Source organism: Calothrix sp. PCC 6303, from assembly GCF_000317435.1.
Taxonomy (GTDB): Bacteria; Cyanobacteriota; Cyanobacteriia; order Cyanobacteriales; family Nostocaceae; genus PCC-6303.
This window is the reverse complement of the sequence record NC_019751.1, coordinates 3,402,618-3,863,990: the sequence shown is the minus strand read 5'-3', so window position 1 is coordinate 3,863,990 and position 461,373 is coordinate 3,402,618. Positions and strand designations below refer to the sequence as shown.

Genomic DNA, 461,373 nt, shown 5'->3' with positions numbered 1-461,373 from the left:
TCCACCGTCAGCAAATAGCACTGCTTGGATAATTAAAACTGTTGATATGCATAGGGTTGCTGACCAGGGACTACCGAGAATTATCGCTGCTAATGTCCCGCCCAAGAGGTGTCCACTAGTACCACCTGTCACCGGGAAATTAATCATCTGAGCAGCGAAAATAAAAGCCGTAGTTAAGCCCAAAATCGGAGCTAGACGAATTCCATACGCCATTTTAGACTTGTTGAGGGATAATGCGATCGCACCTGCACTCAATGCACCAGTTGTCCCAGCTACCAACGGAGAAATAAAACCATCAGGAATATGCATAATTTCAATTGGAAGTAAGCTCTGATTTCTAAAGTATCAGATTTTGCCCGTTAGCAAGTTGTGTTGGGAAAATCGCACTAACTAATGTAGCGACTATCTTAGTTGTCAAGTGCGATCGCTTGAAAGCCAAAATAGTCGCTACGAAACTCAAATTACTACATACCCATAATTTCGTAACCTGCATCTACATATATAACTTGCCCGGTGATTCCACTTGATAAATCGCTACATAAAAAAGCAGCTGTGTTGCCAACTTCGGTTTGAGTTACGGTACGACGCAGAGGAGCAGTGGCTTCCACATGGTGAATCATGTCTAGAATACCACCAACAGCACTAGAAGCTAGGGTGCGAATTGGTCCAGCAGAAATGGCATTCACACGGATGTTATCAGGACCAAGTTCGGCAGCAAGGTAGCGAACACTGGCTTCTAAACCAGCTTTGGCAACACCCATGACATTATAGTTAGGAATGGCACGAACACCACCAAGATAAGTTAGGGTAATAATGCTACCACCTTCACTCATCAAAGGTTTGGCAGCACCTGCTAGTTGTGCCAAAGAATAGGTACTGATTTCTAAAGCGGTATTAAATCCAGCACGGGAGGTTTGGCTAAATCCACCTGTCAAATCATCTTTGTTAGCAAAAGCTAAACAATGGATCAAAATATCTAATTTGTCCCACTTTTGACTAATTGCCTCAAAAGTGGATGCAATTTGCTCATCGTTTTGCACATTACAGGGTAAAAATAGGCTGGGATTGAGGGGTTCCACTAGTTCGGCAACCTTTTTTTCCATTTTCCCTTTTTCATCGGGTAAATATGTAATCCCCAAATTTGCGCCAGCTTTGTGAAGTTGTTGAGCAATACCCCAAGCAATGGAGCGGTTATTAGCGATACCCGTAACTAGGGCGTTTTTTCCAGTTAGATCCAGCATATATATACTTCAGGCAATAAAGCTACAGTTAGCGCTCTGCAAACGACTTACGTCGTACAAGCTACGCATCATTAGGAGCATACTAGAATCTGAGGTGCAATTAGCCTCTCTTTTTAACAAGAGGCAGGGGGCAGGGCAGGGAGTGGGGGGAGGAAGCCCTGCCCTGGAGCGGAACATGGGTATGAAGCCCCGTCCAATCCTCCCCTCTGCTAGAAAGCTCCCCTGCCCCTTTTCCTCTTCGAGAGAATCCCCATCTGCAATTCTGAGCTTTGCTCAATACTATCCCCCTTGCTCCCAGCAAGAACTGCCCCTTTTCCTCTTTTTCAATCCGATTTTGGGTATTGGCTTAATCGTTATGACTTTTTACTGTGAAAAAATCCTACTTCTTTTTGAAGATATTCATAAGAGAAAACTACTCAGTCTGATTTGTGAACTGTCAGTATCTTGGTAACTTTTGGTTTGTGTGAAGTATTAAAAGGATATGAAGTTACAGCTAAAAGGTAAAAGCTCTGATGCTACTGTCTGGGATTTAACCATGTGCAATAAGTTATTCTACCAGGAAGATGAAAATATCAGATAATTCAAGGTTGCGGCTCTAGTCAAGACTTTCGTGAAAAATTTCCGATGTTTCGATCGAGACTTTTTACAACTTCAAGATTTGTATCACTGTTTTTGTAAACAGTTATCAAAAAAAAGTAGCTGGAAGTATGAAAAATTATGTATCATGATGTAGAAATAGCGTTATGTAGACAAGGATAATCCAGGGTTGAGTATAGGAAAGTACAAAAACGTTGACAATGTATTATTGATTTTTCAGGTGTATTCTTAGGTAATCCGTTTTAGTTTTCCGGCATTGGGTAGGGGAAGGGAGATGATCGTGACACAAGATAAAGCCCTCGCAAATGTTTTTCGCCAGATGGCAACCGGAGCGTTTCCACCTGTTGTGGAAAGCTTTGAACGCAATAAGACCATCTTTTTTCCTGGCGATCCTGCCGAGCGAGTTTATTTTCTCCTCAAAGGCGCTGTAAAGCTGTCTAGGGTATATGAAGCTGGGGAAGAAATCACAGTGGCATTGCTACGGGAAAATAGTGTTTTTGGAGTTCTGTCCCTGCTAACGGGAAATAAATCCGACAGGTTCTACCACGCGGTGGCATTTACCTCTGTGGAATTGCTTTCTGCACCAATTGAGCAGGTAGAACAAGCACTGAAGGAAAATCCAGAGTTGTCGATGTTGATGCTGCGGGGTCTTTCCTCGCGGATCCTTCAAACAGAGATGATGATTGAAACCCTCGCGCATCGTGATATGGGTTCCCGGTTGGTAAGCTTTTTGTTAATTTTGTGTCGTGATTTTGGTGTTCCTTGTGCTGATGGCATTACAGTTGATTTGAAGTTATCTCATCAAGCGATCGCTGAAGCCATCGGATCCACTCGCGTCACTGTCACCAGATTACTGGGAGATTTGCGAGAGAAAAAGATGATTTCAATCCACAAGAAGAAAATTACCGTTCACAAACCCGTAACTTTGAGCCGCCAGTTTACCTAACTTCAAGGATGTGGGAGATAAAAGACATGGGAGTAAAATCTCAAATCTAACTTTCTTAGCTGTTGTTAAGGACTTCCATTTAAAAAATACCCAAAAATTTCTTCTGTGCATCTTGCCCGCAAATTATCAAGGACGGGCAGGATGCTCATCTCACAAAATTGGGTAATTTATTTATTGGTGATCCCTTTAGATGTTGAATTTCTCCCTATTCCGCTAGTAGTTTCAGCAAGTCAGAGATGGTTCCTCGTCGTTGCGTTTCGCAGGATGTGTCTCTGACGGCTGCTAGCGTAACCTTGGAAAAAAATATATGTTATGTGGGATAAATTGGAAAAGGTTGTCCCATATGCCAATGTTTGGAGGCAAATCTGGGAAATTGAGTAAATTGTGGCATGATGAATTAGATGATGCAAAGAGAAAGGAACGCACCAACGTGGAGTTCCACAAAGTGAATAAGATTAAAGATGATGGGTTTATCGGAGAATTTCTAAATCTCCCGCACAAAATATCTGAGAGTAGTAGGCTGTATCTGGAAGGATTTCATCGGTAAGCGCACATGACCGGGTATATCCTAATTGCAGCAGTCTTAATTTTAGGAGGCGTAATTGCCACCGTAGGCGATCGCATTGGAACACGAGTGGGCAAAAAACGGCTCTCTCTGTTTAACATGCGTCCCAAAAAAACCGCAGTCTTAGTCACTATTTTGACAGGGCTGGGTATTTCCGCATCAACTTTAGGGATTTTATTCCTGGCTGATAAAGGCTTACGGGACGGTATACTACGACTAGATGATATTCAGAGAGAACTACGACGTAAACGCAGGGAATTAGCTCGTCAAAGCCAAGATTTGGAAGCTACCCGCAACGAAAAAAAACAAGTACAAGAACAACGAGACGAAGCTAGAAGCGAGAAGCTGCAAGCACAGGGAGAACTACAAAAGATTGATAAATCTTTACAAATTGTCAATACTAAGCAAAAAGAGACCCAAGCACAACTCAAGCGAACTTTAGATCAAGAAGCCAAAACCAAGAACCAACTTCAAACAACCCAACGGCAATTGGGTAATGTGGGAGTTCAATATCAGCAGGCAATTAGTCGTCTGCAAAGCGTCAACAACGAACGGAAAGAACTACAAATAGAAATCGCTCAACAAAAGGCAGAAAGCCAGCGATTGTATGAAGCAGCTAAAAAATCTATAGATGAAGCCAAAAAAGCAATTCAAAAACGCGATCAGGAAATTGCCAAAAGTCAAAGCGTCATTGAATCACGCGATCGCCAAATCACCCAACTTGACCAAACGATTCAAAAGCGCAATGTCGAAATTGCCTCTCGTGAACAGATTCTAGCCAAACGTGAGTCTCGCTTGAAGGAACTAGAAGCACAGCAGGATTATCTGGAACAGGAGGTAGCACGTCTGGATCAATACTACCAATCATTCCGCGACCTTCGCCTAGGTAAATTAGCTCTTTTACGTAGTCAAGTTCTAGCATCTGCTGTTATTAGTGTTACTAAAGCAGATGCTGCTAAAGAAGGAATAATTAGGCTTTTAGAGGAAGCAAACAGAAATGCAGTCAGTGTATTAACTGAACCAGGAAGTAATAATGAGAACGTTCAATTATTCCAGGTGACTCAAAAACAAATTCAGGATTTGAGCAAGCAAATCAACGATGGCAGAGAATACGTAGTTCGAGTATTTAGTGCTGGAAACTATGTGCGGGGGGAAAAACGCATCGAATTTTTTACAGATGTGGCTTTAAATCAAATTGTATTCGTACAAAATGAAGTTTTGGCAACAACTACCGCTGACCCCAAGAAGATGACATCCTATGAATTACGTCAAAGATTGGATTTATTAATTTCGGCTTCCCAATTTCGCGCCCGCAATTCAGGTATTTTAAACGATATCCAAGTTGAAAGTACATTTTTACGTTTTATTACTCAACTGCGACAATACGATCAAGCAGTGGAAATCAAAGCTATTGCTGCTGAAGATACCTATACAGCAGGACCATTAAAAGTAAAATTGGTAGGTGTTCAAAATGGGCAAATTATTTTTAGTACTTAAAGTTAATTTCCAATTTTCGTATGATTCCTGACCAGAAATTTTCACCAACTCAACCAATGATTTTAGGTTTTGATCCAGGAAAAGATAAATGTGGTGTTGCTGTGATGGGTGTAGATAGGCAATTACACTATCATGAAGTCATTCTTTCAGAAAACGCGATCGCTTCCATCGAGGAACTGCGTCAGCGCTTCCCCATCTCCCTATTAGTCATGGGGGATCAAACCACCTCAAAACGCTGGAAACAAAAGCTACAGGAGGAATTATCGGAAGCTATCAATATTATTTTAATCGACGAACGTTATTCAACATTACAAGCACGCGATCGCTATTGGGAAATGTACCCACCTAAAGGGTTAACCAAACTTTTACCCCAAGGTATGCGTCAACCACCTCGCCCCATAGATGACATTGTTGCTATTCTGTTAATTGAAAGATATTTAAGTCGTTTGACAGCAGTGTAAACAGATGTAAGGACTTGTTGTAGGGTGCGTATAGCTTCCGTAATTCCAGAAAAGACAGACTATATGTCATTTTTAACTACAATCTAAATGGGTTGTAACGCACCATATTTATTAGACTTAGGAAGTTCATAATTATTACTTACTCCATTGCAAAATAATTTCTAAATTTGCAGTACTAGTTCCCTTCGCTAGTACCGCTGTCAGCTTACCCGCATCTACTCCAATCTCAACACCAAATTTAACACTAGCTTGGTCTGGTTTTAACTTCTGCAAAGTTTCGGCTATGTCCCTAGTTAGGGATTCAATTACAGTTGTAGCTTCATAAAATGGTCTAGTTTGCAGACCCATTTTGCGATCGCCTATTTGTGTCGCCTCTACTTTTACAAGGGTACCATCCGACAGCTCCACCGAAATTATTTTGTTTTGGAGTTCCATTTTGGGTTGAATTATAGATGACTCTAGTCTTTATAGCATCCTAGTCAAGTATGTGCTAAAAATAACTTAAGAATTTTCTATATTCATTGCACTTAAAACTGCTTTTTGACTCACATCCTGATAAACATGACTCAAATATTTCATCACCACATCCCCAGCAGCTAAAACCGGAATATCTTCATCATCTCGACTCAGAGGGATTGTTCCCAAAACATCAAGAATAGTCTCACCACTAGATGGAGTAATTACCACTAAGGAAGATTCTAATGGTTCGTTATACTGCCAAAAAGAATCTATTTTTAGTGGGGTTTGCTTTTGGGAATCAATTTCTGAAACAACCTCCAAATCATGATTGTGGGGTTCAGATGTTTGATTGCGTAATTGCCGTAAATCATGAATAATTTGCTCTTTAGTACGTCCCCGTAACTGAAACAAAACAAAAGGATCTTCACTAAAGCGATCGCCTAGCTGATAATATATAGCACCAATGTGTTTACAAGGGTTAGCTTTATCAGGACAGGTGCAGTTACTATGAACATCTGCTAGGGTAAAGGGAAACAAAGACAAACCACTAGCAGTAAAAACATATTCTATATCTTGCGGCATTTCTCCCGCCAACAATTTAGCAGCAAATACTGCTTTTTGTGACATGGTTTCAATCACGTAATTCCATTCTTCATCCGTAAAAGGATTTAGTGAAAGCGAAACTTTATAGGGTTCTGGTTCACTACCTTGCACTTTAGCTATAACTTTTGCACCTTTAAATTCGATGGAAAGCACATTCCCTTGACGTGCATAATTACGTGCGCGTTCTAAACGTTTTTTAAAGCGGTAAGAATCAAGTAATTCTAACCACTTTTGTGACCACCATTCCCGGCTAGCTTGTAAAGTATAATCAGTCGTCATAGTTTTAGAATTTAGATTTATAACTTAGATCTTCACTAGTTAATACAACTCTGTAGAGACGAGACATGTCGCGTTTCTCTTTGTATTTTTGTAGAGTTAATTTTTGTAGACTTAAGTATATAGAGGTTACTTGGAGTAGAACTCAACCCAACATAATTATCTCGTTCATGTTGGCTTTTTCTATAGCTGCATCCAATCTACAAAATTTTGTTCACTGTTCACTGATTTTAATCTTCATCTTCAATTATGGCACCTCGATCCAACAATAATAGATCTCGTAACTGATTACTATCAAGTTCAGTCAACCATTCCTCTCCCCCACCAACAACTTGTTCAGCCAATTGTTTCTTACTTTCAATCATGTCATGAATTTTCTCTTCCAGAGTTCCAGTACAGACAAATTTATGAACTTGCACATTTCGAGTTTGTCCAATCCGAAAAACACGATCTGTTGCTTGGTTTTCTACTGCTGGATTCCACCATCTATCAAAGTGAAATACATGATTAGCACGAGTCAGATTTAGACCGACTCCACCTGCTTTCAGTGATAAAATCATAATTGGTGGTCCTTGAGGATCTTGTTGGAAACGATCGATCATTTCCTCTCGTTGCTTTTTAGTGGTACTGCCATATAAAAAGAAAATTTCTCGTCCAAATTTCTTTTCTAAATAGGGTTTTAATAATTTACCCCATTCAGCAAACTGAGTAAAAATTAATGCCCTATCCCCCGCTTCCAAAACCACATCTAACATTTCCTTCAAGCGAATCAACTTACCTGAATCCTGTTCCTTTAAAGAATCCTGTTTGAGATATTGAGATGGATGATTACAAACTTGTTTAAGTTTAACTAATAATCCTAAAATCATCCCTCGACGTTGTAAACCTTCAGCGGTTTCAATTTCTGCCAAAGAATCCTCAACTACCTTTTGATACAACTTAGCTTGTTCCACAGATAAGCCACAAAATACAGCCATTTCTTGTTTATCTGGTAAATCTTGAATAATTGTGCGATCGCTCTTCAAACGTCGTAGAATAAATGGCTGTACTAAAGAACGTAATTGGGTTAATGATGCTGTATCACCATACTTTTCAATTGGCATGGCAAAGCGTCTTTGAAAAAACTGTTTATTGCCCAAATACCCAGGGTTAAGAAAGTCTAAAATTGACCATAATTCCTGTAATCTATTCTCTACTGGTGTCCCAGTTAAAGCTACCCTAAAGTTTGATTCTAGTTGACGTACAGCTTGTGATTGTTTAGCATCGACATTTTTGACATTTTGCGCTTCATCTAAAGCTACAATTTGCCAATTAATGGTTTTGAGTAATTGTAAATCTCGGTGAATTAATGAGTAGCTAGTAATTAACAAATCGTGTTTTTTTACGGCTGCCTCAAATGCCTTTCCTTTAGGACGTTTATCACCGTGATATTGCAGAACTTTCAAAGTTGGAGCAAATTTTCTAACTTCTCGTTCCCAATTTCCTAAAACTGAAGTTGGACAAACTAAAAGCGTAGGTTTATCTAAAAGTTTTTGCTCTTTTAAATGTAGTAAAAAAGTAATAAATTGGACTGATTTTCCTAATCCCATATCATCAGCCAAACATGCACCCAAACCCCAACGTTCGAGAAAGGCAAACCAAGAAACACCACGTTCTTGATAAGGACGTAATTGTCCTTGAAAAGTGCTAGGAATTGCTAATGTTTCAATTGCTTGATGATTTGTTAAAGCTGTAACCAACTCCTGCAATACTCCAGTTGCTTCAAAACTCACAACAGGTAATTTTTCAATGGTTTGAGTATCCCCACTACTCAACCTCAATGCATCTTCTAGAGATAATGAAACTTGATCCTTTCTAGATTCAAAAAAAGCTTGGGCAGTTTTAATATCTTGAGGACGTAACTCTACCCATTCTCCATTAATTTCTACCAAAGGACTATTTAGGGCAACTAATTTATCAAATTCAGCTTTAGAAATAGTTTGTCCACCAATTGCCAATTCCCATTGAAAATTGAGTAGGCTTTGTAAACCTAATTTTACTTGTTTTTGAGGAGAAGTTTGAGCCGTAATTTTCAAACCCAAACGGTTAGCAACTTCACCTCTATTTGCCAGACTTGCCGGGAGAATTATACCCAAACCACTATTTTCAAATCGCCAAGCTACAGATTTAATAAATTCATAAGCTTGAGTCGGATTCAATTGGCAATATTCGGGAGACGGATTTTCTAGACTTTCACCAATTACCGGATAAAGTCGTGAAGCTAATCCTAAACCTCGAAGAAAGTTTTCTAGAGGTTGTTCAACAATTCGATTTTCAAAAGTTAGCTTTTCAACCGGATGATTCCAAATTGTGGCTGCATCAATCCGAAATTCTGGATCATTAGATGCTTGGAGAGAATAGGCTAAAGTCCAGTTTGTTTGATTAGGTGCAGGTGAACGTAATTCAAAGCAAGTCCTAAATAAGGTTTTGCCTGCTAGTTGATATTCTAATGGTAGAGTCCAAGCCTTAAGGGTTGCATTTAACCTTTCAACTAAAAATGATTCTGTATTAATAGCATTAGATGCCGTTGTTAATCCTTGAAACCATTGACGAATAGCCACTGGCAAAGTTGTAATTAATCGCGTTTCGGCTGGAGAAAGGGAACCTATTTTACCTCTAATTTGAGCATCAATTAGATGATTAAGGAAGTCTAAAATTAAACTTTGAGGTTCTTGGGGAAAGTCCAGACAAATTATCGAATTATCATGTTTGTGATCAATTTGATACATCCGAGATGACAACGGCATCAAATGAGAAAACTTATCAAGTCGGCTATTATCAATAGAACTATCTAAAACTGCTTGCCAACTTGCAATATAGTCTCCCTGAGTATTTTGATTAATTCCCGGCAAAAACTTACATCGAGAAACTAAATCTAAACTCCAACGGGCAATTTGCGACCAGAAACGTAAATCTCCCCCCAAAAATTCATTTTGCTCATCAGTAATATTTTGAGGTAGAGAAACCAAAAATTTCAGAGCTTCATTGGGATTGAGACATAAACCTTCAACCTGCCAAGGTTGGAGATATATAACTGGAGGTGGCTCTAAATTAAACTTGGCAGAATGTATGGGTAAAAATGTCAATTTGTCAACCGAATTATTATCTTCAATTTGAGTTGGAAGCGCAATAATCACGGAATTATTTGATGGTTGAGGAGTACTTTCGACAGACCTGGATGTTTTGCCCTTAGAACTTGCTTGAGAATTAGAATTATTAGCAGATAATACAGAATTAGGAATTTTAAGTTGGGATTTTGCCGTTGTGTTGATACCAGAAGAGCGTAACCATTCAACAAGTTCCAAAGTGGTCATTGCCAGGGGGTAGGGCAAAACTGGTGCAGATGGATCTTGAAATAGCTGATTTGCGGGGGTTTTCCAAGTTTCTCCCCAAAGAAAAAAGCAACTATTTTGATTTTTAATTAACCAACTACCGTGTAGAATTGCCATTTTTTAATAAAAATTAGTAGAGATGATTTAGAAGACAGGAAGTACAAATTGAGGAGATTTGCGGACAAAAATTAGTCATAAAAAGCTCTTGGGAGTGTTTTTCATTAGCCCAAGCTTCCCAAAGGGATGCAATGATATTTGCAATACTGGATTTATTGTACAACGGCTGTAGCGAGGTGAACGCCACAGGTAATGTGGGAAATGATTTCGATCTTTATGTTTCACCCCAGCCAGCCATAGTACATAAATGTTAGGATTGCCACAGAGCAAGAATAGCGAGTATAGAAGGAAAAGAAACTGAATGGGAGAATTTGAGAAGTCAATATCCTTTGACGGACGGGATATTCGGCTGAAAGTCGGCTTGTTGGCTCCCCAGGCTGGTGGGTCTGTTTTGATACAATCTGGAGATACAGCGGTATTAGTTACAGCTACGCGATCGCAAGCCAGAGACGGCATTGATTTTTTGCCTTTGACAGTTGATTATGAAGAGCGGTTGTATGCTGCTGGAAGAATTCCTGGGGGGATAATGCGACGTGAAGGTCGTCCCCCAGAAAGAGTAATTCTCACCAGCCGTTTGATCGATCGTCCTTTACGTCCTTTGTTCCCTTCTTGGTTGCGAGATGACTTACAGGTGGTCGCTGTCACCATGTCGATGGATGAATTGGTACCTCCTGATGTATTAGCTGTTACAGGTGCCTCCATTGCCACCCTACTGGCAGGAATCCCCTTTAATGGTCCCATGGCAGCCGTGCGTGTCGGCTTGGTGGGGGATGATTTTGTCATTAATCCCACCTACGCAGAAATCGAAGCTGGTGATTTAGACTTGGTAGTAGCAGGTTCACCTGATGGGGTGATCATGGTGGAAGCTGGGGCAAACCAGTTACCAGAACGGGACATCATCGAAGCGATCGAGTTTGGTTATGAAGCTGTGCAAGATTTGATCCAAGCGCAGCGAGATTTGATGGCAGAATTGGACTTGAAAATTGTTCAGGAACAACCCCCTGAAGCTGATGCAAGTTTAGAGAATTTTATCGGCGATCGCGCGACGGCTGACATCAAGAAAATTCTGGCACAATTTGAATTTACCAAAACTCAAAGGGACGCAGCTTTAGACGAAGTTAAGGCTGGAATCCAAGAAGCGATCGCGCAACTACCAGAAGATGATTCCATTAAACTTGCCGCAACTGCCAATAGCAAAACCCTAGGCAACACCTTCAAGGACATCACCAAAAAGTTGATGCGCCGCCAAATCGTCGAGGATAATGTCCGTGTCGATGGTCGCAAACTTGACCAGGTTCGTCCTGTATCCTGCCAAGTGGGAATTATCCCCAAACGGGTTCACGGTACCGGACTCTTTAACCGAGGACTAACTCAAGTCCTGTCTGCTTGTACCCTGGGAACACCAGGAGATGCCCAAAACCTCAACGACGACTTACAGTCAGATCAACAAAAACGCTACATCCACCACTACAATTTCCCCCCCTACTCCGTAGGAGAAACCAGACCCCTCCGCACCCCAGGACGTAGGGAAATTGGACATGGTGCCTTAGCGGAAAGAGCATTGATCCCTGTGTTACCACCAAAACACGAATTCCCCTACGTAATCCGTGTTGTATCAGAAGTTCTTTCCTCCAACGGTTCCACATCCATGGGTTCAGTCTGCGGTTCCACCTTGGCATTAATGGATGCAGGTGTACCCATTTCTAAACCCGTCAGCGGTGCTGCCATGGGTTTAATCAAAGAAGGAGACGAAGTTCGCATCCTCACTGACATTCAAGGAATTGAGGACTTTTTGGGAGACATGGATTTCAAGGTCGCTGGTACCGACTCCGGAATCACCGCTTTACAAATGGACATGAAAATCTCTGGTTTATCCTTAGATATCATCGCCCAAGCTGTAAACGAGGCAAAATCCGCACGCTTACATATTTTGGAGAAAATGCTCCAAGCTATCGATAAACCCCGTGCTGAAATGTCTGCCTACGCACCACGTCTTCTCACCATCAAAATTGACCCAGATATGATCGGCTTGGTGATTGGACCCGGTGGTAAAACCATCAAGGGTATTACCGAAGAAACTGGTGCCAAAATAGACATCGAAGATGATGGAACCGTGACAATCTCCGCTGTAGATGAAAGTAAAGCCAAAAAAGCTCGTCTCATCATCCAAGGAATGACACGCAAACTCAACGAAGGAGATGTTTATTTAGGTAAGGTTACACGAATTATCCCAATTGGTGCTTTTGTCGAATTTTTACCTGGTAAAGAGGGGATGATTCACATTTCCCAACTTGCCGATTATCGTGTTGGTAAAGTTGAGGATGAAGTCGCAGTTGGCGATGAAGTCATCATCAAAGTGCGAGAAATTGATGGCAAAGGTAGAGTTAACTTAACTCGCTTAAACATCCATCCAGATCAAGCAACCGCAGCGCGTGAAGCGGCAACCAAGTAAACCGATTTTAATTCAATTACTTTTGGTTTAACTTTTTCTCAGGCGCACTTTGTGCGTCTATAAAATAAAGATTCAGAATTGCGACACGAAAACCAACTAACGGTTCGCAAATCTGAAATCTGCGATGCCTGTTGCGTAGGCATCGCCGTATCATCAACTACTTTTTGTAACTAAATTCAGCTTTTTGCATTTCATCAACTATTTGTTGACTGCGATTGAGATAAGTTACAAATAACAGAATTGAAAATGCAAGAATTGCAAAACCAATTAAGCCATTGGAAAAAGTATTATAACAACCATGTAATATGGCAGAAACTGATAAGCCAATCAAAATAATTGAACCTCGTCGAGATGGGTTAATTGCCGCTAATCCCATAAAATAACCGACAATTCCTGCCCAAATGGCATGATATAAAGGCAACGATACAAACCTAATAGTATTAAGCAAAACATACAGCCCTAAATCAGTATCTCCTGCGGCTAAACTATTGGCATATTTGTAAGAGTAGCTTACACCTTCGGCAATGGCGAATCCTAAACCAGAAATTGCACCATAAAATGCTGATGTTAAGGGATCTTTTAATTTACCTGGACGTAGTAAAAATAAGTAAACTGGTAAAGCCTTACATGATTCTTCTAAAACCCCAACTCCCAGAATAAAACCAATCATTTTCAGGAGAATTCCCTCTTGCCTAATTGCCGCGTAAAGATAGGTAAATGGGGGTATACCTTGAGCAAGTAGTAAGATGGGGATACCAATAAAAGCTGTAAATAAAGCACACTTAATTGTATTACTCCAAGAAAATGCTGCTGGTTTTAGTAAATTATATAAAACTACTGCCCAAATTGAAGAATAGTAGATGCCTAAAATAAAGACAATTGCCCCCAAATTTGATGTGTAAGCTAGCAAACTCACAGCTAAGGGAAATAATCCGAAAAATAATAGTAATTTAACTTTATTACTACTATAAAGTTCGCGGCTCAGGGCATCTTTATAAGGAACAACAGAGGCAAATTTAAATGTCCGTAAAACTGACAAGAATTCAGGATTTGCATTTTGTTTATTAGATGCGTTAACTGCTACGAGTTTCTGTTCACCTATTTCAAACTCTTGAAACCAAGCAGGTAAGTCTTCACCAATTTCTCTACCATAGACCTTAATCAGCGGTAAGGATTGAAGCTCTAAAGGTGATAATTCTTTACGAATAATCGCCGTTACTAAAGATTGCTTAGGAACCGAGACTGATTCTATGAGTATTTGTAAACAATTATTTTTTAAATTGATATTTAGATGAAAGTTATGCTGGTGAAAGGCAGTATTTAATCTAGTTTTAATTAATTGGATATCATTAGCAACTTTATCTTGCTCGAAATTATTATTTTTTGGTTGTGATGTATTTAATTGAGAATTTTTAACGTCTAATTCGCCAAAGTCCACTTTTTCTAAATCTAATTCCTGTATCCAAGCTATTGAGTTTTGATTAACCAATTGAGCCGAGATGATAATTTTTTGGATTGATTTTACCCTCAAATTATTCATCCCTTTGTGGATAAATTTGACTAAGGCTTCCTGATCAGGAACTTTCTCAGAATTGACTTCAAATAGTAAACAGTGTTCTTCCAGAACCGCTTCTACACTGATACCTTGGGGTTTTAGCGAACGATTCATCAGTAAGGCAATCGCCTGCGGATCGCCTTGTCTGGCATGTTCAAGAACGTTCGACTGCATCATAGTAAATCATTTAGACAGGAGATCGGAATTCAAATTAATACTCCCAAAATGGCTTTGAAATTGATTTATCTACAACCGCAGAAATACGCATCATATTGTGTTTGTTTAAAGAGTTATTACTTAGTGGAATACGCAATCAAATGATCAGAAAACACACAATGACATATTTGACTCGCTCAAGAAACTCCGGGTTTCATCATGGAGGAGATTTACATCTGTATTGGTGAATTTTTATCAAGGTAGGGGGATTAAACCCCCTACTGCCCACTGTCTACTGCCTACTGCCTTCTTCAACATTTGGACTGCCTGCTGCCCATCTCAACGATAGGTAACGATCAATGTTTATGCCCGCCTACTTATATTGTCATCAATGTTTGATTTATTTTTTATATTGGTAAAGCTATAATGACGCAACAGTTGTCTCCCCTTGACCAAAAGCATTGTGAGTGCTAAACGTCTACCTGAAACCACAGCGCACGTCAGGATTATCCGCCAATCCTGGCAAGAAGGCTTACTCGAAGGCGAAGTGCGAGCGGGCGATTTTGAATGGCAATTTAAATGGCATTTCCACCAGGGAGAATTGGCAGTTAGACCATCCCAGGGTAGAGCCTTAATTAAAGAGCCTCTAGGTCGTTTTTTAGAGCAGAAAGATTATCAATTGGAGCCAGGAGGCGATTATGCTTTTACAATTCGGGCAGAGCTATAAAGTAGGAGTTGGTAGATAAAGTCACAATTCGCGTTAAATATGCAATAAATCCACGTACAATTAGTATTGCCTTCGCTTTAATCTTGGGAAAATTCAAGCCATGCCTCAGGCTGTCGGAGTAATCGAAACTTTAGGATTTCCTGCTGTACTCGCAGCAGCAGATGCAATGGTGAAAGCTGCTGGAGTCACCATTGTCTACTATGGGATCGCCGAAAGTGGTCGGCTCATAGTTGCCGTGCGAGGTCATGTAGCCGAAGTCAAACGAGCCGTTGACGCGGGTATAGAAGCTGGCGAAGCAACTTTTGGTGGAGAGGTTATTACCTATTATGTGGTACCCAATCCGCCAGAAAATATCGAAACGGTGTTACCGATTCACTTTACCAGTGCATCTGAACCTTTCCGTCTGTTTTAGGCTAGTGTGATCAACCGAATCGTTGGCTAACACGTTGTGTTGGCTTCGCATTAGTCATAGGGTGAAGTTTAATCGGGTTCAAATCAAAGACGGCAATAGCTTTAAAAGATGTCAGAACTGCCAGACAACCAGCCCCACGCCACACCAATACATTTATATTAGAAATACAGGAGATTACTAATGTCACTACAGGCAGTTGGAGCACTCGAAACCAAGGGATTTCCTGCTGTATTAGCAGCAGCAGACGCAATGGTGAAAGCAGGACGCGTCACCCTGGTTGGTTATATTAGAGTTGGTAGTGCTCGTTTTACCATTAACATTCGTGGGGATGTTTCGGAAGTTAAAACTGCCATGGCTGCGGGGATCGAAGCAGCAGAAAGCTGCCACGGTGGTACTCTGGAATCTTGGGTAATTATCCCTCGTCCTCATGAAAACGTTGAAGCTGTTTTGCCCATCGCTTATACAGATGAAGTGCAACAATATCGAGATTCAGTTAATAATCCCATAGTTCGCAGATAATCAACTCATACGAAATAATATCCAAGTTTGACAGTCTCCTTCCCAGAAGGACTGTTAACGTTTAAATTTGCTCAGGTTATTAAAAGTACCCATAGGGGTACTTTTAAGTTATTGGTGTTTTTTTCATAATAACTACATATACTTACCAGTTAACGGCAAATTTATTTAATTTTTCATTAACGCTTGCTAGCTAAAATCTCATTTGCTGACACAATAGCACTAGTTAGGATAAAAAATACCAAAATAAATGATTTGAGGTGAAACCTTTAACCGGAAAATAGCATCTTAGAATTGTGTAAGTCCTATGTCTACCACAATGAATATCGTGCATCAGGTAAATAAAATTCTAGCTTTACTAACATCCCACAAGATGTCAGATATATCTACGTTACAAAAATTAAAGCTTTTTGACCAAGAATTATTAAGGTTTTCTGAGAAGAATTCATAAACATTGCACCAAACCTGCATAAACCTAGTAAGTCAAAACGTAATAGTAAAGTAGAGAGGCTGGAACGTGATGATGGAATCGTCAAAATTGGGTGCAGCTACCGGATCAAAACAGAAGTGGGAAAGGGTTTGTGATGCAGACTTTAAAACAGGGTTTCGAGGAGCGCAATCTCACTATGACAACGATTGCGGAACAACTGGCACAAAATTGGCAATCGCGCTTGATGGCTGAGTGTCCAGAGCAAAGTGAAAGTATTCGTAGAAGTATTGTTTCCTGGCTTTTGGGAAGCGATTTAGAACGATTTGAGGAACTAAGCAAAAGTCCCAGAGATTTACATATCGCTAAACAAGCGATGGAATACCGCTGGCGAATTCTTCAGCAACGATATCTTGGTAAAGGTCGGGATATTGCTTATCGTAACTTAATTAATCGTTTGGGGAGTTTAGTCACGCTGCGAAACAAAATTCAGACTTGGGTAGCTCTAAGTCGAGATCGTCAACGCAGTGTGTTGGATGTTCTCCAAGAAGTAATTCAAGAACTGCTGCAAAGTGATAACTATATGCAGCAACAAATGGCTAGTATTACTACATTTAGCAGTGATCCTAGATTACAAAATGCTCTACTTTTTGCCAGTGTAGAAGAGTATTGTTTAAGACCAGTACGGAACCAACCATTGTTGGTGTATCGCTTTGTTAACTATTTACGTCGTACACAACGGGGTGGTTTAACTCAAGTACCGACTAGTGACTTAGTTAAGCTGGTATCAGAGGAGGTTCTAACCGATGATAGCGACAATCGGATTAACCTAGTTGATAATCAAGCGATCGCTGATTATATAGAAGAGCAGGAATTACAAGAACAGCAAGGTTTACGTAGCGAAGTCAAAGAAGAATTTGAAACTTACCTCAAGGATAATGTGGGAGATGAAGCAGTAATCTGGCTGCAACTCTACTTGGAGGGTAAATCCCAAGACGCGATCGCTAAAAAGATGGAAAAACCAATCAAAGATATCTACCGTCTCAGGGAAAAAGTGAGTTACCATGCTGTCCGGGTTTTCGCTATGAAAAACAAACCAGAACTGGTAAATGCTTGGTTAGGTACTTCTTTGGAAGAGCATAATTTGGGACTAACAATTGAAGAATGGCAGAAATTGTTAGAAAAATTAACACCGCTGCAAAGACAGATTATTGACTTGAAAAAGGCTGATTTTGACAACGAAGCGATCGCATTAAAACTCAAATTTAAAGCCCATCAAGTTGTGGGAGAATGGACAAAAATTTACCTTACAGCCCAAGAACTGAGAAGCAAAGAATAAAATATCAAAATACTTGAAGTTTTGATTTGAACTTTCCCGCAAGCTCCACACCTGTGTTCGACTATTTGCCAGTAGAACAGCGGTGCTGGAGCTACAATTTTTTGAGTAGCTCCAGCCTATATTCTTAAAGTCCTTCCAAAGGAACACTCAAAAATCTCGCCAACTCAGCACCTTGAATCTCCAAATCTTGAATCGAGATGGGTTGTCCAACTCTTGTTAGAGGAATATCACGGCGACCTTTAGCCCGCAAATATAAAGCTCGCTTAGGACTAATACCCTCTTTTAGCTCTAGACGTACTGACTGGACATCGCGGATTGAGCAAATAACTTCAATCTTCCTATCTTTACCTGGAAAACCCCAGCGAAAAATTTTCACTTTTCCAGTTTCCCGATTGAAGTCATTGTATCCTCCACCCACATCCCAAATGATTACCAGCCATAGATACAGGGATAAAAGTATTCCCGCAGTACCATATAGCCCCATTACTAATCCTTGAGGGACAAATACCAGTTTAGTAGCATCACTAACAAAGAGTAAATTAACCTTCAAGTAACTAGATATCCCGGCTAGAAAGAAGCCTGTTGCTCCCATAGAAACGATCATTGCCCAGCAGTAGTTGCTGAACCGACGGGAACCGAGAACCTTTTGATGTAAAACCTGATTGCCTTTGTCTATGGTTGTTGATACCGTCATTTTAGCTATCGCACTGCACTTCAAAATACTCCCTTTAAGAGTCTGCCATTGTCTGATGATTTAATGCAAGCCTTGGCAATATCTTGATAACTTTTCAAGAATTTAGTTAGCGATCTTTTCGTAAATGACCGCAAAGCATTCAAGAACACAGACCTCTTGCCCGAATAATGGCGAAACTTTCCTTAAGTTGATCAAATGCCACTTCAAAAATTAATAAAAATTTAATATTTGCCCTAATGCATTCCGGCATTTTATATTTTTGATTAGGGTCGGATGAAATTTTTCTTAACCTGACTTCACAAGCAGTTAAGTGTTGAACTCAAAGTCAATCAAAACCGCTGAGTAATCAGAAAATGTAATAACCGTCAACTGATCACTGATTCAGTAGTTTGCAGATGTTTCTGAGAAAATCTGTGTCAGATTGTAAAATTTCTGATACTGATAGTAGCAAGTTGGGCGGTAGTAAAGAGTGTTTTATACCCAATTTACCTGTATGGAGTGGGCGCAAAACAGCATTAATGTGATAAGTTAAGAACAATTAAGAAACTACGCACTAGTTAACTAGTTCGCAGCAGTGGTTTCGGCAGCCCCATGAGAGGAGGTACCTTCAGGTATTTGAACCTCTCATAAACTTGGAAACCCTGAGTGGTAACTGAGACTGTCGCAAAAAAACGTTAACTTTTTACAGAAAACGTTGCAATTTTTAGTAAAACCATTGGAGAAAACAGATGACCATCGCAGTAGGACGCGCCCCCAGTAGAGGGTGGTTTGACGTACTGGACGACTGGTTAAAACGCGATCGCTTCGTGTTTGTAGGCTGGTCAGGAATCCTCTTATTCCCCTGTGCTTTTATGGCATTAGGTGGATGGATGACCGGTACAACCTTCGTCAGTTCCTGGTACACTCACGGATTAGCATCGTCATACCTTGAAGGATGCAACTTCCTAACAGTAGCAGTATCAACACCAGCAGACAGCATGGGACATTCCTTGTTGTTGCTGTGGGGACCAGAAGCTCAAGGAGACTTGACCCGTTGGTTCCAACTAGGAGGACTATGGGCATTTGTCGCCCTACATGGAGCCTTTGGATTAATCGGCTTTATGTTGCGTCAATTTGAAATTGCACGATTAGTTGGGATTCGTCCTTACAACGCGATCGCATTTTCAGCACCGATAGCAGTATTCGTCAGCGTCTTCTTGATGTACCCCTTGGGACAATCAAGCTGGTTCTTCGCACCTAGCTTTGGAGTAGCAGCAATTTTCCGTTTCCTATTATTCTTGCAAGGGTTCCACAACTGGACACTCAACCCCTTCCACATGATGGGAGTAGCAGGAGTATTGGGTGGAGCATTGTTATGTGCAATCCACGGTGCAACAGTAGAAAACACCCTGTTTGAAGACGGTGAAGCATCCAACACCTTCCGCGCTTTCAACCCTACCCAAGCAGAAGAAACCTACTCGATGGTGACAGCAAACCGTTTCTGGTCACAGATATTCGGTATCGCTTTCTCCAACAAACGTTGGTTACACTTCTTCATGCTCTTCGTACCCGTAACCGGGTTGTGGATGAGTGCAGTTGGTATTGTTGGTTTAGCATTAAACCTGCGGGCTTATGACTTCGTATCGCAAGAATTGCGTGCAGCAGAAGACCCAGAATTTGAAACTTTCTATACCAAGAACATTTTGTTAAACGAGGGTATCCGCGCTTGGATGGCTCCTCAAGATCAGCCTCACGAAAAATTTGTATTCCCTGAAGAGGTACTACCACGTGGTAACGCTCTCTAATAGCTCCATTTCTATGGGCGGTCGTGACCAAGAATCCACAGGCTTTGCTTGGTGGTCGGGTAACGCTCGTCTGATCAACCTTTCTGGAAAATTGCTGGGCGCGCACGTTGCCCACGCTGGTCTAATAGTATTCTGGGCTGGTGCCATGACCTTGTTTGAGGTCGCCCACTTCGTACCTGAAAAGCCAATGTACGAGCAAGGTATTATCTTGCTATCCCACTTGGCAGCTTTAGGTTGGGGTGTTGGTTCCGGCGGTGAAGTAATTGATACTTTCCCCTACTTTGTAGTTGGTGTACTTCACTTAATTTCTTCTGCTGTCTTAGGATTTGGTGGTATTTACCATGCAGTCCGTGGTCCAGAAACCTTAGAAGAATACTCTTCATTCTTCGGTTATGACTGGAAAGATAAGAACAAGATGACCAACATCATCGGGTTCCACCTCATTATTTTAGGATGTGGTGCACTCTTGTTAGTCCTCAAAGCAATGTTCTTTGGCGGTCTGTACGATACTTGGGCACCAGGTGGTGGTGATGTTCGCGTCATTACTAACCCAACCCTAAATCCAGCAATTATCTTCGGATACTTGATCAAATCTCCCTTCGGTGGAGACGGTTGGATCGTCAGCGTTAGCAACTTAGAAGATGTTGTTGGCGGTCACATCTGGATTGCATTAATTTGTATTTCTGGCGGTATTTGGCATATTCTCACCAAGCCTTTTGGTTGGGCACGTCGCGCTTTCATCTGGTCTGGTGAAGCTTACCTTTCATACAGCTTAGGCGCATTGTCCATGATGGGCTTCATCGCTTCCTGTATGGTTTGGTACAACAATACTGTTTACCCCAGCGAATTCTTTGGTCCTACTGGTCCTGAAGCATCACAAGCTCAAGCTTTGACTTTCTTGATCCGTGACCAACGCTTAGGTGCTAACGTCGGTTCTGCTCAAGGTCCAACTGGTCTTGGTAAATACTTGATGCGTTCTCCATCCGGTGAAATTATCTTCGGTGGTGAAACCATGCGCTTCTGGGATTTCCGTGGTCCTTGGTTAGAGCCTCTTCGTGGACCTAACGGTCTTGACTTGGATAAAGTTAAGAACGATATTCAACCATGGCAAGCTCGCCGTGCGGCTGAATACATGACCCACGCTCCCCTGGGTTCTTTGAACTCTGTTGGTGGTGTGGCAACTGAAATCAACTCTTTCAACTACGTTTCTCCTCGTGCGTGGTTGGCATGTTTCCACTTCGTGATGGGTTTCTTCTTCCTTATTGGTCACTTATGGCACGCGGGACGCGCTCGTGCTGCTGCTGGTGGCTTTGAGAGAGGTATCGATCGTGAAAACGAACCAGTAATGTCAATGAATGAACTGGATTAGTTTATAGACTTTCCTTTCCTTTGATTATTGACAATCGTTTTGCCCCTGTGTGATATCAGGGGCTTTTTTAATGTTTTAATATTTACTTTGTTGGATAGGTAGGATCTAAACTATATTTTTTTATGATTTAGTTTTATTTAGCAAATTAAGAGCAATTTCTAAACTGCGTTTCATCCGATTAAAAGCTTCTGCTAAATCACCAATTTCATCTTGATAATTATTTTCAAAGTTAGCATCCATTGCCCCAGTACTGACTTTCTTTGCGGCTGACGATATTTTTTTAATCCGTTGTAATATAATTTTTTTCAAAAAAACATTCATCAGAATCAAAATTGTCGTAAATAGGATAATTAAAAGCCACATCATTCTTGATAAAGACTGAAACGCAGCATCGAAGATATTTTGAGCCGGAAAATAAATAATTTGTGTTCCAATGACAACATTCAGCTTCCAATTAAAGCCATTTTTGGCACCATAAGTAGCTATTTGACTTTTGGGTGCTTGTTCTGGTGTACCATGGCAGCGTAGACATTTTGCTTCTTTGATGATAAGAGGATTTGCACTATAGAACAATTTATTCCCGTCAATTGTAGTGAATCCAGTTTTGGATGTTAAGCTGCGATTTTTATTGAAATTATCAATTAATCCCAACTCGAATGCATCAGCTTGGTCTTTTGAACTAGTGGGATTAGTAACTGCGTCTTTATATCTAAAATTATTATATTCGGGATTTTTGCGTAAATTCTCAAATACTAAGCGAATTGAATATGATGGTATCGCTTCGGGGATAAATTGATCTTGGGTTTCTAAGCTCGGTGCTAATAAAGTATTAATATTATTATTTGTATATTCCCTGACTGAATTAGCCATTTTTAGCAAAAGTAAAGCCTTGGAGTTGACTTCATTTTCTGCTTTTTGCTGAAGCGCATTGGATAAGGTCACACCACTAGTCAACATGCCGAATGTGAAAACTATGGCTAAAAGTATATTAACTTTGGTTTCAATTTTCATAAAAATTACAAGCTCAGTCCCTTTAGGGCTGAGTTATTGACAATTTATCAACATAGTTTCTACATTTTAACTTTATAGTAGCTGCCGTGCGATCGCATTCACCTCCTGAGTCCATGGATGATTTGGATAACGCAGACAAAATATATCACTACTGGCTAATTGAAACATCTCTTCACAAACAGGTAGAATTCCTGCAACCTTGGTGTTATAGGCAGTTTGTACCTGTTGTCTAAGGGAATCAAAATTCAAACTTGGTAAGGCTTTATTTACCACTAGCATCATTTTTGGTACTTCTAATTTGCGGGCAACATCCACCGCTACCGCTGTACCATGGTAATCTTGACTATCGGGACGTAAAATAACAATTAAAACGTTAGAAATAATAATTGATAGTAAAGTCTCTTCGTTGATTCCAGGGTGAGTATCAATTAGCAGATAATCTAGCTTCAAGCGACGTACTAAATTTTGCAAACCATCATTTAATTTACGTGCGTCATAACCTTCTCGCAAAATGCGTGAAATTTCGCTAGTTTTAATACTAGAGGGAATTAATAATATGCTACCTTTAATAACTGTTGATGGCTGTTTTGCTTTAATAAGTGTTCCTACGTCATAGGCAGCTTTTTCAATTGGGCAACGCCCCCATAGATAATCATTTAAAGTATATTTAATTTTCCCCTCATCTAATCCAAAAAGAACGTGAATTCCTGGTGATTGAATATCGGTATCAACAATTGCAACTCTTTTACCAGAACGAGCGAGAATAGTTGCGATATTTGCCGTAACATTTGATTTTCCAGTACCACCACGGAAAGAGTGAATTGAAATAACTTGAGCCATGATTGTTCCTTAGTTATTTGAGTAAATATAGAGTTATAAATATAGCGCTTATTAGTTGTATTCAATACGTTGATCTAACCCTCACTCCCTTCCAGAAGGAAAAAGCAGTAGGATTAGCGTATTTTACAAAGATTAGAAATCGCTATGCACATGTTGATAATCAAGATGGTTCACGCTTTTTCTGGCTAAAATTAAGCTTAATTATGGCGATAGATATAATATACTATTTTTTGCCACTAGTGCTAGCTTGAGTTTAAGCATCATCTACTTATCCCACTTTTTGCGAATATCTTTCGCTTCCTGTTTTAGCTGCTTAAAATATTCTGAGCCTTCAATTTCTGAAACTTGACGAGCGCGTTTCTTGCTATCAATTTCAATCTTTAATTCCTGAACCTGTTGTTTCAATTTTTGTTCACGTATGTGAATTTCGCGGATCATTCTCTGAAAAACTTTACCTAATTGTCCTAATTCGTCAGTCCGATTTGTAATAATATCGATTTGTTTAATTTCTGTTTCTACTCCGAGATCCGAAGTAATAGAATCTGTGGTGATTTTCTTAGCCAGTTCAGCTAAAGGTTTGATGGGCTGAATAACGTTTTGTTGGAGCAGTAAATTAATAAATAAAATGACGATTGTAAATATAATTAGGAAAATAGTTAGCACTAGGGAAAAAGTTTTATGAGCATTGTCGAAAACCTTATTTGCTGGAACATAAATAATTTGAGTACCAATTACCTCATTTAGCTTCCAACCAAAACCGTTTTTTGTACCATAAGTCATAATTAAACTTTTTGGTGCTACTTCTGGGGTGCTGTGACACCGTAGACAGCTTTCTTTTGTGATGGCAAAGGGACGAGCGCTATAAAATAGCCTATCACCATATAGAGTTCGGAAACCTGATAAGTTATCTTTTCCTGGTTCTTTTTGAAAACGCTCAATAATTCTAGTTTCAAATTCGTCTGCTTTATCCCGAAGACTTGTTGGGTTAAGAGTCGCATCTTTATAAATAAAGTTTTTATACTCTGGATGCTGGCTTAAATAATCAAAAACTTTCCTCACAGAAAATGTTGGTACTGTTTCTGAGATGAATTGATTTTGTGACTCTAATTTTGATTCTAGTAAAGGACTGACGTTATTTTCGGTATAATCTCTAACCGAATCAACCATCTGTAGAACTATTTTTCCTCGATCGTTAATTTCTTGTTCTGCGCGATGTTCTAGGGCATTGGATAGGGTGATGCCACTAACGATAGTAGTGATGATAAAGACTAGTGATAAAAGTAGAGTAAATCTAGTAGCTAATTTAAGATTACGTAACATAATGTTACCATTATTAATTAATTTAAGTTTTGATGACTAGTACCTCAAGGCAGTAGTGAGTAGGCAGTAGAGGAAAGCCTATTATTAGTTAGCTTTTCAGGATTAAATAATGGTCTATTTATTTACACCGCGCTGTACTAGTCGTTATTAATATTTATATTTTTATATGTTACTCCTTGTGTTCGATAATTTTTGATTACTATTTAGATCATCGTTGTTAACTTAATTGTATGGAGTAGAAATTTACACAATTTATTAATATATAGAGTTGAAAGTAATTAAAGAAATAACCTTCACCATAATTGTGAAGGTTACTTCGAGTTTCCAACAACCTCAACTTAAGGCGGTTTGATACCGCTTATTGTGAATATAGGGATAGGTTTTGGGGTTTATGCAGGATGTGAATTATGCAGCTAAAAAATCCATAGAGATCTGATGTATCCTATTTTTAGGGCATTCCAGCCTTTAGTTACCCTGACTGATCTAAAATAGACTCTAGATTTTTAGCATTTTCCATTCAATTTAGGATTAAGCTGCATAAAAAAAGATCTTCACCCCTATACAAAGGAATCAGCGGTTTTTAGTGTCGCGGTTTTAATTTTGCGAAATATACTCAAAACTTTACATTTAAGGGGAATATTATGCTATTTGGAATGATGATCGCTAGTGCAGCAATTGAATTATCTAACGAGGATTTGGATTCAATTGCTGGTGGTAACATAGCAGATGTTGAAGTGGCTGCATATAGTTCAGAAAGAAATCAGTTAAGTTCACTTTTTGCAACAGGTTTGGCGGGAATTATTTCCGGAACACAAGCATCTGAACAGCAAGTGAATGGATTTTCTTTTAAAGATGTGAATGCGGGTAATTAGTATTGCAAGGCAGAAGCAAGAAGGCACAAAAACGATTATATAAGCTTTTTAGCAGCATTGAATGGTAGGTTTATTTCCGCCGTGTTGTACTAGTTAATTGTTTCTATATTTAAATTTGTAGTGCAAGGATGTGACTTGCACTACCTTATACAACCGTGAATTTTGATTCTGACTCGAATTCAGAGGTGAATTGTGTTTATAAATACTAATTATTATCTTTGCACGATTACTGGTGTACCCAGTGATGCCCAATTATATAAACGTTTAGCTTGATTTGGTCGGAGATTTACACAACCGTGACTAGCTGGTGTTCCGAATTTATTGTGCCAGTAAGCACCATGAATTCCGTAACCGCCGGAGTAATACATGACATGGGGGACATTAGGAACATTATAATCTTTACCCTGCATCCTGGTGCGACGGAGTTTTGTTTGAACATTAAATATGCCTATTCGAGTGGGAGTTTTACTTTTACCTGTAGAAACTCGCATTGCGTAAACAGGATTTTTGCCTTCCCAAGCAACTAATTTTTGTTGGGAAATATCAACTTGAATCCAACGTCGTGGTGATTTTTTGAGCCTTTTGACTGCTTGGCTGATGCGTTGGCTTTTCTGCTGGGCAGTTACCTCATGGGAACCTGTATTAAAAGCACCTAAAATTAGAAATATAGTTAGGAGAATAACATTAAATGAGCGCATCCAGGGAGAGTAAATTATGCTTTTCATCTGAGTTGATGCCTAGTTGCTAAATTTGATTGATTTGCTGATTTAAATTTTTGGCTAGTTGGGAAATTGCGTCCCATTTTCCGGCTTTGATTAAATCTTGGGGAAATAGTTCACTACTCAAACCAACGGCAATGGCACCAGCTTCGATAAACTGGTAAGCATTAGCTAAGGTAATGCCGCCAGTGGGAATCATGGGAATATTACTGAGAGGTGCCTGTAAACTTTTTATGTAGTTTACTCCACCAAGAGATTGAACCGGGAAAACCTTAACACAGTCTGCCCCAGAATTCCAAGCATTGACGATTTCTGTGGGGGTCAAAGCACCAGGTATGACTGGTATATTTTGTAAATTTGCAGTGTGAATTATTTCAGGGTTGACGTGGGGTGTAAATAAGAATTCTACTCCTGATGCGATCGCACTCTCCAAATCATCCATATTTAGCAAGGTTCCTGTCCCAATTGTACAATCGGGCAGTTCTGTACGCAGTTGCTTAATTAAATCACCAGCGCGATCGCTATTCCAAGTAATTTCAATTAGCTTCATTCCCCCAGCAGCTACAGCTTGAGCCATACTATAGGCTATTTCCATCTGATTCGAGCGAATTACTGCGATTGCACGATGTTGTCGCAATTTTAATAACCAAGATTTGTCCGACATGATTGTTCCACCATTGGGCAGATTTATTTTCAATCATTCATCGAAAAAAGGGAACAGGGAATAGGGAACAGTTTTTCCTATTTTCTGACTGGAAAGATCCCTCTTTGGAGTTTCAATCCCCACTTTTTCGCACGCTGTTTCCTGTTGCCTCTTTAAAGTGAGGTGAACAGGTAGGTTGCATAATGTTACAAATAATCTTATTTTTTGTGTATGAGTGTAAACACATTGATACACAAATCAGCGGATATTAATCAAACATGCATCACCAACAAGTACTAATCAAAACAGCAAGCATTGCTTTAACCTTGACATATATACTGACTGGAATAGGCAATATTAGTCCAACTCAGGCAGAAACCAAAGTAGATTCTAACCAAAATTACAGCCTTCGCGCTCATATTTGGGATGTCGCAGCAATAGCTTTTTCTGAAGATGGTAAAACTTTAGTTAGTGGTGGTTTTGACGAAACTATCCAAGTTTGGAACCTAAAAAACCGCAAATTGATTTACACATTACCGGGACATAAGGATGGTGTAAATGCTGTTGCCATCACTGCCAACGGCAAAATCTTAATTAGTGCGGGAGGTGCAAATCAAAGTAACACCGATAAAACTATTCGGGTTTGGAACTTAGAAAATGGCAAACTGAAAAAATCCCAACCTAAACTTCTATTCAGTTTCAAAGGACATACCTCTGGAATTACCGCATTAACAATTAGTCCAGATGGGGAAACCCTAGCAAGTTCAAGTTATGACAAAACAGTCAAACTATGGAACCTGAAAACAGGTACATTACTAAAAACCCTCACAGGTCATCATAGTTGGGTAAGAGCGATCGCATTCAGTCCAGATGGGGAAACTCTCGTTAGTGGTGGAGGTGCTTTAGATATGAAAACAGATACAAATATCCATCTGTGGAATCTGAAAACCGGGAAATCTAACCGTGTCATCTCTGGAAACCCCAACCCCATCACCTTCGTTGTCTTTACTCCAGATGGGAAAAATCTCCTAGCAGCTTCCGAAACCAACATCAAAATCATTAATCCCGAAAGTGGAAAATTAGTCCGCTCTCAAAATAGTAACTCCATCGCAGGCATTAAAGCGATCGCATTGAGTCCACAAGGTACGAGTTTCGTTACTGCTTCCCTCGACGCTTCCGTCAAATTATGGCAACTTAGTGACGGAAAACTTCTCAAAACCTTAGTTCCCGCAGCAAAAGACTCAAATTTAGATCGTTCCTACCCCAGCACCATCAGTTTTAGTCCCGATGGTAAAAATTTGGCTATCGGTCATGGTGGTGGAGCATACCTATCTAATTTTCCCATTCAAATGCGCGCTATTACAAAATAGCAGAAGATATCCCAGATTTTCGTAAAACCTGAAAATTAATCTAGAGACGAGACATGTCCCGTCTCTCTTCACTATTCTATATAGTAATATTTCTAACTGATTCACCTAACGCCTCTTCCACAGCCTTTAAACTTCTAATATCCGACAACATCCATGGGTGCAGTATTGAGGGGATAATTACCTGATTTCCAAAAGGCATTTGAGAACTACTTGGTGGAAGAATAATCAAATCATAAGGTGTCCAAATTGAAGTAAAGTTAATATCCTTCAACATGCAAGCATCAGAATTCAAATCCTTGATAAATAAACTATCAGGACGCATCTGCACGCACCCAGGACGCTTAGAAGCATAAGCCGCAATAGTACCGTGGTGGGGAGAAGAAATTGTGATAAACCTCTGCACACGCTTAATTCCTCCCAGTCTCTGGACATAGTAACGGCTGACTATTCCCCCCATGCTAAAACCCACAATATCTAGCATCTGGTCTTGGGGAAAGTTTCCCTTAATATAATTAGCAATCTGTTGCGCTAGTTCATCTAAACCAACATCTCCATTATTTGGTACTAAGTTTATGGCATATACATCCCAACCAGATTTTTTAAGGTGCATTGCCATTTTTGAGAACACTAGTCCAGTATCTTCAATGCCATGTACCAATAAGATCGGATTGCGCGACTGCTTTATACTGTCCACTGAGGAAATCACTCCCATCTAAATTTTGATAAAAATTAACAGAACTATGGCTTTGCCTGCAAATTGAATGTGACACTAATTTATAATTGCTCTAAAAAAATAAAAAGGTTAAATAGTAAGCCTATCATCCAAGATCAACTTCCGAGGATTCTCTCTAACTGTCACATCTATAGTGAAAACGTCACAACTCTGTCCTAGCTTCTAAAACAGAACTTATGAAAGTGTCACAATCAACAGCAAAGGTAGTTAGAAGCTTGCTATGGGAAGATTTCTTTCTCCGTCAAGTTAGTCAGACTCAGGAAGCCTGTAACAGGTTTACTCACTTATAATCATTACTTGGTGGGTGACACCAAAAGCTTGACTGCTAGGTTCGCAATCCTCTAAGCATCACACACCCTGCAAGAAAATGCGCCAGTTGCTTAAGTTATAAGCTGATTAAGTTATGTAAAAAAAAGTGACGAAAGTTTAACTTTTGTTCAACTAAAATCATAGATAATTTCATCAGGTTTAACATATATTTAGGGAACAAATTTCTGGTATATTTCTTGTATTAACACATGTTTATGCGGGTAACTGTACAACTAGGGGTTAATGCTGCAACAAATAATATCGTTGAGATAAACCTCGTCTATCTTGAGAACTGTAGTTTTCCATCAAGACTTTGAGTAGGCTACGCCAGCCCCATGGGCTTATGCTAACCTGCGACAAGCCGCTACCCTGACGGGTAGACACGGAGTGGCTTATGTCAGTACGCTAAGAAGCTTATGGGTCTACCTTACGTCGCTGTTTGAGGCATTTGAATCCCTCAAAAAACTCCGGGTTTCATCGTGGACGAGGTTTAACATTTAATAATTTAGGATTGAAGCTTATTTCCCTAATCAGTTAAGTGAGAAATAACTAACGATATTGTTAAATTTTTAATAATACAAATTTGTGTTTATTATAGCCAAATTCATTCTATAGTCTTTGGTTATAAATATCTGCAAAAGTACAACTATTTGAGAGCAAATAGTTAAGTTATAGCGGTAAAACGGCAACTGTTTTCCGTAGTGGTTGTAGTGATGATGTTACATTATTAGAGAGGGAAATCAATGCTGGGATTTATCAAAAATTTAGCGAAAAAAGCTGACAATGGTTTTTACTTAGAACTTAAAGACGGTGAAGAAGTAAAAGCAACTGAACCAAAAAAAACAGAATCAGCAGCTGCACCGAAGACAACAGAATTAGCACCTACTGTAGCTGAAGATGCTGCTAAATCTGTACTCAACGCATCAAAAAAAGAAGCCGCATCAATTGCCAAATCCGCTAAAATTGAAGCTGCAAAATCAGCTAAAGCTCAAAAAGAAGCAGATGCGGCAGAAAAAGCTGCTATTGCCGCCAGAAAGAAAGAATTGCCTGTGGAAAAGAACTTTGCTACTAAATATTTGTTGAGTTCAGGTAATAGCGAACGTCGTCGTCCAGGTGCAAATATGAATGCATTTTTGGAAATGGCGAAAACAGCCAAAACACCTACTCAGAAATAAAAGCCGCAGTAGTTTATTACTAAGTTTATTATTATTAAGTAGAGAACTGGATTTTGATCGAACCAGTTCTTTATTTAATTTTCCATAATGCTTGATCTGCACTGGGGGGAACCAGTACCCACAAACCACCAGGAATTACCTGAAAGTTCATTGGTGTTACACCTAAATAATCCCCATCTACTTGTACTGCCATAACTTTTTTACCCTTTATTTGGATTCTCTTGGCACGGTAATATTCCACTTTGGGATCGAGGTTATAACGGCGTGTAAAAATAGATAGTAGTCTCAAGGGCGCTATTAACATACTGCGTCCTTTAATAACGCAGACATCCAGTAAGCCATCATTAATAATGGCATGTGCTGTTAACTTAACTACACCCCCATAAAGCTGACTATTACCAATTACTAACATTAATATACGTCCCCGTATCCGTTTACCATCAACGCGAATATGGGAAGTAATCCCCGGAAAGTTCCATGCTAGTTGTATGGCTTGTTTGACATAGGCTAGTACCCCCAGTTGTTTTTTTTCTTGGGGATTAATGATTGCTGTGACAGCAGCATCAAAACCGATTCCTGCCATTAATAAAAAATACCGATTTCCAGCTTTACCAACATCAATTTTTTCTAGGTGTGCATCCAGCAAACTTGTGGCTGCACGTTTAGGTTCCATGGATAAGCCTAATTCCCTTGCCCAAATGTTCACTGTTCCGATGGGTAACACAGCTAAGGCAGTATTTGTACCCACTAAGCCATTCATCACTTCATTAACTGTTCCATCGCCACCAGCGGCTACAACCACATCATAGCCTTTCATTGCTGCTTCTCGCGCTTGAATTGTGGCATCACCAGCAGCCTTGGTGGGACGAAGTTCTACTTCCCAACCACGACTACGCCAAACCTCAGCGGCACCTTCTAGCGATCGCTTCAGATTATAAGCCTGCCCTGCAAAAGGATTGAAAAGAATTAGTACCTGTGGCTTGAATGGAAGCATGTTAACCATGAACAACGAACTTCCTAGGGGTTAAGAATATGGTTTTAGAAAAATCTGTATTTAGTAGATGTGGTTTAGTGTTTTTGTTGCTCTATGATATTTGGCATCTCACTATTAATTGCTAATTTGGGATAAATAATCAGGAAAAATATCATCCAAGTGAGGATGGGGATAGCAACAATAATGGTTAGCCAAATAATCTGAAATACTAACCAGCTACCACCAATCAACGTGATACCTGTGAGAAGAATAGACCAAGGTTGACACCACCAAGGTTTATACTGCCAAACGCTGGGAGATTGAGATTCTGACATTATTTTGCTTTAATTTTTACTTATTCTAGATTATTGCTCGCCCAATAGGGCGAAAAATAAAAAGGGAGACACAATATAAAAATACAAGCTCTACAACGAACTATTAATGCACCATTGACGCTCTGGTTTTGGCTGTCTGAATGCTTTTAAGAGCATGTCTAAAATTTGTATTTCTATTTTTAAGTTTCTTTAACCCATAACGGGGGACTTCGCATCCCCCGTTAACTGCTCTACATTTTAAATTCACAAATCCTAGGATTTAATTGCAAGTTGGGCGATTCCTTCTCCCTTAACCCGGCAAATTCTCCAGTCATCCAAAATAGCTGCACCCATCAACCGATAAAAATTTTGGGCAGGTTCATTCCAATCGAGGACACTCCACTCTATCCTTCCACAATCACGTTCTAGGGCTACCTGAGCTACCCTACTTAATAAAGCTTTGCCAACACCTTGGCGACGATATTCTGGTAATACAAAGATATCTTCGAGATAAATTCCCGGTTTTGTCAGAAAAGTTGAATAATTGTGGAAAAATAGAGCAAAACCCACAACTTGATGATTTAATTCTGCAATGATCGCTTCAGCATACTTGGGTGAACCAAAAAGATGTTCTTTCAGAAGTTGAGAACTACCACTTACTGCATCAGATAAATTTTCGTATTCTGCCAAGGCTTGAATTAAATAAAAAAGTGCATCACAGTCATCAGGTTGAGCAAGACGCAAGGTGACATCACCATCGGAAGCCATGGGTTAATCCTCCACGATTATTAGTGTATAGACATTAGTCCACATTCAAGGGATATTCGTCAAGGTAAGACTTCGGAGAGTGACTTAAAAAACAAGTAATGAGTAATAAGTAATGAGTAATGAGTATGTTTTGTAACGGGGATTTGACCCTGATGGTTACTAAGGGTAGTCGAAGTAACACGCTGGTTGATAGTTGCAGGGGAATTAAACCCCCAAACGTAGTTAAAAATGATGGTTACGCGTCATTAAGATGTTTCGGACATAATATACTCTGGATTGTATTTCCAGAGTGATATCAATGCCGCAGCTAAAAATTTATGGTTTGAGGGAATTCCTTGATCCGATTAAGCAAGAACTTTCGGATATCATTAATTCCTGCATGACTGATGCTCTACAATATCCCCCAGAAAAACGTAACCAAAGGTTTTTTCCCCTTGAGCGTTCCGACTTTTTTTACCCGCCAGACCGCACGGAACGGTATACAATCATTGAATTGAGTATGTTTGAAGGACGTAGTGTTGCAGCGAAAAAACAGCTAATTCGGTTGTTGTTTGAGCGGGTTCAGCCATTGGGTATTTCTGCACAGGATTTGGAAATTACAATTTTTGAAACTCCTAAGCACAATTGGGGTTTCCGGGGTTTACCTGGAGATGAACACCAATTGAGTTACAAGGTAGATGTCTGATTTGATAAGGCAGTAGGCAGTTGGGGTAAGCGCAAAGATTTGGCGTGGCTGTGTTTACTGTTAGGGTTTGTAAGAAGGCTTTGAGTCAAATTTACAGTTCGTTACATAGTTTGTTTTATTTATTACATTCCAAATTCTGATGAATGGTGCGTTACGCGATCGCGTAACGCACCCTACCAGACAAATTAAAATTAAAGTTAAATAAACTTGAATTTATGACTGATCCCTACTTGGGGACATTGGGTGGCAATTTCATAAATGTCAAGTAACCCTGCTTTTACGGTTATCGAATCAAGAGAGCGCATAAATGGAATATCATCCGGATCTGGTTCATTATACTGAGGCTTTGCAGTAACATTTGTCCTTGCAGGTGCTGCTGGTGGTGCTTCATAGCTGGGAGTTGCAGCAGGTGTGCGGTTTGGTGGGGGAGTTTTCCGCGTATTCGTCGCAGCTGCCGCAGGTGGTTGTTCCATCACGGGTGCCGGACTGCTAGTATATGTAGGCTGTACATCTGATGGGATGCCTATATTTCCCAAAGAGTGAATACGTTGCACAGTTAATTCTGCCCGCTTTTCCTTAAAGCCTTCCGGACGATCTATGGTATTCATATTTAAGCGCCCTTCTAAGAGTACGCGATCGCCTTGATGATAATTAGCATGAATTTCCTTTGCCATATTACCCCAACCAATTGCCCGCATCATTGCTGGTGGGTCATCTGGACGTGTTCCGGAAAACTGGATCATCATCTCTGCTAACTCCAATCCGTCAGGGGTGTGACGTAATTGGGGTTGATTAGTGATTTCCGCCATTAAAACACAACTGTTCATTAATCCTCAAAGTTTTCTTAGTTGATTAGTATGTATAGCAGTAGCAGCAGAACTACACATTTTACAAATGGTAGACTCCTCCCCAACCTTCCCCTTGTTAGGGGATGCGGGGTACTACAGGTGGGGTATTTTTGCACCTCACCAAGTTAAAATCTGCTGTATTTCTCAGCAAAAACTAATTGACAATTGCCTAAAAATCAATTTTCCGGCAAATTTTTCTCGCTAAAAATAATTATGAAACTACAGTAGTACAATTGTATAACATTTAGATGATAAATTATCTAGAACAGTAGCCATACAAGCATATTTTTAGCTTGACCCAAATATATCAAATATGGGGGATTGGGTGCTGAAAGTTAAACTAAGCTGTATATTATGGCTGATTTGTATATCAAGTATCCCCGAATCTAAACTCTAGCTTTAAATATCGGATCAGTTTGATAAGTGGATTTGATTAGTTTTGATTTCTGCAAGCCGCACACTCGTGACTTCAAGTCATGAGTTAGGCTCTCCATATTTCTATATTTAAATGATTGCATATTCTGATAAAATTATTGTAAGGAATCATTTAAAATCAAAATGCAGAAAGCGTTTAAAATTGCACTTATTCCTAGCCACAACCAAGAAGTCTTAATTAACAAGACGATAGGTTGTGCTAGATTTGTGTACAACCGTTTTCTGGCATTAAGGAAAGAGTTATATGCGACTGAGCAGAAAACCTTAAACTACAATACTTGTAGCCAAGAGTTAACTCTTCTCAAGAAAGAGATTGAATGGTTAAAGGAAGTAGATAAATTTGCTCTGCAAAACTCGCTCAAAAATTTAGAGGCAGCGTACAAAAACTTTTTCACTGACTTGAAGAAGTCTAAAAAGAAGAAAGGTGTAGGCTTCCCCAAATTCAAAAAGAAGTACGGTTGCAAGCAATCTTACAAGACGAATCTTACCAATGGAAACATTCAAATTATAGAGAATCGTTTAAAACTCCCCAAATTAGGATGGATAAAGTTTTATAAATCACAAGATATTACTGGAAAGCTTGTCAACGTTACCGTTACTCGGACTTCTTCTGGTAAATATATTGCTAGTATCCTCTGTGAAACTGAGATAGAAAAATATCCTCATGTCACCCAAAATATTGGTTTAGACTTGGGGATTAAATCTTATCTGGTTACTAGCGAAGGTGAAGTTATAGAAAATCCTAAATATTATCGACTTCAATTAAAGAAGTTACGCAAAGCAAATAAAAAGTTATCCCGTAGTACAAAAGGTAGTAGCAATAGAGTCAAAGCGAAAATCAAGCTGGCTCGAATCTACGAACGGATTACCAATTTGAGAGATGACTTTCTGCACAAGTTGTCAACTCGTCTAATCAAGGAAAACAGTATTATCTGTATTGAAGATTTACGAGTCGTTAACATGGTAAAGAATCACAAACTAGCATTGAGTATTTCAGATGCTAGTTGGTCTAAATTTGTTACCATGTTGGAATATAAAGCTTTGTGGCATGACAGGATTGTGCAAAAAGTTGGTACATTTTACCCCTCATCTCAGACTTGTAACTGCTGCGGCTTGATCAACCCATTAGTTAAAGATTTAAAGTTACGTGAATGGTCTTGTCCTAGTTGCAATAGTTACAACTTAAGGGATAAAAACGCAGCACTTAATATATTAAGTGAGGGTTTGAGATTATTAACCGCCGTCGGTACGCCGGAGGTTATAAAAAACGCCTGTGGAGAACTTGTAAGTCCTGAAGTAATTCCGGCGCAGTTCGATGAAGCAGGAATCGCGTGACTTTTAGTCATGCGAGGTTCAATAGTAAAAATACTATAGATAGCTTAGGTACTCGTGGCGAAAGTTGTTTTAGAAAATATTTACAAAAGTTTTCCCCATCGTTCAGGGGAAGGTGTGGCAAAATCGACAAATCAGGGAGATGCTACGCAAGCAGAAGGTGTAAGCATTTTGAGACGAATTAACCTGACAGTAGCAGATGGTGAGTTTATGGTGTTGGTGGGACCATCAGGTTGTGGAAAAAGTACCCTGTTGAGATTAATTGCTGGGTTGGAGACGATTACAGGCGGTAATATTTGGATAGGCGATCGCTTAATTAATGAACTGCCTCCAAAACAACGGGATATTGCCATGGTGTTTCAAAATTACGCCCTCTATCCCCACATGACGGTGTATGATAACATCGCTTTTGGTTTGCGAAGAAGAGATTTACAAGAGCCAAAACCAGAAAATTCTCCCCTAAATCGTTTCACCCAAAATACACTGACAGGATTAACTAAAAAGTTACCGAAAGGACTACGTTATATATCCGCAGACGAGCGGAATATTCGTGAGAGGGTAAAGAATGTAGCCCAATTGTTGCAAATGGAAGCACTGTTAAATCGGCTACCAAAGCAATTATCAGGTGGTCAACGTCAAAGGGTTGCGTTAGGAAGAGCGATCGCGCGCAATCCCCAAGTATTCTTAATGGATGAACCTTTATCTAACTTGGATGCGAAGTTACGCACCGAAACCCGCGCTCAAATCGTCAAATTGCAACGTCAGTTAGGAACCACAACTATCTACGTTACCCACGACCAAACTGAAGCGATGACAATGGGCGATCGCATTGCCATTTTAAACCAAGGACAACTCCAACAAGTTGCACCACCCCTCGAACTTTATAACCATCCCACAAACTTGTTTGTTGCCCAATTTATCGGTTCCCCAGCCATGAATTTAATTCCTGTGGAGTTTCATGCACCCCACATCATCACCAGCGGCGATTTTCGCATGACTATACCAGAAATTTGGGGTAACACATTGCAAAAATATGATGGACGTACCCTAATTTTGGGCATTCGTCCCGAACATTTTACAGTCAGTTTGCCAGCAACTAAAAATTTCCCCGTCAAAATCGAACTTGTTGAAAACTTGGGGAATGATACTTATTTATCTGTCAGTTTGATTTTACCTGGTCGTCAAACACATCCTTTAGGTAGCGACACCATCCAAATTCGGGTACCACCTGAACGTCATTATCGAATGGGTGAAGAAATTTGGCTATCACTAACACCCGACAAACTTTATTTTTTTGATGCGGAAACAGAGTTAGCAATATACCCAAAGATTCCCATAATGCTACCATTTGAAAAATAGGTACAGTTTCCACACAGATTCAGATATAAAATATTAAGCTAATTCTATGTGTTTTTATTGCTTTTAATATTAATTTTAAGTAGTTATACCAATTTGAAAAAACAATGCGACAGATAGATATTTGTAGAGACGTAGCACTGCTACGTCTCTACTGTTTGATGTGTTGCAATCATTATTTGAATTGGTATTAGGCAAAATTAAATATATATTGTCATTGCGACGCAAGGTAGACACGAAGTGGCTTCACTCCTGCGGAGAAGCAAGCTACGAAGAGTAGCAATCCCAAAGTTTTGGCTTTTTCGCAATGTATAAATATTTTTTTACTACTACTTACATTCCTTTGAATCCAGTTTTACTTTCTATTTGCCCTAATTTTTGAGTTGAATCAACACTTGAATTTAGAGCTTTCAAAGACATTTTTCGCCAAATTCCCACTTGACTTACGAAAATTCCTCCTAAAATTACCCCACCACCAATATATTGTCCAAAAGTTGGGCTTTCTCCCAAAACAAAATAGGCAGCTATAATTCCCACTACAGGAGTAAAAGAACCAATTAATAGAGCTTGAGATACGGTTGTTGCCCTTAAACCAGTAATCCAAAATGATTGTCCAGCCACTACAATTACTGAACCGTAAATTAACATCCACTTCCACAAAAAAGGTGAAAATACATCCATAAAATGGTCATGACCATAGATAATTAAAGCAACAAGGAAAAAGACCACTGTCCCCAATGCAGTACGGAAAATACTATAAATACCCAAAGATATATGTGATAATTTTCTTTTATTAATAATAGTAGAAATAGCTAAAACTACAGCCGCAACTGCTGCTAAAATTTCTCCAGTTCCAAAAGCAAAATAATTATTAACTTCACCCATACTTTGATAATTAGACGGCAAAATAATGGTAAGAACAACACCAATAAATGAAATAATTCCTCCAATAATTTCCCAAATATGAACTCGCTCATGCAATATCCAGATGGATAAAGCTAAAGTTAAGGGAGGCTCTAAACGACCAATCAGAATAACATTATTAACAGTAGTTAAACCCAGAGATTGAAAAATTAAACCTGGACCAATAGCACCAGCCATAATTGCCACCAAACTCAAATTTAGCCATTGCTGATGAGAAATTTCTCGGAATTTATCGACCCTACACTCCTTGCGATAAACAACTAGCAACACCATCAAGGCACAAAGATTGCCCACAAATAAAACATTGCATAGTGAAACTGGATTATGACCATTTGTAAAATTTTGATTCCCAATCTCTGTTAGTTTACGCGTCACCGCATTGGCAGCACCAAATATAATAACTGCAAACCACAGATAAAATTGTCCCGGTATTTTGCGTAAAAATTGAAAATTTAGTGGAAACATTGATGATAGATTGTTGATATTAATAACTTATGTAAATTATCCAATAATTAGTGCAACGATCCTATTAAAAATATAGATTATGGAGTAACTAGCCTGATATTTTCAGTTTACCTTCTTTTTGAAAGCTTATTATGGCAGCATATATTCTTCTAGTAGAAGATGAAGTTAAATTGGCTCGATTTATCGAACTAGAATTAACTAGCGAAGGTTATGAGGTCAGAGTCGCTAATGATGGAATTACGGGTATGACTTTAGCACGAGAGTCCCCACCAGATTTAGCAATTTTAGACTGGATGCTTCCTGGGTTAACAGGAGTAGAATTATGTCGTCGTCTACGGGCAACCGGAAGCAAAATTCCCATAATTCTTCTAACAGCAAAAGACGAAGTTAGTGATAGAGTTGCAGGTTTGGATGCTGGTGCGGATGATTATGTTGTTAAACCTTTTAGTATTGAAGAACTTTTAGCTCGAATTCGTGCCCATTTACGTCGCGTTCAAGAGGATAATTCTGATATATTACAGTTTGAAGATTTAAAATTAAATCGTCGTACTCGTGAAGTGTTTCGCGGTGAACGTGCAATCGATTTGACAGCGAAAGAGTTTGATTTACTTGATTATTTGATGAGTTATCCTCGTCAGGTATTTAGCCGAGAACAGATTTTAGAAAAAGTCTGGGGTTATGATTTTGTGGGTGATTCAAATATTATAGAAGTTTATATCCGCTATGTACGTCTAAAATTAGAAGAAAATGGTGAAAAACGCTTAATTCAAACAGTCAGGGGTGTTGGCTATGCTTTACGTGAAAATTAAGTTGACTAAGCTTAGGTTAATTATAGACCCAAATTAGTGACTAATTCTGAATTAGCATCCATCGCAATTGCTTAATTTATTTCTAGTACATGTCGGTGGAAATAAATAGACTACTATTTAATCCTGAAAAGCTAATAATAGGATTTTTCCCACTGCCTACTGCCTACTCATTACTGCCTTGATTTACTATGACTTTCATCGAGTCCTCAAAATATCAAATAATATTAAGCATTGATAGAAGTAGTTGACAAATCAGAAACTACTGTTAATTCTATAGAAAGTTACTACCTCACTTTAGGATATTTTATGATTATTAATGACTTCTATTGGCAGCAAAAAATGCGGACATTAGAAGTTTTGTCGTCACTGAGTCATAGAACTGGTGAATTAAGCGGATATTTACAAGAAATAACCTTTGGTGTTAATGAATTAATTGGGATTGACTGGTCTATTGTCACTATTTGTCAGCAAGGATTTGCCAAAGTATTAGCCAGTAGTATCAATTTAGATCAAGAAATAGAAAGTTATTCTGTACATGGTGAATTATCAGGAACTGTAATCGAAACTGGTTGCAGTTTAATAGTTGAAAACACCAAAATCTGTCAACAATATGGTCAAGCTCCAGAAGGATATCAAGCATATTTAGGAGTACCTTTGCGTACTTCTCAAAATAAAGTAATCGGAACGATTTGTTCATTTCATAAAGAACCACGTAATTTTTGTCAGCAGGAAGTTGAAATTGTTGAATTATTTGCAGAACGTGCTGCAACTGCAATCGATAACTATTATCTTTATCAACAGCAACGCCAATTTAATGAAATATTAGAAGCTGAAGTTATACGAAGAACAGAAGAATTAAAAGTAGTTCAAACAAAACTGATTGAGCAAGAACGTCTTGCGGCAATTGGTGAGTTTGCCACTGGTATTGTTCATGAAATTCGTAATCCCCTAACAACGATGAAAATGGGATTGAACTATTTTAATAAACAAGATTTGACAGAAACGGCAAAAATACGACTATCTCTAGCATTAGATGAGGGTGCTAGGTTAGAAAGATTACTACAGGAAATATTACTTTATGCAAAACCACAAAACTTACAATTATCACCGATTAATCTTCATGAATTTATTGCTGATAATATGAAATCTCTGGAAAATATGCCGGAAGCAGAAGGAAGATTGATTAAGCTTATATCTACTCAAAATGCTATGGGTATATTGGCAGATGGGGATAAAATTAAACAAATACTAATTAATGTTGTTCGTAATGCTTGTGAGGCGGTAAATATTGGAGATATAGTTAGTTTATCTTTAAAAAATATCTTAGATACTAATCAAGTTGAAATTAGTGTGCATAACTTTGGTGAACCAATTTCTAGAGATATTTTATCTTCCCTTACTCAACCGTTTTTCTCAACAAAACCTTCCGGTACTGGATTGGGATTAGCTATAGTGAAACGTATTGTTGAGGCGCATCACGGAGAATTGACAATCAAGTCTAATATGAATGAAGGAACAATTGTGACTATAAAATTACCAAAATTGGGAGGTTGAAAAATTCAATTTATTTTTGTAAATAACTAATTATCACTTGTATTATCTGGCAGACGGGGTAAACTGACTGTGAAAACACTTCCTTCACCGACTTGAGAGCTTACTGTCACATTACCACCCATCCCTTCTACAAGGGTCTTCACAATCGATAAACCTAAACCAGTACTACCCGCAGAACGGGTACGTGCTTCATCGATACGGTAAAATCTGTCAAAAATTCGAGATTGGTGTTGTAGGGTTATTCCATGACCGCGATCGCATACTTGAATTATGCCTTTATTTTCCGATCTTTTTAATTTTATGGTGATTTTTGTATCAGGATCTGAGTACTTTACCCCATTGTCAATTAAGTTCAGCAAAACCTGTATAAAATACTGATGATCTACTTTCACCATAATTGGATCAGATTCCACCTCTATTTCAATTTGTCTAGAACTATTTTTGACTGCCATTTCTACTGCTTCATTAACTAGATCATTTATTCTATAGGTTCCTAGATTAAATCGTAAGTAACCGCTATCTGCACGAGCTAAATCTAATAATTCTTCTAATATATGGATAGTATTTTCTGTCTCAGATGCAGCCGTTTCTAGAACTTCTAATTGAATTTCTGTCAGATTTTGCTTTCTTCTCAACATACTTTGTAAATATCCATAAATAATAGTTAATGGAGTACGTAATTCATGGGAAATATTACTGGTAAATTGTCTTTCTTTCTCCCAAGCTTGGGATAACCGGGATAGCATCATATTAACAGTTTTAGCTAGATCTTTGACTTCGCTAGGTGCATTACTTAAGTCTACTTTCGTTTCAGCTAAGTTTTCTGGTTTAATTGCTGCCGTCATTTGACTGATGTGTCGTAAAGGTTGCAGAGAACGCTGGATATAAATTGCTATTATGAGCGAAATTATAATAATTACCAAAATGCTGGCAACAGTTAAACTTTTTACCATTGCGATAAACATAGTTTGATCGTTGGTAATATCTTTGACGATAGAGAGTTTTCCTAAATATCTTCCTTTTAGCTTTAATTCTTCACCATACAAAATAAAGTAACGACCGTTAATCAAGTTAACTTCTGCCGTAATAGGCATTTTACTCAAAGAAGTTAATTCAGTAACATGGGAAGGAGATACCAGATTAAAGTTAGTAGATTTAGCTATAATTTTAGCATCTACACTTTTTACCCATAATAATATATTGCTATCACTTCTATTATCAATTGCTTTTTGTAATGCAATTTCTACCGGTAGCATATCATTATAGATTTCTATGTCTCGCGGCAAACGTAAGGCAATCTGTTTGATATTTTCTTTGTGACTATCGATTAAAATTTCTTGCATTTTCCAACTAGTCCAACTAGCCAGACTTGCTAATCCTAAAGCAGAAAATGTGGCAACACCGATTGTTAAGCGTGTCTGTAAAGAAAAAGGGTCAACTTTAGGAAAAATTCTGCTTAATCGATTCACTTTAATAAATTTGGTTGAGGTGTAAAACAAGTTTTATTTACAAAGTCGCATTTATAAACATAAGGCTCTTGCCAACTCAAGGGGATTTCTAATAAATCTCGTGTTCCTGTCATTCCTTGCCCTATAAATAATAATAAAGCAATACAGTTCAAAATGGTGTGAATAATGCGCCAACGACTTGTCTTATCTTTATAAATATCAGGAACAATGGCTAAAGAAAAAATCATTAACATTGCTGCTGTCATCCCAATGTAGTAATGTGACCAATACCACTGGTTATCACGACGGAAAACTCCATCTTGGAAACCAAGAATTACTAAACCAGCACCTGTTAAACTGGCAAATAAACCTCGCCATATTTTATTATTGGTAGTATTTGCTCGATAAAGTAATCCTAAAGATATGATAGTAGCGATAAATATTAAGCAGATAAAAATGACTTGAAAAGGTGCTTCATTTATTACTTTGTTTTTGATAATATTTTTACCAATTGGATAAGCTAATCCCAATAATGTTAATCCCACAACTGCACTTGTGAGGCAATTTCCTAATTTTCTGTGTTCTGTACCAACAGATGGACTAATTTTACTTTTAACTCCAGCTTTATTTTGTAAACGACGCTGACGGGTAGACAATGCAAAGTTGACTACCATCCCAATTAATGGGAAGACAAACAAGACTGCGATCGCAGGATGAATCAAAGCAATAAAATCCGTAAGTTCCATAAGAAAATCTTGTAGGTTATTTAACTTCAATCAAAATAATATATGGATTTTCTGGGATTAAAATTATTTATAACTAAGAATTTATTGAAATATTTTGATATATTTTCTTAGCCTTTTCTCATCTGATTCTCATTTTACTTAGAGCGTGTTTATCAAACAAATACTAAGTAGTATGTACTACTGCCATATAATAATTTGAGGGTTTGAGCAACTGATAATTTACTGTAGGGTAGCAATTAATTGTTGCCTCACAACCTATTTGGATTTTCGCTCAAAATGAGTAAAATTATGTGTCTTACACACCCGACAAAGAATCATGAATTGCTCTATTAATAGACAGTCTTTTAGGTAAGCGGCTACGCAGCTAAATCCTATAAATTAAAAAACTATAACCTTGTGGTGCGGGCAGCGTTCGATGGTTCCTGAGCCTGTCGGAACGAAGTGTACCGGAGGTAAGGACTGAGCGCTCACGCCGAAGTCTTGCCCGCTTTATATATACAAATTAGGTGCTTCACAGCTTATCTATCTCTAGAGTATTGTTCATGTGAGTTGCGTAAATTCTTGTTTATATGTTAAATTCAGACCGATGAGTCTGAAAAATCCGACATGAAGCAGAAAAAGGTAAAAAACTAAAACTTATCTATTTTGATTTCGTCCAGAATATAGGAATCTTATTTGATTTCTGAAAAAACTTAGTACCCTTTTCTTCCTTCTTAGTTGTTCCTTTTCTAAGCAAACGATTTCAGAAATTTAAGGGGACTTACATACCATACATATTTAAGAAGGAAGAAGAAAGATGGGGTCTGTAGCTTACTTTCCGCAGGGTATACCCATCTCAAAACTGATGACACATAGGTATCGGGGTATTAAACCCCCTACTCTTGATAAAAGTTAAAAATACTTACAATTATGATTAATCAAACTGAGCCTTTCCGTCTAATTACTATCCCTGTTAGTCATTATTGTGAGAAAGCAAGATGGGCTTTAACAAGGCTTAAACTATCCTACGTTGAAGAAGGTCATATACCTCTATTTCATGCCTTTGCAACTAAGCGTGCAGGAGGTCAATCAACACCAGTTTTAGTGACAGAAAAGGCTGCATTTTTAGATTCAACAGATATTTTAAAATATTTGGATTCCATCGCCTCTAAAAATGAGAAAATAATTCCTGAAGAGCCAAACTTGAGAAAACAAGCTGAAGAATTAGAAGAATTATTTGACCAAAAACTGGGAACAGCAGCACGTCGTTGGGCTTATTCTCACATTATCGGTGATAACAAGTTAATTAGAGATGCTTGGTGTAATAGTATTCCTAAATGGGAAGCATTATTTTTTCCTGTATTATTGCCAATTTTGCGCCCAGCACTAATCAAAAACTTTGATATTAATGCCGATTCTGCACAGGAAAGCTATATACAAATACAGGAAATTTTTGAGAAAGTAGCTCAAATTTTATCAGATGGTCGTCAGTATTTAGTGGGGGATAAATTTTCGATTGCGGATTTGACGTTTGCTTCACTTTCTGCACCAATGATTCAAGCAGCAGAATATCCAAAATCTATTCATGAAAAACAAAATCTACCGGCAAAAATGTTGTTGGAGATCAAGCAAATGCAGGAAACAACAGCAGGTAAGTTTGCTTTACGTCTTTACAAAAATGAGAGATTTGTCGGCGGTAAATAGGAAATTCATTAAATCAATCAATTAATTAATTAATTAATTAATAAAAAATAGAGACATTCCACTGGAATGTCTCTACGGCTATCAATGGTTATCAATTTATGATTCAACCCAAACTGAAACTGAACCACCATTACAATAAAACTCTGCCCAACCAACTTCATTGGTGTAAATTGGCTCTTGAATATGTTCAGTAATATCTATAAATTTGGCTTTGATTTTGCCAACTTCCATCCATTTACTACCTGCTGCACCATCACTCATAATTACAGCCATTGCTTTTGGATGTTCTTCATCACCTAAGCATGTCCAACCAATGGTATTAAAGTGGTCAAAATAATCATATTGATGACCATAAACATATTCCTGCCGAACAGATAAAAACTTGTCTATCAACCAACTATGTGATGGTAGGTAAATATGATAACCTTTATCATGATATTCAGCGCCATAGTAATCAGCATAAAACACGCAAGGATAGCCTTGTTGACGCAACAAAATAATTGCATATGCTAAAGGTTTAAACCAAGGCTCAACCACCGATTCTAAAGCTTGTAATGGTTGGGAGTCATGGTTTTCAACAAATGTAACTGCATGACTAGGTTTTTGCTGCATTAATGTACCATCTAAAATCTGTCGCATATCGTAGTTTCCACCCAACTTACTTGCGCGACTAAAGTTGTAGTGTAATGGCACATCAAAGACTGACATTTTCCCGGCAATTGCATCTATATACCAATGCAATGTATTAATATCAGGAGTCCAATATTCACCAACAATAAATAGTTCTTTACCAGCATATTTTTCTAATTCATCTATCCATTTGGGAAAGAACCAGGAAGAAATATGCTTAATTGCATCTAAGCGGAATCCATCGACACCTGTTGTATCGAGATACCATTTACCCCAATTAGTAATTTCAGTTTGAACCCATTGATCTTGAAAGTCTAAATCACATCCCATCAAATAGGCAAAATTGCCTTTTTCCATATCTACAAAGTCATCAAACTTTTTCCCTTCGATTAAATAAACAGTACTATTGTCACCTTCTTTATATTTGTTGTAATCTACACCATCAAAGTGCCAATAATGCCATTCAAATTGAGAATATTTTCCCTGTCTTCCAGGAAAGTTAAAGTAGGTATAGCTTTTAATCTCTTGTAAACCACCTTTAGGATTAACTCTATCATTTTGGGAAAAGGGAGTTGCTTTCATTATTTCTGGGGAATCTCCACCCATCCTGTGGTTTAATACAGCATCTGCATAGGTTTGGATTCCAACTTGGCGAAGGGTTTTAATGGCATCTAGGTATTCTTGATGAGTTCCGTACTTAGTGCGAATCGAGCCTTTTTGGTCGAATTCACCCAGATCATATAAATCGTAAACACCGTAACCGACATCATTGCCACCTGCTGCACCTTTATAAGCTGGAGGTAGCCACATGGCGGTAAATCCTTTTCCTGCTAAGTCTCTAGTTCTATATTTAAGTTCATTCCATAGGTTCCCATCATTAGGTATGTACCAATGGAAGTATTGCATGATTGTACCATTGACTTTAGGCATAATTTATGATTCACCTTCACTAGAGTTACAAATCTTACTTCAGCTTGTCGTGTCAAGATTATCACTCAAGAGAAACGAAGTTAAGCCAGTTTCGGTAAATTATGTCTTATGTTCAAAAATCCCAGCCAATTTAGGGCTGGGAGTATTTACCAAATAAAATAAAATCAGGTGATTTTAAGGAACAACTAAAACTGGACAAGGAGAAAGGTTAATCACTCGCGTGGTGACACTATCAGTTGCTCCCTCCTCTGTTAAACCCAATCCTCGGCAACCCATGACAATTAAATCTGCTCCCATTTCATCGGCAACATCACAAATTGTAAAAGCGGGTTTACCTTCACGCTCAACGGTTTCGGATTTGATACCCTGCTGCTCAAATAGACTTTGAGCATTTGCCAACAACTTGGCTACTGCTTCGACAGATTGCATGGGACTAGTTGCTTCCCCTGCTTCTTCCACTACAGAAAGTAGGATGAGACGGCTTTTGTGGGTTTCCACAACCCGAATCACCATTTCGGCAGCTTCTCTGGTTTCACGACTTTGATCTATGGGAAATAAAACTGTTTTAAACATCTAATTCACCTGTGTACCCTTGACTAGGTACAATCTGGATGGAACTAATTACAAAACATAACAAAAAAGTAATCGGGAGGTTCGTGCTGTGTCTAAAAAAACTTTAGCAAGTTTATCTGCATCTGAGTTAACTGGGAAAAGAGCATTTGTGCGGGTAGATTTCAATGTACCCGTCGAAAAAGGTGCAATTACAGATGATACTCGGATTCGAGCAGCGCTACCTACCATCCAAGATTTAACCAGTAAGGGTGCGAAGGTGATTTTAGCTAGTCACTTTGGTCGTCCCAAGGGTGTGAGTGATGATTTACGTTTGACACCTGTTGCCAAGCGACTCTCTGAGTTGTTGGGACAGGATGTAATCAAATGTGATGATTGTATTGGTGATGAGGTTGCTGCAAAAGTCGCAGCAATGGAAAATGGGCAGGTGTTGTTGTTAGAAAATGTCCGCTTCTACAAAGAAGAGGAGAAAAACGATCCTGAGTTTGCCCAAAAATTAGCGGCAAATGCTGATTTGTATGTCAATGATGCCTTTGGGACTGCACACCGCGCTCATGCTTCTACAGAAGGCGTTACCAAGTATCTTAGCCCTTCGGTGGCAGGATACTTGATCGAGAAAGAATTGCAATATTTGGAAAATGCGATCGCTAATCCACAGCGACCCTTGGTAGCTATCATTGGGGGTTCCAAAGTATCTAGCAAAATCGGTGTGATCGAAACTTTGTTAGAAAAATGTGACAAACTCATCATCGGTGGAGGGATGATTTTCACCTTCTACAAAGCCCGTGGATTGAGTGTTGGTAGCTCCTTGGTGGAAGATGACAAGATTGAGTTGGCACGCTCGTTAGAAGCGAAAGCGAAGGAAAAAGGCGTAACTTTCTTGTTACCTACTGATGTGGTTGTTGCTGATAAATTTGCCCCTGATGCTAATTCCCAAACTGTAAGTATCGAGAATATTCCCGATGGTTGGATGGGGTTGGATATTGGTCCTGATTCCATCAAGGTTTTCCAAGAAGCACTAGCTGATTGTAAGTCGGTGATTTGGAATGGTCCGATGGGTGTATTTGAATTCGATAAATTCGCTGCTGGTACCGAAGCTGTAGCTCATACCCTAGCTGATATTGGCAAAAATGGTGCAATCACAATTATTGGTGGTGGTGACTCTGTTGCTGCCGTTGAGAAAGTGGGTTTAGCTGACCAAATGAGCCATATTTCTACTGGTGGTGGTGCTAGCTTGGAATTACTCGAAGGTAAAGTGCTTCCAGGTATTGCAGCTTTGAATGAAGCGTAATTAACTAAATTTTGAGAGACGCGATATATCGCGTCTCTCAAGAAAGTGAAGTACCCCATCTTGCCTTCGGCTGAAAATGGGGCTTCCAATTTCAACTAGCACAAGGACGGTCTTATTCGTCTACGGAGTTTCCCGTCTCATTCGCAATTGCCTCCACTAGCCATCTAGCTTTTGGTCTTACACCGCGTCCACAGGCAGAACCTCGCCTTCCGCAAGGTTATAACTTTTTAGTCCTACTCGCCTTGGATTTACGGCAATAGCCAACCAGCTAGGTTTTCAGATTCCCTGAACTCTGCCGAGTACATACTTTATACCCAAAGGGTGGCCTCTTAGTCAGTCAGGTGGGTCATCGACCGATACAATTATACCAGATTGTGCGCTGGATAGAGCGCACGTTGCTATCCATCCCCAGCTTGTAGAAGCATGGGGAATTCCGCAAATTTCGTTAAATTTCTAACCTATCTTAGAGGTTCCACCACAACCTCTCTACGTAGGCTTTATCCTCCGCTAACAGGAGGAATTAACACCACCTCATCCCCATCATTCAGGGGTGTGTTAGGTTCGACAAACGCTAAATTCACACCATAGCGGGTGACATCACGCCATTTCGATAATTCAGGGTGTTCGGCAATCAAGCGATCGCATACTCCTTGAACTGGCGTATTTTCGGGAAATTGCAGTTTGATTTCTGGAACCCCATAAGCCTCTTGATAAGCCGCAAACAGTTTGATAGAGATAGTAATATCAGCTTTGAACATAACTTTTGAAAAATATTGTCGCAAAAGTCAGCTTCCTCTGACTTGATAGATATAACTCGATAAATCTAAATTTGGAGAGGGGTAGCATTGCTAACCCTCCAAATTCTCTGGGGACAATTATTCCCCGGTACCCACTTCCTTGTGACGGGATTCCCACCAAAATGTCGCACCCACAACTGCTACAACAATTAATAACGCCACGATTGCAAACTGACTAACCCAAGCTACCAATTGCTCTAGGGAAATAACTCTACCAGCAAAGAATGCTAATGTCACCATGGCACTACCCCAAGCAATTGCTCCCAGTAAGTTGTATAAAAAAAACTTCGGAAACGACATTCCCGAAATTCCCGCCAGTGGTGATGCTAGAATTCGCAATAAAGCAAAAAATCGCCCGAAAAATACGGTTTTACCCGCATTATCACTAAACTTTTCTTTAATCGCTAAAATTCTCACTTCTGATATTCGCAACAAACTGCCAAGCTTAAGTAATAAAGCCCAACCGCCAATTCTACCAATCCAGTAACCGCAAATTCCCCCTATTACCGCTCCTGCGATCGCATCACTCAAAACTAACCAGTAATTTAGTTCCCTACTACCTGCCAAAAAACCACCCACAAGGGTGACAGTTTCACCAGGAATTGGGATACCTAGGTTTTCTAACAAAATCCCGACAAAAATTGCCCAGTATCCATACTGATGAGCAACTTCTTGGATGTTTTCCAGTGAAACAAACTCCCAAGACATCCAACACCGCCACCTTTACATTTTTTTACGTTTACTATATCTTGACTGTTTTTCAGATAAGGTGTCAATCTGAGAATTTGGTATTTTTGAATACTAGTTAAGTGATGGCTCCAAATTTAGCCTTTACTCTTAAGTGGTATTACTGGTTTAAGTGTATATAATTATATATGTTTTAACCTAGATGAAATCTGATTTTGCTGCTCAAATGAAAAGGCGACTCCGATACAAAGAATTCTTAAATAAATAGTGTTCATCTATACTTAATTATTAATTAAATACATAAGTATCTAAAATCACTTGTATTATATTATCTGAATAAGCTTTAAACTTGTGAATATCCAGAGATAAAGATCAGTATTTTTTTTGATGCACAATATATATTACATGTGCAACTCTCTAAAGTTATAGATACAATATTTACTAAAAATTTATCAAAACTTTATAAATATATAGGAAAACCATAAAATTTTAGTAAAAGACACAGATGCTACTGAATTTTGTTTGTCCTTGTGTCTAATATTGGGTAGTTAAGATAATTTATACGACGTAAATACTGACGTATTTAGAGATACATATACCACTAGGCACACTTATATATTAAGCAGACTCAAATGGTATTGAAGCTACTAAATTAAGTATTTATATCGTTTTTTGTTTTTTCGATAACTACTCAATTTCTTAGTGAAAACTATGACTCTCACCCTCGAACATCAGGTTATTTTATTTCAACCCCAAGGACGCATAGACTTGGAAGGTGGTATTGCATTGAGCGAACAAATGGCTCAGGTGACACCACAAAACCATCAACTTTGGATTATTGATCTAACTCAGGTTGATTTTATGGATAGCTCAGGATTAGTTTCGTTGGTGACAGGACTCAAGTCAGCCAGACAAAGCGGTTGTCGTTTGGTTTTATGCGGAGTCCAACCACCAGTCAGATTAGTTTTAGAGCTAACTCACTTGGATTCGGTGTTTGAAATTTTCAGTTGTTATGAAGATATTTTGTAATTACTGTTGAAACAGACTTGGTTGCCGCAAGCTAGTTTGACACTAAATATTTAGAGGAAACACTTAACTAGGCTTGTAAGTCGAGTATATTCAGTTTTTAACGACTATTAATTACTACTCTTGAATTCAAGCACTCAAATTTGAGGCTCAAATTTTGAATGAATTCATGAAATAACCTGCTGTTTTCAAATATAGAAACCGAAAAAAGCCTAACACCTGTATTTTCAGCGCTTCAATCCGTAACATGGGCTACTAATTCTTGGCTAATAATTCTTGGCTAATAATACCTGGACTGTGATGGCACCCTATTCAAAGTTTTGTATTTTTGTGCTTTCCAAAAAATAACCTTATTGCTGCTAAACTTAGCAGCTATTCTTATGGGGATAGCTGTTGGAATGCTTTGACTTCAACCACTTACCCATTGGGTACTGGTGAGACATTTCCAGAAGGATTAACTAGACGCGGAAAATTGGGTAAATCAATACCGCTATGGCTAGTTGTGCGAGTTTTGAGTGCGAGACGATAGCTAACACTTTGTAACTCTGCTTGCAGTTGACGGTTATCCCGCTGGAGTGTTGTTAATTTTTCCCGAATAGGAGCCATTCGTTCCTCAAATTTTTGTCGATATATTTGGGGCAACTCTTGCACTACCTGTTCTAGCATCCGACTGCGATCGCTTAATTCCTGAACTGTTTGTCGCAGTTGATAAATCTCACCGTCACGCGCTGTAATTTGCTCCTGGTAAAAAGTTACCTGTTGTTCAACTGCTTGCAGCTGTTCGTGCAAAGCTTGCAGGTGTTTATGATGACGATCCGATGTTTCGGGTTGCGGGATAAAGTTTGTATTTCCTTTTACCAGACGAAACAATTCCTGAGATAACTGCTGGACAAGCTGGTCACGCAATTGCAATTCTTGACGCAGCTTTGTTAACTCTGTTGAAAGAGTCTGAATTGTCGAGTGATCGGTTTGGCTCACAGCTATTTCATGCCCCATTTAAAATCTTTTTCACTCTAAAATATAAATATTTTAATACTTCTGAGCATTTCCACAACAAATAATGCTGAGTTTTCAGAATATTCAGTATAACTACTTATTTATTCGTTGGCAGATAGTTAGATTGGGTAAAAATTTGTTTTCAACTACCTTTTTACATACATTGGACAGTATTTGGCAAGTTATTGATAATTTAGCATGGGTCACTGACATATAACTTGTGGGTATTAATATCCCCAACTCCTTGAAGGAGTCGGGGATCTCAGGTCACTGTAGAATTCAAATGGCTTTAAGCTTACGCTGTTACAGCTTCTTCCGATTCAGATTTTTCTTCTTTAATCTCTTGCTTAATAGTCATGTAGCGAATCACATCTTCGGTAAGACGCATGGCTCGTTCCATGGGGGCAATAACCGCACCGGGTCCTTGATAGTTCATTTGAATGTAAATACCATCACGGTGTTTACCAATTTCATAAGCTAGGCGACGTTTGCCACGATTTTGAATTTCAATATCAAAAGCACCACCCTCACGGATTTGGGTTTCGTACTTGCTGACTATTTGCTCAACCTGCTCGTCTCCCAAATCGGGGCGCAGGATATACATAGTTTCGTAAACTGTTTGCATTGTCTGTTGTGTCTCCTTACGGACAAAATGGCTGCCAAGAATTTATTGTTAGAGGCGCTGAGATATTTACGCGAAGTTGGGCTGATTTGGAATCCTCGAAAGGCTTTTGTCAGTTCGCTAACTCTTAACCCACACAAGTGGCAACAAGGAATTATAATCTTACAACAATTCCCGTACAAAGCCCACATATACTAGTAACGCTTCCAACTTACACATAGAAACTAGCCAAATATGACGATTTTTACAAAATCATTACTAAAATTGCTTCACAATCACATAGGAAAATTAATTTAGTGATTGGGTAACTCCTCACTCTCTCAACTGGAGTGATCATCAAAATTAATGCTTATAGTTATAAAAAATGTTATAGGCTATGTTGACAAACAAATACTTGTGAAATCTCTCTGAGGTCATAGGACTCCAGAAACCTTTCAGGTAAACTCAGTCATAAATTTTCATTGTTTTGTGTACTTGTAAATTATCTTAAACTTTAAATATATAGGCTATTTACACTTTTCAGCTTTGTGATTGCAGATTAAGGATACTAATTACAGCTATGGCACAGCGCTTCGTGCGAGTTCAAAACCAAGAGGGAAAAATTTACTACGGCTTGCTTCAGCTATCGTTGAATGTCCAAGCGCTGGATGCACCACCTTGGTTACAAGGACAGCCTACCGAGATATATTTGGAGCCAGATAGCTACCAATTACTTGCTCCCTGTTCTCCCTCGAAAATTGTGGCAGTAGGTAAGAATTATGCTGATCATGCTGCCGAGATGGGAACTGATGTCCCTCAGGAACCACTGATTTTCCTTAAGCCTGCTACTTCTGTAATTCCTTCGGATGGTGAAATTATTTACCCAACCCAATCACAGCGAGTAGATTATGAAGGAGAATTGGCACTGATTATTGGAGAGCGTACAACTTGCTGTACTCCGTCTGAAGCTCATGGGAAAATTTGGGGTTACACTATTGCCAATGATGTAACTGCAAGGGATTTACAGCGCCGTGATGGTCAGTGGACGCGGGCTAAAGGATTTGATAGTTTTTGTCCTTTGGGTCCTTGGATCGTCCGAGAATTAAATCCTGGGGCAAGATTACAGACGTTTTTGAACGATGATCCAACTCCCGTGCAATCGGCATGTATCGATCAAATGGTGTTTGCACCAGATTATTTGGTGTCTTATATTAGCCAGGTGATGACACTCTTACCAGGAGATGTGGTTTTAACAGGGACACCTATGGGAGTAGGAGCTTTAAGTTTAGGCGATCGCGTCCGCGTAGAAATCGAGGGAATTGGTCGTTTGGAAAATACTGTAATTGCCAGGTAACTTTTTGATTAAGTTTGTTTAACAGGATTTGGGAGGTTTACGGTGTCGGATGACCCCGCAAACCTTCCTTGTTAAATTCCCGTTAGAAAACAGACTCATTACTCATCACTTATCACTTATATGGAGATATGCAGAGTTAGGCTGGAAATAGTCTTTATCTAACTTGCATATACACAGCTTCGGAAATTGCCGGAATTTCGGCATATTTTCCCCGCGCACATTGAAAAACTGAATAACCAACCGCTGCAACAATTCCCAAGAAGATAGTGCTGGATAATGTTTCTAGGGCGAAAGCTCCGTTGGGTATAGCACCTAACAACCTTAATATCAGACCGAAAACTAGCTGTACAAGGAAAATGACTATATCCAAAAGCAGGGCTTGCATTGTATTGAAGCGAATAAAATGATTGATGCGCTCATTACGGATCACAAATGCAAATAGAACGATGAAAAGCACTAAACTACCCAATCCTAAGGGAAGTATACTGCGATAAATGTTTGCCAGGATAATTAAAGGCGTGAGAACTTCACGTAAAATAGGAAAGCTTTTAACTAGGGGCACGGCAAAATCTAAAACTTCCATTAAGGGAAGTAAATAAGGCAAAGAAGCATAAATTCTGTCAGGAATTGTTGTTGTACCACGCCAAGTCATAGAATATTCTCCAAAAATTTAAAATTAAGGTTGTATTTCTTTTAGAATAACGCAGTTACCAATCCATGGGATTGACCCAACTGCTTATATCATGTTTTAGTGCGTGTTGTATGAAAACACTAGATTTTTTAATCTATTTTGGCAATACAAAATCCCATAGCGCATTTATATAATTCTGGTTGCTGATTGCTAACTTTAGTGAACTGACAAAAGCCATTCTGGCATCCAAGAAACAGCGCTGGCGCTATCGCATGACCACAACAAAGCTTACCAGAACGCCAACGTGGTTCTCCGCTGCTGTCAGCAAGTACGCAGGATTGACAGACTTGTTTGGGAGTTAGGATGTAATTATCGGTTAAAATCACTAACATATAATTCCCCCCTCTATAAATATTTGTTTTAATTAGTTGCAGTAATTGGTAATTTCAGTTCTCAATAAAACCCGAAACGCACAATACTTGTTTTTTGACAAGGTAAGCTTGCATCCCAATAATTCAAATTATATTGTCTTTACTCAAAAAATATCAGTCTAGAAGTAAAAAATAATACATTTATTGTGATCTTAAACTAGATGAATTTAGTCATAGTTATGGGTGAAATGCAGGAAAAGAACGTTATCATAATTAACGCACTCGGTTTTGGTTGCATTTAAGCCAGATGAAACCTCAACATCGTAGTTGCCACAAAATTGCTAAATTCCATAGGGCATAGTTCTTGTGACTAAGACTAATTCAGATTTTCTAGCAACTTCCGATTATGCGATCGCACAATTAATCAATCAAGAACTTGGTCGTCAGCAGGATCATTTAGAATTGATTGCTAGCGAAAACTTTACATCAGCCGCAGTTCTTGCTGCTCAAGGTTCGGTACTCACCAATAAGTATGCTGAGGGTTTACCCGGCAAACGTTATTATGGTGGTTGCGAATTTGTCGATAAAATCGAACAATTGGCAATAGATCGGGCTAAAGAACTATTTGGTGCTGCTCACGCTAACGTTCAACCTCACTCAGGTGCTCAGGCAAACTTTGCTGTATTTCTAACCCTCCTAGAACCAGGTGACAAAATCATGGGGATGGATTTGTCCCATGGTGGACACCTCACCCATGGTTCCCCTGTAAATGTTTCCGGTAAATGGTTCCAAGTTTGTCACTACGGAGTCAGCCAGGAAACCGAACAGCTAGACTACGAGCAAATCCGAGAGCAGGCGCTTAGGGAGCGTCCTAAGCTCATAATTTGCGGTTATTCAGCTTATCCTCGAATTATTGATTTTGCCAAGTTCCGTAGTATTGCGGATGAAGTGGGTGCTTATTTGTTAGCAGACATTGCCCACATTGCAGGTTTAGTTGCCACAGGTTTACACCCTAACCCAATTCCCCATTGTCATGTAGTGACAACAACCACCCACAAGACCCTCCGGGGACCCCGTGGTGGTTTGATTTTGACAGCCGATGCCGAATTAGGTAAAAAATTAGATAAATCGGTTTTCCCAGGTACCCAAGGCGGTCCATTAGAGCATGTAATCGCCGCCAAAGCAGTAGCCTTTGGCGAAGCCCTCAAACCAGAGTTTAAAATCTATTCAGCCCAAGTAATTGAAAATGCCCGTGCATTAGCCGCTCAACTGAAAAATCGCGGATTAAAAACAGTATCAGATGGAACCGATAATCATTTAATGCTCGTAGATTTGCGGAGTATTGGCATGACAGGTAAAATCGCTGATCAATTGGTCAGCACTGTAAATATCACGGCAAACAAAAACACAGTTCCCTTCGACCCAGAATCGCCATTTGTTACTAGTGGACTACGGTTAGGTTCACCAGCAATGACAACACGAGGTATGGGAGTCACAGAATTTGGGGAAATCGGCAATATTATCGCCGATCGTTTGCTCAGTCCAGATTCTGAGGCAGTAACAGCCGACTGTAAACGTAGGGTTGCGACATTATGCGATCGCTTCCCGTTATATCCCCATCTAGCAGTTGCCGCTCACGCGATCGCTTAAGCGTTTAAAAGCTAGTTGTTACGCACCCAGATCCTTGACTTCCACAAGAAGTCGGGGATCTAAACCTCACTCCCTCTCTTCTAACTCCTTCCCAACTTATGAGTGCAGAAATTATTTGCGTCGGTACAGAATTATTATTAGGTGATATTCTCAATAGCAACGCTCAATATCTCGCCCAGGAGTTAGCCAAACTAGGCATTCCCCACTATCATCAAACTGTAGTTGGTGATAATGTCCAACGCATCAAGCAAGTTATTGACATTGCTATCAATAGAGGTGCAAAAATCCTCATCTTTACAGGAGGACTTGGACCAACACCCGACGATCTCACCTGCGAAACCATCGCCGATTACTTCAGTTCTCCCCTCATTGAACGTGCCGATATCATCGAAGATATCATGCAAAAACACGCAAATCGCCGACTGGTCATGACATCCAGCAACCGTAAACAAGCACTAATTCCCCAAGGTGCCGAAATTCTCCCCAACCCCACAGGTACCGCACCCGGAATTATTTGGCAACCAAACTCCGATATTACCCTTTTTACCTTTCCTGGTGTACCCAGCGAAATGCGCCGCATGTGGCAAGAAACAGCCGTTCCTTACCTAAAAAATCAAGGTTGGGGCAAAAACATCATCCACAGCCGAATGTTAAAGTTTCGCGGCATTACTGAATCAGCTTTAGCGGAAAAAGTCGCCTCATACCTGAATCTACCTAACCCAACCGTGGCACCCTATGCCAGTAAGGGAGAAGTAAAATTACGTGTTGCCGCTCAAGCCAATTCTGAAGTAGCAGCCGAAGCATTAATCGATCCTGTTGCCAAACAACTCCAAGAAATTGCTGGACTAGACTACTATGGTGCTGATAATGACACGTTAGCCTCCGTAGTAGGGGAACTATTACGCCAAGCAGGTCAAACCCTTTCTGTTGCCGAATCCTGTACAGGTGGTGGATTAGGGGAAATGCTCACCGAAATACCTGGCAGTTCCGATTATTTTTGGGGTGGTATAATATCCTACGACAACTCAGTCAAAGAAAGACTTTTGGGAGTTAACCCCGATGACTTAGCAAAACACGGTGCAGTTAGCGCTATCGTTGCCGAACAAATGGCATTGGGTGTAAAAACTAAAATTGGAACTAGTTGGAGTTTGAGCATCACAGGTATTGCTGGACCAACTGGAGGAACAGAAACTAAAGCAGTGGGGTTAGTTTACATCGGTTTAGCAGCACCCGACGGTACTGTGGAAAGTTTTGAATATAACTTTGGGGCAATTAGAGGACGTTATTTAGTTCGTTATTCCAGTGCTTCTACTGCTTTGGATTGTCTCCGACGTAAACTACAGCTATTTTCACGTAACTAGTACGTCAAGGCAGTAGTGAGTAGGCAGTAGGCAGTGGGGGAAAGCCGTTTATTACTCAGCCTTTCATGGTCAAATAATACCGTATGATCCTGGTGCGTTACGGCTATCATTGGTTCACATACCCAAATCCTCACATAGCCGTAACTTTAGAACTTAACCCTCCGTGAAACAGTTCCAGAACTTTGTACCAAGAATCGATGGCAGCTTCCCGGTTCAAATTTGGATGTTTTGTTAAAAATGGATATTTATCAAGAAAGAATCCAGTAAAAAAACCGTGTCCTGCGTCGTATCTAAATACACGATGATTGATTTTATGTTTTTCTAGTTCCGCTGCAATTTTTTGATTTTCTTCCTGTGAAACCAATGTATCTTTAGTTCCAAAAAAGCAATAGATAGTGCCTTTAATATTCTGGGTTCGATTCAACGTAGGAATCTCTTCTCCATAACTAGAAGTTGTAATTCCACCACCATAAAACGAAGCTGCAACTTTAATATCAGGTAAAGTTGCAGCCATATAAGCAACATGACCACCGAAACAAAAGCCAATGCAGCCAATGGAATTAATTTTTAGATTTGGTAAGTTTTTGAGGTAGGAAATTGTTGCTGCAATATCGCTTAATATTTCCCCATATTTGACCTGTTGATAATATTTTAATCCCAATTCATAGGCTTGTTGGCTGTAACCAATATCCGCTTCACTCAAGCCAAATTCAAAACCGGGAGCATTACGTTGGTACATCGCTGGGGCAATAGCAATATATCCTTGTTTGGCAATTAATTCGGTGATATCTCGAATATTTCCATTCACGCCAAAGATTTCATGAAACACGATAACTGCACCAGAATTTATACTTTGAATTGGTTGAGCGAGATAGGCATCGATTTCTAATTTGTGATTGGGTATTTTAACTGTTGCTGTTTGAATTTCGATATTTTTCATCAAGCTGCATAGCCTAAACTAAGAAATCTGCTTATAACTATTTACAGGTAAATTCGTGCGATATTTAACATCAATTAACGATTTATATTCGCCTTTGCGCTGTCTTTCCCTAACGATTTTTTCGGCGATTACAGCATCTAAACCACAATCAATTAATTCCTGAACTGTATATGTATTTAGTCTTCTCCAAGAAGAGTCAGCTTCTTTTCTGTAGTTATAACTAAAAACTAGCATTGACGAAACTTTAGCTACAGTTTTTTCTGGAATTCCAGCAATTTCACTCAATTCTTCTATGTGGGTAAATATATATCCTTCGTTTTGTAATGACTCGACGTTATTTGCATAAACGATGGGAATACCTAACATTACTAAATCATTTTTAGTGCATTCGTTAATATCAATTTTATCACGATTGTTAGCTATTATTTTGGCTAATTCTGGCTCGTGGGGAATTGGTAAAGTTTTGGGATATGTTTTTGCTAAAAATCTTTTTTTCAAATAGACAGATAGTCCTATTTGACCCATCCAGATAAAAGATGTTAAACCACTACTAGATAATAACAAGGAAGCACCTGTGATTCCTATCCCTACAGCTATCCATCCTTTAGTTTTTGATTTATAACCAGCATAACTTATTGCCAAACCACCAAATACTGGAATTGCAGAAAGCCATACCCAACGGGGTGTTTGCTGAAACCAAGATGATTGCGACACGATAAAACCAACTTTATTTTTACAAAGATTTCAAAAGTTTCTGCCGCTTTTCTTCATATTCTTCTGCTGTAATTACGCCAGATTCAAACAATTTTTTTAAATCACCTAAAGCCCTTGTGGCATCTTGGGCAGATATTGCACCACCACTATAACCACTACCACTTATCCCGTTATTGTACTGTCTGTTGAAATCTTCGTCAGACATTAATAGAAGAATAAAAAACTCAACAAATGCGATGATTGAAGGTACAAAAGTCCAACTCAATAATAGATATACAATTCCAGCACCAGTTTGTCCAAGATAGAATTTATGAACGCCTAAACCACCCAGAAAAAAACATATAATTGTAGCTGTTCCCTTACTCTTCATTGCCTACTCCTGTTTACTTATTTAATAATGTATGGTCGTTACTGAAGATGAAATGATATAATTAATTATTATTTAATGATGATCTGTAGGCTCAGACTTGGTTTTTAGTTTACCAGTTATGAATAAAATTGCCAGTATTGCGGTTTGGCACTCTAGCAATGTAAAATATCCCCTAAGTAGATAATTCGTATTTGCTAATGAGTTAAAGTAAAAAATTGCTATTCCGATAGCTGCGTATGGCATCAAACCGAAATAAGACTTTAACTTTGCACTTTTCTGTTTTGAAATTCTCATATTTACTACTAACTGAATAGAGTCACAATGCCTTCACCATAACTTGTGATTTGGGCTACCACTATTACGATTTTTGAGAAAATCATTAAAATTAATGTATGAGTTAATGTTTAATATTACAAACTAAGCTTGATAACAGGACGCTGCTGGCAATTCAAATTTTTGATCAAACTTGGCACTAACCCTATTATTCAGAATATAGTATTCAAGCTTTCGATTTTGGAGATAATACCCCAGATGCGGTGTCGGACTTGCATATTTAGTTATTCAACCTAAATTAAGGAAAATTAATATATACATATTAATTGCGATTACAAGTTACCTACACGATCATACAATATTTTTGCGTGTTGTGTCAAAGTAAACTATCAACAGATCAGCTTTGAAATCTATCTTTGATGATAATATCGATTATTGGGAAATTCCAGTATTAACAACTGAATTTCATAAAAGTATAATTAAAATATATTTTAAGCTGTGAGTGGGTAGAGCGGGTTGTCCATTAAGCGCTAGGCTAGTGAACGACCATTGCCTGAATATACAATAGATGAATTAATTATTAGTCTGTGAATCAAACAACATTATCCACATCAGTACCAGTTCAGAATTCGGCGCGATCGCAATATTACCCCATCAGTGTCGCACCAATGATGGATCGTACTGATCGTCATTTTCGCTACTTTATGCGGCAGATTACTCAGCATACTTTGTTGTATACCGAAATGGTGACAACTGCGGCGATTATTCATGGTGACAGAGAACATCTTTTAGGCTTTTCCCCGGAAGAGAAACCGCTAGTTTTACAGGTTGGTGGTGATAATCCCCAAGAATTGGCGAAGTGTGCGCGAATTGCCGAAGATATGGGTTATGACGAAATTAATTTGAATGTTGGATGTCCCAGTAGTCGGGTACAGGATGGCAACTTTGGTGCTTGTTTGATGATGCAACCGGAAAAAGTGGCTGATTGCGTAGCTGCAATGGTTGCTGCTGTGAATATACCAATTAGTGTGAAGCACCGGATTGGAGTGGATGATGTTGATAGCTACGAAAATATGGCTGCGTTTGTGAATGCGATCGCGCTCTCAGGGTGTAAGGTATTTAATGTCCATGCTCGTAAGGCTTGGTTAAAGGGATTGAGTCCCAAGGAAAACCGGGATATTCCCCCTTTGCGTTACGCTGATGTCCATCGTCTCAAAGCTGATTTTCCTGACTTATTTATCGAAATTAACGGCGGCTTGACAAATTTAGCACAGGTACAGGAACAGCTAGAGTCAGTTGATGCTGTGATGATTGGACGTGCGGCATACAATAATCCGTATCTTTTCTCACAGGTAGATTCGCAATTTTACGGTGATGAAAATATCCCTAGAACACGTCATCAGGTTGTAGAAGCAATGCTTCCCTACGTTGATAAATGGACTGCTAAAGGTTTGAAGCTACATAAAATTACTCGTCATATGTTGCAGCTATTCGCAGGGAAACCAGGAAGTCGTGCATGGAAGCAATACATAACGGAACATTCTTGTCGTGGTGCGGGAGATTCTCAAGTTTTGGTTCAAGCTTTAGCTTTGGTTCCTAGCACCACATAAAATCTATGTAGACTGTGTTTAGACGCGATATATCACGTCTGTGGATTTTCAAGTTTTTCCCAATCTAATAGAATTTTCTGCGATTCACGACAAAGTATGTCGTGAAATTCACCACTACTTGCTAGTAAACCACCCCATTGACTGACATCACCTGTGTTGTACTGTAGTGGTGTCAAATCCAAATGCGTGTATTTTCCCCCCGCTTCTGTGAGGATTAATTCCGGTGCGGCAATATCCCAATCTTTGGGTGCTGATTTTCCAGAAATAGAGATGTAAACGTCGGCTTGATGTTCAATCATATTCACTATCTTACAACCGATACTACCGACTGATTTATGATTTTGACAAGGCAGGTTTTTAAGTAAATATTCTAGTTTTTCAGTCCGATGAAAACGACTAACAAGAACTATTAAGTTTTCGATTTTTTGGGATGTTGATATTTCAATTTTTTGAATTTTGCCGTCGCTGGTTTCAACGAATGTACCGCCGTTAAGTGTGGCATAATAGATTTTGTCTGTTTCGGGAATTGCAATTAATGCTAATACTGGACGATGGTTCTTGACGAGGGCTATATGAATTGCATATTCGCCTGTTTTGTCGATGAAGTCGCGGGTTCCATCTAAGGGATCAATGATCCAAACGTATTCTTGGGTTAGTTGTTGTTGTTGATAGTTTTCTTCGCTGACGTAACCAAAGTCTTGGTTTTTGAGTTGGGATTGTAGTTGTTGTATTAGGTAGTTGCTAACTGCTATGTCGGCTGCTGTAACTGGATCTTCGCCTTTGTATTCTATGTCTAGTTGGGTTTTTTGATAGTATGATTTGAGGATTTTGGCGGCTTCCCAAGTTATGGGACGTGCTATTTGAAGGATTTGTTGGAGGTTTTGCATTTGGGAGGGGGAATATAATATTTTTAACGCAGTGGGGCGCGGAGGTAAGCGCGGAGGGGCGCAGAGTAATATGGAAAGAAGAAGGAGAGAAGAAGGAGAGAATATAAAGAGGGGTTTTAGTTTTTCATCCAGTTGCGTGTGCCGAAGTGTTGACAGGATTTTGTGGCTATTTTGGCGGCTGATTGTAGGGCTAGGGGAAAGTTTTGTTGGAGGATATAATGACAGAATGCACCATGGAATATGTCTCCTGCACCTAGGGTATCAATGATGGAAGTTTTGGGTATTTCCAGTTGATGGGTTTGATTGCTGGGGGTTGATTTGTATTCTATGGGTTTGTCTCCGTTGGTGATGGCAATGTTGGGAATTTTAAGTTGTTGAAGATAGCTAAAAACCTGTTGGGTGTTTTGACAGGTTGGGGGATGAAAGTTGGCTGAACAAATTATGTGATCTACTAATGGTAGTATTTTTTCAAATCCCGTTTTCCAACTTCCACCATCAACTACTATGGGGATTTTTCGGGTTTTGGCAATTTTGGCTATTTGATAACTGGTTTGCATTTGATGCCCGTCAATTAATACTATATCTATGTCTTGGAGTATGTTGTTTGGGATGTTTTGGTTTTCTATTTGCGTTTTAGTTGCGTTGATGGAAATGATTGCGCGATCGCCTGTCGCTTCAGATACTATTATTGACGATACTGGTGGTGGCTCTTTTTTGCTAGGCTGAAGGTCGCTAATGGTTACTTGGTGCTTGTTTAAGTCGCTTTTAATTAGTTGTGTCATCGGATGGGAACCTAGTAATCCTAAGACTTTCCCTTGATTTCCTAAGTAACTAAAGGTGACGGCGGCGTTGGTGGCTGGTCCCCCTGCTGCTACAGTGTAATCTGTGGCAACTAGTTTTTGATTGTTTTGGGGAGGAGCATCCGCAAGGTAAATTAAATCTAGGGTAATTAAACCAATAAATAGACCGCGTTTTTGCATAATGAGTGAACCCAAACCCAGAACACTTTACATTGTCGCTACTCCAATTGGTAATCTGGAGGATATGACGTTTCGAGCGGTGCGGGTGTTACAAAATGTTGATATGATTGCGGCTGAGGATACTCGCCACACAGGAAAATTATTACACCATTTTCAAGTCAAAACACCGCAAGTTAGCTATCACGAACACAATAGCACTAGCCGAATTCCTGAATTACTCCAAAAATTAGAGGATGGGAAAACAATCGCGTTAGTTAGTGATGCCGGAATGCCGGGTATTTCTGATCCTGGGTATGAGTTGGTGAAGGCTTGTGTGGATGCGGGTTTTGATGTTGTCCCCATTCCCGGCGCAAATGCCGCAATTACCGCTTTGAGTGCTGCGGCTCTTCCAACTGATAAATTTGTGTTTGAGGGGTTTCTACCGCCAAAATTACAGCAACGCCGTGAATATTTGGAGTTGCTGAAGACGGAATCTAGAACTTTGATTTTTTATGAGTCACCACACCGTCTACGGGCAACTTTACAGGATTTGGCTGAGGTATTTGGTGGTGCTGAACGCAAAATAGCTATAGCAAGGGAATTAACTAAGTTGTATGAAGAGTTTTGGCGGGGTACCCTTGATGCAGCTTGCGAATATTACCAAACAAAGGAACCCCAAGGCGAATATACCCTAGTTGTGGAGGGGAATACAACTTCTGATCAAGAGCTTTCTGTTGCTCAAATTAAAGTAGAACTGGCAAGAATGATAGCTCAGGGCATCACGCGATCGCAAGCCACAAAAGAACTAGCAAAATTAACCTCTATCCCCAAAAGGCAACTATATCAACTTGCTTTAGAAATAGATATATAAAATACCAGCCCTTACTTACTTGTAGCTTGCTTTTGCGAAGCAATAGGGCTGGTTTGTACATGCATCAATTGAAATGGGTGTATTCTCACGTTTGAAGTAGTAGTTTTTGTCGTTAGGTTTTTAGCCGGGACAGCAGAAGCCCCACGTCTGACTCACTGCGTGGCGTGGGATGAATGCGTAGCTTGCGTGCTGTACCCTTCGGAAAGGCGCTTCGGGGAGAGCTAGATTGCGCCTACACCTTTACCACGCTCATCGCTGTCTGCTGTGAGTTCTCCTTGATTATCTTCTTTGATTTCTTTAAGTTCTTCCATTCTTCTTGCTTTTTCCGCTTCTTCTGCTTCACGAGCGTCACCGGGAACTTCATAATACATTTCCGGTTCTACAGCATAATTATTGATTAAACCTTCATTATCTACGGTGTAACCGTCTGTGGCACTTTCAGTATGTGCAGTCTTATATTCATCTCCTTCTCTTTCTTTACGTGCGGCGGTTTCGGCTGGGATGATACCACGATCATACGTGTCTCTTTCCGCACGCTCAGATGAATCGGTTGCTTTACCAGTAGGTTCGTTGCTCATAATTTATGCCCCTATTAAACTTTTGCTTGTGATTTACCTTTGATACAAGTAATGTTATGAGTTTAATAATTGCAATTACACTATCTAGAGATAGGAATAAAGTTAATCTAATTTAAGCTTTGGTCTTTCTAAAGTAGTATATCGTCAACAAAAGTTTGTCTAGAGGATAATTGAGCGGCATCTGTCACAACTTGACGCTGTTTAGAGATGGTAAAGGAATAAAGCGTGGAAGATCTTCAAGATTACCAATAATTATTTGTCCTTGATGCTCAATCCATGCGTGAGCCTCGATACTACCTACTGTATTTTTTGAAACGCCGATACGTAATTCACCAAGATGATTATAGCGATGCATTAACACTTGAGTTGTTAAAGCACGAGCTAGACATTTTGCCCCACCAGGCATATAGCGGGTGGATAAATTCACATAGGCAATAATGTGTGCCAAGCTGACTTGTGTCGAATTAGGCACTTTCTGAAGCAAATGCATCGTTTTCGTATGTAACTTGATTAACACACGAAACGGAAGCAACCATAATCCTAATCTAATTGTTCCCATTAAAATAAAAGTCATTAGTAGCAGGATGCGATCGCGCGATCGCATCCGCAAAAAATACCGCAATTTTCTCATTCGTGATCTTAACAAACTCAGTATGAAACTAATTTTCCGTTTAAATAAACACTCAGTTAACTAAAATTATCCAAACAATTAATTGTGAACTTTGGTGCAAGGAATGATACTGGCTTCCAAATTACCTAACTCTTACTCAGGAAATAAAGCGCATAACTGAAAATATCTAGGGTAAGTAGCTCGCTACTTCATCGAATACAAAGATAAGTTATACCTAGGCTGTTTTAGATCGGCATGGCACCAATCTGTAGCCATAATAAAATATGCTTATTTTTCGCAGATTTACAGGGTGATTTCTATACTTTATATTCCCGGAATCTGCTGTATCGACGATTGGAAGATGATAACTAAAAACCTCTTCATTTAAGGAATTCGGCAAGTTGTCTTTAAGCTATACATCAACTAAGTATTTTGGCAGGTTGAAGCATTAGCCTTGCAGAAATGCAGAATTATTAATCTAAATGTATGGCTAGATTTTAGGTATTTAAACGCGAGGTTTTTTCCTAAAAATCATCGACCTCCTATTAATTTTGAGACCGTGAGTGAGATAATTCCACAAGTGTATTCCCTGATGATAGCTGCTTTAAAGCTAGCCAAATAAAGGCTGGAATAGTTTTTGCATACCTACTCCAAAGACGACGCGGTTCTTGAATAAAACGATATAGCCATTCTAGTCCTAAATCCCGCACTATCCGGGGTGCTCGTTTTTGCAGACCTGCATAAACTGGAAATGCTCCACCCAAGCCAATCATCACCGACTGAATTTTATCCTTATGATGTGAAATCCAATTTTCTTGTTTTGGACATCCTAAAGAAACAAATACTAAACCCGCTCCACTGGAGTTGATTTTCTCAATTAATGCTTCATCTTCAGTTTCAGTTAAAGGACGGAAAGGTAAAGGTTCCATTGCAGCTATTTTCAGCCGAGGAAACTCTTTTTCTAAACGTCTCCGCATTCCCGATAAAATGCTAGATTGAGAACCCACGAAGAAAACACTCACATTCATAGCTTGAGCTAATTCACATGAAGACTGCAATATATCTAATCCAGCAACACGATCTTGATATCTTGCACCCATACGTCGCATCATCCAAACTAGAGGCATTCCATCAGGGGTGACTAAATCTGCACTTTTTAAGATGCTCGCAAATTCAGGATTCCAGTAGGCTTCCATAAGCATATGTACGTTGGCTACGCATACTGTTTTACTTTCACGCGCAATTGCCCACCTTAAAATAGTTTGTACTTGATCATCAAACTTTAAGGCTGTGATTGGAAAGTCAAGGACTCTCGCAGTAGGCATAAGCAATCTTCCTACCATGTTCGTTTAACTCCTTGTGTCAAAAACAATGACCGACTACTCAGAAAGTTCAGAATCCTGAAAAGTAAGTATAACTCCCGACTTTTTTAAGTTTGGAGCCAACTACAAGTCAACACAACGGAGATGCAATATTTATATGACCGTATTTACTCGGTTTCCCTGGCAATATTTTTATCAATTTTCATTGTATATTACTTTACTTAAAAAAAAATACTATGAGTACATTTTTTTATAACTTTATGTTTATTTCATATTGGCTTCATGTTTTCTTTATATTTAGTTAAAGTTCAGACTAATTATTAGTAAATTTTGTTCGGTTCCCAGTCTAATTTGAAACTAGTATTAAGTAATTAATATTGATTTGATAAAAATTTGAGTAACTTTTGTCAAAGTAAAAATTATATATTTTGTGCTGATATAAACTTCATTTAAAATGTATTAGTCATAAAAAAGGGAAAGATTAAATTATCTTTCCCCTGTGAATTATTTTGATTTTTATCGGGTTTAGTACCTTCTTTAAGCCGCTTCCTTAGCATTTGCTGCTGTTTTTTAAGCTGCCTTTTTCTGGCTGAACCGCCTTTGCCTTTGTCATTTCTGCCTTCTTTGCGGGGAGACTCCCATCTTTTTAGTCGCATAGATTTTACTGGGTAAAGATAACGCTGTAAATTTAATTACCTGAGTTTTGAACTTAGTTAAATTTGATACATGTATGGGGTAATGGTTGATTTTTTATTCTTAGTTGAATACTACAATTATACTTTTTAGTTTTGATTTCGGCAAGTTGCGATCGCATAAATAATTTAGCTCTAATTTAGTTATCGATGGATCTAGAGATATAGCCTAGTTTTAGTAGTTGTATGGCTCGAATATAAGACTAAATTTTTGATACTCAGGTCAATAAGTGAGTTTTTGATGCTTAAGGTTAGGTCAAAGAGAGTTTTGCTTTCTCGTATATTTACATTATCCCTACACACCTATACAAAAGTTAGCATCTCTATCCGGAAAGATATTCAAGAAGATGTTAATGTTTCTTCGGATGGGGACGAGGAACAAGAAAATTTAACCAAGTGGGTATTAAGGGACTTCCAGAAAATAAAATATTCTGTGGTTTCGGCAGCGTTCGATGGTTCCTGAGCCTGTCGGAACGAAGTGTACCGGAGGTAAGGACTGACTTGTACTGAGCCTAGTGGGAACGAAGTGTACCGGAGGTAAAGTAGCGCTCACGCCGAAGTCTTGCCCGAAAAGATTGGAATGCCTGTTCCACAATAGGAAGTTGGATAATTATTTAACCAGTTATCAGTTACCAGGTGTATTACTGTTTACTGATATGTTGGGATGATTTTGGGAATCAGCAACAAAAAACACTGTTGTGATGTTCCAGTGAATCATCCCAATAGTGTTTTAAGTTTGTTTTATGTAATTTGCGATAGGTTATGGATCTATCTCTACTATGGGCGAAGAGAGAATCGAACTCTCACACCTTTCGGTGGCAGATTTTGAGTCTGCTGCGTCTACCAGTTTCGCCACCCGCCCTTGGTTTTACCTTCGCTATTGTAACCTATATCTGAAGAATTTTGCAATAGTTTTTGATATTCTTTGCTGGAAGCCCAACGATCGATTTCTCTCGCGCGAAGTACAGGGACTGGGTGGGTGAGTTGAGCGGTGCGGGTGGCTTTGATTGATTCGCCAAGCTCGGTTTTGCTGATATCATCGTAAGCGCGTGCTTGAGCGATAAAAGCATCCAGATTTAGTTGAGGGGCTAAAGTTGGGGAACCACCAGCCAGTTTCATCAGGACAGACATGACAACTTGGGGATTTTGGGTAGCTAGGAGTGCAGCGCGATCGCATGTGAACTCAGCGCAGCGTACCCACTCTAAAAGTTGAGATTGCAAACCTTGAGCTAGAAGCATCCCCACATTGGGTACAGCCGCAGCAGCTAGGATCAACAGGTTAACTGGGGTCAAATAAACACTATGATCACACTTGAGGTGTCCCAATTCGTGGGCAATAACTGCCTGAATTTCTTCAGGTGTGAGCATATCAATCAACGAGGTGTGTAAGACAACAAAGGGTTGTTTTCCTCGCATCGCAAAGGTGTAAGCATTGGGAGCGGGATGTTGACGAATATATAGTTGTGGTGGCTCAATATCAAGAATTTTGGAAGCTTCTAAAAGAAGTTTGTGTAAATTTGGTAGTTGCTTTTCACCTACCAGGACGCTAGAAGCAATATTTTCCGCATAAAAAACCTGCTCGGCAATTGGTCCGAGAAGATTTCGCACCATCATATCAACACCTGGTATCTGCTTGAGAGTTTTGGTTGCCTCTAAATCGAGGTGGTGACGAAACGAATCTGCTTTTAAACCAACTAACTGAGTTTTTAAGGGAGACATGATCAAATTATCTCAAAAATGTTTGTGATGTAGAGTCAACAATTTGGTTTACCCGATTCACAAATTATAACGAATCTGTATAAATACGGCATAACAATACTTCTGAATTGTGAAAATATGAATAAGGTTAAGTCACCAACGATTCCACGGCGATGACTGGATTTCTGGTATTCGAGTTCCCGACTGTGAAAAACACTCCATCATATTTTCCAAGTCCAAGATGGGTGAAACGATACCAACATCAGGATGCTACAATCGTTTCAAGCGCAGCGAATTACTGTTGTTAGTAAACGAACTACTAGAAACGATATGACATTGCATAAATAGTTAATTGAATTATGCGATCGCGTCGTAGTTAAGATCCATAGCTCAAGACATAAGGAATGTTAAGAGCAACCTTCCACATAAGACGCTTCAGGTAGTTTACCTGTCCTCATCAATGTTACGCGTTTGCCATCGGTTTCAAACACTAATCTATAGTTTTTATCTGCCTCATCCTGAGGAGTGAATACTAAATAATGACCCCCTGGGACATATTTATCGGGTTCAACTTTGATTTTTCCAGGATATAGGGATTTAATTTTGGCTTCGGTATCTCCGATTTTTGCCCCTTTAATAGTAGTAATGGGGCTGCCTTTATACACATCAATTCTGGCAATTCTTCCGGATGTCACCATAAAAGATACACTAGCAGCTTTATTTTTAGGAGTTACATAATAGCAAGCATCTTCGTATCCATTGCCTCTAACTAAAGTCGTTCCCGCAGATGCTGATGCTTGCTTCAGAGTCATCCCCACTTTCACTGCACCAATTCCGTTTAGCGACAGTTTTGATTGATTTGTAAGTTGAATCTGAGCTAATGCTGTTCCCGTTGTGATGGTGACGAATGCACCTACACCGATAGTAGAAGTTAAAATTAATTTGTTGATATTCATGCTAATTTTGATTTGCTAGAAATAGCAATGTAGATATTCTCCATAAATCCTCGTTTGAGCCACCCACTGACATCCAACCTACAAAAACTCCTATTTTTGACCGTTAGCAGCATATCAACGCTGATACGCTAGTGTAGAAACTGACGCTTTACTTCCTAAATTCCTGTGCTGTACCGTAAACAACCAATTATTCTTTTTAGTTTGACTATTGTACTAGCTTCCCTCACTGCCTGTGCAAACAGCCCATCTGCAAAAGACTTAGAAAAATCACTAGCAGCGGATCAGCGTTTACTCAATAGTCCCGTTGCCAGTGCGACTCCAACCACTAACCCGACTCCACAGCTACCAGAGGATTTCCCCACAGATATCCCTGTGTATCCCAATGCTCAATTGCAAGCGACAACTCCAGGCACAGAAAACCAAACATCAGCTACTTGGTTAAGTTCTGATCCTAGCAATTTTATCACTAGCTTTTACCGCAGCGAATTTCAAAAAAATAACTGGCAAATTCTCCAACAACCTACCGATGATATTGGTACCTTTGAGGTGAAAAATAATAATTCAACGGTTAAGGTTTCAATTCAACCAAAATCCATCACCAACCCAACAGCTAATCAACCCCAAATATCAACCGAGTTAGTAATCGAATATGGTGCTGGGGTGACTGCAACTACTTCCACACCAGAAACAACTCCCTCCCCCACTTCTTCTGAAACTCCATCTCCTAATCCTACGGAAGTTCCCAAAACTGGGGATGTAAACCAAAATCCACCAGTGAATACTCCCACTTTACAACCGCAACAATATACCGATATTAATCAAGCACCAAAGGAACTACAGCGATATATCCAAGAATTAGCAACATTGGGTGTGATCCCTGCATATTCAATTCAAACTAACAAATTAGAACCCAACAAAATCATTACTCGTGGTGAATATGCGCGTTGGTTGGTAACTGTAAATAATACTTTTTATGCAAGTAACCCTAGTAAACAAATCCGTTTAGGTAATGAAAGTTCGCAACCAGCTTATAGTGATGTTGCTAAAAATAATCCAAATTTCCCATATATTCAGGGTTTAGCTGAAGCAGGTTTGATTCCTAGTCAACTATCTGGGGACTCTACGGAGGTTCTGTTTCGGGCAGGTTCCCCATTAACAAGGGAACAAATGCTGTTGTGGAAATTACCCCTCGATAGTCGTCAAGGCTTGCCTACAGCCAATTTAGAGGCAGTGAAGCAGACGTGGGGTTTTCAAGATGCTGCCAAAATTGAACCTAAAGCTTTAAAAGCGGTGCTTGCAGATCATCAAAGTGGAGAACAATCAAATATTCGGCGAGTATTTGGTTATACAACTTTATTCCAACCCAAGAAGCCAGTTACAAGAAGTGAAGCTGCTGCTGTGTTGTGGTATTTCGGCACCCAAGGTGAGGGAGTTTCGGCTAGCGATATTTTGAAGGGTAAGGGTAGAGGATAACATTTTGATGTTTTTGCTAATGTTAAAGTCTTGTTAAAGTTGGAATAGAAAAACACCGGAATCCAACAAATATGTAGCTCATGAAACAACAGCTTGTGGCAGCGGGATTTGTATTTCTTTCTATACTTGTACCGTTGAAAGCTTTGGCTACAAATTTCACCAAGTTTTTTATTTTTGGCGATAGTCTTTCTGATACAGGTAATGTTTTCCAGGTTACGGGGGGTTTATTTATGCCCCAAAATGGTATACCTAAAAATCCACCTTATGCTTCTGGTCGTTTTTCCAACGATAAAATTTGGGTTGAATATGTAGGGAATAATTTGGGTTTGACTCCGACTTTATTTACATCTTTGAAAAATACAAATGCCCAACAGGGTATTAATTTTGCGTTTGGTGGAGCAAATTCTGGGAGTGGAAATACTGTTGTCAAAACACCTTTGCCTGGGGTGGGGGAACAGGTTGAATTATATGCTCGCAGTTTGCAAATGCTCCAAGAAAAAGCAGATCCTAATGCTTTGTATGTTGTTTGGGGTGGAGCAAATGATTATATTTTTAGTGGTGAAATAAATCCGAGCAAACCAGTTGAGAATATATCCCGTGCGGTGAATATTCTGATTCAATCTGGAGCTAAGAATATTATGGTGCTGAATCTGCCTGATTTGGGTAAGTTGCCGTTATCTTCAGCTAAAGGTAATTCGGAACAGTTAACTGCTTTGACGATGCAGCATAATGCTTTGCTTAGTTATGCTTTGAATAATTTTTATAATACTAATATTATTAAAGTTGATATTTATGCAGCATTTAATCAGGTACTCAAATATCCAGAACAATTTGGTTTAAAAGATGTAATTACTCCTTGTATAGTTGGTAGTGTGGCAAATGTGGAGAGTGTTTGTAGTAGTCCGAATGATTTATTGTTTTTTGATTCTATTCATCCATCCACAAAGGGTCATTATGCGATCGCACTTGCTGCACAAGCCGCATTAAATGGTAAAACTGTTACCCAATCTCAGTCTACCTCGATTCAGGAAGCATCGGTAATTTTTGCTTTCTTCGCTACGCTGGGAACATTAGCTGTGGGTATCGGCAGTCAAAGACGCAAGACACAAGTCTAATTTTCCTGATTCCGTAAATTTTGTGCTGCTAAATAAACTTTAGCCCATTCAGCAATTACTTGATGTATTTCTAATTTTAACTCTTTGGCAATTGATTCCATTGATTTATTATTTTTTCGCAGTTGCAAAATTTTATTTTGGAGTGGGGTAATGTTTTCAACTAGTTGTTCTAATTGTTTTTGGGTGAGTCCAAAGTTGTGTTCCGAAAGTGATATTTCTAACCAATTATCAATCAGTTCTGGTTCTCCTTTGAGTGCAAATATCCGCACTGCATAGTAACTAACTTGTTCTCGCAGTCTACATATTTCAGTAATTGGTTTATTTAATATCTTCGCTATTTCTGCTGGTGATTTGCCTTTGAGGTACAACCGCAGCCATTCTACTGCTTCTTCACCGATTTGTTCCACGAGATATTTTTCCAATTCTAGCCGCACAATGTCACTAAGCGATCGCGCTTCGTCTAAAGCTTGCTTGTTTCGGTACTGTGCGATCGCGTTATGATCAAAGAGGGGGATTTTATTGGGGTTATCTGTCACTACGGTGTCTTCGGAAATCAACTTAATTAAGTCGTTACGAGGAACTTGGGTAAGTCCACCGCTTTGATTTCGCTGTAAATAGTCCACGAAGCGGTAATATATTAATGGGAGATTGCGAATTGGACGGAAACAGTAATCTTCTAGGGTTGCAAATAGTAAAGCATTTTTAATCCGAGGATCTTTGGTACATTTGTCAATAATGACCATTTGTTCCTGGATGTATTTATCAATTTGCAAAGTTTCCTGAATTACCTCTTGCAAAACATCCATAACTGTGCGTTGCCGATCTCGACTTGATGCAACCCAAGTTTTGATTTTTTCTCGCAACATGACTAAACTAGATAACCGAATTAGCAGGTTTCTATAAGCCTGTTCTCGTGATACAAATAGGTAACGTTGTTGGAGGATTTTGTAGCGACATTCTATGCTTTGTTTGGCAATTTCCAACTCATCTGCTGAGAGTTTTTCAAAGCGTTGTAAATCGATTCCTAACAACCAATCAATAATTGCTTCCCTCAGCTTGTTGCTTTTTTCCCGGTAATCAAAGTATAACCGAGAGCGCCAGTATTGAGCTATTTTGGCAGCAACAGAAGGGATGATATTGTATTCTTCATAACCTACGAAACCAGATAACAAACTTGCTAGTTGGTAACGAAAGTAGGAATTTTGAATAAATTTATTTAGTGCTATGCTATATTCTCTATCGTTTTCTGCTGGTTGAATTTTCTCTGTTAAATTTGGCTCAACTTTATTAATTGCTTCCAACTCATCAGCTTTTTGATGATTTGCTGTTGATTCAACTTGACGGTCTAATTCATGTAGAATTATCCCACGGACTCGCCAACTGTTGGAGTCATTGGGTTGAATTGCGATCGCTTGATCTAAACTATCGAGTGCTTCTTGGAGTCGATTTGCTTTACACAGAGCGACACCACGATTATACCAGGCTTGGTGGTAATCAGGTTGAATTTTCAAGGCTTCATCGTAGGACGCGATCGCATCATCATATCGTTGTAAGCGATCGCATAACACAGCACCCCGATTATTCCATGCAGCTACCAGTTCGGGTTTGATTTTTAATGCTTGATCAAATGCTGTTAAAGCTGGTTCAAATTCATTAGTTGCAGCTAGTAAGTTGCCCAATTTAAATAGTAAATTAGGACGATTAAGATCGGTTAATTCTTGATGGTATTTATCTGCTAATAATTCTTGGAATTCGAGAATTTTCTCAATTTTTTGTTCGTGGGTTAATTGACGATATTCCTCATAGTCTCCTTCCAAGAGTAACCGAGAAGATTCTTGTTCAACAACCTCGTGGGTTGTAGCTAATTCAAATATACCTGAACGCCAATCAAAAAAATCAGGAGCGCGATTAATTAGATAACTAATTGAGAAAGAACGTAATAGAAAAACAAAAGTAAAATTAAAATGATCGCGGAAACGTTCCCGCTGTTGATTCAGGTGATTTAAAATTGGGGGAACACTACTTAAATTACTAAATTCCCCTTCACTAATTTGTCCAAAGTTGCGTTTTTCGTACTTATATAGAGAATATTCCAAACCTGTAATTAAAAGGATATCAACCTGCTTCCCCTTAACGAACTCTCCAACTCTCCCATACAAACTATCAATCGCTTCCACCAAGCGGAGAACCTCAATTTTACGTTGGGGTACATCTTTGGGAATTTGTGCGATCGCGCTTTCGGCTGCCTTTGGTGTACACTGAACAAAAAATAGACCAAAACCCTGATTCCGTCTGAGAACACGAATTAAGTCTTGATAAGCTTCCTCCGGTTCTGGTGGTAAATCCTCATCCCAATCGCTACAATCTAACACCATTTGAACATTTGAGTTGTGAAACAGCTTCCTTAAATTCTGGAATCCCCACAATTAAAGGATGGATATCGTACCAACGCTGCATCTCTTCATCGTCATCTAAGAAACGATATTCTAAAAGACAGCGGTTGTACATCAAACTCCGATATTGATCATCATTAATAATTCGCTTAGAAATAGCAACTTCAGCCAACAGACTCCACTGATTATTTTCCACCGTGCGACGATAGGTATCTCTAGCTTGGGTAATTGCTCGACGCACAGATTTTTCTGTAATTGGTAACTCTTCGGTGCGTCCAATTGCATCTTGAGTTAATAATAACAAATTCCGGACATGACCTCCACTCATCAAGCACAACTTATCCAAAGTCTCCCGACTATCAAAGATACCAGTTTCCAAAGATAAAGCTGGGGCAAATTGACGTACCCGTTTACGAATTACTTCCTTTAACTTATTTAATCCCGGTTCATAAATTGTTCCGCTGGGATTTTTCACCATAATCATTGGTAAAATCAAGCTATCACCATAGACATCCCGTAAATCGGTAGCTCGTTTGGAATAAACCATGGAAATCGGTACAGTGTAAATCAAATGGCAATCCAAAGCCTTGAGTTGCTCACTCCGATCTAAAAACACCTCTTCATAGTTAGTGCGATCGCCATCTTTCACCAACACCATCCGGTCAAGGTTATCAACAATCACTGCCAATTGTCTATCCCCATTAGGGAGACTTTTTTTCGCATCTGCCAAAAACTCATTTAAAACCTTAATTAAAGTCACCGTATGGGGGTTGACTTTTTCTCTAATTTGCTGCCTCAATTGGGGAACAGCCCGCATATTTGCTGTTAACTTAGCAAACTGAGAAAGTTGCATCTCAACTTCCATCTCTTCAAAATTCATCTCAGTTTGGGCTAAATCCTTCAACTCTACCCAACGTCCCTGCAACCATCCTAACAGCGGACGAGGGCTAGCAATTCCCCTTAAATCCTTCAGCAATCTTCTTGTACAAGCTAAGAGAATATCAGTATATTGAGCATCTTCCGAATCAATATCCTCTTCATCAGCCGCAAAATATACCACGTAGAAGCGACGATTTTCTAAGTATTGTTTTAACCGCAACAACTCTGTAGACTTTCCAGCACCTCGGTGTCCAGAATATAATTGATAAGTATTTTGGTCTGCCAAGCAAATACGATTACCTAACTCCTCCAGGATATCCGCATCACCACGTACATCCTGACAATCTACATAATTTGGATCGCCTGCTGGTAAAGGCTCAAAAGGGTTAAAGGCATTATATAAATTTTTGAGTAAATTGTTATTATCTGGCATAGGTAAATCGCATTCCACTGTTAACTGCACTAGCGAAGCCTGTAGATAATATTACGCGTATCAAGGCAGCATTTCCGCGAAAAATATAAAATTAAGTATTAAAACTAAAAATAGTGCGTTTGGAAACTGTATCAATTTCCAAACGCACCATCTAGACTATATTCTCAAGCTGATCAAATCAAATCACGACTAGTTACAGTTGAGGTGCAAATTGCAGCTTTTCTGGAACTGTGGTGTATTCAGCCATAATTTGCCGGAATTCTTCACCATCAATGGTTTCTTTTTCAATTAACAAATCAACTAAGCGATCGCACGCTTCCCGATTCTCCCGCATCATCCTGGTAGCATTGGTGTAACACTCTTCCACAATCAGACGAACTTGGGAATCGATCCGTGATGCAATGGAGTCGGAGTAATCGGAACGTGTTGTCCAGTCACGTCCTAAGAAAACCTCTCCCTGTTGACTTTCTAAAGACATGGGACCTAAATCTGACATCCCGAAACGAGTCACCATCTGACGAGCCATACCTGTGACTTGTTGTAAGTCATTTCCGGCACCAGTAGTAACCTCTGCTCTCCCGAAGATGACATCTTCTGCGGCTCTACCACCCAAAGCACCTGTAATTCTTGCCCGTAGCTGAGAACGAGTCACCAAACTCATTTCTTCACTAGGTGTAAACCAAGTCAAACCTTGAGCTTGTCCACGGGGAATTAGTGTAACTTTTTGTACTGGGTCGTGGTCTTTGAGGAGGGTACCAATTAAAGCATGTCCAATTTCATGGTAAGCAATTAACCGCTTGCTCTTACCATCAACTAGGGGAGTACCTTCCATCCCAGCTACAACCCGATCAACCGCATCATCAATTTCCAAGAGGGTGATGGCATCTTTGCGACGACGTGCAGTCAAAATTGCCGCTTCGTTGAGTAAGTTTGCTAAGTCAGCACCTGTGAAGCCAGGAGTACGACGGGCAATAGTTTCCAAAGAAACACTGTCATCTAGCTTTTTGTTGCGGGAGTGAACTTGAAGAACTTCCAAACGACCTTTAATGTCGGGTGCATCAACTGTTACTTGACGATCGAAACGACCAGGACGTAACAACGCCGCATCTAGGACATCAGGACGGTTGGTGGCAGCAATAATAATGATGCCTGTGTTACCTTCAAAACCATCCATCTCAGTAAGTAACTGATTCAGGGTTTGTTCCCGTTCATCATTACCACCACCGATACCTGCACCACGTTGTCTACCTACAGCGTCGATTTCATCGATAAAGATGATACAGGGAGCATTTTCCTTGGCTTTTTTGAACAAATCGCGGACACGGGAAGCACCCACACCAACGAACATTTCCACAAATTCTGAACCAGAGATACTAAAGAATGGTACTCCAGCTTCACCAGCGATCGCTTTCGCCAACAAAGTCTTACCAGTTCCAGGAGGTCCCACTAAAAGCACACCTTTAGGAATCCGCGCACCAACTGCGGTAAATTTCTCTGGTTGCTTCAAAAAGGTGACAACCTCTTGTAATTCTTCTTTTGCCTCTTCAATGCCAGCAACATCATCAAATTTGACCCCAGTTTTGGCTTCCATTTGGAAACGCGCTTTGGATTTACCAAAGTTCATCGCTTGTCCAGGACCACCGGGTAAGTTGCTAGAACGACGGAACAAAAAGAATAATCCTGTAATCAATAGTATTGGGAAAATCAAATTGCCCAACAGTCCCCAGATTGCCCCATCATTACGTATTGGATGAGCATCAAAGTTAACATTTTTATCCTTAAGTCGGGAAATTAATTCCGGTGCGCTATTTGGTAAATCAACCCGAACTCTTTGCACACGATTATCAAGGGCAGGATCAACAGCCTCAACAATCGCGGTTCTGCCACCTTCATAAAAATCAACTTGTGTCACCCGTCCAGCATCCAGATATTCTAGGAAACGACCATAGGTCATTCTGGTACTAGCTGTATTCTTGGTTGCATCAGCGGGAACAGTTGCAAAAGCCCCTTGCCAAAAGAAGAAACCAATCACTAAAGCTGGCAGTGTCCAAAGTAATGCGACTTTCCAAGAAAATTTCATCTTAATTTTTGCCTCTACATATCGATTGAACTCATCAGCCACTTTGACTCAGTAGCTGGGATACTTATAAATCCATTTTGTTTAATTTGACCCCTGACATGGTTCACTTATAGAGCCTGAACACTACGATAAATCCATGACATCAGCAAGAATCTTAATTAAAGTTAACTTAATTTTAATACAATTCATTCAAAAAGAAAGCCAGAAATTCGGGAATCGAGAAAATTCCCTCATTCGTAGAGCCTATAAAGATTGTCAGTTAGCATCAAACTATATACCGAAACAACTGTGACCCCAGTCGCAGTAAGCTTTATTACCTTTATCACTAGTAAGTAGGGTTTGCTGAATAACTATAAAGGATTTACTTTTGAACCTCGCATGACTAAAAGTCACGCGATTCCTGCTTCATCGAACTGCGCCTGAATTACTTCAGGACTTACAAGTTCTCCACAGGCGTTTTTTACAACCTCCGGCATACCGACGGCGGTTAATAATCTCAAACCCTGACTTAATATATTAAGTGCTGCGTTTTTATCTCTCAAATTATGAGTATTGCAACTAGGACAATTCCATTCACGCAACTTTAAATCCTTAACTAGTGGGTTTACAAAACCACAACAGTTGCAAGTCTGAGATGAGGGGTAAAATGTACCAACTTTTTGCACAATCCTGTCATGCCAAATAGCTTTATATTCAAGCATGACAACAAATTTAGACCAGCTAGCATCTGAAATACTCATTGCCAACTTGTGGTTTTTAACCATGTTAGCAACTCGTAAATCTTCAATACAGATAATACTGTTTTCTTTGATTAGGCGAGTTGATAACTTGTGCAGAAAGTCATCTCTTAAATTGGTAATACGTTGGTATGTACGAGCCAGCTTGATTTTCGCTTTGGCTCGATTACTACTACCTTTTACGGTACGAGATAATTGTTTATGGTATGAGCGTAATTTACGAGTTTGAGTTCGATAATATTTGGGATTATCTACAACTTCACCCGTGCTAGTAACCAGATAACTTTTTATTCCCAAATCCAATCCAATATTTTTAGTAAGTTGTGGATGTTTTTTTATCTCTGTTTCGCACAAGATACTAGCAATATATTTACCAGAACTCGTCCGAGTAATAGTAACGTTTACAAGTTTTCCGGTAATGTTTTGGGACTTGTGAAACTTTACCCATCCTAACTTTGGAAGCTTACACTTATTTTCTATTACCTGGATGTTATTGTTAGTAAAATTAGTTTTATAAGACTGTTTGCACCCATACTTATTTTTGAAAATAGGGAAGCCTACGTTTTTCTTGCTTTTAACTTTCTTGAGGTCAGTAAAAAAGTTTTTGTATGCTGTCTCTAAATTCTTAAGTGAGTTCTGTAAAGCAAATTTATCTACTTCTTTTAACCACTCAATCTCCTTTTTTAGTAAAGTTAACTGCTGACTACAAGCGTTATAGTTTAACGTTTTCTGCCCAGTCGTGTATAACTCTTGCCTCAATGCTAGAAAACGGTTGTACACAAACCTAGCACAACCAATTGTCTTGTTAATTAAGACTTGTTGATTATGGTTAGGAATAAGTGTAACTTTAAACGCTTTCTGCATTTTGGTTCTCAATATACTTTTTGACTTGTGCTTCTGTATTTTCGCTAACTGTTGAAACAAAATAGCTTGGATTCCAAAGATGTCCTCCCCATAATTTTTCTTTAATTTGTGGAAACTTGAGAAAAAGTTTTCTAGCTGATATCCCTTTTATCTGTGACAAAATATTTGCTCTTCTGGCTTTTTCGTGGAGATATCGCAATAAGCCAAAAAAATCGCCGTAAATATCGGGATATGCAAATAATCTATCGACTTCATCTAAACCGAGGGTTAATGGTTGACCACAACACAAACCACAATGGATGTCTTTGTCCCTTTTTGGTGCGAAAATCTTTAACTTTTTTGAGTTCTTCACTTCCCGCCTGCTGTCATAGATACCACAATTAGTCGAAAGTTTTATTGGCGCAAGGGGATAGGATTTATCCATGTGTTGCATTATTTTTTGAAATTGGTATTAGTTTTTGGGGCAAACAACCGTTTGCCCCTACATTATCCTCAAAACCAAACTATATTTAACTCGAATGAAAATCTCTAATCATTAGTTGCTGGTAATAACTGAATGTTGGAGAAAATAAACTCTTGAACTGAAGGTTTGCCATTAACATCAGTGGTGATTTGACGACGGTTGAGGATGAAATATTTGCCTACTTTTTCGTATTCGTCCACAAAGTCACTTTTACCACCTTTTTGTTCACCAGTTTTTGGATCGTGGTAAACAGAATCATAAGTATGGGAAAGATAACCTTCGCCTGTTTCATGACTGCTGAAAGTATTAATAGTCACAACAACACCGTGGATATTGCGGTGTACTAAGCAAACTTCATTATTGCGGAGTTTGTATTTGTCTCCTTCTGCTTTACCACCCATGACAATTTCTATAGCACCAGTTTCATCTGTAGCACCATAGTTAAATATATTTTCGCCGTGGGTTTGTTCAAAGGTGCGACGTACACGGTGAACAGCAATTTCCCAAGCTTGTCCATGAATTGCTTTTTGAGCTTCTTCACTTTCAACCCCTGTAACTTCGGCTTTATAGTTAGAATTAATTTGAACTTTGCCTGTAGTCACCTTACCATCATAATTGTAGGTAATATCAGAGGTGTATCCAGGGAAATCAGCATCCCAAGTGTAGCGATTTTCGTAAGCAGCGCGAAAAAGTTCAGTAGCGGAAACTTTAGTAGCTGTCATGTAATTCTCCTATATACCGTTAAAAGTCTGAGCTTTTATTTGTTGCTGGTACTAGCATAGAAGTAATTGAGTCAACCCGCATAGTCCTCAACTGGGTACAGTTATGGCAAATTTTCTGCAAGCAGTCGAACCTAGCATTCCCCAACGGAATCTGTCGGGATTAATTCAAGCGATCGCGTCTTCCAAAAACGAGCTAGAATTACATGCTGCCATCATGGAGATGGTGGGCGAATATTTTGATGTTCAACGCTGGGGAATTTATCTATTGGATGAAACATCCCACGTTAAAGTTGATGATCGAGGGATTCCTGATGTCTGTCTCAAGGATAACCCAGTCGGGCGTTATGTTGTTGAACGTCACGCCCCAGCACATGAAGAAATTATCCTCCCCGCAGGTAATTGGCAGCAATTTTGTTCACGGGAAGATCACGCCCATGTCATGAGTGGACCTATAGTTCATAGTGGGCGCTTAATTGGTACACTAAATCTTGCCCGCGCTCAAGGTAAATCAGCATTTAATGCTAATGATTTGGCTGATTTAAGCGCTCTATGTCTACATTTATCCGCGAAATTCGCCACTCTCCAAACAAATCAAAAAACCACAACAAATACTGAATTTTCCAGCCGTCTCACACCACGGGAATTAGAAATTGCTCAACTTGTTGCCCAAGGTTTAACTAATGCTGAAATTGGTGAAAAACTTTGGATTACCCAAAATTCAGTCAAACAAGCCCTAAAACGCATGTTTAAAAAGTTGGGAGTTTCTGCCCGTGCAGAAATGGTGGCAAAGTTACAGCCTTAAGTAGATGAATGGTGAGTAGCGAATAGTGAGTAGTGTTAAAGTTCTGTTTATTTGTAACCATCTACTTACTGATAAGCTATTAAGCGCTAATTTGTATATCTAAAGCGGGCAAGATGCCCGCACCACAAAGGTTATAATTTTTTAATTTATAGGATTTAGCTGCTACGCAGCTTAAAAGTTTGTAGATTATCTACAATAATATTAAGGAAAGTAAATTTAATTCTCACAAATCTACAGTAAAACCCATGGTGCTATTTGGATTCGGCAAAAAACCCACCCTTCCCAACCGGGAAGAAGCTTTACCAGGAAGAGCGCAAGCTATGCCTGTACCTGAGAAGCATTTTGTTAACGGTAATCCCCTCAAACCTCCATATCCCGATGGTATGGAAGTGGCAATGTTTGGGATGGGTTGTTTTTGGGGTGCTGAACGCAAGTTTTGGCAACTAAATGGAGTTTTCAGCACATCGGTAGGTTACGCTGCTGGTTACACACCCAACCCAAATTATAAAGAAGTATGCAGCGGCATGACGGGTCACAATGAAGTTGTGCGAGTCGTGTTTAACCCCAAGATAATAAGTTACGCTGAGATTCTCAAGACATTTTGGGAAAATCACAACCCAACTCAAGGGATGCGTCAAGGAAATGATACTGGGACACAGTACCGTTCTGGTATTTATACGTATTCTGCGGAGCAAAAAAAATTAGCGGACGCATCTCGTGAAGCATACCAAGAAGCCTTGAAGCAGTCTGGTTATGGTGACATCACTACTGAAATTATCGATGCACCAGAGTATTATTTTGCTGAGGACTATCATCAGCAATATTTAGCTAAAAACCCCGGTGGATACTGTGGTTTGGGTGGAACTAATGTTAGTTGTCCAGTGGGATTGCTAAATTAAGTGACTTCCAATTTAAAAAATCCTCAAGTTTAATAATAATCATGTGGTGCGGGCTTCTAGCCTGCACAGAACAGGCTTCTAGGCTGTTGCACCAATACATAGGGCTTGCTGAATAACTAGAAAACATTTATTTATCAATACTTTCGGAATTTTTTCCGGGAAAGGTGCAAAGAAATAAGGGTTTGAGGTTTAAAAAACTTGCATTCAGATTTATTGGAGTACGAAAAAACAGAAAAAATAAGGCTAAAACTGTTCCCCGTTCCCCGTTCCCCGTTCCCTACTCCCCTGCTCCCCTACTCCCCTACTCCCCTACTCCCCTACTCCCCTGCCCCCCTGCCTCTTCTTTGGCTACTTACAATTAGTTAGTGCCGTAATTACTTCCTCGGCAGTTTGATAGCGATCGCGTGGCAGTGGTTCTGTTAATTTATCGATGACTTCTCGTAATTGGGGGGTAATGGTGGGGACGCTGGTAATATCAAATCTAAAATTGCGTCCTCTCTGACGATAATATTTAAAGGGGCTTTCTCCAGTTAATAGGAAAATTAGTGTGGGACCAATTGCGTATAAATCTGACTGGGTAAGTGGTTGTCCCATTTCCTGTTCTGGGGCGCAATAACCTTCAGCCCCAATTCGTGTTCCTGGAATACTACTACTTTCTTTGACTGCACCAAAATCTAAAATGACGATGCTACGATCGGAACTCCGCATCATTAAGTTCGCTGGTTTAATGTCGCGGTGAATTAGTGCTGGTTCTTGATTGTGGAGATAATTGAGAACATCACAGGTTTGAATCATCCATGCGATCGCTTGATTGGCTGTGACGGGTCCTTTGAGATAAACTAGTTTTTCTAAATCCTGTCCATGAATTAATTCCATCGCCAAGTATTTTTTCCCAGCATCCACAAAAAAATCATAATATTTGGGAATGCCCGCATGACTGAGGGATTTGAGGGTATTCGCTTCCCTCTCAAATAGTTCTTGAGCCTTGGCTATTTTCGCCATATCGGCGTTCATTTGCTTCAAAACCAATAAAAGAGGGTGTTTAGCAATAACGCCGTTAGAATCCCAAGCTAAGTAAGTTGTCCCCATTCCACCTTGCCCTAAGGTTCGCAGCACCTGGTAGTGACGGATGGTATCAATTACGGTTAGGGGTTGACCACAATGGACACAAAATAGATTATTTGGGCTATTTCCTTCGTGTGTACAGGTATTTACTGGGGTGGCAGGATTAGCGGCAACGACAACCAGCTGATTTTGAAATCTGAGTATCGGACCACCCTTAGCTAACTGTAACTGGCAATCATTAGGCAGTGATGCTTGCGATATTAGTACACCATCGATGAATGTACCATTGATGCCATTACTTTTCACCTGCCAGTTAGCAGCAGGTGAAGTTAGCTTTAACTCCAAATGATGCCGAGAAACTAGATCATCTGATAACACAATGTGATTATCTGCTGAACGACCAATGCGAATAACTAATTCGTCTTCAAAATGCCACTGCTTGAGCGGTGTTTTATATTGGGGTTCAAGTAGAGTTAGGATAACCACACTAGACAATTTGTTAGTAAAGGATTGGAAAGTGAGAGGCAGTGACCATTTGATATTACCCAGAGGTAAGTAGGTCGGCGTTGAAAATTGTAATTAGGGCAAGGCAGTAGGGGTTTAAAGCTAATTTACATTGTGTAACATAGTTATGTTTATTTCTGCCGACTTACTTAGTCAAAGGATTTTAGCCTTCGACTTTAGACTTTTATGACGGGTATAGCAAAAACGGCTAGAAACTGGACTGATGAAATCGCTATAGCACCTTTAGATTAGACTTAAAGGCTCACAACTAAAGGCTAATAGCTAACCGCTTGCAGTATAACTGGTCTTTAGCTGGCTCTTCGCTTCATCTCTGGTTGATCGCCGTTAGCGCGAACTTTTGCCCGAATCAGTACAGCGGTAATATTATCATGACCATTGTACTTGTTTGCTAAGTCAATTAGTTCACTTACGCCTTTTTCTAGGTTAGCATTTGAACTCAGTAATGGTTCGAGATGCGATCGCCAATGTGTTTCTAGCAGGTTATTATCTGATAAACCGTCGGAAGCGAGGATAAATAGGGTATCTTCGTTAATTTTGAGAAATTGGACATCAGGATCCACCATATTATTCTCACGAGGTCCCAAAGCTTGGGTCAGTTGATAGGCATCGGGACGGCAATAGGCAATACTGGCATCAACACCACGGGCAATCTCCCGCTGACCAACTTCATGATCTACGGTCATTTGTTCCAATCCCCGTTTCCGGGTCAGACGATAAAGACGACTATCACCAACATGTGCTATGGCGATGTTGGTATCCTGCGCTAGTAACATAACTAGTGTTGTCCCCATCCGTCCGACACCGGAACGTGCATCCTCTTGATTAACATTAAAAATTGCCTGGTTTGCCTGTTTTACTCCTTCACGAATAATTTCTTCGTTGGGTAAAGAGTTTTGAGTCCAACTGGTTTGAAAGTACTTGCGGAGTGTACTTACAGCTAGTTCGCTGGCAACTTCACCCCCAGCATGTCCACCCATCCCATCGCAAAGTACGTATGTACCACGGGCAGCGATGGCTTTATCTCTGGGTAATTCAACTTGATTAATTCTGGTTTCGATACCGAAGTAGTCTTCATTATGGTCGCGTTGCCGTCCAACATCGGTAAGTCCGGCATTTTCCAAACTAGCTAATTGCATCGGCAGAACTACTGTAGGGAAGTCATCGCTTTTGCTATCATTTTCCTCCAATTCGCCAAATTGGAGAACAGTAGGAGCCACAGGAATTTGGGTATTCACTAGTGTAACCGTTACATCTCCATCGTTGGTGATTGAATTATAGCTATCGTTGGGTTGTAATTCAGATGCGATCGCTTGTAAGCGCAATTGTAATTTTTCTAGTGTCTCAATTTCCCCCATATCCAAATCCCCCATTAATTGCAGCAAGGGACCAAATTGGGTGCGTTGTGATTGTTTAAACAGTGTGTGCCAAATTTGGGCTAAAGTTTGCACAGTATAGCCTTGTTGCTCAGATGCCTCTAAAGTATTAGTTTCCGGATACAATCGTTGCAACACCAATACTTGATCTTCATCCAGACGCAAATTTGATAGTTCCAGCAAGCTTTGCCTGCATTGTAGCGGTTCTAGCATCACCCACAATTGGGTCATTTTTAATAAACAATGGACAATTTGCAACGAAGAAGTAGCTTCTTCATGCCAAAGTTCCATTAAGTATTGCAAATTAGAATAGTCTTCTAAAATTAGCACTTCCGCATCCCCTTCTCGCCACGCATCGTGAAGCAAAGGTATTCCCTGATGCTGTTGGGACAATAACACAAGATATGGTTTTGCCAAATTTGGAATTTCTTCTAAATCTGCCAATGATATTGTCAAACCTTGATGTTTGTTTTCGTAAATTGCCATCAACGGGGTAACTTGATAGGGTTGACAATCTAAAACCCTCAAATAGGTATCGTTGTGGTGAGCAAACTCCTCGCTGTTGGGGATGATTTCGAGAATTTTATAACGTTGCTGTGAATCTAAATATGAGCCGATTTTTATAGTTGTTTCTGGGTTGGTTTCAGATGTTGCCGCTGTAAATTCCTGGCTTTGAGGATTGTGAAAGAGTGTTTCTGTTGCTTCTGTGTAGTCACTATCTCCCTGTTCAACAGCAGATTTCATAGGTAACACTTGGGCTGATACTTCTAAATCTTCTATATTGACAGGAATGGAATTGGTATCTTTGGCAATAATTACCCACCAAACCGTTCCACAAAATGCGCCACAGTTATGGCATGTTTCCATATTTACAGGAACATCAGTACCACAACTGAGACAAGTTTTTTCGGTCAGTGATGTACCACAGCTTTCACAAAATTTGTTAATATCTGGGTTTTCAAATTTACACTGGGGGCAAATCAGCATTATGGAAATTCCTTAACTTCGGCTCCGAGGTGCTTTTAGCCACTAAAACCTATAGTGCCACAAATCTTAACCTCTACACTAGGGATGTGCAGGAGGAGATTGTGATTTTGAACTATGATTTTTTGTGACAGTTTAATCGTGTTACGCATACTATCCATATATTTTAGATACCTGCAAGGAAAGTAGTGAAAAAGTTCTAAATTTAGGCTGAGAAGTTAGCAATTCTTTTTATTTTATTTGGCGATAACGGCAATTTTCAACATCCACCTACTTAATCATTACTCGTTTCGCAATGGTAGTTCCAAGATAAAACGAGTCAAGTTTCCACCACTTTCTACATCTATGCTTCCTCCCAAATAATTAGTCAATTTTTGGACTAGCGCTAAACCGAGTCCTGTACCTCCTTGCTTCCAGGGGTCAGTGCTGGGAATGCGGTAGAACTTATCAAAAATCATTTTTAACTGTTTTGCGTTGATTTCGACACCAGTATTTGTGACTTGGAATTGGATAGTACGGCATTTTAGGGTTGCACTGATGATGACTTGGGAATCAGGAGGACTAAATCGATAAGCATTTGTGAGGAGTTCTACTAATATTCGTTCTAAGCTAAAAGGGTCACAAATTAGTGGTGTCACCAGGTCGGGAATGTTTAGATGTAGGGGAGAATGTAAATTAGGGTTGCGTGCTTGGAATAATTCTACAACTCTGTTTAGCCATGGCTTGACTCGAATCGTTTCCAATACTACGGGTTTAGCGTCGGTGTCTAGCTTTTGTAAATCGAGAAAATTATTGATTAAATTGATTTCGCGATCGCATTCGTTGTTCAATATCTGAAAATAGCGCGATGCTTTCACCTTTTCAGGGGTTTTGCCTGCGGTGTCTGTAGATGCATCAGCTTGTAGTTTTAAGGTAATATTCAGCATCTGAATTGCCATTTTCATATTCGTCAATGGCGTTCTCAATTCGTGGGAAACTGTACTAAGAAATTCTTCCTTCAAACGATGCAGACTGTGGATTTCATCATTGGGGGCAAATATGTGACTTTCTTTTAAAGCCGCCTCAGCAGATTTACGTACTGTAATATCTTCCCAGACCATTAAAAGTATCGGGTGAGGGTTGTTAGCAGGAGCAGGCAAAGCTACACTCAACAGGTGTGGACGGCTCTCTTCGCGCAAACTACGCAAAACAATTTTGACCCACCCAATTTTACTTTTAGGACAATTGATACTAAATTCCCAATCTACTCCTTCAGTAACTGGTAGTTGCGGTGAACAATCTTTTAGTAATTTTGCTAACCGTTTTTGCTCAAAATCAGCAAACAATTGAAATATAGATTGTTGAATTAAGTCTTCGGCAGAATAACCAAGGGATTCTGCACCAAACTGATTTACTGATATAATCACCCCGGTGGTATCTAAAGCAAAACAGATACAGGGAAGATGATCATAAAGTTGTCGATATGATAGAAGTTCTGCTTGTGTGTTGAGCAAAGCTTCGGATGAGTTTTGTTCTTGGCTTTTTGAGACTCTCTCAGGAACCATAGCAATATACTCTCTTTCCTGAGATTGCTGTAACTGCCAGCTTGATATCTGATTGGGACTCATAGGTAAAATTTTGATATGAATGCTGATGCTAAAAAGATTGGGATTAAAAAAAAGTGATTATACAGTTTCTCACTTATTTTTTATAAAAATTTACAATTCGGATTTTTGATGGGTGAGTGATGCAATCTCATTCATGTCCAATTCTCGAAAAGTCCCAAGTTTTAAACTATCAAGCGTTAATTTGCCGATTTTTAACCGTACTAATCTTAAAGTCGGAAAACCTACTGCTGCTGTCATCCGTCGTACCTGACGGTTTTTTCCCTCTGTTAAAACCAATTCTAACCAAGCTGTCGGCACATTTTTGCGAAATCTGATTGGTGGGTTACGCTCTGGTAAATTGGGTTCTTCTGGGAGTAAACTCACTTTGGCTGGTTTTGTTCGGTAATTTTGAATGTCTACACCTTTAGTGAGTTTTTCGATTGCTGCTGCGTCTGGAACACGTTCGACTTGTACCCAATAGGTTCGTTGATGTCCAAATTTAGGATCTGATAAACGATGCTGTAGTTTTCCATTATCTGTTAATAGTACTAAACCTTCGCTGTCCCAGTCTAATCTTCCTACAGGATATATGTTGGGAATATCAATGTAGTCTTTTAATGTCTGACGTTCGGGTGTGTCTTGGGTGAATTGGCAAAGTACACCATAGGGTTTGTAGAAAAGTACATATTTAAACATCAGTTACCAGTAATCAATTAGCAATTATCATTTAGCAGTTATGAATTAGCAGTTATCATTTAGCAGTTATCAGTTATCAGCTTGAATTCAGTAAATTCTAGATTGTGTTAGTTATTGGGTATATTGATTTCACTGTTTACTGTTTACTATTCCCTGTTTACTGATTTTATCTCCGCTAAAATATCCTCTGGTAAAGCTTCATCCATCTGATCAAATAAAGCTTCTAAACCTCCTGTTTCTACTTCTGTTGATAAAGGTGTAATTTTTTCAATACTAGTAATAAACATGTGCTTTTCTTGCTCAAACTCTTTTTTAGAGACACTATCAGGGGGTTGCCAGCGATGGACGAAGCTATATTTCCACAGATGATCGTCAAAGAATTTGATTAGGTGTGTTTTTACATTAGTTGTTACATCTATTGCTTGTGCATGGATATTTTGACTAATAAGATTGTGCTGGAGTAAAAAATCATAAACATAGGGAATACCCCAAACTATCAAAGTACATTCCGATTGTTGATCAGCGAATAAGCTGCTAATCATTGAACCTATATATTTATCTAGTTTGTCTGAGGATATCAGGAAATAATTATCTAAATCTTGGAGTCTAAAGTCTGTTACTTTTTCTGATTCTAGGAGTTTGATGATATTTTTCCAGATTTCTTGACTGCTAATAAAACTCATATTTTTTTGAGTTAACATTGCCGCTGAAAATCCGATTGATAAAGTACAAAGGTCAGTTTCTCGTTGTTTTTTGAAGTATTTTGGTAAATTTTTGAGAAATGTTTCAGTAGGTGTTAATTCTGGAGTTAGTTGTTTAGAGATTTCTGTTACTTTAAAGTTTAGTTGTTCTATTTTCAAATTGGCAATTGTATTATTAAGTAATTCCCAATCAGCGGCTTCAATTTGTTGATTTTTCTTAAATGCTTCTTGAATTGAATCAATAACGAGCATTTCCCCAAAATTATCAACAATTCCATAGGTGTTTTCACCACTTTCTTGAAGTTGATGATAAATACTTTGGGAAAAATTATTTAAAATTTCCCTTTCTCCATAATATTTGAGGCTATTTGTAAACCATTTTAGCTGTTCAAGATCATGGAGGGGATTTTCGATAAAATTAGTTAGTAAAGATGGGATAATATCTGGTTGATTGCGGAATAGATAATATCGCAATCTCAAAGCTTCTAAATACTGAAATTCCTGTTGATAGATTGCATCATGTTCCTTAGCCTTTTCAATGAATGTGAAAGCATCATCAATTAGGTTATTATCATCTAATTCATCACAGAATTCTACCACCAGAGATCCTATGCCTGATTCCTCAATCAATTCTGGAGATAGGGATTGAGATAACGCTGACATCAGTAATGTACTTTTTTCAACTGGGGAAGCGGTATCAAAGTTTTCAAGCCACTGTTCAGAGTTACTGATAGTCAAGGACATAGGACATTTTTAATAATTGTTCGATACTCCGCAGTAGCGGTATTATGACTACTGCGTGAGCGTAATTATATCCTAAAATTAGCAATTAGGAATTTATCTGTGATGCTTCACTTTGTAATACATATCTTCGAGAATTAATGATGCATCATTTAGAACGCTTGTAGATAAGTGGCAATACTACGTTTCCATCTCTTTTGCGGAGATGTCTAGTATCGCTAACAATTCAGCTTCGCTGAGGATTGCGACTCCTAAAGATTCGGCTTTTGTTAACTTAGAACCTGCATCTTCTCCCACTACTAAGTAGTCGGTTTTTTTGCTGACAGAATCAGTCACTTTTCCCCCTGCTTTCTGAATCAATGCTTTCGCTTCATCCCGCTTTAAGCTGGGCAATGTCCCGGTAATTACAAAGATTTTCCCTGTTAATGCTGATGAGGTAGTTTGTTGGGAGGTTGCTGCTAATTCTGCTAAATCTACAGTTAACTGTAATTCCGCATCTGCTAATTTTTGAATTAATTCTTGGTTGGAAGGAATGCGAAACCATTGATAGATGCTATCGGCAATTTCCGCACCAATTCCATAGATTCCCTCAATATTTGCCCGTGATGCATCGCTAATTTGGGTGACAGAGGTGAATTTTGAAGCTAAAAGTTGAGCGTTTACACTACCCACATGACGAATTCCCAAACCATATAGTACACGAGACCAAGGTTGTTTTTGAGATTGCGCGATCGCATTCACAATTTTGTCGGCTGATTTCTGTCCCATGCGTTCCAACCCACACAATTGCGCTGCTGTCAAGCTATATAAATCGGCAACGGAAGCAACCACACCCCTATCAACCAATTGATGAACTAATTTTTCACCCATCCCGCGAATATCCATCGCATCACGACTTACCCAATGTTCGATAGCACCTTTGAGGATAGCAGGACAGGAGGAGTTAACGCACCTGGTAACAGCTTGTTCTTTTTCCCTGACTACAGGTTGTCCGCAAACAGGACAATGGGTAGGCATAATAAAGGGTTGGGTACCATCAGGACGTAATTCTTTGAGAACCCGTACCACCTCCGGGATGATTTCCCCAGCTTTGCGGACAATTACCGTGTCCCCAATTCTGATATCTAATTGAATTATGCGATCGCTATTATGTAAAGTAGCGCGAGAAACCGTTGTTCCTGCTAGTTGTACCGGGTGCATTTCTGCCAAAGGTGTTAAAGCACCTGTTCTGCCGACATTTACCGAAATATTTTCCACACGGGTAGGTGCTTCTTCTGCTGCATACTTTAACGCAATTGCCCAACGGGGAAATTTCTGGGTAAATCCTAGCTGTTCTTGCAATTTGAAGGAATTTAACTTTACCACCACCCCATCAGTCATATAGGGTAAATTCAGACGTTCTGTATCCCAATATTGGTAGTATTCTCCTACTTCGTTAATTGAACTACACAAGCGCTGATTCGGATTAACTTTAAATCCCATTTTTTGCAGTAAATCTAACGCTTCCTGTTGACTACTAGCAATACTCGCATCATCTCTTCCCGGAATATGTAATGTGTAGCAAAAAAAATCTAACCGTCGTTTGTCAACTATACGAGAATCTAACTGTCGTAAAGTTCCCGCAGTTGCATTTCGGGGATTAGCAAATAAAGTTTCACCATTTTTTTGTCTTTCTTCGTTAATTTGGGTAAACACATCCAAAGGTAAAAATGTTTCTCCCCTAACTTCTATTCTTTCCGGTATTCCCTCACTGAAAGCATCAATATTTAATCTTAGGGGGATAGAGCGAATTGTCCGCACATTTTGAGTAATATCTTCACCTGTAACCCCATCTCCGCGAGTCACTCCTCTAATTAAAACTCCATTTTGATATGTTAAAGCTAAGGCATTGCCATCAATTTTTAATTCACAAACATAATCTATTTTTTCATCTTGGTTCAAACTGGTTAATTGTCTTTTCCATCTATTATCCCAGCTATTTAATTCTTCAACATTAAAAGCATTTTCTAAACTATATAAAGGAACATTATGACGTACCGAATTAAACTGTGTTGCGGGTTTTTCTCCAACTCTTTGGGTTGGACTATCCGGTGTCACTAATGTTGGATGCTGAGTTTCTAAATCCTGTAGTTCTCGATACAACTTGTCGTAAATAGTATCTTCCATAGTTGGTTGATCGAGAACATAATAAGCATAACTCGCCTTTTGTAATAGTTTGCGTAATTCATCAATTCGCTGTTTAATCTGTGGCTGAGTTAATTCCTTCACATCCATCCTCCATCAATCAAATATAAACCTTGCCTATTTTGAGAACCGTAGTTTGTCACTCCAGATTGTGAGTAGGAGCAGATGGTGTACTACAAGCTACTCAGTGTCTACCCAATGATAAAACTCCACTTTTCATGATGCATCAGGTTCAGTAATTTATTCGGGCTTACAATTATAAGCTATTATCCTCAAAAATAAATAAAATATCTATTTATATATAAGCAGGAATAATTTAGAATTAGAGTACAACTTATCATGAGATAATAATGAATTATTTTGTTATTTATGATGGCTATTGTAACTTGTGCGTAACTCTGGTCAAACTGTTGGAAAATCTTGATCAGGGTAAAAAATTTAGTTATGCTCCCATGCAAGATGAAGAAAAACTTTCGCAATTAGCCATCACTTCTAAAGATTGCGAATTGGGAATGATTTTAGTTAATTTGCAACAGCCAGAACAGCGTTGGCAAGGTAGTGATGCAGCCGAAGAAATTGGACGCTTGTTGCCCATGGGAGAAATTTTTGTGAAAGCTTACCAGGGCTTACCTGGTTTAAAATCTATTGGTGATCAATTCTATGGGCAGATTCGTGATCATCGTTATCAACTGTTTGGTAGACGCGATACTACATATCTTTCACGATACTGTTCTGGCGATTGTCAAGTTATCAACAACAAATAAAACGTCTAATTTACTAATTTGCAGACCTATTAAATATTTCAATTATTTGAAAACACAATTGCTTGAGTTTTTCGCATATTTCTGCTTTTGGTCGAGTTTCACCAAAAACAGTCCAATTTTCTACGGTTGATAATTTCCAAGCTTCACCACGATGATCAAATCCTGAAACTTCTACACCAATTGCTCGGAGTGAGTTATTGATTTCATCATGGTGAAAGCGAATTTGAAATAATAAACTACGACTACGCCAAGAACGACTGATTCCCGGAAAATGAAAGCCAATATCAATGGAATCTGGGTCAATTAATTCTCTCGTGTCTGGGTCATTATTCCATGGTTTTAAATCTGATTTAGCATCAGGAAATTCTCGTTTGAATAGGTTAATTGCTGTGGCAATTTTGCTGGCAAATTCTAGGTTAGTTGCCATCTCGGCTGCATTCACTAATATTACTCCTTGAATATGAAAAGAATGGACGATATGGAAAGCAAAAGAGAATATGAAACGTTTTGTTAAATGTTTTATTAAATGTTTTTAAATTAATTCGCTAACCGTGTCAAGTAGTGGTAATGGCTGATTTTAAGCTGAACATAATTTTTAGATGTAGTAAATGAGCAATTATACTTAATCTATTTATGATATTTGAAATCAACCAGACAAATTAAAATTTTTACTCAGATCTGTGGCAAATAAATGGAGTGAAGCTACGCGCTCCGATCTAAAATGACACTATTGATTGGCAAATAATTAATCTCTGTTTATGGCGCGTCAACGGTCTCTATTCTCATTAGTTCTGGTGCTTTTGGCTACATTCTTGATTAGTTGTGGTGGACCTAGCGTTGCGACTCCACCTCCAACTTACACACAAGCACAACTGCAAAAAATTCAAGAATATTCTACTGACGTGATCGCAGTCCGCGATCGCGCAAAGGAATTGGAGCAGTTAATTGATAAAGGTGATTGGATCATGGTTGGTAATTTTATACATGGACCAATGGCAGAAGCTCGTTATGATATGAACTATATTGTTTCAAATCTGTTACCCAAAGAGCAAGCAACAGCTCGGAAAGTAGCACGCACTATGTTTGAACATTTGGTGAAAATTGACCAAGCTGCTACTTCTGGCAATGCTAATAATGCTTATAGCAATTATCGGGCTGCTTATGCAGATCTGGATCAGTTTATCAAGTTGATTCCCGAAACAAAAGCTTCAGGGGAAGCAAGTTAGAAGCAGGAAATAGAAGTTAGGATGCAAAAGTCCTGATTTTGAGTGGGGGAAAGTTGAGAGTTTTAGTTTTGCTAATGCTCTCAAATATCTAACCCCCACATCTATATTTTCCAAATTTCGATATGAAGATAGTTATTATTGGTTGCGGTATTGTCGGCAGTGCGATCGCATACGAACTAAGTCAGGTAAAAGGGTTAGATATTACGGTAATTGATCAGCAACCGCCAGCGCAAGCTTCCACAGGAGCGGCTTTAGGGGTTTTGATGGGTGTGATTAGCCACAAAACTAAGGGTAAACCCTGGCGAATGCGACAACAAAGCTTGGAACTGTACGAGCGTTGGATTCCCGAATTAGAAGCGGTTTCCGGTCGAAAAATTCCCTTCAATCGTCAAGGTATTTTGAGTTTATGTACCGCTGAAGAAGATTTAAAAGGTTGGGAATATTTAGCAAAAAAGCGTAAATCCCAAGGTTTTCAGCTAGAAATTTGGGACAGCGTAAAATTTCAGCAAATTTGTCCCCACGTTAATCAAAATAAGGTAATTGCTGCGGTATATTCTCCTCAAGACCGCCAATTAGACCCAACTACATTAACTTTAGCCTTAGTTGATGGTGCTTTAAAAAATGGTGTGAATTTTAAATTTGGTGTCAAGGTTTTAGAAATCCCTGTTTCTTCAGAAGCAGGGGAAAATACTCTTTCCCCCTTGCCTCTTTCAGAGGGTGTTTGTCGGGAAATTTCCACCAGTGAGGGAAAAATTACCGCAGATTGGTTTATCATCGCTGCTGGACTAGGTACATCCTCTCTGACAACAGGATTACAGCAAAAGATTGACCAGAAGAAGCAGGGGGAAACCGAACAAGCAGGGGAACTGAGCGAGGTAGAATCCAATCTCCGTCCCGATGTTCTCCCCTGCCCCCGTTCGGACTTCGGCGTGAGCGCTCAGTCGAACGCTGACGCTCACGGCGGAAGCCTGCCCCCTGCCCCTTTTCCTCTTATTGATATTCGTCCAGTCTTGGGACAAGCTTTACATTTTCATGTGGGACATGCTTTAGGAAATCCCGATTTTCAACCCGCGCTAACCGGGAATGACGTGCATATTGTTCCTTGTGCGGCGGGAATTTTGCCCACAACAGATTACTGGGTTGGGGCAACTGTGGAATTCCCAGATGAACAGGGGAAAACACTTCCAGCAGATTCAGAATTATTGTCATCTGTCAAGCAACAAGCAATCGAATTTTGTCCCCAACTAGCCAACGCCACCATTACCCGTACCTGGTCAGGATTACGTCCGCGTCCCGAAGGTCGTGCAGCACCCGTAATTGACCATTTACCAGGATTTAGTAATATTTTACTAGCTACGGGACACTATCGTAACGGTGTTCTGCTTGCGCCCGCCAGTGCGATCGCTATTCGTGAGATGATTACTTAGTTGAAGCATTTAACTTTTTAGCAAGCTTTTTTAGAACATCGTGAGTATAACTGAAAAAAATCTCAAAATCGGCTCTTTAGACTGGTTTTATCGGGAAGCAGAACCAATCGGGAGAAGTGACTTATTACCCGTGATTTTGCTTCACGGATTAGTATCCCAAAGTTACAGTTGGCGCAACATACTACCAGCTTTAGCACAACAGGGGACGAGAGCGATCGCACCCGATTGGATTGGCTACGGTTTTTCGTCAAAACCAGAAAAACGAGATTTTGCTTATACTCCAGATGCTTTTATTTCGGCTTTAGCAGAATTTATCAAAGCTTTGGAAATTGAGCGCTTTTCTTTAGTTGTGCAAGGCTTTCTCGGTTCAGTTGGCTTACAATATGCCCTACGTCACCCAGAACAAATTGCCAATATTGCCATCTTAAATACACCCATTTCTTCAGCTACCAAAATACCTTGGAAAATCCAACAAATGGGTTTACCAATCGCGGGAGAAATGTTAACTCAAGATCCCTTACTAGTTGATAGAACCTTAGAAGGTGGTTCTAAGTACGTAATTCCTGACAAAGATTTAGATATTTATCGTAAACCATTTTTAAAGACTTCAGCATCAGGAAGAGCTTTATTGGCAACAATTCGGAATTTTCAACTTTCGGAAGCAATGAAGGAAATTGAATCTGGATTTAAAGACTGGAAACAACCAGTATTAATTCAGTGGGGAACGATAGATCCCTGGTTATCAGTTGAGATGGCGGAAGGTTTTAGTAAAATCGTTGCAGATAGCGAGTTGATTAAATTAAATAATGTTGGACATTATCCCCAAGAACACTATCATGAGTCAATTTTGGAGGATTTATTACCCTTTGTCCGTAGGGTATGTGATGCTAAAAAAGATACTTCACTGAAAGACTAGGATCGAATTCGCGTCACCCGCCAGAAGTTGACTGTATATTATCAAACATATTCTGCATTCAGGCACCGATTTTGTAGAGACGTAGCAATGCTACGTCTCTACAGTCGTTTTGTATATCAAATTACGCCCGGTGTAAATATAATAAAGTTTATTTTTCTTTCTGGACAAGGGTTTCAGGGATTTTGCTAAAAAAGTTTTTACTTTTACCCCCAAAAACTGCATGAAACTAAAAAGTCCACCCTAGGTATAATCATGGCGGTCGAAACCGCAACACACAACAAAACAAACTAAGGTAACTAATTATGATTAACGAAATCAAAAACGAAGCAATCGAACTTTCCGCAGACGAACTAGATGTAGTAAATGGTGGTGCAGCAAGCTTGTTTGAATTTGGTAGTTTCTCAGCTAGTCAAAACAGCATCAGTTCCGCACTACTAGTTGGTCCCGGTGGAAGCGCTTCTGCAACCCAAGTAACTGACTTGAATATCGATTCTTTCGGTGAAAAGTTTATTCAATCCTTCTAAATACATTAACTTCTTATCCATCGCGGTGGACAACCACCGCACCCAAATCAACTAACTTTACACAACTAATTAACGGAGTCAAAAATCATGTCACACGAAATCAAAAACGAAGCAATCGAACTTTCCACAGACGAACTAGATGTAGTAAATGGTGGTGCAGCAAGCTTGTTTGAATTTGGTAGTTTCTCAACTAGTCAAAACACCATCAGTTCCGCACTACTAGTTGGTCCCGGTGGAAGCGCTTCTGCAACCCAAGTAACTGACTTGAATATCGATTCTTTCGGACAAAAGTTTATTCAATCGTTCTAAATAAATTTACTTCTTATCTATCGCGGTGGACAACCACCGCACCCAAATCAACTAACTTTACACAACTAATTAACGGAGTCAAAAATCATGTCACACGAAATCAAAAACGAAGCAATCGAACTTTCCACAGACGAACTAGATGTAGTAAATGGTGGTGCAGCAAGCTTATTTGAATTTGGTAGTTTCTCAATTAGCCAAAACAGCATCAATTCCGCACTAATCGTTGGTCCCGGTGGAGTTGTTTCTGGAACCCAAGTAACTGACTTGAATATCGATTCTTTCGGTGAAAAGTTTGTTCAATCGTTCTAAATAGATAAGCTTACCCAAATCAATTAATTTAAGTTAAGAACCCCCGACTTTTTGAAAAGTTGGGGGTTCTTATGCCAATTTGAAGAAAGAATGCGACAGATGGGTTGGTAGGGGTTTAGCACTGCTAAACCCCTACAGGTTATCTATGTGTTGCAATGATTTTTTGAATTTGTATTAGCTTTTTGGAACCAGCAAATTTACTTTGAAAGGAACTTTATTTTTCTTTTCTCCCCAAGCTAAGTCACCGGAAATTTCATAGTTTCCTGGTGAAAGTTTAGTTTGTGGTGATTTCGCGGGAGTTAGGGAAAGATAACGTTCACCTTCAGCAATTACTGTGGTATCGCCAATTTTGCCACTTTGTAGGGTTTGATTTCCCCGCTTTAGTTTCCATTCTCCGCTGGTGATTGCACTTGCTTTACCTTTATTTGCTACCAATAATTGTAAGTTGCTGGCTTTAGCATTGAACCGAGCGCTACTAGCTGCTAGTTTAGGGGCAATATTTCCTTTACGCACATATACAGCAACACCAATGCGGGGAACAATGGAGGTGTTGACTGTGACACCCTTTTTGTTGTCGGTTTCGGTGACTGTTGTTGGTTGGAGGTTCTCAGTAAAAATCATGGTGCGATATTCACCATCGGGTAAGCTGGGGGGAAACCGGGTGATGAAGCGAATGGTGCGTTGGGTTGAACCATCAACTTGTAACTCTCTGGGGGAGAATTGTAGGTAAGGTGCTAAATCATTAGGACTAGAAGTTAAAGCTTGAAAGCCTTTTTCTTTATCGTAGGTGAAAGGGGAAGTATAGACACGAGCGCGGAATGCTTTTTCATCAAGGTTGGAAACTGTAAAGGTACCTTTTGCTTGTCCCCGCTTGGCTTGGGTTTCCAAAATCATGGGGGAAATAGCAATATCTGCTTTTGCTGCACTTCCGGATTGTAGGAAGCTAGATAGAAGTAAAGTAGTTAAAGGTAAGGACAATTTTAGGAAAGAAGTAATATTCATTTACCGTAGTGTGGTTAAGCAACACATAAAAATTTGCTTACCAGTCGCCATCAGTATAACACTCGATAAATTTAATCTGTAGGTAATTATAACTTGTGAGTAAATATCTAAGCATTACGCTTTATGGCTATTTTGCAATTTCGGTATTCTTACGATAGCTGTTGTTTGTTTTAATGACTTAAATTGGTTGCAAGATCTAAAGAAAAAGACAACTAAAAAGCAACTGGGCTAGGTTAGTCACTTTGGCACTAATTATAAGCTTATTAGCACTCATGTCGTAGCTTGATTCTGCACTCGTTATCTTGCTCATTTCAGGATTTTACCAAAAATATGATTTTTGAATCTGAGATGTGAACAAGGTAGTAAGTAGAATTACTGCTAAGGGATAACAGATTTCAAATTCAGACTGTATTCAATACACCTGGCTAATTAAATTGCCGGGATTGGAAAAGTCAATTTCTATTTTGATGTCATTTTGGTAATGACATTGAGAGATTCGTTTGTGTTTTTTTACTTACAAACCGTTAATTTTACATATTGAGGATTGAATTATGTTACGTCGTTCTTTATTAGTTTCTGCTGTATTATTGGCTAGCAGTTTTGGTTTTGCAGGTAGTGCAAAAGCCGGTACTGAAACTGTTAACTTTACAGGAAGTGCAGGCACATTTTGTAATTTAGGTACTAGTACTGCTGGTACTTTAGGTCTCAATGCTACTAATGATAGTTTTGGTACTCTTCCTGTGGGCTTTACTGCATCAGGTACACCATTAGCGGCTACAGTTCCAATTAATTGTTCTAAGGATGCTACTCTTAGCCTCCAAGTTAATGAAGGAACAAACCCTACAACAGGTGCTACGATGGCAGCAACAATGAATACTTCTGATGTTGATCCTACTGTGTCAGGTGCTACAGGTACTACAGGTGCTGCTGAAACACTGCTTAATAACATCAATGATGTAGTTGTACCAGCTACCGTAGATCTAGTAGTCACTTTACCAGCTGGTCAACAATTTAGTCCAGGAGCATACAGTTACACAGTCGTTGTTACTAGCGCTCCCTAGTTATAAGATTAAATTTAGTGAAACTTAGCATATGATCACAAACATTTGATTTCACTGTGTCACGAAAATCTTATCTTGAAAATGTAATTACTTGACTCCCCTGGGCTTTAATGTCTAGGGGAGTTTTTTGTCAAGTGATAGCAAAGTAGGTAATATCTAGAATAGATAATAAGTAAAATCAAGCAAATACTGTAGATTATACGGATATCATTCTTTAAAAATACTGTTAAAAAAGAATTGATATTAGGTAATAACTGGCAAATCGTAATTGTGAATTACTAGATATTACTTAATATTTAGCAATTTTCTCACACAATCTAATCATTTACACAGAGAATTATGCTGAACAATTCGTTAAGTAGTGAAAAATATTTTCTCTGTTGAATTAAATCTTGAGAGTTTAGTTATTTAAATATTGGAATTTAGTATGTTATTTTTTGTCAAAAAGATGAGTCATTTATCAGTACATATGCGATCTGCTTTAAATTTTACCTCTCTGCTTTTATCAACAGTTTTAATTTCTGGTGGAGTTAGTCAAGCACAAGTCAAGCTTTCGCCCCTAAGAGTTGAAATCCAAAGTGTTCGCGGACAAGCTAAAGGAGTAATTAATATCACGAATACTAGTGATGAAACATTTCGCGCTCGTGTTTATGCAGAATCTTTCACATATGACAAAGAAAAAGGTTTTCAAACAATACCATCCAATCCCAACGATTTGAGACCATATTTACAATTTTCGCCAAGAGAAATGGTTGTACCACCAGGAACCACTCGCAAGGTACGCATGAATGCGGTTTTGGCTCCTAATCTGCCTGATGGGGAATACCGAGCGATGATTTTCACTGAACCTTTGAAGCAAACTACGGTAACTGATGGTAAAGGGATTACAACTAAAATTATTACTCGTGTGGGAAGTGCTTTTTTTGTGAAAAAAGGAGATGTACGTCCAAGTTTAGCAGCACAGAGTGCTAGCTGGAATACTACTACTAAACAGCTAAAACTATTAGTACGAAATAGTGGTAAAGCTTCTACTTATCCATCGATTAAGTGGAGATTGAAGCAAGGTGGAACGGTTATAAAAGCTGGGGAAAGCGCATCTACAGGAATTCTGTTAGAGAGCGATCGCAATATCACATTAAACACTTCTAGGCAAGATAAGGATGCACTTGCTTTGAGTCCTGGGATATATGAACTTAGTGGAGAAATGATCTGGGGTGAAGATAAAAAGAAACAGCCATTTAAGTTAAATTTAACTGTTCCACCGAAGAATGTTATTCGTTCGCTTCAGAGAAATAGAAGATAGGTCATTTTGTAGATTGAATGCTTAAGGCATCAATCTACAAAATAGGTGTAATTTATTAGCCGAAAGTAAAAAAATATTATTATTATTATTATTAATTATTAAATTCCATGCGTAGATTATATTTACTATTTTTAATGCTTCTTCCGGCTTCGATGATGTCGATGACTGCGAAAGCGGTAGCAGAATCAACGAGTAGATTATCGTCTGATTTGGATTCTCAAACAAGTTTTAGGAATTCACAGGTTGTTCCTGATGTTAATAGAGAAAATCAGATTTCCCAATTACCCAATAATCAAGTTTGGCGAAAAAATTTAATTCAAAAAATTAAGGAAGCTAGACAAGAAGTTAAAGCTGTCTCGAATCAGGAGAATAAAGCCTCTCCAGATTTCTCTCCACTGCGTAAGGCTTTGATTTCTTCTCTTTCCCGAATGGAGAAGGGGGTTCAGGGATTTGGTTTGGTTGCGGACAACCCCTCTCCAAACCTCTCCCCCGCTGGGAGAGAGGCTTTGATTTCTTCTCTTTCCCGAATGGAGAAGGGGGTTCAGGGATTCGGTTTGGTTGCGGATAACCCCTCTCCAAACCTCTCCCCCGCTGGGAGAGAGGCTTTGATTTCTAATAGTACTACTCAGGAAAATAGTACTACTCAGGAAAATTTGATTCCTTCTCCTATGGGAGAAGCTGTAAATATTGCCGCAGCGAAGAATTTTACAACTATTCCTGTGGGTTTGATGGTGGGGAAACGGATTATTAATTCTAGTGTGTTGGTGCGGGGTAAGGAAAATGGTGCGGAAGCGGTGGATTTTGAGAACTGGTTGGTTCCTTATGATGCGGTAATTGAGGCTTTAAAGTTTAGTGTTACTAGTTTACCTGATGGTCAATTAGAATTACGCAATAGTGGGATTGTGACACGTCTTGATCCCAGAAAGCTAACTACTGATGCCGAGATTGGTTTGGCTTTTTCGATTCAAGATATTAAAAAGTTGTTTGGGGTAGGGGCAAAATTTGATTTGACGGAGTATGCGATCGCATTCGATGTTCCATGGTTAAATCAAGGTAGGCAAAGGGGGAGAAGGAAGCAAGAACCTATTAGCTTGGATGGTTTACCACGTTTACAATCCACTGGTTTAAGTCTTTCTGCGGTGGAACAAAGATTGAATTTTAGTGGTGGTGAAAATAATTCCACTAATTCCCAAGGTGATTTTCAAGCTGTGGGTTCGGCTTTTGGTGGTTCTTGGTATGTTCGCACGCAACAACCGGAGTTTCAAGATGCTTCCAGTTGGAGGTTGTCGGAAGCACAATTTCTCAGGCAAACTGATAAACAAGATTATTTTGTCGGTTCACACCCCACATTTTGGCGCAATCAAGCTACAAATGGGGATTTTTGGGGTTTTAGTTATATCCAAAGACAGGGATTTACTCCTCCGGAAAACTTCCTGAATGCAGGCTCCACAGACCCCCGACAAAGGTTACAATCGGGTCAAATTGGACGCACAATATCGGGAAGAACTGAACCAGGAACTTTGGTGAGGTTGGTGGAGAAGTTTGGAGATGCTTTAGTTGCTGAGGTTTTGGTTGATTCTTCGGGAATTTACCGCTTTGATAATATCCAAAATGAAGATGGATATCTCAGCAGTAGTTACAGAATATTCCTGTATCCAGAAGGAAGATTAACCGCACAACCGGAAATTCGGGATGCTAGCTACACCGCAACTCCAGGACAAATTCCCGCTGGTGCATCAGCTTTTGTGGTTTCTGGTGGTTTTGGCAGAGAATTTAATAGTAATCGCAGTTTATTTGGCAATTTTACTAATTTTCGTGGTGGTGTTGCCCAACGTTGGGGTGTATCCCAAGATTTAACTTTGGGTGTTGGGGGAGTTTATGATGATAATTTCAAAGGTTTAACTGAATTATTTTATCGCCCGTCAAATATCCCTTTGCAAGTTTCCATTTCCAGCTTGGTTGGCAATAAACTAGATACAGTTGCTGATATCCGCTTCGATCCTTCGCAAAACCTTAACTTCTCCTTTTTTAGCGATCGCTTTTCCAGTAGACTGAATGCAAACTGGAATTTATTCCGAGGTGTCTCCCTATTTGCCAATACCGACAGCCGCTATGGTACCGGGGGAGGGTTACAATTTAATTTTAGTGGCAGAAATTCCTATACTTTTGCCCGTTTGGGTATCGATACTGAAAATAACTTCCGCTGGAACCTACTCCAACGTCTCGGTAAACTGGAACTCCGTCAACTAGGGAATGAAGTTGGTACCCTTTCAGAACTTACCTTCGGTTTATCTTCCAAATCCTTTAATGACTTAGGACATTCGTTACTCCTCAACTACGAAACCCGCAGTCAAAACCTAAGTAGCAATCTCCTCACGATGGGTTGGCGGTATCGTTCCGAACAACGGGCTGTAGATGGTAACTATAAATGGGAAACCCAACTGGGTTATGGTATAGGTTCCCAAGGTTCAGGGGCGATCGCCTCAGTAACAACCACAGTATTGCCTGGTATATTATTAAGAGCTAGATACCAAGGTATATCAGTAACTTCCGATCAATCCACCTTTAACATCGATTTAATTTCTAGCCTTGGTTTACAGGGGAGAATTAGCGCTGGAGATAGACGCACCAGCTACTACCGCACTCAGGGAGGAATGTTAATTCAGCCCTTCTTAGATGCCAATAATAACGGCAAACGTGACGCTGGAGAGCAAATTTATACAGAAGATGCCAATGCATTAATTACCGTCAACAACCGAGCATTGAAATCACTACGGGCGGATATGCAACGCGATCGCGTTCTGGTACGATTGAACCCAGGTAGTTATCGTGTCGATTTAGATCCTGCTGGTTTCCCCCTCGATTGGCAAGCGGCAACCGACGCATACGCAGTTGATATCAGCGCTGGTTCCTATACCCCTGTATTGTTACCATTAACCCGTGCCTATACTGTTTCTGGGGTGATTACCGATGCAAAAGGAGAACCCATCAACGGTGCAACCATCCAAGCTATTACCAGCGATGGGAAGAAGCGGTTATTTTCCGTCACCAACGGTGCCGGGGTATATTATTTGGAGCGTTTACAACAGGGTACATATCAACTGTTGATTAACGGGAAACCTGTGAATGGGACGAACTTGGAATTGGATAGTTCATCAGAACCATTAAAAGAGTTGAATTTGCAGCAAGCAGAAAACGAAGAGTTTCGCGCATCAAAATAGTATATCAGTTGATTGTGCGATCACTAAATGACCCAGAATAAGTATCGTACATTTTGTCAAAAATTACGTATCATGTTTTTAGAGCCAGAAACTAAAAAATCAAAACGACTCATTAAAATATGAAGTTGAAGGGAGAAATCAATGCGTAAACAAATTATCGAATATACATCTCCACTAGATGCGTTGATTGCCCTTACCAAACAGCTAAATACCTATGAAATAAAGTATAAAATGAATTCAGAAGACTTTTTTGCTAAATATAGTCAAGGGGAAACTTCTGACGATGAAATGTTCGTCGAATGGGCAGGAAACTACCAACATTATCTAGCTTTACACCAAGAAATAAAAAGCAAACTCAGAGATGTCGCCTAAAGTTATCCAAGCCTACTTAGACGAAATTGAGCAACTTTTACTCAACTGCTCCAATATATACATCGAAGAATATAGTGTAGTTATTTTAACAACAGAGAGAGCTAATCTCCGTATTAGGATACGTTTCGCTCTTAGATATTTATTAGCTGTCAGTGAAGCTTTCATGATTGTGGATAATCAAATTATATATTTAGATTACCGCTATCACTTTCAAGATGAGCAAAATAGTCTGATTTTTCGTTATGACAGTACACCACACTTTCCCAGCTTGCCTAGTTTTCCGCACCATAAACATCTTTTTGATGGTGTAATTGCTTGCGAAAAGCCACACATAACCGATGTTTTACAAGAAGTGATGGAATTTTTAGTCGAAGAGAACAAACCATAGCATTTCTCGTTTGGTGTAGTACATGTATATGGCAAACAACTGAACTACGAAACGAAAAAGTTAAGTCGAATAAAAACCGCTATAGTGCCTCTAAGTAGAACATACTTGATAGCTAGGAATATAACTGATAACTTATTTTCTCCAACACCTTTAAACTCCGCAACGAACCCCGAATTAACCTTACACTAGCCAAAGGTTGACGAATCATTGCCCAAGCTAATGGTAAACTTTGCAGATTACCTGCTGCATCTATGGCTGAATTTAAATCAGGTATGTCATGCTTGCAATCATCGCTAACCACCCGTAACATCCCGACGGCGATTCCCAAAGGTTGCAATATGTTTAAAATTGCAAAACCTTCCATATCCACCACATCCGCATTAGATGCAATGTGAAGTTGACGTTTTTCCGTGGCAGAATTGATCATGCGTTGTTTACCACCGTAGGTACCGCATATCAATCCTCTAACTAGATTTAGGTTCAATTTGCCAGATATTTGTGAGGTGAGATTCTCGTCACATTTATAGACTTGGTTTTCGTAAATACATTCTTTGTAAACCACCACATCCCCAACTCCATAACTAGGGTTGAGACTTCCACATAAACCCATTACCAATATATTGGAGTTTGGTTGCTGAAATAATCTTGTATATAATCCACTGGTTTTGAGGTATTCTCTGACTGGTTTATCACCGATGGGTATGGGAAATATCTCTATTTTGGAATTAGGTAATTGTTGTAAACCCTTGCTAACAGCCTGATACTCGCTACCTTGGGGAACTAGAATAATTAGATTTTGTAATAAATCTGACATAGATTCTTGAATATGGGGATACTCCTACTAGTCTGTCAAGATAAAAATGACTGTTGTAGAGACGTAGCACTGCTACGTCTCTACGGGATTGTGGATGTGTATATAACCGTCAAAATAAAATTGACAGACTACTACGGCATAGTATTTGATCATTGCACTAAATTAAAGCACAAGAACTGATTCCCCCCACCCTTTACAAGCTAAGGGTATACGCAGGTTTTTGAGAATTGCCTCACAGACTTTTGATCCCCCAACCCCCTAGCTCTTTCAGAGCAGCTTCGCCAAGAAAAAGGGGGCAAAAGATCTTCCAGTTCCGCCTAAAAAAAGGCATCAGATTTTCAAGTCCCCCTTTTCAAGGGGGATTTTAAGAAGTTTTACACCGTTTCACCTTTAACAAGGGGTATCGAAAAGATAGTAAAAAACTGCCCATAAAACATCGCCTTAGCCCTTTTTTAGGCAACATGTATCCAAAAACTATTAACTACAAGCAGAATCCGTTTTAAAATTCAGTTAGTGGTTACAGGGAAAATCAAAGTTGATGATAGTACAGCCAAGCGGTAAAAATTCAACACGCGATCGCTTTAATATATCAAGGCTAGCAATTCGTTACTCTTGGCTAACTCTAGGTTTCTGGCTAGCTGTGATAGTGGCAGGGATTTTTGCCTTTTCTTCCCTAAAATATGCTTTATTTCCAGATGTGACTTTTCCGGTTGTTGTAGTCAATACTACTGCACCCCTAACTACAGCATCTGAGACTGAACTTAAACTAACTGTCCCCATCGAGAAAAGCCTCAATTCTTTACCAGGATTGGAAGACATTCGTTCATCTACTTATCCTGGACAATCAGTGGTTAGTTTATCATTTGCTGTTGGTACTAACTTAGAATCATCCCAAAGCAAAGTAAGTCAGGAACTGAAAAACATTAAACTGATTGAAGGTAGCGATTTCCAAGTTATTCCCATCAACTTAAATGAATCAGCGGCAATTACCTATGCAATTGAAAGTCCATCGCGAAATTTAACTGATTTAACCCAGCTTACCAAAGACAAAATCCAAAATACCCTTGTCAAAGTTCCAGGAGTCCTTAAAGTTAATCTACTAGGTGTATACCCAGAAACTTTAACTAGATTTAACTCCCAAGAGGCTTTAGCTATCCAAATCATCAAAAAGGGTAGCGCAAACACCTTGGAAGTTGTCAACCTAGTGGAAAGTGAAGTCCAAAAACTGCGTCAAACCCTTCCCGACACTAAAATTAGTCTTGCCTCTACCCAAGCTGAATATATCCGCAAAGCTACCCGTGCCACTGTAGACTCTTTAATCGAAGCCATAATTCTCTCAATAGTTGTCATTTATCCCTTCCTCCGCAACTGGCAAGCTACCATCATTTCTGCCTTGGCAATTCCCACATCTTTGTTAGGGACTGCTATTGTCATGGCTATTTTTGGCTTTAACTTAGAGACAATCACCTTACTAGCATTAGCACTAGTCATCGGTAGTATCATTGATGACGCAATTGTGGATGTGGAAAATATCATGCGCCACATTGATGAAGGTGAAACACCCCGCCAAGCAGCGATTTCCGCCACTAATGAAATTGGTTTAACTGTCACTGCTGCCACCTTCACCGCTGTAGCAGTTTTTCTCCCGATTGGTTTGATGGGGGGAGTAATTGGACAATTTTTTAAACCCTTTGGCATTACCGTTGCAGCAGCAATGTTAATCTCTATGTTGCTAGCGCGGACATTATCCCCAGTTTTAGCAGTTTACTGGATTAAACCTAAAACCAAGATCAAATCCCAATATCAAACCCAATCTTGGGGATATTTCGCCCAAATTTACCAAAATATCCTCCAATGGTCATTACAGCATCGGTTGATTGTGATGGTATTGGCAATGTTAAGTTTTATTTTAGCGATCGCACTCATTCCCGCCATCCCTAAAGGCTTCATTCCCAAACTTGATCGCGGCGAGTTTAATATAGCCTACACCACACCATTACCCGATATCAAAGCCCAACAAGCTGCACAACAAGAAGCATTTGCCAGCTTATTAGGGGATTCTGGGGATAATTCAGGAAATCTCACCCCAACTATTCGTGATCCGATTGATGACTCCTTAGAAGTAGCCAAGAAACTGGAAGTCGAAGTTCGCAAATTTCCAGATGTGGAAACCATCTTTACCACAGTTGGTTCTCGTGAAGGGGAACCAAACAAAGGGAAGATATATGTGAAGCTGAAAGAAAAACATCAAATTAAAACAGCTGACATCCAAACACAGCTACGCACCTCCCTTCCAAAATTACCAGGAGTCAGCACCAGTGTCGAAGACATTCAATTTGTTGATACTGGTGGACAAAAACCCCTACAAATAGCCTTACTGGGAAATAATACCCAAACCCTGAATCAAACAGCCCAAAAAATCAAACAAAGTTTGCAAAAACTACCTGGCTTTGCAGACATTACTGCTACAGGGGATGGAGAAGAAAATAAAACTATCCAAAATATTGAACGCTTTAGAAGTCAACGCGTAGCATACGTTGCTGCCAACTTAGGTCAAAATTTGTCTCTAGGTGATGCCACAGATAAAGTAGTCGCCGAAGCTAAAAAAATTATACCCAAAGATATTAAACTAGATTTAGGGGGAGATTCTGCCCGCTTAGGTGAAGTGCTTGGCAGTTTTGTTGGTACTTTAGGGCTTTCAGCCCTCTGCATTATCGCTGTTTTGATCTGGCTATTCAAAGGCTGGGTAGATCCGATTGTGATTGGTATTTCCCTTCCCCTAGCAATAGTTGGGGCAATGGTAGCATTACTAGTCACCAAAAGCGAATTTGGCATGATTTCTCTAATTGGTTTTGTTTTTCTGCTGGGATTAAGCAACAAAAATGCCATATTACTGGTGGATTATATCAATCAACTGCGAGCATCAGGCATGAATCGTAGTCAAGCCATCCTCAAAGCTGCACCCATCAGATTTCGTCCCATCATGATGACAACCATTAGTACCATATTAGGGATGGTACCAATAGCTGTAGGATTAGGAACAGGATCGGAATTACGTTCTCCCATGGCAATAGCGATCGCTGGTGGCTTAATTAGCTCAACAATCCTCAGTTTAATAGTTGTCCCTATCCTCTACAGCATCCTCGATGATTGGTTTCCTCGGAAGAGATTTAAACCAACTTTACAGAAGGAACTTCAATAAGAGGCAGGGAGCAGGGAGCAGGGGGAAAAGGAACAAACTCCACTTTTCATAAAGACCTCGCGGGATGGGGGAAACTCAGTGTCTTTAGACCTGAGAGGGAAGCGACACGTTCGCAAAGCGTCTCCGAAGGAGAAACGACTTTAGTCGCCTTGATAATTAGTCCAGTTGAACGTGTCACTAACTGAACCTTCTTAGCTGTACATTGCCCCAGTCTTTTCCAGTCGGCATCGCTTACTGAGACTTTAGTTTCAGTGTCTCCACTCACCCAACCAAAAAATGTTTTCTTCCCTTGGGTTGCCTTTACATAATCGCCTTTTCTAAATCCATGTCTAGTTGTAGTTCCACCATATTTTCGTCTATTTCCACCTTTTGTTGGAACCATCAAATGTAATTGTCTACGGCTGATTGGAGGACGGCGAACAATTGTGAACTGAGATTCTGTAATTGAAACATTTCCTACCCATGAAGCACCGCGTGTATTTTTACCTTCAAACGATTTATATTTAACAAATTCTGAACTCGCTAAAGTAATCGCATCGACTGCGTGTGTTTCTGGGATTTGCAAAGACTTGTCTGTTTTTTCTTTATGCATTCCAAGATGTTTACGAAGGTTTGATGTTTCCCAACCTTTTTTAAGCTTTATGCTTGCGATTTCTGAGAGCCTATTTATTTGAAATCTTTGACCTACCATAACAGGACTAAAGCTCTTACTTCCTTTTGCTTCAACTTCTTCAATAACAATTGTTGAAACTGGGTAGAGTTCGCAAAGTAAATTTATTACCCGGAATTCTAAGTCCTTGTTTGCTCGAATACTTGGAGGTAATTTTTTGTTTTTTCTGTTGTCAAATCTTGCTTGACGATGACTGCGTTTTTTGAAAGAAAGCTTGCGGTTTATTCTTCTCCCGCGTCTTCCTCTTCGCATTATTGAGCGTTGCTCCATCCTATTTTTTACGGTTTTAAAAGGTAAAACCAAGTGAAGCATTTGCAGGGTATATTTTTTTGATTGAACAGCTACACCAGAAAACATTTTACCAGGGTCAAGTCCAATTACAACTTCTTGTATTTTTTCGTCTGAGGCTTCAGTTAACAACTTCACATAAAATATTCCCAATTTATTAAATTTACCGATTGCTTTTCCTTCTTTTATCCAACGCCTAGCACGACTAGGTTTAGTTAGCATTAAAGGGAGATTGTCTTTTGAAATTACAGGTACTCGCATAAAGAGATAATCCTTGGAGTAAAGTTTAAGTCCCCTCGCCCAACTAATCTAAAATGTCTTGGCTTGACCCAACGACTGAACAAACAGTCTTGCAGATAATCCAAACTGGGGAAGTATTTGGAAGTGCGTATCAAGATTAGTTTTGGAACTAGAAAAATATTCTAGTGAGCTAGTCAAACACGTAATCTTTGTTGATTACAAGCTCAGTGTCTTTAGACCTGAGTTATTGACCCTAATACAATCCTCGATCCCCCAAAGCTTCGGCAACTCTCCCCACACCCAAAGTATAAGCCGCCAAACGAAAACTAATCTGTCGCTGCTGCGCTTTCTCTACAACATGACGATAAGCTTGCACCATCAACTTTTCCATCTCCCGATTCACCCGTTCCTCATCCCAAAACAGGTAAGATAAACCCTGAACCCATTCCAAATAACTGACAACAACACCACCTGCATTTGCCAAAATATCTGGTAAAACCGTGACACCTCTGCTTTCAAGTGACAAACTTGCCTGTATTGTAACTGGACTATTTGCAGCTTCTACAACTATGGCAGCCTTCACCGCATTTACATTATCTTCGGTAATTTGATTTTCCAAGGCTGCGGGAACTAAAACATCACACGGTAACTGCAACAATTCTTCATTACTAATTGGTTTTGCTTGAGGATAACCAAGTAAACTTTTACCATTCTCCAACATATAAGCTTTTAAATTGGGAATATCCAAACCTGTTTCTGCATATAACCCACCCGCACCAGTGGATACAGCAATTACCTTTGCACCCGCTTCTTGAAACAAATGTGCTGCTGCACTACCGACATTCCCAAAACCTTGAATTGCAACCCGCACACCTTTGAGTGATTTTCCTAAATCTGACAAGGCTTCACGAGTAATAATCATCACACCTCTTCCAGTTGCCATTTCCCTACCCAAGGAACCACCAATTGATAGAGGCTTACCTGTAACTACTCCTGGAACTGCATGACCAACGTTTTTAGAATATGTATCCATAATCCAAGCCATTTCTCGTGCCGAAGTCCCCATATCAGGCGCTGGTATATCTACTGAAGGTCCGATATCTTTAATTAACTCATTTGTAAAGCGACGAGTAAGTCGTTCCAGTTCCCCGACACTATATTTTTTTGGATCTATAGCAATACCTCCCTTGGCACCACCAAAGGGGATTCCCAGTAATGCACATTTCCAAGTCATTAACATGGCTAATGCAGATACTTCCCGTAGTGTCACTGCTGGATGGTAGCGAATACCTCCTTTGTAAGGACCAAGAACATCCGAATGTTGGACTCGATGTCCAGCTAAAACCCGAACATCTCCATTATCCAACTTCAGGGGAATGGAAACTGTGATTGCTTTACGAGGTCTGCTAAGTATTTCTAATATACCTAAATCAAGTCTTAATTCTTTTGCAGCAGCTTCTAAGTAACTGCAAGCTTGATCAAAAGGACAAATATAAGCTGGAGAGGGTGTTTCTAGGGAAAAAAGAGAGGTTGAATTCATATAGGTTTCTCTCACTACTTGTCGTTAATTATACTTTGAGTGGCTAGAGACTAGCTAAAATCTGACTAATCAAGACTAATAGCACTTTTAAAAGCCCAATTTCTAAGTATTTTCAGATAGCTATAGCCCGATTATCCTACTTTTTTGAGAAGAATGTGAGAATTTTGTAAAATTAGTTACAGTTTTTTTGTGAATTTTGTTTATCTGACTCGAAAAATATTAAGATGGGGAAATCAGAGATACATTTTGGTTTATGAGCACAGGTAAAAACGTAACGTGTTTATCTGTGTTCTTCTTAAGCACCACAGTTCAGATAGAAGCAAGAACCTCGTATGTCTAGTCACGGGTAGCGGTAATAGTAGATAGCGATCGCTCATCTGAAATTTGCTTGGAAATATGTAGCTGATTGAAATATGTAACGCCAACGACTTACGACTTGGGTCTGACAAGCTACGTTCCCATTCTCCCACAAACCCTTATAAACGCGAACGACTCTCGTCGCGCAAATACCCACTCAAGACATCATTCCACGGGCTGTAAAACTATGATAAGTTGAAAAATTATCAGAACTCTGCGTTGAAATAATCACCTTTGTGAAAACAGACAGCATCTTTTACCGTCTCTTTCAAGAATTTCCCAGCATCTTCTTTGAACTAATTGGTAATTCCCCTGAAATCGCCAGTAAATATCAATTTTCATCAGTTGAAATCAAGCAAACAGCATTTCGTATAGATGGTGTATTTATTCCCCAAAGTCAAGAACAGCCAATTTACTTTGTCGAGGTTCAGTTTCAAGAGGATTTGGGAATATATTCACGCCTATTTACAGAAATTAATTTATACTTGCGGCAAAATAAACCCGAAAATGATTGGTTCGCTTTCGTGATTTATCCAAGTCGAAATATTGACACCGCATCAATCATCCATTACCGCGAATCCTTTGCTTCTGGAAGAATTACCATCATTTACCTAGATGAACTAGAGGAAGTTGCATCCCTACCCGTTGGTATTGCTACGATTAAGTTAATCATCGAAAATCAAAACAGGGCAATCGAGTCAGCCAGGGAGTTGATTACCAGAACCAATCAGGAAGTTGAGGCAGGACAACAACAGCAACAATTGTTACAAATAATCGAAACGATATTGGTTTATAAGTTTCCTACTATGAAGATTGAGGAGATACAGGAAATGTTTGGATTAAGCGAGTTAAAGCAAACAAGATTTTATCAACAAGCTTTCGAGGAAGGAGAGCAGAAAGGAAAGTTACTTGCTGTACCAGCAATGTTAGCTGCTGGATTGACGATCACGCAGATAGCGGAGGCTTTGGAGTTAAGTGTGGATGATGTAAGAAAAGTTGCACAACAGGCTGAATAAGCAAGGGGGTATGCGATCGCTTCCTTAAACCTGCGATCGCACTCCAACTCAAACAACCAAAACGCGAACGACTCTCGTTGCGCAAGCTAGAACTAGCTCCTGCGGAGCGGCTGGAAGCCTTTCTTTAATGCCCAAAGGGCTATACGTTCAGCTTCGCTGTTTTCATGCCCAAAGGGCTGTACGCACTAATCCCAAAACAACCAAAACTGTCTATAGGGTGGGGTTGTTGATTCTAATGCGGGTCAGATAATCTGTCGCAAACATTTTTTGAATCCTGTATAAAATTGGTATTACCCAAATAAACATGTCACATACGTGATTCAGATTGACAAATTGGAATTTCAACTACAAATTTAGTACCCTCTCCTGGGGTGGAATAGCACTCAATCTGACCATGGTGTTTTTGGGTAATAATTTGGTAACTAATAGATAATCCCAAGCCCGTACCTTTACCGATGGGTTTGGTGGTGAAGAAAGGATCAAAAATGCGCGATCGCACTTCTTCAGGAATGCCTATACCATTGTCTGCGATCGCAATTTGTACCCTATTATTACTGGTAACTTGGGTGGAAATCGAAATTTTACCAGGCTGTGTTTTTTCAGCAGATTCTTCCAAGGCATCAATGGCATTTGCGAGTAAATTCATAAACACCTGATTAATGTGTCCTGGATAACACTCAACTAAAGGCAATTGGGCATAATCCTTAACTATTTCAATTAGCGGTGATCCTGGTGTTGCTTTGAGTCGGTGCTGCAAAATCATCAACGTGCTATCGATACCCTCATGAACATCAGCAGATTTGAATTCTGCTTCATCCAAGCGAGAAAAATTACGCAACGACATGACAATATCCCGAATGCGGTCACAACCCACTTTCATAGATTTAAGAATTTTCGTCAAATCCTCAATCACGAAGTCTAAATCCACATTATCCAAGTCTTTCTGTAGCGATTGGGGAGGTTGGGGATAATGCTGTTGATAAGACTTAATTAATCGCAGTAAATCTTCTGTATATTGCTCAACATAAATCAGGTTGCCAAAAATAAAGTTGACTGGGTTATTGATTTCATGGGCAACCCCTGCCACCATTTGCCCCAATGCCGACATTTTTTCGCTTTGTACCATTTGACTTTGAGTCTGGTGCAACTCTTCAATTGTGCTTTTGAGTCGCTGCATTTGTTGATTCAATAACTGATCGCGGATAATTAGCTGCTCTGCCATCATATTAAACCCCTGCGCTAACACCCCCACCTCATCTTGATTATCCACTGGGATACGCAGATTTAGATTTCCGTCAGCTAATTGTTGAGTTGCCTGAGTCATACCTTGAATGCGACGACTGAGAGTTTGAGTTGCATGTAACCCTACAACCATTACCCCAAGAATTAAGACACCCCCCAATAGTCCAAAACTACCCACAACAATCCACAACTTTTGCTCTGCTTTTTCTGTACCTTTGAGAGATTTCAGAACGGCAATTTTGAGACTCGCTCCATCAAAACCCCCTAATTCAACTGTTTTAACTAAGTAAGCTTCCTCACCTATTTTCATCCTGGTGGGTGGTATGCTTGACTTAGGAATTTCCCAGCTTTGTTTACTCTCAGCTGCTAAGGTAGAAGTGCTCACCTGATTGTCCTTAAAGGCAACCAGATGCATGGATGTGTTACCTCGGATGCTTTGGAGTAGCTTGTCGTCAACAGCAATACCGATAATTAAGGTGGCTAAAATTTTTGTTGAGGACTTAATGGAGATGAAGCTAACTAGGGAGGATGGAGCCATATTTTCTGCTATCAAAATACCAGATAACTCCAGTCCAGTTTTAGCCGCAGATTTGATAGTCGAATCCTGCAATTTTGCTTGATTTAATGCACCCTGCTTTGAAAAGGTCAAGCGTTGACCTTTGGTGTCAACAATTTTGAGTAAATCTAGCTCTAAAGCTGCTTGGATAGGTAATAGGGTGCGAAGCAATAAAGGGTCATTCTCGCCAGAATTACCTATATTAACGGCAGTAGAAAGCGCCTCAATTACATTTTTTTCCTCACTGATCCATCTAGCTTTTAAACTGAGTAATTTTTGCTTTTGTTGCAAATCTTGCTGTAGTAAAATAGCTAGATCTTCCGTCTCTTTACTTGCAGTCTGTTCTAGGTTTTTTTTGGCAAAATACCCAAATCCAATAGTTCCAGCAGTCCATAAACTGAGGAAGATGATCAACGGTGGAAATAGAAGTTTAACTGAAACAGGAAGTTTTTTGTATCTAGCACGAATGATCATTTCACTTGGGAAACTGCTGCTGGGGTAATTGAAACGAAACTGGACTGCTCTAAAATCTCCGTTCCTGATGGACTAAGGATATAATTAATGAAGGATTTAGTCGCCTCCGAAGCCTTTTTACTCCAAACAACTGTGATAGTGCGCGTCATTTGGTACTTACCTGTTTTCAGGTTTTCCAATGTGGGTTCAATATTATTTAGGCTGAGACGGTTTACAGGCAATTTATGAGACACTGCATGAGCCAAGGAGAAAGCACCAATGCTATGGGGGGTGCTTTGAATCGTCTGAATCAGTTCTCCTTCTTTGCGTAAGACAACAGCATTCGCTGCATTTTTTAAATCTTTACCTAAATAGTATTTACGTAGGAGACGCTTGGCAGATTCATCTTCGGGACGATCAAGCACTACAATTTGGGCATTTTGTCCCCCTAATTGCTGCCAGTTAGTAACGCTACCGCTGTAAATGGCTTTGAGGTTTTCAGTAGTGAGATTTTTTACACCGGTCACACTAGAATTAGTAGCAACTACCAGGGCATCTTTAGCTACTTCACGAAATTCTAATGTACCATCATTTTCTTCCGGTTTCAAGGTTTTGGAAATGGCTCCCACATCCACCAGTCCCTGTTTAATTCCCGCAATAATATTTTCCGATTGTCCTGGCTCTAAAAGGGTAATTTGTTTATTTTTGGAAGTAGATTCGTAAGCGACTTCTAAGGCTCGGAGAAAATCTAGCGCACTACTGGAACCCCCAGCTTTGATTGAGGCTTGGGTGTCGCTTGGTGTGGTTGTGGTAGTGACATCTGAGGAGGTGGAAGTGTTACCAGTACAACCGGGTAAACTGAGAAGTGCGATCGCGCCCAATACAAAGATGACTAAATTTTGCTTCATACCTGAAACCTTAGCAAATCAGAACTGGAGCCTATTATTCCCCAATTATTTGGGAAAATCTCCGTTTATGCTTTAAAAGTTGAGTTCTGCGTTTTTCTGGTATATCACAGCTTTGGAAACATGAGCATTCGTAAATCTACTGAGGGGATATAGACTTTTCAACTATAGGCAAAATACAGGAGAACTTTATGGTTGCATTATTAGCAAAGCTGATGAACTCAATAGTCTTATTCGTGCTATTAACGGCATTGAAAATCATATTCATTTAGTAGATTCCATTCCCCCAAAAATATCCATTTCTGACTTTGTTCAAAAAATTAAAGGCAGCAGCACCCATTATATTAATCATTTAGATCCTGTGGAAGACGTGTTTAGTTGGCAAAGAGGATATGGGGTTTTCTCATTGGGTAAAAAAGAACTGGAACAAGCTGTTATTGATGTGAAAAATCAGAAAGAACATCATTTAAATGGAATGATAATCGCATCTTTAGAAGAATATAATCAAGATGACGATGCTCCTAAACAATTTTATCTTGAGTCATCTCTAGATGACTGGAATAACAGGAAAATTCTTTAGTCTTGCCTATTTTCAGCGAGTAGAGTGGCATAGAAAATCCTCCTCACTGAATTAAGAGCCGTAAAAAATTGTACTCATAAACAAAAATAGTGCTACTATTCCAGGATTATAGCTGGAATTAAGGCATCAAAGTATACTTGAGCCAGCAAAATCAGGGTTAGACAGATCAGCACTCAAGTGGAATTCAATCGTGGCAGCTTGTAGAAAGAAGAAAATTAACGGAGAGAAGAGTTGGGGGTTAGAAATTAGGAATCCAATTATTTCTCTCCTATCTCACATTCTCTAAATTCCTATCTTCTAGCCCAAATTCCCATCTCGATTTCAGAAGGAGAAGTTTTTCAATGACTCAAAAGCGAAAAAAAGCATTTGGTTTTAGCTGTCAGGAACATTCACATGCGCGCTGTCCAATTTGCTGCATCTTACCACCTCACATGTTGGAAAATGTAGTAGTTCACGGTGACACAAGACAACGGGATTGGGCTTTACAAACCTTAACCCTATCTTCAGAATTACGTGGCAGACGTAAAGCTATCGGTGGAATCTCATTTACGGCACAACCAGGGGAAAAACGCCGGACAATATATGATGCTAAAAATGCTCAGGAACTTCCTGGTACATTAGCTAGAAGTGAGGGTGATCCTCCTTGCAGTGATGAAGCTGTGAATGAGGCTTATGATTCTGCGGGTGCTACCTATGATTTTTATCAGGAGATTTTTGAACGTAATTCTATAGATGATAAGGGTTTACGACTTGATTCCACTGTCCACTATGGTGAAAAGTACGACAACGCTTTTTGGAACGGTAGCCAAATGGTTTATGGTGACGGTGATGGGGAGTTATTTCAACGTTTCACCAAATGTGTTGATGTTATTGCCCACGAATTAACCCATGGTGTGACTCAACATGAAGCAAATTTGAGTTACTTTGGTGAATCTGGGGCATTAAATGAGTCGATGTCTGATGTTTTTGGGGCTTTGGTGAAGCAGTGGGTGAAGAAGCAAACCGCAGCAGAGGCTGATTGGATTATTGGTGAAGGTTTATTTACTGAGAAAGTGAAAGGTGTTGGCATTCGTTCCATGAAGGAACCGGGAACCGCATACGATGATAGTGTGTTGGGGAAAGATATCCAACCAGCACACTATAAAGATATTTATACTGGCACGAAAGATAATGGTGGTGTGCATATCAACTCTGGAATCGGAAATCGAGCATTTTACCTGGCAGCTTTAGAAATTGGTGGTTATGCCTGGGAAAAAGCCGGAAAAATATGGTACGTTGCATTACGCGATCGCTTACGCTCAGGAAACAACTATAATCGTGCTGCCAAGATCATTGTCAAGGTTGCTGGTGAACTTTATGGTGAAGATAGCGCTGAACAAAAAGCCGTAAAAAATGCCTGGACAACTGTGGGTGTTCTGTCTCCAGAGTGATATTTGGAATTATTGATATTTTTTAATCATTATCACCTTAAACTGGAAGATAACAACTATGTACTTCCAGTTTTTGCTTGGAAAACTTACTTAAAAAATCCATTCCAGGGATATAATGCAAATTTCTCTTGAACGTACAGGTGGTTTTGCTGGTTTGAGTCGCACAACAACTGTAGACACGGCAAATATTCCCGCAGATAAAGCAAATCAATTATCACAAATTTTAGAAACTGCTAATTTTTTCAAATTACCTACATACATACCTGGAAATATATCTCAACCAGATCGTTTTCAGTATACTTTTACTGTGGAAAATAATGGTCAAAACCACACAGTTACTGTTAGCGAAGCAGCTATTACTGGAAGTTTAAAGTCTTTACTTGAGTGGATTCAAAGTGTCGCTTAATTCACCACCGAAACACAAGCATTTACCAACGGTAATAGAGGTCCTAGTTGTTCTTGTCCATTAACAGCCAAATCACTATGACATAGATACAACCGTTGAGAAACCCTTGCTAACAAGTCAGTTAAAATTCTTTGTACCCGTTGATATTCCAGGGCAGTTTCATCCTCTGCCGTCCACGGTTCTCCAATGCGATCGCGTAAAAAGTACGGCGCACCAAATAGTGTAGCAGCTCCTCCTTTTGCCCACAATGGGGAACCCACATCTAACCAAAAGTGCCATGGGTGCGATTTGCGACTGGAACGGTACTGAAAAATTGTTGTCAGGGTGACGGAATTGACAATGCTACCAACGGGACGTACTGGGTAAGGATTAGCGGTAATTGTTCCCCTACGCAAGAGTTGGATAAATTCACCAATGGTTGTAATACTTCCCATCGTCTCTTTATTTCTTTGATCTTGATTTTTTAATCTGGTATCAATTTCCCAATAATGTTGTGCCGTTTCCAGTAATTCCCGCAAAACTGCCAACTTTTCGTAGGGTAAGTTAGGACTGTTGAGGAAAAATCTTTCCACTGCTGCATATAGTAAGGATACGGGACTGGGAATAAACTTCTGTTCTATTTGTTGGCGTTCCTTTTCCAGCCACTGTAAAATCTCGTTGTAGCTTGTTGTGGCAGCATAACCAAGTCTATCCCAACGATCAAAACTAGTTGGTGGTAATAAATTCGGGGATTCAGGATGGGGTACAAAGCAGTAATCGGCAATTAAACCAGCACGTACAGGATCTATTGTGAGTTTTTGAGATGCTGTTTCTGGATTTTCCCAATATCCGCGACTCAATACTACCAACATTTCTGCTACGGCATCCCGTTCCACTAGTCTCCCTAAACCAGGATAAACCAGAGAAAGCATGGTTAATAGGGCGCGAATTAGGGGAGAAGCAATGAGGGGACGTTGTTCGTTGAGGGATGTGACATGAATACCCTGTTTATCGAGAATTTCTACTAAAGTGTAACGGGCGATCGCATCCAAACCAGGAGCTATGATTACTATATCTTTAGCCTCTACTTTACCGGATGCGATCGCATTCCCAATTGTTTGTGCTGTTTGTCGTAATAATTCTGAACGAGAGGTAGTTTGAATTGATTTAATGCTATCTGGAAGTGTTAATAATGTTAACGGATCTGTCACTAATTCCACAATTGGTGATACTAGTTCATCCCCAAGACCACTATTCCCTTTATAGGAAAGATTCTCAACACGACATCTTGCAGCAATTCCGGCTAAATAATTGGGATCTGCACCCAAACCCAAACGCACCACATTTTCTTGGTTATAGCTAAAGGCACCTAACAAACCATGATCTAAAAATACCTCGAAAAGCTGTCGTGCGATCGCCGGATAATCTCCCACATCATCTGCTATGACTACCTGAAACCTCTCTAAAAGTCGCTCTTTGTAGATAGGATTTGGTAACAGGTGCTGACTGTAGAGTTCACAAATAATTCCATAAGTTAAAAACCCCCTTGCCAAACACCAGTTACGCCACTCCAACAGCAGCATACCAAAAAACTCAGGTTCTAAATTGGTTCCATCTTCCCCCCCTAACCCACTGCTGAGAATAGCAGTAATTTTGTCAGTTGGAGTTCCACTAACTGCCGCTAACTGTAACAAATCCAAAATTCTTCGCACCAAGCGATACTCGTTCATTCCTGCTTGGCGTAAAATATCCTCATCAAGATGCTGTTGCCAGAGTTTGGTTGCTAATTCCTGTTCAGTTTCCGGACGCAACCTGACGGGAAACTGTGCTTTTAAACCCAGTAATTCAATCAACAGCGGAAAAAATAACGTCACTTCATCCTGAAAAAAACCTAGGGGAGTCTTCCCCCGAATCGGGTATTTTCCTTGAGTTGATGTCACAATCTTATCTACCAACTCACGACGATTGTCATCATTTGCTGCCAATATGAGAAATCCCACCTTCTTGATATGCGTAATTCCAGAAGATTGAGCTAAGATAGCAGAATTTTGATGTGATTGATTATTAGCATAAAACGGTTGTTGACTAACATTTAGATTTTTTGCCCAAAAGCAAAACTGTTCTATCAAACGGGTAGTCTTGCCACTGCGACTAGAACCAGTTATCCAAAGCGATTGGGAAATCACAAACCTTCTCCTTGTGAATTTGCTACCATAACCATTACATTAAATTTAGGTTAACAATTTATCAGAACAATGCTGGATATTCCCTGCGATGAATAACCTTAGTTTGAGTCAAAAGCTTTACTTTTATTTAGTATCACTCTACAAGTGGTATTTGCGAACCCCGCAACGTTCTTTAGATGAAGCTTATCAAGCGGCATTACAGATTAAAGGCATTGAAGATGAACATTTTCACGGTAATCAAATCAATCTCGATTTTACGATAAATAGTAGTGTCAGTGGTTATTTTGCGGCAGATTTGAGGAAAAACTTAAAAATTGTCAGAATGCGGCTTACAGAATTTAATTCTAGCCGTTTTTTCTTGAATGAATCAAATCAGCAGACCATGGAAAAATATGCTGTTAACTTACCAAATGCACAGGAAGTTTTAGAAAAACTACAATTTATTGATGTAATCACATCAAAATACACTAATTTAGACAATTTTCATAGTTCTGTTCAGGTTAATCCTCCAGTTAATAGCCAGTTATCAACAACACCTAACAAACTAAATATTACCAAAACTTCAGCACTAAACCCCGAAGCGAAAAACTCCAATATCCTTCCTGGGAATAAAGCTAGTAAAACTGGTATTTTACCTCGTTCAATTCTGACAACCATTAGTAGACTTCAGATAGAATTAGATCCAAAATCTGAGGAAGATGTTGTTCAGAAATTTCGGATGACTCAACGTCGGACGATTATTTCCATTCGATTTGTTCTCCTGTTGATCATAGTACCAATTTTAACCCATCAGCTATCCAAAGCTATATTTGTTGGACCTTTAGTTGACCATTTTCATCAATCTGCAACCGCAGAAATTTTCATTAATCAGGAAATGGAGGAAGAAGCACTACAGGATTTACAAAGATTTGAAGAAAGACTCAGATTTCAAAACCTATTAGGCATCACTGCACCTTTATCTGCTGAGGAAATCGAAACTAGTATTAGCGAAAAAGCTAACGAAATTGCCAAAGAATATCGCATCGAAGGTGCGGGTGCTATTAAAAACGTTTTTTCAGATATTTGCTCAGTGCTAGCAGTGGTGATATTTTTAGTGTTGAGCAAAAGAGAAATTGCTATTTTTAAAGATTTTATTGATAGTATTGTTTACGGGTTAAGCGACAGTGCAAAAGCTTTTATTATTATCCTATTTACAGATATTTTCGTTGGGTTTCACTCACCCCACGGTTGGGAAGTTCTCTTAGAAGGAGTATCAAGACATTGGGGATTACCCGCAAGTCACAATGTAATTTTTCTTTTTATTGCCACATTTCCAGTGATTTTAGATACTATTTTTAAATACTGGATTTTCCGTTATTTAAATCGAATTTCACCATCAGCGGTGGCAACTTATCATAATATGAATGAATAGATACTTTGGATAAAACCGTATTCACTGAATCTTAAATATACAAACAAAATAGGCGAATAGACGAACAAATATAGCTGACTACCCCTTATTTTGCGGATCCAGAATTGCCACTATCTAAAAATCATGATTAACTACTACAATTCGGGATAAACAGCGTCAACTTGGTGATGTCAGTTTGCATCCTGGTAAACTTTGTAAGAAAGTCAACAATTTTAGGAATTATGCATTGTACAAATCAATCATGTTATGCCGCGAAAATACTTTGGTTGAGGCTTTACGGAATAATTCATTTGATAGCTAATGACTTGTAGTGTAGGGGTAAAGCACATTGCTAAATCCCTACCAAATATACGTTTTTCTTAGACTCAATATTTTCTTTTTCCTGTCAATACGTAAGTTCTAATTTCATTTTTACTTTCTTATTTATCCTCCTAATCACTTGTCAATGATACCTCCTATTATTATCGCCCATCGTGGTGCTAGCGGTTATCGTCCAGAACATACCTTAGCTGCTTATGAATTAGCAATTAATCAAGGTGCTGATTACATCGAACCAGATTTAGTTATGACTCAAGATGGAGTTTTGATTGCACGTCATGAAAACGAAATTTCGGAAACTACTAATATTCAAGATTATCCAGAATTTGCCCAGCGTAAAATCAGTAAACTTATTGACGGAGAATTAAAAGTTGGTTGGTTTACTGAGGATTTTACATTATCAGAAATAAAGCAGTTACGGGCAAAGGAAAGAATCCCCGAACTACGTCCTCAAAATCAGATTTATCAGAATCAACTGCAAATTCCTACTTTTCGAGAAATCCTGGATTTAGTCAAACAAAAAAATGCAGAAACAGGGAGAAATATCGGTATTTATCCAGAAACTAAACACCCGACATATTTTCGGAATATTGGCTTATCATTAGAAGAAAAATTAATAGAAATTTTAGATGAATATGGCTACAAAAATCATCAGGCAAAAATTTTTATTCAATCATTTGAAGTCAGCAATCTGAAATATCTAGCTGAAATCACCGATTTACAACTAGTGCAATTAATCAACGACAAAGGAACCCCCTATGATTTCCAACTGAATAGTGATGGACGTAGCTACAAAGATTTAATATCTTTAACTGGTTTAAAAGAAATGAGTAACTATGCAGCAGCAATTGGAGTCAATAAAAATTTAATCGTTCCCAGGAATCATCTAAATCAATTACTATCTCCAACTACAATTATTCAAGATGCCCATCAAGCTAATTTATCAGTTCATGCTTGGACTTTTAGGGATGAAAATTACTTTTTACCTTTAGACTATCAAAATAATCCCCAAAATGAATATCAATTATTTTTTAACTTAGGTATCGACGGAGTTTTTAGCGATAATTCTGACACAGCGATTCAAACTAAAAATTATCAAGTATAAATTGGGGACTTCCAATTAAAATAAGTCCCAAGTCACCCATTAAGGTTTTGTGACGGGGATTTTATCCCAACAAAAACAACGCAAACTAAGCGGGGGTTTTGCCTCCACTTAACTTTGTAACAAAGCTGTCTGTAGAGACAGGGGAATCAAACACCCAGGCTTTTGCGGAACAGGGATTTCTGCCTGTCTTTTCCGGCAAGATACCCAAACCACAGTGACCTGTTGGCAAAGGATTTTTTAACTTCTTGACAAAAATGAAACAAAAAGTTACATTAGTTAACATAATCAAAATAATTAAAAATAATTAATTTGGTTCCGGTTTTTGGTATCTCCTATCGAATGTATGGATTTTATATAGAGTCTCGGTTTGGTCACCGGGGCTTTTTATTTATCTTGATTTCCCTTATCATCAAGGGTATCGATCTTCTCGGCTAAGGGTTTGACAACCTTAGCGATCGCTTCTTGGATAAAAGCCTTAACAAACTCATCCCGACGATTTAACTGAAACTGCCGCTGTACAACCTCCGTCATTCCCCCATCACCCCAATCCTGATCATTACGGAAATACTCAATAAAGCTTTTCCCAGCAATCCGCGTCAAATAAGCAGCTGTCACACCTTGAATTGCTCGCCCAATAATAAACGTGCCAATATTTAACTGTAAAGCGGTGGAAAGTAACTCAATTGCCCCTTTGACAATTCCCAACCCCGCAATAGTTTTTGCCAAAGACAGCGCTAATTCCCGTCCCCGTTCCATGTTTAATTCGCAACCATACACCCGCCCGATTTCCACCACCATCTGAGCATTCACCGCCGCCGTTGCCAGTAAATCCACCATAGGTAAAGGTGTCACCGATACTACCCCCGCCCCAATCCACTGATACCTATCAACAATTTTTTCACCCTGCCGACGGCGTTGAGCATCAATCAGCTTTCTTGCCTCTTCACCCAAACGTAGCGATTGCAACAAGATATTATCAGCAACCAAATCCTCACCTTCAGCCCGTAAAATTGCTGCCATTCTTCGCAACAAAGGTAATATTTCTGCCTCGGGGTGGACAATTTCCCCACCTTCCAACTCCACAACTTGGGGATTAGCAGCAATGGAAACCACATCATTAGTAGGAATAAATCCCCGCACCCGTTCTCGCAACCGGGCTAAAATTACCTCTTTATCCTCTTCTGTATACAAATCGGTTTTATTCAAAACCAATAGAGATCTTTTGCCAATTTGTGCAAGACTTTGTAAAGGTTCATATTCCGAACGTCGCAAATCATTATCCACCACAAACAGCAACAAATTCGCTTCCGTTGCCAACTCCCGCGCTAACTGTTCCCTCTCAGTCCCCGCAACACCAGCTTCCAAAATCCCCGGTGTATCGGTAATTAAAATCTTCCTCTCCAACCCCTTCAACCGCAAACAATAGGTTTCCCCCACAGTGGTTGTCCCCATAGGTGCATCCACCCTCCCCACCATCCGTCCCATTACCGCATTCACCAAAGAGGTTTTTCCCGCACTTCCAGTTCCAAAAACCACAACTTGAATCTCTCCCCGCGTCAAATTCGCTTCAATTTCCCGCGATTTACCCAACAAAGCTTGACGGGTAACTTCATCCTGAATTTGGGAAACCTGCTGACGCACCGCTTGCAAAGTTGTAGAAGCAGCTTCCGATTTCACAACGGGAACCTTTGCCGGAATCACACGGGAACCTTGACGACGACGTTTGTCTCCTTCCTTGAACACCAAAAAATAGTAGACAAATGCGGCAATTAGTGCAGCAATCAGAATTACTAAAAGAAAAACTAGTAAATTGCCAAGTAAGGGAGAATAGGAAAGTTGCCAATAAAGCCGCGACAGCGAGTCAATCAACCACAGACTCAGCCCTAGAATGACGATTAGACCGATAATCAGAGTAACTAAGCGCGACAGAGGCATGGGGAAAATATAGGATTATTTAGGGTTTTCGCTTTGGGAAAAACGAGATTTCATACTCTTGATATTTTACCTGGATATTTTGCCCCATGGTCAAAGACCACTCCATAGGAGTATCACGTTTTTGCTAGGCTTCCCAATCTCTAAACTATCACTGCGTCCAACCTTGTCAAAATCATTTTTTGTTATCAGATGAGAAAAAGGACTACTCTGTAAAGGTATTGGATCGTTTACGCGATCGCGTAGTCAAAGAAAAGGGCTAAAAATCAGTCCTCGTTATTTTGAGCGATACCACAAAGTGGTTGCCAAAGGCACGCTTAACTTAATCTATATCATCCTACTTACTGGCTTCCTGGACTTGGTTAATATCTAAACCCAGCACTTCCGCTATTTTTTCGACAGTCAAACCCAATGCTAGCAGCTTGGGAATCGTTTCTAACTTGGCTTCCAAGCGTCCAACTTGAGTTCCTTCCTCTTTTCCTTCTTGATATACCCGTGTTTGTTTCAAATCGCTTAACCCAAACATTGTTTCTATCTCCTTTCTTGTCATTTTGGGAAATTTATATACCAAGATTGTTTCAATTATTTCTAATAGTCGCTTTTGCTGCAATCGTAAGTTACCAGTTTGCTTGGTGCGTTCTATTAGTTCTTTAGCTGTGGCAATGGCTGTATCTTCATTTTCTATGATTAATTTAATGGTAGCAATACCAATGGGCAGTGATGCAGTTTCACCCAATTCGTTTAAATAAATTCGGGTAATGCGTTGACTGGTAAAGAATTCGTGACAATCTTTGGTTTCTCCCGTGTCAGTATTGCGATTAGGATGGATGACTACTCCTCGCCAAGTATTTTTACATGGATTTTGTCGCAAGTATAAAAATACTTCGGAAACTATGCGGGAATAGATGTCAGAATCGGGTTGAAATTGAACCTCAACAAAGTAAATTGGGTTTTCTTCATTTTGAACCGGAAGAAATACACCGTCGATTCTAAAGGCTGTTTGTTTGACTTCGATGGAGGAAAATTGGTAGAGATTAGCCGTTTCTGGTGGGCGATCGATGAGTGAAAAAGGGTAAGGGAATCCTTACGGAGAGAATACTAAACGAAAACCGACGTTGTTTTTACGATATTCGCGCGTAATGATATAGCGATAGGCACTGTGAGAGACCTTTGGGTAGTTGTACCAAGAACCACCACGTAGAAGCTTATTTTGATTATTATCAATCCAGGCATTACCATCGGTTGGTGCGCCATTATAATTGCTATGCCCTGAATCTTGGCACCATTCCCAAACATTTCCATGCATATCGTACAAACCAAAGGCGTTAGGTGGAAATTTACCTACTTCTGTTGTTTCTTTTCTATAAACCCCTTTCGGTGCATAAGCGTAGGTGTGATTTCCATCAAAATTAGCTAAATCAGTAGTGATTGTCTCACCAAAATAAAAAGGTGTAGTTGTACCCGCGCGACATGCATATTCCCATTCGGCTTCGCTGGGTAATCTATAGGTTTTTCCTGTTTTTTGGCTGATTTTCTGACAAAATCCAACTGCATCATCCCAAGATACTGTTTCTACAGGTCGATTTGCACCTTTAAAATCAGAAGGGTCAGGATCGGAATTACTAGAATTACCCCCAAATATTTGACCTATCATTCCTTTTTTCATAATCGCTTGATACTGTGCTTGGGTAACAACATATTTCCCCATAAAGAATCTGGGAACAGTAACTCGATGCTGCGGACTTTCATTGTCCCTTGTTCCTGCTTCCGTTTCTGGGGAACCCATCATAAATGTTCCTCCTGGTATCTCTACCATCTCCAAGCTGACACCATTTCCCAATTTTTCGACAAAAAATCTTGCTTGCTTTTCCCCCCGCTTTGTCACCTTCCCTCTTTTATCAACGGTGACAGTTTGAAATTGAAATACTTGCAGGGGTAAACCTGGTGAGATAATAACCGTTGGGGCAATGGGTTGATTTTGTGGTGGGTTTGGTGACTTATTAACAGGTTGACTCAATAATTTCATAGCTTCCAAAGCTTCTGCTGCACTTTGATAACGCTGACTAGCGCGACTATTTACCATTTTTCCCAAAAGATCGACAAAGCGACTACTCACACTCACTTTATCCTGCCAAATTACTTCCCCATCTTCATCATCATCCAATAAATGGGGTGGGATTCCCGTCAATGCTTGGACACCCACCATCCCCACAGCATAGATATCGCTGGCTAATTTGGGTTTCCCCATAATTTGCTCTACTGGCATAAAACCGGGTGTCCCAATTCCCACAGTTAAACTGGTTTGCCCAGTGTTTTTCACCATGATTTGTTTGACTGCACCAAAGTCAATTAAGATAATTTTTCCATCAGCCTTACGCCGCATGATATTTTGTGGCTTAATATCACGGTGAATAATGTTTTCTTGATGGACAACTGCCAATACTTCTAAAATTTCTGTCAAAAGTTGAATTACAGCAACTTCGGGAATTTTCTTCCCTGGTGTCATGATATTCGTGAGTTCAACACCATCAATAAAATCTTGAACTAAGTAAAATTCGTTCCCAACTTGAAAATATTCCGATAAACCAGGAATTTGTGGATGCAGTCTGCCCAAATTGTATAAAGTGGCTGCTTCCTTTGCAAAGGCATTTTTTAACCACTCCAAGTCCTCAGCTTTGAGATTTGCGGTTTTCAGCCGTTTAACAACACATCTTGGCTTAGGATCAATAGGAATATTTAAATCCTCAGCCAGAAAGGTTTCGCCAAAACCCCCTTCCTCCAGTAGTTTGATGATTTTATAGCGGTTCCGGAGAGTTGTTCCTGGCTGCATCGCTTTTTACTCAATGTTTGCCTTATTTTGGCAAATTTGTGGAAGTTAGGCAATATGAGGGTTTTGGTTAGGTAGACATTTATTCATTCCCACAGGTTGTAATGGTGAGGTACAAAAGAACCCCACCCTAACCCTCCCCGCTAGCGAGGCTACAGTTTACACACAAGTCTTTTCGATCCCCCAACCCCCTAGCTCTTTCAGAGCGGCTGAGGCTTCGCCACGCCAAAGGCGAACGCCAAGAAAAAGGGGGCAGAATACCTCTCAAAGTCCCCCTTGAAAAGGGGGATTTAGGGGGATCTACGACGATTTCGATTTTAAACAGAGATGTGTGTACACCGTAGGCTAGCGAGGAGGGAAGATGATTTTATTCGCCTCCCCGCTAGCGGGGTAGGGGCAGGGGGTGGGGTTGTATTTAGCTTGATTGGGAAACGTTATAGTATCAATTCTCACGACTCAATTGATCATGCAAAACATTAGAAACACCTTGCTGTAAAAGTATATTGCTTAATGATTTGTTCCCTGGCGATTCCAATTGAGTTCCCAGCAAACCTTGTGCAACTGTTTCTTCCTCATCCTGTAAAGCCGAAACAAATTCCTGATATAATTCCGGATTTGTGGCAAAGTGAAATGCTAATTCTTTCCCAACTTGTTTCAACTTCTCTGGTAAATGGTTTTCATCAGTTTGTAATAGTTGAGCCAAAGATGAGTTAAGCTTTGACATTTTAGATATCGAGTTAGATGTCGGAATTTGCGACTCAAATAAATGCTCAAATGTCTCTATCTCCCCACTATCAACGGGGCTATGCTGTTGTAATGCCAGTGCGGAGGAAATAAACGAGTTATTTACATTATCAGGTAGCGGTGTAGCAAGTAATTTCTCAGCATTAACAATTCCAGCCCCAAATTTATTTGGTTTCCAAGTGGGGAATTTTTCACAACTATCTCGCAATAACTGATTAAAAATAGAGGGAATATTTTCGGCTCCGTAACGTTCAATTAATTGATCTCGACCGTGATAAGATAACCATAATGCAGCGACTCCGGCGACTAATGGGGCTGAGAAAGATGTCCCTGAATCCTGCTCAATGTTATATGTCAATTCACCGTTTTCTTTACGGGTTTTGGCGTGCCAAAGTGCTTGTCCAGGTGCAGTAACATCAACCTTTTTACCTCGTGATGCACCTCCCCATATTTCTCGACGAATATTAGAACCCGTCACCGCAATCACCTCATCATATGCCGCAGGGTAAACAACATAGGGAATCATTGTCCCGGATGCGGCAACAATTATTACACCTCGCTTTTGGGCATAAAGGATGGCACTACGCAAACGTCGGTTTGGTAAACCGGTACCCAAGCTAATTGTAATTACATGACAGCCGTTATCTGTGGCATACTCAATTGCTTCAGCTAAACTGCGGGTACTCAAAAGCACAACTGAATAGGTAACTCGTAAAGGAAGCACTTTTGCCCCTGGAGCCACACCTGTGACATATTTACCATTAGCATAATTACCTTGCGCCCCTGGAGGACTAATTATTAAACTAGCAGTGGATGTTCCATGACCAGGATTATTAATAATTTCTCCCCCTGATGTTTCCAGGGTATCCAAAGGATCTTTGGTGCGTTTAATATAATTAAAGCCCTTGTCTAATAACAAATTATTGATAACTTCGGGGTGTTGGGTGTAGCCAGTATCCGGATGACCAATAACAATGCCATGACCTGGTAGTTTATTAGGATCAGGAAAATATTTTTGCCAAACATCTAAAACCCGCATTTGCTGAAGTCCCCAGGTGACATCACCGCTTTCTTTGGCAATTTCATCGCTGAAAAGTTCTCTAGAAAGATCTAAGTCGGGTTTAATATCAGCAACTGGAACTGCAAATAATGGTTCAGCATCGATGACACCAGGTTGCGATCGCATGTTGTAACTTTTATCCCATGCATCTTTGCTAGATAAAGCATCATCCCTAAGACTGATTTCAAATTCGGTGGAATTATCACCAATTGATTTAACTTGCCAATCTGCACCGAGAACTTTTTCAACTATTTCTCGACATTCATTTTCTAAACCTGGTGTCACCATTTGCAGAAAAAAACCTTCAAATCTAGAGGTTTCCGGATTGGGGCTGATTTGTGATTGGTTCGCTTCCATAGATTTTTATTTTTAATGAATGTGAATAAATTTGGATACAATCAGGTCAAGAGGATTCCTTAAAAAACAAGTAATGAGTAATAAGTAACAAGTAATGAGAAAATTGCTTACATGGTTACTGTTTACCAATAATATGTGACAATTTGGTGGCAATGAGAACCAATGGAGAACCCAAAGTATGGGACTTTTCGATCAAATCCTCGGTGCAGTGGCTAACCCCAATCAACAGGCTAATTTAGCTCAACTGGGTGGGATTATGAACGCTGTACAACAGTTAGGTGGTAACTCTGGTGCTGATTCTTCAGCAATGCAAGGTTTAATGTCTGTTGTTGGTGGACAAGTGCGTTCAGCTTTACAGGATAAACAAGCAAATGAGGGACAAGGTGCAGTTCAAGAATTAGTTGGACAGTTTGCGGGAAATTCTAGTAATCCTAATGCTGTCAGTTCCTTGTTTTCACCTGAGATGCAGCAGCAAGTGGCTGAAATTGCATCTCAGCGTACAGGATTAGATGCAGGAATGATTCAGGGTATGTTACCCATGTTGGTACCTGTGATTTTAAATGTACTCAATTCTGGTGCAGATAAGCAAGGTGGTGGAAATCCCATCCTCAATTCATTCTTAGATGCTGATGGAGATGGTGATGTCGATATCGCTGATGCAATGCAAATGGCAAGTAAATATATGGGGGGCTAGGATTTTCGCTAAAATGAGACTAGATTCCTTAGCAATCTGTTGGTGGTTGAGCGAAGTTGAAACTACTGACTAACACTAGTTAATATTGGCAATTGTGTAAATTATGCGATGTTCCAGAAAAACATCGCATAATTGAACTTACTCTGTTTCTAGCCCTTTTATGTAACTCTGCGCGTAAATCCTAAACACCCTCAATTAATTTAGGATTGACAAACACATGAGAGAATATCCCAACTACTCATCAGATGATATTTTTTCTGGCGATAATGTTAAAAAAAACTCCAGGGATTCCCGTGACACTGATGAAAGAATCCTGGATGCTTATTCACAAGCTGTTGTTGGTGTTGTTCAAAAAGTAAGTCATGCTGTTGTAAATATTGAGGTGCAGCGACAAGTCAACTCCCGTAGTCGTTACTACCAAAATTACACTCAGGAAGTGCGTGGTAACGGTTCGGGAGTCATTTTTACACCCGATGGTTACATCCTCACCAATAGTCATGTAGTGGATAAAGCCACAAATATTGAGGTGATGTTGGCAGATGGTCGCAATTATAATGCCGAAATTATCGGAGATGACCCCGATAGTGATTTAGCCGTAATTAGAATTCATGCTCCTAACCTAGTTGTGGCAAAATTAGGTGACTCCAATTTAGTACGTGTTGGGCAGTTAGCGATCGCTATCGGCAATCCTTACGGTTTTCAAACCACAGTCACCAGTGGTGTCATTAGTGCCATCGGACGCAGCTTTAGAAGTCGTTCTGGTCGCTTAATTGATAATGTAATCCAAACTGATGCAGCCCTCAACCCCGGAAACTCTGGTGGACCTTTAATGACTTCCTACGGTGAAGTTATCGGTATCAACACAGCGATAATTGCCTCCGCTCAAGGACTATGCTTTGCTGTACCAATTAATACTGCTAAGACCGTAATTCCTGCATTGATGGGTGGTGGAAAATTCCGCCGTGCATACATCGGTATTGCTGGGCAAAATGTGCAAATGTCCCGCCGGATAGTTTTATATCACGAATTAGCAGATAACGGCGGAGTCTTGGTAATTTCTACAGAAAGCGGCAGTCCAGCCCGAAAAGCTGGTTTACTCAAAGGTGATGTAATTGTGGGCTTTAATAACAAACCCGTGAGAAGTATCGATGAATTACAAAAACACCTCAGTGACCAAACGAATCAAAGTTTATCTTATTTAACCGTTCTCCGCCAAAATCAAAAAATTAAAATTGGTATCACTCCCACAGAATTGACTCATTGACATACTGGGCTGAAGCAAGGGGGATTATAAACTCAGGCAGCAATTGCAAGCAAAACCTGCCTAAGCTGTTAAGCGCCTAATTTGTATATGGAAAGCGGGCAAGATGCCCGCACACACCACAAAGGTTATAATTTTTCAAAGCTAGACAGGGTTACAATGCGGATGCACCCATGAGGTTGTAGTGCAGCATCAAGACTCCATTATGAAATAACCTGGTGTTAGTCAGTTTTAAAGCAGTTTGCGGAATCACTCCAGAGAAAAGTGAAATACCTGACCCCATTAAAAATGGGTTTACCTTCAAGATTAGCTGATCAATTAATTTGTTAGTAAAAAGCGTTGTGGCTAAATCTGCACCACCACAAAGCCAAATACCCTTACCTGGTTGAGCCTTGAGACATTTGACTAACTCAATAGCATTATCTGAAACAAGTTCAACATTCTCATCTGGGCTTTTTTTCATACTGCGTGAAAAAAGATACTGTTTCATGTGTGAGTAGGGATTTGTAATCCCTTCCTTCAGTCCTATCTCGTAAGTTTTTCGACCCATGAAAACAATATCAAACCACTGATTTTCAGCATGTATACCCATCGCATCACGAAGGTGAGATGGAACAGTTTCCGGAAAAGCAGCAAATAAATCTGCCAAATATTTACGATCTTGGGAAAAGCCGTCGTGTGATCCGTCAATGTGAGCAATATATCCATCAACGCTGCAAGCTACGTAATAAGTTATTTCTCGCATGTTGCCTCCTCTGGATGAATTTAGGGATAAATATTCTGCCAACTTTTGAGCAATATCAATTTATGGAATTAAGTTATATTGCCACCGATTATCTGTCTTCAGTTAAAATTCTCTACCCTACAACTACTACCTTTGGTTGATTGTTAGATCGAAAAATGAATGTTTAATGAAGTTAAGTTGATGAACAAATATTAAGGAAAGGTACTAAATGCGTAAGCTAAATATTGGTCTCACATCAGAGCAACGTCAAGGGGTAATTGAGCTTTTAAATAAAGACTTGGCTGATAGTTACTTGTTATTGGTAAAAACCAAGAAATACCACTGGGACGTTGTTGGTCCTCAATTTAGAACTCTACACCAATTGTGGGAAGAACACTATCAAACTTTAACACTAACTATTGATTCCGTTGCGGAACGAGTGAGAGCGTTAGGTGGCTATCCAATAGGAACAATGGAAGGATTCTTGAAACTAACCTCTCTCAAAGAACACGCTGGTGATATTCCGACAGCAACAGGAATGGTTGAGCGTTTGGTGGATGACCATGAACAAGTGATCCGCAACCTGCGCGACCATGTGAATAAGTGCAGCGAAGAATTCCATGATGAGGGAACCGCTGACTTCTTGACAGGTTTGATGGAAGGACATGAAGAAATGGCTTGGATGTTGCGTTCCTTTATCGAAGGAGAAGCAATAGCTGCCGATGGTGCGAAGCCACATTCTAAACAAAAAGCTGCTGCTGGTGTGTAAGTAATAGAAAATCTTTATCTGCGTTAAATACTTAATTACGAAAATATAACTAAGGGGAATCAACATGTCAGAATATAATGTAGATAGGACAATATCAGCAGTCTTTAAGAAGCAAGAAGAGGTGGATGGTGCAGTCCGTCGTTTAATAGACCGGGGAGTTCCACGCGATCGCATTTCGGTTATGGGCAATAATTTTCAATCGGAAACCCGTATTGCCGGCTTTATTACTAAGCGAGATGTAATTTTGGGTGGACTCCGGCAGGGTGCTATCTTCGGTTCTTTGTTTGGTTCTCTGTTGGGGCTACTTTCTGGGGTAGGTGTATTATTTATTCCTTTCGTCGGTCCTGTAGTTGCCGCTGGACCCATTGGTGCGGCGCTATTAGGAGCCGCAAGTGGTGCATTAGCTGGTAGTGCTGGTGCTGGTTTAGCATCAGTGTTGATGACTCTAGGGATGTCGGAAGAAAAAGCCGCTATTTATCAAACCCGTCTTCAAGCTGGTGAATTTATCGTTATGGCAGAAATTTCGGCAGATAAAAGCGGTGAATTCCAACTGTTAATGGAAAGCGCAGGTGGTGAGGAGATTCACACCAGCGACATGACTTTACACCGTCCTTGTGCTGGTCGTTGTAACGATGTAGCTGATTTATCTCCAGAAGTTCGCGCTCATTTGTCAGAGGAAGCTCAAAAAACTTTTGTTGAGAGTTACAACAAAGCTTTTGATGATAGTAACGATGAAGCAAAAGCTGAAACATCAGCCTGGGATGCAATTCACAAACAGTACGACGAAGACGCAAATGGAGTTTGGTCAAAAGTCAAAGTCACATCTGCGTAGTCAGATTATGTTTTGGTTGAGACGTGCTAGGTCTCAACCAGATTTTTTACTGTTTTCAAAATTACGAGATTGACCGAGGGATATTTTCTACATTAGATCCGTCCGGAAATTAAATTTGCGAAAAGATAGGATATAAAGTCTGATTTTTACCAACCCTAATATTTGCTGTATATAGCTTTTGGGGATTCCGCAGCATAATAAATCATGTGTAAGCTCAAAATTAGAAAATCCTATTTTTTGTCTCTAAACTATCAGCAACTATCTCAAACCCTTATTGCTACCTTGAGCGAAGACATATAAGCAATCTTTAAAACCCTTGTACAGACTGGGTTTAAATTTACGGACGTGTCTATTAGTTCCATAGCTCTACAACCCAAATGCTTGGGTTAGATATAAATAGGAATGTATGTAATCTAATTATTAATTGTTGCATTCCGGAACAAAACATGCGTGTGGTGAGTTAAGAATAGTATTCATAAGATATTGAGAATATGAAACTTAAATTCATCACCTCTGGGATAAACCTAGGGTTTGCTTGCGCGAAAGACTTACGTCGCGCAGGCTTTGCCACTACGATTGTAAGCTTGCTTCTGGTGCAATCTACCTATGCCCAGACTCCTAAGTCCTCAACTTCACCACTCTTACAACAAGCTACCCAACTCCGTACCCAAGGAAGCAAGGGTTTAGAAACATTTCTAACTACCCATGCAAAGGAATTAAATAATCCTTCTCCCCAAATGCGTGAAGCTTTGGATACGCTGTGTCAACAAAAAGACTGTTATGCTTCCCGACTTTTTTGGTACACTGACCTAGAACAAGCAAAAGCCGCAGCTAAAACAACTGGTAAACCTATTCTTTCATTGCGATTGCTGGGAAACTTAAACCAAGATTTAAGCTGTGCAAATAGCCGCTTTTTCCGAGTTTCTCTGTATCCTAATGCTGAAATTTCCCAATATTTACGGCAAAATTACATTCTACATTGGCAACCTGTCCGCTCTGTCCCTAAACTAACTGTAGACTTTGGTGATGGCAGAAAATTAGAACGGACAATCACAGGTAACAGTATTCACTATATTTTAAATAGTTCAGGTCGCCCCATTGATGCTATACCGGGATTATATGGTTCTAAAGCGTTTCTGCGTCAGTTAGTGGATGGTGTAAAAGTAGTTAAAGAATATGATAAAGTCGCGGTAAATCAGCAAGAATCATTCCTGCGGAATTATCACCGTCAAAAACTAGTGGCAATTCAAAGTAAGTGGCAGGGAGATTTAAAAAAATTAGGTATTAAAAATATTCCCAGATTAGTAGAAATACCTGCGGTTGGTAATAGTACTCCTAGCGCTCCTGTTGCTGGAACTATTGCAGTATCTAAAATGCAAGTAGAAGCACCTCTACTCAGAAATATTGTCCCTAGTAGCAGTAATCCCAATCCTCTAAGGGAAATTACTGATCAAGCAACCTGGACAAGGATTGCCCAACTTCATCAAGCAGATGCGAAGCTAGACAGAAATAGCATTGCCCTAATTGCAGCTAAACGATTTGAGAAAGGAAATTCCCAGAACCTACGGCAAATAGTGGGTAACTTTGAGAGTGCGATCGCATTAGACAGTATTAGAAATGAATACGCACTCCACAGCCAAATTCATGAATGGTTTACACAAGGTAACGCCACAAGTAATGTGAATCTGCTCAACCAGAAGGTTTACGCTGAATTATTTTTAACTCCCAATTCCGATGCTTGGCTAGGATTGATGAGTAATGAAGGTTACAGCGCTATCGATAATGATGGAATTCGGAATTAGATAATAATACTCTTGCCGATTTATCGGGGAAAATGCGGTGTTATAAAGCTACTTTAGCTACACCGCATTATTCATGTTCCGCGTTTCTGATGTTTTCGCTAAAAGTTAAAAATTTGAAATTTTCAATTCTAAGCGTTCAGTTTTTTCTCAACTAACTCGTTTGTTAATTTGGGATCTGCCAACTTGTTGGTTTTCTTGAGAACTTGCCCAATGAAGAAACCCTTCATATTGGCATTGCCACCTTTGAATTTTTCGTACTCTTTGGGATTAGCAGCGATAATTTCGTCAATCATGGGTTCGAGAATAGCGGGATCAGAAATTAGCTCTTTACCTGCAAAGACTTTTTCGGGGGTGACACCAGCTAATAAATCGGGTAATTTCTCTTTAGCGATCGCATTACTAATTTTACCGCTATCAATTCGTTTAATTACCTCTGCCAAGTTTTCGGGTGTTAAGCCAATTTCGCTGATGGAAGCAATCTTTTGTTTGTTGAGGTAGGCAGTAATATCTTGGGTAATCCAGTTAGCGGCAGATTTGGGATTTGCACCAGCAGCAAGGACACTTTCAAAATATTCTGATTTTACACGTTCCTCTGTGATTACACGGGCATCGTAGGCTGATAATCCCAAGTCGTTTTCATAACGGTGACGTTTTTGTGCTGGAAGTTCAGGTAATTCACTCAACCAAACTGCTAATTGTTGTTCAGAAACCTCAATGGGACCTAAATCTGGTTCTGGGAAGTAGCGGTAATCGCTGGAACCTTCTTTTTTCCGCATACTGACGGTACGTTGTGCGCCTTCTTCCCACAACCGCGTCTCTTGGTAAATTGGTTCGCCTGCTTCCACCGCTGCAATTTGCCGCTCAATTTCGTATTCTATCGCCCGTTGAATGGCGTTGAAGGAGTTCATATTCTTAATTTCGACTTTGGTACCGAATTCTTCCCTTCCCACCGGACGCACCGAAATATTCACGTCACAACGTAGTGAACCTTCTTGCATATTCCCATCACTGACACCCAAGTAACGCATGATGCGGCGTATTTCTTGAGCATATTCTGCCGCTTCTTGTCCAGAACGTAAATCAGGTTCGGAAACAATTTCCACCAAAGGCACACCAGCCCGGTTATAGTCTACCAAAGAGTAGCTTGAACCCGCCAAGCGATCGCTTCCCGCGTGAACCAGTTTCCCTGCATCCTCTTCCATATGCAGACGAGTTACACCAATCCTTTTTCTTGTAGGATTTCCATCTTTATCAACTAATTCAATCTCAATCCAGCCATGTTCGGCAATTGGCAAATCGTATTGAGAAATTTGGTAATTCTTGGGTAAATCAGGATAAAAGTATTGTTTCCGATCAAACTTACTATACTTTGCAATTTGGCAGTTCAAAGCCAGCCCAGCTTTGACAGCATATTCCAACACCTTTTCATTTAAAACAGGCAAAACACCGGGCATCCCCATACACACCGGATCAATGTTAGTATTGGGCTCCGCTCCAAAAGCCGTAGAACTATCGGAGAAAATTTTTGTATTGGTACTGAGTTGACAGTGGGTTTCTAACCCGATAATTGCTTCATACTCAGTTTTTACAGCAGTGGCAGAAGTCATAATAATTATGGTATTGCGATCTATATTTTATATTCAGCCTTCTATTGTAGACTGCTTGGTGTCAAGGCGGATGGTGGATTTAGCGCAAAATTGGGCTAGAAAACCGAATAGGCGATATTTTTGCGATTAATTCATCTGATACATCATTTCTGAAGTCATTATGTAAGTCCTGAAGATTATGAATTTTCTCCAGATTCTTGAATAGCAAAATCAATAACAGTTTTACTTAAGCGAATATTATGATTGAGCATTTTTTTAATAGCTGTTTTAATTGACAGAGGATAACCTTCACGTTTAGCGCGTAATAAAATTCCAATTGAACCAGTCACCGCAAGACCATTTAATCTGGCTATTCTTCGCCCCACAGCTTCATCAATACAAACTGTTGAAATATTTTTATTTAATGCCAGTTGAATAACTGATGCTTCTCCTAAATCTAAGGAGTTAAATAAAAAGGGAGAAATATCTAAAGGAGAACTTTGTTTTTGTAGCCAGGGTGCGGATTCAAACTCAGTTACACCAAATCCTGTGGTACCACCAATTAGTATTTCTTGGTAAACTTCAAAGGGAACAAAAACATCTGCATAAAGATAATCTAAAATTTTTAATTCACCCATAGCGGCGACAAGGGCAATTAAGGGAGAGGTATTGATAACAATTTGATTGGTACTAGGCATTTTCTAAATCTGATAATAATTCCTCTTCACTAAGATCGATTAAAGGAACTTCATAATCATTGAGTTTGAGAATAAAAGTAACTCGATCTACTCCTATTAATGAGGCAGCCATACCTGAAGAAAGGCGTTTCATTTCATACAATTTAACTGCCATTGCCCATTTTGATTCTTGTTCAAATTGTTCTCTAGTTTTGCCAATAGCATCAGGTAAGCTTTTGGGGTAATTGATCGTTAGTTGTAAAGACATATTTTTTCCTATTTTAATACGAGTTCACCAGCAGCTAAAAATTTTATCTCTTTAAAAAGTTTAAGCAGCTTTGTTTATCCTAAAGCTTTGGGATGAACAACCCATCATTTCCAGAGATTTTTCTTCACTTATTAGAATCTCCAGTTAGATGAATTAATCGATTTAAATCATTTCCATCGATTTCATAAGCAGCACCAAAACCAACAACAAACCTACCACCATAGGGTGTCAACTTAAAAACCCGAAAATCTGGTAAATCTCGCATCATCTGGATAATATTTCCAAACCGCGATTCAAAATTACTAATTACTTGAATCCACGATTGAGTATCTCGTGGCAACAAACTCGCGCTACATTCATAATTTAAACGACGACGAGCAAAGATTTGTTGTGTCTTTGATTCATCCTCAATAAATAAAACACTAGCTTTGGGAACTGCCTGTAAATTATTCGTATGGACGGAAAGTCCACTCACGTATATATAGATGTTTCTATCACCATCCATCACAAAAGGTGCATAGCTAGCATTAGGAATTCTATCCTCACTAACCGTTGAAATTATCAAACTTTCAAATTGTTGAGTAAATACCTGATAAGCAGATTCAATCGCTTCAAATTGCGACATAAGACAATAATTATTAACTAAATGAATATAGAATTTTGCAGCAAGACCCGATTAATCTAACTCCCGACGACCTTCTAAAGCCCTCGCCAATGTCACTTCATCAGCATATTCTAAATCACCACCAACAGGTAAACCAAAAGCAATTCTTGTCACCTTAGTAAAGGGTTTTAATAATTGACCAATATATAAGGTTGTTGTTTCCCCTTCCACACTGGGACTAATTGCTAAAATTACTTCCTTGGGTTGTTCTTTACTAACCCTTCTTACTAAAGCAGAAATAGTCAATTGTTCCGGTCCAATTCCATCAATCGGGGAAATTACACCACACAAAACGTGATATTTTCCCTTAAATTCGCGGGTTTTTTCCAGTGCAATTACATCACGGGAATCTGCAACCACACAAATAATTCCATTGTTGCGAGTCGTGTTGCGACAGATATCGCAAACAGGTTCAGATGATAAGTGAAAACACTCCTTGCATAAACCTACCTCTTTTTTAGCTGCCACCAAAGCTTCAGCTAAAGCTTCAATTTCCGATTCAGGACGCTTGAGAATGTGCAAAGCTAATCTTTGGGCAGTCTTGGGACCAACCCCTGGCAAACGTTGCAACTGTTCTATTAATCTTGCTAAAGGACGTGCGTAAACCGTAATTTTATCTCCAGTATGTGCGTACCAATAATTATAGAAGAACTGTGCATATTATTCGCTAAAATCAAAGCAAACTAGAAAAAATCTGGCTATGGTAGCTATTTCCCAACAACCATCAAAAATGACCATTGAGGAATACCTCAAATGGGAACCCCTGCAAGAACTTCGCTACGAGTATGTTAATGGCGAAATTTTGGCGATGACAGATGGTACAATTCCCCACAATGACATTGCACTGAATTTTTACACAGCCTTGCGTCCACATTTACGCGCTAGAGGTTGCCGGGTGAATGTGTCGGATGTAAAAGTGCAATTTGATACCGGAAATATTTATTATTATCCTGATGTGATTGTCAGTTGTGACCCTCAAGATCTAAATGCTCGTAAATTTATCCAAAATCCGAAAATAATTGCTGAAGTTCTCTCCCCTGGTACAAGCAGCAAAGATCGAGGGGAAAAATTCACTAATTATTTGACAATTCCCTCTTTACAAGAATATTTATTAATCGATTCAGAAAAAATCTCAGTTGAACGTTATTGTCGGGGAGAGGGAAGAATGTGGCTCTATTATCCCTATACTGAGGGAGATATTATTACCCTTTCCGGTATCGAATTTGAATTAAATATCGCACTTTTATACGAAGGTGTGATGTTTGGTGCAGAATCAGGGCTAAATTGAGATTGCGATCGCAAAGGGAACCGGATTCTTGTTTCCCCTCCTCGCTAGCGGGGTAGAAGATTAAGGGGTGGGGTTCTTTAATATGCATCTTCAGATTAAATTGGTATTAGATTAATTATATTTGTCGCCCTCTTTCTTATGGCTGAAGATTTACTCAGATTGTTTCAAGAAACCTACCGTAATTTGGAACTTTTACCGTTGATTGAACAAAAAGATTTACAACAGTTCCGTGTGGAGTACGGTGAAGATATTATTGATGAATTGATTCAGTTAGTTGAAGATAGCCCCAATTCTGATGGTAAGGTTGTTTTCACGGGACATCGGGGATGTGGAAAGTCTACTTTGCTAGCAGAATTTAGTCGGAGAATCGGAAGTAAATATTTTGTGGTTTTATTTTCGATTGCTGACAATATAGAAACGTCGGATATAAATCATATTAATGTCCTGTTTTCGATTGCTGTGAATTTGATGTTGGAAGCCGAAGCACGTCAAATTCCTATTCCTGATTCTACTAAAAATGCGATTAATAAATGGTTTGCTACCCGCATCCGCACGGAAGAAACTAATATTGGTGGGGAAGTTGGCAAAGATTTTAATATATTCAAATTATTTAGTGTCAAATTAAAAGTTGATTCAAAAGTTCGTTACGAACTTAAGCAGGAATTTGAACGCAAAGTTTCCGAGTTAGTTGCACAATTAAATATTATTGCTGCCGCAATTCAAGGAGTTACAAAACAAGAAGTATTAGTAATTATTGATGATTTAGACAAGCTTGATTTGGTAGTAGTTAATCATTTATTTAAAGATAACGTTAAAGCTCTTTGTTTACCTGGTTTTCGGATTATTTATACTATCCCTATTGCTGCTTTGCGGGAAACAGCACTGAAACCAACAATTGAAAGTGAAACTAACGATCAAGTTGTGGTTATGCCTGTTTTAAAGCTATTTAAAAAGGGTGAAAGTCATCTAGCCAATGCTACGCCATATCAAGAAAATTTGCAGATTCTATGTGAAATCTTAACTAAACGCATATCAAATAATTTGTTAGAATCATCAACGGCTGAAAAAATAGTTTTAAATAGTGGTGGAGTTTTACGAGAATTAATTCGCATTTCTAATGAATGTTGCCGAATTTGTCTGCGATTAATTCGCCGCAAACCAGATGATCAGGTTATTATTGATGATGTAATTCTAGACCAAGCAATTAACAATATTCGTAATGATTTTGCTCTGCCTTTAGGTCGGACAGATTATCAAATATTACACACTGTATATCAAAATTTTAAGCCAGAAGATCCAAAGCAACAGGAATTTCTCGATTTATTACATGGGCTTTATACCCTTGAATATCGTAATCGCAAAAATTGGTATGATGTTCATCCGATTGTTGTGGAACTGTTGCGTGATGAGGGTTTAGTTGATGACTAAAAATAATCACAATCCTAACCCAGAGATCCAAAATCAAGATGCTTATGATGATTTAATTGTCTCTATTGAAGCAGGAGTAGGTAAATTAAATATACTCATTGCTGTTTGTGATTATGCTGATTTAAGAAATGAAATAATTGACCGCTATGAGCAAGAATTGCAACCTCATTTTTGTACTTATCGTGCTGTATTAGATAAAAAAGAGCCTGATTTAAAAGCCGCTATTCAAAGACTAGTAGATGAGAAACTAGTAAAAGAATCAACATCTCTGCACCAAAATCAAGCATCAGTAATTACTATCACGGGTACAGAAAACCTATTTTTTCTGAGATTAGGAGAAGAACAATCACCACAGGAAAAGTTTTTTGGTTATTTGCAATGGACGAGGGAAGGTTTGCGAGAATTCCACTTTGCAATTATTCTCTGGATAAGTCACCAATTGATGAGCAATTTAATCAAAAAAGCTCCAGATTTTTGGAGTTGGCGAAATGGAGTATTCCGGTTTGCTTCCCATGCCAAAAATGTCGTTTCTGCAAGTGAAATTGAGGGGATACGATTTGCTTTAAAAGGTACAGAATTAGAAAATGTTAATAGTGATTACGAACATTTTCTACCCATTGAAGATTTACAAAGATTAATTCAGCAAATAGAACAACAAAACGGAATTAAGGACGGGAAACTAGCAAGTTTGTATATTGAATTGGCAAATATTTACAAGCGTAGATTGGACAGAGGTGAAGCTGAGAAATATCAAGAAGAATTAGGTTTAGCCGTTAAATATAGGTGTAAAGCCCTGGAATTGCAAAAAGAATTAGGTTTAAAGGAAGATTATGCAACCAGTTTGAACAATTTAGCTGGACTCTACGAATCCCAGGGAAGGTACGAAGCAGCAGAACCTCTTTACATCCAAGCTTTGGAGTTATATAAACAGCTACTGGGAGAAAATCATCCCAACGTTGCAACCAGTTTGAACAATTTAGCTGGACTCTACGTTTCCCAGGGAAGGTACGAAGCAGCAGAACCTCTTTACATCCAAGCTTTGGAGTTATATAAACAGCTACTGGGAGAAAATCATCCCGACGTTGCAACCAGTTTGAACAATTTAGCTGGACTCTACAAATCCCAGGGAAGGTACGAAGCAGCAGAACCTCTTTACATCCAAGCTTTGGAGTTAACAAAACAGCTACTGGGAGAAAATCATCCCTCCGTTGCAACCAGTTTGAACAATTTAGCCGCACTCTACGAATCCCAGGGAAGGTACGAAGCAGCAGAACCTCTTTACATCCAAGCTTTGGAGTTATATAAACAGCTACTGGGAGAAAATCATCCCAACGTTGCAACCAGTTTGAACAATTTAGCTTATCTCTACGTTTCCCAGGGAAGGTACGAAGCAGCGGAACCTCTTTACATCCAAGCTTTGGAGATTGCAGAGCGGGTTTTGGGTGCAAATCATCCCGACGTTGCAACCAGTTTGAGCCATTTAGCTGGACTCTACAAATCCCAGGGAAGGTACGAAGCAGCAGAACCACTTTACATCCAAGCTTTGGAGTTATATAAACAGCTACTGGGAGAAAATCATCCCCACATTGCAACCAGTTTGAACAATTTAGCTTTACTCTACTATTCCCAGGGAAGGTACGAAGCAGCAGAACCACTTTACATCCAAGCTTTGGAGTTATATAAACAGCTACTGGGAGAAAATCATCCCCACATTGCAACCAGTTTGAACAATTTAGCTTTACTCTACTATTCCCAGGGAAGGTACGAAGCAGCGGAACCACTTTACATCCAAGCTTTGGAGTTAAGAAAACAGCTACTGGGAGAAAATCATCCCGACGTTGCAACCAGTTTGAACAATTTAGCAGGACTCTACCGTTCCCAGGGAAGGTACGAAGCAGCGGAACCACTTTACATCCAAGCTTTGGAGTTAAGAAAACAGCTACTGGGAGAAAATCATCCCGACGTTGCAACCAGTTTGAACAATTTAGCTTATCTCTACGTTTCCCAGGGAAGGTACGAAGCAGCAGAACCTCTTTACATCCAAGCTTTGGAGTTAAGAAAACAGCTATTGGGAGAAAATCATCCCCACGTTGCAACCAATTTGAATAACTTAGCACTACTCTATTATTCCCAGGGAAGGTACGAAGCAGCAGAACCTATGTACCTCCAAGCTTTGGAGTTATATAAACAGCTACTGGGAGAAAATCATCCCGACGTTGCAACCAGTTTGAACAATTTAGCTGTACTTTACAAATCCCAGGGAAGGTACGAAGCAGCAGAACCTATGTACCTCCAAGCATTGGAGTTATGTAAACAGCTACTGGGAGAAAATCATCCCGACGTTGCAAGCAGTTTGAACAATTTAGCAGCACTCTACGAATCCCAGGGAAGGTACGAAGCAGCAGAACCACTTTACATCCAAGCATTGGAGTTATGTAAACAGCTACTGGGAGAAAATCATCCCGACGTTGCAACCAGTTTGAACAATTTAGCTACACTCTACTCTTCCCAGGGAAGGTACGAAGCAGCAGAACCTCTTTACATCCAAGCTTTGGAGTTAAGAAAACAGCTACTGGGAGAAAATCATCCCGATGTTGCAACCAGTTTGAACAATTTAGCTGGACTCTACTATTCCCAGGGAAGGTACGAAGCAGCAGAACCTCTTTACATCCAAGCTTTGGAGTTAAGAAAACAGCTACTGGGAGAAAATCATCCCTCCGTTGCAACCAGTTTGAACAATTTAGCAGCATTCTACCGTTCCCAGAAAAGGTACGAAGCAGCAGAACCACTTTACATCCAAGCTTTGGAGATTGCAGAGCGGGTTTTGGGTGCAAATCATCCGAATACTGTAACTATTCGGGGGAACCTGGAATATTTACGCACAAAACAGCAAGAAAGAAAATAAGGATAATTCTTGGTTGAGGAAGTTAAAAAGGTGGTTTTCTTCAGATCCCCGACTTCTTCAAGAAGTCGGGGATCTATGAGGAGCTTTCTTGTCAATTATCATTCATCTTGCGTGCAAACCGAGGACGGCAAGGACTACCCATGCAAACTTGTCCGGCTGGCATGTTTCCAAATACACTACTTCTTGCGCCAATTACCGCATTTACACCAATTGTGACTCCCGCAGCTACAAAACAATCGGCTGCAACCCAAGCCCCATCTTCAATTGTGATACTGGCAGTTTTTAGGGCAAATGCAGAATCTTTAATGTTGTGGCTACCAGTACATAGATAACTTTTCTGAGAAATAACACAGTGATTACCAATGTTAACTTGGTCGATGCTATAGACTACAACGTCATCACCAATCCAACTATAATCACCAATTGTCACTTTCCAAGGATAGGTAAAACGAGCGGTGGGACGAATGAGGACATTTTTCCCAATTTTAGCGCCAAAGAGCCGCAGGATGGCACAACGAATGTTGCTTAAAGGATGGGGAGTTAGGGGAAATGTTACAGCTTGGACAAACCACCACAGAAGAATAAACCAACCTGGACGACCCCGATCAAACCATGATTGATCGTATTTACTCAGATCTACAAATGGTTGAGAATTTTGTTCTAATATCTGTTCATCTATTTGAAAATTTTGTTGGGATTGGCTAATCATATAATTAAGAATATTGTAGATATTTGCGGTAATTAATTATGTGCCGATTGAAGGTATTGTAGGGTGTGTATAGCCTTGCGACATAGCCTACGGTAAGCAGACTATAAGAAAAGCGAAGCGTAACGCAGCAACTTCTGATGAATGTACGTTACGCTTAGGTTTTCTTAGATGGCGAAGGCTATACATAGCCTACGAAATAAAGATGCGATTCGCATAATTACTAACACTAGAAAATTAACAATTCTAAGTAGCTGTCTGACTGGCTTCTGTTGTAAATTTTTGAGTTGTATTTGTGGGTTTACTAGTAGTATTTAGTTGACCACCGCAACTACTTAATTCATACAATTTAACGCCGATTTGATATTCATATTGACTCAACAAACGTCCGTAGGTATATCCAGCTTTGCCATCAAGAAAGCCACGGTAAATGATATAAAATAAGATGAAACGTAAGAATGGTCTAAATGGTAATCTTACCCAAATTTTCTTGAGAAAACGCTTACGTTGTACTGCATCACCAAATAGACTAGCGCCAATTGTACCGTTGTCATCTTTGCCATTGAGAATATTGTAGTAAACGCGTGCTTCCCAGTTGGAGTAACGGTTGTGGCGTTCTAGCCAGTGATACATGTCGCGGAAATCTTCGTGCAACATGTCACTTTTGAGGTATCCAACTTTGCCGGGAATTACTACATGTTCATGGACTTCGTTATCACCTGTGTTACGAATATCTTCTGTACCTAGATTTTCGTAGCGACCAGCTTTATGCTTGAACAAACGTAGGTTCCAATCTGGATATTTTCCACCATGACGAATCCATTTTCCGAGGAAAAATACACGACGATTCAAATAATAACCATCATGCTCTGTATTTTCAATTGCTAGAGCAATTTCGTCCCAAAGTTCAGGTGTAATACGCTCATCACAGTCAACAATGAGAATCCATTCATTACGAAAGGGTAGGTTATCTAGTGACCAATTTTTCTTTTTGGGCCAACGTCCATTAAATTCAAATTGAACAACTTTAGCTCCAAAACTTTCTGATATTTCGACACTTTTATCAGTACTATTGGAATCGACAACAAAGATTTCATCGGCACGTTGTAAGCTAGTTAAACATGCAGGTAGGTTGGCTTCTTCGTTTCTCGCTGGGATAATTACAGAAACTGGGATTTTGGCAGACATAATTAATATTTTTTGTTGTTTATGAGGAAAAGTAGCTCTTTAGTCGGAATTTTTGACTTTTAATTAGTCTGAAAAATAACTATTGAACTTTTTTTGATGAGAATAGAAGACCCTGAATAACTGCGTTTAAATAACCTATTTGACCGTAAGCATAAACGAGTTTGTCAAAACGTTCTGCGGGGTCAGATATATGTTGCAATGCTTTATATAAACCACGGATAAATCTTTCGCTACCGCGCTGTAACTGACCAAAACCAGCTTTTCCTGCTAATTGTTCGCGGTAACATTCGCTGATTCCTTGCCACCAACCGCGACTGATGAACCAGGAACGTTTTAGTCTTTCGGGTGAGACGTTGTGTGCTGCGATCGCATTCGGCAAATAAGCCACTTGCCAACCCCTTTCGATGGCAGTTTCGGTCATTAATAGTTCTTCGTTGGAAAGAAGATTTTTACCGACTCTGCCCAATTTCGGGTCAAAACCACCAATTTCTTCGAGAAAACTGCGACGAATTGAATAATTTAGACCTCTGGGTGTCAAACCTGGGTTTTCAATGTAGATTAAGCGATCGCCTAAATCGTAGGCACCTAGGTTTCCCGCTAATCCATGGGATAACCATGATGGTGCTTGGGTTCCTTGCGACCACAAAAGGGTAACTTTACCTCCGGCAATAGCTAGTTGAGAATTTGCTTGATAGGCAGAGTACAAAGCTTGTAACCAACCGTCTCCGGCAACGGCATCATCATCGAGGTAAGCTAGTATTTCCCCATTCGCAGCTTTTGCACCAGTGTTACGGGCAACAGATAGCCCCACAGATGATTCAAAAATATACTTGAGACGGGGATTTTCTTGTCTTTGCTCGACAACTTCACGGGTGCGATCGCTAGAATTGTTATCAACAACTATCACCTCAAAGCCGGGACTAAAATCCTGCGACAGGAGGCTATCTATAGCTGCACCCAAATACATATCTCGATTGTGGGTACAGATAATAGCAGAGATTATAATGTCTGGCATGGGTTGCTCTTGGATATTTGACTGGGAATTTTATTGATATTTATATAGATAATATTTAGTCTGGTTTAATTAAGCGATATTGCCTAATTAATTTTTTTGACGCTATAAAGCTAAAATTCGTCAGTGCGAACTGTCGCTAATATTTATCGCCACCAAATGACCATCAATTATTAACTAAATAACAACTACTAAAATTCCACGGCAGTCGCTTCTGGAGCTAATCTATACCAAAATGAACAGTTATACCAACCGCGTTTATTCGGAAATTGTAAATTACAAATGTAGGAATCTTAATTTATTCTGCTTGAATATGACTATGTAGCAGAATCAAAGTCTCAGCTAATTGGCTCAAACGTGTCTCTAAATACTGCTTCCTACTTAAGAATTGACGCAGTTTCTGGTAACGTGCGATCGCTATACTCACACTTGCCACTTGTTCTGGAGGACAAGGACGTGTCCAAACTTTACCCGCAGCATCCAAACCACACAAGTTATACCCGGTGACTACCGTCTTGTTTGCAGTCGCTGATTTTGGTGTTTTGGCTTTATTTGCACAAATTTCCTCTACATAATTCATCAACTCATCCACTTCACAATGACGTAATGTTGCCGTAAGTGTGGTTTCTTCAGAAACTGTCGTGTTAGTGGTTTTCTCCGAAGGTGAAGGGTGTGATTCCAACCAACCATTTACAATTGGTCCTTCTAAGTAAATATCCTGGATTTGCTTGAGAACTTGCTTTAATTCTATCTGCCAACCCGCTACAATATCGTAAATTTCTTTTAACAGATTTGTCGCTAGTGCTGGATTAGCGCTATTGCGATGACTGCTAAAGTTGGGGAGTTTAAATTTTGGCAAATTAGGAATATTGCACTCTTCATTTTCTCCAGAAAAACCCTGCCCTGGCAACTGATGAACAAAGTTATTTTCTTGTGATTCTGACTGTGATGCATCCACATCAACATCTGCTGGTTTATCGGTAGATAGAGTTTCTTCACTTGGAGGTGCGCTAATCTCAAACGACGGTGACTGTTTGCTGCTGGGATTCATTTCACCAGAAGAAACATTGCGGCTACCTAAATTATGTAAAGTCGCTTCAATCCGCTTTAAACCTGCTTTCATAAAAATATCCAGTAATTTATCTGACTTATGGGATGTTCAATAATGTAACAATTTACTTAAGCACTAGGGAAAAAATAGGGAATATTAGATATTAGTAGTACTCTTGAACTGCTATTTTCATATTTTTACAAAGCTAGAGGCTCTTAAATATAAAATCACTTAGCCCCAATTTTTGCTCAGTGGAAATAATTAGCTCACATTGACGATGTTGTAATGGTTCACGAAGTCATGATGCCGTTATCTGAAAAATTTTAGCGTCGTTAGACTTTGTTAAAGGCAGTTCCTTTAACTTCGTGAAGATACTGATTGAATTTTATCCGCTAAAAGTAATTTGGCAACTAAAAGTTGACGCGTATATCAAAAATATGTGCCATTTTCTAGGCATATTACCAATCAGTGGTCATTTTCTACTAGTTTCAATACTTCTGTCAATTAATATACCTCTAAATATTAATGAATAAAGTTACATTAATTACTGGTCCGTCGAGATCTGGAAAAAGTGAATGGGCTGAGACCTTAGCAAAAGGATCTCAGAAAACAGTTATATACATAGCCACTGCAAACCAAGATCCTACAGACCAAGAGTGGCAAAAGCGGATTCAGCAACATCAGCAACGCCGCCCTGATAACTGGATTCTGATGGAGGTACCACGGGAGTTATCTACTAGTTTGTGCAGTGTTGATTCTGATACTTGCGTCTTAGTTGAATCCTTGGGTACATGGGTAGCAAATTTTTTAGAAGAAGATGAAATTACCTGGGTAAATACGGTAGATAAATTATTAGAAACTGTACAATTAGCGGCTGCTGAGTTAATTTTTGTTGCAGAAGAAACAGGCTGGGGATTAGTACCTGCTTATCCCATTGGCAGGACATTCCGCGATCGCTTGGGTCATTTAGTCCGCCAATTAGCCACCATCTCGCAAACAGTTTATTTAGTTACAGGTGGGCATGTCCTCAATTTGAGTGTTCTGGGTACTCCCTTAGATCCATAAGCAGCGGGGAGAAAATACTAATTTGCACATCAGGTTTGAATGTTGAACTATTTTCCATTAACTATTTTTAAAAATCTGTAAATATTCTTAACCCTTTATTTAGGATTCGTTACCCATATTTACAGGTGACGAAACTAAAATTAGGGGATGGCATCACAAGAAAACATCAGAAAATATCTAGCTTACTGGTTTCAGCTGGGCAAAAAGATTGTAGTAAATAACGAAACAGCGATTCTACACCCCCAACCAGTCCTAGCGGGCGATCGCTACAGTCGAGAATTTGAAAAATGTTGGCAACAAATAACTACAGAATTGGCTGGGAATTGCTATTTAGAAGGAACCGAGCAAACAATTAGCGAACTTTTAACTCCGGAATGGGAAGTGTCACAGTGCGCTCGCTGCACCATGCCAGTGCCAATCCGGGAAGTAGGTCTGCCTACATTATCATGTCCTTGCAGTGACCTTATAGGGTGGCCCAACACAGAGCTTCCACTGCCACATTCTCCCATCGATACGAAAGAGCAGTTAAAGGCAATACGCGATCGCATGAGCCTTCCTTAGGATTATCTCAAATTGATCAACTTTGGATCTCAAAAAATAATTTCCAGGTAAATTCAACTAAATGCAAAACCAACTCGGAGGATAGACTATATAGACTATCCTTTGTTTTTGAGCAAATAGACATATATTTCTCACAACTCAGATGAATTACACAGTTCGCGCTTTGAACCCCAAAGATGAACCAATTGTGTGGAAGATGTTGCAGTATGCATCACACGAACCGTCCCTAGAATCAGTTAAAAACCAACCCTGTCTAACTCGCTATGCAGCAGGTTGGGGCAGAGTTGGTGATATGGGTTGGGTTGCGGTTATGGATGAATCAGCAATCGGTGCAGCTTGGCTACGTTTATGGTTAGATGACAAAGGATTTGGCTACGTAGATGATGCAATTCCAGAATTAGCAATGGCAGTTTTACCTAATTATCGAAATCAAGGGATTGGAACTCACTTACTTACACAGCTTCTAGAAACTGCAAAAAAAGACTTTCCTGCATTAAGTCTCAATGTAAGAGCAAACAACCCTGTGGTGAAATTGTATGAGGGATTAGGATTTGTGAAAGTTCCACAGAGCGAGGTCGTAAATCGCACAGGGGGAATATCGTTTAATATGATATGCGAATTCAAGTATTTGGGGAGCGCTCCAGTTTTTAAAATGCCCAAAGGCTAAAGCCTATTTTAGCCTGCGGAGGCAGGCTTAGTTTGTATAGCGATACCCTTCTAGGGTATTGATTCCAAAAAGTGGAATGTTCCAAATATATGGTCATCAACGGGAATGATTTACTCACACCTTTTTTATACAAATGTTATATTTTGGTTGGCTAGAACAGTTTAGGAAAAAAAGAGTTACATCGTGAAAAACTTTGAACTCAAAGGTGCGGAAAAATGGATTGGACCGATAATTGCCCTAATTGGATTTGTTTGCCTAATCCAGTGGCTTCTATACGGAAGTTTGCGTCCCAGTTTGGAACCCATTTACAATCGCAAGGAACCACCTTTGGTGATGAAAAATGGCGATCCCTACATTCGTGCTTTAATGCGAACTATCTCTGCAAGTGAAGCGAACGATAGTCGTCCCTATTCAATTTTATATGGCGGAGAACATGCCACTGACCTCAGTAAGCATCCTCAGATTTGTGTCACTATTGTCAATGGACCAAACAAAGGCAACTGTTCCACTGCCGCAGGTAGATACCAAATTATCAATACAACTTGGTTTCAAATTGCCCCTAGATATCATCCCAATCCTTCACGGTTAATGTTTTGGGTATCCTATAGTTTTGAAGCACAGTATCAAGATGCTGTTGTTCACGCTTGGTTGAGTGATCCTCAAGTTTGGGGAGTTAATATTTCTCAACAACTACGTCAGGGAAAAGTAAATGATGTTTTGCGGAGACTTTCTCCCACATGGACAAGTTTGGGATACGGAATTGAAACTAATTCCAGGAGTCGTTATTTGCCAACAATTTATCAAAAGGTATTGCAAGAAGAGTTAAAAAACAAGGGTCAAACAAATATAACTTCGATGAAAGCTGGATATTATATTATTCGATAGTTTATTAGGCTGGGTGCAACGACAGCGTACAGGGATGCATAAGTCATAAAATTAATTAACTCCGAAAAAGTTTTTAACTTCTTGAACAAAATCTAATGGCTTTACAAAATGGATATTATGTGCTGCGTGGGGAATTAGTTTTAGACGGCAAAAATCAGATTTTGCTACCATCATTTGGTTGATTTCGACGAACTTTTGATCATTTTTTCCTACTAATAGTAAAATAGGATTGATATTGTTTTCTAGCTGATTCCATAATGAAGGTTGGTAGCCAGTACCCATTATTTGCAGAGATTTTGCTAAGTTAGGAGGACTATTACTCAACCTAGTTGTAATTAAGTTATCAAACTGCGGGTGCTGTTGAATATTACCAAATATAGGTTGTTGGTACCAATTTATTAAAAAAGTTAGGAAGTCTTCTGGTTTGGTTAATCTAATTAATTTCCTAGCTATTTGATGATCTGAAATTTGACGATTTAATCGTTGTTTTTCATCTGCTAAACCTGGAGATGCTGATTCTAGAACAATTTGAGGAAAGCGGTGAGGAAATTTTAAAGCGAGATATAAACCTAGTCTTCCACCCATGGAATAACCAACTAAAAAACATTTATTAATCTGTAAATTATCTAAAAGATTAATTATTGTCTGGGCTGTATTCTCCATGCTATAGTATTTATCATTTCCTAAAACTTGAGTTTTCCCATGTCCCGGTAAATCTACAACTAAGCAGGAAAAAGAGTCTTTTAATAATGATATTAATAGGTCAAACTCATAAATATTACCCATGAAACCATGTAAAAACATAATTATGGGTTTATTAATATCGCCAATTACAGAGTAATGAATTTGATAGTTTTCGCAATGATAAAAATCCTGGTTAGTTGAGTACATGCGAACTAAGCTAAAAACCAAATAATCGCTGTATAAATTGGAATGCCAAGCTTGCACGACGTAAGTTGTTCGCTATTCTTTCCTCTATCCATAATATAATTCGATCGAGCCAGTCTAAGATAAGTTCTATCGGGTGTTTTTCGTAGCTGATGGTACTAGCGTTAATTTCGATGTAGTCGGGTTTATCTCCTACTTCCTGGTTACTGAATGTGTAGATTTCTGCTTTTTCTGGTTTCGGAAGGGTTATTCTTCGAGATTTTGCCTTTTGATGATTTTGACTTACTATATCGGAGTTTTTTCTGTTGCTACCTTTAACTAAGTTTCCACCACTTTGATATTCTTTGAGTAATTTTGAGTTGGGTTTTTTGAAAGTTAATCGAGGTTGTTTAGTTTCTTGGGTTTCTGCGGATTCAATTTCGACTTCTTCTCCAAATAAATCACCAAAGGTTAACCATAAGTCTTCAGTTTCTGTTTCTAGGTATTCTGATTGTGGTAAAGCTGCTTTGACGAAGTTGGGAAACAGTTTTTTTCTGGTTTTGGGATTTAAATTTTGGTTGTCACCAATTTTAGGAGTAGATTCAGAACCAAAAAAATAATCTACTGCTTGTCTAATTAAATCTAAAACTTTTGGTGTCTGTGATTCTAAGTCAGTTGGATTGCTTGTGGTTATTTCTGGATGATGGATAAATTTACTTAATTGCTGTCTAAGTTTCTGCCCAACTACTACTAATTGCGGTTTGGAATTAGTTTGGTAACTCAGAGGATTTTTTTCAGAATATAAAAGCTGATTTATTTGCTGTCTCAAGCTTTTTCCTGATACAGGTACAATTGCTTGAGAATCAGTTTTGTTGCTAAGGGTAATTTTTTGACTCTTGCCAAAAACAAACTTATCTAACTGCTGTTTTAATCTCTGTCCAATTCCTGCAAAGGTTTGGGATATAGGTAAAAAAGTGCTAGATTCTAATTGCGCGATCGCACTATCTAACTTAGTCAAGTATGGCTTAACTTCTGCTTCCTCTGAGGAATTGAGTAATTGCTGTTTTCCTGGTGTCGCTGTCAGTTTATTTAATAGTTGATTTATCTCTGGCAATACATTTATTTGATTATCTGCTTTTTTTGCCTTTAATAATCGCCATGTATGACAATATTCAGCAATTTCACTAATAATTTTATCTTGTAATCTTTGCTGCTGCTTTAAAGTGAGAATATCCAGAATTTTATTATCATTAGTGACAAGCACTAGGTGACGATTTTTTAAATGGGTGGCAACTCCCTGTATTTGGGGTAAATAGTTTTTAACTGTTTCGTTTACTTCTGTGGTTTGATGATAATCAACATAATTGATTCTTGTTTCTGTAGCAGCTAAACTTGAATCACTTTCTCGTGATGGCAGATTTTTTACCATCTCTAACAAGTTGATAATTGGTGCATCAGCTATTAACAAATTTTCAGAGGAAGAATTACTATCATCCTCATGACTATTTAACTGATTTTGATTTGTTTCTACCTGAGGATTAAGTTGTTGTCCAGCAGAATCAACAGCTTTCTGAATCAGTACAAATACTGGATATAGAAGTGCTTCCAGTGACCAATTTGTGGCAACTTTGACTTTTCTCCAAGTTTGTCCAACACTTGAACTTAGACGTTGCGAGTGCTGGTGAAAAAAGTTAAAAAGCCTACTTTGATAACGTCCAGAAGAAGCGGAAGGCATAATTTGAGATTGGGGATTATGGGAATATGGGATACGAAAGCTAAAAGCCAGGATACAGTAGACAGAATCTAAAAAAGTTTAAGAATATTTACGTTGTCTAATACCTATGGCTGAATCAATACATGATTACAGCTGAGGAAAAATCTAAAAAGCTTCACTTGTGACTTTTATCGTCCAATTTACTGAAATATGACTATTTCTGGATTTACACCCGATATTCAACCAATTGTCGTGGCAATTGAGAAACTGCGATCGCTTTCTCAATCAAACGTACAATCTTCGTGGCGCTATTCCCATGACGATCTTAGCGTGGATCAGGTAATTGCTGCTGATATTTCCAATTGGAACCAAATTGAGTGTAACGCAAAAGGTCATATTGCTTGGAACAAAGGACGTAATACTTTATGGTTGTTACAGAAAATTATCGTTCCTCCCAGCCTAAAATTAGGTTATCCGTTAGCGGGTATGTCGTTACGTTTGGCTTTGGTGTGGTGGGCGGATGCAGTCCAAGTGTATGTAGATGGTAAACTGGCTGTAGAAGGGGATTTATTTGACTTTTCTCCCAGGGTATTACTTGGAAATGCTGTGACACCAGGTGATGAGTATACCGTTGCCATCAAACTTGTGAGTCCTGGACATGATAATGGTGCATTAATGCGATCGCATTTGGTGTTTGAGTCCTATAATTCTGTTGATCCGGGTTTTGTTGCTGATGAAGTTGCTGTGATTCAGCAGTATTTACAGAGTTTTGCACCGCATCAATTAACTGATTTAGCTGAGATTCTGGAAGAAAAGGTAAATCAGTTAGATAATCTCACAGAAAAGTCAGATTTCAATCAGCTTTTGGCAGATTTACGCCAGAATTTAACCAATTTTCCCCTAAATAAAGCCAAAATCTTCCTCCTTGGACACGCACACCTAGATATGGCATGGTTATGGAGAGTCGAAGAAACTTGGAAAGTCGCTCAAAACACCTTTGAATCAGTTTTAAAATTACAAGCAGATTTTCCCAACTTGATTTTTTGTCACTCCACCCCTGCTTTATATGAATGGGTAGAAAAAAACCGTCCCGATTTATTTACAGCAATTCAAAACCAAGTCAAAGCAGGTAAATGGGAAGTTTTAGGAGGATTTTGGGTTGAACCAGAATTAAACTTGATTTCTGGTGAATCAATTGTACGCCAACTTCTCTACGGACAGCTTTATACCCAGGAAAAATTCGGCAAGATTTCCCCCATCGTTTGGGTACCTGATACCTTTGGCTTTTGTTGGACTTTACCGCAATTTATGCAACAAGCGGGAATCGAGTTTTTCGTCACCCAAAAACTCCGCTGGAATGACACAACAAAGTTTCCCCATGATATCTTTTGGTGGACTGCTCCCGATGGCAGTAAGATATTAAGTTATATGTCAGCACTGATTGGTGAAGGTATCGACCCGGTGAAAATGGCTGCATATAGTTGTGAATGGCAAACTAAAACCAGTAAAATCAGTATTACACCTGATGCACTTTGGCTTCCTGGAGTTGGCGATCATGGTGGTGGACCAACCCGTGATATGTTGGAAATTGCTCAACGTTGGCAGAATTCGCCTTTTTTCCCAGATTTAGAGTTTTGTAGCGCTGAAGATTATCTGGGAAAAATCAGGAGTCAGGAGTCAGAAGTCAGAAGTCAGAAGTCAGGAATTAGGAATCAGGAATCAGAAGATGGAAATCCGGAATTAGAAATAAACAATGGGAAAGAAAATCCTAATAATTCCTTTCCAAGTTGGAATGACGAACTTTATTTAGAATTCCACCGTGGTTGTTACACTACCCACGCAGAACAAAAAAGATTTAATCGTCGATGCGAAACCTTACTATATCAGGCAGAGTTGTTTAGTGCGATCGCGTTAGCGAACCGTAGGTTTATCGCATTCCACACCAAAAGTACCATTTACCCCAAAGCTAAATTAGAACAAGCTTGGAAACAAGTTCTATTCAACCAATTCCACGACATACTTCCAGGTTCATCCATTACCGAAGTTTACACCGATGCGCTACCCCAATGGCAACAAGCAGAAACCACCGCAACCGAAATCTTAGAAACTTCCCTAAACACAATTATCTCCCAAGCAAATATTCCCCAACCACCACATCCTGAAGCTTTACCTATTTTCGTCTTCAACCCCCTCAACTGGAAACGCAACGAAGTTGTAAAAATGAACTTACCTGCAAACTTCCCCCAGGATTCTTGTATTCTCACCTGTGAAACACCCGGAGAATATAAACCTGTACCTTCCCAACTTAGTCATACTTCCCAACTACTTTTCTACGCGGAAAATATCCCTTCAGTTGGATATCGAATTTTCTGGATTTGTCCACAAAAGCTCAACACTAATCAGTCATTGCAACAGAAACAAAGCGAAAAACAGCAATTTCACCAACTTCAAGCTAACACGACAGAATACAACTTGGTATCAATAATAAACCTACGCCAAAATCAAATTATTTCCAACAAAGCATCTGTAAACCCCACCGCAGAATTCATCCTCGAAAATGAACATTTATTAGTAACCATTGACAAAATAACCGGAAATATATCCAGTATCTTCGACAAACTCAACCATCGAGAAATCCTCAACGGAGAAGGAAATCAACTCCAAGCATTCCAAGACAGCGGACAATATTGGGATGCATGGAATATCGATCCGAATTACAGCCAACATCCCCTTCCCCCAGCACAGCTAAAATCAATTCAATACCTAGAACAAGGAATAATTAGAAACATAATCCGCGTCATTTGTCAAATAGGAAAATCAGAATTCCACCAAGACTACATCCTAGAAATAGATTCACCCATCCTCAAAATCTCCACCACAGTTAACTGGCAAGAAAAACACACCCTCCTCAAAGCAGTATTTCCCCTCAAGCTCGAAGCCGAATTTGCCACCTACGAAATCCCCTGCGGTGCAATTCAACGCACCACCAAACCCCAAACAGACGCAGAAAAAGCTAAATGGGAAGTCCCCGCAATGCGATGGGCAAATATTGGGCAAGGGAGCAGGGAACAGGGGAAGAAGAAGCAGGGGGCAGGGAGCAGGGAGCAGGGAGCAGGGGGGGAAACTTACGGAGTCAGCTTGCTGAATGATTGTAAATATGGTTACGATGCGAAACAAAATCAAATTAGCCTAACATTACTGCGAAGCCCTGAATTTCCGGATTCAGAAGCCGATCAAGGTATCAATGAATTTACTTACGCCATCTATCCACACGCAGATACATGGGAAACATCAAAAACAGTCAGACTCGGTTACGAATTGAATACACCATTAATAACCGTCATTACCACAAATATCAAAAATTATCAAAATTCAGAACTTAACAATCAACACAGTATTAGCTTCCTAGATTTATCAAGTCCAAACCTAATATTAATGGCATTGAAACAAGCCGAAAATAGCCCCAAAGAAAAACCCGAATGGATTCTTCGTTGTTATGAATGTCATGGGAAAGTATCAGAATTACAACTTAAAGGTGATTTAGGATTAAGTCTAGTGGAACCTGTCAACTTACTAGAAAAACCATTAAACGATCCATTAGTCAAGTTTGAAAAACACAAATTTACAGTTTCACCGTGGAAGATTGTGAGCTTTAAAGTAAAGAGCCAAAATCTAGGTTCATGAGATGATTTCAGGACTTCCCATATCCTTTGGGTGGCGTTTATCATGAAAGAAAATATAGCGTCGAATCCAGCCAGCATAACTTTATATCGCCGCTCAAATTGTTGGTTTTTTTTGAAGATTTCCAAGAAGCCTTATTTTTAGGGGGTTAATTGGACATGTTTTTTTGTTGCAAAAGTTAGTACAATTGTTCGCATTGAAAGGGCTGCCTCTAAACCCTTTGATTAAGCCAAGGTCCATTGATTAAGTCAAGTTCATTCCCACCAATCAGGCAGGATTGCTATATGAGTTATGCCTCTTCCAAGAATTGCATTCGTAGGATAGCAGCAATTACTTGTCTATTGTTGTTGCTGGGCTTGATTGCTGTAAGTTCGATCCATGTTTTGACTCCGTACCTTCTGAAATTTTGGGAAAATAACTATCAGATAGTAACTGCGGCTATCAGGTACAGGGTAATTTCCTTGATTATTGGGACAATATCTTCAGTGATACTTTACAGAGTCACTTGCACTATATTAGATCATGGATCGAAAGTCAAAAAACGAGCCTTTATAACTATAGTAAGTATCATGTTGTTTGTCTGGTGTTTGGCTATCCTCTCGACAGGGCAACGTTCCACACTTAACTGTGAACGTAGCAAAAATATTTGTGAGCTTGAAAGAGCAGGTTTATGGTGGTCAAAAACTCAACAGTTTTCACTCAAAACATTGCGAGGAGCATACATTCAAGTTGACGGAACAGGAGATAATACAGCGGAACGAGTAGCACTTTTAACACTTCAAGGAGAGATACCTATAACCTATATGTCCTACTCACCTGGTTTGCAACGAGAAACATCCAGCAAAATCAATTTCTTTGTCAAGAATCTTGAGCAGGAATCACTTCGAGTTTATGAGGATGATCGCTGGATATCTGTATTATTATTTATTGTTACAGGGATTCTATTTAGTATTATGGTCTTTCTCTTCGGTGCTCGTATAGCTAATATTTGGATGGGATAGTGCAGCTAGGCTAACACACCCATGCACGCCGTTGTGATGCAAAGGTTATTTGCGGTGGGGTGATGGGCAACGTTATCAATTTTAAACCAGATGCTTTTCGTTCTTGGAATTAAACCACGAATTTATCGGCTTTGGTGTTGAGATGCGAACGACTTACGTCGGATAAGCTACGTCGTGCAAGCTTCGCTCTTGGAATTAAATCACGAATTCATAGGCTTTGGTGTTGGAATGCAAACGACTTACGTCGCGCGAGCTTCGCCTTACATCGCGCGTTTTGATCAAACCACCAATTTATAGGCTTTGGTGTTGGAATGCGATCGCTATCTAAATCAAACAACGAATTGATAGGCTTTTGTGTGGAGATGCGAACGACTTACGTCGCGCAAGCTTCGCATTCATGGGCTTTGTGTTGGAGCGCGATCTAAACAGTTAATCCAAAATGCTATCTTAATAATTAAAACACACTCTTACTCGGTAAGTAGCTAGTCAAAATTAATTACATAATTTTGACCAAATTCTCTCAGGATTTTTTCTAGAGATGTAACAAAAGTTTGCCAGCTAGAATAAGCATCTATTTCAATCCATTGATACTTAATAAATCGCCGCTTATTTACAGTAGAAAAGAATGTATCAATACAAGCAACAACTACATCAGAATTAATGGTTTGAGATGAAACATAAGTTTCTAGATGATTCTTTCTACTCATAATTCCTAAAACATTTAGACGAGGACTGCGGCGGCTTTTAATTTTTAAATATTCACCGATATTTTGCCAACCATAAGGAACCGTAGGTATTAAACAAAATCCGGCTTCATCTAAGTAGTATAAGTTGATTTTTCCTTCATCTTCTAAACGTTTTAATTCTGACAGCTTTTCTTTTTTATCCTTGTATTCCAAGGGATCTGGCTTTCCAAACACATCTCTTCTCATCCGATGCCAGCTCATAGATAATCTTTTAAGTATCCTTTTTATTGTTTCAGCACTAACTACAACATCCCATTCCTCTTTTACTTTTTGCAATACTCTTTTTATTTGTCTTGGTTCAAGTCTAGCCCATTCTCTAATTTCCTCTTCTTGTGAGCGTTCAAATATTTTTTTGCTACCTCTACCTGGCTTGTTGTATAGTCCTACCATCCCTTCAGATTCCCAACGATTTTGCCAGTTATAGATTGTCTTATAACTCACACTAAATATTCTCATGAGTTCATCGACTTTCACCCCTTGCGAAGCTAATATTAGAAAGTGCGCTCTTTGTCGTACTTGATGATGTCGGCTCTGGCGATATATCCTTTCTAGCAGTTTCAAAGAAAGGGAATTTATTTCTTTGATAAAGAACATAATAAGACCTTATCCATAACACAAGCTGAATCCATTTAATGGTATCATTTATTTGTGTAATTAATTCTGCTTAACTACTTAAGAGCAGGTATCGGCTGGCGTGCTGTAGGAGTAATGAAAGACTCGGAAACAATCGTTTGGTTTTGAATTGGTTCCCATAGCAACTATGACAAACTGCTCAAAAACTTGTGAAGATAGCCAATAGTGCGTATGCGATCGCCTTACATCGCTATTTGCATCAAGCTTCGCATTCATCGGCTTTTGTGTGAAAGAGCGATCGCCCTACGTCGCGCAAGCTTCGCCTGGCATCGCTTTCTGAATCAAATCACCAATTTATCCACTGCTATCTGAGGTAGATGACTGTTTCCTGAAGTTCTTTTCATTTCAGATTTTGATACAATTGCATTAAGACTCAGCTTTCTGCGAGGGATTGGTATTATGCGATCGATTGAGCAACTGACTCAAGAAATATTGTCTCTGCCTAGTGAGTCAAGAGCGCTCCTGGCAGACAAGTTAGTGGAAAGCTTGGAGTTTGATACCGACTCAGCAATTCAGGCAGTTTGGTTAACTGAAGCCAAGCGCCGACGAGATGAGGTGCGAAGTGGTCTTATCCAACCAATTTCAGGCGAAGATGCCTTAGCGCAAGTCAGACGGCTAATTGAGCCATGAGGTATGTATTTCATCCTGAAGCCCTGAATGATTACGCTGAAGCAGTTCAATACTACACAGAGCAGAAAGTAGAGGTTGCTCAAACGTTCATAAACGTGGTTGAGGATACAGTTTATCGGATCAGGGAGTCTCCAACTCGTTACGCTAAAATTGATGAGGATGTTCGGCGATGTATGGCGCGTAAGTTTCCTTATGGTGTTCTCTATACAATTGAACAAGACTACATTTTGATTTTGGCAGTCATGCATTGTAGTCGTGAGCCTGGTTACTGGAAAAGCCGCAAGTAATTGAAGCTGCCAGCCACCTAACAACTGTGTTGCAGCGGAACCACCAGGCTTTCTGATAGTGATAGAGAGGCTAATAGCGTCCGCTGAACATGACCATTAAAACCCGTCCGAAAATTAAATTCCCGAAAAGATGGAATATAAAGCTTAATTTTTACCAACCCTAATATTTGCCATATATAGCTTGTGGGGATTCCATCGCATAATAAATCATGTGTAAGCCCAAAATTAGAAAATCCTATTTTTTGTCTCTAAACTATCATCAACTATCTCAAACCCTTATTGCTACGTTGAGCTAAGACATATAAGCAATCTTTAAAACCCTTGTACAGACTGGGTTATAAATTTACTGACGTGTCTAATTTAAAACCATACGCGAACGACTTACGTCGCGCAAGCTTCGCATTAATAGGCTTTTGTGTGAATATGCGATCGCCTATTCTAATCGCACAAGATATTTCAAGATCAATTTATCAGCTTTATTCAGTCAAATTGCTTGCAATAATTTATACATTAAGTTTTTTGATCTGAAATAATCGAATTCTTGATTATTTATTTAACTGCCAAAATTGAACAAATATTTGAACAGAATCAGTTATTATTGGTCTACCATTAGCTCTGGGCTGATTCCAACTGGCTTTTTTGTACCTGTTAATGGTCATTTCTATGGGTAAAAATCACCAATCAACCATGATGAATGACTAATTACCGCCCTTGAAGGGTACAATAAATGCCGATTGTCTTCAACATTTGAAAGCTTCATGATTTCCAGTAACGACTTTCGCCCTGGTGTTTCGATTGTATTAGATGGCTCTGTATGGCGGGTAATAGAATTCCTCCATGTCAAGCCAGGTAAAGGTGCAGCATTTGTGCGGACAAAGCTGAAAAACGCCCAAACTGGTGGTGTGATGGAAAAAACCTTCCGTGCAGGTGAAACTGTACCCCAGGCAAACCTTGAGAAAAGCACGATGCAACATACCTATAAAGAAGGTGATGAATACGTCTTTATGGATATGGAGAGCTACGAAGAGGGTAGATTAACCGCTGCCCAAATAGGCGATCGCGTTAAATATCTAAAGGAAGGGATGGAAGTTAACGTTATTCGCTGGAACGAACAGGTGATGGATGTAGAATTACCTAACTCAGTTGTTCTAGAAATAACCCAAACTGATCCTGGCGTTAAAGGTGATACCGCTACAGGTGGTAGCAAACCAGCAACCTTGGAAACAGGGGCGATGGTAATGGTACCGTTATTTATTACTCAAGGGGAGCGAATCCGTATCGATACCCGTGATGATAAATATATGGGCAGGGAATAAGTAAGAGCGAAAATTCGGCATCAATTTCGATTTCCATGCCCAGCAGGAAAACATCTTGCCCGCTTAATATTCTTTTTTACCGAAAGGTTTATCTAAATCCTGTAGATACGGTAGATACTGCCTAAAGGGTCAATTCGGTGGTTTCCGTAAGTATGCCTACTTACAGAAATCACTACGTACCTACCGTTAAGTACGGTTACTGAACAAAACTAAGTAAATCCTTGGTGCCTTAGATCACAATTTTTGGCACCAAATCTGCCTGTGGAAATCTCTCACCGATCGCATGAGGTAATGTCAACTGTGCCATTGGACTTTAATGAAATTCGTCAATTACTAGTAACTATTGCCCAAACAGATATTGCAGAAGTAACGCTCAAAAGCGATGACTTGGAAATCTCTGTTCGTAAAACTAGCAGTGTTACTCACCCAGCTATCGCTGTAGTGCAAGGGGGCAAAGATAGTTCGGGATTAATTTTAAACAACACACCCACTACACCCCAGGTTGAGCAGACGACGCTAATTGGGGCTACACCCCATCCTGTTGTCAGTTTAGTATCAACACCTGGAGGACAGGGATTAAACCCTGGTAATGCATTTGCAGGGGGGCAATCAGGAAACCCTCCATCTGCAATGGATTCAAAATTGGTAGAGGTTACTTCCCCAATGGTGGGAACATTTTACCGTGCCCCTGCACCTGGAGAAGCACCATTTATTGAAATTGGTGGACGTATCCGTAAAGGTGATGCAGTCTGTATTATCGAAGCCATGAAATTAATGAACGAAATTGAGGCTGAAGTATCAGGTCAAGTCATGGAAATTTTGGTGCAGAATGGGGAACCTGTAGAATATGGTCAACCTTTGATGCGAGTTAATCCTGGCTAGTTAATCCTGGCTCAAATATGCTGAAATTCGCTTTCGGTTGCATACTGTGTATTCTTGCGTAATTACTTAGACGGCATACAGGGAGCGAATTTAGTACCATAAATTTTTATAATCATCCTTAACAAATATTTAAAAATAAGGATGATTTATGCTGTCAAGCTGAAATTTGCGCTGTCAAGTAGGATCCCAACCATGAATCATATATAACCAAAAAGTGGTAATATTCTAGACGCTGTTGCTTGAGTGCAACATCAACATAAATAATTACTCATAGTGTTTCCCAAAAGTGCCAAATGTGAGGGATTTGAGTTGGTTTGCTAATCCAACACAGGTTTCCACAAACTAAATCAATAGTACAAATATCTATTTTTTTTAGAAACTATTGATTTTTTTAACTGAACATTGAATTTTTAGATTTTACGATTTTACATTTAAGTCTCGCGGGTCAAAGTAGTGATGAAACAAATGTTGTCTGTACCACCAGAGGTTGTACAACAAGTAGCGGAATACTTCAGCTTACTGAGTGAACCAATGCGTTTGCGACTTTTACATCTCCTCCGAGATGATGAAAAGTGCGTGCAAGAATTAGTGGAGGCAACACAAACGTCTCAGGCAAATGTTTCCAAACACCTGAAAGTAATGTGGCAAGCTGGAATTCTTAGCCGTCGTAGTGAAGGGACTTGTGCATACTACCGAGTGGAAGATGCAATGATTTTTGAGCTTTGTAATCAGGTATGCGATCGCATTGCCACTAGACTAGAACAACAAGCACGCAATTTCCGTGTTTTAAACCCCAAGTAGTCCCAATTTACACATCTAAAGATGGACTTAAAGTTGATAGTTCTTTGCAAAGCTAGCGCGAGTCAGCGGTTGTTCTAACTCTAAACCTTCTCCACCCAACACATCCACCTGCTTACCATTAATTGCAATATAAACTTTAGATTCAGGATTTAAAGTACTTGCAGTATATACAACTTGTCCTACACGTCCAGCCATTGAAGCACTACCACCTCCACTGGCAAACTGTTCTGATAAATTCACCCTAACAGTATCTTTTTCAACTTTTACTCCCAAAACCTTCGTCCCTGAAGGAATCACACTACTGGTATCACCATCGTTTTTAGCCGTTAGCAGGCTATTAAAGATAGCTGCCAGAAATTCGTCGGGTTTCTCACTAGATGCTGCAACCTTGACTGGCAAAGGAACTAATACAAAGTTTTTACCATTATCCCTGAGCAAATAAATATTTGCTACTTGCTCATTTGCCGGATTTTGCTTGTTTTGGTTCCCACTGCCAGGTGATCGTGTGATATTGGGTGTTGATGGGGTTTGTACATTATTGCTAGTATATAGAGCAACGCCTCCACCTACAGCCACAACCGCAGCAGATAGCGCTGCAATCACACCTGAAGAGATCCGATTATTTTTTTCCTGTTCTCTCATTTTAATTACCTTTGTGGGGTTGATATCTTAGATCTTCTACAAAATCGAATCGCTATCGAGTCTATAATCTGATAGCTTCTAAAATTTTAGATGATGGCTCAATCCTGAAAAAGCTAGCCACTTCCAATGTGTTTTCTTTTATATTTAATTGCAGTATTCGCACTATTAAACCATTTGTTTCCAGGTTTGCTAAGTCGAAGCGTCGATTTAGGTTACTTACTATAGCATCTATAAGTTGAATTGGAACTGCCTCCTGATTCACTTTTATTAATGGATTTACAAGCTGAAATTGTCTACCACCAATCACATTGATTCCTGTTTCCACCACCAGATGCAATCCTTGCTTTTTACCTACCTCCCGTATTTCTACTTGTATGTTTAATCGCTGATTTGTTAAAAATTTTACTTGTAAGTTATGAAGCTGGTATATGGGGCGAGAACCCATATTATCGGCATTGATGGAAACTATGTTTAACTTACTTAGCAACCCCAGAAATTCCGGAGATTGTAAAATTTTATTAATATCGGTTTCGTTCAAAACTAAGCGTAAACCTGCTTGTAAAGGTTGCTTAAGCTTTGCGCGTTTTTTTCCACGGCTATGAATATCAAGTTCAATTGCATCTGTTTCTAACTCTAAAGCGGCGATGCGAATATCTCTACGCTTTAATTGTAACGAACGTCCAGCAATTCTGACTCGATTGATTTTCCCCTGTATTAGCTGATACGTTGGGGCATTATCTATACGTACTTGCAATTCCTCAGCCTTAGCAAACTGGGAGCGGATTCTATTGGTGACAGTTTGATCAATTACTATCCCTACGGGAATAATCAAACCTAGTAGGCTTGACAAAAATATAGTGAAAAATTCCATTATTTACAACTAGTCACGCAAAATATAAATTTATTGCTGGAGCAAGCAGAAACAAATATTAAACTAAAATCTTTTTTTGCTACCAGTAGTAAATTTAGCTTTACAAATTACAATTCCACTATTTGGGGATATATAGGTTATTTTGGGAATACAACCCCTATATCTGAGAAAAAGATAATTATTAATTATATTAATAGCTACATCCAATGAATAATATTTACTTAAATTTCTCAAATTTTGTTTATTTTTATCCTGTAATTTGCTCTAAATAAGTGTAAATACTCGAATAAAGTAGTATAACTTTTATCCTTTAGATCGGCTAAATATGTTCAGCAATAATTTAGGAGGTAATAATGATGATGATCACAGTGCCAAAGATTTTTATCAAAAAGCCGTAGTTATATACGAGCAAGAAGGCAAATTAGATCAAGTAGCTAATGCCTATAGTCAGCTAGGGATAATAGCACAGAAGCAAAAACAGTATGAAAAAGCGAAGTTTTATTATCAAAAATCTTTGACAATCTTGGTAGATTCTGGAAATATGCAGCAAGCTGCAACAGTTTATTACCAATTAGGTCAATTATCCGAACAGCAAAATAGATTTGATGAAGCAATAAGTTTTTACCACAAATCTGAAACTATTTTTACAGACTCAGGAAATGCAAATGCAGTTGCTGACAGCTATTGGGGAATAGCTAATATTTACTTAATTCAGTACAAGTTTCAAGATGCAAGTAACTATTATCAAAAAGCACTGGGAATATTTATTAATAATCAAGATATTTATAAGTCAGCTTTTATTTATCATCAACTTGGCTTAGTTGCCCAACAAGCAAATTGGTTTGAAGAGGCAAAAGAATATTATCATAAAGCTTTAGAAATCCGTCAAAATATTAATGATTCTGTAAATGCAGCGAGTGATTGTGGTCAGTTGGGTTTAGTTTATAGACAATTGCGACGATTTAATGAATCTATTAATTATTTTAAAACAGCACTGCAAATTTATGAGGCTGCTCAAGATTTACCGAATCAGGCAAAGATTTACCACAATCTGGGTATAATAGCTCACGATCAAAGACATTTGCATGAAGCCCAAGAATTTTATCATCACGCTTTAAAAATCAAAGAAAAAATAGGTGATTCCCATGGAACTGCTTGTCAATGCCACAATTTAGGAATTGTTTTCCAAGAATTAGGCGAATATAAACAAGCAAGATCGTTTTTTCAAAAAGCTTTAGAAATTAAAGAAAGCTTATTTGATTTTCAAGGTTGCGCTCGTGAATATCATCATTTAGGGACAATTGCCCAGTTAGAAAAAAAGCCAGATTTAGCATCTAGTTATTATTATAAAGCTTTGAGTATTTACCAACATGCTGGAAATATTTCTTCTATAGGAGATGAATATCATCATCTGGGTATTTTGGCGTATGAATGTCAAGATTGGCAGCGGTCAAAAGATTTTTTTCAGGAAGCTTTAAATATTTATGAGAGTACTGGAGATATAAATAATGCTGCTGATGGATATTATCAACTTGGTTTATTAGCTTTACAACAAAGAGAATTTGAAGAGGCAATGAATCAGTTGTTAAAAGCATTAACTATATTTTTAGAAAGAGAAGATGCACATAAACTTCAATTTTGTATCAAGCAGTTAGGTAGACTTTTATCTGAGGTGGGAGAGAAAAAGTTTGATCGTCTGTGGTATGGAATTAATTCTTGTGAGTATCCTCCTGCTTTGTGGGAATTAATTAGAGAATCTGCAAGTTTACAATATCAATGTCAACCTTTGAATTATTGGCAAAGAATTCGTAATCAAATATCACGTTTTTTTGGCTGGTGATCTAAATAATACTGCATACAGCGTTTATCGCTTTAGTGAGTTACAAAATAACACCTCAGCACTATCTGCTTTACCATGGAGTCTACTTGACATCACTTCCAGCAGCTATGAGTTTATTGATTTGGAGCTTTTTTAGGAAATTCACAGATAGGTTTACTCGCATCTGGGGAAGGGGGATCTGCAAAGATTGCCAATGTACTGTATTCCGGACTTCCTTGATTATAAATGACCCGAAAAGCGTATAGTTTTGTTTTTCCTTGAGCTTCGGTGACAACTGTTAGAAGTGTGTTTTTAGTATTAGGTAATCCTGGAATATTTAGTTTGGGAATACGTCTTAGTTGGATAACGCGGGCGGCTGAATTTTGGCAATCTCCTTGGTTAATGTTACGATCTTGACCAAATTGCATACACATTGGACCGTCAAAATCAATGGTTACTTGGGAAGGATCATTTAACCAAACTTTTTTGATTGTTTCTCCAGCTTGAATGAAACTCAAATTTGTCCCCTGTTGGTACCAAATATCAATAGTTGGTGTTACCCCTCCTAAGCCTTGGGCTTGGCAAGAAAATATCGATCGGAGGACGGCATTATTGGCAACTGCTTTACCAATAAATAAGGTAATTAGAGTTGCTATGATGAGGGAAGGTAGAAAAAATAGATGATTTCTAGATGATTTTTTGGGAAAATTTCCAGATGTTTTGAGTTTATTTAGCAGTAGTATCATGTTAATTTAAATACTTTTGTATCTGATACATAAACAAGTTAGAACTGCATGGATTGATTAATATAGATTTCAACTTCTTTACCAGCAGGTAAAAACCAAATATTACTTTTTTGTGATAGTTGGGAAATAGCTTGTTGATTGCGTTGGGCAATTTGGGGAACTACGGTATTCATTCCCCCTTCTAAAACCCCAGCTAGGACATTTCGCTTGGGATTTGAGTTAGTAATGATGGTACCACCAATAACATTTGGGGCTGGGCTGATTTGAGAATCTGCGCGATTGTATAATTCTGCGGCTTTACCTAAACCTCCTAGGACGAATAATCCGGCATCCATCCAAGCAATTGATCCTCCTCGATTGGGATATTGGTTGGCAATTAGGGGTCTACCTTTGGAAGCGCGAAGAATCATAGAATTTGGCGGTAAGCTTTTTTCGATGGGGTTATTGTCGTTTTGCAGGATAATTTTGGTGACATTTAATTGCACCAAACCTTGTTCGGAGATGGAACGAACTTCTGCTAATAACTCAGTTTTGGCTGGTAATGCGATCGCGTTGTCGATAGACTTAAGTGGTTGCTTCAAACGCACAACAAATACTGTACTATCAGCATCGTCTTTGTCTTTATTACCTGAACGAGTGGTTTCCCCAAATATTGCGGTTGCTAATACTCCTTTGACGCTAGTACCTACTGCTACGTATTTTGACCCCTGGGATTGGTTTTGACTAACTGCCGAAGTTGGTGTTTCGGGTGGTGGTGTTTGGTTGGGTGGGTTATTGGTGGGTTGTGTGGCTGTTTCAGGATTATTTACAGGTGTGGAATTTGTCGGATTAACACTTCGATTATCGCTCACAGCAACCTGACCATAACTACCTAATTTTGATAGTTTCATCCATTCCTGAAGAGGATCTGGAGTCGCTTGGGGGGTGATTTGGGCTATTGGTGCGGTAGCGGGAATGCTTGTTTGGGAAGACGAGAGTGGGGGGGAAAGTCTAGATTCTACAGTTGTCTGAGGTTTGGGTGTATCAGATACCGATTGCTGAGGAAGGTCACGGATTATATTGACAGAATTCGGAATATATGCTGTTTGAATGGGTTGTCTTTGGTTAGGTACTCTGACCCGATTAATATTGTTTCTTGGAGAAGCTTGAGAATCTGCAACTAATGTGCTTTGAGTTGGATTTACCTGGGGATTTCGTAATTTTTGTTGTGCTGCTTTGAGGGTTTCTGCTTGTTCTGTTAAAGCTAATTTAGTTTTTAGAGTCTCTATTTCTGATGCTAAATTTTGGGGACGGGTAGAAGGTGTTGCTTGGGGTTGAGATGGAGATAAAGCATTGTTGTTATTTGTTTTTTTGTTTCCTAAACCCATTAATTGTGACAAAAATACTCCGGCAACTAGCATCATTGTCAAAGTTGCTGCACTTACTAAAGCAAGTTTTGCAAAGGGATTTTCTGAGAGGGATTGTTTTGTTTGTAGTTGTTGTGGTTGGGAAAAAGAGTCGGAGGAGGTTGATTCTTCTAGCTGTTCTTCTGGAATTATTACTGAATTATTTGTTGGTTGATTTTCTTCTAAACCAACCAACTTTGCCATCCTAGATTCCCAATCTGGTGCGTCCAGTTCACTGGATTTGATGAAATTTAGGGGATTTCTGGGAGAAATTGAAGATTCGTACATAAATTTTTCTGGTGTTAATAGGTAATTTATTTTAGATAATGGAAGTTTCTGTTTTGATTGGGAGTTATTTGGATTTTATGAACAGTTTTGATCTTTGATTTCACAAATATTAGATATTTTTAATCTTGCTTCTCCCACACGATAAGCTGCTAAATTTAGAGGTATTGGTAGATTTGGTAATGAAGTTGTGGGTTGATCAACTGCTGTAACTAAAATTTGTTTATTAAAGGGAGTTGATCTGCCTAATTTATCAGAATTTGTAAAAATAATTTGATTTGCGGTCATTTCTACTTTCCATTTTCCTTCGGCAATTCTTGTTGGTTCAGAAATCTGCTGAATGATTAATACGTTTTCGGTTCCTTTGCTTAAATCTTCCGTTGGACTAATTTGTGATTGTAATTTTGTTTGCAATTCGTTTGCAACTAAATCGGAGGTAATTTCCCAAACTATTTTTGGTTGCTGTTGTTGTGACCAATTTAACATTAGGGTCATCGTCTCTCCAACGAAGCGTCTAATTGTTTCTGGATGTCGTTCTAAATCGGCTTTGGGGTCTACTGTGATTGCACGTCCGTCGATGAGTTGCACTAAGCTTTGAGGTGTTAATCTTTGCTTGAATTGCTCTAACATTGACCAGTGAAATGTCAATACCAAAAGGGCAAATAGGTGTAAACCAAATGTTGCCACTGCAAATAAGGGTAAGATGCTACTTTTTTTATTTTCAGATTTCAGTATTTGCATTGATTACCATTGACTTTGTGATCAATTTACTTAATAAAGCTATCAGTTCTTTTGCCACCGCAGACTTTGAATTTATCCTGGTTGAGATTATTATATTCATCAATTAAGCATAAATTCCGAATTTCATAAATTTCTAATTTATCGGCACGGACGCTATAAATGGCTTTTTGGATATCGGTACTAATATTGGATTGGGGATAGGGGAAATAATCTACTGATCTAATAAGTAAATCTTTATTAAAGGGGGTAACAATAGTTTGATTATTTGATAGTTTCTTCTGTACTATATCAGCTACCATTCCCACTCGCCATTGACCTGAGTTAGTTTTTTCGGGGGGGTAAATTCGTTTAATTACTAATTGTCCGTTAATTGCTTGGCTGGGATTATTGTAAAATACGTCTTGTGGTGTGATTTCGGCGATTTTGCTAAGGAAACCTTTGCGAAAGTCTTCTGCTAAAGCAAAACTAGCAATCCAGCTTGTGGTGGTAATTTTTTGACTACCACCTTGGGAGGTAGGAATCAAAATTCCGGGGTCTGGTTTGGGTTTAGAAATATCTTCGATGGATTGGGGTGGTAATTTTCCAGACCAGTTAAACATCGATGTCATGGTTTTGCTGACAAATTGACGAATGACTTCTGGTTCTCTTGACAAATTGTCGGTAATACCTACGTTTTTGCCGTCAATAAGTTGGACGAAATTAGGAGGTTTCTGAAGACTTAGTTGACGGATGGTCAGACCTTGAAATATCAGTAAAACTAGAGTTAGTAGGTGTAAACCAAAAGTAGCGATCGCAAAAAGGGTTAAGATACTTTTGGTGCGTTGTTTTTTCTCCAGTAGCCTCGTCATTGTCCTACCTCTGTAGTTTATTCTACCGTGCGTTTACGCCGGTGATGATGTAAGTCACACCCGTTCCTTTACCCATGAAGCTGTATTACTAATAGCATTGAACACTGCAAACCCCCCTAAAGCAGCTACAAGTAGAGATATACTTGGTGCTAAGATTCCTAAAAAAATCATAAACCACATCAAATCTGGATCTGTACTTGCATCCTGTCCTGGTCCGTTGACGATTACTGCTGATGTTAACATGGCAACTATATTAAAGGAAATTTTTGAGATTCCTATAGCTACAAATCCAGTTAACCAAGCAAAAATTGGCTTACCAGCAACAGGTAATAAAGAACCCCCCACAGCAAGGGGACCCAGGGTTGCTATCAGTAACATAGTGACTTCAATGAGGTTTTGAAAGGCATATTGCAGTGATACTAAAAAACTTTTAATAATTGTTTGTACGGTTGTTCCTAATAACGAGTTAAAAGAGCTTTCTGAGACGTTACCAGTATTATAGGCAATTTGATTAACTTTGTTTTCTAGCCGATCAATCCAAGCTTGACTACCATACAAATTTCGATATTCCTGCCAGAGAAGGGTAATTTTTTCACTCCCTCTGACAAAGCATTGACTTTGTTGTTCTCCAGTGAGTGATTGACAGGGGCGCAACACAGACCCGGCGATATCCTCGGCTATACTCATATTTAAAGCCTGCTGATAGACTTTATCAGCATCAGTTGTTGTGATTATTTCTTGATTGACTGTATTTAAAAAATTCCTGACTCCTAATGTTAGACTAGATAACATACTTCCACTGCCAGAATTTGCTAATAAGGCTACCACAATTAGGGGCCAAATTAAATCGGAAATTGGACGGGAATACTCACTATTAATTACATCTTTTAGCCATTGCAACATAAAAAACAGTAAAGTTCCAACAGCAAAGAATATTCCTAGGTTTGTTAATGCTCCATACAAATTATTGGTAATATTATTTTGTAATAGATCTAACCATTGTTTATCCCATCCTTCGCTAATACTTCTAGCTGTTGTTGCTCCATTACCGAGAACATCATCAATGCCAACTTGAGATATTAAGATGGGAATAATTAGTTTCATTATTAATTATGATATTTCAGATAGTTTTAGTAAAATAAAATTATTTTTTATGACTAATTATCATCGCTTCTCCCAAACAAATCTATTTGGGAAGTAGTTCTTAATAACCTTGCCGCTTCTGCTGAGTTATCAACTCTTCTTGCTCGGTTTGTTTCCTCCATTTGCTGTGATAAACTTGATAAATTCAAGTTCGCATATTGTAAAAACTGGTTTCCTTGGATAGTTTGGGCAAGATTTTCACCGATAATTTTCGATTGATTTTGCTGGATTTTAATTTGTTTTAATTGGAATATTGATTGATTTAGTAAGCTGGATAAAATTCCTGCCCCCGCAATATCTCCCTTACCTATAAGTTCTTGAACTTTTGATGTAACGTCACTTTCAAAGTTGCTGTAATTATCCTCTGATTCTTTAGTAAAAGCATCTATATTTCTAAGTTCTCTTTCAGTGTTTTGAAGTTTGACCTTTGCCCTAATTTGACCATTCCTACCTAAATAACTGGCAATTGAACCACGAATAATATAGCGGTTCATATCATTGCCAACTGAGTAAGAATTTAGTAAAGGATTACCTTCAAAATTACCAGATATCGAATTGATAAATATATCACTACTAATTATTTCGTTAGCAAAAATCGGATTTGGAATATTTAATTCACCTGTCGCTGATGTGACTGCACCTTGAGTCTGAATTTCCAAGGGTCTAAAATCACTAAGATTATTGCGTAGGTAGTTTTGTAAATCCACCGAGTAGGATTGAAAATCAGACCAAACTTTACCTAATTGGGCTGTAGCTGGTAAAATTATCGCACTAGACAAAGCAACAGCCAAAAAAATAGTTTTACGCATAATTCCTCAAATTAGATAATTAGATAATTAAATACTTAAAACTTAAATACTTCATCAACTTCCTCGCAAAGAAGCAACTAACTGACGGGCAAACGTGGAAACTGCCTCATATTTATCTTGATATTCTTGCATAATTTTACTCCTTGCAGTTTGCTCATTAGGATTATTTGCCACTACAGCTAATTGTTCGTAACCTGGATAATAGCGGCAAAATGTATAAGTCCCATTATTATCTAATAACCATTGACTATAAATTCCCTCCTTGCGGGGAAAAAAGTTTTCTGAAGCATTGCGAGAGATAATTTCACGGGGATATTTCAAAATATCGATAAAACTATCAATAGCTACTGGTTGAATTCTTCCTACCAAACGTGTACTTAAGTTTTGTAAAATTTTCGATGCTGATCTCGATTTAGCGATGGTATCGGGGTCTTGTGCTGATAAAATTACCCTAATTCCCGCTTTGGCTCCGTTGGCACAAATTCGACCAACTAAATCAGCAATTTGGTCAAATTCAAAGAGAATAGGAGCCTCATCGATAAAAAATATGGAAGCGGGACTACTGAGTGCGCGACGTAATGCGGCAGAATAGGCACTCAGGGAGAGGACTGCGGCATCTTCGCTATCTGAAAGGTTTCGGAGAGCAAAAACCAAAAGTTGGGCATCGCTGGGAAAGCTAGAAGGTGCTGAAATAGCTTGTCCAACCCGACTAGATAGCCAAAACCGCAGACGCAGTTGAATTTGGCTTAAGGCATCTTCCACCCTACCGCTAATGGATTCAATTTGCAGGTGTTCTGGGGAACAAAAGGAGAGGAAATCCTTGAGAGTTGGGGTTTTTTCCCAATCGTCACTACCAAAACCCCCAGCGATGGAAACGCGATATCTTTCTTGAATTCCAGCATCAGCAAAGAAGGCAGTTAGCGCCAAGTTTAACAGCGATCGCACTGTCTGTGAAAGTAGCTGATTTTCGTTGGAGGAACCCAAAACCATGGTGATGAGGGCTGACTCTAAAAAGGCTGTATAATCGAGAGTGCGATCGCGTTGTTGTTCGGGATCTAATGAACGTAAGTCGGGTTGCTCAAATAGATTATTGGATTGTTTGGAAATATCGAAGTATGCGCCGTTCTTTTCCATAAACTGCGTATAGTCGGTGAACGTAGATGTGCCATCAGGTTTCGGGAAATCTAAGGCAACTACAGGGATACCATGCGCTAAAGCTTGGGTTAAAATTCCCGATACTAATACCGATTTTCCGGCGCGGGTAGTAGCAAATAATGCCAGATTTTTATGTTCGTGGAATAAATCTATATGTACAGGTGTTCCCCCTTCTTCAGCTATTAATTCAAACCCATGACGATCACCACCTTTTGTTAATACTAAAGGCATTAATCCCGGAACTTCACTAGTTAAATACAATTGCCGCCGATTAAAGGGTTTTGCTAATAGTCCCTCCCAAACAATTGGTAATGATTGTAGCCAAATTTTCCAAGCATATTCAGTTTCCCTAATTACCTGTGCAGGACGTTGAAAACAGTTTTCAATATATCTTGTGGCTTCATCCAGTTTATCTAAGGTGGGACGGTGAACAAATATGGCAATTCCCGCATATATAGGAACTGCCCCTTCATACAATTGTTCCTGTGCAGCTACAGATTTTCTTAACTTCAATTGGGCATTAACATCAATAGTACGGCTTTTTTCTTGAGCCATCATTGCCGTCATATTCGACTGTTTTAAAACCCGTTGTAAAGTAGTTCTAACTATAGCTGGATTTGCCGCAGTTAGTTGACAAAATACTTCTGTATCTACAACTGTTTCCCTTGCCAAAAGTTCCCACAAATACCGTAGTTGAGTAGATTTATTCTGCCAACCTCCCGGCTTTTCTAAAAACGTCATGGCACCAATATACTTATTATTCACATGTACCCAACGCCGATCTGCACAGGGAACATCAGACTCCATTAATAAAGTCGTACTATGAATATTATCAACAAGCAATTTGGTACTAGCTAAATCTGAATTAACTTCCTCATGTAATCCATCTTCATCTAAAGTCAACAACTGCGGAATATCAATGGGAGAACTTTGATTTAACCTGCGCCAAACTTCTCCCCAAAGATCCTCCGCACTCAAAGGGTTTATATCCAATGCCATTTGATTTGAAAGGATTTGTTCCCACCGACAAAAGCCTTGCTGATAGGCGTTAGAAATCATTGCTTCCAGGCGTTGATTTTCCATTTCTGCCATCTCGCCTTTAAATCTCAACCACCACAATTCAGCTTTTCCTAATAGCTTCTCAACCCAATCATTACTATTATTAGAACTAGTTTCTACGGTATATGTGACATAAATTCTTAAAAACTTAGGTTTGCGAATTCCCAAATTTGTTAATTCTTTAGTTCTTGCCCTTTCTGCCATCAACAGATACTTAATATCATTCGATGAGGCAGTTTTAATTAATGAAGTGAGTTCCTGCTGCCTTAGCGTATCCGAACTAAAGGAACCCAAATGAAAAGTAATTTTCTCATCCCCAGGAATATCCTTCAAACCAGCTTCAATATTACTGAGAATTTGGTCAATTTGGTCAGTTCTTAAAGTGGTGTGAATTCCCCGACATTCAAAACCAAAAACAAAGCAAAATTTATCTTTCTGATTCCCCTTAGTCAATAGATAAGCACCAATATCCCGCCCATTTAAAGCCACACGTAGCATTGTTGCCAAGTGCAAAGCATCTTCAAAAGGTGTTAATCTAGTTTTACTATCTGCGATATTGACGCTTTGTTTTCCGATTTTTTGCTTCATGGTTAACTTCCAAGATGCTTTGATAACGTGCAAAGCCCCTTGTCCAAGTGGGAACACCAATAAATTTACTCAAAAAGCGCCAGCTTCTGCCACCCGTTAATATCCACCAAGTTGCCATTCCCCAAGCAGTAATCAAGATCATCCATAACCACTTTTGGAAGTCATCAGAGAAAAATCCGCCAAAGACTCCATTTATAATAAAATAGGAAGCTAAAGCAATAACTGTCCAAGGAAGAATCTGATCGGCAGGGATTGGTCCTAGTGAAGGTTGACTTCCTAAAATTTGGTTAACGGGACGAAAATCTTTATCCTGATCTTGAGTCATAATAAACGACTTTGAGATTTTGGCTTTAGTTTCCTGATTTATTTATAGCTTAACTACAGTAGCTAAATTTAATCTAAATCGATTATTCTCTACTTGCCGCCATTGCCAATAATAAACCCGGTGAGAACATCAGCGATAGTGACAGCTATAATGACAAGCAAAGGAATTCTGGCTACACTTTGCCAATCATCATCTTGGCGAACTGCATTAATTATTCCTACAAGAGAAATAGCAATATAAAGTAAATAAATTGCCCGTAATACATTAAATATTAAACTAATCGCACCTTGGGGACTATTGTTACTATTAGCACCCTGAGTTAAGGTTTTATTAAAAAAGTCTTCTGCCCCCTTAAAAAACTGTGCTTGTGCAGGGGATGCAAAATAATCTAACCAGAAGCAACTTAGAAGAAGTGCCGCTGCTAGTACTTGAAACAGAATACGCGAACGACTTACGTCGCGCAAGCTTCGCGTTGACAATTGAACCTGTTGTCCTACTTGCTGAATGACTATTGTCACTAAACTACCAACAATCAAACAGAATAAGAGAACAGGACTTTTGAGGCTAATGACACTCAGCAAGACTGCACAAGCTATCAAAAACGGTACAGATTCAATTAGGCGTAAATGTAAGTGTTTTATCACTGAGATCACTTTTGTGGATATTGGGAACGCGCTAATCATTAAAGTATTAAAAATAACTCCTCACAGAGATTTTATCTCAGGATATATTCTACTACAAAACGTATTATATGAGTAGATAATAACTGAGTTGTATCAAAATTTATAGGCTGTTATCTGATTTTGCTAATCTTGTAGTACCGTTCCTTCGTTAGTGCGATCGCAGTTGAAAGCATCACCCTCTATAGTGGAACTAGCAACACCAATTCTGCGAAATAACTTGACTAAAGTATTATGTTGTGCTTCATCTAAAGCTGGAAACTTCACAGCAGATATTTGAGATGCTTGATTAGGGTTAGTAGGAGTAGTTAACTTCATCGGGAACCATCGTCCCGTGGCATCTGCACGGAAACAGGCAACATATAAAGCACCCTTTCGATTAGGCATAGCTATCTTTCTTTCCCTATAGAATTTACATTCTCAAATTAATTAAGCTGTGGAAACTCTTAACTTTTTTAAGCAAACTGTAGGCAATTTAAACTGGCACCATTACTTGTTCATCCTGAATACTGCAAAACAAAGATGATCTCAGTAGTTGAATTGGTATCAAAATAACTCTGAGACAGAATCAATTTATTTTGCCAACATTAAGCTTAATTAATCTAATTGTTAACGCAGTATTATTTACCCCCTTAGTTGTATAAATATCTGATGTTTTGCAGGTATCTAAGCGGTTAATATCATAGTTTTACTATCCTAAGTCGTATTAATTCACAGTTTGCGTCGCTTCATCGCTTGTGCTGGATTACCCGCGTAAATCATCATTGGTTCCAAAGAATGCACAGCAACTGATCCCAAACTCAAAACAGCACCTTCACCAATCGTCACTCCCGGACCAATTACTGATTTTGCCGCAATCCAACTGCTTTTCTGGATGTAAATGGGAGCCACTTTTAAGTTAAAATCTGGATGACTCCAATCATGATTACCAGTACACAAATAAACACCTTGAGATAAACAAACATTGCTTTCGATGGTGACATGTGCCAGATTATCAATCCAAGCATCTTCCCCAATCCAAACACAATCACCCACACTTAAACGCCAAGGAAATTTGATCCTTACTCCTGGCTTGATTCTGACTTTTTCACCAATTGTTGCGCCAAAACACCGAAGTACTGCAACTTTAACGTCAGATACGGGTATCCAGTAACTCACTACGAGGGGAGAACCAACAAAATACCAGAGAACTTGCTTCCAGTATGCTGCACCTGGGGTATAGGTACCGGGAGTATATTGATCTAAGCGCATGGTAAAAATAATTTCAAAAATTAATGACAATATGCTCAAATTTTCTATGAAGCTTTTTAATAACATCCTGACAGTAATTTCTTTTCCTACTGTTTTTTTGTGTGCTACTTTCTTGATTACTCTCCCAGGCAACGGATTGCAAATAGCCTCTTTTGCTATCACACTCAAAGACACTAACAGTCCCTCTATTCAGGGTAATGGTCTCAAGAAATTTATTGCCAATGTAAAATCAGCACAGGCAACAATAACTCCAATTATCAATGAGCAATCCACTCCATTGGATCATCTCAAGGCTGCACCTCGCCCCGTCTTTAAGAAAAGCCACACACTGCTACCTTTAACTCAAGGACACTGTGGATTATCCAGAGAAACTTATATTGAGTTGTCTGATCATTGGGGATATGCACTTCCAATTGATAAAAATAATTTGTCAGATGTTGCCAAAGCTAAACCTGGACATTACCGTACTACAGTGGGAATGGGAGTACAAAAATTTTTTGATAATTATGATGAAAGCAACACAGACTTTCCTAAGCTTCCATCAAGCACGTGGCTGCGTGACAAAAATGGAAAAATCATCCTAGTTAACGGGCGAGCAATTGTCAGCCCCAGCGCGCCAGATGAGACTTTCCAAATTATCGGTGATTTTTTTGGTCAACAGTTTGCTCAATTGGAGACGGCTGTTGGACAGTCAATAGACATAATTACAAACCAAGGTGAATCAGGGTTGTGGATTCTTGGTGATGATGGTCCTCGCTATATGGAACAAGATCCTACAGTACTAGCTAAGTACAATGAGTCTAATACAGGCTCATGGAATGGTTTCGTATCTTATAATAAGGCTCGACAGGAAAGAGTTTTGAAGGAGTCATTATTCAAGAGCCTCCGATCTCGCCCAATATATTCGTGGTATCAGGAGTCCTACGGTCCTGAACGCGGTCGATGGGGTAATTGGTGGTCATGGATGCTCCTCTACGATTATTTTCTGGAAAAATATGGCTATGGGAAACCTTTAGTTTCTGATTATCCCGCACCGGAAATGTATTACAAGCTTCATAACTCTGGTTGGACTGGAGTCAACTACAATTCTATGGTGCCAGATGACGCTTTAACAAAAGCACTGAACGATGTATCTGGAACAATTTCTATGGGACAGAAATTTACTTACCCTTGGGTAAATATGGGTTGGGAGGATAATGGATCAATCTCCGAGCCGGATCGCTTCATGGGCATGATGAAGACTTATTATACAGCTGGGGCTATCGGTGTTTCAGGGCAATATTTCCAATGCAGCGGACCAATTTGGGATGCACTTATTAAGAATAAACCTGTTGCTACAAAAACTCCTACACTAATTCAGCAATTATCAATACTAGGTCATGTACATGGTTTATTCTCACATCTAGAAGGGTACTTACGTAATGGAGACCTTTTAGCAGGTTCAAATCAGCATACCTATTCTGGTAAAAACGGAGTTAAGGTACTGCCTGCCATGGAATTCATTGCTGAAGGTGAGACAAAAAAAGAACCAGGTCTATACGGACTTATTACAATACCTACGGCTCGCGTCCTTGCACGCAAAATGATTGGTGAAGATCGCTGGTTAGTTACTACTTGGGCAAATGTGGGTGAAGACCGAGATATTCGGGTAAAAATTGATAACAGATTGGGTTCCCTGACTTTACGTGCAAGAAAGGCAGGTTCAGTATATGTCGTAAAACTGATCAATGGACTGACCCAAATCACCCTTGTGGATACAGATCCTATGAACCCGACAAAAAACTTACCTGCTAACAGCAGTTTATAACTCACACTGTGCGCTTCAATCTGAACTTTTTTGATTACGGCAATTTTAATCTATTTGAAGCATGCATAAATATCAAAACCTTTTCTAGAGGTTCCAGCGGAACATCTCTACGCGTCGTCTATTTACCTGAAAATTCCCGTAATAGTTCAGCTTCGATCAAACGAATTGCAAGAATAATTTCTGCCAGTACACGTTGGAAGGCATAGTACCAACCGTGCCAACCGTCGAGAATGCCACCTTTAAGAATTAGGCAGTAGAAAAGCACCACAAAAGGGGCAATAATTTTTTGTTTGCGAATGCGATCGCTTAAACTTAGTTTACTTATTGAAGTTTCTAATAACATTTTTGTTTCAATAACTAAGTAGCGATCTTGCGCCCACAACCAGCGAGTTAAAGATTTGCGATCATCATGGAAAATATAGCTCGAAAGCATTGTAGATTTCCCTTTAACTTCTAGAAGCTGGGTATGTCCATCATCAATATAAATCGATTTGTCTTTTCTAAATAGAACCTGACGCGGGGGTAATATAGTACCTCGAAGAGGTCTACCAAAAACGCAATATTTGAATCTGGCAAAATAACCATCTACATTTGTATCTTGAGGCAATATTTTTAATTCAGCTATCAACTCATCTGAAATAGTGTAATCCGCGTCTAGAGAAAGCACCCACTCAGAAGTGGCTTGTTCTATCCCGTAATTCCACTGTGTTGCATGAGTATCAAATTTGCGTTTAAATACTTTCACCTGGGGGTAGGATGCCAGGATATCTAGGGTTTCATCGGTACTATAGCTATCAATCACAACAATTTGCTTTGCCCAAGCGAGTTTTTGAAGGGTACGTCCAATATTGGGTGCTTCATTATAGGTGAGGATGATAGGGGTAATTTTCTCTAACATTGATCAGAAATTCGGGATGATTTGGCTGAATTTATCATGAAAATTTAAGTGCTTTAATGCTCGAATTCTAAAATTTGCAATTCCGAAATAGTAAGGAAATAAATAGCTTTTTTAGGTGTTATTATACCATTTCACAAAATGCCTAATAAAATGACTAATCATTGCGTTGCAGGGAAACAACACATCTAATTATATGAGACGTGATATAGCCTCTTGCTCCCTTCGGGAGAGCTACGCTAACAGAGGAGCTTCGCTTTTCTTATATGCTCGCAGAGCTATACACGTCTCTACAAAATTTATCTGTCGCATTTCAAATTGGTATTACTCAAACTCTCAAATCTTTGTGTAGCACAACATACCCTACTTTAAAAATTATTTTATAAACATCCTTTTAGATAGCAATAAACTTTTATCGAGTATGCTTGTGTAAACCTCTTGTAATTGGGAAGCAATTCGTTTCCAAGTGTATTTTTCCAAAACAAATTTGTGAGCAATTTCACCCATTTGTTTTGCTTGCTGAGGGTTTCTAAAATAACTCTCCAGAGCATCAGCGATCGCACTAACATTCAAATCAGGAATATAGCCAACTTGATTTGCTTGCACAACAGCAGCTAACGCGACACCAGGAGTCACCAAAACAGGAACACCTACAGCAAGTGCTTCTAAAACTGAGACAGCAAAGTTTTCTGAATGAGAAGTCAGGGTAAACAAGTCAGCAGCTTGCATTAATAGGTCTTTGTCTTCACCAGCAACAAATCCTGTCAAGATAGTGCGATCGCGTAATCCATTAGAAACAAGCAGAGACTCTATTTCCGCTTCGTAATCTGAAGTACCGCTACCTGCTAATATAAAAGTAAATTTATGGTGACTAACTTTACTCAAGGCAGGAATCAGATAATCTAACCCTTTTTTATGATGCAACCGAGATAAAAATAAAATCACAGGTTCAGATGCTGAAATATGATAAAGTTGCCGCAGACGTGAATAGGCATCGGGAATGGGATCAGGTATGGAAAGACCTAAAGGGATTACAAAACCCGGCACATTCAGCCCCAATTTAGAAACTTCTTGCTGTTCCTTTTGGGAAGTAAAATGGATCCCTTGACTATGATTGAGATTGGATTTCTCTATTATTTTTGAGTAAATTTGCTTTTTACGTGTACTTTGCCCTAAAGACCACTCGCATAGTAAACCATGAGGGGTGACGATATAAGGAACGTTTTTCAAACGAGCGATCGCCATAGCGATCGTTGATGGATAAGAAAACAGAGCATGGACATGTACAAGATCATATCGAGAAATATTTTCCCACAGCCATTGTGTCAACTCGCTGGTAAATGCGTATTCTCTGATAGGTTTGATATTGGGTGAAAAGCGCTCGAAAAACCAAACAGGGACATGATTATACTGAATGCGCTTGCCAAGTGGAACATCAAGCAAGTTATCTCCATCATCGTTAGTGGTGGCAATTTCAGCATCGACATTAATCATCTGTAATGCTCTTACCATATCCAAAACAGCTTGACTTGTGCCACCGCGCAGTTTTGTGACGGAGGGAATAACATGGAGAACTTTCATTCAAAACAAACCTACAAAAAATATCTCTAACTAAAAATAAAATCTGATTTCTCAGATATTAGAGCCTATTTATAAAGTAAATATTAAGTAGGGTGTGTTACGGCTGTGTAAGCATTTGGGTATGTGAGCCAATGATATATAGCCGTAACGCACCACTATCATCCGGTGCGTTACGCATTGCTTTAACGCACCCTACAAATTTCAGGTTTACTTTATAAATGATCTCTTAGCAGTGTCTTCTCTCTAATAAAAAATACTCATTTTGTATTCGATTTAAATCTAGTAAGTATTTCCCCATGGATAAATACATCAGTAGAGAAAACACAGGGAAAGATAGATTTCCAAGCAGAATAGCTTCCGAAAAACTTCCTGCCAAAAGACCAGATAAACCAGCTATGACAATACTAGTATGTAAGAAATATTTAGGTTTTATGCTACTCAATTTATGAAGTTCAAACATCATTTTTAAGCATCCTAGACCCATCATTACTATAGGTATAAATCCAAGTAATCCCGTGGTATCTCCAGCAGCTAACCAGGAATTTTCTCCAAAAACTAAACGTCCTCCTTCTAATGGAGAACCAAAAAATGGATTATTCACAAATCCATTCCACATGCTAGCCCAAGCCCCTTCGCGTGTATTCCCGCCTGAAATTAACCTATTGTTTGCTGGTGTACTTTGGGTAACTACATCTGGGCTGATGAAACAAAAGATGAAACCTAATAAAATAGCAGCAAACAAGCCCAAACGAAATAAATAGCCAGATCTATTCCGATAGAAAAATAAAATAGAGCTAATTCCCATAATTACACCAGTACGAGAACCCGTAATCAATAAAAAGTATGTAACAACAAGTAGAATTCCTATCCAAAAAGCTTTATTCCATCCCCATTTTTTATTACTTTCAATGAGAAACATAAAGCAGGGAACAGTTCCTGCCAGTAAGGCTGCTGCATGTTGTGAACTACCAGTAGTTCCTAGGAACCTTCCTTGTACAAATGTCATTGCTTGCATATCAAATCTTCCTTGATATGTACAGGCAAGTGCAAAAATTACACCAGCCATTGCCAATGACCAAACGCCTAAGTGGAAATTATATTCGTCCTGCAACCACCGGGAAGGTCCCAACTTAAACATCAGGATAATTGACGCAAATGTAGTTATTGCGAGTAAAGCAAAAACTACATCACCATAAACTAGGATTTTCACAAAAACTGCTACCTGAAATGCGATCAGGTAATACACTGGTTGTGGGATAGTTATTCGTCGCCATCCGTCCCGTGTTTGCATTCCCAGTATGATTAGCGAAATAATTAGAATTATCGTTAGAGGGCGACCCATATCGCGTAACTGTTGTAAGGGAAAAACCAAGGGAGGTGGTTCAGCTATCCATTGATCTTGGAATTTGCCTAAAGAAGTTGCATAGCAGCAAAACCCAAATAATAGCCAAGCTAAACGTCGAGATTGTTTAGCTCGTTCCAATATTAAAATACCGATGATAATGGCTAGTATTCCGTAAGGACTAAAAAGCAGGTCGAAAATTTTGCTAGCAGGGTCTGAAGTCATACTTGAAAATTCAAGTTAGATATTGAATAGCAGATTGTGAGTATTTTGCTTGACTTTTTTAATCTGATGTGAATTTTGTAATAGTTGTTGCCAACGATCTGCCCAAATCTTGGCAGAGTAAGGAGCCGCTAATTCCTGCGATCGCTTCCCCCAATTAGATAAGTCACAATGGTGCTGGTGCAAAATCAGCATTGCATCAGCTAGAGCCTTTGGCTGATTTTTGGGTACCGTCAAACCATTATACCAAGGTCTAATTACTTCCACCGCAGAACCACAAGCATCAGTACAAATAATAGGCAGTCCAGCCGCAGCAGCTTCTACTAACGCCAGGGGCCAAGGATCAAATCGACTGGGTAAAATAAAAGCCCCCGATGATCGCCACACAGCTTGCATTTCTGAAGGTTGTAAAAATCCGTAATTCTCAATTCCTGGTTTCCCCTCCAGATATGATTTCTCGTCTCCTTGTCCACAACAGACTAAATTCCAAGGATTAGAGACTTGAGAACGGTAAATTTGGTAAGCTTCTACCAAAATATCGATTGCCTTAACCGCAACATAGCGACCAACAAATAAAAATGAACGGGGCCATTGAGATTGCGAGCGTTGTTCCCACAATGGCGACCAAACATCATAATCAATACCGTAAACTCCCTGTACTATATTTGCCGGATTGATTCCTAAACGTAAAGCGTATTGCCAACTACGCTCTCCAGCAACAACGACCATATTCATTGATTGTAAGTACGAGCGGAGCAATAAAGGAGCTAAATGTTGTTTCCATGTACCCCACCAAGGGGTATCCATGGTCATAACCAAAGCTGTTTTCTTCAATTCAGGAGCAAACGCCAACTGACAATAAGGTTTATGTAACCAACCGCAAACAACCAGCACATCTGGAGATTCTGCCACTACCAAACGTTTGATTAAATTTGCATCCTGTCTTTCTGTCATCCCCAAGAGTTTGCAAGGAATACCCTGCATTAATTGGTCAGAAAATGCCGTTTCGGTACGGGCTTGAAAACCCACAACAAACACATCAATCTCCGGTGTCTGATGCAAAGTTCGCCAGCAAGCTGCCATATAACCAGAGATATCAGACCAACAAAAAACAACTTTTAGAGCCATGTTTACTTACGACATTGAATCCCAAGTTCATTCTCCCACCGCTCCATATCTTCTAACTTGCTAAAAGCATAAATACCAGAATCTCCCATGTAAGCTCGACGGATATCCTTAAAGCCTACCTTTTCGAGTTCAACCGAGAGTGATTTGTAGTCCCACATCCAAAGGTGCTGACTTCCACTAATCCATTCTTGGAAAAAAGAAAGTAAGCTACGTTGCCGATGTTCTTTTCCTAACCAGGTCACACGCATGAATTCTAACGCAGCTTCAGGAGATGTTGATTTGACATACTGTTGAGCCATAAATTCTAAATCCGGCAGAACCAAACGAAATATCCCATCAGGTTTAAGATATCGGTAACAGTTTTCTAGAGACTTAGGCAGGTCTTCTAAAGTTAGATGTTCCAAAACATGTGAACAGTACAATAGTTCAACACTATTGTCAGGTATGGGTAGCCCTTTCACTATGTCACCATACTTCACATTTTGTGGAAATCTTCCAAAAGGACCAGAAGGGACTAGCTTCCCCACTAAAGGTAGCTTTTGTAAGCGCAGTGCAAGACTAGAATCAAAGTTCAACCATTGGCTAGGGGCGCATAGCCCACTACCAAATTGGACATATTCTGCCTTCTGTGTTAGGGGCATAGTGGTTTTGTTATTTGTTAATAGCATTAGGCAAATTGTTTGAATGCGGTGATTAAAGTGTCTACACAGCGCGACCAAGTATATTGCGCCGCATGTTTTTGTCCTAATTGAATATATTTTTTCCGAAGATGTAAATTACGATCGAGTTCTATTAAGACATCTACAATGTCATCTGTTGCCTCTGGGTTAACTACAATACCCCCATCTCCAACCACCTCTGGCAAAGAGGCTTTATTAGCTACAATAGCTGGAGTCCCAGCAGCCATTGCTTCTAGTGCAGGTATGCCAAATCCTTCATAAGGAGAAAGGAAGAGGAAAGAAGATGCTCCCCGCATCAAACCTGGTAAGTCTTCATCTGGAACTTTACCAAGTAAGGTCACATGTGAGTGAGCTTTAACTGCTTCAATATAAGTAGTTTCTGAGGCACCGGCGACAACAATATGCAGATTACTCTTGCGTTGACGCAGAGTATCAGCAACAGCTAAGACATCATCACCTCCTTTTTTCTGCCGCAGACCTCCGACTATAATAATGTACGGTGCTTCTATGGGACTTTTCCAGTCAGCAGGATTAGCTGAAGCAATGTCAAAGAAAGATTGCTCAACACCATTTCCCACCACCACAATCTTTTGTGGATCTGCACCCAAAAGTTCTACCATTCTTTGTCGGGAAAATTCCGAGACAGTAAACACTACCCGACATTCAGATAAAGCACGCCGAACCCAAAGCTCCCACTTGTAGCGAAAAAATTGGTGATGCCAAGTATTTGACCAGGGTAAATTAGTTTCAAATGCTTGTATGTCGTGAATCGTAACAGCGACGGGGCATTTTGAGACCGGAATATAAGTTTCCATCGGAGCGTAGAGCCAGTCAGCCCGATCTGGCAAATATTTATCCGCACGCGGGTAGTTAAGTAGTTTCCATGTACGCTCAGTGGAATTTTCTACTGTAGGGAAAGTACGCTTAGGCAATTCACGTAATGGGCTGAGTGGATCGAGCTTCCCATCGCTTCCTAACCATTGTTTGAAGAAAAGCAACTCTAACTCAATCCCGCTTCGTTCTGCAAGCCCAAGCAGCATCTGGTTCATATGCCGCCCTATTCCTGTGCAGGGTAGATAAGTGCGAATGGGATGAATATAAGCAGTTAATTTCACAAAACGCCTTTTATTATTGTTTATTTGTATACTTCATTATTTAACATAAATTTTATAATATTTTTCTAATTTATGATACAAAGTGTTGAGTAATTTTTGCTTTTTTATACTATTAATCGGAGTACTTATTAAGTAATTTAATCCCATATTTCCGTAAAATTGCAATCGCTTGAACATGGATTTTTCTCTTAATAAATATTGATATAATAAATAATTATTAGGCATTAAAGCATTCAATCTGTAACCTGCCCAATGTAGAAGAAATATTTGTTTTTTATGATCCAAACCCCCGTAATCCCACAAATAATATTTTCCATCTTTCGAGTAAATTTTACCCGATAGTCTTGCCCACCCGTTTTGAGATATACCTCCAATCACTTCTGCAAAATGCCCATAGCGCACAGGCTTCATATCACAGCAATAGTTAATGAATGCTTGATCTGTATTGCGAGGGTTGAGTTGATCTCGTATTTTTAATGCATCTGATGCAAATGACTCAAAGTCTTCAATTGAAAATAGCCCCTTACGAGAAGCCCAACGACCAGAATTAAAACCGCGTCCCCGCCCCTGTCTTAATAATTCTTGACGAAATGTTCCTTGTTCGTACACTTGGTCGATCGCACAGTCATAATGTAGAAAGTCAAACCCCAGAGTTTCTATTACTTCAATGAAGGGTTTAAGATTTGCTAGCACAATTTGCCGAGCATCTAAGTACATAAAATAATCTAGTGGTCCCCAAAAAGCTGCATAGCGTCTAAACCAATAGGGACCGGTAGGGGTATAGCCTAGCTCAAATGCTTCACCAATTCGTTCCAAGCGTGAGAAAGACACATCGGTATATACTTCAAATTGATAAATGCTACTTAGTTTGAGAATGCGATCGCACTCATCATTAAAGGGAATTAGAATCAGGCGTAAATCTGGGTTAAAGGTTCTAAAGCTATTGAGAAAAGCAATTACCCAATCGTAAACAAAATCATTAGCAGAAAAGTAAGCTCCAATATTGTCAGAGTTAATCATACAATTAATTCATAAAAATTATAGTCAAATCAAACTAATATATGCGTCGATACTTACGCCAAGTAAGAACCCATCCGCTAGGCAGCAAGTCACGTATTTTACTAATAATGTTTTTGTGCAACCAAAATCCTTTGTATTCATTAATAAAATACCAATCTTTCGCAAATGACCTACTAAAATGCTTTCTATAAATAGACCATCTTTCTCGCGTAAAGCTCAATAAATCCCTTGAGGCTCCCCCTGATGTATCAAATTTAGCAACAACTACAGGAATTTCCAAAAACTTATAACCAGATACATACAATCGAGTTATAAAATCATGATCTGCACACCAACTTAAATCAGTATCAAAAGGAAATTTAAGCTGTAATTCTCTTTTCACGAAAATACTTTGATGACAAGTCGGAATCTCCCGCCAAATAATAGATAAATCATATGGATGACGTTGATCAGTATGATAGCCAAATCTATCATTCGTAACAGATTCAACTCCTCCGTAAACAACATCTACAGTATCGTTTAGATAGCTGATAACTTGATTTAGTGTATCTTCTGTCAAAAACTTATCCCCAGAATTCATAAATATCAGCCAATCTCCAGTACTGGCTAAAGCTCCCTTATTCATCGCATCATAAATTCCTGAATCTGTTTCACTGACCCAATAGGCTATTTTATCATCATTTTCATGTAGAAAACCCATAGTTCCATCTTTAGAACCACCATCAATTACAATATATTCTATATTTTTATAACTCTGAGAAATAACACTATTAAATGTTTCAGTTAAATCATGAAAACAATTATAAGTAACTGTAATAATTGAAATCAAAGGTAAATTTTTACTAAATCTTTTATCAATCATAAAACACATTGTGTGAGTGAAAAATTACCCATCAACATCATCAGTTTGAGGATTACGCTTTCATCACAAGTTTTAGCCCGATGAACAAGGCTAGAGAGAGTGTTCCAACAAATAAATGATCCAAAATCACTCATTGCGTAGCTTGCGAACCGTAGGTTTGAGGAAGGACTCAGCAATCCCAAGAACTTGTAGACTACGCGATTACTTCACTTCGCTATCGCTTCGTACTCCGAAACGGAGAAGCAAGCTACGTAATGACAACTGGGCTTTTTTTTGCTTGGAGTACTCCTATCTCGCTTCAGCTTCAACTCTCATACTTAAAGAAACTTGTATTCTTGTATTTGCCAAAAACCAGATGCAGTATCTTGATTTCTTCTAACAATTTTTTTCCCATCATAACCAACTAATGAAGCTACAGCCTTTTCAACTTTAGGAATACGATGTAAACTTAATTGCAAGCAGATATTTTTGAGCCAGCTAACATTAGAATAAGTTAATGACTCCCTTGTAGATGATAATATCTGCTCTGCTTCATGGAAATAAGCATCTATCTGACGACTTTTTTGCTTTGACTGAACGCGAAAACCAGCCAATGGCGAATCTACACCATACAATTCTGTATGAATAAAAAACCGTGACCACAGTTCAAAATCGCCAGCAAGCTTGAAATCTTGGCAAATAAAACTTCCTGCTTTTTCCCACAAACTGCGTCGCCAAAAAGTAGATTCTTGCTGTATCCAAACACCAATATTTCTTTTTTTGGGAAGATAATAACCATCCAAAAAAGCCGCTTTCGCATAACCCGGTAATGGGAAAAAACCAATACAAAAGCCGTGCCAATCCCATAAACCCATACGTAAGGTTGTTAACCATTCTACTTCAGGTAGCTCAGAAATCACATCAGCTACTGTTTTAAATACCCAGGGGCAATACATATCATCACTATTAATCCATGCCATAATTTCACCAGTTGAATGTTTAAATCCTTTATTAATAGCATCATACTGTCCTTTGTCTGGTTCACTGCACCAGAAGTGCAAGTATTTTTCGTATTTTTTGATAATTTCTAAACTTCCATCTGTAGAACCGCCATCGATAATTATGTACTCTAGATTTCGATAATTTTGTGATAATACGCTCTGAATAGTCGCCTCTAAAAAATTAGCTTGATTGTAGGAAGGTGTAACGATAGAAATCTTGGGTATCTCTTGAATTAGCATTTAAATAAGTATTCTATTTTATTACAAGTACATTGCAGTATGAGAATCTGAAACGCCTACAAATATAGTATGATGTGAGCTTGTGGCGAGCATCACTATGTACATAATGCATTAATAAAACTATTATTAAAATAGATATCAGCTTGTCCAGCAATGTCTATTAGATTAACCGTTTTTTGGGGTTTAATTTACCTAAAAATTCTATCTTTTACAAAACAGAATCATTACTGATACCGATTCAAAAATATTTGCAACACATCCAAAATATGAGACGTGTTAGCGTTCGCGTAGCGTGTCACTTTGCGACTCAGATCCTCTGTTAGCGTAGCTCTCCCGAAGGGAGCAAGAGGCTATATGACGTATACAAAAATCATCTGTCGCATTCTTGTTTCAAATTAGTATTATTACTTGTTTTTCATCCTAGCTTCTTGCTTCTATCTTGATATACTAGATAGCTTCAATAATTCTTTTAAAGCAAGAAAATTACCCCTTTTTTGCGCCATGTACAAACGACGTTCTCTTGGATTCAGTCGCAAGATAAAATAATATTCCAACAACCTATCTTTCCAAGAATATTTAGGTATTGGCTTCCCCCTTAAAAAGTCTAGAATTGTCCGCGAGTAGCATATTCCTTCTAACAACCTCAAAATATAGTCCTCTTTAAGCCTAGTGTGAGGGATCAGATGAATCAACTTTAAGTAAGTAAATAATCCTGTACCTAATCCAACATCACAAGCTGTAAATGCTAAGTCTGAATCTCCACAACTTGTTAGTAATGTTCCCTTGCGATCAAGATTTATACGTCTTGGATCGTGAGATACTAAATCAGCATATTTATCAGCCACTACTCTGCGAACACACATTCCTGCACCACAAGGTACTGTCTCATGTTGATGTAATAAATTAGACCATTTATCTGTAGTAAATTCACGAATAGCTAGGAAGCCCCAGTAAGGCTTTGTCCATTCTGGGGGTGGTTCCTCAAATTCTGCTTGAACTTGTCCACCCCAAGCGCCAAGTTTGGGAAAATCTTGACTAATTTCAACCGCTAATTTGAGGTAATCAAAGTCTAAAACATTATCATCATCAACAAAAACCAAAACTTCCCCCACTGCCTCTTTAATACCTCGTAGTCTTGCAGGGGTTAATCCTAATTTATCTTCTCGGATATGGCGAGATTGAGGATGCCAACTTAGATCTATTTCTAAAGATAACTGTTGACTACTTGCATTATCGATGAGTAATATTTCCCATAACTCTAACTTTAAGGTTTGCTCTTTTAATGCTTCTAATACTCTTGTTAAGTAATTAGTATTAGGATTATGTGTACAAATAACAACACTTAAAATAGGTTGCATATAACTTGGCATAAATTTAATACAAGAATCCGATTTGATTATTGAAAAAATCTAAGTATGTTTAGTGAAATAACACAACTAATTTAGTGCATTAAAAAACTGAGACAATCTATGATTTATATCGATTACACCGAATAATCTATCGCATCATTTTAGCTTCAATAAATACTCGAAATTAATCTTGCTTTATGAGATTAGATATTGACATAAAGGAAACAATTAATATATCTAAACTACAGATGTTTTGTAGACGCATCAAGAACTAGTTTTAATAAGCTGCATCCAGGTGAATGATCAAGTTTAGCAGTGGCAATTTCATGAGCTTTAACTCCCATTTTTTCCCAATTATTCTGTGACTGCCATGCTCTATTCATCGCAGCTGCAAATAAGTTTAGTGTAGGCGCTTCTGCAATAAAACCAGTCAGTTCATCTTCAATCCATTCAGTCACTGCTCCTACATCGGTGGCAACAACTGGACGACCACACAGCATTGTTTCAACTAAAGATATTGGTGGTCCTCCTTCTTCTCTGGAAGGAAGTAATAGTATATGGTTATTAGACCAAATTGAGCGAATATCATTAACATGCCCGAAGAATTTTACTCTATGTGCAATGCCATAATACTCAGCTAAAGCTTCAAGGTAAGATTGATCTGGACCAGAACCATAGAGATTTAGTTGCCAGTTTCTTTGTTGCCATACTGGTGAACTGAGAATTTCAAATAGGATGTCTTGACCTTTATAAGCTGCATCCAGTCTAGCTACACTAGCAAAAAAAATTGTTGACTGTTGTAGCCAAGAAACTATATTTAAATTAACTAAATTTACTGGGTTTTGTAAAACTAAAGCATTTGGTAATGATTGAGCAAGTTGACGTTCAGCAATTTTGACATTTTTGTGTGATACAAAAACATGATATTTTGCTTTAGAGAAAAGTTTTTTAGCAGTTTTTCTGATGTTTTCTTCTAATTTGTAACATTCTTCGTTCAGATGAGTAACAACTAAGTAAGGAATAGAATGATTTTGAAAAAGTTTTATTAGATCCTGATCAAAAACAGCGCTATAAATATGCCCTTCACTCAAGCATATAACATCAGGATTACTATCAAAAATAGGTTTAAATTGTGAGTTATTAAGGAATTTTTTAAGTAAGGGATTTTTTTGAATCAGCTTATACAGTATTCTAGATACTAAACTGAAACTTCTAGTGTTAGAAAATATTTTGGCACCTTGCTCTTGTAGTTTGATAACAGATGAATGTGTTACTGCTAACTCATTAACTGACACTAAAACTTCATGTCCTTCTAACAATGCTTGCTCTACCATTGCTGCCCATAAGTATTCGCTACCGCCCCAAGGATAGCCTGCCGTTGTTGAAATTACTGCGATTTTAGCCATTTACTTAGTGCTGAGAATATTTTTCAAAGTTAATCTAAAGTTTAAGTATTGTCTGTACAGCCATTCCGGCAGCAAAAAACTTAAGGAATAACGAGAGGAATACTTTTGATAAAATCTTTGCCAATGCTGCCATCGTAGAGATAATGGCAAAATTCCCATGTAGATTTGAATTACATAGTCAACATCGCAGTTGCCACCGTGAACTATTGGTATCAGAGTATCTGGTTCTCCGATATACATCTGGTCTACAGCAGTCATAGTTCTGTTGACTTTTGGTACGGACATGGCACTCATATACAAATTTTCTAATTTTTGTTGCCAGTGATTCCCCCAGTGTGTTTCTGCTATTTTTTTGCTGGTTGCTTCACCAAGAGATTGTCTAAATTTTTCGTCTTCAATTAGGTGTGAGAGAGTTGCAATATATTCTTGAATATCCCTGACTTGAATCAGATTACCAGTCAAACCTGGCATATCAGCACCGAGAATTTCGGATGCATCTGAGTAAGGGTTGCGAGTAACTAATGGTACAGCATAGCTACCAGCTTCTAAGAGTGATGTATTGGAGACAAAAGGAAATGAGTCGACATAAATGTCAGCAGCTTGGTAAAATATTGCAGTGTTTGGAGTTTCGCTAATTACTCGAATTCTCCCTTCTGTTTTCTGAATTGCTGTCGCCCAATCTGCTGGATTATTGGGACCGACTACTATGAGAAAAACTTTTTCGTATTTTTCGAGTAATGGAAGGTGAGCATCTGCAAAGCTGATACCGTCTATTGTTTTATACTTAACTGCTCTAGCAACTGAAAGTAGGAGAATACTATCTTCGGGAAGACCAATTTTTTGTTTTGCTTGTGAGCGCGAGAGACTTCTGTGGGTAGGTTCTATGATAATTGGAAGTAGCACGCTCAGGTCAGTTTCAATTTCTCTACGTTTGTGCAATAAACGCATTCCGGACTCACGTAGACTAGCGAAAATGTCACCAATGCTAGCTCCTAGCCAAAACTTATGGTCGGCGTGATCTATAAAGATAACTGGTGGAGATTGTTGCTTTTGGGCAAAGGCTATGATGGGAATTACATCATAGTTGTGTGTATACAATACAACCAAATCTCTTTGATTGGCAATTTTTCGTAGTTGTTTTGCCCAGGAAATGACACCGCCGACTTTGGAATTCAGTATGTATATCTTGCCGCCGCTGTTTTTTACAGCAGTTTTGAGAATTAGTGGGATTTCGGTTTGTTGTTCCTGACGAGTGATGACAATTGAGTGGCAGCGTTTATTATCCTGCTGAATCCAACGCCAGAGCATTCTTGTATGTCCACCAATAGAACTTACAGATGTAATTACATGGAGTATGTGCTTTGGGGCTGATGATAACGAAGTATTTTTTTTCTGAGTATAAATGTCTTCAGTTATGACATTTTTGCCAATTGTTAGCAGAATTTCTTCTAGTTCCTGACTGACGAACAAACCACCGTGCATCCCAGTGGCATAAAACGCTGCCATTTCTGCGTAAACTGCTGCGGCGTTATACTTACCTTGCTGTGTATAATTTTTAGTTTGTTTAACTAAGCTATGGAACACTTCAAAGTTTTTGGGAATCAGACGACTACCTTCTTCTCGCCAGAGACTGAGTGTGTCATCAGATGTTTTTTGCATAGTTAATTAATATTTATTTGTGAATATTTATTTTGTGTAATAAAAAACAAGCATTTTATCTGAGTTTAATTAGAATGGCGATCGCACTTCGACCAAAAGCGCGATCGCATATTTCAACTATTCCATCTTTGATCACAAAAAACTCATATATTAGGGAGCAAATGTAAACTTCTCAAATGCAAACTCCCTCACTAAAGCCATTTTTCCAGTTTTCACATCCACGGTAAACAGAGCATTACTTTTTCCACTTTTATCAGCAGCAAGTGCATATAATTGACCAGAAGGCGAGAAATTTAAGTCCTTAACGTCGTTGGAAAGGGAGCGTCCTTCAAAGGTGAGTCTGGCTAGTTTGTTAATTTTGACCTTACCAGTAATTCCAGCTTTATCTTGTAAGTTCAGAAAGATTAAAAAGGGAATACCATCCGCACTGATCTCAGTTGCAAAAATATTTCCCTTTGGATCTTGGCATAGGTTAGCAAATCGATTGTTAGGTGGTAATGGGGGTAAAGCTAATTCATCTTTAGCAAGAATTTTACCGCTGAAAAAATCTATGGTTTTAAATGTAAAAGGTGGAACTCCTTCATTTGCCACCAAGCACAAAATTTGTTCGTTGGAGAGGCTTAATAAGCTTTCGATTGTCTGATTGGGTGTATCCAAATCTAAAACTTTTTTGGCTCGGAATTGAGCCTTACTAGCTCCACCTACAGTAAACAACAGATGATTGAAATAACCATTTCTAGTGTTGGAAACTGTAGAAGTTATTAGATTTCCATCTTTTGATGTGATCAATTTTGTCACACGATCGGATTCGCCTGTAAAGAAAGCTCGAGATTTTTTCTTTACCGGGGATGGATTCTCTACAGCTTGGGATGGCACAGTAATTCTGGCGGGGACTCTTTCAGTTGCAGTATCAGTCGTATTCAGTTCAACTGAGGGAGTTTGGTCTTCTCGGTTGCGACCATTGTTCGTAATTACAAGATTTACTCCATAGAGAACTTCTGGAATTTTCTTTTCATTTTGTGCTATTGCTTTTTTCGAGACATCAGCAAGGATGGTGGAGGTTAAGCCCGCAGCTGCGAGTTTACCAAATTGTCGGCGTTTTAGTGGTGACATAACTATACTCTTGGTGGGGTGCTTTAAGGAACAATCAGGCTGGCATTTGGGGTTTGAGGTCTAGCCGCCATATCCGCTAAGATATTGACAGTTATTTGCTTAACGCGAATATCTTCCCGGGCTGGGCTGACATCATCGCTATCTAATCCCCATGCCCATTGATTTGTACCCGATGCAAAGACTTTAGCTCCACCACTTGCGGTGTAGCGAGTTGAATGGGCTTTGGTAAAATCTTGATTAACGGGAAGGGCTTGTTCTCCAGGTGGTTCGTCGAAGGTAGGTAGTAAATCAGCAGGTACCACTGTTGATTGGGATAATGTGACAAGACCAGCAGGACTAGACCCGTTACTAACAATAAAATCCCATTCATATCCCACCAAAAGGTTTAGCTGACTTCCATTTTGCAGACCTGTATTTGCATAGTAAGGATCATTGCTATTGGTGACAACATAGTTATAACCGCCGTAAAGATTTACGGTATCACTACCGTACATAACCCCTAATAAGGCGTTTTCTGGGCGCTGATTTTGAACACTGCGGAATTTATTAGTTGCTGCTGATGCTCCTTGTTGCTGTGCCACAGCATCTGATGCCCAATCCTGTTTGTAGCAAGCCATTATTCGATTAGGTTTAATTGAACCAGCCGCAGCGGTGGAATTTTCAAACCTGACTCGCCAATAGCAAGTATTGGCAGAGAAGAATCCTAAACTAACTCCAGCATTGCGTCCGGCTTCAACGCGATCGCGCATTTCTTTCGACCAGTATTCATCGTGACCTACAGATAAGAATACTTTATGTTTGTTGGGGTTCAGTAGAGTTTGTCCGTTGGTGTGAATCTCCATATTGTCGGTGTAGGTGACATTATAAGCTTGAGATTCCAACCAACGTATCATGTTATACTCCCAACGCAGGGGTGTATCAAATTCGTAGGATTCTTGAAAGGTTGCTTGGGAGAAAGGTCGATCGTAGGATACTTTAAAAGCTCTTTGACCACCAATACTGTTAAAGCTGTATAAACTGTATCCTCCCGTTGTACTGTAGGCGAGAACACAAGAAACAGCACTCTGGAATAAAACATCGGCGGTACTGCTATCATCGCGGACAACAAACCAGACATGAGCTACTTTGCCACTTGCCTGGTCGGTTAGCTTGGCAACGTAAAGCCCGCTAGTCCAAGTGCTACTTGTTTGTAAAACGTAGGATGTACTCCAGTTACACTCAACTAGACGGGTATTGGGGTCTAAGGTGCAGCTAGGTTGGACTGTACCGTTCAAAGAACCACTACTAACCATGAGCCTTCCGCCCTTACCACCGTAGTAGCCCAAGCGATACACATCAATGGTATACTGTCCAGCTTGTCCCAGAGAAACCTTAATATCCAGTGATCCCCCTTTATTTACACTGGTGGCTGAGGCGTAGCCAGCAATTTCCCCACTTGCCCGATTGACAAGTTTCCAGTTAGTGGTGCCAGGATTTAAGTTTTCCAAATAAATGGGATTGGGGTTCGTCGGAGTTGCTGTAGCCAAGAAGGTAATACTACCGATGCCGCTTGCCGTTGCCGTCACTATTACCCCATCAGGACCACTAGGAACCGATCCCAAGGTCAACGTCGTACTTGCTTCACCACTGGCATTAGTGACTGCACTCACAGGGGAGACTGATCCCCCACCATTGGTAACGGCAAAGTTGACAGTTACTCCAGATTGGGGATTATTTTGAGCGTTGATGACTCGCACAACTAGGGGGTTAGGCAGAGTGCTTCCGGTTGCACCACTTTGATTATCCCCACCGACTTTAATTAAACTACTGCCAACAACAAAGCCGATATCACGAAAATAGTTACTGTTGCGGTAAGAGTTAGTGGGGAAAGAATTCGGGCTTGTATTATATACCCCGTTGTTGCCATCTGCCACGGAGTTAAGATCTCCGCTGACTATGGAACTGCCTAACTCGTCGTAGGTGGCAACATAATAGGCGTTAGCGTTTACGGAAACTACGTAGGTGGTATTTGCCTGAATGTTAACTGGTGTTGCCAATAGTTGCTCTTGCCAACCAGAAGCCGTCTCATTAATAAAAGTGGCACTGGCGATGAGAGTTCCTGTTGCTGTCCAAATCTTGCCGATATGGGTTCCTGTTTCACTAGCAGCTTTCCAGAAGCGGATGACGGTAATTTGCCCCCCTTTGGAACTGCGAAATTTCATACCTAATTCATAAGCAGCGTTATCGGTAGCATTAGGAATACTGGGAACTTGGTTGGTTAAGATCTTTTGGAGGTTGCTTGGTGGGTTGGCAGTTGCCGAGAAAGTAACATTACCAATGTTATTGGCGGTGGCGCTAACGGTATTACTTACAGGGCTTGTGGCTCCGGGACTAGCTCCTAATGTCAAGGTGGTGCTAGCTTGACCACTGGCATTAGTGACGGCGCTTGTGGGTGAAACTGATCCACCGCCACCAGTCACAGCGAAGTTAACTGTCACCCCAGATTGAGGATTACCACCACTATCTTTAACTTCCACAACTAGGGGGTTAGGCAAGGTGCTACCAGTTGCACCAGTTTGGTTGTCACCACTGACTTTTGTGATGGTTGATAGGGCAACAGGTGCAAAGTCGATGTCACGAAAATAGTTAGTATTCCGATAAGAACCAGTGGGGAAGGCTCCCGCAGTTCCATTAAATACTCCATTACTGCCATCTGCTACTGAGCTAAGATTACCATTAACTATGGGGCTAGCTAATTGGTCATAAGTAGCGACGTAGTGGCTATTAACGTTGACAGAAACTATATAAGTTGTGTTGGCTTGAATGTTGATTGGTGTACTGAGTAACTGATTTTGCCAACCAGAAGCAGTTTCATTGGTAAAAGTAACATTTCCTAAGGGCGTTCCCGTTGCCGTCCAGATTCTGCCAACATGGGTTCCAGTTTCACTTGGGGCTTTCCAGAAGCGGATGGCGGTAATTTGTCCACCTGTGGCAGCACGGAATTTCATTCCTAATTCGTAAGGAACGTTATCAGTGAAATTGGGAATACTGGGAGCTTGATTTGTAAATAAGACAGCCATAGCTATTTCTGATAGATTTGATGACTATAAGAATCCGATTTGATTATTGAAAAAATTTAAGTAAACCTTGTCTATTTTGAGAACCGTAGTTTGTAACTTCAGATTATGAGATTGCTTCCTTACGTCGCAATGACAAAACTCCACTTTTCATGGTGGACGAGGTTTATATATAGGGTGTGTTTCATAAATCAAATATGAGTCTTATACAAGTTGATGATTTATGATTGGGTCAAAAGTGGATATTTTAAATTTGAGTAGCCATTTGTAGAACTTTCACCACATAATCTTGCTCACTCACAGTCATCTGGTGAAACAGTGGTAGCAATATTGTTTGGTCTTGTGCCTGTTCGCTTTCAGTTAAGCGATCGCACTTTCCAATTTCACACCTACAAGCTTTTGCCTTAAATCCACATGACCAGGCTTCAGTTTGATAAGCTTGTTCACGGTGGGCACACATAATCCCGCGTCGTGTGGCAACGCCAGCATCTAACATTGTCTGCATTACTTGTAACTGGTTGCATTTTTCTGTTAGCCGGACACAAAAACTCTGCCAGTTACTCTTTGCCCAATTTGGTTCCGTAGGTAATTTTAATCTCAGTATATCTGCTAGCTTTTCCTGATATTGCTGTGCTAAATAACGCCGACGCTCAGTAATTTCTGGCAACCGTTTGAGTTGCTCTCGCCCGACTGCTGCCTGAATATCAGTCATGCGGTAGTTGTAACCTAGCATGGGGTATGACTCAAACATCACCTGTTTTGCACCGTGGCGTACAGTATCGGGGATACTCATTCCATGTTGCCGCCACAGGCGAAACTGTTTGTCATATGCAGGATTATTTGTAGTCAGCATCCCCCCATCACCAGTAGTAATGATTTTGCGAGGGTGAAAAGAAAAGCAGGCGATATCCCCGTGTGGCTTACCAATTTTCTCCCAGTTGCCGTCCCAGAGAATTTCACTACCAATGGCACAAGCCGCATCTTCAATTACTGGTAAATTGTGGCGATAGGCAATGTCTAAAATTGCCTTAAGGTCGCAAGGCATTCCTATTTGATGAACAATGAGAATAGCGCGGGTGTTTTTGCTAATCACCTCTTCAATTAACATTGGGTTGATGTTATATGTCTGTGGTTCAATATCCACAAACACTGGTGTTGCACCGCAGTAGCGAATGCTGTTGGCGGTGGCAATATAGGAATGACTAACGGTAATTACTTCATCTCCAGGTTTCACACCTACAGCCAAGAGCGCTAAATGCAATGCTGTGGTACAATTGGAAACCGCGCAAGCATAATTTCCTCCGACGTAAGCAGCAAATTCCTGCTCAAAGGCAGCGACTTCTGGTCCTTGTGTTACCCAGCCAGACATAATCGCCCTGCTAGCGGCTTCAGCCTCAGCTTCACCGATCCAGGGTTTAGCGATGGGAATTCGAGATTTGACTTCAGACATACTGTTTGCTCCTGCCCATATCCCAGTTGCGTACAATTTCATTTTCAAGCAGGGTTTCTGGAGATTTTCCAAAACTTAAATACCAATCTCTCAACTTGATCAAACCTGCGTGGAGTGAGACTTCTGGCTGAAATCCCAAGAGTTTGTATGCTTTTGTAGTTTCCGCGTATAGGCGTAATACATCACCTGGACGAGATTCATCATGAATGATGCTTGTGTCTCCTGATGTGATTATGGCTGCTATTTCCTGAGCTAAATCATTAATGGCAATTTCAAAGCCGCTGCCCAAATTTATTGTTTGTCCAATAGCTGAATCTGTAGAGCCTGCTAACATTATTGCTCTAGCTGTATCACTAACATAGGTGAAGTCTCGAGTTTGAGTCCCGTCACCAAAAATGACCATGGGTTTGCCAGCCATACTTCGGAGTAAAAATTTCGGGATGACTTCGCCGCTGTCTCCTTCATGGTGACAACGGGGTCCGTAGGCATTAAAGGGACGGACAACTACTGTTGGGTAGCTGTAAGTTTCGTAAAATGCTCTGGTGTAGCACTCTCCAGCTAGCTTAGAGCCTCCGTAAACAGTCATGGGAAAAGTTGGATGTTCTTCTGTCATCGGTACCCAACGGGCAGTACCGTAAACTTCAGAACTGGATACATAGACAAATCTACTGACTCCAGCGCCTCTCGCTGCGCTTAATAGTTGGAGGGTGGCTGTGGCGTTAACTTCATGGTTTTCCTCTGGCGAGTGGATAGAATGGCGCACACCTAAGCAAGCGAGGTGAAAGACAACATCTACGCGCGACATTATTTCTGCCATGCGATCGCTATCTCGAATATCTGCCACAATTAGCTCTAAGCGATCGCTAGGCAAGTTTTCCAAGTTTTTTTGTTGTCCATTTACTAAATTATCGACAACAATTACCTGGTTATTGGTTTTCACTATAATTTGATGGACTAGTTCGGAACCGATGAAACCTGCACCACCTGTAACTAAAATTCGTTTATTTTGCATATTATTATTGAATTATTTTGTACTCTCTAATGGTTCATATCCTTCACGCCAACGTAAAAATTTAGCTGGGACACCAGCAACAATTGCAAATGGTGCTACATCTTTTGTCACAACTGCTCCAGCACCAACGATGCTACCTTTACCAATGGTGACTCCTGGGAGAACTACGGCATTCATGCCAATATCGGCTCCTGTTTCCACTTTCACTGGTTTAATTTCTAAGTCTGTTTGAATGATGGGAATATCAATTGGCAAACCTGTGTGTGATGAACCTAGGACTTTTGCACCTGGTCCCCATCCCACATAATCTTCGATAATCAGATGGCGGGCATCGAAGTAACTCTGTGGTCCAATCCAAACCTGGTTTCCAATTATACAAGTTCCATCAAATCTTCCCTGAATATAGCTTTGAGAACCAATAAATACTTGGTTGCCAATCTCAAAAGTCTCCAGGTGTTTAAAACCTACGCCGTTGCTAATGCGAACGTTATGACCAAATCTACGTGTTCCTGCTCGCCAAATAGCGCGGCGCATTAAACCATCAAAATCACTATCACTGGTAACAAAGCGAGCGTACAATTCAATTAATGATTTCTGCTCATACTGGCTACGTAAATATTCTGCTAGTTGAATTTCAAAGTCAGGGTCGGGTTTTTGAGCTTGTAAACCGTGAACTGCTTTAACTATCTTGGTTTTACCGGAGTCTGACATAGTATTTCTTTGGTTATGTCAGGCTGATTATGGCTTTAGCAACCTGAGTTTGTGACTCTGGATTGAGTTCTGCATACATTGGTAAGGATAAAACTTCCTGGGATGCCTGTTCTGAGTGGGGAAAATCTCCGATTTTGTAACCGAGTTCAGCGTATGCTGGTTGCAGATGCACGGGAATTGGGTAATGGATGCCTGTTTGAATTTCCATCTCTTGCAGGCTTTTTTGCAGGGTATCTCTTTGAGGCGTTCGCGTCGCGTGCCCGTAGGGTACTCGCACTGTGTAAACATGATATACGTGGCGGCTATAGGGCATCACAGTGGGTGTACTTACACCAGATTCTGCCAAGAGTTGGTCATATTTTGCTGCATGGGTTCTTCTAGCTTCTGTCCAGGCTTCAATGTACCGTAATTTCACCCGCAAAATCGCCCCCTGGATGCCATCCATGCGATAGTTGTAACCTTTGAGAACGTGGTGATACCTGCGCTCTTGACCCCAGTCCCGCAACATCCCCATAGTTCGGGCATATTCGAGATTTTTGGTGACTGCCATGCCCCCTTCGCCGTAAGCCCCTAAATTTTTCCCAGGGTAAAAGCTAAAGCAACCAATATCACCAATGCTACCAACTCGCTGCCCTTGGTACTCAGCCCCGTGAGCTTGTGCGGCATCTTCTATCACTACTAAACCATGACGGCGGGCAATTTCCATAATTGGCTGCATATCTGCTGGCTGACCATACAAATGCACAGGTAGAATAGCTTTGGTGCGTTCGGTGATAGCTTTTTCAATTTGGTTGACATCGATGGTGTAGGAAACAGGGTCGATATCGACGAAAACAGGTGTGGCTCCGGTATAACAAATTGCTGCTGTAGTGGCGACAAAGGTGAAAGGAACGGTAATTACTTCGTCACCAGCACCGATACCTGCTGCTAGTAATGCTAGATGGAGGGCGCTAGTACCTGTGTTGACTGCAATACCATAATCCGCATCACAGTAACCCGCAAATTCTTCTTCAAAGGTTACTACCTCATTTCCCAAGACGAATTGTGTGCTTTCTAAAACCTTGATCACCGCAGTATCAATTTCGTCTTTAATGCTTAAATACTGAGATTTTAAATCTACAAATGGGATCATACTGCCACCTTCGCTGTATCTAACTCAATTAACCGACCTTGTTGTTTCATAGACTGGGTAGCGCCTTCCAGAATCCTGACTATCTGTAGTCCAGCTTCACCATCAGTAATTGGACGGTTGCCTGTTTGAATGCAATCAATAAAATGTAATCCTTCTGTCCGCAAGGCTTCTGTCATATCCAAATGTGGCGACCACATATCCCCTGTGCGGTAGCCAATCATCATTTGATAAACGCTTTCATTATTACCGTTGAGGGTAATCCCTTTGTCGTAGATCTTCAATTTTTCGCTGGGTTCTAAATCATCGAAGACAATCATCTTTTGCGAACCACCAATCAGGGTACGTCGCACTTTTACTGGTGCTAGCCAGTTGACATGGATGTGCGCCATCAAATTACCAGCAAAAAATAAGGTCAAATAGGCGATGTTTTCAGGTTCTCCGGGGACATGACTCATTCCTGTTGCTGACACAGCATAAGGTTGGGATGGTAGAACGTAGTTCATAATGGACAGGTCATGCACTGCCAAATCCCAAATTACATTCACATCGTGTTGAAATAGTCCTAAGTTGACACGGACGGAATCGTAGTAATATATATCACCTAATGCATTCGTGACAACCAAGTCACGCATCTTCCGAACTGCACCAGTGTAAACAAAGGTGTGATCCACCATCAGCACTAAATTACGCTTTTCAGCCTCATCAATTAGCCGCATTGCCTGTTCGGATGAGACAGTCATGGGCTTTTCTACTAGTACATGTTTACCCGCTTGCAAGGCTGCTAAGGCTAATTCAAAGTGGGTAGAAACTGGAGTAGCGATCGCCACAGCATCAATCTCAGGATCGTTAAAAATATCACGACAATCCCTTGTCAGCTTGATTTTCGGATATCTTCCTCCCACTTTTGCCAATAATTCGGGCTTAAAGTCGCTAACTGTTGTAACTTCTATCCCTGGAATTTCCGAGAAATTTCTCACTAAATTGGGACCCCAGTAACCATAACCGATTACACCAATATTTATCATGCTGTTTTTCAATTTAATTTCAATATTTGTGGCTTCAAATTTGCGAAGACTGTAATTTTTTCATAATCAAAGAACGTTCTAATTTTCGTTTCATAGAAATTGCGTTCTCTCAACTATTAAAGGCATATAGTCTCTGAATTAAAAAACTACCAAAATTCAGATTTTAACTTTTTATATTTAGACATATTAATTTAATTTTGAGGAGTTTATCAATTTTTACGAGGCTGATATTTCATCTGGTAATTTTTTATCACTTCGATAACGAACATCCCCAACAACATGGGCAGGGACTCCGGCTACAATTGCATAATCAGGTACATTTTTAGTAACTACAGAACCAGCCCCCACAATTGCTTTTTCGCCAACAATTACTCCTGGTAAAATGGTGGCATTGCTACCAATTGCAGCACAGCGTTTGACTTTTGTTTCCACTACATGCCAGTCATCATCGGTTTTTAAACTGCCATCTTCATTCGCAGCACGGGGATAAAGGTCATTTGTAAACATAACTCCATGACCAATAAAAACTTCATCTTCTAAAATTACACCTTCACAAAGAAAGCTATGAGATGAAATCTTACATCTACTGCCAACAATTACATTTTTTTGAATCTCTACGAAAGCACCAATTTTTGTATCATCACCAATTACACAAGTATAAAGATTCACTAAATTTGGATGAAAAATTTTGACATTATTGCCTAATTTCACATCATTACTAACTGGCATATAAACCTACTTTTTAAGTCTAGTGGCTGGGGACTGAAGCTTCTGACGATGCAAAAATAATCCGCTTAAAGTTAAGCAAATGATTCCAGCAATACTACTAGGCTCAAATATAGAGACAGGAGTTGCAGAGCCGTAGCTGACACGACCAGTATATAAACCATTAGAATCAACTACACTGTAACCACTTTCATTTCTCCCCGCGCTGGCAAATGGAGATATTCCAAAAACCAATCCGCTAGAGTTAAAGTTTGCTGCTAATCCTGGTTTATTAATCACAAAGTTCAATATTGGATTTGTTTTATCTTCAATATTCAGTTTGGGAAATAACGGATAACTAACATCATCACGTTCTGTATATGTATTGCCTAAAAAGTTAAAGCTAAAACTTTGGAGAGGAATTTCTTTTAAATTAGAGTTAGTGAATAATTTGTCGTCGTATGTAAAAATACCACTGTAAGATTTTCCATAACTCAAGGCTATATTATCAATTGTACCAATACCAGGCAGAAAAAAATCACTGACTGTGAAGGTTCGACTAACTACAAGTGCTTGTACGAGACTTAGATTTAAAGCTGCAAAGCTGAAACAAGTTGCAGCAGCATAAATGGATAGATTTTGCACAAAATTCATTGTTATCTCCAGCAAATACTCTGATGTTGTTTAGTTAAAGACTTATTGTTTTGATGTATGAATAAGTGGTTAAACAAAATTAATTACACAATATTAAGGTATGAAATCCTGATTCAGAATAAAAGCTTGGGTGTAAATAATTCTGCGCGATGACTTATGATACTAAAACTTAAGGTCTATAAAGCTATTCAACTATTTTCCAGACTGTATCTTCTAAGTAAGTACACTCATTAGATTCCCAGGGGTAATCTACTCGCTCAAATTTATGCATACTGACTTCAAATTGGCAAATCTCCCTCAGATTTTCTAGTAAAGTTTCGCTGCTTCGTTCAGAAAACCATGTTGTCAAGCTATAGGAACCCATATACAGCCGCAATTTAGGTATTTCACATCGAAAAATATGTGTTCCTCGCTCATGGCGAAAAGGTGCGTCGGAAAAAAAGTAGAAAATACTAATAGGTTGTCCCAGGGAACTGACTATTTGAAATGAAAAGGAGAGACTTTTGTCGGGTTTCTCAATGTGGAGGGCAAACTCAAAGGTAATGGGTTCTCCCCAGCAATGAATTCCTTCTCCTTCTGAGGTATATACTTTTGCCCAAGCAATATAGTTACCTGTTTTGTTCTCTGGTGCTGTGTAAGCAGTTTCTGCTAGACTATTTTCCTTTTGTCCTGCTAGGTATAACTGCACAGCTTGACCTGTATCTCCATCAAATTGGACGTTACCTTTAGAAAGTAGAATACAACGTTTGGTTAATTGCGCGATCGCTTGCATACTGTGACTGACAAATAAGACTGTTCGTCCTTCTTTGGTAGCAACATCACCCATTTTACCTAGGCATTTTTTCTGAAATGCGGAATCTCCAACAGCTAATACCTCATCCACAATCAGAATTTCTGGTTCTAGGTGAGCAGCAACAGAAAAAGCCAATCGCACATACATCCCTGACGAATAACGCTTAACTGGAGTGTCTAAAAATTTCTCAATTTCTGCAAAAGCAACGATTTCGTCAAATTTTTGTTGAATTTCTACCTTACTCATCCCCAAAATGGAACCGTTGAGGTAAATATTTTCCCTCCCAGTTAATTCCGGATGGAAACCTGTTCCTACTTCTAGTAAACTTGCCACCCTTCCTTGAATGGCAATTCGTCCTTGGGTGGGTTCGGTAATGCGGCTCAAAACCTTTAACAAAGTCGATTTACCAGCACCATTGCGCCCAATTACACCAACTGCTTCACCCTCTTTAATTTCAAAAGACACATTATCTAATGCCCAAAATTCCTCCCGCGCTGGGTTAGAGATTTGTTTAGCAGTAGGTTTAATAAATGTCTTTGCTAGGGATTTCGCCCCATGAGCCATCACATCCCGCAACGCTTTATACTGATACCGACTTCCGGAATCCTGTTGGTGGGCAATTATATATTTTTTACTTAAATTCTCTACGCTAATTATTTTCTCAGACATGTGCCAAAGTCCTATCTAAATTACATCAGCAAATGTCCGTTCCATTTTTCGGAAGTACCAAATGCCACTTAGTAGTAAAAGTACAACCAAACCCACAGACAACATGAATCCAGACCAATAAAGTTTTGACTCTCCTCCTAAAATTGCCCAGCGGAAACCATCAATTACGCCCACCATGGGGTTTAATGAGTACAGTAACCGCCACTTTTCTGGAACAACGTTGCTACTAAAGCCTACAGGTGATACGTACAAACCAAACTGGACGATAAACGGCACAATATAGCGAAAATCCCGATACTCTACATTTAATGCTGCCAACCACAACCCCGCTCCTACAGAAGCGGCAAAGGCAATGCCAATAAATAACGGTAGCGTCAATATTCGCCAACTGGGAACGTAGTTATACCAAGCCATCAGCCCCAAAAGAATAATGCCAGAGATCATAAAATCTACAAAGCTGACAATCACTGCACTGGTGGGTACAATCAAACGCGGAAAGTAGACTTTAGAAATCAGATTGGCATTACTAATTAAACTATTGCTGCACTCACTCAAAGCAGTAGAAAAAAACTGCCAAGGTAGCATCCCCGCAAATACCAAAATTGGATAGGGTACTCCCTCTGAAGGTAGCTTTGCCAAGTTTCCAAAGACAATGCTGAATACCACCATCGTCAAAAATGGTCGGATTAGTGCCCAAGCTATGCCAATCGCAGTTTGCTTGTAGCGCACCAAAATGTCACGCCATGCCAAAAAGTAGAACAGTTCTCGATAGCGCCAGATATCTTTCCAATACTGCTGTTCGGTGCGTCCAGCTTCAATTACCAGTTCTTGTTTTGAGGTAATTTTTTCACTATTCATACACAGTAAAACTGATGCATCTATGTAATATTCCTGAAATTTAACCGATAAACTTAAAATCTTTAATACTATGACAACCCACTAACCGGGACTGCCTACGAGTAAATTCGCCAACTGAAGGATTACCCTCAGGATTAACTACCCCAACTACCTGCTGCCAAAGCTCTTGTGGTGCGGCAGAAACCTGATATGTGTGATTATCAGACTTACGAACGTGATACCATTTAGTTTCTTGACACTCTTCACACCAAAAGGATTCTAACCATTCCCCCTCAATCAGCACTGCCGTTTGAGTGGCTACTAACATTAATGCACTGCGTCTATTTATACCTCTGCTCTGTAACTGTCCTGCGTGATCGGCGAAGATCCGATATTTCTGGCTAGTACTATCTAGATAGCAACCGTGAATTGGACAACAGATTGCCCTGCGTTTAGAACGTTTCCGATTTCGAGCACACCTTTTCTGCAATTCGACCTCCCATATCAATCAACAAAATGCTAAAGGAAGGTTATCTTGGAGGGACTGAGATCATGAGACCATCGAAGCCCATCTCCTAAATTGATAACTAAGTATTTAATTAACTATTCGATTGTCCAGAATAAAAATCTACTGCAAAGCTAATTGTTTAGTTTTGCTGAGTTAATATCATTATTTTTTGTCTTTGAATTGTATTGTATCACAATTGACGACAATATTATCAGTTTCAAATAGAACAATAATTAATGATACTAACTGGATATAATTGTCAAGATTTTTATCTAGAAGTGGTGTTTTGTTTAATTGTCCACAATCTAGCTAATAACAAGCTATGAAAGTGGGAAATCTAGAATTAAATTTCCAATCTTCTTGACTAACAGAAGATGTTTCAACTTGGTAATTTTTTAGTGAAATTATTGCTCAGTATACCTCACCAGTAATCTGAATCCTTAATTGACTAGTCAATTAAAAAAGATAATTAGGTTTAATTAACTCCTGCGCTGTTCACTTGGAAGACACTGTATGTAGTATCTATTGTCTCAGCAAATACTTCAGATGGATGGCATCTAGTTTGATCTACTAATAAATCTATTTTAGATTTATTTTGTTTGCCGAGTGTTGGATTACTTCAGTTGTAGACTTACTTTTTAATAACGTACCAATCTGAGCGTAGTTATCATCGGTGCGTGCCACTACAAATATTAATAATTCCGCGATTATATTGTTGTAGCGTCACACACCCTAGAAATTGGTATCTTATTTTTCCGAAAGTCCGTTAGTGCTTGCTTTAAAGTATTGACTCTGGATGTTCTCAGGTTAATCGCCAGCTTGATAGTTGAGAATAGTTGAGAATAGGTGAGAGAAAATCGCTCAGATTATAGATAAGAGGTACGGATATTTAATGTAACCATTACTCATTACTTGTTTTTTAATCTGTATGACTTTGAGATACAGTTCGCGTATCTTCAGATGATATTGCTCGACGCAAAACATCCAAATACTGCTTGGAAATGATTTTAGGTGTGAAATGCGATCGCAAATACTGACGACCTGATTTTCCCATGCGTTCTGCTAATTGGCGATCCCGACTGAGTAGCCGAATAAATTGCGATAAACCACTGCTGTCTCCATTTTCAAACGCAACACCACAATCGGCTTCCTGAATCAACTCCCTTAGGTATGAGTCCTGGCAACAAATTGCTGCTATTGGTCGCTCTGATGCCAAAGCTGAGTAGAGTTTACTGGGAGTCACCAAATTTTCTGTTCGTTCATCCACAGTCACCAGAGATAAATCGCAAGCAGTTAAGGAGTAGGGTAATACATGCTTGTCTTGGTATGGTAGGAACATAAAGTTATCCAATCCTAGCTCTTTTACCTCTTGAATCAGTTGATCCCGTTTTGCACCGGAACCAATGCAGACGAATTGAATCGCTTCATCCCGTAATTCCTTTGCGGCTGCTAGGATCGTATCCATATCATGACAGCGACCTAAATTACCTGAATAAAGGACGGTAAATTTTGTCACTAAGTTATGTTTCCAAGCAAACCAGTTTTCTTGCTTGGCAATGGGTACAATCCAGTCTGGATCTGACCAGCTATGAATCACAGAAACCTTATCACTAATTTCTGGACAACTCATTAATATCTGTCGTCTCATGGCTGGACTCAGTACTACGATTCCACTGGCATTACGCCAAATTCGGCAATTTAAGTTTTGCCAGAACTTTGCTAACCAATGATGCTTTGGTAATACTCCCAGTGCGATCGCAATATCTGGATAAAGGTCATAAAGGACGCAGATATAGGGAATACGGAACAATAGCCGTGCTAAGTACCCCAATAATGGCAAGAATGGGGGAGCTGTTGTCACTAACAGGATATTATTTCGATTCCGAACCCGAAATAAATGCAATGCTGAACGAAAAGTATACAGAATACCATTAACTGCTTTCCCACGAATTCTCCCTATCCATAATTGAGCAGTACGCGATCGCTGAATTCTCACTCTGCCGAATTGCTCAACTCCAGGTGCATTTGCCGTCTTAAATGCATATCCTGGTTGACTAGTAAAGACTTCAATATCTATCCCCAAAAAACCCAAGTTTTTTACCAGTTCTTCTACTAACTGACCTGTAGCAGCGTAGTCAGGAGGAAAAAACTGTGTAATGACACATAGCCTAATCATCTGCTGAGTTTTCGTAGAATACTGATTTTTCCCATCCATTTCAGCAGAAACTGGCTGAAATAATTTGAGATTAATCCACTCGTTAAATCTCATCGGCTATACCCTAAATATCCTTGTTAGATAAGACCACTGATTAATACTCTGACCATCCCTTAAGTACGGCAAGCAGACCACTCCTATATAGTTATAGGAACGTAATTAAAGAGGTGTTTGGAGCTAATTTTGCCCAACTCATAACAGGTATGGATGAGACGAATTTTTCCCTCATACAAGTATCAACAGCTAAGGGGATCTGGTGTTTGAATTTCATGATATTTCTCTAAAAGCAAACCTAAATATGGATCATTTTAGAGATAGAGCATGAGGGCTAACACCCTTCATCTCGTGAGCTAAGAACATACTAAAAAGCAAACTACTTCTCAGCTTTTAGACATACCTTAAACTAGCTTTTACCTGAAGACTTTGAATGTATTCACATAGGATTTCACTTTTATTATGTAGAAGTATTAATTTTTGTATTCTTACTGTTACATGTAAGTCTGATTCAGAAGAAACATCTATCTATTTTTTTACATGTAATTTTTAACTAGATTAGCATGTTTGAGATTTACTTACAGACTTCATCAAAAATTTATATAAATAAAGCTATTGCTAGTATTATCGCTGATCTTTATCTTTCAAATACAATACATTAATTCGTAATTTTACTTAAGTATTTTGTTTTAGAGATAAATTAGAAATCTTTGTTAATACGTTATTAGATTTTAAATATCACTCTCTAAACTTCTATTTTGAATTTTAATTATATCATAAACTATACTTTCACTTTAAGCAATATTACTCAGACGAATAAAATTTATCTTTATATGAAATGGTTATATGCACTTTATTATCAGCTTAATAGCTTGATCTGGAAATTTATATGCAATACATATATGTTTCAGTGCATAATAATTTAAGCAATCGTTCCACAGTATTCAACATAGAATATAAGATTTTACGAGTTGAAATTTAGATTATGGCAGGGGTTACATAATAGACTCAAGATATCAATGTTAGTAGCCAGATTATTAGCGGTGTAGCGATGAATAACTAGTGTTTACGTGGTTGTACGATTATCGCCTTTCCTATGGCTGAAGCTTCTTTCTACTTCTAAAGTCTGTATAAATACCATTTAAGTTGTCACGAAATGATAGTGAAAAATCATGATGAGGAATAACTATTCTCAAGCCTCAAATTCTGGACAAGATAGAAATTCTGGCTCTGAATTTTCTCAGTCTCAACCTTTCCCATGGTCACAAGAGCAAGGGGATGATTGGAATTTTCGAGATTTTCTAGATATACTGAGGCGACGCTCACTAATTCTGTTGGGAGTTGCCAGTTTGGTAATGACAACTTCCGTCATTTCCCTGACTAAGCAAAAGCCTATATATGAAAGCAACTTCCGGTTATTAGTTGAACCTGTAAATGATGACACTAAGACTATAGATATAGTTAAAGATCAGAATCAAACTAAATCGAGTTTAGACTATGAAAGTCAAATCCAGGTACTAAAGAGTCCTGAATTGATTGGAGATGTGGTTAAGCGCTTAAAAGACATCTATCCAGAGATTGATTATTCTAAACTTGTAGCTTCTTTAACTATTAACCGTTTAGGAGAAACCAAAATTATCGAAGTTCGCTATCGAAATCAGAATTGGCAAAAAGCGAAAACTGTCACCAAACAAATAGCAGATGATTATCTCCAATATAGTTTGCAGAAGCGACAAACAAAATTACGACAGGGGATAGCTTTTGTAAATGAGCAATTGCCATCAATCCAACAACGAGTAGATAGAATTCAACAGGACTTGCAAATTTTTCAGCAAAGGAATGATTTTGTCGATCCAGAAACCCAGACAGGGCAAATCAATAATCAAGTTAGTATTTTATCTCAACAAAGGTTAGCCATAGATCAACAATTAGCCCAAGCTCGTGGAAATTTGGGTAGTTTACGTCAGCAAAATGGAGAATTAGTTGCACTTAATGATGCAAACTTATATCAACAGCTAACTGTTCAATTGCAAGAGTTGGATGCTCAGATAGCTCAAGAGTCGGCTCGTTTTCAAGGGGAAAATCCGACTATTTTGGCATTAAAGGATAAAAGGAATAATTTATTGCCTTTACTACGTCAAGAAGCAGAGCGCTCTATGGCAATCAAGGTTGCGGCTGCTACAAATCAAGTTGAAGCTTTGGAGATACAAAATCGGGAATTAGCCAAAGCTGAAGAAAAACTAGAACAAAAGCGGAAACAGTTGCCAATTTTGACGCGTAAATATACGGAAATGCAGCGTGGATTACAAGTTGCAACTGAAAGCTTGAATCGGTTTCTTGCTACCCGTGAAGCTCTACAAATTCAGATATCCCAGACGGAATTACCTTGGCAGTTAATTCAACCACCTAGTCAGCCGCAAAATCCTGTATCTTCTGATACTAAGCGAAGTTTATTAATGTCTTTTCTAGGAAGTCTGGCTTTGGGAATTGGTGTTGCTTTGTTAATTGAAAAGCTTGATAATACTTACCATACACCCTTAGAACTCAAGGAAAAGGTTAAGCTACCGTTGTTAGGTATTATTCCTTACGAAAAACAACTACATACTGGACAAGATCGCTTGACTAAACAACAAGCTGCGGTAGTCAGGTCATCTGATTCGTTAGGTGAGAAAGTTCCAGATTTAGGGTTCATAGCTTTTGATGGTTACGATGGCTACTCTGTCAAGTTTATTGAAGCCTTAAGGGTGCTGTATACGAATATTCAGTTTCTCAGTTCTGATCGACCTGTTCATTCGGTTGTGGTTAGTTCGGCAATGAGTGGTGATGGCAAGTCTACGATCGCATTCCATCTAGCTCAGGTGGCAGCGACAATGGGGCAACGTGTATTGTTGGTGGATGCAGATTTGCGTCAACCACAAATTCATCAGTTAGCAAATTTAAATAACCTTTGGGGATTGAGTAATTTAATTTCAACAAATTTACCTCTAAATGAGGTGATTCAAAAGATACTTTGGATGAAACAATTGTCTGTAATTACCTGTGGTCCGATACCACCTGATCCGGCTAAGTTACTGTCCTCTCAAAAGATGAGGCTATTAATGGAGGAGTTCCATAAAAACTTTGATTTGGTGATTTATGACGCTCCTGAGTTGGTGGGGTTAGCGGATGCTAATCTGTTGCTACCACATACTAATGGTCTTTTGTTGGTGGCAAGGATGGGTAAAACTGACAGTTCGCTGTTGAAGCGATCGCTTGATAACTTGAAGCTGTCTCGGATGAATATTTTGGGTGTTGTTGGCAATGGTTAATTTGCTAACTCTTCAAGCATGGAGGTTGGCTTGAGATTGTAACCATGGATCTACAGGTTGTCCATCTTTGCGACGCAGTTCGATTTCGACTGTCATCACTTCTTTAGAACCGGGAGGGGCTGGTTTTTGGTGAAAAACGATGTCATAGTCCATAGGATTGTGGTTACGTTCGGTGAGCCAGTCGTGAACCTTAGTAGTTGCAAAAAATGATTGCCCTTGTTGGAACATTTGGGTAATCTGCATTTGTAGTGAGTAGGGATTTAAGCGACCCATTTCTGTTACCTTTGTCAAGTAGATTGGTGATTAATATATTGGCATATAAGTAGGTGGGTGTTGAAAATTGTCGTTATGACAAGGCAGTAGGTGTTACCCTGAGCTTGTCGTACCTTACCTGCGGTACGCTCCGCTCCGGCTCCGCACTGAGCAAGGCTCAGAAAAATCGGTAGCCGTAGGGCAGTAGGGGTAAGCGCAAACATTTGGGGTGGCTGTGCCTCCTGTTAGGGTTTGTAAGAAGACTTTGAAGTTAATTTACATTACGTTACATAGCGGAAACTTTTTTAGGGGCTTCCGCCTAGGCTGTTGACTTTGTTGAAAATTGGGCGATTTTTGGTACTTTTGTTCGTGAGGTTTAATCCCTCGTTAAAACCCTACCAAAATAAAGGTTTCAGCCAAATATCGCGCTTCTGGTTTGGGTGAAATATAAACCATGTCAAACAACCGTTTGCCCCTACTGAATAAAAACCGCTATATGCTAATTTAAGGATACCTCTCTACAATTTCCCCTGTTTTTTTTGTACCGAAATATATAAACTAATGACTATTGACTACTGAGCAATGGATCATTAGTAAGAATTAATTGCGAATGAATAAAAAGTGGTTTCAAATTGGTTTAGCGAGTATATTTTTGCTATCACTAGTACTGAGATTTTGGGGACTGGCAAGATTTAATACTTTGGTTTTTGACGAAGTTTATTATGCCAAGTTTGGTAACGATTATCTCACGGGTGTGCCGTTTTTTGATGGTCATCCACCTTTAGGAAAGCTAATTATTGCTGTTGGTATTTGGCTTGGTAGTCATGTTCCTTGGTGGCAGGACATTGTAAATGGCTTAACTGGCTCAATGCGATCGCCTATGAGCTATCGTTGGCTAAATGCGTTGTTTGGCTCGTTTATTCCGATGATTTTGGCTGGGATTGCTTATCAAATTAGCCAGCGTCGCAGTTATAGTTTAGTTGCTGGTTTGTTTGCTGCTTGTGATGGGATTTTTTTGGTAGAGTCTCGCTATGCTTTAATCAATCAGTATATAGTCATTTTTGGACTGTTGGGTCAGTATCTTTTATTACTGGCTTTGAACTATCAACAACGATATAATCCTTTCAGATATTTCCTCTGCTTAACTTTAGCGGGTGCTGCTTTCGGTGCTTCAATTGGTACTAAGTGGAATGGTGTATTTTACTTGGGAGGAGTTTATATACTTTGGGTAATCGCTTGGTTGATTCGCTGGTTACAATCATCTAAGTTTGTAAATGCTACTGCAAATTTTATCGATGCTGATACTCGCCAAAGCTATCAACAATATAATTCACCTTTTATATTAAATTTTGTCACTAGGCATAGATATACTAACTTCACGCCTCTAGAAAATCTGACGAAGTTACACTTTACACATATTTTTGCCTTTTTAGCCGTTATTCCGGCTGCCATTTACGGGTTGATTTGGATCCCTCATCTGCGCTTGGATACCCGCTACAATTTTATTGAAGTTCACAGACAAATTTTCTCTTTTCATGAGCGTTTAGGTGGTAACACAGCGGGAGTACATCCCTACTGTGCAGCCTGGTATAAATGGCCCCTCTTAACTCGTCCAATCGCGTATTTATATGAGACAGCACATAGTTTTACAGATCCATTACCTGTAATGGGACCACCTCTACCAGCAGGTGTGGGTAAGGCTATTTATGATGTTCATGCAATGGGGAACCCATTTTTATGGTGGTTTGCTTTCGCGGCAATTATGTTTCTTTTAGTTTTGCTGGTATGGGGATTTCTGGAACCTTTGATTAAGATAAATCGTTTAGTTTTACCTGTTTCGTTAAACACAGAAACTTGGATTGCTTTATATTTAGTGGTGAATTATTTTGTAAATCTCTTACCTTGGGTCAGGGTTAGTCGTTGCGCTTTTATTTACCATTATATGACTGGAGTGGTGTTTGCGTTTTTAGCGATCGCATTAATTGTAGAACACTGTCTTCGTAGTTATCTGCTACCGTTACGCTTTGCTGGTGTTAGTATTATTTTCGTGATTTTAACTGCTTTCATCTTTTGGATGCCGATTTATTTGGCTTTACCCATGACTTCATCTGCTTATCATATGCGAATGTGGTTTCGTTCTTGGATTTGATGATCTAGATTCATGCTCTAAATTATGGCACCAAATCAGTCCAATCAAAATTTATGACTTGACAAAAACCACGCGATATACTGGTTCGCCTTTTTCCAAAGTAAATATTTCCCGTTCAGTCGCAACAGGTAGGGGATTTTCCGGCAACCACTCAGCATCACCTTGACGGAAAAACCCCGGATTTTCCGAAAAGCGATCGCGCATTTCCACCGCAACGAATTTTATATCCGATTGCAAGAACACAATTCCCCCAGGTGCAAGGTATTCAGCTAATTCACTAACTAGTTCTGGTTGCACTACGCGACGTTTTGCGTGACGATTTTTAAACCACGGATCGGGAAATTGAATAGAAACCCGTTGTAATGTACCGGGAACTAAGCAAGATAGCAAAGGTTTTAAGGAAATATTCGCATTACAAAACAAGCAATGCATATTTTGAAGCTTTAATTCATCACGTCGCTTGTTAACGTCCTCTACCAACGGTTCCCGAATTTCCAAACCTAAAAAATTCCAGTTGGTCTCTAATTGTGCCATCTCCAAGATAAATTTTCCCCTAGCACAACCTATATCTAAATGTAGCGGTTGATGAGGTTTACCATAGATTTTATCCCATTCCAAAGGGTTAGCAGGTGTTTGGTATTTATCTGCGAGGGGATTAACATGTTGACGAACTCGAATTTTTGCCAAAGATATATTCTCCAGTTATCAGTAAACAGTAAAGAATTATGTATTTATATTTAGTTTCAAGTTATTTCTCAAAGTATTTTTCCCGATTAAGCGCCAGAACAACTGTTCTCTCCAACGCTGGAATTATGATCTGTGTTAATTTTTATTTGGGAAATTACTTAAATTACCCACCATATACGCTGAATAACTGATAAATGATAACTGTTCACTGATTTAAATTTTCCATAAGCAGAGCATTCCAGCTAGAGCTATACTACTTGTAAAAAGACTTTTTTTACACCTACATTATAAAATCATACTTCTATTCAATGACTCCTAATTTTCGCTTTGCGGTAGTCAGTGATTTACATGTCGCTCTTTCCCACACTATTTGGGATCATCCTAGTCGCTTCCATTTAGTCGAAGTGAGTATTCCAGCATTTGAGAGTATCCTGGAACATTTAACACAACTAGATTTAGATTTTCTCCTATTACCTGGTGACTTAACTCAGCATGGTGAATCAGAGAATCATCAATGGTTACAAGAACGTTTAGCACATCTGCCATTTCCCACCTATGTGATTCCAGGAAATCACGATGTTCCAGTTTTAGAAGCCGATCAGCAGTCGATTGGTTTTCACGATTTTCCCCATTATTATCGCAAATTTGGTTACGAAAATACAGACAAACTCTACTATACTTCTCATCTGCTTCCAGGAGTGCGTTTAATTGGGCTAAATTCTAATAATTTTAATGCCAAAGGGGAGCAAATTGGCTGTTTAGATGCGGAACAATTACTGTGGTTAGAGGAGGTTTTAGCTGCTGCAAAAGACGAACTAGTATTAGTGATGGTTCATCATAATGTAGTTGAACATCTACCCAATCAATCAAATCACGCAATGGCGAGTCGCTATATGGCAGCAAATGCGACTCAACTATTAGAAATACTGCAACGTTACGGTGTCAAATTAGTATTTACCGGGCATTTACATGTCCAAGATATTGCTTATAGTAATGGTGTATATGATATTACTACAGGCTCCTTGGCAAGTTACCCACACCCCTACAGAATTATCAACTTTTCCGAAGATCTATCAGGTAAACAGCAATTAACAATCACATCCCATCGAGTTGAATCAGTCCCAGATTTTCCCAACCTCCAATCATATTCTCGGAAATGGATGGGCGATCGCAGTTTTTCGTTTATGGTAAGATTATTAACATTACCCCCTCTGAGTCTTCCTGTTTCCCAAGCTGAACAGTTAGCACCAAATTTACGAGAATTTTGGGCAGAAATTGCCGATGGGGATGCATTATTTGATCACCAGAATTTTCCCCAAAAGGTGCGAGATTATTTCCATCAATTTAGCGCTGTGAATTCCTCTGGAGTACCAAGATTGATAGATAACAACGTTTCATTATCGCTGTGACACTGAAAATTGGTTAAAAGGTAAAAAGTAGTTAATGACTGAGAAGAAAAAAGGTATTTGGTGGAAATATAGCCTTTTGTTAGTAGTTCTGATTGCTATCAGTCCAGTGATACATTTTGTCAATCAGGCGCGACGAGGACATCCACTGGATATAAACTACTTTTGGTCAGAACTGTCACCGCTGGCATTATTTGGGCAGGGTTTATATAACGGGAATGGTGGGAAAGATTGGAAAATTGGACAATCGAAGTTAAATTTGCTCACTGCAAACGAAGCGCGATCGCGTGATCAATTAAACGCTTTTGCTCTAGAATTAGTCAACCGCGATCGCACTCTCAATCAAACTGGTAAATTAACTTTAGATAGTCTGCTCACAGAAACTGCCCAACGTCATGCAGAAGACATGAGTCAGCGTAACTACTTTAACCATGTCACACCTGAAGGGAAGAACCCACGCGATCGCTTTTTAGCTTCAGGGGGCAGTAAACTAGTTGCTGTTGGTGAAAATATTTCCCAAAGTGGCAATAAAGGTGCAAGTTTTACATACGGTATTGCTGAGGAACTCCAACGCGGTTGGATGTACAGCAACGGACATCGGGAAAATTTATTAACAAAGAAATATAAAAAATTCGGTTACGGTATAGCTACTTCACCAAATGGGAAATTGTATGCAGTCCAAATGTTTACAGATTAGGGAATTAGGCTATTGGTGCTTATTAGCTAATTGAGTTAACTAAAAACTACTATCAGAAATCCAGTTCTAAAAAAAATCGCTGCGTTGAGATACCCGACTTTTTTAAAAAAGTCGGGTATCTAGTTTATTAGACTAGATAAAATTGCATAATCCCTTAACTGTCAACTATATCGCAACCTTAGTAATGTAAATTGATTAACTTATAACTTTCGCTTATTTACCATCTAACCTGCACACTTAAAAAGTTTTAAACCAAGTCTTGCACTTTATTTAATCTACATTCCTTAAAATATCTAGCTTTCATCGGCAACTTCCGCAGACTTATAATCCTTAGGAATCACCAACACTTTATCAACACGATTCCCATCCATATCCATCACTTCAAAGCGCATTCCTTGCCACTCAAAATGGTCAGCAGCAGCCGGAATTCGTCCCAGTTGAGTAATCACAAATCCACCTAATGTTTGGTAGCTGCCTCTATCTTCAGAGTGTAGTTCGTCAACATCAAATAGTTCTAAAAACTCATCAACTGCCAACATTCCATCTAATAACCAAGTTCCATCTTCACGCTGAATAATTTGTGGATCATCTTGATCTTCCATTGTGGGGACATCTCCAACAATTTCAATCATCACATCATTGAGGGTGACAAGTCCTTGGATAACTCCATATTCATCCACCACTAAAGCCATGTGGGTGACGGTTTGTTTGAACATTTCCAGAACTTTTAAGCCACGGGTACTTTCTGGCACAAATACTGGCTGCCTTAAACCCACAGTTAAGTCCATCTGTTGTCCCGTGAAACAACGTGCCAGTAAGTCAGTTACTGGAATTACTCCCAAAACATTATCCAGCCCACCTTGACACACTGGGTAGCGAGAATAACCACTTTCAATAATTTTCTGGCGATTTTCTTCGGCTGTATCTTCCAAATCTAGCCAAACAATATCAGGACGTGGTGTCATTAAAGCACTAACTGGGCGATCGCCTAAACGGAAAATACGTTCAACCATATCTTGCTCGGCTTCTTCAAATGTCCCTTCTTCTGTTCCTTGCTCAATTAGAACTTTAATTTCTTCTTCTGTCACTTGGGGTTCGGTGGAGGGTTTAATTCCTAATATGCGGAGAATAGTTTCAGTAGAAGCACTAAGCAAATAAACAATAGGAGTAGTAATCTTAGACAGCAGTTGCATCGGTAATGCCAGAACTGATGCGATCGCTTCCGGGTGATTAAGCGCTAAACGCTTAGGAACTAGTTCACCTAAGATCAATGTTAGGTATGTAATAATGAGAATCGCAAATCCTTTTGATACTTGCTCCTGATAACTTGGGGTAAGACTAATGGAGCTTAGTAAAGGTTGCAATCTTTTGGCAATAGTTTCTTCACCATATGCACCCGACAGAATCGTCAACAGTGTAATCCCAATTTGGACAGTACCCAAAAATTTATTGGGGGAAGATGCTAAATTCAGTGCCGCACGAGCTTTTAGATCACCACGCTCTGCCAAATGTTGCAAGCGTGCTTTGCGCGAGGACAAAATCGCCAACTCTGACATAACAAATAAGCCATTGGCGAGAACCAATAAAAGAATAATTAAAATTTCGACTGCTGATGACATTCTGATGTGTTGCCGATCACGGCGGCGGACTTTGCTTAACTTTAAATTATTACTATCTTGTATTCAAGGTGATGAATACACTATTGAACAAGAATAATTATGTTCTACCAATAATTAAGGATTACAGGGTTTTGAATAGGCGAAGGTTGTAAGGCTCAACTCATATAGGGAGGTGCTTTCGACTTAATTTATAATTCTTTACATTTTTTATTTCGCCCATCTTACCCGTAATTGACAAAGCCATAGTCAAGAAGAGGAAAGGGCTTGCTCCCCCCGCCTCTTCAGTCAACCTTGCCCCCTAGCGGCGAGGTGTTTGAGATCGTCGATCATTGAAGAGTTAAATTGATTTAGTTTAATTATTGGCAGTTTCATGATGGAGCTAAAGATACCTATACAAGAGTCCCTTGCTCAACGCGATCGCTTAGAGACATCAATGTAAATAAAATATCCGAAATAAGCATAAATATTTTCACAAATTTCTAATTCCCCTTTCCAAACCCTGACAAACCCCAGTTAGAAAATCTAAATCCAAAGTAGCAATTGTATCGCTAGGTTCGTGGTAATAGGGATTTCGCATATCCGCAGTATCTGTCACCAAAATAGCTGGATAACCTAAATCCCAAAAGGGTGCGTGATCACTTCTACGTGTCTGGCGGACAATCAAGCCACGATTTGGCACAGGTAGCCACTGACTAGGGATACCAACCTTCCGCATACCACGACTAACACCAATTAAGTCGCCTAAAGTTCTCCAAGTGCCAATTAAAGCAATAAAATTACCTTTATGGGGATAAAACTTTTCTAAAGGTGGTGGATATACTTGAGAATGATCTTCCTGACTGCGATATCCCAGCATTTCCAAAGACAACATCAGACGTAAAGATTGCTGCTCTTGCTTGAGTTTAGCTGCATAACTAGCACTACCAAGTAAACCATATTCCTCCATATCAAAGGCTACTAAGCGTAGGGGATACTTGGTAGGTGCGGAGGCAAATATTCGTGCCAACTCCAGTAAAACAGCAACACCTGTAGCGTTGTCGTCAGCCCCAGGTGAACCAGGTACCGCATCATAATGAGCACCAATCAAAATAGGTGGTAAAGTGACTTTGGCAAATTTTGGATCACAAGGTAAATTCAGAATAAGGTTGCGACAGATTTTGCTGCGGACTTCAAAGGTGTGGATTTCCACACTTCCCCATTGCAAAAATTGCTGCTGAATGTATTGTTGGACTAAGAAATGTCCTCCGGAAGCGATATAAGGGTCGCGTTCTCGGACAATATGTGTTAGGTGAGTTTGAAGTTGTTGATTTAAATTCACAAAGCTGATGATTCGCGCAATAAACCCACGGTTCCCTGGGATACTCTTTACGAGGACTGCCACCACCGCATAATAACTGAAAAATAACTAAATTCTAGATTATGAGTCAAAATCCTCAGTAATATTTTTAATACATACAGCTTTATTTGTAATGTTAATTTTGTGATGTTAACTTTGGACATCGCAACTGCAAGATAGAATAAATCAAGCATTGGTTCAGTGACAATAAATTCTTGATATTAAGACGTTAGGAGAAGAGCAACGCATGGGCAAGGTAGTCGGCATTGACTTGGGTACGACAAACTCAGTAGTTGCCGTCATGGAGGGAGGAAAACCAGTTGTGATTGCCAATGCAGAAGGTACGCGAACAACTCCCTCCGTGGTGGGCTTTAGCAAAGATGGTGAACGTGTTGTAGGACAAATGGCACGTCGGCAAACTGTCCTCAACCCTCAAAATACTTATTTTGCTATCAAACGTTTTATCGGGCGCAAATATGCCGAACTAAACCCGGAATCGAAGCGCATTCCCTATACTGTTCGCAAAGACGAAGTGGGTAATATTAAGGTTGTTTGCCCACGTTTAAGTAAGGAATTTTCCCCCGAAGAAATTTCGGCGATGATTCTCAAGAAGTTGGCAGATGATGCTAGCCGTTATTTAGGTATGCCTGTAACTGGTGCTGTGATTACAGTTCCGGCATATTTTAATGACTCCCAACGCCAAGCCACCAGGGATGCTGGGAGAATTGCTGGTTTAGATGTACTCAGAATTCTCAACGAACCCACGGCAGCTTCTTTGGCGTATGGTTTAGATCGGGGAGAAAGTGAGTTAATCTTGGTGTTCGATTTGGGTGGTGGCACCTTTGATGTCTCAATTTTGGAAATCGGCGACGGTGTGTTTGAAGTGAAATCCACCAGCGGGGATACCCAACTAGGGGGGAATGACTTTGATAATAAAATTGTGGGCTGGTTGGCAGAACAATTTTTAGAGACGGAAGGGGTAGACTTACGTAAGGATAGACAAGCCTTACAGCGATTAATGGAAGCAGCAGAGAAAGCCAAAATTGAACTTTCTGCCGTCAGCGTCACCGATATCAATTTACCCTTTATTACCGCCACCGAAGACGGACCAAAACATATCGAAACTCGCTTAACGCGATCGCAGTTTGAATCCCTATGCGATGATCTCGTTGGACGTGTTCGCAATCCTGTAAAACGTTCCCTCCGCGACGCTGGTTTAACCCCAGAAGACATTGATGAGGTGGTTTTGGTGGGAGGTTCCACCCGAATGCCCATGATCAAGCAATTAATTGAAGCTTTAATTGGCATCGAAGCAAACGAAAATGTCAACCCTGACGAGGTTGTGGCGATTGGTGCCGCAATTCAAGCTGGGATTTTGGGTGGCGAACTCAAAGATATTCTACTTCTGGATGTCACCCCCCTTTCCATCGGTTTGGAAACAATTGGCGGTGTTGCCAAAAAACTCATTCCCCGCAACACAACCATCCCGGTACGCCGTTCGGATATCTTCTCCACGTCCGAAAACAACCAGAACACTGTGGAAATCCACGTAGTTCAAGGTGAGCGGGAAATGGCAAGCGATAACAAGTCCCTGGGACGTTTCAAGCTATATGGCATTCCCCCAGCCCCCAGAGGTATTCCCCAAGTCCAGGTATCATTTGATGTGGATGCTAACGGTATTCTCCAAGTTACAGCATTAGACCGCACCACTGGAAGAGAGCAAAGCATTACAATTCAAGGAGCCTCCACCCTCAGCGAATCAGAAATTAACCTGGCAGTGCGAGAAGCGGAGAAATTCGCCGAAATCGATCGCCAACGCAAAGAAAAAGTCGAAAAACGTACCCGTGCCGAAACCCTAATTCAGCAAAGTGAAAGACAACTGCGAGAAATCGCCCTAGATTTCGGGATGCAATTTGCCCGCAGCCGCCGCACCTCCATTGACAACATCTGTCGGGAATTGCGGGAAGCCCTCCAAGCTAATGATGAGCGAGGTATCGATCAAACCTACGCCGATTTGCAAGATGCCCTCTACGAACTTAATCGGGAAGTTCGTCAATATTACGCCGACGACGAAGATGACGATTTATTTGGCACCATCAAGGATATTTTCACAGGTGGTGACAAAGATGACCGCGATGATTCCCGTGGTTATGGTCGCAGCACCTATAGTGGCGATAGCTATAATCGTGATTATGGCAAAGATCGTAACAGCTATGGACAGGATAATTACGGTCGAGATGCTGGCAGAAACCAAGATAATTATGGTCAAGACTCCAATCGAGATCGAGGACGCGGTAACTACAACGATGCCAGCTATAGACGTACTTCTGAAGGTGGATTAGGCAGCGGTAAACAGCGTAGTGATTCTCGTGGAGGAACACCACGTCCTACTTATCAAGATAATTGGGATGACGATGATGACTGGCTATAAATAGTAAGGGTGACTAAATCTCACGAAGAAAGTTGACTTTTCAGCCCCTTTAACAATAAACCTACGGTGTACACGCAAGTATAATACCGACTTGTGTGTACAAAAGAGCTTGTTCTGACTGGAGGCGGAGCCAAAGGATAAAGGATATGCATTCCTTGCCGGAGACAAGGAACGAGTTAGAGAAAAGATATTGAGTGAAAATTGAGCCTCTAGAAAAGCACTAAGAGGCAACATTTGCTTATTTTGCTAACAGGGCGGGTTTTCCGCCTTTACGTTAGTAAATATATTTGTCTATTCTAAAAATAATTCCGTTAATACGGAATTTAGATTTAATATTTTGTAATCAGTAACTAAAGTGTCAACAATTCTAAACCAAAGTTAGCTTTGAACGTTCTTTAAATCCCTATATCAAAAAAAATAAAATCTCAGATATCAATTAAAACTAGTGACTATGCCGCAGAATTTGCAGAATTTTCGTGATTATTACGAAATTTTGGGAGTAACCAAAGATGCATCCTACGATGACATCAGAAAAGCTTACCGAAAATTAGCGCTGCAATACCATCCTGATCGTAACCAGGGTAATGCTCAAGCTGCTGAAAAATTTAAGGATATTAACGAAGCAAAAGAAGTTCTTTTAGACGAAGCTAAACGCTCTCAATACGACGAGTTTAGCCGCTACTGGAAGCAAAAGGGCTTTTCCTCCCAAAAAACTCCCAAAGTCAAAACTTGGGGAGGTAATGGTAATAGTCGAACTGATAACGGTGAAGTAGATCCTAGCCAGTTTGATAGTTTTGATAGTTTTATCAATCAGGTGATGGGTGTAAATAGTAGCACTCGTAAGACAACATCAACTAACACTGATCCTTTCCGCGAACCAAATCGGAAAGTTGCCTATACACCCAATCCACGTCCTAGTCGTCGTGATATCGAAGCTAGACTGACTGTTCCCCTAGAAAAGGCTTACAATGGTGGTTTAGAAAGAATTCGTCTTGAAGATGGACGTTCTTTAGAGGTAAATATGCCTGGTGCTATGGTGACAGGTCAAACTATTCGCCTCCGCGATCAAGGCATTAATGGTGGTGATTTATACCTAAAAATCACCGTTGAACCTCATCCACTATTTAAACTCGAAGGTACCAATATTTTCTGTCAGGTACCCGTGACACCCAGTGAAGCTGTACTTGGTGGGCAAGTTGAAGCCCCAACCCTAGATGGTCCGGTGAAAATGAGTATCCCCCAAGGTGTACGCTCTGGTCAAAGATTTCGTCTGGCAAATAAGGGTTATCCTCAAGAAAATGGCAAACGTGGCGATCAGTTGGTGGAAATTCAAATAGTTACACCTAAAACTATTACCCAAGAAGAACGGGAACTTTACGAGAAGCTAAGACAAATCGAAACTTTCAAACCCCGTGCAGATTTTATTCGCTAATTAAGTAATAGTGCAAAATTAATCATACATTCCGAAACAGGCTGTAGGCAGTTGGGGTAAGTAACTCACCAATCAGCGAAGAAAGAATATAGTGGACAAATGGCAGGTTAAAATACGTGTCATTAGTCCCGCTTATACTATCTATAATTTATTCGTCATCTTATGCTAATTGCTAAGGCTGGGGCTGATAATCAAACACAGAGGGCAAAAATTCTAGCTAAATTCGCCCTGAAAATAATTTATTCACAAAAATTTACTATTTTTTTGTCAAAATATTTCAATGATATTGGCGCTACCGTCTGATAGATAATTATGATTTTAATGAATGTAGATAATAAATATACCTTATGACTACTAAGTGGCTTGAACTAAAATTTATTGTGTCTATATAGGCAACTTTTCTGCGTCCCGCAACTAGGGGGAAACACTGAAAAATCAAGCTTTTTTACTTGCTAGACGAGAATTAGCCCTCCAATTAATTATGCGATCGCTACATCAATCCGATGACATTCTTAAACTCAGCATGTTTTTATTTCCAGCAAAATCGGAAATATAGTCATTCTGACTATGACTTAGAAAAGTTTTTATAGTGATATTTTTGCAACTACCCTATGCACTTTTGTAGCCAGTGAGCTAATATTGTTACTCTTGAGTACCAAATGACTTGTGAATTGATTAAAATACGTTGTATACAATAAAAATAGTTTGTGTTTACTGATTTCAGCAAAGCACTAACAAACCATTAAAATTAAATAAGCTAAATTTGAATAAATCTGCCCAATGGGTTGAATTTATCTAAAACTAAACTACTTAGTTAAAGTCAAGCGTATCCTATTCCTCAGAATGAAACATCTGAAGCGGTATACCAGAATACAAGACATAAACAAGAGCTAGTAGTGTACATAAATGGATTAAACAGCAACAAACTTAGAGGTGAAAGGTTTTTTCCTGGCATCCACATTAGTGATGTCTGCTAACTAGTATCAACTTATCCTAAAGATTGATTGAAAGCTGTTAACAACAGCACATTTTGTCACCTGCGGCTAAGTTGAGTAAACATAGTCTAAAAAGTCAGGATCAATTACATACTTAAGTATTTAATTAAGGAAATACCAAAATGAATGCAGGCAAGCTAATAGTGCAGTTGATCTAAATTATCCTCTCGCTAGATAATTGGTGTTTTAGTAGACCCAATAAAGTTGACTAAAACATCTGTACTCGATTTTAAAAATCGAAGTACCTTGCCGTAAGTTCCAAAAATGTTCGGCTAAGTCAGGTCGTAACAACCTGGTTGCATGTCTTTTTGGTAAAACAGACTTGGACTTTTTTGATTAGTTTGTAAGTGAAACACAAAAAGCGTGCATTTTTTGTGAAACAGGCTACAATCGGAACAGTCTTTACAAAAGTGTTTCCTAAACACAATATTTGGTTGTAATGGATTAATGCTTTGAGAAAGACAAGTCTTTTGTAGACTAACAAGTTCAAAGCTAACAAGTTCAAAGCTTTGTTATCTACCAACATTGATATTATTTACTAAGATGGGGGAGTTAACTAGAAATTTTCTGTCACCAAGTAAAGCTCTTAAATATAGGTTTGTTTGTGATGACAGCGACAATTTAGTTATCACTCTGAGATCCTGAAACATAAGGTAATATTCAGCCTCATGTTTCAATTATTCTCATCTATTACATTTGGAAAATTCATTCAACAAAATTTCCCGAAGTGTGTTAGAACTTCCGAAAACATCTTAATGTAAATTAGTCATAAACCTCTTTAATGAGGTGAAAGATAAACCGCCGATTTTAACAGCGGTACATTCATAGTCTTGAGTAATCGATTCTGCAAGGAGCATGAGGAACGCGGCATGAACCAGGCTAACAACGTACTCGAAAATATCTATCAGCCTGAAGTAGCAATTATCGGTCAGCCTGATATCGAGTTAGAAGAGCTTTTAATTGAAGATGAAGACGATTTACTACTCACTGATGAAGGCGATGACGAGTTTATAGACTCTCAGTCTGATGAGGACGACACCAAGCCTGGAAAAGGTGTAAAGTCACGTCGTCGAGCACAGGCGAAAAAGAAGCACTATACAGAAGATTCGATTCGTCTTTACTTGCAAGAAATTGGTCGAATTCGACTTCTACGTGCGGACGAAGAAATTGAATTGGCACGGAAAATTGCTGATTTATTGGAATTAGAGCGTATCCGTGAAAAATTATCCCAGCAGCTAGATCGTGATCCTAAAGATAGCGAATGGGCTGAAGCTGTACAGGTTCCTCTACCACAATTCCGCTACCGTCTGCATATCGGTCGTCGGGCAAAAGATAAGATGGTGCAATCCAACTTGCGACTTGTGGTTTCAATTGCCAAGAAATACATGAATCGTGGTTTATCCTTCCAAGATTTGATTCAAGAAGGTAGCCTTGGTTTGATTCGTGCGGCAGAGAAATTTGACCATGAAAAAGGTTACAAGTTCTCAACATACGCAACATGGTGGATTCGTCAAGCTATTACAAGGGCAATTGCAGATCAATCCCGCACTATTCGTCTACCTGTCCACTTGTACGAAACCATTTCCCGGATCAAGAAAACCACCAAGCTGTTGTCTCAGGAGATGGGACGTAAACCAACCGAAGAAGAAATCGCTACTCGGATGGAAATGACCATTGAAAAGTTGAGGTTCATTGCTAAATCTGCCCAGCTACCAATTTCTTTGGAAACACCCATTGGTAAAGAGGAAGATTCTCGCTTAGGTGACTTTATTGAGTCTGACGGTGAAACACCTGAAGATCAAGTATCTAAAAACTTGTTACGGGAAGATCTAGAAAAAGTTCTTGATAGCCTCAGCCCTCGTGAACGGGATGTTTTGCGTTTACGTTACGGTTTAGATGATGGCAGAATGAAAACTTTGGAAGAGATTGGGCAAATTTTCAACGTTACTCGTGAACGTATTCGCCAAATTGAAGCGAAAGCGCTACGCAAGTTACGTCACCCCAACCGGAACAGTGTTTTAAAAGAATATATCCGTTAACAGTTATCGGTTTGATAGGACATGAAACTAACATGTCCTATATTTTTAACGGTACGCGAAAGTCCCCACCCTCAATATTTAGTTGCTAATCCTTAGTTAAGCTTTAACAAACCAACTAAAAAGCCTGGCGGCGCAATTATGCACCACCAGGCTTTCTAGTTTTTATACTTTTCTAGTTCCGCACTATCCTCAGTTTAGAGGATACCCCAGAAGTGCAAGAAACCTTGACCTGAGAACAATTCAATCAAAGCTGCTGCTACAAAACCTATCATAGCCAAGCGACCATTCCAAACTTCTGCTTGAGGTGTGAAGCCCCAGCGCCAAGCGTTGCGATTTTCGTTTACGGGTGTGGTTACTTTATTTGTAGTTTGCATAATTGTTACTCCCAGAAGGAATTACGAAGTTTTATTGCTCTATGTAAACTAATATAACAAAGATTTTAATTGTTGCATAAGTTTACATATACAGAAATATTATTGCAATTTGCAATTGTTCTTATTTTACTTATTGATAGTATTTGTCGCTTGGTCAAGTAGAAAAAAAAAGACGTTCCGGTGAAACGTCTCTAGTAGTTTGTCAATTTTATTTTGACGGTTGTAGAGACGTAACATTCCTACGTCTCTACACCGTCATTTTTATCGTGTGAATCACGGATATATAGATAAAGAAGACCACGGCGATTAAAATCGTTTAGCCTGGGTGCCGCCCGTACAGATAGATAGGTCTGATGATTTATTTTTTGGATTTGATTTTACTTTAATTCCATAACCGTAGTTACTTTCTCATCACGGTTAGGAACCAGAATGCGTAATCCACCACCGTAGGTATCACTCTTGGTATCTTTGGTTGATATTGGGATGCTAGAGACAGGAATCTTGATGATGCGTTGTTGATTTGTAATTAAAACAATTTCGGGAACAGAACTGGTTTTAACAATTCCTGCCAAGTTATCAGTTTTACTCAATTTCAAAGATTGCGCTCCCAAATCACCACGATTTGCACGAGGTAGTTGGGTGACAGCCATACGTTTAGCATATCCTTCTTCAGTCACAATCAAAAAGTCATCATTCATTGCCAAAGCTAAACCACCAGCCATACGCTGTTGTTTGCCCAAACGTAAAGCTTGTAACCCCATAGCTGCGCGTCCCATAGCTGGCAATTGTAAATCGTTGATTTCAAAGCGGAGCATTCTGCCGCCAGAACTAGCAATAATCATTTGCTCACCAGGATTAACAAACTTAGTTAACAACAATTCATCATCGTCCTTTAGCTTCAAAACGGTGGCACCGCGTCGAGTAATTCCCATTAACTCCGTAGCTGCTAGGCGCTTAATTCGTCCTTGCTTTGTGAGGAGAATCATTTCTTGCTCAGAAAGCAAAAAGCGGTTAATGATTCCTTCTTGGGTTCCCTGGGCAGTGCTGGTGAGCAAAGTAATTAGGGGAGTACCCCGTGTATTTTTCCCGGTGGCAGGTGAAATTTCATTTATACCAATGGGGTAGACTTTACCCCCACTAGTAATTACCAAAACATCTTGATTGGTTTCCGTTTGCAAGGTGTTGATAATGAAGTCGTTTTCGGGGATACCGTTATCAATCTTGGATTTGCGATTAGCGGGTTGTCGTCTGACGTAACCGCGATGGGTGAATTCTACGATTACTTCTTCGGCTGGTGTTTCCAACTTCAGAGTGGATGTTTTGGATTTGGGTGTGTCTGCTTCTCCAGATGGATTTCGAGATTCTTTGGTGTTGCGGCTAACTGCTTCTTCCTTGGCAAGCTTAGTACGACGTTCATCACCAAATTTGCGTTTAAGCGATCGCAAGTCTTTCTTAAGGGACTTTAACAGTTCTTTGCGATCGCTTAATAGCCTCCGCAGTATTTCTATTTGGGTTGTGAGTTCGTTAAACTCCTGTTGGAGGTTTTGCTGTTCCAAGCCTGTAAGACGGCGTAACGGCATTGATAAAATGGCATCAGCTTGGACTTCACTCAACTCCAAACGGCTTTGTAAAGTTGGTTTTGCCGAACTACCATCGGGTGCGTGACGCAAAATATCAATTACTGTATCTAAATTCGAGAGGGCTTTGCGTAAACCCTCCACCAAATGTAGACGATTTTCAGCCTTCCCTAACTCATAACTGTAGCGACGGTTGAGAGTTTCCTCCCGGTACTTCAAAAATTCCTGAAGTAAATTTCGTAAACTTAATTGTCGGGGTTGTCCGTCAACAATTGCTAACAAAATCGCCCCAAAATTTGTTTGGAGTGCAGTTTGGTGGTGTAAATTCTGGAGAACTTCTTGGGGATTGGTATCGCGCTTCAATTCTATTACCACTCGCATCCCTTCGCGATCGCTTTCGTCGCGCAAGTCAGAAATTCCGTGTAAACGTCCCTGGTTAACTAATTCGGCAACCTTTTCAATCCAACCAGCTTTATTTACTTGATATGGTAATTCCGTGACAATAATGGCATTGCGTCGTTTAGTGCCGCGAGTTGCTGCAATTTCTTCAATATTGACAACCCCCCGCAGCACAATACTACCTCGTCCTGTAGTGTAGGCTTCACGAATCCCCGCCGTCCCAACAATTTCGCCACCTGTAGGGAAATCTGGACCCGGTATGAATTCAAACAACTTTTCATCTGACAATTCTGGGTTATCAATGAGGGCAATCAACCCATCCACAACCTCGCAAAGGTTATGTGGTGGGACATTAGTTGCCATTCCCACCGCAATCCCCGCACAACCATTAAGTATCAAAAATGGTAATTGGGCAGGTAATACGGTTGGTTCCTGCTGGGAATTATCGAAGTTACCGATAAATTCTACAGTTTCTTCGCCAATTTCCGTCAGCATCCCCTCATGACCAATTGCTGCAAGGCGAGTTTCGGTGTAACGCATGGCAGCTGGTGGATCGTTATCCACACTCCCGAAGTTACCATGTCCTGCCAACAATGGGTAGCGGCTGGAAAAATCCTGTACCAACCGCACTAAAGCATCATAAACCGACTGATCCCCGTGGGGGTGATATTTACCCAACACATCCCCCACTACACGAGCGCATTTACGGTAAGGTCGATCTGGTACCAAACCTAACTCATGCATTGCATATAAAATTCGTCGGTGAACGGGTTTTAAGCCATCACGCACATCTGGCAATGCCCGCCCGACAATCACACTCATGGCATATTCCAGGTAAGATCGCTGCATCTCCGTATGCAGTGCTGTGGTGATTACCTGTCCCGTCGGGAGAAGGTTTAACTGTTTTGCCATGAGTTTTTACCTGAAGTTTAACTACACAAAAGTTGCTAAAAATATCGCCGATATGACGCGGACATGAAATTTTGCTGCAACCACAGCATAACGGATGAAATAGACTTCATCACAATTTTTTTTACCGGTTCAAGGATAAAAAGGGTAGTATTATCCTTGATAAAGAGGATACACATAGATTAATTAGAAGGAGGTTGGCAACTGTTTTATTTAACAGTGAGCAGTGAAAAGTTGTTAGTAAAGAGTGATGTATTTATCGGTCGGGTCAATGTCCCGCACTTCCAGAGAAATGCTAGTCCTCTATGTTTAATGAGCCTGTTGTCCCGAAGGTAAAGAGCTAAAACTCTGATAACTGTTCACTGATAACTGATAACTGATTTAAGTGGTCATCCCCTTACCCTATTAATTAAAATCGCATGAAAACTGTTTTGATTGTTGAAGATGATCTGATTAATGCTCGTGTTTTTTCCAAAATTTTGACCAAACGAGGTGGTCTGGATGTAAAACACACTGAAAACGTGGAAGAGGTGATGCAAATTGCCCAAGCTGGACAGGCGGATATAATCTTGATGGATGTTTCTCTGTCACGAAGTGTTTACCAAGGTAAATCTGTTGATGGCATCAAGATTACACAAATGTTGAAATCAGATCCACAAACTGCCTATTTACCAATTATTTTGGTGACAGCACATGCTATGGAAGGGGATCGTGAAGCTTTTCTCAAGCAAAGTGGGGCTGATGGTTATATTTCCAAACCTGTTGTAGACCATCAACAGTTTGTTGACCAAATTGTGGCACTTTTACCTAAAGACGCGAATTGAGGTATGTAGTGAGGCAGAAAACAGTCGCAATTTTTGGAGTCTATGAATAATATTTTGCTTATGAGTGGTAGGATTCCACTCACAAGCTTTGAATATTTCTACCTGATTTCCTTGTAGCTGTGACATTCTCATCCTCTCAAGCTGGCTTTACTGTTTTTACATTATTACCCCTGATGCTCAGTGGGTAATAACTATCTCAGTTTACAGTACATGTGTATTATGAGGAAGGTTTGCTACTAATTTTTTAGCAGTGGGTTTTGAAAAGCAAATGCTAAATGTCACAAAGTAGTTTCAAGTGATTTTCACAGCACTGGGGGTTTAATTCCCCTGTGTCTATTGTCTATAGACAGCTTATTTTGTATCGGGGTGGCAGCTTTGTGGGGGAAGTTTCCGCCACAAAAGTACCTTGTCCAAATCCCCGTCACAAAACTTACTTGGGATTTGCGACTTGTTTTAACTACCACCCTGTTGAAGAGCAGCTTGAATGGCTGGTAATTCCAGCAACTTTTTTGTGTCTCCGAGGAGACGTTCTCCCCAGAGATTTTGTTTGAGGAATTCTAGATCGGCATAACGTCCATCGATCCGTAGTGCTTGTTCTGCAAAAACTACAGCTTGCTTTTGATCACCCTTAGTGTAGAGAGCAACAGCTAATGCCATCAGTGGTTCTGCCGCTTGTTTTTCGAGGGCTACAGCCGATTGCCATTTTTTGATAGCACCTTGGCTGTCACCTTGTTCGTAGAAGATTAAGCCAATATTGTTGATAGCGGGCCAGAATTTTTGATTTTGGGAGACAGCTTGGTTGTATTGCGCGATCGCATCTGCCAATCTACCCAACATATAATAGGCATTACCCAAATCAAATAAGCCTTCAGAGTCATTGGGTTTTAGTTTTAAACCAGCCTGATAAAATGCCACAGCTTCTTGATATTTTTCCTGCTGAAAACTCACCGAACCCAAAGCAAACTGGATATCCGCATTTTTGGGATTGAGGGTTTGTGCTTTTTTCAAAGCAGTTATAGCATTGGGATAATCTTTGGTTTGCAGATACAAACCACCCAAGAGAAACCAAACTTTATCACTTTTGGGGGCGAGTTGTGAAGCCAAACGGGCGCGTGGCAAAGCCATTTCATACTGCTGGAACTGTCCCAGGGAAGCCGCTTCCTGTGCCAAACTCAAGCCTTGTTTTTCTAATTTTGCGGCATCAAGCTGTAATGTATGGGGTAGTAATGCTTGAGCGCGTACTGGTACAGGCAAACTCGACAAACCACAGACAAGTAAAAGGGAAACTAAATTAATTATTTTCGGCATAACACCGTCTCTATTACGATAAAATATAGAATCTTCCAGCTAGCTTAAACCATCTGGGTTGGGAATTGCTAATTAGCAAACATATCTCCCAGATTAATCTAGGTTCTATGCAGTTCGTTTAACTAACTTATTTTGTAACCACAATCCCATCGCCATCCCAATTCCAACAATTGCAGTAAAGTAAAATAAGCTGACAAACCGAATATAAAGCGGTGGTGCAATCCCTTCAACTTCAACTTCCTGTTCGACTTTCACAGGTGGAAATTGAACATTAGAACCCACTTTAGGAGTTGCCTCAACTTGGATTTTATGGGGTGCGCCATCAAAAAATTGCTGTTGCCAAGTTAACTTACCGTTAGCATCAGGAATTGCTTTGTAAGCAAAAATTGGTAGATTATCTTCAAGTGCAACCGCTTTGACTTGAAAAACCACATCTTTGATACTTTCTCCTGTCTTTCCATCTTTTACCTGGACGCTGTAGTCAGCCATTTTACCGACGGTTGCATCTTTATTTCCTTCCAGACGCACATCTAAACCTTGAACTTTTTGGACAGCAGGCAAAACTTCAGTATTATGTTTCTCACCACCATGTGCTTCTGCCACTTCAGCAGTGATATTGATAAATAACAATAACGCGATCGCGGTTACAATCAAACCGCTTAATAGCAGACGAACACGATATGGTGCGATTTCTCCCGGTTTCAGTTCTTGCTGTCCACCAATTACCAAGCCACCTAACAACCCCACAGCCAACAAAATCGCTACCGTCACGGCTAAATACTTAAACTTAACTGGGTTTTCCGATACGTTCAAAAACAGTGTTTGTTCATAAGGCTGAAAGCTATTCGCGGCTAAAGGTGCCACATTCAAATTAAATTGATACCTTCCCCGAATCGGCAACATTTCCCTAATTTCTAACTTACCTTCTGGTGCTGCTGTTTCCATCTTCAGTAACTTAGTTCCCTCAACAATCGGAAAATCAGTTGTCCAGAAGGGAGTAGGAGAAGGGGTAAGAATTTCTAAACCAATTTTGGCATCTTTTACAGGTTTACCAGTTGCATCTAAAGCTTGAAAAGTCATGGTGACAGGTTCTTGATGTTTAGCAGCACCACCACCTCTAAACGGGATAATTTTTTCCACTGCTGGGTTTGTCACCAGCTGTACTTTTGCGCTTGGTGTTTGGGATACCCCTTTGTAAGATGAAAATATCGAAAGTAGAATGCAAACAAAACTAACCACCGCCAAAAATCTATATTTTCTGTGCATATAAATCATTTATTCCCATGCCTGGTAAGTTTGAAAGCAAAAAGTAAGTAGATGCATTTTTTTAGTTACCTAAGAGAAAATTGCCGATTATCTTAAACAACTAATGGGCTATGACTTTACCACAACCATCATCAGGCAATAAACTGCATCTACAAAGAAGAATTTTTAACTTTTAATCAAAGCTAAAACCTAATGACAAGCAACCAATGGTGTGCTGTGACGGGTAGCATGTGCTGCATTATGAACCGCAGGATAAGTAGAAAACAAGACAGTCCAAATGCTTAACGAACTCAGCATCATAAATAGTGATATCTGTGCTGGTTTAGATAAAGTGATACTCGCTGTTTTTTTCAAAACAGAGGTACGTGGTGAATAAGTTGTCATTTTTAAACCCATTAAAGTGTTAGGTAATTCGCCGACATTCACAAATAATGTCTTAACTAGACATTAGCGTATCTTAGATTTTAGGGGATATCACTGAAATAAATCGATGAAAACCTGATTGAATTTTGTCAATAAATCTATACAATTTGTTTTGAAACTCATACTGACGTTGATGACCGCAAGAGGCAGGGGGAGCAAGCCTTTTCCACCTGCGTGGAGCGGAAACATTTGGGGGGCTTTGCCTCCCAAATAGTTTCCAAGAAGCGGAGTTGAACATGGGTACAACCCCCGTCTTTTTAGGAGGCTTATACGGGGCGGAGTCCAAGCTCTGTCGCGGTCTTCTCCTCTGCTCCCTGCCCCTTTTCCTCTTTCTGACATCAGATAAATAAATATAACTTTTTATACTTTTATCGCCACACCTATGCAGTTAATTAATTCACTTTTTTACTTTATCATTGCGGGTCTGTGCGAAATTGGCGGAGGTTACTTAGTTTGGTTATGGTTACGGGAAGGAAAAAGCCCTTACCTAGGGGTAATCGGCTCAATTTTGCTGATTGTTTACGGATTTGTAGCGACAAAGCAACCTACTAATTTTGGTCGCACCTATGCGGCTTATGGGGGGATATTTATTATTCTTTCCCTAATTTGGAGTTGGAAAATAGATGGTTTTGTACCCGACAAACTAGATTTAATTGGTGGGGGAATTATACTTGGAGGGATTTTGATCATGATGTATGCACCAAGATGACTTCTCAAAAAAACAGAGGCTAGTTGGAACATCTAGCCTCTTATGAGAATTTAGCCACATACCTGAATTAAGGCAGTTCATAGTCGATAAGCTCAGGAGCAAGAGCATTTGCGACAGCACTGATTCTAAAATTTTGCTCTAAATACCTACAAGTGTCTAATTTCCTATTTCAATCAACTCCATCTATTACTTTAGTCATAGGTAACAAAAAAATTTATGCTTGACACCTAATAGAGAGTAAATAATGCTGCACTTGAGAAAATGTTTTCTAAATTTGACATTTTCCTAGTGTAGGTAGTGGTCTGTCAATTTTATTTTGACGGTTGTGTACAAATCCACAATTCCCTAGAGACGTAGCAATGCCACGTCTCTACAAGCGTCATTTTTATCTTGACAGACTAGTAGTGTGATTTGTATATAGTTTTGCATTTTTTAGAGATTAAAACCTGTCATAATTCTGATAGTTTAATTTATCTCAAAAAATAATTTTAGAGTCACTAGATAAAATACCAGGACAAGTAAGGAACGTGGATTAAATAAAGTGCAAAAGTAGGGTGTGTAAGCGCAGCGTAACGCACCATTTCATATTCGAGCAACATTGCATGTTATTAAATTGTCGTTCCTAAGCTATAAAACTAATGTTCAAATCCTGATGTTGATTAAACTTGGTTACAAGTGTGTACTGAGTATTCTTGATGGTTTCTAAAATCCGAGTTGAGAATTAGTATTAAAGTTTAAGATAATTTGGGATTAATCTAATAGTATAAGGTAAAGGTTAAAAGTTAAAAAATCTATCACATATGAGGAATTATACATCTGGCGACGGTGGCAGCGACTCCTTACCTACTAGGAAACTTGGTGAGTATTCTGTATCTGAATCTGTCGCTGTAATTCCGAATCTGCATCACCATAGGTAATACTAATCTTAAGCTCAAGAATGTCAGCTAGGAACGGCTTTTATCTATCTTTAAATTTTATATTGCCGTAACACCACAAATTAGTAACTTCGGTTGCTATCGATGGGGATTTGATGGTGATCTCGGAATCCCTGATCAGACCTCAGCTACTTTACCTCCGGTACACTTTTTCCGGCTCTACTCCTACAAGTACCCTAGTAGTTAACTGATAACTGTTAACTGGTTCTCCCCTTTGAAGTCGAAGCATCAATCAACAAAATGACCTCCTCAAACTGTCATGTCAATAGATTTATTTCGATTTCCCTTGCATTCTTCTTGGGTTATGTTTGCACCACGCTTGCTGTTTTGGAGTATTGCAATTGCATTTGCGTTTCCAGGTGCAGCTAAAGGTACTGAGGCAAAAACTCCTCCACAGGTAGAAAAAACCCAGAACACTTCAACAGTGGCAAAAGCAGGCAATTTACAAGTATCTGGACGTGCTGCTGATTTGATTGCTGCAAATCCAACTAAAGTTGTGACTTTTTCAGCACCTGATGAGGTTTCCCATCCCCAGAAACTCAAACAGGGGCATGGTCATAAGCATAAACGTAAATCCTCATCTAGCGATCGCAATCTGAATTTTCCTAAGTCAGCAGAAGCGGTAAAAATTCGGGAAAACCAAGCATTATCCTTAGAACAGGTTTTAGCGATCGCACAACGGCAAAACCCGGAGTTACAAGCGGCGATTTTAGGGCTGAAACGCTCTCAAGCTGGGTTACAGGAAGCGAAGGCGGCACTATATCCTAATATTACTTTGAACGGGGATATAACTAAAAGCGAATCTCCCGGTAATGAACTATCAGTAGAACGGGGGGTAGCTGCACCACAATCGGATCAAGCTGTCACAGCCTTTAATGGTCAAGCTAAACTCACCTATAATATCTACACTTCTGGACGTAGACAGGCAACAATTCGTCAAGCTGAAGAACAACTACACTTTGATAAGTTGGCAGTGGAAAGTAAAGCTGAGGAAATCCGCCAAAATGTCACCCTCCGCTACTACGATTTGCAACTAGGTGATGAGAGGGTACGCATCACCAAAGCTGCTGTGGAAAATGCCGAGGCAAGTTTCCGAGATTCTCAATCTTTGGAAAGTGCAGGTGTTGGTACCAAATTTGACGTTTTGCGATCGCAAGTTAATTTAGCCAATGCTCAACAGGATCTTACCAATGCGCGATCGCAACAGCAAATTGCTCGACGACAATTAGCAGCTTTGCTGAATCTTCCCCCCACATTGACAATTAGTGCTGCTGATTCGGTGAAGGTAGCAGGATTGTGGAACCAAAAACTAGAAGAAAGTGTAGTTCAAGCTTTGCAAAATCGTCCAGAATTGCAACAACGAATTGTCGAAGGCAACATCAGCGAACAAAAACGTAAACAAGCACTTTCCCAATTGGGACCTCAAGTAGCATTAGTTGCTACCTATGATGTGTTGGATCAGTATAATGATAACGCCAGCGGTACTGATGGTTATTCAGTGGGAGTGAAAGCTAGTTGGAATTTATACGACGGTGGAGCCGCTCGCGCCCAAGCAAAACAGCAACGGTTGAATAAAGCGATCGCTGAAACCAACTTTGTTAACCAAAGTAATCAGGTTCGCTTCGAGGTTGAGCAGTATTACACCCAATTGCAATCTAACCTGGAAAACGTCCAAACTACTGGTGCTGCCGTGGAACAGGCACAGGAAGCCCTCAGACTATCACGTTTAAGATTTCAGTCGGGAATTGGTACTCAAACTGATGTAATTTCCGCTGAAAACGATCTTACCCGTGCCGAAGGAAACCGAGTCACCGCAGTTCTAGATTACAACCGTGCCTATGCTAATTTACAACGTGCCATCTCTTTAGGAGAATCTCAGTAGCCAAACAAATTCATAAATTCCCGATTTCCCAAAGAAGTCGGGTTAGAAACAGGGTTTCTCTAGTTTGATACTAAGTTTTTGTCAAAGATAGCTAGAAACTAGGGACAGTGCGCGCGTTTTTTGGTAGATACTGGTAAATTAAAATGAGGTTTTGTCGCTGTAAATAAATTTTATAACTAGCGAACGATGTAACCCCAAAAACCAACCTCTAATATCGAAAAGACGCGATCGCTAAAACCAAAAACTATGCAAGAATATGATGTTGTGATTATTGGTGCTGGACACAACGGTTTGGTTTGTGCTGCATATTTGCTCAAAGCAGGTTACAGTGTCTTACTCTTGGAAAAACGCTCTGTTCCTGGTGGTGCTGCAACTACAGAAGAATGTATCCCCAATGAAGCACCTGGTTTTAAGTTTAATTTATGTGCAATTGACCACGAATTTATTCATCTAGGACCAGTTGTCGAAGAATTAGAACTGACAAAATATGGTTTAGAATATCTCGAATGCGATCCAGTTGTGTTTTGTCCCCACCCTGATGGTAAATATTTCCTAGGGCATAAATCTATTGAAAAAACCTGTGCCGGAATCGCCCGTTATAATCAGCGCGATGCCAGAAAATATGCAGAATTCACCGATTTATGGCAACGGACAATCAGCGCGATGATTCCCATGTTTAATGCACCCCCAAAATCAATTATTGATATTGCGGGAAATTATGATTTGGGCAAAGTCAAAGACTTACTTTCGGTAATTGGTTCCCCTGCAAAAACATTAGATTTTATCAGGACAATGTTAACCAGTGCCGAGGATATTCTTAACGAATGGTTTGATGAAGAATTTCTCAAAGCACCACTCTCCAGATTAGCCGCAGAATTAGGCGCACCACCTTCCCAAAAAAATATGGCAATTGGTGTGATGATGATGGCAATGCGTCACAATCCAGGAATGGCTAGACCCCGTGGGGGAACAGGTGCATTAGTTAAAGCATTGGTGAATTTAGTCACATCTCTAGGTGGTGTGATCCTCACAGATCAACATGTAGAAAAAATCTTAATTGATGATGCCAAAGCAGTTGGTGTGAGGGTAAACGGAGGTCAAGAATATGCTGCCAAACATGGAGTAATTTCTAATATTGATGCTCAACGTTTGTTTATGCAAATGATTGATAAAAACGAAGTTGATGCAGTCGATTCGGAATTATGGGAACGATTAAAAAGACGAATCGTAAATAATAATGAAACTATCCTCAAAATAGATTTAGCATTAGATGAACCGCTACATTTTCCCCACCACGAACACAAAGATGAATATCTCACTGGTTCGATTTTAATTGCCGATTCGATGATGCATGTGGAACAAGCCCATAGTTTGTGTACTTTAGGTCAAATTCCCGATAGTGATCCATCAATGTATGTTGTCATGCCTAGTGCCTTAGACCCCAGTTTGGCACCTCCAGGCAAACACACACTATGGATTGAATTCTTTGCCCCCTATCAAATAGCAGGTGCAGAAGGAACTGGTTTAAAAGGCACAGGTTGGACGGATGAATTGAAAAATAAAGTTGCCGATCGGGTAATTGATAAGCTAGCAGAATATGCACCCAATGTAAAGAATGCAACTATTGCCCGTCGTGTGGAAAGTCCAGCAGAATTAGGTGAAAGATTGGGAGCTTATAAAGGCAATTATTACCATATTGATATGACATTAGATCAAATGGTATTCTTCCGTCCTCTGCCAGAAATTGCTAACTACAAGACCCCCTTTGATAATCTGTTTTTAACAGGTGCTGGAACACATCCAGGTGGCTCAATCTCCGGAATGCCGGGACGCAATTGTGCGCGGGTTTTCTTACAAAATCAACGCTCAATTTCTCAGGGTTTTAAAGATGCGAAAGATGCTATTTTTTCTGGTGTGACATCAATTTTTAAAACTAATTGATGCTACTTACCTCATATAGGACTCATATTTGATTTATGAAACACACGTAGGGGAGCCAGCACTGTTGGCGAGTTCCCCGACATAAGGTGACTGGCGTTGTGTTATCACAAAATGTAATGCACCATCTTCCGAATTATTGTGCGTTGGGCTAAAGCCATAACACACCCTACTAATCTCATATTCGCCGTCAGTTCCTAAGCCAACTCCATTACCCTTCCTGGGGTCAAATCCTGAACATTACAAAATACAATATCTGCTCCCGCATTAATTAAGGATGCTGCATATTCATCCTTACGGGAAGCAGTTTTTTGAACATGGGGAGGTAGCACACCCACAGCAACCCATTTGCGATGGGGTTCTAATTCTCTGGCTTTGAGGATAGTGTACATATCTGCTACCGTATCACCAACATAAAATACTGTTGACAAATTATCTGTACTAACTTCTAAATCCTGAATAGCATCAAATAGACCTGTAGGATCAGGTTTTCCGGGTGCGTCTTCCATAGCGATTAAAATTGGCTTAGATAAACCCAGTCTTTGTTCTAAAACATAAGTGGCAGAAACGCGGGTAGCACCACTAAAAAAGCCCCATTTGATTCCCGCTGTGGTTAGAGACTCCAAGTACTTTGGCTGGAGTAATAACGGTTCATCGCAGATGTAGCCAGTTAGCTGATGGGGTTCAGTACCGCGATATTTAGATTGGAAAAATGCCACAACGGCTTCATACTCAAGTTGTAGCTGCTGGCGGGATTGTTGTTGAATTTCAAAAAATCTGTAAATCAGTTCTTGAGAGGCTTCCCAGTCATTATTCCAAATACCCTCAGATTTGAGTTGATCAATGTCTACTGGTGTCGGACGATATGCAGCGTTGGTGAAATGTTCTACAGTATCGGCTAAAGCGCGGCGATAAGAACCGGATACATCACGGATGACACCATCAATATCGAAAACAACAATGGCATTAATCATGGATTTTTCAGTCATGGTTTAGGGGTGGGAACTAGATGGGTGGCTGCTGTATTGCTGGTGTGAAAGAATATTGTCAGCAATGCTGCATACCTAATTCTTAATCTATAAAATGATTTTTGAACCACGAGGTGGAATCTTGGGTTAGAATAAGCGATCGCAGCGCCACTTCAACATAAGTGGTAACGTTAGTTATTATTCCCCGGAATCCAACGGAGGTTTGTTTGTCCAAGTTTATTTTAAAGATCCTGTGGTTAGACGAAAATGTCGCCTTGGCTGTGGATCAAGTTGTCGGTAAAGGCACTAGCCCTTTAACAAAGTACTTCTTCTGGCCCCGCAATGATGCCTGGGAAGAAATGAAAAAGGAACTTGAATCCAAGCATTGGATTACTGATGTCGATCGTGTAGAACTGCTAAACAAAGGTACAGAAGTAATTAACTACTGGCAAGAAGAAGGCAGAAATCGCCCGATGGCTGAAGCCCAATTAAAGTTTCCTGAAGTCACCTTCACAGGTAGTGCTTGATTTTGAGTTTTGAGATTTTGGATTTTTGCAAAAATCCAAAATCTAACCAGAATCTATCCTAACTGTCAGAGTTCGGTAGTTTAACCTTTAATACCCCTGGCAATCAGTTGAGTGACAGGACTAACGGCTATAGTGTTCACTAAGTCTGTAAGTCCTGAAAATGAAGCGATTAAGCTCTGATTCTTTAGATTCTACAGTTTAATCGTTTTGTCTCGACTAGTAATAATCACAATTTTGTTGTTTCATCTGACTTCGTAAATATATCGATCTGTGCTAGATGCGATCGCGTAGACTTGCCAGCTTCGACGAATCCTAATAATATTTTTCTATCTTGTAAGGGACTAGCGTCAAAATAAAGTACCAGATGAAAACTCTGAATCCAGTATAAAACGGTAAAGTCTGATTGGTATATCGGTATATTATTTAATTGCAAGTCCCTAATGGCTTGAGATCGCAATACGGTTAAGTTAAGTCCTCTCTTACCCTGCCTGAATAAGTTTCTTTAACTCAACTGTATTGCTTTATATTGGCACTATTCTTCTTCTTGAATTTGTAAACGAATTGTCCGATCAGTTGGACTGCCAATACTAATTGACATTACTTGACTTCCTAACGGTTCTATGCTCTCTAACAAAGAACGTAAGTGTGGTGTACTGGCACCAGTATCAACATATAGTCGATCCGCCAAATTCCCCACACGCTTCCAAGTCATATACAACTTAGCAATCATCTGTTCCAACTGAGAAGCTTGATTTACCAAATCAGCCGCCACATTTAAACAACCAATTCTCTGTGCTTCCACCAAAGCCGTTTCCACATTCACATTGTCTTGAGTCAAAGCTTGAACCTGTGCCGAAGCCTTGAGATATTTTGCCAAATTCCGCGCTTCGGTGGTGGCTTGTTTCAAAGTATCCAAATCAGGATTAGCGGCAATATCTTCTTGAATTCCAACTTGATGGACTTCCGGCAACTTTTCCATCTCCCGTACCAAAGGAGCAATATAACGGGGAGGGAGAGAATTATCAGCAGCTTTTTCCTTCACCGATTCCGGTAGCAAATCGCTGGACATCGCTGTCCATTCCTCAGCAAGTTGCTTAACTTCACGCCTGGTAATTTTATCACCCTTTTGTGCCGCTTCACCCACCATTTGTTGCACTTCCGGTGCAGCTTTGGCAGTTTCCACAAAAGCCCGTTTACTAAAATTTTTAATCGAACTCGCCTGAATTTTACCTTCTTGGAGAAGAGTATCAGCACTATTAGCCAATTGAATCCAGCCATAAGCCTGACTCTTACTGATTTCCCGTTCCTTCAACCAATGGAGAAAACCAGTACCGCGTCCATCACCACCAATTTTTTCCCGATCACGTACCGCACGGAGAATTCTACCCCGCCAAATCTCTGTTTGTAAATCAAAGCGATCGCATACCTGCCAAGCTACCTCAACTTGTTGGAGAAAATCAGCCTCAGGAATACCTTCATCTTCCGGATCAGGAAGCTCAAAGTCCAGTTCAGCCGGCTGTTGCAGCGCATCAGCCAGATCATTTATGTTATCCGTGGATTGCACAGTTACTCGCGTACTAGTTTCAGCAATCGGATTATTACACAATATGGTGACAAAAGCATAAGGAGATATAAATCTTGCCACCATAGTAAGTAAAATGGATATTTAGGATTGTCGGAAGCCGAGATACACGGAAAGACGGACTTCCAGGTCTTCCATTTATCTGTAGAAGGGGCATAATGAAGATAATACTTGCCATTGACACGTAATACTTACTCTGTCGTCAAAATGCCAGCAAAAGATATTTATCATGATGCCATTAAGAACGCTCTGATTAAAGATGGTTGGACAATTATTGCTGACCCTTACACAATTAAGTACGAAGATGCAGAGTTATTCGCCGATTTAGCAGCCGAGAAACCAGTAGCAGTAGAGCGACATGGGCAAATAATAATTGTTGAAGTCAAAAGTTTTATTAGTCCATCATTAATGAGAGATTTTGAATTGGCACTTGGTCAATATATATTGTATCGAAATTTACTTGCAGTTACAGAGCCAGAGTATAAATTATATTTAGCAATAAAAGATAGTATCTATGAAAACTTTTTTCAACGCAAATCAATTCAATTAACTCTTCAGCAAAATCAGTTAAATCTAATAGTTGTTGACATTGAGCAAGAGGAAATTATCCAATGGATAAGCTAGATAATTATCGAAATTATATTAAAAATATATTGCAAGAATACCAAAATTGGGCTGCGGCTAGTGTGAATGAAGAATATGAAAACAGCTTAATTTTTGATACAGAACATGACCAATATCTTTGGGTATATATAGGTTGGCAAGGTAAAAAAAGATTAAAAGGAACAAATATTCATCTTCGGATCAAAAATGAAAAAATTTGGATTGAAGAAGATTGGACGGAAGAAGGAATTGCAAATGAACTTGTAAAATTGGGGGTTCCCCATCAAGATATTGTGTTGGCTTTTTATCCAGCACAGGAACGGAAGTTAACAGAATTTGCTAGTGCTTAGATCAAACTTAATTTGATATTTAAATTTGCTCATAGTTTGATACGTATATTTTCTTTAACTCAAGTAATAAAAATCGCTACTTAGAGCATATATAGAGGTACACAAGTAATTTACGCGATCGCATAACAGATAAAGTTAGGTTAGGGTAAACACCATACATAACCTATCTTGTAGTCGTTACCACAGTATATAAGTTAGACGACCTTTGATTATGGGAACCATATTAATGACAGACAGCAAAGTAAACACATATTTAACCTCTTGCTGTCTTTCGCAAGAAAACTTTATTCTTAGTCAGTAATTGGAATCCTATGTCAGTCGCCATTCATGCTACCGAAAAACCACTGCTCAAAGTTTTTAGTAACGATTTTACATTTTCCATCCCAGCTTACCAACGTCCCTACGCTTGGACAACTGAAGAAGCAGGTGAACTGTTAGCCGACTTACTGTCCTTCTTAGGAGATGGTTCTGAATCTGTCGCTGACGCAAACCCCTATTTTCTAGGCAGCATAGTTTTGATTAAGAGTGATGACGCTCCTGAAGCTGATGTAGTTGATGGACAACAACGATTGACAACTATTACGATTCTTTTGGCTGTTCTACGGAGTTTAGCAAATTCTGAAAGTGCATCAGAAATTACAGAATATATTTATCAAAAAGGGAAAAGAGTCGCAGGTATAGGTGATCGCTATCGTCTGAAACTACGTGAGAGAGATGAAGATTTTTTCCGTAAATACATACAAAATGCAGAAAGTTTAGATGATCTTTTAGCTCTTAATGCTTCGCTGTTAACAGATAGCCAAAAAAATATCCAAGCGAATACAAGGCATTTAATTGAAGAATTAAAAACAATTGATGAGCATAAACTTGAAAAATTTATTCAGTATTTAATCACTCGTTGCTTTTTAGTAGTTGTTTCTACACCTGATATTGATTCAGCGTATCGCATATTTTCTGTTCTTAATTCCCGTGGTTTAGATCTCAGCCTCCCTGATCTTCTGAAATCAGATATTATTGGAGCCATTTCTTCATCAGAACAGGAAAAATACACAAAGATTTGGGAAGGTGAGGAAGAAGATTTGGGTCGTGATACATTTAAAGAGCTATTTTCTCACATTCGCATGATTCGTCGCAAGGCTAAACTGCAAGAGACTGCCCTCAAGGAATTTCGTAATCATATAAAGCCTCAAAAAGAACCACAGAAGTTTATTGATGATGTACTAAAACCCTATTCTGATGCTTTAGAAATTATCAAGAAGGCAAATTATGGGGGTCATGGTGAAGACGCAAAGGTTGTTAACTCTTTGTTCCGATGGCTAAATCAAATAGATAACTTTGACTGGATTCCACCAGCAATTTTGTATTTTTCTCAAAACTACCATAACCCCGATAAACTGAGACGTTTTTTCACTGATTTGGAAAGATTAGCAGCAGGTTTGATGATTTTACGTGCAGATATAAATGCTCGTACCAGTCGATACATAAGACTTCTTACTGCTATTGAAAACAATGCTGATTTATATGCGCTTGATTCCCCATTACAGTTGACTTCTGATGAGTGCGATCGCATAATCAAAACTCTTGATGGAGATTTATACCTAATCTACAAAATTAGCCGATATGTTTTATTACGTCTTGATTCCGCTCTTTCTGACGGAGCAGCAAGTCACGACCACTCAGTTGTTACAATTGAACATGTACTTCCTCAAAATCCAAAACAAGATAGTATATGGCTGAAATGTTTTCCAAATGAGGAAGAGCGTATTCAGTATGTACATCGTATAGGCAACTTGGTTTTGCTATCTCGGAAAAAGAATTCCGAAGCACAAAACTATGATTTTGACAAGAAGAAAGAAAAATATTTTTTTAGTGGAACAGGTATTTCAGCATTTGCCTTAACAAGCCAAGTCTTATACCAAACTGAATGGACTCCAGAAGTGATTAATCAACGTCAAGAAACTTCTTTACAAAGCTTAAAAAAAGTATGGCGATTGTAGTGTTTCTCTGATTCAGTCCACAACCTAACAAGTTACTGCACCAAAGCTGAAATCTCTTGTTTTCGTGAATTTGTATAGTGCGTAAATCCTAAATTTTTTTATTTCCTAAAAAGCAGAGAATCGTAGGGTGCGTTAGACGTTGACTGTATGTCACTTTGAACGACAATCTAAATGCGTCGTAACGCACCAATCAATTGGTGCGTTACGGCAAATTCTGACTTACTCATACTCTCAAAATATTGCATAGCCGTAACACACCCTACAAAAATATCCGATGTAAATATAATTTTAATTACCCAAAAATCAGTAGGGACACAAAATTTTGTGTCCCTACTAATATCTAGAAGTTCAAATGGTCAGAATTCCCTAAAGTTGTTTTACTTCAGCAACCAACTTCGCTACCATCTCCTTGGCACTACCAAACAACATTGTGGTTTTATCTTTGTAAAACAAGTCATTATCCACACCAGCAAAACCTGCACTCATCCCCCGCTTAATAACGATGGTTTGTTTGGCTTTGTCTACGTCTAAGATTGGCATTCCGTAAATTGGACTGCTGCTGTCGGTTCGGGCTGCGGGGTTTACTACGTCATTTGCACCGATAATTAAAGCTACGTCTGTTTGATCAAACTGAGGGTTAATATCTTCCATATCATGCAAATGCTCGTAGGGGACATTTGCCTCAGCTAAAAGCACATTCATATGTCCTGGCATTCTGCCAGCAACGGGGTGAATTGCATATTTGACATCAACACCCATCCGTTCTAGTTGATCTGCTAATTCCCGAACGCTATGCTGTGCTTGGGCTACTGCCATCCCATAACCAGGGACAATTACTACTGAACGAGCATAACCTAACATCATCGCTCCTTCTTCAGGATCAATACTTCGTGTTGTTTTGTTACTTGTACCACCCGCAGCAGCACCACCACCGGAAGCTGAAGCTGAACCAAAAGCACTGAACAACACGCTAAATAATGAGCGGTTCATGGCTTTACACATGATTTCGGTGAGGATTAAGCCTGATGCACCAACTAAAGCACCAGCAATAATCAACATGTTATTCATCACCACGAAACCAGCGGCAGATGCGGCGATACCGGATAACGAGTTCAATAGTGAAATTACCACAGGCATGTCACCGCCACCGATGGGGATGACAAACATTACACCTAACACGAGGGAAACGGCAACTACAGCCAGAAATATGGGGAGGCTGTCAGGGTGTACCACTAAGTAGGCACTACCCGCTATGTAGCTTCCTAACAGCATTAGGTTGAAGGGTTGTTGCAGTGGAAATGTAATTGGGGTACCACTAATTAAACCTTGGAGTTTGGCAAATGCCAACATACTCCCGGTGAAGGTGACACCACCAATTAATACATCCAACAGCATAGAGATGTTGACATCAAGGGGTATGGTTACACCTGCATCCAGTAACCGCCAAAATTCGGCAACGGCAACTAGTGCGGATGCGGCACCACCTAATCCGTTGAGTAAACCCACCATTTGGGGCATGTCAGTCATTTGGACTTTGTAGGCTCCAATGGCACCAATGATGGAGCCAATTGCTAACCCGATTAAAATCATTTCATAGTTGAGGACATGTTGGTCGAGCATGGTGGCGACTACTGCCAACAACATCCCCACTGCGGCAACGATGTTACCGTTTCTTGCGGTTGCGGGGGAGCCGAGTTTTTTCAAACCCAGAATAAATAATGATGCGGCAACTAGATATACTAGCTGAATTCCACTAGGGAGAAAGTCTGTCATTTTTAATGTTTGATTTGGTTGGGATTTTTTTGAAAGGTGAAGGGAAATTCAGAGGAATTAAACTGCTTTTTTCTTAAACATTTGCAGCATTCTATCTGTTACTAAAAAGCCGCCAACGACGTTTACCATTGCTAAGATGACGGCGATTAATCCGAGAATTACTGAAAGGTTTGTTTCCCTAGCACCGGATGCGACAATTGCGCCTAAAACTGAGATTCCAGAGATGGCGTTGGAACCTGACATCAGGGGGGTGTGAAGGGTTGGGGGAACCTTGTTGATGATTTCAAACCCAGTAAATGAGGCGAGTACAAATACAAAAAGTGCGGCGATTAATGCTTCGTTCATAGGAAAATCAGTTATCAGTGAACAGTTATCAGTGAACAGTTATCTTACCTGTGGTCACTGAGGAAGATCGTGTCTAGTTTATACTTAGCCGTAGTGAGCGGAATTGAGATACAAGCTGCCAGTTAGCAGCGATTTGGATGGGTTGAAATCGTACACCGTATCCTAATCTCTGTTAACTGCTGTGTGCTATTTAGCTGCTGGGGTTTGCAATGCTTCTTTCACTCGTGCGTTGCGAATTTCTCCACCATGGGTAATACAAGTTGCTTCGATGATGTCGTCGGCAAAGTTGATTTCCAAGGTTTTCTCTTTGTTCACCATTAGTTGAAGTAATGATGTGACATTCTTGGCGTACAATTGGCTGGCGTGAACCGGTACTGATGATGGTAGGTTGATGGGACCAATGATGGTGACACCGTGTTTAATAATATCTTTACCTGGTTCGGTACAAGCACAGTTTCCACCTTGTTCAGCTGCGATATCAACAATAACTGAACCGGGTTTCATTTGCATTACCATTTCTTCAGTAACTAGTAATGGTGCTTTTCTACCGGGTACTTGAGCGGTAGTAATAACAACATCAGCATTTTTGACGTGCTGTGCAACTAATTCCTGGGTGCGCTTTTTGCTTTCTTCCGAGATTTCCTTTGCATATCCACCTGCTGCGGTGGTTTCTTCGTCAAGTTTCACTTCAACGAATTTTGCCCCTAAACTTTGGACTTCTTCTTTCACTGCGGGACGAATATCAAATGCTTCCACGATGGAACCCATTCTTCTGGCTGTGGCGATCGCTTGTAAGCCAGCGACCCCTGCCCCCATAATAAATACTTTGGCGGGTGCTATTGTCCCGGCTGCTGTTGTCAGCATGGGGAAGTATTTGGGTAATGCTGCTGCTGCTATCAACACAGCTTTGTACCCCGCAATCGATGCTTGGGAAGATAAAGCATCCATGCTTTGCGCTCTGGTACTGCGGGGAATCAATTCCATACTCATGGCAGTAATTTTACGCTCTGCCAGCCGTTGTGCGATCGCTGGATTTCCCAAAGGGTTCAAAAAGCTAATTAAAACTGCTCCTTCTTTGAGCAAATCTACTTCCGAACGTCCATCATCCCGAATTTGCGGTGGACTAACTTTCAGCAAAATATCAGCTTCACACCAAATTTTCGCTGTATCAGCAGTTATTGTGGCACCAGCAGCTTCATATGCCGCATCGCTAATAAATGATCTTTCTCCTGCACCTGCTTCTACAAAAACTTCTAATCCCTGTTTAACAAGTTTTGCCACAACATCAGGAATCATCGCTACACGACGTTCACAAACTTCGATTTCTTTGGCAACAGCAATTCTCATCCAATCTGCTCCTCTAGAAACATATCTAGTAATTCCAGCTATAAAGTTTAATGAGCAAATCAGCGCACGAATTACGCCGATGCAAAAATGCTCAATCCTTGGCTTACCCGGATTCTTTCCTTACTCCCGTTTCAAGTTAGCTCAATTCGAGCCAAGTTAGAAATAGTTGTAAAAGTAAAGTCAGAAACCTGTTGAAGTAGGATATCTAAATCCGTTTGCTAACAGCAAGAGCTACTTATTGCCTATGGTATTTCGATCCCCATTTTTTTTATGTTTCTCTTTAACTTCTTTTAGGGATTGACATCTTTTTTATTTATTTTTTACATAACTAAATATAACTTTAAATTACATCTATAATAATCACCATGAAAATGTAAATGAAATCTAAAAAAAGTCTAAATATTATTTGGCTGCTAAACCAAATAAGTAGGTCGGCGTTGAAAATTGTAATTAGAGCAAGGCAGTAGGGAGTAGGGGTAAGGGTTTAAACTGTTTATTTCTGCCGACTTAGTTAGTAAATAGTGAAAAACCTCAAAATTTTGGATAACACAAGTAAAAAGTGACAAGAATTTATCAACATTAAAGTTATTTTTGCCTCATTAGGCTACAGAGGGGAATTCTACACTTCAATTAGCGTCAACACCAATGAATTTGGATATTTTGAGGATAGAGTTTTATACTTAAGCATAAAACATCAGAAAAACGATACTATGATTTACATTTGGTAATATATATCTGTCTCAGTCAAATATGGCTGCCACCAACTTTAATTACGAAAAAAGCAAACTTGAAAATCAGCACCCGATTTGACACATTTGATGTTCAAAGCTGACTGAATCTTGATTTTGAGAACTAAATTCTGCAACTAGGCACTTTTTCCGGTAATTGCACGTCAAAATAGGGTAAGTCAGTAGTAAAGTTTAGTAAAGAAGTCTAACTGCCTGTTTACACACCAACCTTAATTTCTGCCATAGGAGCTTAGTAATGCGTCGTTTATTTTCCACCCTTGCAATAACCAGTTGTTTACTAGCGGGAGTACCTGCTGTTAGTTTAGCTCAATCTGGATTGATATTGTTCGGTGGTGTCAAAGGTGAAAATCAACTTAGTTATCGCACAGATTTTGGCGGACAATCTAACGCTTGGGATCGTTACCGATTCAGAATTTCCAATAAAAAGTTAAAAGTTGCTGTTGCCCAATTTATCATCAGATACCCTGAATACTACAAGGGTACTTTCGATCCGAAAAAAATTGAAGTCAAAGCTGGAGACAAGAAAATCGCATTATCAGAAGTAAAATGGGATAAAGATAATCACGTCTTGGAAATTTTTCCCCAGGAAGCTATCCCAGCTGGTAAAAATGTTGAAATTATTCTGTCGAATGTGAAAAATCCTTCTTTTGGCGGGATGTATTACTTCCACTGTTCTGTACAATCACCTGGAGATGTACCACTATCGCGCTACATAGGTACTTGGATTCTCAGCATACAGTAAACAGTGAAGAGTAAACAGTAAACAGTAAACAGTAAACAGGGAAATCAATATACCCAATAACTAACACAATCTAGAATCTACTGAATTCAAGCTGATAACTACTAATTGATAACTGAATCACTGATTTACTGTGGAAACTTTTGTTCTCTGACTTCCAGACTATATGCTTCCACCGCTTCAGTAATTTGTTCGCGTAAGTTTGTATAAACTTTGGCGAATGGCGGTTGTCTTTCTGAAAGTCCCAATAAGTCTGAAGTGACTAAAACTTGACCATCGCAATGCACTCCAGCCCCAATCCCAATAGTGGGAATACTGAGTTTTTGAGTAATTTGTAATGCCAACTCATTGGGAATATGTTCCAAAACAACGGAAAATGCACCTGCTTCCTCAAGTGCGATCGCTTGTTTTAAAATCTTTTCACTTTCGGTATCGGTTTTCCCCTGCTGCTTTAACCCCAATTGATGAACCGATTGGGGAGTTAAACCCACATGTCCCATCACCGGGATTCCCGCCTGTACCAAGCGCTCGATTGTTTGAGCGATCGCTGGATATCCACCTTCGAGTTTAACGGCTTGTGCTCCTGTTTCTTTCAGTACCCTCCCAGCCGATTGCATTGCTTGCTGTACGCTTTCTTGATACGTCAAAAATGGTAAATCTACCACCATCAAAGCTTGCTTAATCCCTCTCCGCACAGATTTGGCATGAAATAACATTTCTTCCAAAGTGATTGGTAGTGTATTTTCATACCCCAATACAGCTGCCATAGAATCACCAACCAAAATTAAATCCACACCAGCAGCATCAATAAGTTGGGCAGTAATATAATCCCACGCTGTTAACGCTACAATTGGACGGTTTTTTTGTTTCCACTGAATTAACTGTTGGATGGTGACTGGCATAAAGGCAAGTACCTAATTTGAAATAATTAACTATATAGTCTGTCAATTTTGAATTGATGGGGAGGGGAAATATTAAACAATTCATCCAAAGATACCTAACTTCTTTCATAAGTCAGGTATTTAAACACTGGTAATCCTTATGCTTTACTTCACTTCCCGACTAAAAGCTAAATGTGACTTAGCTTTAGGCATTTTTGGCATTAACCAAGCTAAACCCTCACTTGTACCAACCCATAGTTTATTACCTGTATCGGGAGCAAGCGCAAGAACACGACTTGACGGTAAACCTGCAACTTGATCCAAAACAGCCCCAGTATTCGGGTTTAACCTGAGTAAACCATTACTAGTACCAACCCAAACACTACCATCTTTAGCGAAACGAACAGATGTTACGTTTTTACCACGTAAAGGTGTCACAGACCTCAACACAATGCCATTTTTGGGGTTAATTACCAAAAGATTATTTGGCATTCCTGCCCAAATCAATCCCTGGGGACTAATTGCCAAGGTTTGGACATTAGTGCCAGGTAAATTAGTAATACGTTTTAAAATCAGTGCATTCGCAGTATTGACTCGTACCAATCCATCTAAAGTTCCTACCCAAAGTTGTCCATCTGCATCTAATGTCATGGCATTAGCACTAACTCCAGGTAGGTTTTTGACTGTTGTCATAATTAAACCCTGATCTGGACTCACTAAAGCTAATCCGTTATCAGTACCCGTCCACATATAACCACGTTTGTCAACTAATAAAGATAAAACTCTTTTGGAAGGTAGCAGCAGATTTTGAGCCGTAATTTCATTTGTTTGTAAATCTATACGTTTCAAACCTTCGTAAGTTCCCACCCACAAACGCCCAACTTTATCCTGTGCTAATGCCCCTATGGCTAAATTTGGCAAATTCACTCTTGCCAAAATTCTGCCTGTGTTGGGGTCAATCCGTGATAAGCTCCGCCAAGAACCTACCCACAGATTACCTGTGAAATCTGTTTGTAAGGCATTCACACGGTAGTCTACTTCTGCACCACCAGGAATGTTTTCATCTCGTGGTGGTGGTGCTGAGGTTGGATAACTAGGTGTTAATTCGCCTGGATCATTAACTTCAGGTACATTTTGGGCAATTACAGCTATATTTAACCAATTTAAAGCCAAAAAAGTCCCAAAAACTGAACTTATGACTAAATTTAAATACTTACGGGTAAAAATCACGGTTTACTTTCCTTAGGATACAGCAACCATCGCCAGATCAAAATTTGGCGCTAGGGTATGATCAGTGTTCCCAAAGTTTGCAGTTTTATTACATGTTTATCAAGAATTGACAATTTATTTTTGAAGAAAAGTTGAAAATGTGTAGTTTTTACCTTTAAATCTGCACTATGTAAACAGTTTGTAACAAAAAGATAAAAAAATTCTTTAATAAGAAATTTAAATTACAAAGTTAAAAAGATTCAAAGAATAACTTATGCATTTCTTGCTATATTGTATAACTAGCTGCAATTACGTATTGTGCAATTTGTCCTTCACTCACCAGTCCCCTAAATCTCATCGATAAGTCAAGTTTTTGCCTTTTGTCATGCCAAAGTTAGAAAAACAGAGTTGGTCGGAGCCAGAAAATTTCCAGTGAGTCCAAATCTGACGATTTTTCAAGTTAGGCAAAGCAGGGGCAGCAGTAATCACCTCCGTCAAGTAAGAGAGGGTTGATTCAGTCGGTAAGATTTAGCTGATTATTGAGAATTAAAGATAAAGAGCTTTTCTTTGGAAGCATCGGTAAAAGAAATAAGGGTGATTAACCCTTGTGAGTTGGTAGTTATGGAAATAGATTATTGGCGATTAAGTTCAATGGTTAAAGTATCCATGCTGTAACTTTAGATGTTGGAAAGTGAGACAGAATTAGGAATTCTTCTTTTTTGGTGTTTGCCTTTGGTGTTTGCCAAAGTGGGTAGGTATCAAGGGATGGACGGATGCGCCTTTACGTGACTTGCAAATTATAAAGTAGTGACTTGTTGGAAGGGAAACCATGTCTTACGCTCAAACTAAGACTCAAGCCAAATCAGGGTATCAGGCTGGGGTAAAAGATTACAGATTAACTTATTACACTCCAGATTACACACCTAAAGATACAGATATTTTAGCTGCATTCCGGATGACTCCTCAGCCTGGAGTGCCACCCGAAGAAGCTGGTGCGGCTGTTGCGGCTGAGTCTTCTACTGGTACTTGGACAACTGTATGGACAGACTTGCTGACTGACTTGGATCGTTACAAAGGTCGTTGCTACGACATCGAACCAGTTGCTGGTGAAGATAACCAATACATTGCTTATATTGCTTATCCCCTCGATTTGTTCGAGGAAGGTTCTGTAACCAACATGTTGACCTCGATTGTAGGTAACGTGTTTGGTTTCAAAGCTTTGCGTGCATTGCGTTTGGAAGACTTGCGGATTCCTGTAGCATACTTGAAGACCTTCCAAGGTCCTCCACATGGTATCCAAGTAGAGCGCGACAAATTAAACAAATATGGTCGTCCTTTGTTGGGTTGTACAATCAAACCAAAATTAGGTTTGTCTGCTAAAAACTACGGACGCGCTGTATATGAGTGTCTGCGCGGTGGTTTGGACTTCACCAAAGATGACGAAAACATCAATTCACAACCCTTCCAACGTTGGCGCGATCGCTTCTTGTTTGTAGCAGAAGCAATCAAGAAAGCACAGGCAGAAACCGGCGAAATCAAAGGTCACTACCTCAACGTTACCGCTCCTACCTGCGAAGAAATGATGAAACGGGCTGAGTTCGCTAAAGAACTTGAAATGCCTATCGTTATGCATGACTACCTCACCGCAGGTTTCACCGCTAACACCACCTTGGCTCACTGGTGCCGCGACAATGGTATCTTGCTACACATCCACCGTGCCATGCACGCGGTAATCGACCGTCAAAAGAACCACGGTATCCACTTCCGTGTATTAGCTAAAACCCTCCGCATGTCTGGTGGAGACCACATCCACACCGGAACCGTTGTGGGTAAACTCGAAGGTGAAAAAGGTATCACCATGGGCTTTGTGGACTTACTACGTGAAAACTACGTAGAACAAGACAAGTCGCGCGGTATCTACTTTACCCAAGACTGGGCTTCCATGCCCGGAGTAATGGCAGTTGCTTCCGGTGGTATCCACGTATGGCACATGCCCGCATTGGTTGAAATCTTCGGCGACGACTCCGTACTTCAGTTCGGTGGTGGTACCTTAGGACACCCATGGGGTAATGCACCTGGTGCAACCGCAAACCGTGTTGCTTTGGAAGCTTGTATCCAAGCACGTAACGAAGGTCGTAACTTGGCTCGTGAAGGTAACGACGTAATCCGTGAAGCTTGTAAATGGTCTCCAGAATTGGCTGTTGCTTGCGAACTGTGGAAAGAAATCAAGTTCGAGTTCGAGGCAATGGATACAGTCTGATCCAACAGGTAAAAGTACAAAGGTAAAAGGTAAAAGATTAATTTTTCTTACTTTTTACTTTTTACTTATAACTTCTTAGTCATTTGGGGCTGGGGTCAGAAATGAATATCAAGCAGATTGCGAAAGATACGGCAAAAACGTTGCAAAGTTACCTGACATATCAGGCAATGCGGACAGTTTACAACCAGTTAGACGAGACAAATCCCCCTTTGGCATTTTGGCTGCATAACTTTTCATCAGGTAAAGTCCAAAACGGGGAAGCCTTTATTGAGCAGTTGTTTCAAGAAAAACCTGAGTTAGCACTGCGAATTATGACAGTGCGGGAACACATAGCCGCAGAAGTTGCCGAGTACTTGCCAGAAATGGTGCAAACAGGTATTCAGCAATCAAATATGGAACATCGTCGTCAGCATCTTGAACGGGTTACGCAAGTTATTCTTTCTGATCCTAGTTCCCAAACAGATCAGCAACCAACTATAGAAGCAGATGAAAGTATAGAAACCTAACTTTCAGTTTCTTCAAAAATTCAAACCTTCACAACCCATTACACCCAAATCATGCAAACTTTACCAAAAGAGCGTCGTTACGAAACCCTATCCTACCTTCCTCCTTTAACCGACGTTCAAATCACCAAGCAAGTTCAATACATCTTGGATCAAGGTTATATTCCCGGAATTGAATTTAACGAAACTTCTGAACCTACAGAATGCTATTGGACAATGTGGAAATTGCCTTTGTTCAATTCACGCACCACTCAGGAAGTTTTGGGTGAAGTTCAACAATGTCGTTCTCAGTATGCTAATCACTACATCCGCGTAGTTGGTTTTGACAACGTTAAGCAGTGCCAAATTCTCAGCTTTATTGTTCACAAACCAAATCAAGGTGGTTACAGATACTAAATCTGTGTCTAGTTAAGCAATCGGTAGATATTTAATTCGTTTTCATCATTGAAATGGGAGAGGTAGATATTTACCTCTCCTTTTATTAATATGTTATTAATATGGATATCATATTTATCCATAATCCTTTCTAACAGTGAACTCTGAAAAATCCTCTCAAGCGAGAATTTGTTTTTTAGGTGAATCCTTTGTTAATGGTACTGGTGATCCAGAGTGCCTGGGTTGGACAGGTCGAGTTTGTGCTGATGTAAATCGCAAAGGTAACAATATTACATATTACAATTTAGGTGTGAGAGGGGAAACAACCACAGAGTTAAAGCTGCGTTACTTACAAGAACTTAAATATCGTTTGCCGCAGGAATGTGACGGGAGAGTTGTATTTTCTTTCGGGGTGAATGATACTTTTATAAAAAATGATGCAACTCGCGTCTCTCTGGTTAATTCTATTATTCATACTCGTGAAATATTAAAAAATACGAAGGCATTATATCCCGTTTTAATGGTGAGTCCACCACCAGTTTTAGAGTTAGAGCATAACCACAAAATACGTGAATTATCCAAGCATTTTGAGTTGACTTGTAAACGTTTAGAAATACCTTATCTTGATGTTTTTTCAATATTAGAAAAATCACAGACTTGGAAAGATGAAATTAGAGGTAATGACGGCTCACATCCTCGCGCAGGAGGGTATACAGAGTTTTCAGAATTAGTAAAAACATGGGATGCTTGGTTAAATTGGTTTCCAAATTTAACTGAATGACGGGCAGATTTAGGAATGTAAACCTCGTCTATCTTGAGAACGTAGTTTTCCATCAAAACCTGGAGTAGGCGTAGCCAGTCCTACGGGCTTCTGTAAGTACGCTAAGAGGCGTATGCGTCTACTTGCGATCCTCCGGGAAGCTGCTGCGCGTCTACGCAATGACGCATTTAAATCGCTCAAAAAACTCCCGGTTTAATTATCGACGAGGTTTAGATTAAATAAAGTCTAATAGTTTGGATATTTAAGCGCAGCTTTTATTTTTGTTGGCGTAGCCTGTGCTTTGCACTTAAAAATTTAAGTATATGTAGGGTAGTTTTTCACTCTCCCCCAATAAAAAGGAATTAAGAAGCAACAGGAATAGGAGGATGTTTTATACCTCTACGAGCTTGGGTTAGAACTTGAGCAATATAACTCCAAGGGTCAACTTTTCTCAGCCTGCAAGTTTCAATAACACTCAAAACAGAGCAATAAGCTAAACTACCTTCACTAGTGCGAGTTCCATAGCTAATACGTCGGGCAATAACAGCATGTCTTAAAGCCCGTTCTGCTTCATTATTGGTCGGTGGTAATTGTGGATGATAAAAACACGCAACCACAGCATCCCAGTCAGCTAAAATCTCTTTTGCTAGAGCTTTTAACTTGGTATGCTCGACTCCCGTAGCCAATCGGCAGACTCGATAAAGGCGAGCGGGGTTTGAGTCGGTTTCATCCTTATCCCCGTCGCCAGTGGCAAGCTCATGTATTAGTTCCCTTAGTTCTTCTAATAGCCACTGCCCCAAATCCGCTACCTCCCGATCTACAGCTTCGGTCAAAGCGATCGCTTTGCGGATGAGATGAGCTAAACAATGTTGGCGTTTAGGGTAATTAATATAAGCCCCATAGCCATCAGTTACTAACCATCCCACAAATGCTGAGGTTATCAGACACAACAATTCTTCTTTGCGACGACTACCGATGTGGAAAACTGCAATTGTACTTGTAATAGCTACCCATAACCATCGATATTTCCCCTTTTCATACCAGGGTGTTTCGTCAAGGTGGATTATTTCTGCCGATTGCAATTCTTCAATTAATTCCTCAACTACCGGGGAACAAGCTATTCCCACTTCTCGAATACAACGGTCGATTGTACCAACCGAAAGGGATACCCCAACCCAATCATCCAGTAGCTCTCTAATTTTGGGTCGAGATATTCGATATCGTATCGCAAGAGAAGCAATAAACGTTGCCAGCATCGGACCAACAAGTCCATATTCCTGTAAGCATAAATCTCTACTTCTTCCTTCAACTACCGAAACGTAACCGAATTGTGGCTTTATTTTTGTGTGGTGTCCACAAGAGCAAGTTGCTTGATAATAGTGATGAAGCGTACATCTTACCTCAATTCCAGAATCTAATTTTTCTAGTTCTAATACGTAATAACCCATGTGGGGTTTTGCATCGGAGTCTATTTCTAACAAACTGTTACATGATGCACAAGTTTCTGGATGATGGGCAACTATTTCACTGGCAACCAAGGGTGTTGTCCGCCATATTCCCTTAGCTCCTTTTTGCTTTCCCGGTAATTTTTTCCCAAATCCCTTGCTTTTCGGTTTCTCGCTTTCTTCTGAAACTTCCTTCTTTTCTTGCTTTGACTGCGAAACAGAAGTTTCACTCCCCGTTTCTTGTTTTTCTTCTAACTCCGAAGAAGATGTGCTTCTAAATTGGTCTGATGATGGGGGTAGGGAACTATTGCTTGAGTTTTGTTCTAATTTTTCTATTTGTTCGACTGCCAGAGAATGAAGATTCCCCGCCACTTCTACCAATTTCTGTTTATCCAGTGATTGGAAGTAGTCCCGGTTCATTTGTGCGAGGTCTTCTTTGCTCAGTCGATTCATTCGTGTTTAGCTAAAATTGCACAATTCTTTTTTTACACTACCACATGATGCTCACCCCTACTTTTACCTATACTGCAAACCCTCACAGACGGGGGGAGAGTGAAAAACTACTATGTAGGGTGTGTTATGGCTTTAGCATAACGCACCAAAATCAGGAAGACAGTGCGTTACACTTGGTGATCACACAACGCCAGTCACCTTATGTCGGGGAACCCGCCAACAGTGCTGCCTCCCCTACGTGTGTTTCATAAATCAAATATGAGTCCTATATTAACCATGTATAGGTTGTGGGGATTCTGTAGCAGAATAAATCATATTGAACACTTCTGCTGATCTGCTCGAAAGCAAAAAACTTGCATAGCGGAGCGCTACATAGTAGGATTAGAAGATACACTTAAGTGTAAGCAATAAATGAAACTACGTATACAAGTGAGAATACAGAATAAGCTCAAGTGCTTGTAAATAGCTTATTTCTCGTTTTTCTTGGGAATAATTCATGATAAGTTTAATCATTTAGTTGATTTCTTCATGAGTTTTGTATTGAAAAAGATATCTTTCAATATTAGATTGGATACGAGAGAAATAAATGTTTAACCAACTACTTTGAACTTTGAAAATATGACACTTTATAAGTAGAAATTAAAATATTGTTTCTCGAAATATAAATTGTCTTTTCGACAAAAACCTTAACTCTTAAATTAAATATGAGTCTATCTGCACTGCGAAAATTTGTTTTAATACCTGCTATTGCTTCCGCAGCAGTTTTTTCCGCAATGAGTCTTCCTTTAGCCTTATTTGGCGATAAACCAGTTAATATTCGCTTTGAGGAAGAGCCAATTTTTGATGGTAGATTACGAGATATAGCCCCTCCATATGTGGTTTTGATTACGACATTAAGTTTGGGAGCAGGAATTTCAGCAGCTGCAATTAGTGGTTGGAGGAGTTCTTCGCGTAGATCAATTAAATTTAAGAATCATCTTTCAACTTTAGAGCAACATTTAGAAGAGAAAGAGCAGATGTTGAAAGAAATGAAACTATCTGACTCTCGAATTCAAGTTAATGGTTTGAGAGGATTTTTGGATGAAGAGTTATCATTTGAACAAGCGATCGCTCAAAATAATTTACCAATAAATGTATCGCAACCGGTTGTTGCCCAAGCTTTAGTCTCAGTAGATCAACCATCAGTATCACCTACTTATCAGCAAGTTCCCAGTAAAACTACTAATGATGCTATTTCTGGTTTTGCTTTAGCTCAACCATTTTTAAGTTATCCACAACACAGTTCAAATAAATCGCTTGAAAAAGCAAAAACAAGTAAAGTTGAAGATAAGGCAACTTTAAAATCAGATGAAATTGCCGAGTTACAAAAACAATTACACTTAATGATGGATCAAATGCTGCAAATGCAGCAGAATTTGGAATCATCGAATAAAGGGATGAATTCCCAAGTCAACTTTGGGAATAAATTTAGTGTTTATTACGAAGCTCCTGAGCATCAGGAAATATCATTCAAGTAGGTGGGTGAGAAAATTTACTACTGGAGTATCCAGTTTTGGTAAATAGCCCATCAGGATAGAAGACTGGGGTTAAACAAGCAAAGCCCACGAAGGCTTGCTTTGCCCCTGTAGTGATACCCTTCTAGTAGTCCACCAACTCAAAAATGCTGGGTGGATTTGAGGGAGTAGTGAGTAGAGCAATATTGTTTCCCTGTAAAGTTTCCTTGGTGGACTACTAGGTAGGCTGGTGACTTTGATGTAATTTCGACACTTTTCTTTCATACAATTTTTGTGTCATCAACTGGTTCCCAGGCAAAGCCTGGGAACCCTGACTTTGAGGCTCCGCCTCTTATTCTGACTGGAGACGGAGGATATGCATTCGTTACGGGATACAAGGAACGAGTTAGAGCAAAGATATTGAGTGAAAATTGAGCCTCTAAAAAGGCAAAATATAGAGACGTAGCATTGCTACGTCTCTATATATTTTGGTACGGAATTACTCCTTTAACGCAGGAACTCTGCTGGTGTTAGTGGAGCATCTGTTTTTCTGGATTTATTGAGAGGAAGTGGAGTAATTCCTGCTGATGTAGATTGAGATTGAATTTGAAATCTATTTCCCCAACCACCATTAATATCTTCAGGCTTTAAGCCAGGTGGTGTAGTTTTAGCTGTAGGTATTGCTACTGATATTACTTGACTTGCTTGAATATATTTTTCACCTTCATTGGTGAAGCGGAGAGATTTCCCCTCTAGATTCTTGACTAATGGTTGTTTTTCTGTCTTTTCGTCGATAGATTGGTTTTCGGTTTGTTCGGATGTTTCAGACGTTACCAACTGACTTTGAGGATCGAAAGTAGCAATAAAAGAAATGTCATTTTCAGGAGTCAGTTGAATTTGGCTTTGATTCGTTTGCCAAGCTTCTTGATAACGACCATCTGGTGAAACTTGCCAGATATTCAAATCGGCTTCCCATTGTCCCCCCTTCACCTTGGCAAATTGGCGAACTAGAATTGAGCGATTGATATCAGTCTCAGAGTTAGAGACGCTAACTTGTTGTGTTTGGGTGGGACGCAAGTAACGAACTGCTGCGATCGCTATCTTACTGGAATCGGGTAAATTCGTACTGCCAGTCACCTTGTAAGTTCCTTGGCTATCTACAGATTGAACATTTTTGATTTCCAGTTGAGTTGGTGGTGTCTTTTGGCTACAACCTGTACTTGTCACCATCAACACCAAGCCAGTGGCAGTCAATAGTTTAGAACAGAATAATTTTCCTAATTTATTCTCAAAAATCTGCATATTGTCACCTAGCGTAGTAAATTTATTTAATTAGAGGAATTTATAAAGTCCGTAATCTATATTTTGTCGGATATTTCCTTAAATGGCTGTATCCAAACTCCAGCTTCATTACCTCTTGATGTAGCTAATTAAGATCTACAAATACATACACTGTTCTCGAATATACTCTGAATGTTTGCTAAAGTGGCGACATCCGTCAATGTAAAAATTAGTTTTGAATAAATTTAGGCTAATGAAGCCCCAAATATTTGACTGTCATAAATTTATTTCCCCAAGTTGGTTTTACCGGGTTTATCTGCTACTTCTGACTACATCTAGCTCCGTTGCTTGGGTAGTTGCTGTTAACCAACCTTCACTAGCTCAATCCATTTCTGTTGGAGAATCACGAAACTCTGGAGAATTACTCCTAGTACCCAAATTGCCAACTGCGGGGGCAAAAACCAATCTCCAAGCGGCACCACCACCACCTGGAGAAACCCCAATTAATCCTATTTCCGCACCAATTTCAATAGGTTCAGGTTTAACACCTGCAATCCAACCCCCAATTGTGGGTATATCACCCGCCAACAATATTCAACAGCTAGAAAATTCTTTGATTCAGCAAGCTAGGGGAAAAACTCCCACAGCTAAACGTTCATCTGCAAATTCTGTGTTGCCAAAATTAGCCATTGGTGGAGATATCCCAGATTTGGGTTTGGGACTTTTGAAACCAGTAAATACTCCCAAACAGGAGAATTTTGTCGCTCAAAATACAGAGCAATTTAATCTCCAACCACCAGCTACAACTCAAGAATTTACGGCTCCAGGTGCTGTTACACCTACTTTTAACCAGTTTCTAAATTCTCCAGCTACAGCTACCTCACAATCAGCGGTTGTGCCTTTACCCCCGGTGCTTGGAGAAGAACCACAACCAGGATTAAATGCAGGAAATTCTGTACCGACCTTTAATCAGTTGCTCAATGCTAAATCGGGAACTCAATCATCAGGTAATTCTCGGTTTGCAGCATCACCAACTTTTAATCAATTTTTGAATTCACAGACTCAAAACCAAGAAAACAAACCACAAAATCCCGAATTTGTCAATGAATCGGTAGCAAATACTCAGACACCACCAACCTTTAGTCAGTTATTCAACGCTCAAGGTGGAACTTTACCAACAATTAGTGACCCTCAGGTGGCACAACAGCGACCAAATACCGCTACACCTTTGAGTCAACAACCTAATCAATCGCCACCTTTGATTAAAAGTACGGCATTGACACAATCTTCGTTAAGGGTACAGGGTGTATACCTAACCCAAGGTGAAGATTCATCAGCTAGAGCCAGGTTAACAGCAATTTATCCATTGACTCCCCAAGTCTTGTTTGGGGCAACTTTAGATTTAGTCAGTAACGGTAGTTCCTTCGATGACTCTCGCAATGAAGGCTTGAATATCAACGAGGCTTATTTTGCAACTTCTCTAACTGGATTACCTAACTTGCGGTTTGCGATTGGTCAATTGGATTTGACTTCCTATTTTGATCGCAATAGCTTTGCCAAAGATGGAGCAAGTCAATTTTTTAACCCAGTATTTCAAACTAATCCAGCCCTATCTGTAACGGGAATTTCCTCACGTCCAGCCCTGTTGGCAAATTGGAGTGTCACCGACAACATCGATGCTAAAGCTGCGGTGTTTTCCTCCTCTGACAGATTAAGTAATTTTGCTTTAGATGGGTTTGCAGGGGAAATTGGGATTCGTTATGGAAATGCCATTATTCGCGGTACTTATGCAACCGATCGGGATGCGGGAAACCGGGATACATTTGCCGAAGGGTTCAGTATTGCACGGGGAAATAACCAATTTGGTCCCCAGAAAGACGATCGGGAAGAAGCCTACGGATTGAATGCAGAATTTTTTATACCGAATCTGAAACTTGGTTTATTTGGTCGTTACGGTCATTATGAAAATCGGGATTCAGGACAGGATGCAAAAACCTATGTTTTGGGAGCCAGTTTCCTAGATTTATTTACACCCGATGACCGCTTAGGTTTAGCTTACGGACGGGCATTGTCGAATGATAGCTTGCGACGTGGTGAACAGCCAGATGTGGTGGAACTTTTCTATGATTTTAAATTTTTACCGAATTTGCGACTAGGTTTTACAGTTCAAGGACGGGATAGTTTCGAGGAAACAGTACTGGGTGTAAGGGTGAAATCAGACTTTGATGTCACCCCCAGAGGGAGAAGTGGTAGATAGATGAGTTTCAGGATGAATTACTTCAAGTTGAAATTACTGGTATGTGAAGGCAGGAGGCAGAAGGCAGGAGGTGCTACCATGAGCAGTTCCACAAGCTCACTGTGTCACTTGTCGAAGGGCAGAAGCAGTAAAGCTGCTTTGACAGGCTTTTTGTCTACCAATAAATGGTTGCTAGCTGCCCCCCTTTACTTACTCTTGTTTGCTTCTGGGGTGGTAATGCCAATTTTGATGGAGTCAACTCCAGTAGTCGCGCAAAAAGCAAGTACCCCCATACAGCGGGGATATAAAATGCTGGATCAGGGTTTGGTGAATCAAGCGATCGCTGTTTTCCAACAGGTGCTTAAAAGCAATCCCCAATCACTACAAGCAAAGTTAGGTTTAGCCATTGGCTATAGACGTGCTGGAAAGATTGATAATGCTTGGAATGCTTACCAACAGGTTTTAATCCAAGATCCAAATAATTTGGTGGCACTAAAAACTGTCGGTTTACTAGGTACCTACAAACCCCAATGGCAGATGGGGGGAATTAAAGCTTTAACAACTTTGTTGCAGCAAACCCCCAATGATGTGGAGTCTCGGAGTTTACGGGCAGTCCTGTACTTCTACCAGGGTCGCCAAACTGAGGCAATGGCTGATTTTCAGATTGTCTTAGCTGCTGGAAACCCCTCAGATGAGATTCTGTTGAATGCAGCACAGGCTTTTACCTATGGAGGAAATTATCCCAAAGCTTTGGAACTATTCAACCGCTATGGCAAACCAATTACTGGGGATGCAGCGGTGGCTTATGGGCGGGCATTGCGGGAAAATGGCAATGTTACCCAAGCAGTACAGGTATTGGAGGCACAATTACGCCGCTCTAATACCCTCGATCGCACAGCGGTAGAAACTCGTAAAGAGTTAGCGGTGGCATACATTGCCAACAATCAAGCCAGCCAAGCTGTAGTAGCTCTAGAACCGTTGAAGGGGAGAGCAGATGCTGTTTTGCCCTTAGCGCGGAGTTTGAACGAAATCCGCAAACGTAACAGCGACCCCAACCTGGCACCACAAATCATTAGTTTGTACCGTCAAGCGATCGCTAATAATCCCCAAGCTGTAATTTACCAAGAAGCAGCGGATGTCCTCTCAGGTTTACCAGGGGGTGAACAAACCGCCATTCAGCTATACCGCCAACTTGTTGCCCAACAACCTAACAATAAAGGTTTATTGGTGAGGCAATTGGCACTGGAAAGTAAACTGGGTGTGATTGCCCGCAGCGATTTGCGTCAGCGACTGGCAACAGTTTTGCAAACCTTACCCAATGATCCCGCCCAACAGCAGCAGTTAGCATTTGCACTGAGTGAAATTGGCATCCCCGATCCAGAGTTTTTACCTGTATATCAAAGCCTTGCCCAAAGCAATCCCAATGTGCCAATGTTGTATTTTCGGATTGCTCAGATATCTCTGCAACTGGATGATATGAACGGTGCCAGAAGTGCCTTAGCAGCCTATACAGCAACCCCGATGGGGAGTAAAGATTTGGCACATCAGTTATTGGCAGCAGAAATTGAACGGCGAGAAGGTAACTTAGAAGGCAGTGCCAAACGCTACCAAGCTTTACTCAAAAGTAAGCCAGACCGTGCAGACATCGTGGATGGAGCCTTACAAGGTTTAGTTGGTGTGCGACGGCAGCAAAAACGTTATGATGATGCCCTGGCAATCTATGACCAAATATTAACTCGCAGTCCCCAAAGTCAAAATATCCAATTGGGACGGACAGCGATCGCTTACCAAGCAAAACGCATATCAGAAGCCGAAGCCAGAGCCATACTGGAAAATTGGTTAGCCACTCAACCTGCCACCAATACCCCCCCAGAACTTTATACCCTGGTGCAGGTGTTACCTGTATATCCAGAACGGGAAACCCTCTATGAATATTTAGCCGAGCTTGACCCCGGTAATATTCCTATGCAAATTCGGGTGGTGGAAACCATTGCTCAACGTAGCCCTGCACAGGCAAGAGGAAAAGTCAAGCAATTAATGGCGAGGTTGCCTCAAACTGCTAGCAATGCCCAACTTCAAGCACAACTAGCCAAAGCCGCCGGAGATTTACAGCAAGCTGGAAAAATCTACGAGAAGATTTTGGCACAGGAACCCGATAACTTAAATGCCTTGGTGGCTTTGGGGGGAATTCGGTTTGAGCAAAGGCAATTTGAGAGTGCGGAACAGATTTATTCCCAATTTTTAGAACAAAAACCCGATGACGTAGATGCAAAAAGGGCAGTAGCTGATTTAACAGCCATCTTAGATAAACCATTGGCAGCGTTAAATCAGATGGAAGAGTTGCAAGTTAAACAGATGCGTGAAGGAGGTACAGACAGCGAGTTATCGCAAAGAATGCAGCAAATTCAGGAAGAATTCTTACAACGACGAGGATTTCAGCCAGCCTGGGAGGATTATGAACGTCGCAAATGAAGAAGCAGAGGGGCAGGGAGCAGGGAGCAGGGGAGATTGTGATGAAATTACTGGTTTGAAGCTAATACTGAACCTGAGTGAGGGAACAATAAATAAAGCGATCGCCACGGGAAATTATACCAAGTTGTCTAGCATTCACCATGATGCATGGATAATTAGTAAACTGTATTTATTTATACAGGAATACTTTGTATCTCCCCTTGGTAATTGTCGCCAACATCTTGTCAATCAAACGGTTCCTAGGATGCGACACCTTCCACAGCTAATAGCGATCGCGTTCCCCATCATTGGGCTATATGCTTGTTTTTCTGGTTATTCTGCAACCAAGCGGCAAATACCAGAAACTCAACCACAAGTACATATCAACCAACCATTGAGTGACAGCGATAAAAGTGCCTTATTCTTAGCAGCTTTACCCACCAACATCAAAAATCGTCAACTCCTTGCCGAAAGTTGGCAAAGTTATCGACGGCGTTTTATTCAAAGTGACGGTAGAGTCATTGATTTTGAAGCAAGCGATCGCTCTACCAGCGAAGGACAAGCTTATGCTATGTTGCGGGCTGTTTTCATCAACGACGCAGACACATTTGCCCTGACCCTAAATTGGAGTGAAAATAATCTGCAACGTCAGCAAAATGGTCAACGCAAAGATAGTTTGTGGGCTTGGAAATGGGGTCGCAATAGTGAAGGCAAATGGGGAAGTATCGATGGCAACTTTGCTAGCGACGGCGATATCGATGCCATTACTGCTTTAATTTTGGCATCTAGACGCTGGGAAAGACCCGAATACTTGGAGTTGGCAAAAACCAAACTCAGGGATTTATGGAATCTTTCTACGGCAGTGGGAACTGGAGGAAAACGTTATTTATTACCAGGTCCAGCTAGTGCCTTCATTCCCAATTCATCCACCCTGTACCTCAATCCTTCCTACCTGTCACCCTATGCTTTCCGATTATTTGCTCAGGTGGACAAAGAACGTAATTGGTTGAGCTTGGTGAATACAAGTTATGAGATTTTGGAACAATCAACACAATTATCTCCAGTAGGTTTACCTAGTGACTGGGTTGCCTTAGATATTCCCACTGGTAAATTTACAGCTTTACCCTCATCCAGTCCCCTTTCAACTTTATATAGCTTCGATGCTTATCGGGTTTGGTGGCGAATATCCCTTGATGCTGCTTGGTTTAATGAGCCAAAGGCAAAGCGTTATCTGCGAAGTTCAACCAAGTACCTAGAAAAACTCTGGCGTGAACAATCACGACTACCAGCCAGGATTAATCTTCAGGGTAAAAGCTTAGTTGATTATGAGGCTACGTCCCAGTATGCCATGCTCTATGCTGCATGGCGGATTGTTAATCCCAAATTAGGTGAGCAAGTACTAGTGAAAAAAATACTACCACAGTACCAAAACGGAATTTGGGGCGATCACTCAGCATATTATACCCAAAATTTGGCTTGGTTAGGATTAATTAGCCCAGATGCAATGCCCCAGCAATTACTGAAAACTAAGTAAGTAGGATTACTCTTGATGATAAATTCAACAAAAACTTAAATTATCCGGCTAATTTTGGGTTATAAAAAAAACAAGCTTACGATCAGTAATTCCAACTAAGAGAGTTAGTTGTAAACCAAGAAACATTTCATCTTCAATTACTGAATTACCCCGTAGAATTCCACTTCCAACAAAAAGCGGTTCTACCACCCAAGATTCACCAAGTCAGAGGAAAGCATCTCTGAATAAAACCCAAAATCATTTAAAACCAATAATTGAATTTCTTTTACCTAATTTCTTTTACTCACTATCCCCCATACCATCAAATGAAGCAGTTGTTTCTACTATCAAAAATCAGCAAGAAAGCAGTGGTCGTAACTTTCTGTTTTTTGCTATTTCCCAGCACACTATTGAGTGCTAAAGCTACCAATAGTCAGCTTTCAGAGGAAAAAATTTCTCAGGGTGATGTGACTTTACTGGCACAAGCAACACCTGCAACAAATACCACTGACAAAAAAGACGAAGCAAACGCTAAAGATGACAAAAAACTAATTTCCCATATCTTACAATTTAATCGCAGTCCTATAGTTGGTAATAGTTTAAGATTACGGGGACAGTATGCAGAAAGTCGTTTAGGATTTACTCGTCCGCGAAATTGGAAACTTGATCAAGGAACAATTCAAGCTGAAATCCGTTTCCAACATTCACCAGCTTTATATGCAAATCGTTCTAATTTGACGGTATTAGTCAACGGTAGAAGTGTTGGTAGTACACCTTTAAATCGTAAACAGTCACAAATTGGGAAACTGCTGGTAAACATTCCACCCAGTTTCCTACAGGACTACAACCAGATTACGATGGTGGCGCAACAAAATGATTCCCAAGAATGTACAGACCCCACCAGTCCTGATTTGTGGACAGAAATTCTACCCGACTCCAAAATTACTTTCAAATATCAAAATCAACCAACCTCAACTTTATTAAACTTTAATCGTTATCCCTACCCAATTTTTGATGAATTAGGGCTAGAAAACAACAAAATTGTCTTCATCCAACCTAGCCAAGTAGAACAATCCTGGCTAACTAGTGCAGCGCGCTTTCAAGCAGCTTTGGGAAGATTTGCCGATTTCCGTCCTTTAGAGACAGGAATGGCTACTAATATGGCAGCGGTGAAAGATAGCGATCGCGTAATTATTTTAGGTACCCCTACAGAACAACCAACCCTATCCCAACTCAAAGATCTACCCCTGAAGATATCAGGCGATCGCATCCTCGATAATAGTCAAAATCCCATCCCGGAAGATCGAGGTGTCTTAATCCTGACTCAAACCAAAAAAGATGGCGGTGCGCCAATTTTAATTGTCACCGGAAATAGTGCTAAAGGAGTGGCAAAAGCCGCACAATTCCTCTCCCAAGCCGATTTACGGAAGATGGGTACAGGTCAGGTTGTTTTCGTTGATAAAGTTCAGGAAACAACAACACCAGCAGCTAGACAATGGTCAAGATATCTACCGGAAGCCAATTCTTTCTTACTCAGCGACCTCAAAATTAATAATGGCAATAAACCCTTCAAAGATGTCACCGTAAGTGGATCTGGCGCTCCACCCATCGAAATCGATTTTCGCGCTTTACCAGATGACCGTTTTGTCCGTGGTAGCTCAATGAATTTGATCTACAGTTACGGTCCCCAAATCAACCCCCGTACCTCTGCTGTTCAGGTGTTTTTAGATGGCAACTTTATTGGTGGTGCCAGACTCACAGATGATCAAGGAGAAACACGCAGAACTTTGAAGGTGGATTTACCTGCAAACTTAGTTACACCCAGTTCCAAATTGCAAGTCTTCTTTCGGATGAATGCCAAAGAAGCTTTTAATAAAGAGCGCTGCATTCAACCTCCCGGCGAACAACTTACAGGTAGAGTACATGCAGACACGAGTTTTAATCTAAAGCGGGAAACTTCAGTTCAACTACCGAATCTAGAGTTGATGAGATTTGGTTATCCCTTTGTTGCTCCTCAAGATTTGTCAGCAACAACTGTTGTGATGCCCCAAAACCCCAGTGAAAACGATATTCTGACACTTTTAGAGGTGAGCGAAAGATTAGGCAGATTGAGCCAATCGGATGGGATGAAGTTGGAAGTCCACACTAGAGAGTCTCTCCCCGAATCAATTCGCAAAAAAAATAATTTAGTAGCGATTGGCACTCTGAGTAAATTTCCGATTCCTGAAGCCCTCAAATCCCAAGGTTTTAACTTAAGTCAAGCATTCAATCGCTCATCCGCAGCAGGTGCAGTCCAAACTCCCCAAGATCAGCAAGGGATGATTAAGCAAGTGGTTTCACCTTGGAATTCGCAGCGGGTGGTTCTGGCTTTAGCAGCTTCGACAGATAGCGGATTAGAAAAAGTTCGTCAGGTTTTGAATCAAGATCCTTGGTTCTCTCAACTCAAAGAGGATACGGTGCTAATTAGCAGCAATGAGCCAAATCCAAAACCTTATGATCCAGATGCTTATCAATTAGCATTTTTCAAAGATGCCCAATCTTCCAGTCGAGTTGAAGACACAACTCCTTTGAGCAAAGCTTCACGTCTAATTCAAGATAATTGGCTACTGCTACCAATCGGAGTTGTTGGACTTTCCCTAGTTCTTTATGGAATCGTTCAACAATATCTCAAACGTCTCAGTGGTGGCAGTGGAAGTAAATAAATCCAGGTGGGGAATTATTTCCCCATTTTCCCCAATTTCTTAACCTTACTCCTAAACCAATATGTCTTCCTCTTCATCTCGCAGACAACCGAATCGTCCCAACTTTGTCAATTGGCTGATTGACTCAATGCCGCCATTTTTTGAGCGATTCTTAGGAAAGCTTGGCATCAAAAAGTTTAAGTGGATTGTGCTGCTGTTGTTGGTACTGTCAATCCCCCTGATTATCACTCCCCTAGAGGTTTGGCAGCAAGGTGCGATCGCAGTCTTTCTGATTGTCCTTGGTCAAATTATGGTTCAGGCTGAAGAACGGGAATCTTCAGCGGAAATAAGTCAATATTATCACTTGTTTATGATGTGGCTAAGTTTAGTCACAACCCTTCGGTATCTCTATTACCGCACCAGCTACACCTTAAATTTTGATACATTCATTAATGGTTTTGCCTGTACCCTGCTATATGCGGCTGAACTTTACGCGATTTTAACGCTGGTATTAGCCTATTTCCAAACTCTGAAAATTCGAGAACGTCAACCAGTTGAACTCACAGCTATTCCCCAAGATGAATGGTATAGCGTTGATATCTACATTCCCACCTTCAACGAAGATGTGGAATTAGTCCGTAAGACAGCTTTAGCTTCCTTGGCTTGTGATTATGCACCAGGGAAGAAAACAGTGTATGTTCTAGATGATGGTCGTCCAGAACGCTACAAATCAGACGATCCACGTTATGAGCAAATGCGGGTAAGAAGGGAAGATCTGCGGCAAATGTGCGAAGAAGTTGGTTGTATCCACATGACACGGGACAACAACGAACATGCGAAGGCAGGTAACATCAATACTGCTTTCCACAAAACCAAAGGTGATTTGGTGATGATTCTGGATTGTGATCACATCCCATCACGACAATTTTTGATGCACACTGTTGGTTTCTTTTACGATCCGAAGGTTTCATTTGTGCAGACACCGCACTGGTTTTATAACCCTGATCCCTTTGAGCGCAACTTAGTTACAGAGGGTCGGATTCCGGTGGGTAACGAACTCTTCTACAAGGTGCTACAAAAAGGAAATGACTTTTGGAATGCTGCCTTTTTCTGTGGTTCAGCGGCAATTATTCGTAAAAATCACGCTTTGGAAGTGGGGGGGATTGCGGTGGAAACTGTGACAGAGGATTGTCACACAGCACTGCGATTGCATTCAAAGGGTTATCGGTCGGTGTACTACGATAAAATCATGGTGGCAGGTTTAGCACCAGATACATTTTCGGCGTATGTAGGACAGCAGGTAAGATGGGCTAGGGGAATGGCGCAAATTTTGCGGTTAGAAAACCCCATATTCAACCCCAAACTCAAACTCAACCTCGCACAACGAATTTGTTATTTAAGTGCCACATCCCACTTCTTGTATGGGTACCCACGGTTAGTTTATGCGATCGCGCCAACGCTCTTCTTACTATTTGGCATCAACTCTGTTCAAGGTCTAGGTATTGAAACCCTAGCCTATGCTGTACCCCACATTATTCTTTCCTTAGGTACCAACTACATCATCTACAAGCATGTAAGATTCTCCTTCTGGAACGAAATTTTTGAGTTTGTCATGTCATTCCAAGCAGGATGGGTGACTTTACTGGCACTTGTTAACCCTAAACTTGGTTCATTCAATGTGACTGATAAAGGGGGGAATATTAGCAAGCGGACATTCGACTGGCGTTCAATGCGGTCTCTCGGTGTCGTTGCTGTTTTAGTTGTTGCTTCACTCCTAGCAGTTCCCTACTGGTTATTACTTCGCCCTGAAGATTGGCAAGCAGTATTAGTTAATACCATGTGGTCTGGTTTTAACCTCATCTTGTTAACCGCTGCTTTATTAGTTGGTTTTGAACAACCCCAAATTCGCACGGCTCACCGTTTACAGCGCCATCTCCCGGTAATTATTACCAGTGATAACATCACTATTATGGGGGAAACAGTAAACATTTCGGAAACAGGCTGCTTAATTTCCTTGGAATCTTGGCCCAATCTCCCAGATGAGGTACAAATCGAGGTTCTGGGGGACTTTTCAGCAAGGGTGACGGTGACAGCAAGAGTTGCCCGTTTATCCCCCATCAACGACCAAGAAACTCACCTAGCAGTGGATTTTATCGATCTCAGCCGCGAACAAAAAGACGCTCTGGTGATGGTTCTCTACTCTGATGTGCGGGAATGGTACTCCCAGAACCGTGAAAATACTGATCGCCCCATTGCCTCTTTGGGCTTTTTGGCTACTAGTTTAAATCGCTCTTTGCGGGATATGAAATCACCTCCTCGGAAAAAGATCCGCAAACAGGTAGTGACATCAGGTCAAATTTACTGGGATGGTAACTTCTTTCCTGGTGTCGCCACAGAGTTGGGGGTCACGGGTTTGCGCTTAGAATTGGAAGGAAAAAAGGCTGTGACTTCAGATAGAGTGCTGAATCAGCAAGATTTCAAGTCAATGCAAAATACCAAACCTCTGGTGGGCTTAGTTTTGGGTGGAAATCCTCAAAGCGATGCTACCACTCGCTTTGTTGCCGAAATTACTTCAGTTAAAGAAGAAGCAAATGGGAAAGTTTCTATTGAGTTGACTTTCCCTGATAAATTCCAAGAACGGCAATCCCCTAAAGTGAAAGAACTGTTGCAGAGTTTGTAATTAAATCTTACTTCCAGCCCAGTTTATCGATAAACTGGGCTTTTTAATTGCGTTTAAGTCAGATAGCAGATGAATTAAAACAAATTTTATCCAAGTGCCTGAGCTAGTTCCTTGGTAATATAGGATTGATCTAAAATATGCGATGCCCTTGGCAACCACTTCGTGGTATCGCATAAACTGCCAACTGCATCGCCTAAAACTCAACTAATAACTAAAAATGGATCAAGACGAACAAAATATAATTAAATTACAGGATTTACCAGAAATCCCTTATATAGATAGTAACGGTCAAATACCAGAGGAATTTCAAGGTAGAATTGGCGTTTATGCTATTTTCAATCAAGCTAAAATCCTTCAATTTGTCGGCTATTCACGAGATATTTACGTCAGTTTAAGACAGCATTTAGTACGTCAACCAGAGAATTGCTATTGGATAAAAGCCCAAACAATTGAACGTCCCAACCGTACTATTTTAGAAACTATTGAAAAAGCTTGGATTGCTGAAAATGGCAATGTACCTGTAGGTAATGGTGATGCCAAAGAAAAATGGACACAGGCAATTAATGCCAAAGCCATGATGAATGCTGAAGAAAAAGCTAATTTTGAAAATCCCATCCATGATGAAATTGGGAAAATGAAAATTTTGAAAAATGTAGCGCGGCGTGTAGAAGCAGAAATATTACAAGTTTTGGCAGCACGAGGTTTACAGACACAAGTTAGATTTAATCCCAAGTTAAAAGAAGAGGGATTATTGGATTTGAAATCGTAAACTAACCAACTTTGACAGTCTAAATTGTATCTGGATCAATATTTAATTCTCGGAGTTTTGCTGCCAAACGTTCTGCTTTTTGTTCAGACTTTTGTGCTGTTTCTTCAGGTGTCGGAACTAATTTCCCATCTGTTGTAAACAACCGCAATAAACCCTGGTAAATTCCCAAATATAATCCTAATTGTTGACTCCACAAATATCCTTGTTCATTTGCTTGCAGAGGTTGATATTCTCCATCAACTAAATGAAACCCGGCAAATTCTTGTGTATATGGATCAAACCAAAAATAATCAGGGGTGCGGAAAGTATCTTGATAAATTTCCTTTTTTAAACCTCTATCTGTTTTGGCTGTTGAGTCAGAAAGTATCTCCAAAATCAAATTCGGGTATTTGCCATCTTCTTCCCAAACTACCCAACTTTTACGGGTTTTACGTTCACATCCCAAGACGACAAAGAAATCTGGTCCTCGGAAGAATTCTGATTTGAGTTGTCGGGGACTATAGTAGATAGTTAGGTTTCCGGCTGCATAAAAATCATTTCTATCTTTCCACAGCCATTCTAAACAGGTTAAAAGTAAAATTATTTGTCGCAGATGCAGTTCTGTTTCCAAGGGAGGTTCATCGCTATATAAATCACCAGGAGGAAATATCACATCACTGGAGATGCCTTGCTGAGATTCTAATTCTTCGGCTATGGTCATAGAATTGATCTGGCATCAGTTAATCTTGGGCTTATTTTAGCAAAATTACAGCATTAAATTCGCAATATTAGCAATATTTCAATTGTTGTAGGTGTAACCATTCGTGTGGAATAAACATACAATTGACTGCGGTAGCTTGAGAAAAATCTCACATCGCGCTAGTCTTCGCTTGAGTACAAGCTAAAAAAATGACGCAATGAGAACTCAGTCTTCCTCAACAATTCCTCCTGTAACTTGGAATCGTCCCATCGGTTTAGGTTGGGAAAAGCCTTATACTGTGCGCTATGCCAGTAATATTGATGATGGTCCCTGGCATGGAATGCCTCTAGGTGGATTTGGCGCTGGTTGCATTGGGCGATCGCATGGTGGAGATTTTAATTTCTGGCATATTGATGGTGGGGAACATGTGTTCAAAAATATTCCCGCTTGTCAATTTAGTCTGTTTGAGTCGGTTGGTGAGTCATCCCAAGCTTATGCTTTAGCTACAGCAGCACCCGCAGATGGAACATTGCAAAGCTGGAAATATTACCCCCAAAGTTCTCCAGAACAAAATACGGGAACTTACCATGCTTTATATCCCCGTAGTTGGTTTGAATATGGGGGAGTATATCAAGCAAATATTACCTGTCAGCAGTTTTCACCAATTTGGGCTGATAATTACCAAGAATCTAGTTATCCAGTGGCTGTATTTTTGTGGAATTTACATAATCCCACCAATGCACCCATTACTCTGAGTATTATGCTTACCTGGGAAAATATGGTGGGTTGGTTTACTAATACTTCCAAATCTCCAGAAGTGATAGTACGGGATGATGGTAGCCCTGTGTATGAATATCAGCCACGTTTGGGTCAAAGTCAAGGTAATTTTAACGAAATAGTTGACAATGGTAACACCATAGGGGTTGTTTTAAGCGGTATTAGTGGTGAAGTAGTTCAAGAAGGCGATGGGCAATGGTGTTTTCTCACCAGTAAGCAGGCAGGAGTCGAAATATTTTCCCATTCTCGCTGGAATCCCACTGGTAACGGGGAGGAAATTTGGCAAAGTTTCGCCGCAGATGGTTCTTTAAGTAATTACCAAGATGCCACACCTGCAACAGATGAACGATTGGCGGGTGCTTTAGCTGTGCGCTTGACTTTGCAACCTGGAGAAACCCTAGAAGTTCCTTTTGTTTTGACTTGGGATTTCCCGGTGACAGAATTTGCTGCGGGAGTAAATTACAATCGTAGATACACTGATTTTTTTGGTAGTAATGGCAAAAATGCATTACAAATTGCCGAAACAGCTTTAGAACAATACCGAGATTGGTTAGAAAAAATTCAGACATGGCAAAAACCGATACTCAATCGCCATGATTTACCAGATTGGATGAAGATGGCTTTGTTCAACGAACTTTACGATTTAACTGCTGGGGGTACTTTGTGGAGTGCAGCATCACCCAAAGATCCTGTGGGGCAGTTTGCAGTTTTAGAATGTTTGGATTATCGGTGGTATGAAAGCTTAGATGTGCGGTTGTATGGTTCCTTTGGGTTGTTGATGCTGTTTCCTGAGTTGGAAAAAGCCGTGATGCGGGCATTTGCCCGGGCAATTCCGGCGAGTGATGAGAAAACCCGCGTCATTGGTTACTACTACACAATTGGTGCCGAAAGTCCCCTAGCTATCCGTAAAGCTGCTGGGGCAACACCCCATGATTTAGGAGCGCCAAATGAACATGTGTGGGAAAAAACCAATTATACCAGTTACCAAGATTGCAATTTGTGGAAAGACTTGGGTAGTGACTTTGTGTTGCAAGTATACCGAGATTTTGTATTTACAGGTAGCAAAGATATAGAATTCCTGGCTGAATGCTGGGACGCGATCGCATTAACTCTAGAATACCTTAAAGCCTTTGACAAAGATCATGATGGTATCCCCGAAAATTCCGGCGCACCCGATCAAACCTTTGATGATTGGAAGTTACAGGGAGTTAGCGCTTATTGTGGTGGGTTATGGTTAGCAGCTTTGGAAGCAGCTATTGCCATCTGTGATATCTTGCTGGAAAACCATGGAGATCAGGAAAAACTTACCGCCCAAAAGATAATTTATACAGACTGGCTGGCAAAATCTCGCCCAATTTATCAACAAAAACTTTGGAATGGACAATACTATCGTCTCGATAGTGAAAGCGGTTCGGATGTAGTGATGGCAGATCAGTTATGTGGTCAATTTTACGCCCGTTTGCTGAAATTAGCTGATATTGTCCCCCACGATTGTGCCATCTCTGCCGTGCGAACAGTTTACGAAGCTTGTTTTATCAACTTTAACGACGGCAAATTTGGCGCTGCAAATGGTTTGCGTCCCGATGGTTCACCAGAAAACCCCAAAGCAACTCATCCGTTAGAAGTGTGGACAGGTATTAATTTTGGCTTGGCTGCCTTTTTGATGCAAATGGGAATGCAGGATGAAGCTTGGAAATTAACGGAAGTTGTAGTGCAACAAATTTACGACAATGGCTTACAGTTCCGTACTCCAGAAGCAATTACTGCAACTGGAACTTTCCGTGCTTGTACTTATTTGCGAGCTATGGCAATTTGGGGAATATATTTAGTGTTAATAGGGAACAGTGAACAGTAAGCAGGTGGGTAGGAAAAATTATCGTTGGGGGGAGCGAGTAGTGAGTAGCGAATAGTGAGTAGTGTTAAGGGTTATAAAGGTGAAAAGAACTGTTTATTCCACCCTTGAATTAAAATATAGGCGTATCCAAAAAGAGTTAATGGCAGGTACGTTAGCTCTAATTGGTGTTTCTCTGATTGGGACTTCGTGGTACCACTTTGTAGAGGGCTGGTCATGGGAAGATGCGGCATACATGACAGTAATTACCCTTGCCACTGTCGGTTATGGAGAAACACAACCGCTGGGTAATCGAGGTCGGCTATTTACTATTGCCCTGATTTTGATGGGTGTGGTTGTAATTGGTTATATCGTTAATCGATTTACAGAAGCAGTAATTCAAGGCTATTTTCAGGAAGGAATTCGGGTGCAACAGCAACAACGATTGATGGAATCCCTGTTTGATCATTACATTATTTGTGGATTTAGTCGGACTGGTCGTCAAATTGCTAAGGAATTTCAGGCGGAGGGTGTGTCATTTGTAATCGTTGATACAGAGACAGATTCAGTTCGGGTTGCTCAAAATGAAGGGTATATTATCTACCAAGGTGATGCGACACTTGATGAAACTTTATTACGTGTAGGCATTGAGAGGGCGGTTTGCATCGTAGCAGCATTACCATCAGATGCTGAAAATTTATACATACTACTTTCGTCGAAAACACTGAATCCAGAAATTCGCGCGATCGCTCGTGCAGGTACAGAGGAAGCTGTGAAAAAGTTAAAGCGTGCAGGTGCAGATGCAGTAGTTTCACCCTACATCACTGGTGGAAAACGGATGGCTGCGGCTGCATTACGTCCACGCGTGATGGATTTTGTGGATGGGGTTCTCAACGGTACAGATCGTCAACTATACATGGAGGAGTTACTAATTGACCCCTTAGTTTGTCCGTTTGTAGGACAAACCTTGGAAAAAGCCAGATTGCGATCGCACTCTGGCGCTTTAGTACTAGCAATCCGCCGCTCTGACGGCACCCTAATTGGTGGACCAACAGGCGATACGATTTTAATGTCAGGTGATTTACTGATTTGCATGGGAACGGGTGAACAATTAAGCAGCCTTAACCAAATTCTCGAACCTATCACTACTAAAAAAATGCGCCGCTCGAAGAATAGGTAAGGGGCAGGGGAGGCAGGGGAGGCAAAGGAGCAGGGGAAGCAGGGGAGGCAGGGGAGGCAGGGGAGGCAAGGGAGCAGGGAAGGCAGGGGGTTTCAGCTAACGGTTAATAGCTAATAGCCAGGAAACCATTATTCGTATCAACAATTTTGTGAAATGGTATCACCTCTTGGAGAATCTGAATAAATGCTGCGTAGATTTTTCGGCAAAATTCCTTTAGCATGGCAGCAATTAATGAAGGAAAAAATGCGTTTGGCAGTTGCTTTAGCTGGAATTGCCTTCGCAGATATTCTTATGTTTGCTCAGATGGGATTTGAAGGGGCATTATTTGATAGTTCAATCGCACTTCATAAGCATTTTAATACTGATTTAGTTGTTGTAAGTCGGAATTTTGAAACCATTTATTCAATTCGAGATTTTTCTCAAGATTTTCTCTATCAAGCAAGGGGCTATGCAGGTGTAGAATCTGTTAGTCCTGTCTATATTGGTTTAGGTAAATGGAATAATCTGGAAACACATAGTTTACAGACAATTTTGATTGTGGGAACTGATCCGGCAAATAAAATCCTGGCTTTTCCAGAATTTGATGCTAATCGTAGCCAACTACAAATACTCAACCAAGTACTTTTTGATCAGGCTGCTTTCCCAAAAATTATTGATTTACTTCAACAGCAATCTCAGGTTGAACTTAATATCAATGAGGTGACAGTTTTAATCAAAGGTTTATTTAGCTTGGGTAAATCCTTTGCTAGTTCAGGCAGTATTATCACCAGTGATTTAACATTTTTACGAGTTTTTCCCAGTCATCAAGCAAATCAAATTGCAGTCGGGTTAGTTAAATTAAAACCCGGTGCAAATCCTCAACAGGTAATCCAAACTCTACAAACAGGGTTATCAGATAATGTCAGGGTTTTAACACCACAAGGTTTTATTGATGTCGAGAGGAATTATTGGTCAAAAACAACACCCATTGGCTTTATTTTTGGCGTTGGGGTAATTGTTTCTTTTATGGTGGGTAGTGTAATTGTTTACCAAATTCTCTACTCTGATGTTGCTGCACACCTCTCAGAATATGCCATGCTCAAGGCTATGGGATACACTAACAATTATCTGTTGGGGGTTTTAGCACAGGAAGCTATGTTCTTAGCTGTACTTGGCTACTTTCCAGGATTGATCTTAGCATCTGGGTTTTATGCCTTAGCTGCAAGTGCAACCATGCTACCCGTAATTATGACATTAGAACGTTGCATAAATATTTTCTTGCTCACGTTAATCATGTGTTTTGTTTCTGGTGCGATCGCTATGGGAAAATTACACTCAGCAGATCCAGCAGACTTGCTTTAAACTCACCATTACCAGAGTTAGGGATGTGGACGCTGAATAATTTTTTCCATTGAGCGTTTTTTTGCTTTCGGATCAATGCCAAACAAACGAATATATTCTCCGCTATACTGATTCAAACATTTCTCTACAGTCGACACGGCATCAGCATTACTAGTAATACCTTCCATTGCACAACTTTGCCAAGAACCTGTGCGGAAGCGTCTTGCATCTACATGTTCAATACCAATTTTGTAACCCTGTGATAATATTTGCTGTATTTGTGCTTTAGTTTCAGAATTTAAGTTACTTTTAGATGCGTATTGTTTGTAATAACCATCACCGTTAGTAACTTCATGGGTTGCGGGTGGATTATTAACTGTGGTGAGATTATTTTCTACTGCTGGTGTAGTTGGTAAACCTACAATTTTTCTGGAATATAGTCCCCGGTTATATTGTTCCACTAATTGGGAATTTTCCACATGTTGCTGTTCAGATACCATAAAATTCCCCATCTCCAGTAACCTAGACAAACTGAAATCGGGTTTTCCAAAGATTGGTGCAGCTTCTGCGCTGTTAACAACTCGCTGAGAAACATTTTCCACCCCGATATCATGAATGAAGTGCAAAACCTGCTCATCGTAAAGACGCGATCGCATGGCACTATAAAAGTCTATAGATTGGTTAGGGAATGTATCTACTAGTTGGGCAACTTCCCGTCTTGAAAGTCCATCATCACCAAATATCCCTTCTACAACTCCCACTTTATCATCTCGGTCTGGTTCCCAATAGAATTTTTCCATTCTTCCATCCCGAATCAATGGTGCATACAAAGTTGAAAAATCATTACCTGTGACAATTATGGGTACCCGTCGTAAGGGAGTAGAATCATAACTTCCCGGTAACTGCACGTCTGTGGGATTATCGGCAATATTCATTAATGTCGCATTTACCAACTGGGTATTAACTGTATACTGCGTTCCTTCATCAAATCTGCCTGCACCCGCATCCAAATCATTAATCATCAGCACGCACATTTTACCGCGCACCTTCACCAATTCCGCAGTTTCCCGATAGCGTAACCGAATTAACCTTGCAGGATCTCCCGCATCAGGACTTTCCAATTCACCCCCAGAAATCAGAGTTACTTCTATCCCCATCCGTTCAAATACCAACTCACACTGAAAGGATTTTCCTTCACCTTTACGTCCGTGAACACCTAAAATTAGTGGTACACGTACACCAGGAATATTTAGAAAATTTTTGGTAATGTGAACTGCCAATTTGTCAAGAAACCGAGGTGCGATATAATAACCCATAATTTTGTGAATAAATATTTGGTAATGCTGTAGATCATCTTAGTTTTTTTCTGACTATTATTGTTGAAAATTTTCTCTCGGTAAGGAACATAACTCTTCTTCCTCCGGGAACATCTCACTTTCGTAAAAATAGTATTAGAGTGACCTTTGGAATCCCCACCTACTACTTCGCAGAAGCAAGCTAAAATAAATTCAGGTGGGGATGATGTCAACAGAAGCTCTTTCTCTCCGTCTCAGTTTTCCCCCTGCTCCCTGCCTGTTTTGACATAATTTGCGGAAAGGTTTATCCTATAAGCGTTTAGTCATGCCAAACTTAAGCTGATTTGTCATCAGTCACTGGCAAAGGTATATTCTCCATATACCCATATTTATTTTTTCCGATATTTTTCTATAAATTTATTGAATTTGGCATTAGTAGTGCTATATTAGTAAATCTAGTAGTGTGTGTACATAATTATAGTCTTCCTGGAAGTATACAGTGGCGAATTCAAAGTCTGCTCTCAAGCGTGCCAAAATCGCAGAACGTAACAGATTGCGTAACAAGTCTTATAAATCAGCAGTTAGAACGCTGATGAAAAATTACTTTGCAGCCTTGACAACCTACGCTGCAAACCCCAGCCCAGAACAAGAAAAAGAAGTTCAATCCCGCATGTCAGACGCTTATAGCAAAATTGACAAAGCAGTCAAGCGTGGGGTTATTCATCCTAACAATGGAGCCAGGAAAAAGTCTAGATTAGCTAAAAAGCTGAAGCCAATTACCCAAGCAACAGCGAGCACTTAACTAAATTGTAGTATTCATTTTGGTCTGCGATCGCACAATCCCATATTCAATGACCTGATGATTAGATAATCATAAGTAATATTTAAGATGCAGCTGATTGACACCCACGTACATCTGAACTTTGAGGTTTTCGAGCAAGATATAGCAGCAGTGCGATCGCGGTGGCAGGAAGCAGGTGTAGTACATTTAATACACTCCTGTGTACAGCCTTCGGAATTTCCGAGTATTCAAAAACTAGCTCATGCTTTTCCAGAGTTAAGCTTTGCAGTAGGTTTACACCCGTTAGACACAGAGCAGTGGAATAGCCAAAGTGCAGATGAAATATCTAAGCTTGCTAGTTCTGACTCGAAAATAGTTGCCATTGGGGAAATCGGGCTGGACTTCTACAAAGCTAACAACTGCCAACAGCAGTTAACAGCCTTTGAAGCCCAGTTAGATATAGCCACTGAACTGAATTTACCCATAATTGTTCATTGTCGTAATGCAGCAACGAAGGTGAGAGAAGTTCTGCAAAAGTGGAAAGAACTCAAAGGTGAACGCTTACGGGGAGTTATGCACTGCTGGGGGGGTACCCCGGAGGAAGCTCAGTGGTTTTTGGACTTAGGATTTTATATTAGTTTTAGTGGAACCGTAACCTTCAAAAATGCGACAGCGATTCAATCAAGTGCCATGCTTGTGAGTAGCGATCGCATCATGGTGGAAACTGACTGCCCATTTTTGGCACCAGTTCCCAAGCGGGGAGAAAAGCGAAACGAACCAGCATACGTTCGCTATGTGGCTGAACAAGTTGCTCAGTTACGTGGTGAAACCTTGGAAGAAATTGCCATGAAAACTACTCAAAATGCCTGTGATCTCTTTGGGCTGACTATCTGAGCTTAGTTTTTTGCAGGTCATGACTTGGGGATAAAAAATAAAATATTGGAGGAACTGAAATATGCTAATATTAATTCCTCCAAAAATGCTATCTTGCGTCATAATAGTTGAGGGCACAACAGCAGCTATCTATTATGTGGCTTAATCAAATGGTTCCAAACAAAACTATTTCTTGGACTTTAGTACATTAAAACCTCAGGCTCGCTCCAACTGGGCGATTCTAAACCAGGCGATATCCAAAAAATGCAATTATAGCAAGCATTGATTCCTATTTGTTCTGCAAAAGTTAAGATTGACAAGTCTAAATGAGTTAGGCAACTAGTAAGGCATATCACTTCTAACAATACAAAAACCCACATAATTTACCCAAGTATAACTACCTATAAAATTGATTAAATTCCCGAAAAATCAAGAACTGTGTTGTTTAAGCAACTCCCTTTCTGGAGATGAGTTGAGCAAAATTACCCAGAAAGTTTCTCCAAATGCCTATTTGAAATTGAGAGAAACCCGACCAGGCAAAGATATACCAAGCAATTTGCCAATATCAAGAGGCAGGTTTACAATTGCCAAAATCCATCACTCCCAGCTTTAATGAATCCATTTGCCTCTCTGCGCTGCTAAATAATAGCAAAATAGCTCAGAGTAGGCATTTGCCAGTGGCTTAATATCAATACGGGTATTATTTTGTAGAGACGAACCTCAAAATATTATCCCCAAGAAAGTTTAACCAGGTTGACAAAGGTAGAGGCATGACAAACGAAACATTGATGGAAGCCGCTTTCCTACTGCCCGACTTGATTGAAATCCAGCGCTCTAGCTTTCGCTGGTTTTTGGAAGAAGGGTTGATCGAAGAGTTGAATTCCTTCAGTCCAATTACGGATTATACAGGCAAACTCGAACTGCACTTCCTCGGTCAGAACTATAAAATGAGGGAGCCGAAATACAGCGTCGAGGAAGCAAAAAGACGGGATAGTACCTACGCAGTACAAATGTATGTACCAACTCGTCTAATCAACAAAGAGACTGGAGAAATTAAAGAGCAAGATGTATTCATCGGAGACTTGCCTTTGATGACAGACCGAGGCACTTTTATTATTAACGGTGCTGAACGAGTCATAGTTAATCAAATTGTGCGATCGCCTGGAGTATATTACAAGTCAGAAATCGATAAAAACGGTCGGCGCACCTACTCAGCCAGCTTGATCCCAAACCGGGGAGCATGGCTAAAGTTTGAAACAGATCGTAACGATTTGGTTTGGGTCAGAATTGATAAAACCCGTAAACTATCAGCCCAAGTACTCCTCAAAGCCTTGGGACTATCTGACAACGAAATCTTCGACGCTTTGCGTCACCCTGAATACTTTCAGAAAACCATCGAAAAAGAAGGACAATTTTCCGAAGAAGAAGCCCTAATGGAGCTTTATCGCAAATTGCGTCCTGGTGAACCCCCAACAGTTTTGGGAGGGCAACAACTACTAGATTCCCGCTTTTTTGATGCCAAACGTTACGACTTAGGTCGAGTTGGCAGATACAAACTCAACAAAAAACTTCGTCTGCAAGTTGCAGACACGCTCCGCGTTCTCACACCTAACGATATATTAGCAGCAGTCGATTACCTAATCAACCTCGAATTCGATATTGGTAATACTGATGACATTGATCACTTAGGAAACCGCCGCGTCAGAAGTGTCGGTGAACTTCTACAAAACCAAGTTCGCGTAGGCTTAAATCGCCTAGAGCGGATCATTCGGGAGCGGATGACCGTATCTGATGCTGAAGTCCTAACTCCCGCATCATTAGTCAATCCTAAACCTTTAGTAGCAGCAATCAAAGAATTTTTCGGATCCAGTCAACTATCTCAGTTCATGGATCAAACCAATCCTTTGGCAGAATTGACCCACAAACGTCGTCTCAGTGCCCTAGGACCTGGAGGGTTAACCCGTGAACGCGCTGGTTTTGCCGTTCGAGATATTCACCCCTCCCACTACGGAAGAATTTGCCCCATTGAAACACCAGAAGGACCCAACGCTGGTTTGATTGGCTCCTTGGCAACCCATGCCCGTGTTAACCAATACGGCTTTTTGGAAACACCCTTCCGTCCAGTAGAAAACGCCAAAGTTCGTAACGATCTCCAAGCAGTTTATATGACTGCTGATGAAGAAGATGATCTACGGGTAGCAGCAGGAGATGCCACTACAGACGAAAACGGCTACCTCATAGGACCCCAAGTACCAGTCCGTTATCGTCAAGAATTTTCCACCACCACACCGGATCAAGTGGACTTCATCGCCGTATCCCCGGTACAAATTGTATCCGTTGCCACCAGCATGATTCCCTTCTTGGAACATGACGATGCCAACCGGGCGCTGATGGGTTCTAACATGCAACGCCAAGCTGTACCCCTACTAAAACCAGAACGTCCATTAGTGGGAACTGGTCTAGAAGCGCAGGCAGCCCGTGACTCTGGGATGGTAATTGTATCCCGTACAGATGGAGATGTTGTCTACGTAGATGCCACTGAAATTCGTGTGCGTCCACGGGTTATTCCCACCCCAGATGATCAACCAAATAACCCTCAGCCGGCAGATATCAAATACCGTCTCTCCAAATACCAGCGTTCTAACCAAGATACCTGCTTAAATCAAAAGCCATTGGTACGGATTGGGGAGCGTGTAGTTGCTGGTCAAGTATTGGCAGATGGTTCATCGACTGAAGGTGGAGAATTGGCACTGGGGCAAAATATTGTAGTTGCCTACATGCCTTGGGAAGGATACAACTACGAAGATGCAATTCTGATTTCCGAGCGCTTGGTACAGGATGACATTTATACCTCAATCCACATTGAAAAATATGAAATTGAGGCACGACAAACCAAGCTTGGACCAGAAGAAATTACTCGTGAAATTCCCAACGTTGGTGAAGATGCCTTACGTCAGTTAGATGAGCAAGGAATTATTCGCATTGGCGCTTGGACAGACGCTGGAGATATCCTAGTCGGTAAAGTTACTCCGAAAGGGGAATCAGACCAACCCCCAGAAGAAAAATTACTACGAGCAATTTTTGGTGAAAAGGCAAGAGACGTTCGTGATAATTCTCTACGGGTACCTAATGGAGAAAAAGGACGTGTAGTCGATGTTCGCTTATTTACCCGTGAACAAGGTGACGAGCTACCACCAGGTGCCAACATGGTTGTTCGCGTCTACGTTGCTCAAAAACGGAAAATCCAAGTCGGCGATAAAATGGCAGGACGACATGGGAATAAAGGGATTATTTCCCGAATTTTGCCCCTGGAAGATATGCCCTATTTACCCGATGGTTCGCCAGTAGATATCGTCCTCAACCCTCTAGGTGTACCTAGCCGCATGAACGTCGGACAAGTATTTGAGTGCTTGTTGGGTTGGGCTGGTCACAACATGGGAGTCCGCTTTAAAGTGGTTCCTTTTGACGAAATGTATGGTGAAGAATCATCACGGCGGGTTGTCCACGGTAAGTTACAAGAAGCACGGGATGAAACGGGTAAAAAATGGCTCTATAACCCTGATGAACCCGGTAAAATCATCGTCTATGACGGTCGTACAGGAGAACCCTTCGATCGACCCGTCACCATCGGTGTCGCTTACATGCTCAAGCTAGTTCACCTCGTTGATGATAAGATTCACGCCCGTTCCACAGGTCCTTACTCCCTAGTAACTCAGCAACCCTTGGGTGGAAAAGCCCAACAGGGTGGACAAAGATTTGGAGAAATGGAAGTATGGGCACTGGAAGCATTTGGTGCAGCTTATACATTACAGGAATTGCTGACAGTAAAATCTGATGATATGCAAGGGCGTAATGAAGCCTTAAATGCCATTGTCAAGGGTAAAGCAATTCCCAGACCAGGTACACCAGAATCTTTCAAAGTGTTAATGCGGGAATTACAATCTCTAGGTTTAGATATTGCCGTCCATAAGGTTGAGACCCAAGCTGATGGTAGTTCCCTAGATGTGGAAGTAGATTTAATGGCAGATAACAATATCCGTCGTACTCCACCCCGTCCCACCTATGAATCGCTTTCCCGCGAATCCCTAGAAGAGGAAGAATAGACTGTAGTTATGCAGTTAGCCCACTATCTGTCTTAGCTAACTGCATATACTGGCTTTATTAGCGCCCAAAACAAACAAAAGATCTCACACAAAACTACATACTTCCAATTTACAAGGCTTAACAGCCTATTGACTTGCATTTAGCAATTTAGAATCTGAAAGCAAAGAATTCGCATGAGACCTGCCCAAACCAATCAATTTGATTACGTAAAAATCGGCTTGGCATCACCCGAACGCATCCGGCAATGGGGTGAGCGGACATTACCAAACGGTCAGGTAGTAGGGGAAGTAACCAAGCCCGAAACGATTAACTACCGGACATTAAAACCAGAGATGGACGGCTTATTCTGTGAGCGGATCTTTGGACCTGCGAAGGATTGGGAATGCCATTGTGGCAAGTACAAGAGAGTACGTCACCGGGGAATTGTTTGTGAGCGTTGTGGTGTAGAAGTCACCGAGTCACGGGTACGTCGTCATCGCATGGGCTATATCAAATTAGCTGCCCCCGTGGCGCATGTTTGGTATCTAAAAGGTATTCCTAGCTACATTTCTATCCTGTTAGACATGCCATTGCGGGATGTGGAGCAGATTGTATATTTCAACTCATACGTAGTTCTTAGCCCAGGTAACGCCGATACTTTAACTTACAAACAGTTATTGAGTGAAGATCAATGGCTGGAAATTGAAGATCAGATTTACAGCGAGGATTCCCAATTAGTGGGAGTTGAGGTGGGTATTGGTGCCGAAGCACTATTGCGTTTGTTGGCTGATATTGGTTTAGAACAAGAAGCTGAGAACCTGCGGGAAGAAATTGCTGGTGCTAAGGGTCAAAAACGAGCCAAGTTGATTAAACGACTACGTGTAATTGATAACTTTATTGCGACTGGCTCAAAACCAGAATGGATGGTAATGACTGTTATTCCGGTCATTCCCCCTGATTTACGCCCAATGGTGCAGTTAGATGGTGGACGTTTTGCCACCAGTGACTTAAATGATTTGTACCGTCGGGTGATTAACCGGAATAATCGTTTAGCCCGTCTTCAGGAAATTTTAGCACCCGAAATTATTGTCCGTAACGAAAAACGGATGCTTCAGGAAGCAGTAGATGCACTAATTGATAATGGTCGTCGTGGTCGAACTGTGGTAGGTGCCAATAACCGTCCGCTGAAGTCACTATCAGACATTATTGAAGGTAAGCAGGGGCGTTTCCGACAAAACTTGTTAGGTAAGCGGGTTGATTATTCAGGTCGTTCGGTAATTGTCGTTGGACCAAAATTAAAGATTCACCAATGTGGTTTGCCCAGGGAAATGGCAATTGAGCTATTTCAACCCTTCGTCATCAACCGTTTAATTCGTAGCGGCATGGTGAATAATATCAAGGCAGCCAAAAAACTGATTTCCCGTGCTGATCCCCAAGTTTGGGATGTTTTGGAAGAAGTTATCGAAGGACACCCAGTAATGCTTAACCGTGCACCAACTTTGCACCGTTTGGGTATTCAGGCTTTTGAACCAATTTTGGTAGAAGGTCGGGCAATTCAGTTACACCCGTTAGTTTGTCCAGCCTTCAACGCTGACTTTGATGGAGACCAAATGGCGGTACATGTGCCGCTATCGTTGGAATCTCAAGCTGAAGCTAGACTTTTGATGTTGGCTTCCAACAACATTCTTTCACCAGCAACAGGCAGACCAATTATTACACCCAGCCAAGATATGGTTTTGGGAGCATATTATTTGACTGCCGAAAATCCTGATGCGAAAAAAGGTGCTGGCGGCTATTTTTCTTCAATGGATGATGTGATCATGGCTTTTGAACAAAAGCAAATTGATCTTCATGCTTATATCTACGTCCGGTTTGATGGAGAAGTAGATTCTGGCGAACCAGATGGCGAACCATTGGAAGTAACCTCAAATGAGGATGGAACTCGAACATTGATGTATAAGTTCCGTCGTCGCCGTGAAGATGCCCAAGGAAATTTGATTTCTCAGTATGTCCGCACTACTCCAGGTCGCGTGATTTACAACAAAGCGATTCAGGAAGCTTTAGTTAGTTAAGGGTTGAACGTGAAGAGTTAGGAATAGATATTTTTATTTCTAACTCTCAACCCATTACTCCTAACTCTATAAGTATTGATTAAGGATTATTAACAAATGATTAACGAGAAAGTAGTCTTTCGGAATCGCGTAGTTGACAAAGGTCAGCTGCGGAATTTAATTTATTGGGCGTTTACCAATCATGGGACAGCGCGGGCAGCAGTGATGGCGGACAAACTAAAGGATTTAGGTTTCCGCTATGCCACTAGAGCCGGAGTTTCCATTAGTGTTGATGATTTGATGGTTCCTCCATCTAAGCGCAGTCTTTTGGATGCCGCCGAAGATGAAATTCGGGCAACAGAAGAACGCTATCAACGTGGGGAAATTACTGAAGTTGAGCGATTCCAAAAGGTAATTGATACTTGGAATGGAACCTCTGAGGCACTTAAAGATCAAGTTGTTCACCACTTTAGAAGTACTAACCCCCTCAACTCAGTTTACATGATGGCATTTTCTGGAGCGCGGGGTAATATTTCCCAGGTGCGCCAGTTGGTGGGAATGCGGGGGTTGATGGCAAATCCCCAGGGGGAAATTATTGGCTTACCAATTAAGACGAATTTCCGGGAAGGATTAACTGTTACTGAGTATATTATTTCCTCTTACGGTGCCCGTAAAGGCTTGGTTGATACGGCATTACGGACGGCGGATTCTGGTTATCTAACTCGTCGTTTAGTGGATGTATCACAGGATGTAATTATTCGGGAAATAGATTGTGGAACCACCAGAACTATTCCTGTACGGGCAATGACCGAAGGTAACAAAGTTCTGATTCCCTTGGGTTCTCGGTTGTTAGGTCGGGTGGTTGGAGTTGACGTTGTGCATCCGACCACGGGAGAAATTCTTGCTGAACGTAACACACCTATTTATGATGATTTAGCCAAGGCTATTGATAAAGCTGGAGTTAAAGAAGTCTTAGTGCGATCGCCTTTAACATGCGAGGCTGCTCGTAGCGTATGCCAACATTGTTATGGCTGGAGTTTAGCACATGGCAAAATGGTTGACTTGGGCGAAGCTGTGGGAATTATTGCTGCCCAAAGTATCGGCGAACCTGGTACCCAATTAACAATGCGTACCTTCCACACAGGTGGTGTATTCACCGGAGAGGTAGTTAAACAGGTACGTTCGGAAATTGACGGAACTTTGAAGCTGAGTCGAAAGTTAAAGACTAGAACTTATCGCACTCGTCACGGGGAAGATGCCCTATATGTAGAAAACGATGGTAGCATCACCGTTCAAAGTTCCAGCGGCAACAAAGAAATTGAAGTTAATCAAGGATCAACTCTCTACATCAATGACGGGCAAAAGGTTAAACAGGGACAATTACTAGCTGAGGTTGCCTTAGCTGGAAAAACTACCCGGATTAACACTGAGAAAGCTGTTAAAGATGTTGCAACTGATTTAGCAGGGGAAGTCAGATTTCACGAAGTCCTTCCAGAGCAAAAGACAGACCGTCAAGGAAACACAACCATTACAGCAGCGCGTGGTGGTTTGATTTGGATTCTATCAGGGGAAGTATATAATTTACCACCTGGCTCGGAACTAACCGTTAAAGAAGGTGATGCCATTGAAACCAATGGCGTGCTAGCTGAAACAAAACTGACAACTATCCATGGTGGGGTAGTACGTTTACCTGAAACCCAAGAGGGTAAGAGTACAAGGGAAATTGAAATTATTACAGCCTCTGTAATATTAGACCAAGCCACCGTCACATCCCAAAGTTCTCAAGGTAAAAATAACTATTTAGTCACCACTGGCAACAACCAAGTCTTTAACTTACGGGCAACTCCTGGAACCAAAGTTCAAAACGGGCAAGTTGTGGCAGAGTTAATTGACGACCGCTATCGTACCAACACAGGTGGTTTACTTAAATACGCGGGTGTGGAAGTCCAGAAGAAAGGTAAAGCCAAACTGGGTTACGAAGTAGTTCAGGGGGGAACATTACTGTGGATTCCCGAAGAAAGTCACGAAGTTAACAAAGATATCTCCTTATTGTTAGTAGAAGACGGACAATTCGTCGAAGCTGGCACAGAAGTCGTCAAAGATATCTTCTGCCAAAACAGCGGTGTAATTGAAGTTACCCAGAAAAACGATATTCTGCGTGAAGTTGTCGTTAAACCGGGCGAATTGCTGATGGTAGACGATCCAGAAGCTGAGATGGGACGTAACGGTACCTTCATTCAAGCGGGTGAAGAGTTGTTGGGACTAGTTGCCACCGAAATGCGTTACATCGAGTATGTGGAATCTCCCGAAGGTCCAGCATTGTTATCACGTCCAGTGGTGGAGTTTGCAGTTCCCTCGCAGCCAGATGTACCTTCTACTACTTCGGTAAGTCAGCAGACAGGACGTTCTATTCAGCTAAGAGCAGTTCAACGCCTACCCTATAAAGATTCTGAACGCGTTCGTTCAGTTGAAGGAGTAGAACTCCTACGTACCCAATTGGTATTGGAAATTGACCAGGAGGCTGAACATGATCACAATTCTTCACCTCTGGCAGCAGATATCGAATTAGTAGTGGATACTGAAGATCCTGAAATTCAACGTTTGCAGTTGGTAATTCTGGAAGCTTTAGTATTGCGCCGCGACACCACAGCTGATGCAACCCAAGGTAGCACCCAAACGAACCTGGAAATCGAAGATGGACAAACAATTGATCCGGGTGCAGTGGTGGCACGGACTCAAATCCTCTCCAAGGAGGGTGGAATTGTTCGTGGTGTGCAAAAGGGTACTGAAACAGTCCGTCGTTGCCTAGTCCTACGTACCTCCGATACTCCAATCACCAATAGCAGCAGCCAACCAAGCGTTAAAGTTGGGGATTTAATTGTTGAGGGTTCAGAAATCGCTCCTGGAGTTTTCGCTCAAGAATCTGGACAGGTAGTAGATATCATCAAACTTGGTGCAGAGAACGGCGAATCCGGTTCTGCACTCGCAAAGGAAAACTATGGCGTGAAAATTCGCACTGGTCGTCCTTACCGAGTTAGCCCTGGTGCAGTACTGCAAATCGAAGATGGTGACTTGGTACAACGTGGTGATAACTTGGTGTTACTGGTATTTGAACGTGCTAAAACCGGAGATATTATCCAAGGTTTACCACGGATTGAAGAATTGCTGGAAGCCCGCAAACCAAAAGAAGCATGTATTTTGGCGAAGCGTTCGGGAGAACTGAAGGTAGTCTATGGTGATGGGGATGAAGCCATCGGCATTAAGGTAATTGAGCAAGGTGGAACTGTAACTGAATATAACCTTGGACCTGGGCAAAACTTGATTGTTTCCGATGGACAACAAATTGTGGCGGGTCAAACCTTAACAGATGGTCCATCAAATCCTCACGAAATTTTAGAACTCTTCTTCAATTTGGGTCATGAAGATGGAATCTATGCTTGTGCTAGTGTCGCATTACAGGAAGTACAAACTTTCTTGGTGAACGAAGTCCAATCGGTATATCAATCCCAGGGTATCGAGATTTCCGATAAGCATATTGAGGTAATTGTCCGCCAGATGACTTCTAAAGTTCGGGTGGATGATGGTGGTGATACTAGCTTACTTCCTGGTGAGTTGGTGGAACTGCGACAAATTGAGCAGGTTAACGAAGCAATGGCAATTACAGGTAGCCCACGGGCACTGTATACTCCGGTACTTTTGGGGATTACTAAAGCATCTTTAAATACTGATAGCTTTATCTCCGCTGCTTCGTTCCAAGAAACAACCAGAGTTCTAACGGAAGCTGCTATAGAAGGAAAATCCGATTGGCTACGTGGTTTGAAGGAAAACGTAATTATTGGACGTTTGATTCCGGCGGGTACTGGCTACAATGCCTATGAAGAACCTAGTATCGTTGATGATTACTCCACTGATCTCACAGCAAGTGTCTTAGATGAGGTGGATGATCCCTTGGATATGGTGCTTGATGATCGTACAGCCCGCAGCTATAACCTAGATACAACCCTTGGTATGGGTGATGCTGGCTTTGGCAGTAGACGTACAGACAAATCTATTCTCGATGATGAGGAATTCATCATGCCGAATGAGGTGACTGATTTGGATGAGGAAGATTTTGAAGACGATGTTGATGATATTGATGAAGATGATGATGATGATTTTGAGGACTAAGATCTAAAGTCTAAATCTCAAAAGTAATAACGCTATTATCTGAAGGTCAGATAATAGCGTTTTATTTTAAACTGCTGTAGGGTTAAAGCGCAGCGCTCATTGGTGTCAACTTAATGTGAAACCCTCTTGAAATATCCTTTCCAGCATATGGCTGGAACTAGGCTGTTGACTCTGTGACTTTTTCGGGATTTCATTCATGCAAAAAACGTGGATAGTCACGATGGCTGAAAGCTTGATTTTGATAGGGTTTTAACGAGATATTAAACGCCACGAACAAAAGTACCAAAAATCGCCTAAAAACCAACAAAGTCAACAGCCTAGGCTGGAACTGCATTCTTTAGAGGCTCCTGCCTCCTTATGTGAGGTGTACACACAAGTATCGAATTCCCTATATTTTTTATAATTCCACGCCCGCCAACGGTTGAAACCGCCGTCCAATAGCTAAAGTCATCTACAAGATGACTGAATATTTTTAGTTTTTAGTCCATTTCAATGGATCTTTGCTGTGAGACTGGGATTTTCAATCCCAGGCGGAGTGAGGGATTTACTGCTCTGCTTAATTCCCTTTGATAATTTCAATTTTTTGCGGTTGATAATCGTTACCCAATTTCTTGGCACAAAAGCCTATATCTCTAACTTGAGTGGGTTCGATGACTTTTCCCCAATCTAAGGGAGTGACAATATACTTACTTTTTGCTTGTTGCTGAAAGTTGGCATTCCAGGATTGGTTAATTTCAGCTTGATTCATGCTGAATCTAAGTTGCCAATTTTGGATTTTACTGTTGCTGGGGTTGCTAATTTTGAGACTCATGCAATATCCTGATTCCCAATCTGAATCTATTTCGGTTGTGACTTGTAGGGGAGAAAACGAATAGTTTTGTGGAATTGGTTGGCTAGGTTTTGGTGGTTGAGATGGAGTAGTACCCTTATTAACTACTGCTATAGATGGAGGATTAAACTTGACTGGTAGGATTTTCGACAGTAAAACTTGTTTGGGAACATCTACAGTTTGCCAATCATCTAGCAAAACTCCACCAGTGTCACCACTGTTAGGATTCCAACTCCAGTAAGTATAACTGAGGTTTTTCTCAGCGATAAATTTAACTAGTTGATTTTGCCAAATTCCTTCCGTGGATTTTGTGTCAACATTTCTACCACCAAATTCCCCGATTAAAATAGGTGCGATTTGTTTACGGGCAATATAATAGAAGCCAGTTTCCCAACGCGATCGCATATTACCAGGAAAGCCCTTTTCTTGGAAGTAGGGCATCTTATATACCCCCGGACCATATTCATGGGGTGAATATACTAGTTTATTGCGACGTGATAAACGTACTGGGTAGCGTCTAACACCCTCTAAGTTTCCGCCTTGCCAATGATGCTTAAGTTTTTGCCCAGGAACGTTATCTGCAACACCTTCAACTACGATTAACCAGTTGGGATTTATACCCAAAATTGCATTACCTGCCCGTTCTGCGGCGAGTCGCCAATCTGTGGCAAGATTGGATGTACCCCAACTAGCTTTACCGTGGGGTTCGTTTTTCAAATCTGCACCGATTACGTTAGCTTGGTTTTTATAGCGCTGTGCCAGCATTTTCCAGGTATCAATCCAGTCTGCTTCTGTAAACCCGTCTCCGTACCATAGGGGAGGAATTCTTTTATCGCTGAGTCTATGACTGTCGAGAAGAATTAACAATCCTTGTTTTTCGGCTGCTTGAATCACTAAATCCATCACTTCCAAGGGTGTTTTACCTTGAAGTTCAGCATTACGACCAATGTTATAATCAATACTGCGAACCTCTGTTGAGCGTAATGCCTCTACGGAGTAAGGAAAGCGAATCACGTTATATCCCAAGATTTTCATTTGCGAAAGCATCTCTTGGTAATCCCGCTTCCATAAACCGTGGGGTGCATGGGATTCAGTTTCCATCCCAAACCAATTTAACCCCCGTAATAATACTGTTTTACCTTTAGCGTCAACAATTTTTGCTCCACGGGTTGATAGTGGTAGTTGCATTGCAACAGGAGGAACAGCAGCGGTAGATTGGCTTTCGATCGGTAATTTTGGCAATATCCCCCCAAAAAAGACTGCTATCGCAACAGAAAGTATAACGAATTTTTGATAAAGTTTTGATTTTTGCCGTTTCCGCTTCCAGATATGTCGCATAGTATAATGACCTTATTTGTATTGGGGATATTTTGAGAAGGTATATCTTATAGGAATTGTTGATGTACCACTAAGCAATCCTTGATTCACCATCATATTCATTACTATTAAAAGCGTCACTTATTTGTTACTTCAATTCTTTAGCAATAGTGCTAAATCTTTAGATTTAATTTGTGGGCATCAGTAAAATAAATTCTCTTAAATCATCCTTAAATCGGGACAAATCTGGAAAATATGTAGTTGATTTTGAAGATATTTTTTAATCTAGCTACATAATTATATTCCATCAAAATGTTATATTTTATGGGAATAAAATCACACTCAATAATTAGGAATAATAAAACACCAGTATTTATTGCCTATGCCTGGAAAATAGATATTTACAGCAAACAGCTTACAGGTCTGGAAAAAATAAGTTAAAATTAGACAACTGAGTATGGGCAGTAAAAAATAATATATTTACTCTAAAATTGCAAAGCAAATATAATTAGGAAGTTAAACGATGTGGAAAAAAATCTGATGTGAATCTATAGGAATCTTACTGGAATATTGAATAAGACTTCAGTACAGTTTATACTTACTACTCCATAACCCTGATAGATAGGTTCAAAAATAAAAAGGGATTACTATACTAAGAAGGGTTAGAAAACTAACTTCTCAAAATGCTGTTAAGGCTTATTTATAGGTGTTCTAGCTAATTGGTAACAGCTAATCGCTAATAGATCTCACTATATATGCCTAAGATGTTCTCGCAGTAGAATTGGCTTAGGTAAGGATAAATGACAATTTGTCGGATCTTTTATCGGAACATAAATGAGTTAGATGAATTGAGAAAACGGGAGAATTAGAAGATATAAAAGTTACCAAGTCACAAAATATAGGATCAAAAAGAATTAACCATATTCTGTAAAGTCCCCCAAGTATCAAAAAAATCCAGGTTAAGCTAGAAAAGAGATCTCAATTTAGCTTTATACCCTCTGGGATAATAAGGCAGATTGGTTCTCAGGCGGGAATATTCTGAAAGTTGGCATTGTCCTAACTCCATGCTGCGAATCATTACTCAGCAAGACGTAAAAGCAGAACTACAGCGCATATGCGATCGCACTCGTGATGAACAGGTACTTCATAAAGAAGCAACAGTCCGCGAAGTGCTACAAGCAGTAAAGCGCCAAGGTGATAAAGCTGTTTTGTATTACACTGCCGAATTTGATCATCAAATTCTCAAGCCAGAAGAACTACGTATTTCCACCTCGGAAATGGACGCAGCTTACCAACAAGTGTCAAGGGAGCTACTCCAGGCAGTTCGACTTGCTTGTCGCCAAATTGAGGCATTTCACCGTCAACGAGTTCCCAAAAATTGGGTACATTTTGGTGATGATGAAGTTGTCTTCGGAAAACGTTACACTCCTATTGAGCGGGTGGGTTTATATGTACCCCGTAGTCGGACTTCATCCATAAGTACAGTACTGACAAACGCAATTCCCGCAAAAGTCGCAGGTGTTCCCAGCATTGCCATGGTGACACCACCCCGCGCCGGAAAAATCAATCCGGGGCTGTTAGTCGCTGCACAAGAAGCCGGAATCAAAGAGATTTATCGGGTCGGAGGAGCGCAAGCGATCGCAGCTTTAGCTTATGGCACTGAAACCATTCCCAAAGTTAACTTAATCGCCGGACCCGGCAATATCTACGTCACCCTAGCGAAAAAACTTGTCTATGGAGATGTTGGAATTAATACACTAACAACAACCAGTGAAGTATTAATTATTGCTGATAATACAGCTAATGCCGTCCACGTAGCCGCCGACATGTTATCACAGGCAGAACATGAACCCATGGCAGCAGCAATTTTAATGACAACTAACACAACACTCGCCAAAAACGTCCAAGTTGCCGTAGAAAGACAATTAGTCAATCATCCCCGTCGTCTCGACACCGAAAAAGCACTTGCCCATAATGGTTTAATTGTCATTGTCGAATCCCTCGAAGCTGCCGCCGAATTTTGCAACGAGTTTGCACCAGAACATCTAGAATTAGCCGTCGAAGATCCCTGGGCTGTTTTACCCCTAATTCGTCATGCTGGAGCAATCTTTTTAGGACACTCAACACCCAAAGCCGTAGGAGACTACGTAGCAGGAGCAAACCATATTCTTCCTGCCTCCGGTTCCTCACGTTATGCTTCAACCCTAGGAGTAGAAAACTTCCTCAAATACTCCAACTTGATTCAATATTCTCAAACCGCCTTAGAAAACATTGCTAGCACCATAGATATATTAGCAAATGCTGAAGGCTTAACCTCCCATGCTGATTCTGTCAGACAACGAGTTCAAATTAATCGGGATGAAGATCTTTAACAAAATAAAACTGATTTTATTGGTAGGCACCTAATTTTGTTAGGAATGCGTATTAAATAAAATACAAGTTTTTATTTTGTGGAACAGGCATCCTGCCTGTACAAATTAGATTAACGGGCAAGACTTCGGCGTGAGCGCTCAGTCCTTACCTCCGGTACACTTCGTTCCGACAAGCTCAGGAACCATCGAACGCTGCCCATTCCACAAGATATGTATATTATTTAGGGTCTGCTGTATAGCCCTTTCGGGCATCCAAGAAACGCGTAGCGCTATTCACCATCGGCATCCAAATTCAACATGAAATTGTTAATTTTTTCTTCGACTTGCATCAAAAAGTAATCTATAGCTGCAAACTAAAAACTTAAGACTACATAGCTTCAAAAGAGGATTATAAAGAAAAAACTTATTTACATGTAGTAATAACAACTCTTGCATTTTAGATTTTACTTAGGTTGGCATTTGAGGAGGAAACAGTGGTGTTCAATTCTATATTGGTAGCTCTAGATGATTCCGAACTAGCCGAGGAAGTCATTAACACAGTGTGTAACTTGATGGTATCTCAAGAAACAAAGATTATTCTTTGCCATGTATTTCCTCCCGCACAATCGGAGATGGAATTACCATATGATGTACCGAATACCCAAAATGTAGCTTTTTCCTATCTCCATACTGAAAAACTTCAAACTTATCAAAGCTATTTACCAGTGGAAAGTACAATTGAACTAGTAATGGGAAATCCACCAGAGGAAATTATCCGGCTAGCAAATATCCATAATGCTGATTTAATCGTCATTGGTAGTCGTGGTTTAACTGGGATGAAGAAAATTGTCCAAGGTTCAGTTAGTAGCCAAGTAGTAGAAGATGCCAACTGCTCAGTATTTGTAGTGAAACCAAGCTAATATATTTTTAAATAAAAGTTTCAAGAGTATTGCAACAAATAAATGATGCAAAACTTCCTCTGGTACAAAGCCTGCCTAAGCACTTAGGTAGGCTTTATTCATTTAGCCTGTGGATATTTTAGACTATCCTCTTTTTCACTCTGATCAAATCATGATATATCTAACATTATCACTGCGTATATATACAACTTCAAAGGTTAGCTAATGAATAAAATCAAACTTTTATTTGCAAGCCTATTTTTATACAACTTCGCATTAATTAAGAATCTACCTACCCAAGCACAAATAATACCTGATAGCACCCTTGCAAATGAATCTTCACAAATCAACTCCAACGTTTTAATCAAAGGTTCAAATGCAGAGCAAATAAATGGCGGTGCAACCAGAGGAAGTAATCTTTTTCATAGTTTCAGCGAGTTTAATATCAAAGACGGGCAAAGGGTATATTTTGCCAATCCATCGGGAGTATTTAATATTTTGACGCGAGTTACTGGGGGGAATGCGTCGAGTATTTTCGGGACATTGGGTGTTGATGGTAGTGCAAACTTATTTTTGATGAATCCCAATGGTATCTTGTTTGGACAGAATGCAAGCTTAGATATTCGAGGTTCCTTTGTAGGGACAACGGCAAACGGTTTACAGTTTGGAAATCAGGGAGTTTTTAGCGCTACAAATCCGGAAGCACCAGGATTGTTGACGATAAATCCTTCAGTATTATGGTTTAACCAATTAAATCAAAATGCAACGATTAAAAACAATGCTTTGACAACAGGTTTAGTAGTTGATGAAGGTAAAAGCTTATTACTTGTTGGCGGTAATATAAGCATAGATGGTGGAATCTTATTTGCTCCTGGTGGACGTGTTGAATTAGGAGGATTAGCAGAACCTGGAAGTGTTGGAATTCAGCAAGATGGTAATATTCTAAGTTTAAATTTTCCTGTCCAGGTAGAACGTGCAGATGTGTTGCTAAATAATCGCGCTGGGGTAAGTGTAATTTCTGGTGGTGGAGGTAGTGTTACTATTAATGCCCGAAATATAGATATTTTGGAAGGAAGTCTTATTTTGGCTGGAATTGGGCGAGGTTTAGGAACAGATGATAGTAAAGCTGGAGATATCACCCTTAATGCTACGAGAGAAATCAAAGTAGAACAAGGAAGCTATATAAGAAATGCAGTGAGTTCTAATGCTACTGGTAATGGTGGTAATTTGACTATTAATGCCCAAAATTTATTTGTGCAAAGTGGCGGACGAATTCAGGTTAGTACCCTTGGTAAGGGTAAGGGTGGTAATTTAACTGTTAATGTTTCAGATAAGATAGAACTGGTTGGTACATCTGATGATGGTCTTATTCCTAGTGGTTTGTTTGCCTTGACTCTGAAACCCTCAACAAGAAATGCTGGAAATATAACTATAAACACCCAAGATTTATTTGTGCGAGATGGAGCGCAGCTATCTGCTGCTACGTTTGGTGCAGGTAAGGGAGGTGATTTGACTGTTAACGCCTCGCGTCAAGTTGAACTTGTTGGCACATCTAAGAATGTTAGTCTTATCAGTGGCTTGTTTGCTTCGGCTCAATCAGGTTCAATTGGAGATGCGGGAGATTTGACGATTAATACCCAAAATTTATTTATCCGGGATGGGGCACAGGTTAACACCGGAACATTTGGTGCGGGTAAGGCAGGAAATTTGACTGTTAACGCTTCTGAAAAAGTTGAACTAGTTGGTCAGGAGGGGGTCAGGAATTTACTGACTGGCTTAAGTTCGTCTAGTGAACTAGGTTCAACTGGAGATGCAGGAGATTTGACGATTAATACCCAAAATGTATTCGTGCAAGATCGGGCACAGATTGCTACTAGTACATCTGGTTCAGGTAAGGGAGGAAATTTGATTGTCAATGCTTCTAAAAGGGTTCAATTGGGTGGTATTGTAACTGCCTCTGCTGAACCTTTCTCAACTGGAAATGCAGGAAATTTAACAATTAATACCCCAGATTTATTAGTCCGTGATGGGGGACGGGTGCTTGCTGCTACAGCTGGTACAGGTAAAGGAGGAAATTTAAGTGTCAATGCCTCTGGTAGTGTGCAAGTTATTGGTACTTCTGCTGATGGTCTTCTTAGCAGTGGTTTGGGTACTTCTGCTGAATCAGATGCAACTGGAAATGCAGGAGACTTAACAATTAATACCCCAGATTTACTTGTACGAGATGGCGCACAGGTGGGTGTTGGCACCTTTGGTGCGGGGGATGGGGGAAAATTAACAGTCAATGCTTCAAATCGTGTTCAAATAATTGGTGAGTCTGCTGATGGTCTTCTTACAAGTGGGTTATATGCTTCTGCTCAACGCAACTCAACAGGAAATGCAGGAAACTTAACGATTAATCAATACCTCTGCCAAATTAAGAGGATTCAACGCCCGTAGAAACGTGATGAATACGCCCTAAAGAAGTAAGCTTGGCAAAAATCCGGGTTAATAAAATAGGCTCAGGGATTTCTGGAAGCATTTTTAAGATCTCATGGACATATCGAAAGCCACGATAATGAGCCTTAAGATCAATAATGCCGGAGTCAGGATTCAGGATGCGGAAATCAGCGAGAAGATGATGAGATAAATTAACCATAAAGAATGCTAGATTAGCAGCATTAGTCACCGCAGTTTGACCGATGTTCATAAAGTCTTCCAATCCCCAAAATTGCTTGGCATCACGGAAGTTAAACTCGATCTGAAAGCGTAGTTTGTAGTAGTCAATTATTTTCTCAGATGACAACTTTAGGTCACTAGAAAACAGAATTACGTGACTGCGAGCATTAGTTTTCAGATTTGTTTTCACCAAAATAACTACATTCAGGGACTGGGCAAATTCTTTGTGCAGTAAAGTAGCTTGGTAACTATCGGTTTGGATATCCTCTTCGATACTACTTTGACGCAAATATTCATCAGAAATATTACGCCAGTCTAGTTTATCTCCGTATTTACGGCGTGAACGATGATTAGGGTCAGGATTTTGGTAAGGTATGTATAATGCTGAATCGTGGCGTAACTTGGAAATTATATGTAAGTTGACCTGTCGAGCCATCTGCAAAGCATTATTGTTTCCAAAATGACCATCTAAGACTAAGTAAGTCAGTGGGATAAAGTTAGCTACCAGCTTGACTAGCTCATTAATCATCTTCTTAATTCTGAGTAATTCAGATGTGAGAATTACTTCGGTCTTGTTTTTATTTTTACTCCCTTTTGGTCGTCCACGTCCACGTTTTTCTTTGGCTTTTATTTCTGGTCTTGGCGATACACTACTTTTTTCTATATCGTTCTTTATTACCTGTTCTATTTGAATCGGAAATGAGTGCCTTTGTTCAACACTTACTAATGATAATGTAAAGAAAGATAGCCCTGATATTGGCTTACTTACTAGGCTGGAAAAGAATCTATCCAACCCATAAGTTTTTTTCCCAGATTTACTTACTACAACTTCATCTCCTGCAAGCAAATAAACCTCATTTGCACGGAACAAATGCTTGCGGAAAAATAGCCAAAACAATGTCGCCCAAGGGATTACCGTATGAAAAAATCTCAACATCGTCCGATAACTACCACCACTACCTGTCCAACGAGAAATTCCCAACATAGTGACTCGCCCGCTCATCGCTAACATTGCCAAGATTATTTGGTTCAATTGCTTCATCGTTGTAGCATTTATCTGCGGCAGGAAGCACTGTAACAATGATAAAATGTCAAACATGGGCGCACATAGTGGTTTTTGAGTTGTCGTTGTGAGAGACAATAACTCTACTACGAAACGCCCTACCTCTTCCTCTTCATCCTCTTACTTTGGCGAAGGTATTGTTAATACTCAAGATTTAATTGTACGAGATGGGGCAGTAGTCAGTGCAGAGACTTTTGCTGTGGGTAAGGGAGGAAATTTAACCGTTAATGCTTCCAAAAACATAGAATTAGTTGGTACATCTGTTGATGGTAGTGTTTTTAGTGGTTTAATATCTGCTGCAAATCAAGGCTCAAGTGGGAATGCAGGCGATTTAACGATAAAAACCCAAAATTTACTTGTACGCGATCGCGCTGGGGTATTTGTCAATAGTTTAGGAACGGGTAATGCAGGCATCCTCACCATAAATAGCGATCGCATCCGTCTAGACAACAAAGCCTCCCTTAATGCTAACACCCGCAGTCCTAACAAGGACACCAACCGAGAACAAGCAACTATCAATCTCAACACCGATGCTTTAATCCTTCGTCGCAACAGCAATATCACCACCAATGCCCAAGGACAAAACGTCATCGGTGGTAACATCAACATTGATGCAGGGGTTATTGCTGCCTTTGAAAATAGCGATATCAACGCTAATTCCACTGATTTTCGGGGTGGTAGAGTCAAAATTAATGCTGAAGGAATATTTGGTACTCAAGCACGAAATTCCCCAACCCCTGAAAGTGACATCACTGCTACAGGTGCAAATCCATCTTTAAATGGGACTACAGAAATTAATCTTCCGGATGTTGACCCCAGTAAAGGCTTAATTGAGTTACCTGAAGGGTTAAAAGATCAAAGCGATCAAATTGATCAACTGTGTGGTAGGGGTAAAAAACCCTTAGGTAGATTTGTTGTCACTGGTAAAGATGGCAGTATCCCATCGAATCCGGTTGTAAATACGATGTCAGGTTATCTTGATTTAACTACAATTGCTAGTTTTGGTGAAGTTAACTCTAATGTTCCAGTAAACCCAATTCCAGATAGTTTGATGGCGCAAAAGCCACCTGAAAACAGGATTGTGGAGGCTCAAGCGATAGTTAGGGGTGCTGATGGAGATTTATACTTGGTAGCTGAAGCTCCTAGCGTGATACCAAATTCTCGTCCTGCGGTGTCTGCTTGTGTTGGTTTGCGTAGGTGATGGAATCAGAGGGCAATACCAATTTAAAAATGATTGCAACACATGAACCCCACCCCCTACCCCGCTTGTGGGGCTGGGGTGTACACACAAGTCAAAAAAATTCCAATTTGTTTTTTAAAGCCCCGCTAAAGCCTGGGGCTACACGCACAAAGCCTGCGAAGGCAGGCTTAAATTGAGTTTTTCCTTATTCAGGGCAATGCGCTTTACCCCTACAGATTGTCTATGTGTTTGATTTTTTTTGAATCGGTATTAGTTCACCTCATATTTCTATCGGTAATCTTGCCTTTGAATATCATTTAGACGGGCAGCATCACGAATGCCATATTCGGGACGAGTAAAACGATTTAATTGAGATTCAAAAAAGTCTCGATTCGCTTGTAAATGCTCAGGATCTGGGTCATCTAAAGGGTGACAAAGCACAGTCCGCAACGCTTGAATAACGGCAGAAGTGACGCAGTACATTGAACGTTGGAAACTAATTCCTAACTGAATCAATGTATCTTCTTCTCCTCGGCAATATTGCTTATAGTAGTCAATCAAATATGGTGGCAAGAAATGTAACATGTCTTGCATCAACAGTGTGGGTGGAATGCCTGCGGTACCAACTGGAAATACATCTGCATAGAGAATTCCGTAGTGAAAGTCTTTTTGATCTGTTGGTACTTGTCCTGCTTGAGCATTATAAGATTTTGTGCCTCTAAAGGGAGCAGTACGGTAAAAAACAGCTTCCACATAAGGTAATGCAGCTTCGTGAAGCCAGACAAATCCTTTTGATTTGGGAATAATTTCGTAGCATTCACCACGGATATAAACATGATGATAAATTGGACGATTGGCAACTGCAAAAATTCCATTTACCAAAAAATTCATGGCTTCTGGGACACTGGTAATTTTCCCTTCGTCATATAAATCTGACATTTCAAAAAATACGGGAGCCATGACTTCCCAGAATAGTCCCAAATTGGAGTAGTAAGACATCTGACGACACTGTTCTAGAAACATATCTGGAAACAGTTTGTAAAGTCCTAGCATGAATGGATTGCCTTGGAAATAAGCTTTGATTGCTCTATCAGCGTTAGCTTTATATTCTTCAGTATCTAAATAAGGGTCAAATTTTCCACCCATTCCCCGATGCCAAAGCATTGCCCGCATACAAGCTTCAGCAAATTCCATGTTGATTCTGTCATGGAATAAGTGATGCAATATTTTAGGCATTTTGAAGGTTTCACCCTTCTCCATAAATTCTAATAGTTCTGGATGAGCAGTTGCTTCACCACGCCAAACTCTTAAATCAGCATCATCACCAGCATAATGATTGTGACGTTCTAAATATTCTGGAGAAATGAAGTATTTAAAAAACGCAAATGGGTTTAAAAATACCCTTTCTGCAATATATAATAAGTCGCGCCAGTAGAAATCCATCGGTACTGCATAAGCTTTGTACAAACCGATAATTTGCATTAAGTTTTCTGGCGTATCGGGTAACATTGCACCACCTGCTTCTAAGCGATGAATGACTTCGGCAAATTCATGGGTGGAAGGAGGTAATTTAGCTTCAGTTTTGTTGGGAGTTTGTACCATTTTGATTTGCTCTCGGTTGATGGTTTTTAATGAAGATGAAGAATATGGAAAATATGGAGAGACGTGACATGTCTCGTCTCTACAAAGTTATAATTTTCTGCAAAGGATTTCTAGAAATGTCTAATTATTCAGAGCTACTTGAGCGGTGATGGTTTTTTCCATTGGAGGAATAGCGGCAACTATTGCTGTTGTTGTTGGTTCACTCCAACGCACTAAAAAGCCTGGTTGTACTCCTAAGAAGACAATCATGATTGCTAAAATTAATGCTGGAATTTGTTCAGACAAAAGAACTTTGGGGTAGTAAGCTAATTTGTTATCAAGTTTGCCAAAGCAGGTACGGTTGAGGAGAATGACGAAGTAAACTGCTGTTAAGCCACTGGCGACTACACATAATAGTGTTGGGATGGGAAAGACGGAGAAACTACCTTGAAATACGATGAATTCGGCGATAAATCCAGTCATTCCCGGAATACCTGTACTTGCCATACCTCCTAGAATTAGTAAGGCGCTGGTTAGGGGTAAACCACGTATGGGACTCATTAAACCGTTGAGTTTATCTAGTTCACGGGTTCCAACTTTGGCTTCGATAACTCCCACCAAATGGAAGAGGATGGCGAGGATAATACCGTGACTGAACATCTGCGCGATCGCACCAATCAACGCGAGGGATGTACTAGCTGCTGCTGCTAATAATATATAGCCCATGTGACCAATGGAACTATAGGCAACCATGCGTTTGATGTCTTTTTGAGCAATGGCGGTAACTGCTCCGTAGATGGCACTGATTGCTCCCCAAGTTGCTAAACTAGGTGCCAGAATACTCCAAGCATCGGGAAACATTGCCATCCCAAATCGTAAGAGTCCATAGGTTCCTAATTTTGCTAATACCCCACCTAGAAGAATAGCTACAGGGGCTGAAGCTTCGACGTAGGCATCTGGCAACCAAGTGTGTAGGGGTACTAGGGGAATTTTGATGCCAAAACCGAGGATGATGCCGACAAGTAAAACGATTTGCAGTGTTGTTGATAGGGCTTGAGTTGAGATTGTATTGTAATCAAAATCAGTGGCACCAGTCAGCCAAACTGTACCCAAAAATGTCGCTAGAATTAAGGCTCCGGAAACTGCGGTATAAATTAGGAATTTCATCGCCGCATAGGATCGTTTTTCACCTCCCCAGATGGAAATTAGGAGATAGAAAGGGATTAATTCGAGTTCGTAGAATAGGAAGAAAAGTAATAAATTCTGGGCAACAAATGCACCTGCAACTCCTCCACTTACCAGTAATATGAGGGAATAGAAAAGTCGGGGGCGTTCTGTTTGTTGGTTGCTGCTATAAATTGCAATCCAGGTAAGTAAACTATTTAAGAACAGCATGAGGATGGAAAGTCCATCAACACCTAATTTATAATTTAAACCCAGGGTGTCGTTCCAAGGTAAAGATTCCTGCAACTGCATTCCTGGAAGGGAAATATCAAATTGAAACAGGAGATATATATTCCAAGCTAGAACTAAGCCAGCAATAGTTATGGCTGTCAGACGAATGTTGATAGCAGGAATGGCACGGGGCAATAAACTAATAATAGCGGCTCCGATTATCGGTAGCCAAATTAAAGTACTGAGCATATTGTGAGGATATCCAAAAAGTTGTTAGTTATTGTTGCCAGTTTGAGAATAGAGAGGAATGGGAGATACAGGAATATTTAGAGAGACGCGACATATCTCGTCTCTACATTGTTGGTTTTTCTAAATGTTTATTGCTGGTGATGAAACTAAAATATCAAATTGAAAAGATTATCTCCCCAGTATTGCCAAGTTACTAACATTCCTAAGACGCTGACTCCGATTAACAAGGTGAATGTATAAAATTGAGTTCTTCCTGAAGTGCTATATTTGAGACTTTCTCCACTCAATATGGAGACTAAACCAACTAAGTTGACAATGCCATCAATGATGAACCGGTCAATCATATCTGTTAGCTTTGAAATCATATCAACACCTAAAACTATGCTCATTTTGTAGAGTTTTGGGGTGTAAAAGTCGTATGCGAGTAAGTTTTGGATTGGTTTGGAAGGGAAGCGAATTGGTTTGGGAATGACATTGCCTAAGTAAATAACGCTACTAATGCTGCATCCAAAAATACTTGACCAAATTAATAACAATGCAACATCTTTGTTGACAGTTGCCCAAGTTGGTAGTAGCGATAGGCTTTGTAACACCAAAGGCAGATGGAGAGTAAAACCTAACAAAATCATCATTGGTAACGCCATTTGCCAGCTTACCTCAGGAGAGCGATCGCTCATTTGCTTAGATTGACCACCAAAGATTAAACTGAATTCTCTAGTTAAGCTGAAGGCTGTTAAGGCGTTGACGACTATAATGACTCCCACAAGCCAAGGTTGGGTTGTCCAAAGTCCTGATGCTAATTGTAATAGCGCCCAAAAACCACCTAATGGTGGAACGCCAATTAATCCCAGAGTCCCTACAATGTATGCTATTCCCGAAACTGGGCGACGTGACCAAAGTCCCCCCAAAAGGCTCACATCTTGAGTAATACTGTTCCAGACAATGGCACCAGTACTCATAACTAAAAGGGCTGAACCTAAAGCATGGGTGAGAACTAATAACAGGGCAGCTTCATCCTGTTGTGTACCAACAGCGATAAACACCAAACCCATGTATGCGCTAACAGAATAAGATAAACAACGCTTGATATCAATTTGGGCAATGGCAATTAATGATCCACCCACTGCTGTGACGACACCGATAGCTACCATTGCTGAACTAGCCATGGGAGAAAGACTGAAAACAGGTTGCAGTTTAATTAGTACCCAAGCACCACTAGCAACCACTACTGAATTCCGTAAAATTGTACTGGGAACAGGTCCCTCCATTGCCTCATCTAACCACAAATGCAAGGGAAACTGAGCGCATTTACCCATGGGACCTGCAATTAGTGCCAAACAGGTTAATGTGATCAAGGTTGGGTTGACGTTGGCAGTAGTAGCCCATTCCGCTAAATCAGTGTAGTTCCAAGTTCCAGCTTGTGACCATAATGCCAAAACTCCCATCAGCAGAAATAAGTCTCCTACCCGTTTGGTTAAGAAAGCGTCTCTTGCACCTGTGACAACCAAGGGCTGACTAAACCAAAGTCCGACTAGTAGGTAAGTTCCTAAAGTTAGAACTTCCAAAACTACATAACTGAAAAACAAAGAATTACATAATGTCAAGGAGCATAATCCAGCTTCAAATAATCCTAACAGAGAATAAAAGCGTGCCCAACCCCAGTCCATTTCCATATAGCCGATGGCAAAAATTTGTGCCAGCAAATTTAAGCCAGTAATAACAACCATTGCCCCAACACTTAATGAGGAGATTTCTAAATCTATCGACAGGTTTAAACCAGCTATATTCAACCAAGGTATAGATATTTCATGTGGCAGATGGTTCCAGGTGATTGGTAAAACACAGGCAGAATGAACAAATGCCAGAAATGTCAAAACCAGATTGATGTAACCTGCTGGTCTTGGTCCAGTTCGTTTTATAATCCCTGGAGACCAAGGCAATGCAAGAAGTCCGCCAATTAAGGCATAGCAGGGAACTAGCCAAACAGTTTCAAGTAGAAAATTAGTCATGAAATCTCCATAAAATTTGCAGCAAGGTCAGGTGTTGCTGTTTGATGGCAACGGTTGCTTTAGGAAAATGCATATCTGCAATTTGTAATTTAATTGTTATTTAATTATTATTAATAGAGTATCTTCTATTGTCATAAAAATAAATAAGGCAGCTATACAATTAATAGATACTTGCTCTAATGGATCCTTATGCGGGTGAAAACTAATTGTTATGATTGATTTTTATCTATAGTTAAATTTAGAGATCCCACAACCCCCAAGCTCTTTCAGGCTTCGCCAAAAAAAGGGGAATTTAGGGGGATCTAAAACGTTTAGCTACTCACAAAAAGACTTTTCAAACATCCTCTAAATACCTGTAGAGAGGTAGCATTGCTACCTCTCTACATTTTTAAATTCATATCCAATTCAGCAAATGCCGAAAGTTGAGTTAGGAAAATAAATCCAAGTCGGTTACTGCACCTAAACTGCTAGAAGATACCAGCTTTGCATACTTACCTAGAATTCCAGTGGTGTAACGGGGTGGTTTAGGTTGCCAATTAGCACGACGGCGGCTTAATTCTGCATCGTCTACATGCAAGTTTAATGAACGGGAATGGGCATCTATAGTGATGGTGTCACCTTCTTCCACCAAGGCGATATTACCACCAACAGCTGCTTCTGGGGCAACATGTCCCACAACCATCCCATAAGTACCACCAGAAAATCTGCCATCGGTAATTAATCCGACGGAATCGCCTAAACCTGCACCAATGATTGCCGAAGTAGGTGCTAACATTTCCCGCATTCCGGGACCACCTTTAGGACCTTCATAACGGATAATTAAAATGTCACCGGGATTGATTTTTTTTGCCAAAATTGCCGCGAGGCAATCTTCTTCTGATTCAAATACCCGTGCAGGACCTGATATTTTAGGAACTTTCACACCTGTAATTTTGGCGACTGAACCTTCGCTGGCAAGGTTGCCTTTCAGGATTGCCAAATGTCCCTCTTTATACATGGGGTTTTCCCAAGGGCGAATGACATCTTGGTTTGGTGATGGTGTTTCTGGTATATCTGCAAGGCTTTCGGCGATGGTTTGTCCGGTGATGGTGAGACAATCGCCGTGAATTAGTCCGTGTGCTAGGAGCATTTTCATAACTTGGGGGATACCACCAGCTTTGTGGAGATCGGTGGCGACATACTTGCCACTGGGTTTTAAATCGCACAAAACGGGGACACGGGCGCGGATAGTTTCGATGTCATCTAGTACCAGTTTGACACCTGCTGTGTGCGCGATCGCTAAAAAGTGCAAAACGGCATTTGTCGATCCACCCACTGCCATAATTACAGCTAAGGCGTTTTCGATGGATTTGCGGGTGATGATTTGCCGGGGCAGAATTTGTTTGCGGATGGCTTCTACCAATACCCTTCCCGATTCTTCCGTACTATCTGCCTTTTCGGCATCTTCGGCTGCCATAGTTGAGGAATAGGGTAAACTCATTCCCATTGCCTCGAAAGCTGAAGACATGGTGTTAGCCGTGAACATCCCCCCACAGGAACCCGCACCAGGACAGGCATTCCGCTCAACTTCTGTGAGTTCAGCGTCGTCTATTTTCCCGGCACTGTATTGCCCTACAGCCTCGAAGGAACTGACAACAGTTAAATCTTTACCATCATAATGTCCAGGTTTGATGGTGCCACCATAGACGAAAATAGCGGGTATATTCATGCGTGCGATCGCTATCATCGCTCCGGGCATGTTTTTATCGCAACCCCCAATTGCCAACACACCATCCATACTTTGTCCTGTGCAAGCGGTTTCGATGGAGTCAGCAATCACTTCCCGCGAAACGAGGGAATATTTCATCCCTTCAGTACCCATGGAAATCCCATCACTAATGGTGATGGTGCCAAACATTTGCGGCATTGCCCCAGCAGCACGCACACCAATTTCAGCACGTTGTGCTAATTGATTAATCCCCATATTGCAGGGTGTAATCGTACTATAACTATTGGCAATCCCCACAATCGCCTTATTAAAATCTTCATCCCCAAAACCAACAGCACGCAGCATCGCCCGATTTGGGGATCTTTGTACTCCCTGTGTTACGACTTGACTTTTAAGATTTTCCGGCATTTTGATTCCTTAATGCGCCGCCATGGTAATGCTGGCGCTCTACCTCTGGTGATTACTTCAAAATATCAGAAAGCTGCGCTATTGGGGAATATTAGTCGCAAACCAATCAACTTCAGAAACTGAGTTTCTCGCCACCCACCCAGATTCTCATCTACACCCAGCAACCCCAACATCTCAAAAACCTGGTTTCACCACATTCAACATCACAATTTTTCACTCTGACTAATGAAACCGGGTTTCCTGTTCCGACGCAGGATTAAACTACCACCAGATTCTAATCGAAATTAATTATTTAAAATATACTGACTAATAATCTCCTTCAACTCTTGGGGTGCTTCCCTCGCAATAGCCGCACCTAAATCAGGACGAACAACCCACCACCAAAGCAAAGTTTCCAAATGGCTAGCAGGTTCCTCATTTGGACACCATTCAATAAACCCATCATTCACACCAACAAGATTCGCGCAAACTTCATTAGCAATAGAAACACGCTCATCAAGTTTTTCAAACTCGACAATATTCTGCCAATTCACTTCATTTGGAATCGAATTTAAGATTGATTGTAAATCGATAGTCAGCATTATAAACTCCCTCCAAAAATTTTAATAACTCTAATTCCAAAATCTTGCTGTTCCTCAAAAGACTGATTCCCAAGCCATTCCCTAACCGTAATATTTGAAGAACCAGTAATTTCTGGCTGTACAGAATTATAAAAATTAGTTATTTCCTGATGAATAGAACCTTTCCCATGCTCAATGCGAATCAAATTACCAGTATTATGAATTGCCTCCGCACCAAATTTCTGTAAATTAGCAGTTGTTTGTCCAACAATATGGTGCCAAGCTTGTCCTGCACCTGCCACACCAATTGTCCTTTTAAACTCACCAAAGGTTTTAAAACCTTGTCCTTCCCTCTTTTGATAAATTTCTGTTCTTAAGGAAAGTTCTATAGCGAGTCTTCTTGCTATCTCTCCTCTAGTTTCTTCTGTCACTGATAGATTGCAAATCCGATAACTTGGACAAGTCAATTTTATCAAACATAGTCTTGTAGCAACCGCCAGAAACCCGGTTTCTCCACATTCAACATCACGATTTTTCACTCTGACTAATGAAACCGGGTTTCCTCGAAGTCGAAAAGTCCTGTTCAACCCAGTTTATCTTGGAGGATAAGGTTGTTGCGGGTTGATTAGTTTGTACAGGAAACCAGGTTTCTTTAAGTTTTAGTGTTTGATGGTTGCTTACCAAGCTGGTGAAACCTGGTTTCTCACCGCACCAAGACTGTCATGAACAGCAGATTTTGAGATTGCTTCCTTGCGTCGCAATGACAAATACCTCATCGTCGGGGATCTAAATCTTGTTTCAAAAACTGAAACCAGGTTTACTTCCTCTTCGCTTTGGCTTTAAAGTAACCAATATGTAAAACAGTATATTTCCTGAACAGCAAAAATATAGTTTATTAACTCAACCGTAGAAATACGGTGCAGTTCTTATGGAGATAATTACTATTTGAGGCGTGAAAATGGCACAGTGCAAGAAAAACAGGGTTAATTTAAGTTATTTTCTAGCAAAATTCACCCGTTACAGTTTGATTGGTTTACTTAGCGTGGTTTTAGTATCGGAATCGGTAGGGGCAAGCGTAACATTAGCACAGTCGCAAATAGCACAGCAGACTGTACCAAATCCGTCGGTTCCGTTGAGTGGAGAGAAGCAAAAGCGATATCAGGAACAAGTAAAGCTCTATCAAGAAGGAGAAGAATTACAAAAGAAAGGGACTAGGGAAGGATATCTACAGGCAATTGAAAAATATCAACAAGCATTGAAAATTGCTCAGAAAATTGGGTTACGAGGAGAGGAAGCCGAAATTTTAATGCAAATAGGTTTGGTTAATGTTTTTCTCTCAGAATATCAACAAGCACTAGATTTATATAACCAATCATTAAAAATATGGCAGGAGTTAAATCAACCTTTATTTGAAGCAATTGTACTCAGTATGATTGGTGATACCTATAACAATATGGGAAAAACACAAGAATCACTTGATTATTTGAAGCGAGCAGAATCAAGCTTTCGGACACAGAAACAATTTCGTTACTTAGCTATAAATTTATCTTCTATCTCTCGTGTCTATATGAGATTAGGACAGACGAAGAATGCACTGCATTTCCTTAATCAAGCATTAGAGATTTATCGCACTACCTATAAAGACCAAGTAAAAGAAGCTCATACTCTGAATTCTCTTGCTTTCATAAATTCTCTAATAGGTCAGTCTGAAGTGGCATTTAAATACTATAATCAAGCCGTAGAAATCTATCGAGAAAGAAAAGATTTTTTAGGACAAGCTGAAATGTTGAAAAGCATTGGCTCTCTTCACGGGAAATTGGGTAAACATGATTTGGCTCTAGAATATTTAAATAAAGCGTTGGAAATACAATCAACAAAAGGTACATTAGTTGATCGAGGTTTAACTATTAATGATATTGCCAGTATTTATAGTTCACGGGGAGATTACGAAAAAGCAGTTGAATACTACCAAAAAGCAAAATTACTCTTCCATGAAGCTGGGTGGACAACCTTAGAGACTTTAAGTATTGGATCGATTGTCAGTATCTATCGAAATTTTCTAGGTAATAACCAACAAGCACTAAAATATACGGAAGAAGTACTTAAACTTAACCGTAAAACCGGTGAAAAGGACGAAGAAGCATCAACTCTTAACCAAAAAGGTGATATTTACATCCAACAAGGAGATTATCAGCTTGCATTAGATGCTTATAATCAAGCTTTAGAAATTGAGCGTTCCATAACAAAAAACCCTAAAGCAGCAGCTCGCACCCTTGGTAATATTGCATTGCTCTACAATTCATTAGGTGATAGTAAATTAAGCATTAGAACTTACAATCAAGCGCTAGATATTTACAGAAAACTTGATAACAAGGCTCAACAAGCTAGAATCCTTCTCTACATGGGTGGAGTTTATCAAAAAAATGAAAAACTAGATGATGCACTTGTATCTTATAATCAAGCTATTAAATTATTAAACGAAGAAAATTATAATCTTGAAATAAGTATACATTATGGACTAGCAAGAATATATCGTGATAAAGAAGATTATACCAAAGCTTTTAAGTCTGCTAATCTAGCCTTGGAATTATCGAAAAAACATGAAAATTCTTTTCAAGAAATTGCGTCTCTTGGAATCATTGGTAGCATATATCTTGCACAAGGCGATTATACAAATGCTCTAGATAGCTATAATGAAGTGCTAGATAGGTGCAGGAAGTCAGATTTAAAAATTAAAGAAGCAGAAACTTTAAGCACAATTAGTATAGCTTATGGTTTTCAACAACAACACCAGAAAGCCATAAATACGCTCAATGAAGAACTAAAATTACGGCAGACTTTAAAAGATAAAATAGGAGAAGCTCAAGTTAACTATCAAATCGCCATTAACCAACGCAAACTAGGAAAACTAGAAACAGCCCTTACCAACATCGACGAAGCTATTAAAATCGTCGAAAGCATCCGCAGCAACGTCAAAAACCCAGACTTACGTACATCCTACTTCGCCACAGTCCAAAACTACTACAAATTCAAAATCGACTTACTGATGGAACTCCACAAAAAACAACCATCAAAAGGCTACGACGCATTAGCACTCAACACCAGCGAAGCATCCCGCGCTAGAGGACTTGTAGACTTACTCACCGAAGCTGGGGCAAATATCCGCAAAGGTGCAAATCCCCAACTTCTTGCAGAAGAACAACGTTTACAGCAATTACTCAACGGCAAAGAAAAAGCCAGAATCGACATCCTCAGCACATCAAAAGGTAATGATGTCGCTAAAACCACAGCAGATAAATTAGGGGATGAAATTGCCGACATTATCAACCAACAACAACAATTAAAAACCCAAATATTGACTAAAAGCCCAGAATATGCGGCACTTAAATATCCTCAACCCCTGGAATTAAAGGGAATTCAGCAACAACTCGATAAAGACACCATCCTCCTGCAATATTCCCTCGGTAAAGAACGCAGCTATCTCTGGTTAGTTACACCCGATTCGGTTCAAGCTTATGAACTAGCAAAAGGTGAGGTTATTGAAAAAGCAGTAGAAAACTTCCGAGATGTCATTCTTACTGCCAATACTCCGTACGGTAAAGATCATCCTGATGATATCAATCAACCAGCTTCCCAACTGAGTCAAATGATTCTCGCACCTGTGGCTAACAAGTTGGGGAAAAAGCGGTTAGTTATCGTCGCTGATGGTGCCTTGCAGAATATCCCATTTGCGGCACTAGCAGATCCTGGAACCCCACCCCCAACCCCTCGCTTGCAGGGAGGGGAGGAATCAAAGCCTCTCTCCTTGCAGGAGAGAGGTTTGGAGAGAGGTTCTTACCAACCGCTACTGGTTAACCACGAAATTGTTAACCTTCCCTCAATTACAGCTATTCAAACCCAACGCAAACACCTAAATAACCGTCTACTCTCACCCAAAACCCTAGCTGTACTTGCCGATCCATTTTTTACCACAGAACAAGCCCAAGGTAAACTCGAAGCCCTTGGACCCGAAATTAGTGATAATCCGCAAGAAGTCATCAAAAACTCTGAGAAACTACCTCCTTTGCCAGGTACCCGCATCGAAGCTGAGGCAATGCTCAAATCTTTGTCATCAGACCAAAAAACACATGCATTTGGTGCTGATGCTAATTACAACTTTGCCACTAATCCTACACTCAAGCAATATCGGCATTTATTTTTTGCTACCCATGGCTTTGTAAATACCGAAAGACCTGAGTTATCAGGGATTGCGCTGGCACAGGTTGATAAAGATGGTAAACCTGTGGACGAGAAAAAGGGTTATCTACGTCTGGGGGACATTTTTAATATGGATTGGGCTGCCGAGTTGGTGGTGTTGAGTGCCTGTGAAACAGGTTTGGGTAAGGATACCAAGGGGGAGGGTTTAGTTGGATTGACAAGGGGGTTAATGTATGCAGGTTCTAAACGGGCTGTGGTGTCGTTGTGGAAAGTTAGCGATAAGGGGACATCAGAGTTGATGCCGATATTTTATAAGTCGGTGTTGGCTGGTAAGTCTCCGGCTGTCGCTTTGCGGGAGGCACAGTTGCAGATGTGGCAGGGTAAGGAGTGGCGTAATCCCTATTATTGGGCAGCTTTCACCTTACAGGGGGAATGGAGGTAAATGTCGCGCTTCGACTTCGCTCAACGCCATAAGCAAGGCTGTGGGCTGAACGGAGCCGAAACCCTATTCCTCGCTGCACCACGACAGTCGTGAAAAGAAGATTTTGAGATTGCTTCCTTGCGTCGCAATGACAATTTTCATCTTTCACCTAGGTAACTGGGTTATTGGTGAAAAGAAGATTTCGAGATTGCTTTCTTACGTCGCAATGACAATTTTTCAACACACTACCAAATTTATCAAATATCTAAATTTAGGAGAATCAAAACTATGAATAAACAATCTTTCGCACTATTATTTACCGGAATCATCGGTGCTGCAACCTTAACTCTATCAGTTCAGGCTCAAACCAAACAAAGCATCACACCAAAGTTCATTAGCGCGAAAACTGGCGGATTCAAGTTTGATGCTAACGTCAAACCCTTTATCCCCGATGGTTTGGGACGTTCGGCGAAGCCAGATGAAGGTGATTCACGAGGAATCGTCAGTGATATCGATAATCGCATCCCCATGTTAAGTAAAAAATACCCTTGGTCAGCAATTGGTAGGGTAAAAGGAACTACAACTAATGCAGAAAGTTATCATTGCACGGGTACTTTAATTGGTGAAGATTTAGTTTTAACTAATGCTCACTGTGTAATTGATCCGGAGACTAAAGAGAAAAGTGCCAAAATTCAGTTTATGCCAAATGTGATTGATGGTAAATATCAAGATGTTGCGGAGGTAGTTGATGTGATTTATGGTACTGACTTTAAGCAGGGTGATCAAATCAGCCCCAATGATTGGGCGATTATGACGATTAATAAGCCTCTTGGTAGAAAATACGGTTTTTTGGGAATGAAACCTATACCCACTTCGACACTAATTAATAACCCCAGAAGTCTGTTTTTTGTTGGTTACTCTAAAGATTTTCCGACAGAAAATTATCAAAAATATTTGACTGCTGGTAAAGGATGGACGGCAAGTTATGAAAAGGGATGCAGTATTACTAAGGAGGAAGCTGGTTTTCTGTTTCATGATTGTGCCACTGCTGGGGGTTCTTCGGGTGGTGCACTGATTGGGATAATTGGTGGCGAGCCTTATATCTTAGCTTTGAATAATGCTGAGTTAGGTAACATTACGAATTTTGCGGTGAAGATTTCGACGATTCAGGAAGATTTGAGTCAAAAATAAAAGATTCTCGCCGTTGCACTAATAAAAGATTCTCGCCGTTGCACTACCACAATCGTGAGCAGCAGATCCTCGACTTCTTGAAGTCGGGGATCTAATTCAGCTTACTACATATCTCTTTCACTACCTGGGGACTAACTAAGGTGTTTGCACACAAAATTCCTGATGCTGCGACTGCTGGAACTCCAATTCCGGGGATGGTGCTATCACCGACGCGGTATAAGCCGGAGATGGGTGTGTGGGTGCTGGGAAACATTCCCTGATTAGCGGGGATGGCAGCACCATACGTTCCTTTGTATCTACGTAGATAATGGGCATGGGTAAGGGGAGTACCGATGAGTTCTAAGGTTACTCTTTCTCTGATATCAGGAATAACTTTTGCTAACGCTTGATACAATACATCGGCTTTTTGCCGTTTCTTCTGTTCATACCCATCATCCCGCTGCCATCCTGCGTAGGGTTCTAAGGTGTAAGCATGAACTACATGGTGTCCTGCTGGGGCTAAGTTGGCATCCCACACACTGGGAATGGAAATCATGCAGGTATTACCGGGGACGGTGATATCTTCGTGAGAATCTTGGACTACAACATGGTGTCCGGTGAGATTTTCTAAGCCATCGCTGCGAATACCTAAGTGTAAATGCATAAAGCTATCTACATATCCTGTATCTAAAGCATCTCTACGATAGGTTTCTGGTAAATCGTTTGGTTGTAAAAGCTCGGTATAAGTATCCCAAAGGGTGGCGTTGGAAATGACTACGGGTGCTGAAATAACTTCGCCGTTTTGAAGTTGGACACCAGTTACAGAGTTATTACTAATTAAAACTTGATTTACATGGGAACGCGATCGCATGACACCACCAAAGCGTTCTATTCCCCGCACAAAGGCATCAATAATCGCTCCAGTACCACCAATTGGATATTCGACTCCCGCACGGGAACGCTCACCCAGCATAAATGCTACTTCGGGGGCAACGGTACCATTTGCCTTTAAACCTGATAACAGGAAGCATTCCAGGTCAATTAATCGTCGTACCCAGGAATCTTTAATGGTGCTATCCATAACATCCCCCACTGAACCTTGGAGAATTGGCAGATGCGGTAGCATTTTCAGCAGAGAAAGCCCATAATTCCCCAACAATACCGGGATTAACTGCCAATCGGAGCGCAATGTCACCGTGGGGATTTCCTTCATCGCTGCATACAACGGCAACATTCGCTGGTAAAATCGTTGCAGTTCGGCTGAACCTTGGGGAGTAATTTTGGCAACTTCATCTTGATAGCGTTGAAGGTTGCTATAAACTGGAAAACTACCTTCTGGAAAATGGTAATGTCCCAAAGGATCGTAGGTGACGGTTTGGAGGGATTCACCTAAAATATCTAAAACTTGTTTCACTGGGTTTAAACTTTCGGCACCAGTCAAGCCACAATAAAACGAAGGACCAGAATCAAATTCAAATCCTTGACGTTTAAAGCTGTGTGCTGCACCTCCAAAAACTGTGTGACTTTCGTAAACAACCACACGTTTACCGTACCGTGCAAGTAAACCTGCTGCTGTTAAACCACCAATTCCGCTACCAATAACGATGACATCAAACATTTTTGAACTATTATTCAAGAAGACAGGAGATAGCAAACAGATTACAAAGCCATAAAATCAATCTTATTTTATCAATTTTTAAAGCTTTTCACACAATTTAGAGTTTTCTGCTAACGTCTTAATAATGATACATGGAATTACAATTTGAATGGGACGAGCAAAAAGCTAACGGTAATTTTAAAAAGCATAATGTCAGTTTTGAGCAGGCTAAAATTGTCTTTTATGACCCAATTGCTTATATATTTCAGGATCAATGGCACTCAGTTGACGAACAGAGAGAAATCATAATAGGACATGACTAAAGTAATCGCTTGGTATTAGTTTGCTTCACTGAAAGGGCAAACGTAATTCGTATAATCAGCGCACGCACAGCAACTAATAAAGAACGCAGAGACTATGAACAACATACGTAATTCTGACTTTGATAACCATGCAGAAGATGCCTTGCTTCCAGAATATGATTTTGATTACACTCAAGTTCGTCCCAACCGTTTTGCAAATCAACAGAATAAAACTCAAATAAATATAGCTTTAGATCCAGATGTCGCTGAAATATTCACTACATCTGAAGCTGTAAATAATGCGTTGCGTGCAATATTGTCTGCAATTCCCAAACAGTAACTTGTTGAGTAACATGGGACAAAACATGATATGCTACCAACCCAATTCATATATAATGTAATGCCTTTCCTGGCTCAACAAAGATTTTCCCTGCTGAACTACCTGTATCCTTGATTTTATGACTGAACCATTGATTGAACTAAAAGGTATTTCTAAGACTTTTGGCAATAATAAAGTCTTGGATAATGTGGATTTAACCATCAATCGGGGGGAAGCATTGGGTATAATTGGTCCTTCGGGGACGGGAAAATCGACAATTTTGCGAATAATTGCCGGGTTGACACCACCGGATACCGGGGAAATACATGTCCAGGGAGTAAAGCGAAGAGGTTTAATTGAAGATAGTGCAGATCCTGTAGGTATTAGTATGGTATTTCAACAGGCAGCATTATTTGATTCGTTAACAGTGGAGGAAAACGTCGGTTTTTTGCTGTATCAACATTCCAAACTAGGGAGACGCAGAATTCGTGACCTGGTGAATGAAAAGTTGGAAATGGTAGGATTGGGAGGAATAAGCGATCGCTATCCGTCTGAACTATCGGGAGGGATGAGAAAACGTGTGAGTTTTGCCAGGGCAATTATATCTAACCCTGAACACCCAGAGGATGCACCTGAAGTTTTATTGTATGATGAACCTACAGCCGGACTCGACCCCATCGCTTCAACGGTAATCGAGGATTTAATTCGCCAATTACAGGCAAGTCAAGGTGTTTGTAGTACCTATGCCATTGTTACCCACCAAGATAGTACAATTCGCCGGACAAGCGATCGCATTATCTTCCTCTACCAAGGTAAAGTTCAGTGGCAAGGACATGTAAACGAAGTCGATAGAACCGAAAACCCCTTAATTCGTCAATTTATGAGCGGAAGTATCGCAGGACCCATCCAAGTCGGTGGATAATAATAAAGCTAAAATCATAAAATAAGCACTCCTAAACTCAGGACTCAGAGCTTTTTAAGGTGAGGAGATAAACATGCGATCGCTACGCACAATTAGAGAGGGTTCTGTAGGACTATTAGTCCTAGCAGGTTTGGGGATTTTCGGACTAATTTTCCTCTGGTTAAATCGGTTTACTGCTTCCCAAAACTCTTACAAAGCTATTGTGGAATTTAAAGATGCTGGTGGACTGCAAAAGGGTGCCGTAGTTCGCTATCGTGGTGTCAAAGTTGGTAGAACTATTTCTGTCAAACCTGGTTTAAATGCGGTGGAAGTGGAAATCGAAATTAACCAACCTGAACTCATTATTCCCAGCAATGTCACCGTCGAAGCCAGCCAAAGCGGTTTAATTAGCGAAGGAATTGTTGATATTATTCCCAGATTAAAAATACCCGAAGGTGCGATCGCTGGCAAACCCCTGGAAGCAACCTGTGATTCTAATCAAATTATTTGTAATAATTCTCGCCTCAAAGGTCAAATTGGTATCAGCATCGATCAGGTTTTACGCTCTACCAATGATTTAGCTGTAGTGTACAGCAACCCGAAATTTTACGCTAACCTGAACCAAGCTTTAGAACAATCAACCCTTGCAGCTAGCGGTGTTGCCACACTCAGCAAAAACCTCAGTAGTCTTAGCTTGAGTGCCAAAAATCAACTCAGTGACTTTTCTGGTGTCGGTAATTCTGTACAACGTGCCGTCAACCAAGCTAGTAGTTCCACTACTCAGCTAAGTGCCAATGCAAACCAAACCCTAGATAAATTTGCCGCCACAGCAGGGGAATTTGGTATTACAGCTAAAGAACTTCGCACCACCAACAGTCAAGCTGGTAAATTATTAGCTAATTTGGATAATTTAGTTGTCAATAATCGTTCTTCTTTAGTTAGTACTTTAAACAATCTCTCAGTTAGCAGCAGTCAACTTCGTACCACCGTCAGCAGTCTTTCACCTACTGTCAACCGTCTTACCCAAGGTGAATTAATTAAAAACTTTGAAATTCTCTCTGCTAATGCCGCAGAAGCATCAACCAATTTACGGGATGCCACAAAAACTCTCAATGACCCCAAAAATGCCATTCTCCTCCAACAAACCCTAGATTCTGCCAGGGTGACATTTGAAAACACCCAAAAACTTACATCCGATTTAGATGAGTTGACAGGAGATCCCAAATTTCGCACCAATCTCAGGCAACTTGTCAATGGTTTGAGTAATTTAGTTTCCTCAACCCAGGAAATTGAACAACAGGTACAAGTTGCTCAAACTTTGGATTCGATGAAAGCTGGAACATTCAGCAAAAACACTCCTGTTGTGAATTTTGATTCTGAATTGTCCCAAATTCCACCAACAAGCGCATCCACAAAACGCAATCAAGCAATTAAGCGGCTAACGAAAATTCTCCAGCAAAATAACCAGGCAGCTAAAGCCTCGTTAGATAAGTCACGGGATGTTAGTAATCAGGAAAGTAAAGCAATAAATTCTCCATAAAATAAATAAACAAAATAAATAAATAAAGAGAGACGCGATGTATCGCGTCCCTACAGGGTTGCACTTTTTTTGTCTAGTTTATTTAGCTGGAATCTCCTGCCAATATCCCTAAGCAAATTGTTTGCCACTCTACATCTTAAAAAATCATCTTAAAAGTCCAACTCGTGGTACAATGTCACAGGTAAGGGTATGTAGCTCAGTTGGATAGAGCGCCAGGTTCCGGTCCTGTAGGTCGGGGGTTCGAGTCCCTCCATGCTCACTTAGCAGAATGTCAGGTTTGAAGATTTAATTGAGTCGTAATGGATCACGTATCGTTAATTAATCTTGTTTCCAACGCTCGTCAGGGTAAATTAGTTAGTTTTCCTACAGATACAGTTCCAGCTTTAGCGACTGTACCAGAATTTGCTGAACTAATTTTTACCGCCAAACAACGTAGTCAAGATAAACCTTTAATATTGATGGCTGCAACAACAGAGGAATTATGGAACTATGTTGTCGGTAGCCCTGAAGAGTGTCAAGAATGGCAATCGATGATGGATAAATACTTACCTGGTGCTTTAACTTTAGTATTGCCAGCATCTAAAAATGTACCAAAAAATCTGAATCCTCAACAGCCTAACACGATTGGAGTGAGGATTCCTAAAAGCGCGATCGCACAAACAATTCTGTCACAAACTGGCGCTCTAGCAACCACCAGCGCAAACCTTTCGGGACAACCAGCTTTATTAACAATGGAGGAGATTGCAGTTCAGTTTCCAGATGTTGCTACTTTAGATCCTAGGGAATTTGCTTCTGAAGAGTTAAATACAAAGGGTGTCCCCTCGACCGTGATTAAATGGACTGGTAAAGATTGGCAAATTTTGCGTCAAGGTGCCGTAATTTTGGAATGACATCCTACCCGGTATAAATGCACGGGGATAAATCAGTTATCAGTTCAAGCTGCGTAGCAGCTTGAAACGAGCATAATTTTTATCAAGTATATTATTTTCCCTGTTCCCTTTTTCTCAACTCTTCACACCTGATAAAATAATTAACAACAAATATAAATTTTTCTAAGTGAGTTTATCTAGCATATTCCAAGTGTGAGCTAAGATTGATAGAACTTGACATTGGGAACCATAGCACCCTTTTTTTCGCCTTTTTATCAACCCATCAATTGCAACTCAACCATGAATTGGAGTAACTGGATATATTTAGCAGTCGGAGTGGGATTAGGAGCAGCTTTACGCAGCTTATTTACCCGTCCTCAAGCCTCAGTGAGTGCGTTTGCACCTTTAACACCAGTTTCCGAAGCTGAAGATAAACCACCATTGTCAAAACCTATCGAGCAAACTCAACTTGCTTACCAGATGGCGAGGGAAATGGAACAGTTTAAAGCTGGCTTTTTAGCAAGGGTAACTCATGAGTTGCGATCGCCTTTAAATGGTCTGATTGGTTTGCATCAATTGATTTTATCAGATTTGTGCGAAAATCCCGAAGAAGAACGCGAATTTATTGGACAAGCACATGAGAGAGCATTACAGTTACTCAAAATAATTGATGAGGTGCTGAATGTTGCCCGCACTGAATATGGTAGCAATCGTTTGGACATGCGATCGCATTCTGTCGCGGAAGTGCTAAAAGAGGTTCATACCTTAACTCACATGCTGGCAAAGAATCGTAACTACCCGTTTCAAGTTACATTCCCAGATGTCTCACTTACCGTCACTACAGATCATCGTTGGTTACGACAAATTATCCTCAGCTTAGTGGAAACCTCCATCGCTTGTATTGATGCGGAAGTTCAAGAAGGTAGCATTTATTTATCTGCTGCATCTTGCCCCACTGGTGTCACACAAATCTGGTTAGATATACCTATCTATGCTTTACCAAAAAGCGAAGCAATCGATTTACTCACACTCACCAACCAACCCAGCAACACAACCATGACTGTGGGGATGAAATTGTTGCTAAATCAAACACTGGTGGAAGCTATTGGGGGAAAAATGGAAATATTACCCCACCCTGAAAAAGAAGCATCCAACCAAGATTTGATTCGCTTACAGATATCTATTTCCCCAGGGATTCCTGAAGCAGAACTTCAGCTTCAGGAAGCAAGCTAGTTGGCTCTTGGTTATAAAGTACCATGGTAGTAGTAGAATTAGTTTGGAAACCAATCCGCTCGTAAAATCTCTGTTGATGGGTAGTCATTAAATATACCCGTTCAACTCGACACATGCGAGGATGACTCAACACAGTTTCCACTAATTTGCTACCTAAACCCTGTTTTTGGTAATCTGGGTGAATGGCAACATCCCAAATTGTTGCTCTGTAGATACCATCAGAAGTTGCACGGGCAAAACCAATTAATTTTTCTCGATTCCAAACAGTTATTACTGGTTCACTGTTGGCAATAGCAATCTCCAAATCCTCCAGATTGCGTTCCTTTGCCCAGAATGCACTGAGGGTGAATAATTGCTGGAGTTGTTCTAGGTTTATTTCCGACTTGCGATCGCTAAATTGAATTTGTGTATTATCCATTTACATACCAAGTTTTAGATAATATATTACTCAATTAGTAGCCATTACTCCAATATTTGCCACCGGAATCAAGCAGAACTAAATTCTTCATTCGGATAAAATTTGAGTTGTAGTTATATTGGTGTGATGAGATATACAATTCTACTGAGTTATTAGTGACTAGAATTATTGCTTCACTATGTAAAATGTTTGATTTTCTTTGATGCTAGGCTCAACACTGACAGCAATATTTTGTTTTTCCATAATTATAATTTCCGCATGTGACTCGTTATTTAACTCAATTGTCAAAATAGGTTTTTTGTAAAACTTACCTTCTATCGTTTCGATAATAAGTATATCTCCAATTTTTATTTTATAGTTTTCGATTTCAAATGCTAATATTCTATTTCCAAAAATTTTAATTACTTTTTCGATTTTTTGAAATGTGTATATTGATTCTTGTTTAATAAATTCTTCAGCTAATATTTCAAATACAGCTTGGCAATATTTTTCTAAAAATTGGATATAAGATTCTAATTCAGATATGTTTAAAATATCTAATATCTCTGAACCGTGGGCTATCTGATTTCTTCTTTCAACTAGATCATTGATTGTATTGTATAAAATATCTGTATTGGTATTGGAAATATTTGTAATTCCCCTATCATCCTTAAAATATTGAATTAATGTTTCATTTTTCTTTAATACTTCGTTCAAGCTCACATTTATAAGCTCAAATAGTTTTACAATTTGCTTATGCTTCAAATTACCTGATGAAAGAACAAAAGCTTCTGTGTTGAATTTATAATTTGCAGTATTTACGATACATTCATTTAGCTCTTTTAAAACTTGTTCTTTTGTAAGATGCTGATATTTAGCAATTTCTCTACTTACTATAGAACTTATTAGCTTTACAGAAAGTTCAAAATGATTATTTCTAATTTTCTCATGTATCTTATCATATTCTAGGACTAAGCCTGAAAGGGCTGTAAGATATTCTTTGATCCAATTTTCTACATATTTTTCTAACAAGCCATAAAGTGAAATAATAGATGCTTTATATTCAAATATCTTTTTATCTGTTCTAAAAATTCTATGATGCTCTTTTAATGTATTTAACAAGGCTTTAATTTCTTCGTTATCAGCCTCTGATACAGTATAATTAACTATATTATCCACATCTTGAATATGCTTAATATATTCTCGTACCTGATTGATTTCTTTTTTAAAGCTATCTAATGAAGTTGTATTCATAATTTCTACCCAAGCTTATGGAATATAGCTTTGTAGAAAGTTTTGAAAATACTTTATGCGTGCTTCTACATCTTTTTTGTTATTGTATCTAGCATCAAAAAGAAGTCTATTTTTCTCTTCCTTAAGATGTAGCAATTGTTTATCAGAATACAAAGCACTTTTTATAGATTTACTATGATTGAGGAGAATTTCTTTGTGAGGAATGTTGTTTGCAAAGACCTGCATCATTGAATCATAAACAATTCTTATTGGGGTTTTATTGTCACGTTTTTCTTTTGGTGGGATGAAAGCTGAATCTCCAAATATGGAATAAACTAAATTGATTGTTTCATTAAAAAGGTTTTCAAGATTGTTTATTGTTTCATCCGAATAAGCATTGGCATGTTTTAAATAGTCATCTAAAAACTTATCCAATGGAGATTTAAAGTTAGCTATATGACGATAAGCAAAGAACCGTAAAACTAATTCGACATCTTCCATTTTACGATAAGGTTCACTTTCAAGTAATTTTTCTTCTCCTTCGGATTCCAAAGGTAATTTCCACATTTTGCGAAAAAAGTCATTTTCTGCAAGTTTTATACACAATTGGTTAAACTTGCCATTGTGTAAAGCATTTCTTGTTTCTTGTGCAGTTAGTTGTTCTCCACCACTATTCAATCTTTCAAAAACTATTTGCTTGAGAAAATCAGCTTCTTCTGCGCTTTTTGCTGTTTCCTGTAACAACACGATAGATGATAAATAACGCCTATCTATTCCTCTTTTAATTTGTTCGGGTAAATTTTGATAATTTCGTCCGTTAAGTTCACGCCAATATTCCAATCCTTCTAAGTTATATTTTCCTTTATAAAAATCATAGATAGCTGTTAGCCTCTGCAATCCGTCCATTACTTCATAAATAGAGTAACTTACTTCATACAGAAAGATAGGTGGAATAGGGACATTCATTATAAATGATTCCATCAAACGAGATTTTCTAGTATTGTTCCATCTTTTTCTACGTTGATATTCAGGATTTAAGATATACTTTTGACTGTCAAGCATCGTTTCTATACTATCAAGTGGATAGCGAGCTTGTTCCGTTACAATTCTTATCTCTCCTTTCTTGTATTTTTCGTTGATTTCGTCGTCTGAAAGAGAAACTTGAGAAATATCCGACTTATCTGAATAAAAAAATGTTTCGCCTGGAATTAAGTGATTTTTTGTTGTCATGCTATAGTCTCCAGATTTTGTGGTGATAATTGTCTAAATATAGACGGCACTTTATACATACTGATGCTATTGACGAAATATTTATTAATATTTCTAAAGCTTTCATAAATCCAATATAACTCTTCGTAGATTCTGGACTTGTATATTCTGTCTAGGGCGTGTTAATGATAATCTTACCTGCAATTACTAGTCTTCAACTCGACTGACAAACCCACTTCCATAAAGGATGACTTTCTCCTTGTTGACGAATTTTTAATACCTGTTCTTCTAGACGTTGTTTTTCAGTTTCGGGTATACCAAACAAGATATTTCGACTTTGCCAAATTAATACAGAAATAGTCATCCCAATACAGAAAGATAACCCCACTGCTGCGAAAGGATGGTAATAAATTCCGTATTTAAGAGATACCCATGTAAAATATTGTCGCAATATAGCAATTTCCCACCGTAAATTCCATAAGCAGATTGGGGCAAGAATCACCCAAAAAGCAGCTACCATTAACCATCTACCACACACTGTGAGTCGGTGTAGGCGTTGTACTTGCGTTGCAAAAGATTGATCTTGATTAAGGTCTACCATTGGGACACTAGAACACGATGAAAATTATTTATACCAATATGACTGCTAAGAAAAATAATGACCAGTTTTGATGAATATGGAAATTTGAAAAGACGTTCCATCGGAACGTCTTAGAGGGGTTTTTGTTAGACGTTGGGTATTCCTGCGTCTGTTGGTTCCTGGGTTTGGGTGTTCTTTTGGCTACGTTCACGCCACCATGCTAACAGGGTACTGGCGATGAAAATGCTTGAATATGCTCCCATTATAAACCCCACAATCATAGCGAGGGCGAAGTTTTTCAGGGTTGCCCCACCGAAAAGGAAGATTGAAGTTAATGTCAGTAATGTTGTCAGTGTGGTGTTGATTGAACGGCTTAAGGTTTGATCTACTGCATTATCAACTATGTCAGTAATGTGCATATTTGGGTTAATTTGAATCGTTTCTCGAATGCGATCATAAATTACCACCGTATCGTTAACTGAGAAACCAACTATTGTCAGCAAAGCCACAACAAACAAGCTATCGACTTCAATGCCAAATACTAAGCCAAAGATGGAGAAAATGCCGATGGTGATGAAAACATCGTGGAATAGGGCAACGATGGCAAATATGGCATAATCCCACTGAAAACGGATTCTCAGGTATACCAAGATACCCAACAAAGAGAGAACTAGGGCAATAACTCCAGAACGAAATAGTTCTTTACCTAGTGTTGCTCCTACTGTATCATTCTGATTCTTTTCGGGGTCGAAGGCTCCAACTTTTTCGCTGAGTGCATTAACTAGTTTAGTTCGCTGTTCGACGCTGAGGGTTTTGCTACGGATGGAAATTCCGTTTTCCTGTTTGGTTTCAGAATCAGTTACAAGTTGGATGCTGCTATCTCCCAATCCTTGGGATTGGGCAATATCACGAACAAGGTTGATATCAATGGGTTTATCGCAATTATTGGGGAGTTTGCAGTCTCTTTCTAACTGTAGACGGGTACCACCAATAAAGTCTAAACCGCGACGTAGGGGGGCTTTAATTTCGGGGTTGAATGTGGAAACCACCATTGAGATGATGCTGATAATAATGATGGTAGCGGAAATAATCCACCAACGCGATCGCGTTTTGTTTACAGCTAGCTTCATTTGGCTACCCCCACTTTTTTCCCTGTTGGTAGGTTAGGACAATAATATTCGAGTTTCTTCAGAGATGGGATACTAATTGCTAAAAACATCAAGCTGCGGGTACAGGTAACGGCTGTAAACATACTGATCAGTACACCAATGCTGAGTGTCACTGCGAAACCCTTTACTAAACCAGATCCAAATATAAATAGGAAGAAACAAGCAATCCAGGTTGTCACATTACTATCTAAAATGCTGGAAAAAGCTCGGTAAAAACCCGACTCAACGGAACGGTATAGGGTTTTGCCTGCTTGAAGTTCTTCTCTAGTACGTTCAAAAATTAACACGTTGGCATCTACTGCCATCCCAATACTGAGAACAAATCCGGCAATTCCCGGTAAAGTCATGGTAACTTGGAGTAAACCAAAGGCTGCCCAAGAAAGCAATGCATAGATAATTAGGGAGACATCTGATACGGCACCTGGTAATCGATAGTAAACCACCATAAATACCAATACTAGGATTAAACCACCAAGCCCCGCGTAGATACTGCTAAGAATGCTATCTTTACCCAAACTTGCCCCAACGGTACGATTTTCGACAATTTTCACAGGTACAGGCAAGGAACCACCACGTAATTGAATACCTAAACCTTGGGCATCTTGAGGTGTAAAGTCTCCAGTAATCACAGCTGAACCACCGACAATTCCTGTAGCCTTGTGTTCGATACCAACTACAGGGGAACTAATCAAAGCGTTATCTAAGAATATACCAATTCCGCGTCCAGTTCCCGCAAGTTCTTTGGTGAGTTGGGCAAATAAATCGCCACCTTTTTGATCAAAACGGATGGCTACTTCCCACAGAGTGCCGTTGGTTGGGGTACCAAAAGCATCCTTGAGAAATTTACCAGTTAGAGGTGGATTGGTACTTTCAAATAATTGTGCGATCGCTTGATTATTTTTGTCTATATCTTCTTTATTTTTAGCTATAGCCGCTGTATCTTTACTTTTTTTTAAGTTCTCTTGTTCCAGCTTAAATCCTGCTTGTGATTGACGCAGGGCAAATAACTCAGCTTCGGTTTTTTCTTTTTGCTTGCGAAATTCTAGCTGTGCAGTCCCTCCCAAAACCTTTTCGGCTTGTTCAGGATCATTGACACCGGGTAGTTGGACAATAATTTTGTCCTCACCCACTTTCTGAATTATTGGTTCAGAAGTTCCTAAAGCATTAATCCGTCCTTCCACAACTTGGAGGACTGCATCCAAATCCCGTTCGGTAATTTTGGGGACTTCGGCTGTTGTTTCTACTTGAATTGTCAGTTGTGAACCACCTTGTAAGTCTAAACCTAAAGGAACTCGCAACTGAGGAGTCAGGATCACCGCAATTGCAGCGATTACCATAACGAAAATTAATCCTAATAGCGATTGCTGTCTCTGCATACCATCATGGAAGTGTGACAAACGCTATAATAGCGCTCTTTGATGGTGTATGGGGAATCACACCACATACCGTAAAGCGAAAAGAGTTGTATTTTTAGCTGATTAGTCCTTTTGGCAACTTAATATTATACCTTTGTTAACTAGTCATTACCTTATGGGAATAATAAAATGGTATGACCATCAAAGCATGAAACTTATGTTGTCTTCAGAGGGTAAGGGTAAATCAACTGACACCGAAGCAAACCATCAGCAAGCACAATCTAGTGCTAATCCTCAGCAAGAAGAATTGGAACAGATATTTTATCTGCTGGACAATCTATTGTCGTTTGAGGCTTGCTTATACCATCAAATTCTGCCCCTAAGATTACAAGGTGACAAGCTACTTGTGGGGATGGTTAATGTTGGAGATCATGTTGCTCAAGACTACGTAAACCAAATCTTGTCATATGTAAAATATAAATCACTAATTACACCAATTACAGACGAAGCTCATCGCGGTTTCCTCTCGACATATTTAAGTTGTAAAAATACAGAAAAATCACGTAGTAAATCTGAAGTACCCCAATCTAAACTTAAAAAAGCTGCAAATTCTAATATTAATTCTTCATCTCAAGAAGCTAGTTTTACTCAAACTAATCAACAACCTATTATTAGTTCCCAATTGCCAACATTATCGATTCCTATTTCTGAAGAATTAATTCCCCTTGAGTTGTTACCAACGTTACCACCTAAGCAGTTTTTGGGGGAATTATTAGCACGAGTTATCGTCGGTGGTATTGGTAGACTTTATTTTGAAAGATTACCTTATCAAGGGAGAATTCTTTGGAGTGAAAACGGAGTTTTGCAATCAGTTTTAGAAAAATTACCTCTCTCTGTTTTTCAAGGGGCAATTAATGAAGTCAAAAAGTTTGCTAATTTACCTGTAGGGACTTTGACTGAAGCTAAACAGGTTGAAAAAGAATATCTATATCAGCAAAAACGCTTATTGTTGCGGTTGCGTTTTATGCCAGGAATGTATGGTGAAGAGGCAACACTGCAAGTACTCAAAGGTGCTGCATTAAAGTTCTATCAAAAGCAGCAAATATCACGCTTAAGTCGTGATGCAGTTAGTATTTCTCAACAACTTAGATATAAGTTGCATGAACTACAGGAACAGATGTTACAAAATCCAAATGTGAGTAATGAACAAATAGAATCACTTACTGTTCTAAATAGGCTACTTAGCAATTTAGATAGCCAAATTAAAACTTTTTCGGATTCGGAAGAAGAAATTAGTACATGAAGGCAGAAGGATTGAAGAAGGCAGTGGGCAGTAGGGGTATTTTGAGATGTTGCTAAGGAGATTTTCTAAGATTTGTTGAATTTGGCGTGCATCTGCGGTAAAGCGATCGCGTTCTTGATTAAACTGGACATCTAAGTGTGAATCACCCATACTGATTCGGAGTACCAAATTCAGCAGGGGCTTACTGCGTAATAGTTCAATTAACCCTAATTTGGCATCATTTGGGGTGCGATTCCCAAAATATCTGGGAATACTAGAGGTAATTCAACTAGATAAAAGTGATGAAACCCACCTAAAAATATGGCACTTTTTGCGAGTATTAATCCTAATTCATTGCCTGAAATGCCTGGCTATACTATTCTTGAGGAACTGTATGTGGGATCTCGCACAGCAGTGTATCGAGCGGTGCAGAATGCCCAACAATGTTCCGTGGTGATTAAGGTGGTACGACGCGATTATCCAAGTTTTGAGGAATTGGTGCAGTTTCGCAATCAGTATACAATTACTAAACATCTGCCTATTCATGGAATTGTTCGACCCTTAAGTCTAGAACCACTGGGGAACGGTTATGTCTTGGTGATGGAAGATTGTGGTGGGGTATCTTTAGGAAAGTATATCCAGCAGCAGTCCCTAGATATGACTGATGTGTTGACAATCGCCCTCCAAATTGCCGATATTCTCCATGATCTGTGGCATCATCAGGTGGTGCATAAAGACATCAAACCCACTAATATTTTAATTCACCCGGAGTCGAAACAAGTCAAGCTAATTGACTTTAGTATTGCCTCCTTATTGCCGAAGGAGACTCGGGAAATCCAATGTCCGCAAGGATTGGAAGGTACCCTGGCATATCTAGCTCCCGAACAAACCGGGCAAATGAATCGCGGCATCGATTACCGTGCAGATTTCTATGGTTTAGGTGTAACTCTGTATCAACTGTTGACAGGGATATTACCATTTACATCGGATGACCCATTGGAGCTAATTCATTGTCATATTGCAAAGGTACCCGTGCCGATAAATTATGTAAAGGCAGATGTACCCCCAATGGTGGCGGCGATCGTCACTAAACTCATGGCAAAGAATGCCGAAGATCGCTATCAAAGCGCGTTGGGACTGAAGCATGATTTGGAACAGTGTTTAACTCAATGGAAAAAACTAGGAAAAATTGCAGCGTTTGAACTAGGGCTGAATGATTTAAGCGATCGCTTGCCGATTCCCCAACAGTCATATAGCCCCGTCGCCAAAGTCCAAGATTTAGCTCATGGCTATCCCCAATCGTTTTTGCAACAGCAAATACAAGCTTCTCAGCAGTTTTTGAAGTCGTTAATTGACAACATTCCACAGATCGTGATTTGGAAAGACCGCAACTCGACATTTTTGGGTTGTAATACTAACGCAGCTAAGATTCTGAATCTGGAATCGCCAGATCAAATTGTAGGTAAAACTGATTATGATTTTTCTTTTACCCCTGAAGAAATAGAGTGGTATCAAGAATGCGATCGCCGCATCATGGAATCTGGACAAGCTGAACTCAACATTGTCGAAACCCAACAAAAACCTGATGGCTCCCAATCCTGGCTCAGTACTAGTAAAATTCCACTGCGCGATTCAAATAGCAATGTCATTGGTATTTTGATCACGATTGAAGACATTACCCATCGCAAAGTCGCCGAAGCCATCATTCTGAAAAAATCTCAAGAACTTGAGGAAGCCGCACAAGCCTTACAAAACACCCAATTGCAAATGGTGCAAGGCGAAAAAATGGCATCTTTGGGCAACTTAGTTGCTGGGGTGGCACACGAAATAAATAATCCTATCGGTTTCCTGAATGGCAGTATCAACAATACCAAAGAGTATATCCAATACCTCCTCGAACACATAGCCCTTTATCAGCAACATCATCCGAATGCTGCCAATCCAGTTGAAAAACATGCAGAAGATATTGATCTGAAATACCTTAGTGAAGATTTACCCAAGTTACTAGATTCAATGCAACGTGCAACTGACCGCATCACAGACATCAGCACCAGCCTACGTACTTTTTCCCGTGCCGATAATGATCACAAAGTCAGCGCTGATCTGCACGAAGGTATTGATAGTACGCTGCTGATTCTCAAATACCGCATTAAAGCCAACGATTATCGTCCTGCCATTCAAGTCATTCAAAACTACGGTGACTTGCCCAAGATCAAATGCTTACCTGGGCAGTTAAACCAGGTGTTTATGAATATTTTGGCGAATGCCATCGATGCCTTTGATGAAACCGCCCAACAATCTTCTTTGGCGGATCTGAAAGTCAATCCCCAGAAAATCACGATTAAAACTACACTCACTGAACAAGGCGCAGTTGAAATCTACATCCGCGATAATGGTAAAGGTATGCCTGAAGAGGTAAAATCCAGAATTTTTGACCATTTGTTTACCACGAAAGGCGTGGATAAAGGGACAGGATTAGGATTGGCGATCGCCCGTCAGATTGTGGTAGAAAAACATGGTGGTAGTTTAGAAGTGAAGTCACAGTTAGGTCAAGGTACTGAGTTTTATATCCGTTTACCTGCTTGATATGGCTATGGCTATAATTCATCATTTCTCACTTGTACGGGTATCCAAACTGTAAAAATTGAGCCAATATCAACTGTGGATTCTACTTCAATTCTGCCGCGATGCATTTCCACAAGTTGCTTCGTGAGAGCCAATCCTAAGCCTGTTCCTTCATACTTCCGTGAATAGTTAGTTTCAAGTTGGTGAAACTTTTCAAACAATCGTGGTTGTTGTTCTTCAGGAATTCCAATTCCGGTGTCTTCGATTTGGAAAACTGCGTTGTTTTCTTCCCTCCAAATTCTGAGGATGACACTTCCCTGTTCTGGGGTAAATTTGATGGCATTGCTAAGGAGATTTTCTAAGATTTGTTGAATTCGGCGTGCGTCTGCGGTAAAGCGATCGCGTTCTTGATTAAACTGTATATCTACCGTAAAATTAATTTGCTGTTTGGCTGCTTTGGTTTTTAATGATTCTGTGGTTTTTTCAACCATAGTTGTCAAGGAAAACTCGCTGATATTTAATGCTGCTTTCCCTGCTTCAATTTGCGATAAGTCTAGGATGTCGTGAATCATTTCTAATAAATGTTCACCACTATCATGGATGGTTTGTAAATAATTTCTTTGACGTTCTGAAAGTTCTCCAAATGACCATTTTAGTAGTGTATCTGACATTCCAATTACGTAGGTTAACGGAGTCAGAAGTTCGTGACTGATGGTGGCTAAAAACTCGCTGCGTATACGACTGGCGGCTTCGGCGGCAGCCAATGCATCGTGGAGTGCCATTGTCCGCTCGAATACACGCTGCTCCAAGTTCTCTTTTTCTTGAGTCAGAGATTGCATTAATCCAGCTTGCTGAATAGCGATGGCTAACTGCTCCCCTACCGAGCTTAGGAGTATTTTCTCACTTTCTGTCCAATTTCGGGTTGTGGAACATTGATGGGCAATCAGCAGTCCCCATAATTTGTTTTCAAAGACGATTGGGGCAATTAATTTGGCTTTAACTTGACTTTGGCGTAAAAAGTTTAATAAACAGGGTTCTAAATGATAGCTTTCTTCGACGTTATCGATTGCTAAGGTGAAACCTTGACTGTATTTATTCCAGCATTCTGTTGTGTCTTGAAAACAGGTTTCTTCACAGTAGTTTAAAACTGATGAAATCGTCTGATTGGCGATTGTTTCATAGACAATACAACCAATATAATTTATGGTTTCTTGTTGGTGGCTTGTTTCTATAGCATCTGTTGTGGCAGCTTCTCCAAACTTATAGACGACTAATCTATCTAATTCGAGAAATTTCCGCACTTGATTGATGGCAGTTTGGATAATTACAGATAAATCCAAGCTTTTGCGAATCTGAGTTGTGACTTGATTTAATAATTTTTCTTGGGATATTTGTTTGAGTAATGCAGCTTCGATGGGCGCACAAACAGAACCTGATGCATTAGAATTATTCTTATTTGGAGATGATTCTATTTCTGGTGTCAGCAGGGAGGATAATAATAGAAGTGTGAACCTTTCCTGAATCTGGGCATCATTGGGAGCTAATTGACGGTGGTGATATTCCAGGTTTTGGGAAATTTGGCTATTGAGAGAGAAAAGGTTTTTTAGCTCTAAAATGAAAGAGGCGATCGCATTCACATCAAACATCAAGCTACTAGCCAACATTGGGATATTTTCCCGGTCTATTTCGATGCCGATAGAAGTAGAATTGAGGTAATCTTCCTCGATTTCTCCTCGCAATAACCCGTTAAACCCAGGAGAAACCACCAAAGTGAAGCGTTGTCTTTGCCATTCCCCAGGTACCGGAATTCGCATCAGAATATCTTCAGTCAACACTAAACTGCTAGTATCTAAAGATTGAGCCATCTGCTCTAACAATTCTCCAAGTTGATTAAAAACATCTGTGGATATGGTTTTAGGAAAGCTCAAATTAGGGAAACTAGGCATGTGAAAAAATTAAGAGAAACGAGGGTGTGACTGACAGATAAACAATCGTCAATGTCTTTTGAGAGAAAATCGTCAGAGGTTTAGTAGGGATTATGCATCGTACTAACGCAACATCGGTGGGATGGAATTCCCAATCTGAAGGTATAATTTTTGTTGAACAGACTCCAGCCCCCCTAGTGTTGATTACGGCTGCTGATACAGATATTCAAACACTAGCAGCTGCGCTTCCCAAATTACCAAAAACATTTCCGACATTTAGAGTCACCAATCTCCTACAGTTACAGCAGCAAATAGTAATTGATACCTATGCTGAACAAATTTTAGAACTGGCTCAAGTAATTGTCATCCGTTTAATAGGTGGACGTTCCTATTGGAGTTATGGTTTTGAGGTTGTGCAGGAAATAGCGGAACGCAATGGTACAACTCTCATTGTAATGCCAGGAGACGATGCTCTTGACCAAAATTTAATGTCGCACTCAACTTTGCCTTTGACTAAAGTAAACCAAATTTGGCGTTACTTTAATGAAGGTGGTACCGATAATTTTGTTAACGCCCTTAAATATATCTCTGATTGTTGTCTTTCAACAACGTTTAATCCTCCCTTACCGCAAATTGTTCCCCGTGTTGGTAGGTATTTATCTCCAATTTGCTCAACAAAGAGGCAGGGAGAAGTATCTGTTTCCGCAAAATCAAAAGTAGGCATATTATTTTACCGTGCCCATTACTTAGCAGGAAATACTCAGGTAATAGATGCTTTATGTCAGGCTTTAGAAAAATATAACTTAGAAGCTGTACCCGTGTTTGTTTCTTCCCTGCGGGAAATAGAGGTACAACAGGAGTTAGAAAGCATCTTTCAACCCATGGGGAGAGTGGGGGAGTGGAGGAGTGGGGGAGAAGGGGAAGCAGGGGGAGAAGGGGAGGCAGGGGAAGCAGGGGGAGAAGGGGGAGAAGGGGGAGAAGGGGAGGCAGGGGGAGAGAGAAATATTGCTCTTTTACTGAATACTACTAGTTTTTCCTTGGCTAAATTGGAAAGTGAAACCCCGCAAACTGAACTTTGGCAACAATTAAATGTCCCGGTTTTCCAAGTTATTCTCAGTAGTGGTGGATTTGAACAGTGGAAAAGCGACTTTAAGGGACTTTCTCCCCGTGATATGGCGATAAATGTGGCATTACCAGAAGTTGATGGGAGAATAATTAGTCGTGCCGTATCTTTCAAAGCTACCCAAAGCAGACATCCTGAATTACAAACGGATGTAGTATGCTATGAGCCAGTAAGCGATCGCATAAATTTTGTAGCCCAGTTAGCAGCTAATTGGATACGCTTACGTCGTAAATCTCCTCAAAAACGACGTATTGCTTTGATTTTGGCAAATTATCCCAACCGTGATGGACGTTTGGCGAATGGTGTGGGTTTGGATACTCCCCAAAGTTGTGTAGAAATTTTAGTAGCTTTGAAAGAAGCAGGTTACGAAGTAGGAGATATTCCCCAAGATGGGGATGAATTAATTAAAATTCTCACAGCAAGCATTACAAATGATCCTGAAGGTAGGGAATTACGTCCAGTTCGTCAAAGTTTATCCGGGGAAACCTACCAAGAATACTTTGCCACATTGCCCGAATCTATTCAAAGTAGTGTAAATCAACGTTGGGGAAAAGAAGCAGGGGAGCAGGGAGCAGGGAGCAGGGGAGAAACAATTTCTGGCGGAACCCCACCCGCGCTATCGCGCACCCTCTCCGCTAGCGGGGAGGGTTGGGGAGGGGTTCAATTCCCGATTCCCGGAATTCAACTGGGAAATATCTTCATTGGCATCCAACCATCACGGGGTTATGACATAGACCCCAGTTTAAATTACCATGCCCCCGATTTAGAACCAACCCACGCCTACTTAGCTTACTATTACTGGGTGCGGGAAACCTTTGGTGCGGATGCAGTGGTACATGTGGGGAAACATGGAAATTTAGAATGGTTGCCTGGTAAAAGTATCGCCTTATCGGAAACTTGTTTTCCCGAAGTTGCCTTAGGTGCGATGCCGAATTTATATCCTTTTATTGTCAACGATCCTGGGGAAGGTTCCCAAGCCAAACGCCGCAGTCAAGCGGTAATTATTGACCATCTTACCCCACCTTTGACCCGCGCCGAGTTATATGGCTCCCTACAAAACTTGGAAAACTTGATTGATGAATATTATGAAGCCGCCAGCTTAGATCCTAGCCGATTGTCAGCATTACGCGATCGCATTCGCCAACTAGTGGAGACAGAGAACCTCAACTTAGATTTAGGAATGTTGGAAACAACAGCAGAAAACCCCGAAGAACTCCCCATCAATCAATTAGATGGATATCTCTGCGAACTCAAAGAAGCCCAAATCAGAGACGGTTTACACATCTTCGGCAAATGTCCCAGCGGTACCCAACTGCGTGATTTAATTATAGCGATCGCACGTCACCCCAACCGCCACCAAAATGGACTCACCCGCGCCATAGCTGAAGATTGGGGCTTAGACTTAGACCCCCTAACTGCTAACTTTAGCACCCTCCTCACACCCTCTCAGACCGAAATCCTCCAACAAAAATCCCCCCATCCTCAATATAATATAGGTGATGCAGTCGAAACCCTGGAAGCTGAAGCCGCCGTGATGGTAGATGCAATCATAGAAGAGGCAGGGGAGAAGATGAATTGGGGCAGGGGGCAGGGAGCAGGGGGAGAAGATGAATTGGGGCAGATTTTCCAGGACTTCAACACCTCAAATATAGACGCACCAAAGCATAAACAGATTGAACAGAGTAAGAACAGTAAAGATTCCTCCCCCACTCCCCCACTCCCCCACTCCCTCACTCCCCCACTCCCCCACTCCCCCACTCCCCCACTCCCCCTGCTTCACTCCCTCTCCTGGATTCAATCCCATCTCCTCCCAGCCTTGCGACAAACCGACTCGGAAATCATTAACCTTCTCGCGGGACTCAACGGGGAATATGTTCCCAGTGCCGCATCTGGTGCCCCTACACGCGGACGACCAGAAGTGCTACCAACTGGCAAAAATTTTTACTCAGTAGACATCCGTGCCGTACCCACAGAATCAGCCTGGGATGTTGGTAGAAAGGCAGCAGAAGCCGTAGTTGAATGTTACACCCAAGAAAATGGCGAGTATCCCAAAACACTAGCAATTTCCCTGTGGGGTACCGCCATGATGCGAACAGGCGGCGATGATATTTCCCAGGCATTAGCATTACTAGGTGTCCAACCAGTATGGGATGGTAACGCCAGACGTGTCATCGACTTAGAAATCGTCCCCCTTTCACTCCTCGGTAGACCACGTATCGATGTCACATTAAGAGTTTCCGGATTTTTCCGCGATGCCTTCCCAAATTTGATAGACTTATTTGACCAAGCTGTCGTCAGTGTGGCAGCATTAGATGAACCCGATGAGCAAAACCCCCTAGCAGCGCAAGTCCGCCAAGAAACAGAATTTTGGCAAAACCAAGGTATAGATATAGATGAAGCTAAAGCGCGATCGCATTATCGGATTTTTGGCTCTAAACCCGGTGCGTATGGTGCCGGACTCCAAGGCTTAATAGAATCCCAAAATTGGGATAGTGACGAAGATTTAGCCCGCGCTTACACAAATTGGAGTTCCTACGCTTATAGCAGTAAAAAAACCGGAATCGCGGCACCCGAAGCCTTCCAACAACGTCTCCAAGGAATGCAGATAGTATTACAAAACCAAGACAACCGGGAACATGATTTACTAGATTCCGATGACTATTATCAATTCCAAGGTGGCTTAACCGCAGCAGTCAGATGTCAACAAGGCAAAAACCCCACAACCTACTTTGGAGACAACTCAATCCCTGCTAACCCCCGCGTCCGTCAACTTAAATCAGAAATCGCCAGGGTTTACCGTTCACGGGTTGTCAATCCCAAATGGATTGATGGGATGATGCGTCACGGTTACAAAGGTGCCTTTGAAATGGCAGCAACAGTAGACTTCTTATTTGCCTACGATGCCACCACCAAATGCGTCGAAAACTATATGTACGAAGGTGTTGCCCAAGCTTATTTATTTAATTCTCAGATTGCCGATTTCATCCAGCAGAAAAACCCCCATGCCCTCCGTGATATTGCTGAGAGGTTGCTAGAAGCACACCAGCGAAATTTATGGCAGGATGTCAGTATACAAACGCTGGAAAATCTGCGAAACTTAGTACATGAAGCCGAAGCTACTATCGAAAGCCAACTAATTTAAATTGGTTTAAATCTAGGAAAAGTCAACAGGAAAAAGGCGATGGAGAATTTAATCGGCAACTGATAGCTCGACTTTGCTGGGAAACCTGACTGATAAATAAATTCAAGTTGGCAAACAAAAATAAGCAGAATTTTTAAGTGCAGTAGAGAAAAACATGGAAAATCTTGCGTATTTACACTTAGCTTTTGATTACGAAGAAGATTGTCCCGATGAACTAATTTCCATCGGTTCCTTCCTTAACAAAGCAGCTGCACCAGATTGGAGCAAGCTATCAGGTCGTGCTTGGCGATACATGCTACCCCTAGCCCTAACCTTGGCGATTTTTTCATCAATTAATGGTGCATTCGCTCTGCAAAAAGGCGATCGCGGTCCTTCAGTACGGGAACTGCAATCTGATTTGAAGCAAGCAGGCTTTTATCAAGCAGCCATCACCCAAGTATATGATGTCCGTACCGAAGAAGCAGTCAAAAAGTTTCAAAAATCCGTCAATCTCCAAACAAACGGCATTGCTGGACCGACAACCCTCGGTAAATTAGAAAAATGGCGACCCCCCGCAGCCGCAAAACCAGCCAATAAGCCGAAAGTAGTGGCTACCCAAACCACCAAACCAAAATTACAAAACGTCCAAGCAAAAACCCCAGTTACCCAAGCTGTTAGAAGAAACAAAGTAACTAATCCCAACTTCATTCAACGGGGAGACGAAGGAGAAGATGTCCGCATCCTCCAAGAACGTTTGAGAATTGCTGGTTATTATTTCGGCAACTCCACCGGAATCTTTGGTCCCATCACCGAAGAAGCTGTAAAGCGCTTTCAAACAGCATACAACCTCAAAAATGACGGAATTGTAGGTTCTGCCACCATCCGCCGACTTCCCCCCAACAACATCGGTTACGGTGAAGAAACACCAACCCGTCAAGCAGATCCTGATAAATTACGTTTAGGCGATCGCGGTGAAGCTGTAAGGGTACTCCAGCAACAACTTATTCAAGCTGGATACTTAACTGGACAACCTAACGGATACTTCGGTGCTTTCACCGCCGATGCGGTCAAACGCTTCCAAACCGAGAATTATTTAGCAGCCAGTGGCATTGCTGGCAGCACAACCCGTGGCAAATTATACGAACAGGTAAAAAATACTCCCAAAAGCGAATTTGAGACCCTAGAAATCCAACGCCGACTCAACGCGAGAGGTTTTTACAAAGGTCCCCTTAACGGAGTTTTGGGAGACGATACCAAGCGAGCCATCAAACAGGCACAGCAATATTACGGTATCAGCCTCAAAGATGTCAAAAACGGACAGTTTTGATTGATAGTTAATGGTTAAATTCGAGTAAATTTGAGCAAAGTTGAAGAAATAATCGGAATTTAAGAGCATTTGGGGGTCTAACTTCCATGCCTAACGACGGCAGAGGGTTTTGTGTGGGGGCGGCACGTTTGCTTGCGCCCGATGACCCCGCAAAGGTTCCTTGTTAAATTCCCGTTACAAAACAGACTTATTACTCATTACTCATTACTCATTTTTTAAGTATCCGCTTCTCAAAGCGGCAATTTTTATAGCTAAGTTTAGGTCTTTGTCATATTCAGATGCCGAAGACAAACTTAGTTAACTTTCCTGCATTTCTAGCCAGCCACTATTAATTGAGTTCGATTCCTGCTATTGGAGTATAGTTTCTGCAACGGCAGGTATTACGAATTTATATCAGAGATTCCCTATTCAGAATATCCAAAATTTGCTTAGTATACTCAGTTGCTACCAATAGGATTATTTTAGTGTTGTTTTCGCACCAATCAATTTTTAGGGAAATCCATTCCAAAATATGTGTCCGAAAAATTTGCTCACAAGACTAAAAATACTATCTTGATCAACTAACATCACCTTAAACAGGCATTAAAGCTCGTTGACACTTAGGACAAACAGCATGAATCGTCAATTGACAATCAAGAAGGTGATAACCTTCTTTTTGTGCTGTCTTTGCTCCTGTCTTTAAAATTGAGTCGTTCTTGAATTCTATTGTCGAATTACATCTAACACAAATTAGGTGGTGATGGTGGTGGGGATAGGGCTGGTTAATTTCATAGTGCTTATGCCCTTCTCCCAGTTCCAATTCCCTCAAGATTCCCATTCTCGCCATCAATTTAAGCGTCCGATAAATGGTGGATAGGCTAATACCCTCCCCATCCGCTTCTAGGCGTTCATAAAGATCCTCAGCGCTGAGATGCTCACCTTGAGGAAGTTCTTGAAAAATATGCAAGATAACTTCCCTCTGAGGGGTTAAGCGCCAGCCACGTTCGTTAAGTTCTGCTTTCAGTGAAGTCGTAGTGTAGACAGACATACTAATCTTTCTCAATAAAGGCTGTCAGATGAGAATATAACAAATATTTGGAGCAATTTGCAACAACCATGACTTATTGATAATATTTACTATATGTTTTCAATTATGTCATGTAATCATGACGATGTAGAAAAAGACTCTTATCGTTAGATGCAATGAATTTTCAACAATTAGAATGCTAAGATTGCTACCTGAGCAACTGCAAATAATTAGCTACAAGTTGAATAATATTGCTTAGTAACAGCAATCTGAAAGTGCTAATAGTTACTAAAAGGCTACTTTTCTATGTAAGTTTTGTTAACTTTCTCAGTATTAGTTATTAAATATTAACAACTTCAATCCCCTTCAGATATTTAGCTATGTCGCTAAACAAACCTAAATGCGTAGCAGCTACTGACAGAAGTCACTCGGTGTATGACTGAGGAATCCAAATTTAATAACCTGCAATTCTGATTGAACCTGGAGTGGTGCGTTACGTTCAGGTTACACGCCCTACTTTTACACTTTATTTAATCCACGTTCCTTAGGTGATTTCTCAAAATTATTTTACCTATATTTTAAGAGGGATTTAAGAAGGCGTACTGCTCCCGAAGCAAGCTACGCTCTATACAATCATATTGACTGGTAATTTTTATTCTGGAAATTATCTTAGGGTAAAATAAATCTATCTAAAAATTATACTAACTTCGTGAAATCACTTACTCTACCGACCCAAAATAGTAACCGACTTGTCTCTCTGGATGTATTCCGAGGAATAGCGATCGCTTCGATGATTTTGGTTAATAATCCTGGTAGTTGGGATTCTATTTATCCTCCCTTAGAACATGCTGAATGGCATGGTTGTACGCCAACAGATTTAGTGTTTCCTTTCTTCTTATTTATTGTTGGTATGGCGATGCCTTTTTCTTTTGCTAAATACACAAAAGAAAACCGTCCTACAGCTAGGGTTTATTGGCGGATTGCGCCATCCTCCAAAAAGCAATGTCTAGCGCTTACCAAGTAGTGCGATTCGTTGCTTAGTGAATCACGGTAATCAGCCCGTACATAACTAAGCCAACCAACAATGGTTGAACTCTCAGATTATGTAGGTGTAAGTCCTACCAGCAAGGTTCATGCTTGAATCCCTATCTGCCTACACCGAATAGACTCGTTATCTATAGAGTGAAGCTAGGAACAGGGCGCAATCAGACTACCGTTATGGGTGGACACTGGCGCTAATGGGGAGTTCCCACGGTAAAACCGATGCCTAGAAAAGTGACCTATACGCAAGCGGGACATATCCTCAGAACCCGACTTCATCAGAGTTAATCCCCGCCGCGTTAAGTACTTGGACAGTGGCAAGAATCTGGGGGTCTGATGGTTAAATTGGCACTACCTAACGGAACAATCAATCATCTGAGGGAACGAATAAAAACGAGCCAAAGGTCTTGGGACTGTCGAATCCCAGGTAGGTAAGACGAGATACAGAATTCCTTTGATTCGGGTAGGATGCGGCGTAATTGCTGCAAGGTATTCAGAAAACACTTAATGGAGAAGAGCATGATTAGGCACAGTCACGAGACTAGTGAATCTTGGAAGAATCTACCGTGGAAGAAATTTCGCAAAGAGTTATTCCGCCTACAAAAGAGAGTGTTCAAAGCAGTTGAAGCAGGAAACAAGCAGAAAGCGCGGTTCTTACAAAAACTTATTCTGAAATCCTGCGCGGCTAGATTCTTGGCAATTAGACAAGTATCACAATTAAATGCTGGCAAGAAAACAGCAGGAATCGACGGTAAAAAGTCCCTTACATTTCGTGAGAGATTCGAGCTATCAGAACTGCTTAAAGCATCATGTAATAACTGGAAACACCAGGGACTACGGGAAATCCCCATCCCCAAAAAAGATGGGACTACCAGAATGCTTAAAATTCCAACTATGGCAGATAGAGCTTGGCAATGCCTCGCAAAATATGCTTTAGAACCAGCACACGAAGCAACCTTCCATGCTCGAAGTTACGGGTTCAGAAGCGGACGCTCGGCACATGATGCCCAGACAGTCCTACTCACCCATCTTCGCTCCAATAACAATGGAATCAATAAAAGAGTTATAGAACTTGATATTGAAAAGTGCTTCGACAGGATATCACACACATCTATAATGGAAAATCTTATCGCCCCAAAAGGGGTTAAATTAGGAATATTCCGATGCCTAAAAGCCGGAATAAACCCGGAATTTCCAGAACAAGGTACACCACAAGGTGGAGTCGTGAGTCCACTCTTAGCTAACATCGCCTTAAACGGAATTGAAAGTATTCACAGATACCACAGAAATGGTTCTAAAATTACTAACAAAACCGCAGGAAAAGATATTACAGAACCATCAATACGCTACGCGGATGACATGGTAATAATAATCAGACCTCAAGACGATGCACAAAAAATACTTGCCGATATTGACAGTTTTTTAGCAGCAAGAGGAATGAAAGTAAGCGAAAAGAAAACCAAGATAACCGCTGCGACAGATGGCTTCGATTTCCTTGGCTGGCACTTTAAAGTGCAAAGTAACGGAAAATTCAGAAGTACCCCTTCAAAGGACAACTTCAAAAAATTCCGTCAGAAATTAAAAGCTATTATTAACTGCTCCAATTATGGTTCTAAGGTAAAAGCCAAAAAGCTAGCGCCTATAGTTAGAGGATGGAGAAACTACCATCGCTTCTGCAAAATGGACGGGTCAAGGTTTTCACTCTGGCACACCAGACTCAGAACATGGAAAATCTTCAACAAGGAGACGAAGCTAACGCGAGAATCAACAACGAAGTTGATTGAAAAAGCATTTCCCGCAGTCCCTTACTCCGAATTCAGTTATGTCATGGTCAAAGGAAATAAATCCCCCTACGATGGAGACTTAATCTACTGGAGCGAACGCAACAGTAAATTATATGACGGAGCAACCTCTAAAGCTTTACAAAAGCAAAACCATACATGTGGTCACTGTGGACTAAAATTTACGAGTGAAGAACGAGTACATCTACATCACATTGACGAAAATCATGACAACTGGAAACCTAAAAATCTTCTAGCAATACACGAATCTTGTCATGATTATATACACATGAGCAAAAGGATTATCCCTTAAGAATATCGGGAGCCGTGTACACAGAAATGCGTACGCACGGTTCTAACAGAGAGGTGCTGGGGATAATACCCCACATCGACTCTAACAACCAGCCATCAAATAATGCCACGTTTGATACTGGATTTACCGACGGGTGGTTTTTTTTCGGAACGAGCTATTTCTCGAAAAGCTACATTGTAATGTAATATCTTTTAAAAGTTGCACATCCCGTGAAATAATGCAATATAAACATCAGCTTCCCAATAAATTAGCAAAGCTAATCCTTACGACTTATCTTTGCTGTTTACCTCTACTAGCTTGTAATAATCAGCAACAAGTCAGTCAAAAAAATCAAACATCGCCATCGGCAGAACCTTTATCATTACAAACATCACTACCACAAGCTCAAAACTATTTCCTCGACAATCAAATTTGGGGTGAAGCTGGAGATAAGCAGAATTTACTCAAAGCAATTGACTATAGTTTAAGCTATCTGCAAACACCAGATGCAAAAGCAACTTATCAAAAATATATTATTCCCGAAATCACGCGAGAAAGAGTAGAAAAAAGCTTGAAAAGATTTCGCGAATTAGTTATTAATTCCCAAAATGCTCAAGAATTACAAGCTAATGTCAACCAAGAATTTGTATTTTATAAATCTATCGGTTCTGATAATCAGGGTACTATTTTATTCACCGGTTACTACAAACCAATTTACCTAGCAAGTCGTCAGCCGACAGCAGAATACCGCTATCCCATCTACCGCTTACCCGATAATTTTCAAACTTGGGACAAACCCCATCCCACCCGTTTAGAATTAGAAGGCGCAGACGCTTTACAAAATGCTAAAGGCAAACTCAAAGGTTTAGAGTTATTTTGGTTAAAATCGCGGATGGATGCCTTTATTGCTCAAGTCCAAGGTTCTGCTGTCTTGAAATTCAGTAATGGAACTACTACTACAATTGGTTATGCAGGAAATACCGACCATGATTATGTCAGTTTAGGGAAAGAATTAATTAAAGATGGAAAACTATCAGAAAAAGGAATCACTCTCGAAAAAGTTATCAATTACTTTGAAAAAAATCCCCAAAGCCAAGATATTTACTTACCTAGAAACCCCCGTTTTATTTTCTTTAAAGATACCAAAAATGCTCCCGCAAGTGGCAGTCTCGGTGTCCCATTAACCCCAGAAAGGTCAATCGCTACAGATAAATCCTTAATGCCTCCCGGTGCATTAGCTATAATTCGCGCCCCTTTTCCTTTTATTAATCAAAATAAAATCGAACAGCGTCTTGTGAGTCGCTATGTCCTAGATCAAGACACAGGAGGTGCAATCAAAACTCCAGCTCGAGTTGATTACTATATTGGTGTTGGCAAACAAGCAGGGGAGCGCGCTGGTGTTATTGTCAATAAAGGCGAGCTATATTATCTATTATTGAAGGAGTAAAGCGCAAAAAGCGCTTTTTACTCCAAATGAGTAGTTCGCTCCAAAATACACTAATGAAAAATCAACGGTTTACAGGAAAGCAGAGTAACTGGGCAGTTACCATTTCTAGCCCTTATTCGCCAACTGCTTACCAAAGAGGGTACGGTACATCAGGCGATAAATATCGGTGTTATCGACTGTGCCATGTAAGAGTTGAGCATTTAAACCATGCGCCTTAGCAACGATCGCTCCTGTATTATCGCCGAAAGTAGACCAACCGACTGCAAAGGGAAAACGTTTACCTTGTTTGTCTGGTGCAGAAACAAACGGTAAAGTACCAGTTCCATCTCTACCATCCCAAGGTGAACCATTTTTGCTTTTTTCTGGGACTGGTTTATTCAAGGGAAAGTCTTTCTCTGTTACTCCCACCACTTCCAAACCGCCAGCATCACTATCGGCGGCGGTGACTAACAAAGTATTGGGGTTCTTTTGAATAAAATCCATTGCTACCCCAACCGCATCATCAGCGCGTTTCACTGCTTCCATACAACCGGCTGCATGATTATAGTTAGAAAAATTATCGCTACCCTCTTCTTCCAAAACAATCAAGAAGCCATTACGCCTCTGAGAGAACAGGCGTAAAGTCACCTGTAACTGTTGGGCGACTGTCGGCGCACTCTTGACATACAACGGTAAACCCTGTTTTTTTAAATTTTCTTCTGTGTCGTCGTTGTAAGTATCATCTGCGGCAAAAATTCCTAACACTTTTTTGGTATTTGTGGGTAACTTTAGCAACTCATCGCGGGTGTAAACAACGGTGTAACCCTTCTTTTTTGCCAACTCGATGACATTAATCCCATCCGTGCGTTGACTTTGTTGTGCTGTGGTGTGTCTCCCGGCTTTATCCTTGGGGAGATACCAAAGTTCACCACCGCCTAAGATTACATCTGCACCAGACTCGACGATTTGTTTAGTAATGTCTGCAAAGTTGCGGCGACTAGGTGACTTAGCCACAAACGCACCCGTACCCGGTTCGTGAATCATCCCCGAATTGATGATAGCAGTTGCTTTACCTGCGGCGATCGCTTCTTCCATAATTGTCTGGGGTTTACCCGACAGCGCCACTACTGGTTTACCCGCTTCATCCAACCCAAAGGAATCAGCATTTACCTTCACCCCTGTAGCGTGAGTCACTGCACCAGCGTTAGAAGTCGCCGTGAGTTGGTTTTTAATATGTCCCAGGTAGACGGCTAAATTAGACATCCTATCCCAATTGAGCCTAGCATCCGGTCCCTTGTAGAGCATCCGCGCCGCCCCCCAATGAGCTGCACTAGTACCATCAGGATGAATAAATATCACATTACCTGAGCCAGAAGTCTTAGCTAATAACTGTGGTGTAAACATTAAAGTTAAGGCGACACTCAGAACCATTAAACCAATAACTTTTTTCGGAAATAGCTGTAACATAACTTTACATTGCGAATTTAAGTCTTAACTCTTAACAATACCTTCGCCATTTTAGGAGAAATAAAGCTTTCAGCTTCCACGGTAAATTAAGGGTTTCTGTTTTTTGGCAAAACAAAAAGCTGTATAAACATGGTGCGGATTTTCCCGTAGAGGGTTTTATTTATGTTCTTTAGCCCATAAGGGTTTTAAGCTTTTGCCGTCGGCTGAAAATAGAACCCTTATTTTTTCAGGAATCCTATGATTTTGCACGGTTTTTGTGATGCTCCGTTTTGGCGAAGGTATTGAGCATGGAAAGCAATTCCAGCTTGCGTAGGCTAGGTGCTAAAAGTAGCCTTTACCCTATGTACCGATCCTTGGGTAAATCGCAGGTGTGGGAAAGAGATTTTTCAGTTCCCTTTGACGCTTTGTAGCTGGTTCCTTAGTGACATTCCATAGGGTTTCGTAGAAGAAAAAGGACATTCCCGCGAACTTGCGATCGCGTACACTCTTCACCTGTGTTTTAATTTGTTGCATGGGTACAAATCTCGCCTTCAAACCGCTCAAAATCCCAATACTCACAGGAATATGCTTACGTGCTGCTTTCACCTCTGGACGATTTAACTCATCATTAAACACTTTGAGATCATCACGATATATTTGCAATACCAAATCTTCAACTAATCCCATTCTTTCCCAGCGTTCCCAATCTGCCAAGAAATAGTCATAGGAAAAGCGCTGAGGATTAGGTGCAACAGAAATAATACAATCTTTTTTTACAGCCTTAACTGCGAAAAATACTCGCTTCAAATATTCTGTAATCTTGTTAGCGCGCCATCTCACCCACTCTGGGTTTTTAGCATCTTTTGGAGGTGCTTTCCCATTGTGTTCTTTTTTATATAGTTCTACGGTGTAGGCATCATAACCTAATTCCCCAGGTAAGCCAAAATGATCGTCAAATTGAATCCCATCAATATCATACTTACCAACAATTTCGACAATCAAAGCCTGGATAAATTCTTGAACATCAGGACGAAAGGGACTTAACCATACCCTGTCGTGGGTACCTTCCTTCCAAATTTTAGTTCCATCACTGCGGTTTGTGATCCATTGGGGACGACGTTTAGCCAATTCGGAATCTGCTGGTGCCATAAAACCAAACTCAAACCAGGGAATGACTTTCAGATTTTTCGCATGTCCCAATTCCACCGCTTCCTTCAGCATATCTCGTCCTTGCAAACCAGGTTCAGGATCGAGTTTTTTGCCAATAACTCCTTCTGCAACCTGACTGGGATATAGTGTCCAACCCCAATTCCACACAGTTGGATAGACAACATTAAAATTTAAATCTTTCAGCTTCTGTAAAGCATTATTCAGCCGTTTTTTTTCAAATAAGACATTACTATCAATATTTGTTAGCCAAACTCCCCGTAATTCTCGGATTGGAGTCTGTGCGGATAGTGGCATCCCTGAGAGGGATGTAGCAACTAAACTCAAGACTAGTAAAGTTGCCAAAAACCAAGATTTATAGCGATTGTAGATACTTAGCCTTGTATATCTGCCAAAATTAACAAATTTATCCATCATTCTATTTTCGTAACAATTATCATCCGTATGATACTGCCACGACTGCATTTGATGTTAATAAGTTGCCTAGTGAATCAGTTATCAGGGAACAGTTATCAAGGTATATGATGGGAAACTGTTGGATTTTAACCTAGCACTAACGGCTTTAGCGAATGGTAGATGGCTTCAGCTAACATCTTAAAAAACAAAATAACACAAAGAGGCTGTAGGTATAATCTATATCAAAGATGAAAATCACCGAGACTATAAAATGTCCATCGATATAGGCAAGCTAACAAGAAGTATCAAAAAGCTAATTAATATCGATTTTATCGCTCCATTTACCGTTGGTGTAGCGATATTATTCCTGTGGGATATTTTAGTCAGGGTCACAAACACACCACCCTACATTCTTCCTACACCCATCCTGGTATTCCAGACTCTGATTACAGATTGGAATGAACTTTTCCCCTCACTCCTCATCACACTTCAAATCACGATTGCAGCATTTATCAGCGCTGCTATCTCCGGTTTACTCATAGCTATTTTATTTGCCCAGAGTCGGTGGATAGAAAGAAGTTTTTTCCCTTATGCCGTCATTTTACAGACAACTCCCATTATAGCGATCGCGCCTTTGATCATTATTTGGTTAAGAAACAACACCTTTGCGGCTTTAGTAGTCTGTGCATGGATTGTGGCATTTTTCCCCATCGTCTCCAATACCACCATCGGACTCAAAAGCACCGACAAAAACCTGGTAAACCTCTTCCAACTCTACAAAGCTTCTCCTTGGCAAACCCTAATTCATCTACGCTTACCTGGTGCTATGCCTTATTTTTTAGGTAGTCTCAAAATTAGTGGGGGATTGTCATTAATTGGGGCAATAGTCGCCGAATTTGTCGCAGGTACCGGAGGTGCAAAAGCTGGCATTGCTTACCAGATATTAATTTCTAGCTACAACCTACAAATTCCCCGAATGTTTGCAGCACTTTTAATGACAACAGGTTTGGGAGTAGTAATTTTTGTTGGTTTGAGTGCTATATCTAGCTTTATATTAGGGAAGTGGCACGAAAGCGCAGTAAATCATGAAAATTAAGAATTTTAAACGCAAAGGTACCCAGAGTGAAGACGCAGAGAAACGCAGAGAGGAGGGAGTTTGAGAAGTGATTTATTTCTCTCTTTTCCTCTCTTTTCCTCTGCGAAACTCTGCGCTTACCTCTGCGACACCCTGCGTTAAAAATATTTATTCAAAAATATGACAATTAATAACTTTATCGTCTCACTCCCAGGGTTAGAAATAATTACCGAATCTACCCAGGTTGCTAAATTATCCGATGATTATCACAGCTTTAGTCCCATCTTAACTGCGAAACTGGCAGGAAAAGTTGGGGATGTGGTGGTGCGTCCCAAAAATGAAGCTGAAGTATTAAAGGTAGCCGCAGCTTGTGCTAAGTATAAACTCCCCATCACCATGCGGGGTGCAGGTACAGGTAACTATGGGCAATGCGTCCCCATCTATGGTGGTGTAGTTCTCGACTTGTCTAAGATGCAGAAAATTCTGTGGGTTAAACCTGGTGTGGCAAGGGTGGAAGCAGGGGTAAAATTAGCGGCTTTAGATAAAAAAGCCCAGGAAATTGGCTGGGAAATGCGGATGACTCCCTCAACCTACCGTACTGCGACAATTGCTGGGTTTGTGGCTGGTGGGAGTGGGGGGATTGGTTCAATTCGTCACGGTTTATTGAATGAGGAGGGGAATTTATTGGGTTTGCGGGTGGTGACTTTGGAGGATGAACCTAGGGTGATGGAGTTACGGGGAAGTGATATCCAAAAAGTTAACCATGCTTGGGGGATTAACGGTATTATTACTGAGGTGGAAATTGCCTTGGGTGAAACTTATCCTTGGGCAGAAGTAATTGTGATTTTTCCTGAGTTTATAGCTGCTGCTAAGTTTGGACAAGTTTTAGCTGCCACAGAGGATATTATTAAGAAGGAAGTTGGGATTTTCGCAGATCCGATTCCCCAATACTTCACCGGAATTCACCAATACATTCCCCAAGGTAGTCATGTTGCGCTGTTGATGATTGCTGAACAGAGTTTGGAGTCGCTTTTGGGGTTGGTTCAACAACATGAAGGGGAAATTACTTACCAAAAAATGGCAGGTGAAGTGACAAAAGGTTTACCTTTAGCTGAATATACTTGGAATCATACTACCCTCCATGCCAGAAGTGTAGATTCTTCTATTACCTACCTCCAAAGTGTATTTCCTGCCGATAACTTGGCAACCATTCAGCATCTACATGAGTATTTTGGGGATGAAGTGATGATGCATTTGGAATTTATCCGCGCTAACGGGTCTATTGGTAGTCCTGGTTTACAATTGGTACGCTACACAAATGAAGCCCGTCTTAACGAAATTATCCGCTATCATGAATCACATGGGGTATTCATTGCCAACCCCCATAGCTATCTAATTGAGGACGGATGGAAAAGAGCGATCGCATCTGAGCAGATAGACTTTAAAAATATGGTAGATCCCTATGGGTTAATGAATCCTGGGAAAAGCAAAGTTTTACAATTTCACGGATAAGGGGTATGACACTTACACCTGTTTTGGCAATAATCGCTACAATGAAAGCGCCAGTAAATGATATTGCTAAAGCTGGCGCTAGTGTAATTCGTGAGACACTATGTTATGCAGGAAAGCTGTAAATAGCCAGGGGGTAAAACCTATGGGGGGTATTGGGTATTGTGGGTCTTGCCATACAGAGGAAAATTAAAGAATGCGAGCAAAAATCCGCGATACTGAAATATTCTTTGATGTTGAAGGTTCAGCTTTAGTAGTGGAAGATGACAAGCTGCACTCTAAACCAGTGGCTTTTTTGATTCATGGGGGACCTGGTGCCGATCATACTGGCTATAAACCCACTTATTCACCCTTGAGTCAACATTTACAACTGGTTTATTTTGATCATCGAGGACAAGGACGTTCTGCCCGTGGCAATAAGGAAACCTATACCTTAGAGAATAATATTGAGGATATGGAGGCTTTGCGCCAATATTTGGGACTTGACAAAATTGTCGCCTTAGGCACTTCCTACGGGGGAATGGTGGCTTTATCCTATGCAGTACGCTATCCAGAGAACATTTCCCAGCTAATTATTGTGGCATCCACAGCGAGTTATAGATTTTTAGCTAGGGCAAAACAGATATTAGCAGAGCGGGGAACCCCTGAACAAATAGCTGTAACCCAAAGGCTGTGGGATGGTAACTTTGAAAATGAGCAACAGCTACAGGAGTATTTTACAGTTATGGGTTCGATGTATTCCCGTAACCATGATCCAGAAAAAGCAGCAAAAAACTGGGAACGGGTAATACTTTCAGTGGATGCTATCAATGTGGCATTTGGTGGTTTTTTACGAACCTATGATGTGCTTGACAAGTTGCACTTAATTACTGCACCAACATTAGTTATTGGTGGACGACATGATTGGATATGTGCGCCAGAATTTTCGGTAGAAATTGCCCAAGGTATACCCGAAGCTAAATTACAGATATTTGAAAATAGTGGTCATTCAATTCGAGCAGATGAACCGGATGCATTGTTAAATGCGGTAGCTAATTTTATTGTAGGTCGATTTTAATTCCTAATTTGCCTCTTGACTTTGTATACTACATCATGTAGTATAAAGTTCTGAATGAGTCAAGCACAGATTATCAGCGTGCATCATGGCAAATTTTCGAGATGTAGTAAATTACTTCCGTCCTTACTGGAAGCTGAGTATATTTAGTATAACGGCTGCGAGTGTCTATGAACTGTTAGATTTAGTTGTCCCCTATGGAATTGGACAAATATTAAATGTTCTTTCCAATCAAGCTTTAGACAAACCGTTGGAGAATGCGATCGCATTTATTGCCCAGGCTATAAATTCCCCAGTTACTAAAAATATATCTTTAGGTATATTGCTGGGAGTTATTTTCTGTGTATCAGTTCTGCGCGCACCAACTCAACCATGGTTAACTGTGTGGTTCCACTGGGATATTGCCTTAAAATCAAGGCGAAATAAGAATGAGGAAGCTGTTAGGAAAATCCTCAATTTACCCTTAGAATATTATGATGAAAATAACCCTGGAAGAATTGCGGGAAGAGTCGCCAGGGGTCTGACAAACTACACCTGGACATATCCAGAGATAGCTGGACAATTCATTCCCAAATTAGTCAGAATTTTAGGAATATTTGGGTTTATTTTAGTTATTGAATGGCGAATTGCAATTCTTTATTTAGTCTCATTCATCGTCATTTTAAGCTTTAGCTTGAGGAAATTGCAGCGGCTAATTTGGCACGAAAGCCGACTGGATAAGTATATGGAAGATACCGAAAGTCGAACTTCCGAAATCATCACCAATATCAAGACAGTTAAGGCTTTTGCTACAGAGAATAATGAGTTTCAAAGGCAATCTAGACGTTTTACACGAGAATTCACCGTGGTGGATTATCGGATTCACATAGGTTATGTCAGATTAGTCACTTGGCAAAGAACAATTATTCAACTTTGTGTTTTTGCTATTCTCGGTTTAACTTTAGCAGCTACTATTGATGGCAGAATTTCCCTAGGTCATTTTATTATGACTTTGACGCTTTCTAGTATGGCATACGCTGAATTAGAACCCATTAGTCAATTAGCTGAAATATTTGCCCGTCGCTATGCATCAATGCTGCGATTTCATGAGTTTCTCCAAGAACCATCCAGCCGAGATGCTAACCAGGATAACGTAGTTGGAGAAAAAGCAAATAAAAAATACAAATTTAGTGGGAAAATTGAATTTTCTCACCTGAATTTTGGTTATGAAGCAAACAGGCAAGTATTGAATGACATTAACCTATCGATTCAACCCTGTGAAACAGTAGCTTTAGTTGGACGTTCAGGTTCAGGTAAATCAACTTTGGTAAAATTGCTATTGCGGTACTTTGAACCTCAAACAGGTAATATCTTGATTGATGGGGAAGATATTCGTCAACTAGATGTGGGAGGATACCGTCGTCGGTTAGCAATTGTTCACCAAGAAGTTGATGTTTTTAACGGAACAGTATTGGACAACTTGAGATATGGTAGACCAGATGCCACAATGGAACAAGTTGAACAAGCTTGTGAGATGGCACGTTTAGATGAAGTAATCAAAATCCTACCCCAAGGTTACTATACTGTAGTTGGGGAAAGGGGTGTCAGGCTTTCGGGTGGACAAAGACAGCGTTTGGGAATTGCCCGTGCTTTACTAATTGAACCCGATGTGTTGATTTTTGACGAAGCTACATCTAGTTTAGATTATGAATCAGAAAGAGCCATTCAACTGGCTATGCGATCGCTTCAAGGAACCCGTACTACAATTATCATTGCTCACCGTCTGAGTACTGTCCGAGAAGCTGATAAAATCGTTGTCTTAGATCAAGGTAATATCATTGAGGTTGGTAGTCATGCCGAACTTCTTCGCCGTGGTGGTATGTATTACAGATTACATGCATTGCAGGAAACGGGTGAGTTAATTCAAACAGTTAACAGTTAAATCATTCCCTAGAGACGTAGCACTGCTACGTCTTTTTTGGCATTTAACTCCATCCTTTCTAAGGAGTATCCATAACTTCAGGAGTAGTTTCTGGAGTTGGTTGTAACCCAGGTGTTTCGGTTGGTAGGGGAGTGGGTGATTCTGTAGGTGTAACTTGGGGAGATGATTCTGGTGTAGTTGATGTGGATTCCCTAGGAATTACTTGGGGTTGAATTTTGGTTCTGCGAATTCGAGGAAATTCTTTAGCTTTAGGTGTAGGAAGAACTTCTTCAACCTCGGATGTGGGTGCAGGTAGGTTAGTTTCGGGAATGAATGGCAATGTGGGTGCAGTTGCTACTCCCTCAATTGGAATTTGCTTAATAATTTTGCCTTGACTATCAGTTACAGGTAAGGTTGCTTGGTGTTTTCCGGTGGTTAAAGGGTTAAAAATAATAGCAAGTTTGCAAATTTCATTAGATGTGATGGGATTTGAACAATCATCCAAATTCACCTCGAAATCAGCTTGCTTACCTATTGGTTTAATTTTTCCAACCTCTAATGATGTCGTGTTAGGGTTAATAATAGTCAGGAAAAGTTGTTGATTTTTTATATCTATAGATTGGTTGCCAAAGTTGAATTTTTCACGACTAAAGCTAACGGGTTTCACTGCCACTGACTTGGATGTAGGTGGTATAGGCGATGTAGATTTAACTGGAATTTGGGATGTAGTTGATGATTTCGGTTGTAATATCAGGTAATATCCAGTTAATCCCACTGCTCCCACCATCGTTAAAGGAATTAAAGTTGCAGATGAAATCCGAATTTTGGGATATATGAGTTTGCTAGTTTGTAGCTTGAAAGTCTGGGGAATAGAATTTTTTGGGGGAGTTACAACTGCTGATGTTTCAGGTTTGGGGATGAGTCCAAGAGTATAGGAAGTTATCTCCATACCTTGAGTATCTGCCAATGATTGACGAATTTTTAGGGAACGGTTGAGATACTCTTGGGCTGAAGTATAATCATTTAAACAGAAACTACGGGTACCAAGTTGGTGAAGTATGTAGGCTGTTGTGGCATCATCTGATAGTTTTTCAGATGCTTGTAAACCCCACTTTAATAACTGTTCCCACAAACCCCAGCGTCTTGCCAAAGCAATGGGTGTTTCAACAGTTTGCACCATTGATAATACCTGCGCCCATTGTTGAGATTTGACTCCCCATGCTAGGGTTGTCATGATGGCATCTGTTTCTGAAAATAGTAAATTATTAATAGTATTAATAGTATTAATACTATTAATATTGCGCGACTTTTGTGCCCAACCTATGAAATAATTAAAAGAACGTAAACGCAGAGTTTCCAAGTCCCATTCCGGTGGCAGAGCATCAATCAAACTACTGGTGACACTGTAGCGGTAGTAGCCATTCCCAGTAAAAGTATCATTTTCTGCCTGAACTAGCTTCAACTCAGCTAAACTTGCTAAGACATCTGCTGTTTCCCTAACTCCACTGAGTGCGGCAATTTGGGGAATTAATAATCCTGCACCTCCTACTGATGCTAAAGCCGCAACTACTGCCAGTTGGGGAGAACTTAATGAGGCTAATATTTGTTTAACCAACCAGTTATTGCTATCAGCTAACTGGAGTTTAATTAATATTTCTGCTAAAGTTCCGACACCTTGACGCATAGCTATTGCCGTTAACTGTAACAGCCATGGGTGTCCTTCAAACCGCAGATATAAAGCATCAAACGCTGTACGTTCTTCGGGAGTAAGCGATCGCTTTAATTCGTGAGATACTAAGGTTAAGCCATCACGATTGGTTAAACCAGGTAAACGTAGCGATTGTCCTGTTTGGGATAGTCTTTGTTCGGTGGAAGCAATGATAAAAGTTATATTTGGCAGAGTCTTAATTAAATCGCCAACTTCGTCACTACTTAAATTTTGATCATCGAGAAAAACTAATATTTGTTTATTTCGTAATGCTTGCTGAATTTCACTTAGTGTTGGTTTACATCCCTTTTCACTTTCGTAGAAAATGTCAAATAGCCCTTGAAGAATATCAGATACTGATTCGTAATGAGTGTTAAAACCAACTACACCATCACTAAACCGAGACTGAGATTGGAAATAATAGCCCAAATGCCAGAGTAAACTGGATTTTCCCAAACCGGGTGAACCAAAAAACTCCACCGAATGCTTTTCTTTCGAGAATGCGATCGCACTCTTAATTTGTGGTAGTCTACCAATCAATAAAGGAAATGTCTTCGGCAACGATAATATAGGTGTTGGACGTGGTTGCCATCGACAAGGAGGTGCAGATACTCCCTGTTTAACCACATTACCATTGGGTAAGCCTATTTGCAGAACATTATCGCCAATCCTCAAATTTCCACTGGTTCTCTCCATGCTTTTTATATCAGGGCTATCATCTATTTTTTCCCCTCCATCTTTGAGCATATCTGAATTTGTTTCTACAAAATCATTATTTTTTGATTTTGCATCACTCAATAAAACCTCTTCCTGCCAAGCTGGAGAACTTTCTCCCCATGCAGCAGCATAGATTTTGGCAGTTTGGAAATATTCTACATGCCAATGGAGAATTTTCTGGTAGATCAATGGTACCAAAAGCTGTTGTTTGGGGACATTTGCCGCAGCTAAAGCCACATACAAAGAACTTTGCTGTGATCCTACTTTTGCAGTAATGCCTTGAGGTTGCAGTAACTCATTAATTAGAGTTTCAATTGCCTCTGTATTCCCTTGCATTGCAAGTTTCAAGAGATGCTGTTGAGTCATTTGATGATATCGTATTAAACCTGAAGTTACGTTGTAAATCACCCTGGAAACTTCAGACACAACTAGTAGTTTTTGCTGGTACTGTCGTTAAATAAAGATTTTGCACCCTGAAAGTTAAGCTGAACGGCTTTTGCTTTCGTATTTTATAGTAACTGCTAATATTTTTTCTTGCTCACAAAAAAACTGTTCTTTACTACAACTATAAATACTCCTTATCTTGGCAAGATATTGTTGTGAATTTCTGACTAATTCTCAACCTCATCCTATTGAACCTCGCATGACTGGAAGTCACGCGATTCCTGCTTCAACGATCTCTGCCTGAAATAATTCAGGACTTACAAGTTCTCCACAGGCGTTTTTTATAACCTCCGGCGTACCGACGGCGGTTAGCAATCTCAAACCCTCACTTAATATATTAAGTGAGGCGTTTTTATCCCTTAAATTGTAACTATTGCAACTAGGACAAGACCATTCACGTAACTTTAAATCTTTAACTAATGGGTTGATCAAACCGCAGCAGTTACAAGTCTGAGATGAGGGATAAAACGTACCAACTTTCTGCACAACTCTGTCATGCCACAAAGCTTTATATTCCAACATGGTAACAAATTTAGACCAACTAGCATCTGAAATACTCAATGCTAGTTTGTGATTCTTTACCATGTTAACGACTCGTAAATCTTCAATACAGATAATACTGTTTTCCTTGATTAGGCGAGTTGACAACTTGTGCAGAAAGTCATCTCTCAAATTGGTAATCCGTTCGTAGATTCTAGCCAGCTTGATTTTCGCTTTGACTCTATTGCTACTACCTTTTGTACTACGGGATAACTTTTTATTTGCTTTGCGTAACTTCTTTAATTGAAGTCGATAATATTTAGGATTTTCTATAACTTCACCTTCGCTAGTAACCAGATAAGATTTAATCCCCAAGTCTAAACCAATATTTTGGGTGCCAATCGGATATTTTTCTATCTCAGTTTCACAGAGGATACTAGCAATATATTTACCAGAAGAAGTCCGAGTAACGGTAACGTTGACAAGCTTTCCAGTAATATCTTGTGATTTATAAAACTTTATCCATCCTAATTTGGGGAGTTTTAAACGATTCTCTATAATTTGAATGTTTCCATTGGTAAGATTCGTCTTGTAAGATTGCTTGCAACCGTACTTCTTTTTGAATTTGGGGAAGCCGACACCTTTCTTCTTTTTAGACTTTTTCAAGTCAGTGAAAAAGTTTTTGTACGCTGCCTCTAAATTTTTGAGCGAGTTTTGCAGAGCAAATTTATCTACTTCCTTTAACCATTCAATCTCTTTCTTGAGAAGAGTTAACTCTTGGCTACAAGTATTGTAATTTAAGGTTTTCTGCTCAGTCGCATATAACTCTTTCCTTAATGCCAGAAAACGGTTGTACACAAATCTAGCACAACCTATCGTCTTGTTAATTAAGACTTCTTGGTTGTGGCTAGGAATAAGTGCAATTTTAAACGCTTTCTGCATTTTGATTTTAAATAATTGCTTACGATAATTTTATCATAATATGCAATCATTTAAATATAGAAATATGGAGAGCCTAACTCATGACTTGAAGTCACGAGTGTGCGCCTTGCAGAAATCAAACAGGGAGTTTGTATAGTGATTTAACCAGGTTTAGGGGTTTAACAAAGTCTGGGGGTTTCATTCCCCTGTCTCTACATACAGCCTTCTTACAAACTTTAACGGAGGCACAGCCCCGTTAAGTTTGCGCTGTTTTGTGTAAAATCCCCGTCACAAAACCAACTTATTATTCATTACTCATTACTTATTTTTTAAATACCTTATTGCCTCAAGATGTAGCGGTTTTCCGGATGATTTCTCGCATCTCCAAATATTTCTTCACAGAAATTTAGATTTATTTTGCTCTTTATTGCCCTAATTAGCTACTGTAAAATCAGCCCTAAATGATGATTTCAAGGAAAATAAATGCGATTAATCTTGTATAGCAAACCAGGATGTCATCTTTGCGAAGGTTTACAGCAAAAATTAGAACAAATTACAACGATTCAATTTGAGTTAGAAATTCGTGACATTACAACCCAAGACAACTGGTTCGCAATGTATCAGTACGAAATCCCAGTTTTAATGGTGCAAAACTACGGTAACTCAGATGATACAACAACTAGAGAGCAATCGATACCTCGTCCATCTCCGCGTGCTACTGTTGCTCAACTAGAAAAATTACTACAAAAGTACCTTTAAGTATTTCTCTATCAAGAAAAATACTGCAAAATATCAGAATTATATTTTGGATTAGGGATTGAATATCAGAGTTAAAAGTTATACTCTTACACCAATCCCTAGTGTGCTTTGTGATGAGGTTGTGAAATGAAACTGCGAGAATTGCTTGCGGCTGTTGATGGTATTGTGGCATTACCCGAACATCCAGCCATGGATATGGAAATTGAAGGCTTAACAACAAACTCCCATGCCACCAATGTGGGAGAGTTATTTGTGGGTATGCCTGGTACAAGGGTTGATGGCGGAGAATTTTGGCAAAGTGCTTTAGCAGCAGGTGCTGTTGCGGCGATTATTTCCACAGCAGCAGCAGCAAAAGTTCCCCCCACTGCTGATGTTTGTGTCATCACCACTTCGGATATGACAAAAGCCTGTGCAAAAATATCGGCTGCATTTTACGGATATCCAGGACATGCGCTGAAATTAATCGGGGTTACGGGTACTAATGGCAAAACCACAACTACCCACTTGATTGAATTTTTGTTGGATAAGGCAAGCCTCAAAACTGCTTTAATGGGTACCCTGTATACCCGTTGGCAAGGGTTTAGTCAGACTGCTGTCCATACTACCCCCTTTGCAGTGGAGTTACAGCAACAACTTGCAGCAGCAGTGGATGCGGGAAATGAGTATGGGGTGATGGAAATTAGTTCCCATGCTTTGGCACAGGGAAGGGTTTTAGGTTGTAAATTTGAAGTTGGGGTATTTAGTAATCTCACCCAAGATCATTTGGACTACCACAAAGATATGGAAGATTACTTTAATGCCAAAGCTTTACTATTTAGTCCTAACTATCTTCAAGGTAGAGCAATTATTAATATAGATGATTCCTATGGTCAGCGGTTAATTCAGGCTTTAGGAGATGAAAAGGTTTGGAGTTATAGCGTTAATAATACTCAAGCTAATCTGTGGATGAGTGATTTAAATTACCAACAAAATGGAATAAGTGGGACTTTACATACTCCTAAAGGTAATGTTAAATTTCATTCACCTTTAGTTGGTCAATATAATCTGGAAAATTTGTTAGCGGCAGTAGGTGCAGTTTTACACTTTGATGTGGATTTGGATTTAGTTGCTGATGCTATTTCTGAATTTCCTGGTGTTCCTGGGAGAATGGAAAGGGTACAACTTAGTGAAAATCAAGACATTAGTGTGATTGTAGACTATGCCCATACCCCTGATAGTTTGGAAAACCTGTTAAAAGCATCACGCCCATTTATTCCCGGTAAGATCATTTGTGTATTTGGTTGTGGTGGTGATAGAGATAAAACCAAGCGTCCAAAAATGGGTAAAATTGCCGCAGAATTAGCTGACGTTGCTGTGGTGACATCTGATAACCCTCGCACCGAAGACGCAGAACAGATACTCAAGGATATTTTAGTGGGAATCCCCGAAAATACTAATCCTATTGTGATATGCGATCGCGCTCAAGCAATTCGTACCGCTATTTTGTCAGCTAAACCCGGAGATGGTATCCTACTTGCAGGTAAAGGTCACGAAGATTACCAAATTCTTGGTACTGAGAAAATCCACTTCGATGATCGAGAACATGCAAAAGATGCTTTAAAAGCCAGAGTTTGATGGTGCTCGGTAATTGGTAATTGGTAATATTGCTAAATTTTTGATTTGATTCCCGACTCGGCTATACTATTTACCCAGTTTCCAATTCCCGAAATGCAGCCAGTATTATTTATTGCTCTATACTTATTTTAAAATTCCCCTTTTGCTCATGAATGGATCTTTAGCGCGTGATTTATCGATATACCAGCAGATTGTTAGTGCGGGAACTACTTCTCAAGCACAAGCTTTTAGCCCAGCAACACTTTTATCGATGATGCGATCGCATATTGATATACTTATTGAGCGCAAAATTTCCGCAACATTATGGGTGAAGCTACCACCAGGAGATGTTTGGCAATCAGAACTTCAGCGCTATCAACAACAGGTGTACGATTGTGGTAAAATCTATAGCTTTCAGATTGGTGAAGGAATAAAAATTCAGACTGAAGACGAAATCAATTTGTCTCACCCCTGCCACTTTCCCATCTACTTCCCCCCTAAAAGTCGTCTTCGACGAGAATATTTTTTGCTGATTTTGTCACCACAATTTTCTAGTTTGATTGTGGCATATAGACCTTTACGTAGTCTGAAAAAAACTAATCCCAAAAAACCCAATAGCGGTAAAATTCCTGTCTTAGTTGCCATCAACACCTTTGAAGGGAAAATTATTAAACCAGTGGTAGATAATATCCAAGCTGCTTTTACCCAACTTGAAATATTCAAGTTGGTTCTACCGGAAACCCCAGAACCATCAATTATTAGCCAGTTACTACTGAGACAATTTTATAACCAAGAAAAAATCAATCGCCAAATCACAAATATTCGCCTAAATAAGCTGCGAAGGCAAAATCAAAAGATGTACCAATCTTTGCAGCTTAAGGATGATTACTTAAGTACTGTATGTCAAGAGTTACGAACACCTTTAACTCATATGAAAACAGCCCTATCATTACTCAATTCACCAGTACTGAAGATGCCGCAGCGACAACGGTATTTACAGATGCTGAGTACAGAATGCGATCGCCAAAATTCTCTAATCATGGGAATTACAGAACTAGTTGAACTAGAGCGCAGTTTAAAATCTCCCACCTTTGAAGCAGTGCAACTAGCAGATATTGTACCAGGGGTCGTTAGTACCTACCAACCCCTCGCCCAAGAAAGAGATATCATGCTGGCATACACTGTACCTCAAAGCCTTCCCAATGCCTGGTTTATAAGTGGTGGAGTTAAGCAAATAGTCATTAATCTCCTATCCAATAGTATTAAATTTACACCCAATGGAGGGGAAGTTTGGGTCAAAGCCAAACACCAAGGTGATTATATTCAAATGGAAATCCGTGATACAGGTATTGGCATTGCCGAAAGCGAAATTCCCAAAATCTTCAACTCATTTTACCATCTGCGTCCCGCAAACAGCGACGAATTAGCAGGGGTTGGCTTAGGGTTGACAATAGTGCAACAAATGCTACAGCGGTGTGGAGGTTCCATCAGTGTTAAGAGTAAACAGAACGAAGGAACAACCTTTACAGTCCAGTTAGCGATCGCAAAACAACATAGGAAATGATACCGTCAAAATAAGTATGTGACTGTTCTACTTATCTCATCTCTAGAGATTTCAAGTTAATCAAAAATCCACCGTAACCGCTACTAAACCCACGAAATCTTCCGACTCTTAATCATCTAGCAAACTCATCATCGCCTGAAAATTCGACTCATCTTGTAATTCTTCCAGTTGATGTTGCAAAACTTCAGCAACGAAAGTCATATTACTTTCCCGTGCAATTTTTAATTGAGTTTGTTTGATTTTTATTTGCTTCATGCTGATATCTTCAGCAACAGCTTTGGAATCTAAATCTTGAGCAATCATATTCCTACTCCCAGTATGGATAAATTCCAGAAGAATAAAATTGATTCTATGCCGAGTTTTCTCTACAATTAAGTGTAGAGGTTCAGTGACGATTATTAACACATACTTATATTAATTTTGGTAATGAATTTAAATCAAATCAATCCCAACTTGATAAATCTGGTTAAAGTGGTTTCCACAACCGTGATGTTTAGTGCAGTGGGATTAGAATTAGGAAACATTTACGCACTGACAAATAGCATCAGAGTTCCCAGCAACTTAGATATAGTATTTGTAGTGGAACGCATTGCAGTTACCAGTCATTTCATTGAAGCTATAATTGCTGGATTTTTTGCACCTGCGAAAAATAAACAACCAATTCAATATGCCGTATATACTTTCTTTACGGGAACCATTGGTTTATTAGAACTATTGCAAATTGATAAAGTTGAAGAAAAACCTAATTAAAAATAGTTGATACTCTGTTTTAATCAAGTCAAACTAATGCAAATTCAAATAAATAATTCACAGATTACTAGTTTCTCAGAAAAGCTAAAATCACCTTTATTAAAGCAGACTATTAGTGTTTTGCAAGTAAATCTTGGTAAGCGCTGTAATTTAGCTTGCAACCATTGTCATGTGGAAGCTAGTCCCAAACGTACTGAAGAGTTATCACCACAAATATGCCAGCAAATTATTGAATTAATTGCGAGATTTCCCCAAATTCAAATTATAGATTTAACTGGTGGTGCGCCAGAGATGAATTATGGATTTAACTTATTAGTGGAAGCTGCTAATAAATATCAGAAACAGGTGATTGTTCGTTCTAATTTGACAATATTTTTTGAACCAGGATTTGAATATTTACCTGAATATTTTGCTAAAAATAAAATTAGAGTAGTTGCTTCCCTACCCTGTTATTTAGCAGATAATGTGGATAAAATGCGAGGTATTGGAGTATTTAATAATTCTATTCGGGCATTACAATTACTGAATCAGCTTGGCTATGCTTCCGATGAAAATTTAATTTTAGATTTGGTTTATAATCCCCAACTACCAAAATCTGAGAATTTTGCACTCACACCTGAGCAAAATAAATTAGAAGCTGACTATAAACATTTTTTAAATACTAACTTTGGGATTAATTTTAATCACCTATTTACAATTACCAATATACCTATAGGTAGAACCAAATTGTATTTAGAACGGCAAAAATTACATACACCCTATTTAAAATTTTTGGAAAAAAACTTCAACCCCCAAACAACTGAACATTTGATGTGCCGCAACGAACTTTCTATTGATTATCTCGGCAACATCTACGATTGTGACTTTAACCAAATGATGGATTTACCTGCAAGAACCTCCGATGGTAAAACCTTAACGGTAGCCAAATTGTTAGAAATTGGGAATTTAGATTTAGTTTCCGAAGTACAAACAGCCAATTACTGTTACGGTTGTACAGCGGGTAGCGGTTCTAGTTGTGGTGGTGCTTTGGTTTAGGATTTTGCTGTTTCTGTTAACTAATTCATTAAGGCAGTTATGTTGGGTTACGTAAAGCCTCCACCCAACCTAACAATTGATGATATTTATTCTACTTATTCATCGTGTTTTGATTCAAATGCACTCATAAAACCCCGGTGATAAGCTTTTGACTTTTTCTGCTCATATTCCAATAATCTTATTTCTCTTTCATAACTTTGCGTATTTTTAAGCATTTGTAATTCTATAGCTTTTAGTTCTGCTTCGTATTTCAAATCTTCTTCTGTTGCAATTGGTATTTGAGACTTGATAATCAAATCTGGATTTGTCAACAAAATTGGGATATTATTTTCTGTTAAATCTGCTAACTCGATTGCATTACAACCCATTTCGTGTGCAAACTGATAAGATTTTCCTGCACCTACAGTAGTATAAAAGCCAATGGCAAATTCTATTGCGGCATCATCTCCAATAGATTCGCTCATACCTACAACGTAAGGAACATATTTACAGATTTCTTTTGCTTGTTCCTCTGAATAACAAGCATTAAGAACTACACATTCAAGTTGTTCTTGTTGTGCAAATAATTTGAATATCGTCGCAATTGCTTCCGAGGTTACAATCTGTTCTCGACTGTTATTATCTTCAAAGACTAAACCTCTTTCACCTGTTCCATGACCACAAAAATGAACTATATGAGGATTAAAGTCGAGCATAGCCAGTTGAATATCTCGAATACGGGTTGCTCCTGTAGAAAAAATAGGAGTTTTTCCATAGCCATTTAAACGAAGTCTTTCTTTGATCTCCCGTTCTTCTTCCTGTAAGCGCAAATTAGCAGTATTTTTGGGGTTAGCAGCTAGCAGCAAAATATTTTTCTTCATTTTTGATTGATTTTATTTAGTAATTTAGTAGATTTATTTTTTAGTGTGGGCAAAATGCAAGCTACCATGCCATTAAGCAAACACACCACAGATTAAGCCGTAAATTTTAGTCATAAAAACTTATGTGTCATTTTTTATAACACTATTGATGAAAGTGTGAAAGCGTATAGCATGTAAATTTAATTCTCTTATAAAAGATAATCTTCATGCTTAAAAGGTAAAAAAATATTAGTGTTTTCATCAGTATAAACAGCTTCCGTGCAGCTTCGCAATCTTCCATGAATCGAGTAAATGCTTTACAGAACGTAAGAATTTACCTAAAAAGTTAGAACCCCAACTTTTACAAAAAGTCAGGGTTCTAACGCTCCATCATTCTATTTCTAGAAGCTGGGATAATACTGTAATTAGATCTTACACACCAACAGCAGCTTTCTCTTCCAACTTCTTCAATCTTTCCGCTAGCAATTGTTCCAAAGTTTCCAAGGCTTTAGTAAAGCCTTTGATCCCTTCATCAAGCTTTTCTGATGCCATGCGATCGCTTGCGTGCATCTTATCATAGCTAGCCTTGTCAACTGCGATTTTCTCAATTGTCATCGCTGTTGCTTTCGCGGGATCGAGTTTACGGGGAAGTTCAGTTGTGCTTCCTTGCAACTCAGTTAGTAGCTGAGGAGAAATAGTTAACAAATCACAACCTGCTAATTCAGTAATTTCGCCGATGTTACGGAAACTTGCTCCCATAACTTCAGTCTTGTAGCCGAACTTCTTATAGTAGTTGTAAATCTTAGTTACAGAAAGAACACCAGGATCTTCAGCAGCAGGATAGCTATCGCGTCCAGTATCTTTCTTGTACCAGTCGAGGATGCGTCCGACAAAAGGAGAAATCAAAGTAATCCCTGCTTCCGCACATGCGATCGCTTGATGGATTCCGAAGAGTAAAGTTAGGTTACAGTGAATTCCTTCTTTCTCCAAAACCTCAGCAGCACGAATACCTTCCCAAGTGGAAGCAATTTTAATTAAAATTCGTTCTTTGGCAATGCCAGCAGCTTCATACTGAGCAATTAATTCATGAGCCTTCTTGATAGTTCCTTCAGTATCGTAGGATAACCGCGCATCAACTTCAGTGGAAACCCGTCCAGGAATAATTTCCAAAATCTTTAAACCGAAAGCAACCGCCAAACGATCAAAAGCTCTAGTCAGTATATCTTCTTGACTAGCACCTGCTCCCAAATCGCTCTTTGCCTTCAGCAGGGTTTGATCTACAATCTCCTGATACTCTGGCATTTGCGCGGCAGCAGTAATCAGGGAAGGATTGGTTGTAGCATCCTGGGGTTTGAATTGCGCTATCGCTTGAATGTCCCCTGTATCTGCAACTACAACGGTCATTTTCCGCAACTGTTCGAGTAAATTACTAGACATGAACTACCTCTGAGATTTTGTTTGTTCAGGACTTCTTACAAACTAGGACGGAAGCACAGCTACACGTCCTGTTTGCGCTTCTTACAAACTATTTGAGGGGCTTTTCCTCCCAAATGTTTGCGCTTCTTACAAACCAGGACGGAAGCACAGCTACACATCCTGTTTGCGCTTCTATAGTTTGGATTTAATGCAGCATTCGTTGGTTCTCACAGTCATGGGCAATTGTAAAAGAGCGATCGCTAATTAACAACAACACATCAATACTGGTACTTGGCTTGATAAGTCCTGTTTTATCCCCTACAGCCCTATTCTAGGCACGCCACTAGCAAAATGACTGTGTGTTTGTATGCAGTTTTGTTAAATCACCTTGCTATTTTGGCAATAGCTCAAACACCCTAAAATTGGGTAAAAATCCATATCTGAAAGTAGTTTCAAGGTTTTGAATTAGATCTAAACAAATTAATCTCTTAATATTTTCATTAGAAATGCCCTCGCCAAAGCGAGAATTATCCAATGATTCCAAACTCATTGTTGGGTTTAGTGTTTTTTCTCGACAGAATATAGGGATTTTAAGTTATGCGATCGCTACACACAAATAATCAAGCTCCAAAAAAACTCATATCCCCATACCCCCCATACAACCTGAGAGCTGTGGTAACATGGTAAGCTGCATATATTAATAGTTAACTCAATCATGGCTCTGAATCAACAACAAAAACAAGAAATTTTCGCCAAGTACCAAATTCACGAAACTGATACTGGATCGGCAGACGTTCAAGTAGCAATGCTGACAGAACGGATTTCACTTCTAAGCAAACACCTACAAGCAAACAAAAAAGACCACTCCTCTCGCCGTGGTTTACTTAAACTCATCGGTCAACGTAAAAGCCTTTTAGCTTATATTCAAAAAGGTAGCCGAGAACATTACCAAGGTTTAATTAGCCGCCTTGGAATTCGTGGATAACAGAACCGCTTATGTCTGCCGAATCAAATCCGAAAAATAATCTCCCGTTTGAACCCAAAACCAAACGCCAAAAGCCAGCAAAGGCAAACAACCAACCACCTGTAGTTAAACAGGGTTTGGCAAAGAAGGAGCAAAATCAGCAGCTTCCTTTCAGCAAAGAAGAAATGGCAATACCCAAAGTAGTCAGCCAGCGAATGATTCGACGTGTCGCTGCTTTTTGCGGTATTCCAACATTTCTCGGCATTACTACTCTAGTTGTCAGCTATCTGCTTGTCTCCTTTGCACATATCAAGCTACCTCCCATTGCTGTTTTACTGGTAAATATGGGCTTTTTTGGTTTGGGAGTGCTAGGAATTACTTACGGAACTCTATCAGCTTCTTGGGATGAAGATAGAACTGGAACTTGGTTGGGTTGGAATGAATTTACTACCAATTGGGGCAGAATGGTAAGTGAATGGCGAACAACAAAACAAAACAAGCAGAAGAAAGCATAAATTCGCTGTTTTAAGACCCTAATTTAGCTTTTGCCCCCGTTTTGTCAGAGAATGTTGAAGTTTAAGAAGTTTAATTTTTATAACTTCAACATTACCAATTTTTAATAATCTTTAACTTTTTTGTGTGTCTTGATATCGAGTTATGTAGAATTACATCCAGATTAGGAAAAGCTCTCGATCTAATGTGATAATTTTTTTACTGTAAACGTAATTTTATTTAGAATACACCTTTCTAACAATTATCTAAGGGCATAGCTTGATTCTCCGTTTCGGAGTACAGCAGTTCCCCCCACCGTAGCTTTGGGGCAAGGCATAATTAATTACTGGAGATGTCTAATCTCTTAATAATGAGGGTGTATATGGCAAAAACTAACTTTATTTTTTTGGGGAAACATCCTCCAAATAGTATCGAATCACAAACTGATATTAAATCAAGTTAAACAAAGTTATTTTCACTATTGCCAGAACAGTATGACGAGAAAATATTTTTTAAATAGCTTATACAAAGACTCAAAGCCTCGCTGCTTAATCTTTTAGACTATTTACATTAAATCATTTGTTCCTACATACTATTCATCGGTAGCCAGGTGAAACTAGCCTAATTTTTAACAGAAAAAACACTCAAACAGGAATTTTACCTATGATCGTGGTCATGAAAATCGGTACTCCAGAAGCGGAAATTAACCGCATCGATCAGGAGTTATCAGGTTGGGGACTTTCGCCAGAAAAAATTGTTGGTAGACATAAGGTTGTAATTGGTTTGGTTGGAGAAACGATTGATTTAGATCCCCGACAAATTCAAGATGTTAGTCCTTGGATTGAACAGGTTTTACGAGTCGAACAACCCTACAAGCGTGCCAGTCGTGAGTACCGTCAAGGAGACGCATCAGATGTTGTAATTCATACACCTGATGGAAATGTCACAATTGGTGAGCATCATCCTGTAGTGGTGGTAGCTGGACCTTGCTCAGTTGAGAATGAGCAAATGATTGTCGAAACAGCAAAACGCGTTAAGGCTGCTGGAGCAAAGTTTCTCCGGGGTGGTGCTTACAAACCTCGGACTTCTCCCTATGCTTTCCAAGGTCATGGGGAAAGTGCTTTGGAACTGTTGGCAACAGCAAGTCGTGAAAGTGGACTCGGTATTATTACTGAAGTAATGGACGCTGCCGATCTAGATAAAATCGTTGAAGTTGCTGACGTAATCCAAGTGGGTGCTAGGAACATGCAGAACTTCTCCTTACTCAAAAAAGTCGGCGCACAACCAAAACCTGTATTGTTAAAGCGGGGGATGGCTGCAACAATTGAAGATTGGTTAATGGCTGCTGAGTACATTTTGGCTGCGGGTAATCCCAATGTGATTTTGTGTGAACGGGGGATTCGTACCTTCGATCGTCAATTCACTCGCAACACCTTAGATGTATCAGTGGTTCCAGTATTGCGGAAACTCACCCACTTACCAATTATGATCGATCCTAGCCATGGAACAGGTTGGTCAGAATTTGTACCTTCCATGGCAATGGCTTCCATTGCAGCGGGAACCGATTCATTAATGATTGAAGTTCACCCCAACCCGAAAAAAGCCCTTTCAGATGGTCCCCAATCATTGACACCTGATGCTTTTGATGTGTTGATGCGGGAATTGAGCGTTGTTGGTAAAGCAATGAAGCGTTGGGAACAAGTTCCAGCGATTGTGTAAGTAAATTACTTGGTGTATTGAGATCCCCGACTTCTTAGAGAGTTCGGGGATCTATTTTAGGTATACATGATTTTCAAATATCTTTTCAAATACTAAGTCTCAAAATAACGGCGAAAACGTGGATCATTTTGATCACTTTTTTGTCGATTACAAGTAATGCAAAGCGTGTGTAAATTACTCATATCATTGGAACCACCGGAAGCAAGGGGAATGATATGGTCTATGCTTAATTTAGTTTCTGTGTCTGTTTTGCCACAACTTTGACATTGAAATTTATCGCGTTGAAAAACATATTTACGGACTTCTTTAGGAATAGGAATACGAGGGGTTTTTGGCATAATTGCTTTGAATGATATCGTTTTGAAGAATATTTTAAAATAGCTTTTTACAGATAAATCTATTTATGTAATTTCTTGTATTTGACGACGCAAATCATCAAGAGGTGATGCAGATTGACATATAGTTTCTGGTTCATCTGGTGAAAATTCTATACTCATACGAATTTCTGAACCTTCATAAACTGTATCGCCCTCTGGTAGAAATTCAATCACAAGTTTGGTTCTGATCTTTCCTTTTTCCCATTTATTAGATCCTAGTCGAAGGATTTCAGCTTTTTCACCTTCCAATGGAGAATTAAGATTAATACTAAGATTTAATTTACCAAAGGGAGTTAGGATTAAATTAAATAATCGTTCTGTTGTGGATTGATCGTTACTATCTTTCTCAAATAAATAATCAATTTGACACAAAAATTTGTTTTTCAATTTATTTTTAAAATCTTTATATTTCAACAACTCTTGGTCAAATGAGATCACATCATCATCGTGACATTCTAAGATTTTGAATTGATTTTCCATAGTATATTAATATTAATTTATTACTTAATAGGATTCAGTTAGAAAATGTTGGGTTAGGCTTCGCTTCACCCAACCTACAATCTAAGATTTAATAACTTCCAAGCTTAGTTATCAATCATCATCTGTCGTAAATCATCTAGGGGAGACTCTGGTGGAGTATGATTAAAATTAGTTTCATTGTTGATTGTTGTGTTGTCTTCCTCAATTACAAATTCAACACTTATTTTAATTTTCATTTTTCCCTTTTTCCAAGCACTCGCACCGACATTGAGAATTTCACAATCAATGCCTTCATTTAGCCATTGTTCACAAGCTGAGTGATAACCTTTGGGGTGAAGTTTCTCAAGATTAAGAATAATTCCTTTATTTTTTAATTCGTGATGAAATAGATTTCCAATGGATGTATTGCGTACTTGAACAAATGCTCGTTTTATTTTGGCTACTTTATAAGTGTAATCTCCTAAAAAAGAAATCACGTCGTTATCGTTGCATTCAATTTTCTGAAATGAGTTTTCCATTTATTTAACCTTAAATTTTCATATTTTTAAATTTAGGTAGGACTTCTGATCTGCTGATAATCATTTGTTGGTGCGTGACACTCTAAACATTAATTTGGTGTACGTGATGCCTTAAAGTGTCACACACCCTAATGTGCAAGTCATAATCATTTGTTGGTGCGTGACACTCTAAACCCTAATTTGGTGTACGTAATGCCTCAAAGTGTCACACACCCTACGGTGATTAATTTGCCATTAAATCTGAGAAAACACAGATAATTCTATAAAACTACCTGTGTTCATAACTAAACTTCAACTACAGTTTTTAGGAACTTATCCTCAACTGTCAATACATCAGAATCTGCAATTTCAGGTAATAAATGCTCATGTAAACTCATGCCACGTAAGCAGTTATTAATGTTATTAATAGCCGAATTGTAAGCAGCTATTTTCTGTTCTACCGTACCTAACAACTGCTGATTTTGGCTTATTTTATCTTCAGCTTCTTGCTGTAAAGTAGCTTCTAAATATGTTCGTGCATGGGCATATTGTTGTAATATTTCATCAGCTTGTTGATCTGCCATTGGTAATAACTGTGTTTTCAAAATTTGATTCACAGTTTGGCGAAAATTTTTGCGAATCGTTTCATTTACCTTTGGTTCAAAATCTAGCTTTAATAGTTGACGAATTGCGGGTTCTGCTTCCACCATACTTTCGCAGTCGTAACCTTGGGAGGTTTGGATTAATGTTTGGCGAAATTGATAGATAGAAAAGGTTCCTTCATCATAGAATCTGGGACTTTCTCTGACAAAGCGATCGCATTCTACCCGCGCATTGCTCACCAAGCCATCTAGCACGTCTTTTTCCAAAATTTTCAACTTTTGCTCAATGCTGCTATCATTACCTAGTAGGCGGTATAATTGGCGGTAAAAGTCGGCTTTGTGAATGCCATCCAGTAAACGCTGAAATAAACTGGCAACAATTTCTTCGCAAGATACTACTAAAATATCTTCCAGTTGATTGGCTAAATAGTAAAATGCCTCTACTAAAATTGCTAGCAATGGTGCTGTTGCATTTCGAGGATGACTCAATGTTGCTCGACGATAAGCATCCGCAACAGAGAAAGTGTTTAATAATTCATCTAAACGACGAATCATTTTTACTTGTAAGTGGCGAAAATCGGTTTCAAAAGCATCACAGTTATTGGTAATAATTTTATTAACTTCATCTGTGATATGCTGACTAAAATCCTTTCCTAGCTGCTGCAATTGTTGATTTAATCGTTGCAATTCTTGGGTTTTCATTGCCTCGATTTCTCGTGGCTGACTATCTAAATCTCGTTGTAGTTGTTGATAGTTTTTCTTTAGTAGAATACAAACGTCTTCCAAGTCATCTGCGAGGGTTTTAAATAATTGAGAACGTTTTTCCTCAGTTAGATAGCGGGTAATGGCAGTGTGAAAATCCTCAATTCCGCTATCTTGAATTAATTTTTGAATTAAAGGTTGTCCCTGTTCGGCTAAAATCCTGGTGTAGTTTTGATTGGGAGTTTCATAACTATTGACAGAAATCCGGAATTGATTTGGTGATAACTTTCCAGAATTGGCACAATAACGCAAAAATTCGTTAACAAATTGTGGTGTTTCTTCCACCCCATCCAAACCTTTGACACTTTCAGCAAATACTGAATCTAAACCAAATCTGTCTCTACCGCTGGTTTGTTTCAGTTGACTACCATAGAACCCTAGCAAACCACTGGTTTTATATACCCTGCTACTTTCCCGAAACTGACTACTAATCAAATCATCCAAACGTTGACGCAGTTGGGTGTTATACCAAGTTTCATCTATTCTATTGAATATATAGAATACGCGATCGCGTATTCCCCAATTCCCCCGCATCATCTCTAATAATTGGGTTTCTTCCTTTGTCATATCCCCCGCAGCTGCGGGTTTCAGTACGCATACCACCGCTGAAGTATCCGGGTTTTGAATTTTTTGATATGTTAATTGTGCATCCTTCTCTACGGGTGCATCGATACCAGGAGTATCGATAATAACGTTACCATCTTCTAAAAGTGGATGATAGCAGTAATATTCAATTCGCCGCAAAACTGCACTATTAATACCTCGACGTGCATAACTTGCCGCTTCTTTGAGGTTAGTAAAATTAAATTGCTCCATCGAGTAGGTAGCATTAGTTACCGTCTGAATATGTCCACGATTATTTACATATCCTTCCAACAGTAAAAGTAAGGCTTTTGCTTGTTTTGCTCGTACCGATTTACCTTCACCACCTTCCTTTTGAATAATAGTTTGGCAACCTTGGGTGAGTAAATCAATAATCTCTGTTTGATTAATATTTCCAACTGTATCAAATCCCAGTTCTTGACATAAAAATATAGCTTGTTCTCGAATTTCAACTTCACTTAAAAAAGTTAATACTACCCGTTCTTCCGCAAGTGGTGCATATTCAATTTTACACTCTGTTCCTGTGGCGTGTCCCTCTGCACTATATAGTAATTCTCGCTCCAAGAGGGCATTAATTAACATTGATTTTCCGGCACTAAATGCTCCCGCAAAAACAATTTCAAATTTGGGAGCAATTGCCTTACTTAAAGAAGTTTTGACTGCTGTAGTGTCATAGCTACGTAAATTAGATTCTTGCTGTAGAAGCTCTAAAATCGCCTCAACTTGCGATTGAAGATTTTCACACTGAGGTAGAATTTTAGTCATAAAAAATACCTGATAAGTATCAAGTAAATTTTATTCGATAAAACTTGATTTATACTTCAGTGTTTACACAGACATATTATTTATTAATCATGGGTATCTAGAGTGTCCAGAACCCCGACTTCTTTGAGAAGTCGGGGTTCTAAATGCTGGTATGTTTTCAAAAATTAAAAACTATATTTTTAGAAATTATATATTGATGGAAAATATTACATACATATGTAAGGAAAATTATATTTTTCGTAGGGGTTTAGCATTGCTAAACCCGTAGAACACGATAGATATTTTATATACAGGGTTTATGGTTTTACTTGTATAATTTATTTACTTTGCTTTATGGAGGTAGATTCTATAATTTTTAAAGGTAATGGGAAGGCTCCACTTTGCAATTTTAATGCAATATCTTGGGCATCTTCAGCAGTGAAACTACCGCTAATTACTGCCGAACCACCTGTAATCCCGCTTTTGGCAAATTCAACTCCAATTACAGGAGAACTCACGAGTTTATCATCAATAAAAATACCAATTGCTCTTCCAGTTCCAGCAAGATTTTTAGTTACTTTCGCAAACGTTCGACTTCCTTCTTCATCAAATCTAATTGCGATTTCCCATCTATATTTATCTTGGGTTGACTGACTAAAAGCATCTGTGATATTTTTACCTGTAAGTGGTGGTTTAGTAATTTTAAATACTTGGGATATGGCTAAATTGTTCTGTTGTAAGGCTTGAGCATTTTTAGCGATCGCATTTTGATCTGGATTACTATTTTTCCGTAATTTTTGCTGTTTCTCAGTAAGTTGGTAACGAGTTGCTAACAGAGTGTAAAGTTGATTTTTAGTTCCTGATTTTTGCTCTTTAAACTCCAATTTACCGCTTTTTCCCAATATTCTCGTCACTTGGCTAGGATCTCGCACCTTTGGTAAAATAATCAAAATCTGATTTTTGCCTTGAATTTGCACAGTTGCTTGAGAAATATCCAGCCGCTGAATTCTCTTTTCAATTACTTGTTTGACTGCTGCCAGTTCCCTATCGGTGATTTTCGGTATCGATGGAGTGGTTTGTAGTTCAACAACTAACCGTAAACCATTTTGATGTGAGTTATTTTGAGTTTCCCTGTTACACAAATACGGAATAAAATTACAAATAAAGCCTGTATAATCTGGTGCCAAATTTAGTAACGCTATCTCATGATTCTGCAATCCTTGGGTTTCTTTGATTTCATCTTTTTTGACATCACCCAATGGTGCTAACCACTTGTCAAATAAGTATCCCACCGGCAAACACCCATTAAATATTAGCGTTAGGGAGATTGTAGATATATAAGTCAATTGACGCAAATACGACATAGTTTTGAACAAATAAAAGCGGGCAGGTGCCCGCGTTACTAATATCAAACTATACCCGAACTTCTAGCGTCTGCGGCTACCAAAGCTACCGCTACTACGGCGAGGTGCAGCCGAACGTCCACTACCGAAGCTATTATTACTAGGGGAACGTCTCACAGTGCTGGAATTACCAGAAGGACGTAGGGTACTACCACCAAAGCCAGAACCGGAAGCACGACTACCTGAAGTTGTTTTTGTTGTGGTGCGGGTGTTAGTTGTGTTGGGGGAATTTCTTCTAATGGAACCAGTAGTACGGAAAGCAGTCCGATTTCTTTCCACTGCGGGGGCTTCATTATAGCGAGTTCGGTAACTGGAAACTGCATCACCATAACTACTACCATAACCACCATAACCACGAATTACACCACCAGGCTGATAAGCGGGTGGAACGTAATATTGGGGTCTAAATAACAAACTACCAATTGCTTGCCCAGCAATGGAACCAGCTACAGAACCTGCAAAGGGTGCCCAAAATCCATTTTCCCGACGCACAACAACAGTTTCTTGTTGCCCTGTCTGGGGATTGGTTTTTGTTTCGGTGACATTATGAACGTATTCGATTTTAAAATCTTCGGTTAAATATAAAGCTGGTTGTCCACCTTCTACCTTCAAGTAAGTTTTTTTACCTGCTTTAATTTCCTCATCAGTTAGCCGTGCCATCTGGAGTTTATCAGTTTTGAAAGTTGGGGGTGTAGCACCCAGCAACATCAGCATGTATTCTCCATTACCATCATCAAAACTAGCTTGTTGGACATCATACTGTCCATCGGCTAATTTAGTTGAAACTGATTTCTGGCTAACATTTTGGGCTGGAGAATTAGTTGGAGAACTAGTTTGATTGCCACCACCACAAGCGACAGTGGTAAGGCACAAACTTGCAGCGAGAAAAACGGCTGTAAATTTACGCAAAATCGTCATTAACATTTTTACTATCATCCTAACTTCGAGCTTAACAAGTTCTTTTCGACTATGGAGTAGGGAGTACCCAACCATTTATAGTGGGATTAACTCCGGGTAATACTGCAATAATTGGTCATTAGTTAGTTCTTCACCAAATTGGGCTGGTGAGAAATGCACTTGAACTGCCCGTAATTTGTGTTTGTAATGGAGGTTAATTAGCCCCTTTAAGCCTTGTTTTAGGGCGCTAATATTGGATAAGTCGGTTTCGAGTTCCGGAACTTCTCCTTCTGCTGCTGCTGTAATCATTACCAAAACATTATTTGTTACAGGTATAGATAAAGCTTGATTAGAATCATTGGTATAACCAATATCAAATTCAGCCCCATATCGCTGTGCAGAGTCGGTAAATAGTTCATTCACAAAATCTCCTGCTTCACCCTCATTCCAGAAGACATCACCTTCATTTGCGGCAGATACCCAATATTCATCATATTGCAGTAGGGATTCGCATAGTTCTACCAAACCTTGCCCCAAGGTTTCCATATCACCATCACCATCGATTGCATCCCGCGCTATGGAGTTGAGAATCCCCAAGATAGGGGCAACATCAGCACCACCAAGATGAACGAATACGCGACTGACAACGTATCTTGTCTTTCCCATCATTTTATTAAAACCGTCTCGCATACCTCTAACCTCCAAAATTATTGCTTCTCTTATTTTGTTAATCTACAGCGCTTTGCGGGTAGATTGAATATACCTGTTAGAGGATATGTTAAGAATAACTGTTTATTTCTACCGACTTACTTACTCATTACTTGTTGTTTAATCTGCCTGAGCGTAAAGTACTAATAATCAACCATAATCCTAAAAAGCTAGCCACAGCAAAGAGAATATTACTGATTAATGATAACTGGTTAGTTTGGGCACTACTAGATATAATTGCTGCTCCCATAATCAGGGAACCTACGAGAATACTAAAAGAGAGGCGATTAGCAGCATCATCTGTGGTTCGTCGTAAAGCATCTAAACCACGGATTGAAATATTCCACTGTAGTGTCTCTGATGTTACACGATCTAGAAGTAGCTCAATTTGGCGGGGAGATTGCAAAGAAAGACTCTTTAAATCTAGCGCGGTGCGTAAAAGCGATCGCACTGGACTGTCACCCACCAATTGCCGTCGAAACAAATCTGTTAATAGGGGTTTAATTTCATCAAAGAAGTTTAAATCTGGGTTAAAACCACGGGCTACACCTTCTAAATTAGCGATGGTTTTGGCATATAAACCCATGTTACTAGGGAGACGAATTTTGTTGTTGCGGGCAACTTGTAACAATTCATAAATTATCTGGGAGAAGTTGATTTGTGACAGGTTGGTATTATGATACTTCCGCAACATCCGGTCGTAATCACCCTCCAAACGTGTCATAATCACAGGCTCAGTTGACTCTGCTAATTGTAAAGTCAACTGAGCACAGCGTTGAGCATCAAGATCGACAATTGCCAGCAGCATTTCCGTGAGAATTTGTTGAGTACGGGGATCAAGTCTTCCCACCATCCCACAATCTAAGAGAGCAACTCGTCCATCATCCAAATAGAATAGATTACCGGGGTGGGGATCAGCATGGAAAAAGCCATCAATGTAGATTTGTTGGAAAAAGGCACGAAACAAAAGTGAAGTGATTTCTTTCCGTTTCGTGCTTGCATCTTTCTCCTTTTCATCCAGGATTTTTGCTGCCAAAATCGGCTTCCCATTCAACCATTCCATCACCATTAACTTAGGTGTCGTCAAACTCCAATCAATTTCCGCAACCACCAACTGTGTGGTATCAAACCACTTACTTTGAGATAAATTGCGACGAAGTTGGTTAGTAAAACTAGCTTCGCGGGTAAAATCAAGTTCATCATTGAGAGCTTTACAAAATTCTTCAGCAATAGATTTGATTTCGTAATTTTGACCAAATTCCGTCCGGGCAACCAAATCCGCAATCCCTCGAATTAAGGTAATATCTTGGGCAACTATCGCGTCTATACCAGGACGCTGGACTTTGAGAGCAACTTCCTGTCCATCAGCACGGGTAGCTCGGTGGATTTGACCAATAGAACCAGCTGCAATGGCAACAGGATTGATTTGGGTAAAAGTTTCCTCTAGGGGGCGTTTAAGCTGCTTGCGGATGAGGATTTCGATATCTTCCCAAGCAACTGGAGGGACTTCATCTTGTAGGGTTGACAGTTCTTCGATGTAAGCACTACTTAACAAATCGGGACGAGTGGAAAGGAGTTGACCAAGTTTGACATAAACAGGACCTAAATCCACCAAGATTTTTTTGAGAACCGCAGGTGTCGGTAGTTGTGGTTCATCGGGCTTTCCACCTGTGAGTAGCCTCCGCATATAGTCCCAACCATTGCGGAACAGAACTTCGATAATTTCACGTTGACGGGGAACTGTTTGGGTCAGGAACATAAGAGGCAGGGGGCAGGGGGCAGGGGGCAGGGGGCAAGGGGGGCAAGGGAGGCAAGGGGGGCAAGGGGGGCAGGGGGCAGTATCAAATAACTGGTAACTAGTAACTAGTAACTGATAACTGATAACTGGCAACTGATTATTGTTGAGTTATACTAAAAATAGCAGTAAATGACCCTCTATCAAGGGTTCTATCTTTTAATAAGGGTTAGAGTCTTGAGTCGCTATTTTTAGATGTCACTAGGGATAAAAACACCAAGATACTCAAAATAAATAATTTCTTAATCTCCAGACTCTAACCCTAAACTATGAACCCTTAAAGTAGTTCGGTAAACTTGGGATCGCTCTTAATGGTGGCGAGAACTTGCTTAATTTCTTGGGTGCGATCCTTTTTCACAATTAGAGTCACATTGCGATCGCGTACAATCACAATGTCTTCTAAACCAATGGTGACTATGACCTCATTGGCATCACTGGCATATAGTATCGCACCCTGGGTATCCAACCCCACATGGGTCGCAAGCTCAACATTGGCAGTATCTTCTGTCTTCAGCAACCGCTCAATTGCATTCCAATCACCCAAATCATCCCAACCAAAATCAACTGGCAAGACATATGTCAAACTTGTCTTTTCCATCAGCGCATAGTCTATACTTTTTTTAGGTAACTGAGGATAGATTTCGACACCTTTTTGTGCTATGGGTTGAACAATCTCTGGAGCATAGGTTTCAAGTTCCTTCAGAACTACACCCGCCCTAAATATGAACATACCGCTATTCCAGCTAAATCGACCCGTAGATAAAAAAGTTTCGGCTGTTTCACGGTCTGGCTTTTCTGTAAAACGGTTCACATGATAAGCTGGCAGGTCGTGAAAGCTACCCATCTTTTCGCCTTGTTCAATATAGCCATAGCCAGTTGAAGGAAAATTTGGTTTGATCCCCAACGTCACAATTGCTTCTGTTGTCGCAGCTAATTCACAAGCCGCATCTAATGTTTGAGCAAATGTTTCTTGGTTCGCAATCCAGTGATCTGCCGGGAAGAAGCCAATAATCGCATCTTCACCGTAGCGTTTCTTAATTTCTAAGCTAGCCCAAGCAACCGCTGCGGCTGTATCTCTTCCCTCCGGTTCAATTAATAAATTCTGTGACGGTAATTCAGGAAGTTGCTCTTTCACACCTTGAGCTATTTGATTAGAAGTTATCACCCATAGACTTTCCCAGTTATCCGTGAGGGCTATAAGTCGATCTGCGGTTGCTTGCAGCAAACTTCTATCAGTACCGTCGAGACATAAAAATTGCTTCGGTCGATTGAGACGGCTAAGGGGCCAAAAACGCTCACCTTTACCACCAGCAAGGATTACAGGAAAAAATTTATGATTCATGTTGACCTACAGATTTAATTTTAGGTAATTTTAGGACACTTTAAGTGTACTGTGAGCTTTTCTACTGGCAAGCTTTGTAGTTTGCATTAAGATAGCGTTTAAGAAAAGCAATAGGTTCCCTGTATTGAGCAAAGTTAGAGTTATAAGTGGTGTTGGTTGAGTGGGGAGAAATGTGTGGTTAAACAAGTGGAATTTAAAGAAGATTGGGGAAATTCCCAAAGAATTGAATGGGAACAGGGTCAAGCTGTCACAGAAGGCACTATAACTTCTGGAAATGAGCTAGGAGAATCTACGGCATCTATTCCTACCCAGCTTTACCGCAGGTTGGGTTTAGCAATGCCGCGTTGGCTATTTTGGATCCTCACTGTCTCCATTGGGGCGACACTTTCGGGCTTACTAGTATCAAGTCTGGCACTGTGGACTCCTTTGTGGAGTACAACAGAACGCACTGATGAAGAGTTGGCATGGTCAGGAAAAACTGCTGAAAAAGCCGCACTACCAGAAGATTTGTGGAGCGATATATCTCAGTATAAATTGACTCGTCCCATGAATATTTTACTCATGGGGATCGAACCTGTTGCAGGTACTACTGATGGTTCTCCAGAAAGTTTTGCTGGTAAAAGCGATACAATGATCTTAGTTCGCCTCAACCCAGACAATAAGTCCATTCGAGTATTATCGATCCCCAAAGATACGATGATTTCGATCCCCGAAAAAGGACTCAGTAAAGTCGCTGATGCCAACTCCCAAGGTGGTCCTGCATTAGCACTCAGAACAATTAGTAGATCCCTCAGCAATGCGCCAATTGACCGTTATATTCGTATTTCTACCAGTGGTTTACAACAGCTAGTTAACCAATTGGGTGGAGTCGATGTATTCATCCCCCAGGCAATGCAATCTGAAGCAGGTTCCAAACAATTACCCATTAATTTGGTTAATGGTTGGCAAACTCTCAATGGTGAACAAGCAGAACAATTCGTTCGCTATCGGACTCCAAAAATGGCAGATTTAGAACGAGTCCAGCGCCAACAAGTTCTATTTGCAGCATTAAGAGAAAGACTTTCCAGTCCTGCGGTGGTACCTAGATTGCCCCAGTTAATCCGGGTGATGCGAAAGTATTTTGATACTGATTTGAAATTAGCAGAAATGATGGCTTTGGTGAATTTTTCTACCAATGTTGAACGCGATAATTTTCAAATGACAATTTTACCTGGTATTTTTAGCCGCTTGAGTGCAGATCCAGATAGTTACTGGTTAGATTTAACTGGGCAAGTTGATTTATTAAGGAACTACGTTGGGGTAAATATTGGGGGGATGCAATCAATTACAAAACCACTTCCTAGCTTGAAAATCGCTATTCAAAATGCTGCAAATGAATCTGGTTTAACAGAAAAAGTGGTTAACTCCTTTAAACAAAAAGGTTTTGCGAAGGTTTATCCGATTGCTGATTGGTCAGATATTCAGCACAAAACTCAAATTATTGTTCAAAAGGGTAGCCGCGAACAAGGTGAAGCATTACAGAAAAGTCTCGGCTTTGGCGATGTGGAAGTAGCTGCAACAGGTGATTTGGAATCTGATATCACGATTCGCGTGGGTCGAGATTGGAAATAGTTTAGAAAAATTTTATATTCTGACTTATTTGTAGGAGTGCGAGATTCTTGGAATCTCGCATTTTTTTGATCTGCTGAGGTAAGATTTTTGAGTGATGACTTTCCAACCATTTTTGCACTCACTCACAAAAATCATGACCGATATTCCTCAACCAGGACAAGCAGCACCCGATTTCTCCGCACCCAACCAAGACGAAAAAATTACAACCTTGGCAGATTATCAGGGTAAATGGTTGATTCTCTACTTTTATCCCAAGGATGACACCCCTGGTTGCACTACTGAAGCCAAGGATTTTAGTGAATATCTACCAAAATTTCAAGAATTAGGTGCAGAAATCTTAGGTGTCAGTACAGATTTGGAGAAAACCCACTGTAAGTTTATCAACAAGCATAATTTAACTATTAATCTTCTAAGCGATCGCCTACACGAAATAGCCGACAATTATGGTGTTTGGAAATTAAAGAAGTTCATGGGCAAAGAATATATGGGTATTGAACGTTCAACTTTTTTGATTACACCAGATCAAAAAATTGCCCATGCTTGGATAAAAGTGAAAGTAAAAGCACATGCAGCAGCAGTTTTAGAGAAATTGCAGTTAATACAGGCTGGTGGAAACATCCAATAACTTACGCACTATACAAAGCGGTTGATGGTGCATGTATCGTAAACGTTACACCCTGTGCTCATTCAACACTGACACATCAGCATCTTCAGAGTGCAATAATCCATTTAGCAATGATGCGGGACGTTTACCATAACGCCAAGCAAAAGCATGTTTAAAGGCTGCATCTTGGCAAGCTTGTAACTGCTGGAAACCAATAATGTCGTTAGTTAATAGATTTTCATATTCAAAGGGTAAACGAACATTATGTAATCCAGCATTGTCAGTACAAATGGCAATGTCAACACCAGCTTCAAAACAACGATCAAATACTGTCTTTAGCTGGCGAATATCTTGTAATGTTCCTGTTTTAGAATAGGTTGTAGGACAAACCTCTAAGCATTGTCCCCGCTGTGCTACTTCTTTAAGTAATTCTGGATACAGTAAGGGAATTTGAATACCATGTCCAATTCGCATTAAATATGGCAGCAAATCAGGGTAACAACCTGCTGTAGTCTCATAGAGATGTCCGGTGGTTTTAACTCCTTTTTCCAAAGCATATTCGTATAATTTCGCCCATTCACTCAAGCGTTCAGCGTAATAACTATCACCACCTGCCACATCTACCGCACATACATATTTGGGATTTTGGACTGCTAAATCCACGATTGCTTTATTCACCTCGTAAGGTAAACGTGAATGCATACAGAGGATTTGGCTTGTAACAATGGGGTATTCGGGAATCTGACTAGCTTTACCCACAACATCGACGATTTCCGCCATTTTCTCGATGCGTTCTGATTGAGTCAAATGCTCAGGTGTTCGCAGATACGGAGTGTAACGTAGTTCTAAGTAAGCAAGATTTTCAAAAATGTAGGCACCGCGTAGTAGGCGGTAAATAAAGTAGGGTAAAGTTTCAACCGTTTGCACACTCTCTACTAATGTGTGCAATTCGAGGTACTCATCAAGAGTATTACGGGGTTTAGTATAAAAGTCTTCAAATCCAGGATAGTCAGCAAAGCGTGAAGCGATATCCGACTTATGTCTTTGGAAATATCGCCATAACACACGAGGTACAACTGAACCGCCGAGATGTCGATGAAGTTCCGCGTATAATGCCATAGTGGTGCTTTGGATGCAGAATTTAACTAATGTTAACAAAAACTACAGAAAATAAGTAGGATTAAAAATAAGTAATGAGTAAGGTGAATAATTGGGCAAAGGGTTGTTCACCCCTAGTAACTTCAAATTGTCGCTGTTTGTCTGAGGTAACTTATAAAATCTGGGTTATAGTCTTGCTAGATGTTGGGTCAGATTTGCTTGATTAATATGGTTTACAGCAGTTATTATTTAATTCGCTCCAAAAGTGATGGACGTTACTTAGCGGCACGTCCTGATGATAAATCTAGCTACTTGCTACTATTTCGAGAAGATTTTGAGGCTTTAAGCTATCTCAACACCCATGCTGGTGAATTAGCAAGTCGCTTAACTGTAGAGTCGGTTGCTGATAGCCAATTGGGAGATTTAATCAAGCGTTGGGGTTTTGTTGGTGTAGGTTTGGTTTCTGATCCTTTGGTACCGACGATTGAGTTTGCACGCAGAAGTTAGGGAATAGTAGAGGATCTGAATTTGCTGGGGCTGGTTTTTGCGAAATGTAATTGAATGTTGAATTATTAGAAGAAATTCACGGGAAGAATCCCAGTTAATTTACTCAATTTTTGCGGCACTAAGTCAGAATTTTTTGCATTAGTAATTTGCGATAAATAGCAATCAGCAACAGCAATTAAAAATCCCTTGATGGCATCTTGATGATTATTTTTCACCAAATCATCAGCCTTCTTGAAGAAGTGCGATCGCCATTTGCTTTCGTTGCCTTCGTACATGTCTACCAAATACAGTCCAGCTAAATATTCAGCTAAAGGATCAAGGCAGAATTTTATTTTATCCTTTGCGGAGCCAATGGTTTGAATTAAATGTAGACTATTTTCGAGGTAATCAAGTCGTGCATCTGGATTATCTGGGTTTAATGCAGCTAAAACAGCTAATAAATCCTCACGTTTAGCTGTTCCTGGTTGATAATTTTCGGACAGACATTCCCAAGCAATGACTTTTGCATCTTGATGCACGGTTCTGTCATTCAATTTTTCCCCTGTAACATAGCGATTTAACTCGTTTAAATATCCCAACATCAAATTAGGAACTGTTTCAGGTACAGTACCATTTTGTAAAGACGCGGTATGTCGCGTTTCTACGTTGGCAATTAATTTTTCGGCGTATAATTTTGCTAACAAAACTGTGATGTTACGTTGTCCCACCATTAATGATAGTTTTGTACAAGCATCAAAAAATTCCTGGTCGGTAAATAAAGCCCGTTTACCACGCTGCATTAAATACGCTTCCATAAACGACGAAAGCTTGTTTGCTTCAATCCTCAAGGGTTTGATGATAGTTTTGTTTACTTGTCCTAATTTTTCTTCTAAACGGGAAGTAATCACCAACGCATTTACCGGAAAATCTGGTGAATCTGCTTGTAAAGCTTCACGGGTAGTTGAATTTAGTTCTGAAAATCGATCAACTATGACTAAAATACGTCTTTTTCTGAGTAGCTTTAATAGCAACTCTTCACATATAGGTTCAGGTTCATCAATAAGCGATCGCAGTTGTCCACGAATGGCTTCAATTAGTGCTAATTTACCATCAACTTGACGAAATTCGTCTTCTAAAAGTACGGGTAGCATTAGATGTTCGCAAAGTCGCTGATCTTGCTGTTGTGCAATACTCCAATTGGCTATTTGACAGGCTAAACTAGTTTTACCAATGCCACCTTCGCCACAAATTACCAAGCAACTGCGCTGTTTTTCAAAAGTTGGACGTAAATTCTCTGGTGTTAATTGGGGTAAGGTATTGCCATCCAAGACAACCGGAATCGGAATATAATTACTACGACTAGTAACAGTGTCTTTTTTGGGAAACTGCGATCGCGCTGACTCGATATACTTGTTTACCCATGCATCCAGTACTTGGGGATGGAAATGAAACCAACCAATAAATAAGACGTACCGCAATGGCACATTAATACTGATAAATGGCAGGGAAAAATCGGTATAAGGTTTTAGGGTATTATTAATTTGCAATAGCCACAAAGGCTTGATTTTTAGAAGTATCAGCCAGAGCGAAGGTAGTACAGTTACATAGATAACTATCCCTAAAAGTAACTTATGTTTCAACGCCCACGCGATCGCAACATCAAATAATCGCGTTTCCTTCTCAGCCTTCAATGCTTCCAAAGGACGACGGATACGGGCATTATCCACTTCGGTAAAATTCTCTTTGTGTGATTCCAGAATTTTGATTACCTGTTCAAAATCTCCTATCACCTTCGCTAATTTTGCACTAGGCAAATTATCAGCCACATCCTGATAAGCACCAATAACACCACCCAAACCCTTAACTACTGCATATCGCACATAATATTCACTGTCATTCAACAAAGGAATTAAAACCTTTACCGCAGAATTAGCTTCAGTTCCCATTGCACCCAAAGCCAAAGCCGCATTTTTTCGCACCCGTGGATTACTATCTTTTAAAGCATTAATCAAAGACGGAACCGCAACTTTTGCCTCCGTACCAATCCGTCTCAAAGCTGAAGCTGCATAAATGCGAACATATTGTTCTTTATCCTGCAAAGCTGCCATCAAAGCCGGAACCGCAGATTTTGCAGGTATGCCAATTTCACCCAAAGCCAATACTGCATACATCCGCACTTGGGTATCTTCATCCTGCAAAGCTTCCGTCAGCGCACCCACCGCAGTCGCAGCTTCCGTACCCATATCACCCAAAACCCAAGCCGCACGCCAGCGAATGTTACAATCTGGGTTTTTGAGGTTTTCTACCAACGTCGGCACTGCACCCGAACCAATACTTACAAGTGCGTCATGTGCTTCTAAACGCACACGGGCATTGTTATCAATCAGTTTTTCAACTATGGGGGTGATTTTTGTATCAGTAGGAATTTGCGCCCAGCTATTTCCTGTAAACATCAGAAATAACAACAAACACAGTACAGACAAGGTGTAGAATTTTTGGGCGATCGCTTTTGTGGCTTTCACCAGTATTATGGCTCCAGTTAGGTAACTTTATCTATTTTATTGTTTTTTGTTATGAGTTTAAATTTGCGTGGTAGCCTAACACCGCGTGGGTGGTGAGAAACCGGGTTTCTCCACATTTAACAACGATTTTTCACTGCGACTGAATGAACGGGGTTTCTGGGGTTGCTAAATCAAGGTGATTAAACCCGCATATCGGCGAAGTGTTCCAGTAGTAAACGGTGGATAAAGCGATAACGTCCGCCTATTTGTTGGATAAAACGGCGTTCTGCTGCACGGCTGAGGAATTTGACATAGTTCCAGGGGATGTAGCGATTGTGCCAAAGTACCAAGCGAAGGGAAAAGTGTTGGATGCAGGCTATTCCACCACCAGAATAAAATGTTGAAAAGATTATCATGGCTTGGGATAAAGTTAGAAGTTTAGTTGCTTCCTTAGCTTCGACAAATTGGAGTAAAAATGGCTTTAACCAAATTTGTCCAACTAGAAAAATGAAGCTAAATATGAATGTGAGGATCACCATATTTTTAGCTGAGTTCCGAATGCCTTGATTGGGAGTTGATTTATTGACAATCTCACCTTGCAGCCCATAAATCATCTCATAAATCAGCCCATAAATCAGCCCTATAATCAGCCCCAAAATCCGCCCCAAAATCAGCCCTAAAATCAGCCAACCAAAGAAATTTGTAAACAATCTTTTGAGTGCAGAAAGTGTAAAGGAGAATTGAATGGCTTCAACTAATTTAATATCACTTTGCCCTATAATCAGCCCATAAATCAGCCCTATAATCAGCCCATAAATCAGTCCATAAATCAGCCCAAAAATCAGCCCAAAAATTAGCCCAAAAATTAGCCCAAAAATTAGCCCAAAAATTAGTCCAAAAATTAGCCCAAAAATCAATCTTTGCCTACGATTTTGCAACCAACTAGGCTGCATATTCTCAATCAAAAACTCCGTTTGTGTTCCTCGCAATCGCTGCGCTAAAAACACCAAAAAACGCATGATTTTTCTGCGTTCCGGTTCCCCTTTCACCACAGGCAACAACTCAAATCTCCGCTCAATATAAGCATCAAATAACTCTTCCTTTGTCTGGATTGCCCGTCCTTGATAGGCAACCACCATCATCGACAATAACAAAGGAGTCCTTGCCAACTCCAAAAAATCAGCATTATTTTGGATACTTTGCCACAAATCCCCGCGATTCAACTGATTTAAATAATCCTGAATTTGCCCATCTGCTAATTCCTGCAAACATACCGCACCATGCAGCGTTGAAAGTTGTTCCTCCCCAGCAATATATTCTTCCTCTCGACAGCAAACAACTAAATCCCGCGTTGCATCTTCCTGTAAATATTGATTAATTGCGTGAATACATTTTCGTTGTTTTTCTAACCCCAACTCATCCAACCCATCCAACAAGGGCAAAATCTCACCTCGTTGTAACCAAACCCGACTTATTCCTGGTGCAAGGTTATATTCCTGTTTGAGTTGCAGAACTAGCCAGTCTAAGATACTCACACTATCATCTCGCCAAGCCGAAAGTTCAAAAATCATTGGTATAGGTTCGCTGTCGTTTTGCTTGGCTTTATCGATTAATTCCTCAGCCAAATCCAACAAAGTCGTAGTTTTTCCCCCTCCCGGTTGCCCTAAAATCAACAAACGTCCGCTAATATCACCCCTTCGCAAGACATCCACCATCTTGTCGAGAACTTGGGGCTGACTGGTGGTATTGTTAACCGAGACTGTGTATAAGGTTTGCAGTGGGTTTCTACCAACTTGTTGGGGTTGTTCCTCTCGCATCAAATCCACCATCAACAGGTTATGGAGGGAATCATGCAAACGCTGTTTGACTTTGGTTGCTTCTGCTTCTAGCAACCGGGGACGAATTGTCGGATCAATATTTGCAGGTGCATCTTCTGGTTGCTGTTTTACTTGCTGGTAAGTAAACCCAATCAATAGTATTGCCAGAAAGATGAAAAGCGCGATCGCAATCTTGTGTTCAGCCTTAAAATTCTGTAAATCCTGTAATTTTTTAACTTCCAGTAAATCTTTGAGTTCTGGTAATTGATTACAAATATAACCAATGAGAAGGGTGGCAATCAGAGCACCAACAGTTAAAAATACTGGGTTTTTGAGCAACTTTTTCATGCAGGAGACTCAAGGGCGGGATTTACTTGAATGGATTAATACCATATTTATGTATTATTACGCTGTGATTTAGTCGTTTTTCGGGAATCAGCGATTTATTTATGCCCAAAACCCCAATACTCTTGAATTTAGGCTGCGAGAAACTTGGATGGTAATAGCTTAACCCTGTATAGGTAGAGAGAAACCGGGTTTCTGGGGTTTTGAATAACTGTAGTTTGATGACAAGATTGTGAGATTGCTTCCTTACGTCGCAATGACAATTCTGAGGTTGTTATACCAATTTGAAAAAACAATGGGACAGATAGATATTTGTAGAGACGTAGCAGTGCTACGTCTCTACCGTTGGATGTGTTGCAATCATTATTTGAATTGGTATTAGATGTGGGTGAAAACCTAGATGGTAGCAGATGAACTCTGTGTGGTTCCTTAGATCCCCGATTTCTTGGAGAAGTCGAGGATCTGGTGATCTGAATTTGCGAAAATCAAGTTAAATGTTAAATTATTAGAAGAAATATTAAAAATATTAAAGAAACTTAACATCATGTCAAACCATCAAGAGAGCAAAAACAAATCCCGCGTTGTTGTGGTTGGTGCTGGTATTGGTGGGTTGACTGCTGGTGCTTTACTAGCGCGTCGTGGCTATGATGTTTTAATTTTGGATCAGGCATTGGTACCGGGGGGTTGTGCTTCCACCTTTAAGCGTCAGGGTTTCACCTTTGATGTAGGTGCAACTCAGGTAGCTGGTTTGGAGGTTGGTGGAATTCATCAACGGATTTTTGCTGAGTTGGGAATCGAATTGCCGAAGGCAACTTATTGTGATCCAGCTTGTTCAGTATATTTACCAGGTGAAACAACTCCCATTAATGTTTGGCGTGACCCGAAAAAGTGGCAAGAGGAACGAATAAGACAGTTTCCCGGAAGTGAAGGTTTTTGGGGATTATTAAACAATTTATTTAAGGCTAGTTGGGAATTCCAGGGACGAGATCCGGTGTTGCCACCGCGCAATCTGTGGGATATTTGGCAATTAGGCAAAGCAATACGCCTCAGTACATTTATTACCGTTCCCTACACCTTATTTACGGTGGGTGATGCACTGCGTTTTTATGGTTTGGGAAATAATAAACGGTTGCGGACATTCCTAGATTTACAACTCAAGTTATATTCTCAGGTAAACGCCGATGAAACAGCCTTACTTTATGCGGCAACGGCTTTAGCTGTATCCCAAGCACCCCAGGGATTGTTCCATCTCCAAGGGAGTATGCAGGTATTAAGCGATCGCCTACTGGCTGGACTAACGCAAAATGGTGGTAAGTTGTTGATGCGTCATAGTGTGGAAGGCATCAAGGTACAGGGTAATCGTGCCTGTGCAGTGACAGTTAGGAACCAGAAAACTGGGGAAGTTTGGGAAGAAGCAGCAGATCATGTAGTTGCAAATGTCACAGTTCAGAATTTGGTGCAGCTGTTGGGAGATAAGGCACCAAAAGGATACAAGAAACGGGTGGAAAATCTGACATCCCCATCGGGTGCATTTGTTCTGTATCTGGGTGTGGATGAAAGTGCAATTCCCCCAGAATGTCCGCCACACCTGCAATTTTTGTATGATGAAAATGGCGTGATTGGGGAAAATAACTCCCTTTTTGTCTCTGTGAGTCATGCAGGTGATGGACGCGCACCCCAAGGTAAAGCCACAATTATCGCTTCATCCTTCGTCGATGCTGAACGTTGGTGGCAAACTGAAGATTATGAAACATTAAAACACCAATTCACCCAGGATGCGATCGCGCATTTAAATAAATTCTTCTATCTCAAGCCAGAAACCATCATCCATGTTGAAGCTGCAACACCTCGAACATTCTACCGATACACAGGTAGAGATAAAGGTATAGTTGGGGGAATTGGACAACGTATCCCCACCTTTGGACCTTTTGGTTTTGCCAATCGTACCCCAATCAAGGGTTTGTGGTTAGTTGGAGATTCCACCCATCCTGGTGAAGGAACTGCGGGTGTGAGTTATTCTGCATTGACTGTAGTCCGACAAATTGAAGTTAGTTGAGACGAAAAAAGCGAAAAAGAGTAATTGCAACAGTACGATAAAATGAAAAAATATTGAACCAGCAGGCAGTGCGACGATGACACCTAAAGAAGAACTGATTCAAGCAATTGAGCGATCGCCAGACGGGATTGTGCAAGAACTTTTAGGAGTGCTGAAAGCATTACAGGCTCAACAAGTTACAACAGAGATAGCAACCGAACCATTACAAAAACGTCATCCTGCTAAAGCTGGTAGCGCGAAAGGGAGAGTCTGGATATCAGATGACTTTGATGAACCCCTTGAGGATTTCAAGGAATATATGGAATGAGATTTTTGCTCGATACTCACACATTTATTTGGTTTGTCACTGATAGTCCACAACTTAGCGCTACTGCAAAAGCACTGATTGAAGACGAATACAATGAGAAATGGTTAAGTGTTGCCAGCATTTGGGAAATGGCAATTAAATCTAGTGTTGGCAAATTAACCTTCGATTTACCGCTTCAAACTTTTGTCGAACAGCAGATGGAGCAAAATAAGTACATGAGCAGAAATATTTACAGTCATTGCGAGCGAAATGAAATGGGTGCGGCTCTTCTCATGATATGATTTTAGCTCTGCTATAAAGCCTAAAATCCATACAGCATAAGAATTTTAAGTTTTAGACATTCCAAAAATAGACTCCCTTAAAGTTCAAAAACAAAATCACATCTTTTTTGTATTATCGTATTACATTCGGAAATGGGGTTTTTGTGTTTGATTTTTTGCCATCGCTTAATTATAGGCTTTTAGCTTAGAAAACGAACATCTAGATATAGATTGGGTTAGAAGCGTGTAATACGAATATAATACCCGTATTGTGAGAAGAGCCACACCCAAATGAAATGTAGCGAAGCAATCCCAAACCCTTGCGATTGCTTCATTCCGCTGAGTCGCAAAGCGACACGCTGCGCGAACGCTCCATAAAGCCCTTCAGGCATGGCTTCGCTTAACGCAATGACGTTTGTGTAATTAATTCTGTTTGCCTACTTAGTATCCACTTATTGAGTATTGAAATGCCACATCTGGCAATTGTTGCCACCCTACCATTGCATCATCGTGATCCATTTGATCGCTTGTTGATTTCACAGTCAATCGCACTGAAAATTCCCATCATTAGTGCTGATGTTGCGTTTGATGCCTATGTAATTCATCGATCATGGTGAGGCTATGTCAGAATTAATCCTGCTATTATCAAAAATAAACTCGATTAATTATGTCAATTTCCCGGAGCGAAGCCAAGCAACTATTAGAGCGAATTATCTTTGACAAGGAACGTCCCCAAGATTGGGTGAACGACGTTTGGGGAATGAGTCCAACTTTGGGGGAAAATGCGGCAAAACTTTGGGAAGTTTTTGAAGCGTTGCTAGAGTGTTGTTCGGAAGATAAGTTAGAGAGTCTGTTGCAAAGTTTTTATCAGGATTACTTAGAATAGTGACTTCCAGAGAATAAAATATCCTGGGGTGGATGGATGCCCCAGGAAAGGTTCCTTGAGAAAAGGCAAGGTTCCACGAATAAATTTGTTGGCTCATTGATCAGATTGCTTTCCATACAGGGGAAAAGAAGTTTTCGCAATTTTTCTTTTCCCCCTTGCATTCCTGTTTGATTTTGTGATGAATATTAGTTATGCGGTGGCAGAACCATTTTCTGGAGAATTAGTGATCTCATTGCTCACAGCCTCTCCTAACATTTGGCTAACTGCATCATTTGATACACCTGGGTTAAGGAAAACAATTTTGGCATTGTTGCTAGAACCAAGTTTCTGACTTGCATCCACTTGTTCCTGTGCAATTAGATACTTTAAAATTTCCTTACTCTCAGGGTTTGCACGCAAAGCTTCCGAAAGAATCTGCATTGATACTTTAGTGGCTTGCGCTCGTTTGACAGCAGCTTCCTGTTCGCCTTCAGCAGCGGTAATAGCAGCACGTTTTCTAATTACGGCAGCCTGTTGATCTGCCATAGATTTTTGCACAGTTTCCGGTGGTGTAATGCTTTGGATATCGACTCTAATAATTTCAACTCCCCAATCAGAAGCAGTTTCATTTAATACTCGTAACAGAGTTTGATTCATTTCACTGCGGGATGCAATCGTTTGTTCTAGAGTCCTATCTGCCAAGTTAGCGCGAAGTTCTACTGTTGCCAAATTAGCTAATGCAACTTGGATGTCATCAATTTTGTAGAAACTCTTTACCATATCAGTGATGCGCCAATTGACAACACCATCCACTTCCAGATAGACATTATCTGCGGTAATAACTTTTTGTGGCTTGATATCTAAAATTTGTTCCCTAGTTGTATCTTCCATGACAATGGTGTCGAAGATGGGAACAATGAGGTGTAACCCTGGACCGAGTTTTTTGCGGTAACGCCCCAAGCGCTCAACCAGTGCCTCGTTACCTTCATTAATGAGTTTGGTAGACCCTAAACCATAACCTATAAGTAATAGGACTATAGCAATAATTGACGACTCCATGTAGGCTCCTAAGATTAGCTTTTTACGGGGTATTGTAAGTTATGGCACAACATTTAAACTATGTCTTGCTTGATAAAAAGTGAATTCGCTGCTGGCGAAGCTTTAGCTATTGCCAATAATACAAGTAATAAAATATAGCAAAGATTAAACGCTATTAAACCACCATGACTGTAATAGTTGCAACCACCACCAGCAAAAATCTTGGTAAACGGAGGATGGGAACAGGGGGCAGGGACAGGTAAGACTAATGTTTATTCTTATTTACTGTTATTTGTATATTCAACAACAGATTTTAAAGTTGGGGACAATTCAGCAACCAAACGTAAAGGTATCTCAGTGGTGGATAGCGATCGCGTGTAGGTTGAAGAGATGAATGGTTGGTAGGTTTTGGCTTCGGGGGTTTGTTGTTTAATGAAGGCTAAACTGATACCACGAACCATTTGACGTAGGGATTCTGTTTCGGAGCCACGTTTTTCCCGCACTAGGGTTGTGGCTTCGCTCAGGGGGTAACTAGGGTCACTGATACTGAGATGGGTACCACCAACGGCTGTAACTAAGTATTTGGTGCCACGAAGTTGGGAAAATGGGGCAATTTGGTGTTTAAGTGCGGGGGTAAGGGCATCTTCGGTACCTGTTAAAATTAATACAGGTTGAGAAACCTTAGTTAAACCTTTGTTCCCAAACAATTTACCCACTAGAGGGTTGAGTGCGATCGCGCTTTTGATCCGTTTATCTTGGAGTTGAATCTTTTTGTTAGTTAGATTAGCTGCCGAACATTGTAACCAATCACCAGGGGCAGCAGTAATGCCCAACGATTTTTTACAGAAATCCCGCACGCTATTAATATCAATTTCCCCACCCACCAAGGCTAAAGCCGTATAACCACCTAAAGAATGACCAATGATTGATACATTCCCCGTATTAAATTTCCCTTGTAGTTGCCCAGCTTGAGAATTCAGCTTACTTAATTCATCCAACAAAAAACTCACATCTTGAGGACGGTTAATAAACTCATCTGCTGGTAACAACTTAGCTAAATCACTAGTATTTGCCGCTGCACTATTAACAGCCACACCATTGCTACCAGGATGCTCAATAGCCGCCACCGTCACCCCGTGGGAAGCCAAATGTTTTCCCAGGTAACTCAAAAAACGGCGATTTGCCCCAAACCCATGGGAAATAACCACCAACGGATTTTGAGAGGGATTTTGGCTCCAATATATATCTACAGGAATTTTACGTTTGCGTTTTTGATCTGTAAATGTCAGAGTCCTTTGTTCAACTACTTCTTTCCCTACATCCGCCGGATTAAAATTCGGTAAACGAATAGTGGTTTTATCTTCCAAATCTTCCGCCAACAAAACCCCTACAGCTTGGCTTTCCAAATTAGCAGGGTTCAAATCCATCGCCAAAGTTGCTGCTTGTGTCGCATCCAGTGTCACATTTTCCCCTGGATAAGCACGGAGGAAACCCAACACAGTTAAGCCGTTTACCTGTCTAACTGTCAAATTCAATGTTGTTTGCAGGGTTTCCTTGGTGCTTCCAGGAATAACCACACCCAAGGATGAAATTACCTGCTTTCCTTGGGGAGTTTTCGCAAATTCGTTAATAAAATTATCGGCAAATCCTGGATTTACCTTCACCTTTTGATTCAACACGTCTCTAACTTCAGGAGTCAGCAACGGAGTAAAAACCTGTAGTTGCGGTGACAACTTTCCTGTCTTGGCAAACTTTTCTAAATCTCCAATATCCACAGTTTGCCGAAATGGACCAAACTGAATTGTCACCTTTTGTGCTGCCATTACAGCGGGTGCTGTGACAACTGTCCCCAATAACAGACCTAAACCACACAATAAGCTGGGAAAGAAACTTGATTGCCGTTTTTTGGGAATAGGTAATTGCATCACGATTCAGGGGGTGTAAGGGTATAACTAACAAACAGACCCCTGAGCCATAAATATGTTCCAAATGTTCCTAAAAATCAGCCTAATGATTCAAAGTCCCGAATCGCTTGCGAAAGTTCGGGACTGAATTTCTCAGAAATTATTTAACTACTATTTTGGCGTAAGCCTCCCAACATCATGTTAATCGTTGAGATGCTATTACCTGGGATATTTTGGCTCCTTGGATTAGAACCCAAATAAAGCTCTAAAAATACCCAAAACACCACCAATAGGATTAATAATCGTACCAATGCTGTCACCTGTCTTGGTAGCACCGTTACGGCTGACAATAATTACATCATTGTTGCGAAGAATGGGGTTAGTTTGTTCGTTAATCCCAGATGCTAAGTCAATCTTCACCACACGCTTAGTTACAGAACCATCGGGGTTAAGACGTACCAAATCTACAGCACCGCGACTCGCACGAGCATCATTAAAGCCACCTGCTGCTAGCAATGCTTGGTTGAGTGAACTGTTGGGAATAATATCCACAGGTCCTGGACGTTTTACCTCACCAACTACACCAACTTGAATTCTGCTAGGGGATAAAGTTGTGGTTGCTAGTTGTGTTGCCTCTGCTCGGTTGATTTCCGTACCTGTGGCAATAAAAATTGTATCTCCATCTTGGACAATTTGATCTTGGTCAATGTCACCTTGGAGTAACTGCATCAAGTTGACTGTGAGGCTTTGAGGATCGCCTGTACGGGTGAGACGGCGAATTGTCACATTCCGAAGATCCGCTTGAGGTGTGATGCCTCCAGCTTGTTGAATTGCTCTGGTAATTGTAGGCAAACCAGCAATTCCCTGTCCTCCTGTTTGACCTGGGGCATTTGTATCTGTAGTGCCACTAGTTACCAAGTATGAACCAGGACGATTGACTTCACCAATAATTGCCACAGTGCGGGGACGGCTAATATCGGCTGCAAAACTAGCTGCTGATAGATTACGAACATCAGCCAAATTGATGCTAGTGGCTCGATTGACGACAATTCTGTCACCATCACGTAAAGTAATATCTTGGGTGGTTTGACCTGTGCGGATTAATTCTTTGAGGTTGAGGACAACACGTTGCTCGCCAGTATTGCCAATCTTCCGAAAAACCTCTACCTGTGAGACATCTGCGCTTAAAGTGGTACCCTGAGCAGTAGTTAGGGCAGATAAGATTGTGGGATACTGGACACCAGGGTCTTGACCAGCACCGCCTTGTAAGCTCAAACTATAGGAACCTGGGCGGGTCACTTCACCAGCTACAAAGATGTTGATTGGTCGTGGTGATAGGAGATTAACTGAGATGATGGGACGCTTGAGAAAACGTTCATATTTTTTTCTGATTAGCTCGGCTGCATCCTCTGTAGTGATTCCCAGGAGCGATATACTACCAATTAAAGGCAGGTTGATGGCTCCGCCTGGTGGAATTTGGTACTCACCTGTATAATCGGGTACTTCAAAGACATTGACTTTGATGCGATCGCCACCGCCTAGTGTATAGTTTGTATCGAGTTGTCCCGATATAACTGCTGGTCTTTGTTGGGCAAAGCTAGCAGGGGGCAAAGCTGTAATGACGCTAACTAACAGCATCGCGCCTACAATCGGTTGACTCAGGAATCCTCTAGATTTCACACTAAGCATATATACTAAACACCACAATAAGTATTTTCTTGATCAAACATTGTAACCTTGACTGTACGTAAGTACTCAAGTTCCCCATAGCCTATCAATTATCATCTTCCCAAACAATCATCACAATCAGGAGTTATATTATTAACGAATTTTGAATTTTTAGTAAAGCTCATTTAAAGATTAAGCTGTAATTATTGGTAGATATACACAATCTGTATCTGCAAAGATTAGCACACTTTGTAGCTTTGTTATATATCAATACTTTGAAGTATCTTTTAACGTAATCGAACAGAGCCTACACTCATAGGGTTATTTATTGTGCATCTACATTCATTACAGTAAACTTTGCCCTTGCCGATGTCGTATTATCACCAAGAAAAATTAAGTTGGGAGTGCCATAAGGATTTGGGTATCCTGGAGGAGGTGTAAACCGAGTGTATTGTCGCAAATTACCTTGAAGAATAGGGTTTTTCATATTACCATCAACAAACAACTTATAACCTTTATTATTAACAAATAATTTATATGTTTGTACTCTGGTTTTCGTGTCAAAGTTTACATTTTCTCCACGAGTAAAGCCAACATTTTGTGACCAAATACTGTTTTCCCAAAATCCCAATTCAATCCCGTAGGGTCGGCTTTCTCCAGGCAACTGATTGCTCATCACAATCATGCTCAAACCAGCACGATCATTAAGAATGTGAGTTTCAGAATTAACCTGTAATTTAAATGTAATTGTGTAACCAAAACTACGATTTAGGGTGACTGTAGATTTTCGGAAATATCCAGCATAGTTGTTATTACTACCACTGTCCAAAATCGTACTGCCAACTATACGCTTTTCTACAGGTGCACTGCCAAAAGTAGTCCTTAAATACGTCCATCCCTGCTGACTGGGAAACGATAGACCATTATACAGCGTCACAGCAGCCGCAGAATTAACTCCAATGAGCAATCCTAAACCAGTGGTAACAGCAGCAAGAGGCGTTTTCATCTTGAGAAAATTCATCATAAAGGTTAAGAATGTGAAGGTTTAAAGTGGATGCAGCCTGAGCCATCGGATTTCTGAAAAAATAGGTTCAATCAAATTTATACAAAGCTTAACAGTATATCTATGTATGTTTTGATAAGAAATTATAAAGTTATTTGGAATGCTCAATTGGCGGTAGATATCCACCGGCAGGGAAAAGGCAGCCCCTTGGTGTGGGATGCTGCCCTTCGTACCCTCCAAGTAGTAAATATTGCAGGTCTCAGGGCGATTCTCGTTGATACTATCTCTCAAGAGGGGAAACAATTTTACTCTTTCCCCTATTTACCTCATGATCCTGATGATAGCGATCGCATATGCATTAGAAGCCATAAGATCCAGTTAGAAAGGAATTAAACTTTGTGTAATTATTGGTTCTGAGGAAGCACCAGTAAACAAAGCGATGCTAAAAGACTTAAAAAGTAGAGAACAGGTAGAAGTTTTAATCGATGATTTAGCAGGGGAAATCCAAAGTATATTGTAGAATTTAGACCATTATTTTTGAGTACAGAGTTTTGATGTTCTGTACTCAATTTGACATAGGTTCAGTTACCTTGAACTTGTTGAATAAAGAACTCTTCGAGGGAAGGACGTAACAATTTCATTGTGAGTAAGGTGGCAGCCATTAACCGCAGACTTGCGATAAAATCGTAATAATCTCCTTGTAGTTCACCGTACCAACAACCGTTCAGGTCAAACGCCAGATTTGGTATCCATTTTTTCAACACATCCCAGTCACCACCTTGACCCTTTACGTGGTATGTATCACTTGTACCCAGTAATTCCTCTAATGAACCAGCACAAATCAACTCACCATGGCTAAGAATTGCAACGCGATCGCATATCTGTTCCACCTCGCTTAAAATATGACTATTAAAGAAAATCGTCTTGCCTTCAGCTTTTAATTTCAAAATAATTTCCCGCATTTGATAACGTCCCACCGGATCAAGTCCAGACATCGGTTCATCTAAAAAGATCAATTCCGGGTCATTTATCAAAGCTTGTGCCATTCCTACCCGCTGTAGCATTCCCTTAGAGTAGCGACGCATTTGTTTTTTGCGCGCATCCACTAAAGATAATCCCACTAATTCCAATAGTTCTGGAATCCTCTGACGTTGAACTTTAGCAGGAATTTGGAACAACCCCGCAACTAGTTGGAGAAACTCCCAAGCAGTGAGATATTCATACAAATAGGTGTTTTCGGGTAAGTAACCAATGCGCTGCTTCACAACCCCATCACCCAGAGGTTTACCCAGCAGCAATCCTCGTCCAGAAGTTGGACGAATGATTCCCAGCAATAATTTTAACAGCGTTGTCTTTCCTGCTCCATTGGGACCTAGTAAACCAAAGGTTTCCCCTTTGTAAACTTTTAATGAGCAGTTTTTGAGTGATGCAACCTTTTGATTCAGGAAAAAGCCAGTTTGATAGACTTTTCGTAATTCCGAAGTCAGTACCACTGGTGGGTTTTCTGTAGTATTCAATTCAGGATTCGGTACGTCTGCAACAGACTTCATTTTAATTCTAAGTGTGTTTTTGGCAACATCAAAAGATCAATTTAATTCCAAGGTACCCATTTATGGCAACAGAATATCAAAAATTTGCAGGAAACGGGATACCACCGAAGTCCCAAAATATTTCCCTTGTTGTTGACAAAAGGAACCGACATAGGCTGAAATCACGTCGAAAAGTAGGAAAATAGTTATGTGTTAAAGGGGGAACTGTTGAGAAGCAACTCTAAAAAACGCCCATTTCCTGTTTTTCATTCCCTTCTTCCATGAACCCATTAATATTCGGTAATATGAAGTTCAAACAATCTTTCAAACTCAATATTTCCAACAAGCCTTTGGGTTACTTCACCCTGGGGACATTGATAACTGTAGCTACATCCTTTTACAGTTTGGTGGTGGTACCTCAAGCTCAAGCTAGACAACTAGTAGCGATATTATCAGAGCAGGAAAAAGCAGAACGCGCACAGTTGATTCAGACTGCCAACTCCCAGATGGGAGAGGGAAAATTTGCTGCTGCGGAGACTAGTTTACGGGAATTGCTGAAAAAGTTTCCCCGTGATGCCTTTGGCTATTATCAGTTGGGAAATGTCCTAGCAAGGCAAAATCGAAGTGAAGATGCGATCGCTCAATACCAACAAGCCTTAAAATACAATCCTCGCTATGCGGTGGCTTATAATGCCATTGGTTTGACCTACGGCAGTTTATCACAATGGGATGAAGCTGCTAGTCAGTTTCGCAAAGCTTTAGAGATTAATCCTAACTATGGGGATGCCATGTATAATTTAGGACAAGTCCTGTGGCAAGGGAATTATCGAGAAGATGCGATCGCTTCTTTTGAAAAAGCCTTAAAAATCTTTAAAGCTGAAAAACGCGATGAAAAAGTTCGTCGCATCGAAAAAACTATAGAGCAACTTAAAAAAGGTGATGATCCTGGAATAAGCTGATGTGCAGCTAAATTGTATAAATGGAAAACATAGAGTTATTGTAGTGCGGGCAGCGTTTGATGGTTCCTGAGCCTGTCGGAACGAAGTGTACCGGAGGTAAGGACTGAGCGCTGCCTATCCCACAATATTGGATCATTTTTTTGTGGAGTTCTCTTATAGAGACGTAGCTTGGTAGCTGTAGCATGTCACGTCTCTCCATATTTTCTTGGTTATGGTTTATCGTTCTTGAATTTGCAATCCTACTTCTACTGGATCAAAATCTTTAGGAAAATGGGTATTGCGATCGCAATCTGCTTTTTCCAGTTTTGCTCCCTTAAGATTAGCTTGACCCAGACTAACCGAAAATAATAAAGATCCTCTAAGATCCGCATCTTGCAAATTGGCTTGACTAAGATTGGCAAAGCTCAAGTCACAGCCTCTGAGATTAGCACCATTTAAATTGGCTTCGCTCAAATCAGCATAGCTAAAATCAGAGCCTTTAAGATCAGCACCTTGCAAATCAGCGTCACCCAAGTTTGCTCCGCTAAAATTACGCTTCCCTTGTGCATAGCTCTGGATGAGGGTTGCAGCAGTGTAAGTAATCTGTTGAGAATTTGTTTCAGACATAGAACCACCTTAGAGTTTCATGATTACTGTAGTCGAAACTCATTAACGATGGTCTCCACCACACATTAATCATAAGACTGCTGATGCACAAATTAGCCAACATTAAAAAATAAGTAATGAGTAATATCCTTACATATCATGTCATTTCAGGTAAAGTCATGGCGGCTGATGTTTTAAAACTGAAATCAGCTAAGACAGTTGAAGGTTCAGAAGTGAAGATTGATGCTTCAAGAGGCGTTAAAATAGATGATTCCACCGTTACATCACCTGATGTTGCTGCTGATAATGGTGTAATTCACGTCATTGATACAGTTTTGATTCCTGCATAATTAAATGCATAGATAGAAAGCTGAGGGCAGTAACTTTGGGTACTTACTGCCCTTATCCTGTGTTTTGATGCTGCCATATTGTAAACATATCGGCAGCTATAATACCAATTGAAATAATGATTGCAACACATGCAACGGTAGAGACGTAGCACTGCTACGTCTCTACAAATATCTATCTGTCGCGTTGTTTTTTCAAATCGGTATAACAACTGTTCACTCATGAAAATTGTTGCCTATGCTGCTTAAATGCGGCTACGATGCTTTAGCAGCGCGTTGTGACTTTAAATATTCAAATACCGATTTATCTCCAATATCGGGGGGAACTGCTTGGATTACTTTTCGCACAGCAAAAACAAAGAATAAAATTGCCCAAGTTGCTAATAATCCTCGTTCCCAAATAATTGGTAATACACCTGCCAGATGTCCCAGCAACAATAAAGGGACAGTAAAAGTTAGTACCTTAGTTTCCAAACGATTAAAACAGAAAGCTTCCTTAAAGAATATGCCAGTTAAGGCTGCGAAAATAAAACCCACTCCAAATAGCGTTAGTGGTTGGGTGTAAACAGTTACTGCAAATGGCTCAGGGTCTAAGTGTCCGATGCAAAATGAGCTAATACAACCAATTAACCAAAAAGCCTGGAGAGTTCGGTGTAAAAATCCCATGTAGATATGAATAGTCAATAGGCTAACACCCAATGCGATCGCATAACAACTGAAAAGGGGTGTAATCCATCTAAATGTCTCAACACTGGGATAAAATAATACCAATATACTAGCAACTGCAAAACAAAGAGCAGCCACCATTAAGCCTACGCGATAGATAATCACACTTTGGCGATCATTATCGGTGACTGTAAATTCACCAAACTGACCTTGGTAAACTTCAGATTGAGGTAAAGTTTGTTGAGCCATAGAATTTTTGATTAGATTTTTTATCCCCTTCTATTATCTAACTTTTGCTTCTACAAACTGCATAGCCAGCGAGAAATAGATGCAACTTGGTTCTCCTCATTTAAGTTTGCAGCATTACTGAGCATCCCGCTTTCTAATTGCTGCCAAATTTCGCCAGACATCCTTCTCTCAATCGCCGCCCCTACAAAAAATGTCAGTGGTGAATGACCAGCATCCGCGAATGCTTGTCGTATACGATTGAGTGCCGCTTGTGCAGTTTTCCAATGCTCGTCAGCACCGGCTGGATCAACTCCACCCTTTAATTCTCCCAATGCGATCGTGAAAGGCTCAACTTCAACCGGCTCAATTTTACTAGATTTGTTAGCTGGCAGTGCTTCTGGCGCAAGATTGAACAAGCAAATATCTACATTACTTTTAACCAACGGAATATTCAGGTTATAGATAAGTGTACGCCTACCAAAATCACTCTTCCAACTGAGTCCACGTAAACACAATTCAATTTCTGCATCGTCGTTTGTCATTGCTATCCACTTTTTTGTCTTTGAATGCTGCCAATGATATTTTTGACCTGCAATTGTAAGAGTTGAAAGAATAGCACGAGTCAGCTTTCTTTGTGCTAAAGCTCCACCAACATTACGCATTGAGCCACCAAGCGTATCGCCACGAGTCAATAGAAATCTAAAGACTAGTTCTTCTACAAAATTTGCACCTTCTGGCTCAAGAAAGTTTTTGATTAGACCGTTAATCGCATCAATTTTATCCTCTGGTGCCAAATGAGCAAGAGATTTATCAGATAATCCTGCTGCAGTCAATAATCCCATCTCAATACCCTGAATTTTTAGCAAATCAGCAGGGCTTTTAGCTTGATTTACTGCTGCTTGAAGTGCCCTTGCCTCTGCGATATAAGGGTTAGCTCGTCGATTTTTCTCAAGGGAAAGCGCCACAAAGCCCGCACGAGTTGCTTCATAGGTTGTTACAAGATCATCACTAGATTGAAGATGATTACGATAAGCAGTCATAGAATCAAATTACTGTTTTCTCCAAACATAAACACACTTTCTCAAGGGATCACGACCATAATTTCCCATTTGCTGGCTACTGTTACCCTTGTCACCAGGTAGAACAAGAATATTTTTAACTGTAAAACCTAGCTTCTCTGCAAGGTTAGAAAGGATTATATCTACTGAAATACTTATGCCAGAGTAACGCACATTGTCATTGACCATAAATAACAGTGCCCCAGGCTTGAGTACACGAGAGCATTCTTGTATAACGCAAGCCATTTCATAAAAGTAACCTCTCACCATCCTGGGTATTCCGTTATTATTCAATACACCTTGAAGTCTCTGATTGTCTAGATAGTTTAGTATAGCTTGTAATAAAGGTTCCGAATTTGCAGTTTCTAAAGCCAAGTTCCAATTGGGATTGAGGGCTAATAAGTCTTTCGAGCGATTTTCAACTGTACAACTTAACATCTCCTGTCGGAGATCGATTAGCTCTTTTTCAGAAACACCTAATAATGCAAGCTCTAATGCATATGTACGAGTATAGTCATATCGGTTGCAATAAGGTGGAGACGTGATAACGGCATCATAAATTGCATCTTGTAAAGTCGGTAGCAATTTAAGGCAAGAGCCTTTTAAAAGTTTAATTTTTCCTTGTGGTGGCTTAACTGAAAAAAGCTCTATCTGATGTGTAGGCGGTTCTAGATCATGAATAATTTCTGTGATTTTATGGGTAATCGCATCATCAAAATCCAGGATTTCACCTTTATTGAAAGGCTTTTTAGCTTGCCCACGACCGGAACGGTAATCCCAACGAAGATATTGCCCATCTTTGCGAGTGTAGCTGATGGACTCTAAAACACAAAGCAACGCAAAACGCAAAACTTCTCTAACTCTTTCATTTTCCTGGTAATAAGCTCCGAGGTACTGCTCAACTGATCTTCTATTTTCTGTAGAATAAGCTCCTTTTGTAATTCTAAATTCTGGTAAACAGTAGTCTTTATTAGCCTGTTTCCATATTCGTGAATCTACCCAATTTTTGAGATGTGCAAGATCGTCGGACTTAAATTCTGTGTCGATAATCTTCTTCGTTTCAATAATTTTTTGCCCAATTGGTAAGAGTTCAATACCATCGGCATCAAGTCCCAAATTACTCGCAGCAAACAAAGCCGTTCCGCTACCTGCAAAAGGATCTAGTATCTTGCCGTGATTAAGCTGGTATTTTTGAAGTAAAAGCTCAACAAGAGAAGCAGAGAAGGCTTCTTTGTACTTGTACCACCTATAAATAGGTCTTGTTTTGTTGGCTTGAAAACTGACTAAAAGCCTAGTAAGGGCAGGCTGAACTAAGAACTTGGCTTGAAAATGATGCTGTAATTGTTTATCAAGTTTATCAATTTCTCTAAGAGCGCTATTTTGCACATCAGGAGCAATGGCGGAGATGCTTGATAGACTTGCCACAAGTATTAGTCCCTATGAAAAATGGATTTACCTATTATATCAGTGGCTCCAGCAGTCCGCCGAACCTAGACTACATTGAATAGCTTCTCAAAATTGCCTACGGCAACATTGGGTTGTGCTTGGAGTATAACTAACTACAGTAGATGAGAAACAACGACTGCTACAGGACTTACGCAATCAAAAATTGTCAAACAGTGCCCGGAACGCAGTCTAGGGAAGCAAGTTACGTAATAACTTAATTCCGTGACTTTTCTAGTTATGTGAGTATTGTTTATGTGTTTTGAGTAATTCCCGTACCTGGGATGCAATTACTGGATGTGGATCATCTTCAAGTTGGGGTAATAGTTCTAGAAGAATTCTCGGAGAAGCTGTGTTGAGGTAGCAAATGGCAGCTTCACGGACAAAAACAGTGGGATGGCGTAAGCTGGTGAGAATTTCCGAAATATTGAGACGAATATGTGCAGCTTGGGCAAAATGGAAACAACAAGCTAAACTCCAGTCTGATAGTTCTTTGTCAAAAGTCAAGAGTTTACGAGTCCGATGACGAATTTCCATTTGTTGGTATTCAACAATTTTAGCTTCTACCACTTCTCGCAGCTTTTTGCTGGGTTCGCGTTTATCCAAGATGTTGAGTAAAACTGGTTTACATTCAAATGTGACAGTATGCTCTAATATTTCTAGTCCTCTAGCTAAGTTTGCTGGTGATGTAGAACGCAGATTAAAGGATGCTGCTTGCATTTTTTCTAATGGATAAACTAATTTCAGCAGTAGTAATAATCTTTCTCTGACATCAGCTTCTAAAATTAGCAATGATTGTTGAAGTATTTGACAGATTTCAGATACTTCCTGTTTTGATTGATTAGTTTTGATCAGTTCATAACTTTTCTCTCCCAAGTATTGAGTATATTGGTGTTCTTGTTGTTTTAAGTCTACATAAGCGCTATAAACCTCACCTAAAAATCTTAATTCTTCTTCAACTAATTTTTCTACCTTAGATTCGTAGGATTTGTTTTCAAAGTTGGAAATTCCTTCTTTTTGATGCCTTTTCAGTAAGCTATGAAGAATATAGTCGCGGTTGACACCTCTGGAAGTTTCTAAATTGTCCCATAGTATATCTATTGTTTCGGTTCCAGGAATTTGAGATATTGCTCTCCAAGCATATTTCCTTACAACTTCTGGTTTATATAGATTTGTCGCAACGTTGATGAGTGTGGGTAAGACTTCGCTATCGAGTTTTACTAAACATTCCATTGCTGTCAGACGAGTTGATCTGTAGTTTAATCCGGCAAACAGTGCGGGGTAGTAGTCTTCTAAACGGGTAGCGGCAATCATTTCCAGAACTGCACAGCGTACACGCAATGATTCATCTTGGAGTAAATCGGGAATTTCTAAGCGTAAAGTTTGGAGATAGATAGAGCTATTTAATGCCTTTACTGCGTTGATGCGATCGCGTTCTTGAATACTCCTTAACATTACTTGTAAACACTTGGTTGCGTCTACTTTCTGTTTGGGTGTTCCTTGACGTAATAGTAAGCTGGCAGCTGTTGCACGAATTAGTGAGTGTTGTTGAGGTTGTAAAAATTGTTCTAGTTGGTTTAAATCTGGGTTTGTTTCGGCTAACCAAACATACCGCAATGCGAGGGCAAAAATTTCGGGTGAAGTCTCTTGGTAAGAAACTTTTAAGAGTGATCTAATTTGCGGAAGATATGAGGCATTTGTCTCACCTGCCAATATTGCTTCTAAACAGAATTTTTGCAAATCTACAGGTAGGTTTACCACTAGTGGTGCGAGGATTTCCCCTGCACCGACAGGATCGATTTTGGTTAGTAATTCTACGTAGGAACGTTTGTCTAATTCACTGCTATTTTCCTTTAAAGCTTTGACAACTGCTTGCTTCAGCAAACGAACATCAAAATCACCATCTCCAAGTTGCCCTTGTCCAGCACTCAAAACTAGCAAATTCACATAATGCGATCGCAAAATCCATAGTAGAGCCAAACATGCGATCGCAATCCCGATACTAATCCCAACTAACAGCCAATTTTCTAAATTCACACTGAGATTAAATTGTGATACTAGCAACAGACTCACCACAATTATCAATCCTGCAAAACCTGCCCCGAATGACTCTGCAATTCCACCTGATAGTGTTTGCACGTAATTGCGAATCCGCTCTGGTATTGGTTGAAACAAAAGTGGGCTACTACCAATTACCAGGGTGTAACGCAGTAATTCATCTAAAAATTTGACAAACACTAGTCCCCAAAAAAAGTGAAAATTCTGGGTAATTGGAAATATATCTGTAACGATAAGCGTAATAGGTAAAAATACTGCCACAGTTACGGGTAAGCTAGCGATGGCAAAGAATACTCCAAATTTTTCGATAAATCGGCTGGAAACGAATAGCTGCATCAACAGTTCGCATAAGCCTGTTATTCCGCCAAATATTCCTAAAAAGCTAGCAATTTGGATGTTGCTGAAGCTTTGTTCCAGTTGTGTCAAGTATTGAAAATCAACTAAAACCCAAATAATTTGTAAAAGGGCAAAGAAAGCAAAAAGTAAGCGCGAATAGCGTTTAATTGGTGTAGAAAGGTGACGTGTGGAGATTGGTACTGTAGTCTTAGTTTTTCTGGCTGATTCTGGGAAATAACTCCGATATTTTTGGCTCAGATATAGCAGAATTGAGGCACCCAAAAGAATTGAGATGACTGAAACCAAGATAATATTTTTTAAGCCGAAAATACTTAGCAGCAAAGGTAAGCTAAAACCGCCGAAAATATCTGCTATTATTATGCCGCTACTAACTATCGGGTAAGCACGTTTAATTTCTCGAATATTAAATAGTTGATTTGCGGCAATGGATGTATTTAAATCGTTGAGTATATAAAATCCATCCACCCACAACCGCAGTAAAAAGATTGAAATGACTGCTAAGGATGAATACTCTAAACTCAAACACAACAAAACCAACGGTAGTAACATGCAGGGTGCTAGGAATGCAATCACCCAACGCAACGAAAACAGCTTTTGAAGTCGAGAGTACAAAAAAACCAGTAGCATACCTAACATGGCACTGGCAATATAAATCCAGGGCAACCACCTAGAACCATATTGATCGATAAACATGGCAACAGTACTATCTTCTGCCCAGCGTAGCCCAATTGATGTTAGCGTATAAAATGCCAACATTAGCCAAGTGCGATCGCTTTCTTCTGATCTAAGGTTTAATGATGCTAAAAGCTTTGTTTGAATCCGATGATGTAAAGCCAATTCCTGATTTTGTGTCATGCAGTTTTACTGGTTTCTGTAGTCACTCTCACGAAGTCGCAAAAAGCTTTGCCCTGTAAGGGTAAGATTTCTTTAGCCGAGAAAATGACTTAGTAAATAGCTGCTAGGTTTAGTTTACATATCCAAACTAAAAGTCCCAAGCAACTGAGTATTAGTTTTCCCACTCAGCGCTTAGGACTATCAGACTTATTCAAAAAGTTCGTAAATTAGGTTGTTCTGGAAAATGTCAGTAGTAGCAAGTTTAGAAAACTTTGTTGTCTACTACAAACTATACATTAGTGCGATGGTCGTTAGGGTAGCCGCTGCGCGCAAGATAGCCCTTAGACAACTACTTTGCAATATCGCACAAAACTAATTCCTTATTTCTTCGGCGAAATTAACATCATCATATTACGTCCCTCTTTTTTCGGTGCTTGTTGCACTTCACCTAGAGGTTCTAAATCATTTGCCATCCGCTTTAGCAAATGTTCGGCTAAATCGCTATGTTGGATTTCTCGTCCACGAAACATTACAGTTGCTTTGACTTTATCACCGTCTTTCAAAAAGCGCTCTGCTTGCTTGACGCGCACATTATAGTCGTGTTCTTCAATTTTGTAGCGCATCTTCACTTCTTTGACATCAGCTGTATGCTGCTTCTTCCTGGCTTCCCGCGCCTTTTTCTCTTGCTCAAACTTATATTTCCCGTAGTCCATGATGCGGCAAACTGGAGGGTCTGCTTTATCACTCAATAGTACCAAATCTAGCTCCTTTTCTTCGGCTAGACTTATCGCTTCTTGGGGGGTCAGAATTCCCAATTGGCTGCCATCAGTGTCAATTACTCGAATTTTCGGAAAGCGAATACGTTCGTTTATTTGGGGTAAATCGCGACTTCTTTTTTTCTCGATCACAGGCATGTATTATTAACGGGGGAGTTGTTTGTTAAGATTTTGGCTTGGTTTTGAGTTTTGTGTCTGTGAAACACAATCCTGAATTAGCTCAGAGCTAACGTCAGAACCCATATATATAGATTAACTAATCTATTAACTAATCTACAAAATTAATTCTGAATCGTTATACTTGTCATTTTACTCACTCTGAGTTAATTCGGCTTTAATTGTTAATGTTAGTTACATAATCCATAGTAACAATTTTTTGGTGGTTGTGAAGGCAGGGTTTTCACTACTTTGATCCGAAGCAGGGATTTATCTGGCTTTTCGATAACATAGTGATTAAAGCATCAAGTGAGAGTAAGCAGTGACTAGCGTAGTGGCATGGCAGCAGCGAATTGGTAATCAAAGGGATTGGGTTTGGCGAGGCTGGCGAATCCGTTATACTTACATCCGTTCGCAGCCAAGTAATCGTCATAAAACTCCGTTAATTTTGCTACATGGGTTTGGGACTTCTATTGGTCATTGGCGACATAATTTAGAGGTTTTGAGCGAACACCACACAGTATATGCACTGGATATGTTGGGATGGGGCGCGTCAGAAAAAGCACCAGTTAATTACAGTGTTAGTCTTTGGGCTGAACAGGTTTATGAATTTTGGCAAACATTTATTAAGGAACCTGTAGTTTTGGTGGGCAACTCTTTAGGCTCTTTAGTATCTTTGAGTGCTGCGGCTAAGTATCCAGAAATGATGAAAGGGCTGGTGATGTTGAGTTTACCAGATCCATCCTTAGAACAGGAGGCAATTCCACCATTTTTACGACCTGCTGTTGCCACAATTAAGAATTTTGTCGCTTCTCCCCTATTTTTAAAGCCTTTATTTTATTTTTTGCGACAGCCGGGAGTGCTGCGACGGTGGGCTGCGATCGCATATGCTAACGGTGAGGCTGTTACTGATGAATTAATCGAAATTATCGCTGGACCCCCCCAAGATAGAGGTTCTGCTAGAGCTTTTTCAGCTTTATTTAAGGCAAGTATCGGAGCTAATTTTAGTCCTAGTGTCAAACTTTTGTTACCAAATTTAACAATGCCAATGCTGTTGATTTGGGGGAAAAAAGATCGATTTATCCCCCCTGCGCTAGGTTTATTGTTTGCCAAATACAACGAAAATTTGGAATTACTGGATTTAGAAGATGTGGGACATTGCCCCCATGATGAATGTCCGGAGGAAATTAACCGGATACTTCTAGAATGGTTGGATAAGGATGATTTCCACAGGTATAGGGACATTAGTTGACAGTGAACAGTTGTTGTACTGCAAGCCTTTCGCTATTAGCCTTTAAGTCTAATGCGAATGCGCTAGAGCGATTTAGGAAGTCCAGTTTATAGACGTTTTTGGTATAGTTATTAGGCTTTGACGGCTAACTCGAAGTCCTCAAGCCGAACCTTGTTAACTGAACATGGGGAGTAAGTGATGAAAAATCGAGTTTTAATTCTTGGGGGAAGGGGAAGAATTGGCAGTAGTGTAGCTGCGGATATTCTGACACATACCGATGCAATGGTGACAATTACGGGCAGAAGTGAGGCAAATAACCAAAATTTGGGCGAAAAAACTGAATTTTTGGTTTTAGACTTAGCAGAAGTGGAAAAATTAGAGAGTATCATTGCATCTTCTAATTTAGTCATACACTGCGCGGGTCCTTTTCATTACCGTGATGCAAATGTTCTTAAACTCTGTATTGCTGCTGGGGTAAATTACTTAGATGTGAGCGATCACCGTTCTTTCACCACCAAAGCTTTAAAATATCATGATGCGGCGGTTAATGCAGGTGTGACAGCAATCGTGAATACGGGAATTTTTCCCGGAATTTCTAATAGTATGGTACGGCATGATGTCGAACAATTCGACATTGCCGAAAAAATTCATTTAAGCTACTTGGTAGCTGGTTCTGGTGGTGCAGGAATTACGGTGATGCGAACAACCTTTTTAGGTTTGCAAAACCCCTTCACCGCTTGGGTAGATGGGGAATGGCAAACAGTGAAACCCTATACAAAACGGGAAGATATTGTTTTTCCAGCACCCTATGGAAGAGGTGGAGTTTACTGGTTTGATATGCCAGAAACTTTGACATTACCAGCAGCTTTTCCCACAGTGAAAAGCGTAATTACCAAATTTGGTTCTATTCCCGATTATTACAACCATCTCACTTGGATAGCGGCACATATTTTCCCTAAATTCTGGATTCAAAGTCAGATGGGGGTAGAATTTTTATCTACAGTTAGCCACAAAATGACCAACTTTACCGACCAATTTAGTGGCATTGGAGTTGTAGTGCGAAGCTTGCGCGACGTAAGTCGTTCGCATGTCACCGGAAACAAGGATGGAAAACAATCTACCTACTGTTCTACTTTAACCCATGACAACACCGCAGTTGCCACCGGATATGGTACAGGTACAATTGCCGAACTAATATTAACAGGTGCTCTCAATCAACCTGGGGTGCATACAACCGAGTCAGCATTACCCACGCATTTATTTACACAGGCAATGCAAAGTCGAGGAATCAACATTAGTTCTCACTGGGTTTAATCAGTTAGCAGTTATCAATTATTAGTGATTTTTTCCTATTTGCTGTTTACTGTTCCCTAACTTCAAGAGAAGTCAATTGTATCCACAAACTCTAAAATTTCAACTTTGATGCTTTCTGCTTCTTCTGCTGGTGAACCAGGTATATCACCTTCAAAAAAAGTTCGCTGACTACTAGCGATATAGAGAAAATCCGCAACTACAAAAGCAAGTAATCCTCTATATGCATCTAAGCGGCTACCATTGCCATTATTCTCCTGTTTTGACATGGTGGAACCTTCTGGCATATTCACAATAGCAAAATATGCGCCATCCATGACATCAACACAATATTCAGTATATTCAACAGTAGATTTAGGTAGATTAGAAACTATTGCTTGGGGAATGTATTTTTCTAATAAAATCGATTGTAAATATTCTTCTAATTCATTCGATTCTAATTCTTCTGCTTGTTCAGGAGGAATTGCGTAATAATCAATTCGTAACAAGGTGCCAAAATCATCAGTAAAGCTGACTGTTCCATCTTGGCTTTGGATATTACCTCCTTCTTCGATATCTACGGGGATAAGTACCGAAAAGTTACCTAAAGGCGATTCATATATATCATCATCGGTATTTCCATCGGCATTTGCACCTGGAACATCTATATCTTCATCATCTTCCAGTTCTTCAGCTTCTTCAAAAGCTGCAATAACTTCTTTGATTACCTCCTGTGCTTCTTCCTCTTCTACATCGAGAATTTCTTGTAACTCCTTCACCAAAACCATTTTGGCTTTAGGAATCAAAAATTCATCTTCATCAACTAAAACACTTACACCTGCGGCAAAACCATCTAAAATTAGTTCATCCGTCAAAGAAGCACTAGCACAGTTGAACAATGCTCCTAAACCTTCATCTTCGGCGATGGCAACGAGTTTATCAACGGTTTCCAGTAATTCATCATCGGAATATTCGTCGAACAGTTCAAACCCAGTTAGGATATCACCGATCATTTCCAAATTAACATTATCAATCCCAGTATCAACCGCCATGGTTACGACTGCGATCGCTGCAACTGCTTCTTCCTCATTTAGCGACTCGTTAGATTTATCTTCCGATAGAAAAATCTGATCATATTTACCCATAAATTACTCTCCCCAAAATTAATAGCTCTCCAGTGATATGTAGTGTACTGGACTTCAGCTAGCAAAGTTTTGAGAACTTTATAAATTATCATGTGATATTCATAAGTTTTAATTATGTGGTTCTGATGGGAATACATCCTATTTATCTCTATTTTCTGATTCCTCGTTATAAATACCTAATTAATCGGATAATATAAACTCGTGATTTTTAAGGAAGATATTAATGGGTCGCGCAAAGAAGGTTGTTCTAGCATATTCTGGTGGAGTTGATACATCTGTATGTATTCCTTATCTCCAACAGGAATGGGGTGTTGAAGAAGTGATTACTCTTGCTGCTGATTTGGGGCAAGGTGACGAGCTAGAACCAGTTCGGGAAAAAGCGCTGAAATCGGGTGCAGTGGAATCATTGGTGATGAATGTGCAGGAAAGCTTTATTCGGGATTATGCTTTCCCGGCAATTCAAGCTAATGCACTATATGAAAATCGTTATCCCCTAGGAACAGCTTTAGCTCGTCCACTGATTGCGAAGATATTGGTGGAAGCAGCTGAGAAATATGGTGCGGATGCGATCGCACATGGTTGTACTGGTAAAGGAAATGACCAAGTACGCTTTGATGTATCGGTAGCAGCTTTAAATCCGAATTTGAAGATTCTCGCACCAGCCAGGGAATGGGGAATGAGTCGGGAAGAAACCATTGCCTATGGTGAACGGTTTGGAATTCCTTCACCAGTGAAAAAATCATCTCCCTACAGTATTGATAAAAACCTTCTAGGTCGTAGCATTGAAGCGGGTATGTTGGAAGATCCGACATTTGAACCCCCCGAAGAAATCTATGAAATGACAAACGCGATCGCGCAAACTCCAGATACCCCAGAATACCTAGAAATTACATTTACTCAAGGTATTCCCACCAGTGTCAACGGAGAAGTCCTCAATCCGGTTGCTTTAGTTGAAAAACTCAATCAAATTGTCGGCAACCATGGTATTGGACGCATCGATATGATTGAAAATCGCCTAGTCGGCATCAAATCACGGGAAATTTACGAATCTCCCGCAATGGTAGTGTTAATTCAAGCACACCGTGATTTAGAAAGTCTAACTTTAACAGCCGATGTCACTCAGTATAAACGCGGAATTGAAGATACATACACTAAATTAGTTTACAACGGCTTGTGGTACAGCCCGTTAAAAACAGCCTTGGATGCCTTTATTCAAAAGACACAGGAACGTGTTTCTGGTACAGTCAGGCTGAAACTGTTTAAAGGTAATGCCACCATCGTCGGACGTAGTTCCGAAAATAGCCTGTATACCCCCGATTTAGCTACATACGGGGCTGAAGATCAATTTGATCACAAAGCAGCCGAAGGTTTCATTTACGTTTGGGGATTACCAACCCGGATTTGGGCAAAGGGCAATCAGTAAATAGGTATTACTGAATCAGGGTAAGGATCTAGAAAGCGGGTAATGGAAAACTCGCTTTCACTGATGTATAGTTTGTGACTTATGTGTACACATAAGTCCAAAAGATCTTAGTCATAGCAACAGACATCTCGGTTAGGACATAAAAAGTACCTAGAAGAACAGGAAACGAGGAACACGGAAATATAAATGTCCTAACGACTATGGCTACCGCCATAAGTGAAAATTATCCTAATAAAATGACTTGCCTGTACGCATAGCTTTTGTACGCAGCACTTTGAATTCTCAAGCCAGCTAAATAGGCAATTAAATTTTCTTATCAATTTTGGACTCGACCATACTATATTTCTGCGTCAAGAGTTTAAGAATCAATTAAAATTATATTATCTACTGATTATCTTGGACACTGGAATGAATTCATTGATTCTAGAAATATAGAATTTATGAATTTTAAATTTCATCAGTGTTATTTGTCTTTTCTTCGCAAATAAGAGTTTAATGAAGAGAGTATAATGGATATAGAAAATATACTTGCAGAAAATTTAGTAAAATCAGGGCTGATTGAAGAAGAACAATTACAGTACGCAACAAGGCAAAAGTATATCACTGGAAAAGATCTCGAAGAAGTTTTAGTAGAAGAAGGTTGGATTAAAGTTAAAACAATAATCTATCTAAAAGAAAATTTGATTTCCTTGGCGAAAAATAAGAATCAATTAGCAACACAAGATAGTCTCAAATATAATAATTTGACCATTAATCTTTCTGCTAAATATGTTTTCAAAGTCCTTTTGACTACTATATGTTTTTTTCTATTTGCGAATCTGCTCGGTCAATTCAGCCAGTACTTTGTTCCTGATTTCTTTTTGCGTGACTCTTTCACAAGGGCATTCAATCTTGATGGAGAATTGAACATCCCAGCGGTATATTCAGCATTAACCTTACTACTTTCTTCAATTATTCTCAGCTTCATTAGTTACATTAAAAATAGTAGACATGACCCCTATACTAATTACTGGAGAGGATTATCAATTATCTTCGCTTTTCTATTTTTTGACGAATTAGCTAGTTTACATGAAACAATGGTGGAACCTGTAAGAACAGCATTAAACACCAGAGGTATTTTGTATTTTGCTTGGGTTATTCCTGGTAGTATTGGCGTATTAATTTTTCTCCTAATATTTTTGAAGTTTATTATTAATCTTCCTCCGAAAACGCGAAAATCTTTTGTAATTGCTGGCACCACTTACATCGCTGGTACAATAGGCTGTGAACTTATAGGTGGTTATATTTCTGATGTATACACAGAACAGTCTATCTTTTATGTATTTGCATTTAGCTTAGAGGAATTTTTGGAAATGCTAGGAGTAACTATTTTCATTTATGGACTTTTATCGCACATCAGTTCTTTTAGCAATGATTCTATTTTGACAATAAAAATTCCTACCAGAAAATTAAAAACTGTTTAAAGTTTTGTCATTGCCTAGCTTGCGTCTTCGTAAGGCAGAAGCGTAGCATAAGCGGCTTGTCGCAGACTAGCATAAGCCCGTAGGGCTGGCTACGCCTACTCACAATCTTGTCAAAATAGACAAACAAGCTTTTTGTCTATTTTGTAGATGCAAATCGGCTTACCGGAGAGTATGGTTGGCTTATTTACCCCGAACTATACTAGTGCAATATAGCCAGAATCAACCACACTAAGGTTAAAGTGCTAAGATAGCTTTCTAACTACAGGTAGCTACTTATTTAGAATATGGGAAAATATTTGCTTCCGAAATTGCTAAAATATGGTGATTACCGCTCTCATGCTGGGTATAAATGAATAAGCAATTAAATGCAGAACTTTCTCAAGAAATAGCTAAAACGACTAAAAGTAAAGCTAAAAAACCATTTGATGGTGCCTATAAAGCAGCATTGATCACTGATAATGCAACCTATGTACAAGGCTTTTTAGTATTTTCAGGGCAACCATTTCGTCCAATTGAACATGCATGGATTGAGGTAGAAGATCAGATAATCGATCCGACTTTTCCACACTTTAATCGTAAACCTGAAGATTTGTCTTATTTCCCTGCACACAGTATATCTGTAAGTGAACTCAAAGAAATTGTCGATGAATCGAAAGAAGATTACCCCGAAGATGATCCTTTACCTGTATACGGAGATGCACCATACGATTATTATGGGGATATTATGCTAGGTGGTAAAAACTATTTAGAGGCTTATCAAGCAGCAGAAGTAAAATGTCGAGAGGTTAATAAACCAATTACTGATAATAATTAAAATAGTTCATATTTACTTATATTAACAGATACATGAACACGCTTCAGTTAAAGAAAAATGGTAGGAATAGGGAGCATCCTAGTAGTTTGCCAAGATAAAAATGACGGTTGTAGAGACGTAGCACTGCTACGTCTCTACAAGATTTTGGATCTGTACATAACCGTGAAAATAAATTTGACAGACTACTAGTTTTGTAATTTTCCCTTAACTGAACCCTATCGGGCTATAATCTACTTTGGATTTCCCCTGCTAAATCATCAATTAAAACTTCTACTTGCTCTCTAGTTCTTAAATCTTTGAGCATAGATTTATTTGCTGCTGCTTCTTCAGAACCAATAATTACGCAGAGTTGAATTCCCTGCTTTTCTGCTAACTGAAATTGTTTCCCTAATTGACGCTGCTCAAAATTTGTAATTACATTAATTCCAGCTTTTCTGAGTTGTTGAGAAACACTCAAATATACCGACATCAAATCAGATTGCATATTCATCACCATCACCTGTGCTGGAGTTGGAGGTAAGGGATTGAGAATTCCAGCTTTTAATAATCTACTAATTAATCGAGTTAATCCAATAGAAATACCAACACCGGGCATTTTTTCACCCAAAAACGTCCCAACTAATTCCTCATACCTACCACCAGAACAGATGCTTCCCAATGCTTCGTGACCAATTAATGTGGTTTCGTAAACTGTTCCCGTATAATAGTCAAGTCCGCGAGCAATTGATAAATCTATGCGGAAGCGATTTTCAGAAACTCCTAAATTCCGAACTCCATTAATTACAGTTTCTAATTCGCTAACTCCCAAGCTAAATAATTCAGCTTCGGGTATTTGTTGAATAAAATATTTCAACTTATCTAACATTTCATCAACAGAACCATTGATGTTCACAAAGTCAATTACTTTTTGAGAATTATCGAGGGAAATTCCAACTTTCTCTAATTCTTGCTTAACCTTCGCTTCGCCAATTTTTTCTAAATTGTCAATTATAGCAATACAAGCTTTAATTTTGTTACTTTCAACTCCCACCGATTCAAAAAAACCAATGAGAATTTTACGGTTATTGATGCGAATTACAAAATCACCAATATTAATTGCCTCAAAAATCTGGGAGATAATCGCAGGCATTTGGGCATCATATAATAAGCTTAATTCTTTTCTACCAACTACATCAATATCGCATTGACGAAATTGCCGAAAACGTCCATCTTTTGCCCTTTCACCACGAAACACCATATCCATTTGATATCGGGCAAAGGGAAAATTTAAACTGTTTAAATTTCTAGCAATATATGCAGCTAAAGGTACAGTTTGATCAAATTTTAATGCCCGTGCTTCAGAATCTTTAGCGAGAGAACTATCCTTAGATTCACCAGCTTTATCCTTCTGTGCTTGGAGATTTGGCGGTAACAGCGGGCTAATTGCATAGATAATATTATCACCTTGATTCCCCTTAGCTTGGAGAACTTCTAATCTTTCGATTGCTGGGGTTTCTATAGGTGTAAATCCATAACTTTCGTAGATTTTGCGAATTGTATCAAGTAAATATAATTCTAGACGTTTTTCACTGGGGAGAAATTCGGGAAAACCGCTAGGAGTTGAAAAGTTAACTTTATCTATCTTGGACATTTTCAATTGGGAACTTACAATAGGAGACAAGAATATTTGGGGAGACTGGGTTAAACCTAAATATAGCAGACTAATCTAACTAGATATTAGGGCTTCTAGCACAGATGCGATCGCTATCATCAAAATCATCAGATAAATAGGGGAATTAAGCTCCCTCCTCCCAAGCCTATCCATTATAAACGTCTTTGTTAACAGCAGCTTCGACAAAAGCCAGAAATTGGATGTTTTTTTTAGACGAATAGCTGAAAATGAAGACTATTAACGTCTAATCAGGTTTTATAGTGCCAAATCCCTTTGTTCTAGGGAGTTACAAATACGCTTAATTAATTCTGCTCCAACTACAGGTTTATTGATATAATCATCTGCACCTGCATCAAATACCTTTTGAATTACCTTAGTATCAATATTTCCAGTCAAAAATAAAATCGGTAAGTAATTCCATTGATTATGGTGACGCAATATTTGACATAACTCAATTCCATCAAAATTAGGTATTTGAATATCAAGAATCAACAAATCAGGATTAATTTTTTCTACTTGTTCCCAAAAAAACTGGGGATTAGCAAGGGTGAAAACTTTAAAACCCCAAGGTTCCAAAAGTTCTTGTAGTAGTTGTAAAATTAACTTATCATCATCCAAAATCATGATTTTTGCTTTCGCAGCTTTAGATTGATCAACTATTGCAGTCTGATTTGTTCTGCTGCTTAAGCTACGGGTGGCATTATTTTGAACTAGCGATCGCAAGAATTTTGCTTGATTTATGAGTAAATTAATTTGCTCTGATTTTAAAGTTTTCTTATCTTCAAGAATACTTTCAATTTTCCGAGCGATTTTAGTCGCTTTAGGAAAATTAATAATTGATAGAGAACCAATTAATTTGTGAGCTTTCTGTTTCGCAGAAATTCGAGATTTGTTTGACAAAGACCCATTTTTGAATTCTTGCATTGCTTGAATCAATGCTTGGATTTGAGCAATAATTACTGATTGGCTATCTTCCAATACAACATTGGAGGTTGATTGTTCATTAATAACATGATCTTCCCCACTAGTAATTTGCACTTCTTGTAATTCTGGATTCAGACGATAACCCATTCCATATAATGTCTCAATTATATTTTCCGCACCAGCAGCCTTAAGTTTATTTCTTAACCTCTTAACTAAAGTTCTCACTGTATCACTACTTGCGGCTTTATCATCTAAAGACCATAGCTGATTAAGAATAACACTTTGACTATGAATTGCTTGTTGATTCTGCATGAATAATTCCAGCAAAGCATATTCCTTGAAAGTTAAATTCAGGAGAGTATCTCCATACTTAACTTCACAGTGATTGGAATTAAGCTGTAGATTTCCCCAAAGTAAAATCGGAGATACTTTTACAACCTTACGACGCAAGAGCGCCCGAATGCGTGCAGATAATTCTGCTAACGGTTCGGATTTGACAACGTAGTCGTCTGCACCTGCATCTAAACCAATAACCTTATCATCACTTAAACTTCTTACAGTTAGAAGTAATATAGGAATTTGCAAACCTTCAGCACGCAATTGCCGACAAAAGCTAATGCCATCTATCTTAGGCAGTATCACATCTAATACTATCAAATCATAGCCACTAATCTTGAGAAAATCACGAGCTTCTAAGGCATCTTTGGCAATATCTATAATGTAATATTGGTCAACTAATTTTGCTTTTAGCAGTTGAGAGAATGATTCATCATCATCTACAAGAAGAATTCTCATTATTAAATGGTACTTGAAAATAATCTATATCTTTTCCTTAGTATATTTGAAAAAATGCCCAAATCCAGGCAATTTTAAGAAATTTGTATAAAGACCTTTAGTAGAATAAAACCATCAGCCCTTTTGAAGAATACTATATTTTATGGTTAGGCTTTGCAGGATAGCACCAGTGAGTGCTTTATATGACTTGAGCTTTCTGCAATAGTGGGAAGATTTGCCATCAAATGAGAGTAGCGGTAGTTTCTTTTCAGCACTTCTGGGATACTTACGAAACGATTTCAGAGTGTAGTATAACGCTACAAAAAAGATGTGATTCTGTTTTTTAACTTTGAGCGAACCTCCTTTTGGAATCTCTAGAAGTTAGAACTCTGATACCATATGGACTTTAGGTTTTATATCAGAATAAAAATCGTATCATGACAAGAGCCACACCCTATTGATAATATTTCCGTATATCGCAAATCTGGAGAAGTTACAGGTAATGTTCCTACTTCTTGACAATCCGCACCAGAAACTTGCTTCTTGATATCGTAATGCTCAAGGAAAAATTCAGTTAGTTGCAGGTAAATCTTCTGTCCAAGTGCAACCGTCTTTAAGTTGTGCGGCACTTCCTAAGAGCTAACTACTGCATTCACAGCAGAATCATTTTTCAAATAACCGTCTTCCATATAGATAATCTTATCAGCAATATCTAAAATCCGGTTATCATGGGTTACTAATAAAATTGTGCAACCTTGTTCTTTTGCTAATTTTTGCATTAACTCTACCACATCGCGTCCAGATTTTTTATCAAGTGCAGCAGTCGGTTCATCTGCAAGGACAATTTTCGGTTTACCAACTAATGCACGGGCAATGGCAACTCGCTGTTTTTGTCCTCCTGATAAGTCATCTGGGTAATAATTAATCCGATTACCTAAACCTACAAGTTCCAACATTTCTTGAGAACGGCTAATCATTTCTGCTGGAGAAATGTGTTTATGAAGTTCTAAACCCATCCGTACATTTTGTAAGGCTGTTAAGCTACCATGTAAATTATGAGCTTGGAAGATATATCCGTTATTTCTTCTTATTTCTGTTAATTGTTTCTCATTTGCACCACAAAGTTCTTTTCCTAATACTTTTAAACTACCTTCTTGGGCAGAACGTAAACCACCAGACAAAGTTAATAATGTTGTTTTGCCAGAACCAGAAGGACCAGTCATAATGATGATTTCACCAGCGTTTATTTCTAAGGTTATATCAAACAAAACTTGTTTACGTAATTGACCTTTTCCAAAGTAGTGATTGAGATTGTTGACAGAAATAATGGGTTGAAAATTAGAATTATTTAGCATGATAATATCTTTTATTTTTTTGTAAATAAATAGTTAAATTATCCCAAATTAAAACATGTCAGCAGGGTCGGCAGATTGTAGTTTTTGAGTTGCGATCGCACCAGAGAATATACAAATAATTAAAGTTAAAGCAAACACAAATATTGCTCGTGCCAGTGACATATATATCGGCAAATTTGTCGCGTTTGCCGCTAATTGATAAAGACCTAAAGGGATAATAAATCCGGGGATAAAACCAATTGTGGCTATAATGATTGCTTCTTCAAAAATCACCCCCAGTAAATAATTATTGTCGTACCCCATTGCTTTAAATGTTGCATATTCTTTCAGATGAGAATTTACATCAGTGGAGAGAATTTGATAAACGATAATTACACCAATCAAAAATCCCATCGCCACACCAAAGCCAAAAATAAAAGCAATTGGACTTTCTTTTTTTAGTACATCTTCTTCAAATTGAGCAAACTCTGCACGAGTCATAACTTTAACGTCATTTTGCAGATGTGCTTTAAGTGCTGTTGCTACTTGAATTGGATCGGAACCTGGTTCAATATAAATTAAACCAACATTTACACTGCCGACTTTTTGTCGGGGAAATAAGCGGAGAAAATTATCTTCACTGGAAAGCAAAATACCATCAGCAGCAAAGGAAGCACCGAAACTAAATAAACCATTGACGGTGATAGTTCGCTTCTCAATTTCTGTTGAAATTTCTTTCCCAGCTTCGACTTGAGCATAAAGTTCTTTGTAATCTCCCCTAGCTTTTCTATCAAATAGGAAGCTATCAGGTAATTGAATTTTATCTAACTGAGCGTTCGCTTCTGGTATATTTAAAGCTGGAATTGCTGGGTTAAATCCAATTGCTTGTACTTGAACTTTTTTTCTGGTTTGGGGATTCCTCCACGATACCATTCCGATGTACATTGGTTCGGCTGCTTTGACTCCAGGTACATCAGACGCATCAAATAATCTGCTTCGGGGAAATGTGGAGATATTTTGGGTATTTTTTGCTTGGGGACTAATTAGAACGATATCGGCTATTATATTTCGATTTAGGCGAGTATTGCTGTCAAATAATGCACTTTGAAAACCTAATTGCATAAACATGAGAATATCAGCAAAGGCAGTCCCGGCAAGTGCGACAATAAAGCGTCCTTTATGACGTTTTAGCTGTAGTAAACCTAAGGGAGTACGACGTTGAAATTGTTGGATGAATCCTAGCATAATGATTTTGGATTTTTCGAGATATTATTTGTAAGTCTCTAGTACAAGAAGGCAGGAGGAATAAAACCCATAAAACAAGCTTTTTGTCTGGTTACGATGGTAGGTTGATTTCCGCCGTGCTGTACTAGTTAAAAGTAGTTTGGATGTAGTGGAATGGAATTAAGCGCAACATTGTTATAGGACTCACATTTGATTTCTGAAATACACGTAGGGTGCTATACACACCCTACAATGATTGATGTAAACATGAGGAAATATCTATATTTATAGTTCAAAAATTGCTTTGACTTGTAAATTCGTAAACTTAGCAGCTTTTTGACTCGATTCCTCATCCAACTGCACACGAACTTCTACAACTCTGGAATCAATATTATCACTAGGGTCGGCGTTAATCACATTTTGACGTTGAATTTGCCAACCAATTAAATCAACTTTTCCCTGTAATTCATTCGGTAAGGAATTACTAACTATCCGGACTTTTTGACCTTCTTTAATTTTACTAATATTAGTTTGATAAACTTCGGCAGTTACAATCATTTGCTTAACTTGCCCAAGTTCAATAATGCCATCATTAGAAACAGTTTCCCCAGGACGAGTATGAACTTTGAAAACGACACTATCCTTTGGTGCTTTCACAAAAGCTTGCTCAAAATTCGCTTTCGCTTCCTTCTCTGCTGCTACTGCTTGCTTTAATTCGGCTGTTACTGCGGCAATATCCACTGGACGTACTTCAGTAATTTGACTGAGGGTTCCTTGTGCTGAACTTACTTGCTTACCACTGGTTGCTTCAATCCGTGCTAACACAGCTTGAGCTTCAGTTATTTGCTTACTTCCTGTAGCTGTAATTCTCTGTAAATTAGCTTGAGCTTCACTTATTTGTTTGCTAGCAGTGCTTTCGGTTCTAGCTAATACTGCTTTCGCTTCATTCAATTGTTGAATTAATGTATCTACACTTAAGCGTTTTGTGTCATATTGAGATTGCGCGATCGCACCTGCTTTGTATAGCTGATTATACCGTCGTAATTCCACTTGTGCGTTATTTAATTCTGCTTCTAACCTTTTAATTGTTGCAGCTTGAGCTTTTTTATCTCCTTCTAATTGTGCTTCCAACCTTGCTAAAGTAGCTTTCTGTGCAGATTTATCTCCCTCCCATTGTGCTTCTAACCTTCCTAGAGTTTCCCGTTGCGCTCTTTCTTCACCCAAAGATTGCGCTTGAATCCGACCAATTTCGCCTTTTTGCGCGTCAATTTCCCCAGTTTTCGCTCCTGCTTGCACTTTGGCTAAATTTGCTTGGGAAACTTTGACTGCTTCTTGGGCTTTTTCATACCCTGCTTGGAGTTTGTCCCGACTATCCAAGATTGCAACTATCTGTCCTGCTTTTACCTCATCACCCTCAGAGACTAATAGTTTTTCTACCCGCTGAGTTCCTTGAGATGCTGGTGCAGAAAGTTTAATTACTTCTCCTTTAGGTTCCAGTTTACCTAGTGCTGTCACAGTTTTAATTTCTGGAAGAACTACTTGCTCCTTTTCCTTGACTGGTTGTAATACTTGGCTGTTGATAACTTGAGACAACAGCAATCCTCCCAACCCGAAACTTGCAGCAGCACCAAGTATGACGAAGCGTCTAGGCTTGATATTAGACAAGATAGAAGGATTTACAGATGTATTTTTTAACATTTTCCCCTCTTTGTAGGCTAAACTACGAGATAAGTAAACTCAATCGTTTAGTTATTCTACTAAACTAAACAGTACAGTAAATTTTGTCAAGGTGTATATTGAAAATTTATGCAGCACAGAGAAGAGGAATAAATTGTAACTATGGCAAAACAACTAAAGAAACTAGATACGCGGCGACTTCCTCCACCACAGGCATCGCAAAATAAAATTGACGCTATCCTACAAGGAGCGATGGAGGAATTTTTGACCCATGGTTTTGCTGCAACCAGTATGGATAGAGTCACAGCAGCAGCAGGTGTATCAAAGGCAACTGTTTATAGCTATTTTCAAGATAAAGAAACGTTATTTATTGCTTTAATTGAGCGGTTAGTGGCAACTTGTGAGGATGTGCTGAATCCAGAAAATTCAGAAGTATTTGCGGGGGAACCTCGGGAAGTTTTGGCGAATTTGGCACATAATTTTTTAAATCACAAGGAGAAGAGTGTTAGTGATAAGCCAGAATTATTAGATTTAATGCGCTTAATGATTGCTGAATCGGGAAGGTTTCCGACGTTAGCACAGCATATGGTACGCAATCGAGATAAACAGTTTGTTCAAGTCGTTAGTCAGTATCTGCGATCGCGTCCAGAATTGCAACTAACAGATCCGGAAGCAACAACCAGGATATTTTTAGGGACTTTGATCCATTTTCTTATGGTTGAGTATATGCTTCAAGCTGGCGAAATTTTGCCAATGGAGCGAGGAAGGTTGATTGACTGCTTGGTTAATTTGATTACTTGTCAGCAAGCAACGGATGGGGAAAAGCATTCAGCAATTAAAGATAAATCCTCACGACGCAAGCGTTCTAGTTCCGGGAAGTTTGAACGGGATTATGCGGAACCAAAGCGTTTGAGATCGATTCGACTTACCGATACTGCTTGGGAAAATTTGGATAAAATAGCTCAAAATAATAACCTGACTCGTACAGAATTGATTGAACTTTTAGCACGGGGTGAGGAATTAGGCTAAGTTCATTTCTGTATATACATGGACAAAGGAAATATAGTTCAATGCTAAAATTATTTTGAATTGGCACCATTAATTACTAGAGGTGACAAAAATGGTACTACAAACAGAGAAACGTTCCTACACCACAGAAGAGTATTTGCAACTTGAGGAAAAAGCAGAATTTAGAAATGAATATATAAACGGGGAAATCAGACCAATGACTGGAGGAACTACCAATCATAATAAAATTGCTGGAAACTTTTACAAAAAATTTCCAGACAATATCAATGGTCAAGATTATGATACATATATCAATGATGTCAAACTTTGGATATCTCAATTTCAAATATATACATATCCCGACATCATAATTATTCAAGGTGAGCCTGTATATCAGGGAAGCAAGAAAATAACGGTTACAAATCCCCTAGTTATCATTGAAGTTTTATCAAACTCTACTAAAAATTATGATAAGGTAGACAAGTTTAAGTATTACCGTTCAATCCCCAGTTTCCAAGAATATATATTAATCGATCAGTATAGTTTTTCAATTGAACAATACAGTAAACAAGCTGAAGCACAATGGCTTTTCCAGGAATATGAAGGTGAAGATACTGTTTTGAAGTTAAATTCGGTTGATTTTCAAATTGCTTTGAAAGATATATATGCAAAAATAAATTTTGAAGATAGCGAAGAGTAAAGAAGTTTGGAAATTACTTTATAAAACCTTATCCATGTTGAAACCTGGAGTTTATTAGTTCTCAAATATGTCATTGCGTAGACGCGTAGCATAAGCCCGTAGGGCTGGCTATGCCTACTCACAATCTTGTCAGAAAACGAAGGTTTTCAAGCTAGACGAGGTTTCATACACCAGTTGCGTCAGTCCTAAAAGTATCACATAGGATGATGTGGTTATTTTTAACTTCGATTAGAGTAAAAGCTATTGATATTAAGTCGCTTTCCCTTCAAAAGGTGTTTGGTGTGATTCAGCGTTTCCCGAAAATTTTGACTAGTAACTGGGTAATTCTCAGCTTAATTTGGTTTGCGGGTGCGTTATGCGATCGCATTTGGTTTGAATTAGATAATTCTACACCAGGTTGGGATCAAGCTGACTACCTCACGGGGACGTTAAATTATCTACAAGCTCTCCAAACTCCACGCTGGGGTGATAATGAATGGTGGCGAAGTTTATGGTTGCTATCGTCGAAGATTCCCCCGTTAACTTATATTTTAGGGGCTTGGGTTCAAAATATTTTTGGGACTGGTGAAGATCAAGCAACTTTGGTAATGTTGCTATTTAGTGCGGTGTTATTAGCTTCAGTTTTTGGTTTGGGGAAGCTGTTATTTAACGAAACTGTAGGTTTAGTTGCAGCGGGATTATGCCAAATTTTACCAGGACTTTATCGATATCGTCTTGATTTCCTTCTCGATTATCCCTTAGCTGCGGCGGTAACTTTGAGTTTTTTTTGCTTGATATTGTGGGAAGAAAGGGAGAGAGGGAGAGAGGGGGGAAAACTATTTATAAATTGGATTTTTGCCGTAATTTTTGGTATTTCCCTGGGTTTAGCTTTATTACTGAAGCAAACTGCCATCATTTTTCTATTTACACCTATAGTTTGGATTGGTTTGGGGTGTTTGTGGAAACGCAAATGGATTAAATTACTCCAACTTATTACTGGTTTGTGGGTATCTAGCTGGATATTTGGTGGTTGGTATCGCACCAACTGGTTAACTGTGTTGACATCGGGAAAAAGGGCAACAATTGATTCAGCGATCGCAGAAGGTGACGCGCCCTTGAATACAATAGAAGCATGGACTTTTTATTGGCAGCAATTACCGCATCAAGTTAGTTTGCCTTTATTGTTAATTCCAATTTCGGTGCTACTGCTATTTTGGGGACGTAGAGGAATATCAAAAGCATATATAAAAAGATTAGAACAAAGATTTAAATCACTTCAGTTACCAATAGTTTTCCTAGTTGGTGCCTATTTTTTATCATCTCTAAATGTGAATAAGGATGATCGTTACGCAATACCTTATTTACCTGTACTATCAGTATTTTTAGCATACGCTTTAACTCGAAGTCAAAGCTTACTGGGAAAGCGAATACGCTGGGGTACCTTGGTTGTAGGGATTTTGCTGATGTTATTTAACTTATTTCCCGTAGGTGGTGGAATTGGCAATGTATTAACGCAGACATTAAGCCCAAAAATTCAACATCATCCTGAGTTCAAAGCTGAATTACCACACCGAGAAATTATTCAGCAAATTACTCGCACTCAGCCATACTTACGTTCAACTTTGGGGGTTTTGCCTTCAACTTTGGAATTTAACCAACATAATCTCAATTATTATGGTGCTTTAGAATCCTTCCGAGTATATGGCAGGCAAGTAGGAGTCAAAGAAAACTATATCAAACAAGATATGCGATCGCTTTCTTGGTTTGTTACGAAAACAGGACAACAAGGTTCAGTTCCCGATTCCCAAGCTAAAATTGCCAGATTACTGGAAAAATCACCAGATTTCCAAATTAATCGCACTTGGAAGTTAGAAAATGGTGACAGCATCAAACTCTATCAACAAAAAGTACCTCCGGTAGAGGTTGCTGTGGTGGAAGTTCCAGCAAACCCGAAAATTTCCCTTTCCCAAATAGATATCCCGGCAACAACTCCCCCAGGTGTGGCAATTCCTGTAACTTATACTTGGATAGGTAATTTTGAAGAGTTGAAAAACGGCTTAGTTTTACTCACTTGGGAATCCCCGACATCGAAAAAATCTGGAGAATATATTATCCATGACCATAATATTGGATTTGGGAATTTAACCCAAGGCATTAAAATCCCTCCTTCCCAAAGTTTCCAAGTTAAAGAGCATACAGCGATGTTTGCACCTGCACAGGTGCAACCAGGAAATTACAACTTAGTGGCAACTTACTTGAACCGGATTTCTGGGGAAAGTTACCAAATAAATGTCCCAAATACAACTTTGACAATAGATTCTACTGCAACCCCCACCCCTGCACCCGAACTAGATTTAGCAACCCAATTTCGCCAACTAGCAGCAACTTTACCCCAAGGAATCACAGCAATCGATCAAATATTTGCGGAGATAGGCAGAATAAACCAGTATGATCCTACCCAAGACTATCTTGTTCCCACCAGATTAGCAGCCCAATACCGCTTACAGAAATTTGGCGACGATAAAAACTTAGCCTACACAGTGGCATTCACCAACATTTTACAGCGTCGAGTAGAAGAAGCGATCGCATCCCTCACCAAAGTCACTAAAATCGATGCTGAAAATCCCAACTCCTGGGCATATTTAGCATTTGTCCAACTATACAACTTTCAGCCCCATGCCGCCGAAAAGTCACTTCAACCAGCTTTGGCAAAAAATCCGAATCAAAAGGAAATTAAAGCTTTATCAGGTGTTGCAGCTTTAATGCAGGGAAATTTAGTTAAAGCATGGCAAGACTTAGATGGTGTGAGGCAATAGGGAAAGGGCTTAAAAACAAGTAATACAGCAGTTTTCACCTATTTGAACCACATCAACCGTAGGGGTAAAGCGCATTACTCATACGTGTCAACTAAACGCGAAACTCATAGTCAGACTGGGAATTCATTCCCAGTCTAATCGCAAAAGTCATCTTTTACACGAAGTGTTCCCGAAGGGTAGATGACTAAATATCCCTCAAAATTCTTAGTCTGCTTTAGTAGACTTGAACTATTAGCCTTGGAATTCATTCCAAGGTGGGTGACAAAGCTATGAAAGAAGCTATCTCTAGCTTAAGTTGACACCAATGAGTATTGCTAAACCCTTACAACGTGGTCTATTTACCTGAAAATAGCTGTAAATTTCAGTTCTCTTTGCTCTGAATAATTGTCAAGCTTTTGCCAAGTCGCTACAATGTAGATACTCTGTATATACATCTCACCAAGAGATCAAATTACAGTGGTCTAATTAACCTAAAGGTAAGGTTTAACCTATGGTTGCGACAGTTGCAAAGTGGGGAAATAGTCTAGCCATTCGACTTCCCCAGCACTTAGCTAAAGAAATCCAGTTAACAGAAGGCGTTGAGGTTGATCTTGTGGTGATCGATGGCAATCTAGTCATCAAACCTAGAATCAGAAAGCGGTACTCCCTAGATGAACTGATTTCGGAAATCACGCCAGAAAATCTCCATACTGAGGTTGAGAGTGGGATTGCTATGGGGAATGAAGCTTGGTAACACCATCAAATCCTTATATCCCAGACCGGGGAGATATCGTCTATCTGGATTTTAATCCAACCAAAAGTCGTGAACAAAGGGGGCATCGCCCTGCTTTTGTGCTTTCACCTCGTAGTTACAACGCAAAAAGTTCTCTGGCACTGTTTATGCCCATCACTAAACAGCAGAAAGGATATCCCTTTGAAGTTATTTTGCCGTCTGAGTTGCAGATTCAAGGTGTGATTCTTGCCGATCAAATCAAGTGTTTGGACTGGAAAGTCCGTGACGTTCAGTTTGTTGAATTGGTTTCAAAAGATATCGTTGAGGAAGTGCAGGCAAAAATTGAACCGTTAATTTTGTAGTAATTCTTTCAAAGATAGACTCATAATTCCAATTGAATTTTGGGATTCAGAATAAATACCTGGGACTTTGAGTCTCCTTAACACTTCTTTTCAGTTGGTATCTTTTGGCGGAAATCCCGATTGTATACTCATATCTCCAATTCCCCCAAAACTAAAGCTTGTATTTCTGTAACTCGTTTCAAAGCTGCATCGTTAGTCAAAAAACAATCACATCCTGTTCTAATTGCTACAGCTATCTGTAGCGCATCTGGTAATTTCAACCCATAGCTCACCCTTAATTCAGCCGCTTGTCTACCGACAGTTTCATCAATATTTACCGTTTCGATTTCTTTAGTATTTGTCAAAAAATTGATGAAGCTTTGCTGTACTTCAGGATTCTTCAATCTCACAGGCATTACTAAACACTCTGCAAGCGTTACAGGAGAAACAATTGCTTTGATACTTCTTAATAGCAAGCCCTGAAAAAAGGCATCAACTACCGTAAAAAAGCTTGTTGAACCTTCGATATAATAAATTACAGGTGCTGTATCGATAAAGACCTGAGAAATTGTTTCTAAAGCTATCTCAACTTTCATAAACCTTCTCTCAATTTATTCTCCCGCTCTTCCCACTCACCTCGAAGGCTATTAACATACTCAGTAGCATCTATTTCATTTAGCAAATTCTTGGCAACACCTCGAAACTCGGTAATAGTATGCTTGTTTTCTAACGATGGTGAATTGTTGCTTCTTAATCCATCAGCAATGCAACTAATCAACTCTAATTGTTCTTCTTTGGTTAATTGTCCTGCTTGCTTTAGTAATTCTTTCAAAGATAGACTCATAATTCCAATTGAATTTTGCGATTCAGAATAAATACCTGGGACTTTGAGCGCCCAATCCCAGTAAAATGATCCTACAGTGTCATGCCAAACTTAGAGATCGTTAGTAAATTCCTATGCCCACACCAACTGATTTTCTGCAATATACCCAATGGTCGGGTATTGCAACCTTAGCATTTGCCGTCCTCCTGGGTTTGGGTTTTGTCCTTAAATGGGGAATTCGCTTCCGGTTGGTAGGTGCAACAGGCTTCATGATAGTTTTAACAGCTGGTTTATTTGCCTTATCGTTAGCACCGTTGAGTCGTGCGGTTATTCCCGGTGCAAAGCGCTACACCAGAGTTTATGACAATGGGGCAACACAAACTGTAATTGCTATTTCCCCAAAAATTACCCCCGTGGAATTAGATGCAACTCTCCGTCAAGCAGCTAGTGATTTCTACTCCTATGGACGCATGGCAATGGGTGATACTCAACTAACAATTCGCGCGCGAACTGTGGTACATCCAGAAAAAGGCGTTTCTACACCTTTATTCCTCGGAGAACTTAAGCGATCGCTTACTGACCGAAACGATAGCACAATGGTAGTAAATGTCTATCAAGATAAGTTTACCCAATTACCCAAAGATGCAGAACAGAAACCTGGTGTGTATGCAGATGAAAACAGCTAACAGGGAATAGGGAATAGGAAACATGTAGAGACGTAAAATTTTACGTCTCTCTACCAGGGTTTGAAAATCTCAACGAAAAGCCCTAATTATTCTTAATTTTATAAAATATACATAAATGTTACAATTTAAAGAGTTAGTTATATGAGTATTAAATCTTTAACAGGAAAGTTGTCTACTCAAACTTCAGATCCTTTATATTTTCTTAGTGTTGCACCTGCAAGGGTTATCCGTGGTTCCCAGGTGTTACAACAAGCTGCTGATGAAATCGCTAGATTGGGAAAACGCCCTCTAGTGATTGCTGGCGAAAACACATTCAACAAAACCAAATCCCAGTTACAACCGCTATTTAAAAGCAATACCCTAGAAGTTGCCAAAGCTTTTTATAGCCCAGATTGTAGCGAAGTCAGTTTAGAAACCCTGCGTCAAGCAGCCGAGGAACACAATGCTGATGTGATTGTTGGTGTCGGTGGTGGAAAAGCCTTAGATACATCCAAATTAATCGCCCATCAACTGCATCTACCTGTGGTGACAATTCCCACCTCAGCCGCAACATGTGCAGCTTGGACAGCTTTATCTAACGTATATTCTGATGCCGGGGCATTTCTCTACGATGTCAGTTTAGCCCGTTGTCCCGACTTACTAATTCTGGATTACGACTTAGTAAAAACAGCCCCCCAACGGACTTTAGTGGCTGGAATTGGAGATGCGATCGCTAAATGGTACGAAGCCTCTGTTAGTAGTGGAGATTCGGAACAAACTTTAATTATTGCGGCAGTGCAACAAGCCAGGGTGTTACGAGATATCCTATTCCAAAAATCAGCCGCAGCCCTCCAAGAACCTGGTGGTGATGCTTGGCGCGAAGTGGTTGACGCATCAGTACTCCTTGCCGGGGTAATTGGTGGACTTGGTGGTGCCCAATGCCGCACAGTTGCCGCCCATGCAGTGCATAATGGACTAACGCATATTTGCGGACATGGCAGTATCCATGGTGAAAAAGTCGCCTTCGGTATCTTAGTCCAACTCCGCTTAGAAGAAATGCTGCAAAACAATCAACTAGCAGCTACCTCACGCCAACAACTGCTCAAATTCTACAGCGAGATTGGCTTACCACGGAACCTAGAAGAACTAGGACTCGCTGAAGTCACCATCAAACAACTTCAACAAGCTGTCGAAATCGCCCTAGAAGAAAAATCAGACATCCATCGACTACCATTCAAAGTCTCCCCAGAACAACTTTTGGCAGCCATGGTGTCAACTACCGCCCCCACAGATGCTAAAGATTCAATAAATCGTCTTCCAGTCAGGGTAATAAATCAAGAGGTGGAACTATGAGTTTAGATTGGATTACCCCTGCTGAACGCATTAAGAAGTTACCAGCATATCCCTTTGCTAGGTTGGATGAACTCAAGGCAAAAGCCAGAGAACAGGGATTAGATTTGATTGATTTAGGGATGGGAAACCCCGATGGTGCCACACCCCAACCTGTAATTGATGCCGCAATTGAAGCCCTAAAAAATCCCGCAAACCACGGTTATCCCCCCTTTGAAGGCACCGCCAACTTTCGGCGCGCCATCACCAACTGGTACCATCGCCGTTATGGTGTCACCCTTAACCCAGATAGCGAAGCTTTACCATTATTGGGTTCCAAAGAAGGCTTAGGGCATTTGGCACTAGCATACATCAACCCCGGTGATTTAGTCCTCGTACCTTCCCCATCCTACCCCGTTCACTTCCGGGGACCCCTCATCGCTGGCGGCAACGTCTACAGTTTAATCCTCAAACCAGAAAACAACTGGTTAATCGATTTAGCCGCAATTCCCGAAGAAGTCGCCGAAAAAGCCAAAATTCTCTACTTCAATTATCCCAGTAACCCCACAGCCGCCACAGCCCCCCGTGAATTCTTCGAGGAAATCGTTGCCTTTGCCCGCAAACATGAAATCCTCTTAGTACATGACTTGTGCTACGCCGAATTAGCCTTTGATGGTTATCAACCCACCAGCTTATTAGAAATCCCCGGTGCCAAAGATATCGGTGTCGAATTTCACACCATGTCCAAAACCTATAATATGGCAGGTTGGCGCGTCGGCTTTGTGGTGGGTAATCGCCATGTGATTCAGGGATTGCGAACCTTGAAAACCAACCTTGATTATGGCATCTTCGCCGCCCTCCAATCAGCCGCCGAAACAGCCCTCCAACTTCCCGATAGTTACCTCCAGGAGGTGCAAAATCGATACAGCACCCGCCGTGATTTCCTCATCAAAGGATTAGCCGAATTGGGCTGGAATATTCCTAAAACCCAAGCGACAATGTACGCCTGGGTTCCCTGCCCAACCGGACAGTCATCTACAGATTTTGCATTGGATGTATTACAAAATACTGGTGTTGTGGTGACACCCGGAAACGCCTTTGGTTCAGGTGGAGAAGGGTACGTGAGAATAAGCTTAATTGCAGAATGCGATCGCTTGGGTGAAGCGTTGGCTAGATTGAAAAAAGCTGGAATTCGTTTTACTTAAATTTGGTTATGGTTACGAACAAAAAGCTCCTCCACTTCTCGAAGAAATTGGGGAGCTTATACCAATTTGAAAACACCATTGCGACAGATAGATATTTGTAGAGACGTAGCAGTGCTACGTCTCTACCGTTGGATGTGCTGCAATCATTATTTGAATTGGTATGTATTATCGTTCAAATATATTAAAAAACTATCACAAAATTCAGGAATTTCCCTGAGCTTTGTGTATAAATAATTTTGTAGATCAAAGTACGATCTGATTATTTATGGAACCTTTAAGCACTGCTGCGATAGCCATTGGGACTGTCATTGCCACCAAGGTTTTAGAAAAAACAGGCGAAAACTTGGGTGAGGCTTTATGGGATAAAACTGGTAAATTTCTTGTAACACTGAAAAAACACGCTCCCTACACTGTAACTGCCATTGAGCAAGCCCCAAAACAGCCCCTTGATTACGATAAAGCTGTATTAGAGGTAGAATCTGCCGCTAAAGCTAATCCGGAAGTTAATCAAGCAATGGAGGATGTAGCAGCAGCAGCTAAAGCTGAAACTAATCCCAAAGTTGTCCAGGTTTTGAATGAAAATTGGCAAGGAATAAGTATTAAAGGTGGAATAAATACCATTCAATATAATAATTTTAACTTTGGTAAATAACATAGCATTTTCCACTCTGGATATTAGAACCCCACCCTAACCCTCCCCGCTTGCGAGGAGGGGACTATCAGATTAATAAGAAAAGCTATAAATGGTATTTTTATCTTTAAAAGTATATTAAAAAAATGATTAATGAAAATTGGCAAGGGATAAATGCTAAAGGTGGAATTAACGTAATTAAAGATAATACATTTAACTTTAATTCACCAGAAAAACCCGCAACTGCTGTTAATTATATTCCCTATCCTGGTGTTTCCCATTTCGTTGGACGCAGTGAGGAATTAAAATTAATTCACGAAAAATTATATCGAGAAAATAACACCGTGGCGATTTCTGCGGTGTCGGGGATGGGTGGAATCGGGAAGACGGAATTGGCGGTAAAATATGCGCGGGAATATGGTCAATATTATCCCGGTGGGGTTTGTTGGTTAAATACCAGAGATGCCAATATAGCTCAGGGAATTATTCAATTTGTCCAGCTACAAATGGGTTTGGAAGTTCGTCAGCAGGATTTTCAAGGAAATCCACTGACGTTGATTCAACAAGTAGCTTGGTGCTGGCAAAATTGGCAACCTTCAGAGGGTTTGGTGTTGGTTGTATTGGATGATGTGATGAATTTGCAGGGGTTTGATGAGTTAATTCCCACAAATAACCGCTTCCGGATTTTGCTGACAACGAGATTGCGAGATATCGACGCGAATGTTGAGGAAATTCCCCTCGATGTGTTGTCACCGGAGGAAGGATTACAACTTTTAATTAATATTATTGGGGAAAAGCGAGTCAATAAACCATCCCGTCATTCCAAGGATGAACGACGACGCAATTTCAATGACTCGTTGGAAAACAGAGATACTGAGATTGCTTCCTTGCGTCGCAATGACGGAGATGCTCAAGAATTATGTAAATGGTTGGGATATTTACCTTTAGGAATCGAATTAGTGGGACGGTACATCAAGAAAAAACCGCCCCATTTCACATTAGGGAAAATGCTGGAATTGTTGCAACAGCAGCGACTGGAACAGGAAGCGATTAATCTTCAGCAAAAAGGATTGAGTACCGCACAACGGGGGGTTTTAGCTGCATTTGAATTAAGCTGGGTGGAATTGAGTTCAGAAACACAAAAAATCGCCGGGTTATTGAGTTTATTTGCAGCAGATATTTTTGTGTGGGAATGGGTAGAAACGATGACTCAATCTCTGAATTGGGATGAATCGGATGTGGAGACAGCAAATGAGCAACTTTACCAACGTCATTTGGTGCAATGTTTAGAAGCAGATGATTTATATGGTTATAAGATTCATCCCTTAATTCGAGAATTTTTGAAAGACAAATTAACCGCAGATGGGGAAAGCAAGGAAATTAAACAAGCATTTACCAACACCTTTATGGAAATTGCTCAAACCATTCCCCAATCACCAACTTTAGAATTTATCAACTCAGTTAAAACAGCCATTCCCCACTTAACAGAAATCGCCGAAAACTTAACCGATGCAGTCAGCGATGAAAATTTATATTGGGCTTTTACTGGTTTAGCTTTGTATTACAATGGACAGGGTTTATATGGATTAGCAGAACCTTGGTATCAAGGATGCGTATCCGCATTAAAATCCCGCTTGGGAGAAAATCATCCCGACGTTGCAACCAGTTTGAACAATTTAGCTCAACTCTACGATTCTCAGGTAAGGTACGAGGAAGCAGAACCTATGTACCTCCAAGCTTTGGAGTTATATAAACAGCTACTGGGAGAAAATCATCCCGACGTTGCAACCAGTTTGAACAATTTAGCCGCACTCTACGATTCTCAGGGAAGGTACGAAGCAGCAGAACCACTTTACATCCAAGCTTTGGAGTTATATAAACAGATGCTGGGAGAAAATCATCCCTCCACTGCAACCAGTTTGAATAATTTAGCTGCACTCTACCGTTCCCAGGGAAGGTACGAAGCAGCAGAACCACTTTACATCCAAGCTTTGGAGTTAAGAAAACAGCTACTGGGAGAAAATCATCCCCACGTTGCACAAAGTTTGAATAATTTAGCTGCACTCTACCGTTCCCAGGGAAGGTACGAAGCAGCAGAACCACTTTACATCCAAGCTTTGGAGTTAAGAAAACAGCTACTGGGAGAAAATCATCCCCACGTTGCACAAAGTTTGAACAATTTAGCTAGTCTCTACCGTTCCCAGGGAAGGTACGAAGCAGCAGAACCTATGTGCCTCCAAGCATTGGAGTTATATAAACAGCTACTGGGAGAAAATCATCCCCACGTTGCAACCAGTTTGAGCGGTTTAGCTGTACTCTACGTTTCCCAGGGAAGGTACGAAGCAGCAGAACCTATGTGCCTCCAAGCTTTTGAGTTATATAAACAGCTACTGGGAGAAAATCATCCCGACGTTGCAACCAGTTTGAACAATTTAGCTAATCTCTACTATTCCCAGGGAAGGTACGAAGCAGCAGAACCTCTTTTAATCGAAGCATTGGAGTTATATAAACAACTACTGGGAGAAAATCATCCCAACGTTGCAACCAGTTTGGACAATTTAGCTTTACTCTACGTTTCCCAGGGAAGGTACGAAGCAGCAGAACCTATGTGCCTCCAAGCTTTTGAGTTATATAAACAGCTACTGGGAGAAAATCATCCCGACGTTGCAACCAGTTTGAACAATTTAGCTAATCTCTACTATTCCCAGGGAAGGTACGAAGACGCAGAACCTATGCACATCCAAGCATTAAAAATATGCGAACAAAGTTTAGGTGTTGCTCATCCAAATACCATGACGGTTCGAGGTAATTACGCTGCTTGCTTAAGGGAAATGTCTCAAAGAAAAGATAATTATCAGTTTTGAGCGAGTAATTGATTATTGGATTGCAAGGTTTTGCTGGTGTATTGCGAAAACCTTGGGATTGCTTCGTTCCTCGCAATGACAGAGGGAGTTTTTAGTAGGTTTGTTGGGGAATGCGATCCGTCAAAGTATATAAGGGACTTCCAAATAAAAAAATACCCAAATTATTTCTTGTGGGATGGGCTTCCAGCCCGTCCTTATATTGAGCGGGCTAGAAGCCCACTCCACAAAATTGGAGAAATTATTTCTTGGAAGTCCCTAATATGGGAAATATCATATCCAAGAATCATATTTTTTCACTGTGTCTGCAAAAGATATTTTCCATGAATCAGTTAAAAAAGCTTTGCAAAAAGAACAATGGATAATTACTAGCGATCCATTAAAATTTAAATTTGGAGAAGTCAACTTTCAAATTGATTTAGGTGCAGAAAAAATAATTGCCGCAGAAAAAGAAAATCAAAAGATAGCAATTGAAATCAAAAGCTTTTTAAACCCCTCCGCAATTACAGATTTTTACTCCGCTTTGGGACAATTCCTGAGTTACCGTCTAGCATTAGCAGGTTACGAACCAGAGCGATTATTATACTTAGCAGTTCCATTTGATACGTACAAAACATTTTTTCAGCTTGAATTTACGAAAACTGCGATAAAACAGTATCAGGTACTATTAATTGTTTACAATCCAATAGATGAGGTGATTGTACAGTGGATAAACTAACAAAATATCAAGAGTATGTTACAAAACTTTTGACGAACTATGCCAGTGATGATATATCAGATAACGATGTCGAGGTTCAACTCATTTTAGACACAGAACGTAATCATTATCAATGGATGAATGTCGGTTGGCAAGGATTGAATCGTATTTATCGATGCGTGATGCATTTTGATATTAAGGATGGCAAAATCTGGCTACAACAGAATTTAACCGATCGCAATCCCGCAGAGGAGTTAGTAGTGATGGGAGTACCACCAGAGGATATTGTCTTGGGTTTGCAAGCTCCATACAAGCGTCAATATACTGATTACGGTGTCGCTTAATATTCAGGCGATCGCTTTGACTCGTTGGTGTTGAAGATATCGAGATTGCTTCGTTCCAAGTCCTTTGGACACGCTTGGCGTTTCTTGTATGCCGTTAGGCTTTACGCAATGACGGAGGGAGTTTTTAGTAGGTTTGAGTGGAAGTGGGATCGCAATGGCTGTAAATATTTTGTCCAGGTACTGAATTCTTGGTTTTGGAGCTTTAAAAGGTGGTTTTTCGGGTGATATTTGTAGAATTCAAGTACTTCTATTTTGCCATGCTTTCGGGTCACGTTTAATGTGAAAGCAAGCAATTATAGTAATAACATCTTCTTCCACTACATACATCACCCCATAAGGAAATCGACGTATTAATACTCGTCGCACTTCCTGGTACACTTTGGGGTAGGCAAAAGGATTGCGTCCGATTAGCGCCAAACAGCCATCGATAGCACGGACAAACTCTGAACCTAACCCGGAACTACTTTCTTCGTACCATTTAAAAGCATCTTCGATATCAAATTCCGCTTCTGGGCTAATAATTAGCTGATAACTCATTTATCAAAACCCAATCGCTGCTTAACCTCTTCCCAAGTGGAACCCTGTTGCGGATTTTGACGATGTAATTCTAAACGTCTATCTAATTCTTGTTTTTGACCTTCACTTAAGGGAAATTCCGAAGCATCAGATTCCAGCAAAATACTATCCCATAAATCCTCAGCTAGTTGTATACGTTCAGATACACTTAATTCGGAAATATCAACCTTTAATATAGGGTGCATACTTGTTTAAATTTACTGTTTATTCACAATTGTAAATCAACGTCTATCGCAGTGAAGGTTTTTGGTGTTTGGGGTTGAGATCCGTACAGCCCTTTGGGCATGAAAACAGCGTAGCTGAACGTATAGCCATTTGGGCATTAAAGAAAGGCTCCCAGCCGCTCCGGAGGAGCTAGTTCTAGCTTGCGTGACGTAAATCGTTCGCTCGTTGGAAGTGATAAACCTTGAGATTGCTTCGTTCCAAGTCCTTCGGACACGCTTGGCGTTTCTTGTATGCCGTTAGGCTTTACGCAATGACGGTTAACCGTAACCTTACTCACACAGGTTTCTGGATTATTGGGAATCAGATTGTTTATGCTAGAGATACATCATAAACTTAACATTTCTTGTTTCAAGATAATCCTATGCAAAAACGCTGGAAAATCGGTTCTTTATTTGGAATCCCTCTGTATATAGATCCTCTGTGGTTTATTATTTTGGGATTAGCAACTTGGAATTTCGGTTCCTCCTATCAACAGTTGGGAACTACTGTTGGTTGGACTGTTGGCATAGTGATGGCACTACTGCTGTTCACCTCGGTATTGTTGCATGAGTTGGGACATAGTTTAGCGGCAAAATCCCAGGGAATTAAGGTTAGTTCCATAACTCTATTCCTATTTGGTGGAATGGCGATGATTGAGGAAGAATCCAAAACCCCAAGCCAAGCGTTTCAAGTTGCGATCGCAGGACCAGCCGTTAGTATTATTCTATTTTTACTATTTAAATCTGTAGCAATTTCATTTAACGATACATCTATTGTCAGTAAAATTACTAATGATTTAGCAGGAATAAATCTAGTTTTAGCTCTATTTAACCTGATTCCCGGCTTACCCTTAGATGGGGGACAAGTGTTAAAAGCAGCATTGTGGAAAGCCACAGGCAACCAATTTAAAGCAGTACGAGGTGCAGCAACAGCCGGACAGATTTTGGGCTATAGTGCGATCGCGTTCAGCTTTGTGCTGGACTATTACACTCAGGATTTATTTACGGGATTGTGGATCATGTTACTGGGTTGGTTTGCCATTCGCAATGCCACCAGCTATCAACGGGTTGCCACATTACAGGAAACTCTAGTTAATACCATTGCTAGTGAGGCAATGACTAGGGATTTTCGGGTGATTGATGCCAAGCAAAGTTTACGGACATTTGCTGATGCTTACTTACTGGAAAATAACCGCCAACAAATCTATTTTGCGGATGCAGATGGACGCTATCAAGGTTTAGTGATTCCCGAAAAGTTGCAATTAATTGAAAGAAGTGAATGGGAGAACCAAACAGTACAGAATATTGTCATTCCTCTCACAGAAATAGCCAGTGTGGAAGAATCAGCAAGCTTGGTTCAAATCATCAAATTATTGGAAACTGAGGAATTGTCACATATTACAGTACTGTCTCCAGCAGGCGCAGTGGCGGGTATTATTGATAAAGGCGATATTGTGAGAACATTAGCTCAAAAACTCAAATTGAAAATTACCGATAGTGACATAAAAAATATCAAAGCAGATAGGAACTATCCACCAGGGTTACAATTAGATAATTTAGCAAAATCAATCATGAATTAGTTCTAAACTTCTCAAGGTGATAATTCCAACAGGTTATTAGAGACGAGATATGTCACGTCTCTCTTTAATTTATTTTTCAACTAAATACACCCATGTCACTTCATTCTCTAATTGACAATAATCTTTCCCATCCGCACTATGGGCAGTTGCTGTATCACCGTGACTTGCAAAACCCAAGTATCTTACATTTCTCAGTTCAATTAAACGATGTAGAGTCTTTAGCTTGGGAACCTATTCGCTGCAATCAGCAAAAAGATACCGGAAAATTAGCAATTTGGCACATAGATTGGCATCGTTTCCAGCCTGCAAAGTGGGTAAATCATTGGGAACGAGAAAAAATTAACAAAGCATTGCATCTCTCTGTAGAAACCTTCCATGAACGTTGGCAATATGAATTATTCCGCTTCAACTGCGAACATTGGGCAAGACTGGTGACAACTGGAGATTGCCGCTGTTTCCAGATGACAGAATTTAAGAAGTTACAAAAAATTCCCGTTATGGGACTGATTGTTGTTGGTGTTGCAGGATTAGTTACAGGTGCATGGGAACAGAACGGATATGCAGAAGATGTGATCACAAATGTTGTTATTGCAGCCTAAAAATACTTATTTGATGGTACTCTAAACAAAACTCAGAATTTCCTGCCATTCTGCATCCGAGAACCCCTGTACATGGAATTCAGCGTGAAAGCGATCGCGTGCTGCCTCAATCAACGCTGTAGTAACATCGTCAATGGATATATCCACGGGAAAATTCAAAGATTGCGAAATACTCTCTCCAAATACCAGCGCAAACAACTCCTCATCTGGCTGCAAACGCATCGAACCATGTTGTAAAATCACATCATTGCGCCGCAATTGAGCGCTACCAATTAACTTATAACCTTCCTGAGTCACCAAATCCGCATTTGTTGCAGTCCCAAAACAATTAGGATTGTGAATATATCCCCGTCCTGCGGTACCATAACTCAAACTAATTCCCAATTTTTCCCAACCTGAAATCAAAAACTCACATATTTTTTGATAAGCTAGAATTCTGCTATTACTGAGACCAGATGTCACCACACTATACGTCAAATCACCTTGGTGTAAAACAGCCCTTCCACCAGTAGGACGCTTCACTAAATCTAGTTTTTTTCCTTGCCAAACTATATTTTCCCAGCTTTCTGGGTAATTATTTTGATGATAACCCAAGGAAATAGTCGGATTCGACCATATATAAAAGCGTAGTGTCGGAAGATGTTTACCATTAAGATGTTGAGTAAACAGCCATTTATCTATCGCCATCTGGATATTTCCAGATGTTTCCATGAATGGAATTAATCGCCAAGTTAAATAATCCAAAAATAATCCAAAAAGCCCAATTTTTCAGGTACTGAATACTATTACTATACGCAGATAAAGCCCCTTTTCTCTAGTGGTCTGTCAGTTATATTTTGACGGTTGTCTAGAAATCCACAGTTTTGTAGAGACGTAGCACTGCTACGTCTCTACAACCATCATGTTTATGTTGACAGACTAGACTACTGGACTGTGCCAATATCAAAGCCTTACAGACATAAGGAAGGAGGCACCTATACATTTTTAAAGCTGTCTAATGATAGAAGGAAATTAATTGACGAATGAAGCGGTGAACTACCACCTCATCACTCCATCCGTCCAAAATTTCATCTAGCGCATACCAGCCATCTTTTGCTGTTCTTCGCTCTTAGCAGCTTTAAACCTGGTAGCCAATTGTTCGCTTTGTTCGCTACTGAGGTTGTTGCGAATAGCTGCAAACATTGTAGTTTCTTCTTGACGAATATGATCGCCAACTGCATCTATGATTTGCTTAATTTTTTCTTTGAATTGAGGTGAGGATGTTGAGATCGCCTTAGCTTGGTCTAACATCGCTTTCAATTCAGCTTGTTCATCATACAACTCCTGGGTATCACCTTCTCCATAGAAAGGACGAACTGTAGGATATACAACTTTTTCTTCCGCAATCGAGTGTACTAACAAATCTTTGTAGATTTGACCGAAGTACTCTTGGATTTTTTGTGAATCGTCAGTTGCCAATAGTTGGGTGAATAAGGTGTTAACCTTACCATGATCCAGGCGAATCACATCCTGGATATTCATATCTTTTTTGTCAGAACCTTGGGTAATAGCACTACCAACGGCACCACTAAAGGCAGATGCTGCATCCTGGACTCTTGCCCAAATACCTTGATCAGCATCTTGTCCGGTGAGTTCGCGGACACCTAATATTTCCAGAACACCCTTAAGTTGTTCTTGGTGAGCGCGGTTTTCAAAGTTGATGGTGTTTAGAGGTCCAATTGCCATCATTACGTCAGCACCGACTTTCTGTGCTGCTTTATGAATAGTCAAACCAGTCATTACTTGTTGGTGCTTCAGTAATTCATGTTGGAAGACTTTTTCATACAAGCTTAATTCTGAACCTTTCATCAATTCTTGAATCTTTTCCACCATGCGGGTGATGGTTTCTTCAGATTTGGTTTGTATACCGTACTGTATGACTACGGTGTCTAAAATTCCCATATTTTTTTGATCATCTTCAAGCATTTTGCGGAAGCGATCGCTAATTTCTGGATCTTTACATTCTTGTAAAAACTGTTGCTCGTTAGCAATCAACAATTCTTGAATTTGCTTCATGTCTGCCAACTTCGTAGCAATAGCAGAGCGCTTAGTATCATCTAAAGTAGCAACCATTTGTGTGTTCTCCTCGAATCGGATGAGTTTTTACTCGCTTAATATCAGGTTGCCACAGATCCTAATTAACCTTCATCTTACTTTTGAGTGATTAGTGGGGAAACTCAGGATATACAAAAATCAACTGTTTAACAATTGAGTCATCTATCATTTTCGATAGATGAAATCTAATTGATTGCTCCATCGTTAGATAGATAAAAATCACGAAGCAATTTCCTAGATTTACAGAAGAAAAATCAAACATTATCAGCGTAGAGAAATGATGTTGATTACTGAAGCTTGGATAAATTGACTCAACAATTAATTTAAAACAATGGATACACAAGAGCAAAGTACCACACCATACCCAAATATTCCTAAAATACTTGAGAGTGACAGCCGCGAATTCCATGATACAGGCGTACCAAGTAGTGCGATTCGTTGCTTAGTGAATCACGGTAATCAGCCCGTACATAACTAAGCCAACCAACAATGGTTGAACTCTCAGATTATGTAGGTGTAAGTCCTACCAGCAAGGTTCATGCTTGAATCCCTATCTGCCTACACCGAATAGACTCGTTATCTATAGAGTGAAGCTAGGAACAGGGCGCAATCAGACTACCGTTATGGGTGGACACTGGCGCTAATGGGGAGTTCCCACGGTAAAACCGATGCCTAGAAAAGTGACCTATACGCAAGCGGGACATATCCTCAGAACCCGACTTCATCAGAGTTAATCCCCGCCGCGTTAAGTACTTGGACAGTGGCAAGAATCTGGGGGTCTGATGGTTAAATTGGCACTACCTAACGGAACAATCAATCATCTGAGGGAACGAATAAAAACGAGCCAAAGGTCTTGGGACTGTCGAATCCCAGGTAGGTAAGACGAGATACAGAATTCCTTTGATTCGGGTAGGATGCGGCGTAATTGCTGCAAGGTATTCAGAAAACACTTAATGGAGAAGAGCATGATTAGGCACAGTCACGAGACTAGTGAATCTTGGAAGAATCTACCGTGGAAGAAATTTCGCAAAGAGTTATTCCGCCTACAAAAGAGAGTGTTCAAAGCAGTTGAAGCAGGAAACAAGCAGAAAGCGCGGTCCTTACAAAAACTTATTCTGAAATCCTGCGCGGCTAGATTCTTGGCAATTAGACAAGTATCACAATTAAATGCTGGCAAGAAAACAGCAGGAATCGACGGTAAAAAGTCCCTTACATTTCGTGAGAGATTCGAGCTATCAGAACTGCTTAAAGCATCATGTAATAACTGGAAACACCAGGGACTACGGGAAATCCCCATCCCCAAAAAAGATGGGACTACCAGAATGCTTAAAATTCCAACTATGGCAGATAGAGCTTGGCAATGCCTCGCAAAATATGCTTTAGAACCAGCACACGAAGCAACCTTCCATGCTCGAAGTTACGGGTTCAGAAGCGGACGCTCGGCACATGATGCCCAGACAGTCCTACTCACCCATCTTCGCTCCAATAACAATGGAATCAATAAAAGAGTTATAGAACTTGATATTGAAAAGTGCTTCGACAGGATATCACACACATCTATAATGGAAAATCTTATCGCCCCAAAAGGGGTTAAATTAGGAATATTCCGATGCCTAAAAGCCGGAATAAACCCGGAATTTCCAGAACAAGGTACACCACAAGGTGGAGTCGTGAGTCCACTCTTAGCTAACATCGCCTTAAACGGAATTGAAAGTATTCACAGATACCACAGAAATGGTTCTAAAATTACTAACAAAACCGCAGGAAAAGATATTACAGAACCATCAATACGCTACGCGGATGACATGGTAATAATAATCAGACCTCAAGACGATGCACAAAAAATACTTGCCGATATTGACAGTTTTTTAGCAGCAAGAGGAATGAAAGTAAGCGAAAAGAAAACCAAGATAACCGCTGCGACAGATGGCTTCGATTTCCTTGGCTGGCACTTTAAAGTGCAAAGTAACGGAAAATTCAGAAGTACCCCTTCAAAGGACAACTTCAAAAAATTCCGTCAGAAATTAAAAGCTATTATTAACTGCTCCAATTATGGTTCTAAGGTAAAAGCCAAAAAGCTAGCGCCTATAGTTAGAGGATGGAGAAACTACCATCGCTTCTGCAAAATGGACGGGTCAAGGTTTTCACTCTGGCACACCAGACTCAGAACATGGAAAATCTTCAACAAGGAGACGAAGCTAACGCGAGAATCAACAACGAAGTTGATTGAAAAAGCATTTCCCGCAGTCCCTTACTCCGAATTCAGTTATGTCATGGTCAAAGGAAATAAATCCCCCTACGATGGAGACTTAATCTACTGGAGCGAACGCAACAGTAAATTATATGACGGAGCAACCTCTAAAGCTTTACAAAAGCAAAACCATACATGTGGTCACTGTGGACTAAAATTTACGAGTGAAGAACGAGTACATCTACATCACATTGACGAAAATCATGACAACTGGAAACCTAAAAATCTTCTAGCAATACACGAATCTTGTCATGATTATATACACATGAGCAAAAGGATTATCCCTTAAGAATATCGGGAGCCGTGTACACAGAAATGCGTACGCACGGTTCTAACAGAGAGGTGCTGGGGATAATACCCCACATCGACTCTAACCAGTCGCCGTACTCGGACATCCGATTCACCCGATTCTTGTCCAATTTCCAGTCGCTTTCTTAGTGGGAGCAACCTTAAGCGATGTTATTTTTTGGTTTATTCGGGATAATTTCTGGGCAATTGCTGCCTATTGGCTAATTATTGGTGGTTTAGCTGGGGGAATTGCAGCCGCAGTTACAGGAATGCTGGATTTTTTACGCATCGAACGGGTTCGCAAACGTACTGCTGGTTGGGCACATATGGCTCTCAATATTACTGTATTAATGCTAACTACTATTAACTTAGCGATTCGCTGGAATGATCCCGTCAGTGGGGTTTTACCTTGGGGAATTACGATCTCACTGATTGCTGCTACAGCTTTGGGTATCTCTGGGTGGTATGGTGGAGAGCTTGTTTACCGCCACAAAATTTCGGTAATTGGTAACGGTAATCCCAACTATCCATAACAATTTTAAAATTATTCAGATATTAAACCTCGTCTATTTCGCACCGCAATGAGGAAACTCCACTTTTTATGATGGGCGAGGTTTACTTAGAAATTACTTAAATCAAAGTCGAATTTTTTCATATAACTAGTCCTTTTCCTAAGTATTAATACTATTATATTTTTCTGACACTTAATCACTAGTGTGGGGTCATACACCGCACCCTGAAAACCATAAGCATGAATAGAATTGTGACAGGCTATCTAATATATACGGTGTGAACACAGCTACTCACTATTTAAAATCTTAGCTGATGGCGATGGAGTGCTTGGTTTTCATTGATACTACTAATTTTAAAAAACTGAAATACTATGTTTAGTTTAGTAAATGCATCAAAAACTACTATAGAATGTACGACAGCAACCAGAACTCTGGCAAGAGCGATCGCTGTTTCCTGCGGAGAGTTCTCCCTGTTGTTAGCTTGCTGCAACTCTTTACAGCGTCAGCGAGATGCAGTGAGTTTACTTAAGGAATTTTCATCTACTAATATTAGACAAATTACACTGTCACCGACATCAGATACTTTATATTCCACTATCGTTAAAAATCTTGATGGAAAAAACCCTGAAGCTCTTATGATTCATGGTTTAGAGTCTGTGATCGCCATTAATAATCTGATTGCCTCCACCAACCTGATGCGGGATGAATTGCGGAAGAAATTTGATTTCCCTTTGGTGTTATGGGTAAACGACGAAATCTTACGAAAATTGGTATGGTTAGCACCCGATTTAAAGGACTGGGCTGCTAGCACTATTCGATTTGATGTAGTTAATTCCCACCGCAGTCAGCAGCATCAACTAAGTGCATAAACTCTACTGGTTCCTAGGCTCTGTCCCACGGTGTACACTTGAATTCCCTAGATTTTCTATAAGGGACTTCCAATTTAAATAACCTAAATTATAGTGTGAACATGGTTGGTGGTTTGTCGTTTAATTCGCTCAAAACTGGTGTTTTGGGTGGAGAGGGACTAGTTTGCCATTTTAGTGGTACGGGAAAATTATGGTTGCAGTCAGGGGAATTCTATAATTTAGTCAATTATTTGAATGCTTTTCGTCCAGTTCAAAGTAGTAGTAGTAGCATTTATCGCTTGTATTCAATACACCGACCTAACCCCCAACCCCTTAAGAGCAAGGGAAGGGGAGTAAGATCAACGTATTTCACTCATCTGAAAACCGCTATAGGTAATGAATTTTATTTACTTAGTAGGGCAATCTCTTCGAGAATCAGGGCTGGCTGCAATATTTCACTATACAGTTCACTTAATTGAGATGCGACTCCATCCCAACTAAAATTGCTTTGAACATGCTTTTTAGCAGTTTTGCCTAGTTTATCGCGCCATTCAGTATCTTCTAAAATTCGATCGATTGCTGTGGCAAATGCGGCAAAGTTTTGGGGAGGTGCTAGCAAACCTGTTTCTTCGGGGACGACTGTAAATTGAAGTCCACCGACATCGCTAGCAACTACGGGGGTACCGCTTGCCATGGCTTCAATTGCCACTAATCCAAAGGGTTCATAGTGGCTGGGAACTACACAGACATCAGATGCTGCGTAGTATGTGGGGAGAATGTCTTGGCTAAGACGACCTGGGAATTTAACGAAGTCTGTCATTCCCAATTCTTTAACTATAGCTTCGATGCGATCGCGTTCGATGCCATCGCTTTGTCCAGGTACACTACCACCACCAATTATGACTCGCAGTTGTTCATTACCAAAGAATTTTGATTCACGTACTGCTCTAACTAAGGTTTCGATACCTTTACGCTGATCAAATCTTCCAACATATAAAACTAATTTTGCTTCGGCATCAAGTTCTAGTTCTGCTCGTGCTGCTTGTCTTTCGATGGAACCAAAGCTATGTATGTCTGTCCCACAAGGAATTATATTGATGTTTCCTTTGGTGGAAAGCAGTTGACGCATGTGCGCTTTTTCTTGGGGACTTGTAGCTACAATTGTTTCTGCTGTTTCTAAGATTTGACGCTCAACCTCTAAACGCTTGGTGGCAATAGGGGGAATGTCATTGATTGTGTTATATTTTACCGCTCCAATTGAGTGGTATGTGTGAACTTGCTTGCAACCGATAAGTTCTTTGAGACGCATTCCCACCCAGCTTGATAACCAGTAATTCGTATGTACTAGTTCGTAGGATAAATTATGCTGCTTTTGAAATAACTGGAAGTTTTTGATAAACTCCGGCAAATATTCAAATAGGTTGTCGCGGGGAACAAATTCTAGGTTCCCTGCTTGCAATCTAATTGTTCGGCAGTTGGGGCTGTGTTGAACGATTGCATCCTGTGCCGCACTGATGCGACGGGTATACATGTCAACTTGCCATCCTAGTCGAGCCAGTGCCTCACCCACATGACGCACGTAAACATTTTGTCCTCCAGCTTCTTCTTTACCAATTTCAATCGCGGGGTCTCCATGCACTGAAATTAAGGCGATGCGTTGTCCTGCTTTAGAGTTCATAGTTTGTTGGTTTTTTATGTTGTCGAGGTACTAGCGGGTATCGGGTATGCGCTTACCACGAATTTGTTGAGATTGGGGGAAGGTTAAGTAATCTTTATTTTAATTTAGTATATGCAAGAAAGTGACACATCCACTAGTAGATATATGTTGAAATATCTAAGTATATACATTGGTTTTTCTTATGGTAAGGTAGTCAATTTTCACACAGATGTAATCAACAATTGGTCTGTTGACGGATTTGCTATTACAGAATTTTTGACTAAAATTTTTACGGCTTACATAAGTGAATAATGCATATTTAACAAAGGTTTTAAGTGTTCAACTGGATCTAGTTTATGTGCTTGTCTCTGGCTAACTAGGCATTATGTTATACATAAGATATTTATTATTTTGTATCTATAGATACTTTTATCTATAATTACTTTATCAGTAGCTTGTATAAAATTATATTATTACAAAATATGAATAAATATATAGTTGAATTGCTGAATCAATTTTATTTTTTGATTTCTCCTAAATTTAGAGAAACTTTGGGAATCAAAACCACCTCCTGATATGCTGAGAAATCATGGTTGATGAGCAGCGATGATCCACACTTATTTGATATGGGGAGTGAGTTGGTAAATGATCGCCAGCACTATGCAGTTAGATTTTGTTCCAGTTGATAATTTTTATTTTGCTCTGACTTTGGCAGTGAGGACTCTAGAAGATATCGAAAAACCTGGGTTAGTTGAGGAAGTGCGATCGCTATTGATGGCAAAATACGGACAACCGTCAACTGTCGCACCAGGAAAACAAAACACTTTTAACTATGTTTTCCGCGTGCAAGGTGTGGATAATAGTCCGGCAACTGAATTATTTGTTTCTATTTCTGATGTCTCTAATAAGCTACGTCTTGCCAGTGATTACGGTTGGGTGTTGGATGGAGAGAGAAAACCCACACGTACAGAGAAATTTGACCAAAGATCAGTCTTTAATCAGCAAGTGCGATCGCATTTTCAAAATTTGCTTCAAATCTCGTTCGAGTAATTTTTGAGTCTCAGATAATTAAAAATTAAAAATCAAATTAACTTGATTTTTAATTTTTAACCTGAGTAAACATAGCACCAATTAGTTTGTGGTTTGGGCTGCTAACATTTGCTTGAGCTTTTCTAATTCATTTGCCCAGCGAGGATCGGGACGAATTCCATCTCCATCAACGGTAGATGTTGAAGTTTCTCTAACTCCACCACCACTCCCGCGACGGGATTTTTTGGCACCGCTTTTCTTCGCTTCTCTGGGTAAGCTTGGACTTGTGTTCGCAGCAGCACCGCTACCAGCAGCTTTGGGTGTTGGTTGTTCTTCACCTTCTTCACCTTTGGTACGAGGTAAAGCTTTTTCAATCTTAATGGGTGAGTCTTTAAACATCTGACCGTTATATTTTTCAATAACTTCATCAGCGTGTTCATCACTATTGACGGTGATAAAACCAAAACCACGACACTTCCCGGTTTTCCGATCTTTGATCAACTTGGTTGTAACTGCATCACCTTCAGCAGCAAAGACAGCTTGCAACTCTTGACGATCGATTTCTTCTTTGGGCAAATTACCTATGTATAGGCGTACAGACATGGACATAACCTCCAGACTAGAATCAACATAATCAGCCAAAAACACCAGCTTGGTTTTAATAATGTATGGATGCCATAGACAAAACACCCTACAAACCAAGCTGCTTACTCCAAACTGTCAACCTTCACAATACAGTTACTTATCAGATTGAAGCTTTTATAATACGAAAGCGTGCAGAACGCTAATCCCATCTTAGATCTAAGAATTCTAAACTCTAACAATTTAACTGGTTGCCACCAAAAACGCATTCAAAGCACTTTCTTATGAGAATTAAATACCATTTCTTACATTATCACGGTATTTTCTATGTAGCTAGTTCAACGCCTACATTTCTGGCAATTGCATCATAGCATCGTAGCATAAAACACACTTTTTCTGAACTTCAATAAATTATAAATAAAAACCAGCCATCGGCTGGTTAATTTCTGCTGTGTTGGGAGATAAAAAAAAGAAGAATGGTAAAGGACATCAGAATTGATTGGCGTAAAGCACAGTTTCCTCAAACTTTGGTCGAATTTTGTGTCGCTTAACCTTATGTAAATAAATGTAACATTATTCTTTAAACTTAGCAACATTTATTTACAAAAACTTGAAATCTGTATTTTGCTGTGTACTTCGTTCCATTCAGCTTGCTTGTAGATCTGACATACCCTTTTTTCACACCCAGCAACCCCAGAAACCCGGTTTCTCCATATTCAACACCACAATTTTTCACTGCGACTAATGAAACCGGGTTTCTCGCCGCACCACGACTGTCTTCATGCAGCAGATCCCTGACTTCTTCAATAAGTGGGGGATCTAAATCTTGTTGCAAAAACTGAAACCAGGTTTACTTTCTCTTCGCTTTGGCTTTAAGGTATTCGTGTAATTAAGTATATTTTCTGAGCAAATAAATATCTTCTGTATCTGCATACCGTAGAAATACGGTTGATTTGCAATGGAAATAATTAGTAATTCAGGGGTAAAAATGGCAATTTACAAGAAAAATAGAGAAAATTTAGGTTATTTTCTAACAAAATTCACCCGTTACAGTTTGATTGGTTTACTGAGTGTGGTTTTAGTCTCGGAATCGGTAGGGGCAAGGGCAACGTTAGTACAGTTGCAAATAGCACAACAGACAGTACCAACTCCGTCGGTTCCGTTGAGTGCAGAAAAGCAAAAGCGATATCAAGAGGGAGTCAAGTTATATAAGGAAGGACAGGAGTTAGAGAAAAAAGGGACTAAAGAAGGATATCTACAAGCTATTGAAAAATATCAACAAGTATTGAAAATGGTTCAGGAATTGGGATTACGCAAAGAGGAAGTAGATTTATTAGCAAGTATTGCTAATGTCTATAATTCTTTTTCTGACAACAAAAATGCCATACAGTATTTCCAAAAAGCATTAGATATCTCACGCGAACTAAAACAACCAATCAGTGAAGCAGTTTTGCTTGGTTCAATTGGTGTTATGCATATGAACTCAAACAATCCAAAAGAAGGACTGACATATTTAGAAAAAGCCAAGTCAATATTTTTAGCTCATAAAGAATATCATAGTTTAGCTACGACTTTAAAAAGCATTGCTGGTATTCACATCAGGGTCGGTGATACGAAACAGGTTTTATATTATTATAATGAAGCCTTAAAAATTTATCGTGAGACACTCAAAGATCCGGCAGGAGAAGCTAATACTCTTCAGAGTATAGCTATGACTTATTCTTTATCTGGTGAAACTAAAACTGCCCTTCATTATTACGAGCAAGCTTTAAAAATCCAGCGTCAAAGAAAAGACGTTCCAGCAGAAATAGAAATTCTTCAAGATATTGCTGTTATTCGAGGTAGATTGGGAAATACAACAAAAGCAGTGGAATCTTTAAAAGAGGTCTTAAAACTACAGGAACAGGTAGGTTCTGATTTATCAAAAAAAGCTAACACGCTTGCACAGATAGGTCATATTTATGCCAAACAAGCAGATTACCGGACAGCTATTGATTACTTTCAACAAGCTGGGAAACTCTGGCAGCAAGTGGGAGACACCCAACTGGTATCTATGAGTTTTCAAATGATTGCAAATGCTCACACAACTTATTCAGGTGATTATCAAACAGCACTAAAATTTTTAGATAAAGCATTAGAGCTTCAATTTGATAATAAGGACAATCAAGCATTTACTCTGGGACTAAAAGCTGATGTATATGCATCACAAGGTAATTATCAACAGGCTTTAGAGGAATATAATAAAGCCTTAAAACTTCAACGTTCGATACCAAATCCAAAATCGGAAGTTGGTACTCTTCTTAAAATTGCACAACTCTATCGGTATCTAGGCGATTATCAATCAAGTATTAATATTTGCAACAAAGCATTAGAAATATTTAAGCGCACACCAAGTAAGCTTCAAGAAATCCAAACTCTAGTATTTTTAGCCAGTGTTCATCAGTTCCAAGATAAGTATGATGAGGCACTTGCGTCTTATAAGCAAGCGCTATCTTTAGTTGATAAAGAAAATTACCAGTCGGAAATTCAAATACTTCAAGGTATGTCGCAAACATACAGATTCTTGAACAATTACCCTAAAGCATTAGAATCTGCTAATCGCGCATTAAAATTATCTCAGGAAAATTCTTTTGGAGAAGAACATTCTGTCACAGTTCTAGCCGGTGTATATCGTGGGAAAGGTGAGTACAAAAAATCATTAGATATATCTGAAAAAGTTTTAGCAGATTATCGTAAAACTGGATTACGTGTTCGAGAAGCACAAATGTTAGGCGATATGAGTATAACTTATGCACAACAAAAAAATTACCAAAAAGCAATAGATCTTCTGAATGAAGAGTTGAAAATACGGCGAGAGTTAAAAGAGAGTAAACCAGAGGCAAGCGTACTTTATAGTATTGCCATCAACCAACGCAAACTAGACAAACCAGAAACCGCACTTACCAACATCAACGAAGCAATAAAAATTGTCGAAAGCATCCGCAGCAACGTCAAAAACCCCGACTTACGTACATCCTACTTCGCCACAGTCCAAAGCTACTACAAATTCAAAATCGACTTATTGATGGAACTCAACAAAAAACAACCATCAAAAGGCTACGACGCATTAGCACTCAACACCAGCGAAGCATCCCGCGCTAGGGGACTTGTAGACTTACTCACCGAAGCTGGGGCAAATATCCGCAAAGGTGCAAATCCCCAACTCCTAGCAGAAGAACAGCGGTTACAGCAATTACTCAACGGGAAAGAAAAAGCCAGAATCGACATCCTCAGCACATCAAAAGGCAATGATGTCGCTAAAAGCACAGCAGATAAATTAGGAGATGAAATTGCTGACATTATCAGCCAACAACAACAATTAAAAACTCAAATCTTGACTAAAAGCCCAGAATATGCAGCACTTAAATATCCTCAACCTTTGGAATTAAAGGGAATTCAGCAACAACTGGATAAACACACTATCCTCCTGCAATATTCCCTGGGAAAAGAACGGAGTTATCTCTGGTTAGTTACACCCGATTCGGTTCAAGCTTATGAACTGCCAAAAGGTGAGGTTATTGAAAAAGCGGTAGCCAACTTCCGATATGTCATGGATAAATTCGATAAATCTGGGGCTATCTACAAGCCTCAAGAACATCCAGATGACATCAATCAACCAGCTTCCCAACTGAGTCAAATGGTTCTGGCACCTGTGGCTAACAAGTTAGGAAAAAAGCGGTTAGTTATTGTTGCTGATGGTGCGTTGCAGAATATCCCCTTTGCAGCATTAGCAGATCCTGGAACCCCACCCCCAACCCCTCCCCGCTTGCAGGGAGGGGAGAAATCAAAGCCTCTCTCCGCGTCGGAGAGAGGTTCCTATCAACCGCTACTTGTTAACCACGAAATTGTTAATCTCCCCTCAATTACAGCCATAGCCACCCAGCGCAAACAACTTAATAAGCGTCCACTCTCACCCAAAATCTTAGCTGTACTTGCTGATCCATTATTTCCCCCACAAAACCCCCCGGAATTAAATTTAAACGATTCAGCGCAGCAACGGGCGATGAAAAACCTCAAACGTAGCGGTTTAGATCCTCTACCAGGTACCCGTGTAGAAGCTGAGGCAATGCTGAAGCTTTTACCATCTGGGCAAAGTACCCATGCATTTGGTGCTGATGCTAATTATGAATTTGCCACCAATCCGGCACTCAAACAATATCAACATCTCTTCTTTGCTACCCACGGCTTGGTGGATACTAAGCAACCGGAGTTATCGGGGATTGCGCTGGCACAGGTTGATAAAGATGGTAAACCTGTGGAAAAGGGTTATCTACGTTTAGGTGACATTTTCAACATGGATTGGGCTGCTGAGTTGGTGGTGCTAAGTGCCTGTGAAACTGGTTTGGGTAAGGACACCAAAGGGGAGGGGTTAGTTGGATTGACAAGGGGATTAATGTATGCAGGTTCCAAGCGGGCTGTGGTGTCCTTGTGGAATGTTAGCGACAAGGGGACATCGGAGTTGATGCCGATATTTTACAAGGAGGTTTTAGCTGGTAAGTCTCCATCTGTGGCTTTGCGGGAAGCACAGTTGCAGATGTGGCAGGGTAAGGAGTGGAAAAACCCGTTTTATTGGGCTGCTTTCACTTTACAGGGGGAATGGAGATGAAGGGGGAGATCTCAGAAATCCGGTTTCTCCAGGTTCAACATCACAATTTTTCACTCAGAATGATGAAACCGGGTTTCTAAATGCACCACGACTGTCGTGAAAAGCTGATCTTCAATGGGAAACCTAGCATTACCAAGATGGTGACGTTGGGTTTCCCACTTAAGAACTAATAGTCTGTCCAGATAAAAATGATGGTTGTAGAGACGTAGCATTGCTACGTCTCTACGAAATTGTGGATTTTTACACAACCATCAAAATAAAATTGACAAACTACTAAGGCAGTTCCTAGAAAAAACTTGTTGGAAATACTCAAATCAATCAGCGCGATCGCTTAATCTAAAAGATCGCTTAAACTAAAGGATCATTAACCTTTAAGCAGTATATAAGCCCCCCAGGCTTCACATGCGATCGCTATCACCATAGACCACACTTGGTGCATACTAATAATGGTTTTCCCACTTTGGGTTTCTAAGGATTCCATATCTAACCAAGGTGTGGCACCTCGTCGCAACCATCCTGTAACTGTCACTTGCCGTCCAATTACATCTTGGGGGTTGACAGATTGACCCATCCATGATGTGTGATGCAGTTTGATTAAGGCGGTATTGGTTTGTAAAATTAAGTCTTGTCCGAGGCTGTTAGTAACACCACGGCAACCGATGAGTTTACCTATAATTCGGACACCTGTACTGTCATGGGGAATGGCTGCGGGGTTGTTGAGGAGGATGGGGAGATGTTCGTTGGTTTGCAGGTTATGGGATTTGAGTTGGGGAAAAAGCGAGTTGATTCTGACTAAAATACCAATACTCAAACCAATTAGGGAACAACCAAAGATAAAACCACTATCATCATAGATCCATTTGAGGTTGATAATTTTGAGGGCAAAGGCAATTTGCCAACCTAAGTTAATTAAAATAGCTGCGAGGATACCGCAGGGAAAACCCAAGAATGGGGCAATTTGCAGGTAAAATGACTGCTTGCGAACTGGGATTGACAGGGAAGTTTCGATATTTAGTTGGGTTTCTAATCTCCATCGACGACAAATGTGGCACAAACGCTGAATGCGATCGCCTATTAACGGGTGAGTATTATTTATGGTGAACCAGAAGCGATAGGGATTGAGATAATCCCACATTAATAATGATTCTAAGCTGACGTTGGGGGCAAGGCTACCAAGGGTGATGGATTGTTGGAAACTAACTGGGAGGCAGATATTTAAACTTTCCAATTGCCAGGGGGTTTGTTCTTGTTTGTGGATTTCGTCGGCAATACCCATGGTAAGTTTGAGTAAGGCACGGCTGAGGGCGTTGGGATTACCTGTAAAATCACAAATAAAGCGATCGCTGTAGTAGGGGCGAATTTTGGATAATAATATTGCTGTCCCTGTTAATAAACACCAACCTATATAGTTAATACTGGATAGGGCAATAAAAATGAATTTAATAAAATTGTTTTCAATTCTGTCTCCCCATAGGGAAACTTGTTTATACAGTTTGTAAATCGGTAATGTAATTGATAATACCGAGGACATAACTACATGATTCCAATGGGTGACATGTGCCAATTCTCCAGTATAAATTGTGGCAATTTCCTCATCGCTAAGTTGTTCTAATAAACCTTGACTCACAACTAAACGGGTGGTGCGGGGTAAGTTTCCGTAGCTAAATGCGATGGGTGCGGAAATTGATAAAATCCGTAGTTGGGGAAAATTTAAACCTTTTTTTTGGGAGTAACGCTGAATGACTCTGATTGACTCTGGTGAATAATTTTCCAAAGTTGATTTTTCCAGGTTTCGCAATCCATAAAATTCTTGCAACCACCAATCTAGTAACCAGGGTGACAAAGCAGTTATCACGAAGAAGGTAAATAACAGAAATGATGTGGGGTTTTGATAGAGAAATTGAATAGGTTCAAGAAACGGCAACCAAACTAAAATATTATTGATGCTTGCTGTGATGAAATTAACTATTTCCCGCGCTACCCAAAATAAAGCAACAAAAGTCCCTCCACTCAACAACCACAAAGGAATTAAATTTACCTTTGGTAAAGCTTCCCATACTTTTGCCCTACCAGTTTGCTTCCAAAACATAGTTTGGGGTTTGCTGGGAGTATTTACTTCAAAAATTTGTCCCCTTGCAGGGGGTAGTGGTGGGGGAAGTGGTGGTGTGAGTTGGGGAAGTGGAGGTAAATCAAACTGGGGAGGTAAATATACTTCCCCGTCATCAAAAGGAACAAAACCTGTGTTGTGGGAATTATCCCTAGAAATATTATGTTTCTTTAACTCAGCCAGCGATCGCACTGCCCAGGGTTTAACCTGAGGATGGTTGCTATGACTCAGGATTTCGCATAATGCGATCGCGCTATCAATTTCACCACTATGGCTATGGGCTACAACTAAGCCAATTTGTGCTTGTAATGTAGCCCAAGATTTATTAGCTGTCTTAGCGACAACTGCCAAAATTGTTTTTGCTGTTTGGTAATCTCCTTCCTTCAAAGCAGCTAAACCAGACTCTAGAGAAGGTTCTGACATAAATCAGTTATTAGTTAACAGTTAACAGTTATCAGTGCAGCTAAATCTTTATTCCACGGTTTGCGGTGCCGATAACACGGGTGCGATCGCGCTCAATTTTAAACTAGGATGATCCTGTATCAGTTGGTGGGTATTCCATTCGTTACGGAATAACAAAACAGGTCTACCCAGACTATCTTTAACAGTG

Annotated in this window: 366 protein-coding genes, 2 tRNA genes and 11 pseudogenes (2 of these 379 running past the window's edge); 176 read left to right on the top strand and 203 right to left on the bottom strand. The window is 39.9% G+C overall.

The window, feature by feature from the left end:
• Both CAL6303_RS15935 and fabI read right to left on the bottom strand, forming a co-directional pair.
• Window positions 1-309, bottom strand: partial view of an energy-coupling factor ABC transporter permease gene (locus tag CAL6303_RS15935; RefSeq protein WP_015198841.1) — the 5' end (the start) only. 633 nt of this gene lie to the left of the window's left edge; 309 of the gene's 942 nt are visible here — the first part of the coding sequence; its start codon is at window positions 307-309; its stop codon lies off the left edge, out of view.
• Between the two features lie 155 nt (window positions 310-464).
• Window positions 465-1,241, bottom strand: a complete 777-nt coding sequence (gene fabI, locus CAL6303_RS15930) for an enoyl-ACP reductase FabI (RefSeq protein ID WP_015198840.1) — start codon at window positions 1,239-1,241, stop codon at window positions 465-467.
• An 871-nt stretch (window positions 1,242-2,112) separates the two neighbouring features.
• On the opposite strand from fabI, the gene ntcA reads away from it, so the two are divergent.
• The 4 genes from ntcA to CAL6303_RS15905 all read left to right on the top strand — a co-directional run bounded on the left by ntcA (window position 2,113) and on the right by CAL6303_RS15905 (window position 5,307).
• Window positions 2,113-2,784 carry a global nitrogen regulator NtcA gene (gene ntcA, locus CAL6303_RS15920; RefSeq protein ID WP_015198839.1) on the top strand — a complete coding sequence of 224 codons (672 nt, stop codon included), beginning with the start codon at window positions 2,113-2,115 and terminating at the stop codon, window positions 2,782-2,784.
• 343 nt (window positions 2,785-3,127) lie between these two features.
• A complete protein-coding gene (locus tag CAL6303_RS30390) occupies window positions 3,128-3,331 on the top strand; it encodes a hypothetical protein (RefSeq protein ID WP_015198838.1) in 204 nt (67 codons plus the stop codon).
• A 6-nt stretch (window positions 3,332-3,337) separates the two neighbouring features.
• Entirely contained in the window at window positions 3,338-4,846 is a 1,509-nt protein-coding gene (locus tag CAL6303_RS15910) for a DUF3084 domain-containing protein (protein ID WP_015198837.1), read from the top strand.
• A gap of 20 nt (window positions 4,847-4,866) precedes the next feature.
• Window positions 4,867-5,307 (top strand): pre-16S rRNA-processing nuclease YqgF, encoded by a 441-nt coding sequence (locus CAL6303_RS15905; RefSeq protein ID WP_015198836.1) that lies wholly within the window; start codon window positions 4,867-4,869, stop codon window positions 5,305-5,307.
• A 135-nt stretch (window positions 5,308-5,442) separates the two neighbouring features.
• Here the strand turns inward: CAL6303_RS15905 and CAL6303_RS15900 are convergent, their stop codons facing one another.
• From CAL6303_RS15900 to CAL6303_RS15890, 3 genes are all read right to left on the bottom strand, one after another.
• Window positions 5,443-5,742 carry a CU044_2847 family protein gene (locus CAL6303_RS15900; protein WP_015198835.1) on the bottom strand — a complete coding sequence of 100 codons (300 nt, stop codon included), beginning with the start codon at window positions 5,740-5,742 and terminating at the stop codon, window positions 5,443-5,445.
• Window positions 5,743-5,808: 66 nt separating this feature from the next.
• Complete coding sequence (locus CAL6303_RS15895; protein WP_015198834.1) at window positions 5,809-6,648, bottom strand: SWIM zinc finger family protein; 840 nt, start codon at window positions 6,646-6,648, stop codon at window positions 5,809-5,811.
• Between the two features lie 227 nt (window positions 6,649-6,875).
• Window positions 6,876-10,133: a DEAD/DEAH box helicase gene (locus CAL6303_RS15890; RefSeq protein WP_015198833.1), complete on the bottom strand. Its 3,258-nt coding sequence runs from the start codon at window positions 10,131-10,133 to the stop codon at window positions 6,876-6,878.
• A gap of 301 nt (window positions 10,134-10,434) precedes the next feature.
• On the opposite strand from CAL6303_RS15890, the gene CAL6303_RS15885 reads away from it, so the two are divergent.
• Complete coding sequence (locus tag CAL6303_RS15885; RefSeq protein WP_015198832.1) at window positions 10,435-12,585, top strand: polyribonucleotide nucleotidyltransferase; 2,151 nt, start codon at window positions 10,435-10,437, stop codon at window positions 12,583-12,585.
• A 157-nt stretch (window positions 12,586-12,742) separates the two neighbouring features.
• Here the strand turns inward: CAL6303_RS15885 and CAL6303_RS15880 are convergent, their stop codons facing one another.
• Window positions 12,743-14,317: a PrsW family intramembrane metalloprotease gene (locus CAL6303_RS15880; protein WP_015198831.1), complete on the bottom strand. Its 1,575-nt coding sequence runs from the start codon at window positions 14,315-14,317 to the stop codon at window positions 12,743-12,745.
• 442 nt (window positions 14,318-14,759) lie between these two features.
• On the opposite strand from CAL6303_RS15880, the gene CAL6303_RS15875 reads away from it, so the two are divergent.
• The 5 genes from CAL6303_RS15875 to CAL6303_RS15860 all read left to right on the top strand — a co-directional run bounded on the left by CAL6303_RS15875 (window position 14,760) and on the right by CAL6303_RS15860 (window position 17,717).
• Window positions 14,760-15,023 (top strand): DUF3146 family protein, encoded by a 264-nt coding sequence (locus tag CAL6303_RS15875; RefSeq protein WP_015198830.1) that lies wholly within the window; start codon window positions 14,760-14,762, stop codon window positions 15,021-15,023.
• Between the two features lie 100 nt (window positions 15,024-15,123).
• Window positions 15,124-15,435: a BMC domain-containing protein gene (locus tag CAL6303_RS15870; protein ID WP_015198829.1), complete on the top strand. Its 312-nt coding sequence runs from the start codon at window positions 15,124-15,126 to the stop codon at window positions 15,433-15,435.
• Between the two features lie 180 nt (window positions 15,436-15,615).
• Window positions 15,616-15,954 carry a carbon dioxide-concentrating mechanism protein CcmK gene (locus tag CAL6303_RS15865; RefSeq protein WP_015198828.1) on the top strand — a complete coding sequence of 113 codons (339 nt, stop codon included), beginning with the start codon at window positions 15,616-15,618 and terminating at the stop codon, window positions 15,952-15,954.
• 517 nt (window positions 15,955-16,471) lie between these two features.
• Entirely contained in the window at window positions 16,472-16,633 is a 162-nt protein-coding gene (locus tag CAL6303_RS31195; RefSeq protein ID WP_015198827.1) for a hypothetical protein, read from the top strand.
• Window positions 16,578-17,717 (top strand): HetZ-related protein 2, encoded by a 1,140-nt coding sequence (locus CAL6303_RS15860; protein ID WP_015198826.1) that lies wholly within the window; start codon window positions 16,578-16,580, stop codon window positions 17,715-17,717. Before CAL6303_RS31195 ends, CAL6303_RS15860 begins: the two co-directional genes overlap by 56 nt.
• A 124-nt stretch (window positions 17,718-17,841) precedes the next feature.
• Here the strand turns inward: CAL6303_RS15860 and CAL6303_RS15855 are convergent, their stop codons facing one another.
• Window positions 17,842-18,411: a photosystem I assembly protein Ycf4 gene (locus CAL6303_RS15855; RefSeq protein WP_015198825.1), complete on the bottom strand. Its 570-nt coding sequence runs from the start codon at window positions 18,409-18,411 to the stop codon at window positions 17,842-17,844.
• A gap of 728 nt (window positions 18,412-19,139) precedes the next feature.
• On the opposite strand from CAL6303_RS15855, the gene psbD reads away from it, so the two are divergent.
• Together psbD and psbC are read left to right on the top strand one after the other, a co-directional pair.
• Window positions 19,140-20,195 (top strand): photosystem II D2 protein (photosystem q(a) protein), encoded by a 1,056-nt coding sequence (gene psbD, locus CAL6303_RS15850; protein WP_015197105.1) that lies wholly within the window; start codon window positions 19,140-19,142, stop codon window positions 20,193-20,195.
• On the top strand, window positions 20,179-21,564 hold the full coding sequence (psbC, locus tag CAL6303_RS15845; protein WP_015198824.1) for a photosystem II reaction center protein CP43: 1,386 nt from the start codon (window positions 20,179-20,181) through the stop codon (window positions 21,562-21,564). The genes psbD and psbC overlap by 17 nt, the downstream gene beginning before the upstream one ends.
• Window positions 21,565-21,684: 120 nt before the next feature.
• Here psbC and CAL6303_RS15840 read toward each other — a convergent pair whose 3' ends face one another.
• The 3 genes from CAL6303_RS15840 to CAL6303_RS15830 form a co-directional block, all read right to left on the bottom strand.
• Window positions 21,685-22,575, bottom strand: coding sequence for a c-type heme family protein (locus CAL6303_RS15840; protein WP_015198823.1), 891 nt, complete (start codon window positions 22,573-22,575; stop codon window positions 21,685-21,687).
• Window positions 22,576-22,647: 72 nt separating this feature from the next.
• Entirely contained in the window at window positions 22,648-23,415 is a 768-nt protein-coding gene (locus tag CAL6303_RS15835) for a MinD/ParA family protein (RefSeq protein WP_015198822.1), read from the bottom strand.
• 264 nt (window positions 23,416-23,679) lie between these two features.
• Window positions 23,680-24,735, bottom strand: a complete 1,056-nt coding sequence (locus CAL6303_RS15830; protein ID WP_015198821.1) for a DUF3365 domain-containing protein — start codon at window positions 24,733-24,735, stop codon at window positions 23,680-23,682.
• 641 nt (window positions 24,736-25,376) lie between these two features.
• On the opposite strand from CAL6303_RS15830, the gene CAL6303_RS15825 reads away from it, so the two are divergent.
• Complete coding sequence (locus tag CAL6303_RS15825) at window positions 25,377-25,607, top strand: CTB family bacteriocin (RefSeq protein WP_015198820.1); 231 nt, start codon at window positions 25,377-25,379, stop codon at window positions 25,605-25,607.
• A gap of 212 nt (window positions 25,608-25,819) precedes the next feature.
• On the opposite strand, the gene CAL6303_RS15820 is transcribed toward CAL6303_RS15825, so the two are convergent.
• Complete coding sequence (locus CAL6303_RS15820; protein ID WP_015198819.1) at window positions 25,820-26,332, bottom strand: L,D-transpeptidase; 513 nt, start codon at window positions 26,330-26,332, stop codon at window positions 25,820-25,822.
• Between the two features lie 19 nt (window positions 26,333-26,351).
• On the bottom strand, window positions 26,352-26,990 hold the full coding sequence (locus CAL6303_RS15815) for a bifunctional 4-hydroxy-2-oxoglutarate aldolase/2-dehydro-3-deoxy-phosphogluconate aldolase (RefSeq protein ID WP_015198818.1): 639 nt from the start codon (window positions 26,988-26,990) through the stop codon (window positions 26,352-26,354).
• A gap of 257 nt (window positions 26,991-27,247) precedes the next feature.
• Here CAL6303_RS15815 and CAL6303_RS15810 point away from each other — a divergent pair, with 257 nt between their 5' ends.
• Complete coding sequence (locus tag CAL6303_RS15810) at window positions 27,248-28,339, top strand: WD40 repeat domain-containing protein (protein ID WP_015198817.1); 1,092 nt, start codon at window positions 27,248-27,250, stop codon at window positions 28,337-28,339.
• 76 nt (window positions 28,340-28,415) lie between these two features.
• Here the strand turns inward: CAL6303_RS15810 and CAL6303_RS15805 are convergent, their stop codons facing one another.
• The gene (locus CAL6303_RS15805) at window positions 28,416-29,051 is read right to left on the bottom strand and encodes an esterase/lipase family protein (RefSeq protein WP_015198816.1); all 636 of its coding nucleotides are present in this window, start codon (window positions 29,049-29,051) and stop codon (window positions 28,416-28,418) included.
• A gap of 1,073 nt (window positions 29,052-30,124) precedes the next feature.
• On the opposite strand from CAL6303_RS15805, the gene CAL6303_RS28575 reads away from it, so the two are divergent.
• Window positions 30,125-30,556, top strand: coding sequence for a hypothetical protein (locus CAL6303_RS28575; RefSeq protein ID WP_015198815.1), 432 nt, complete (start codon window positions 30,125-30,127; stop codon window positions 30,554-30,556).
• A gap of 70 nt (window positions 30,557-30,626) precedes the next feature.
• Here the strand turns inward: CAL6303_RS28575 and CAL6303_RS15795 are convergent, their stop codons facing one another.
• The 3 genes from CAL6303_RS15795 to CAL6303_RS15785 all read right to left on the bottom strand — a co-directional run bounded on the left by CAL6303_RS15795 (window position 30,627) and on the right by CAL6303_RS15785 (window position 32,611).
• On the bottom strand, window positions 30,627-31,559 hold the full coding sequence (locus tag CAL6303_RS15795; protein WP_015198814.1) for a diacylglycerol/lipid kinase family protein: 933 nt from the start codon (window positions 31,557-31,559) through the stop codon (window positions 30,627-30,629).
• Between the two features lie 65 nt (window positions 31,560-31,624).
• On the bottom strand, window positions 31,625-31,864 hold the full coding sequence (locus CAL6303_RS15790) for a DUF6737 family protein (RefSeq protein ID WP_015198813.1): 240 nt from the start codon (window positions 31,862-31,864) through the stop codon (window positions 31,625-31,627).
• 252 nt (window positions 31,865-32,116) lie between these two features.
• On the bottom strand, window positions 32,117-32,611 hold the full coding sequence (locus CAL6303_RS15785) for a GNAT family N-acetyltransferase (protein ID WP_015198812.1): 495 nt from the start codon (window positions 32,609-32,611) through the stop codon (window positions 32,117-32,119).
• A 298-nt stretch (window positions 32,612-32,909) separates the two neighbouring features.
• On the opposite strand from CAL6303_RS15785, the gene CAL6303_RS15780 reads away from it, so the two are divergent.
• A complete protein-coding gene (locus tag CAL6303_RS15780; protein WP_015198811.1) occupies window positions 32,910-33,296 on the top strand; it encodes a tautomerase family protein in 387 nt (128 codons plus the stop codon).
• Window positions 33,297-33,493: 197 nt separating this feature from the next.
• Here the strand turns inward: CAL6303_RS15780 and CAL6303_RS15775 are convergent, their stop codons facing one another.
• A complete protein-coding gene (locus tag CAL6303_RS15775; RefSeq protein ID WP_015198810.1) occupies window positions 33,494-34,123 on the bottom strand; it encodes a single-stranded DNA-binding protein in 630 nt (209 codons plus the stop codon).
• Between the two features lie 579 nt (window positions 34,124-34,702).
• On the opposite strand from CAL6303_RS15775, the gene tnpB (CAL6303_RS15770) reads away from it, so the two are divergent.
• Complete coding sequence (tnpB, locus tag CAL6303_RS15770; RefSeq protein WP_015198809.1) at window positions 34,703-35,914, top strand: IS200/IS605 family element RNA-guided endonuclease TnpB; 1,212 nt, start codon at window positions 34,703-34,705, stop codon at window positions 35,912-35,914.
• Between the two features lie 54 nt (window positions 35,915-35,968).
• Window positions 35,969-37,270 carry an ABC transporter ATP-binding protein gene (locus CAL6303_RS15765; protein ID WP_015198808.1) on the top strand — a complete coding sequence of 434 codons (1,302 nt, stop codon included), beginning with the start codon at window positions 35,969-35,971 and terminating at the stop codon, window positions 37,268-37,270.
• A gap of 330 nt (window positions 37,271-37,600) precedes the next feature.
• On the opposite strand, the gene CAL6303_RS15760 is transcribed toward CAL6303_RS15765, so the two are convergent.
• The gene (locus CAL6303_RS15760) at window positions 37,601-38,656 is read right to left on the bottom strand and encodes a DMT family transporter (RefSeq protein WP_015198807.1); all 1,056 of its coding nucleotides are present in this window, start codon (window positions 38,654-38,656) and stop codon (window positions 37,601-37,603) included.
• Between the two features lie 131 nt (window positions 38,657-38,787).
• On the opposite strand from CAL6303_RS15760, the gene CAL6303_RS15755 reads away from it, so the two are divergent.
• Window positions 38,788-39,465 carry a response regulator transcription factor gene (locus CAL6303_RS15755; RefSeq protein ID WP_015198806.1) on the top strand — a complete coding sequence of 226 codons (678 nt, stop codon included), beginning with the start codon at window positions 38,788-38,790 and terminating at the stop codon, window positions 39,463-39,465.
• A 306-nt stretch (window positions 39,466-39,771) separates the two neighbouring features.
• Window positions 39,772-41,019 carry a GAF domain-containing sensor histidine kinase gene (locus CAL6303_RS15750; RefSeq protein WP_015198805.1) on the top strand — a complete coding sequence of 416 codons (1,248 nt, stop codon included), beginning with the start codon at window positions 39,772-39,774 and terminating at the stop codon, window positions 41,017-41,019.
• A 26-nt stretch (window positions 41,020-41,045) separates the two neighbouring features.
• On the opposite strand, the gene CAL6303_RS15745 is transcribed toward CAL6303_RS15750, so the two are convergent.
• The gene (locus tag CAL6303_RS15745; RefSeq protein ID WP_015198804.1) at window positions 41,046-42,488 is read right to left on the bottom strand and encodes an ATP-binding protein; all 1,443 of its coding nucleotides are present in this window, start codon (window positions 42,486-42,488) and stop codon (window positions 41,046-41,048) included.
• Window positions 42,485-43,213, bottom strand: a complete 729-nt coding sequence (locus CAL6303_RS15740; RefSeq protein WP_015198803.1) for a DUF4079 domain-containing protein — start codon at window positions 43,211-43,213, stop codon at window positions 42,485-42,487. Before CAL6303_RS15740 ends, CAL6303_RS15745 begins: the two co-directional genes overlap by 4 nt.
• Window positions 43,214-44,122: 909 nt before the next feature.
• Here CAL6303_RS15740 and CAL6303_RS15735 point away from each other — a divergent pair.
• Complete coding sequence (locus tag CAL6303_RS15735) at window positions 44,123-44,896, top strand: glutathione S-transferase family protein (protein WP_015198802.1); 774 nt, start codon at window positions 44,123-44,125, stop codon at window positions 44,894-44,896.
• Between the two features lie 96 nt (window positions 44,897-44,992).
• On the opposite strand, the gene CAL6303_RS15730 is transcribed toward CAL6303_RS15735, so the two are convergent.
• Both CAL6303_RS15730 and CAL6303_RS15725 read right to left on the bottom strand, forming a co-directional pair.
• Window positions 44,993-46,456: an alpha-amylase gene (locus CAL6303_RS15730; protein ID WP_015198801.1), complete on the bottom strand. Its 1,464-nt coding sequence runs from the start codon at window positions 46,454-46,456 to the stop codon at window positions 44,993-44,995.
• A 174-nt stretch (window positions 46,457-46,630) separates the two neighbouring features.
• Window positions 46,631-47,029, bottom strand: coding sequence for a universal stress protein (locus CAL6303_RS15725; RefSeq protein ID WP_015198800.1), 399 nt, complete (start codon window positions 47,027-47,029; stop codon window positions 46,631-46,633).
• An 88-nt stretch (window positions 47,030-47,117) separates the two neighbouring features.
• Between CAL6303_RS15725 and CAL6303_RS15720 the strand changes: the two genes are divergently transcribed.
• Window positions 47,118-48,317 carry a phosphoglycerate kinase gene (locus CAL6303_RS15720; RefSeq protein ID WP_015198799.1) on the top strand — a complete coding sequence of 400 codons (1,200 nt, stop codon included), beginning with the start codon at window positions 47,118-47,120 and terminating at the stop codon, window positions 48,315-48,317.
• Between the two features lie 497 nt (window positions 48,318-48,814).
• Here CAL6303_RS15720 and CAL6303_RS15715 read toward each other — a convergent pair whose 3' ends face one another.
• Window positions 48,815-49,075 carry a MoaD/ThiS family protein gene (locus tag CAL6303_RS15715; protein ID WP_041739659.1) on the bottom strand — a complete coding sequence of 87 codons (261 nt, stop codon included), beginning with the start codon at window positions 49,073-49,075 and terminating at the stop codon, window positions 48,815-48,817.
• 117 nt (window positions 49,076-49,192) lie between these two features.
• Window positions 49,193-49,822 (bottom strand): DedA family protein, encoded by a 630-nt coding sequence (locus CAL6303_RS15710; protein WP_015198797.1) that lies wholly within the window; start codon window positions 49,820-49,822, stop codon window positions 49,193-49,195.
• Between the two features lie 690 nt (window positions 49,823-50,512).
• Here CAL6303_RS15710 and CAL6303_RS15705 point away from each other — a divergent pair.
• Entirely contained in the window at window positions 50,513-50,830 is a 318-nt protein-coding gene (locus CAL6303_RS15705) for an STAS domain-containing protein (RefSeq protein ID WP_015198796.1), read from the top strand.
• 414 nt (window positions 50,831-51,244) lie between these two features.
• On the opposite strand, the gene CAL6303_RS15700 is transcribed toward CAL6303_RS15705, so the two are convergent.
• A complete protein-coding gene (locus CAL6303_RS15700; RefSeq protein ID WP_041740659.1) occupies window positions 51,245-51,805 on the bottom strand; it encodes an Npun_F5560 family protein in 561 nt (186 codons plus the stop codon).
• Between the two features lie 313 nt (window positions 51,806-52,118).
• Window positions 52,119-52,448: a 30S ribosomal protein S6 gene (gene rpsF / locus CAL6303_RS15695; protein WP_015198793.1), complete on the bottom strand. Its 330-nt coding sequence runs from the start codon at window positions 52,446-52,448 to the stop codon at window positions 52,119-52,121.
• A 556-nt stretch (window positions 52,449-53,004) separates the two neighbouring features.
• On the opposite strand from rpsF, the gene CAL6303_RS15690 reads away from it, so the two are divergent.
• Window positions 53,005-53,778: a fumarylacetoacetate hydrolase family protein gene (locus CAL6303_RS15690; RefSeq protein WP_015198792.1), complete on the top strand. Its 774-nt coding sequence runs from the start codon at window positions 53,005-53,007 to the stop codon at window positions 53,776-53,778.
• Between the two features lie 154 nt (window positions 53,779-53,932).
• Here CAL6303_RS15690 and CAL6303_RS15685 read toward each other — a convergent pair whose 3' ends face one another.
• Together CAL6303_RS15685 and CAL6303_RS29350 are read right to left on the bottom strand one after the other, a co-directional pair.
• Window positions 53,933-54,430: a Tic20 family protein gene (locus tag CAL6303_RS15685; RefSeq protein WP_015198791.1), complete on the bottom strand. Its 498-nt coding sequence runs from the start codon at window positions 54,428-54,430 to the stop codon at window positions 53,933-53,935.
• Between the two features lie 128 nt (window positions 54,431-54,558).
• Window positions 54,559-54,801: a hypothetical protein gene (locus CAL6303_RS29350; RefSeq protein WP_015198790.1), complete on the bottom strand. Its 243-nt coding sequence runs from the start codon at window positions 54,799-54,801 to the stop codon at window positions 54,559-54,561.
• A 345-nt stretch (window positions 54,802-55,146) separates the two neighbouring features.
• Here CAL6303_RS29350 and glyA point away from each other — a divergent pair, with 345 nt between their 5' ends.
• Together glyA and CAL6303_RS15675 are read left to right on the top strand one after the other, a co-directional pair.
• Window positions 55,147-56,430, top strand: coding sequence for a serine hydroxymethyltransferase (glyA, locus tag CAL6303_RS15680; protein WP_015198789.1), 1,284 nt, complete (start codon window positions 55,147-55,149; stop codon window positions 56,428-56,430).
• 98 nt (window positions 56,431-56,528) lie between these two features.
• Window positions 56,529-57,791: a competence/damage-inducible protein A gene (locus CAL6303_RS15675; RefSeq protein WP_015198788.1), complete on the top strand. Its 1,263-nt coding sequence runs from the start codon at window positions 56,529-56,531 to the stop codon at window positions 57,789-57,791.
• Between the two features lie 130 nt (window positions 57,792-57,921).
• On the opposite strand, the gene CAL6303_RS15670 is transcribed toward CAL6303_RS15675, so the two are convergent.
• Genes CAL6303_RS15670 through CAL6303_RS15660 form a run of 3 tightly spaced genes read right to left on the bottom strand, consistent with a single transcriptional unit; the run spans window position 57,922 to window position 59,815 of the window.
• Window positions 57,922-58,731, bottom strand: coding sequence for a dienelactone hydrolase family protein (locus tag CAL6303_RS15670; RefSeq protein WP_015198787.1), 810 nt, complete (start codon window positions 58,729-58,731; stop codon window positions 57,922-57,924).
• A gap of 18 nt (window positions 58,732-58,749) precedes the next feature.
• Window positions 58,750-59,445 carry a helix-hairpin-helix domain-containing protein gene (locus tag CAL6303_RS15665; RefSeq protein ID WP_015198786.1) on the bottom strand — a complete coding sequence of 232 codons (696 nt, stop codon included), beginning with the start codon at window positions 59,443-59,445 and terminating at the stop codon, window positions 58,750-58,752.
• Window positions 59,446-59,464: 19 nt separating this feature from the next.
• Window positions 59,465-59,815, bottom strand: coding sequence for an NINE protein (locus CAL6303_RS15660; RefSeq protein WP_015198785.1), 351 nt, complete (start codon window positions 59,813-59,815; stop codon window positions 59,465-59,467).
• A gap of 860 nt (window positions 59,816-60,675) precedes the next feature.
• On the opposite strand from CAL6303_RS15660, the gene dusA reads away from it, so the two are divergent.
• Entirely contained in the window at window positions 60,676-61,698 is a 1,023-nt protein-coding gene (dusA, locus tag CAL6303_RS15650; protein WP_015198784.1) for a tRNA dihydrouridine(20/20a) synthase DusA, read from the top strand.
• 32 nt (window positions 61,699-61,730) lie between these two features.
• Here dusA and CAL6303_RS15645 read toward each other — a convergent pair whose 3' ends face one another.
• Both CAL6303_RS15645 and CAL6303_RS15640 read right to left on the bottom strand, forming a co-directional pair.
• Entirely contained in the window at window positions 61,731-62,585 is an 855-nt protein-coding gene (locus CAL6303_RS15645; protein ID WP_015198783.1) for a 3'(2'),5'-bisphosphate nucleotidase CysQ, read from the bottom strand.
• 116 nt (window positions 62,586-62,701) lie between these two features.
• Window positions 62,702-63,565, bottom strand: coding sequence for a sugar kinase (locus CAL6303_RS15640; protein WP_015198782.1), 864 nt, complete (start codon window positions 63,563-63,565; stop codon window positions 62,702-62,704).
• On the opposite strand from CAL6303_RS15640, the gene rsmI reads away from it, so the two are divergent.
• The gene (rsmI, locus tag CAL6303_RS15635) at window positions 63,564-64,415 is read left to right on the top strand and encodes a 16S rRNA (cytidine(1402)-2'-O)-methyltransferase (RefSeq protein WP_041739654.1); all 852 of its coding nucleotides are present in this window, start codon (window positions 63,564-63,566) and stop codon (window positions 64,413-64,415) included. The genes CAL6303_RS15640 and rsmI overlap by 2 nt on opposite strands.
• Window positions 64,416-64,636: 221 nt before the next feature.
• Here rsmI and CAL6303_RS15630 read toward each other — a convergent pair whose 3' ends face one another.
• From CAL6303_RS15630 to CAL6303_RS15600, 7 genes are all read right to left on the bottom strand, one after another.
• A complete protein-coding gene (locus CAL6303_RS15630; protein ID WP_015198780.1) occupies window positions 64,637-64,993 on the bottom strand; it encodes a hypothetical protein in 357 nt (118 codons plus the stop codon).
• A 184-nt stretch (window positions 64,994-65,177) separates the two neighbouring features.
• Window positions 65,178-65,624 carry a lasso peptide biosynthesis B2 protein gene (locus CAL6303_RS15625; protein ID WP_015198779.1) on the bottom strand — a complete coding sequence of 149 codons (447 nt, stop codon included), beginning with the start codon at window positions 65,622-65,624 and terminating at the stop codon, window positions 65,178-65,180.
• Window positions 65,625-66,148: 524 nt separating this feature from the next.
• Window positions 66,149-66,946 carry a WecB/TagA/CpsF family glycosyltransferase gene (locus tag CAL6303_RS15620; protein WP_015198778.1) on the bottom strand — a complete coding sequence of 266 codons (798 nt, stop codon included), beginning with the start codon at window positions 66,944-66,946 and terminating at the stop codon, window positions 66,149-66,151.
• 428 nt (window positions 66,947-67,374) lie between these two features.
• Window positions 67,375-67,581 (bottom strand): hypothetical protein, encoded by a 207-nt coding sequence (locus tag CAL6303_RS15615; protein WP_015198777.1) that lies wholly within the window; start codon window positions 67,579-67,581, stop codon window positions 67,375-67,377.
• Between the two features lie 816 nt (window positions 67,582-68,397).
• Window positions 68,398-68,479 (bottom strand) — tRNA-Leu (locus CAL6303_RS15605).
• Window positions 68,458-69,336, bottom strand: a complete 879-nt coding sequence (locus CAL6303_RS29345; RefSeq protein ID WP_015198775.1) for a M48 family metallopeptidase — start codon at window positions 69,334-69,336, stop codon at window positions 68,458-68,460. Before CAL6303_RS29345 ends, CAL6303_RS15605 begins: the two co-directional genes overlap by 22 nt.
• Before the next feature lie 386 nt (window positions 69,337-69,722).
• On the bottom strand, window positions 69,723-70,271 hold the full coding sequence (locus CAL6303_RS15600; RefSeq protein ID WP_015198774.1) for a hypothetical protein: 549 nt from the start codon (window positions 70,269-70,271) through the stop codon (window positions 69,723-69,725).
• Between the two features lie 165 nt (window positions 70,272-70,436).
• Here CAL6303_RS15600 and CAL6303_RS15595 point away from each other — a divergent pair, with 165 nt between their 5' ends.
• The gene (locus tag CAL6303_RS15595) at window positions 70,437-71,744 is read left to right on the top strand and encodes an S-layer homology domain-containing protein (protein ID WP_015198773.1); all 1,308 of its coding nucleotides are present in this window, start codon (window positions 70,437-70,439) and stop codon (window positions 71,742-71,744) included.
• An 80-nt stretch (window positions 71,745-71,824) separates the two neighbouring features.
• A complete protein-coding gene (locus CAL6303_RS15590; protein ID WP_015198772.1) occupies window positions 71,825-72,859 on the top strand; it encodes an SGNH/GDSL hydrolase family protein in 1,035 nt (344 codons plus the stop codon).
• Here the strand turns inward: CAL6303_RS15590 and CAL6303_RS29340 are convergent.
• From CAL6303_RS29340 to CAL6303_RS15560, 7 genes and pseudogenes are all read right to left on the bottom strand, one after another.
• Complete coding sequence (locus CAL6303_RS29340; RefSeq protein ID WP_015198771.1) at window positions 72,856-75,234, bottom strand: HetZ-related protein 2; 2,379 nt, start codon at window positions 75,232-75,234, stop codon at window positions 72,856-72,858. The two genes, CAL6303_RS15590 and CAL6303_RS29340, sit on opposite strands and share 4 nt — an antisense overlap.
• Window positions 75,218-76,564, bottom strand: coding sequence for an AAA family ATPase (locus tag CAL6303_RS15580; protein ID WP_041739651.1), 1,347 nt, complete (start codon window positions 76,562-76,564; stop codon window positions 75,218-75,220). Before CAL6303_RS15580 ends, CAL6303_RS29340 begins: the two co-directional genes overlap by 17 nt.
• Before the next feature lie 193 nt (window positions 76,565-76,757).
• Window positions 76,758-78,644: an ATP-dependent zinc metalloprotease FtsH2 gene (gene ftsH2, locus CAL6303_RS15575; RefSeq protein ID WP_041739648.1), complete on the bottom strand. Its 1,887-nt coding sequence runs from the start codon at window positions 78,642-78,644 to the stop codon at window positions 76,758-76,760.
• Window positions 78,645-79,033: 389 nt separating this feature from the next.
• Window positions 79,034-80,245 (bottom strand): IS200/IS605 family element RNA-guided endonuclease TnpB, encoded by a 1,212-nt coding sequence (gene tnpB / locus CAL6303_RS15570; RefSeq protein WP_015198768.1) that lies wholly within the window; start codon window positions 80,243-80,245, stop codon window positions 79,034-79,036.
• Window positions 80,229-80,411 (bottom strand): annotated as a pseudogene (gene tnpA, locus CAL6303_RS31750) (IS200/IS605 family transposase); the annotation flags it as partial. The pseudogene tnpA and the gene tnpB (CAL6303_RS15570), both read right to left, overlap by 17 nt.
• 39 nt (window positions 80,412-80,450) lie before the next feature.
• Window positions 80,451-80,669: pseudogene (locus CAL6303_RS31745) on the bottom strand (hypothetical protein); the annotation flags it as partial.
• Window positions 80,670-80,773: 104 nt separating this feature from the next.
• The gene (locus CAL6303_RS15560) at window positions 80,774-81,430 is read right to left on the bottom strand and encodes a DUF3386 domain-containing protein (RefSeq protein ID WP_015198766.1); all 657 of its coding nucleotides are present in this window, start codon (window positions 81,428-81,430) and stop codon (window positions 80,774-80,776) included.
• A gap of 103 nt (window positions 81,431-81,533) precedes the next feature.
• Here CAL6303_RS15560 and CAL6303_RS15555 point away from each other — a divergent pair, with 103 nt between their 5' ends.
• Together CAL6303_RS15555 and msrA are read left to right on the top strand one after the other, a co-directional pair.
• A complete protein-coding gene (locus CAL6303_RS15555) occupies window positions 81,534-82,232 on the top strand; it encodes a helix-turn-helix transcriptional regulator (protein ID WP_015198765.1) in 699 nt (232 codons plus the stop codon).
• Window positions 82,233-82,477: 245 nt separating this feature from the next.
• The gene (gene msrA / locus CAL6303_RS15550) at window positions 82,478-83,131 is read left to right on the top strand and encodes a peptide-methionine (S)-S-oxide reductase MsrA (protein WP_015198764.1); all 654 of its coding nucleotides are present in this window, start codon (window positions 82,478-82,480) and stop codon (window positions 83,129-83,131) included.
• 348 nt (window positions 83,132-83,479) lie between these two features.
• Here msrA and CAL6303_RS15545 read toward each other — a convergent pair whose 3' ends face one another.
• From CAL6303_RS15545 to ligA, 6 genes are all read right to left on the bottom strand, one after another.
• A complete protein-coding gene (locus CAL6303_RS15545) occupies window positions 83,480-84,682 on the bottom strand; it encodes an FHA domain-containing serine/threonine-protein kinase (protein WP_015198763.1) in 1,203 nt (400 codons plus the stop codon).
• 326 nt (window positions 84,683-85,008) lie between these two features.
• The gene (locus tag CAL6303_RS15540) at window positions 85,009-87,081 is read right to left on the bottom strand and encodes a serine/threonine phosphatase (RefSeq protein ID WP_015198762.1); all 2,073 of its coding nucleotides are present in this window, start codon (window positions 87,079-87,081) and stop codon (window positions 85,009-85,011) included.
• A gap of 278 nt (window positions 87,082-87,359) precedes the next feature.
• Window positions 87,360-88,685 carry a PAS domain-containing sensor histidine kinase gene (locus tag CAL6303_RS15535; protein WP_015198761.1) on the bottom strand — a complete coding sequence of 442 codons (1,326 nt, stop codon included), beginning with the start codon at window positions 88,683-88,685 and terminating at the stop codon, window positions 87,360-87,362.
• Window positions 88,686-88,775: 90 nt separating this feature from the next.
• On the bottom strand, window positions 88,776-89,360 hold the full coding sequence (locus tag CAL6303_RS15530) for an rRNA large subunit pseudouridine synthase E (protein ID WP_015198760.1): 585 nt from the start codon (window positions 89,358-89,360) through the stop codon (window positions 88,776-88,778).
• Between the two features lie 146 nt (window positions 89,361-89,506).
• Window positions 89,507-90,805 carry a hypothetical protein gene (locus tag CAL6303_RS15525; protein ID WP_015198759.1) on the bottom strand — a complete coding sequence of 433 codons (1,299 nt, stop codon included), beginning with the start codon at window positions 90,803-90,805 and terminating at the stop codon, window positions 89,507-89,509.
• A gap of 177 nt (window positions 90,806-90,982) precedes the next feature.
• Complete coding sequence (gene ligA / locus CAL6303_RS15520; RefSeq protein WP_015198758.1) at window positions 90,983-93,076, bottom strand: NAD-dependent DNA ligase LigA; 2,094 nt, start codon at window positions 93,074-93,076, stop codon at window positions 90,983-90,985.
• Between the two features lie 260 nt (window positions 93,077-93,336).
• Between ligA and CAL6303_RS15515 the strand changes: the two genes are divergently transcribed.
• Window positions 93,337-93,750 (top strand): thiol-disulfide oxidoreductase DCC family protein, encoded by a 414-nt coding sequence (locus tag CAL6303_RS15515; protein WP_015198757.1) that lies wholly within the window; start codon window positions 93,337-93,339, stop codon window positions 93,748-93,750.
• 13 nt (window positions 93,751-93,763) lie between these two features.
• Here the strand turns inward: CAL6303_RS15515 and CAL6303_RS15510 are convergent, their stop codons facing one another.
• Window positions 93,764-94,192, bottom strand: coding sequence for a hypothetical protein (locus CAL6303_RS15510; protein WP_015198756.1), 429 nt, complete (start codon window positions 94,190-94,192; stop codon window positions 93,764-93,766).
• Between the two features lie 316 nt (window positions 94,193-94,508).
• Between CAL6303_RS15510 and psbQ the strand changes: the two genes are divergently transcribed.
• The 6 genes from psbQ to CAL6303_RS15480 all read left to right on the top strand — a co-directional run bounded on the left by psbQ (window position 94,509) and on the right by CAL6303_RS15480 (window position 98,461).
• Window positions 94,509-94,976, top strand: a complete 468-nt coding sequence (psbQ, locus tag CAL6303_RS15505) for a photosystem II protein PsbQ (RefSeq protein WP_015198755.1) — start codon at window positions 94,509-94,511, stop codon at window positions 94,974-94,976.
• 122 nt (window positions 94,977-95,098) lie between these two features.
• Complete coding sequence (locus CAL6303_RS31185; RefSeq protein ID WP_015198754.1) at window positions 95,099-96,403, top strand: NAD(P)/FAD-dependent oxidoreductase; 1,305 nt, start codon at window positions 95,099-95,101, stop codon at window positions 96,401-96,403.
• 40 nt (window positions 96,404-96,443) lie between these two features.
• Window positions 96,444-97,319 carry an alpha/beta fold hydrolase gene (locus tag CAL6303_RS15495; RefSeq protein ID WP_015198753.1) on the top strand — a complete coding sequence of 292 codons (876 nt, stop codon included), beginning with the start codon at window positions 96,444-96,446 and terminating at the stop codon, window positions 97,317-97,319.
• 302 nt (window positions 97,320-97,621) lie between these two features.
• Window positions 97,622-97,843 (top strand): CTB family bacteriocin, encoded by a 222-nt coding sequence (locus CAL6303_RS15490; RefSeq protein ID WP_015198752.1) that lies wholly within the window; start codon window positions 97,622-97,624, stop codon window positions 97,841-97,843.
• A gap of 87 nt (window positions 97,844-97,930) precedes the next feature.
• On the top strand, window positions 97,931-98,152 hold the full coding sequence (locus CAL6303_RS15485) for a CTB family bacteriocin (protein WP_015198751.1): 222 nt from the start codon (window positions 97,931-97,933) through the stop codon (window positions 98,150-98,152).
• 87 nt (window positions 98,153-98,239) lie between these two features.
• On the top strand, window positions 98,240-98,461 hold the full coding sequence (locus tag CAL6303_RS15480; protein WP_015198750.1) for a CTB family bacteriocin: 222 nt from the start codon (window positions 98,240-98,242) through the stop codon (window positions 98,459-98,461).
• Between the two features lie 174 nt (window positions 98,462-98,635).
• Here the strand turns inward: CAL6303_RS15480 and CAL6303_RS15475 are convergent, their stop codons facing one another.
• Complete coding sequence (locus CAL6303_RS15475) at window positions 98,636-99,463, bottom strand: hypothetical protein (protein ID WP_015198749.1); 828 nt, start codon at window positions 99,461-99,463, stop codon at window positions 98,636-98,638.
• Between the two features lie 551 nt (window positions 99,464-100,014).
• On the opposite strand from CAL6303_RS15475, the gene CAL6303_RS15470 reads away from it, so the two are divergent.
• The 5 genes from CAL6303_RS15470 (at window position 100,015) to tumE (ending at window position 105,808) form a co-directional block, all read left to right on the top strand.
• Window positions 100,015-100,524 (top strand): hypothetical protein, encoded by a 510-nt coding sequence (locus tag CAL6303_RS15470; RefSeq protein ID WP_015198748.1) that lies wholly within the window; start codon window positions 100,015-100,017, stop codon window positions 100,522-100,524.
• Between the two features lie 469 nt (window positions 100,525-100,993).
• Window positions 100,994-101,827: a P pilus assembly protein, chaperone PapD gene (locus tag CAL6303_RS15465; RefSeq protein WP_144051059.1), complete on the top strand. Its 834-nt coding sequence runs from the start codon at window positions 100,994-100,996 to the stop codon at window positions 101,825-101,827.
• A gap of 107 nt (window positions 101,828-101,934) precedes the next feature.
• Window positions 101,935-105,048 carry a carboxypeptidase-like regulatory domain-containing protein gene (locus CAL6303_RS15460; protein ID WP_015198746.1) on the top strand — a complete coding sequence of 1,038 codons (3,114 nt, stop codon included), beginning with the start codon at window positions 101,935-101,937 and terminating at the stop codon, window positions 105,046-105,048.
• Window positions 105,049-105,189: 141 nt separating this feature from the next.
• Window positions 105,190-105,420, top strand: a complete 231-nt coding sequence (gene tumA, locus CAL6303_RS15455) for an antitoxin TumA (RefSeq protein ID WP_015198745.1) — start codon at window positions 105,190-105,192, stop codon at window positions 105,418-105,420.
• On the top strand, window positions 105,410-105,808 hold the full coding sequence (gene tumE / locus CAL6303_RS15450) for a toxin TumE (RefSeq protein WP_015198744.1): 399 nt from the start codon (window positions 105,410-105,412) through the stop codon (window positions 105,806-105,808). The genes tumA and tumE overlap by 11 nt, the downstream gene beginning before the upstream one ends.
• A 112-nt stretch (window positions 105,809-105,920) precedes the next feature.
• Here tumE and CAL6303_RS15445 read toward each other — a convergent pair whose 3' ends face one another.
• The gene (locus CAL6303_RS15445) at window positions 105,921-106,622 is read right to left on the bottom strand and encodes a purine or other phosphorylase family 1 (protein WP_015198743.1); all 702 of its coding nucleotides are present in this window, start codon (window positions 106,620-106,622) and stop codon (window positions 105,921-105,923) included.
• A gap of 538 nt (window positions 106,623-107,160) precedes the next feature.
• Between CAL6303_RS15445 and CAL6303_RS15440 the strand changes: the two genes are divergently transcribed.
• A complete protein-coding gene (locus CAL6303_RS15440) occupies window positions 107,161-109,824 on the top strand; it encodes an efflux RND transporter permease subunit (RefSeq protein WP_015198742.1) in 2,664 nt (887 codons plus the stop codon).
• A gap of 46 nt (window positions 109,825-109,870) precedes the next feature.
• On the opposite strand, the gene CAL6303_RS15435 is transcribed toward CAL6303_RS15440, so the two are convergent.
• Window positions 109,871-111,043 carry an RRXRR domain-containing protein gene (locus CAL6303_RS15435; protein WP_015198741.1) on the bottom strand — a complete coding sequence of 391 codons (1,173 nt, stop codon included), beginning with the start codon at window positions 111,041-111,043 and terminating at the stop codon, window positions 109,871-109,873.
• A 232-nt stretch (window positions 111,044-111,275) separates the two neighbouring features.
• Window positions 111,276-112,562: a Glu/Leu/Phe/Val family dehydrogenase gene (locus tag CAL6303_RS15430; protein WP_015198740.1), complete on the bottom strand. Its 1,287-nt coding sequence runs from the start codon at window positions 112,560-112,562 to the stop codon at window positions 111,276-111,278.
• A gap of 593 nt (window positions 112,563-113,155) precedes the next feature.
• On the opposite strand from CAL6303_RS15430, the gene CAL6303_RS15425 reads away from it, so the two are divergent.
• Window positions 113,156-113,935 carry an Rpn family recombination-promoting nuclease/putative transposase gene (locus CAL6303_RS15425; RefSeq protein ID WP_015198739.1) on the top strand — a complete coding sequence of 260 codons (780 nt, stop codon included), beginning with the start codon at window positions 113,156-113,158 and terminating at the stop codon, window positions 113,933-113,935.
• Window positions 113,936-114,242: 307 nt separating this feature from the next.
• Here CAL6303_RS15425 and CAL6303_RS15420 read toward each other — a convergent pair whose 3' ends face one another.
• Both CAL6303_RS15420 and CAL6303_RS15415 read right to left on the bottom strand, forming a co-directional pair.
• Window positions 114,243-116,207, bottom strand: a complete 1,965-nt coding sequence (locus CAL6303_RS15420; protein WP_015198738.1) for an ATP-binding protein — start codon at window positions 116,205-116,207, stop codon at window positions 114,243-114,245.
• On the bottom strand, window positions 116,204-117,094 hold the full coding sequence (locus CAL6303_RS15415) for a substrate-binding domain-containing protein (RefSeq protein WP_015198737.1): 891 nt from the start codon (window positions 117,092-117,094) through the stop codon (window positions 116,204-116,206). The genes CAL6303_RS15420 and CAL6303_RS15415 overlap by 4 nt, the downstream gene beginning before the upstream one ends.
• A gap of 139 nt (window positions 117,095-117,233) precedes the next feature.
• On the opposite strand from CAL6303_RS15415, the gene CAL6303_RS15410 reads away from it, so the two are divergent.
• The 3 genes from CAL6303_RS15410 (at window position 117,234) to CAL6303_RS15400 (ending at window position 119,507) form a co-directional block, all read left to right on the top strand.
• Window positions 117,234-117,671, top strand: a complete 438-nt coding sequence (locus tag CAL6303_RS15410; protein WP_051036679.1) for a transposase — start codon at window positions 117,234-117,236, stop codon at window positions 117,669-117,671.
• Between the two features lie 341 nt (window positions 117,672-118,012).
• The gene (locus CAL6303_RS15405; RefSeq protein WP_015198736.1) at window positions 118,013-119,101 is read left to right on the top strand and encodes a M4 family metallopeptidase; all 1,089 of its coding nucleotides are present in this window, start codon (window positions 118,013-118,015) and stop codon (window positions 119,099-119,101) included.
• 115 nt (window positions 119,102-119,216) lie between these two features.
• Window positions 119,217-119,507, top strand: a complete 291-nt coding sequence (locus tag CAL6303_RS15400; protein WP_015198735.1) for a protealysin inhibitor emfourin — start codon at window positions 119,217-119,219, stop codon at window positions 119,505-119,507.
• Here CAL6303_RS15400 and CAL6303_RS15395 read toward each other — a convergent pair.
• A complete protein-coding gene (locus CAL6303_RS15395) occupies window positions 119,504-121,672 on the bottom strand; it encodes a hypothetical protein (RefSeq protein WP_015198734.1) in 2,169 nt (722 codons plus the stop codon). The two genes, CAL6303_RS15400 and CAL6303_RS15395, sit on opposite strands and share 4 nt — an antisense overlap.
• Window positions 121,673-121,760: 88 nt before the next feature.
• Here CAL6303_RS15395 and CAL6303_RS15390 point away from each other — a divergent pair, with 88 nt between their 5' ends.
• Together CAL6303_RS15390 and CAL6303_RS15385 are read left to right on the top strand one after the other, a co-directional pair.
• A complete protein-coding gene (locus CAL6303_RS15390; RefSeq protein WP_015198733.1) occupies window positions 121,761-123,083 on the top strand; it encodes a proton extrusion protein PcxA in 1,323 nt (440 codons plus the stop codon).
• Between the two features lie 445 nt (window positions 123,084-123,528).
• On the top strand, window positions 123,529-124,506 hold the full coding sequence (locus CAL6303_RS15385) for a glycerophosphodiester phosphodiesterase (RefSeq protein WP_015198732.1): 978 nt from the start codon (window positions 123,529-123,531) through the stop codon (window positions 124,504-124,506).
• 384 nt (window positions 124,507-124,890) lie between these two features.
• On the opposite strand, the gene CAL6303_RS15375 is transcribed toward CAL6303_RS15385, so the two are convergent.
• The 4 genes and pseudogenes from CAL6303_RS15375 to CAL6303_RS15360 all read right to left on the bottom strand — a co-directional run bounded on the left by CAL6303_RS15375 (window position 124,891) and on the right by CAL6303_RS15360 (window position 131,426).
• Window positions 124,891-126,441 (bottom strand): YcjF family protein, encoded by a 1,551-nt coding sequence (locus CAL6303_RS15375; protein ID WP_015198730.1) that lies wholly within the window; start codon window positions 126,439-126,441, stop codon window positions 124,891-124,893.
• A gap of 334 nt (window positions 126,442-126,775) precedes the next feature.
• Window positions 126,776-127,507, bottom strand: a pseudogene (locus CAL6303_RS15370) (Rpn family recombination-promoting nuclease/putative transposase); the annotation flags it as partial.
• Between the two features lie 15 nt (window positions 127,508-127,522).
• Window positions 127,523-129,268 carry a bifunctional serine/threonine-protein kinase/formylglycine-generating enzyme family protein gene (locus CAL6303_RS15365; protein WP_015198729.1) on the bottom strand — a complete coding sequence of 582 codons (1,746 nt, stop codon included), beginning with the start codon at window positions 129,266-129,268 and terminating at the stop codon, window positions 127,523-127,525.
• A gap of 439 nt (window positions 129,269-129,707) precedes the next feature.
• Window positions 129,708-131,426: a S8 family peptidase gene (locus CAL6303_RS15360; protein WP_015198728.1), complete on the bottom strand. Its 1,719-nt coding sequence runs from the start codon at window positions 131,424-131,426 to the stop codon at window positions 129,708-129,710.
• A gap of 178 nt (window positions 131,427-131,604) precedes the next feature.
• Between CAL6303_RS15360 and CAL6303_RS15355 the strand changes: the two genes are divergently transcribed.
• Entirely contained in the window at window positions 131,605-132,120 is a 516-nt protein-coding gene (locus CAL6303_RS15355; protein ID WP_015198727.1) for a DUF937 domain-containing protein, read from the top strand.
• 217 nt (window positions 132,121-132,337) lie between these two features.
• Window positions 132,338-133,384 (top strand): S1C family serine protease, encoded by a 1,047-nt coding sequence (locus CAL6303_RS15350; protein WP_015198726.1) that lies wholly within the window; start codon window positions 132,338-132,340, stop codon window positions 133,382-133,384.
• Between the two features lie 151 nt (window positions 133,385-133,535).
• On the opposite strand, the gene CAL6303_RS15345 is transcribed toward CAL6303_RS15350, so the two are convergent.
• Window positions 133,536-134,126, bottom strand: coding sequence for a dihydrofolate reductase family protein (locus tag CAL6303_RS15345; RefSeq protein WP_015198725.1), 591 nt, complete (start codon window positions 134,124-134,126; stop codon window positions 133,536-133,538).
• 208 nt (window positions 134,127-134,334) lie between these two features.
• Between CAL6303_RS15345 and CAL6303_RS15340 the strand changes: the two genes are divergently transcribed.
• From CAL6303_RS15340 to CAL6303_RS15330, 3 genes are all read left to right on the top strand, one after another.
• Window positions 134,335-134,874 (top strand): Dps family protein, encoded by a 540-nt coding sequence (locus tag CAL6303_RS15340; protein WP_015198724.1) that lies wholly within the window; start codon window positions 134,335-134,337, stop codon window positions 134,872-134,874.
• 64 nt (window positions 134,875-134,938) lie between these two features.
• On the top strand, window positions 134,939-135,706 hold the full coding sequence (locus CAL6303_RS15335) for a ChaB family protein (RefSeq protein WP_015198723.1): 768 nt from the start codon (window positions 134,939-134,941) through the stop codon (window positions 135,704-135,706).
• 491 nt (window positions 135,707-136,197) lie between these two features.
• Entirely contained in the window at window positions 136,198-137,508 is a 1,311-nt protein-coding gene (locus tag CAL6303_RS15330) for a hypothetical protein (protein WP_015198722.1), read from the top strand.
• Window positions 137,509-137,636: 128 nt separating this feature from the next.
• Here the strand turns inward: CAL6303_RS15330 and gatB are convergent, their stop codons facing one another.
• The 5 genes from gatB to recR form a co-directional block, all read right to left on the bottom strand.
• Window positions 137,637-139,115 carry an Asp-tRNA(Asn)/Glu-tRNA(Gln) amidotransferase subunit GatB gene (gene gatB, locus CAL6303_RS15325; RefSeq protein ID WP_015198721.1) on the bottom strand — a complete coding sequence of 493 codons (1,479 nt, stop codon included), beginning with the start codon at window positions 139,113-139,115 and terminating at the stop codon, window positions 137,637-137,639.
• A 176-nt stretch (window positions 139,116-139,291) separates the two neighbouring features.
• A complete protein-coding gene (locus CAL6303_RS15320) occupies window positions 139,292-139,792 on the bottom strand; it encodes a DUF3368 domain-containing protein (protein ID WP_015198720.1) in 501 nt (166 codons plus the stop codon).
• Window positions 139,785-140,039: a UPF0175 family protein gene (locus CAL6303_RS15315; protein WP_015198719.1), complete on the bottom strand. Its 255-nt coding sequence runs from the start codon at window positions 140,037-140,039 to the stop codon at window positions 139,785-139,787. The genes CAL6303_RS15320 and CAL6303_RS15315 overlap by 8 nt, the downstream gene beginning before the upstream one ends.
• A 124-nt stretch (window positions 140,040-140,163) precedes the next feature.
• Window positions 140,164-140,664 carry a HugZ family protein gene (locus tag CAL6303_RS15310; protein ID WP_015198718.1) on the bottom strand — a complete coding sequence of 167 codons (501 nt, stop codon included), beginning with the start codon at window positions 140,662-140,664 and terminating at the stop codon, window positions 140,164-140,166.
• A gap of 51 nt (window positions 140,665-140,715) precedes the next feature.
• Entirely contained in the window at window positions 140,716-141,315 is a 600-nt protein-coding gene (recR, locus tag CAL6303_RS15305; protein ID WP_083866319.1) for a recombination mediator RecR, read from the bottom strand.
• Window positions 141,316-141,403: 88 nt separating this feature from the next.
• Between recR and CAL6303_RS15300 the strand changes: the two genes are divergently transcribed.
• The 3 genes from CAL6303_RS15300 to CAL6303_RS29330 all read left to right on the top strand — a co-directional run bounded on the left by CAL6303_RS15300 (window position 141,404) and on the right by CAL6303_RS29330 (window position 146,324).
• Window positions 141,404-141,991 (top strand): Uma2 family endonuclease, encoded by a 588-nt coding sequence (locus CAL6303_RS15300; protein WP_015198716.1) that lies wholly within the window; start codon window positions 141,404-141,406, stop codon window positions 141,989-141,991.
• A 138-nt stretch (window positions 141,992-142,129) separates the two neighbouring features.
• A complete protein-coding gene (locus CAL6303_RS15295) occupies window positions 142,130-143,419 on the top strand; it encodes an ATP-binding protein (protein ID WP_015198715.1) in 1,290 nt (429 codons plus the stop codon).
• Entirely contained in the window at window positions 143,412-146,324 is a 2,913-nt protein-coding gene (locus CAL6303_RS29330) for a tetratricopeptide repeat protein (protein WP_015198714.1), read from the top strand. Before CAL6303_RS15295 ends, CAL6303_RS29330 begins: the two co-directional genes overlap by 8 nt.
• A gap of 91 nt (window positions 146,325-146,415) precedes the next feature.
• Here the strand turns inward: CAL6303_RS29330 and hpsU are convergent, their stop codons facing one another.
• The 4 genes from hpsU to CAL6303_RS15270 all read right to left on the bottom strand — a co-directional run bounded on the left by hpsU (window position 146,416) and on the right by CAL6303_RS15270 (window position 150,353).
• On the bottom strand, window positions 146,416-147,033 hold the full coding sequence (gene hpsU / locus CAL6303_RS15285; RefSeq protein WP_015198713.1) for a hormogonium polysaccharide biosynthesis acetyltransferase HpsU: 618 nt from the start codon (window positions 147,031-147,033) through the stop codon (window positions 146,416-146,418).
• A gap of 243 nt (window positions 147,034-147,276) precedes the next feature.
• On the bottom strand, window positions 147,277-148,218 hold the full coding sequence (locus CAL6303_RS15280; protein ID WP_015198712.1) for a glycosyltransferase family 2 protein: 942 nt from the start codon (window positions 148,216-148,218) through the stop codon (window positions 147,277-147,279).
• A 79-nt stretch (window positions 148,219-148,297) separates the two neighbouring features.
• On the bottom strand, window positions 148,298-149,233 hold the full coding sequence (locus CAL6303_RS15275; RefSeq protein WP_015198711.1) for a glycosyltransferase family 2 protein: 936 nt from the start codon (window positions 149,231-149,233) through the stop codon (window positions 148,298-148,300).
• A 295-nt stretch (window positions 149,234-149,528) separates the two neighbouring features.
• Complete coding sequence (locus CAL6303_RS15270) at window positions 149,529-150,353, bottom strand: hypothetical protein (protein ID WP_015198710.1); 825 nt, start codon at window positions 150,351-150,353, stop codon at window positions 149,529-149,531.
• A gap of 453 nt (window positions 150,354-150,806) precedes the next feature.
• On the opposite strand from CAL6303_RS15270, the gene cobU reads away from it, so the two are divergent.
• The 4 genes from cobU (at window position 150,807) to CAL6303_RS15250 (ending at window position 153,459) form a co-directional block, all read left to right on the top strand.
• Window positions 150,807-151,346 carry a bifunctional adenosylcobinamide kinase/adenosylcobinamide-phosphate guanylyltransferase gene (gene cobU, locus CAL6303_RS15265; protein WP_015198709.1) on the top strand — a complete coding sequence of 180 codons (540 nt, stop codon included), beginning with the start codon at window positions 150,807-150,809 and terminating at the stop codon, window positions 151,344-151,346.
• A 147-nt stretch (window positions 151,347-151,493) separates the two neighbouring features.
• A complete protein-coding gene (locus tag CAL6303_RS15260; protein WP_015198708.1) occupies window positions 151,494-151,907 on the top strand; it encodes a hypothetical protein in 414 nt (137 codons plus the stop codon).
• A 142-nt stretch (window positions 151,908-152,049) separates the two neighbouring features.
• Window positions 152,050-152,574, top strand: a complete 525-nt coding sequence (locus CAL6303_RS15255) for a GNAT family N-acetyltransferase (RefSeq protein WP_015198707.1) — start codon at window positions 152,050-152,052, stop codon at window positions 152,572-152,574.
• 183 nt (window positions 152,575-152,757) lie between these two features.
• A complete protein-coding gene (locus tag CAL6303_RS15250; protein ID WP_015198706.1) occupies window positions 152,758-153,459 on the top strand; it encodes a glycoside hydrolase family protein in 702 nt (233 codons plus the stop codon).
• A 51-nt stretch (window positions 153,460-153,510) separates the two neighbouring features.
• Here CAL6303_RS15250 and menH read toward each other — a convergent pair whose 3' ends face one another.
• Entirely contained in the window at window positions 153,511-154,350 is an 840-nt protein-coding gene (gene menH, locus CAL6303_RS15245) for a 2-succinyl-6-hydroxy-2,4-cyclohexadiene-1-carboxylate synthase (protein WP_015198705.1), read from the bottom strand.
• Window positions 154,351-154,360: 10 nt separating this feature from the next.
• Window positions 154,361-156,061, bottom strand: a complete 1,701-nt coding sequence (locus CAL6303_RS28565; protein ID WP_015198704.1) for a hypothetical protein — start codon at window positions 156,059-156,061, stop codon at window positions 154,361-154,363.
• A gap of 189 nt (window positions 156,062-156,250) precedes the next feature.
• Between CAL6303_RS28565 and CAL6303_RS15235 the strand changes: the two genes are divergently transcribed.
• Window positions 156,251-159,724, top strand: coding sequence for an alpha-mannosidase (locus CAL6303_RS15235; RefSeq protein ID WP_015198703.1), 3,474 nt, complete (start codon window positions 156,251-156,253; stop codon window positions 159,722-159,724).
• On the opposite strand, the pseudogene CAL6303_RS31740 reads toward CAL6303_RS15235, so the two are convergent.
• Window positions 159,719-159,793: pseudogene (locus tag CAL6303_RS31740) on the bottom strand (hypothetical protein); the annotation flags it as partial. The gene CAL6303_RS15235 and the pseudogene CAL6303_RS31740 sit on opposite strands and share 6 nt — an antisense overlap.
• Before the next feature lie 497 nt (window positions 159,794-160,290).
• Here CAL6303_RS31740 and CAL6303_RS29965 point away from each other — a divergent pair.
• Entirely contained in the window at window positions 160,291-160,722 is a 432-nt protein-coding gene (locus tag CAL6303_RS29965) for a hypothetical protein (protein WP_144051058.1), read from the top strand.
• Window positions 160,723-161,204: 482 nt separating this feature from the next.
• Here CAL6303_RS29965 and CAL6303_RS15225 read toward each other — a convergent pair whose 3' ends face one another.
• Entirely contained in the window at window positions 161,205-162,062 is an 858-nt protein-coding gene (locus tag CAL6303_RS15225; RefSeq protein WP_015198701.1) for an IS630 family transposase, read from the bottom strand.
• 210 nt (window positions 162,063-162,272) lie between these two features.
• Here CAL6303_RS15225 and CAL6303_RS30385 point away from each other — a divergent pair, with 210 nt between their 5' ends.
• The 6 genes from CAL6303_RS30385 (at window position 162,273) to CAL6303_RS15200 (ending at window position 166,017) form a co-directional block, all read left to right on the top strand.
• On the top strand, window positions 162,273-162,413 hold the full coding sequence (locus CAL6303_RS30385; protein WP_158333159.1) for a hypothetical protein: 141 nt from the start codon (window positions 162,273-162,275) through the stop codon (window positions 162,411-162,413).
• A gap of 87 nt (window positions 162,414-162,500) precedes the next feature.
• Window positions 162,501-162,731 carry an addiction module protein gene (locus CAL6303_RS15220; RefSeq protein ID WP_015198700.1) on the top strand — a complete coding sequence of 77 codons (231 nt, stop codon included), beginning with the start codon at window positions 162,501-162,503 and terminating at the stop codon, window positions 162,729-162,731.
• Window positions 162,728-163,018, top strand: a complete 291-nt coding sequence (locus CAL6303_RS15215) for a type II toxin-antitoxin system RelE/ParE family toxin (protein WP_015198699.1) — start codon at window positions 162,728-162,730, stop codon at window positions 163,016-163,018. The genes CAL6303_RS15220 and CAL6303_RS15215 overlap by 4 nt, the downstream gene beginning before the upstream one ends.
• A gap of 758 nt (window positions 163,019-163,776) precedes the next feature.
• A complete protein-coding gene (gene efp, locus CAL6303_RS15210) occupies window positions 163,777-164,334 on the top strand; it encodes an elongation factor P (RefSeq protein ID WP_015198698.1) in 558 nt (185 codons plus the stop codon).
• Window positions 164,335-164,634: 300 nt separating this feature from the next.
• Window positions 164,635-165,216 (top strand): acetyl-CoA carboxylase biotin carboxyl carrier protein, encoded by a 582-nt coding sequence (gene accB, locus CAL6303_RS15205; RefSeq protein WP_041740625.1) that lies wholly within the window; start codon window positions 164,635-164,637, stop codon window positions 165,214-165,216.
• A gap of 456 nt (window positions 165,217-165,672) precedes the next feature.
• Window positions 165,673-166,017: an ArsR/SmtB family transcription factor gene (locus CAL6303_RS15200; RefSeq protein WP_015198696.1), complete on the top strand. Its 345-nt coding sequence runs from the start codon at window positions 165,673-165,675 to the stop codon at window positions 166,015-166,017.
• A 27-nt stretch (window positions 166,018-166,044) separates the two neighbouring features.
• Here CAL6303_RS15200 and CAL6303_RS15195 read toward each other — a convergent pair whose 3' ends face one another.
• Both CAL6303_RS15195 and CAL6303_RS15190 read right to left on the bottom strand, forming a co-directional pair.
• Window positions 166,045-166,659, bottom strand: coding sequence for a GerMN domain-containing protein (locus tag CAL6303_RS15195; protein WP_015198695.1), 615 nt, complete (start codon window positions 166,657-166,659; stop codon window positions 166,045-166,047).
• Between the two features lie 61 nt (window positions 166,660-166,720).
• Window positions 166,721-167,530: a DUF2993 domain-containing protein gene (locus CAL6303_RS15190; protein WP_015198694.1), complete on the bottom strand. Its 810-nt coding sequence runs from the start codon at window positions 167,528-167,530 to the stop codon at window positions 166,721-166,723.
• A 325-nt stretch (window positions 167,531-167,855) separates the two neighbouring features.
• On the opposite strand from CAL6303_RS15190, the gene CAL6303_RS15185 reads away from it, so the two are divergent.
• A complete protein-coding gene (locus CAL6303_RS15185) occupies window positions 167,856-169,370 on the top strand; it encodes a tetratricopeptide repeat protein (protein ID WP_015198693.1) in 1,515 nt (504 codons plus the stop codon).
• Between the two features lie 113 nt (window positions 169,371-169,483).
• Here the strand turns inward: CAL6303_RS15185 and CAL6303_RS15180 are convergent, their stop codons facing one another.
• The 11 genes from CAL6303_RS15180 to CAL6303_RS15130 all read right to left on the bottom strand — a co-directional run bounded on the left by CAL6303_RS15180 (window position 169,484) and on the right by CAL6303_RS15130 (window position 180,364).
• Entirely contained in the window at window positions 169,484-170,095 is a 612-nt protein-coding gene (locus CAL6303_RS15180; RefSeq protein ID WP_015198692.1) for a hypothetical protein, read from the bottom strand.
• Between the two features lie 38 nt (window positions 170,096-170,133).
• Window positions 170,134-171,768, bottom strand: a complete 1,635-nt coding sequence (locus CAL6303_RS15175; RefSeq protein WP_015198691.1) for a TrbI/VirB10 family protein — start codon at window positions 171,766-171,768, stop codon at window positions 170,134-170,136.
• Between the two features lie 75 nt (window positions 171,769-171,843).
• Window positions 171,844-172,506 carry a hypothetical protein gene (locus CAL6303_RS15170; RefSeq protein ID WP_015198690.1) on the bottom strand — a complete coding sequence of 221 codons (663 nt, stop codon included), beginning with the start codon at window positions 172,504-172,506 and terminating at the stop codon, window positions 171,844-171,846.
• 26 nt (window positions 172,507-172,532) lie between these two features.
• On the bottom strand, window positions 172,533-173,354 hold the full coding sequence (locus tag CAL6303_RS15165; RefSeq protein ID WP_015198689.1) for a hypothetical protein: 822 nt from the start codon (window positions 173,352-173,354) through the stop codon (window positions 172,533-172,535).
• A 54-nt stretch (window positions 173,355-173,408) separates the two neighbouring features.
• Window positions 173,409-174,458, bottom strand: coding sequence for a hypothetical protein (locus CAL6303_RS15160; RefSeq protein WP_015198688.1), 1,050 nt, complete (start codon window positions 174,456-174,458; stop codon window positions 173,409-173,411).
• 53 nt (window positions 174,459-174,511) lie between these two features.
• Window positions 174,512-175,306: a hypothetical protein gene (locus CAL6303_RS15155; RefSeq protein WP_015198687.1), complete on the bottom strand. Its 795-nt coding sequence runs from the start codon at window positions 175,304-175,306 to the stop codon at window positions 174,512-174,514.
• Between the two features lie 54 nt (window positions 175,307-175,360).
• Window positions 175,361-178,108, bottom strand: coding sequence for a hypothetical protein (locus CAL6303_RS15150; protein WP_015198686.1), 2,748 nt, complete (start codon window positions 178,106-178,108; stop codon window positions 175,361-175,363).
• A complete protein-coding gene (locus CAL6303_RS15145) occupies window positions 178,065-178,433 on the bottom strand; it encodes a hypothetical protein (protein WP_015198685.1) in 369 nt (122 codons plus the stop codon). The genes CAL6303_RS15150 and CAL6303_RS15145 overlap by 44 nt, the downstream gene beginning before the upstream one ends.
• 89 nt (window positions 178,434-178,522) lie before the next feature.
• Window positions 178,523-179,116, bottom strand: coding sequence for a hypothetical protein (locus CAL6303_RS15140; RefSeq protein WP_015198684.1), 594 nt, complete (start codon window positions 179,114-179,116; stop codon window positions 178,523-178,525).
• Between the two features lie 123 nt (window positions 179,117-179,239).
• Window positions 179,240-179,500: a hypothetical protein gene (locus CAL6303_RS15135; RefSeq protein ID WP_041739637.1), complete on the bottom strand. Its 261-nt coding sequence runs from the start codon at window positions 179,498-179,500 to the stop codon at window positions 179,240-179,242.
• A 324-nt stretch (window positions 179,501-179,824) separates the two neighbouring features.
• Window positions 179,825-180,364, bottom strand: a complete 540-nt coding sequence (locus CAL6303_RS15130; RefSeq protein WP_015198683.1) for a WcaF family extracellular polysaccharide biosynthesis acetyltransferase — start codon at window positions 180,362-180,364, stop codon at window positions 179,825-179,827.
• Here CAL6303_RS15130 and CAL6303_RS15125 point away from each other — a divergent pair.
• On the top strand, window positions 180,363-182,171 hold the full coding sequence (locus CAL6303_RS15125) for a hypothetical protein (protein ID WP_041739634.1): 1,809 nt from the start codon (window positions 180,363-180,365) through the stop codon (window positions 182,169-182,171). The two genes, CAL6303_RS15130 and CAL6303_RS15125, sit on opposite strands and share 2 nt — an antisense overlap.
• A 118-nt stretch (window positions 182,172-182,289) precedes the next feature.
• Here the strand turns inward: CAL6303_RS15125 and CAL6303_RS15120 are convergent, their stop codons facing one another.
• The 25 genes from CAL6303_RS15120 to CAL6303_RS15000 form a co-directional block, all read right to left on the bottom strand.
• Window positions 182,290-183,069, bottom strand: a complete 780-nt coding sequence (locus CAL6303_RS15120; RefSeq protein ID WP_015198681.1) for a glycosyltransferase family 2 protein — start codon at window positions 183,067-183,069, stop codon at window positions 182,290-182,292.
• Window positions 183,070-183,441: 372 nt separating this feature from the next.
• A complete protein-coding gene (locus CAL6303_RS15115; RefSeq protein ID WP_015198680.1) occupies window positions 183,442-184,647 on the bottom strand; it encodes a glycosyltransferase in 1,206 nt (401 codons plus the stop codon).
• A gap of 226 nt (window positions 184,648-184,873) precedes the next feature.
• Window positions 184,874-186,214, bottom strand: a complete 1,341-nt coding sequence (locus CAL6303_RS15110; protein WP_015198679.1) for an O-antigen ligase family protein — start codon at window positions 186,212-186,214, stop codon at window positions 184,874-184,876.
• Window positions 186,215-186,229: 15 nt separating this feature from the next.
• Window positions 186,230-187,339 (bottom strand): glycosyltransferase family 4 protein, encoded by a 1,110-nt coding sequence (locus CAL6303_RS15105; RefSeq protein WP_015198678.1) that lies wholly within the window; start codon window positions 187,337-187,339, stop codon window positions 186,230-186,232.
• 2 nt (window positions 187,340-187,341) lie between these two features.
• Complete coding sequence (locus CAL6303_RS15100; protein WP_015198677.1) at window positions 187,342-188,007, bottom strand: class I SAM-dependent methyltransferase; 666 nt, start codon at window positions 188,005-188,007, stop codon at window positions 187,342-187,344.
• Window positions 188,007-189,134 (bottom strand): glycosyltransferase family 4 protein, encoded by a 1,128-nt coding sequence (locus CAL6303_RS15095; protein ID WP_015198676.1) that lies wholly within the window; start codon window positions 189,132-189,134, stop codon window positions 188,007-188,009. The genes CAL6303_RS15100 and CAL6303_RS15095 overlap by 1 nt, the downstream gene beginning before the upstream one ends.
• Before the next feature lie 36 nt (window positions 189,135-189,170).
• The gene (locus tag CAL6303_RS15090; protein WP_015198675.1) at window positions 189,171-190,154 is read right to left on the bottom strand and encodes a hypothetical protein; all 984 of its coding nucleotides are present in this window, start codon (window positions 190,152-190,154) and stop codon (window positions 189,171-189,173) included.
• Between the two features lie 34 nt (window positions 190,155-190,188).
• The gene (locus CAL6303_RS15085) at window positions 190,189-191,016 is read right to left on the bottom strand and encodes a glycosyltransferase family 2 protein (RefSeq protein ID WP_015198674.1); all 828 of its coding nucleotides are present in this window, start codon (window positions 191,014-191,016) and stop codon (window positions 190,189-190,191) included.
• A 317-nt stretch (window positions 191,017-191,333) separates the two neighbouring features.
• Window positions 191,334-192,236: a glycosyltransferase family 2 protein gene (locus CAL6303_RS15080; RefSeq protein WP_015198673.1), complete on the bottom strand. Its 903-nt coding sequence runs from the start codon at window positions 192,234-192,236 to the stop codon at window positions 191,334-191,336.
• A 434-nt stretch (window positions 192,237-192,670) separates the two neighbouring features.
• Window positions 192,671-193,606, bottom strand: a complete 936-nt coding sequence (locus CAL6303_RS15075) for a glycosyltransferase (RefSeq protein ID WP_015198672.1) — start codon at window positions 193,604-193,606, stop codon at window positions 192,671-192,673.
• 221 nt (window positions 193,607-193,827) lie between these two features.
• Window positions 193,828-194,991, bottom strand: a complete 1,164-nt coding sequence (locus tag CAL6303_RS15070; RefSeq protein ID WP_015198671.1) for a glycosyltransferase family 4 protein — start codon at window positions 194,989-194,991, stop codon at window positions 193,828-193,830.
• Window positions 194,992-196,650 carry a glycosyltransferase family 4 protein gene (locus CAL6303_RS15065; RefSeq protein WP_015198670.1) on the bottom strand — a complete coding sequence of 553 codons (1,659 nt, stop codon included), beginning with the start codon at window positions 196,648-196,650 and terminating at the stop codon, window positions 194,992-194,994.
• Between the two features lie 150 nt (window positions 196,651-196,800).
• Window positions 196,801-197,763, bottom strand: a complete 963-nt coding sequence (locus tag CAL6303_RS15060; RefSeq protein WP_015198669.1) for a hypothetical protein — start codon at window positions 197,761-197,763, stop codon at window positions 196,801-196,803.
• 23 nt (window positions 197,764-197,786) lie between these two features.
• A complete protein-coding gene (locus CAL6303_RS15055; RefSeq protein WP_015198668.1) occupies window positions 197,787-200,822 on the bottom strand; it encodes a N,N-dimethylformamidase beta subunit family domain-containing protein in 3,036 nt (1,011 codons plus the stop codon).
• Between the two features lie 244 nt (window positions 200,823-201,066).
• Entirely contained in the window at window positions 201,067-202,269 is a 1,203-nt protein-coding gene (locus CAL6303_RS15050) for a DegT/DnrJ/EryC1/StrS family aminotransferase (RefSeq protein WP_015198667.1), read from the bottom strand.
• Window positions 202,262-203,281, bottom strand: coding sequence for a GDP-mannose 4,6-dehydratase (locus tag CAL6303_RS15045; RefSeq protein ID WP_015198666.1), 1,020 nt, complete (start codon window positions 203,279-203,281; stop codon window positions 202,262-202,264). The genes CAL6303_RS15050 and CAL6303_RS15045 overlap by 8 nt, the downstream gene beginning before the upstream one ends.
• Window positions 203,282-203,293: 12 nt before the next feature.
• Window positions 203,294-203,992 carry an acyltransferase gene (locus tag CAL6303_RS15040; RefSeq protein WP_015198665.1) on the bottom strand — a complete coding sequence of 233 codons (699 nt, stop codon included), beginning with the start codon at window positions 203,990-203,992 and terminating at the stop codon, window positions 203,294-203,296.
• Window positions 203,993-204,005: 13 nt separating this feature from the next.
• Window positions 204,006-205,124: a DegT/DnrJ/EryC1/StrS family aminotransferase gene (locus CAL6303_RS15035; protein WP_015198664.1), complete on the bottom strand. Its 1,119-nt coding sequence runs from the start codon at window positions 205,122-205,124 to the stop codon at window positions 204,006-204,008.
• Complete coding sequence (locus CAL6303_RS15030) at window positions 205,121-206,149, bottom strand: Gfo/Idh/MocA family protein (protein ID WP_015198663.1); 1,029 nt, start codon at window positions 206,147-206,149, stop codon at window positions 205,121-205,123. The genes CAL6303_RS15035 and CAL6303_RS15030 overlap by 4 nt, the downstream gene beginning before the upstream one ends.
• Window positions 206,150-206,365: 216 nt before the next feature.
• Window positions 206,366-206,878 carry an acyltransferase gene (locus CAL6303_RS15025; protein WP_015198662.1) on the bottom strand — a complete coding sequence of 171 codons (513 nt, stop codon included), beginning with the start codon at window positions 206,876-206,878 and terminating at the stop codon, window positions 206,366-206,368.
• Window positions 206,879-206,884: 6 nt separating this feature from the next.
• On the bottom strand, window positions 206,885-207,508 hold the full coding sequence (locus tag CAL6303_RS28560) for a hypothetical protein (protein WP_015198661.1): 624 nt from the start codon (window positions 207,506-207,508) through the stop codon (window positions 206,885-206,887).
• Window positions 207,509-207,692: 184 nt separating this feature from the next.
• The gene (locus CAL6303_RS15015) at window positions 207,693-208,970 is read right to left on the bottom strand and encodes an ABC transporter ATP-binding protein (RefSeq protein WP_015198660.1); all 1,278 of its coding nucleotides are present in this window, start codon (window positions 208,968-208,970) and stop codon (window positions 207,693-207,695) included.
• Between the two features lie 15 nt (window positions 208,971-208,985).
• Entirely contained in the window at window positions 208,986-209,828 is an 843-nt protein-coding gene (locus CAL6303_RS15010) for an ABC transporter permease (protein WP_015198659.1), read from the bottom strand.
• A gap of 40 nt (window positions 209,829-209,868) precedes the next feature.
• Window positions 209,869-210,297: a hypothetical protein gene (locus CAL6303_RS15005; protein WP_041739626.1), complete on the bottom strand. Its 429-nt coding sequence runs from the start codon at window positions 210,295-210,297 to the stop codon at window positions 209,869-209,871.
• 937 nt (window positions 210,298-211,234) lie between these two features.
• Window positions 211,235-212,584: a glycosyltransferase family 4 protein gene (locus CAL6303_RS15000; RefSeq protein ID WP_015198657.1), complete on the bottom strand. Its 1,350-nt coding sequence runs from the start codon at window positions 212,582-212,584 to the stop codon at window positions 211,235-211,237.
• 1,115 nt (window positions 212,585-213,699) lie between these two features.
• Between CAL6303_RS15000 and CAL6303_RS14995 the strand changes: the two genes are divergently transcribed.
• A complete protein-coding gene (locus tag CAL6303_RS14995) occupies window positions 213,700-215,832 on the top strand; it encodes a GumC family protein (RefSeq protein ID WP_041739623.1) in 2,133 nt (710 codons plus the stop codon).
• A gap of 12 nt (window positions 215,833-215,844) precedes the next feature.
• Here the strand turns inward: CAL6303_RS14995 and CAL6303_RS14990 are convergent, their stop codons facing one another.
• Window positions 215,845-216,105 carry a hypothetical protein gene (locus CAL6303_RS14990; protein ID WP_015198655.1) on the bottom strand — a complete coding sequence of 87 codons (261 nt, stop codon included), beginning with the start codon at window positions 216,103-216,105 and terminating at the stop codon, window positions 215,845-215,847.
• 589 nt (window positions 216,106-216,694) lie between these two features.
• Here CAL6303_RS14990 and CAL6303_RS14985 point away from each other — a divergent pair.
• A complete protein-coding gene (locus tag CAL6303_RS14985) occupies window positions 216,695-218,233 on the top strand; it encodes a dolichyl-phosphate-mannose--protein mannosyltransferase (RefSeq protein WP_015198654.1) in 1,539 nt (512 codons plus the stop codon).
• A gap of 51 nt (window positions 218,234-218,284) precedes the next feature.
• Here CAL6303_RS14985 and trmB read toward each other — a convergent pair whose 3' ends face one another.
• The gene (trmB, locus tag CAL6303_RS14980) at window positions 218,285-218,920 is read right to left on the bottom strand and encodes a tRNA (guanosine(46)-N7)-methyltransferase TrmB (protein ID WP_015198653.1); all 636 of its coding nucleotides are present in this window, start codon (window positions 218,918-218,920) and stop codon (window positions 218,285-218,287) included.
• A gap of 308 nt (window positions 218,921-219,228) precedes the next feature.
• Here trmB and CAL6303_RS14975 point away from each other — a divergent pair, with 308 nt between their 5' ends.
• Both CAL6303_RS14975 and CAL6303_RS14970 read left to right on the top strand, forming a co-directional pair.
• Entirely contained in the window at window positions 219,229-220,329 is a 1,101-nt protein-coding gene (locus CAL6303_RS14975) for a metallophosphoesterase family protein (protein ID WP_015198652.1), read from the top strand.
• A 34-nt stretch (window positions 220,330-220,363) separates the two neighbouring features.
• Window positions 220,364-221,023 (top strand): CAP domain-containing protein, encoded by a 660-nt coding sequence (locus CAL6303_RS14970; protein WP_015198651.1) that lies wholly within the window; start codon window positions 220,364-220,366, stop codon window positions 221,021-221,023.
• Window positions 221,024-221,316: 293 nt separating this feature from the next.
• Here CAL6303_RS14970 and CAL6303_RS14965 read toward each other — a convergent pair whose 3' ends face one another.
• Window positions 221,317-222,642 (bottom strand): hemolysin family protein, encoded by a 1,326-nt coding sequence (locus CAL6303_RS14965; RefSeq protein ID WP_015198650.1) that lies wholly within the window; start codon window positions 222,640-222,642, stop codon window positions 221,317-221,319.
• A 469-nt stretch (window positions 222,643-223,111) separates the two neighbouring features.
• On the bottom strand, window positions 223,112-223,960 hold the full coding sequence (locus CAL6303_RS14960; RefSeq protein WP_041740617.1) for a M28 family peptidase: 849 nt from the start codon (window positions 223,958-223,960) through the stop codon (window positions 223,112-223,114).
• Between the two features lie 265 nt (window positions 223,961-224,225).
• Between CAL6303_RS14960 and dnaK the strand changes: the two genes are divergently transcribed.
• The 3 genes from dnaK to rpoD all read left to right on the top strand — a co-directional run bounded on the left by dnaK (window position 224,226) and on the right by rpoD (window position 230,875).
• Window positions 224,226-226,409: a molecular chaperone DnaK gene (gene dnaK / locus CAL6303_RS14955; protein ID WP_015198648.1), complete on the top strand. Its 2,184-nt coding sequence runs from the start codon at window positions 224,226-224,228 to the stop codon at window positions 226,407-226,409.
• Window positions 226,410-226,860: 451 nt separating this feature from the next.
• A complete protein-coding gene (locus CAL6303_RS14950) occupies window positions 226,861-227,841 on the top strand; it encodes a DnaJ C-terminal domain-containing protein (RefSeq protein ID WP_015198647.1) in 981 nt (326 codons plus the stop codon).
• 1,864 nt (window positions 227,842-229,705) lie between these two features.
• Complete coding sequence (rpoD, locus tag CAL6303_RS14945) at window positions 229,706-230,875, top strand: RNA polymerase sigma factor RpoD (protein WP_015198645.1); 1,170 nt, start codon at window positions 229,706-229,708, stop codon at window positions 230,873-230,875.
• A 194-nt stretch (window positions 230,876-231,069) separates the two neighbouring features.
• Here rpoD and CAL6303_RS14940 read toward each other — a convergent pair whose 3' ends face one another.
• Both CAL6303_RS14940 and gyrA read right to left on the bottom strand, forming a co-directional pair.
• Window positions 231,070-231,249 (bottom strand): chlorophyll a/b-binding protein, encoded by a 180-nt coding sequence (locus CAL6303_RS14940; protein ID WP_015198644.1) that lies wholly within the window; start codon window positions 231,247-231,249, stop codon window positions 231,070-231,072.
• 377 nt (window positions 231,250-231,626) lie between these two features.
• On the bottom strand, window positions 231,627-234,137 hold the full coding sequence (gene gyrA / locus CAL6303_RS14935; protein WP_015198643.1) for a DNA topoisomerase (ATP-hydrolyzing) subunit A: 2,511 nt from the start codon (window positions 234,135-234,137) through the stop codon (window positions 231,627-231,629).
• A gap of 416 nt (window positions 234,138-234,553) precedes the next feature.
• Here gyrA and CAL6303_RS14930 point away from each other — a divergent pair, with 416 nt between their 5' ends.
• The gene (locus tag CAL6303_RS14930) at window positions 234,554-234,958 is read left to right on the top strand and encodes a response regulator (RefSeq protein ID WP_015198642.1); all 405 of its coding nucleotides are present in this window, start codon (window positions 234,554-234,556) and stop codon (window positions 234,956-234,958) included.
• Between the two features lie 453 nt (window positions 234,959-235,411).
• On the opposite strand, the gene CAL6303_RS14925 is transcribed toward CAL6303_RS14930, so the two are convergent.
• The 3 genes from CAL6303_RS14925 to CAL6303_RS14915 all read right to left on the bottom strand — a co-directional run bounded on the left by CAL6303_RS14925 (window position 235,412) and on the right by CAL6303_RS14915 (window position 237,916).
• Entirely contained in the window at window positions 235,412-236,266 is an 855-nt protein-coding gene (locus CAL6303_RS14925) for a tetratricopeptide repeat protein (RefSeq protein ID WP_015198640.1), read from the bottom strand.
• A gap of 105 nt (window positions 236,267-236,371) precedes the next feature.
• On the bottom strand, window positions 236,372-237,541 hold the full coding sequence (locus CAL6303_RS14920) for a hypothetical protein (protein WP_015198639.1): 1,170 nt from the start codon (window positions 237,539-237,541) through the stop codon (window positions 236,372-236,374).
• Window positions 237,542-237,721: 180 nt separating this feature from the next.
• Entirely contained in the window at window positions 237,722-237,916 is a 195-nt protein-coding gene (locus CAL6303_RS14915) for a CbtB domain-containing protein (RefSeq protein ID WP_041740615.1), read from the bottom strand.
• A 421-nt stretch (window positions 237,917-238,337) separates the two neighbouring features.
• Between CAL6303_RS14915 and CAL6303_RS14905 the strand changes: the two genes are divergently transcribed.
• The 3 genes from CAL6303_RS14905 to crtO all read left to right on the top strand — a co-directional run bounded on the left by CAL6303_RS14905 (window position 238,338) and on the right by crtO (window position 243,422).
• Entirely contained in the window at window positions 238,338-238,664 is a 327-nt protein-coding gene (locus CAL6303_RS14905; RefSeq protein WP_015198636.1) for a YnfA family protein, read from the top strand.
• Window positions 238,665-239,903: 1,239 nt separating this feature from the next.
• Entirely contained in the window at window positions 239,904-241,481 is a 1,578-nt protein-coding gene (locus CAL6303_RS14900) for a TolC family protein (RefSeq protein ID WP_321572279.1), read from the top strand.
• A gap of 246 nt (window positions 241,482-241,727) precedes the next feature.
• Complete coding sequence (gene crtO, locus CAL6303_RS14895) at window positions 241,728-243,422, top strand: beta-carotene ketolase CrtO (protein ID WP_015198634.1); 1,695 nt, start codon at window positions 241,728-241,730, stop codon at window positions 243,420-243,422.
• A 194-nt stretch (window positions 243,423-243,616) separates the two neighbouring features.
• Here crtO and CAL6303_RS14890 read toward each other — a convergent pair whose 3' ends face one another.
• Window positions 243,617-244,408, bottom strand: a complete 792-nt coding sequence (locus CAL6303_RS14890) for a TIGR01548 family HAD-type hydrolase (protein WP_015198633.1) — start codon at window positions 244,406-244,408, stop codon at window positions 243,617-243,619.
• 206 nt (window positions 244,409-244,614) lie between these two features.
• Between CAL6303_RS14890 and CAL6303_RS14885 the strand changes: the two genes are divergently transcribed.
• Window positions 244,615-244,914 carry a 30S ribosomal protein PSRP-3 gene (locus CAL6303_RS14885; protein WP_041740613.1) on the top strand — a complete coding sequence of 100 codons (300 nt, stop codon included), beginning with the start codon at window positions 244,615-244,617 and terminating at the stop codon, window positions 244,912-244,914.
• A gap of 532 nt (window positions 244,915-245,446) precedes the next feature.
• On the opposite strand, the gene CAL6303_RS14880 is transcribed toward CAL6303_RS14885, so the two are convergent.
• Window positions 245,447-246,478, bottom strand: a complete 1,032-nt coding sequence (locus tag CAL6303_RS14880; RefSeq protein ID WP_041740611.1) for a hypothetical protein — start codon at window positions 246,476-246,478, stop codon at window positions 245,447-245,449.
• Window positions 246,479-246,703: 225 nt separating this feature from the next.
• Here CAL6303_RS14880 and CAL6303_RS14875 point away from each other — a divergent pair, with 225 nt between their 5' ends.
• From CAL6303_RS14875 to CAL6303_RS14865, 3 genes are all read left to right on the top strand, one after another.
• Complete coding sequence (locus CAL6303_RS14875; protein WP_015198630.1) at window positions 246,704-247,120, top strand: XisH family protein; 417 nt, start codon at window positions 246,704-246,706, stop codon at window positions 247,118-247,120.
• On the top strand, window positions 247,108-247,449 hold the full coding sequence (locus CAL6303_RS14870) for a XisI protein (protein ID WP_015198629.1): 342 nt from the start codon (window positions 247,108-247,110) through the stop codon (window positions 247,447-247,449). Before CAL6303_RS14875 ends, CAL6303_RS14870 begins: the two co-directional genes overlap by 13 nt.
• Before the next feature lie 311 nt (window positions 247,450-247,760).
• Entirely contained in the window at window positions 247,761-249,446 is a 1,686-nt protein-coding gene (locus tag CAL6303_RS14865; protein ID WP_015198628.1) for a DUF262 domain-containing protein, read from the top strand.
• Between the two features lie 366 nt (window positions 249,447-249,812).
• Here CAL6303_RS14865 and CAL6303_RS14860 read toward each other — a convergent pair whose 3' ends face one another.
• The 3 genes from CAL6303_RS14860 to CAL6303_RS14850 form a co-directional block, all read right to left on the bottom strand.
• On the bottom strand, window positions 249,813-251,219 hold the full coding sequence (locus CAL6303_RS14860) for an NAD(P)(+) transhydrogenase (Re/Si-specific) subunit beta (RefSeq protein WP_015198627.1): 1,407 nt from the start codon (window positions 251,217-251,219) through the stop codon (window positions 249,813-249,815).
• Between the two features lie 57 nt (window positions 251,220-251,276).
• Window positions 251,277-251,564 carry an NAD(P) transhydrogenase subunit alpha gene (locus CAL6303_RS14855; protein ID WP_015198626.1) on the bottom strand — a complete coding sequence of 96 codons (288 nt, stop codon included), beginning with the start codon at window positions 251,562-251,564 and terminating at the stop codon, window positions 251,277-251,279.
• A gap of 186 nt (window positions 251,565-251,750) precedes the next feature.
• A complete protein-coding gene (locus CAL6303_RS14850; protein WP_015198625.1) occupies window positions 251,751-252,911 on the bottom strand; it encodes a Re/Si-specific NAD(P)(+) transhydrogenase subunit alpha in 1,161 nt (386 codons plus the stop codon).
• Window positions 252,912-253,895: 984 nt separating this feature from the next.
• Between CAL6303_RS14850 and CAL6303_RS14845 the strand changes: the two genes are divergently transcribed.
• Window positions 253,896-254,402 carry a DUF2808 domain-containing protein gene (locus CAL6303_RS14845; protein WP_015198624.1) on the top strand — a complete coding sequence of 169 codons (507 nt, stop codon included), beginning with the start codon at window positions 253,896-253,898 and terminating at the stop codon, window positions 254,400-254,402.
• 125 nt (window positions 254,403-254,527) lie between these two features.
• Here CAL6303_RS14845 and panB read toward each other — a convergent pair whose 3' ends face one another.
• Together panB and CAL6303_RS14835 are read right to left on the bottom strand one after the other, a co-directional pair.
• The gene (panB, locus tag CAL6303_RS14840; RefSeq protein ID WP_015198623.1) at window positions 254,528-255,301 is read right to left on the bottom strand and encodes a 3-methyl-2-oxobutanoate hydroxymethyltransferase; all 774 of its coding nucleotides are present in this window, start codon (window positions 255,299-255,301) and stop codon (window positions 254,528-254,530) included.
• A 144-nt stretch (window positions 255,302-255,445) separates the two neighbouring features.
• Window positions 255,446-256,510, bottom strand: a complete 1,065-nt coding sequence (locus CAL6303_RS14835) for a two-component regulator propeller domain-containing protein (RefSeq protein WP_015198622.1) — start codon at window positions 256,508-256,510, stop codon at window positions 255,446-255,448.
• An 808-nt stretch (window positions 256,511-257,318) separates the two neighbouring features.
• On the opposite strand from CAL6303_RS14835, the gene CAL6303_RS14830 reads away from it, so the two are divergent.
• The 4 genes from CAL6303_RS14830 to CAL6303_RS14815 all read left to right on the top strand — a co-directional run bounded on the left by CAL6303_RS14830 (window position 257,319) and on the right by CAL6303_RS14815 (window position 260,408).
• Window positions 257,319-258,749 (top strand): form I ribulose bisphosphate carboxylase large subunit, encoded by a 1,431-nt coding sequence (locus tag CAL6303_RS14830; protein WP_015198621.1) that lies wholly within the window; start codon window positions 257,319-257,321, stop codon window positions 258,747-258,749.
• 101 nt (window positions 258,750-258,850) lie between these two features.
• The gene (gene rcbX / locus CAL6303_RS14825) at window positions 258,851-259,255 is read left to right on the top strand and encodes a RuBisCO chaperone RbcX (protein ID WP_015198620.1); all 405 of its coding nucleotides are present in this window, start codon (window positions 258,851-258,853) and stop codon (window positions 259,253-259,255) included.
• A gap of 51 nt (window positions 259,256-259,306) precedes the next feature.
• Window positions 259,307-259,648: a ribulose bisphosphate carboxylase small subunit gene (locus tag CAL6303_RS14820; RefSeq protein WP_015198619.1), complete on the top strand. Its 342-nt coding sequence runs from the start codon at window positions 259,307-259,309 to the stop codon at window positions 259,646-259,648.
• 136 nt (window positions 259,649-259,784) lie between these two features.
• Window positions 259,785-260,408 (top strand): GDSL-type esterase/lipase family protein, encoded by a 624-nt coding sequence (locus tag CAL6303_RS14815; RefSeq protein ID WP_015198618.1) that lies wholly within the window; start codon window positions 259,785-259,787, stop codon window positions 260,406-260,408.
• Window positions 260,409-260,749: 341 nt separating this feature from the next.
• Here CAL6303_RS14815 and tnpC read toward each other — a convergent pair whose 3' ends face one another.
• Window positions 260,750-262,285, bottom strand: a complete 1,536-nt coding sequence (gene tnpC, locus CAL6303_RS14810; RefSeq protein ID WP_015198617.1) for an IS66 family transposase — start codon at window positions 262,283-262,285, stop codon at window positions 260,750-260,752.
• 704 nt (window positions 262,286-262,989) lie between these two features.
• Between tnpC and CAL6303_RS14805 the strand changes: the two genes are divergently transcribed.
• Entirely contained in the window at window positions 262,990-263,802 is an 813-nt protein-coding gene (locus CAL6303_RS14805) for a hypothetical protein (RefSeq protein ID WP_015198616.1), read from the top strand.
• Window positions 263,803-264,285: 483 nt separating this feature from the next.
• Here the strand turns inward: CAL6303_RS14805 and CAL6303_RS14800 are convergent, their stop codons facing one another.
• Window positions 264,286-265,080 (bottom strand): hypothetical protein, encoded by a 795-nt coding sequence (locus tag CAL6303_RS14800; RefSeq protein WP_015198615.1) that lies wholly within the window; start codon window positions 265,078-265,080, stop codon window positions 264,286-264,288.
• Window positions 265,081-265,312: 232 nt separating this feature from the next.
• On the opposite strand from CAL6303_RS14800, the gene CAL6303_RS14795 reads away from it, so the two are divergent.
• From CAL6303_RS14795 to CAL6303_RS14770, 6 genes are all read left to right on the top strand, one after another.
• On the top strand, window positions 265,313-267,316 hold the full coding sequence (locus CAL6303_RS14795) for a carbohydrate porin (protein WP_015198614.1): 2,004 nt from the start codon (window positions 265,313-265,315) through the stop codon (window positions 267,314-267,316).
• A gap of 78 nt (window positions 267,317-267,394) precedes the next feature.
• Complete coding sequence (locus CAL6303_RS14790; RefSeq protein WP_015198613.1) at window positions 267,395-269,767, top strand: tetratricopeptide repeat protein; 2,373 nt, start codon at window positions 267,395-267,397, stop codon at window positions 269,765-269,767.
• The gene (locus tag CAL6303_RS14785) at window positions 269,751-271,280 is read left to right on the top strand and encodes a glycosyl hydrolase family 8 (RefSeq protein ID WP_015198612.1); all 1,530 of its coding nucleotides are present in this window, start codon (window positions 269,751-269,753) and stop codon (window positions 271,278-271,280) included. Before CAL6303_RS14790 ends, CAL6303_RS14785 begins: the two co-directional genes overlap by 17 nt.
• Window positions 271,281-271,585: 305 nt before the next feature.
• A complete protein-coding gene (locus CAL6303_RS14780; RefSeq protein ID WP_015198611.1) occupies window positions 271,586-273,961 on the top strand; it encodes a cellulose biosynthesis cyclic di-GMP-binding regulatory protein BcsB in 2,376 nt (791 codons plus the stop codon).
• 61 nt (window positions 273,962-274,022) lie between these two features.
• The gene (gene bcsA / locus CAL6303_RS14775) at window positions 274,023-276,620 is read left to right on the top strand and encodes a UDP-forming cellulose synthase catalytic subunit (RefSeq protein ID WP_015198610.1); all 2,598 of its coding nucleotides are present in this window, start codon (window positions 274,023-274,025) and stop codon (window positions 276,618-276,620) included.
• Window positions 276,621-276,837: 217 nt separating this feature from the next.
• A complete protein-coding gene (locus tag CAL6303_RS14770; protein WP_015198609.1) occupies window positions 276,838-277,389 on the top strand; it encodes a GIY-YIG nuclease family protein in 552 nt (183 codons plus the stop codon).
• Window positions 277,390-277,408: 19 nt separating this feature from the next.
• Here the strand turns inward: CAL6303_RS14770 and CAL6303_RS14765 are convergent, their stop codons facing one another.
• On the bottom strand, window positions 277,409-278,089 hold the full coding sequence (locus CAL6303_RS14765; protein WP_015198608.1) for a Uma2 family endonuclease: 681 nt from the start codon (window positions 278,087-278,089) through the stop codon (window positions 277,409-277,411).
• Between the two features lie 196 nt (window positions 278,090-278,285).
• Between CAL6303_RS14765 and CAL6303_RS14760 the strand changes: the two genes are divergently transcribed.
• The 3 genes from CAL6303_RS14760 to devC (CAL6303_RS14750) all read left to right on the top strand — a co-directional run bounded on the left by CAL6303_RS14760 (window position 278,286) and on the right by devC (CAL6303_RS14750) (window position 283,197).
• Window positions 278,286-280,700: a GH116 family glycosyl hydrolase gene (locus tag CAL6303_RS14760; RefSeq protein WP_015198607.1), complete on the top strand. Its 2,415-nt coding sequence runs from the start codon at window positions 278,286-278,288 to the stop codon at window positions 280,698-280,700.
• 139 nt (window positions 280,701-280,839) lie between these two features.
• Window positions 280,840-281,856 carry a potassium channel family protein gene (locus tag CAL6303_RS14755; protein WP_015198606.1) on the top strand — a complete coding sequence of 339 codons (1,017 nt, stop codon included), beginning with the start codon at window positions 280,840-280,842 and terminating at the stop codon, window positions 281,854-281,856.
• 183 nt (window positions 281,857-282,039) lie between these two features.
• A complete protein-coding gene (gene devC, locus CAL6303_RS14750; protein WP_015198605.1) occupies window positions 282,040-283,197 on the top strand; it encodes an ABC transporter permease DevC in 1,158 nt (385 codons plus the stop codon).
• Window positions 283,198-283,214: 17 nt separating this feature from the next.
• On the opposite strand, the gene CAL6303_RS14745 is transcribed toward devC (CAL6303_RS14750), so the two are convergent.
• Complete coding sequence (locus CAL6303_RS14745) at window positions 283,215-284,492, bottom strand: ribulose bisphosphate carboxylase small subunit (protein ID WP_015198604.1); 1,278 nt, start codon at window positions 284,490-284,492, stop codon at window positions 283,215-283,217.
• A 478-nt stretch (window positions 284,493-284,970) separates the two neighbouring features.
• On the opposite strand from CAL6303_RS14745, the gene rpsT reads away from it, so the two are divergent.
• The 4 genes and pseudogenes from rpsT to CAL6303_RS14720 all read left to right on the top strand — a co-directional run bounded on the left by rpsT (window position 284,971) and on the right by CAL6303_RS14720 (window position 296,426).
• Window positions 284,971-285,273, top strand: a complete 303-nt coding sequence (rpsT, locus tag CAL6303_RS14740) for a 30S ribosomal protein S20 (protein ID WP_015198603.1) — start codon at window positions 284,971-284,973, stop codon at window positions 285,271-285,273.
• Between the two features lie 87 nt (window positions 285,274-285,360).
• On the top strand, window positions 285,361-286,146 hold the full coding sequence (locus CAL6303_RS14735; RefSeq protein ID WP_015198602.1) for a TatD family hydrolase: 786 nt from the start codon (window positions 285,361-285,363) through the stop codon (window positions 286,144-286,146).
• Between the two features lie 749 nt (window positions 286,147-286,895).
• Window positions 286,896-290,228 (top strand): DNA-directed RNA polymerase subunit beta, encoded by a 3,333-nt coding sequence (gene rpoB, locus CAL6303_RS14730; RefSeq protein WP_015198601.1) that lies wholly within the window; start codon window positions 286,896-286,898, stop codon window positions 290,226-290,228.
• A 174-nt stretch (window positions 290,229-290,402) separates the two neighbouring features.
• Window positions 290,403-296,426: pseudogene (locus CAL6303_RS14720) on the top strand (DNA-directed RNA polymerase subunit beta'').
• Between the two features lie 556 nt (window positions 296,427-296,982).
• On the opposite strand, the gene CAL6303_RS14715 reads toward CAL6303_RS14720, so the two are convergent.
• Window positions 296,983-298,593 carry a cellulase family glycosylhydrolase gene (locus CAL6303_RS14715; protein WP_015198598.1) on the bottom strand — a complete coding sequence of 537 codons (1,611 nt, stop codon included), beginning with the start codon at window positions 298,591-298,593 and terminating at the stop codon, window positions 296,983-296,985.
• A 1,043-nt stretch (window positions 298,594-299,636) separates the two neighbouring features.
• Between CAL6303_RS14715 and hisD the strand changes: the two genes are divergently transcribed.
• From hisD to CAL6303_RS14700, 3 genes are all read left to right on the top strand, one after another.
• Window positions 299,637-300,944, top strand: coding sequence for a histidinol dehydrogenase (hisD, locus tag CAL6303_RS14710; protein WP_015198597.1), 1,308 nt, complete (start codon window positions 299,637-299,639; stop codon window positions 300,942-300,944).
• Window positions 300,945-301,420: 476 nt separating this feature from the next.
• The gene (locus CAL6303_RS14705) at window positions 301,421-301,843 is read left to right on the top strand and encodes a universal stress protein (protein WP_085953325.1); all 423 of its coding nucleotides are present in this window, start codon (window positions 301,421-301,423) and stop codon (window positions 301,841-301,843) included.
• A gap of 204 nt (window positions 301,844-302,047) precedes the next feature.
• Window positions 302,048-304,261 carry a filamentous hemagglutinin N-terminal domain-containing protein gene (locus CAL6303_RS14700; RefSeq protein WP_015198595.1) on the top strand — a complete coding sequence of 738 codons (2,214 nt, stop codon included), beginning with the start codon at window positions 302,048-302,050 and terminating at the stop codon, window positions 304,259-304,261.
• Here CAL6303_RS14700 and CAL6303_RS14695 read toward each other — a convergent pair.
• Window positions 304,239-305,579: an IS4 family transposase gene (locus CAL6303_RS14695; protein WP_015198005.1), complete on the bottom strand. Its 1,341-nt coding sequence runs from the start codon at window positions 305,577-305,579 to the stop codon at window positions 304,239-304,241. The two genes, CAL6303_RS14700 and CAL6303_RS14695, sit on opposite strands and share 23 nt — an antisense overlap.
• Window positions 305,580-305,610: 31 nt before the next feature.
• On the opposite strand from CAL6303_RS14695, the gene CAL6303_RS14690 reads away from it, so the two are divergent.
• Window positions 305,611-306,744: an S-layer family protein gene (locus CAL6303_RS14690; protein ID WP_015198594.1), complete on the top strand. Its 1,134-nt coding sequence runs from the start codon at window positions 305,611-305,613 to the stop codon at window positions 306,742-306,744.
• Between the two features lie 267 nt (window positions 306,745-307,011).
• On the opposite strand, the gene CAL6303_RS14685 is transcribed toward CAL6303_RS14690, so the two are convergent.
• From CAL6303_RS14685 to CAL6303_RS14660, 6 genes are all read right to left on the bottom strand, one after another.
• Complete coding sequence (locus CAL6303_RS14685; protein WP_015198592.1) at window positions 307,012-308,325, bottom strand: CO2 hydration protein; 1,314 nt, start codon at window positions 308,323-308,325, stop codon at window positions 307,012-307,014.
• 120 nt (window positions 308,326-308,445) lie between these two features.
• Window positions 308,446-309,948, bottom strand: coding sequence for an NADH-quinone oxidoreductase subunit M (locus tag CAL6303_RS14680; RefSeq protein ID WP_015198591.1), 1,503 nt, complete (start codon window positions 309,946-309,948; stop codon window positions 308,446-308,448).
• Between the two features lie 146 nt (window positions 309,949-310,094).
• Window positions 310,095-311,957: an NAD(P)H-quinone oxidoreductase subunit F gene (locus CAL6303_RS14675; protein ID WP_015198590.1), complete on the bottom strand. Its 1,863-nt coding sequence runs from the start codon at window positions 311,955-311,957 to the stop codon at window positions 310,095-310,097.
• Window positions 311,958-312,384: 427 nt separating this feature from the next.
• Window positions 312,385-314,073: a dihydroxy-acid dehydratase gene (gene ilvD, locus CAL6303_RS14670; protein ID WP_015198589.1), complete on the bottom strand. Its 1,689-nt coding sequence runs from the start codon at window positions 314,071-314,073 to the stop codon at window positions 312,385-312,387.
• 284 nt (window positions 314,074-314,357) lie between these two features.
• A complete protein-coding gene (locus tag CAL6303_RS14665) occupies window positions 314,358-314,654 on the bottom strand; it encodes a hypothetical protein (RefSeq protein ID WP_015198588.1) in 297 nt (98 codons plus the stop codon).
• Window positions 314,654-315,220 (bottom strand): hypothetical protein, encoded by a 567-nt coding sequence (locus CAL6303_RS14660; RefSeq protein ID WP_238993700.1) that lies wholly within the window; start codon window positions 315,218-315,220, stop codon window positions 314,654-314,656. Before CAL6303_RS14660 ends, CAL6303_RS14665 begins: the two co-directional genes overlap by 1 nt.
• Before the next feature lie 371 nt (window positions 315,221-315,591).
• Between CAL6303_RS14660 and CAL6303_RS14655 the strand changes: the two genes are divergently transcribed.
• Together CAL6303_RS14655 and CAL6303_RS14650 are read left to right on the top strand one after the other, a co-directional pair.
• Window positions 315,592-319,272 (top strand): CHAT domain-containing tetratricopeptide repeat protein, encoded by a 3,681-nt coding sequence (locus CAL6303_RS14655; protein ID WP_015198586.1) that lies wholly within the window; start codon window positions 315,592-315,594, stop codon window positions 319,270-319,272.
• Window positions 319,273-319,539: 267 nt separating this feature from the next.
• Entirely contained in the window at window positions 319,540-320,442 is a 903-nt protein-coding gene (locus CAL6303_RS14650; RefSeq protein ID WP_015198585.1) for a trypsin-like serine peptidase, read from the top strand.
• A 91-nt stretch (window positions 320,443-320,533) separates the two neighbouring features.
• On the opposite strand, the gene CAL6303_RS14645 is transcribed toward CAL6303_RS14650, so the two are convergent.
• Window positions 320,534-322,039: a phytoene desaturase family protein gene (locus CAL6303_RS14645; RefSeq protein WP_015198584.1), complete on the bottom strand. Its 1,506-nt coding sequence runs from the start codon at window positions 322,037-322,039 to the stop codon at window positions 320,534-320,536.
• Window positions 322,040-322,170: 131 nt separating this feature from the next.
• Between CAL6303_RS14645 and CAL6303_RS31735 the strand changes: the two are divergent.
• The 7 genes and pseudogenes from CAL6303_RS31735 (at window position 322,171) to CAL6303_RS14615 (ending at window position 327,182) form a co-directional block, all read left to right on the top strand.
• Window positions 322,171-322,452, top strand: a pseudogene (locus CAL6303_RS31735) (BrnT family toxin).
• Window positions 322,436-322,660 (top strand): hypothetical protein, encoded by a 225-nt coding sequence (locus CAL6303_RS14640; RefSeq protein ID WP_015198583.1) that lies wholly within the window; start codon window positions 322,436-322,438, stop codon window positions 322,658-322,660. The pseudogene CAL6303_RS31735 and the gene CAL6303_RS14640 overlap by 17 nt, the downstream one beginning before the upstream one ends.
• Before the next feature lie 118 nt (window positions 322,661-322,778).
• Window positions 322,779-323,561, top strand: a complete 783-nt coding sequence (locus CAL6303_RS14635) for an ABC transporter ATP-binding protein (RefSeq protein WP_015198582.1) — start codon at window positions 322,779-322,781, stop codon at window positions 323,559-323,561.
• Window positions 323,562-323,634: 73 nt separating this feature from the next.
• Window positions 323,635-325,080 (top strand): MlaD family protein, encoded by a 1,446-nt coding sequence (locus tag CAL6303_RS14630; protein ID WP_015198581.1) that lies wholly within the window; start codon window positions 323,635-323,637, stop codon window positions 325,078-325,080.
• Window positions 325,081-325,265: 185 nt separating this feature from the next.
• Window positions 325,266-325,339, top strand: a tRNA-Arg gene (locus tag CAL6303_RS14625).
• A gap of 40 nt (window positions 325,340-325,379) precedes the next feature.
• Window positions 325,380-325,970 (top strand): L-threonylcarbamoyladenylate synthase, encoded by a 591-nt coding sequence (locus CAL6303_RS14620; protein WP_015198580.1) that lies wholly within the window; start codon window positions 325,380-325,382, stop codon window positions 325,968-325,970.
• 279 nt (window positions 325,971-326,249) lie between these two features.
• The gene (locus CAL6303_RS14615) at window positions 326,250-327,182 is read left to right on the top strand and encodes a sensor histidine kinase (RefSeq protein ID WP_015198579.1); all 933 of its coding nucleotides are present in this window, start codon (window positions 326,250-326,252) and stop codon (window positions 327,180-327,182) included.
• Here the strand turns inward: CAL6303_RS14615 and CAL6303_RS14610 are convergent.
• The 6 genes from CAL6303_RS14610 to secD (CAL6303_RS14585) all read right to left on the bottom strand — a co-directional run bounded on the left by CAL6303_RS14610 (window position 327,130) and on the right by secD (CAL6303_RS14585) (window position 333,146).
• A complete protein-coding gene (locus CAL6303_RS14610) occupies window positions 327,130-327,600 on the bottom strand; it encodes a GNAT family N-acetyltransferase (protein WP_015198578.1) in 471 nt (156 codons plus the stop codon). The two genes, CAL6303_RS14615 and CAL6303_RS14610, sit on opposite strands and share 53 nt — an antisense overlap.
• Window positions 327,601-327,765: 165 nt before the next feature.
• Window positions 327,766-328,833: an MAE_28990/MAE_18760 family HEPN-like nuclease gene (locus CAL6303_RS14605; protein WP_015198577.1), complete on the bottom strand. Its 1,068-nt coding sequence runs from the start codon at window positions 328,831-328,833 to the stop codon at window positions 327,766-327,768.
• A gap of 15 nt (window positions 328,834-328,848) precedes the next feature.
• On the bottom strand, window positions 328,849-330,042 hold the full coding sequence (locus CAL6303_RS14600) for a DUF262 domain-containing protein (RefSeq protein WP_015198576.1): 1,194 nt from the start codon (window positions 330,040-330,042) through the stop codon (window positions 328,849-328,851).
• A 193-nt stretch (window positions 330,043-330,235) separates the two neighbouring features.
• The gene (locus CAL6303_RS14595; RefSeq protein ID WP_015198575.1) at window positions 330,236-330,622 is read right to left on the bottom strand and encodes a hypothetical protein; all 387 of its coding nucleotides are present in this window, start codon (window positions 330,620-330,622) and stop codon (window positions 330,236-330,238) included.
• A gap of 125 nt (window positions 330,623-330,747) precedes the next feature.
• Window positions 330,748-331,731 (bottom strand): protein translocase subunit SecF, encoded by a 984-nt coding sequence (gene secF / locus CAL6303_RS14590; protein ID WP_015198574.1) that lies wholly within the window; start codon window positions 331,729-331,731, stop codon window positions 330,748-330,750.
• Complete coding sequence (secD, locus tag CAL6303_RS14585; protein ID WP_015198573.1) at window positions 331,728-333,146, bottom strand: protein translocase subunit SecD; 1,419 nt, start codon at window positions 333,144-333,146, stop codon at window positions 331,728-331,730. The genes secF and secD (CAL6303_RS14585) overlap by 4 nt, the downstream gene beginning before the upstream one ends.
• Before the next feature lie 196 nt (window positions 333,147-333,342).
• Here secD (CAL6303_RS14585) and CAL6303_RS14580 point away from each other — a divergent pair, with 196 nt between their 5' ends.
• Window positions 333,343-334,428 (top strand): type II secretory pathway, ATPase PulE/Tfp pilus assembly pathway, ATPase PilB, encoded by a 1,086-nt coding sequence (locus CAL6303_RS14580; protein WP_041739613.1) that lies wholly within the window; start codon window positions 333,343-333,345, stop codon window positions 334,426-334,428.
• A gap of 300 nt (window positions 334,429-334,728) precedes the next feature.
• Window positions 334,729-336,993, top strand: a complete 2,265-nt coding sequence (locus CAL6303_RS31175) for a protein kinase domain-containing protein (RefSeq protein ID WP_015198571.1) — start codon at window positions 334,729-334,731, stop codon at window positions 336,991-336,993.
• A gap of 11 nt (window positions 336,994-337,004) precedes the next feature.
• Here CAL6303_RS31175 and CAL6303_RS14570 read toward each other — a convergent pair whose 3' ends face one another.
• Entirely contained in the window at window positions 337,005-338,918 is a 1,914-nt protein-coding gene (locus tag CAL6303_RS14570) for a GAF domain-containing protein (RefSeq protein ID WP_015198570.1), read from the bottom strand.
• Between the two features lie 92 nt (window positions 338,919-339,010).
• On the opposite strand from CAL6303_RS14570, the gene cobN reads away from it, so the two are divergent.
• Window positions 339,011-343,162, top strand: a complete 4,152-nt coding sequence (gene cobN, locus CAL6303_RS29325; RefSeq protein WP_015198569.1) for a cobaltochelatase subunit CobN — start codon at window positions 339,011-339,013, stop codon at window positions 343,160-343,162.
• A 154-nt stretch (window positions 343,163-343,316) separates the two neighbouring features.
• On the top strand, window positions 343,317-344,468 hold the full coding sequence (locus CAL6303_RS14560) for a peptidoglycan-binding domain-containing protein (protein WP_015198568.1): 1,152 nt from the start codon (window positions 343,317-343,319) through the stop codon (window positions 344,466-344,468).
• Window positions 344,469-345,039: 571 nt separating this feature from the next.
• Here CAL6303_RS14560 and CAL6303_RS14555 read toward each other — a convergent pair.
• The gene (locus CAL6303_RS14555) at window positions 345,040-345,495 is read right to left on the bottom strand and encodes a Fur family transcriptional regulator (protein ID WP_015198567.1); all 456 of its coding nucleotides are present in this window, start codon (window positions 345,493-345,495) and stop codon (window positions 345,040-345,042) included.
• A gap of 688 nt (window positions 345,496-346,183) precedes the next feature.
• On the opposite strand from CAL6303_RS14555, the pseudogene CAL6303_RS29320 reads away from it, so the two are divergent.
• The 3 genes and pseudogenes from CAL6303_RS29320 to CAL6303_RS14540 form a co-directional block, all read left to right on the top strand.
• A pseudogene (locus CAL6303_RS29320) lies at window positions 346,184-346,456 on the top strand (DUF5009 domain-containing protein); the annotation flags it as partial.
• Between the two features lie 578 nt (window positions 346,457-347,034).
• Entirely contained in the window at window positions 347,035-348,609 is a 1,575-nt protein-coding gene (locus CAL6303_RS14545) for a group II intron reverse transcriptase/maturase (RefSeq protein WP_015198565.1), read from the top strand.
• Between the two features lie 217 nt (window positions 348,610-348,826).
• Window positions 348,827-350,035: a murein transglycosylase A gene (locus CAL6303_RS14540; RefSeq protein ID WP_015198564.1), complete on the top strand. Its 1,209-nt coding sequence runs from the start codon at window positions 348,827-348,829 to the stop codon at window positions 350,033-350,035.
• 105 nt (window positions 350,036-350,140) lie between these two features.
• On the opposite strand, the gene CAL6303_RS14535 is transcribed toward CAL6303_RS14540, so the two are convergent.
• Window positions 350,141-351,481 (bottom strand): alkaline phosphatase, encoded by a 1,341-nt coding sequence (locus CAL6303_RS14535; protein WP_015198563.1) that lies wholly within the window; start codon window positions 351,479-351,481, stop codon window positions 350,141-350,143.
• Between the two features lie 339 nt (window positions 351,482-351,820).
• Window positions 351,821-353,092 (bottom strand): glycoside hydrolase family 10 protein, encoded by a 1,272-nt coding sequence (locus CAL6303_RS14530; RefSeq protein WP_015198562.1) that lies wholly within the window; start codon window positions 353,090-353,092, stop codon window positions 351,821-351,823.
• 202 nt (window positions 353,093-353,294) lie between these two features.
• Between CAL6303_RS14530 and CAL6303_RS14525 the strand changes: the two genes are divergently transcribed.
• From CAL6303_RS14525 to CAL6303_RS14510, 4 genes are all read left to right on the top strand, one after another.
• Window positions 353,295-354,119, top strand: a complete 825-nt coding sequence (locus CAL6303_RS14525; protein ID WP_015198561.1) for an ABC transporter permease — start codon at window positions 353,295-353,297, stop codon at window positions 354,117-354,119.
• Between the two features lie 159 nt (window positions 354,120-354,278).
• Window positions 354,279-355,610 (top strand): FAD-binding oxidoreductase, encoded by a 1,332-nt coding sequence (locus tag CAL6303_RS14520; RefSeq protein ID WP_015198560.1) that lies wholly within the window; start codon window positions 354,279-354,281, stop codon window positions 355,608-355,610.
• 193 nt (window positions 355,611-355,803) lie between these two features.
• Window positions 355,804-356,664: an alpha/beta fold hydrolase gene (locus CAL6303_RS14515; protein ID WP_015198558.1), complete on the top strand. Its 861-nt coding sequence runs from the start codon at window positions 355,804-355,806 to the stop codon at window positions 356,662-356,664.
• Between the two features lie 85 nt (window positions 356,665-356,749).
• The gene (locus tag CAL6303_RS14510; protein WP_015198557.1) at window positions 356,750-358,582 is read left to right on the top strand and encodes an ABC transporter ATP-binding protein; all 1,833 of its coding nucleotides are present in this window, start codon (window positions 356,750-356,752) and stop codon (window positions 358,580-358,582) included.
• Window positions 358,583-358,640: 58 nt separating this feature from the next.
• Here CAL6303_RS14510 and CAL6303_RS14505 read toward each other — a convergent pair whose 3' ends face one another.
• Together CAL6303_RS14505 and tnpB (CAL6303_RS14500) are read right to left on the bottom strand one after the other, a co-directional pair.
• Window positions 358,641-361,352, bottom strand: a complete 2,712-nt coding sequence (locus CAL6303_RS14505; RefSeq protein WP_015198556.1) for a hypothetical protein — start codon at window positions 361,350-361,352, stop codon at window positions 358,641-358,643.
• 288 nt (window positions 361,353-361,640) lie between these two features.
• Window positions 361,641-362,852, bottom strand: a complete 1,212-nt coding sequence (gene tnpB, locus CAL6303_RS14500) for an IS200/IS605 family element RNA-guided endonuclease TnpB (protein ID WP_015198555.1) — start codon at window positions 362,850-362,852, stop codon at window positions 361,641-361,643.
• Window positions 362,853-363,314: 462 nt separating this feature from the next.
• Here tnpB (CAL6303_RS14500) and CAL6303_RS14495 point away from each other — a divergent pair, with 462 nt between their 5' ends.
• The 3 genes from CAL6303_RS14495 (at window position 363,315) to CAL6303_RS14485 (ending at window position 366,747) form a co-directional block, all read left to right on the top strand.
• Window positions 363,315-363,590 carry a glutaredoxin family protein gene (locus CAL6303_RS14495; RefSeq protein WP_015198554.1) on the top strand — a complete coding sequence of 92 codons (276 nt, stop codon included), beginning with the start codon at window positions 363,315-363,317 and terminating at the stop codon, window positions 363,588-363,590.
• 126 nt (window positions 363,591-363,716) lie between these two features.
• Window positions 363,717-365,204, top strand: coding sequence for a UDP-N-acetylmuramoyl-L-alanyl-D-glutamate--2,6-diaminopimelate ligase (locus tag CAL6303_RS14490; protein ID WP_015198553.1), 1,488 nt, complete (start codon window positions 363,717-363,719; stop codon window positions 365,202-365,204).
• Window positions 365,205-365,352: 148 nt separating this feature from the next.
• Window positions 365,353-366,747, top strand: coding sequence for a DICT sensory domain-containing protein (locus tag CAL6303_RS14485; RefSeq protein WP_015198552.1), 1,395 nt, complete (start codon window positions 365,353-365,355; stop codon window positions 366,745-366,747).
• Window positions 366,748-366,855: 108 nt separating this feature from the next.
• Here CAL6303_RS14485 and CAL6303_RS14480 read toward each other — a convergent pair whose 3' ends face one another.
• Window positions 366,856-367,050 (bottom strand): hypothetical protein, encoded by a 195-nt coding sequence (locus CAL6303_RS14480; RefSeq protein ID WP_015198551.1) that lies wholly within the window; start codon window positions 367,048-367,050, stop codon window positions 366,856-366,858.
• 123 nt (window positions 367,051-367,173) lie between these two features.
• Between CAL6303_RS14480 and CAL6303_RS14475 the strand changes: the two genes are divergently transcribed.
• Window positions 367,174-367,497 carry a hypothetical protein gene (locus CAL6303_RS14475; protein WP_015198550.1) on the top strand — a complete coding sequence of 108 codons (324 nt, stop codon included), beginning with the start codon at window positions 367,174-367,176 and terminating at the stop codon, window positions 367,495-367,497.
• A gap of 36 nt (window positions 367,498-367,533) precedes the next feature.
• Window positions 367,534-368,532: an arsenosugar biosynthesis radical SAM (seleno)protein ArsS gene (gene arsS, locus CAL6303_RS14470; RefSeq protein WP_015198549.1), complete on the top strand. Its 999-nt coding sequence runs from the start codon at window positions 367,534-367,536 to the stop codon at window positions 368,530-368,532.
• Between the two features lie 95 nt (window positions 368,533-368,627).
• On the opposite strand, the gene CAL6303_RS14465 is transcribed toward arsS, so the two are convergent.
• Together CAL6303_RS14465 and CAL6303_RS14460 are read right to left on the bottom strand one after the other, a co-directional pair.
• Complete coding sequence (locus tag CAL6303_RS14465) at window positions 368,628-369,392, bottom strand: CHAT domain-containing protein (protein WP_015198548.1); 765 nt, start codon at window positions 369,390-369,392, stop codon at window positions 368,628-368,630.
• A 411-nt stretch (window positions 369,393-369,803) separates the two neighbouring features.
• Entirely contained in the window at window positions 369,804-370,808 is a 1,005-nt protein-coding gene (locus CAL6303_RS14460) for a transaldolase (protein ID WP_015198547.1), read from the bottom strand.
• A 694-nt stretch (window positions 370,809-371,502) separates the two neighbouring features.
• Between CAL6303_RS14460 and rpsO the strand changes: the two genes are divergently transcribed.
• The 3 genes from rpsO (at window position 371,503) to aroF (ending at window position 373,962) form a co-directional block, all read left to right on the top strand.
• Window positions 371,503-371,772, top strand: coding sequence for a 30S ribosomal protein S15 (gene rpsO / locus CAL6303_RS14455; protein WP_015198545.1), 270 nt, complete (start codon window positions 371,503-371,505; stop codon window positions 371,770-371,772).
• 11 nt (window positions 371,773-371,783) lie between these two features.
• Entirely contained in the window at window positions 371,784-372,266 is a 483-nt protein-coding gene (locus CAL6303_RS14450; RefSeq protein ID WP_015198544.1) for a PAM68 family protein, read from the top strand.
• A gap of 640 nt (window positions 372,267-372,906) precedes the next feature.
• Window positions 372,907-373,962: a 3-deoxy-7-phosphoheptulonate synthase gene (gene aroF / locus CAL6303_RS14445; protein WP_015198543.1), complete on the top strand. Its 1,056-nt coding sequence runs from the start codon at window positions 372,907-372,909 to the stop codon at window positions 373,960-373,962.
• Window positions 373,963-374,054: 92 nt separating this feature from the next.
• Here aroF and CAL6303_RS14440 read toward each other — a convergent pair whose 3' ends face one another.
• The 9 genes from CAL6303_RS14440 to CAL6303_RS14400 form a co-directional block, all read right to left on the bottom strand.
• On the bottom strand, window positions 374,055-374,300 hold the full coding sequence (locus CAL6303_RS14440) for an HNH endonuclease (protein ID WP_015198542.1): 246 nt from the start codon (window positions 374,298-374,300) through the stop codon (window positions 374,055-374,057).
• Between the two features lie 63 nt (window positions 374,301-374,363).
• Entirely contained in the window at window positions 374,364-374,819 is a 456-nt protein-coding gene (locus tag CAL6303_RS28550) for a KGK domain-containing protein (RefSeq protein WP_015198541.1), read from the bottom strand.
• Between the two features lie 104 nt (window positions 374,820-374,923).
• Window positions 374,924-375,337, bottom strand: a complete 414-nt coding sequence (locus tag CAL6303_RS14430; RefSeq protein WP_015198540.1) for a KGK domain-containing protein — start codon at window positions 375,335-375,337, stop codon at window positions 374,924-374,926.
• Between the two features lie 284 nt (window positions 375,338-375,621).
• Window positions 375,622-378,048, bottom strand: coding sequence for a dynamin-like GTPase family protein (locus CAL6303_RS14425; protein ID WP_015198539.1), 2,427 nt, complete (start codon window positions 378,046-378,048; stop codon window positions 375,622-375,624).
• 317 nt (window positions 378,049-378,365) lie between these two features.
• Entirely contained in the window at window positions 378,366-379,319 is a 954-nt protein-coding gene (gene secD, locus CAL6303_RS14420) for a preprotein translocase subunit SecD (protein ID WP_051036677.1), read from the bottom strand.
• Window positions 379,320-379,454: 135 nt separating this feature from the next.
• Window positions 379,455-380,354: a hypothetical protein gene (locus CAL6303_RS14415; protein ID WP_015198537.1), complete on the bottom strand. Its 900-nt coding sequence runs from the start codon at window positions 380,352-380,354 to the stop codon at window positions 379,455-379,457.
• Between the two features lie 69 nt (window positions 380,355-380,423).
• Window positions 380,424-381,017 carry a DUF1517 domain-containing protein gene (locus CAL6303_RS14410; RefSeq protein WP_015198536.1) on the bottom strand — a complete coding sequence of 198 codons (594 nt, stop codon included), beginning with the start codon at window positions 381,015-381,017 and terminating at the stop codon, window positions 380,424-380,426.
• A 127-nt stretch (window positions 381,018-381,144) separates the two neighbouring features.
• Window positions 381,145-382,794 carry an ABC1 kinase family protein gene (locus CAL6303_RS14405; protein ID WP_015198535.1) on the bottom strand — a complete coding sequence of 550 codons (1,650 nt, stop codon included), beginning with the start codon at window positions 382,792-382,794 and terminating at the stop codon, window positions 381,145-381,147.
• A 313-nt stretch (window positions 382,795-383,107) separates the two neighbouring features.
• Window positions 383,108-384,172, bottom strand: coding sequence for a mannose-1-phosphate guanylyltransferase (locus tag CAL6303_RS14400; protein WP_015198534.1), 1,065 nt, complete (start codon window positions 384,170-384,172; stop codon window positions 383,108-383,110).
• Window positions 384,173-384,346: 174 nt separating this feature from the next.
• Between CAL6303_RS14400 and CAL6303_RS14395 the strand changes: the two genes are divergently transcribed.
• Entirely contained in the window at window positions 384,347-385,783 is a 1,437-nt protein-coding gene (locus tag CAL6303_RS14395) for an LCP family protein (protein ID WP_015198533.1), read from the top strand.
• Between the two features lie 133 nt (window positions 385,784-385,916).
• Window positions 385,917-386,408, top strand: a complete 492-nt coding sequence (gene bcp / locus CAL6303_RS14390; RefSeq protein ID WP_015198532.1) for a thioredoxin-dependent thiol peroxidase — start codon at window positions 385,917-385,919, stop codon at window positions 386,406-386,408.
• A gap of 45 nt (window positions 386,409-386,453) precedes the next feature.
• Here the strand turns inward: bcp and CAL6303_RS14385 are convergent, their stop codons facing one another.
• Window positions 386,454-387,506 carry an adenosine deaminase gene (locus CAL6303_RS14385; protein WP_015198531.1) on the bottom strand — a complete coding sequence of 351 codons (1,053 nt, stop codon included), beginning with the start codon at window positions 387,504-387,506 and terminating at the stop codon, window positions 386,454-386,456.
• Between the two features lie 207 nt (window positions 387,507-387,713).
• Between CAL6303_RS14385 and CAL6303_RS14380 the strand changes: the two genes are divergently transcribed.
• Window positions 387,714-387,992 (top strand): hypothetical protein, encoded by a 279-nt coding sequence (locus CAL6303_RS14380; RefSeq protein WP_041740590.1) that lies wholly within the window; start codon window positions 387,714-387,716, stop codon window positions 387,990-387,992.
• A gap of 65 nt (window positions 387,993-388,057) precedes the next feature.
• On the opposite strand, the gene CAL6303_RS14375 is transcribed toward CAL6303_RS14380, so the two are convergent.
• Together CAL6303_RS14375 and CAL6303_RS14370 are read right to left on the bottom strand one after the other, a co-directional pair.
• Window positions 388,058-390,493, bottom strand: coding sequence for a HEAT repeat domain-containing protein (locus CAL6303_RS14375; RefSeq protein WP_015198529.1), 2,436 nt, complete (start codon window positions 390,491-390,493; stop codon window positions 388,058-388,060).
• A gap of 179 nt (window positions 390,494-390,672) precedes the next feature.
• On the bottom strand, window positions 390,673-392,637 hold the full coding sequence (locus tag CAL6303_RS14370) for an NACHT domain-containing protein (protein ID WP_015198528.1): 1,965 nt from the start codon (window positions 392,635-392,637) through the stop codon (window positions 390,673-390,675).
• Between the two features lie 541 nt (window positions 392,638-393,178).
• On the opposite strand from CAL6303_RS14370, the gene crtD reads away from it, so the two are divergent.
• From crtD to CAL6303_RS14345, 5 genes are all read left to right on the top strand, one after another.
• Window positions 393,179-394,690 carry a C-3',4' desaturase CrtD gene (gene crtD / locus CAL6303_RS14365; RefSeq protein WP_015198527.1) on the top strand — a complete coding sequence of 504 codons (1,512 nt, stop codon included), beginning with the start codon at window positions 393,179-393,181 and terminating at the stop codon, window positions 394,688-394,690.
• Window positions 394,691-394,766: 76 nt separating this feature from the next.
• The gene (locus CAL6303_RS14360) at window positions 394,767-394,997 is read left to right on the top strand and encodes a DUF2281 domain-containing protein (RefSeq protein ID WP_015198526.1); all 231 of its coding nucleotides are present in this window, start codon (window positions 394,767-394,769) and stop codon (window positions 394,995-394,997) included.
• Entirely contained in the window at window positions 394,994-395,278 is a 285-nt protein-coding gene (locus CAL6303_RS14355) for a type II toxin-antitoxin system VapC family toxin (RefSeq protein ID WP_203225928.1), read from the top strand. The genes CAL6303_RS14360 and CAL6303_RS14355 overlap by 4 nt, the downstream gene beginning before the upstream one ends.
• A gap of 446 nt (window positions 395,279-395,724) precedes the next feature.
• Window positions 395,725-395,874 (top strand): hypothetical protein, encoded by a 150-nt coding sequence (locus tag CAL6303_RS14350; protein ID WP_203225927.1) that lies wholly within the window; start codon window positions 395,725-395,727, stop codon window positions 395,872-395,874.
• Between the two features lie 50 nt (window positions 395,875-395,924).
• Complete coding sequence (locus CAL6303_RS14345) at window positions 395,925-396,143, top strand: hypothetical protein (protein WP_015198525.1); 219 nt, start codon at window positions 395,925-395,927, stop codon at window positions 396,141-396,143.
• 189 nt (window positions 396,144-396,332) lie between these two features.
• Here the strand turns inward: CAL6303_RS14345 and CAL6303_RS14340 are convergent, their stop codons facing one another.
• The 4 genes from CAL6303_RS14340 to CAL6303_RS28545 form a co-directional block, all read right to left on the bottom strand.
• Window positions 396,333-397,181: an SPFH domain-containing protein gene (locus CAL6303_RS14340; RefSeq protein ID WP_015198524.1), complete on the bottom strand. Its 849-nt coding sequence runs from the start codon at window positions 397,179-397,181 to the stop codon at window positions 396,333-396,335.
• Window positions 397,182-397,438: 257 nt separating this feature from the next.
• Window positions 397,439-399,085, bottom strand: coding sequence for an alpha/beta hydrolase (locus tag CAL6303_RS14335; RefSeq protein ID WP_015198523.1), 1,647 nt, complete (start codon window positions 399,083-399,085; stop codon window positions 397,439-397,441).
• Between the two features lie 225 nt (window positions 399,086-399,310).
• Window positions 399,311-400,753, bottom strand: coding sequence for an SLBB domain-containing protein (locus CAL6303_RS14330; RefSeq protein ID WP_015198522.1), 1,443 nt, complete (start codon window positions 400,751-400,753; stop codon window positions 399,311-399,313).
• Window positions 400,754-401,057: 304 nt separating this feature from the next.
• A complete protein-coding gene (locus tag CAL6303_RS28545; RefSeq protein WP_015198521.1) occupies window positions 401,058-401,738 on the bottom strand; it encodes a hypothetical protein in 681 nt (226 codons plus the stop codon).
• 379 nt (window positions 401,739-402,117) lie between these two features.
• Here CAL6303_RS28545 and CAL6303_RS31475 point away from each other — a divergent pair.
• A pseudogene (locus CAL6303_RS31475) lies at window positions 402,118-402,255 on the top strand (His/Gly/Thr/Pro-type tRNA ligase C-terminal domain-containing protein); the annotation flags it as partial.
• Between the two features lie 61 nt (window positions 402,256-402,316).
• On the opposite strand, the gene CAL6303_RS14315 reads toward CAL6303_RS31475, so the two are convergent.
• Window positions 402,317-403,285, bottom strand: coding sequence for an ABC transporter ATP-binding protein (locus CAL6303_RS14315; RefSeq protein ID WP_015198519.1), 969 nt, complete (start codon window positions 403,283-403,285; stop codon window positions 402,317-402,319).
• A 284-nt stretch (window positions 403,286-403,569) separates the two neighbouring features.
• On the opposite strand from CAL6303_RS14315, the gene CAL6303_RS14310 reads away from it, so the two are divergent.
• Window positions 403,570-404,223 carry a tetratricopeptide repeat protein gene (locus CAL6303_RS14310; RefSeq protein WP_041739605.1) on the top strand — a complete coding sequence of 218 codons (654 nt, stop codon included), beginning with the start codon at window positions 403,570-403,572 and terminating at the stop codon, window positions 404,221-404,223.
• 216 nt (window positions 404,224-404,439) lie between these two features.
• Here the strand turns inward: CAL6303_RS14310 and CAL6303_RS14305 are convergent, their stop codons facing one another.
• A complete protein-coding gene (locus tag CAL6303_RS14305; protein ID WP_015198517.1) occupies window positions 404,440-404,829 on the bottom strand; it encodes a pentapeptide repeat-containing protein in 390 nt (129 codons plus the stop codon).
• Between the two features lie 116 nt (window positions 404,830-404,945).
• Between CAL6303_RS14305 and CAL6303_RS14300 the strand changes: the two are divergent.
• Window positions 404,946-405,158, top strand: a pseudogene (locus tag CAL6303_RS14300) (fasciclin domain-containing protein); the annotation flags it as partial.
• 252 nt (window positions 405,159-405,410) lie between these two features.
• Here the strand turns inward: CAL6303_RS14300 and CAL6303_RS14295 are convergent.
• The 5 genes from CAL6303_RS14295 to infC form a co-directional block, all read right to left on the bottom strand.
• Entirely contained in the window at window positions 405,411-406,070 is a 660-nt protein-coding gene (locus tag CAL6303_RS14295; protein WP_015198515.1) for a DUF2301 domain-containing membrane protein, read from the bottom strand.
• A 50-nt stretch (window positions 406,071-406,120) separates the two neighbouring features.
• Window positions 406,121-407,089, bottom strand: coding sequence for a type II restriction endonuclease (locus CAL6303_RS14290; RefSeq protein WP_015198514.1), 969 nt, complete (start codon window positions 407,087-407,089; stop codon window positions 406,121-406,123).
• A 9-nt stretch (window positions 407,090-407,098) separates the two neighbouring features.
• On the bottom strand, window positions 407,099-408,532 hold the full coding sequence (locus CAL6303_RS14285; protein ID WP_015198513.1) for a DNA methyltransferase: 1,434 nt from the start codon (window positions 408,530-408,532) through the stop codon (window positions 407,099-407,101).
• Between the two features lie 252 nt (window positions 408,533-408,784).
• Window positions 408,785-411,820, bottom strand: a complete 3,036-nt coding sequence (locus CAL6303_RS14280; RefSeq protein ID WP_015198512.1) for an MFS transporter — start codon at window positions 411,818-411,820, stop codon at window positions 408,785-408,787.
• 359 nt (window positions 411,821-412,179) lie between these two features.
• Entirely contained in the window at window positions 412,180-412,713 is a 534-nt protein-coding gene (gene infC / locus CAL6303_RS14275) for a translation initiation factor IF-3 (protein ID WP_015198510.1), read from the bottom strand.
• 340 nt (window positions 412,714-413,053) lie between these two features.
• On the opposite strand from infC, the gene CAL6303_RS14270 reads away from it, so the two are divergent.
• Window positions 413,054-413,983: an alpha/beta fold hydrolase gene (locus CAL6303_RS14270; RefSeq protein WP_015198509.1), complete on the top strand. Its 930-nt coding sequence runs from the start codon at window positions 413,054-413,056 to the stop codon at window positions 413,981-413,983.
• A gap of 177 nt (window positions 413,984-414,160) precedes the next feature.
• Entirely contained in the window at window positions 414,161-415,276 is a 1,116-nt protein-coding gene (locus CAL6303_RS14265) for a saccharopine dehydrogenase family protein (RefSeq protein ID WP_015198508.1), read from the top strand.
• 62 nt (window positions 415,277-415,338) lie between these two features.
• Here the strand turns inward: CAL6303_RS14265 and CAL6303_RS14260 are convergent, their stop codons facing one another.
• Entirely contained in the window at window positions 415,339-416,397 is a 1,059-nt protein-coding gene (locus CAL6303_RS14260; protein ID WP_015198507.1) for a tellurite resistance TerB family protein, read from the bottom strand.
• 223 nt (window positions 416,398-416,620) lie between these two features.
• Between CAL6303_RS14260 and CAL6303_RS14255 the strand changes: the two genes are divergently transcribed.
• The 3 genes from CAL6303_RS14255 (at window position 416,621) to CAL6303_RS14245 (ending at window position 420,097) form a co-directional block, all read left to right on the top strand.
• Window positions 416,621-417,820, top strand: a complete 1,200-nt coding sequence (locus CAL6303_RS14255; protein ID WP_015198506.1) for an argininosuccinate synthase — start codon at window positions 416,621-416,623, stop codon at window positions 417,818-417,820.
• Between the two features lie 509 nt (window positions 417,821-418,329).
• A complete protein-coding gene (locus CAL6303_RS14250) occupies window positions 418,330-419,283 on the top strand; it encodes a hypothetical protein (protein WP_015198505.1) in 954 nt (317 codons plus the stop codon).
• 349 nt (window positions 419,284-419,632) lie between these two features.
• Entirely contained in the window at window positions 419,633-420,097 is a 465-nt protein-coding gene (locus CAL6303_RS14245; protein ID WP_015198504.1) for a hypothetical protein, read from the top strand.
• A gap of 223 nt (window positions 420,098-420,320) precedes the next feature.
• Here the strand turns inward: CAL6303_RS14245 and hisS are convergent, their stop codons facing one another.
• The 6 genes from hisS to CAL6303_RS14220 form a co-directional block, all read right to left on the bottom strand.
• Window positions 420,321-421,727 (bottom strand): histidine--tRNA ligase, encoded by a 1,407-nt coding sequence (hisS, locus tag CAL6303_RS14240; protein ID WP_015198503.1) that lies wholly within the window; start codon window positions 421,725-421,727, stop codon window positions 420,321-420,323.
• Between the two features lie 276 nt (window positions 421,728-422,003).
• The gene (locus tag CAL6303_RS29960) at window positions 422,004-423,467 is read right to left on the bottom strand and encodes a response regulator (protein WP_015198502.1); all 1,464 of its coding nucleotides are present in this window, start codon (window positions 423,465-423,467) and stop codon (window positions 422,004-422,006) included.
• A gap of 392 nt (window positions 423,468-423,859) precedes the next feature.
• Complete coding sequence (locus CAL6303_RS29955; RefSeq protein ID WP_144051055.1) at window positions 423,860-424,075, bottom strand: hypothetical protein; 216 nt, start codon at window positions 424,073-424,075, stop codon at window positions 423,860-423,862.
• Between the two features lie 3 nt (window positions 424,076-424,078).
• Window positions 424,079-424,801 (bottom strand): DevA family ABC transporter ATP-binding protein, encoded by a 723-nt coding sequence (locus CAL6303_RS14230; RefSeq protein ID WP_015198501.1) that lies wholly within the window; start codon window positions 424,799-424,801, stop codon window positions 424,079-424,081.
• Between the two features lie 48 nt (window positions 424,802-424,849).
• Window positions 424,850-426,025 (bottom strand): ABC transporter permease DevC, encoded by a 1,176-nt coding sequence (gene devC / locus CAL6303_RS14225; RefSeq protein WP_015198500.1) that lies wholly within the window; start codon window positions 426,023-426,025, stop codon window positions 424,850-424,852.
• 264 nt (window positions 426,026-426,289) lie between these two features.
• Window positions 426,290-427,702 (bottom strand): HlyD family efflux transporter periplasmic adaptor subunit, encoded by a 1,413-nt coding sequence (locus tag CAL6303_RS14220; protein WP_015198499.1) that lies wholly within the window; start codon window positions 427,700-427,702, stop codon window positions 426,290-426,292.
• Between the two features lie 141 nt (window positions 427,703-427,843).
• On the opposite strand from CAL6303_RS14220, the gene CAL6303_RS14215 reads away from it, so the two are divergent.
• The 5 genes from CAL6303_RS14215 (at window position 427,844) to mazF (ending at window position 433,258) form a co-directional block, all read left to right on the top strand.
• A complete protein-coding gene (locus CAL6303_RS14215; protein ID WP_015198498.1) occupies window positions 427,844-428,710 on the top strand; it encodes a TetR/AcrR family transcriptional regulator in 867 nt (288 codons plus the stop codon).
• 91 nt (window positions 428,711-428,801) lie between these two features.
• Window positions 428,802-429,389, top strand: coding sequence for a Uma2 family endonuclease (locus CAL6303_RS14210; RefSeq protein WP_015198497.1), 588 nt, complete (start codon window positions 428,802-428,804; stop codon window positions 429,387-429,389).
• A gap of 206 nt (window positions 429,390-429,595) precedes the next feature.
• Window positions 429,596-432,184: a glycosyltransferase family 39 protein gene (locus tag CAL6303_RS14205; RefSeq protein ID WP_015198496.1), complete on the top strand. Its 2,589-nt coding sequence runs from the start codon at window positions 429,596-429,598 to the stop codon at window positions 432,182-432,184.
• A 490-nt stretch (window positions 432,185-432,674) separates the two neighbouring features.
• The gene (locus CAL6303_RS14200; RefSeq protein WP_015198495.1) at window positions 432,675-432,917 is read left to right on the top strand and encodes an AbrB/MazE/SpoVT family DNA-binding domain-containing protein; all 243 of its coding nucleotides are present in this window, start codon (window positions 432,675-432,677) and stop codon (window positions 432,915-432,917) included.
• Entirely contained in the window at window positions 432,911-433,258 is a 348-nt protein-coding gene (gene mazF / locus CAL6303_RS14195) for an endoribonuclease MazF (protein ID WP_015198494.1), read from the top strand. Before CAL6303_RS14200 ends, mazF begins: the two co-directional genes overlap by 7 nt.
• A 128-nt stretch (window positions 433,259-433,386) precedes the next feature.
• On the opposite strand, the gene CAL6303_RS14190 is transcribed toward mazF, so the two are convergent.
• Together CAL6303_RS14190 and CAL6303_RS14185 are read right to left on the bottom strand one after the other, a co-directional pair.
• Complete coding sequence (locus CAL6303_RS14190; RefSeq protein ID WP_015198493.1) at window positions 433,387-433,833, bottom strand: type II toxin-antitoxin system VapC family toxin; 447 nt, start codon at window positions 433,831-433,833, stop codon at window positions 433,387-433,389.
• Window positions 433,830-434,081, bottom strand: a complete 252-nt coding sequence (locus CAL6303_RS14185) for a hypothetical protein (protein WP_015198492.1) — start codon at window positions 434,079-434,081, stop codon at window positions 433,830-433,832. Before CAL6303_RS14185 ends, CAL6303_RS14190 begins: the two co-directional genes overlap by 4 nt.
• 113 nt (window positions 434,082-434,194) lie before the next feature.
• Here CAL6303_RS14185 and CAL6303_RS14180 point away from each other — a divergent pair, with 113 nt between their 5' ends.
• The 7 genes from CAL6303_RS14180 to CAL6303_RS14150 all read left to right on the top strand — a co-directional run bounded on the left by CAL6303_RS14180 (window position 434,195) and on the right by CAL6303_RS14150 (window position 441,792).
• Entirely contained in the window at window positions 434,195-434,746 is a 552-nt protein-coding gene (locus CAL6303_RS14180; protein ID WP_015198491.1) for a Ycf51 family protein, read from the top strand.
• Window positions 434,747-434,887: 141 nt separating this feature from the next.
• Window positions 434,888-436,078 (top strand): iron-containing alcohol dehydrogenase family protein, encoded by a 1,191-nt coding sequence (locus tag CAL6303_RS14175; protein WP_015198490.1) that lies wholly within the window; start codon window positions 434,888-434,890, stop codon window positions 436,076-436,078.
• On the top strand, window positions 436,075-437,259 hold the full coding sequence (locus CAL6303_RS14170) for an aspartate aminotransferase (RefSeq protein WP_015198489.1): 1,185 nt from the start codon (window positions 436,075-436,077) through the stop codon (window positions 437,257-437,259). Before CAL6303_RS14175 ends, CAL6303_RS14170 begins: the two co-directional genes overlap by 4 nt.
• A gap of 265 nt (window positions 437,260-437,524) precedes the next feature.
• Window positions 437,525-437,911 (top strand): hypothetical protein, encoded by a 387-nt coding sequence (locus CAL6303_RS14165; RefSeq protein ID WP_015198488.1) that lies wholly within the window; start codon window positions 437,525-437,527, stop codon window positions 437,909-437,911.
• A 125-nt stretch (window positions 437,912-438,036) separates the two neighbouring features.
• Entirely contained in the window at window positions 438,037-440,754 is a 2,718-nt protein-coding gene (locus CAL6303_RS14160) for a tetratricopeptide repeat protein (protein ID WP_015198487.1), read from the top strand.
• A gap of 298 nt (window positions 440,755-441,052) precedes the next feature.
• Window positions 441,053-441,469 (top strand): XisH family protein, encoded by a 417-nt coding sequence (locus tag CAL6303_RS14155; protein ID WP_015198486.1) that lies wholly within the window; start codon window positions 441,053-441,055, stop codon window positions 441,467-441,469.
• On the top strand, window positions 441,457-441,792 hold the full coding sequence (locus tag CAL6303_RS14150; protein ID WP_015198485.1) for a XisI protein: 336 nt from the start codon (window positions 441,457-441,459) through the stop codon (window positions 441,790-441,792). The genes CAL6303_RS14155 and CAL6303_RS14150 overlap by 13 nt, the downstream gene beginning before the upstream one ends.
• 237 nt (window positions 441,793-442,029) lie before the next feature.
• Here CAL6303_RS14150 and CAL6303_RS14145 read toward each other — a convergent pair whose 3' ends face one another.
• Together CAL6303_RS14145 and CAL6303_RS14140 are read right to left on the bottom strand one after the other, a co-directional pair.
• Window positions 442,030-442,329, bottom strand: coding sequence for a type II toxin-antitoxin system RelE/ParE family toxin (locus CAL6303_RS14145; RefSeq protein WP_015198484.1), 300 nt, complete (start codon window positions 442,327-442,329; stop codon window positions 442,030-442,032).
• Window positions 442,326-442,553, bottom strand: coding sequence for an addiction module protein (locus tag CAL6303_RS14140; protein ID WP_015198483.1), 228 nt, complete (start codon window positions 442,551-442,553; stop codon window positions 442,326-442,328). Before CAL6303_RS14140 ends, CAL6303_RS14145 begins: the two co-directional genes overlap by 4 nt.
• 401 nt (window positions 442,554-442,954) lie before the next feature.
• Between CAL6303_RS14140 and CAL6303_RS14135 the strand changes: the two genes are divergently transcribed.
• Complete coding sequence (locus tag CAL6303_RS14135; RefSeq protein WP_015198482.1) at window positions 442,955-444,151, top strand: site-2 protease family protein; 1,197 nt, start codon at window positions 442,955-442,957, stop codon at window positions 444,149-444,151.
• 92 nt (window positions 444,152-444,243) lie between these two features.
• The gene (locus tag CAL6303_RS14130) at window positions 444,244-444,750 is read left to right on the top strand and encodes a hypothetical protein (protein WP_015198481.1); all 507 of its coding nucleotides are present in this window, start codon (window positions 444,244-444,246) and stop codon (window positions 444,748-444,750) included.
• Between the two features lie 21 nt (window positions 444,751-444,771).
• Here CAL6303_RS14130 and CAL6303_RS14125 read toward each other — a convergent pair whose 3' ends face one another.
• Both CAL6303_RS14125 and CAL6303_RS14120 read right to left on the bottom strand, forming a co-directional pair.
• Window positions 444,772-445,437 carry a biotin/lipoate A/B protein ligase family protein gene (locus CAL6303_RS14125; RefSeq protein WP_238993697.1) on the bottom strand — a complete coding sequence of 222 codons (666 nt, stop codon included), beginning with the start codon at window positions 445,435-445,437 and terminating at the stop codon, window positions 444,772-444,774.
• 384 nt (window positions 445,438-445,821) lie between these two features.
• Window positions 445,822-446,862: a hemerythrin domain-containing protein gene (locus tag CAL6303_RS14120; RefSeq protein WP_015198479.1), complete on the bottom strand. Its 1,041-nt coding sequence runs from the start codon at window positions 446,860-446,862 to the stop codon at window positions 445,822-445,824.
• Window positions 446,863-447,175: 313 nt separating this feature from the next.
• Between CAL6303_RS14120 and CAL6303_RS30380 the strand changes: the two genes are divergently transcribed.
• From CAL6303_RS30380 to CAL6303_RS29305, 5 genes and pseudogenes are all read left to right on the top strand, one after another.
• Window positions 447,176-447,322: a hypothetical protein gene (locus CAL6303_RS30380; protein WP_158333157.1), complete on the top strand. Its 147-nt coding sequence runs from the start codon at window positions 447,176-447,178 to the stop codon at window positions 447,320-447,322.
• Between the two features lie 487 nt (window positions 447,323-447,809).
• Complete coding sequence (locus tag CAL6303_RS14115; RefSeq protein WP_015198478.1) at window positions 447,810-449,384, top strand: group II intron reverse transcriptase/maturase; 1,575 nt, start codon at window positions 447,810-447,812, stop codon at window positions 449,382-449,384.
• 88 nt (window positions 449,385-449,472) lie between these two features.
• Window positions 449,473-449,916 (top strand): annotated as a pseudogene (locus CAL6303_RS14110) (DUF2231 domain-containing protein); the annotation flags it as partial.
• 350 nt (window positions 449,917-450,266) lie between these two features.
• Window positions 450,267-450,764, top strand: coding sequence for a hypothetical protein (locus tag CAL6303_RS14105; RefSeq protein WP_015198477.1), 498 nt, complete (start codon window positions 450,267-450,269; stop codon window positions 450,762-450,764).
• A gap of 92 nt (window positions 450,765-450,856) precedes the next feature.
• Window positions 450,857-451,222, top strand: a pseudogene (locus CAL6303_RS29305) (AIM24 family protein); the annotation flags it as partial.
• On the opposite strand, the gene CAL6303_RS14100 reads toward CAL6303_RS29305, so the two are convergent.
• Window positions 451,147-452,421: a glycosyltransferase family 4 protein gene (locus CAL6303_RS14100; RefSeq protein WP_015198476.1), complete on the bottom strand. Its 1,275-nt coding sequence runs from the start codon at window positions 452,419-452,421 to the stop codon at window positions 451,147-451,149. The pseudogene CAL6303_RS29305 and the gene CAL6303_RS14100 sit on opposite strands and share 76 nt — an antisense overlap.
• Before the next feature lie 639 nt (window positions 452,422-453,060).
• On the opposite strand from CAL6303_RS14100, the gene CAL6303_RS14095 reads away from it, so the two are divergent.
• The gene (locus tag CAL6303_RS14095; protein WP_041739599.1) at window positions 453,061-453,450 is read left to right on the top strand and encodes a hypothetical protein; all 390 of its coding nucleotides are present in this window, start codon (window positions 453,061-453,063) and stop codon (window positions 453,448-453,450) included.
• A gap of 81 nt (window positions 453,451-453,531) precedes the next feature.
• On the opposite strand, the gene CAL6303_RS14090 is transcribed toward CAL6303_RS14095, so the two are convergent.
• Together CAL6303_RS14090 and CAL6303_RS14085 are read right to left on the bottom strand one after the other, a co-directional pair.
• Window positions 453,532-454,032, bottom strand: coding sequence for an RNA recognition motif domain-containing protein (locus tag CAL6303_RS14090; RefSeq protein ID WP_015198473.1), 501 nt, complete (start codon window positions 454,030-454,032; stop codon window positions 453,532-453,534).
• A gap of 565 nt (window positions 454,033-454,597) precedes the next feature.
• A complete protein-coding gene (locus CAL6303_RS14085) occupies window positions 454,598-454,846 on the bottom strand; it encodes a hypothetical protein (RefSeq protein WP_041739597.1) in 249 nt (82 codons plus the stop codon).
• Window positions 454,847-454,969: 123 nt separating this feature from the next.
• Here CAL6303_RS14085 and CAL6303_RS14080 point away from each other — a divergent pair, with 123 nt between their 5' ends.
• Window positions 454,970-458,656 carry a CHAT domain-containing tetratricopeptide repeat protein gene (locus CAL6303_RS14080; RefSeq protein WP_015198472.1) on the top strand — a complete coding sequence of 1,229 codons (3,687 nt, stop codon included), beginning with the start codon at window positions 454,970-454,972 and terminating at the stop codon, window positions 458,654-458,656.
• A gap of 50 nt (window positions 458,657-458,706) precedes the next feature.
• Here CAL6303_RS14080 and CAL6303_RS30375 read toward each other — a convergent pair whose 3' ends face one another.
• The 3 genes from CAL6303_RS30375 to prfC all read right to left on the bottom strand — a co-directional run.
• The gene (locus CAL6303_RS30375) at window positions 458,707-458,868 is read right to left on the bottom strand and encodes a hypothetical protein (protein ID WP_015198471.1); all 162 of its coding nucleotides are present in this window, start codon (window positions 458,866-458,868) and stop codon (window positions 458,707-458,709) included.
• A 152-nt stretch (window positions 458,869-459,020) separates the two neighbouring features.
• Window positions 459,021-461,186 (bottom strand): M48 family metalloprotease, encoded by a 2,166-nt coding sequence (locus tag CAL6303_RS14075; protein WP_015198470.1) that lies wholly within the window; start codon window positions 461,184-461,186, stop codon window positions 459,021-459,023.
• A gap of 48 nt (window positions 461,187-461,234) precedes the next feature.
• Window positions 461,235-461,373 carry the end of a peptide chain release factor 3 gene (gene prfC / locus CAL6303_RS14070; RefSeq protein WP_015198469.1) on the bottom strand. The gene runs 1,487 nt beyond the window's last position, so only the last 139 of its 1,626 coding nucleotides appear in the window; the start codon falls outside the window, past its right edge; the stop codon is at window positions 461,235-461,237.

Coding starts and splice junctions, on each gene's coding strand:
- CAL6303_RS14440 (WP_015198542.1), bottom strand. CDS start 374,300: ATGCCAAAAACCCCTCGTATTCCTATTCCTAAAGAAGTCCGTAAATAT.
- CAL6303_RS15790 (WP_015198813.1), bottom strand. CDS start 31,864: ATGTCAGAATCTCAATCTCCCAGCGTTTGGCAGTATAAACCTTGGTGG.
- CAL6303_RS14265 (WP_015198508.1), top strand. CDS start 414,161: ATGAAAAATCGAGTTTTAATTCTTGGGGGAAGGGGAAGAATTGGCAGT.
- CAL6303_RS15260 (WP_015198708.1), top strand. CDS start 151,494: ATGGCATCACAAGAAAACATCAGAAAATATCTAGCTTACTGGTTTCAG.
- CAL6303_RS15065 (WP_015198670.1), bottom strand. CDS start 196,650: ATGCAAAAAACATCTGATGACACACTCAGTCTCTGGCGAGAAGAAGGT.
- CAL6303_RS15730 (WP_015198801.1), bottom strand. CDS start 46,456: ATGCCTAAAGTCAATGGTACAATCATGCAATACTTCCATTGGTACATA.
- CAL6303_RS14610 (WP_015198578.1), bottom strand. CDS start 327,600: ATGGATAATACACAAATTCAATTTAGCGATCGCAAGTCGGAAATAAAC.
- CAL6303_RS15795 (WP_015198814.1), bottom strand. CDS start 31,559: ATGGTTAACATGCTTCCATTCAAGCCACAGGTACTAATTCTTTTCAAT.
- CAL6303_RS15385 (WP_015198732.1), top strand. CDS start 123,529: ATGATACCTCCTATTATTATCGCCCATCGTGGTGCTAGCGGTTATCGT.
- CAL6303_RS15315 (WP_015198719.1), bottom strand. CDS start 140,039: ATGTCTTTACAACTAACGATCAATTACCCCAAAAGCTTACCTGATGCT.
- CAL6303_RS14460 (WP_015198547.1), bottom strand. CDS start 370,808: ATGTCTAGTAATTTACTCGAACAGTTGCGGAAAATGACCGTTGTAGTT.
- CAL6303_RS15200 (WP_015198696.1), top strand. CDS start 165,673: ATGAAACAAATGTTGTCTGTACCACCAGAGGTTGTACAACAAGTAGCG.
- rpsF (WP_015198793.1), bottom strand. CDS start 52,448: ATGCAAACAGTTTACGAAACTATGTATATCCTGCGCCCCGATTTGGGA.
- rpsO (WP_015198545.1), top strand. CDS start 371,503: ATGGCTCTGAATCAACAACAAAAACAAGAAATTTTCGCCAAGTACCAA.
- CAL6303_RS14580 (WP_041739613.1), top strand. CDS start 333,343: ATGTTGTCTTCAGAGGGTAAGGGTAAATCAACTGACACCGAAGCAAAC.
- CAL6303_RS15090 (WP_015198675.1), bottom strand. CDS start 190,154: ATGATTAACTCTGACAATATTGGAGCTTACTTTTCTGCTAATGATTTT.
- CAL6303_RS15525 (WP_015198759.1), bottom strand. CDS start 90,805: ATGTCCTTGACTATCAGTAACTCTGAACAGTGGCTTGAAAACTTTGAT.
- CAL6303_RS15865 (WP_015198828.1), top strand. CDS start 15,616: ATGTCACTACAGGCAGTTGGAGCACTCGAAACCAAGGGATTTCCTGCT.
- CAL6303_RS15080 (WP_015198673.1), bottom strand. CDS start 192,236: ATGCTAATTCAAGAGATACCCAAGATTTCTATCGTTACACCTTCCTAC.
- CAL6303_RS14865 (WP_015198628.1), top strand. CDS start 247,761: ATGTCAGTCGCCATTCATGCTACCGAAAAACCACTGCTCAAAGTTTTT.
- CAL6303_RS14850 (WP_015198625.1), bottom strand. CDS start 252,911: ATGAGAATTGCTGTTGCCAAAGAAATCGAAGTTTGTGAACGTCGTGTA.
- CAL6303_RS15590 (WP_015198772.1), top strand. CDS start 71,825: ATGAAACAACAGCTTGTGGCAGCGGGATTTGTATTTCTTTCTATACTT.
- CAL6303_RS14185 (WP_015198492.1), bottom strand. CDS start 434,081: ATGAGTCTATCTTTGAAAGAATTACTAAAGCAAGCAGGACAATTAACC.
- CAL6303_RS29330 (WP_015198714.1), top strand. CDS start 143,412: ATGACTAAAAATAATCACAATCCTAACCCAGAGATCCAAAATCAAGAT.
- CAL6303_RS14230 (WP_015198501.1), bottom strand. CDS start 424,801: ATGCTAAATAATTCTAATTTTCAACCCATTATTTCTGTCAACAATCTC.
- CAL6303_RS14795 (WP_015198614.1), top strand. CDS start 265,313: ATGAAGCCCCAAATATTTGACTGTCATAAATTTATTTCCCCAAGTTGG.
- CAL6303_RS14805 (WP_015198616.1), top strand. CDS start 262,990: ATGAGTCTATCTGCACTGCGAAAATTTGTTTTAATACCTGCTATTGCT.
- msrA (WP_015198764.1), top strand. CDS start 82,478: ATGGTGCTATTTGGATTCGGCAAAAAACCCACCCTTCCCAACCGGGAA.
- CAL6303_RS14215 (WP_015198498.1), top strand. CDS start 427,844: ATGGCAAAACAACTAAAGAAACTAGATACGCGGCGACTTCCTCCACCA.
- CAL6303_RS14495 (WP_015198554.1), top strand. CDS start 363,315: ATGCGATTAATCTTGTATAGCAAACCAGGATGTCATCTTTGCGAAGGT.
- CAL6303_RS14695 (WP_015198005.1), bottom strand. CDS start 305,579: ATGTTTGACATTTTATCATTGTTACAGTGCTTCCTGCCGCAGATAAAT.
- tnpB (WP_015198809.1), top strand. CDS start 34,703: ATGCAGAAAGCGTTTAAAATTGCACTTATTCCTAGCCACAACCAAGAA.
- CAL6303_RS14605 (WP_015198577.1), bottom strand. CDS start 328,833: ATGAATACAACTTCATTAGATAGCTTTAAAAAAGAAATCAATCAGGTA.
- CAL6303_RS15275 (WP_015198711.1), bottom strand. CDS start 149,233: ATGCCAGACATTATAATCTCTGCTATTATCTGTACCCACAATCGAGAT.
- CAL6303_RS15740 (WP_015198803.1), bottom strand. CDS start 43,213: ATGGAACTTACGGATTTTATTGCTTTGATTCATCCTGCGATCGCAGTC.
- CAL6303_RS15640 (WP_015198782.1), bottom strand. CDS start 63,565: ATGCAAAAACGCGGTCTATTTATTGGTTTAATTACCCTAGATTTAATT.
- CAL6303_RS14680 (WP_015198591.1), bottom strand. CDS start 309,948: ATGCTCAGTACTTTAATTTGGCTACCGATAATCGGAGCCGCTATTATT.
- CAL6303_RS15420 (WP_015198738.1), bottom strand. CDS start 116,207: ATGATCATTCGTGCTAGATACAAAAAACTTCCTGTTTCAGTTAAACTT.
- CAL6303_RS31175 (WP_015198571.1), top strand. CDS start 334,729: ATGGCACTTTTTGCGAGTATTAATCCTAATTCATTGCCTGAAATGCCT.
- CAL6303_RS15175 (WP_015198691.1), bottom strand. CDS start 171,768: ATGTACGAATCTTCAATTTCTCCCAGAAATCCCCTAAATTTCATCAAA.
- CAL6303_RS15580 (WP_041739651.1), bottom strand. CDS start 76,564: ATGCCAGATAATAACAATTTACTCAAAAATTTATATAATGCCTTTAAC.
- CAL6303_RS15785 (WP_015198812.1), bottom strand. CDS start 32,611: ATGGCTTCCGATGGTGATGTCACCTTGCGTCTTGCTCAACCTGATGAC.
- tumA (WP_015198745.1), top strand. CDS start 105,190: ATGCGTAAACAAATTATCGAATATACATCTCCACTAGATGCGTTGATT.
- CAL6303_RS14315 (WP_015198519.1), bottom strand. CDS start 403,285: ATGAAGTCTGTTGCAGACGTACCGAATCCTGAATTGAATACTACAGAA.
- aroF (WP_015198543.1), top strand. CDS start 372,907: ATGATCGTGGTCATGAAAATCGGTACTCCAGAAGCGGAAATTAACCGC.
- psbD (WP_015197105.1), top strand. CDS start 19,140: ATGACCATCGCAGTAGGACGCGCCCCCAGTAGAGGGTGGTTTGACGTA.
- CAL6303_RS14755 (WP_015198606.1), top strand. CDS start 280,840: ATGGCAGGTACGTTAGCTCTAATTGGTGTTTCTCTGATTGGGACTTCG.
- CAL6303_RS15515 (WP_015198757.1), top strand. CDS start 93,337: ATGAATTATTTTGTTATTTATGATGGCTATTGTAACTTGTGCGTAACT.
- cobU (WP_015198709.1), top strand. CDS start 150,807: ATGAATAAAGTTACATTAATTACTGGTCCGTCGAGATCTGGAAAAAGT.
- CAL6303_RS15780 (WP_015198811.1), top strand. CDS start 32,910: ATGCCGCAGCTAAAAATTTATGGTTTGAGGGAATTCCTTGATCCGATT.
- CAL6303_RS29340 (WP_015198771.1), bottom strand. CDS start 75,234: ATGGTGTTAGATTGTAGCGATTGGGATGAGGATTTACCACCAGAACCG.
- CAL6303_RS15105 (WP_015198678.1), bottom strand. CDS start 187,339: ATGGCTCTAAAAGTTGTTTTTTGTTGGTCTGATATCTCTGGTTATATG.
- CAL6303_RS15715 (WP_041739659.1), bottom strand. CDS start 49,075: ATGTTCAAAGCTGATATTACTATCTCTATCAAACTGTTTGCGGCTTAT.
- CAL6303_RS15465 (WP_144051059.1), top strand. CDS start 100,994: ATGCGATCTGCTTTAAATTTTACCTCTCTGCTTTTATCAACAGTTTTA.
- CAL6303_RS15750 (WP_015198805.1), top strand. CDS start 39,772: ATGATTATTAATGACTTCTATTGGCAGCAAAAAATGCGGACATTAGAA.
- CAL6303_RS15860 (WP_015198826.1), top strand. CDS start 16,578: ATGACAACGATTGCGGAACAACTGGCACAAAATTGGCAATCGCGCTTG.
- CAL6303_RS14335 (WP_015198523.1), bottom strand. CDS start 399,085: ATGCAATTACCTATTCCCAAAAAACGGCAATCAAGTTTCTTTCCCAGC.
- CAL6303_RS14785 (WP_015198612.1), top strand. CDS start 269,751: ATGAACGTCGCAAATGAAGAAGCAGAGGGGCAGGGAGCAGGGAGCAGG.
- CAL6303_RS15015 (WP_015198660.1), bottom strand. CDS start 208,970: ATGTCTGAGAAAATAATTAGCGTAGAGAATTTAAGTAAAAAATATATA.
- CAL6303_RS14675 (WP_015198590.1), bottom strand. CDS start 311,957: ATGACTAATTTTCTACTTGAAACTGTTTGGCTAGTTCCCTGCTATGCC.
- CAL6303_RS14900 (WP_321572279.1), top strand. CDS start 239,904: ATGTTTGCACCACGCTTGCTGTTTTGGAGTATTGCAATTGCATTTGCG.
- CAL6303_RS15170 (WP_015198690.1), bottom strand. CDS start 172,506: ATGCAAATACTGAAATCTGAAAATAAAAAAAGTAGCATCTTACCCTTA.
- CAL6303_RS14115 (WP_015198478.1), top strand. CDS start 447,810: ATGATTAGGCACAGTCACGAGACTAGTGAATCTTGGAAGAATCTACCG.
- CAL6303_RS14595 (WP_015198575.1), bottom strand. CDS start 330,622: ATGGTAGACCTTAATCAAGATCAATCTTTTGCAACGCAAGTACAACGC.
- CAL6303_RS14345 (WP_015198525.1), top strand. CDS start 395,925: ATGTCAATTTCCCGGAGCGAAGCCAAGCAACTATTAGAGCGAATTATC.
- hisS (WP_015198503.1), bottom strand. CDS start 421,727: ATGTCCAAGATAGATAAAGTTAACTTTTCAACTCCTAGCGGTTTTCCC.
- CAL6303_RS14260 (WP_015198507.1), bottom strand. CDS start 416,397: ATGGGTAAATATGATCAGATTTTTCTATCGGAAGATAAATCTAACGAG.
- CAL6303_RS28575 (WP_015198815.1), top strand. CDS start 30,125: ATGCTGGGATTTATCAAAAATTTAGCGAAAAAAGCTGACAATGGTTTT.
- CAL6303_RS15035 (WP_015198664.1), bottom strand. CDS start 205,124: ATGATCCCATTTGTAGATTTAAAATCTCAGTATTTAAGCATTAAAGAC.
- CAL6303_RS14640 (WP_015198583.1), top strand. CDS start 322,436: ATGAACAACATACGTAATTCTGACTTTGATAACCATGCAGAAGATGCC.
- CAL6303_RS14310 (WP_041739605.1), top strand. CDS start 403,570: ATGAAGTTCAAACAATCTTTCAAACTCAATATTTCCAACAAGCCTTTG.
- CAL6303_RS15195 (WP_015198695.1), bottom strand. CDS start 166,659: ATGAGAGAACAGGAAAAAAATAATCGGATCTCTTCAGGTGTGATTGCA.
- secF (WP_015198574.1), bottom strand. CDS start 331,731: ATGAAGCTAGCTGTAAACAAAACGCGATCGCGTTGGTGGATTATTTCC.
- CAL6303_RS14975 (WP_015198652.1), top strand. CDS start 219,229: ATGACTCCTAATTTTCGCTTTGCGGTAGTCAGTGATTTACATGTCGCT.
- CAL6303_RS14170 (WP_015198489.1), top strand. CDS start 436,075: ATGAGTTTAGATTGGATTACCCCTGCTGAACGCATTAAGAAGTTACCA.
- CAL6303_RS14485 (WP_015198552.1), top strand. CDS start 365,353: ATGAATGGATCTTTAGCGCGTGATTTATCGATATACCAGCAGATTGTT.
- CAL6303_RS14950 (WP_015198647.1), top strand. CDS start 226,861: ATGCCGCAGAATTTGCAGAATTTTCGTGATTATTACGAAATTTTGGGA.
- CAL6303_RS14165 (WP_015198488.1), top strand. CDS start 437,525: ATGGAACCTTTAAGCACTGCTGCGATAGCCATTGGGACTGTCATTGCC.
- CAL6303_RS14700 (WP_015198595.1), top strand. CDS start 302,048: ATGAATAAAATCAAACTTTTATTTGCAAGCCTATTTTTATACAACTTC.
- CAL6303_RS14645 (WP_015198584.1), bottom strand. CDS start 322,039: ATGTTTGATGTCATCGTTATTGGTAGCGGAATTGGTGGTTTAACAGCA.
- CAL6303_RS14780 (WP_015198611.1), top strand. CDS start 271,586: ATGAAGCAGTTGTTTCTACTATCAAAAATCAGCAAGAAAGCAGTGGTC.
- CAL6303_RS15440 (WP_015198742.1), top strand. CDS start 107,161: ATGATAGTACAGCCAAGCGGTAAAAATTCAACACGCGATCGCTTTAAT.
- CAL6303_RS15530 (WP_015198760.1), bottom strand. CDS start 89,360: ATGTTTAAATATGTACTTTTCTACAAACCCTATGGTGTACTTTGCCAA.
- CAL6303_RS15825 (WP_015198820.1), top strand. CDS start 25,377: ATGCTATTTGGAATGATGATCGCTAGTGCAGCAATTGAATTATCTAAC.
- efp (WP_015198698.1), top strand. CDS start 163,777: ATGATTTCCAGTAACGACTTTCGCCCTGGTGTTTCGATTGTATTAGAT.
- CAL6303_RS15760 (WP_015198807.1), bottom strand. CDS start 38,656: ATGTTTCCACTAAATTTTCAATTTTTACGCAAAATACCGGGACAATTT.
- CAL6303_RS15255 (WP_015198707.1), top strand. CDS start 152,050: ATGAATTACACAGTTCGCGCTTTGAACCCCAAAGATGAACCAATTGTG.
- CAL6303_RS14570 (WP_015198570.1), bottom strand. CDS start 338,918: ATGCCTAGTTTCCCTAATTTGAGCTTTCCTAAAACCATATCCACAGAT.
- CAL6303_RS15045 (WP_015198666.1), bottom strand. CDS start 203,281: ATGCAAAATAAACGAATTTTAGTTACAGGTGGTGCAGGTTTCATCGGT.
- CAL6303_RS15145 (WP_015198685.1), bottom strand. CDS start 178,433: ATGACTCAAGATCAGGATAAAGATTTTCGTCCCGTTAACCAAATTTTA.
- CAL6303_RS15405 (WP_015198736.1), top strand. CDS start 118,013: ATGACTCAAAAGCGAAAAAAAGCATTTGGTTTTAGCTGTCAGGAACAT.
- tnpB (WP_015198555.1), bottom strand. CDS start 362,852: ATGCAGAAAGCGTTTAAAATTGCACTTATTCCTAGCCACAACCAAGAA.
- CAL6303_RS14650 (WP_015198585.1), top strand. CDS start 319,540: ATGAATAAACAATCTTTCGCACTATTATTTACCGGAATCATCGGTGCT.
- CAL6303_RS14735 (WP_015198602.1), top strand. CDS start 285,361: ATGCAGCTGATTGACACCCACGTACATCTGAACTTTGAGGTTTTCGAG.
- CAL6303_RS15060 (WP_015198669.1), bottom strand. CDS start 197,763: ATGTCACCACTAAAACGCCGACAATTTGGTAAACTCGCAGCTGCGGGC.
- CAL6303_RS14080 (WP_015198472.1), top strand. CDS start 454,970: ATGGAAATAATTAGTAATTCAGGGGTAAAAATGGCAATTTACAAGAAA.
- CAL6303_RS29345 (WP_015198775.1), bottom strand. CDS start 69,336: ATGTCTCCCTTAAAAACTCAGTTAGTTGGTTTAAAAGCAGATTCGTTT.
- CAL6303_RS15815 (WP_015198818.1), bottom strand. CDS start 26,990: ATGTCGGACAAATCTTGGTTATTAAAATTGCGACAACATCGTGCAATC.
- CAL6303_RS15225 (WP_015198701.1), bottom strand. CDS start 162,062: ATGTTCTTTATCAAAGAAATAAATTCCCTTTCTTTGAAACTGCTAGAA.
- CAL6303_RS14505 (WP_015198556.1), bottom strand. CDS start 361,352: ATGACTCAACAGCATCTCTTGAAACTTGCAATGCAAGGGAATACAGAG.
- rcbX (WP_015198620.1), top strand. CDS start 258,851: ATGAATATCAAGCAGATTGCGAAAGATACGGCAAAAACGTTGCAAAGT.
- CAL6303_RS14100 (WP_015198476.1), bottom strand. CDS start 452,421: ATGAACTCTAAAGCAGGACAACGCATCGCCTTAATTTCAGTGCATGGA.
- CAL6303_RS14205 (WP_015198496.1), top strand. CDS start 429,596: ATGTGGTTATTTTTAACTTCGATTAGAGTAAAAGCTATTGATATTAAG.
- CAL6303_RS15340 (WP_015198724.1), top strand. CDS start 134,335: ATGCGTAAGCTAAATATTGGTCTCACATCAGAGCAACGTCAAGGGGTA.
- ntcA (WP_015198839.1), top strand. CDS start 2,113: ATGATCGTGACACAAGATAAAGCCCTCGCAAATGTTTTTCGCCAGATG.
- CAL6303_RS15415 (WP_015198737.1), bottom strand. CDS start 117,094: ATGAAGCAAAATTTAGTCATCTTTGTATTGGGCGCGATCGCACTTCTC.
- CAL6303_RS15485 (WP_015198751.1), top strand. CDS start 97,931: ATGTCACACGAAATCAAAAACGAAGCAATCGAACTTTCCACAGACGAA.
- rpoB (WP_015198601.1), top strand. CDS start 286,896: ATGACAAACGAAACATTGATGGAAGCCGCTTTCCTACTGCCCGACTTG.
- CAL6303_RS14620 (WP_015198580.1), top strand. CDS start 325,380: ATGGATCACGTATCGTTAATTAATCTTGTTTCCAACGCTCGTCAGGGT.
- dnaK (WP_015198648.1), top strand. CDS start 224,226: ATGGGCAAGGTAGTCGGCATTGACTTGGGTACGACAAACTCAGTAGTT.
- CAL6303_RS14555 (WP_015198567.1), bottom strand. CDS start 345,495: ATGTCTGTCTACACTACGACTTCACTGAAAGCAGAACTTAACGAACGT.
- CAL6303_RS30390 (WP_015198838.1), top strand. CDS start 3,128: ATGCCAATGTTTGGAGGCAAATCTGGGAAATTGAGTAAATTGTGGCAT.
- CAL6303_RS14425 (WP_015198539.1), bottom strand. CDS start 378,048: ATGACTAAAATTCTACCTCAGTGTGAAAATCTTCAATCGCAAGTTGAG.
- CAL6303_RS30380 (WP_158333157.1), top strand. CDS start 447,176: ATGGATACACAAGAGCAAAGTACCACACCATACCCAAATATTCCTAAA.
- CAL6303_RS29965 (WP_144051058.1), top strand. CDS start 160,291: ATGTTGTTTGTCTGGTGTTTGGCTATCCTCTCGACAGGGCAACGTTCC.
- psbQ (WP_015198755.1), top strand. CDS start 94,509: ATGGCGCGTCAACGGTCTCTATTCTCATTAGTTCTGGTGCTTTTGGCT.
- CAL6303_RS15010 (WP_015198659.1), bottom strand. CDS start 209,828: ATGAATAGTGAAAAAATTACCTCAAAACAAGAACTGGTAATTGAAGCT.
- CAL6303_RS14665 (WP_015198588.1), bottom strand. CDS start 314,654: ATGCTGACTATCGATTTACAATCAATCTTAAATTCGATTCCAAATGAA.
- CAL6303_RS14965 (WP_015198650.1), bottom strand. CDS start 222,642: ATGTCATCAGCAGTCGAAATTTTAATTATTCTTTTATTGGTTCTCGCC.
- CAL6303_RS15885 (WP_015198832.1), top strand. CDS start 10,435: ATGGGAGAATTTGAGAAGTCAATATCCTTTGACGGACGGGATATTCGG.
- CAL6303_RS15155 (WP_015198687.1), bottom strand. CDS start 175,306: ATGCGTAAAACTATTTTTTTGGCTGTTGCTTTGTCTAGTGCGATAATT.
- CAL6303_RS15460 (WP_015198746.1), top strand. CDS start 101,935: ATGCGTAGATTATATTTACTATTTTTAATGCTTCTTCCGGCTTCGATG.
- CAL6303_RS15725 (WP_015198800.1), bottom strand. CDS start 47,029: ATGTTTAAAACAGTTTTATTTCCCATAGATCAAAGTCGTGAAACCAGA.
- CAL6303_RS30385 (WP_158333159.1), top strand. CDS start 162,273: ATGCGATCGCCTTACATCGCTATTTGCATCAAGCTTCGCATTCATCGG.
- CAL6303_RS15905 (WP_015198836.1), top strand. CDS start 4,867: ATGATTCCTGACCAGAAATTTTCACCAACTCAACCAATGATTTTAGGT.
- CAL6303_RS14160 (WP_015198487.1), top strand. CDS start 438,037: ATGATTAATGAAAATTGGCAAGGGATAAATGCTAAAGGTGGAATTAAC.
- CAL6303_RS15735 (WP_015198802.1), top strand. CDS start 44,123: ATGATTAATCAAACTGAGCCTTTCCGTCTAATTACTATCCCTGTTAGT.
- CAL6303_RS15335 (WP_015198723.1), top strand. CDS start 134,939: ATGTCAGAATATAATGTAGATAGGACAATATCAGCAGTCTTTAAGAAG.
- CAL6303_RS14490 (WP_015198553.1), top strand. CDS start 363,717: ATGAAACTGCGAGAATTGCTTGCGGCTGTTGATGGTATTGTGGCATTA.
- CAL6303_RS14105 (WP_015198477.1), top strand. CDS start 450,267: ATGTTTAGTTTAGTAAATGCATCAAAAACTACTATAGAATGTACGACA.
- CAL6303_RS14380 (WP_041740590.1), top strand. CDS start 387,714: ATGGTTTACAGCAGTTATTATTTAATTCGCTCCAAAAGTGATGGACGT.
- CAL6303_RS15235 (WP_015198703.1), top strand. CDS start 156,251: ATGACTATTTCTGGATTTACACCCGATATTCAACCAATTGTCGTGGCA.
- CAL6303_RS14905 (WP_015198636.1), top strand. CDS start 238,338: ATGCAGTTAATTAATTCACTTTTTTACTTTATCATTGCGGGTCTGTGC.
- cobN (WP_015198569.1), top strand. CDS start 339,011: ATGCATCGTACTAACGCAACATCGGTGGGATGGAATTCCCAATCTGAA.
- devC (WP_015198605.1), top strand. CDS start 282,040: ATGCTGCGTAGATTTTTCGGCAAAATTCCTTTAGCATGGCAGCAATTA.
- CAL6303_RS30375 (WP_015198471.1), bottom strand. CDS start 458,868: ATGCTACGTCTCTACAACCATCATTTTTATCTGGACAGACTATTAGTT.
- CAL6303_RS14295 (WP_015198515.1), bottom strand. CDS start 406,070: ATGGCTCAACAAACTTTACCTCAATCTGAAGTTTACCAAGGTCAGTTT.
- CAL6303_RS15830 (WP_015198821.1), bottom strand. CDS start 24,735: ATGTTACGTAATCTTAAATTAGCTACTAGATTTACTCTACTTTTATCA.
- CAL6303_RS15160 (WP_015198688.1), bottom strand. CDS start 174,458: ATGAAACTAATTATTCCCATCTTAATATCTCAAGTTGGCATTGATGAT.
- CAL6303_RS14600 (WP_015198576.1), bottom strand. CDS start 330,042: ATGACAACAAAAAATCACTTAATTCCAGGCGAAACATTTTTTTATTCA.
- CAL6303_RS14290 (WP_015198514.1), bottom strand. CDS start 407,089: ATGACTGCTTATCGTAATCATCTTCAATCTAGTGATGATCTTGTAACA.
- CAL6303_RS14330 (WP_015198522.1), bottom strand. CDS start 400,753: ATGCTTAGTGTGAAATCTAGAGGATTCCTGAGTCAACCGATTGTAGGC.
- CAL6303_RS15220 (WP_015198700.1), top strand. CDS start 162,501: ATGCGATCGATTGAGCAACTGACTCAAGAAATATTGTCTCTGCCTAGT.
- CAL6303_RS15350 (WP_015198726.1), top strand. CDS start 132,338: ATGAGAGAATATCCCAACTACTCATCAGATGATATTTTTTCTGGCGAT.
- CAL6303_RS14855 (WP_015198626.1), bottom strand. CDS start 251,564: ATGAACGAAGCATTAATCGCCGCACTTTTTGTATTTGTACTCGCCTCA.
- CAL6303_RS15115 (WP_015198680.1), bottom strand. CDS start 184,647: ATGAAAGTTCTCCATGTTATTCCCTCCGTCACAAAACTGCGCGGTGGC.
- CAL6303_RS15625 (WP_015198779.1), bottom strand. CDS start 65,624: ATGAGAAAATTGCGGTATTTTTTGCGGATGCGATCGCGCGATCGCATC.
- CAL6303_RS14820 (WP_015198619.1), top strand. CDS start 259,307: ATGCAAACTTTACCAAAAGAGCGTCGTTACGAAACCCTATCCTACCTT.
- CAL6303_RS14530 (WP_015198562.1), bottom strand. CDS start 353,092: ATGCAGTCGTGGCAGTATCATACGGATGATAATTGTTACGAAAATAGA.
- CAL6303_RS14175 (WP_015198490.1), top strand. CDS start 434,888: ATGAGTATTAAATCTTTAACAGGAAAGTTGTCTACTCAAACTTCAGAT.
- CAL6303_RS15330 (WP_015198722.1), top strand. CDS start 136,198: ATGAAACTTAAATTCATCACCTCTGGGATAAACCTAGGGTTTGCTTGC.
- CAL6303_RS14635 (WP_015198582.1), top strand. CDS start 322,779: ATGACTGAACCATTGATTGAACTAAAAGGTATTTCTAAGACTTTTGGC.
- CAL6303_RS15910 (WP_015198837.1), top strand. CDS start 3,338: ATGACCGGGTATATCCTAATTGCAGCAGTCTTAATTTTAGGAGGCGTA.
- CAL6303_RS14130 (WP_015198481.1), top strand. CDS start 444,244: ATGTCACTTCATTCTCTAATTGACAATAATCTTTCCCATCCGCACTAT.
- fabI (WP_015198840.1), bottom strand. CDS start 1,241: ATGCTGGATCTAACTGGAAAAAACGCCCTAGTTACGGGTATCGCTAAT.
- CAL6303_RS15630 (WP_015198780.1), bottom strand. CDS start 64,993: ATGAGCAACGAACCTACTGGTAAAGCAACCGATTCATCTGAGCGTGCG.
- menH (WP_015198705.1), bottom strand. CDS start 154,350: ATGTACTCAACTAACCAGGATTTTTATCATTGCGAAAACTATCAAATT.
- CAL6303_RS14745 (WP_015198604.1), bottom strand. CDS start 284,492: ATGGGTTATTATATCGCACCTCGGTTTCTTGACAAATTGGCAGTTCAC.
- CAL6303_RS14255 (WP_015198506.1), top strand. CDS start 416,621: ATGGGTCGCGCAAAGAAGGTTGTTCTAGCATATTCTGGTGGAGTTGAT.
- CAL6303_RS14520 (WP_015198560.1), top strand. CDS start 354,279: ATGACAATTAATAACTTTATCGTCTCACTCCCAGGGTTAGAAATAATT.
- CAL6303_RS15820 (WP_015198819.1), bottom strand. CDS start 26,332: ATGAAAAGCATAATTTACTCTCCCTGGATGCGCTCATTTAATGTTATT.
- CAL6303_RS15880 (WP_015198831.1), bottom strand. CDS start 14,317: ATGATGCAGTCGAACGTTCTTGAACATGCCAGACAAGGCGATCCGCAG.
- CAL6303_RS15560 (WP_015198766.1), bottom strand. CDS start 81,430: ATGACAGCTACTAAAGTTTCCGCTACTGAACTTTTTCGCGCTGCTTAC.
- CAL6303_RS15150 (WP_015198686.1), bottom strand. CDS start 178,108: ATGAAGCAAAAAATCGGAAAACAAAGCGTCAATATCGCAGATAGTAAA.
- CAL6303_RS15400 (WP_015198735.1), top strand. CDS start 119,217: ATGCAAATTTCTCTTGAACGTACAGGTGGTTTTGCTGGTTTGAGTCGC.
- rpoD (WP_015198645.1), top strand. CDS start 229,706: ATGAACCAGGCTAACAACGTACTCGAAAATATCTATCAGCCTGAAGTA.
- CAL6303_RS14765 (WP_015198608.1), bottom strand. CDS start 278,089: ATGACCATAGCCGAAGAATTAGAATCTCAGCAAGGCATCTCCAGTGAT.
- CAL6303_RS15855 (WP_015198825.1), bottom strand. CDS start 18,411: ATGACGGTATCAACAACCATAGACAAAGGCAATCAGGTTTTACATCAA.
- CAL6303_RS14920 (WP_015198639.1), bottom strand. CDS start 237,541: ATGATTTATATGCACAGAAAATATAGATTTTTGGCGGTGGTTAGTTTT.
- CAL6303_RS15615 (WP_015198777.1), bottom strand. CDS start 67,581: ATGCGACTAAAAAGATGGGAGTCTCCCCGCAAAGAAGGCAGAAATGAC.
- CAL6303_RS15165 (WP_015198689.1), bottom strand. CDS start 173,354: ATGACGAGGCTACTGGAGAAAAAACAACGCACCAAAAGTATCTTAACC.
- CAL6303_RS28565 (WP_015198704.1), bottom strand. CDS start 156,061: ATGCCTTCCGCTTCTTCTGGACGTTATCAAAGTAGGCTTTTTAACTTT.
- CAL6303_RS14940 (WP_015198644.1), bottom strand. CDS start 231,249: ATGCAAACTACAAATAAAGTAACCACACCCGTAAACGAAAATCGCAAC.
- CAL6303_RS14615 (WP_015198579.1), top strand. CDS start 326,250: ATGAATTGGAGTAACTGGATATATTTAGCAGTCGGAGTGGGATTAGGA.
- CAL6303_RS15110 (WP_015198679.1), bottom strand. CDS start 186,214: ATGACTTCAGACCCTGCTAGCAAAATTTTCGACCTGCTTTTTAGTCCT.
- CAL6303_RS14415 (WP_015198537.1), bottom strand. CDS start 380,354: ATGTTAATGACGATTTTGCGTAAATTTACAGCCGTTTTTCTCGCTGCA.
- CAL6303_RS14995 (WP_041739623.1), top strand. CDS start 213,700: ATGAGGAATAACTATTCTCAAGCCTCAAATTCTGGACAAGATAGAAAT.
- CAL6303_RS14760 (WP_015198607.1), top strand. CDS start 278,286: ATGAGAACTCAGTCTTCCTCAACAATTCCTCCTGTAACTTGGAATCGT.
- CAL6303_RS14075 (WP_015198470.1), bottom strand. CDS start 461,186: ATGTCAGAACCTTCTCTAGAGTCTGGTTTAGCTGCTTTGAAGGAAGGA.
- hpsU (WP_015198713.1), bottom strand. CDS start 147,033: ATGATTAGCCAATCCCAACAAAATTTTCAAATAGATGAACAGATATTA.
- CAL6303_RS15840 (WP_015198823.1), bottom strand. CDS start 22,575: ATGAAAATTGAAACCAAAGTTAATATACTTTTAGCCATAGTTTTCACA.
- CAL6303_RS14200 (WP_015198495.1), top strand. CDS start 432,675: ATGGTTGCGACAGTTGCAAAGTGGGGAAATAGTCTAGCCATTCGACTT.
- CAL6303_RS15360 (WP_015198728.1), bottom strand. CDS start 131,426: ATGGAAGCGAACCAATCACAAATCAGCCCCAATCCGGAAACCTCTAGA.
- CAL6303_RS15835 (WP_015198822.1), bottom strand. CDS start 23,415: ATGGCTCAAGTTATTTCAATTCACTCTTTCCGTGGTGGTACTGGAAAA.
- CAL6303_RS28550 (WP_015198541.1), bottom strand. CDS start 374,819: ATGGAAAATCAATTCAAAATCTTAGAATGTCACGATGATGATGTGATC.
- CAL6303_RS15070 (WP_015198671.1), bottom strand. CDS start 194,991: ATGGCTAAAATCGCAGTAATTTCAACAACGGCAGGCTATCCTTGGGGC.
- CAL6303_RS14220 (WP_015198499.1), bottom strand. CDS start 427,702: ATGTTAAAAAATACATCTGTAAATCCTTCTATCTTGTCTAATATCAAG.
- CAL6303_RS14340 (WP_015198524.1), bottom strand. CDS start 397,181: ATGGAGTCGTCAATTATTGCTATAGTCCTATTACTTATAGGTTATGGT.
- CAL6303_RS14985 (WP_015198654.1), top strand. CDS start 216,695: ATGAATAAAAAGTGGTTTCAAATTGGTTTAGCGAGTATATTTTTGCTA.
- CAL6303_RS14560 (WP_015198568.1), top strand. CDS start 343,317: ATGGAAAATCTTGCGTATTTACACTTAGCTTTTGATTACGAAGAAGAT.
- hisD (WP_015198597.1), top strand. CDS start 299,637: ATGCTGCGAATCATTACTCAGCAAGACGTAAAAGCAGAACTACAGCGC.
- CAL6303_RS14140 (WP_015198483.1), bottom strand. CDS start 442,553: ATGCACCCTATATTAAAGGTTGATATTTCCGAATTAAGTGTATCTGAA.
- CAL6303_RS14875 (WP_015198630.1), top strand. CDS start 246,704: ATGCCAGCAAAAGATATTTATCATGATGCCATTAAGAACGCTCTGATT.
- CAL6303_RS15870 (WP_015198829.1), top strand. CDS start 15,124: ATGCCTCAGGCTGTCGGAGTAATCGAAACTTTAGGATTTCCTGCTGTA.
- CAL6303_RS15480 (WP_015198750.1), top strand. CDS start 98,240: ATGTCACACGAAATCAAAAACGAAGCAATCGAACTTTCCACAGACGAA.
- CAL6303_RS14630 (WP_015198581.1), top strand. CDS start 323,635: ATGCGATCGCTACGCACAATTAGAGAGGGTTCTGTAGGACTATTAGTC.
- CAL6303_RS15125 (WP_041739634.1), top strand. CDS start 180,363: ATGGTAAAAATAATTTCAAAAATTAATGACAATATGCTCAAATTTTCT.
- CAL6303_RS15645 (WP_015198783.1), bottom strand. CDS start 62,585: ATGCAAAACCTCCAACAAATCCTTCAAATAGCACGTCCCATAACTTGG.
- CAL6303_RS28545 (WP_015198521.1), bottom strand. CDS start 401,738: ATGAAAACGCCTCTTGCTGCTGTTACCACTGGTTTAGGATTGCTCATT.
- CAL6303_RS14355 (WP_203225928.1), top strand. CDS start 394,994: ATGAGATTTTTGCTCGATACTCACACATTTATTTGGTTTGTCACTGAT.
- CAL6303_RS15075 (WP_015198672.1), bottom strand. CDS start 193,606: ATGCCAAGTTATATGCAACCTATTTTAAGTGTTGTTATTTGTACACAT.
- CAL6303_RS15320 (WP_015198720.1), bottom strand. CDS start 139,792: ATGCCTAGTACCAATCAAATTGTTATCAATACCTCTCCCTTAATTGCC.
- CAL6303_RS14540 (WP_015198564.1), top strand. CDS start 348,827: ATGCAATATAAACATCAGCTTCCCAATAAATTAGCAAAGCTAATCCTT.
- gyrA (WP_015198643.1), bottom strand. CDS start 234,137: ATGGCAAAACAGTTAAACCTTCTCCCGACGGGACAGGTAATCACCACA.
- CAL6303_RS15620 (WP_015198778.1), bottom strand. CDS start 66,946: ATGGTAGGAAGATTGCTTATGCCTACTGCGAGAGTCCTTGACTTTCCA.
- CAL6303_RS15295 (WP_015198715.1), top strand. CDS start 142,130: ATGGCTGAAGATTTACTCAGATTGTTTCAAGAAACCTACCGTAATTTG.
- CAL6303_RS14405 (WP_015198535.1), bottom strand. CDS start 382,794: ATGTTCCTGACCCAAACAGTTCCCCGTCAACGTGAAATTATCGAAGTT.
- CAL6303_RS15390 (WP_015198733.1), top strand. CDS start 121,761: ATGAATAACCTTAGTTTGAGTCAAAAGCTTTACTTTTATTTAGTATCA.
- CAL6303_RS15280 (WP_015198712.1), bottom strand. CDS start 148,218: ATGTCTGCCAAAATCCCAGTTTCTGTAATTATCCCAGCGAGAAACGAA.
- CAL6303_RS15685 (WP_015198791.1), bottom strand. CDS start 54,430: ATGACTTGGCGTGGTACAACAACAATTCCTGACAGAATTTATGCTTCT.
- CAL6303_RS14190 (WP_015198493.1), bottom strand. CDS start 433,833: ATGAAAGTTGAGATAGCTTTAGAAACAATTTCTCAGGTCTTTATCGAT.
- CAL6303_RS14990 (WP_015198655.1), bottom strand. CDS start 216,105: ATGGGTCGCTTAAATCCCTACTCACTACAAATGCAGATTACCCAAATG.
- ligA (WP_015198758.1), bottom strand. CDS start 93,076: ATGGATGTGAAGGAATTAACTCAGCCACAGATTAAACAGCGAATTGAT.
- ftsH2 (WP_041739648.1), bottom strand. CDS start 78,644: ATGAAATTTTCTTGGAAAGTCGCATTACTTTGGACACTGCCAGCTTTA.
- CAL6303_RS15675 (WP_015198788.1), top strand. CDS start 56,529: ATGAGTGCAGAAATTATTTGCGTCGGTACAGAATTATTATTAGGTGAT.
- CAL6303_RS14515 (WP_015198558.1), top strand. CDS start 355,804: ATGCGAGCAAAAATCCGCGATACTGAAATATTCTTTGATGTTGAAGGT.
- tnpC (WP_015198617.1), bottom strand. CDS start 262,285: ATGAATCGACTGAGCAAAGAAGACCTCGCACAAATGAACCGGGACTAC.
- secD (WP_015198573.1), bottom strand. CDS start 333,146: ATGCAGAGACAGCAATCGCTATTAGGATTAATTTTCGTTATGGTAATC.
- CAL6303_RS15555 (WP_015198765.1), top strand. CDS start 81,534: ATGGCAAATTTTCTGCAAGCAGTCGAACCTAGCATTCCCCAACGGAAT.
- CAL6303_RS15355 (WP_015198727.1), top strand. CDS start 131,605: ATGGGACTTTTCGATCAAATCCTCGGTGCAGTGGCTAACCCCAATCAA.
- gatB (WP_015198721.1), bottom strand. CDS start 139,115: ATGACTTCTGCCACTGCTGTAAAAACTGAGTATGAAGCAATTATCGGG.
- CAL6303_RS14830 (WP_015198621.1), top strand. CDS start 257,319: ATGTCTTACGCTCAAACTAAGACTCAAGCCAAATCAGGGTATCAGGCT.
- CAL6303_RS14845 (WP_015198624.1), top strand. CDS start 253,896: ATGCGTCGTTTATTTTCCACCCTTGCAATAACCAGTTGTTTACTAGCG.
- CAL6303_RS14385 (WP_015198531.1), bottom strand. CDS start 387,506: ATGGCATTATACGCGGAACTTCATCGACATCTCGGCGGTTCAGTTGTA.
- tumE (WP_015198744.1), top strand. CDS start 105,410: ATGTCGCCTAAAGTTATCCAAGCCTACTTAGACGAAATTGAGCAACTT.
- infC (WP_015198510.1), bottom strand. CDS start 412,713: ATGCCTGTGATCGAGAAAAAAAGAAGTCGCGATTTACCCCAAATAAAC.
- tnpB (WP_015198768.1), bottom strand. CDS start 80,245: ATGCAGAAAGCGTTTAAAGTTACACTTATTCCTAACCATAATCAACAA.
- CAL6303_RS15365 (WP_015198729.1), bottom strand. CDS start 129,268: ATGCAGCCAGGAACAACTCTCCGGAACCGCTATAAAATCATCAAACTA.
- CAL6303_RS15345 (WP_015198725.1), bottom strand. CDS start 134,126: ATGCGAGAAATAACTTATTACGTAGCTTGCAGCGTTGATGGATATATT.
- CAL6303_RS14800 (WP_015198615.1), bottom strand. CDS start 265,080: ATGCAGATTTTTGAGAATAAATTAGGAAAATTATTCTGTTCTAAACTA.
- CAL6303_RS14480 (WP_015198551.1), bottom strand. CDS start 367,050: ATGATTGCTCAAGATTTAGATTCCAAAGCTGTTGCTGAAGATATCAGC.
- CAL6303_RS14120 (WP_015198479.1), bottom strand. CDS start 446,862: ATGGTTGCTACTTTAGATGATACTAAGCGCTCTGCTATTGCTACGAAG.
- CAL6303_RS29960 (WP_015198502.1), bottom strand. CDS start 423,467: ATGAGAATTCTTCTTGTAGATGATGATGAATCATTCTCTCAACTGCTA.
- CAL6303_RS15140 (WP_015198684.1), bottom strand. CDS start 179,116: ATGATTAGCGCGTTCCCAATATCCACAAAAGTGATCTCAGTGATAAAA.
- crtO (WP_015198634.1), top strand. CDS start 241,728: ATGCAAGAATATGATGTTGTGATTATTGGTGCTGGACACAACGGTTTG.
- arsS (WP_015198549.1), top strand. CDS start 367,534: ATGCAAATTCAAATAAATAATTCACAGATTACTAGTTTCTCAGAAAAG.
- CAL6303_RS14360 (WP_015198526.1), top strand. CDS start 394,767: ATGACACCTAAAGAAGAACTGATTCAAGCAATTGAGCGATCGCCAGAC.
- CAL6303_RS14400 (WP_015198534.1), bottom strand. CDS start 384,172: ATGAATCATAAATTTTTTCCTGTAATCCTTGCTGGTGGTAAAGGTGAG.
- CAL6303_RS14930 (WP_015198642.1), top strand. CDS start 234,554: ATGAAAACTGTTTTGATTGTTGAAGATGATCTGATTAATGCTCGTGTT.
- CAL6303_RS15690 (WP_015198792.1), top strand. CDS start 53,005: ATGGCACAGCGCTTCGTGCGAGTTCAAAACCAAGAGGGAAAAATTTAC.
- CAL6303_RS15670 (WP_015198787.1), bottom strand. CDS start 58,731: ATGAAAAATATCGAAATTCAAACAGCAACAGTTAAAATACCCAATCAC.
- CAL6303_RS15180 (WP_015198692.1), bottom strand. CDS start 170,095: ATGATACTACTGCTAAATAAACTCAAAACATCTGGAAATTTTCCCAAA.
- CAL6303_RS14970 (WP_015198651.1), top strand. CDS start 220,364: ATGACTGAGAAGAAAAAAGGTATTTGGTGGAAATATAGCCTTTTGTTA.
- CAL6303_RS14770 (WP_015198609.1), top strand. CDS start 276,838: ATGGATCAAGACGAACAAAATATAATTAAATTACAGGATTTACCAGAA.
- CAL6303_RS14350 (WP_203225927.1), top strand. CDS start 395,725: ATGCCACATCTGGCAATTGTTGCCACCCTACCATTGCATCATCGTGAT.
- CAL6303_RS15055 (WP_015198668.1), bottom strand. CDS start 200,822: ATGGCTGTCTTATTTACAAATCAAGCTCCCAGTATTCCCAATTTCACT.
- CAL6303_RS15775 (WP_015198810.1), bottom strand. CDS start 34,123: ATGAACAGTTGTGTTTTAATGGCGGAAATCACTAATCAACCCCAATTA.
- CAL6303_RS14450 (WP_015198544.1), top strand. CDS start 371,784: ATGTCTGCCGAATCAAATCCGAAAAATAATCTCCCGTTTGAACCCAAA.
- CAL6303_RS14525 (WP_015198561.1), top strand. CDS start 353,295: ATGTCCATCGATATAGGCAAGCTAACAAGAAGTATCAAAAAGCTAATT.
- CAL6303_RS14145 (WP_015198484.1), bottom strand. CDS start 442,329: ATGAGTTATCAGCTAATTATTAGCCCAGAAGCGGAATTTGATATCGAA.
- CAL6303_RS14925 (WP_015198640.1), bottom strand. CDS start 236,266: ATGCCGAAAATAATTAATTTAGTTTCCCTTTTACTTGTCTGTGGTTTG.
- CAL6303_RS14870 (WP_015198629.1), top strand. CDS start 247,108: ATGGATAAGCTAGATAATTATCGAAATTATATTAAAAATATATTGCAA.
- CAL6303_RS15375 (WP_015198730.1), bottom strand. CDS start 126,441: ATGCCTCTGTCGCGCTTAGTTACTCTGATTATCGGTCTAATCGTCATT.
- CAL6303_RS15215 (WP_015198699.1), top strand. CDS start 162,728: ATGAGGTATGTATTTCATCCTGAAGCCCTGAATGATTACGCTGAAGCA.
- CAL6303_RS15810 (WP_015198817.1), top strand. CDS start 27,248: ATGCATCACCAACAAGTACTAATCAAAACAGCAAGCATTGCTTTAACC.
- CAL6303_RS15270 (WP_015198710.1), bottom strand. CDS start 150,353: ATGAAAGCAGGTTTAAAGCGGATTGAAGCGACTTTACATAATTTAGGT.
- CAL6303_RS15030 (WP_015198663.1), bottom strand. CDS start 206,149: ATGATAAATATTGGTGTAATCGGTTATGGTTACTGGGGTCCCAATTTA.
- CAL6303_RS14655 (WP_015198586.1), top strand. CDS start 315,592: ATGGCACAGTGCAAGAAAAACAGGGTTAATTTAAGTTATTTTCTAGCA.
- CAL6303_RS14790 (WP_015198613.1), top strand. CDS start 267,395: ATGAGCAGTTCCACAAGCTCACTGTGTCACTTGTCGAAGGGCAGAAGC.
- ilvD (WP_015198589.1), bottom strand. CDS start 314,073: ATGCCGGAAAATCTTAAAAGTCAAGTCGTAACACAGGGAGTACAAAGA.
- CAL6303_RS15895 (WP_015198834.1), bottom strand. CDS start 6,648: ATGACGACTGATTATACTTTACAAGCTAGCCGGGAATGGTGGTCACAA.
- CAL6303_RS15130 (WP_015198683.1), bottom strand. CDS start 180,364: ATGCGCTTAGATCAATATACTCCCGGTACCTATACCCCAGGTGCAGCA.
- CAL6303_RS14465 (WP_015198548.1), bottom strand. CDS start 369,392: ATGAAGAAAAATATTTTGCTGCTAGCTGCTAACCCCAAAAATACTGCT.
- CAL6303_RS15755 (WP_015198806.1), top strand. CDS start 38,788: ATGGCAGCATATATTCTTCTAGTAGAAGATGAAGTTAAATTGGCTCGA.
- CAL6303_RS15430 (WP_015198740.1), bottom strand. CDS start 112,562: ATGAATTCAACCTCTCTTTTTTCCCTAGAAACACCCTCTCCAGCTTAT.
- bcp (WP_015198532.1), top strand. CDS start 385,917: ATGACCGATATTCCTCAACCAGGACAAGCAGCACCCGATTTCTCCGCA.
- CAL6303_RS15300 (WP_015198716.1), top strand. CDS start 141,404: ATGGTAGCTATTTCCCAACAACCATCAAAAATGACCATTGAGGAATAC.
- CAL6303_RS15100 (WP_015198677.1), bottom strand. CDS start 188,007: ATGCTATTAACAAATAACAAAACCACTATGCCCCTAACACAGAAGGCA.
- CAL6303_RS28560 (WP_015198661.1), bottom strand. CDS start 207,508: ATGAATTTTGTGCAAAATCTATCCATTTATGCTGCTGCAACTTGTTTC.
- CAL6303_RS14510 (WP_015198557.1), top strand. CDS start 356,750: ATGGCAAATTTTCGAGATGTAGTAAATTACTTCCGTCCTTACTGGAAG.
- CAL6303_RS14475 (WP_015198550.1), top strand. CDS start 367,174: ATGAATTTAAATCAAATCAATCCCAACTTGATAAATCTGGTTAAAGTG.
- CAL6303_RS15540 (WP_015198762.1), bottom strand. CDS start 87,081: ATGCTGATTTGCCCCCAGTGTAAATTTGAAAACCCAGATATTAACAAA.
- CAL6303_RS14095 (WP_041739599.1), top strand. CDS start 453,061: ATGCAGTTAGATTTTGTTCCAGTTGATAATTTTTATTTTGCTCTGACT.
- CAL6303_RS15805 (WP_015198816.1), bottom strand. CDS start 29,051: ATGGGAGTGATTTCCTCAGTGGACAGTATAAAGCAGTCGCGCAATCCG.
- CAL6303_RS15135 (WP_041739637.1), bottom strand. CDS start 179,500: ATGCCTAATCGAAAGGGTGCTTTATATGTTGCCTGTTTCCGTGCAGAT.
- CAL6303_RS15085 (WP_015198674.1), bottom strand. CDS start 191,016: ATGATTGATAAAAGATTTAGTAAAAATTTACCTTTGATTTCAATTATT.
- CAL6303_RS14090 (WP_015198473.1), bottom strand. CDS start 454,032: ATGTCTGTACGCCTATACATAGGTAATTTGCCCAAAGAAGAAATCGAT.
- bcsA (WP_015198610.1), top strand. CDS start 274,023: ATGTCTTCCTCTTCATCTCGCAGACAACCGAATCGTCCCAACTTTGTC.
- CAL6303_RS15050 (WP_015198667.1), bottom strand. CDS start 202,269: ATGTCTGAAGTCAAATCTCGAATTCCCATCGCTAAACCCTGGATCGGT.
- CAL6303_RS15705 (WP_015198796.1), top strand. CDS start 50,513: ATGACTCTCACCCTCGAACATCAGGTTATTTTATTTCAACCCCAAGGA.
- CAL6303_RS15660 (WP_015198785.1), bottom strand. CDS start 59,815: ATGAAGAGTAAGGGAACAGCTACAATTATATGTTTTTTTCTGGGTGGT.
- devC (WP_015198500.1), bottom strand. CDS start 426,025: ATGCTAGGATTCATCCAACAATTTCAACGTCGTACTCCCTTAGGTTTA.
- CAL6303_RS15000 (WP_015198657.1), bottom strand. CDS start 212,584: ATGAGATTTAACGAGTGGATTAATCTCAAATTATTTCAGCCAGTTTCT.
- CAL6303_RS15470 (WP_015198748.1), top strand. CDS start 100,015: ATGTTACGTCGTTCTTTATTAGTTTCTGCTGTATTATTGGCTAGCAGT.
- CAL6303_RS14245 (WP_015198504.1), top strand. CDS start 419,633: ATGAATAAGCAATTAAATGCAGAACTTTCTCAAGAAATAGCTAAAACG.
- CAL6303_RS15710 (WP_015198797.1), bottom strand. CDS start 49,822: ATGTCTTGGGAGTTTGTTTCACTGGAAAACATCCAAGAAGTTGCTCAT.
- CAL6303_RS14280 (WP_015198512.1), bottom strand. CDS start 411,820: ATGACACAAAATCAGGAATTGGCTTTACATCATCGGATTCAAACAAAG.
- CAL6303_RS14860 (WP_015198627.1), bottom strand. CDS start 251,219: ATGACAGACTTTCTCCCTAGTGGAATTCAGCTAGTATATCTAGTTGCC.
- CAL6303_RS15310 (WP_015198718.1), bottom strand. CDS start 140,664: ATGTCGCAATTTGAAGCGATTGAATCTGCTTATCAGGTATTTACTCAA.
- CAL6303_RS14250 (WP_015198505.1), top strand. CDS start 418,330: ATGGATATAGAAAATATACTTGCAGAAAATTTAGTAAAATCAGGGCTG.
- CAL6303_RS31195 (WP_015198827.1), top strand. CDS start 16,472: ATGATGGAATCGTCAAAATTGGGTGCAGCTACCGGATCAAAACAGAAG.
- CAL6303_RS15190 (WP_015198694.1), bottom strand. CDS start 167,530: ATGGAATTTTTCACTATATTTTTGTCAAGCCTACTAGGTTTGATTATT.
- CAL6303_RS31185 (WP_015198754.1), top strand. CDS start 95,099: ATGAAGATAGTTATTATTGGTTGCGGTATTGTCGGCAGTGCGATCGCA.
- CAL6303_RS15025 (WP_015198662.1), bottom strand. CDS start 206,878: ATGCCAGTTAGTAATGATGTGAAATTAGGCAATAATGTCAAAATTTTT.
- CAL6303_RS15185 (WP_015198693.1), top strand. CDS start 167,856: ATGTTCAGCAATAATTTAGGAGGTAATAATGATGATGATCACAGTGCC.
- CAL6303_RS15890 (WP_015198833.1), bottom strand. CDS start 10,133: ATGGCAATTCTACACGGTAGTTGGTTAATTAAAAATCAAAATAGTTGC.
- CAL6303_RS14135 (WP_015198482.1), top strand. CDS start 442,955: ATGCAAAAACGCTGGAAAATCGGTTCTTTATTTGGAATCCCTCTGTAT.
- CAL6303_RS14125 (WP_238993697.1), bottom strand. CDS start 445,437: ATGGCGATAGATAAATGGCTGTTTACTCAACATCTTAATGGTAAACAT.
- CAL6303_RS14545 (WP_015198565.1), top strand. CDS start 347,035: ATGATTAGGCACAGTCACGAGACTAGTGAATCTTGGAAGAATCTACCG.
- CAL6303_RS15600 (WP_015198774.1), bottom strand. CDS start 70,271: ATGAATATCAACAAATTAATTTTAACTTCTACTATCGGTGTAGGTGCA.
- CAL6303_RS14715 (WP_015198598.1), bottom strand. CDS start 298,593: ATGCGACATATCTGGAAGCGGAAACGGCAAAAATCAAAACTTTATCAA.
- CAL6303_RS15040 (WP_015198665.1), bottom strand. CDS start 203,992: ATGTCAGACTCCGGTAAAACCAAGATAGTTAAAGCAGTTCACGGTTTA.
- CAL6303_RS15120 (WP_015198681.1), bottom strand. CDS start 183,069: ATGTTAGAGAAAATTACCCCTATCATCCTCACCTATAATGAAGCACCC.
- crtD (WP_015198527.1), top strand. CDS start 393,179: ATGTCAAACCATCAAGAGAGCAAAAACAAATCCCGCGTTGTTGTGGTT.
- CAL6303_RS14915 (WP_041740615.1), bottom strand. CDS start 237,916: ATGACAACTTATTCACCACGTACCTCTGTTTTGAAAAAAACAGCGAGT.
- CAL6303_RS14890 (WP_015198633.1), bottom strand. CDS start 244,408: ATGACTGAAAAATCCATGATTAATGCCATTGTTGTTTTCGATATTGAT.
- CAL6303_RS14535 (WP_015198563.1), bottom strand. CDS start 351,481: ATGTTACAGCTATTTCCGAAAAAAGTTATTGGTTTAATGGTTCTGAGT.
- CAL6303_RS14180 (WP_015198491.1), top strand. CDS start 434,195: ATGCCCACACCAACTGATTTTCTGCAATATACCCAATGGTCGGGTATT.
- CAL6303_RS15535 (WP_015198761.1), bottom strand. CDS start 88,685: ATGAGTCCCAATCAGATATCAAGCTGGCAGTTACAGCAATCTCAGGAA.
- panB (WP_015198623.1), bottom strand. CDS start 255,301: ATGCCAGTCACCATCCAACAGTTAATTCAGTGGAAACAAAAAAACCGT.
- CAL6303_RS14210 (WP_015198497.1), top strand. CDS start 428,802: ATGGTACTACAAACAGAGAAACGTTCCTACACCACAGAAGAGTATTTG.
- CAL6303_RS14685 (WP_015198592.1), bottom strand. CDS start 308,325: ATGGTACAAACTCCCAACAAAACTGAAGCTAAATTACCTCCTTCCACC.
- CAL6303_RS15445 (WP_015198743.1), bottom strand. CDS start 106,622: ATGTCAGATTTATTACAAAATCTAATTATTCTAGTTCCCCAAGGTAGC.
- CAL6303_RS15490 (WP_015198752.1), top strand. CDS start 97,622: ATGATTAACGAAATCAAAAACGAAGCAATCGAACTTTCCGCAGACGAA.
- CAL6303_RS15475 (WP_015198749.1), bottom strand. CDS start 99,463: ATGAATATTACTTCTTTCCTAAAATTGTCCTTACCTTTAACTACTTTA.
- CAL6303_RS14305 (WP_015198517.1), bottom strand. CDS start 404,829: ATGTCTGAAACAAATTCTCAACAGATTACTTACACTGCTGCAACCCTC.
- CAL6303_RS29350 (WP_015198790.1), bottom strand. CDS start 54,801: ATGTTAGTGATTTTAACCGATAATTACATCCTAACTCCCAAACAAGTC.
- CAL6303_RS14370 (WP_015198528.1), bottom strand. CDS start 392,637: ATGAAAAAGTTGCTCAAAAACCCAGTATTTTTAACTGTTGGTGCTCTG.
- CAL6303_RS14430 (WP_015198540.1), bottom strand. CDS start 375,337: ATGGAAAACTCATTTCAGAAAATTGAATGCAACGATAACGACGTGATT.
- CAL6303_RS15435 (WP_015198741.1), bottom strand. CDS start 111,043: ATGCGAGTACCTGTAATTTCAAAAGACAATCTCCCTTTAATGCTAACT.
- CAL6303_RS14410 (WP_015198536.1), bottom strand. CDS start 381,017: ATGCGAGACGGTTTTAATAAAATGATGGGAAAGACAAGATACGTTGTC.
- CAL6303_RS15900 (WP_015198835.1), bottom strand. CDS start 5,742: ATGGAACTCCAAAACAAAATAATTTCGGTGGAGCTGTCGGATGGTACC.